The following is a 461,373-nucleotide window of genomic DNA, read 5'->3' on the forward strand; positions in this document are numbered from 1 at the left end:
TTTCGATTTGAGGAAGCGTGGCGACAATCGGTTTTTCAATCACAATCCGCGGAACCGGCGAGGCAATCGCCAGCTCAAGCACCTCAAGGTGGTGCAGCGATGCGGTGGTAATAAAAAGGGTATCCAGCGGGGTGGCTAAAAGCGCAGCAAGCGAGGCGCAGCGCGTAACGCCTTCAGGATGCTTTGCGGGGAGAACATCAAAGCCGAAACAACGAACAGCGTCATCGAACAGATTACGTAGTGCGGGCAGATACGCTGTTTCCACTACCGCACCAAGACCAACAAATCCTAACTGCATGGTTTCACCTCAGGAAGTACAGTGCCGGGGCATAACGCCTGCCCCGGCACACTGAGGTTTATGAGGCGCTAGCTGCCGGTTTAGTTTGTGCATTTTCCAGCATGCGGCGCACCGGAACAATGAGGACGATCAGCACTGCGGCACAAATCAGCAGCGCGATGGAGCAGCGCGCGAAGAGATCCGGCAGCATATCCAGCTGGTCGGCCTTCACGTGACCGCCAATCAGGCCCGCCGCCAGGTTACCCAGCGCGCTGGCGCAGAACCACAGCCCCATCATCTGGCCGCGCATTCTCTCCGGCGCCAGCAGGGTCATGGTCGCCAGACCGATCGGGCTCAGGCACAGCTCACCCAGCGTCAGCATTAAGATACTGCCCACCAGCCAGAACGGCGACACGCCCGCCCCGCCGTTGCTCAGCACGTTCTGTGCCGCCAGCATCATCAGGCCAAAGCCCGCTGCCGCACACAGAATACCGATAACAAACTTGGTGATGCTGCTCGGGCGAATGTTCATGCTCGCGAGCTTTGGCCATGCCCAGCTGAACACCGGGGCCAGCAGGATGATGAACAGGGCGTTGATCGACTGGAACCACACCGCCGGAATTTCAAAATCACCGATCATGCGGTTAGTGTAGTCGTTGGCAAACAGGTTGAACGAGGTTGGCTTCTGCTCAAACGCGGACCAGAAGAACGCAGCGGAGACCAGCAGAATAAAGCAGACCAGCAGCCTGGCGCGCTCTTTACGGTTCAGGCCCGCGAAGATGAACAGGTAAATGAAGTAGAGGGCAACGGACGCCGCAATTACGTAGACCAGCACGCTGGCTACCGCGACCGGGTTAATGACAATCACGCCCTGCGCGATCAGCGTCACGAGCGTTGCCACGCCTGCCGCCAGCGCCAGCAGCCAGACGCCCACGCCGTTGCGCTTCACCACCGGGCTGTTCCATGTCGAGTCCAGACCGACTTCGCTGTCGTAGCGCTTCATCGCCGGAACCGCAAACACGCGGAAGATAATCAGCGCCACCAGCATCCCGATGCCGCCAATACCAAAGCCCCAGTGCCAGCCGTGGGTTTTTATCAGCCAGCCGGAAATCAGCGGGGCGATGAACGAGCCCATATTAATGCCCATGTAGAACAGCGAGAAACCGCCGTCACGACGCGCATCGCCTTTTTTATACAGGGTGCCGACCATCACCGAGATACAGGTTTTGAACAGGCCAGAGCCGAGCACGATGAACATCAAGCCGATAAAGAACAGGTTGTTGCCCATGATAGCCGACAACGCAATCGACAGGTGGCCGAGCGCGATCAGAATCGAACCGTACCAGACGGCTCTCTGCTGGCCGAGCCAGTTATCCGCCAGCCAGCCGCCCGGCAGCGCGGCCAGGTACATGGTACCGGCAAAAATACCGACAATCGCCGAGGCGTTTTCACGCGCCAGGCCCATCCCGCCGTCATAGACGGTGGCGGCCATAAATAGGATCAGCAGCGGGCGAATGCCGTAGAACGAGAAACGCTCCCACATCTCGGTAAAGAACAGCGAACCGAGCGGATAAGGATGGCCGAAGAAGGTTCGGCTCTCTTTTTGATTAACAGAGGATTGCATAATTCTCCCGAAAGGTATGTGTCGTGCTTGTAAACACCAGCAGGTACGCCGGCCAGTTACGTATCTGACCGATTTTTTACATGCGGCGAAAAGTTAGTTAACCATTTGATAACCAGTCGCTAGTTTTGTCTAGTACCGGACCAGGGACTTTAAGATGAAAATTCGACGATTGTCTACTTTTCTGGATTTAAAGATGGTTGGGAGTGAATAGTGATTGACTTCACACAGAGAGAACCGACGGTATGATTGGGCCAAAAAAAAGCCCGCGATAAACGCGGGCCTTCGTGAGATCGGCAATGATTATTTGCTTTTCTTAATGTGCTTAATCAAACGCTTACGCTTACGCATCTGGTTCGGCGTCAGGGTGTTGCGCTTGTTGGCGAACGGGTTTTCCCCTTCCTTAAACTGGATACGAATAGGCGTGCCCATCACGTCCAGCGATTTACGGAAGTAGTTCATCAGGTAGCGCTTGTATGAATCCGGCAGGTCTTTCACCTGGTTGCCGTGAATCACCACGATTGGCGGGTTATAGCCACCGGCGTGGGCATATTTCAGCTTCACGCGACGACCGCGCACCAGCGGCGGTTGGTGATCTTCTGCAGCCATATTCATGATACGGGTCAGCATGGCGGTGCTCTGACGACGGGTGGAGCTGTCGTAGGCTTCACGCACGGATTCGAACAGGTTACCGACGCCGCTGCCGTGCAGCGCTGAGATAAAGTGCACGCGGGCAAAGTCGATAAAGCCCAGACGGAAGTCCAGGGTCTCTTTCACCTGCTCGCGCACTTCATTGCTCAGGCCATCCCACTTGTTGACGACGATGACCAGTGAGCGCCCACTATTGAGGATAAAGCCGAGCAGAGAGAGATCCTGATCGGAGATACCTTCGCGCGCGTCGATGACCAGCAGCACCACGTTGGCATCTTCAATCGCCTGCAGGGTTTTGATAACGGAGAATTTTTCCACCACGTCGGTGATTTTTCCGCGCTTACGTACACCGGCGGTGTCGATGAGGACATACTCACGTTCATCGCGCTGCATCGGGATGTAGATGCTGTCACGCGTAGTGCCCGGCATGTCGTAAACCACCACACGCTCTTCACCCAGAATACGGTTAGTAAGCGTAGACTTACCTACGTTTGGACGACCGACGATAGCCAGCTTGATCGGCAGATCCTGCGGGTTGAAGTCATCCTCAGGCTCTTCTTCTTCGCCCTCTTCACCGTCTTCGAACTGCGCCCAGTATGCGGCGTCTTCGTCCACCTCTTCCGGTGGGTTCACTTCGTCCACCCACGGCAGCAGAACGGTTTCCAGCAGGCTGGTCACACCGCGGCCATGCGATGCCGCAATCGGGTGGATATCCCCCATGCCCAGAGACCAGAAGTCCGCGATAGCCTGATCGGCATCGATGCCGTCAGTTTTATTCGCCACCAGGAATGTTGGCTTTTCGCGAGAACGCAGGTGCTTAGCAATTGCGGAGTCAGCCGGCATCAGGCCAGCGCGCGCATCTACCATGAACAGCACGACATCCGCTTCTTCAATCGCCAGCAAGGACTGTTCCGCCATGCGGGTTTCAACGCCGTCTTCTGTGCCATCAATACCGCCGGTATCAATACAGATGAACTCGCGTCCTTCCACCTCTGCACGACCGTACTTACGGTCACGCGTCAGCCCCGGGAAATCCGCAACCAGCGCATCACGGGTGCGTGTTAAACGGTTAAAAAGAGTGGATTTTCCAACGTTAGGGCGCCCGACAAGCGCGACCACAGGTACCATGTTTGAAGCCTCATAAAATTCAAATAAACGTCGCATTCGCGGCGTTTTTAAAAATGTCAAAACGGCTCCTGAGTGAACAGGAGCCGTTTAGTATACTACAACCGCCGGGTAATTAACGCGTGATCGCGTACAGCGTGCCGTCTTTTGCCTGAATCAGCAGTTTGCCGTCAGCCACAACCGGGTCGGTCAGGAAGCCTGAACCGTCCACTTTCTGCTGCGCCACGAAGCGGCCATTCTCTGGATCAACCCAGTGCATATAGCCTTCGCTGTCGCCAACCACCAGGCTACCGTTGTACAGCACTGGCGCGGTCAGCAGACGGTGCAGCAGATCGCTTTGCGTCCACAGCGTCACGCCGCCTTCGGTGCTCAGCGCCAGCAGGCGATCGTTCTGGTCAACCATATAGATGCGGTTACCGTCAACGATGAAATCATTCACAGAGCCCAGCTCACGTTTCCACATGATCTGGCCGCTGCGCAAGTCCAGCGCGGTCAGGTTGCCGTTATAGGCCAGGGCGTAAACCACACCGTCAACGATAACCGGGGTAGTGTCTACGTCGCTCAGGCGGTCGATTTCCGTTGAGCCAGTGGCCTGCGAGATACGCTGCTGCCAGATCATCTGGCCCTGCTGCATCAGCACGGCGCTCACGCGACCGTTGTCACCGCCCACAATGGCAGCGCCAAATGCGGTTGCAGGTGCGGATTCACCGCGCAGTGAGAGCGCAGGCATATCCAGGTTAACGGTCCATTTCACCAGACCGTCCGCTTCGTTCAGCGCCTGCAGCTGGCCGTTGCTGGTATGGATCAGCACCAGCCCGTCGCTCACGACCGGACGTGACAAGGATTCACCGGCTACGGCGGTTTGCCATGCAACAGAACCATCGCTGGCATTCAGCGCGTAAACCTGCGCTTTTTCGCTGCCCACGTAGACATGCCCACCGGAAACGGTCAGGCCGCCAGACAGCAGTGCAGGTTTACGGGAGAACCAGCCGTCTTTTTCCGCCAGGTTAACGGACCAGACCTCTTTCCCGTCATCGGCGTTCACCGCTTTCACGGTACCTTTGCGGTCAGCGGCATAGACAACGCTGTCTGCATACGCAGGATGAAGGTTGGAATAGAAATCACCAATCCCACTGCCCACGGAGACATCCCACGCGGTGGATGGGGTAAACTGGTTTTCAACCGTCGGCAGTGGGGACATTTTCACAACGTCTTCTTCGCCACTGAACAGTGAACAACCACTTAATAACGTAACAGAAAGCAGTCCTGGCAGAAGTAATTTACGCAATTGCATCGGGTCCCTCTCAGACGGACAAATTATTTATTTTCATCTGCATCATTTCGCTCAGCGCAGGTGACGCTTTGCTCTCTACGCCAGCTTGCCACGCTTTACGCGCGCCCGCTTTGTCACCTTTGCTCAGCAGTGCTTCACCGCGCAGATCGGCAACGATGGCAGCAAAACCTTCGCCTTTGATGGTATCGAGCGTTTTCAGCGCGTCGTCAGCTTTTTTCTGCTGAACCTGAATACGTGCCAGGCGCAGATTGATCACCGCTTTCAGGTTTTCATCGCTGGCAGCAGCAAGGCCCTGAGACAGCTGAGCAGCGGCTTTATCCAGTTCGTTTTTATCAACGTACTGCTGAGCCACTTCCAGCGCTGCCAGTGCACCGTAGGTGTTTTTGTTGTCAGCGGCAAATTTCTCTGCCGCAGCCAGCGTTTGCGGCTGGTCGGCACGAATCGCGCTAACGGTATTTTCATAGGACAGGGACGCGCCGCGCGCGGAATCCGCCTGATGGTTGTTCCAGTAACGCCAGCCCACCAGCGCACCCACACCTAAAATCACCCCAACAACCAGCGCTTTGCCGTTTTCAGCAAAGAAGCGTTTAATCGCGTCGACCTGATCGTGTTCGTTCTCGTACATTTCCACGCCGTCTTTCTCCTTAGCCCAATAGAGTGCGCAAGTGCGCCGCAACGCCGTCCTGCGTTACCGTTGTCTGCTCACCAGAGCGCAGGTCTTTTACTACCACTTCGCCGTTAGCCACTTCGGACTCGCCCAGCACCAGTGCAATACTTGCGCCCCACTTATCGGCACGAGCAAACTGTTTTTTGAAGTTGCCGCCGCCATGGTTGGTCATCAGCTTAACGCCCGGCAGCACATCGCGCACGCGTTCGGCAAGCTGCATCGCCGCAGACTGCGTTTCCGCGCCTGAAGCCACCAGGTATATATCGACAACGGAATCTGCTTTAAATTCCGGATTAACTGCCTGAACCAGCAAAACAAGTCGCTCAAGACCCATCGCGAAGCCAACCGCAGGCGCCGCACGACCACCCAGTTGCTCAACCAGACCGTCATAACGGCCGCCGGCACACACGGTGCCCTGAGAACCGAGGCTGGTGGTTACCCACTCAAACACGGTGCGGTTGTAGTAGTCCAGGCCGCGCACCAGACGCTGGTTCACGGTGTAGGCAATGCCCGCCGCTTCGAGCAGCTTGCACAGGCCGGTAAAGTGTTCGCGAGACTCATCGTCCAGGTAGTCACCCAGCGCAGGGGCATCGTTCAGCAGTGCCTGAACATCAGGGTTTTTGGAATCCAGCACACGCAGCGGGTTGCTGTACATGCGACGTTTGCAATCTTCGTCCAGCTTCTCTTTATGCTGCTCCAGGAAAGCCACCAGCGCATCGCGGTAGTTAGCGCGCGCTTCCAGAGAACCGATTGAGTTCAGTTCCAGCGAAACGTGCTCAGAGATACCGAGGGCGCGCCACCAGCGGGCGGTCAGCATAATCAGTTCGGCATCGATGTCCGGACCCTGCAGGCCAAAGACTTCCACACCCAGCTGGTTAAACTGGCGATAACGACCTTTCTGCGGACGTTCGTGGCGGAACATCGGGCCGATATACCAAAGGCGCTGCTCCTGATTGTACAGAAGACCATGTTCGATGCCGGCGCGTACGCAGCCCGCCGTACCTTCCGGACGCAGGGTCAGGCTGTCGCCGTTGCGGTCCTCAAAGGTGTACATCTCTTTTTCAACCACGTCGGTTACTTCACCGATCGCGCGTTTGAATAACGGGGTCTGCTCTACAATCGGCAAACGGATTTCGCTGTAACCGTAGCTGCCGAGCACCTGCTTCAGCGTGCCTTCAATGCGCTGCCAGATGGCGGTTTCGCCAGGCAGGTAATCGTTCATGCCGCGGATGGCTTGAATGTTTTTTGCCACGTTTATTCTCTTTCTATATACAAAAAAAACCCAAAGAATGGGTTCAATCATACATGGGAAGCGGCACGCTTCCCATCACGTTATTTTTCAACCTGCTGAACGCTGATACGCTGTGTCTCGTCCATCATCGCGGCTTTGGCGCGGATGCGGGCTTCAAGCTGGTCAATCATGTCGCTATTATCCAGACGATCTTTACGAACGCCATCTTCATAGAGACCACTTTTCTTGTTACCGCCGGTTACGCCCAGGGTTGAGACCAGCGCTTCACCCGGACCGTTCACGACACAGCCGATGATGGAGACGTCCATCGGGGTGATGATGTCTTCCAGACGCTGCTCCAGGGCATTCACCGTGCCGATCACGTCAAATTCCTGACGCGAACAGGTTGGGCAGGCAATGAAGTTGATCCCACGCGAGCGGATACGCAGCGATTTCAGAATATCGAAACCGACCTTGATCTCTTCTACCGGATCCGCCGCCAGCGAGACGCGCAGGGTGTCGCCGATCCCTTCGGAGAGCAGCAGGCCCAGGCCGATCGCAGACTTCACCGAACCGCTACGCAGGCCGCCCGCTTCGGTGATCCCGAGATGCAGAGGCTGATCGATCTTTTTTGCCAGCAGACGATACGATTCAACGGCCAGGAAAACGTCAGAGGCTTTTACGCTGACCTTGAACTGATCGAAGTTAAGACGATCCAGATGATCGACGTGACGCATGGCGGATTCGAGCAGAGCCTGCGGCGTTGGCTCGCCATATTTTTCCTGCAGATCTTTTTCCAGAGAGCCGGCGTTCACGCCGATACGGATTGGAATGTTTTTGTCGCGGGCGCAGTCAACCACCATGCGAATGCGTTCTTCATTGCCGATGTTGCCCGGGTTAATACGCAGGCAATCAACGCCGTATTCAGCAACTTTCAGCGCGATACGGTAGTCGAAGTGGATATCTGCAACCAGCGGCACGCTGACCTGCTGTTTGATCAGCTTGAACGCCTCAGCGGCATCCATCGTGGGCACTGAGACGCGGACAATGTCCGCACCTACACGCTCTAATGCTTTGATTTGGTTGACCGTTGCTTCCACATCCGTGGTGCGCGTATTGGTCATCGACTGGACGGCGATAGGTGCCCCATCGCCGACTGGCACATTCCCAACGTAAATCCGTTTCGATTTTCTACGTTGAATCGGAGCCTGGTTATGCATGAAAAATCTCCCGCGTTGCCCGTCTGTTACTGTGCTGCTGATTGTTCGGCATTAACGGTAAGACGTGCAACCTGGTTAGTTCTGATAAAGCGGCTCAGGTCGACAGGTTTTCCTTGATACTGGATCTGTACCGCTGCCGGAGCGCCGATTTTAAGTTTGTAAGGTGCCTGACCCGTTAGGTTTAACGTGCCATCTTTCCGCTGCAGGCCGCTGAACAGTTTTTTACCTGTCGCGTCAGTCACTTCCAGCCAACAGTCAGCCGTGAAGTTCATCACCAGCGCGTTTGGATCGGCGGCTGGCGCGGCGGTTGCCGCCGGGTCGGTCGGCAGGGACGCTGCGGCGTTGTTCGCCGGCTGAGTCGCTGCAGGGACGTTCGCCGCAGTATCGACATTTGCCTGAGAAGGGGCGACGACCGCGTTTTGATCCTGAGCCTGAGGCGCAGCGGTGTTCGCCGTTGCGGCCGGAGCCTGTGCTGCATCGGTTGCCGGAGCCGTTGTTTGCGGCTCGCTTGAGGCCGCCGCACCGTCGGTGTTCAGCGGAACGCTCTGGGCACCACCATTGCTCGCCTGATTGAGTTCAGCGGAGGATTGATCGGCCATAGTGGTGATCTCTTCCTGCTGCGCCTTGTGGTTTTGCCACCACCATGCGCCAGTCAGGCCGACAACAACAAACAGCACCAGCCAGGTAAAGCTCATCAGCCAGCCATCACGTTTTTTACGACGTTTCCCCAGGGAGAAAGTTTGCATCGGGGCAACTTTTGCTGCACGAACCGGTGCCTGCTTCTCCATCATTGGCAGTAATTCGTTTTCGGGGATGTGCACCAGTTTTGCGTAAGAGCGGATATAGCCGCGCAGAAATGTTGAAGCCAGATCGGCAGGCGCCTTATCTTCTTCAATATCGCGAACCGTGGAAACTTTCAGGCACAAGCGTTCTGCAACAGCTTGCTGGCTGAGTCCGAGTTGTTCACGGGCGTTGCGAAGACGAACGCCAGTGGAGAGTGCTTCATGTTGGTCGTGAGTGGCTTCAGTATTCATTCGCTACAACTACTGGTACGTGAAAAAAAGGGTTCAGGTGCCGGTGAGTCACAATGCCGCCCGCACCGCGAAACTTCAGGTCAGTTAACCTTGAACAGACAGTATAAGACTGTCAGCCGGTAGATGACAGTGCAGCTCTGCCCGCGTGGCTAAACTGTTGTTACGTCGTTACATACTGCCCGAAACTCATATGAAACGCACCGTAATTATTAATCAAACGTCACGAATCTGACTGATTATTCAGTCAGATTATGCATCACAGCGTAGATAATGCGCCGTGATGCATAATAATCAAACAGCTTTAACCGCAATGGTCTCGCCCTGCATGCGTTTACGCAGGGTACGTTTGGTACGGTCAATGACGTCACCGGCCAACTGTCCGCATGCAGCATCAATATCATCACCGCGGGTTTTACGCACGATGGTGGTGAAACCATACTCCATCAGCACCTTGGAGAAACGGTCGATACGGCTGTTCGAGCTACGGCCATACGGCGCGCCCGGGAACGGGTTCCATGGGATCAGGTTGATTTTGCATGGCGTATCCTTCAGCAGTTCAGCCAGCTGATGCGCGTGCTCAGTACCGTCGTTGACGTGGTCCAGCATCACGTACTCGATGGTGACGCGGCCCTGGTTTGCGTTGGATTTCTCCAGGTAGCGACGCACGGCAGCGAGGAAGGTTTCGATATTGTACTTTTTGTTAATCGGTACAATTTCGTCACGAATTTCATCGTTTGGCGCGTGCAGGGAGATAGCCAGCGCAACGTCAATCATGTCGCCGAGCTTATCCAGCGCAGGCACAACGCCTGAGGTAGACAGCGTCACGCGGCGCTTGGACAGGCCAAAACCGAAGTCATCCAGCATGATTTCCATCGCCGGCACCACGTTGGTCAGGTTCAGCAGCGGTTCGCCCATCCCCATCATTACCACGTTGGTGATTGGACGCGTGCCGGTCACTTTTGCTGCACCCACGATTTTCGCGGCGCGCCAGACCTGACCGATGATTTCAGACACGCGAAGGTTACGGTTAAAACCTTGCTGAGCCGTAGAGCAGAATTTGCACTCCAGCGCACAGCCCACCTGAGAAGAGACGCACAGCGTGGCACGATCGTCTTCCGGGATGTAGACGGTTTCAACGCGCTGATCGCCTACGGCAATCGCCCATTTGATGGTGCCGTCTGCCGAGCGCTGCTCTTCCACCACTTCCGGCGCGCGGATTTCAGCCACTTCTTTGAGCTTGTTGCGCAGCACTTTGTTGATGTCGGTCATCTCATCAAAGTTGTCGCTGCAGTAGTGGTACATCCATTTCATTACCTGATCGGCACGAAACGGCTTCTCACCCATATCTTTAAAGAACTCGCGCATCTGCTGACGGTTCAGGTCCAGCAGGTTAATTTTTCCATTTTTATTGGGAACCGCAGGAATGGCGACTTCGGAGGTATTCACTAGTTCAGACATAATTTTTTCCGGCCTCGTTGTTACACGTTGTGGCCCTTGGTGGGTTGAAAAGAAACGCCCCGGTAAGCAGTCTGCTCGTCCGGGGCGTTGCATTGTACAAAGTCTGGCGCAGGGATGCCACGTTTGCACGCGGCATTTACGAAATTATTAGCGAGTGCGCGGGCACACTTCGCCTTCAGCGAAGAAGAACGCGATTTCGCGCGCGGCAGACTCAACGGAGTCGGAACCGTGGGTGCCGTTCTCGGTGAAGCTGTCCGCGTAGTCAGCGCGCAGGGTACCTGCCAGCGCGTTGTCCGGGTTGGTTGCACCCAGCAGATCGCGGTGACGCTGTACTGCGTTTTCGCCTTCCAGCACGGAGACCACAATTGGACCGGAGGTCATGAACTCCACCAGGCCGTCAAAGAATGGACGACCTTCGTGCTCAGCGTAGAAGCCGCGAGCCTGCTCAACGGTCAGGTGCAGCATTTTGGTGCCAACGATCTTAAACCCTGCTGATTCAAAGCGAGCGAAGATGCTGCCAATAACGTTTTTTGCCACCGCGTTTGGTTTGATGATGGAAAAAGTACGTTCAATAGCCATTGATAACCTCTGTAAAATGTTCTGTTGTTTTGCATACCTGAGTATGGTGTGGCGCGGATTATAAAGAGCAATAGCGCCATTGCCTATGGTTCTGCATAACATTTTTTTAAAATGAGACGAAGATTAGCAACAGGCCGGATTTCGCATACCGTGTTGATGGCGTAAACAGAGCGGGCACTGCTTTTCATCAGGCGTAAATGACCAGAACTGGCGCTGGCACGTCAGGCAAACTGCTTTATATGCGGGAGTGGCCACGTTTTTTGCCGGTCCATCTGTTTCTGCGACGTTTATCGCCTCGTGCTGACATACAGCCTCACAGCCACCGCAGCCGGTACAGCGCCCGGTCTCCACCACCAGCGCGGCGTTCTCAAACCGAATCGCGTTTTCCGGGCAGCTTCGCCAGCACGCACCGCACAGCACGCACTTATTAATATCGAGTGCGATATCTGACTCGCTAAACGTCGAGAATGCCCTGCGCAGCTCCCGCGGCCCCGGGGAAACGCGACAGGCTTTTACATCCTCGCGGGGAACGTGCATCAGCGCACGACGAGCGATATTCACCTCGCCGATCGGTATGAGCTTAAACCCCCACTCCGCTTCACCACGGCGACGAAGCGCAAGATTAAGCCGGGCAAGCGCCAGCAGCCAGTCAGGGTATTGCTCTGCGTCGATACTGATAAAACGAACCTGGCGTTGCGCGTGCCACAGCAGCAGCTCATTCACCCCAGGTGCGCGTTCAGTAAAAGGCCCAACAAGGGTATCTCCACGCAGAAATCGCTTTCGCGGCGCGACGCCGGTAATGGCCCCGGAGGGGCAGACGAACAGGCAGTCACCGCATTCAATACAGCGATTTTCATCAACCGAGACGCCGGTTTCCGTAAAAGAAAAAGCCTGCGCTGGACAAACGTCCGCGCAGGCGCAGCAGGAAGCGTGGCGAAAACGGCGACGGACGCACGCATGCGTCACGTCCATCGCCGGGACAAACGTCAATCTGCCCATCAGCCAATACTGAAGAAAACGAAGCGCAGCATCAGCTCACCCACAATCAGCAAGGCGCTGCCCAGCAGCAGCGTGCCGCGCGCCGCTTTCAGGCCGCCCGCAGCAAAGCAGAGCATACCTGCAACGGACACGCACCAGCTCAGCAGATGTACCGCGCGCAGCTGTTCGAGCATCCGTAGCGGAGTGTGAGGGAAAGTCACCACGGTATTGTCCATGACAGTGATGTCTGCCAGCCAGACGGGCTGCATCACCAGACGCACAAGCACCACCAGCGTGATAATGACAACCGCCGCACGCAGGGTAGTCTGGGAACGCATCCCAACTGCCATGCAGGCTGAACCGATGATACCCACCGAGCCGATAAACAGTACCAGCGTGTTAATGTGCTGCCAGGTCACCACGGACGCGTGCATGTAGATTTGTGCCATGCAGAACACGTCCACCAGCCCGACAAGACCCGCCACGGCCAAAAGCAGCTTCCAGCCTGGCTTATTGGAAAACATCAGCAGCACGGCGAGGCCAAGCGCCGCCAGGTAAAGGCTGGCGAAGATAATCTCGCGGCTCAGCCAGGAGCTGGAAACGTGGCGTAGCGCGTTCAGGGCGTTGAGCGGATAGCCCATATGCAGTGCTGAGGCGAGCAGCCCCAGGCTCGCCAGCACAAACGCCCCAGCGGCAGGCAGCAGCGCGCTACGCGGTGTAGTATGCGCTCCCCCGAACGCCAGCCAGAGCGTTACGCCAACCGATCCCTGCAGGAACAGCGTAAAAATCAGCAGCGGTAACTCATGCATGACGTTTCCCCTCTTTCTCTGCGCCCTGATGCGCTTTGATAACCAGGTTCGGTTTTGTAATCGAGGAATCAGGCAAGCCCTTCACATCGCATACCGCACCATATTTCGCCCGAAGTTCATCAATAGGCCCAAATTTTATCGCCTCAAGCGGACAGGTTGCCACGCAGACGGGCTGCTCGCCCTTCGCCTGCAGATCCACGCAAAAATCGCATTTGGACATCTGCCCGGTCTGCTCGTTGAGCTGTGGCGCGCCGTAAGGGCAAGACCACGCGCAGTAGCCGCAGCCAACGCACTTGTCCGTATCAACGCGCACGATGCCGTCGCCCGGACGCTTGTGCATTGCGGTGGTCGGGCAGTTTTTGGTGCAGATCGGGTCCGCACAGTGGTTACAGGAAATAGAGAGCGTGTAGGCAAAAACGTTGTTGCTAACGCCGCCCTGCCCGGTTGGGATGAAATTCCCGCCGTTGACTTCGTATACGCGACGGAAACGACGTCCGACCTCAAGGTTGTTTTTGTCTTTGCACGCCACCTGGCATGCCTTGCAGCCCGAGCAGCGGGAAGAGTCAATATAGAAACCCAGCTGTTTATCGCTCACCGGCGCGTAGTGTTTAAACTGACTCATGCTTTAGCTACCTCCACCAGCATGGTTTGATGGGAATTCCCTTTCGCAAGCGCGGTAATACGGGCAGAGCTGAGAACGTTCGCGCAGCCGCCTTTATCGATGCCCTGTTCGTCCGGCTGCCACCAGGCGCCTGCCTGCATGGCAACAACGCCCGGAATGATGCGCGGCGTGACTTCAGCCGGAATTTCACAAATGCCGCGCGCGTTATGAATGCGCACGGTATCCCCCTGGGAAATGCCGCGCTTTTGCGCGTCCTGCGGGTTGATCCACAGCTTTTGCTGCTGCGCCTCAATCAGCCACGGGTTGGCGTACTGGGTTGAGTTAGCACGGTTTTTGCCTTTCCAGGTGATCAGCTGCAGCGGGAAGGTTTTCGCCAGTTCGTCTTCCGGCCCTTCATGGGCAGGCACGTAGTGCGACAGCGCCGGAATCTCCGGGTGCTGCATGTCGTACAGACGCTTCGAGAAGATCTCAATTTTCCCTGAGGGCGTAGGGAACGGATGATTTTGCGGATCGCGAATATTGTCTTCAAAAGCGACGAACGGCGCGCTTTTGAAAAGATGCTGGCGCGTCTTTTGTAGCGTCGCGAAGTCCGGCAGGTTTTCATCTGGCATGGAGAGCCGCGTCTGCTCCCAGATGTGCTCAATCCACGCCTTTTCGTCACGGCCCTGGCTGAATGCAGGTTCGACGCCAAGCTTAGCAGCAACTTCCCGCAGCCAGTCGTAGTCTGAACGGCGTTCGAATTCAGGTTCAATCAGCTTTTCCGACAGGATCAGATAGCTTGCCGTGCCCCAGGTTTCGCCAATATTCCAGCGTTCCATAAAGCTGGTTTCCGGCAGGAGAAGATCGGCGTATCTGGCGCTCGGCGTCATAAACAGATCGCTTGCGACGATAAACTCGATTTTCGACTCGTCTTCCAGCACGCGCGTCGCCTGATGCAGATCCGGGTTCTGGTTAGCCAGATAATTTCCCGCCAGCGAGAAGAGGATGCGGATATTGCTATCCAGCTTCTCTGCATCCTTCAGGCCGTCTTTCGCCGTTACCTTAGAAGCATCATCGGCGGCCTGCACCCAGTTCATCACCGATATTTTGGCTTTTACCGGGTTATCCGGCATCTCCGGCCCGGTAGCAAATTTACGATTAGCGCAGCCACCATAGCCTGCCGCCCAGCCGCCCTTGACCCCAACGTTACCCGTCAGCGTTGCCAGTAACGTCGAGCCGCGCGCGGTGCGCTCGCCGCAGTTATGGCGCTGCGGTCCCCAGCCCTGGATCAGCGCGGCGGGTTTGGTGGTTGCGTAGTCGCGCGCCAGCTGACGAATGGTCTGCGCAGGCACGTGGGTGATTTTCTCTGCCCACTCAGGCGTTTTCGCCACGCCATCTTTTGCGCCGCTCAGATAAGCCATCAGGGATTCATTGGCCGGAACGCCTTCCGGCATGGATGCTTCGTCAAAGCCCAGGGTATAGCGCTGAATGAAGTCGCGATCGTGCAGATTCTCCGTGACGATCGTGTACATCATGGCGTCCATCAGGGCGTTGTCTGTTGTGGGAAGCAGCGGGATCCACTGGTCAGCCAGGGAGGAAACCGTATCGGAATAGCGCGGATCGACAACGATAAAGCGTGTGCCGTTTTGCTTCATCTTCTGATAGAAGTAGTTGCTGTGACCAAAGATCGTCTCCGTCGGGTTATGCCCCCAGAGGATGACCAGTTTGGTGTCCAGCAGCGTGTCCAGAGAGCTGCCGCTGGCGGCGGTGCCGTAGGTATACGGCGTGGCTGCCGCCGTGTTGCCCATACTGACCGAGTGATAGCTTTCAAGATAGCCGCCGGTTAAGTTGAGCAGACGACGAACCATTTTATCGCCGGAAAACGTTCCGCCGGATACCGCAGTGCCCACATGCACATAGCGTGAGGCAGCGCCGTATTTTTTTGTAATCTTTTTTAATTGATTCGCAATAAGCGTGGTGGCTTCATCCCAGGTAATACGCTCGAATTTTCCTTCGCCACGTTTACCCACGCGTTTCATTGGATATTTAAGCCGATCGGGATGATAAACAAATTTCCGATAAGCGCGGCCACGAATGCAGGCGCGCATAACAGGCATTTGAGGATCCAGTTCATTATCCGGACGCGTTGAAATTCTCGTGACTACGCCCTCACTGACGTGAGCGCGAATATCACATTTACCGCCGCAGTCAAACGTGCTGCAGGTTTGCACCACTTTTTCTTCAGGCGTCGCGTGTGTTGCCGCCGCACTCTGTGCCTGTGCTTTACCTGTTGTCGCTACAAAAGGAAGGGCGGCGAGCGCCGACCCTGCCTGAATAAAATGACGCCGGGATAGCGCGGGAATAAGCCCCTCTCCCTGATTTTTATTTTTCTTCATTGCTCGTTCCTTAAAATAAAAACGCATTCTCGTTTTTTTTCAGGAACGAATATTGATAATTATCAAACTAACTCTTCGGGGGTAACACTTAACGGTCTAATTGAAAATTCACCGTCGCCGTTTGTCCTGAGTCATCCATTACAAGTAATTGATATTCGCCAGGCAAATATAATTTTAATGAATGAGTATTATTGCGGCCTTCTAACGGTTCTCCATTTAAAAACCACCAGCGCCCACCTTCTCCTCCAGTCGTAATAACAGATAGCGTCACGTTCCCTTCACCAGGGAGTCGCTTAATAACAGCCCCCTCTCTGATACCCGAAATCATAAGCGGTGCTGCATTGTTATTATCCAGCGGCGGGCAGAGCGTCGATCTCGCAGGAAGACGCGCAGCCCTTTTTTCCGCTGCGGGCAGCCACGGCTCCAGCGGCAGCGGCCAGACGTCGAGAACTTTTTCTGTGGCATCAGGGCAATCTGCCGCCACACGCTTGCCCGTTTTATCCAGCCAGACCGGGAAACGAATGCCGCGAATGCCTTCCTGTTCCGGCAGCAGCAGCGTGGGTGGTTCACTCCCTTCCAGCAGCCAGGTCGAAAGACGACGCCGACAGTTTTCACTGCCTTCCGGCAGCGACTGGCCGCCCGGCCAGCAGATCACGCCCCGCCCAACGCTATCCGGGCGCGGATCGCGCGGCAGGCGGGCCTCGTCTATTGTCGAGCGTGACTGAAGCACGTTATTCACCTGGTTTAATAGCGGAACCGCGCTGGCAAAACCAAACTGCCCCGCTACCGGCGTGCCGTCAGGTCGTCCGGTCCATATGCCGATGACGTAACGGGCATTCAGACCGATGGCCCAGGCATCGCGGTAGCCATAGCTGGTGCCCGTTTTCCACGCCAGCGGCGCAATTTGCGGCAGCGCACTGTCCGGCAGCGGCTGCGCTTCATTCGCCAGAATACGGCGAATAATCCACGCCGAACCTGGCGATAACAGCGGGCGTTCAGTTAGCGGGTCGCCCGGCTGTAAGCGCAACCGGCCCGCCTTGCCATGCCTTGCAAAGGCGCTGTACGCGGCGGCGATATCTGCCAGCCTCGCGCCTGCGCCACCCAGGATCAGCGACAGATTCGGCTGCGCTCCGGCAGGCAGGATCAGCGGCAGGCCTGCGTTACTCAGCATCCCGGCAAACCGTTTGGGACCGTAGGCTTCCAGCACCTGGACGGCTGGCAGGTTGAGCGAGCGCACCAGCGCTTCACTCATGCTGACCGGCCCGTGGAACCCGCTGTCAAAATTTCCCGGGCGATAATCACCGGTTTTTCTGGGCACGTCCTGAAGCAGCGAGGCGGGATGGATCAGGCCATCATCCAGCGCCATACCGTAGATAAACGGTTTCAATACCGAACCCGGGGATCGGATCGCGTTAACCATATCCACATGGCTGAAACGCGTGTCATCATTGATATCCACCGAGCCGACCCAGCCGCGCACCTTCATGTCGGTATGATCGACCACGATCATCGCCAGCGAACTGCGTGCCGGCAGGCGGGATTTCCAGTTCATCGCCAGCTCTTCCAGCTGCCGTTGCAGTCCGGCATCCAGCGTAGTGACAATCTTTGTGTCGCGGCTTTTGCCAAGCATCATGCGTGCAAAGAGCGGCGCCAGCTGCGGCATCTGCCGGGGAGCCAGCCATACCGGCTCTTCACGGGACTCTTTCACCTGCTTTGCTGACCAGACGCCCTGAATCATCATGCGATCGAGCACTTTGTTGCGTGCCGCTTCGGCCCGCTCGGGCCAGCGATCCGGGCGCAGACGGCTGGGTGCCTGCGGCAGTACCGCCAGCAATGCCGCGTCGGAGTAGCTCAGCTGCGACGGGGGTTTCCCAAGGTAGGTCCAGCTTGCTGCTCCCACGCCCTGCAGCGTGCCGCCAAACGGAGCACGATTGAGATAGAGCGTAAGAATGTCACGCTTAGAGAGGTGCCATTCCAGCTGCATCGCCCGCCAGAGCTGGCGAATTTTGCCGCCAAAGGTGCGCGGATGCGGATCCAGCAGGCGTGCCACCTGCATGGTAAGCGTGCTTCCTCCCGAAACCACTTTTCCGGAACTGAGATCCTGCCAGGCGGCGCGCAGGACAGAGAGCGGGTTTACGCCCGGATGCTCCCAGAACCAGCGATCTTCGTACTGGATCAGAGCCTCAAGATAACGGGGAGAAACCTCTTCAATGGTCACCGGGTAGCGCCAGATGCCTTCGCTGTCGGCAAAACGCCAGAGCGGCGCGCCCTTCTCGTCCACCACAACTCGTGCGGGGTTAACCTCTTTCAGAGGCAGCGGCCACAGGCGGTCGGCGGCGACAATCAGCCCCCCTAAAACGAGAAGCGCTCCCGCCAGCCAAAGCCAGCGGGAGCGTGTCAGACGCGCTATCAACATATCACGGAACAACAATCAGCGGGCCGCTGGCCGCACCCGTTGCCCGCCACTGCGGAAAGTACATAGACTCCACCATCGGAACCGGCACCTGGTAGGTGCCCGGCGTTACGGCACGGGCCAGATAAACCAGCGTAACCGGCTGACCTCTGTTTACCGGCACGGCGGCCACAAAACGGTCGTCGCGGAACTCCATGTGCTGAATGTCCGCCTGCTGCATCTGGCTGAGCAGGTTCTGCACTTCGCTGCCGCTGTCCTGCAGGCTTGCGCTGCTGCTCGCCAGGTTCTGGTTTTCCAGCTCCAGACCAGCAGGGAGGAGATCCACAACCAGCGCATCCGGAACGTTCTGGCTGGCTTTCACTTCAAGCCAGACCAGCACCAGTTCACCGCTCTTCAGCGAAGAGAGCGATTTGCTGCTGCCATCGGTTGCCAGGATATGACGTTCAACCTGCAGCACGTTGGAACTCGGCTGAGGCGCATATTCCGGATAGCCGGTGCTGTCCAGACGTACCCACAGCGGTGCCGTGCCGGTATTGGTTACCTGAAGCGCACCAAGCTGGTCGCCGCTTACGTTTTGTACCTGCGCCTTATCGCCGCCTGATGCGGTATCAGACAACGTGGTTTTCGCCTGCCATGCGCCTGACAGGGTTTGCAGCGAACGTCCGGCCAGGAACAGCGCATTGCTCTCCTGGGTGGATAGCCAGCGCTGGCTGAATGCCTGCTCAGAAAGAGCATTCAGCAGCGTATTTTGCGCATCCGGCAGCAATTTATACTCCTCCAGAAGGGAGAGCATCAGCGCGTTATCGCGAAGCGGGCTGCCGTAATCGGCCATCCATGTTTTTCTGTCGTTACGCGGTGTTTTGAGCGCCAGATCCAGCGCCTGCTGGCTGCGCGGCGCATCGCCCATCAGTTTGAGCGCCATGCCCAGCTGCATCAGCGGCAGGCCGGAAGCCGCCTGCCCATGGCGCTCCCAGATTTCACGCAGCGCGCCCAGCGGGGCTTTTTGCTGACGCGCCAGCACCAGCGAGGCATACGCCTGCACGGCAAATTTGCTGGCCTTGGCGTCGTCGCTGTAGCGGATAGACATCGTGCCCGGATCCTGCAGGTAGCGCAGCAGACGGTTGTTGGCGTTGTTCACCGCATCGGCAGGTACGCTATAACCCTGCTCGCCCGCGCGCACCAGGAAGTCAGTCACATAGGCGGTCAGCCAGTACTCTTCAGGGCCATTTTTATCCCACAAGGCAAAACCGCCATCATCACGCTGCATCTGCAGCAGACGGGAGATCCCAATATCAATGGCAGCACGGCGCTGGTCATCGGTATCTCCTTTTATACCAAGCGCGGTAAGCTGCGCGGCGTTGGTATAGAGTGACGGGAACAGGCCGCTGGTGGTCTGCTCCAGGCAGCCATACGGATACGCCTGCAGTTCACGAATATAGCGCGCCAGGTTGAGCGGTGGTTTGCCGCTCAGCAGCAGTTGCCCCTGCAGGGTGGCAGGAGAGAAACCGTTGCTGTGCTGCGCCGGTGCGTTCCAGGACTCGCCGGGGTTCAGCATGGCACCGGTATTGACCGTCTGCGCCGGGAATGCCGGACGTACGCCAATTTTCCAGCTCTTCTGCTGCGGGGCAAAGGTTTCGCCCGGAAGCTCCAGGCCGGTAACCTGCGCCGTCACCTCACCGTCGCCATAACCCTCCAGCGCACGCACCGGAATAAACAGGGTACTGCGCGCGCCCGGCGGCAACTGAACCGGCTGCGGCTGTGCACCTTCCAGCGACACTTTTCCTGTCGCGCTCAGAGCGACGTTCAGCGATTGCGGTTTGTCGGTCAGGTTAGTGAGATCCAACGTCAGCCGTGAGGTATCTCCACTTGCCAGGAAGCGCGGAGTATTAAGCTCGGTAATAACCGGCGCGGCCACCACAACCTTGCTTTCGCTGCTGCCGAAATCATCTTCCGTCCACGCCTGCGCCATCAGACGCAGTTCGCCGTTGAAATCACCAATCGGCAGCGTAACGGTGCCTTCTCCGTTGGCATCCAGCGTAACCGGCTGAGCCTGCTGGGCAATAATGGTGACGTGGTTCACCGGCGGTTTACCGCCGCGCTTGAGTTCATCGCCGTCACCACCGAAACGCAGCGCGGCCATGCGGCCCTGCCCTTCAATGACCTGGCCGTAGATATCATAGATATCGGCGCCGTAACGCTTCTGGCCGAAGAAGGCCTGCCATGGATCTGGCGTAACGTAATCGGTAATGTTCAGCACGCCGCTGTCCACCGCCGAGACCAGCACGTTCACTTTCTGCGGAACCGCCCCCTCTTTTACGCTGGCTTTCACTTTCACAGAGAGCGTCTGGTTTGGACGCATTTTCTGCGGGTTATCCAGCGCAATGTTCAGGCGGCGATTTTCGTCGCCCATCGGCAGATGCAGCAGACCAACCGCGCGCTTCGGCGTGGCGGATTTGGATTTATCGCCAGGACGCACCACCAGCGTACTGAGATAGAGATCGTGACGTTTCCAGGCTTTATCCACCGGAATGGAAAGATCGAGCCCGTTTGCCGGTACGTCGATCTCTTTCCACCACAGCGGCCCTTCGCTGGACTCGATCATCGCATAGCCCTTGCCTGCGGCTGGCGCTGCTATGTGCAGCTGGATGGTATCGCCTGGCTGATAGGCCGGTTTATCCAGTTTCAGGGTCACGCGGTCAGGGCGCACCGCACCCGTGCCGTCGCTGTTATCCTGCCAGCTGTAACCTGCCCAGAAGCGCACGCTGCTGACCACATCATCAGGCGCTTTCACTTCCAGACGGTATGAGCCCCACTCCACCGGGAAGGTGACTTTGCCGGTTTCATCGGCCTTAAGGCTAAGCTCCTGCTCGCCCTCAATCAGCTCTTTTTGATCAAACTGAGACTGCCAGCCTTCGCTCTCGGACCAGTTCCAGAAATAGTCACGGCGTTCACGGATCAGGCGTACCTGTAAGCCGGATACCGCTTTTTTCGCGCCGCTGGCATCGGCATAGACGATGTCAAAGCTGGCGTTGCCGTTCTCGTCGACGATCGGTTGGTTGACGGTGGTATCGGTACGGTAGTCGTAGACCGCCTTACTGGCGAACTGCGGACGGATACCCGGCAGTTGCGCCGCCGGCCAGATAGCCTGCTCCGCGCGGCGCGTCACCGGACGGCCGCCTGATTCCAGCAGGCTCGCCTGCAGGATCAGCTGCAGAGGAGAGTGTACCTCTTTCCACTGGCTTTCGATGGTGACCTGCCCGTGCCCCTGCTCATCCAGCGTAAGCTGCACTTCATCCAGACTGCGGCTCAGGTTTTCTTCCGCAATATCACCAAACTGGAAGCCGGGCAGCGCAGCAACGGCCTCACGCAGCGGACGCAGGAAAAGCTGGCCCTGAAGAGAATTGCCGTTGGCCGGAGCGCCATACAGGTAATAGCCCACGATGTTGAAGTCCACCTCATCCTGTGGGGAAACCGGTGCTTTTTGTCCCGTCAGATTGAGCGCCATACGCTCGGGCATAAAATCTTCGACGTGGAAATCCCACAGGCGCTGCTGGTTATCGCCCGTATTGGCGCGAATATGCCACATGCCGGTCTGCGCGCCGCTATCCAGCGGGTAGTTGAAGCGGTAGAGGCCGTTCTCAGGCTGAACAACGATCGTGCGTGCCACCTGGCCGTCCGGGCGCAGCACGTCAAGCTTCACGGGCTGATCGGGAAGCGGTTTTCCGTCGCTGTCGCGCAGCAGGCCGTTAAGGATCACCGTTTCACCCGGACGATAGAGATCGCGTGGGCCAAACATAAAGAATTGCTTGCTGAAGCCGGGGCTACCGGCGATGTCGAACTCTGCCAGGTCGAGCGCTGGGAGCTTGAGATCGAGCAGCGTAGTCTGGCCGTCTTTGCTGGCGAGGATCAGCGCGGCTTCTTTGTCTGTTTCAAGCTTCGCATGGCCGTCGGCGTCGCTGCTGGCTTCGGCGAGCGTCTGACCTTTGTCATTCAGCAGCGTGACGGTGACGCCGGACTGCGCCGCACCGTTTTCCAGGCTCTGGGTGAAAATGTCCAGCCGGTTATGATAGCGGTGAGCAGACAAACCGATATCGCTCAGGGTAAAGAGCGTTGCGGCATTGCTGTAGTTGTAGTGCCCTGCCTGGTTCATGACGGCGATATAAACGCCGGACTGCTGAAGCGGCTTGATATCTTTAAGCGGCAGGAGCAGTTTTTCACGCGTGTTGCGCGCCGGGTTGAGGTCAAAACGACCGGTATAGACCAGTTCCGCCATCTTCAACAGATTGTCAGATTCCCAGTTGGTCAGCGAGTTGCGGTACTCCCACTGGCTGACAAACGAGGCCAGCGATTCCGGCTTCACGCGGTAGAAATTGACGTCCACATTGTTGACGTTAAGCGCCATCACCGGCAGCCCTTCCACCACTTTGCCCGGCAGCAGCGAGCCGCGGCTGGCGAAACCGACCGACGGCTCTATATCTCGCGTGGTCAGGGCTTTTTCATAATCAATGCCAAAGGTCGCTTTGTTCAGCGCCACCAGGCCACGATCCACGGTGATGACCAGGTTTCGGTTAGGCTCCAGATGGCGCAGGCGAAGCTCTTTCAGGTTAGGCGCAAGTTCCCACGCCCCGTCAACTTTGCCGCTTTTCTTATCCACGACGTGAACCGTCTTCGCGAAATCCTGTTCCGGATCCAGCGGGACAGAGAAGGTCAGCACCAGCGTAGCGGCGCCGTCCAGTTGCACTTCAGACGCATCAAGCAGAGTCAGCGCTTTTCCCTGACTCTGGGCGGCCATTTTAGCCAGCTTTTCAGCGTCGGGCTTTTCCGCGGCTTTCGGTGTTGATGCGGTGGATGCTGCGGGAGCCGCAGCCTGAGGTTTATCGTCGCTGTTATCACAGCCGACAAGCGTAAAGGTGGTGAGCAGCGCGAGAGAGATCGCGGCTAAGCGAAACGGTTTCATCCTGTGTCCCTGGCCTGAGGGGGCCTGTTGGTCGTCGTCCGGATAAGTATTATCCGCAAGTTTCGTTAATACAAAAAGTCCAATTTAAGAATCTGGAAAGCGCCTCGCAGAATGGCATCACGCCGCTACACCGGGATGGAACCGCGATCACAACGCATAACGTCACATGTTACCTTTTACGTCATTTGTTTTTAAAACAAGAGGATAGCTGGATATGTTCGCTCAGAGCCTGCTAGTTTTATGACCATGACGCACCCCGAGTGCGCGGTTCAAAAAGAGAGAAAGCCATGAAACGAGCCGTGAACGCCCTACAAAATTTCGGAAAATCATTATACGGACCGGTACTTATCTTACCGATTGTCGGTCTGTTTATCGCCTTTGGCAATGTGCTGGGCAACGGTAACCTGGCCGAATACCTGCCGTTCCTTGGTCATCCGCTTATCCAGAGTATCGGCCAGCTGATCGCCAAATCTGCCGTGTCGGTGCTGGTCAACCTGGCGCTGGTGTTTGCCGTCGGGATCCCGATTGGTCTGGCGACGCGCGATAAAGGCTACGCGGCGCTGATTGGGCTGGTGACTTTCGTGGTGTTTATCAACGCCATGAACGTGACGCTGCAGCTGCAGGGCGAGCTTGCCCCTGCTGAGCAGATGAAAGCCGCCGGGCAAAGCATGGTGCTGGGCGTTCAGGTGCTGGAGATGGGCGTTTTCGCCGGGATCCTGACCGGGGCACTCTCCGGTTATCTGTACAACAAATACTCCGGCGTACAGTTTAACGGCGCGATGGCGATTTACTCCGGCCACTGTTTTGTCGCCATTGTCATGTTGCCCGTCTCTATGCTGCTCGGCGTGGTAATGAGCGAACTCTGGCCGTTTGCCCAGCACGGCATTAGCGCCCTGGCACTGGCAATTAAAGGCTCTGGCCCGTTCGGGGTGGCGATCTACGGTTTCCTTGAGCGCATTCTGGTGCCGACCGGCCTGCACCATCTGGTTTATACGCCGTTCCTGTATACCGAACTGGGGGGCACGCAGGAGGTGTGCGGCACGGCTTACCAGGGGGCGCGCAATATCTACTTCGCCGAGATGGCCTGCCCGGACGTGAAGCAGCTCAGCAGCACGGTAGTGTGGGACGCGCGCGGCATCAGCAAGATGTTCGGCCTGCCCGCCGCGGCGCTGGCGATGTACATGACCGCGAAGCCGGAGCGTAAGGCGATTGCGAAAGCCATTCTGATCCCGGCGGCGCTAACCTCGCTGCTGGTCGGCGTGACCGAACCGATTGAATTCTCCTTCCTGTTCGTCGCCCCGCTACTGTTCGTGGTGCATGCGGTCCTGACCGGTATTGGCATGATGCTGTTCTCGCTGCTGGGCGTTCATGCCATCGGCGCCAACGGGATTATCGATTTCATTCTCTACAACCTGCCGCTCGGAACCGAGAAATCCAACTGGCCGATGTACATCGTGGTTGGGCTGATCATGTTTGCCCTCTACTTCGTGGTGTTCCGCTTCCTTATCCTGCGTTTCAACATGAAAACGCCGGGCCGTGAGGATGAAGATCAGGAGACACGCCTCTACAGCAAGCAGGAGTACCAGGCGAAAGGCAATAACGACGGGCTGGGCGAGTCCATCGTGGTGGGCCTGGGCGGCCGGGAAAATATTGAGGTTGTGGATAACTGCTACACCCGCTTACGCGTCACGGTGAAGGATGTCGCCATCATCGACGAGCCGCGCCTGAAGGCGACCGGCGCGAAAGGGGTTATCAAACAAGGTAACAACGTTCAGGTGGTCTACGGGCTGCACGTCAAAAAAATGCGAGAAGCCGTTGAGACGTTTCTCTGAAAGGAGCTAAAGATGTTTACACCCCCATTCATTCTGTCGATTGCCGGCGGCGGCAGCACTTACACGCCGGGTATTGTGAAAAGCCTGATGGTGCGCCTGCAGGATTTTCCGCTGGCCGAAATCCGCCTCTATGACATCGACGAGGCGCGTCAGAACACCATTGCGCCGGTGGTTGAGAAAGTGATTCGCGACCACAGCCAGAGCATCAAATTTACCGTCACCAGTGACCCGGAAGTGGCCTTCAGCGGCGCGCATTTCGTTTTCGCCCAGATGCGCGTCGGCCAGTACAAAATGCGCGAGCAGGATGAGAAGATCCCGCTGCGTCACGGCGTGGTCGGCCAGGAGACCTGCGGCCCCGGCGGGCTGGCCTACGGACTGCGCACGATCCTGCCGATGGTCGAGCTTATCGATCTGGTGGATCGCTACGCGCATGAGAAAGCCTGGATCGTGAACTACTCCAACCCGGCGGCGATCGTCGCGGAGGGCGTGCGACGCCTGCGACCAAATGCTCGCGTGCTGAACATCTGCGATATGCCGGTCGCGGCGATGCGTAATATGGGGGCCATTCTGGGTGTCGATCGTCGCAAACTGGAGGTGGACTACTTTGGCCTGAACCACTTCGGCTGGTTTACCCGCGTGCTGGTGGACGGCGAGGACAAATTACCGGAGCTGCGTAAACATATCGCGAAGTTTGGCCTGCTGACGGAAGATGCGGCCAAAACCGATCCGCAGCACTCGGATCCTTCGTGGGTTAAAACCTGGCGCAACATCAAGCCGATTATGGATAACTTCCCGGAGTACCTGCCGAACCCGTACCTGCAGTACTACCTGATGCCGAACCAGATTGTGGAGCATCAGAACCCCGACTATACCCGCGCCAATGAAGTGATGAACGGGCGTGAGAAAAAACTTTTTGCTGCTGCTGAAGAGTACAAGCGCACCGGGATTTTACCGGATGCCTTCCACGTGGGCGTTCACGGCGAGTTTATCGTCGATGTCGCCTGCTCGCTGGCCTTTAACCTGCGCCAACGCCATCTGGTAATGGTGGAGAACCGTGGGGCGATTACTAATCTGCCATACGATGCAGTGGTGGAAGTACCCGCCTACATCACCTCCGAAGGGCCGGAGCCTGTGCGCGTGGGGCTGGTACCGCTGTTCCACCAGACCCTGCTGCAACAGCAACTGGCGTCTGAACAGCTGCTGGTAGAGGCGACCATCGAAGGCAGCTATGAGAAAGCGCTTCAGGCGTTCACCCTCAACCGCACCGTGCCCACCATGGAGCACGCAAAAGCGATTCTGGATGAGATGATAGAAGCCAACCGCGACTACTGGCCTGCGCTGCAAAAAGCCTGGCAGGACGGCGAAACGGTGAAAAAATAGGGGCTTGCTCGCGAGTTGAACGTGGTTTGCTTGTCGGTGTCAGAAAAAACACCGACAATCCTTTTTTACGGAAAAGAATGGAGGCAACCCATGTCCACCTCATATTTTGTCGCCGCCGACTGGCTGATTGAGCACGGCGACGATCCGGAAGTCCAGATTATTGACGCGCGTATGGCCCCGCCGGGCCAGGAACATCGTGACGTTCCCGGTGAATACCGCGCAGGGCATCTGCCTGGCGCGGTATTTTTTGATATCGAAGCCCTCTCCGATCATACCTCTCCCCTGCCGCACATGCTGCCGCGCCCGGAAGCGTTTTCCGTGGCGATGCGCGAGCTGGGCGTCAGCAAAGACAAACATCTTGTTGTTTACGATGAAGGCAATCTGTTCTCCGCGCCGCGCGCATGGTGGATGCTGAAACAGTTTGGCGTGGAAAAAGTCTCGATTCTGGCGGGCGGTCTGGCGGGCTGGAAGCGTGACGAGCTGCCGCTCCAGCAGGGCGACGTGACGCTGCCGGAAGGCGAGTTCGACGCGACGTTCGACGCTAACGTGGTGAAGCGCCTGACCGACGTACTGGTCGCGAGCCATGAAAAGACGGCGCAAATCGTCGATGCGCGCCCTGCACCACGCTTTAACGCTGAAGCGGATGAACCACGTCCAGGGCTGAGACGAGGCCATATTCCAGGTGCGCTGAACGTGCCGTGGGGCGACCTGGTGTTTGAGGGCGAGCTGAAAACTACCGACGAGCTGCGTGCCATTTTTGACCGCGCGGGCGTGGATTTACATCGCCCGATTATTGCCAGCTGCGGCTCCGGCGTGACGGCCTGCGTGGTGATCCTGGCGCTTGCCACCCTCGGCGTCAACGACGTTACGCTCTACGACGGCGCCTGGAGCGAATGGGGGTCGCGTGACGATCTGCCAGTTGAACCGGCGAAATAATGGATAACCGCCTGGCCACGCTGTTAACGCGCGGGGCGTCGCTGACCCGCGCGGAGTATCGCGTCCTCGCCCACCTGACGGAGCATCCGCTGCTGGTGGGCAACATTACGGTGCGCGAGCTGGCGCAGGCGACGTTTGTTTCTACCGCCACCATTATGCGGCTGTGTCAGAAGCTGGGGTTTAGCGGCTTTAGCGAGTTTATCTGGCACTGCAAGCAGCTGCTCTCCGACACGCCGCATATTGCCGCTCAGGCGCAATCCCTTCCTGAGCTCCCGGCGCTGTTTAATCAGTTTATCGCTAACTATCAGCACACCTTTCAGTGGGTCACGCAGGAGAAGCGCCAGCAGTTTGCCAGCCTGCTGCACCAGAAAGAGAGCTTCTTTCTCTACGGCGCCGGGTTTTCCTATCTCTTTGCCGAATACCTGACCAAGAAGCTGCAGGTGTTGGGCAAAACGGCGTTCATCTCCGGGCCGGGGGACAGCCGAAACATTTTTCTCAGCAACGCCGCGCGTTATCAGGTATTTATCGCCGTTTCGCGAAGCGGCGAAACGGAACAGGTGCTGGATAAGGCGCGAATTGCCAAAAACGTCGGCATGACGGTCGTCGCCTTTACCCGCGCCTCGGCCAATACGCTGGCGGGCATGGCGGACGTGCACTTTGCGCTGTATGACGAAGCGGTGCACTTCGCTGCCGAAGCCGCGGGCGTGACGTCGTTTGAGTCGAATCTGGTGCTGCTGATGGATTTACTGCTGCTGGAGGCAACGGGGTGACATTCACCCCGCCGTAATCAGATGATGCGGTTGGTCTTGAGATCGCGCAGGAAGCCGCCCCAGCGACGCTCGTAGAACGGCGTGATATGCTCGGTGATGAAGTGGCTGATGCCCTTCTCACCTTTCGTCACCTGACAGATATCGATCGGCTCATCGCCCGGCAGCGTGTCGGTGGCCACGCTTCCCGCCGCCTGAATGATGTCGTCGATATCGCCGTCGGCTTCAATCCCAATCAGCAGAACAGGCTTTTCGTCAGCGCTCTCTTTGATAGAGCAGAGGAACGCGCGTCTTACCGGTTTCAGAGTTTTGAACAGCGTGGTCAGCGAATCGATCATCTGCGCAGGCGGCTCGGCCACCTCAGACAGTAGCAGCGTTTCGCCCCCTTCCAGCACTTCCTGCGTGCTGAGCGGATTGCCCTCTTCACCAATCAGGTGGCTGATCTCGCGCGGGGTGAACTCTTTCCCGGTTGGCAGCTTAGCGTTAAGGAATAGCGTCTGGCCCAGCGTCATTTCGAACAGCGTGCGCACCGGCATCACCACGAACGCCTGTTCATCTTCTACCGCTTCCTGCAACGCTTCCAATGAAGTAAAGAACGGGATAACCGACGTGCCGTCATCTTTCTCCCAGTGCAGCAGATCCAGCGCGCTGTCTTCGACAACCTGCTCACCTTCCGCCGCGGTACCCGGTACCCAGACGGTGGATTCCAGCAGCGTGCGGAAAAATGCCGGACGGTGGGCGGGCTCGGTCGCCGCCTGTTCCAGCAGGATTTCTAATTCGTTTTTGGTATCTGACATAGTTTGGCTACTTCAATAAACGCCGGGTGGCGCTTTGCTTACCCGGCCTACAAAACCACAGGCCCGTGCAAGCGCAGCGCCGCCGGGCAAAAAAGATCACTCAGCCGTCAGCAGGTTCGCCACGGTACGCACGCCCAGACCGGTCGCACCCGCGGACCACTGCTCAACTGCCGCCTTACGGTAGGTTGCGGAGCAGTCGATGTGCAGCCAGCCTTCGTGATAGTTCTCAACGAAGTGCGACAGGAAGCCTGCTGCGGTACTTGCCCCCGCCGGGTACGCCGCGCTCGCGGTGTTATTCAGCTCGGCAAAGTTAGACGGCAGCTGGCTGCGGTGGAACTCGGCCAGCGGCAGACGCCAGAACGGTTCGTTTTCCGCAGCCGCGCTTGCCAGCAGGCGAGCGGCCAGCTTGTCGTCAAAGCTGAACAGCGCGTGGTAGTCGTTGCCCAGGGCGGTTTTCGCCGCGCCGGTCAGGGTCGCCATGTCGATAATCAGCTCTGGCTTCTGGGCAGAGGCGTCGATCAGGCCATCGGCCAGCACCAGACGGCCTTCGGCATCGGTGTTCATCACTTCGACATTTTTACCGTTGCGGTAGCGAATGATGTCGCCCAGCTTGAAGGCGTTGCCGCTCACCATGTTGTCCGCGCAGCATAGGTAGAGCTTCACGCGCTTGTTCAGACCGCGGGTGATGGCGAACGCCAGCGCGCCGGTGATGGTTGCCGCGCCGCCCATGTCGGACTTCATGGAATCCATGAACGCGCTCTGCTTCAGGCTGTAGCCGCCGGTGTCGAAGGTGATACCTTTACCGACCAGGCAGGCAAAGACCGGCGCTTCTTTATCGCCGGTTGGGTTGTAATCCAGCGCCAGCAGGACCGGAGGACGCTCAGAACCACGGCCCACGGTGTGGATGCCCATGTAGTTCTGCTCGCGCAGATCTTCACCTTTGGTGATGCGGTAGGACATGTTATCCCCCGCCACGCCGCACAGCAGGTCAACGGCGCGCTGCGCAAGCTGTTCAGGACCAAGCTCTTCCGCCGGGGCGTTGATGGTGTCGCGCACCCAGTCGATAATGTGCAGGCGGCTTTCCAGCTCTTTTTGACCGGCTTCGTCGAGGTTCGCCCATTCAATTTTGCGGGTGCCTTTCGGGCCTTTGTAGCCCGCCCAGAACGCCCAGCTGCGGTCAGTATCCCAACCTTCGCCTTCCAGCGAGACATGCTTAATGCCCAGGCCGTCAATTTTACGCGCGGCGCGCTGGATCAGACCTAAATCATCTTTGCCCGTCAGGTGCAGGGTGATACCGTCGTTGTTGATGCTGTAGCTGGCTTTCTCGCCCCAGCGCGCGTCGGCGGGCTGCGTAGAGAGCGTAATCTTCATCGCTTCGGTCATTTTATTTATCCTTATTAGCAAACGGGCCGCCTGAAGGCAGCCCGTTAAGTGATTTACTCTGCTTCATCTAACCAGACTAACAGAATCGCCTCCAGAATTTTTTCATTGGATGCGTTTGGATCGTCGTCGAAATCCTCTAAATCGCAGATCCACTGGTGCATGTCGGTGAATCGTACGGTTTTGGGATCGAGATCCGGGTTCGCGTCGTAGAGCGCTTCGCCGATTTCACGGCTGTCTGTCCACTTCAGTCCCATATTAATGCTCGCGTGCGTGGTTGATGGTGTAGCGTGGGAATTCCACGACCAGATCTTCATCGGTCACCGCGGCCTGGCAGCTCAGGCGGCTGTCTGGCTCCAGACCCCATGCTTTATCCAGCATGTCGTCTTCGTCTTCGGTGCTCTCGGCGAGAGAGTCAAAACCTTCACGCACGATGCAGTGGCAGGTGGTGCAGGCACAGGATTTTTCACAGGCGTGTTCCACTTCGATACCTGCACGCAGGGCAACATCGAGAATGGTTTCACCGGTCTTCGCTTCCAGAACAGCGCCATCCGGACAGAGGTCCGCATGAGGCAAAATAACAATCTTTGGCATATTAAACCTCGTCCACGGACTGGCCTTTCAGCGCGACGCGGACAGATTTGTCCATGCGGCGAGCAGCGAAGTCCTGGGTTTGTTTATCAACGTTTTTAATGGCTTCTTCTATTGCGTCAGCGTCATTGCCTTCGGCGACTGCGCGTAAGCGCGCGGCAGCCTCGTCAATCACCTGACGCTCGGCGGCGCTTAACAGCGCGGCATCGGCAGCGAGCGCCCCGTTCAGACTTTCCAGCACACGTGCGGCTTCAACTTTCTGTTCAGCCAGCATACGCGCCTTCACATCCTGCTCGGCGTAGCTCATTGAATCCTGGATCATGGAGGCGATTTCGCCATCGGTCAGGCCGTAGGACGGCTTCACCTGGATGGACGACTCCACGCCGGTCGATTTTTCCATCGCCGTGACGCTCAGCAGGCCGTCCGCATCTACCTGGAAGGTCACGCGGATATGCGCCCCGCCAGCTGGCAGCGCCGGGATGCCCCGCAGCGCAAAGCGCGCCAGAGAGCGGCAGTCCTGCACCAGTTCGCGCTCGCCCTGCATCACATGGATGGACATCGCGGTCTGGCCGTCTTTGAAGGTGGTGAACTCCTGCGCACGCGCCACCGGAATGGTGGTGTTACGCGGGATCACTTTCTCCACCAGGCCGCCCATGGTTTCTAAACCGAGAGACAGCGGGATGACATCCAGCAGCAGCATTTCGCTGTCCGGCTTGTTGCCAACCAGAATATCGGCCTGGATAGCGGCGCCGACGGCAACCACTTTGTCCGGGTCGATGGAGGTCAGCGGCGTGCGGCCAAAGAATTCGCCCACGCGCTCGCGCACCAGCGGCACGCGTGTTGAGCCGCCCACCATGACCACTTCCAGCACCTCGTCAGCCTCCACGCCCGCATCCTTCAATGCGCGACGGCAGGCCAGCAGGGTGCGTTTAACCAGAGGCGCAATCAGCTCGCTGAACTGGTCGCGGGTGATTTCACCCTGCCAGCCTGCGACATTAACGCTGACCGACTGCGCATCGCTCAGCGCAATTTTGGCGTCGATGGCGGCATCCAGCAGTTCGCGCTGAACGCGCGCATCGCTGCGATCGCTGATGCCCGCCTGATCGCGGATGTAGTCCGCCAGCAGATGGTCGAAATCATCGCCGCCGAGCGCGGAATCCCCGCCGGTCGCCAGCACTTCAAACACCCCGCGGCTCAGGCGCAGGATAGAAATATCAAAGGTGCCGCCGCCCAGATCGTAGACCGCAATTACCCCTTCCTGACCGGAGTCGAGGCCGTAGGCAATCGCCGCCGCCGTCGGTTCGTTCAGCAGGCGCAGCACGTGCAGGCCCGCCAGACGCGCGGCGTCTTTGGTGCCCTGACGCTGTGCGTCGTCAAAATAGGCCGGAACGGTGATCACTACGCCGTCCAGATCGCCGCCGAGCGTCGCCGTCGCGCGCGCCGCCAGCGCTTTGAGGATGTCAGCAGACACGCGAATTGGGTTCAGCAAACCGGCCGCCGTGGCAATCATCGGCAGACCGTTTTCACTGGCCTGCAGCTGATACGGCAGGTGCGGGTAGCGGGTCTGGATATCAGCCAGCGAGCGGCCCATCATGCGCTTTACGGAGCTGATGGTGTTGGCCGGATCGCGCGCGGCGTTGGCGCGGGCGTCATAGCCGACCGCGTGCCCCTGCTGCTGGTAGTGGACCACGGAAGGCAGCAGATGGCGGCCCTGCTCGTCGGCCAGCGTTTCCGCCTGGCCGCTGCGCACGGTCGCCACGAGGGAATTGGTGGTGCCCAGGTCAATACCGACCGCCAGACGACGCTGGTGCGGTGCGGCGCTTAAGCCAGGCTCACTAATTTGTAATAAGGCCATAATTGCTTCCGAAATTAAAAATCGAGCAGCTTTTCTTCGAGTTGTTCAGCGCTGCTTCGCAGTTTATCGAGAAAACGGAGTTTGCGCACAGTGTCTGCCGCCACGTCCCAGGTCTCGTTGTTCAGTTGCTCCACCATCTGCTGATGGCGGGTATCGAACATGCCCTTCACGCGCGTGATAAAACGTTCCAGACGCGCTTCGTCTTTGGCCTGTTCAATCTCATCCAGCTCTTCGCGCAGCTCCAGCTGTTCCATCAGAAACGCGGTGTCGCGCACGGTGTGCTGTTCGCTCGCCAGATCAAAGCCGTGGAGCGAGAGCAGATATTCTGCACGCGCCAGCGGATGGCGCAGCGTCTGCCAGGCCTGGTTGATGGTCGCGGAGTGCGATACCGCAGCCAGCTGCTCTGCCTGCGTCCCGCTGGCGAATTTATCCGGATGATACTGACGCTGCAGATCCTGAAAACGGACCGTCAGCGCCTGAAGATCGATCGGGTATTGAGCGGGTAGTCCGAAGAGAGTGAAGTAATCCATAACAATCTCAGGGGTAGCCTGTTAGAACAAACCCCACGCGCAGCAAAGCCACGGTGGGGTTTCGGATGACGCGCGGTTAAACGTGGAAGCTTTCGCCGCAACCACACTCGTCTTTGACGTTCGGGTTCGTGAATTTGAACCCTTCGTTCAGGCCTTCTTTTACGAAGTCCAGCTGAGTGCCGTTGAGAAATTGCAGGCTTTTGCCATCGACCACCACCTTCACGCCCTTGTCTTCAAACACGGTGTCATCAGACGCCGGCTCGTCAACAAACTCCAGTACGTAAGCCATACCAGAACAGCCGGAGGTACGTACGCCCAGTCGCAGGCCAAAGCCTTTACCACGGTTCGCCAGAAAAGAGCTTACTCGCGCGGCAGCGCTGTCGCTAAGGGTAATCGACATACTCAAACCTCAATTATTTTGCTTCACGTTTGCTTTTGTAATCCGCAATGGCGGCTTTGATCGCGTCTTCTGCCAGAATAGAACAGTGAATTTTCACCGGTGGCAGTTCGAGTTCTTCAGCAATATCCGTGTTCTTAATTGCCTGTGCTTCGTCCAGAGACTTGCCCTTCACCCACTCGGTGACCAGGGAGCTGGACGCAATTGCAGAACCGCAGCCGTAGGTCTTGAAGCGCGCGTCTTCAATGATACCTTCATTGTTGACTTTAATCTGCAACTTCATTACGTCGCCACACGCCGGCGCGCCAACCATGCCGCTACCGACAGATTCATCGCTGTTGTCAAAAGAGCCAACGTTGCGCGGGTTCTCGTAATGATCGATAACTTTTTCGCTGTATGCCATGATTGAATTCTCCTTATATACCGATTAGTGATGTGACCATTCAATGCTGTTCAGATCCACGCCCTGCTTGAACATTTCCCACAGTGGAGAAAGGTCGCGCAGACGGCCAATGGAGTTACGAACCAGCTTGATGGTGTAGTCAATCTCTTCTTCGGTAGTGAAACGACCTAAAGAGAAACGGATAGAGCTGTGTGCCAGCTCGTCAGTCATACCCAGCGCGCGCAGCACGTAGGATGGCTCCAGGCTTGCAGACGTACAGGCAGAACCGGAAGAAACGGCCAGGTCTTTCAGCGCCATGATCAGCGATTCGCCTTCAACATAGTTGAAGCTGACGTTGAGGATGTTCGGCGCGCCCTGCTCGAGATCGCCGTTCAGATACACTTCTTCCATATCTTTCACGCCGTCCCACAGACGGTTACGCAGCGTGCGCAGGCGTGCCATCTCGGTTTCCATCTCTTCTTTCGCAATGCGGTACGCTTCGCCCATGCCCACGATCTGGTGAACAGGCAGCGTACCGGAACGCATGCCGCGCTCGTGACCGCCGCCGTGCATCTGTGCTTCGATGCGGATACGTGGCTTACGACGAACGTACAGCGCGCCAATCCCTTTCGGGCCATAGATTTTGTGGCCGGAGAAGGACATCAGGTCCACTTTCAGCTGGCTCAGGTCGATAGGCAGTTTGCCCACGCTCTGGGTCGCATCAACGTGATAGATGATACCGCGCGCGCGGCACATTTCGCCGATGGTGGCGATGTCCTGAACGACGCCGATTTCGTTATTAACGTGCATGATGGAGACCAGGATGGTGTCGTCACGCATCGCCGCTTCGAGCTCTTTCAGGTCAATAATACCGTTGCTCTGCGGCGCCAGATAGGTCACTTCGAACCCTTCACGCTCCAGCTGGCGGCAGGTGTCCAGCACGGCTTTGTGTTCGGTTTTGCTGGTGATGATGTGCTTGCCTTTTTTCTGATAAAAGTTGGCTGCACCTTTGATCGCCAGGTTGTCGGATTCGGTCGCACCGGAGGTGAAAACAATCTCACGCGGGTCGGCACCCACCAGGTCAGCAATCTGATTACGGGCGATATCCACCGCCTCTTCAGCATGCCAGCCAAAACGGTGTGAACGGGAAGCTGGGTTACCAAAGTTTCCGTCCAGGGTCAGACACTGCATCATTTTCTCGGCAACACGCGGGTCCACCGGCGTGGTTGCGGAGTAGTCGAGATAAATCGGTAATTTCATTGCTCTATAAACTCCGTACATCGCTTCAATGCAAGGAATCAGGCAACCGGCTGGATGTACGACCGAGTACGCGGGGTGTGACCACCCCGGCCTGATTCTGAAATACTTATCGTTTTATTACGCGCGTAATTTGACGTCGATAGCGTCCTGCGCGCGGGTGCTGCGTTGTGAATCATGGCTGTGCTGACGGCCTGATACGTCCAGAACTTCCTGGTTATTGACCAGTTCACCGAGGGTGATGTTGTTCAGGAAGCCGGTCAGACGGTCGCTTAGATCGCGCCACAGCGCGTGGGTCAGGCACTTATCGCCGCCCTGGCAGCCGCCTTTACCCTGGCAACGGGTTGCGTCAACGGATTCATCCACCGCGCTAATCACTTCACCAACCGCAATACTGCCCGCGTCTTTACCCAGCAGATAACCGCCGCCCGGGCCACGAACGCTGGACACCAGTCCATTTTTACGCAGTCTGGAGAACAGCTGTTCCAGGTAAGAGAGGGAGATCCCTTGTCGTTCAGAAATATCAGCCAACGGAACCGGGCCCGCTTCGGAGTTGAGCGCAACGTCCAGCATCGCGGTCACGGCATAACGCCCTTTAGATGTCAGTCTCATGTCTTACTTAACCTCAAACTCGCCCCTGCCCGGGGTTTTTTATTGTAAAATGGGGGTATTGCATAGCAGGGCCAAGTCTGACATTCCTGACTAAAATGGTCAACTATTTACTTGACTGTTTTAGTCAGGTATTTAACCTTCTGTGCCTTCATAATATAGGTGCGGCCTGATGCCCTCACCCTAACCCTCTCCCACGGGGAGAGGGGGAAATCGGCACTACTCTTTATTCTTCTGCTCGATCGACGCCAGAATTCCGCGCAGGATGTTCAGCTCCTGGCTTTCCGGACGCGCGCGGGTAAACATGCGGCGCAGTTTGTTCATTACCTGGCCAGGGTGGCCTTCACGGATGAAGCCGGTAGCGAGCAGCGTCTGCTCCAGGTGACCGTAGAAACGCTCAAGGTCGTCCACCAGCGGGTAGGCCGTCTCTTCTTTCGGTTCTGCCTGCTTCTCCTGCGTCGCCAGCCACGCCATACGCACCTCGTAGGCGATTACCTGCACCGCCATCGCCAGATTCAGCGAGCTGTATTCCGGGTTGGCGGCAATCGCCACGTGGTAGTGGCACTTCTGCAGTTCGTCGTTGGTCAGGCCAACGCGCTCGCGGCCAAACACCAGCGCAACCGGTGCCTGCTCTGCTTCCGAGACGCTTTTCAGGCCGCATTCGCGCGGATCCAGCATCGGCCACGGCAGCGTGCGGGAGCGCGCACTGGTGCCCACCACCAGGCTGCAACCGGCCAGCGCTTCATCCAGCGTGTCCACGATCTGCGCGTTGCCGATCACGTCGCTGGCCCCGGCCGCCAGAGCGATGGCCTGGGAGTCTGGTTTCACCAGCGGATTAACCAGCCACAGGTTCGTTAAGCCCATGGTTTTCATAGCGCGGGCCACAGAGCCCATGTTGCCGGTATGCGATGTTTCGACCAGCACGATTCGAATGTTTTGCAGCATAATTTTTAGATGTCTGGGTTCAGTGTCTGAAGAATATTCGGGCATATTATCATAAACGGGAGACATAATCCGATCCCGCTGCTATACTCTGCGCCGATTTTCCTGTTCTTTAACATCCAGTGAGAGAGACCGATGCATCCGATGCTGACCATCGCCGTGCGCGCAGCGCGCAAGGCGGGTAATGTAATTGCCAAACACTACGAAACGCCAGACTCCGTAGAAACCAGCCAGAAAGGCAGCAATGATTTCGTGACTAACGTCGATAAAGCCGCAGAAGCGATTATTATCGAAACGATCCGCAAATCTTACCCGCAGCACACCATCATCACCGAAGAAAGCGGTGAACATGAAGGTACCGATCAGGATGTTCAATGGGTTATCGATCCACTGGATGGCACCACCAACTTCGTTAAACGCCTGCCACACTTCTCTGTGTCAATCGCAGTACGCATTAAAGGCCGTACTGAAGTCGCCGTTGTTTACGATCCAATGCGTAACGAACTGTTCACCGCGACCCGCGGCCAGGGCGCACAGCTGAACGGCTACCGTCTGCGCTGCAGCAACGCACGCGACCTGGACGGCACCATCCTGGCGACCGGCTTCCCGTTCAAGGCGAAGCAGCACGCAACCACCTATATGAATATCCTGGGCAAGCTGTTCACCGAATGCGCGGACTTCCGTCGCACCGGCTCTGCTGCGCTGGATCTGGCCTACGTGGCAACCGGCCGCGTTGACGGTTACTTCGAACTGTCACTGAAGCCGTGGGACTTCGCTGCGGGCGAGCTGATCGCACGTGAAGCAGGCGCGATTGTTTGCGATTTCACCGGCGGCCACAACTACATGACCACCGGCAACATCGTTGCGGGTAACCCACGCGTTGTTAAAGCCATGCTGGCCAACATGCGTGACGAGCTGAGCGATGCGCTGAAGCGTTAATCTCCTCATCTCAGCCCTCTCCCCAAAGGGGAGAGGGTGCTAAACGGCGCCGCGCTCATCCACATCGTTACCGCCGCCACCAGCAGAATCACTCCCCCCGCCAGCGCGAGCGTTGTCCATCCTACCTGTCGCCACAGTACCGGCGTTTTATTGCCACTGAGTTTTACCGCAAGCTGACGGAAGCTGTGAACCAGCAACGCCAAAGACGAAATGGTGAGAGAGGTTCCTGCCGCCATTGCCAGCGCCGAGAGCATGCCCCAGCCGAACACGCCAATCACTTTACTGAACAGCAGCACCATGATTGCCCCCGAGCACGGGCGCATCCCCATAGAGAGAACTATCATCAGCCGCGCGCGCCAGTCGTCACCGCTCTGTAATTGTTCCTGCGTCGGCAGATGCTGATGCCCGCAGCCGCAGTGCTCATCATGAACGTGGTGCGGCGTAAAGGTTTTGAATTTGGGCTTTTGCAGCAGCGCGCGCAGCTTTTTCAGCGCCCGCCAGCAGAGGATCAGCCCCAGCACGCCGACCAGCGCATAGCTGCCCTTCTCCAGCCAGAAGCTGCTCAGGTGCAGCTGGCGCGCGGGAAGCTGTAATAGCGAAAGCACAACCACCACCAGCGCAATCGCCACGCCCCCCTGAAGCAGCGAAGAGGCCAGCGTCAGGCCAATGCTTGATTTCAGCTTCGACGGATGGGTGGCAAGCCAGGTGGTGATGACGATTTTGCCGTGCCCCGGCCCCAGCGCGTGCAGCACGCCATAGATAAAGCTGAACGCCAGCAGGGAACCGCCCGCTTTGGTCGGGTTCTCCGCCACCGCTTTCAGCAGCCCGCTCATCTGCTGGTTGACCTCACGCTGCCAGATGATGCTTTTCATCATCACCTGCGGCCAGGCTTGCCACAGCCAGAGCGAACCGCAAACGGCGAGCAGTAGAAAAAGCGCCAGCGGCCAGAGGTGCAGCCAGCGGCGCGGCTTTCGTACCGGAGAGGAGATCACTGACATTGTAACGTTACCTTCTGCGCAAACTGTTTACCCAGTTCCATGTCCTCCGGTGGGGCATCCTCTTTATCAAGAGAGACAGCAAAATTCAGCGTCTCTTCGCTGGGCTTCGGGGTGTGAACCGTAATGTTGCAGGTTTTTTGCAACGACGCAGGAAGCTGCACGTCGCTGTCCTCGGCGTAGCTCATATCGACGTAGTACGTTGGGTCAAAGGTGGAAAACGTATAGGTTTGTCCTGCCAGCGGCTGCGGATGCGCCAGTGGGAGCACGAACGTCAGCACTGCCTGATGTCCGTCGCGGGACATGCCGTATTCTGTCGGGCGATTGAGGAACTTCACCTTTTGTCCGTTATGCCAAAACTCGGTGAAGTAGTGCTGCCCGAGCACGTTAGCCATCACTTCTGCCGCCAGCTTTTTCCAGATTTCGTCGCCGGGCTTCGCGTTACCCGCATCATAAAGCAGATCCGCCGAGGTGATTTCATCCATCGTCCAGCGCATTTTCAGGCCGCTCAGCTGCGTGCCGTCGGTGACCAGCTCGGTTTTCAGGCTGATAAAACTGTGAGGATGTGCGCTGGCGGTAAAGGTGATAACCGCCAAAAATAACGCCATCGCATTTTGTTTAACTGTCTGCATCAATTCCTCACGTCAAAAATTCTGTGATGTTCCCCAGCAATCCTGAGTGAAAGGCCTGCCGGCGCGCTTTTCAGCGCCCATCCTTTAGCTATTCTTATCAAACATTCACACTGGATACCCGACAGATGATGACGACGCTTGAAATTCCATCTGTGCTTTCCAGTTCGCAGCGCCGCTGCCAGGTGCTTTTGATGCTTTACCTGCCCGATGCTGCCGTCACCGCACAGAGCATAATCGCTGCCAACGGCGTGGACGAGGTCATGGCACGGCAAGATATAGCCGAGACGCGCGATGAAATCCAGCGCTATCACCGGCTGGATATCGTCACGCACCATGACGGCAGCTACCGAATTGAAGGCACTGCCCTGAATCAGCGTTTATGTCTGCTGCACTGGCTGCGCAGGGCGCTCCGCCTTTGTCCGCAGTTTGTCTCGCACCAGTTTACCCCAGCCTTAAAAACCGCGCTTAAACAGCACGGCATCGCGCGGCCGCTTTACGACGATGCTAACCTGCGGGCGCTGATCGGCTTCTGCTCACGCAAGCTGCAGCGTCAGTTTGAATGCCGGGACGTCCAGTTCTTACAGCTCTACTTGCAATACTGCCTCATCCAGCACCACTTAGGGAATACGCCGCAGTTTTCCCACGCGCAGCGCAGCTGGACCCAGTCGCGGGGAGAGTATTTTACGGCGCAGGAAATTGTTCGTCACTGGAAGCGGCGCGTGCCGCAGGGCGCGCACGTGGATGAGCAGCTGTTTCTGGCGCTGCTGTTTATGATGCTCCGCACGCCCGATCCAGTGCTCGATAAACACCAGCAGGATCAGCGCCTGCGCCGCGCCATTGTGCGCATGGTGGCCCGTTTCCGCTCGCAGACCGGGATGAACTTCAGCGATGAGCAGGGGCTGACCGATCAGCTGTATATCCATCTGGCTCAGGCGCTGGACCGCTCGCTGTTTGAGATCGGTATCGACAATAGCCTGCCCGAGGAAATTCACCGTCTCTATCCCCGGCTGTTACGCACCACGAAAGAGGCACTCTTTGAGCTGGAAGCCGAATTTGGGCTGCGGTTCTCCGATGAAGAGATGGCACTGGTAGCGGTTATTTTCGGCGCCTGGCTGATGCAGGAGACCGATCTGCATGAAAAACAGGTAGTGCTGCTGACCGGGGAGGACAAATCCTGTGAGGAGGTGATTGAACAGCAGCTGCGCGAATTAACCCTGCTGCCGCTCAACATTCGCTATCTGACGCTGCAGGCGTTCCAGAAAGAGGGGGCACCGCGCGAAGCCGCGCTGGTTATCACCCCCTATCCTACCGTGCTGCCGCTGTTCTCGCCGCCGCTGATCCACGCGGTTGAATCACTTAACACGCAGCAGCAGGAACATATTCGCGCCATGCTGGAATCGTAGCTACGCCCGTGCGGCCACTTTCGGTCGAACAAACATCGCCGGAAGCGCCACCAGCGCCATGACCCAGAACACGCCGTGTCCCAGATGCTGATACAGAAAGCCCGCAAAGACCGTCATCACCGCAATGCTGCCGCCCATCGCCACCGCAGAGTAGACCGCCTGCAGACGGATCACGTCTCCGCCCTCGCGCGCCGCGATATAGCGCATCGCCGCCAGGTGGCACACGGTGAAGGTGCCGCAGTGAAGGATCTGCGCCACAATCAGCCACGGCAGTTCGGTCGTCCAGCCCATAATCCCCCAGCGCGCCACGCCGCAGACCGCGGAAAGCAGCAGCAGATCGCGCGCGCCGAAGCGGCGGAACAGCTTTTTGCTCAGGGCGAAAATAATGACTTCTGCCACCACCCCCAGCGACCACAGGTAACCGACAGCAGAGGCCGAGTAACCCGCCCCCTGCCAGTAGATGGCGCTGAAGCCATAGTACGCCGCATGCGCCCCCTGAAGCAGACAGACGCACGCCAGAAAACGCCAGCTCTGGGCCACCAGGCTCCGCCAGGCGGGCCAGCCGGCGCTCTCCTGATGGCGACTCTCCCCTTGCGGCATCACCGACGGGCGCAGCAGCATGCCCAGCAGCATCGAGGCAATACCGATACTCAGCAGCGCCAGAATCGCGCGGTAGTCGTAAAGGCTGACCAGTTTCCCCACCAACGCCGAGCCGATCACGAAGGCAATCGATCCCCAGAGGCGCACGCGACCATAGTCCATGGTGATCTGCTTTTGCCAGGTGTTCGCCAGCGCATCCGTCAGGGGTACCAGCGGGGAGAAGAACAGATTAAAGCCAACCATCACTACCATCAGCCAGGCAAACTGGTGGCTGACCCAGAAGCAAGCCGCAAAGACCAGCGTCAGCAGGGCCAGAATGCGCACCGCTTTAATCAGTAAGGAGGGATCGCTGACGCGGGGGGCAATCAGCAGGCTTCCGAGGAAACGCGCCACCAGCCCCGCGCCCAGCAGGATGCCAATGGTTTCTGGCGTCAAACCAATTCCCTTGAGCCAGACGCTCCAGAAAGGCAGAAAAATACCGTAGCTAAAGAAGTAGGTGAAGTAGCTGAGCGCCAGCCAGCGCGTGGAATGCAAGACCATGAATCCCTCCCGAAATGGAGGCGATAGTCTGGCGTTTATCCTGCACTTTAGCAAGTCGTTAGCGCGCTATAAATTAACGATAAATTAACGTCCTGGACAGCCGGTCGGCGTATGGCGTGAGCGGCAAAATTGTATTACGTTTAAAAGACATCGCCTGAAGAGGTCGTTTGCCATGAACAGCTTACGTTATTTCGATTTCGGCTCCTCACGCTCCTTCCTGCTATTGATTGCCCGTATTGCCATCGTTGTCCTGTTTATTATTTTTGGCTATCCCAAGCTGACGGGGTTTAGCGGCACCGTTCAGTATATGACGTCGCTCGGTGCCCCCATGCCGATGCTTGCGGCCATTATCGCCGTAGTAATGGAGGTTCCCGCCGCGATCCTGATCGTGCTCGGCTTTTTCACCCGCCCCCTCGCGGTGCTCTTTGTCTTCTATACGCTGGGCACGGCGATTATCGGTCACCACTACTGGGATATGACCGGAGATGCAGTTGTGCCGAATATGATTAATTTCTACAAGAACGTCAGTATTGCTGGCGCGTTTATTTTGCTGGCGATTGTGGGACCGGGGGCCATTTCCCTGGACCGGCGTTAAGCCATAAAAAAAGGCCGCAAGCGCGGCCTTTTTTATTTCTGCAAAGCAGAGGAATTATGCGTATACCGGGAAGCGTGCGCAGATATCCAGAACTTTACCTTTGACGCGCTCGATAACCGCTTCGTCATTGATGTTGTCCAGAACGTCACACATCCAGCCAGCCAGCTCTTTCACTTCCGCTTCTTTAAAGCCACGACGCGTCACGGCCGGAGAACCGATACGGATACCGGAGGTCACGAACGGGCTCTTCGGATCGTTTGGCACGCTGTTTTTGTTCACGGTGATGTTGGCGCGGCCCAGGGCAGCGTCAGCTTCTTTACCGGTCAGGTTCTTATCAACCAGGTCCAGCAGGAACAGGTGGTTTTCAGTCCCGCCGGATACCACTTTGTAGCCACGGTTCAGGAACACTTCCACCATCGCTTTGGCGTTCTTAGCAACTTGCTGCTGATACACCTTGAACTCTGGTTCCATCGCTTCTTTCAGCGCGACCGCTTTTGCGGCGATAACGTGCATCAGCGGGCCGCCCTGCGCGCTTGGGAACACGGCAGAGTTCAGTTTTTTGTACAGCTCTTCGTCACCGCCTTTCGCCAGGATCAGGCCACCGCGTGGACCCGCCAGGGTTTTGTGAGTAGTGGTGGTCACAACGTGAGCGTGAGGAACCGGGTTCGGGTAAACGCCTGCGGCGATAAGGCCCGCAACGTGCGCCATGTCAACGAACAGGTACGCGCCGATGCTGTCTGCGATTTCACGCATTTTTGCCCAGTCAACGATACCGGAGTAAGCAGAGAAGCCACCGATGATCATCTTCGGCTTGTGCTCTTTAGCCTGCTTCGCCATGTCTTCGTAGTCAATTTTACCGGACTCATCAATACCGTAAGGAATGATGTTGTACAGTTTGCCGGAGAAGTTAACCGGGGAGCCGTGAGTCAGGTGGCCGCCTTGCGCCAGGTTCATACCCAGAACGGTATCGCCCGGCTGCAGCAGCGCGGTGTAAACAGCGAAGTTAGCCTGAGAACCGGAGTGCGGCTGAACGTTCGCGTAGTCAGCGCCGAAGAGTGCTTTCGCACGGTCGATAGCCAGCTGCTCAACGATATCAACGTACTCGCAACCGCCGTAGTAGCGCTTGCCCGGGTAACCTTCAGCGTATTTGTTGGTCAGCTGAGAGCCCTGCGCCTGCATCACGCGCGGGCTGGTGTAGTTTTCGGAGGCGATCAGTTCGATGTGCTCTTCCTGACGTACTTTTTCCTGCTCCATAGCCTGCCACAGTTCGGCATCATAATCGGCAATGTTCATTTCACGCTTTAACATCCGCATCTCCTGACTCAGCTAACAAGTAAATTTTGGCCTGAAAAGGCAGTCCTGTTGGACGACGGGCAACAGTATAACTGAATAGTTCTGTGATAACAGGTCTTGACAAACGATTTTACGCAAACGTTTTCCTTCACGCCACGCAAGGGTTTGAGGAATAAAGATCTCACTATTTCCAGCGGATTTCTTTTCAGGTTTGTGATGCGTATTTTTCATCTTGCAAAGAACCATTTACAAAGCATGGGTATTTTTTATAAGATGCATTTAAAATACATCATTAGGTAATATCAGAAGGAAGCTGCCATGCTCGACGCTCAAACCATCGCTACCGTTAAAGCCACCATTCCCCTGCTGGTGGAAACCGGCCCTAAACTTACCGCCCATTTCTACGATCGCATGTTCACGCACAATCCGGAGCTCAAAGAGATTTTCAATATGAGCAACCAGCGTAACGGCGATCAGCGTGAAGCGCTTTTCAACGCCATCGCGGCCTACGCCAGCAATATCGAAAACCTGGCGGCGTTGCTGCCTGCGGTGGAAAAAATCGCGCAGAAGCACACCAGCTTCCAGATCCAACCCGAGCAGTACAACATCGTCGGCACTCACCTGCTGGCAACGCTGGACGAAATGTTCAGCCCGGGCCAGGAGGTGCTGGACGCCTGGGGTAAAGCCTACGGCGTGCTGGCAAACGTGTTTATCAACCGTGAAGCGCAGATCTACAGCGAAAACGCCAGCAAGAACGGCGGCTGGGAAGGAACGCGCGCCTTCCGTATCGTCGAGAAAACGCCGCGCAGCGCGCTTATCACCAGTTTTGAATTTGAGCCGGTTGACGGCCAGCCGGTGGCCGATTACCAGCCGGGCCAATATCTGGGCGTATGGCTGAAGCCTGAAGGCTTCCCGCACCAGGAGATCCGCCAGTACTCTCTGACCCGCAAACCAAACGGCAAAGGCTACCGCATTGCGGTGAAGCGCGAGGACGACGGTCAGGTATCCAACTGGCTGCATAACGAAGCGAGCGTGGGCGACGTGGTCCATCTGGCCGCGCCGGCGGGCGACTTCTTTATGGCCATTGAAACCAATACCCCGGTCACGCTGATCTCCGCGGGCGTGGGCCAAACGCCAATGCTGGCAATGCTAGATACGCTGGCGAAAGCAAACCACAGCGCGCAGGTTAACTGGTTCCACGCTGCGGAGAACGGCGACGTGCACGCCTTTGCGGATGAAGTGAAAGCGCTGGGAGCGACCCTGCCGCGTTTCACCGCGCATACCTGGTATCGCCTGCCGACGGAGGCAGACCGCACTGCCGCACGCTTTGACAGCGAAGGACTGATGAATTTAAGCCAGATGGAAGGGGCGTTTAGCGCGCCGGAAATGCAGTTCTACGTCTGTGGACCCGTGGCGTTTATGCAGTATGCCGCGAAGCAGCTGGTTGAACTGGGCGTGAATAAAGACAACATTCATTACGAATGTTTCGGGCCGCATAAGGTGCTGTAACGCAAAAAGCCCCTCGTTCGAGGGGCTTTTTTTTCGCTGGGTGGCGAATGGTTAAATCGCGGCGTCGTCTTCTTCGCCGGTACGGATACGGATCACGCGCGCCACGTCAAAGACGAAGATTTTGCCGTCGCCAATTTTGCCCGTCTGCGCCGTGCGGATAATGGTATCCACGCAGGTATCGACGATATCGTCGCTGACCACGATTTCAATTTTCACTTTCGGCAGAAAGTCGACCATGTACTCTGCGCCACGATAAAGCTCGGTGTGGCCCTTCTGACGACCAAAACCTTTCACTTCCGTCACGGTCATTCCGGTGATGCCTACTTCCGCCAGCGCTTCACGTACATCATCCAGTTTGAAAGGTTTAATAATCGCATCAATCTTTTTCATGGTGGGTCCTTAAACTCTTGCCTGTAAGCTGCCTCGTAATCGATTGCTCACAGTACCATACGGTATTACTCTTTAAAATCGTTTGCTTCCAGCTCGTGGCGTGAGAGCAGCTTATAGAACTCGGTGCGGTTGCGTCCGGCCATCCGCGCCGCGTGGGTCACGTTGCCTTTGGTTATCTGCAGCAGCTTGCGCAGATAGTTCAGCTCGAACTGGTTACGCGCTTCCGCAAACGTCGGCAAGGCCGTGTTCTCCCCTTCCAGCGCCTGTTCCACCAGCGCATCGCTGATAACGGGCGAGGACGTCAGCGCCACACACTGCTCAATCACGTTCACCAGCTGGCGCACGTTACCCGGCCAGCTGGCGGCCATCAGCCGTTTCATCGCATCAGTCGAAAAGGCGCGCACGAACGGTTTATGCCGATCTGCCGCCTGGCGCAGGAGGTGATTCGCCAGCAGCGGAATATCTTCCGCACGCTCCGCCAGCGCCGGGATCTTCAGGTTCACCACGTTCAGACGGTAGTAGAGATCTTCACGGAACTCGTTGCGGGCCATCACTTTGGGCAAGTCGCGGTGGGTAGCGGAAATGATTCGCACGTTAATATCAATATCGCGGTTGCTACCCAACGGGCGCACTTTGCGCTCCTGAAGTACGCGCAACAGTTTGACCTGCAGCGGCGCAGGCATGTCGCCAATTTCGTCGAGGAACAGCGTGCCGCCTTCCGCGGCCTGGAAGAGCCCTTCCCGGCTGCTTACCGCGCCGGTAAATGCGCCGCGGGCATGGCCAAAAAGTTCAGACTCAAGAAGCTGCTCTGGGAGGGCACCGCAGTTAATGGCGATAAAAGCATTTTTACTGCGCGGGCTGGCGTTGTGGATCGCCTGCGCCAGGATCTCTTTCCCGGTTCCGCTCTGGCCGTTAATCAACACGCTGACGTCTGACTGTGCGACCATTCGCGCCTGCTCAAGCAGACGCAGCATTATCGGGCTGCGGGTGACGATAGATTCACGCCATGCGTCGTCTCCGGAGGGCGCGGCGTGCTCCAGCGCGCTGTCGATAGCTTTGTAGAGCGCGTCTTTATCTACCGGCTTGGTGAGGAAGCTGAACACGCCCTGCTGGGTTGCGGCGACGGCATCCGGGATTGACCCGTGCGCCGTCAGGATAATGACCGGCATGCCAGGCTGCTGCTTCTGGATTTCGGCGAACAGCTGCATGCCATCCATTTCGTCCATCCGCAGGTCGCTGATCACCAGGTCAATCTTTTCGCGGCTGAGGACTTTAAGCCCCTCCTGCCCGCTTTCCGCGGTCACCACGGTGTAGCCTTCACTCACCAGACGCATCCCCAGCAGCTTTAACAGGCCGGGATCGTCATCCACCAGTAAGAGATGGGCTGGTTTACGGCTCGTCATGCTTCACATCCTCTTGTTTCGGCATATCGCTGTCCGGTGTAGCAGATGAACTACCCGGCTGATATTTACGCGACGAGAGCTGTCTTTCGATATCGGTCAGGTTTTCCAGCTTTCGCGTCGTGGTATCCAGCTGAGTACGTAAATGCTGTTGCTGTTGGCGCAGCGTATCCAGCTCGCTGTCGGTTGACTGCTGTAGCTTGCTGTAGCGGGAGCGCTCTTCAGACAGCTGCAGCTGTAACGTCTGCCCATCCCGCCAGAGCTGGTATACCGGGCGCACCTGTGCGGGAAGATTGATCACAAACGTATCCAAGCGGGTCACGTTGGCCCGACGTTCAACGGGGGTAATTTTCGCATCGGCCAGTAAAATCCCACGCTTGAAAGCGTCCTGCCAGGTGTCTTCATCCAGCATCGCCGCCTTCATGCGGGCGTCTACCGGCGCAAGCCGCTGGGCGCAATCTATTCCGCGCAGCCAGAACAGCGGATTATTTTCGACATCATGCCCTGACAGATTCCAGATATCCTCACAGCGGGTAGAGAGGAAATCCGCCAGCTGGTTATCGGGCCATTTGTCTTCCTGTTTACCGCTTATCGCACTTTGCGGCGCATGGGAAACGCACCCCGCCAGAACTAAACAGGGCAGACTCAGGCGACCCGCTTTGCTGGAAAACACCGCGCGTATGGCGCGGAAAAAGACGTGTGACATACTCACCAGATATAGATTCATTTTATTAATTTTTCCGGCTCAGGGGCAGTTCAATACGGAAGCAAACATCTGAACGTTCGTCCGTGGCAATGTTTAGCTCACCCTGCATGCGTCGTATGCAGTCCCGGGCAATGCTTAATCCCAGACCGCTTCCTTTTACCGCGCCTTTCCGCTGATGACTCCCCTGGAAAAAGGGTTCGAAGATCATGGTTTTTTCGTCATCGGGGATCGGGGTGCCGGTGTTTGCGACGTCAATAAACACCCGGGAGCCCTTCGTATAACTTCGGATATAAATGTTACCGGATTCAGTACCATAGTGCACCGCATTGGAGTAAAGATTATCCAGAACGCTCATTAATAGCATGGGTTCAGCCAGGCAGGTCAGCGCATTCAGCTCCACCCCGGTATGCATCATTTTAGCTCTTGCCGGCAAGCTATGGGCGGAGATCACCATATCCACCAGTGGCTCAATCTCCACCTCTTCCAGTACCACCGTCCCGTCAGCCAGCTTGCGGTTATAATCCAGAAGCTGCTCGATCAGCTTTTGCAGGTTGCGGCTGCTGGCGTCCAGAATTTCGACAATCTCTTTCTGCTCCGGCGTAAGCGGCCCTGCCACCTCGTCCGCCAGCAGCTCCGTTCCTTCACGCATGCTGGCCAGCGGGGTTTTCAGCTCATGGGAAATATGGCGCAGGAACTGATGACGCTGGGATTCCAGCCACGCCAGGCGCTCGGATAGCCAGATAATGCGCTGACCGACGGATCGCAGCTCGCGCGGGCCTTTAAAGGCAACCGTATCCCCGAGCGATTTCCCCTCCCCCAGGCGGTTGATCATACGCTGAATACCCTTCACCGGGCCGATGATCATGCGGGTAAAGAGCAGCACCAGCCCGAGGCTCACGAGGAACAGCACCAGCGCCTGCCAGCCGAAGAACTGGCCGCGCTCGGCAATCTCCTGCTGCAGCTGCTGGCCGCGAGAGAAAATGACCGTGCGCGTTGACTGCACCATTTCGGTATTGGCGGTGGCGAATGCCTCAAGGCGTGCGGCGGCAGCCGCATCCGGGCCGCTGTTCTGGCACTGCAGCTGCGCGAGATCGTTCAGATCCTGACGTAACGCCTGATACAGCCTGTCGTCCGGCAGCACGCCCGCGTGGGCATCCAGCATTTCGCTGTAGCGCTTGCGCTGGCTCTGGTACACCTTCTCCAGCGTCCGATCGTCGAGCACGCAGTACTGACGATAGCTACGCTCCATCTCCAGCGCGGCGTTGGTCATCGCTTCACTGCGTCTGGCATCGATAAGCGTAGTGCGGTTCGTCAGCGCCGCCTGGGCACTCAGCGCGTTGAGGCTCTGCCATGCCTGCCAGGCGAGGATCAGCAGCGGCAGCAAGATCAGCAGAAAGGCCATCATCACGAGCTGTCGCAAGGAGCGGGGAAAAACGGGCCATCGTTTCAACGCATTACTCTCTTCATGGGGGTTTACGGAGAGCGTAACTGAGTCTGCCCTTCAGATACAACAAAGCCGGGTAAAAACCCGGCTTTGTTATGGAATAAGGCGGTGCCTAACTCGACGTTTCGCCCTGGCCTGATAAAGCATCGCTATGATCAGTAGTTGGACGGCAGGCACCTTTTTGTGCGTCATTCGAAGTTTATGTAGCACGTCCCGAAGGGGCTGACATAAGAAGGTGAATGAGCCACTGGTTAATATTATGCAACACCCATGCCAGAATGCAAAACAAAATATTAACACATTGAAATATCTATCTTTTATCCGTTTAATCTATTTGTTGTGCGCTGAATGATTTTCAGGCTAAGTGTCGCTATTAAGCAACACCTTAACGGGAACCTGTCCTGCCATATATAAATCAATGAGTTAAGTGTCTCCATTTGGAGACACCCCTATACCATCTTTGTCGCAATTTTGCGACACGCATAAAAAAACCCGGTGGCGCTACGCTCACCGGGTCTACAAAGTACCTGCTTTACATCTTAACCCAGCTGTTTACGCGCGTTGCGGAAGATACGCATCCACGGGCTGTCCTCGCCCCAGTTTTCCGGGTGCCAGGAGTTGCTCACGGTACGGAACACGCGTTCAGGGTGCGGCATCATGATGGTCGCGCGACCGCTTTCGCTGGTCACCGCCGTAATACCGTTGACGGAGCCGTTCGGGTTCGCCGGATAGGTTTCCGTGACCTTGCCGAAGTTATCGACAAAGCGCAGCGCCACCAGGCCTTTGCTCTCGAGCTGCGCCAGATGGGCCGCATCGCGCACTTCTACCTGACCTTCGCCGTGGGAAACGGCGATTGGCATCTGAGAGCCAACCATCCCCTGCAGCAGCAGAGACGGGCTCTGAGTCACTTCTACCAGACTGAAGCGCGCTTCGAAGCGGTCGGACTGGTTGCGCACAAAGCGTGGCCAGGCTTCGCTGCCCGGGATCAGCTCGCGCAGGTTAGACATCATCTGGCAGCCGTTGCACACGCCCAGCGCCAGGGTTTGCGGACGATGGAAGAAGGTCTCGAACTCGTCGCGCACGCGGCTGTTAAACAGAATGGACTTCGCCCAGCCTTCGCCTGCGCCCAGCACGTCGCCGTAGGAGAAACCGCCGCACGCCACCAGCGCATGGAAATCTTCCAGACCGGTACGCCCGGCCAGCAGGTCGCTCATGTGGACGTCGATAGCGTCAAAGCCCGCGCGGTGGAAGGCCGCAGCCATCTCAACGTGGGAGTTAACGCCCTGCTCGCGCAGCACGGCCACTTTCGGACGCGCGCCGGTCGCAATGTACGGCGCAGCGATATCTTCGTTGATGTCGAAGGAGAGCTTCACGTTCAGGCCGGGATCCTGGTCATTCGCTTTCGCGTTATGCTCCTGATCGGCGCATTCCGGGTTATCGCGCAGGCGCTGCATCTGCCAGGTGGTTTCTGCCCACCACATGCGCAGCGTGGTGCGGCTTTCGCTGAACACGGCGTGACCGTCGGCCTCAATGACGAAGCGGTCGCCCTGAACGGCTTTCCCCAGATAGTGGACGCAGTCTGCCAGACCGTGCTTCGCCAGAATCGCTTCCACCGCCTCGCGGTCTGCGGCGCGAACCTGAATCACCGCACCCAGCTCTTCGTTAAACAGCGCCGCCAGGCGGTCTTCGCCAAGCGTTGCAATGTTCGCTTCCACGCCGCAGTGGCCGGTGAAGGCCATCTCTGCCAGGGTCACCAGCAGACCGCCGTCGGAACGGTCGTGGTAGGCCAGCAGCTTGCGCTGTGCCACCAGCGCCTGAATTGCGTCGTAGAAGCCTTTTAGCTGCGCCACGTCGCGCACGTCGGCTGGCTTGTCGCCAAGTTGACGGTAAACCTGCGCCAGTGCGGTGGCGCCCAGCGCGTTGTGGCCCTTACCCAGGTCAATCAACAGCAGGGCGTTATCTTCGGTCGCCAGCTGCGGCGTAACGGTATGGCGTACGTCTTCTACACGGGCAAACGCGGTGATCACCAGCGACAGCGGAGACGTCATCTCGCGCTGCTCGTTACCCTCCTGCCAGCGGGTTTTCATCGACATGGAGTCTTTACCCACCGGAATGGTCAGGCCGAGGGCTGGGCACAGCTCCTCACCCACCGCTTTCACGGCTTCATACAGGCCAGCGTCTTCACCAGGGTGACCGGCTGCCGCCATCCAGTTCGCGGAAAGTTTGATACGTTTGATGCCGCCAATCTGCGTCGCCGCGATGTTGGTCAGCGCTTCACCAACCGCCAGTCGTGCAGAGGCGGCGAAGTCCAGCAGCGCCACCGGGGTGCGTTCGCCCAGCGCCATCGCTTCGCCGTAGTAGCTGTCGAGGCTCGCGGTGGTCACGGCGCAGTTCGCCACCGGGATCTGCCACGGGCCAACCATCTGATCGCGCGACACCATACCGGTCACGGTACGATCGCCGATGGTCACCAGGAAGGTTTTCTCAGCAACAGCAGGCAGGTGCAGCACGCGATTAACGGCTTCTGCCACGGTGATGCCCTGGCGATCCAGCGCTTTGCCCGCTGCTTTACGGGTTGTTACGTCGCGGGTCATCTTCGGCGTTTTACCGAGCAGCACGTCCAGCGGCAGATCGATAGGCTGGTTGTCGAAATGGGTGTCGCTCAGAGTCAGGTGCTGCTCTTCGGTCGCTTCACCGATGACGGCATACGGCGCGCGTTCGCGGCGGCACAGCTCGTCAAACAGCGGCAGCTGGTCGGCCGCAACCGCCAGCACGTAGCGCTCCTGGGATTCGTTACACCAGATTTCGAGCGGGCTCATGCCCGGCTCATCGCTCAGGATATCGCGCAGGTTGAAACGGCCACCGCGACCACCGTCGCTCACCAGCTCCGGCATGGCGTTGGACAGGCCGCCCGCGCCCACGTCGTGGATGAACAGAATCGGGTTAGCATCGCCCAGCTGCCAGCAGCGGTCGATCACTTCCTGGCAGCGACGCTCCATCTCAGGGTTGTCACGCTGCACGGACGCGAAGTCGAGATCCGCATCAGACTGGCCGGAGGCCATAGAGGAGGCCGCGCCGCCGCCCAGACCGATGTTCATCGCCGGGCCGCCCAGCACGATCAGCTTCGCGCCGACGACGATCTCGCCTTTCTGCACGTGATCGGCACGGATGTTGCCGATCCCGCCTGCCAGCATGATCGGTTTGTGGTAGCCGCGCAGCTCTTCGCCGTTGTGGCTGTCCACCTTCTCTTCGTAGGTACGGAAGTAACCGTTCAGCGCCGGACGTCCAAATTCGTTGTTAAACGCCGCGCCGCCCAGCGGACCTTCGGTCATGATATCCAGCGCGGTCACGATGCGCTCTGGCTTGCCGAAATCTTCTTCCCACGGCTGTTCAAAGCCAGGGATGCGCAGGTTGGAGACGGAGAAACCGACCAGACCCGCTTTTGGTTTCGCCCCACGACCGGTCGCCCCTTCGTCACGGATTTCGCCGCCGGAGCCGGTCGCCGCACCCGGCCACGGAGAAATGGCCGTCGGGTGGTTGTGGGTTTCCACTTTCATCAGAATATGCGCAGGCTCCTGATGGAAGTCATAGCGCCCTGCTTCGCGATCGGCGAAGAAGCGGCCCACCTCGGAACCTTCCATCACCGCGGCGTTGTCTTTATAGGCAGACAGCACGTGGTCAGGGGTTTGTTCCATGGTGTTTTTGATCATTTTGAACAGCGACTTCGGCTGCTGTTCGCCGTCGATGATCCAGTCGGCGTTGAAAATCTTATGGCGGCAGTGCTCAGAGTTGGCCTGCGCGAACATGTAGAGTTCGATGTCGTTCGGGTTGCGGTTGAGCTGAACGAACGCGTCCTGCAGGTAGTCAATTTCGTCTTCTGCCAGCGCCAGGCCGAGACGCAGGTTGGCGTCAATCAGCGCCTGGCGGCCCTGCCCCAGCAGGTCCACGCTCTGTACCGGCGCAGGCTGATGATGGGAGAAAAGCTTCTGTGCGTCATCAAGAGAGGCAAACACGCTCTCCATCATGCGGTCGTGCAATTCAGCCGCAACCGCCTGCCACTGCGCGTCGCTCAGGGTAGAGGCTTCGACGTAGTACGCTACGCCGCGCTCCAGACGGTTAATCTGGCTCAGGCCGCAGTTGTGGGCAATGTCGGTGGCTTTGGAAGACCAGGGGGAGATGGTGCCCGGACGCGGTGTCGCAAGGATCAGTTTGCCGGTTGGCGTATGGCTGCTCAGATTTGGGCCATACTTGAGCAGGCGTTCCAGCTGTACGCGCTCCTCTGCATTCAGGGGGGCATTCAGGTCAGCAAAATGGACATACTCAGCGTAAATATTGCTTACCGGAAGGTCGGCCGCCTGAAAACGTGCCAGCAGTTTGGTAATACGGAAGGCAGACAGTGCAGGCGAACCACGCAGAATTTCCATCATAAGTCTCTCGTCTTCGAAGCGCCGGGGCGCTTACAGTGTGCGCAAGGGGGGAAAACGGGCGTCATTATAGAGAATCCTGAGCGCCGACGAAACCGTTTGCGTCGAAATAAAATCGACTTCAGCGTTTAACAATAGATGTGACCTGTCTCTCTAATTGGTTGCCAAGTGGCGCAAGTTTACGCAAAATGCCGCTCATTCAATGACAAACCTTATGATTAACATGGCTACAGCAGACTGAGGCAACCGGCGTCGCAGAGAATTAACTAATTGAAAAAATTAAAGATTAATTATCTGCTCATCGGCATTGTAACGTTGCTGCTGGCAGTGGCCCTCTGGCCTTCCATCCCCTGGTTCGGCAAAGCCGAAAATCGTATCGCCGCCATTCAGGAGCGGGGGGAACTGCGCGTCAGTACCCTTAACTCTCCGCTGATTTACAGCGACATCAACGGCAAAATTATTGGTCTGGATTATGAGCTGGCGCAGCAGTTTGCCGATTATCTGGGCGTGAAGCTTAAAATTACCGTCCGCCAGAACATCAACCAGCTGTTTGACGACCTGGACAACAACAACGCCGATATCCTCGCTGCCGGGCTGGTCTATAACAGCGAGCGCAGCAAGAACTACCAGCCGGGCCCGACCTACTACTCCGTTTCCCAGCAGCTGGTTTATCGCGTCGGGAGCCTGCGCCCGCGTACGCTTGCCTCGATCAACGCGCAACAGCTGACGATTGCTCCCGGCCACGTAGTGATTGACGACCTGCGTGAGTTAAAGGAGAAAAAATACCCGGATCTGAGCTGGACGGTTGACCCTAAACTCGGCACGACGGAGCTGCTGGAGCAGGTCAAAGATCAGAAACTGCCCTACACCATCGCCGATTCGGTGGCGATCAGCCTGTTCCAGCGGGTGCATCCTGAAATCGCCGTGGCGCTGGACGTGACGGACGAACAGCCGGTGACCTGGTTTACCCATCTGGACGATGACCAGACCCTCTCGGCGGCCATGCTGGATTTTTATAACACCATCAATGAAGACGGCACGCTGGCGCGACTTGAGGAGAAGTACCTCGGCCACGGGGATGACTTTGACTACGTTGACACCCGCAGCTTCCTGCGCGCGGTTGACAGCGTCCTGCCTGACCTGCAGCCGCTTTTCGAAAAATATGCCCAGGAGATTGACTGGAAACTGCTGGCGGCTATCTCGTACCAGGAGTCCCACTGGGACACCCAGGCCACGTCGCCAACGGGCGTACGCGGACTGATGATGTTAACCAAAAATACCGCGCTGAGCCTGGGCGTTAACGACCGTACCGATGCGGAACAGAGCATCAGCGGCGGGGCGCGCTACCTGCAGGATATGATGGCTAAAGTCCCGGAAACCGTGCCGGAAGAGGAACGGATCTGGTTTGCGCTGGCGGCCTACAACATGGGCTACGCGCACATGCTTGACGCGCGGGCTCTGACGGCGAAAACGAAGGGAAACCCGGACAGCTGGTCAGACGTAAAACAGCGCCTGCCGCTGCTGAGCCAGAAGCCATGGTACAACAAGCTGACGTATGGCTACGCGCGCGGACATGAAGCCTACGCCTACGTGGAAAATATACGTAAGTATCAGATTAGCCTGGTCGGCTATCTGCTGGAGAAAGAGAAAGAGGCAACAGAGGCAAAACAGCTGGCGGAAAGTTATCCGGTTGTAGCGCCGGACGAGCTTAATCATCCGACAACTTCAATTCTGCCTTTTGTTGCTTTTTCTGCTGACGGCGCATTCGAAAGAAATCGCTTAATAGCCCCGAACACTCTGGTGCAAGTACCCCACCGATAGTCTGCACCTGATGATTCATTCCTGGATGACCCAGCACGTCCATCAGTGAACCGGCCGCACCGGTTTTTTCATCTCGCGCTCCAAACACCAGGGTACCGATTCGGCTGTGCACCATCGCCCCGGAGCACATCACGCAGGGTTCAAGGGTGACGTACAGAGTGGTATCGAGCAGACGATAGTTTTGCAGCACCAGCCCGCCCTGACGAAGCGCCATAATTTCGGCGTGCGCTGTAGGATCGTGGCGGCCAATAGGACGGTTCCACCCTTCCCCAATCACCCGGTTGTTATGAACCAGCACCGCGCCCACGGGCACTTCACCCTCGTCCCAGGCCCGTTGAGCCAGCGCCAGCGCGTGGCGCATCCAGTATTCATGATTGTGTTCTGAGGTGGACAAGGGCTGATACTCCAGTCTAAAAGCGGGCGGCATTATACACAGCCCTTATAGATAAGACTATTCGAGTTGCTGAAGTTCACCGAGGGGAGTAACGCGCCAGCGGTGCTGGCAAAAATAGAGCAGCGGGTTGTCCTGCTTGCTGTCGCTGTAGCCGCTGTAAAGGCGCAGCGGCGTGCCGATGCGTTTTTCCAGCTGGACCACTTTTTCATGCCCCAGACAGCGCATCGTCAGGACCCAGCCGCCGTAGCCGCGGGAAATTTGCGTGGCGATAAGGTTTACGCGCGGCAGCCAGGGGGTATCAAAGTAGACCTGCTCCACCAGCGTCTGCGGGGAGCCGGTAATCAGCCAGATATCGGCATCGTTGGCGTCAAGATAGCTGGTCAGACGCGCCTGCACCACGGGAAACGCGGCAACGTGGCCGCGGAACCAGAGAGCGAACTCCTTTTCGAGCTGTTTGAGCCGCGCTTCGCTGTGGCCAAACGTACATCCCCACAGCAGCAGGCTCATCGGCCAGCGCGCCGCCCGGCCTTTTACCAGCAGCGCGATGCCAATGAGGGGTAAGAGCGGTAAGACGAGCAGCGCGTTCAGAGGCTGACGCCGCAGCAGGTAGCGCATAAACGTACCAAACATATCCTGCTGATGCAGCGTTCCATCCAGATCGAAAAAGACAACGCGACGCTCGTGATTGGCCAAACCTTACTCCTCTGGGTCGTTGAATCCTAACAGCCAGGTAAACAGGAACCCGGCGATCACCGCTACTAAATAGCCTAACAGATAGAGCATGACTTTTCCGGTCACGATGGTTAATGCCAGCGGTAAACCGGAGAGACCAAAGGTGATAACGGTGGCGACTTTCCAGTAGCTGATGAGAGCCCCGCCTACCGCGCCCCCCAGACAGGCCGCAAGGAACGGTTTACCCAGCGGCAGCGTGACGCCGAATATCAGCGGCTCGCCAATGCCGAGCAGCCCGACCGGCAGCGCCCCTTTAATCACTTTTTTCAGGCGCGCGTTGCGGGTTTTCATCAGGACGGCAATCGCTGCCCCCACCTGCCCGACGCCCGCCATCGAGAGAATAGGCAGCAGCGCGTTATAACCGTGCGCCTGCACCAGCTCGACGTGGATCGGCACCAGCCCCTGATGCAGGCCGGTCAGCACCAGCGGCAGGAAGGTACCTGACAGCACCGCCCCCACCAGCAGGCCGCCGCGGTCGATAGCCAGAGACGCGCCGTGGGCGATGGCATCAGAGATCCACCCGCCTAGTGGCTGAAGAACCACAATCGCGACGCTACCGGTAATTAACGTGGTCAGCAGCGGGTTGAGGATCAGCTCAATCGAGCCAGGCAGAACCGCGCGTAGCTTTTTCTCGATCCAGCACATAAGAATAACCACCAGCAGCACGGCAATCACCCCGCCGCGACCAGGCTGGAGCGCCTCGCCAAACAGCGTGATTTGCGCCAGCTGCGGGCTGGACAAGATCCCTGCCATTACGCCGCCCATGGCCAGCGAGCCGCCAAACACCTTCGCGGTATTGACCCCGACCAGGATGTTCATAATGGCAAACACCGCGCTGCCGAAGATCCCGAGAATGCCCAGCAGGTTCGGATACTGCGTGGCAAAATCCCCGACGATATCTGGCCGCTTAAGGATGTTGATGATCCCGGTGATCAAGCCGGAAGCTATAAACGCCGGGATCAACGGGATAAAGACGTTTGCCAGCTGTCGCAGCGCATCGCTCATGGGAGCTTTGTATTTGGCCTTCGCCTGCGCTTTGGTGCGTTCAGCGTCGTCAACCGTCACGCTTGCACCGCCGACCATCAGCGCGCGCATGGCATCGACAACCTGCGCCGCCTTGCCCGGCCCGACGATCAGCTGGTGTTGCTGCCCCTGTTTCACGTAGCCACTGACGCCGGACAGCTTCTTCAGGCCCGGCACGTCAAGCTGATCGTCGTTATGCACCTCGACGCGCACGCGCGTCATGCAGTTTTCCAGACGCTGAATATTTTTCTCCCCGCCTATCCCCTGCAGGATATCGCTGGCGAGCGCTGCTGTTTTGTCCATAAACGCCTCTGCTAGTTTTCTAAAGCCGCCCGTAAGAAGCCGTTGTGCGCGTCGAGTTTGGCTCGCGCAGCCGCCGCGTCCAGCCCGCTTAAGATCATTAAAATGGCCGGTTTAACGTCGTGATCGGTCTGCCTGAGCACCGCTTCTGCCTCTTCACGGCCCGCGCCTGTCGCCTCCATCACCATGCGGCAGGCTCTGTCCACCAGCTTGACGTTGGTGGCCTGCATATCGACCATCAGGTTCTGGTAGACCTTGCCGAACTTCACCATCGCACCGGTGGAGATCATATTGAGCACCAGCTTTTGCGCGGTCCCGGATTTCAGGCGCGTGGAGCCGGTGAGCGCTTCCGGCCCAACGACCGGAGAGATGGCGATAGCGGCCACCTGCGCAATCGGCGAGCCGGGGTTGCAGGAGATGGCGACCGTCGTGCAGCCGGTCCGGTTGGCGTATTCCAGGCCGCCAATGACGTACGGCGTGCGCCCGGATGCCGCCAGGCCGACCACCAGATCGTTCGCCGTCAGGTTCAGATCCTTCAGGTCATCCTCACCCAGCTGTTTGTTGTCCTCCGCCCCTTCAACGGCCTTCAGCAGCGCGCCGGGACCACCAGCAATCAGGCCAACCACCAGGCCGTGCGGAACGCCAAAGGTGGGCGGACATTCCGAGGCATCAAGCACCCCGAGACGCCCGCTGGTACCGGCCCCCATATAGATAATGCGACCACCGGCCTTAAGAGCTTCCGCCGCCGCATCGACCGCTTTCGCCACCTCTGGCAATGTCTCTTTCACTGCCTGCGCGACCAGCGTATCCTGTTGATTAAAGCGGTTAACCAGCTCCAGGGTGGAGAGCGCATCCAGATCCATGGTTTGCGGGTTACGCGTTTCAGAAACAAGTGAGCCAAGATTCATTTTTTGTACCTCAAGAATTTTTAATTCATAATAATCACACTATAATGGAATATAAAATTCATTCAGGCGAGCAGAATTCGTTTTTGCGCAGACAATCACATTTCCGCCGGGAGTACTCATGAACTGTTTAATTCGCATTCGCCAGCGCTACGCCGGCTTTGCTCAAAGCGACAAAAAGCTGGCGGATTTTCTGCTTTCTCAGCCCGATCGCGCCCGCCACCTCAGCTCACAGCAGCTGGCAAGCGAAGCTGGAGTGAGTCAGTCAAGCGTGGTGAAATTTGCCCAGAAGATCGGGTTTAAGGGTTTTCCCGCTCTTAAGCTGGCAATCAGCGAAGCGTTGGTGAGTAACCCGAATCCGCAGTCCATGCCGGTGCATAACCAGATCCGCGGCGATGACCCGATGCGTCTGGTTGGGGAAAAGCTGATCAAGGAGAACGTGACGGCCATGCACGCCACGCTGGACGTGAATACCGAAGAGAAATTACTGGAAAGCGTGGCGATGCTGCGGGCGGCGCGGCGAATTATTTTGACCGGTATTGGCGCGTCCGGTCTGGTGGCGCGTAATTTTGGCTGGAAGCTGACTAAAATCGGTTTTAACGCCATCGTCGAGCAGGATATGCACGCCCTGCTGGCGACCGTGCAGGCGATGGATCCTGACGATCTGCTGCTGGCCATCTCCTACTCCGGCGAGCGCCGCGAGATCAACATGGCGACCGACGAAGCCCTGCGCGTCGGCGGCAAAATTCTGGCGATCACCGGCTTTACGCCAAATGCGCTGCAGCAGCGGGCAACGCGCTGTTTGTATACCATTGCCGAAGAGCAGGCCACGCGCAGCGCGGCAATTTCGTCCACCAGCGCACAAATGATGCTGACGGACCTGCTGTTTATGGCGCTGGTACAGCAGGATCTGGAGCGCGCGCCTGAGCGCATTCGTCACAGCGAAGAACTGGTAAAGAAACTGGTTTGACGCGTATAATGCCCGCCCAGTTTGTGTTGTTTCTGAGAATTTCCTGATGGCGCTGTTAATTACCAAAAAATGCATCAATTGCGATATGTGCGAACCCGAATGCCCGAATCAGGCGATTTCGATGGGCGACAGCATTTACGAGATTAACAGCGACCGCTGCACGGAATGCGTCGGCCACTATGAGACGCCGACCTGTCAGAAGGTGTGCCCGATCCCCAACACTATTCTGAAGGATCCGACACACGTCGAGAGCGAAGAGCAGCTGTGGGATAAATTTGTCCTGATGCACCACGCGGACAAAATTTAGCTTTCGATAATCACCGTCGCGCTGGCATAGTGACGTTCATCTGCGATCGTCACGTGCATATGATTCACCCCCAGCTTCTCCGCCAGCTTTTGCGCTTCACCCCACAGACGCAGGCGCGGTTTGCCCAGCTCATCATTAAAAACTTCGAACTGGTTAAATGCGAGGCCGTTACGAATGCCGGTCCCGAAGGCTTTGGCTGCCGCCTCTTTTACCGCAAAGCGCTTTGCCAGAAAACGCACCGGCTGCTGGTGCGCTTCCCAGATGGCCCATTCGTTATCGCTCAGCACGCGCCTTGCGAGGCGATCGCCGCTGCGGGCGATCACCGCTTCAATGCGGGCTATTTCGACGATATCGGTGCCTAAGCCCAGAATGGCCATTACTGACGCGCTTCCAGCATCAGGCGTTTCATCTCTGAAACCGCTTCTTTCAGGCCGCTCATCACCGCGCGGCCAATAATGGCGTGGCCGATGTTCAGCTCATGCATTTCCGGCAGAGCAGCAATGGCCTTCACGTTGTGGTAGGTCAGGCCGTGACCGGCATTAACTTTCAGTCCCAGGCTCGCGGCGTAGGTGGCCGCTTTGGCGATACGCTCCAGCTCTTTGGCCTGCTCGGCATCGTTTTTAGCATCGGCATAGCAGCCGGTGTGAATTTCGATATACGGCGCGCCCACGTCGGCTGCCGCTTTAATCTGCGCGAAATCGGCGTCGATAAACAGAGAAACCAGAATACCGGCATCCGCCAGGCGCTTGCAGGCATCGCGCATTTTGTCCTGCTGCCCCGCCACGTCCAGCCCGCCTTCGGTGGTCACTTCCTGGCGTTTTTCCGGCACCAGACAGCAGAAGTGCGGTTTGGTCTCGCAGGCAATGGTCAGCATCTCTTCGGTGACCGCCATCTCCAGATTCATACGGGTGTCCAGCGTCTGACGAAGAATGCGCACGTCGCGGTCGGTAATGTGGCGGCGGTCTTCACGCAGGTGAACGGTAATGCCGTCGGCACCAGCCTGTTCAGCGATAAACGCCGCCTGAACCGGATCGGGATACGCCGTGCCGCGCGCGTTACGCAGGGTGGCGATGTGGTCGATGTTGACGCCTAACAGTAATTCAGCCATGACAATCCTCGGTTTTCTTTCTGATGCTGTGGTCTAACGTTTGGGCATAAACTGCCTGAATAATTCGCGGCTCTTTAAGGGCTTGCCGCCAAGATACGGCTTGAGGGCAATCCGGGTAAAGCGTTTTGCTGCGCGCAGGGTATCGACGTCCGGAAACTCGCGTTCATAAAGCGCTCTGAGCTGGCGTCCGGTAAAAGTACTGTTATCAACGACGACGCTGGCAATAAAGCCTTTTTCTTCGCGGTAGCGGTAGGTCATGGTGTCTTCCACCTCATCACCGCTGCCTGCGCAGTGCAGAAAATCCACGCCGTACCCGAGGTGGCCCAGCAGCGCCAGTTCGAAACGACGCAGGGCGGGTTCGGGCGTGCCGGTCGCACCCGCCAGTGCCTGGATACAGTGCAGATAATCGAAGAAAAGTTCCGAGAAGCGAGTCTCATGTTCAAGGACGCGGGAGATGAGCTCGTTGACATACAGACCGCTGTAGAGCGTGATGCCAGAAAGGGGAAGCGCCAGAGAGACGGCTTCAGCGCTGCGCAAGGTTTTGACTTCCCCTCGCCCGCCAAAGCGAACCAGCAGCGGCGTAAAAGGCTGTAGGGCACCCTTCAGATTAGAACGTTTGGAACGTGCGCCTTTCGCAACAAGGCGCACGCGGCCCGACTCTTCCGTGAAGACGTCCAGCATCAGGCTGGTTTCGCTCCAGGGACGACTATGGAGAACGAAGGCGCGCTGCCAACCTTCCATTATACTCGTCGTCTTGAGTTACTGATCTTCGCCGTAACCGAGGCTGCGCAGAGCACGCTCATCATCGGCCCAGCCAGATTTCACCTTCACCCACAGTTCCAGATGAACCGGCGCTTCGAACATCTCCTGCATGTCTTTACGGGCTTCGATACCGATGGTTTTGATCTTGGCGCCTTTGTTGCCGATCACCATCTTCTTCTGCCCTTCACGCTCGACGAGGATCAGGCCGTTAATGTCGTAGCCACCGCGCTCGTTGCTCTGGAAACGCTCGATCTCCACCGTCACAGAGTACGGCAGCTCGGCACCCAGGAAACGCATCAGCTTTTCACGGATGATTTCAGACGCCATAAAGCGCTGAGAGCGATCGGTGATGTAATCTTCCGGGAAGTGGTGAATCGCTTCCGGCAAGTGCTTGCGTACGATGCCCGCGATGGTATCGACGTTCAGGCCGGTCTCAGCAGACAGCGGAACGATATCGAGGAAGTTCATCTGGCTGCCCAGCCACTGCAGGTGCGGCAGCAGGTCAGCTTTTTCCTGCACGTTGTCAACTTTGTTGACCGCGAGGATCACCGGCGTTTTGCCGTCACGCAGCTTGTTCAGTACCATTTCGTCGTCCGGCGTCCAGCGGGTGCCTTCCACTACGAAAATCACCAGCTCTACGTCGCCGATGGAGCTGCTCGCCGCCTTGTTCATCAGACGGTTAATGGCACGCTTCTCTTCCATGTGCAGGCCAGGGGTATCGACGTAGATCGCCTGATACGCGCCTTCAGTATGGATGCCGACGATGCGGTGACGCGTGGTCTGCGCCTTACGCGAGGTGATGGAAATCTTCTGCCCAAGCAGATTATTCAGCAGGGTGGATTTGCCAACGTTCGGACGTCCGACGATGGCAATAAATCCGCAATAGGTTTTTTCTTCGCTCATTCCAGCTCCAGCATTTTTAACGCCTGTTCGGCGGCAGCCTGTTCAGCCTTACGGCGGCTTGAACCTGTGCCCACCACCGGTTCACTCAGGCCACTGACCTGGCAATGGATGGTAAATTCCTGATCGTGCGCTTCGCCACGAACCTGCACCACCAGATAGGATGGCAGCGGCAGATGACGGCCCTGCAAATATTCCTGCAGGCGCGTTTTCGGATCTTTTTGTTTATCGCCCGGGCTAATTTCGTCCAGACGGGTCTGATACCAGTTAAGGATCAGCTTTTCTACGGTCTGGATATCGCTGTCCAGGAACACGCCACCAATTAATGCTTCGACCGTATCGGCAAGAATAGATTCACGACGGAAGCCGCCGCTTTTCAGTTCACCCGGCCCAAGACGCAGACATTCGCCCAGTTCAAATTCGCGCGCGATTTCAGCGAGGGTGTTGCCACGCACCAGCGTGGCGCGCATGCGGCTCATATCACCTTCGTCCACGCGCGGGAAACGATGATAAAGCGCATTCGCAATCACGAAACTTAAAATAGAGTCACCCAGAAACTCGAGACGCTCATTATGTTTGCTGCTGGCACTGCGATGGGTTAATGCCTGTTGCAACAACTCCTGATGATGAAAAGTGTAGCCCAGCTTCCGTTGAAGCCGATTAATTACGATGGGGTTCATGCGATACCAATAAATGAATGCGTCAAAAATGCAGCACACGAAACCGACCTGAGAAAACCAACGCGGTTTCGTGTGCCGTGGCACCCTTGCAGGGCCAACCTTAAACTTCGGGGGAATATTCTATACACAACGACAGGGGATGTCGTTAGTTCAAAGAGATTTATCGAGGAAATAATTCACGTAGCCGCGAAATAACGCGGCTACGTGTTCTTTTCCTGAGAATTAATGGATTCCGCCAATACGATTCAGGCGCACGCCGGTCGGCCACTCGCCTTCCTGCTTCTCAAAACTCATCCAGATCGCGGTTGCTTTACCCACCAGATTCGCTTCCGGCACAAAGCCCCAGTAACGGCTGTCCGCGGAGTTATCGCGGTTATCGCCCATCATGAAGTAGTGTCCCGGCGGTACGATCCAGCTGGCCAGCTGCTGACCCGGCTGTTTGTAATACATCCCCACCTGGTCCTGCGCGATTGGCACGGTCAGAATGCGGTGAGTGACATCGCCCAGCGTCTCTTTGCGCTCAACCAGACGAATGCCGTTCTCTTTGGTTTCACCTTTTGGCACTTGGAAGAACCCGCTGGTCGCTTCACCGCCGTTACGACGGGCGAAAGTCTGCACGAAATCACTTGGCTCAACGTTTGAGTAGGTGATTGGCAGCGCGTTTTCACACGCGGTACCGGAGCTGCAGCCCGGCTGAACGGTGACTTCCTTCGCAACCGGATCGTAGGTCACTTTATCACCCGGCAGACCCACCGCGCGCTTAATGTAATCCAGACGCGGATCGTCCGGATATTTAAACACCACGATGTCGCCACGTTTCGGATGCCCCGTTTCGATCAGCGTTTTCTGGTAAATCGGATCTTTAATGCCGTAGGCAAACTTCTCAACCAGAATAAAATCACCGATCAGCAGCGTTGGCATCATTGATCCCGATGGGATCTGGAACGGCTCATAAATAAACGAACGTACCACCAGCACAATCGCCAGCACCGGGAACACCGACGCGCCCGTTTCCAGCCAGCCCGGTTTCGGGCCAACTTTCTTCAGGGTTTTCGCGTCAAGCGCATCGCCAGTCGCTGCCTGCGCGGCAGCCTGACGTTCACGGCGTTTTGGGGCGAAGATAAACTTATCCAGACACCACAGCAGGCCTGTCACCAGCGTAGCGATGACCAGGATCAGGGCAAACATGTTCGCCATGCCAACTCCTTAAAGGTTATTTGCCGTCTTTACCGACATGAAGAATGGCAAGGAATGCTTCCTGCGGCAGCTCAACGTTACCGACCTGCTTCATACGCTTCTTACCTTCTTTCTGCTTCTGCAGCAGCTTTTTCTTACGGCTGACGTCACCGCCATAGCACTTCGCCAGAACGTTTTTACGCAGCTGCTTCACGGTTGAGCGGGCAATGATGTGGTTACCGATGGCCGCCTGAATCGCAATGTCAAACTGCTGACGCGGGATCAGATCTTTCATCTTCTCAACCAGCTCGCGGCCACGGTACGGCGCATTGTCGTTGTGGGTGATCAGCGCCAGCGCATCCACACGCTCGCCGTTGATCAGCACGTCCACGCGCACCATGTTGGAAGCCTGGAAACGCTTGAAGTTGTAATCCAGTGACGCATAGCCACGGGAGGTAGACTTCAGACGGTCGAAGAAGTCGAGTACCACTTCCGCCATAGGGATTTCATAGGTCAGCGCCACCTGGTTACCGTGGTAAACCATGTTGGTCTGCACGCCACGCTTCTCAATACAGAGCGTAATAACGTTCCCCAGGAACTCCTGCGGCAGCAGCATGTGACATTCTGCAATAGGCTCGCGCAGCTCGTGAATGTTGTTCAGCGGCGGCAGCTTGGACGGGCTGTCGACGTAGATCACTTCTTTCGAGGTGGTTTCCACTTCGTAGACTACCGTTGGTGCGGTGGTGATCAGATCCAGATCGTATTCACGCTCCAGACGCTCCTGAATAATCTCCATGTGCAGCAGGCCGAGGAAGCCGCAGCGGAAGCCGAAGCCCAGCGCCGTTGAACTTTCTGGCTCGTAGAACAGGGAGGCATCGTTCAGGCTCAGCTTGCCGAGCGCATCACGGAAGTTTTCGTAGTCGTCAGAGCTGACCGGGAACAGACCCGCGTAAACCTGCGGTTTCACCTTTTTGAAGCCTGGCAGCGCTTTGTCTGCCGGGTTACGCGCGCCGGTCAGGGTATCGCCCACTGGCGCGCCGAGGATGTCTTTAATCGCGCAGACCAGCCAGCCTACCTCGCCGCATTTCAGCTCGGTACGGTCAACCTGTTTTGGCGTGAAGATACCCAGACGGTCTGCGTTGTAGACCTGTCCGGTACTCATGACCTTGATTTTGTCGCCTTTACGCATGGTGCCGTTTTTGATACGCACCAGTGAGACCACGCCCAGGTAGTTATCGAACCATGAGTCGATGATCAGCGCCTGCAATGGACCATCCGGGTCGCCTTCCGGGGCCGGAATATCACGTACCAGGCGTTCCAGCACGTCGGTCACACCCACACCGGTTTTCGCGGAGCAGCGTACGGCGTCGGTCGCGTCAATGCCGACAATGTCTTCAATCTCTTCCGCCACGCGCTCAGGATCGGCGGCTGGCAGGTCGATTTTGTTCAGAACCGGCACAACCTCGAGATCCATTTCCATCGCGGTGTAGCAGTTCGCCAGGGTCTGGGCTTCAACGCCCTGCCCGGCATCGACCACCAGCAGCGCACCTTCACAGGCCGCCAGCGAGCGTGATACTTCATAGGAGAAGTCAACGTGGCCTGGGGTGTCGATAAAGTTCAGTTGATAGGTTTCGCCATCAGAAGCTTTATAGTCGAGCGTCACGCTCTGCGCTTTGATGGTGATACCGCGTTCGCGTTCCAGGTCCATGGAGTCCAGTACCTGGGCTGCCATTTCACGATCAGACAGGCCACCGCAAATCTGGATAATACGGTCAGACAGCGTCGACTTACCGTGGTCAATGTGAGCAATGATCGAAAAGTTACGTATGTTCTTCATATAGTTAAATAATTATGCCTTACGAATTCCTGGAGGCCGCTGTTCTTAGCCTGACGTTTTTCAGTGCGAAAACGCAGCATTCTACACTACATACCCGCAACCTGGAAATGCACTTAGAGCCAAGCATAGCGCGAAGAAATGGCGTTTTCTTTTTTGAGATGTAAATAATGATAAAGCCCGGTGGATCACCGGGCCTCAGAAGAGAGCGTCTCGACGCGAAGTTGGTCAGGCGCCAGCGCAACGCTCAGAATAACGGGCTGCCACTCATCGCGCGCGGCGAGCTTCGGTGAGATGCCTTTGGCAAGCCAGAATCCCCCTACGCCACCCAAAGCTGCGCCGCACATGGCGGCCACGTCGGTACCAAACAGCATCTGAAAAAGGCCGCCCATGACAAACAGCCCCACCAGCGGGGAGAGATAGACCAGCATCGCGGAACTCAGCAGACTGCCTTCCGTAATGCCCAGTTCCACCTTCTGACCCGCCACCAGCGGCTGTTCGCTCGCCACGGAGATTGTATGCGATGTCTGTGGCCCTAACTTATTCAGCACGCGACTGCCACAACCGGCTCGGGATGCGCAGCTATTGCATGAGGCTTTAACATCACAGCTGACCAGCGCAATACCATTCTGCCACGAGACGACGGTCGCCCACTCTTTAATCATTGTGCGGCCCTGAATTTAATGCTGTCTGAAATGCGCTTCGCCGTCTGCGGAGGTAATTCCCCCACAATCGTGATTTCTGCGTTATCGCGAACCGTGGTGCTGACCGTACGACGCCCGGTACGAAGCATTTGTTCAGCGCTGTTTGCCGTTGCGCGGTTGATATTCACCGAGAAGCTGAACAAGCCATCGGAATAGAGGCGTGATTCAACCGGCGTATCAATGGTGGGCAACTGACGACGGCTGCTGGACACTTCGCTAAAGCCTTGCGGTATCCAGGAAGGAACCCAGTTGAAATTAGCGGAGTCCCCTGCAGGAACAGAAAGCAGCGGCGGCAGGCTGGCCTTCGCCAGATTCTGCATGCTGTTACCAACCTGATTGTTCACGCTAAAGGAGATGACGCGGAACTGTTCAAGCGTCTCGCCGTCGCGGTCGAGCAGGTCCACGCGCATCGGCAGCTTGGTTTCCGCATCAATCCAGACGATATAGCTGTAGCGCGTACCATCGCGCGCAACCACGCGGATCACTTCACACAGCCTGTCTGCAATACGGGTACGCCCTACCGAAATAAAATCATAGTAAGGGGCAAGTCGTTTGAAGTCGGTATAGATAAGCGACGGTAGAGAATCAACGATATAGTCGCCATTCAGCGTGAAAGGCTCCAGACCGGGCTCGAAATAGCTGATTTCGTTGCCACGCTGGACAACTTCCCGACGCGGGCCATCCATCTGTAAAAGCTGGGCGAGCGGCTGGTTATCAAGACGGGCATGGCGATAGCGTAACGACTCGACGCCCTGCTTGTTAATGCTGATAAATGCCAACTCGTAATTGAGTGACTGGCTGGCCAGATTCATTTGCTGCAACAACGCCCCGGATGAAACATCAGCCGAGGCGTTAGCAGAGAAGAACAGGCTACCCGCCATCAGAGACATGGCGAACCAAAGTTGCTTCATTACTGCGATTGTGTTCCTAAAGTTTGGTTTCCTGGCACCTGCACAGCAGCTTGCTGAGTTTGGGCCTGCTCAAACTGAAGCTGTTCAGAGTGCAGACGACGCTGCAACTCATAATCCTGCAACATCGCATTAATGCGACGGCGCTGCTCCTGAACCTGCTGTTGCTGACCGCCGCTGGCGGAGGCATCAGCCGGTACGCCCAGACTTACCGGGCTTGCTTTGCCCATCATCGGCAGTGTGTTAAACACTGGCGCTTCTGGCTGCTGATTAGTTTCAGACTGAGTATTATAGTGCTGGACGCCAACGATAACTGCAAGCGATACGCATGCAGCCACCCCCATTTGGGTGAGCTGGCTGGCCCACGGACGCACTTTTTTCCAGAACGGCATTTTCTGCCACTGGTGCGGTGCGGGTTGAGCTTCAGGAATCAGCGGAGTGGTCTGATGAACAGGCTCATTCTCGATGGCCGCCATCACGCGGGCTGAGATATCGAAATGGAGAACCTCTCCGGTATCACCGCGCAGCGTGTCACGGATGAGATGGTAACTCTCCCAGGTCTCTTGCATTTCGGGAGAATGAGACAGCTCGTTGAGCAGCTCACTATCCAGCGTCTCACCATCCATTAAAGCGGAAAGTTTTTCTTTCTGCATGCCTAATACCTTTTCCAGTATCCCGCTATCGTCAACGCCTGATAAGCGGTTGAACTTTATTATCAATAGCTTCTCGCGCACGGAAAATTCGTGAACGAACCGTGCCGACCGGACAATCCATGATAGCGGCTATCTCTTCATAGCTCAGACCATCAAGCTCCCGTAACGTAATAGCCATGCGTAAATCTTCCGGGAGTGACTCGATCGTGCGAAAAACAATTTGTCTCAGTTCTTCTGACAACATTAAGTTCTCAGGGTTCGAAATTTCTTTCAGCGCACCGCCACTTTCGAAGTTTTCGGCGTCGATAGCGTCTACATCACTGGACGGCGGACGACGACCCTGAGCAACCAGGTAATTCTTTGCCGTATTGACAGCAATACGGTACAGCCAGGTATAAAAAGCACTATCTCCCCGGAAAGATTCCAGCGCGCGATAGGCCTTAATAAAAGACTCTTGCACCACATCAGGTACATCACCTGACGGTACATAGCGGGAAACCAGACTCGCCACCTTATGCTGGTAGCGTACCACCAGTAGGTTAAAGGCTTTCTGATCTCCCTTCTGGACCCGTTCAACCAGGACCTGGTCCGTTAACTGCTCGCTCATCCGAGGTAATGTCTCCCCAAACCTAAATTCCACGCGTTATCGAAACGCCACTCTATAACTACCGCACTTTGAGCAAGCACCAGCTTAGAGTGTCTGATCTTCAATAAGTTCCGTAACGCCTTTGTTTTTGTTCATCGCGCCGCAGACCGTTCATTTTCTCTCATTATAAGTCTGTTCACGATACGCACCACTTTCTGACAAGAAACATCTTTTTCCCGCCAGAAGAGTAACGCAACACAGGCTTTATTTCACCACAAAATCTGACGCTAACGATCTGCTTCGCAAAATAATTTCATTTATTTACCCTTCGTTTACCCCTGCCTGTGCGTTTAGTCATTGCAACTTCCATTAAAAAAAACGTGCGATATCTCGCATTCAGGTGCTATTCTGCCCCAACACTGTTTAGTAAATTAAACAACAATCATGAACACAACACCTGAACTTCATTGTGATGTACTGATCATCGGCAGCGGCGCTGCCGGTCTCTCTCTGGCGCTGCGTCTGGCTGAACATCAGAACGTTATCGTTCTGAGCAAAGGCCCGATAAGTGAAGGCTCCACATTTTATGCTCAGGGCGGCATTGCCGCGGTATTTGACGAGACCGACAGCATTGCTTCACATGTGGAAGATACGCTGATTGCCGGGGCCGGGATCGTGGATGCGCACGCGGCAGAGTTTGTCGCCAGCAATGCCCGCCATTGCGTTCAGTGGCTTATCGATCAGGGTGTTTTATTCGATACTCAGGTTCAGCCCAACGGTGAAGAGAGCTACCACTTAACGCGTGAAGGCGGCCATAGCCACCGCCGCATCCTGCACGCCGCGGATGCTACCGGAAAAGAAGTGGAAACCACGCTGGTCAGCAAAGCGCTGAACCATCCTAACATCCGGGTCCTTGAGCGGAGCAACGCGGTTGATCTGATCATTTCCGACAAGATAGGCCTGCCCGGTACGCGTCGCGTGGTGGGAGCGTGGGTCTGGAACCGTAATAAAGAGAAGGTGGAAACCTGTCAGGCGAAGGCTGTGGTGTTGGCTACAGGTGGCGCCTCTAAGGTGTATCAGTACACCACGAATCCGGATATCGCTTCCGGGGACGGTATCGCTATGGCCTGGCGCGCCGGCTGCCGCGTGGCGAATCTCGAATTTAATCAGTTTCACCCCACCGCCCTGTTCCACCCTCAGGCGCGAAATTTCCTGCTGACGGAAGCCCTGCGCGGCGAAGGGGCTTATCTGAAACGCCCTGACGGTACCCGCTTTATGCCGGACTTTGACGCCCGCGGTGAACTGGCGCCGCGTGATATTGTTGCCCGCGCCATCGACCACGAAATGAAGCGCCTTGGTGTGGACTGTATGTATCTCGATATCAGCCATAAGCCGGCAGAATTCATTCGCCAGCACTTCCCGATGATTTACGAAAAGCTGCTCAATCTTGGCATTGATTTAACACGCGATCCGGTGCCCATTGTGCCAGCCGCCCACTATACCTGCGGCGGCGTGATGGTTGACGATCACGGACGCACTGATGTAGACGGTCTGTATGCTATTGGTGAGGTCAGCTATACCGGGCTACACGGCGCGAACCGTATGGCGTCCAACTCGCTGCTTGAATGTCTGGTGTACGGCTGGTCAGCGGCGGAGGACATCACGAAGCGCATGCCTTACGCCCGTGAAACAGAGCGTTTACCGGCCTGGGATGAAAGCCGCGTGGAGAACCCGGACGAGCTGGTAGTGATCCAGCACAACTGGCACGAGCTACGGTTGTTTATGTGGGACTACGTTGGGATTGTGCGCACCACGAAACGTCTGGAACGCGCGTTGCGCCGCATTACGATGCTGCAGCAGGAAATTGATGAATATTATGCCCATTTCCGCGTCTCCAATAATCTGCTGGAGCTGCGCAATCTGGTGCAGGTTGCCGAGCTGATTGTTCGCTGCGCGATGATGCGTAAAGAGAGCCGCGGTTTGCACTACACACTCGACTACCCGGATCGGCTTGCTGAGTCCGGCCCGTCGATACTCGCCCCGCAGGTTTACATAAACAAATAAAACGCCTGGGTCAGAGCCGTGTAATCTTCGGAATAACGCTGGTCTGGCCCGCGGATCACCATACGGTCATTAAAACACTCACCCTCTTTTGGCGAAAGCGCCAGCAGCACGCGGTGCGGCAATCGGCCTTCCGTATCAGAGATGTCAGTTCGCAAACGTAACGTCCAGCCGATCTCCTGCGCGGTAGCGATAAACGTGTTGCCCGTACTTTCTGGCAGCACCACGCAGAAAAAGCCCTCTTCTGAGATAAGTTCAGCCGCGTTGACGAGCAGCGCTTTGTGATCGAGTGAACCGGTATAGCGCGCCTGTTCACGCTCCGGTGTACCGCACTCCACGCCGGGCTCGTAGTAAGGGGGGTTGCTGACGATCAGATCGTAACGCGCCGTCTGCTCTGGCGCCCAGGCCAGCACGTCCGCGCACTTAACGGTTATCCGGTCAGCCCAGGGTGACTCGGCCACGTTTTCCCCCGCCTGCCCTGCGGCCTGCGCATCCAGTTCAACGGCATCAATAGTGACATGCTCTTCAGTACGCTGCGCCAGCATCAAGGCCACCAGCCCGCTGCCGGTACCGATATCAAGAATACGCTTAACACCTGCGACAGGTGCCCATGCTCCCAGTAAAATGCCGTCTGTACCGACTTTCATGGCACAGCGATCGTGAGCGACAAAAAATTGTTTAAACGTAAAACCATCGCGGCGCAGCTGCGCTTTGAGTTGAGACATGTCAGGGCAACCTTCTAAGTGAAACTGGAGTAGCATAGGGGAAAGCGAAGTGGCCGCAAAGCGATATCCATACAAACAGATGAAGATTACAGCCGTAACGTCTATAATCAGCGCCCCACACAGAGGTAGAACATGACTGTAACGACTTTTTCCGAACTTGAACTCGATGAAAGCCTGCTCAATGCTCTTGAGAGCAAAGGCTTTACACGCCCGACCGCCATTCAGGCAGCGGCCATTCCGCCTGCGCTTGAGGGCCGCGATGTGCTCGGTTCTGCGCCAACCGGCACGGGGAAGACAGCAGCCTATTTGCTGCCTGTGTTGCAGCACCTGCTCGACTTTCCACGTAAAAAATCTGGCCCGCCGCGTATTTTGATCCTGACGCCTACGCGCGAGCTGGCCATGCAGGTTGCCGATCACGCGCGTGAACTCGCGGCGAATACGCATCTGGATATCGCCACCATCACCGGCGGCGTTGCGTATATGAACCACGCCGAAGTGTTCAGCGAAAACCAGGACATCGTCGTCGCGACGACGGGCCGCCTGCTGCAATATATTAAAGAAGAGAACTTCGACTGCCGCGCGGTAGAAACGCTGATCCTCGACGAAGCGGACCGCATGCTGGACATGGGCTTTGCGCAGGATATCGAGCATATTGCAGGTGAAACGCGCTGGCGTAACCAGACGATGCTGTTCTCTGCCACCCTTGAAGGGGATGCGATTAAAGACTTCGCAGAGCGTCTGCTGGAAGATCCGGTGGAAGTCTCTGCCACGCCATCCACGCGAGAGCGTAAAAAGATCCACCAGTGGTATTACCGTGCGGACAACCTTGAGCATAAGGTTGAGCTACTCAAGCACCTGCTGACGCAGGAAGACGCCACCCGCACTATCGTGTTTGTGCGTAAGCGCGAGCGCGTGCACGAGCTGGCTGAAATGCTGCGCAACGCCGGGATCAACAACTGCTATCTTGAAGGTGAGATGGCGCAGATCAAGCGTACCGAAGGCATTAAGCGCCTGACCGATGGCCGCGTTAACGTGCTGGTCGCAACAGACGTTGCCGCCCGCGGGATCGACATCCCTGACGTGAGCCACGTCATTAACTTCGATATGCCGCGCAGCGGAGATACCTACCTGCACCGCATTGGCCGTACCGGTCGCGCGGGCCGCAAAGGGATTGCAATTTCACTGGTTGAAGCGCATGACTACCTGCTGCTGCAGAAAATTGGCCGCTATGTTGACGAGCCGCTGAAAGCGCGCGTTATTGATGGCTTGCGCCCAACCACACGTGCGCCGAGTGAAAAAATGACGGGTAAACCGTCCAAGAAAGCGCTCGCGAAACGTGCTGAGAGAAAAGAGAAAGAAAAAGAGAAGCCGCGCGTGAAGCAGCGCCACCGCGATACCAAAAACATTGGTAAGCGTCGTAAGCCAAGCGCTGCCGCGCAGGAAACGAAGACTGAAGAGTAAGAAAAAGCCGGGGTAATCCCCGGCTTTTTTGTTCCCCCCCGTGGCTGAAGCCTTACAGGCTTTCAGTAAACGTACGGGCGATAACGTCGCGCTGCTGTTCTGGAGTCAGTGAGTTAAAGCGAACCGCATAACCAGACACGCGGATAGTCAGCTGTGGGTATTTTTCCGGGTGCTCAACGGCATCCATCAGCGTTTCGCGGCGCAGCACGTTAACGTTCAGGTGCTGACCCCCTTCAACGCGCACTTCCGGCTGCACTTCCATTGGGATTTCACGGTATTCGATTTCGCCCAGTTTATTCACCGGTACGATTTCATCTTCAGCAAAACCCGCTTTCGCGACCACACAGCGCGCTTCATTTTTCTCGCTGTCCAGCAGCCAGAAAGAGTTGAGCAGATCGTCATTTGCCGCTTTGGTAATCTGGATACCTGTAATCATGTGTTGCCTCCCTTAGGCTACATTAACTGATGCTGGCCTTACGCGGCCAATTGGTAAAACCATTGTTTCTTGTGTGTATATATATCATTCACACCACGGCGATTTATTGATTCAAATCAACAAAAATACCAACCACATAAAGAGTGTGGTTTGAATTTATTGCTTTAGATCAATTTCATACCCCCATCGACTCAACTTAACCTGCATCATTTCAAAATAAATTTAACGACTTAGCACGCATTTCAGCGCGTAATTTTGCTCACAAGCGTTAAACAGGTAAGCTAGTGAAAGATTGAGATTCGCAGGAGAGCGACATGACGACACCTTTAACCTGGCATGACGTGCTGGCAGAAGAAAAGCAGCAGCCTTATTTTATCAATACGCTCAGTACCGTTGCCGCTGAGCGTCAGTCCGGGCAAACGATTTATCCGCCGCAAAAAGATGTATTCAACGCGTTTCGCTATACCGAGTTGAGCGATGTGAAAGTCGTCATTCTGGGCCAGGATCCCTATCACGGCCCTGGGCAGGCGCACGGGCTGGCATTTTCCGTACGCCCAGGCGTGGCGATCCCCCCTTCTCTGCTCAACATGTATAAAGAGCTTGAGGGAACCGTGCCCGGGTTTACCCGCCCCAACCACGGTTATCTGGAAAGCTGGGCGCGCCAGGGCGTGCTGTTATTGAACACGGTGCTCACCGTACGGGCGGGCCAGGCGCACTCGCACGCCAGCCTTGGGTGGGAAACCTTTACCGATAAAGTTATCAGCCTTATCAACGAGCATCGTGAAGGGGTCGTGTTTTTACTCTGGGGTTCTCACGCGCAGAAGAAAGGGGCAATTATCGATCGTCAGCGTCATCACGTGTTGAAGGCACCGCACCCGTCACCGCTTTCTGCCCATCGCGGTTTCTTTGGCAGTAATCATTTTGTTCTGGCAAATGAATGGCTGGAAAAGCGTGGCGAAACGCCAATTGACTGGATGCCTGTGTTACCGGCAGAGAGCGAGTAGGGTTTGAATGTGCCGGGTCAGGCCCGGCACATAAGAGGCTTATGCCTTATTCTGACGCCACCACTCGGCCAGCAGCACGCCGGTCGCAACGGATACGTTCAGACTTTCCACATTGCCCGTCCCGTCGATGGAGACGCTCAGATCCGAGCTGGAGAGCGCCGCATCAGACAGACCATCGCGTTCCTGACCCAACACCAGCACCATCTTGCGCGGCAGTGTCGCTTTAAACAGCGGCGTACCGGCATGGCTGGATGTGGTCACGATGGAATAGCCCGCTTTACGGAACTGCTTGAGGGCATCCAGAACGCTGTCGCCGGTGATCGGCTGTACGTGCTCGGCTCCGCCTTCCGCAGTACGGATCGCGGCGCCGGATTCCAGCAGCGCGGCATCCTGCAGCAGCACGCCCTTCACGCCAAAATGCGCGCAGCTGCGCATCATTGCGCCCAGGTTGTGCGGGTTGCCCACGTCTTCCAGCGCCAGCACGCAGTCATCGGCATCCGCCTGGCTGACCCACTGCTGAACTGTCGTGCCGTTACGTTTTTTAATCAGGAAGCAGACGCCGCCGTGGTGCTCGGTACCGGACGCTTTTGTCAGTTCAGCATCATCAACCACGTGGTAGGCTTTGCGGTTCGCCGCCATCCAGCGCAGCGCTTCTTTAAAGCGCGGGGTCACGCTCTGGATAAACCAGGCGCGGACAATACACTCAGGACGGCTCTGGAACAGCGCCTGGCAGGCGTTCTCGCCATATACACGGGTCTCTTCCGCGCGCTGACGACGCAGCACTTCCGGGTCGATAAAGCTTTTACCGCTGATACCGCCGTGATCGGCTTTTTCCGGCGTCTCATCGCCTGGGGCGCGAGAAACGGTGCGCCACGGAGAGGCGTTATCACGTGAGAAGTCATCACGCGGACGGTCATCGCGCTTGCGATCGTCACGCTTGCGGTCATCACGTTTGCGGTCATCACCGCGGTTATTTCTGTCATCGCGGGCGGGGCGACGGCCACCGTCTGCACGAGAGGACGCTGGACGCCCGCCACCTTTTCCGGTACGCGGATTTTGGGTGCGTTTATCAGAGTCATCATCACTGCGGACATACATCACTTTGACCTTGCCGCTTTTGTTTTTCATTTCGTCGTTCATGCTTTTCTCCACCAGCGCTGCGCGAAGCGCGCAGATTACCCGATGTGCCAGCGCATAGCCATAATTTCGTACAAAAGCCTGTGACTATTGTTCCCATTGAATAAAACGCATTGTCGTTTCATACAGGCTCACTGATAATATGTAACATATCAGAAACATTATCGGCGTTCTGCCGCTGTCCCACGGCTCTATCAGAGGTTAGTTATGAATACCGTATGTGCCAACTGTCAGGCTTTAAACCGCATTCCGGACGATCGGATGGATGACGGTGCGAAATGCGGACGTTGTGGCCATGAATTGTTTGATGGCGATGTCATTAACGCGACGGGTGCTACGCTGGACAAACTCCTCAAGGACGATCTCCCGGTGGTGGTCGATTTCTGGGCGCCATGGTGCGGTCCGTGCCGCAGCTTCGCGCCAATCTTCGAAGATGTGGCCGAAGAGCGCAGCGGAAAAATGCGGTTCGTTAAGGTTAATACCGAGGCCGAACGCGAGTTAAGCGCACGTTTTCGTATTCGCAGTATCCCGACCATCATGATTTTCAAAAATGGTGAAGTGATCGATATGCTCAACGGTGCGGTTCCAAAAGCACCTTTTGATAGCTGGTTAAACGAATCGCTGTAACATTCCCGGGGCACACCTTGTGCCCCGTTCCCGCCTCTGCGAAAATAGGGTTTTTCCTCCATTTCGCCCATGACTGATAACGCTGTCCTTAAATTACGCGCCGAACGCCTTGCGCGCGCGACTCGCCCCTTTCTTGCTCGTGGCAATCGCATACGTCGCTGTCAGCGCTGCCTGCTGCCGCTGAAAGTGTGTCTGTGCGAGACGCTGGCCCCAAGTACTGCGGAGAGCCGCTTTTGTCTGGTCATGTTCGATACCGAGCCGATGAAGCCCAGTAATACGGGGCGTCTTATTGCCGATATTCTGCCGGATACCGCCGCGTTTCAGTGGTCGCGCACTGAGCCACCTCAGGCTCTGCTCGACCTGGTGGCAAGCCCGGACTACCAGCCGATGGTGGTTTTCCCGGCATCTTATGCGGGAGAACAGCGTCAGGTCCTTACCGCGCCGCCATCAGGCAAACCACCGCTGTTTATTATGCTGGACGGTACCTGGACCGAAGCGCGGAAAATGTTTCGCAAAAGCCCTTACCTCGACGCTCTGCCGGTTATTTCTGTCGATCTTTCCCGCGTCTCGGCCTACCGCCTGCGCGAAGCGCATGCTGACGGGCAATACTGCACTGCCGAAGTAGCCATTGCGCTACTGGATTTAGCAGGAGATACCGCTGCAGCTGGTGCCCTGGGCAACCATTTCTCATGCTTCCGGGAGCGCTATCTGGCGGGAAAAACCGTTCATAAGGGCAGCATCACAGCAACGGAGACAGAAAGCGTTTAAAATCATCAGGTCGCTTGCATTCACAGGAGGCCTGCATGAGCCAGAGAGGGTTAGAAGCGCTACTCCGTCCTAAATCCATTGCCGTCATCGGCGCATCAATGAAACCGGATCGTGCAGGCTATCTGATGATGCGCAACCTGCTGGCCGGAGGATTTAACGGTCCCGTTATGCCCGTCACACCGTCTTATAAGGCCGTTCAGGGCGTGCTTGCCTGGCCGGACGTGGAGAGCCTGCCTTTCGTACCGGATCTCGCCGTTCTGTGTACAAACGCCAAACGCAATCCGGAACTGCTGGAGTCACTCGGCAAGAAAGGGTGTAAAACCTGCATTATTCTCTCGTCTCCGCCTGAACAGCAGCCCGAACTGCTGGCCTGCGCCAGCCGCTATCAGATGCGTATTCTCGGGCCGAACAGCCTGGGTCTGCTCGCGCCCTGGCAGGGGCTGAACGCCAGCTTCTCCCCGGTGCCGATCCGTAAAGGCAAGCTGGCGTTTATCTCGCAGTCGGCTGCGGTCTCAAACACCATCCTTGACTGGGCGCAGCAGCGTGAAATGGGATTCTCCTACTTCATTGCTCTGGGCGACAGCCTGGATATTGACGTTGACGAACTGCTGGATTTCCTGGCGCGAGACAGCAAAACTAGCGCAATCCTCCTTTATCTTGAGCACCTGAGCGACGCCCGTCGTTTTGTTTCCGCTTCGCGTAGCGCATCGCGCAATAAACCGATCCTCGTTATCAAAAGCGGTCGTAGCCCTGCGGCGCAGCGTCTGCTGCAGTCTCATTCCGGTATGGATCCGGCCTGGGATGCTGCCATTCAGCGCGCGGGGTTGCTGCGGGTGCAGGATACACACGAGCTTTTTTCCGCCGTTGAGACGTTGAGCCACATGCGTCCGCTGCGCGGCGAGAAGTTAATGATTGTCAGCAATGGCGCGGCCCCTGCCGCGCTGGCGCTGGATGAGCTTTGGCTGCGTAACGGCAAGCTGGCCACGCTGGGTGAAGAGACGCTGCAACGCCTCAGAGAGGTGCTTCCGGCAAGCGTGACGCCCGGCAATCCGCTTGATTTGCGCGATGACGCCAGCAGCGATCGCTATATCAGAGCAATCTCCATTTTGCTGGACAGCCAGGATTTCGATGCGCTGATGATTATCCACTCCCCCAGCGCGGCCGCGCCGGGCAGTGAAAGCGCGCGGGCGCTGATTGAGGCGGTACGAAATCATCCGCGCGGCAAATATGTCACCCTGCTGACCAACTGGTGCGGTGAGTTTTCCTCTCAGGAGGCGCGACGCTTGTTCAGTGAAGCCGGACTGCCAACCTACCGCACGCCGGAAGGCACCATCACGGCATTTATGCATATGGTGGAATATCGCCGCAACCAGAAACAGCTGCGTGAGACACCGGCTTTGCCCGGAAACCTGACGGCGAACACCGTCGACGTTCATCGGCTGTTACAGCAGGCCATTGAAGAAGGCGCGACCTCGCTTGATACGCATGAAGTGCAGCCCATACTGGGCAGCTACGGGATGCAAACTCTGCCAACCTGGATCGCCAGCGACAGCGCTGAGGCCGTACATATAGCCGAACAGATTGGCTACCCGGTCGCCCTTAAGCTTCGTTCCCCCGATATCCCGCATAAGTCTGACGTTCAGGGAGTCATGTTGTACCTGCGTACGGCAACGGAGGTGCAGCAGGCAGCTGATGCCATTTTCGATCGCGTCAAAATGGCCTGGCCGCAGGCTCGGATCCACGGACTGCTGGTGCAAAGCATGGCTCATCGCGCGGGCGCCCAGGAACTGCGGGTGGTGGTTGAACACGATCCTGTCTTCGGCCCGCTCATTATGTTGGGGGAAGGCGGCGTTGAGTGGCGTCCAGAGGAACAGGCCGCGGTGGCGCTACCGCCGCTGAACATGAATCTGGCGCGCTATCTGATCATTCAGGCGATTAAAAGCAAAAAGATCCGGGGCCGCAGCGCCCTGCGTCCGCTCGATATTGCCGGGTTAAGTCAGTTCCTGGTGCAGGTGTCTAACCTGGTCGTAGATTGTGCGGAGATCCAGCGGCTGGATATCCATCCGCTGCTCGCCTCCGGCACTGAATTTACGGCGCTGGACGTAACGCTGGATATCGCGCCATTTGAAGGGGACAGAGAGAGCCGCCTGGCGATCCGTCCATATCCTCTGCAGCTGGAGGAGTGGGTCGAGATGAAGAATGGGGAACGCGCCCTGTTCCGCCCTATTCTGCCGGAAGATGAACCGCAGCTGCGTGCCTTTATTTCTCAGGTTACGAAAGAAGATCTCTATTATCGCTACTTTAGCGAAATCAACGAATTTACCCACGATGATTTAGCCAATATGACCCAGATCGACTACGATCGAGAGATGGCGTTTGTCGCCGTTCGACGTTCCGATCGGGGCGATGAGATCCTCGGCGTGACGCGCGCAATTTCCGATCCGGATAACATTGACGCGGAATTTGCTGTGCTGGTGCGCTCCGATCTTAAAGGCCTGGGTCTGGGCAGACGACTGCTGGAAAAACTCATCAGTTATACGCGAGATCACGGATTGTTACGCCTGAATGGCATTACTATGCCGAACAATCGCGGTATGGTGACCCTGGCGCGAAAACTCGGATTTGAGGTTGATATTCAGCTGGACGAAGGTATTGTCGCCTTATCCCTCGGCCTGACACCGGCAGACAAACCCGAGTAAGCTACTGGAAATGTTACCCACTTTGGACGGGACTGGTGGTATCATTGTCCGCTTATGTTGTTTGCATGGTACAGACAACCCTTCAATGAACAGAGAAGAAACGCACTGTGATGTTGTCAAAATTTAAGCGTAATAAACATCAACAACACCTTGCTCAACTACCGAAGATTTCTCAGTCAGTTGATGATGTAGAGTTCTTTTACGCTCCCGCTCATTTTCGGGAGACGCTTCTGGAAAAGATTGCCAGTGCCACGCGACGCATTTGCATTGTGGCCCTGTATCTTGAACAAGATGAAGGCGGGCGCGCGATCCTGAACGCGCTCTATGAAGCCAAACGTCAGCGTCCGGAGCTGGATGTTCGCGTGCTGGTTGACTGGCATCGCGCCCAGCGTGGCCGTATTGGCGCGGCCGCTTCAAACACCAATGCAGACTGGTATTGCCGCACGGCGCAGGAAAATCCTGGCGTCGATGTACCTGTTTATGGCGTCCCGGTGAATACCCGCGAAGCGCTCGGCGTCCTTCATTTTAAAGGATTCATCATCGATGACAGCGTGCTTTACAGCGGCGCAAGCCTCAATGATGTCTACCTTCATCAGCTCGATAAATATCGCTACGACCGCTACCATCTGATCCGTAATCCTCAGATGGCCGATATCATGTTTAACTGGGTTGATAAAAACCTGGTACATGGCCGTGGCGTTAATCGCCTTGACGATCCCGAGCGCCCTAAGAGCCCGGAAATCAAAAACGATGTTCGCGCCTTCCGCCAGGAGCTGCGCGATGCTGTTTACCATTTTCAGGGCGACGCTAACAACGAAGAGTTATCCGTTACCCCGCTGGTTGGGCTTGGCAAATCAAGCCTGCTGAATAAAACGATCTTCCATCTGATGCCGTGCGCGGAGCAAAAGCTCACCATCTGTACGCCGTACTTTAACCTTCCTGCCGTGCTGGTGCGTAATATCATTCAGCTGCTGCGCGATGGTAAAAAAGTGGAAATTATCGTCGGGGATAAAACGGCGAACGACTTCTTCATTCCTGAAGATCAGCCGTTCAAAATCATCGGTGCGCTGCCTTATCTTTATGAAATTAACCTGCGCCGCTTCCTGAGCCGTTTACAGTATTACGTAAATACTGACCAGCTGGTTGTGCGTCTGTGGAAAGATGAAGACAATAGTTACCATCTGAAAGGTATGTGGGTCGACGATGAGTGGATGCTGCTGACCGGTAACAACCTGAACCCGCGCGCGTGGAGACTGGATCTGGAAAACGCGATCCTGATCCATGACCCGCAGCATGAGTTAGCCGCGCAGCGTGAGCGTGAACTGGAGTTGATTCGCACGCACACCACGGTGGTTAATCATTACCGCGAGCTGCAGAGCATTGCCGATTATCCTGTGAAAGTTCGCAAGCTGATTCGCCGCTTGCGTCGTATCCGTATTGACCGACTTATCAGCCGAATTCTGTAATGTCCAGGCCCTGTTACCCGCAGGGCTTTTTTATGGAGCCCGTTGATGCGTATTCCTCTGTTACTGAGCGCTTTCTTTCTGACTGGCTGCAGTCATATGGCCAATGATAGCTGGTCCGGTCAGGACAAAGCACAACACTTCCTCGCTTCCGCTATGCTGTCTGCAGCCGGTAATGAGTACGCGCAGCATCAGGGATACAGCCGGGACCGTAGCGCGGCGATAGGGTTGATGTTCTCAGTGGGCCTTGGGGCATCAAAAGAACTATGGGATAGCCGCCCCGCAGGGAGCGGCTGGAGCTGGAAAGATTTCGCCTGGGACGTAGCCGGCGCAACAACCGGCTACGCCGTCTGGCAGATGGCACATTATTAAAGGCGGATACCTTTTCCTTTGCGATGCAGCATCAGCGAGACAATAAACGCCAGCGCTCCCATTACGGTGACATACCAGAAGAAGGTCGTTTCACTGCCCCACGACTTGAGCGATAGCGCGACATACTCTGCCGAACCGCCAAACAGGGCATTCGCTACCGCATAAGAGAGGCCAACACCCAGCGCCCTCACCTGTGCGGGAAACATTTCCGCTTTCAAAATGCCACTTATTGCCGTGTAAAAACTGATAATAATGAGTGCCACCATGATCAGCGCGAAAGCGGCATACGGCGACGTTGTCTGCTGTAGCGCAGTCAAAAGCGGAACGGTACCCAGGGTGAGCATGCCGCCAAAGATCAGCATGGAGGTGCGGCGACCTATTTTGTCCGACAGCGCGCCGACAATCGGCTGGATAAGCATAAAGACGAGTAACGCCACCGTCATGACGACGCTCGCAACGTTTGCATGCATGCCCGTGGTGTTAACCAGATATTTTTGCATGTAGGTGGTAAAGGTATAGAAACTTAGCGAGCCCGCGGCGGTAAAACCTAACACCATCAAAAATGCTTTGCGGTTTCGCCAGAGCCCCTTCATCGAGCCCGCCTCTTTCAGCGCCCTGACCTCCTGTTGAGAGGTTTCATCAAGCTGACGGCGTAGCCACAGGGCGACAACCGCCAGGGCAGCGCCCATAGCAAACGGGATGCGCCAGCCCCAGGCGTGCAAATCTTCATCGCTAAGGATTTGTTGCAGGATCACCACAACCAGTAACGCCAGCAGCTGTCCGCCAATGAGGGTCACATACTGGAATGATGCATAGAAGCCTTTTCGGCCTTCAACCGCCACTTCGCTCATGTATGTCGCACTGGTGCCGTATTCCCCACCGACCGACAGCCCCTGGAACAGACGTGCCAGCAGCAGCAACGCGGGTGCCCATGTTCCGATAGTGTCATATCCGGGCAGGCAGGCAATCACCAGCGAGCCGACGCACATCATGCATACGGAGATGAGCATGGAGGTCTTGCGCCCTTTTCTGTCTGCGATCCTGCCGAACAGCCATCCACCGATAGGGCGCATCAGGAACCCGGCGGCAAAAACGCCTGCGGTTTGCAGAAGCTGAGTGGTGGTATTCCCGGACGGGAAAAAGATATGCGCAAAGTAGAGTGAACAGAATGAATAGACGTAAAAGTCAAACCACTCTACGAGGTTCCCCGAGGAGGCCCCAACGATTGCCCAAACCCGACGACGGCTATCCTTACCTGCCAAATTGGTGTTATCCGTATCTGCACTGGCTACGGTTTCTGTCATTTTAAAATCCCCTGTCTCACATTGCGGGCCATTGCCCACAAACAGTAAAACCGGATTTAAAACGAATCGTTAGGTAAATAAAATGTTTCTAATATGTTTCATTACGTTTTGTGAACTCGATCAGGTCTCGAATTATTAGCGGACGTAGTAATTATCCCCACTTCTGCTGATGCGCCTTTTTTCGCTGCAAATAATCTTCATCTGCACGAATTTTATCCCACCACTTTTTGAAGACCGCGGCGGCTTCGGCTTTTACGGGATCGCAATCCAGCGGTTTTACCTGGCGCTTCTCATCGTACTTTTTACCGCCTTTATGATTGGCGTATCGCCTGGCGCGCGTATAGCCCATCTGAATGAATTTACGCGCCATATCCATACCCACAAAGTCGTTTTGCTGACGATATTCTTCAAACAGGGCGTAAATTTCTTTTGCCGATCGCGCTGCAACTTCAGCATCTTTGTATCGCCAGTGCGGAAGGATCTCGCTTTTGTAAGGTTCCACCATGAGCACACCCTGCTCTCCCCGCCCCACCTGATACAGCTCTGCATGGTCACGGAAATTAATGTTGGCAAAATCTTGTTGGTAATTAAAGGGACGTGTCAAAGCGGCACCATTGTTAAAATCGTTTTAACAATTGTAGGCACGGTCAGGCGGTGCCGCCACCCGGTATTTTCCGGCGCACAAAGCAAAAAACCCCGTACCTTACGGTACGGGGTTCTTCTTAATTGATGCCTGGCAGTTCCCTACTCTCACATGGGGAGACCCCACACTACCATCGGCGCTACGGCGTTTCACTTCTGAGTTCGGCATGGGGTCAGGTGGGACCACCGCGCTAAAGCCGCCAGGCAAATTCTGTTAATCTGTATCAGGCTGAAAATCGTCTCTCTCACCGCCAAAACAGCTTCGGCGTTGTAAGGTTAAGCCTCACGGTTCATTAGTACCGGTTAGCTCAACGCATCGCTGCGCTTACACACCCGGCCTATCAACGTCGTCGTCTTCAACGTTCCTTCAGGAGACTTAAAGTCTCAGGGAGAACTCATCTCGGGGCAAGTTTCGTGCTTAGATGCTTTCAGCACTTATCTCTTCCGCATTTAGCTACCGGGCAGTGCCATTGGCATGACAACCCGAACACCAGTGATGCGTCCACTCCGGTCCTCTCGTACTAGGAGCAGCCCCCCTCAATTCTCCAGCGCCCACGGCAGATAGGGACCGAACTGTCTCACGACGTTCTAAACCCAGCTCGCGTACCACTTTAAATGGCGAACAGCCATACCCTTGGGACCTACTTCAGCCCCAGGATGTGATGAGCCGACATCGAGGTGCCAAACACCGCCGTCGATATGAACTCTTGGGCGGTATCAGCCTGTTATCCCCGGAGTACCTTTTATCCGTTGAGCGATGGCCCTTCCATTCAGAACCACCGGATCACTATGACCTGCTTTCGCACCTGCTCGAGCCGTCACTCTCGCAGTCAAGCTAGCTTATGCCATTGCACTAACCTCCTGATGTCCGACCAGGATTAGCTAACCTTCGTGCTCCTCCGTTACTCTTTGGGAGGAGACCGCCCCAGTCAAACTACCCACCAGACACTGTCCGCAACCCGGATCACGGGTCTACGTTAGAACACCAGCCATTAAAGGGTGGTATTTCAAGGACGGCTCCACGCAGACTGGCGTCCACGCTTCAAAGCCTCCCACCTATCCTACACATCAAGGACCAGTGTTCAGTGTCAAGCTATAGTAAAGGTTCACGGGGTCTTTCCGTCTTGCCGCGGGTACACTGCATCTTCACAGCGAGTTCAATTTCACTGAGTCTCGGGTGGAGACAGCCTGGCCATCATTACGCCATTCGTGCAGGTCGGAACTTACCCGACAAGGAATTTCGCTACCTTAGGACCGTTATAGTTACGGCCGCCGTTTACCGGGGCTTCGATCAAGAGCTTCGCGTTGCCGCTAACCCCATCAATTAACCTTCCGGCACCGGGCAGGCGTCACACCGTATACGTCCACTTTCGTGTTTGCACAGTGCTGTGTTTTTAATAAACAGTTGCAGCCAGCTGGTATCTTCGACTGATTTCAGCTCCGCCCGCAGGGGCTTCACCTACATATCAGCGTGCCTTCTCCCGAAGTTACGGCACCATTTTGCCTAGTTCCTTCACCCGAGTTCTCTCAAGCGCCTTGGTATTCTCTACCTGACCACCTGTGTCGGTTTGGGGTACGATTTGATGTTACCTGATGCTTAGAGGCTTTTCCTGGAAGCAGGGCATTTATCACTTCAGCACCGTAGTGCCTCGTCATCACGCCTCAGTGTTAAAGTGAACCGGATTTGCCTGGAACACACACCTACACGCTTAAACCGGGACAACCGTCGCCCGGCTGACATAGCCTTCTCCGTCCCCCCTTCGCAGTAACACCAAGTACAGGAATATTAACCTGTTTCCCATCGACTACGCCTTTCGGCCTCGCCTTAGGGGTCGACTCACCCTGCCCCGATTAACGTTGGACAGGAACCCTTGGTCTTCCGGCGAGCGGGCTTTTCACCCGCTTTATCGTTACTTATGTCAGCATTCGCACTTCTGATACCTCCAGCATGCCTCACAGCACACCTTCGACGGCTTACAGAACGCTCCCCTACCCAACAACGCATAAGCGTCGCTGCCGCAGCTTCGGTGCATGGTTTAGCCCCGTTACATCTTCCGCGCAGGCCGACTCGACCAGTGAGCTATTACGCTTTCTTTAAATGATGGCTGCTTCTAAGCCAACATCCTGGCTGTCTGTGCCTTCCCACATCGTTTCCCACTTAACCATGACTTTGGGACCTTAGCTGGCGGTCTGGGTTGTTTCCCTCTTCACGACGGACGTTAGCACCCGCCGTGTGTCTCCCGTGATAACATTCTTCGGTATTCGTAGTTTGCATCGGGTTGGTAAGCCGGGATGGCCCCCTAGCCGAAACAGTGCTCTACCCCCGAAGATGAGTTCACGAGGCGCTACCTAAATAGCTTTCGGGGAGAACCAGCTATCTCCCGGTTTGATTGGCCTTTCACCCCCAGCCACAGGTCATCCGCTAATTTTTCAACATTAGTCGGTTCGGTCCTCCAGTTAGTGTTACCCAACCTTCAACCTGCCCATGGCTAGATCACCGGGTTTCGGGTCTATACCCTGCAACTTAACGCCCAGTTAAGACTCGGTTTCCCTGCGGCTCCCCTATACGGTTAACCTTGCTACAGAATATAAGTCGCTGACCCATTATACAAAAGGTACGCAGTCACACCCGAAGGTGCTCCCACTGCTTGTACGTACACGGTTTCAGGTTCTTTTTCACTCCCCTCGCCGGGGTTCTTTTCGCCTTTCCCTCACGGTACTGGTTCACTATCGGTCAGTCAGGAGTATTTAGCCTTGGAGGATGGTCCCCCCATATTCAGACAGGATACCACGTGTCCCGCCCTACTCTTCGAGTTCACAACCTGTGCATTTTCGTGTACGGGACTGTCACCCTGTACCGTGCGACTTTCCAGACGCTTCCACTAACACACAAGCTGATTCAGACTCCGGGCTGCTCCCCGTTCGCTCGCCGCTACTGGGGGAATCTCGGTTGATTTCTTTTCCTCGGGGTACTTAGATGTTTCAGTTCCCCCGGTTCGCCTCGTTAACCTATGTATTCAGTTAACGATAGTGTGACGGATCACACTGGGTTTCCCCATTCGGACATCGACGGGTCAAAGGTTCATATCACCTCGCCGTCGCTTTTCGCAGATTAGCACGTCCTTCATCGCCTCTGACTGCCAGGGCATCCACCGTGTACGCTTAGTCGCTTAACCTCACAACCCGAAGATGTTTCACTTCATGATTGCGAAAATTTGAGAGACTCGAACACACCATTAAAGATGTGTCGTTTCAATTTTCAGCTTGATCCAGATTTTTAAAGAGCAAATATCTCAAACGTGACTCGCAAGTCAGTTTTGAGATATGACGGCAGGTGACTTTCACTCACGAACCAGCAAGTGGCGTCCCCTAGGGGATTCGAACCCCTGTTACCGCCGTGAAAGGGCGGTGTCCTGGGCCTCTAGACGAAGGGGACACTGAAGTCTCAATCGCAAGACGCCTTGCTGTTTACTTTTCATCAGACAATCTGTGTGAGCACTACAAAGGCAGGTTCTTTAAGGTAAGGAGGTGATCCAACCGCAGGTTCCCCTACGGTTACCTTGTTACGACTTCACCCCAGTCATGAATCACAAAGTGGTAAGCGCCCTCCCGAAGGTTAAGCTACCTACTTCTTTTGCAACCCACTCCCATGGTGTGACGGGCGGTGTGTACAAGGCCCGGGAACGTATTCACCGTGGCATTCTGATCCACGATTACTAGCGATTCCGACTTCATGGAGTCGAGTTGCAGACTCCAATCCGGACTACGACGCACTTTATGAGGTCCGCTTGCTCTCGCGAGGTCGCTTCTCTTTGTATGCGCCATTGTAGCACGTGTGTAGCCCTACTCGTAAGGGCCATGATGACTTGACGTCATCCCCACCTTCCTCCAGTTTATCACTGGCAGTCTCCTTTGAGTTCCCGGCCTAACCGCTGGCAACAAAGGATAAGGGTTGCGCTCGTTGCGGGACTTAACCCAACATTTCACAACACGAGCTGACGACAGCCATGCAGCACCTGTCTCAGAGTTCCCGAAGGCACCAAAGCATCTCTGCTAAGTTCTCTGGATGTCAAGAGTAGGTAAGGTTCTTCGCGTTGCATCGAATTAAACCACATGCTCCACCGCTTGTGCGGGCCCCCGTCAATTCATTTGAGTTTTAACCTTGCGGCCGTACTCCCCAGGCGGTCGACTTAACGCGTTAGCTCCGGAAGCCACGCCTCAAGGGCACAACCTCCAAGTCGACATCGTTTACGGCGTGGACTACCAGGGTATCTAATCCTGTTTGCTCCCCACGCTTTCGCACCTGAGCGTCAGTCTTTGTCCAGGGGGCCGCCTTCGCCACCGGTATTCCTCCAGATCTCTACGCATTTCACCGCTACACCTGGAATTCTACCCCCCTCTACAAGACTCTAGCCTGCCAGTTTCGAATGCAGTTCCCAGGTTGAGCCCGGGGATTTCACATCCGACTTGACAGACCGCCTGCGTGCGCTTTACGCCCAGTAATTCCGATTAACGCTTGCACCCTCCGTATTACCGCGGCTGCTGGCACGGAGTTAGCCGGTGCTTCTTCTGCGGGTAACGTCAATCGATGAGGTTATTAACCTCACCGCCTTCCTCCCCGCTGAAAGTACTTTACAACCCGAAGGCCTTCTTCATACACGCGGCATGGCTGCATCAGGCTTGCGCCCATTGTGCAATATTCCCCACTGCTGCCTCCCGTAGGAGTCTGGACCGTGTCTCAGTTCCAGTGTGGCTGGTCATCCTCTCAGACCAGCTAGGGATCGTCGCCTAGGTGAGCCGTTACCCCACCTACTAGCTAATCCCATCTGGGCACATCTGATGGCAAGAGGCCCGAAGGTCCCCCTCTTTGGTCTTGCGACGTTATGCGGTATTAGCTACCGTTTCCAGTAGTTATCCCCCTCCATCAGGCAGTTTCCCAGACATTACTCACCCGTCCGCCACTCGTCACCCGAGAGCAAGCTCTCTGTGCTACCGTTCGACTTGCATGTGTTAGGCCTGCCGCCAGCGTTCAATCTGAGCCATGATCAAACTCTTCAATTTAAGTTTGATGCTCGTGAATTAAACTTCGTAATGAATTACGCATGTTCACTCAGAGACTTGGTATTCATTTTTCGTCTTGCGACGTTAAGAATCCATGTCACTTTGAGTGCCCACACAGATTGTCTGATAAATTGTTAAAGAGCAGTGCCGCTACGTTTTCGCTGCGGCGCGGGGTGTGCATATTACGCTTTCCCGCTTCAGAGTCAAGCGTTTATTTCGCTTTTCTCTGCTGACCCGGCGGCGTGTGTGCCGTTGTTCCGTGTCAGTGGAGGCGCATTATAGGGAGTAATTCCGAAGCTGCAAGGATAAAGTGAAAATTATTTACTGACTGCTCACTTTCCAGGCAAAACGCATCCCAGACCTCAATTTTCGCCTGGTTTTTAAACAAAAACGAGCCGCAAGCGGCTCGTTTTTGCGTTTTGTGACTTACTGCACTGCCACAATACGATCGTCGTTGGCTTCCAGACGGATAACTTTGCCCGGAATCAGTTCTCCGGAGAGGATCTGCTGCGCCAGCGGGTTTTCGATCTGCTGCTGAATAGCACGTTTCAGTGGACGCGCACCATAAACCGGATCGTAACCATTCTCGCTCAGCAGCTTCAGCGCATCGTCGGAGATGTGAATTTCATATCCACGCTCTTCCAGACGTTTGTACAGACGCTGCAGCTGGATCTGCGCAATCGACGCAATGTGTTTTTCACCCAGAGGGTGGAATACCACCACTTCGTCAATACGGTTAATGAACTCCGGACGGAAGTTATGGCTCACCACACCGAGCACCAGATCCTTCATATGGCTGTAGTCAAGTTCACCGAAACGTTCCTGAATCAAATCGGAACCCAGGTTCGAGGTCATGATGACGACCGTATTACGGAAATCGACCGTTCTCCCCTGCCCGTCCGTCAGACGACCATCATCCAGCACCTGAAGCAGGATGTTGAACACATCCGGATGCGCTTTTTCCACCTCATCCAGCAGGATGACGGAATAAGGACGCCGGCGCACCGCTTCGGTCAGGTAGCCGCCCTCTTCATAACCAACATATCCCGGAGGCGCACCGACCAGACGCGAGACGGAGTGTTTTTCCATAAACTCAGACATGTCGATACGCACCATCGCATCGTCGCTGTCGAACATAAAGTTTGCCAGCGCTTTACACAGTTCGGTTTTACCGACACCGGTCGGCCCCAGGAACAGGAACGAACCGATCGGGCGATTTGGATCGGAAAGCCCAGCACGGCTACGGCGAATAGCGTTGGAGACCGCTTCAACCGCCTCGTCCTGACCAATCACCCGCTGATGCAGATCCTGCTCCATACGCAGCAGCTTATCGCGTTCGCTTTCCATCATGCGCGCCACCGGAATACCGGTCCAGCGAGCGAGCACTTCGGCAATTTCGGCATCCGTCACTTTATTACGTAACAGACGCATGGTTTTGCCTTCAGACTGCGTGGCGATCTCAAGCTGTTTCTCCAGCTCAGGGATTTTGCCGTACTGTAGTTCAGACATACGTGCCAGGTCACCCACACGGCGAGCCTGCTCAATGGCAATTTTGGCCTGTTCGAGTTCCGCTTTAATGGTCTGCGTGCCAGAGAGGGAGGCTTTCTCGGCTTTCCACTCTTCTTCCAACTCAGAATACTGGCGCTCTTTATCGTCCAGCTCTTCATTGAGCATATCCAGGCGTTTCTTACTGGCTTCATCAGACTCTTTTTTCAGCGCCTGCTGTTCCAGCTTGAGCTGAATGATGCGGCGGTCGAGTCGGTCCAGTTCTTCCGGCTTCGAGTCAATCTGCATACGAATGCTCGACGCCGCTTCATCGATCAGGTCGATTGCTTTATCAGGCAACTGACGATCGGCGATATACCGATGCGAAAGCGTCGCCGCCGCAACGATGGCTGGGTCAGTAATCTGCACATGGTGGTGCAGTTCATAACGCTCTTTCAGACCACGCAGGATCGCGATGGTATCTTCAACGCTTGGCTCAGCAACAAACACTTTCTGGAAGCGACGTTCCAGAGCGGCATCTTTCTCAATGTACTGACGATACTCATCAAGCGTAGTGGCACCGACACAGTGAAGTTCACCACGCGCCAGCGCAGGTTTCAGCATGTTCCCGGCATCCATCGCGCCGTCGGCCTTACCAGCCCCCACCATGGTGTGCAGTTCGTCGATAAACAGAATGACGTTGCCTTCCTGTTTCGCCAGGTCGTTAAGCACGCCTTTCAAACGCTCTTCAAACTCACCGCGGTATTTCGCACCGGCCACCAGCGCGCCCATATCCAGCGCCAGTACGCGGCGGCCTTTCAACCCTTCCGGCACTTCACCGTTTACGATACGCTGCGCAAGCCCTTCAACGATGGCGGTTTTACCGACCCCCGGCTCACCAATCAGTACCGGGTTGTTTTTGGTACGACGCTGCAGTACTTGAATCGTACGGCGGATCTCTTCGTCACGGCCGATAACCGGGTCAAGTTTGCCCTGCTCGGCACGTTCGGTCAGATCGACCGTAAATTTCTTCAAAGCCTGACGTTGGTCTTCGGCTCCCTGATCGTTCACGCTTTCACCTCCGCGCATTTTCTCAATCGCCTGAGTCACATTGGCGGTGGTTGCACCGGCAGATTTCAGCAGGTCGGTCAAGGTACCGCGTGATTCAAGCGCCGCCAGAACAAAGAGCTCCGACGAAATAAAGTTGTCCCCACGTTTTTGCGCCAGCTTGTCGCAAAGGTTCAGCACGCGCACCAGATCCTGCGACGGTTGAACGTCGCCGCCGGTACCTTCTACCTGCGGTAAACGGCTCAGCGCCTGATCGATAGCGGTGCGTAACTGGCCAGCATTAATGCCAGCAGACGTTAATAAAGGACGTACCGATCCCCCTTCCTGATTCAGCAAGGCGCTCATTAAATGAAGAGGTTCGATGAATTGGTTGTCGTGCCCCAGTGCAAGGGACTGGGCATCGGCGAGAGCAAGCTGGAATTTATTAGTAAGACGATCCAGACGCATAACTCCTCCCATAACAGGTCAAATTTGCTACTGGAGATTAAATGAGGTCATCCCTCAATTATTCAAGGTTAATGACCTGAATTATGTGAAAAGAAAACGGCACGTGCCGGATCGTCTTGATTCTTTAGGTTATATCAGCCAAATGAAACTTGCCATACGACCCGTCGTCTTGTCGCGGCGATAGGAGAAAAAATCACCCTTTTCGGTGAACGTACAGCGATCGCCGCCGAAGATCTGCGATACGCCAATATTATTCAGACGCTGGCGGGCAAGCTGGTAAATATCCGCCAGATATTTTTCCCCGGCAGGCAGGAAGGCCTCAATGGCTTGCGGATCTTTTTCCATGAATGCTTCGCGAACCTCCGGCCCCACTTCAAAAGCACGAGGGCCAATCGCCGGACCTAGCCAGGCCATGATATTGGCGGGATCATCATTGAAGCAGGCGACGGTCTCTTCCAGCACGCCCTCGCATAAGCCACGCCAGCCCGCGTGCGCTGCTGCCACCTCCGTACCGGCACGGTTACAAAACAGAACCGGCAGACAATCGGCGGTCATTACGGCACAAACCGTACCCGGCGTATTACTGTAAGAAGCATCGGCGCGTTTGGAAGCGTAAGGTTCTCCCGTCAGCTTCAGTACCGCTTTGCCGTGAACCTGCTCCAGCCAAACCGGCTTCGACGGCAGATTTCCCGCAGCAAACAGACGCGTGCGGTTCTCTTCAACGTGTTCCAGGCTGTCGCCGCAGTGCGCGCCGAGGTTTAAAGACTCCCACGCGCCCTGGCTCACGCCGCCAATACGGGTCGAACTACAGGCGGCCACGCCTGCAGGCAGCGGCCACTCCGGGACAATCAGTTTGGTCATAACCAGTCCACTTGATCCTTATGTTCTTCGAAATCGGCACGCATGGCATCAATGAGTTCCACCATATCCTGCGGGATAGGCGCATGCCATTCCATCTGAATACCACTGATCGGGTGATAAAGACGCAGCATGGTCGCATGCAGCGCCTGACGATCGAATTTACGCAGTACGCTGATGAACTCATCCGACGCGCCTTTTGGCGGACGCGGACGACCGCCGTACACCTGATCCCCCACCAGCGGATGGGTAATGTGCGCCATGTGAACGCGGATCTGGTGAGTACGACCGGTTTCCAGGCGCAGGCGCAGGCGGGTATGAATACGGAAATGCTCCATAATGCGATAGTGCGTCACCGCCGGTTTACCCATCGGATGCACCGACATATGGGTACGTTTCGTCGGGTGACGGCTGATCGGCTCTTCTACCGTGCCGCCAGCGGTCATGTGTCCAATCGCCACCGCTTCATATTCGCGAGTAATCTCACGCAGCTGCAGCGACTCCACCAGACGGGTCTGAGCGGGAACGGTCTTCGCCACCACCATCAGACCGGTGGTGTCTTTATCCAGACGGTGAACGATGCCTGCACGTGGGACATCCGCAATCGGCGGATAATAATGAAGAAGTGCGTTAAGTACCGTACCGTCTGGATTCCCTGCGCCCGGATGAACAACCAGGTCGCGCGGCTTGTTGATCACCAGAATGTCATCATCTTCATAGACGATGTCCAATGGGATATCCTGCGGCTCGAAGCGGATTTCCTCTTCGATTTCAGCATTGATGGCAACAGCTTCCCCACCAAACACTTTCTCTTTTGGTTTGTCCCAGATCTTGCCGTTTACCAGCACGCGCTGGTCAAGGATCCATTCTTTTATACGTGAACGCGAATAATCAGGGAACAATTCGGCCAAAGCCTGATCTAAGCGTTGACCGAGCTGATTTTCGGAGACTGTTGCGGTGAGTTCTACTCGTTGTGCCATAAACTGCTTCTTTGTTTAACGTTGGGTTTTACGGCTTTGCCGTTTAATATAGTGTGCTATTGTAGCTGGTCTTAATCGGGAGCAGGAACAGAGTTTCTCCCGGACAAACATTTGAGGAAAGTCAAAACGTCATGACGCGCATGAAATATCTGGTGGCAGCGGCCACGTTGAGCCTGGCTTTGGTGGGCTGCTCCGGTTCGAATGAACAGGTCCCTGACAATCCGCCGAATGAAATCTATGCGACTGCACAACAAAAGTTGCAGGACGGTAACTGGAAACAGGCGATAACGCAACTGGAAGCGTTGGATAATCGCTATCCATTTGGTCCGTATTCGCAGCAGGTACAGTTAGATCTTATCTACGCCTACTACAAAAATGCCGATCTGCCGCTGGCTCAGGCAACTATCGATCGTTTCATGCGTCTGAACCCGACTCATCCTAACATCGACTACGTCATGTACATGCGCGGCCTGACCAACATGGCGCTGGACGACAGCGCCCTGCAGGGCTTCTTCGGCGTAGATCGCTCCGACCGTGACCCGCAGCATGCGCGCGACGCCTTCAATGACTTCTCCAAGCTGGTGCGCGGCTATCCAAACAGCCAGTACGTGACCGACGCGACCAAACGTCTGGTGTTCCTGAAAGATCGTCTGGCGAAATATGAGTACTCCGTTGCGGAATACTATACCCGCCGTGGCGCATGGGTTGCTGTGGTTAACCGCGTAGAAGGTATGCTGCGTGATTATCCGGATACTCAGGCTACGCGTGACGGCCTGAAGCTGATGGAAAATGCTTACCGTCAGATGCAGATGACAGCTCAGGCTGAAAAAGTGGCGAAAATCATCGCCGCGAACAGCAGCAACACGTGATATCGCTTCAATGCAAAACGGCAGCCCGAAGGCTGCCGTTTTTTTATTCAATTCAGACATCCGCTGAAGCGCTTTAGCCTCAACACATCCCGTCAACTATGACCGTAATTCGTACCTTCCACAAGGTAAATCTCATCTCTTCCTGCCCTGCCTCACAAAAAAGATTCCCTGACAAAAACCGACAAAATAACGTGATCTAAATCACACATTTTGACATTAGGTCGGGTATGCTGGAATCACCAAGACGGAAAGACAAGAGGTAAAATTTATGACAATGAACATTACCAGTAAACAAATGGAAATTACTCCGGCAATTCGCCAGCACGTCGCAGACCGTCTCGCCAAACTTGATAAATGGCAAACACATTTGATTAATCCACATATCATCCTGTCCAAGGAGCCCCAGGGTTTCATCGCTGACGCAACTATCAATACTCCAAACGGCCATCTGGTCGCCAGCGCAAAACATGAGGATATGTACACCGCTATTAACGATTTGATCAACAAGCTGGAACGGCAGCTCAATAAAGTGCAACACAAAGGTGAAGCCCGTCGCGCCGCAACGTCGGTGAAAGACGCCAGCTTCGCGGAAGAAGTTGAAGAAGAGTAATCCTTTAAATTGAGTGTACCGCCAACGCGCCTTCGGGCGCGTTTTTTATTGACAGGGTGAAAACAGTACGGGTACTTTAACGGTATCAATCACAGGATGACTTTATGAAACTTACGCCGTTCTTCTTCGCATTCTTTTTTACCTTCCCCTGAACGGGAGGCGTTTCGTCGTGTGATAAAGAATGCGAAGACGAACAACAAGGCCTCCCACACCGGGGGGCCTTTTTTATTGATAACGATAAAATGAGACAGGCAACACTATGACACCGGAAAACCCGTTACTGGATCTGCGAGTAAAAATCAGCGCGCTGGATGAAAAATTACTGGCGCTGCTGGCCGAACGTCGCGCCCTCGCCGTTGAAGTGGGCAAAGCCAAGCTGGACTCCCATCGCCCGGTGCGTGATATCGACCGCGAGCGCGATCTGCTGGAGCGTCTCATCCAGCTCGGTAAAGCGCATCACCTCGATGCCCATTACATCACCCGGCTGTTCCAGCTCATCATCGAAGATTCCGTTCTAACCCAGCAAGCGCTACTCCAGCAGCATCTCAATAAAACCAACCCACACTCGGCGCGCATCGCCTTCCTCGGGCCTAAAGGCTCCTACTCTCATCTGGCCGCACGCCAGTATGCCGCACGTCATTTTGAAGAGTTTATTGAGAGCGGCTGCGCAAAATTCGCCGATATTTTTAACCAGGTTGAGACCGGCCAGGCGGATTACGCCGTGGTGCCGATTGAAAACACCAGTTCCGGCGCCATTAACGACGTCTACGATTTACTGCAGCACACCAGCCTGTCGCTGGTCGGCGAGCTGACGATCCCTATCGATCACTGCGTGCTGGTCTCCGGTTCAACGGACCTGAACACGATCGAAACCGTGTACAGCCATCCGCAGCCTTTCCAGCAGTGTAGCCAGTTCCTGAACCGCTATCCGAACTGGAAAATTGAGTACACCGAAAGCACCTCGGCGGCAATGGAAAAAGTAGCGCAAGCTAACTCCCCAACCGTTGCTGCGCTCGGCAGCGAAGCGGGCGGCGCGCTGTATGGCTTACAGGTTCTGGAACGCAATCTTGCTAACCAGACGCAAAACATCACCCGCTTCGTGGTGCTGGCCCGCAAGGCAATCAACGTGTCAGACCAGGTGCCGGCGAAAACCACGCTGCTGATGGCGACCGGCCAGCAGGCGGGCGCGCTGGTAGAAGCCCTGCTGGTGCTGCGCAACCACAATTTGATCATGACCAGGCTGGAATCACGCCCAATCCACGGTAATCCATGGGAAGAGATGTTTTACCTCGATATCCAGGCCAACCTGGAATCTGCATCCATGCAGAAAGCCCTGCGCGAACTGGGTGAAATTACCCGTTCAATGAAAGTGCTGGGCTGCTATCCGAGCGAAAACGTCGTCCCGGTCGATCCAAGCTAGCATTCGATAAAACGGCTTTTCTTCATCCCTGCCACATTAACCGGCAGGGTGAAGACGGCTCCGGAAAGCGGATACTTCGCCACCTCCTCCGCATCCATATTTTCCCGCGTGGTGGTAATGAACAGCGTTTTCATATCATCGCCGCCAAAGCAGACCATCGTCGGGCAACGCACCGGCATGCGGTATTCTTCCAGTTGCTCCCCTTGTGGAGAAAAACGCGCGATACGCCAGCCGTCAAACTGCGCGCTCCAGTAGCAGCCTTCCACATCCATCGCCGCACCGTCCGGTATCCCCTCGCCCTCTTTAAACTGACGAAACACCTCACGCCTGCCGGGTTCACCCTGTTCATCAAGCGGGGTACGGAAGATCACACCGTTGGGCGTGTCTGAGGTAAACATCCACTGCTTATCCGGGCTAAACGCCAGGCCGTTGTGCCCGTGGATATCGCACTGGATCACCTTCGGCGTCAGGTCGTTGTCGATGCGCATCAGCAGCGCGCCGTTGTAATCTCCCGGCCCCCAGAACGTGCCCGCATAGAACCGGCCCTGATGGTCGGTGCCCCCATCATTAAAACGTGCGAGCTGCGGGTTTGAGGGGTTATCACACACCTTGCGGCGCAGCAGTCCGTGTTTATCGGTTAGCCAGATGCCCGTGCGCATCGCAACGATAAAACCACCCTGCTCGCGCAGCGCGAAACAGCCGACCTCCTCGTGGAAAGAGAGCACGGTATGTTCCGCCGTCGGCAGGTGGTAGCGGTGGATCTCCCCTTCCAGAATATCCGCCCAGTAAAGCGCATTTTCTTCTGCGCTCCACGTCGGGCATTCGGGCAGATGCCCGGTGTAGTTCAACAGCAGCTGCGGTTCAGCCATGACAGTTCCCCAAAATGAAAAAAGCCAGCATTGCTGGCTTTCAGTATATACATCATTGGATTACTGGCGACTGTCATTTGCCTGGCGCAACAGCGTGCGGCTTTCACTCTGGAAACGCGTGGCGTAATCGCCGAACCAGTGCTCCACTTTGCGGAAGCTATCGATAAACGCCTGCTTGTCTCCGTGCTCCAGCAGCGTAATGGCTTCGCCAAAGCGTTGATAGTAGCGCTTGATCAGCGCCAGGTTATTTTCAGACGACATGATGATGTCGGCGTAAAGCTGGGGATCCTGCGCAAACAGACGCCCGACCATCGCCAGCTCAAGACGATAGATCGGTGAAGAGAGCGCCAGCAACTGTTCAAGCTGCACGTTCTCTTCAGCCAGATGCAGGCCGTAGGCAAAGGTCGCAAAGTGGCGCAGCGCCTGAATGAACGCCATGTTCTGATCGTGCTCGACCGCGCTGATGCGGTGCAGCCTCGCGCCCCAGACCTGAATCTGTTCCAGGAACCATTGATAGGCTTCCGGCTGACGGCCGTCGCAGTAAACCACCACCTGCTTCGCCAGGCTGCCGCTGTCCGGGCCAAACATCGGGTGCAGCCCGAGCACCGGGCCCGTATGCGCAGCCAGCATCGCCTGCAGAGGACCGTTTTTAACGGAAGCCAGATCCACCAGAATGCAGTCTTTTGGTAAAGGAGGAAGCTTCCCGATGATCTGCTCCGTCACGTGGATCGGCACGCTGACGATAACCATTCCGGCATCTTTCATCAGTTCCGGTGCTTGTGCCCAATCCTCTTTTTCCAGAATGCGCACCTGATAGCCAGAAAGCGTCAGCATTTTCTCGAACAGACGCCCCATCTGCCCTGCTCCGCCAACAATCACCACCGGACGCAGGGACGGACAGAGGGTTTTAAAGCCCTTGTCGTTTTCGCTGGAATAGGATTCCCGCATCACGCGACGCAGAACATCTTCAATCAAATCCGGCGAAACGCCCAGCGCCTGCGCCTCTTTACGACGGGAGGCCAGCATTGAGGCTTCGCGCTCCGGGACGTAAATCGGCAGGCCGTATTTGCTTTTCACCTCACCGACTTCGGCAACAAGCGCCATACGGCGCGCCAGCAGGTCCAGCAGCGCCTTATCCACTTCATCAATTTGATCGCGCAGTGCGGTCAATTCAGCAACCATAACTACCCTCTTAAGCCAGACGCGTCGCCAGCTGGCCGCTTAAATCTTTATGGATCTCACGCAGCAGCGCATCGGTGGTTTCCCAGCTGATGCAGGCATCCGTCACGGAGACGCCGTGCTTCATCGCGCTGCGCGGCTGTTCTGATGACTGATTACCTTCATGAATGTTGCTCTCAATCATCAGGCCGATAATCGAACGGTTTCCGTCTTTGATCTGTGCGACCACGGATTCCGCAACCGCTGGCTGGCGACGGTAATCTTTATTCGAATTACCATGACTGCAATCTACCATCAGTGCCGGACGCAGTCCCGCCTGTTCCATCTCTTTTTCACACTGCGCCACGTCCGCCGGGCTGTAGTTTGGCGCTTTACCGCCGCGCAGGATCACATGACCGTCCGGGTTGCCCTGCGTTTGCAGCAGGCACACCTGGCCCGCCTGGTTGATCCCAACAAAGCGGTGCGGCATGGCGGCGGCGCGCATGGCGTTGATCGCCGTCGCCAGGCTGCCATCGGTACCATTTTTGAAGCCAACCGGCATCGACAGGCCAGACGCCATCTCACGGTGGGTTTGCGATTCAGTCGTACGCGCACCAATTGCGGACCAGCTAAACAGATCGCCCAGGTATTGCGGGCTGTTTGGATCCAGCGCTTCGGTTGCCAGCGGCAGCCCCATGCTGACCAGCTCCACCAGCAGGCGACGCGCAATCTTCAGGCCTGCTTCCACATCAAACGAGCCATCCATGTGCGGATCGTTGATCAATCCTTTCCAGCCAACCGTCGTGCGTGGCTTTTCAAAATAGACGCGCATCACCAGGTAGAGGCTATCGCTGACCTCCTCCGCTAATGCTTTAAATCGACGCGCATACTCAATGGCGGTTTCAGGATCGTGAATAGAGCAAGGACCACAAACCACCAGCAGGCGCGGATCGCGGCCAGCGATAATGTCAGAAATGGTCTGGCGAGAGTGCTCGATCTGAGCCTCCTGCGCGGCGCTCAGCGGAAACTCCGCTTTCAGTTGATCCGGGGTAATCAAAACCTGTTCGTCAGTGATATGTACGTTGTTCAGCGCGTCTTTTTGCATGATAGCGATCCTGTAAAGCTCGTTTGCGATAGTTGTTTTCCTCAGTGAGGTGAAACCACGATACCATAAAAAGTAAACATTTCAATCCAAAATACGTACACATTAGTTTACAGTCGCACAATAAAGGCAAAAATCAGCCGCTAAAATCGTAAACTTTAAATTACACTCTAAATTTCTTCCGCCAGGCTATGCTGAAGAAAAAGGAGAAGGGTTATGCGATCGATTGCTTTCGTCCTGCTGTCGCTGTTTTTATCGGGCTGTCAGATTAATCCTTACACTTTCCAGCCCAACTGGACGAGCCCGGACTGGTTCAGCGCGGGTAAAGAAGACGCCATAAATGGCCTGCCGGTTAAAGATAACCAGACCCTGGCCGATAGTTTTAACGACCCCCACGTCGATCGTAATGAATATCTTCGCGGCTATGCTGATGGTCAGAAGAAAGTGTGTGAAGAAGGCTTTATTCATGCATGGGGATTAGCGGGCAAATCTTATCCAGCCAGTTGTGATACTGTTGAAAATGCAGCGAAACTGCATGCGTCATGGCAAAAAGGAATGGATGAAAGTATGCGTTCCAGCAGGCTTAATTAAGTCTGCTTTTATTCTTTGGAAAATAAACAACTGTAGGATTTAGCTTAGGTCAGCCATGGGCTATTTCTGACATAATGACGGTTCTGATAAACAATGGTATTCTGCCCGCAACTCTTAAGGACATCTATTTCCGGAGCGGTACGGCGGATTCTGGTGAGAAATTTATACTTGAACTCTTTGTTCCGACTCACTCTGGTGCTAATGCTGTTCCTTATGGTGGGCCCGGCGATGGCAGGCGCGCTCTCGGAGACAGATAAATCGGTACGTTCTATTATCTCAGGCATAGTGAGTTATACGCGATGGCCGTCGCTTTCCGGTCAGCCTAAACTCTGCATCTATGCCACTTCTCACTATACGCACGCGCTCAGCGAAGACCAGGGGCATAACGAGTTACCTTATACCCCCGTTATTGTACGTAACGATCGGGAAGCCCTGGCCGCGACATGCGATGCTGTTTATTTCGGGACTGAACCACCTGCGAAACAACTTGAATTAATAAGTCAATATCAGGGCAGAGCATTGCTATTAATCTCAGAGCAAAATCCGGAATGTGTTATTGGCAGCGCCTTTTGCCTGATAATCGATCGTGGCCAGGTGCGATTTTCCGTCAATCTGGATGCGTTGACACGCAGTGGCGTCAGGGTTAACCCGGATGTATTGATGCTTGCACGGAATAAGCAGCATGGATAAAGATTTCATCTCGACGCAGCGTCCGACGTTTAAAAGAACGCTGAGGCGAAACAGCATGATAAGCGTCATCATCACAATGACGTTAATATGGCTGTTGCTCTGTTTTGCCTCGGTCGTAACATTAAAACAATACGCGCAAAAAAATCTCGAATTAACCGGCGCCACAATGAGCCACAGCCTTGAAGCCTCTCTGGTTTTCAACGATTCACTGGCGGCCAACGAAACGCTCGCTGCGCTGGGTAAGCAGGGGCAGTTTGCCGTAGCAGAAGTCATCAACGGGCATAAAAAGCGCTTTGCCTACTGGTCCTGGAACCCGAAGGATAATAACGACACGCTGGGGGCGCTGGTCAGCCGCTGGCTTTTCCCCGTTCCGGTTGCGCAGCCCATCCTGCACAACGGCGCGAAGATAGGTGAAATACGTCTTACCGCGCGTGACAGCCTTATCAGCCATTTCATCTGGATGTCGTTTGCCGTCCTCACCGGCTGTATTCTTTTTGCAACCGTCGTCGCGCTCACCATTACCCAGTCTCTGCACCGCGGCATGGTCACTGCGCTGCAAAATATCACCGACGTTGTGCATGACGTCCGCACCAATCGCAACTTTTCCCGTCGGGTGAAAGATGGGCGCATTGAAGAATTCCATCAGTTTGGAGAAGACTTCAACAGCCTGCTGGACGAGATGGAGGAGTGGCAGCTTAAGCTCCAGGCGAAAAACGCTCAGCTGCTTCGTACCGCCATGCACGACCCGCTCACCGGTCTTGCTAACCGCGCTGCGTTTCGTAACAGTATTGCGGCATTAATGAATGACCCCTCGGCAAAAACAAACTCGGCCCTGCTCTTTCTCGACGGTGATAATTTTAAGTTTATTAACGACACCTGGGGACACGCGGCAGGAGACTGCGTGCTGATTGAAGTCGCCAGCAGGATGATGGAATTTGGCGAGAAACGCCATCAGTCCTACCGCCTTGGCGGTGACGAATTTGCCATGGTGCTGTACGGGGTGCATTCTGAACCAGAGGTTCAACACATTTGTGCTGCGCTAGCGCAGCAGTTTATCCGTCCGTTTGATCTGCATAACGGACAAAAAGCATCGATGTCACTCAGCATTGGCTTTGCTCTGGCGTGGGAAAATGCTTCCGTGGAAGCATTACTGGAGAGGGCTGACCGCAACATGTACCAGGTTAAAAACCAGCGTACGAAAACAATAAGTTAGAAAGGATACACTATGTTAAAACGTTACTTCGCGCCGTTAATTATGGCCTCACTGGTTCTGGCAGGCTGTCAGTCGCCACCCCAGGGCAAATTTACTCCTGAGCAAATCGCGGCGATGAAGTCATACGGTTTTAACGAACTGAACGGCGACTGGTCGCTTGGTATGTCGGACACCATCCTCTTTGATAAGAATGACGCCAGACTGCGTCCGGAAAGTGAAACACAGATCCAGTCCATGGCCTCTCGTCTGGCGAAAACTGGCCTGAATCACGCGCGAATGGACGGCCATACGGATAATTACGGTGAAGCAAGCTACAACGAAGCCCTGTCGTTAAAACGCGCCAATGCCGTGGCCGACGCCTGGGCGAAAGGCGCGAATATCCCGCGCAGCAATCTCACCACCCGGGGATTAGGCCAAAAATATCCGATTGCGAGCAACAGCACTGCACAAGGGCGCGCTGAAAACCGCCGGGTGTCAGTGGTTATCAGCGCGCCATAGGATTATTTAGCGGATGATTCGGTGAGCGACACGCCTGTTGCCGCTCGCCAGCGCAGCCAGTCAATCAGAACAAACAGCGCCAGACTCACGCCCATCACAGGCAAAGCCAGCCCCAGCAGTGCGCTGATGACCACGGTAACACCTCTTCCCCACCCTGACAGCGCCAGCCAGCTCTGAGTAAGCGTCTGCACAGGATTCATTGCCGACTGTGCCGGACGACGCATCCACCACATCCGGTATCCCCAGATGATAAGCACGCACAGGGCAAGGCCGAAGGCAACGAGCAGCAGCTGATTCACCACCCCGAATAAGATCCCCATATGGAAATCCACGCCCCAGCGGGTCAGTTTTGCCATGAGCGGGAAGTCCTCGAATCGGGTTCTGTCGAGGATCTGCATCGTACCGGGATCAACCGCAACGGCGTCCACCTGAGTCGGCCAGCTGCGGTCGATTTCCGTCACTGTCCATGCGCGATCCATTGTTTTCGCCGGGCGGATCTCCAGCCTGTTGGCATCAATCCCCGCTTTACGCGCCGCGCTTAACACACCGTCAAACCGCGTCAGATCCATCGCCATTTCCGGCATCATCATTCCGCCGTGATGGCCACGGTGTTCGGCGTGCTCATCCACGCTCTCCGGCACGCCGGATAGCATCGTATTCACCTGCGGGGTTAGCCAGTTCAACTCAGCGCGCAGCTTATCAACATTCCCCCCCGCCCACTGGGACCAGGTCAGGCCGGTTGCAGAGAAGAGCAGCATGCCCCCCAGTAATATCCAGCCGAGCGTCACATGCACCCGACGGCGGTTCTGGAAGCGATTGTTAATCCGGCGTTTTGGTCGGGTATAAAACCACAGGGCAATCCCTCCCAGTGCGGCCACCCACATCCAGGAAGCGGCCAGTTCGCTATAGAGCCGCCCGATATCGCCCAGCATCAGAGAGGTATGCAGATAATCAATGGTCTGACGCAGCGGTAAAATCCCGCTGGTGCCGTACACCGTCATATCCCCCCGCACCGCCAGGCTTACCGGATCGATAAAGATCGCCCGGTTTTCCGAGGACCCCAGCGTCGGGTCAGCAAACATCACGCGGGTGGTTTCACCTTCAACCAGCCCCGGGCGAACGGCGTGCAAACGCAAATCTGAGCCAACGGCCTTTTCCGCCGTGGCGATTTGTTCCGCCAGCGGTTTCGGCTCGCCCACAGAATCCGTATGGAGCGCGTGCCGGTAGAGCGCATTCTCGAGCTGCGGGGTCGCCACGTACAGCGTACCGGTCAGCGCGGCGAAGAAGATAAACGGGCCGACAAATAGCCCGACGTAGAAATGGAGACGACGCAGCAGGTTTCCCCATGCCGCGCGCGGAGTGCAGGTAGTCATACTTTTCCTTTTTAAGGCAGTAAGTTATCGATTTATTTTTTTTAAAGGGAAAAAGCAGACTGCCGCGGCGGCGCGCGGGTATCAGGGTAAAGCCAGGGGAAAAAGTGCCAGTGGCTGACCGCCTGACGCGGCGGCTTCACGCGAAGCCTTTGCAGCACGATACTGAGCAGCACTATCAGCGCGTGCATCACGCCCGGCACGTGGGCTAACAGCACGCAGTAGCCGCACGCTTCCGCATGGTCGACCGGCATTGTGTGTGGCATATCGCCGTGATGCTCGTCCATCGACATCATGCTCATGTCATGATGCATGCCCGGCATGGCGCTCATGGGGTCTTTCTGCAACGAGACGGAGATAAGGGGTGCCACCACGATCAGCAGGATCGCAAACAGCGCGGTCAATGCCGCTGCGCGTTTCCGGTTAGGCTGATGCAGTACGTTATCCACTTCCCCTCCATGCAAGAGGCAAGCATTGTAAATGATTTATGACGAAAGGGTTAACGCGAGAGGTGCGATGGGATAAAAAAAGGGCCAGCCTTTCGGCCAGCCCTTTCTAACAGGATGTCGCTTAAGCGAATCTTAGTTCAGACGCTCTTTAATACGAGCAGACTTACCAGTACGCTCACGCAGGTAGTACAGTTTAGCTTTACGTACAGCACCACGACGTTTAACAGCAATGCTGTCAACTACCGGAGAGTGAGTCTGGAAGACACGCTCAACGCCTTCGCCGTTGGAAATTTTACGAACAGTGAATGCAGAGTGCAGACCGCGGTTACGAATAGCGATAACCACGCCCTCGAATGCCTGCAGACGTTTTTTGGAACCTTCAACAACCCATACTTTCACTTCCACGGTGTCACCTGGACGGAAGGAAGGTACGTCCTGCTTCATCTGCTCTTGTTCAAGTTGCTTAATAATGTTGCTCATAATTTAATCTCTTATCCTGGGTAAACTGATATTCGGGAGCGTATTACGCCTTCCCATCATGTTCATGCTGCTGGTGCGCGTGTTCGGTTTTGAACTCGGCCAGCAACTTTGCTTGCTCTTCAGTCAGAGCCAGGTTTTCCAGAAGTTCAGGTCTTCTAAGCCAGGTTCGGCCCAGCGACTGCTTCAAACGCCAGCGACGTATCTCGGCATGGTTTCCTGACAGTAACACTGCCGGTACTTCCATCCCTTCTAACACTTCAGGACGAGTATAGTGTGGACAGTCTAGCAACCCATCGGCAAAGGAATCTTCCGTTGCCGAAGCTTCATGGCCCAGAACCCCCGGAATAAACCGGGCGACGGAGTCAATCAGCGTCATTGCGGGTAACTCACCACCGCTGAGAACGTAATCGCCGATAGACCATTCTTCGTCAATCTCGGTTTGAATTACGCGCTCATCTATCCCTTCGTAGCGCCCACAGACCAGAATCAGCTTTTGATTCATCGCCAGTTCGCTCACGCCCGCTTGATCAAGCTTGCGTCCCTGAGGTGACAGATATATCACCTTTGCGCCTTCACCTGCCGCGGCTTTTGCTGTGTGAATGGCGTCCCGTAAGGGTTGCACCATCATTAGCATCCCCGGTCCGCCGCCGTAAGGACGATCGTCCACGGTACGGTGCCGGTCATGAGTAAAGTCACGAGGACTCCAGCTCTGGATGCTCAGCAGGCCATTCTTTACTGCCCGGCCAGTTACCCCGTAATCGGTAATCGCGCGGAACATTTCAGGAAACAGGCTAATTATGCCAATCCACATAGCGCCGTCTTTTACCGTTTATCCGGAGAATTTAAAAACCAGGATCCCAATCTACTTCAATGGTTTGAGTAGTGAGATCGACTTTCTTGATAACCTGTCCATCGAGGAACGGGACCAGCCGCTCCTTGATGCCAAATGCATCTTTCAGGTTTGCCTTAATGACGAGAACGTCATTTGACCCGGTTTCCATCATATCGATGACTTTCCCCAGGCTGTAACCTTCAGTGGTGACTACCTGGCAGCCCATAAGGTCTTTCCAGTAGTAGTCGCCCTCTTCCAGCTGTGGCAACTGCGACGAATCCACGACAATTTCACAATTAGTCAGCGCATTCGCGGCATCACGATCGTCAATGCCTTTCAGCTTGATGATGATGTCCTGATTGTGGTGACGCCAGCTTTCCAGCTCGACCTCTTCCCACTTACCGGCTTTCTGGATGAACCAGGGCTGGTAATCAAAAATGCTATCAGCGTCTTCAGTGGAGGAAAACACTCTGAGCCAACCACGGATACCGTAGCAAGAACCCATTTTTCCCAATACGATCGGTTCAACAGGTGCTTTATTGCTCATCATGACCACCGTGACAGATTAAGCTGCTTTGTTTGCTGCTTTGATCAGCGTAGCAACGCGATCGGAAACAGTAGCGCCCTGGCCAACCCAGTGAGCGATACGATCCAGATCCAGACGGGTTTCTTCTTCTGCGCCAGAGGCCAGTGGGTTGAAGAAACCAACGCGCTCGATGAAGCGACCGTTGCGTGCATTACGGCTGTCAGTCACAACAACCTGGTAGAACGGACGCTTTTTAGCGCCGTGACGTGCTAAACGAATAGTTACCATAACATCCTCTTGTGTGAATAAAACAACCGGGCCCCATCGAGGAACGGAGCCCGGGTGTCATATTAAAAGCCCGAAAATTTTACTCATTTTCGGGCAAAAAGCAATCTCAAAAGCGATTAACGCCCTGGAAAACCGGGAGGCATCATACCTTTCATGCCGCGCATCATCTTCGCCATGCCGCCTTTCTTCATTTTCTTCATCATGCGCTGCATGTCGTCGAACTGTTTCAGAAGGCGGTTAACGTCCTGCACCTGCATGCCGCAACCGGCAGCGATACGGCGCTTACGGGAACCTTTGATGATTTCTGGCTTGGCTCGTTCCTTCAGCGTCATGGAGTTAATGATCGCCTCCATACGCACCAGCACTTTGTCATCCATCTGGGATTTAACGTTGTCAGGGATCTGGCCCATGCCCGGCAGTTTGCCCATCAGGCTTGCCATGCCGCCCATGTTTTTCATCTGACGCAGTTGCTCAAGGAAGTCGGTCAGATCGAAACCGTCGCCTTTTTTCAGCTTGCTGGCGAGTTTTTCAGCCTGCGCGCGGTCAACCTTGCTCTCGATATCTTCGATCAGCGACAGCACGTCGCCCATGCCGAGGATACGGGAGGCGATACGGTCCGGGTGGAACGGCTCCAGCGCTTCGGTTTTCTCGCCCACGCCGAGGAACTTGATCGGCTTACCGGTGATATGACGAATAGAAAGCGCCGCACCGCCGCGGGCATCACCGTCGACTTTGGTCAGCACCACGCCGGTTAACGGCAGCGCTTCGTTAAACGCTTTCGCGGTATTCGCCGCATCCTGACCGGTCATGGCGTCAACAACAAACAGGGTTTCTACCGGGTTGATAGAAGCGTGCACCTGCTTGATTTCGTCCATCATCGCTTCGTCAACGTGCAGACGACCGGCGGTATCCACCAGCAGCACGTCGTAGAATTTCAGCTTCGCTTCTTTCAGCGCGGCGTTAACGATGTCGACAGGCTTCTGGGCAACGTCGGACGGGAAGAAGTCCACGCCGACCTGCTCGGCCAGCGTTTCCAGCTGCTTGATCGCCGCCGGGCGATAGACGTCCGCAGAGACCACCAGCACTTTCTTCTTGTGCTTTTCGCGCAGGAATTTACCCAGCTTACCGACGCTGGTGGTTTTACCCGCACCCTGCAGGCCCGCCATCAGCACCACGGCCGGCGGCTGAGCCGCCAGGTTAAGCACCTGGTTCTCTTCGCCCATCGCCGAAACCAGTTCGTTACGAACGATTTTGACGAACTCCTGACCCGGGGTCAGGCTCTTGTTAACTTCATGACCAACCGCCTTCTCTTTTACGCGGTTGATAAAATCACGAACAACCGGCAACGCCACGTCTGCTTCCAGCAGCGCCATGCGCACTTCGCGCAGCGTTTCCTTGATGTTCTCTTCAGTAAGGCGTCCGCGGCCGCTGATGTTGCGCAGCGTGCGCGACAAACGATCGGTTAAATTATCAAACATTGTCTCTCGCCTGAGTAGAAACGTTGGGCCGCATTGAGCGACACATACACAGAATTTTGCCGGAGTATAACATGAAGGCGCCTTTGTTGTTATGCAACGGTTGGAGCAGGCGTCACGTAACGTTATACTGCTTCTCTTTCTTATTAAGACAACTGTCGATGCCTATATGCCTGTTTTCGCACTGATCGCCCTTGTTGCCTACTCTGTCAGCCTCGCGCTGATTATTCCCGGACTGCTGCAAAAAAACAGCGGCTGGCGGCGCATGGCTATTCTTTCGGCGGTCATCGCACTGATAAGCCACGCGTTTGCGCTGGAATCACGCATTATTCCCGGCGACGGCAGCGTGCAAAACCTGAGCGTCCTCAACGTCGGCTCGCTGGTCAGCCTGATGATCTGTACGGTAATGACCATCGTCGCGTCTAAAAATCGCGGCTGGCTGCTGCTGCCGATTGTCTATACCTTCGCGCTGATCAATCTGGCTTTAGCCACCTTTATGCCTAATGAATTCATTACGCATCTGGAGGCGACACCGGGGATGCTGGTGCACATCGGCCTGTCACTGTTCGCCTATGCGACGCTGATCATCGCCGCGCTTTACGCCATGCAGCTCGCCTGGATTGATTACCAGTTGAAAAACAAAAAGCTGGCGTTCAACCATGAAATGCCGCCGCTGATGGTCATTGAGCGTAAGATGTTCCACATCACCCAGATAGGCGTGGTGCTGCTGACGCTCACGCTCTGCACCGGCCTGTTTTACATGAAGAACCTGTTCAGCGTGGAGAATATCGATAAAGCAGTGCTCTCCATCATCGCGTGGTTTGTCTATATTGTCCTGTTGTGGGGCCATTATCATGAAGGCTGGCGCGGTCGTCGCGTCGTCTGGTTCAACGTCGCGGGTGCGGGCATTCTCACCCTTGCCTATTTTGGCAGCCGCTTCATACAGCAATTTGCTGGCTAAGTTATAAAAGGAGTTCCCCCTGGAACACATCTCTACCACCACGCTGATCGTTATCCTGATCGTCATGGTGGTCATCTCCGCCTATTTCTCCGGCTCGGAAACCGGCATGATGACCTTAAACCGTTACCGGTTGCGTCATCGTGCTAAACAGGGTAACCGTGCCGCCCGCCGCGTTGAAAAACTGCTCCGCAAGCCGGATCGGCTGATAAGCCTGGTACTTATCGGCAACAACCTTGTCAATATTCTGGCCTCAGCCCTCGGCACCATCGTTGGGATGCGCCTGTACGGCAATGCCGGGGTCGCGATTGCCACCGGCGTGCTGACGTTTGTGGTGCTGGTGTTTGCCGAAGTACTGCCAAAAACCATCGCCGCGCTTTACCCGGAAAAGGTGGCCTACCCGAGCAGCTTCCTGCTGGCACCGCTGCAGATCCTGATGATGCCGCTGGTCTGGCTGCTGAACATGGTCACGCGCGTTTTAATGCGGATGGTGGGGATCAAAGCCGACGTCACTATCAGCAGCGCGCTCAGCAAAGAAGAGCTGCGCACCATCGTGAACGAATCCCGCTCGCAGATCTCCCGGCGCAATCAGGATATGCTCCTGTCGGTGCTGGATTTGGAAAAAGTGAGCGTGAACGACATCATGGTGCCGCGTAACGAAATCGTCGGTATCGACATCAACGACGACTGGAAAGCCATTGTCCGCCAGCTGACGCACTCTCCGCACGGGCGCATCGTGCTCTATCGCGACTCGCTGGATGACGCCATCAGCATGCTGCGCGTGCGCGAAGCCTACCGTCTGATGACCGAGAAAAAAGAGTTCACCAAAGAGGTGATGCTGCGCGCCGCCGACGAGATTTACTACGTGCCGGAAGGTACGCCGCTCAGCACGCAGCTGGTTAAATTCCAGCGCAACAAGAAAAAAGTCGGCCTGGTGGTCAACGAGTACGGCGATATTCAGGGCCTGGTGACGGTCGAAGATATTCTGGAAGAGATTGTCGGAGACTTTACCACATCGATGTCCCCTTCCCTCGCGGAGGAAGTGACTCCGCAGAACGACGGTTCGGTGCTGATTGACGGTAGCGCGAACATCCGTGAACTCAACAAAGCCTTTAACTGGCATTTGCCGGAAGATGAAGCTCGTACCATGAACGGGATGATTCTGGAAGCGCTTGAAGAGATCCCGGCGGCGGGCACGCGGGTGCGCATTGAGCAGTACGATATTGATATCCTGGACGTGCAGGACAATATGATTAAGCAGGTGAAGGTGCTGCCCGTTACGCCACTTAGGGAAAGTATTGCCGAGTAAAGCGTAGGCCGGGTAAGGCGAATGCCGCCACCCGGCACTACAGGTAGCAAATTACGCTTTCGCTTTCGCCACGGTCACCATCGCAGCGCGAATGGTACGGCCGTTCAGGGTGTAACCTTTCTGCATCACGCCCAGCACTTTACCGGCTTCAATCTCTTCAGATTCCACCATCGCAATGGCCTGGTGAACGTTTGGATCCAGCGGCACATCGGTATCCGCAATCACTTCCACGCCAAACTTACGCACGACGTCGAGCATGGATTTCAGCGTCAGTTCGATACCTTCGATCATCGCCGCGTTGTCCGGATTCGCTTTGTCAGCCACCTCCAGCGCGCGGTCGAGGCTATCGATCACCGGCAGCAGTTCGTTGACGAATTTCTCCAGCGCAAATTTATGCGCCTTCTCAACGTCCTGCTCGGTGCGACGACGCAGGTTTTCCATTTCCGCCTTGATGCGCAGAACGGTGTCGCGTTCGCGATTCTGTGCTTCTACCAGTTGGGCTTCCAGATTCGCAATTTTTTCATCGCGCGGGTCCACCTGCTCAGCAGATGCGTCTGGCTCTACAGCCTCAACTTCATCGTGCTGTTCCGTGATAATTTCTTCAGGGGCTTGCCCCTCAGGCGTTTTCTGTTCTTTACTACTCATGAATTTCTCCGCGTTTTTCTGCATTCATCTCGCTAACTTCGCTTATTATGGGGATCAGTTTCCTGGATTCAAGGGAACAAGAGAGATTGTCATCATTCATCAGGCACAAGGACCTCCAGAAAATGAATAATCATTTCAGGTGTATTGGGATCGTCGGGCATCCGCGTCACCCTACCGCATTGACGACACATGAAATGTTGTATCGCTGGTTGTGTAGCAAAGGCTATGAAGTGATGGTCGAGCAGCAAATTGCGCAGGAACTGCAGCTGAAGAGCGTCAAAACCGGCACGCTGGCGGAAATTGGCCAACAGGCCGATCTCGCCGTGGTGGTGGGCGGCGATGGCAACATGCTCGGCGCGGCACGCACGCTGGCGCGTTATGACATCAAGGTCATCGGTATCAACCGCGGCAATCTCGGCTTTTTAACCGACCTCGACCCGGACAACGCGCAGCAACAGCTGGCCGACGTGCTGGAAGGTCATTATATCAGCGAAAAACGCTTTTTACTGGAAGCGCAGGTGTGCCAGCAGGACTGTCAGAAGCGCATCAGCACCGCGATTAACGAGGTGGTGCTTCATCCCGGCAAAGTGGCACACATGATTGAGTTCGAAGTTTATATCGACGAAATCTTTGCCTTTTCCCAGCGTTCTGACGGGTTGATTATCTCCACCCCGACCGGCTCAACCGCCTACTCGCTTTCTGCGGGCGGCCCGATCCTGACGCCCTCTCTGGATGCTATTACGCTAGTGCCGATGTTCCCGCACACGCTCTCCGCGCGCCCGCTGGTGATTAACGGCGACAGTACGATACGTCTGCGCTTCTCGCACCGCCGTAACGACCTGGAGATCAGCTGCGACAGCCAGATCGCGCTGCCAATCCAGGAAGGTGAAGATGTTCTTATTCGCCGGTGTGATTACCACCTGAATTTGATTCACCCGAAAGATTACAGCTATTTCAACACATTAAGCTCGAAGCTTGGCTGGTCAAAAAAATTGTTCTGATTTTGCATCCAGTACTTTACTGTATAAAAAACCAGTTTATACTGTATGAAAACACAGTTATGGTTTTTCATACAGGAAAACAATTATGCTGGCACAACTGACCATCAGCAACTTTGCCATTGTTCGTGAGCTTGAGATCGATTTCCACAGCGGCATGACGGCGATCACCGGCGAAACCGGTGCGGGTAAATCCATTGCCATTGATGCCCTCGGCTTGTGCCTTGGCGGCCGTGCAGAGGGCGACATGGTGCGCATGGGCGCAAACCGTGCCGATCTTTGCGCTCGTTTCTCCCTGAAAGATACCCCTGCAGCCCTGCGCTGGCTGGAACAAAATCAGCTCGAAGATGGACGTGAGTGTTTACTTCGCCGCGTGATCAGCAGCGACGGGCGCTCCCGTGGCTTTATCAACGGCACGGCAGTCCCGCTCTCCCAGCTCCGCGAACTCGGCCAGCTCCTTATCCAGATCCACGGTCAGCACGCGCATCAGCAACTCGTCAAACCAGAACAGCAGAAAGCCCTGCTTGATGGCTATGCGGGTGAGTACGCGCTTACTCAGCTTATGGCGGAGCACTACCGCCAGTGGCATCAGAGCTGCCGCGAGCTCGCCCAGCACCAGCAGCAAAGCCAGGAGCGCGCCGCGCGTGCGGAGCTGCTGGCGTACCAGCTTAAAGAGCTGAACGAATTCAACCCGCAGGCGGGTGAGTTTGAACAAATTGACGAAGAGTACAAGCGCCTCGCCAACAGCGGCCACCTGCTCTCAACCAGCCAGAATGCCCTCAACATGCTGGCAGATGGCGAAGACGTTAACCTGCAGAGCCAGCTGTACAATGTCCGTCAACTGGTCACCGAACTGGCCGGCATGGACAGTAAGCTTTCTGGCGTACTGGATATGCTGGAAGAGGCCGCGATTCAAATCTCAGAAGCCAGTGACGAACTGCGTCATTATTGTGAACGGCTGGACCTCGACCCGAACCGCCTGTTTGAGCTGGAGCAGCGCCTTTCTCGTCAGATTTCACTGGCGCGCAAGCACCATGTCACGCCGGAAGAACTACCAGGCTATTATCAGTCTCTGCTCGAAGAACAGCAGCAGCTTGACGATCAGGCGGATTCGCAGGAAACCCTCTCTCTGGCCGTGAACCTGCATCATCAGCAGGCGCTGACCACGGCGAAAAAACTGCATGAGATCCGTCAACATTACGCTCAGGAGCTAAGCCAGCACATCACCGACAGCATGCACACGCTGGCGATGCCGCACGGTGTATTCACTATTGATGTCCGTTTTGAAGAGAACCACCTGACGGCAGAAGGGGCGGATCGCATCGAGTTCCGCGTCACCACCAACCCTGGGCAGCCGCTGCAGGCAATCTCCAAAGTGGCATCCGGCGGTGAACTGTCGCGTATTGCGCTGGCGATTCAGGTGATTACCGCGCGTAAAATGGAAACCCCGGCGCTGATTTTCGATGAAGTGGATGTCGGCATCAGCGGCCCAACGGCGGCAGTGGTGGGTAAACTGCTGCGCCAGCTAGGTGAATCAACGCAGGTGATGTGTGTCACCCACCTGCCGCAGGTCGCGGGCTGTGGTCATCATCACTTTATTGTCAGTAAAGAAACCGACGGCGAAATGACCGAAACGCACATGAAGCCGCTGGATAAACGCGCGCGTCTTCAGGAGCTGGCACGACTGCTCGGCGGCAGTGAAGTCACGCGTAATACGCTCGCGAACGCGAAAGAACTGCTGGCGGCATAAACTTTTTCGGGATCTCAGGGTCATACAGAACAACAAAAACGCCGCCAGACCGGTTTCAAAGTGGGGCAAGGTCTATTATCATCGGCATATTACATATGAGCCGCGTTCTGCTCGGGCCCGAAAAGGAATCAAATCACTATGCGTTGTAAAATGCTGACCGCTGCCGCAGCGGTTCTTCTGATGTTGACCGCAGGCTGTTCCACTCTGGAGAAAGTGGTTTACCGTCCTGACATCAACCAGGGGAACTACCTTACCCCTAACGATGTGTCCAAAATCCGCGTGGGGATGACACAACAGCAGGTCGCTTATGCACTGGGAACCCCGATGATGACCGATCCGTTCGGCACTAACACCTGGTTCTATGTATTCCGTCAGCAGCCAGGCCACGAAAGCGTGACCCAGCAGACCCTGACGCTGACCTTCAGCAGCGCCGGTGTGTTGACCAACATCGATAACAAACCTGCCCTGACAAAATAATCAGAAGCCAGAAATGCAAAAAGGTGCTCAACGAGCACCTTTTTTGTTTTTCTTTATCCCTTCCCCCCTTTGGGAAGAGGAACAGGGTGAGGGGAAGAAGCGCTACTTACCCGCCTTCTCCGCACGCTGGCGACGCAGCTCTTTCGGGTCGGCAATCAGTGGACGATAAATCTCCACCCGATCGCCCTCTTGCAACACGTCGCCCAGCTTCACCGGACGGCTGTAAATCCCGACCTTGTTCTTCGCCAGGTCGATATCTCTGCGAAGCTCAAGGATGCCGGACGCGCGGATAGCCGCCTCAACGGTGGCACCCTCTTCCAGCATTACACGCTGTAGGTACTGCTTCTCCGGCAGCGCGTAGACCACCTCTACAGCAATCTTATGCGACACTGTAAACCTCTTTGGCGCGGGTGGTAAACGCCTGAACCATATTTGACGCCAGCTCTTTAAAGATGCGGCCAAACGCCAGCTCAATTAGCTTATTGGTGAACTCAAAGTCCAGATGGAACTCAATGCGGCAGGCGTCAGCGCTCAGTGGCGTAAACTTCCAGCCACCCATCAGGGTTTTAAATGGACCATCCACCAGATGCATCAAAATACTCTGATTGTTTGTCAGCGTATTGCGGGTGGTGAACGTCTTGCTGATCCCCGCTTTGGAGACATCCACCGCCGCAGTCATCTGCGTCGGGCCAGACTCCAGAACGCGGCTCCCGGTACATCCCGGGATAAACTCTGGATAAGACTGAACATCGTTCACTAACTGATACATTTGTTCCGCGCTGTAAGGAACGAGCGCAGTACGGCTAATCTGAGGCATAGCATTTTCCATGGTCACACAACGGACAAATAATAACATTTATCACCTGTTAAAAAAACGCTAAGCCTCATCTCGTGCTAAGATAGCGCGTTAGACCTCACAGGACGCAATGAGGTGACTTTTTGAAATCAGATTACCGACGGCTTTACGACACTTATGACGAAGAAAAAAGCACATAAACCAGGCTCGGCGACCATTGCGCTCAACAAGCGTGCTCGCCACGAGTATTTCATTGAAGAAGAATTCGAAGCTGGCCTTGCGTTGCAGGGCTGGGAAGTAAAATCGCTGCGCGCCGGGAAAGCCAACATCGGCGACAGCTACGTGATCCTTAAAGATGGCGAAGCCTTCCTGTTCGGCGCGAACTTTACGCCGCTGACCGTCGCCTCGTCGCACTACGTATGTGACCCAACGCGCACCCGTAAGCTGCTGCTGAACAAGCGTGAGCTGGAATCCCTTTACGGACGCATCAACCGCGAGGGTTTCACTGTGGTCGCTCTGTCGTTGTACTGGAAAAATGCCTGGTGCAAAGTGAAAGTTGGCGTCGCGAAAGGTAAAAAACAGCACGACAAACGTACTGACCTGAAAGAACGCGAGTGGCAGTTGGATAAAGCGCGCATTATGAAAAACGCAGGACGTTGATTCTGCACACTTATTGTACTATTCAATAAGTTAGCGTTCCGGGCTGGTATCCAGGAAGTGAAATCTGGTATACTTAGTTCAACACTATTGGGGCTGATTCTGGATTCGACGGGATTTGCGAAACCCAAGGTGCATGCCGAGGGGCGGTTTGCCTCGTTAAAAGCCGCAAAAAAATAGTCGCAAACGACGAAAACTACGCTTTAGCAGCTTAATAACCTGCTCTGAGCCCTCTCTCCCTAGCTTCCGCTCTTAAGACGGGGATCAAAGAGAGGTCAAACCCAAAAGAGATCGCGTGGAAGCCCTGCCTGGGGTTGAAGCGTTAAAACTAATCAGGCTAGTTCGTTAGTGGCGTGTCTGTCCGCAGCTGGCGTGCGAATGTAAAGACAAACTAAGCATGTAGTACCGAGGATGTAGAAATTTCGGACGCGGGTTCAACTCCCGCCAGCTCCACCAAACATTCATTCATGACGCATCATGAACCTTAAAAAAGCCTGTAACTTCAAAGAGTTGCAGGCTTTTTTTTGTTGCATGTGTGGTCATGATCTCTATATGAATCTTGAGCATTATGTATCTTGTTTTGCACCGCGTTGCCAGAACGCTAAAAAAACAAGGTGCAAAAACATACCTAAGGTATTGAAATCCCTAAACAATACCGAGATCGCTGCCGCCAGGGCGCAGAAGACCGAGTATATGCTGCGCGATGGCGACGAACTGGCGTTGCTGATTAAGCCCTTCCTGCGCAGCAGCTGGAGCAGCTTCTTAAAACCGTAGCGCGGATAGCGTTCTGCCAGCGAGTGGATCACGGGTTCATCACGCCGGGTATCGGGCTGATAAAAATACACCGTCCTGCTCATCGATAACGTCCTGCAGGCCTGGCGTAAACTCATGGCAAATTGTGTCGTCAGATAGCTGACGAGTTCACGCTTTATCGCTGGTTTTAAAGCTTTTTTTGATGACGTCTTTCAGTGCCCGGCACTCAAGGCTGAGATCAGCAAACATCTGTTTAAGCCTCCGATTCTCGTCTTCCAGATCTTTGATTTTTTAATATCGGCCGCTTCCATCCCCTGTACTTTGCCTTCCAGTTGTAATAGCTGGCTTCCGAAATAGCGGCCTCACGGCACACATTCTTGACGGTACGTCCTGCTTCGACGGACTTCAATACGGTGATGATCTGGTGTTCAGTGAATCGGATCTTGCGCATAGCGATCTCCTCAGGGGACATAATCAGTATGTCGGAAGATCTCTAAAAGTGAATGGTTCGTTTTGCCGGGAGACTTACAGAAGGAAAGGCATTTTGTAATTACATTTTTAAAAAAATAAATAGCTCATGTTTTAAAATCCCGTTATCCTAAACACACTAAAGAAAAAACCACCTATGTTTTAATATGCAGCTGGCAAGTTATTCAATTGGATAAGCTTACCATCTTTTATGATAATATATCCTCCCATTTTCAGATCGGAAAGTATTTTCATAACTCGACTTCGAGAAACGCCTGTTCGCCGTACAATATAATAAGGCACATTGATTTGCTGTTTATATGCATTAGGAAAAGAATCAATTTCTTCAAGCAATTGTTTAATGCCAGTATAGGCATCACCACCAACCAGTGCACTATTTCGCATGGTTGCCACCATCAATCGATGCGCCAAAATTCGGGCAACATTATGCCATAAATCTGGTTGACTATCACATATCTCGATGAATTTTTGTATAGGAACAAAAAAAGAGACGACTTCAGTTTCAGCATAGAAAATATGGTTGCTTCGCCCAGGTACATTATAAAAAAAACTATAAGAATCAATGATACCTACTATAGATGGGGGCAAAAATGTACTCTTAACTATCTCCGAGGCCGCACTACTACCTGACAGAAAACCATCCTGTATCAGAAGTACACCCCCACCCGGGTTTATTTTCTCAAGATTTATGCTCGATCCTCTGGTAATGATTTTTTTTGAACCGAAAGGAAGGAGTGCGGTGAACATCTCCTCGATAGCTTTGATAGGCTTAGTACCTGCAATGAATTCAAAGGGATGATTGAATTCATTGTTGTCCTGTGGTGAAGTTCGCATAGCATATGCCTTGTTACAAATATTTTCTAAATGATAGAATAAACTGTGCATTAGTCAACATGAGTTGCAAGGCTGAAAGTCGTCTCAGGAAAAAGTTTGATAAACATGGCTTGCTTTTGAGCTGCCATTGTTGGGTGGTGTTGAAAATTGTCTATTTCGATCATGCTCCACCAGATATTTTTATCGTTATGGATTTTAGAATATTGACTCGCTTCTATCATAAATTGGCGTAAATAGTTTAGGTTATGCGTACTATTATAATGAACTAAAAGTGCTACCATCTCGTCAAAATGTGTTCTCTCCGGCTGCGTATAAAAATATAAGGGAGGGTCGTCAGGGAAAGAAGCGAGATGCTCTCTCTCGTATTTAGTCAAAAAATGATTAGCACAGAGCGCAACAAATCCATAGCTGAATACTATCATCCCAAAAGAAAAAATAACAATTCTTTGAGAAACATTCACCTTCTGTGAAACAATTTCTTTTTCAACAAGACCTACGCGCAATACTACAATAAATAGAAGAAGATGAACTGTTGACTGATAGAAAGGATACTCCAGATTTAAATGCACCAGCAAGGGAATAATGAGCAAAGAGTAACCAGTATTGTAGCTGCTTTCTTTGAAGTTAGCATAAATTATCTTTATCCATCCCCAAAAAAGTGTGAGCAGGCCGAAAACAGGAATTATTCCTCCCTGATACCACTGGAATAATAATTCATTATGAGGATGTGATATCTCTAATCGACTTGCAAAATTGAATGCAGGATGCGCGATGATATACCTACTGAAAGTATACTCAAATGTTCCATAACCCCATCCAAACCATGGTTTTTGCATGATCAACTGTATTGTAGCTACTAAGATCTTCCAACGTTGAGTGGTAGAAGCATCATAAGCCCGCGCAAGTAAGAAAGGCTTGCCTTCAACAATAATTGTTAGATGGTTGACAATATACATTCCATAGGAATAGGATAAACTTAGTACCACTAAAAGAACAAATATATTACTCGGCTTTTTTTTATAGATTAAAATCTGTAATACCATAATGAATACGGTACCAATCAAACCCGTACGTGACTGGTTTAATGCAAGCACAAAAACTTGAATACTTAATGCTATAAGCAACCAAATTTTATTACTTTTTTTCTCTGAATTAAAAAAAAGTAATATACCGCAACCAATTCCGGTAGCAATAAAGCTGGCCAGCAAATTTAGCTGTTGAAAAATACCGTACGGTCTACCATGGTTTTGAATCCAGTTATATTCATAAAAATGCATTGCCAATGAAGGGCAAAATGTTTGGAATAGCGCCAGCATGGCCTGAAAACAGCTCAATGAAAAAATGATGCATATAATAATTTTTTTGCAATAGTCATTTATGAAAACTTTATCAAGAAGGCACCAAATCAGGATGCATCCTAAAAATATAAAAACCCCCAGGCTGTTTTTGTGATGGAGTAACCATGGCATAGCAAGTATTATTGAACCTACAATAATCTCTTTATACCTAAATCTCATACCAAGATAACAAAGCTTGTAGGCTAAAATGATAAAAAAAATGCCTACAGCACAAATCGTCATGAGATTGTAAGGAAGTTCAACGCCGGAACCACCACTATTAGGGATGTAAAAAGCCGTAGCAATTAATAGAAAAGTCAGGGAAAATAAGCTATACATCTTTGTCATGCTAATAAAGTTCCATAACCAGAACACTGCTTCCAACATGAGCTCCAGCTTCGGTAACACCCGTTAAATAATCTTTGATTTGATGAGAGGAGTCGCCACTGGGGAGAACGATCTTAGTATTTAAATCCTGATTATCAACTGTTATTGTTGATTGGCCGTCATTAACACCATTTTCGTCAAGGTAGATGTAGTTTTCATTACTGATAAGGTTAAATTTTACATCAGTCTGCGCCACGCAGTTAACATTCATATTCGTTGTCGCGGAGTCTCCTTCAGCATTTGTAAGTGCTATTGTGCCGTGATCAAGTATGAGCTCGGGGGTTGTTATTTTACACCAGTCTTCAGCGGGAGGTACAACCAGACAACCACCAGGAACGATTACTTTCGACCAGCTCACTCCGCCCTCCTGTGGTATACTGGTCTGGTCGGGAAGATATGCGTATGCAACACACTCTGTGTTTGCATCAGGTTCATCCCCGTGGTGATACACAATGGTTTCATCCCCCTGCATAGCATAAGCGTCTTGGCCTAATTCACTAATTGTCTCAACGGGGTCACTACTTTTATGCACTGCTTGATTGCTCGTAGTGGCTACAAATGTATCACCGGGAAAATGCCTATGTCCAAGAGAGACAACTGAGCGAGAATGTACATGAGCATCAGTGCTGGGACCAACATCGAGCAAGGCCTGCGTGATATGATATTGATAATCGTCGTAGCCCATAGCCTCATTGGTAATAGACGTGATAACAGGATAATTTCCTGCCAAACAGATATTAGAGAGAAAGAGCAGTAAGAAAAAAAATTTATTACCCATGTTTATTCCACCGTTATTGATACGTCAACGTAAACGTTGTTGTTGCACTAAAATCCCCAGCTTTTAAAGAATTATTACTAACTGCAGAGGGTTCCGCCTGTACGAAAGCATTATAATTGATACTGAAGTTGCCTGCTGAAATGGGATTTATTTGACCCGACTGGTTAATATTAACTTTTGCACCACTATCATCGATAATGCCTATTGCAATGCCTGTAGCGGTACTTGAGCTATCAACCGCCAACATCCCTTCTAATTCTGCATCCTCTTGCCCATTAAAAGCCACAGAGACCGTACTCGCAACATCAATATCACAATCTTGAAGGTGGATTGTGAAAGGAGTATTTTGCGAACGACCACTGGTTGTAAGTTCTTTAAGTTGTAGATTATCAAAATTAACCTGAATATCCTGGTCCGAGTCGGGTAAAACACAAGCGTTCGAGACTAACGCTCCGGAAAGATGAACATTATCTTCTGCAGAGCAGGCAAGATGGAAAAACAAAAAAAATAACCCAAGAGCAAATTTAGTGCGCATTTTTCTCTCACATGTAGTCTGTTCGCAGTGTCATTGTAGCTTCGAATGACCCTGCAGTGAGGGTATCAGCAGGGTTTCCTACTGGTACAACCTCAACGACCGGCGGTGAAGAAGGATCATCGACCGCGATTTTTTGGCCAAACATTGCGTCAGTACCATTAACCAAAACATGAATTCCTAATTCTGATTTGGAAGTTTGGAGCGTTGAATTCATAAAAACAGCAGGATTAGAAGTATCCAAAACAATTGCCAGACTTTCCGGGAAGCCTGAATCACAGCTTATATTATAATCTATCTTTGTTTTGAAATTTACTCCATCGATCTCACTTACGCCCAGATCTTGTCCAAAATCAACTTCAATTTTATCGCCATTATTGATTTTACATGATGGAGAGATTAAAGTTCCATGAAATGACATGTTATCACTTGACAATGCAGCAAGAGGCAAGGCTGTTAATAAAACAATAAATAATCTTTTCATTGATAGCTAACCTCCATTGTGGCACCTGCAGTAAATTCCCCTGTTGATAAATCTTGAGCAGGATCTTTTACTAAAACTGCTACTAATTCTGGTTTATCCGTTGCTGTTTTAAAGTCCAGTTTGCTGTTTAAAGGGAAATCCACACCGTTAGCTATTAGCTTTATGCCCAACCCAGGCATTGAGGTTTTGAGATAAGAACTATCGAAATCTTCTCCAGTACCAGAAATCGTCATTTGTAGCGTTTTATCTGCTTCCATTCCCTGACAGTCAAGACTATAGTTCACTGGAACAGAATAAATACCCTTGGCAACATCCGTGGTATATATACTATCGCCAAAATCAACATCTATAGTCTGGCCATTATTGATTGTACAAGGCGGTATGCTTATATTTACCATAACTTTAATCGTTGCGCTTGACCCATCAGCATAAGCAAATTGACTAAAACATGTGACTAACGCTGCAAAAGTGAAAAGCCTGATAATATGCATGGGTACACCTAATTATAGCTAATACCAAAGTTGATGACTGAATGAAAATTCCCTGCCGAGAATATGCCGGAGTCTCGCACTGGTTGTATCGTGTAATTTAGTCGATTTTGGCCTGGTGCTAGTAAAACGCTATCGCTATTCCTGGAGATAGCGACTTTACGACCTAAGCTATCCTTTATCATTAAACCAATGCCGCTCGCCCCCACAACTTTAACTAAGGTGGAATTATATTCATCCGCTACAGCATCAAATGTTGCCTGATATGACGGCTGCAATGTACTTACCGTATGTGTCATAGGTGTAATATTCGTTGACCAGCTGGATATTTCCGGGCAATCCTCAAGATAAATGCTTAGTTCAGTGCCAGGACCAACGTCCCCGGCATGTTCTAAATCAGAATGAGAGATAACGCCTAATTCAACATCCTGCCAAGCGGAGTCAAGAGATAAATGGCATGTGTTCTCCACCAGAGCGCCATGAACATCCAGGACACCATTTTCGCCATTGTTGCTATCATCAGCGAGACAATAAGAGGAGAAGAATACTGCAATACATAGAAGAACTAAGCGCTTCATTTTTATCCCTTTTATTTATCCTTTAACAGTTTTGCTGAGCATTGACTGCCAGTACAGGTAAACTGAATTTCAGTACGTCCACCGTAATCATTGATATAGCTCAGTACTGGGTGACTCCCGAGTTTCTCGGCTGAGGCCTCAAGCTTCATCGTAGATTTTGGGCTAACCATTCCAGGTTTCATGGAAACTGGGGTACCTTTCGCACTGCTGTGTGCTTCGACAAGCGTGAGGAAATAGGGGGTCGGATTATCGACGGTATAAGTATCCCCCTGGCGTTTCAGGGTCACTTTTTCAACCCAGTCGCCGCGGGCAGACTGTGTCTTATCCAGAGCTATTGCTTCAGGACGATAAAAAAGCTTCACTCGCGTTTGTAGTGCAATTTGTAGTGTATTGGGTTTATTGCTACGTGGTGGAATCTCACGCAGGTTGAAATAGAAAAGGGTCTCTTTATCCTGTGGCAGGCCAGCAATCGCAGGCGTAACCTGAATTTTCACCTGGCTTTTAGCGCCCGGCTCAACGCGTTGTACCGGCGGTAAAACAGTCATTGGAGAACTAATTTTTTTACCCTTAGCATCCTCAAGCCAAGCCTGTGCTAAATAGGGAAGCTGTTTATTTTCGTTTGTAATTCTTAACGTTTCCGACTGATCACCACCATTAACTACAACACGAGTACGATCCAGCGCTACAGCAGCAGAGGCTTGGGCTGAAACACAAAGCGTTAATACTAACGATGCCAGTAAAATAGTTTTATTCTGCGTAAAAGTTTTCATATACATTCTCATATAGGTTACATCAATATTGGCAATCAGCTTTGGCATGGTAAGAATAAGCTCTCCAAGTTTTTCCCGCCTTCCAGTTTATCAGGTAGGGAAAGAGAGCATTGTTCTGAACCATTCCATTCCACTTGCATTTTTGCTCCGGGTCGAATACCGCTTAGATATATTTGACCTTCGTCGCTAACAATACCGACCTCCTGTTTATCAGCATTGTATACAGTTGCTCCGAACGGAGGATATGAGCCGTCGGATAAACGAATTACTGCCATACCCTTCAGACCTGAAACTACATTAAATTTCCTGTAGCCTATGGCTCCCTCCGTTAAAGCATCCTCTTCAACAGATGTTGATGCATCTGCATTATCCGGCATATGGTCAAGATCCAGTCGAAGAATACTTTTCGAATAATCACTTACGTCTGTTACTACTGCTTTACCAAACATATTGGTATGGACATCGCTGCCATACCCCTGGACTGGAATATCCGCAGCTTCTCCCGCATCAACCATCATACGGGTTCCCCCCATTTTTGAACTGCGATGCAGGGCAGCGCCATGTGCGGTTGCTGTCATCCCCCCCCGCAATGTCACTCCAGCAGACTGGTACTGATTACCCTGATAATCAAGGCTGGTAGATATTTCTGCCATGTCACCAGGATGATCATAATATCCATTGAAGCTGGCCCCACTCTCCGATGCCCCAGCCTGGACTCGGTAATTATCCCCATTATTAAACCTGTCGCTGTAGCCCAACAGATTACTGTTATTCTGTCCATTCACCGATGAGTCTAAACTCAGGGTCCCTGTATCACCCCAAGGTACGGAAAGTGAAATATAAAGACCGTCATCATTATCGCCATCAAATTTATTCCTGTAAGCATTTACCGATAAATTGATGTTTTTATACTTACCAACATCAAAATAGCGAGATAGCGAAATGTTATATCTATCTTCCGCAGGGTTATTCCAATACGTTTCATGCGAGTAATTTATATATGCGCTTAAACCCAAAGAATCGATATTCTGAGAAAAGGTCATGGTATACATTTCTTTGCTTTGCATAAAATCATCATCTTCAGAGATATAATCAAGAAAATCGCTATAGCTCATGAAGTCTTTATCTGAGAATCTGTAGCCTGCAAACGTAACTTCGCTTCCCGTTTCATCGAACCTTTTTGAGTAACTGAGTCGGTATGATTGTCCCTGTCGCTGTTCGTTATCAAGACTGGCATCCGAGTGCGTAATATCAAGCGCAATTGCACCCAATACCATCAAATCTCGACCAATCCCCACCGCTTCGGAACTGTAATCTTTACTCCCCAAAAGGCCGCCGTACAATGACCAGCCGTTGGTGACCCCCCAGGAAAACTCACCAGAACCAAAGTTATCGCCTTCGGAGTGGCGGTCGTAGTCCATAGGTTTGCCAGCATAAATTTTATAGCGTACTGATCCTGGACGAGCCAGATAAGGTATGCTGGCAGTATTTACCTTAAAGTTTTGTACAGAACCGTCCTGCTCCTGGACATGCACGTCTAATGTTCCTGAAACTGCTTCACTCAAATCTTGAATATCAAAAGGACCCGCAGCCACTTGAGTCTCATATATGACGCGACCCTCCTGCGAAATTGTTACCTTAGCATTCGTATGCGCAATACCAGTCACCTCAGGCGCATAGCCGCGTAAATTAGGAGGTAGCATATTGTCATCGGAAATGAGACTTGCGCCGGCAAAACGAAAACTATCAAACATATCTGAATTTAGGTAATCTTCGCCCAAAGTCAGCTTTGATTTGAGTGCTGGCAGAGGTCGATACAGGTAAAAGCGGCTCCAGGACCAAGATTTTTGAGTAGAATTATCATCATTTTGATCATCATAATTCGCCTGCCAGTCGGCACGAGCACGCCACGCACCGAGATTGCCACCGAAGGTTCCATTACCTGAAACATTGTTTGTCTCCTGCTCATCATTGTTCTTATTGGCGAGGAAGTTAAGGTTATAGTCTGCCAGAACGCCCGGAATCCCATTATCCCATAAGCTTGTCGGTACCCAGTTTTCAGTTGCATACTCCAGATAAGCCTGCGGCACACTAATCGAAATAACACCAGTTCCTAAATCAGGATGAACTTCAACACCCTCCAAAATCTGGATATCCTGGCAGTCCTGCTTATGCCAAATTGGCATTTTTTTGAGGTATTCATCCTTAAAGCCCAGCTTTGACACCAGATCAGGAGAGAAGCAGACCTTAGTATCTTTTTTTGAATCACCTACATTAAAAATAGATATTTTCTGTTCAGGTATTTGATTTTGATTAATTTTTACAGTGAACGCGTAATCACCTGGCATGATGTAATTTTTGTTTGAGAATTGACTTAAGTCAATATTACCCCTATCCTTTACATCCAGCACATCAGTATTAAACTGTATATCATCGTCAGCCCAACCGTTATTTTGCAGGGCAGTGATCATACATAAAGATAAAAGAGAAAGTCCTATTGCGTGCGGTAATTTACAACTAAAGGATTTGGTATTTTTTTCAGATTTCATAAAGAACCACACACGTGAATAACTGTTAATAATAATTAATTCTATATTTAATGATCGAGCTATACTGACCCGGGATCATAGCGTCAGCTTTTTTCTCTAATCTTAAGTTATAGTCAAGCCTTATATCACCATTATGCATAGCTACATACGGCATTGGTTTACCAGGAATTGCAACAGCGCCATCTTTACTCTCGATTCTTAACGCTATACCTTTAGCTGTACCATTAACTTTAAAATTTCCATTATCTTCAGCCCCATCAAATACGACTTCGATGAATTGCCATGGAGTTTCTGTTTTCTTCCGCATTAAATCACAGTTTATCAATTGAATAGAAAATGGTTTAGCACGCCCATAAGAATTGCGTTTAAGCAAGCGTATACTCTCATCTCCCATATCGATATCTTGATAGCGGCTATCCATAGATATATCGCACGCTGTAGATATTATCGCCCCTTCCATATTGACAATCCCATGGCCTCGAATTAAATCGTTATCTGCCTGGCAGGGTAATATACTCATAACGTTGACGATAAATAGCGCGGAACAATATTTTCTTATCATCTACACTGTTCCTTTAATTACGGTATATCCAAAAAAGGATATACCGTAAAGTAACTGATTACTGATTACTGATTACTGATTACTGATTACTGATTACTGATTACTGATAAGCGAGAGTAAAGTCAGTGATAGAGGTGAATTCACCTGGGTTTACGGTTGCAGATGCCCCATCGCCTTTCAAATAAGCGGAGAACAGCAGCGTATTGTTACCATCCTGCAGCTGCTGTGCGGAAGAAGCTTCGCCCAGCTTGATTTGCTGACCGTCACCATCGGTCAGGATGATGCTTGCACCGCTTGCGGTACCAGTGATACCCAGAGACCCGTCATTTGCACCTTCTGCACCAGTGAAAGTAGTTGCTACAGATTTCGCAGTGGACAGTGAGCAATCTTTTAGCTTGATTTCAAAGTTCTGTGGAGTTGAGGTCCCCGTGTTGCCATTAGCTTCCAGTGCAGTACTGGAAACCTGACCTAAGCTAACAGTTTGATCAACACTATCCGGATCAATGGAACATGGTGCATCAATAATAAAGCCAGTGAAAGTCACTGTACCATGGCCTTGATCAGCCGCGTGTGCAGCAGTCATACCACCAAACATCATTGCAGAAACCATCATTGCAAGAACTTGCTTTTTCATTATTGCTCCTAAAAATAAAATATTGTTATCACGGTCATACCAAACTTTAAAACAAATATTTTGTTCATTATCTGGCTGTGACAACATTCTATTTTTATGTACTCATGGGCGCCAAGCATTTTAGTGTCTCCTTCAGGACACCTATACTTGAAAATATCATTCATTGGCAGCAAACATGAGCAAAATAATACCCAACCTATACCACACCCAACTCATTGATTTAAATGAATTTGTTATTACACATGGTTGCAAATTTTATTGCTATGTTTGACTTTTCTGTAGAGATAAGATGAGTATCAAAAAAGTTAAGAATGTCATATGTTTTTCTCTAATGGCAATTGTAAACAGCCTTTGCTGTCTCTAAAAGGACATTGAGATTAGCGCTTCTATTATAGATATTCATAACAACTGCTGCTCTGTTGAAAACAGAGTACTTGTTTTACACTCATTATAATATTGGATTTATATTCTATGGTTAATTCTTGTAGAAATATTGTTTTTTCTGTTTTAGCACTTTCAATGTTGGCTATCACATCAACCGCAGAAGCCTCTTTAACATTTGGAGGAACTCGATTTGTTTATCATGCATCTGAAGACAGTACAACTGTCAATGTTTACAATAAAGACAAAGGCCCATACCTCTTACAGTCGTGGGTGTCTGATTTTTCTGTAAAAGCGGTGCTCGACAAAGATACCGCAGATAAAAAACATGATGTTCCTTTCGTGGTAACACCGCCACTTTTCAAAATGGATGCAGGTGATACAAGTAAAATAAGCATAATCGCTGAAAACACTGCTACGCTTCCTCAAGACAGGGAATCTGTTTTTTATCTCAATTTCAAAGCAATTCCTGGCAAAGCCGAAAATCAGCACAGCAGTTTGCTGATCTCAGTTAAATCCTCAATGAAGCTTTTCTGGCGTCCGCAACAAATTGATACGCCTGAAGCCGCAAATGCCTGGAAGAAAATCGAGATCACCCAGTCAGGAAACCAGGTCTCCATAACGAACCCTACCCCCTATTACATTACCTTTTACAGTCTGAATGCTGATGGAACAAAGCTTAATACACCTGAAAACTCTATGGTTGCGCCGTTCGGAAAACTGACATACGTCCATACTGGGCGTGTTCATTCATTTACGTGGACGGCTCTGGGTGACTTTGGACAAATCACGCCAGAAAACTCTATAACTTTATGATATTATGGCTATTTTATTAATCAGCAAGGGATGTTTACGTACCCTATTTGCCGGTGTCTTTTTTTTCTCATTCACTGCAGTATCGTCAGATACCATTTTTGATACATCAGCAATTGAAAATACAAGCCAGATTGATGCAAAAAAAATCGATCTGAGCCGTTTCAGAGGGGACGGACACCCCCCGGGGACATACTATGTAACTGTCAGTGTGAACTCACATTTTGTGAAAAAAGTGCAAATCGATTTTAAGAAAAACAAAAACGATAAACTTTATCCAGAATTGACTCTCTCTCAGTTGCATAGTTTGGGTGTCTATTTTCTAGACAACCATTCCAAACTAAAAGACCCCATAAATCTAGAAAAGGATCTACCCGGTGCATCAATTGACTTCAATTTTAATCAGCAGTCACTAGCTATCAATATCCCTCAGGCCTATCTGAAACCCGCCCCTGACTCTGATCTTGGTATCCCTGTATCCCAATGGGATGAAGGTATTACCGCATTGAGCCTCAATTATGATGCTAGCGGAGCCCAAAAAAAGGAGAGCGAGGGAGGATTCAGAGCGGACGATCGTTTTGTGAATCTTAATAGCGGCCTCAATTTTGGGGCCTGGAGGCTGCGGACTCTCAGCACTTTAGACATGCCGTCGACGGGCCCATCCAATTGGAATACGAATCAGGCGTGGCTACAACGCGATATCCCATTTTTACGAGGCATTTTAAAAGCGGGGGATGGCAGCAGTGACGGCAAGCTCTTCGATAGCTTCTCTTTCAAAGGCGTTTCATTACAAACTGAAAACGCAATGTATTCTGACAAAGCACAGGGCTATGCGCCTGTGGTAAGAGGAATTGCCAGGACAGCAAATGCCCGAGTAGAAATCAGCCAGGATGGGGACGTGATCTATAAACGATATGTTCCTGCAGGCCCCTTTGTCATCAGTGATTTGTATCCTCAGTCTGGTGGCGGAGAGCTTAAAGTGAGTATTGCCGAATCAGATGGAAGCGAACATCATTTTACCCAGCCCTGGGGAATGGTGCAGGCGATGCAACGTCCGGGTCATCTTCAGTACAGTTTCAATGCAGGTCGTACCGACAACAATTCTTCCTCAGGGCGGGATTTTTCTTCATTCACGCTTTTCTATGGTTTATCTCAGGATAATACAATTTTTGGCGGTACCTTAATTGGAGCGGATTATGTCGCGGCTGATCTTGGCTACGCGATTGGATTAGACGAACTTGGTTCTCTCTCTGCAGATGTAACTCAAATGAATTACACGCCAGAAAAAGAGGCGAATCAATCTGGGAAAAATTACCGTTTGCAATATGCTAAAACGTTCGTGAATTCTGGGACAGATCTTAATTTCTCATGGTCATTTTCAGGGGATGATTCCTACACCTCCTTTGCTGACGTTATTGATGATGATGTTGATAATTCAAGCTCGCTTACCGATAGACAGAAAAATAAACTGCAGCTTTCTTTGAACCAGCCCATGAATGTTGCCGGCACGCTTACGTTTTCTGCATGGAGGGCTGAGTACTGGCATAAAAGTACCGAAGAAAACCTTTCGCTTACTGATAGTTTATCGCTTGGCGATATTAGTCTTAACTTCGGATGGATGTGGAGCCAGGATGAGGATGATAATTCTGAGCAGCAATTGTCTATCAGTATGCAGATTCCATTTTCAACCTTTTCACACGATTCGTGGCTTACGTTATCAAGCAATATGCAGCGTCCAGGTTCATCTTCGCAATCAGTTGGTATCAATGGTAAAGCATTGGAAGATGATACGTTGAGCTGGTCTTTTGATGCGACGAAACAGTCTTCTGACCACAGCCATGAGGATGCTAGTCTTGAATATAAGAGCGGCAAAGGTGATTTCTCTACAAATTATAGCCACGCAACGGATCTACAAAGTATTAGCTACGAAATGAAAGGATCTCTCATCGTTTCGAAATATGGAGTGACGGCCGGACAACCGTTTGATGTCAATGATGCGATAGCGCTTGTGAAAGCTACCGGCGCAAAAGGACTGAAAGTGTTGAATAACCCAGGCGTTGTAACTGATTATCGTGGTTATGCAATTATTCCGTATATTCAGCCTTACCGGCAAGACGAGATATCCCTTGATAACTCAAGCCAAAGCAGCGATGTTGATATGAGCAACTTAACCGATTATCTGTCACCAACGAAATCTGCGATTGTCATTGCAGAATACAAACCACATATAGGTTCGAAAATTTTAGCTTCGTTAAAAATGAAAGATGGTACGCCAGTTCCATTTGGTGCCACCGCTACTGCGGATAATGCCTATGAAGGTATTGTTGATGAAACAGGGAAAGTTTTCCTCTCTGGCGTACCTCAAAGTGGCACATTGACCGCAGTGTGGGGAAGTCCTGCGCAAACTTGCCATGCTCCTTTCACTATTAACTCTCATTCTGGAAAACATTTATATGACCTTCATCTTACCTGTGAATAAATCGTTTGCTTCAATATTTACCGTTTCTGCGCTTTGTTTATTCAGTTCATCAGTTAAAGCAGGCTGTCATGTTGAACATACGCAGCGGGTTAGTATGGTATTACCCGATATTATTATTTCTCAGGATACTGACATAGGGGGCATCCTTGCTGAGAAAACAGTTAATCTCAATACTCCGATCCCAAATACCAGTTATCATGTGAAGGAGATGGAAAGCTCATGGCGATTGCAAAACTGCCGCGTAAAGGTATGAAAAGTCTATATGAAACAAATGTCCCAGGTATTTCATATCGGCTCTTACTGGATCAACACGCTTTCCCATTGATTCAACATGTTCACTGCAGCGGCCCTGAGTGCCATCGGACATTATCTGCTGGGACACGGCTCACTTTTCAACTTGTAAAAACACAGCCCCACATTGGGAATATCGCGTCGGTAAATTCTGGCATTTATGGTGTCATAAAAACAGATGATACCAAGCCAGCCGTCCTGGTCACTTTGCGTAACTCCGTACATTTACACCCTGAATCCTGCCAATTCAGTAATACGAATGTGAACTTTGGTGAAATAGATATCAGCAATAACAATGAGCGGGTGTTAGAGACAAAATCTTTTGCATTAAATTATCAATGTGCTTCATCCGGCCCCGCTCTTGCTCGCTGGGAAGGTGCTGAAACGAAAGAAGGATTTTTAACGTCAGAGCAAATTGAAAAGAAGGGGCTGGCTATAAGCATAAGTGACGCGGGAGGTAATCAATTGAAACTGAATAGAATTTTTAAAGTCAACGAAGAGTCAGGAAAGCTGTCATTTAATGCAAGACTTATCAAGACGGGTACATTGACGGAGGGTGATTTTAACGTTGTTTCAACATTGCATATGATTTATCCATAAAAAAAAGACCGCCATTGGCGGTCTTAGCATATTATATAGATTTACTGATAAATTACGTGCATGGAAGTAGAAACTGTAAAGTCACCGTCATCCACGCCATCTTTGAGTACTACCATTTGCGCGGCCAGAGGAATACTAAGCGCCCCATTTTCCAGAGAGCGAATCACAGTTGAAGTACTTGGTTTCACGATGGAGCCACCAGTTCCGAGATCAAGTAACTGCATAGCGATATGGTCGGTCATATTTCCCGTACCACTCGTAATGCTGAAATGCCCTGCTGCAGCATCCGCGGTGGAACCGTCAAAGACTAAATATGCACTGGTAACACTGCTTGGGCAATTTTTGATGTCAACGTTGAAGTTCTGCTGCGGAGTTGTTTCACCGACGGTCAGACCTGATGTATCAATGCTTCCCATATCAATGGTGCTTTGGCCATCGTTTACGGAAACAGCACATGAAGAGCTTGTCAGTGTACCGGAGAAGTTCACCTGAACACCCGCATCCGGTGTTGCTGCATAAGTGGAAAAGGCTGCTGCCATTGCTGCTGCAATAATGCTAGTTTTAATTACTGTTTTCATATGTTTTCCTTGTCAAAATATATAAATGCATTACTTAACGAATGCATGACATATATTATTATGAATAATTGAATTTAAAAATCATTATTAATGTCTACTTTTAGACATTGTAAACCTTTTTAACACAAACACTTTTTATACATTTAAACTAATCACTGACTATAGACTTTATTGTTATCATCCAGCTCTACTGGCCCTACTCTTATTTATATTAATTAGTATGAACTGAGGATTTCATTGATTATGCTCCAGCATCGAAATTCAAATTTTGCAAAAACTTTTTGTATAGTATTAGCAGAGGTATGATATGTTCTGATAATTTACTCAGCATTGAACTATCACTCTCACACTTTGTTTGTATGATTTGTAAAGCAGCCTGAACTGCAAGTAGCCTTTGGTCCTGCGGTGGTGAGGATGTTTTTTCGTTCCCAATCCATAATAGCATTCAAGCATTCCTTCCCCCTTAAACAAATGGCGTTAATATCTACTTGGCAACTTAGAAAGACTAACTAGCCTACCATGAGAGACATCTATATACCCTCCTAATTTAAGGTCTAATAGTATCTTCATAATTCTACTTCGGGAAATGCCTGTTCTTTTCATGATATAATTCGCAATATATATCTGTCTCCTGTATTGTTCAGGGTAGAAATAAATCTCCTCGAGAAGTGATTTGATCGCCATGTATGAATCGCCATCGAGAAAAGTGCTATCCCGCGATGATATAGTCATTAATCTATGTGCTAAAATCCTTGCTATTTGATGCCATAACACAGCATTACTATCGATAATGTCTACAAATCTTTTTAGAGGAATAAAAAAACCAATCACTTCTGTTTCTGCATAATAGTAATGACGCACTCTTCCTGGTATGTCATAAAAACAACTGTATGCATCGACCAAACCCGCAATCGAAGGTGATAGATAAGTTCCTTTAATAATATTAGATTCAGCGGAACAACATGAAAGCAAACCATGCTGTATTAAAAAAACACCACCGCCATATTTTGGAGATTCAAGATCCAGACATCGCCCTCTTGCGATTATATTTTCCTCACCAAAAGGAAGTAGATTTCTATATATATCCTCAATGGCTTTGATTGGTTTTGTTCCGATAAAAAAGCTAAAGGGATGTTCAAATTCATCGTTGTCCGATGCTATTGTTTTCATAATCATCCTAAACATTATTTATTTGTTTTTATGAATGCTTGCCATATAACTTCATTGAGCAATCTCTTACCATTTCGCAAATAGTACATTCTTTTATGTTATGTTAATTTACAGACAGTTTAAATGTCCTATTCAGTACAACAAATCAAGTAGGAAAAGATTTGGTGTAGTGTAATGTGCTATTATTAAAATATTTTTTATTACCGAAAATCAACGTAGACTGGAGTGCCTGAAGTAAGCAATTACCCAAAAAATTGCGTCCATTATTTTGGGGGAATGGAGAAATGCCTTTACTAATATTTACCGTTCCCTTTACCTACGAAGGCTAAGGATTTAAAATAACCGTGCCAAATAATTGATCGCGTAAAGAGAACTCAGCACTGTTTACAACATCTATTCAATCCGCCTCGCTGAATGAGAAAGCACAGCAGGAGGCCCTGCTTATCACGCCAGCATACACACACATCAACAAGTAATACGAAGCCCAGACCTCGACAATGGATTGATGTTTATCGAACGCGAAGAAGGCATTCAGCACATGTGCATCCTCTTCCGTAACGCAGGTGTTGAGTACCCGACGCAACTGGCGGTGGGGAGCAATTTACCCTTGACGGCTATCCCGTCAGCCAGTAGAAAATCAGTCGTATGTTGCAGACCGTGTACTGCCTGCTCCCCTTCATTTCTACGCACTAAACGGCCGTCCTATCCGTAAGGTTATCGATCGCTGCTGGCGCTACGCAGCGCAGCAGAACTGGATCGGGCAAAGCTGATGTGGCTCGAACACCAGCCTGAATTTTCCGACCTCTTCAGCACCGCACTCGCTGTCTTGAACGGCGAGCCGGAAGGTGTGGTAACGCAACTGGTTTTGGACTCTTGTATGCTACTGATCGACAGCGCTCCGGCTGGTTGCACCCTCGCGCCCTGCCACGCTTTTTCCTATCCGGCGGCACAGCGCTTCAGGTGCTGGCAGCCCTGAATGGTGATACCAGCACACCGTTGCCCTGTTTCGCCAGCTGCTACAGTTGCACAGGCTGCTGCAGGTATGAACGGGCCGGTCCTCAAGGGATTTGCTATTTCGACCACGACGTGCGCCGCTGTTTTTTGATCCACTTAACAAGCTGGCTCATGCCCAGAACAGCCGCTTTTTCCTTCTTGACCAACCAACCGGAGAGGGTAAATCGGCCACTCTCATCGCGAAAGTTTGAGGGTTTAAACGTGAAGGCATGATGTGGCCAGAGAGGGATATCACACAGGTGAACCTAGCCACCTTTATCCGGAAGCTTATGAAGCTCTGATTGCCATCAGCATACCGAGATCGTGGTTCAGTAACCACGGATTGGGGCGTGGGTATTGGTTTTTAAATAGTTTTTTATTTTAATGTTAATTAAACCCAAGGTACTGAAAAGGACAGTGTAATTTACCACAACCCCAAGTAAGATTACCTCTAGCAGGGTGCCATTCGCGGGCTCTTCCTGCTACATAAAAAGGTAAAGCGCAATGCCTTTTTTATATCAGAAAAAAGTACATCTTCATACGCCTTGCCCCGTAGCCCGGGGCCTTTTTCTTTTTCCTGCGAATCAACAAAGGGACATTGTTCCGGACGCGAAAAAGCTCCTGAATGAAAGATTATTTTCAATATTTTGAAAAATATTCATACTACTATTAATATGAGTCACAGTTCACTCCGATAATGATCTGTAGACCTTCCAAAAAGAGGTGCATTAAAATTCTTGAGCGAAAGGTTCACTGTAGCTAAATAATAACAGGACATGCCCCTCCTTCAGCAAAATCACCAAATAGTAATAAATATTTTCTTTATAGCAATCAAAGAACTGTGTCAGAGCGCAGCATAATGTATGCCACTCGATATGGAAAATGGCTTTCTGATAAAAAATAGCACCTTTAACAAGAGCGCAAAGAAAAGATGTAGAGGAGTGACCTAGAGAAACATCAATCTAAAACATTTAGATGATTGAAAAGAAACATATTTCCTTTGTGCAAACTCATGAGCCTGCTCTGAAAAATATCTAATGTAAATAAAACCATTGATGAAACCTGAAAATATTAAAGCGGGCTTTGGTTATGCATTAAAGTATGAATGACAATCTTGCTTAAGAAGGCATTCGGCCTTAATCCCATTTACTTATTTTTTCTTTATCGAGAAAGCTTGAGTTAAAAGAAGGTTATTTAATTATCCATATATAATTATGCCGTAAAGAATCCATGAAAAAAAATAAACCGTAGATTCATATGAAACTTAATTGGCATTCGCACAATTTATATAGCGGTAAGTTCAGCTAAGCTAAATGCACCATATTCTCTCATTAAGAAATAACGAAGATGATTAGACGAATGCGCATTCATTTTTTTAACAACAGTAGATAAAACGTTGTAGGCACCCTTATCAGATAATCCTGTTATAGCAGCAACTGCAGTAATCTTCTTGCTCATTGAGAGCAAAGCAACAGTCTTTTCCACTCGCGACAGTTTTTTAAGTGAGAGATGATGAACAATGTTAGCTATAAGTGATTTGATTGCCACACCCTTGGTTTTCCTTAATCGACAAACGAAATCACTAATAGGCAAACTAATATCCACCCAATCAAAACCAACAACAAACGATTTATAAATCCCCGGATTACCAATAAAAACCACCCTTATATCGTTACTTTGGTCAATCCCCCTTAATAGCAAGAGCAGTTCACTAAATGTCATCTTCTCATCGAAATCTACAAGGAGAATATTATCCTCACATAAGTTATCCATAAAAACATGAGAAATAGCAGCTTTTAAAAATATGTTTTCCGTAATTATCTCTATCATATTTCATTCATCCTTCCATTCATTGAGACGTGGTGCCGGGTGCCTCCCAGTGACGATAACCAGTTAACACATTATCGCCGACAAAAATACATCGGAATTACTCATTCAGAGTTTAACTGTGCCGCGTGCGCTTAGCCGCATTCACCACTAAAAAAATCTTATCTCTACAGCCATCGAGTATCCACTCCTTTGAGTGTGCAGAAGAGGACAGGATTTGTTGAAAATTAAGTTGTAGCGGTACAGTAGGCCACCTGATTAACGGAGATATCCTCTTCGCAACACAAAACCGGTGACTTAATGCACAAGAAAACCAAACTTATTTCCCCCCTGAGTTCAGGCTGGAATTTACGCAACTGATTGTTGTTAAGGACTACTCATATCGACAGGCCAGAGAGTGTGAATGTCGGTTCTACCACACTTTATAGATGGCTACCTGAAGCCCAGAAATAAAATCTGAACGTCCAGCTGCAATTATACTTAAGTGCAACGATAAACAGACCTTCGTAACTATTGCCGTCTTTTTCCAGGAAATTTCCATCAGGGATATGTTATTCCTTTGCAGAATCACTGGATGCAATCTACATCCGAGAAGCCATTCAATTATAACGGCCTATAAATGCAAAAAAACACCTTAAGGCAGGAACGTGATGATTCAAAACGACGCCCTGCCGTATAATGCTTTTAATTGTTATGAATTATGCAAACGCACCAGTATACTGTTTCTGCAAAGATAAATAATTGAGCACAGTAATACGCTAAGAAATGCAGTGCAGATGAACACACCTGCTCCGGTCATGGCCAGCATGACTCCACCGATTAACGGACCAGCAGCAACCCCGAGCGTCGTCAATGTAGAAGCGCCAAGATAGGCACCCCGGTGTTCTGCCGGTGCCAATTGATCGAGTAAAATATTAAGGTTTGGCATTAGAATCGCTTCCCCCATGCTAAAAACTACCGTGACAGTTAGCCATGCCCACATTTCCGTTGAACGTGTAGCAAAAAAACAGACTTGTGAAATAGAAAAAATTGCGCCCCCCATTAGAATACGTTTAGGCAGATCCACCTCAGCAAAAAAACCCATAATAAAACTTTGAAACAGCAGCACAGTACAAGCATTGGTAACCAATATCAAAGTAATAAGCTTAACCGCAGCATTGCCATCAAGTAACATTAAGTATTGAGGTAATACGGTTTCATAATGGATGAATACAATGCTACATAAAATGCTGCACAGTAATGCCGCAATATAAATCCTATCCCTGATTATAATCCCCACTACTTGATACAGTTTTGGTACCGAATCACTATCGCCCACTTTTTCATTAAGTAGTTTACCAGCGGGTATAAACAAACCTACATGAATGAAAAATGGTAAATAAGTCAGCCCTGTTATCAGGAATGTTCCCTTTTGAGATGTAAGACCAAAGAATATCCCTACCAATGGACCAGATACTGCCGCAACGTTAATTAAGTAGTATCGCATTTGTAGTGCCAGCGCACGACGAGGCTTGTCACCGAGCAAATCACTCATCAAAGCACGCACAGGGGGATCCACCCATGCAAAGCATACGCCGATGATCATTAGGCCAATAATAAACGTACCCATACTGCTGGCTTGCGCCAGTGTTATGTACCCCACTGCGGAGAATCCACATCCCAGAAGAAGAATGACCTTTCGTCCCAGTTTGTCTGAAATTTGCCCACCATACATCCCAAGAACCACTGATAAGAGCGCGCTAGTGGTCATTGCTACGCCAATAGCAATGGGCGACATATCGTAAGTCTGCGTCATGATCACAGCGATAAAAGGCCATGCCATAAAGTAACTAAAGCGTGTAACGAAAATAAAAAAGAGCAGAGCATGAACTGTCGCAGGAAATGTTTTTATAGTCTGAAATAGACTGGGAGACTTACATATTTCAGCAGTGGGTTTGGTGGTCATAATTTATCCCGACAATAAGAATCATTAACATATGTAATAAGTGATGACTTCAATGCTATTAAGTTAATAAAAAATTTACTGTTAGATGTGAAGTAATATTAATAGCATGCACAATACCCTAATCTTCAGAAGTTGTTTATTACTATATAAATACCATGTAGAAATTTAATTTCCCTGAAATTAATCATATAATTAAAATACATTAACAACCTTACGCATACTATGCCCCCTAAGACTTGCATGTATTATTTAATATTTTAATCCTAGCCATTCTGACATGTGATTATATTCTTCTCCAATTGTGCATTTAATTACGAGTTTCAATACATAGCCTCTCTAAGAGTGATGTTTGCTAATCCTTTCTAAAAAGGGTAAACACATAGAAACCCCGCCTCCTATAAGGACGATAGCAGATGAAATGGTTAGTGCGATTAAAAGTGACCAGTGAGAAATCATAAAACCTGTCAAAATACTTCCGACACCAATTCCTGCATTGATAAATGCGCCATAAACTGATAATGCACTTCCACGATACTTGCCTGCAATTAGGCTTACCCGTACGCCCAGGGCCGGGTAAATGAAAGACATCGCTACTCCAATAGCCATTGCGCCTGCCCACAGACCCAGATTAGTTTCGCTATGTGCCAAAAGAAGCAATCCAAGAGCTTCTATTGCAAATACGATTGTTATTCCCAAACCAGTCGACAATAAATCAGTCATGTTGCTTAAAAAAACTCGAGCAAAAACCATTGTTATGCCGAATACAAGCACTAAAGATGCGCCCGTGCCCAGGTGATGATAAGTGCCAATTTCCAGACCAAAAGAAACGATGCTGGCATATCCAATGCCTGATATTAATAAAGCAATACCAGGTACAATGCTCGCTAATAAAACAACCTCTAACGCTCTCTTAGGTGTACTGTCTGACGGGCCGTTGGTTATCGTGGCAAGTTTCGGGATAATCGCAAGCGCCAACAATGGAAATAATGATGTAATTAATAACGTATAATGCGCTCCCCACACATGGCTCAGGTACTCTCCTGCGGGGGCACTTAGAGCTAAGATAGCATAATTGATTGTACCAATTGACCCAATTGCCTGTCCTGTTTTCGAACGCATAACGGGGAGTTCAACCATCCAGGCTGTCGCGACTGCCATCATTGCTCCTGTTCCAATCCCCAGAATAGAGCGCCCGATGAGCATAATTGTTACAGATTCTGCCCAGGAACAAATAAGAGCACTAACAGAAAGTAAGAGAGCTGCGCCGAAAAGAGTAGCGCGATAACCAATTTTAAGCATCACAATCCCTGTTAAAATCCTTGCGGGAATAGCTATAAAAGCATATATACCCATGACCAGCCCTAGCAGTTTAATATCAGCATGAAAACTCTGACTAACTATGAGGGGTACAGGAATGATAGATAAACCTACTGTCAAATAACATAAAGCCACAATAACGCGTAAAAAATGATGCGAATTCTTACTTATCATTCCTTCCCTGGAGTGAAAATACGACTGAACAGGACTCATCTCAAAACTCCAATTAATAATTTTGAAGATATTTATAATGATTATGCCACATAATGATTTTTATATTTTTCCCGATCGCGCTTGTGTCAAACCTTATATTAAGATGTATCCGCAATACGAGTGCCAGACATGAAACACCCCTTTAGTATAAACGGAACAAGCAAAACATAATAATCAATTAGCTATCTAAGCATAATTATTGTTATGTTTTTTTTAGTCAATATGAAGCCTGGACTTTATGCATTAATACTCACTCATTCATGCTATGAATGTATTTAACGTATTGATTGCTTTCGAAAAAGCAATAAAACAACTCATTAACATAATTGAAACAAAACGTAACAGACCCACATAAATTAATCTGGCTGAAGTAGAAATAGACCTTACCTACGCGCCATCCATATGAAATTGATATGACGTTGTTTTTCCCTTTTTGAGCAGAAGCATTTAAGTCTTTGTATCCCTTAATTTGAATGCTCGAAAAAACTTCTGGTGTTATTTATAAAGTGGCTATTGGTCTTAACGTAAAAGTACGTCGAAGTTTTAATAACCGCTTCACGCCTAAGACGTTTGACAGGTTTTCTACGAAAGTCAGTCGTACGAATTTCGCACAACACCCACGCCAGTGCACTCAGAATTTTTGCCGCTTCGCCCGGTTACTGACGCGATACCTTTCCAGTTTCGTATTTCCTCTGCTCTGTTGAAGCATTTGCGGTTATCACACAATGCTGTAAGCGTTAGCTGGCCTATGCATGGGCCCATGCCTCGTAGTGATTTGAACAGTTCTGCATCGCGTAACGGACGCTTTCTCGATGAGTGTCTTAATGAACACTGGTTCAGCGATATTCTTCATGCTTAAAAAATGATTAATGACTGGCGGCAGGGTTATAACGAGTGCCGTCCCCATTCATCGCTGGATTACCAGACACCAGCTGAATTCGAAACAGACTGGCGAAACAGGAAATATGAAGAAAAAGCAACCGGCATTACTAACTGAAGGTTGTATCAAATCCTGTAGGGGGGTCAGATATACTCTTATTGTTAAAGGGACATCATTGGATATACCAAAGGCCATTTACCTGTATCACCTTCGGCTAGAGATGACGTTATTGTTTTTCCCGTGTATTAGATGAGCATGGTCTACAGGCGGGAAAAAACCAAGAGAGTGAATTATTCAACAGACAAGCTCACTCCTGGAAACAGGCGGCAAGTAAGTAACCTCCACCATAGTTTCAACCAACACGAAAAATCCCGCGTTACATTAATATTAAAAATCAAATAGATATAAAAAACCCATCCATATCAATACTAACACCACTCTTTTTACGCCTTCCCCTTCGAGCAAAAAATCAAAATCCCCAACAAACTCAACCACCTTCCCCACCAATGTCAGGGACGCCAGCCCACCAAAATTCTCCATCGGTGATTACCAGAGTCATCCGATGAAGTCCTAAGAGCCCGCACGGTGCAATCCCTGCGGGCTTTTTTGTGTCTGCATTTTATCCCGCGAAGTTCGTAAAATATCCGGCAATAATGGAACATTACGCCATCAAACATTGTTTCGCTCATGCTCAATGAGCCATTCTTTGCGTGAAATACCACCGCCGTAACCCGTCATCTTTCCATCTTTGCCAATTATCCTGTGACAAGGGATCACAATCGCAATCCGGTTTGCACCATTAGCTGCAGCGACGGCGCGCACAGCATTGGGCTTATTCATCCCTAGCGAAATGGCCTGATAGTGCGAGGTCTGTCCATAAGGAACTGCACGCAACTCATGCCAGACGGATTGTTGAAAATCACTGCCCGGGGCATCCACAGAGAGCTCAAACTGTCGGCGAGTTCCGGCAAAATACTCGCTGATTTCTTTTACTGTCTGCCGGGTATGGCTGTTTTCTCCGGTGACAATTCTGGCGTTAAATAAACGCTGGATATCGCGGAATTCTGTTTCTAACATCCGGCGATCGGTAAACTCCAGCAGACACACTCCCCGCTCTGTCGCGCAGACAAACATAGGCCCAAGCGTAGTGGTAAACCGATGAATGACAATCACCTCGGTTGCCTGAGTCGGCGCTGCGCCAGTAAGCCGCTTGTAGATGTAACCAAACCCGCTCAGGGATTCATAGCCATTGTCCAGCGCAACGTCAGTAGCCGCTCTTCCGCTTTTAAGCTCCTGCAGGGCAACGTTCACCCGCTGCATTCGCTGGAAAGCCTGAAAAGTGATGCCGTGATGTTGCAGGAACCAGCGTCTTACCCGCTCCGGACTGATTCCGTGCTGGCGAAGCTGTGCGTCAGCCACACGGGATTTTATATCGCGCCTGACAAGCGCAAGCGCCTGTTCAATAAATAATGGCGCGCTGTGCGCATTTTCAGCGGGTCTGCAGACCTTACAGGGACGAAAGCCGTCCGCCAGGGCAGATTTGGCATCTTTATAAAATTCAACATTTTCGCGCCTGGGCTTTCGCGCCCGGCATACCGAAATGCAGAATACGCCAGTAGTTTTGACGCCAACAAAAAATACGCCGGTATATTCTGAATCTCGTTCGAGCAATGCCTGATACCAGATATCACACAAATTCTTATCGGTTATTTTCATCGCTAAAAAGTCCTGCAAATGACTGACGAGTTCGAATCGCATGCATTACATCACTCAGCGTTGACTGCATGGCTGAATGAACAAAATTGCCCATTGAAATGCGGTTTACCCCGGCCAGCTTCAGCCTGTCGAACGACGGAAGATCGGGCATACACATGACGTTCAGAGGCAGACCCGTTGCCTCTGCAATGAGGCTGATGTCTTTCTCTGACGTAAGACAGGGAACAAAAAGGCCATCAGCACCTGCAGCTTTATAGCTCTGACCCCGTAATATCGTCTCCTGCAATGCGTCTTCATGTCCGAGCAGGTAAGTGTCAGTCCGAATGTTCAGAAACAGGCTACAGTTTTCACTTCTCAGCGCATTGCATACTGTTCTCAGATTACGGGAAAAATCAGAGATATCGTCAAGCTGACGCTTACCATTAATGACTCTGCTGTCTTCAAGGTTAACGCCTGCTACGCCAGTCTGAGCAAGGCGCCTGAGATTAGCGACTATCTCTTCGGCTGAATCACCATATCCTGCTTCCATGTCAACGCTCAATGGCAGGCTGCTGACAGCCCGGATACGGGTGACCACATAAAATAACGCATCAAACGGCATTCCCTGCCCGTCTTCATATCCCAGCATGGACGCTATTGCTGCACTGGACGTTCCCAGTGCCTGATAGCCTGCTTCTTGCGCTGCGACAGCACTGGCGGCGTCCCAAACGTTAGCGATAAGCAGGGGCTGATCCTGGTTGTGGAGTTCTGCAAAATTCATATTCATTTCCTCTCAATAGATTGAAAATGAATCTAAGCATTCAGTATGAACGTCACAACCGAAATTCAGACGACCATTTTTTAGCAAGCGTAGTCTGGATTCGCAGACCAGTCAGATCTGTTGTCAACCAGCTGCGCTAACCTGCATTTTTTCATCCGCAACGTTAGTTCGCAGATGCCGTCGGTCTGATCGTAATTTCTGTTGTATCGACACTCTCAGGCGCCTCGATGATGTGGCGCACAGCGCGGGCGATATCAGCAGGTTTGAGGGCAATAGCACGGTACGCGTCCATCGCCGCCATAGTTTCCGGGTGCGTAATGGTCGAGGCCAGTTCGCTTTCCACTACCCCAGGGTTAACGCAGGTCACGCGGATGTTCGAACTTTCCTGACGTAAACCATCCGAAATCGCCCGTACGGCGAATTTGGTGGCACAGTAGACAGCAGCCGTGGGCACCACGGACAAGGCACCAATCGAGCCGATATTAATGATTTGTCCCGAGCCCTGGGCTTCCATAATCGGCAGCACGGCGCCTATCCCCCACAGCACGCCCTTGATATTCACGTCAATGGTGCGCTCCCACTCATCCTGCTTGCCTGCCGAAAGCGGAGAAAGAGGCATGATGCCCGCGTTGTTAATCAGCACGTCAATGCGGCCCCACTTTTCACGCGCGGCCTGTACGAAGTCAGCCATCGACTGGCGGCTGGTAACGTCTAAGGCTGCGGCCTCTGCTTCCCCCCCTGCACTGCGGATTTCAGCAGCCAGGGCGTTGATGCGATCCAGCCTGCGAGCGCCCAGGAAAACGTTCGCGCCTGCCTTGCCTAACTCTCTGGCAATACCTTCTCCGATACCGCTTGATGCACCGGTAATTAAGATAACTTTGTTCATGTTTTGCTCCTTACGTTGAGTTCAACGTGATAATAGATACTCACCATTGTTTCTTGTATCCTGCATTTACTGGACTCACTGGTTAGCAATGTTAAACAATGAAAATCGATCTCAATCTGTTACCTGTTTTTCTGGCGGTCGCCGAGGAGCGCAGCTTTAGCGCTGCCGCCGCGCGGCTGGGCATAACCCGCTCCGCTGTCAGCCAGGGGATTAGGCGTCTTGAAGATGGTTTTCAAACCCTGCTGGTGATGCGCACCACGCGCTCGGTAAGCCTCACTGAAGCAGGGGAACGGCTGCGTAAATCGTTGCAGGCTCCCATCGCCAATATTGAAGCGGCATTTGAAGACGTCGCGTCGGACAGCACACCGCGCGGCCAGCTCAGAATAGCGGTCACCTCAATCGCGGAAGCGTTTCTCTCTGGCCCGCTGCTCGCTTCGTTTGCGGCTGCGCATCCTGCGGTATCGCTTGATATCTTCGTGTCGGACGAGGAGTTCGATATCGTGGCGGCGGGCTATGACGCCGGGGTAAGGCTGGGTGAAGTTATTGAAAAAGACATGATCGCCGTTCCCCTTACGGGTCAGCAGCGTGAGAGGGTGGTGGCTTCACCGTCCTATCTGGCGACTCACGGCGTACCTGAGCACCCCCGCGAGCTGGTGGCTCACCGGTGTATCGGCTGGCGTCCAGCCCCGGACGTTGCCCCCTATCGCTGGGAATTTGAGGAGGCGGGCGTTCCTTTCGATGTGGCGATTGAACCGCAGATCACCACAAACGATCTGCGCCTTATGCTCAGCCTGGCACTGGCCGGCGGCGGCATAACCTTAGCCACGGAGGATACATTCACTCCGTATATTGAAACGGGGCAGCTTGTTGCCCTGCTGGATACGTTTCTTCCGTCTTTTCCAGGCTTTTATCTCTATTTCCCCCAGCGTCACAATATGGCGCCCAAGCTAAGAGCCCTGATCGAGCACGTCCGCCAGTGGCGACAGCCAGCGGCAACGCACAGCGTTCAACGCTAACAAGGCCAGTAACTTTCATGCAGATTTTCCTTACCCTGCCGCTGCCCTTTGATAAACATCAACGACACCGCCCTCCTCCCATGGAAAAGTAAAAACGGACACAACTCACTCAGGGGATATGTCGTGCCGGGGATGGCTTAACGATGTATCCCGTACGCTGGACAAGACATCACACAAGGATGGAGCCTTAAAATGTACAGACCCATGGTCGTTATTTTCTTTATTCTGCTAACCCTTGCAGCCCTCATAGAAATAGGTTTTTTATCCTTCGGGTGATCCTCAAGCAAGGGGGCGCTTGCCTGGGTACTTTGATCTCATTACAGTTTTTTCCTAAAGCCACCCCGCTTCGTCTGTGCCATGCTGAATCACGCTCATAACCGATAACGTTAAATGAGGATATTATGAAAAAAACAATTATCGCATTATCTGCCGTTCTGCTGGCTTCCCCAGTATTTGCTGCGACCACACATGCAACTGACGATACCGTCGCTGCGGCGAACGCAAACGCCAACGAAGCGAAGCAAAAACTGCACGAAGAGCAGAACAAAGGCGAAGAGCTGAAGCTGAAACAGCAGCATGCTGCGGAAGGTAAAAGCGAAAGCTTTGGCAGCAAAGTCAGCGAAGATTCCCAGAAAGCCTGGCATAAAACCAAAGAAGGCACCGAGAAGGGGTGGGATGCCACTAAAGAAGGCGCAGAGAAAGGCTGGAACAAAACCAAAGAAGGTGCCAGCGAGCTGGAAAAGAAAGTCACTGAATAACCGACATACTCACCTCAGGGCCGCGTTAGCGGCCTTTTTTATTGCTTCGAATAAAAGCGATACGTCGTGTATATCTGCCCCTTTTTGTTCGCCGCCTTATGACGACAGATAGGATTGATGCAAATGTCCGGATGCCCATCCCTGCGGTCATTTTTTTTCGCCCTCAGTATCAGGTTAATGAATGACCGTATTGAAAATACAGCAGGTTATTATATTTCCTGCTCGCAGTAGCATAATTCCAACACCACATAAGAATATATTTTAAATCCCTATTAATATAATATATCCTACATCAAGAATGTTATCCTAACTTAAACCATGATTAAGCAGCTTTAAATAATAACATTTTTAATTGCATTCAAAAACGACACTACCAATTATTAAACTACATCTAAAACATAAATAAAAAAGCATAGTGAAATCAAAAAATATCCAACAAAAACAATCTATTAATAAAAAAAATACATAAACCTCATCAATAAATTAATGGCCTCTTTACGACCTACCTCTTTATTTACGAAAGCTTAATTTGCACATTCACCGTTTTCTGGCTATATCATTTTTATATTCTCAAAACCAAATCCTCTATTAATTACAGGGTTTTATAAGGCACAAAATACGCATAACAAACATTCTGTCTCGTAAGTAATTACATTCGCTCTGATGTTGCCACTCTGAATCCTGGCGGGCATCGTTCGCTCTAAAAAAGACGGTGAGTGCTGTTTAAAAAACAGTAACTCCGCCGGGGGCGCCCTTTACCTTCTCCAGAGATGGCTCGTCTTGCTCGTCGTTCACGATAACTCTGCTGGAGTAATACCTAAATGAGCCAAATCTCTGTTATATCAAAACTCACTGGCGTGGAAACGACTACGGAAGGCACACAGGTTACGCTGAGCCATTCCTCTATCGTTGAGCTTCATGTAGAGCGAGCCGATGTCTCCCACTTCGCGCGAAGTGGTAACGATCTGGTGGTGACACTGCACTCCGGGGAAGTGATCACCCTTAAAAATTTCTATGTCACCGACGCACAGGGCGTGAGCCAGCTGGTGCTCCAGGAGAGTGACGGTGCGTTATGGTGGATTGAAGATCCCACCGGGGCCGCCACGTACGAATCCATCGCGTCCACGGACGCCTTGCTGGCCGCATCCGGGAGTGATGCAGGTGGTGCCGCCATCTGGCCGTGGGCGCTGGGCGGCATTGTCGCAGCTGGCGCCATCGCGGCGGTGGCAAGCTCCAGCGGCGGCGGCGGCGGGGATGACGATGATGGGAATAACAACAATCCTAACCCTAACCCCAGTACGCCAGTCGATCCCACCAACCCGGATACAACACCGCCGAATGCACCCTCCAGCCTTCAGTTCTCGTCGGACGGTAAAAGCGTCACCGGTACCGCCGAGCCCGGCAGTACCATCACGCTGAAAGACGCGAACGGCAACGTCCTTGGCACCGGAAAAACCGGCAGTGACGGCAACTTTACCGTGTCTCTCGGTACTCCGCTGACCAACGGCGAACAGGTGACCGCCACCGCGACGGATGCGGCCGGGAATACCAGCCAGGGCACAACGATTACGGCGCCGGATCTCACCGCACCCGATGCCCCAACGATCGGCAGCGTGACGGACGATATTGATCCTCAAACGGGGTCGGTCACAAACGGCGGCAGCACCAACGATCCACGCCCGCAGCTCAGCGGCACCGCGGAGGCGGGCTCCACCGTAACCATCTATGACGGCGGAGTCGCCATTGGCACGGCGCTCGTCGCCAGCAACGGCACCTGGACATTTACCCCGTCAACCGATCTGACTGAAAGCACCCACCAGATTACCGTGCGGGCAACCGACGCCGCCGGCAACCTCGGACCGGCCTCACCGGTATTTACCCTCACCGTGGATCTTACCCCGCCGACCGCGCCAACCGCGATTGTGCTGACCGACGACACGGGTGCGATCAGAGGGACCATAACCGCAGGCACGCCTACCGATGCGTCAAAGCCGATCCTGGCGGGAACGGGCGAGCCCGGTGGCACAATCACTATCTACGATAACGGCGTTGCGGTTGGAACCACAACGGTGCTGCCGAACGGCACCTGGAGCGTCACGCCAGACGGCCCGCTCGCGGACGGAACGCACACGATAACCGTCGTTGAAACCGATGCAGCCGGAAACCAGAGTGCGGCCTCAGAGCCAATCATCTTCACCGTGGACACCACGCCGCCGCTGGCCCCCGGCGACCTCGTCGTATCGAATGATGGCGGCACCATCACCGGCACCGCGGAGCCTGGCAGCACGGTAACCATCCGTGAAGGCGACGCTATCCTTGGCACCCCGGTGGCCGACAGCGAGGGCAACTTTAGCCTGACGCTGACCCCGCCTAAGCTCAACGGCGAAATCCTGACCGCAGACGCCACCGACGCTGCGGGCAACACGGGGCCAGCAACCTCCGCAGCAGCGCCGGATATCAGCCCACCGCAGGCCCCGGTTATCGTGTCGGTGATTGACGACGTGCTGAACACAACCGGTCCCGTGGACCAGAATGGGCTGACCAACGACCGGGCGCCGACCCTGAACGGCACGGGCGAACCCGGTTCGACCATCACGATTTTCAACGGCAGCGATATCATCGGCACGGTGGTCGTCCCCTCATCCGGCCTGTGGAACTTTACGCCGCCCTCTCCGCTGGCCGATGGTACGTATGTGCTGACGGCAACGGCGACGGATGCCGCCGGTAACCCGAGCGGACAATCGAACGCGTGGACCATTATCGTCGACGGGACGGCGCCAGCCGCCCCGGTGATTACGCAGGTCGTTGACGATGTGCCCGGACGAACCGGCTCGCTCGACCTCAATGAGACCACCAATGATTCAACTCCGACGCTCAGCGGTACCGCCGCGGCCAACGCCACGGTCACCATCCGCGTGGATGGGGTTGATATTGGAACCACCGTCGCCGATGGCCTCGGCGCGTGGAGCTTTACTCCGGACACCCCGATCGCTGAGGGTCAACATACCCTGACCGCCGTCGCAACTGACGCGGCGGGCAACATTAGCGACGTATCCAACAGCTGGGGCATCATCATTGACAGCGTTGCCCCGGATGCGCCGGTCATTACCCAGGTGGTGGATGACGTGCCAGAGCGCCTCGGCGCGCTCAACTCTGGCGACAGCACCAATGACACCACGCCGACGCTCAACGGCACCGCGGAGCCGGGCTCAATCGTCACCATCCGCCAGGACGGCGTCGATCTCACTACAATTGTGATCGACAGCAGCGGCACGTGGACCTATACCCCAACCACACCGCTTGTTAACGGCACCTATACCTTTACCGCCGTCACCACCGATGGAGCGGGTAATACCAGCCAGCCGTCAGGCGGCTTTACCCTGACCGTCGATACCACGCCGCCAGCGGCGGCCACCATCGCCACCGTAACCGATGACGTCGGCGGCGTTAACGGGCCGCTTACCAGCGGCGACACCACCGACGACACCCAGCCGCTGCTGCAGGGCACCGCGCCGGCAGATGCGGTGATTACCGTCTATGACGGCACCACCCTGCTCGGCACCGCGACCCTCGACGGCAGCGGCGGCTGGAGCTTTACCCCCGTTATCCCGCTCACCGACGGCCCGCATACGCTGACGGTGCATGCCACGGATGCCGCGGGCAATACCACCATCTCAACGCCGTTTGAACTGACGGTAGATACCGTTCCGCCAGCCACGCCGGATATCCCGGCAATCACCGTCAATCCTGACGGCACAGAAACGCCGCTGAACCCGGGAGAAACCACCCGCGACACCACGCCGACCCTGAGCGGCACCGGCAATCCGGGCGATACCGTGACCATCTACAACGGTGGGGTCAAGCTTGATGATGTGCTCGTGGACGGCACCGGCAACTGGACCTGGACGCCAGCTACCCCGCTGCCTAACGGCACCTATGACATTACCCTGACCGTCACCAATATGGACGGCACGGGCAACGAAAGCGCCCCGTCCCAGCCGGTCACCATCACCATTGATACCGATGCGCCAACAGCACCAGCAGCACCGGTGATCACCGACAGCGTCAGCCAGATAACCGGCCCCGTTCCCGATGGCGGAACCACCAACGATCCGCGCCCGATCCTGAGCGGCACCGGTACGGCGAATGACGTTATCAACATCACTGATACCGTTAACGGCACACCGACCATCGTGGGCACCGTGACGGTAGACAGCAACGGCAACTGGAGCTGGCGTCCTGACAGTAATATTGGGGAAGGCAGCCACGTCTATACCGCCACCGCCACCGATGAGGCGGGCAACGTCTCTGACCCGTCGCCAGCGATTACGATTACCGTGGATACCGTAGCACCGGATGTCCCGGTATTTGACGCCGTCGGGGGCCAGCCGAATGGGGGCTTAATCACCGATGCGACGCCAACCGTCGGAGGTACCGGCACGACTGGCGACACGGTCATCGTTTACAACAACGGCGTTGAGGTAGGACGTGTCGATGTCGTTAACGGAGAATGGAGCTTTGTCCTGCCACCACAGCAGGACGGCCTGCTGAACATCACCGTTGCGGGAGTCGATGCCGCAGGTAACGTCAGCGCGCCGAGCCCGGTCGTTTCCGTCACGCTTGATACCCTTGCGCCGGAAATCCCCGTCATTAGCGCCGTTGCTGACAGCCAGCTCTCCAACAACCAGCTGTATACGCAGGACGGCACGCCAACCCTTACCGGGACCGGTGAGCCGGGAACTACCGTGATCGTTTCCGTAAACGGCACGCCATCTGCCGTGACGGTAACAGTGCAGCCGGATGGCACCTGGAGCTGGACTGCCGACGCGACGCTGCCGGATGCTACATATACCTTCACCGTCTCTTCCAGCGATCCGGCGGGTAACCTCTCTGGCAGTTCAGCACCGGTGAGCGTGACGGTAGATACCGTTGCCCCGGCAGATCCGGGCAACATGAGCCTGCCAGATGAAGGAACACCGCTGACCGGTACCGGTGAAGCGGGCAGCATCATTACCGTGACAAACGGTACTACGGTCATTGGTACTGGCGTTGTCGGCAGCGACGGCAGCTTCTCCATTGCGCTGAGCCCGGCGCAGCTGGATCCAACCACGCTGACCGTGACCGCCACGGACGCAGCAGGAAATGCCAGCGCTGACGTGCCTTTTATCGTTACCGACTCGCCGCTTGAGCTGCCCCAGGTACCCGTCATTACGGCCATCGTCGATGACGTGGACCCGGTCACCGGCGATGTGAAAGGCAAAACCACCAACGACACCACGCCAACGCTTACCGGTACGGCCGAAGCGGGCAGCGTGATAACTATCTATCAGGACGGTAGCACGACGCCATTAACAACGGTGACCGCCGACGGCAGCGGCAACTGGAGCTATACGCCGGCCGCGCTTGGCGAGGGGCTGCACACCTTTGAGGTGACTGCGACCCTCAACGGTGCCACCAGCGGCCGCTCTCCGGCGGCCAGCGTAACCGTCGATCTGACCGCGCCGGGCACGCCAACCATTGGCTCGGTCATTGACGACGTGGGTCCTGTCACCGGTCCGCTGACCAGCGGCCAGACCACCAACGACAGCCAGCCGACCCTCACCGGCACCGGCGCGGTGGGTGATACTATCTCCATCTACAACAACGGCGTGCTGTTGGACAGCGTGGTGGTTGGTAATACCGGTACCTGGAGCTACACCACGCCCGCCCTGCCAGAAGGCAGTAACGTTCTGACCATCCGCGAGACCGATCCGGCGGGAAATCAGAGCGGTCCTTCGGCGGACTTCACCATCGTGGTGGATTCCATTTCCACCACGCCGGTCATCACCAGCGTAACGGATAATGTGGGCAATACCGCCACCCCGGTAGCCAGCGGCAGCGAAACGAACGACGCCACGCCAACCCTTTCGGGGACAGCGGACGCAAACAGCATCGTGACCATTTTCGATGGCGCTACCCAGATTGCCGTGGTTACGGCTGATGGCACCGGCGCGTGGAGCTTTACGCCAGAGACCGCGCTTGTCGAAGGGCCACACGCGTTCACGGTTCAGGCAACCGATCCGCAGGGTAACCTGAGCCTGGTCTCAGCCCCGTGGAGCGTGGTGGTTGACCTCACGGCGCCGACGGTTCCAACGCTGGATACAGTAAGTGATAACGTCCCTGGCGGCGTCACGGGCAACCTCACCAGCGGGCAGGCGACCAACGACAACACCCCAACGATTAGCGGCACCGGACAGGCAGGCAGCACCATCTACATCATGAATAACGGTACGCAGTTGGGTACGACGACCGTCGACGGAAACGGTAACTGGTCCTTCACCCCGACCACGCCGCTGGACGACGGCAGCTACTCCCTGCGCGCGTACGCAACGGATGCCGCGGGCAACGCCTCGGCGAACTCGTCGGTCTTCGCCTTCACCGTCGATACCGCAGGCCCCGGCGTGCCGGTGGTGACCAGCGTGATTGACGATGTCGCACCGATCACGGGGACGCTCACGTCGGGTAACAGCACTAACGACGCGCGTCCGACCTTCAACGGTACGGGCGACGTGGGTTCTACGGTGCACGTGATTGTTGATGGCAACGAAATTGGCACCGCCGTGGTCAATGCCCAGGGCAGCTGGACCTTCACGCCGGGTACCGATCTGATCGACGGACCGCATGCCATTACCTTCAACGCCACCGACGCGGCGGGCAACGTGGGTACTGCAACGGCACCGTTTAACCTGACGGTGGATACGGGCGTGCCGTCTGCGCCGGTCATTTCAGCCGCGGCAGATAACGTGGGCAGTATTCAAACCCCGCTCACTTCCGGGCAAAGCACCGACGACACCACGCCAACGCTGAGCGGCACCGCAACGGCCAACGCCACGGTCACTATCTATGAAAACGGGCAGCCTGTCGGCACCGCGCTGGCAGACGGTACCGGTGCATGGAACTTTACGCCGTCCACGCCGCTGGCGGCTGGCAGCCACACCTGGACCGCCACGGTCACCGATGCCGCAGGGAACATCAGCCCCGCCTCGCCAGGCTTTACGCTGGTTGTCGATAGCACGGCACCCACCGCGCCGGTTATCAGCCAGGCGATTGACGATGTGGGGAGCATTACCGGGCCAATCACGTCCGGGCAGACGACCGACGACACCGTACCGCGGCTGGTCGGAACCAGCGAACCGTTTGCCACTGTGAATATCTATGAGGGAACCACGCTGGTCGGGACGGGCACCGCAGACGGCAGCGGCAGCTGGAGTATCTTACTCAATACCACGCTGACAGAGGGGGCGCACAGCTTCACCGCGCAGGCTACGGATGCCGCAGGCAACACCAGCGCGTCGTCCGCAAGCTTCAGTCTGACGATTGACACCGCGCCGCCAGCGCTGCCGGTGCTCACCAGCATTCTGGATGACGTCGGCAATGCGGCAACGCCAGTCGCGAACGGAGGAATAACCAACGACGCGCAGCCAACCCTCAGCGGTACGGCGGAAGCGGGTTCTACGGTGAAAATCTTCGATAACGGCGTGCAGATCGGCAGCGTGATCGCCACCGGCGGGGCGTGGAGCTATACGCCTTCTCCGGCGCTGGGCAACGGCCCGCACACGTTGACCTTTACCGCCACCGATGCGACGGGCAATGCCAGCGCGCCAACCGCCGGGTACACGATTAACGTCGATACCCTTGCTCCGGCAGCGCCGGTCATCAGCTCGGTAATTGATGATGTCGGTAGCGTCATCGGTCCGGTAACCGGCACCAACCCGACCAACGACACGCGTCCGGCCCTGAGCGGGACCGCCGAAGCGAATGCAACAGTACGGATCTACGATGGCATCACGCTGGTGGGCACCGTCACCGCCGACGGCAATGGCAACTGGACGCTGCCGGAAACCACCACGCTGACGCAGGGCACCCACAACTTCACCGCCACGGCCACCGATGCCGCAGGCAACACCAGCCCGGCATCGGCCGTGACGACGATTATCGTCGATCTGACCGCGCCAACGGCCCCAACCGGAACCTTCAACGCCGACGGTAGCGTCTTAACCGGCAATGCTGAAGCAGGCAGTACCGTCACCATCCGTCTCACGGACGGCTCGACGGTCACGACCACAGCGGGCAGCAACGGCACGTACAGCTACACCTTCGTTAACAAACAGACTGAAGGCCAGACGCTGCAAATCACCGCCACCGACGCGGCGGGCAATATCTCGCAGCCCGGCTCGGCGCTCGCGCCAGTGGTGCCGCTCTCCGCCAGCAATAATGTCGAAGAGCTGGATCTCAGCACCACGGCCACCGTCACCAACAGCCAGTACAGCGACTACGGCTTCCTGCTGGTCGGCGCCGTGGGCAACGTCCTGACGCTGCTCGGTAATGACACCGCTCAGGTCAACTTCACCGTGGGCAGCGGCGGCAGCGCGGATATCGTCGTGAACGCCAACGCCACGGGCGCGGTGCTCTCTCTGCTCAACACCCTTGAGCTGGTGGTTCAGCGCTTTGACACCGTTAACAACACCTGGACTACCGTAGTCGATACCGGACAGCCGCAGTTTGCCGACCTGCTGACCCTGGGGGCAACAGGCGTTTCGCTAAACCTGACCGGGCTGGCGGACGGCAACTACCGCGTGTTGAGCTATAACACCAACCTGCTGGCAACCGGCTCCTACACCAGCCTCGACGTGGCGGTGAAAGAGACCGGGCCGGGCACCGTTACGGGCGACACCAGCCTCGGCGGTAACGTGATCACCGACGTTGACCCAACCGCAGGCAGCGACAACGCTCCGGCAGGGGCAACGGTCACGGCCGTCACTAACGCCCAGGGTGTCACCACCAGCGTCACTGCCGACGGCACGGTGATCCAGGGTCAGTACGGTACGCTGACCATTAACCGCGACGGCAGTTACACCTACGATCTGACCAACACCAGCGCATCGGTGATTGGCCGGACGGAGAGCTTCAGCTACACCATCACGCATAACGGCGTCAGCGCGTCGGCGAATCTGGTGCTGTCGCTGGGCACCGGTACCGCCACCAGCGGTATTGTCGCGGTTGACGATACGAACTCGCTGACCTTCGATACCACCGTCAACGCGATTGATAACGGTACGTCGTCCCAGGGCGGCTTTACCCTGGTGGGAATCAATCTCGGCAACACGCTGGGGCTGAACCTGCTGGACGATATGACCAATCCCATCATCTATAACGTGGAGGAAGGCACTACCCGCACCATGACCATCCAGGCCTCCGTGGGCGGCGTGGCGCTGGCGTCGGTGTTTGATCTGTACGTCTATAAGTTCAACAACGCGACCCAGACCTTCGAGCAGATGCGCGTTGAACCAGGCTGGCTGCGCGCGCCGCTGTTGGGCGGCACCTCGCCTCAGCTGACGCTGCAGCTGCCGGCCGGTGAGTACCTGTTCCTGCTGAATACGGCTGCAGGGATCACCGCCCTGACGGCCTACACGCTGAACGTGCTGCAGGATCATGTCTACAGCGTGGCGAGCGTCAGCGCGAGCACTACCGGGGACGTTCTGTCGGATGATATTGCGCCAGTCGGCACGCTGGTGACGGAAGTTAACGGCGTAGCGGTGAACAGCAGCGGTCTGACGAACATTACCGGCGAGTACGGTACGCTGAGCATCAACGCGGCCGGGGAGTACACCTACACCCTGAATAGCGGCGTCGGCGTTGACCACATCAGCACCCCGGATACCTTCGTCTACACCATTACCGCGCCGGACGGCACGAAAGACACGGCTTCGCTCAACATCACCCCAACCGCGCAGCCGATGAATGCGGTGAATGATGTCAGCACCGCGATGGACGTGACGTCGGTACACCACACCGCCGCGTACTCGGATACAACCGTCGGGTCGGCGAGCTGGAACGCCGCGCTGCTCGCTTCAACCCAAGGCTCCGGCTCCGGCACCTTCGTGGTGGATGCCAATACCGCGCTGCACAACGTGGTGCTGTCATTTAACGTCGCCTCGTTGCTGACGCTTACAGGGTTGACGGTTGACTGGACGCTGACCAACGGCGCCACCACCGTCAGAACCGGCTCGTTCAACGGCGGGCTGCTGCTGGGCGGCACGGCAACGGTCAACCTGACGGGTCTCGACCTGGAGGCGGGGACCTACACCCTGAGCTATACCGGCAGAATGGGGCCACTGGGAGTAGGAAATATCACCATCACCCCAAGCGTCACCGGCACAAGCTACTCGCTGTCGCAGTTCGACGCCACGGGCACCCACACCGTTGACGGCAACATTTTCGACGGCACCGGTTCCGCAGGGACGATGGACCAGCTGCACTCGGTGGATACCCGCGTGAGCATTACCGGCTACGACGGCGTTACCACTACGCTGGATCCCTACACCGGCAGCACGCAGTCGAGCATCACGGGTCACTACGGCACGCTGGCGATTGCCGCAGACGGCAGTTACACCTATACGCTCAACCCGGGGATATCGCTCTCTACCATTACCACGAAGGAGGTCTTTAACTACACCCTGACCGATGCCAACGGCACCACGGACACCGCGTCGCTGACCATCAACATGGCGCCGAAATTTATCAGTTCGGAGCATAACGATGTGATTAGCGGTACGGCCTACGGCGACACGCTGATTTATCAGGTGCTGAACAGCACGGCGGGCAACGCGACGGGGGGCAACATCACCAGCGCTGGCGGCGACCACTGGACGAACTTCTCCCTGGCGCAGGGAGACAAGATCGACATTGGCGATCTGCTGGTGGGCTGGGACGGGAATACCGCCTCGCTGGGGAATTATATCAATGTCACGCAAAGCGGTAGCAACACTGTGATCTCCATCGACCGTGACGGCGCAGGGAGCACCTACACTAATACTGCACTCGTTACGCTTGATAACGTGCAGACCACGTACGACGAGCTTGTGAACCAGCAACACATCATTACCTGATAGCACCTGCAGGACATGACCCGGGCGCACAGCGCCCGGGCATAAATAATAAAGCTGTACTTATTTATTAGGGACAAGACATGGGAATAAAGATGCCTTACTGGTGGCTCTCGTGCTGCCTGATATCTGTACCCGCCATCGCGGCAAACCCGGCGGCAACCATCAATACCGGACAGCTCCGCGAAACGCAGGAACTCCCCTCACTGAATGGCCGCGTCGCTCCGGTGGCAGGCAAAGCCGCTCCCGGTTCACTACAGCTTGGCGAGGCCGTTAATCGCGCCGTCACCTGGCACCCGGCGATCGCTGAAGCCGTGGGCAAACTCTACGAACAGAACGAAGAGGTCGACGTCGCCAAATCGAAATACTATCCGCAAATCAACGCCGGCATGGACAACGGGTATTCCCACGATGGCGACCAGAACGGCTTTACGCCGTCGCTGGTGCTCTCTCTTTCACAGATGCTCTACGACTTCGGCAAAGTGGCAAGCCAGGTGCGGGCCGAAAACGCCGGGGTCGCCCAGCAGCAGGCCAACGTGCTGGTCAGTATCGACACCATCGCCCACGATACCGCTATCGCCATGGTGCAGGTGCAAACCTGGCAGCAGATGGTCGACACCGCCAAAGAGCAGCTTGACGCCCTCTCATCAATCGGCACCCTGACCCGCCAGCGTAACGACGAAGGGGCCACTTCCCTGTCTGACGTGGTGCAGACCGACGCGCGCATTGAAGGGGCGCGCGCCCAGCTGATGCAGTATCAGGCCAGCCTCGACAGCGCCCGCGCCACGCTGATGAGCTTTCTCGGCTGGAACAGCCTGAACGATATCAGCAATGACTTTCCGCAGAAGCTGGCCCGCAGTTGCGATATCGCCGAGCCGGACGATCGTCTGGTGCCTGCGGTCCTCGCCGCCTGGGCACAGGCGAACGTCGCTCAGGCTAACCTTGACTACGCCGACGCGCAGATGACGCCAACCGTCTCGCTGGAGCCGGAAGTCCGTCACTATCTGAACGATCGCTACGCGGGTAACGAAACGCGGGACCGCACCCAATATTCCGCCTGGGTGAAAGTCCAGATGCCGCTCTATCAGGGCGGCGGACTCACCGCCCGACGCAACGCCGCCGGTCACGCGGTGGAAGCGGCGCAGTCGACCATTCAGCGCACGCGCCTCGATGTCCGCCAGAAGCTGCTGGAGGCCCGCAGCCAGGTCATGAGCCTGCAAAGCACGCTGCAAATTCAGGGCCGCCAGGAGGCGCTCAGCGCCCGCACCCGCGAGCTCTACCAGCAGCAGTATCTCGATCTCGGCTCGCGCCCGCTGCTGGACGTGCTCAACGCCGAGCAGGAGGTCTATCAGGCGCGCTTTACCCAGCAGCAGACCCTCGGTCAGCTGCATCAGCTGCAGCTCAACTGCCTGTATAACACCGGGCAATTGCGTCATGCGTTCGATCTTGATAACCGCACCATCCAGACCGTGGAGATCCAGCCATGAAGCAACGCGACATCCCGCAGGGGGAAACGATGACGGATGAGGCGCTGGAGCAGTGGGCTCAGGCGTTTGGCTTTGTCGCCACGCGCTACCGCGTTGCCTGTTCGCCAGGCTCGCTCGTCGCGGGCGCGCCGTGGCTGAAAGGCAAACCGATGGTGCCCGCGCTGACTCAGCTTGCCCGTGAAGCCGGGCTGACGTTCCAGCTGCTGACGGCCGATCAGCAGTCGATCAACAGCTGGCGTCTGCCGGTGGTGGTGGCGCTGAACGACGGAAAAATCGGCGTGATCGAGAATTTCGACGGAGAAGATACGCTCGAGGTCAGCTTTTTCGACGACAAGACATACACCAACCGCCTGTCGATGAGCGCAATGCTGCCCGCCATCCGCCACGTTATCGCCCTGCGTCCGCTGGCCGCGCTGAAAGACAGCCGCGTGGACGCCTACATCTCAAAGTACCGTCCGGACTGGCTCTACCGGCTGGTGATGCGCGACCTGCGCCCCTACAGCTGGGTGATGCTGGCGGCGCTGTTTATCAACGTGCTCTCCCTCTCCGGCATTGTCTTTTCCATGCAGGTGTATGACCGGGTGATCCCCGCCCAGTCCTACCCGACGCTCTACGTGCTGACCATCGGAGTGCTGATCGCCACCCTGTTTGGCTTTGTGCTGCGCGTTGCGCGCGGGCACATTATGGATCTGCTGGGCAAACGCTCGGATCTGCGCGTCTCGGATCGCGTGTTCGGCCACGCGTTACGGCTGCGCCACAGCGCCATTCCGCGCTCCACCGGCAGCTTTATCTCCCAGCTGCGCGAGCTGGAGCAGATCCGCGAGATGGTCACCTCCTCCACCATCTCGACGATTGTCGATCTGCCCTTCTTCTTCCTGTTTGTGGTGGTGCTGGCGATCATCGCCCCGCAGCTGGCGTGGATCGCCCCGGTGGCGGCAGTGATCATGGTGCTGCCGGGCCTGCTGCTGCAAAAAAAGCTGGCGGAGCTGGCGAAGCAGTCGGCGCATGAATCCACCCTGCGCAACGCGGTGCTGGTGGAGAGCGTGCAGGGGCTGGAGGACATCAAGCTGATGCAGGCGGAGAACCGCTTTTTGCAGCAGTGGAACAGCTATATCCAGATCACCGCGGAATCCGGCCTGCGCACCCGCGAGCTGACGCAGAACCTGATCAGCTGGGGGATGACCGTCCAGAGCCTGGTTTACGCCGCCGTGATCGTGGTTGGCGCGCCGATGGTGATTGACGGCACGCTGACCACCGGCTCGGTGGTAGCCGCCTCAATGCTGGCCTCCCGGATGATCGCCCCGATGGCGACGCTGTGCGGCGTGCTCGCCCGCTGGCAGCAGGTTAAGGCCGCCAAAGAGGGGCTGGACAGCATTATGCAGCTTCCTACTGAAAATCAGCGTGAAGAGACGCCGATCCGCCAGGACGTGCTGCGCGGACACTATCTTTTCGAGCAGGCGCAGTTCCGCTATCAGCCGGAAGATCCGCGCATGGCGCTGCGCATTAACCGTCTGGAGATCAGGCCGGGCGAGAAAGTGGCGATCCTCGGGCGTAACGGCGCGGGCAAATCCACTCTCCTGCAGGCGATGGCGGGCGGCATGGATCTGGCCGCCGGCGAGTTGCGGCTCGACAACCTCAGTCTGCCGCATCTGGACGTGGCCGACGTGCGGCGAAACGTCGGCTTTATGACCCAGAACGCGCGGCTGTTTTACGGCACCCTGCGCGAGAACATCACCCTCGGCATGCCGCGCGCCACCGACGAAGAGATTTTCGAGGTGCTGGAGATGTGCGGCGCAGCCAGCTTTGTGCAGAAGCTGCCGAAGGGGCTGGACTACCCGATTATGGAGAACGGCGTGGGATTGTCCGGCGGGCAGCGGCAGTCGATTCTGCTGGCGCGGATGCTGCTGCGCGATCCGAATATCGTGCTGATGGACGAGCCGACCGCCTCCCTTGATGAACACACCGAGCGGGAATTTATCCAGCGCCTGGGGGCGTGGCTCGGCAACCGGACGCTGGTTGTCGCCACCCACCGCGTGCCGGTGCTGGAGCTGGTGGAGCGCGTGGTCGTGCTGAAAGATGGGATGCTGGTCATGGACGCGCCAAAAGCGCAGGCGCTGAACAACAGCCGCATGCAGCAACAGCAGCAGGCAGCAACCGGACGGGAGTGGAAAAATGAAAATCAGTCAGCGTGACGTAGCGGCGATGGACGATCTGGATAATGCGCTCGACTCCGAAAGCGGCTATACCGGCGCGCGGCGGATTGTGATCTTCTCGCTGCTGATGTTTGTCGCGCTGGGCGTCTGGGCGTGGTTTGGGATGCTGGATGAAGTCTCAACGGGAACCGGAAAAGTGATCCCCAGCTCGCGCGAGCAGGTGTTGCAGTCGCTGGATGGGGGGATCCTCACCGAGCTGAACGTTCACGAGGGCGATCAGGTGCAGGCCGGACAGGTGCTGGCGCGGCTGGATCCAACACGTTCCGAATCGAACGTCGGCGAAAGCGCGGCGCGCTACCGCGCGTCGCTTGCCTCCAGCGCCCGTCTGTACGCCGAGGTGAACGATCTGCCGCTGAAGTTCCCGCCTTCGCTGGAGAAATGGACCGAACTGACCGCCGCCGAAACGCGGCTCTACAATTCGCGCCGCGCGCAGCTGGAGGACACGCAGCGTGAACTGCGTTCAGCGTTAGATCTCGCAAACAAAGAGCTGGCAATCACCCAGCGGCTGGTAAAAACCGGCGCCGCCAGCCACGTGGAAGTGCTCCGCCTGCAGCGGCAGAAAAGCGACCTGGAGCTGAAGCTCACCGACGTGCGTTCCCAGTATTACGTTCAGGCGCGCGAGGCGTTATCCAAGGCCAACGCCGAGGTGGATATGGTCTCGGCGATCCTCAAAGGCCGCGAGGATTCCGTCACCCGCCTGACGGTAAAATCCCCGGTGCGCGGGATCGTAAAAAACATCAAAGTCACCACCATCGGCGGCGTGATCCCGCCCAACGGCGAGCTGATGGAGATTGTGCCGGTGGACGATCATCTGCTGATTGAAACCCGCCTCTCGCCGCGCGATATCGCCTTTATCCACCCGAACCAGGAGGCGCTGGTGAAGATCACCGCCTACGATTACGCCATCTACGGCGGGCTGCACGGGGTGGTGGAGACTATATCCCCGGACACTATCCAGGACGAGGCCAAGCCGGAGGTGTTCTACTACCGCGTGTTTATCCGCACCAGCCAGGATTACCTGGTGAATAAGGCGGGCAGGCATTTCTCGATCGTGCCGGGGATGATTGCCACAGTGGACATCAAGACCGGAGAGAAAACGGTACTGGATTATCTGATCAAGCCGTTTAACCGGGCGAAGGAGGCGCTGAGGGAGCGATAGACTTCGCCGGGCGATGTGTTGCAGTATGAATATCTTGAGCCGCTCAATCTGAAAATTAGCGATCTCGCGGAAATGCTTAACGTGCACCGTAACACCATCAGTGCTCTCGTTAATAATAATCGTAAACTGACGGCCGATATGGCAATCAGACTGGCCAAGGCATTCGATACCACCATTGAATTCTGGTTGAACCTGCAGCTAAACGTCGACGTCTGGGAAGCACAAACTAATTCCCGGACTCAGGAGGAGTTGAGCCGTATAAAAACGATTGCAGAAATCATGGCAAAAAGGAAATCAGGCCAGCCGGATGTGGCCTGAATCAAACCGGCTCTACAGCGCCACCTTTAATCCCCCACTGTCCCGGCGTTTTACCGGTCCACAATCTGAAAACTTCAATAAATGCGCTGACGCTGCTGTAGCCGCAGGACAGCGCAATCCATCCCACCGGCTTCCCCGCCGCCAGCCACTCCATTGCCTGCATGACGCGCGCCAGCTGCCGCCAGTTGACGAAATTCATTCCCGTCTGGGCGCTAAATCGACGGTTAAACGTACGCACGCTCATCCCGGCATGGCTGGCATGGCTGTTGACCGTTTGATTATCATCGACACACTGCAGCAAGTGGCTGACCACCTTCTTCAGACGCGGATCCGTCGGTACGGGCAGATAAAAGCGCACCTGAGGCGTCAGGGCAAGCTCATCCAGCAGCAGGGTGAGCTTTCGCGGATCGTACTCGTTTTCTGCAACGCTTAAGCGGGAAAACAGTGCATGAGTGAGATCGTCGGGCTCGAACAGCGCGGGGGCATCGGGAAGCATTGCACAGCACGCAGGGTCAAGATAGATAGCGCAGCCTTCTATCGCGCTTTCAGAAAAGGCGGCGTGCTGCTGGCCCGGCGGGATCCAGCCAATATGGTTTGCGGGTACAACCGAACGCCCCTGTTGGGTCTCAATCACCAGCAGCCCCGTTGCAATACGCCAGAGCTGTCCGGTGGGATGGCTGTGCCACGCGGTGCGGTAACCGCCGGGATGACGGAGCGTCTCTGTACCGATCATCTTAACCTGGCCGAAAATCGTTATTCATCGACGTATTACAGAAACTGCGCCGTCGACTGTCAAGGATAATGGTGTCTCAACTACACAAGGAGCCAACATGAGCATCATCACAACCCTGATAGCCCAGCCTGACAATACCCTACAGCGCGAAAAAATGGCGTGCCTGTTAAGCCGCTTGTTCAAAGGCGAATTAGATCCCGCAGAGGTGTTCACGCCCGATTACCAGCAGTACACGGATGGTCACGCGCTTGATTTTCGGGGTTTTGTGCAGCACCTGAACCACGTCCGCTCGCAGATCCGCGCGATCGCATTCAGGGTAGAAGAGCTGGCCTGTCACGAGAATCTTTTAGCAGACCGGCACTGGGCTACGGTGACGTATCCAGATGGTCGCCAGGCGGAATTAGAGGTGTATATGTTTGCCGCACTGCGCGAGGGGAAAATCTGTCGTATCCATGAAGTGACGCAGACGATCGGCGGCGATGCTTCAGACCGCGCGCTCGCCCACGCCACGCAATAAGCTCACCCTGCGCGCACAACGGCAACTGCCGTTATGCGCGCTCTGTTACAGGGAGATCTTCAGGCGTCGAACCGCTTCTTTAAGCTGCTCATCCGTTGGGGTGACGAATGACATGCGCAGCGTTGTCGGGTCCGGTTCGTTGCAGTAGAAGAACTCGCCCGGTACAAACACCACGCCGTTGCTTAAGGTTTTTTCCAGCCATTTCGTCGTATTCATGCCGTTGTTCATTTTTGCCCACAGGAACATCCCGCCCTTCGGCTTGTGGAACGACATCACATCGCCCAGCTCGGCTTCCAGTTCCGTTGCAAACGTCTGGTATTTCTGGCGATAGGCCTCGCGGATCATTTTAATCTGGTTCGCCAGACGCCCGGTTTTCAGGTACTCGTAGGTCATCAGCTGGGACAGCGTGCTGGTGTGCAGATCGGTGGTTTGCTTGAGGTTCACCACCGCGCGCTTCAGCCATTCCGGCACCAGCACCCAGCCCACGCGGGTGCCCGGCGCGAGGATTTTGGAGAAGGTAGAGGTGTACACCACGTTATCTTCATTGCCGATATCTTTCGCATGGGCAATAAGCGGTCGGAACACGTCATCGGTGTAGTTAATTTCGCTGTACGGATCGTCTTCGATAATCACGAAATCATGGCGCTTTGATAATTCCACCAGCTGTTTACGGCGCGCTTCGGAAAGCGTTACGCCGCCAGGGTTACCAAAGGTTGGAACGATATAAACCGCCTTGATGGTTTTCTTCGCCACCAGCGCTTCAAGTTCATCGACCTTCATGCCGTCGCCGTCGGTGCCGACGGATTCAAAATTCGCCTGTGCCAGGCCAAAGACCTGCAGCGCGGCGAGATAGGTAGGACGTTCAACGACAACCGTATCGCCCGGATTAATTAACGCACGCGCCAGCACGTCCAGAGATTGTTGAGAGCCGGAAGTAATGACCACGTCATCGGCCTTACAGGCGATGCCGCGCCCCTCGCAGATGCGTTTAATTTCTTCGCGCAGCCCCGGTACACCTTCCGTCAGGCCATACTGGAACGCCTCGCCAAAATTCTGTGACAACACGGCATCGGCGGCAATTTTAAGCCCTTCGCGATCGAACAGGTCCGGATTGGGAATACCGCCGCCCAGCGAAATCACGCCCGCCATTTTGCTATGTTTTAATAATTCACGGATGGCAGATGATTGCAGGCCCTGCGCGCTGCTGGCGAGTTTGTTTGCAGACATTCTTTGATTACCTTCTTTTTTTATATTGTGCCCAATCTTAGCAGAATATGAGCAATAAATTCCGTTAGCTTAGGGAGGGGACGCAAATCCTGACGCCACAGTAAATGCACCGGCCTCGGCGCGGGCGTGAATGGCTCCAGCACACGCACCAGCCTGCCGCTTGCCAGCTCTTCCGCCACCAGCACTTCCGGTTGCAGCAGCAGCCCTGCCCCGGCTCGCGCAGCCATGCGTAAGCCGTAGCCGTCGTTGCATCTTAAGATCGCATCCCGCTTCCAGCGCACCTCCCCTTCCGCACCCGGCAGCCGCCACTCGTTGCGCGCGGTCCACACCGTGTGCGACAGGCACAGATGATCCACCAGATCGGCGGGCGTCTGCGGCGTGCCGTGTCGCGCCAGATAATCCGGCGCGGCGCAGATCACCATGTTGTAGGGACACAGATATTTCGCCACCAGATCGTCATTGCGGATATCGCCAATGCGAATGGCCAGATCGACCCCCTCTTCCACCAGATCGACCATCCGGTTGGTGAGATCCAGTTCGATACGCACTTCCGGGTAGCGCTGCAAAAATGTAGCCGTCAGAGGGGCGATCGCGCAGCCGCCAAACGACGTGGGGGCGGTGACGCGCAGGGTGCCGGCGGGCGTCGCGCGCAGCCGTTCAACCGCGCTTTCGGCAATCGAGACCTGCTCCAGCACGCGCCTGGCCTCTTCGAAATAAACGCGTCCGGCGTCGGTCAGGCTCTGGCGACGGGTATTGCGCTCCAGCAGCCGCGTGCCGAGCTGAGATTCGAGCAGCGCAATATATTTCCCGACCATCACCGCCGACATCTCCAACCGCGCCGCCGCGCCGGTGAAGCTGCCGCTCTCTACCACCGCGATAAACGTCTCCATGCCGCGAAGCTTATCCATATTCCAAACCCCTGGTTAGCAATCATCTAACTTTAGCCCAGTTTATCTGACTTTTTATTTATTAAAGAATGAGGGCTCACAACATGAGGAGTCGGATATGAAAATCGTCATTATTGGTGCCAGCGGTACGGTCGGTCGAGCCGTAACCGAAGAGTTAAGCCGTCGTCACGAGGTCATCCGCGTGGGTCGCACGCGGGGCGACTACCAGGTGGATATCACCTCGCAGGCGAGCGTGCAGGCGCTGTTTGAGAAAATCGGCCCGGTGGATGCGATTGTCTCCGCCAGCGGTGGTCTCTACTTTGGTCCGCTCGCGACCATGAAGGACAGCGACTTCAACCAGGGCCTGCAGGACAAGCTGCTCGGGCAGGTGCGTCTGGCGCTGACCGGCCAGCATTATCTGAACGAAGGCGGCTCGATTACGCTGATAAGCGGGATTGTGGCGCACGAGCCGATTGCGCAGGGCGTAAATGCCACCACGGTCAATGCGGCGCTGGAAGGGTTTGTCCGCGCCGCAGCTTGCGAACTGCCGCGCGGGATCCGCATTAACCTGATTAGCCCAACGGTACTGACGGAATCCGCCGAAGCATATGACGGGTTCTTCCCTGGCTTTGAAAGCGTTCCCGCCGCGACCGTGGCCCAGGCCTACCGCCGCAGCGTGGAAGGGGTGCAGAGCGGGCGGGTGTATAAGGTAGGTTACTGAGCCTTACGGGCGGACATCAGCACCAGCATCGGGCGCTCCGCCTCTTCGGACAATGCAGGCCAGGCGTCAATCTGCGCCTGCGTTGGTCCCCACTCATTGACTTCACTTATCGTTAATCCCGCCTTGACCAGCGCGTTAAGCGTGGTGCCCAGCGTGCGGTGGTATTTAATCACTCCATCCGCCAGCCAGTTGCTGACGCGCTGGCTTTCGTCCTGATAATGGTTCACGCCCCAGAACCGCTCGCCACTGTCGTCGGTCAGCCAGCCCTGACGGGTGGCGCAGGTGTAAATTGGGTGCTCCATCGAGAAGACCAGGCTGCCACCCGGTTTTAGCGCGCGATGAACGTTGGCGAATAGCGTGTCCAGCTCCGGCAGGTAGTGTAGCGCCAGCGAGCTGTAGACCAGATCGAGACTGTTTTCGCGAAGCTGAAGAGATTCCAGATCGCTACGCTGATAGTGAATCTGTACGTCATCCGTCAGTTCAGCCGCGCGGGCAAGCATTTTTTCTGAGATATCGACGCCCGTAACGTCAGACGCGCCCAGCTCGCGCGCCGCGCGGCAGAACCAGCCGTAACCGCAGCCGAGATCGATAACCGCTTTGCCGGTTAAATCAGGCAGCATTGCCTTGAGCGCAGGCCACTCAGGCGCACCGTCCAGCCCGTGCACCGAACGCGGAAGCTGAGCGTAGCCTTCAAAAAACGCCGGGTTGTCGTAGATGTTTTGTGCCATGGCAGATCCCTCTTTAAGAATGTGCATAGCAGTATACTGCATTGTCGGGTGGCGGTTTCACCTTACCCGACCTACGATCCCATGTTGACCCGATAAGCGCAGCGCCACCCGGATCGCTTTTAGCCAACAACACCCCAGACGAGATTCCCCTTGTGGAACGTCGCGGTCCGCGGAGAAATGCGCGCCACCGCCTCGGCGGAACAGGAGGCGTCCACCAGCACAAAGCTGGCGTCGTCCTGCGCTTTCGGCCATACGCGTTCACCTTTATCGTTCAGCGGCAGCACGTCGCCGGTGGCGATGCCGAGCGCGCGGGAGAGCGTCTGCTCGTTCGGGCGAATATAGAGCTGGGCGTACAGATTGGCTTTCTCCAGCATGTCCCCCAGACCGTACGGCGACCAGTGGTCGATCACGCTGTCGGTGCCGGTCATAACAAACACGCCCTTCTCCCGCAGCTGCTTCAGCGGCATGTGCAGGGTGCCAATCGGCACGGTGGAGGCGATGGTCACCTGCTGCGCCGCCATGCGGGTGGCAATCTCATCCACCTGCTGCTCGTTGAGCGTCGCCAGCGCGAAGGCGTGGCTGATGGTCAGCTTCCCCTTCAGCTCCGGTGTTTTCTCCACGGTTTCCACCATGTAGTTCACCGCCGCCACGCCCGCCGGGCTGGTTTCGTGCAGGTGAATATCCACCCCTTTGTCGTAGTCCAGCGCAATCTGGAACATGGTATCGAGCGATTTCTCCATCGCGCCGTCAACGCTGGTTGGGTCCAGCCCGCCTACGTAGTGCGCCCCCGCCTGCATCGCCTCGCGCATCAGCTTTTCAGCGTTGGAGAGCAGCAGGCCGTGCTGCGGGAAGGCAACGATTTCGCAGTCAAAACCTGCGCTGCGGCGCGCCAGCACCGCCTGCAAATTTTCCAGGTTTTTCAGGCCGGAAACCGGCTCAATATTGCAGTGGCTGCGGGCGATGGTGGACCCTTTCGACTGGATCAGATCGATCAGCTTTTCGGCGCGTTCTTGCGTGTAGGGCTGTAACTCCGGCAGCAGCTTCTGCTCCAGGCGGATCATGTCCTGAATGGTGGTGCCCGCCGGACGGTTCAGGGAGCGCCACGGGCCGCCGTAGAAGGTTTTATCCAGGTGAATGTGCATGTCGCGCATCGCCGGAAGCATCAGCTTTTTACCCGCGTCGTAGTGCGGCAGGGTCGCGTCGGCGTGGCTGCCGTTATCGCGCAGGGCGACAATTTTCCCGTATTTGATCTCCAGCGTTTTCAGCTCGGTGCGGGTGCTCGTCGCCACGCTGCCCTCGAAGTTGAACCCGGCCTCCAGCAGCACGTTGTCCAGATAGTAATGTTTCGCGATGATCTTCATCGGTTTCCCCATCTCGCAGGTTGCCTTTGCAGTGTCGGCAGCATACGCCACGGAGCCGGTTGCGCCAAACAGCGCACAGGCGGTGACCATTTTGCCGCTCTGGCTGATAAACTCGCGGCGGCTTTTGTTTTCACTCATCTTATCTTCCTTCATTAACAATGTGGGTACCCGTTTCACCGCGCAGCGCCGCGGGCAGGCAGTCCGGCGAGGTGATGATCACGCGCCTGCCGCCGTGGCGTAAAAATGCCAGCGAGGCGACGATTTTGGGCAGCATGCTGCCCGCCGGAAAGTGTCCTTCATCCATGTAGCGCGTCATCTGCGCTACATTGACAGTGTCCAGCGTCTGCTGGTCTGGCTTGCCGAAGTTAACGCAGACTTTCTCCACGCCGGTGGTTATCACCAGCACGTCGGCGCAAATCTCACGGGCCAGCAGCGCGGTGGAGAGATCTTTATCGATAACCGCATCCACGCTCTGATAATCCCCCTGCTCGCTGCGCACCACGGGAATGCCTCCGCCGCCCGCGCCGATGACCACAAAACCTTTCTGCGTTAGCGCCTTAATCGCATCCGCCTCGACGATGCGCAGCGGCTGGGGCGAGGCCACCACGCGGCGATAGCCCCGGCCTGAATCCTCGACAAAATGCCAGTCCGGGTGCGCGAGCTGTAGCTCGTCGCGCTGCGCCTCGCTGAAGAACGCGCCGATCGGTTTTGTCGGGTGCGTAAAGCCGGGATCGTTTTTATCCACCTCCACCTGGGTGACGACCGTGACCGCCTTTTGCTCGCCACGCGCCGCCAGGCGGTTGTTGAGCGCCTGCTGGATCAGGTAGCCGATGCCGCCCTGGGTATCCGCCACGCAGTTTGCCAGCGGGGTCAGCGGCAGCCCTTCCCGCTCGTGGGCGATCTCGGCGCGGCGCAGATCCAGCCCCACCTGCGGGCCGTTGCCGTGGGTGAGGACGATGTCATAGTCGGAGGCCAGCATTTCAAGCACCGACTCGGCCACCGCTTTGACCGCCTGCGCCTGATGTTCAACCGACTGGCTGGCGTTGTCTTTGATAATGCTGTTGCCGCCGATGGCGACGACCATTAGCTCTTTCATACGTTTTCCTTCGCAACAGTAACTTCAGCGCTCGCAACTTCGCGGCTGTCGAGGAAATGCTTCACCACAAACATGCCGCCCATCATCAGGTAGGCCGTGACGAACATCAGGGAACTGCCCTCGGCAAAGCCCACCACTGGCGCGTGGATCACGCCAAACAGCGCCAGCAGCGCGCCTCCTGCGGCGGCGGCGGCCCCGCGCAGCGGTTTGTTAATGATGGCGAAGATAGCGATACAGCCCCAGAGCATGCTGGCGAGCGGCGCACCGTTGCCGAGGTGCATCAGCCCCTCGTAGTAGATCCCTTTGCTGTGCAGCACGTCGGTGCCAATTTTCGCCGCGCTGGTTCCCGCCGCGCTCATCACGCTGTTCATCATGGTCAGCGCCCAGTTAGCGATCCACGGGAACAGGCAGATAAAGATGACGGGCACCTCCACTTTCGGCGTTTCCCGCACCACCTGGTTGGCGGTGACGACGCCGATAAACACCAGAATCGGCACGATAGCGGTCATCGGTATGATGGCGAGCATAAAGGCCCCCAGCCCGAACAGCGGCACGATGAACATGGTCACGCCGGACGCCAGCGTGTAGCCGATGCTCGCCCCCATCGCCTTCCAGCCGGGATGGCCCACGTAGACCGTGACCGGGAACGGGTTGCCCATCAGGCAGCCGAGCATGGAAGCCAGGCCGTTCGCCAGCATCACCTTGCGGGTCGGGTACTCATCCCCCGCCGCATGGGCACTTTCGATGTTCTCCAGGTCAAAGATGTAGTTCGCCAGCCCCAGCGGTACGGCGGACGCCAGATACGGCAGCGCGTGCGGAAGGCCCTGCATAAAGCTGTCCACGTGCACCTCCGGCGGGTTAAAGCCGAAGGATGACATGGACGCCTTAATGGCATCCGGGCTTTGCAGTCCGGAAATCCACGCCAGCGCTGTTCCGGCAATCAGCAGCAGCAGGCCGGTCGGGATTTTGGCGAAAATCGGCTTTTTACCGAACCAGTTAATGAAGATCAGCAGCAGAACGATGAACGACACGGTGGGCGCTTCGAACGCCTGCAACATTGGGTTCATCGCCAGCAGCAGCAGGCCAAGACCGGACAGGCATGACAGCAGCACGGTACGCGGGATCATCTTGCGGATGGTCTCCCCCAGGAACGAGCCGCCCGCGAGGATCATTGCTTCCACAAAGCACCACACCAGGCCAATCTGAATCGCGAAATCCGCATCGCCGGTTTGCTGGTAGACGGGCATCAGGACCAGGAAGGTCACGGTAAAAATCGAGGGTGCGCTCGGGCCGGACGGCAGCGCGGTGACGTCCGTACGTCCGGTGGCGCGCGCCATTTGCAGGCCAAACCATGTGTAGCATAAGCTCGCTACCAGCACCGCCAGCCCGAAGGCCGGCGCGATGCGTCCATAAACAATCTCCTTCGGGATGCCGACGACAAAAATGAGCAGCCCCATCATGGTCAGCAAATTAGTCAGGTTGTTGGTCATCAACCCGAAATAGGCCGCCCAGTCACCTCTTTTCCACTCCAGTTTCATGTTTTTCATGGATGCATACCTTATAGAACGTAGCGATCGCGGAAGGTCAACAGCGCCTTTTCAAAACAGCTAAACGGCGGGTGAACGATGCCCGCCCCAATCATGCCGATGCCCGCGTCCTTGTGGGCTATGGCGGTGTTGATCACCGGCAGAATGCCGCTGCCCGCCACTCTGGTGATGTCGATGGCGGTTGGAATGCCCATAAACGACAGCAGCGGAATGGTGACGTTCGGGTTCTCGCCGAGGGTGATTTCGCGCATCTGGCGCGAGAAGTCGATGGCTTCCTCCACCGTGCCGCCCACCAGCGCAACGATGGCCGGTGCCGTCGCCATCGCAAAGCCGCCGATGCCGTAGGTTTCGGTGATGGCGCTGTCGCCAATGTCCAGCCCGGAGTCTTCCGGCTTGTAGCCTGCGAACATCGGGCCAATCACCTGCTGCGCCGGGCCGGTGAACCACTGTCCCGGCAGGCCGGAAACGCGCAGGCCGAACTCGTAGCCGTTGCGCGCCATGGTGGTAACCACGGTGCTATATTCAATGCCGTGAGCGGCATCCAGCGCGGCTTTACACATCGCCATCCACGTCGGGCCGGAGAAGTAGTCGCTGCTGGCGACAAACTCAAACACCTCGCGCTGCTGCTCCACCGGGTAGCCCGCCTGAATCAGCCCCGGCGTCAGCGCCTGGATCAGCAGCGTGGTGCCGGCGTTGTTGCGGTTGTGGCACTCGTCGCCCATGTGCAGCGCCTGGGCCAGCATCAGGCGCAGGTCGATTTCGCCGATGATATTCATCGCGTCGCGCAGCATCGGGCCGAGCACGTCGCGCATCCAGTTCAGGCGGTCGATCACGCTCTGGTCGTTAGCCCCCATGCGCAGGATCTTCGCCATCTGCTCGCTGAGGTTGGTGAACGCCCGGTTACCGTAGGTTTTGTTTTCAACAATGTGCATAAACATCGACGCGGAGGTGACGCCCGCCATGGAGCCCACGCAGTCGTGCTCGTGGCACGGCGAGAAGGTGATCTCGCCTGAAGCCGCCAGCCTTGCGGCATCCTCCAGATCCGTCGCCAGCCCTTCAAATACCAGCGCACCGGTAACCGCGCCCTTCATCGCCCCGCACATGTTTTCCCATGCGACGGGCGGACCGGCGTGCAGAATGGTGGTGCGGGTCATGCCCGGCACTACGTTAATTGCCTGGTCATAGCCCACCAGCACCGGGTGAGACTGGATGATGCGCTCAAGGGCGATTTTGTTCGCGGCAGCGATCTTCTCCGCCAGCGGTTTCTCTGCCAGCTGGTCGAGCGCTTCAACAACCTGCATATTGCCCTGCCCCGGCGGCGTCCAGTCGAGCTGGGTCACGGGAACGTGCTGCTTTTTGAGGTCGTCGCTGAACATCGCAATGCCGACGTTAATGACGTTAAGCGGCTGGTTGAATAAAGTGGTCATTATGCGTTCTCCCCTTTGCAAACAAATTCGCGTGCCAGTAATCCGGTGTTGGTGCTGCTGCTGGCCCAGATGACGCCTGCGTCGGTCAGCCGCTGGCACTGCTGCGCCAGCGACTGCGGATCCTGGTCGGTGCCGAGCACGTAGCCGAGGATCTCCAGCGGACGGTTATCGGCTCTCGCGATCGCCTGTGCCTCTTTGATCGCGTCGATCATCACCCCCACCGGATCCTCGTGCGCGCCGAAGCCGAGCACGAAGTCCATCACGATGACGCCCACCTGCGGATCGCGCGCCTCCTGTAGCAGGCGGCTGATGCGGTTGGTCGGGTCGATCATTGGGTGCGGTTTGCCGTTGGTGAAGTCGTCGTCACCGAAGTCAAGGAAGGTGTGGGCCTGGCTGACGCTGATGTCCTTCAGGCGCTTAGCCGGATCGGGCTGGATATTGCTCCAGACATCGTCGAACTTCTCCAGCGCGGCAAACATCGCTTCGTCGCACAGGGTGCCGCCGCAGAACAGGCCGCGAATGTACTTCTGCTGCGGGGTCAGGCGGGCGCGCACCTCTTCAATCAAAGGCCAGTTGAGCGGATGCAGATCCAGGGACTCTTTTTTAATGCCGGTAAGCAGCACCGCCTTCAGCGCCGCCTCTTTGGTGCCACGCGCAAACTGCAGGCCGTCTTCATCGGCGGGCGGTTCGCTGCGGCCGAGGAAGCAAACAACCACCGGCTTGCGGCAGGCTCTGGCGCGGGCCAGCACCTTTTCTGCCACCGCTGGCGCAGGCGGCTTGGAGATGAGCGCAATCACCTGAGTGCCCTCGTCCGCCTCAAGCATGTCGATGGCGTCGAGCATCATCAGGCCGCCGATTTTCTCGCTGAGATCGCGCCCGCCGGTGCCGATTAGCTGCGACACGCCGCCGCCGAACTCGTGAATGCGCACGCTCAGCTCCTGGCTGCCGGTGCCGGAGGCGCCAACGATCCCAATCGGCCCGCGACGTACCGCGTTGGCGAAGCACAGCCCCGCACCGTTGATGATGGCGGTCCCGCAGTCTGGCCCCATCATCAGCAGCCCTTTCTCATGCGCCAGCTGCTTCAGCGCCAGCTCGTCGTCCAGCGACACGTTATCGGAGAACAGCATCACGTTAAGATCGTTTTCCAGCGCCTGACGCGCTTCGCGGGCGGCAAAGGTGCCGTTGACAGAAATGACCGCCAGGTTGCTGTCCGGGCGATGGGTCTTGGCGCTGGCAATCGTCGCGTAGCGTGCTTCATGGCCGCCGCTGCTCGCTTTGCGTGTAAATAAGGCTTCTATTTCCGCCAGCGTTTCATCGTTCGCCGCGTCGCCTTTAATCACGATCATCAGGTCGCCATTTTTGGCTTCCGCTAATTCCGGCGTGAGCAGCCCGAGATTTTTCAGAACGCCTTTATTCATTTCCGTCGCCATTGCCACAAACGCCTGTTCGACGCCCGGCAATTTATTGGCTTTGGTGGAAACCGACATTAAGGAAACCGAATCGAAATACGTGTTCTTTTTTATAACGATTTTGGTTGGCATTGTTTTCTCCTGAATACGGATAAAAGGGGGCCGCCGTCGCGCAGAATGCACGTCGGTAAAAATACTGTTTGAATTAACGGCCAGCCGGAAGTGGCTGGCCAACTGCGCTATGCGCCTGCCGCCAGCAGCAGGTCTGCTATCGCGTTGAAGCCTTTTTCCCGCGCCAGTTCGAGCGGGGTTTTGCCGTATTTATCGGTCATGTGCGGATTCGCGCCGTGATCCAGCAGCAGCTTCACAATTTCCTGCTGCTTTGCGCCGCCGTCATTCAGCACGATGGCTTCCAGCAGCGGCGTCCAGCCGACAAAGTTAGTGTGGTTGACGTTAATATCGGTTTTTTCCAGCAGCTCGCGCACGATTTCAACGTGGCCTTTTTCACTGGCAGGGGTAATGCCCACGCCGCCGAAGCGCGTCAGACGGTCTAGATCCGGATTCGCCGGAAGAACGATGCGCAGCAGGGTTAAATCATTAGTCAGGCAGCTTATCAGGAAGGGGTTAAAACAGGTCTGGTCCTGTTTATCAATATCCGCGCCGGCGGCAATTAATAATTCCACGCAGGCATAATGCTTTTTCAGGCTGGCAATAATAATGGCGGTTCTTTTCTGGCGATTGGTGGCGTTAATATCCACGCCGTTATCCAGGCAGGCTTTTAGCGCGTCGATGTTGCCCTCTTCTGCCGCCAGCAGAAATTCCGTAACGAGTGCGTTTGCAGACATATTCAGTCTCCCAATGTTTCACTTCTGATGACCTGAGAATAGCAACAGCCTGGTCACAAAAGAATCCGCTTAAAAATGATTCATCGACACGCAATTCATTGTTGAGTTAAATTCAACAGTCAGGCTAAAACGTGCGTCTGTGCAACCTTTTTCTTATGGTTTACCGCTTTTTAGCGCCTCAGGCAGCATTATCCTTATGGTTGTAAAAGCCTTGCAGGACGCGGCTCCGCGTAAATAGTCAGAACTGTGACACACTTCAAATATGATGTAACGGCGCTGTTAAAATATGTTCAAAACTGATGGCTGAGGATGCTGTGATATGAATTCCATCTTTACCGAAGAGAACCTGCTGGCCTTCACCACCGCGGCACGCTTCGGCAGCTTCAGCAAAGCCGCCGCCGAGCTGGGTGTGACGACCTCCGCCATTAGCTACACCATTAAACGCATGGAGACCGGGCTGGACGTGGTGCTGTTTGTGCGCAACACGCGCAGCATCGAGCTGACGGAGTCCGGGTTTTATTTTTACCGTAAAGCCACCGACCTGCTGAATGACTTCCACGCCATCAAGCGCGGGATTGATACCATTTCGCAGGGCATCGAGGCGCGAGTGCGCATCTGCATTAATCAGCTCTTGTATACGCCGCGCCATACCGCGCGTTTGCTGCAGGTGCTGAAAAAGCAGTTTCCCACCTGCCAGATCACGGTGACGACCGAGGTGTATAACGGCGTCTGGGATTCGATCATCAACAATCAGGCCAACATCGCGATTGGCGCGCCGGATACGCTGCTGGACGGCGGCGGGATTGATTACACCGAAATTGGCGCCATTCGCTGGGTGTTTGCCATCGCGCCGGAACATCCCCTCGCCTTTGTTCCCGAACCGATAGCGGAGAGCCAGTTGCGCCTGTACCCCAACATCATGGTGGAAGATACCGCGCATACCATCAACAAGAAGGTCGGCTGGCTGCTGCACGGGCAGGAGGCGATTCTGGTGCCGGATTTCAACACCAAGTGCCAGTGCCAGATTCTGGGGGAAGGGATTGGCTTTTTGCCGGAATACATGGCAAGAGAAGCGATGGAAGACGGTCTGCTCATCACGCGGCGTATTAACAATCCGCGTCAGGACTCGCGCATGCTGCTCGCCACGCAGCATGCGGCGACCGGCCAGGTGACGCGCTGGATCAAACAGCAGTTTGGCCCGGAAGGCGTGTTAACCGGTATATACAGTGATTTACTGTGGCGTGCTTAGTTTTTCGTCTGCACCCAAAACGCGTGGATAAGGCCCGGGAAGTAACCCAGGATGGTCAGAAGGATGTTCAGAATAAACGCCCAGCCCAGTCCCTTGCCAAGCAGCACGCCCAGCGGCGGGAGAATAATCGTAAAAACAACGCGCCAAAAACCCATAATCACTCCGTGCAAGCTAACCAATTGAAAATTAAAAAGAGACATTTCTCTAAGCATAGCCAGTTTACGGGTTACTGCCATTCGTCTCTCGCGCTTTTACCTGCCTTTACCCTCTTTACACTGGCTTAAGCCCTTCCTTAAATGTTCTACTACTCATAAATTGACCGTAAGGAAACACCATGTCTCTTTCTCTTATTTCGCCACAGCAGGCGAACGCGCTTATTAAAGAAGGCGCAAAACTGATTGATATTCGCGATCCCGATGAGTATGCCCGCGAGCATATTCCGGCAGCACGCTCCATACCGCTGGATTCTTTACCCGGCGGGCTCAACGCTGCCCCTGGTGAAACGGTGATTTTCCACTGTCAGTCCGGGACACGGACATCAAACAATGCTGCGCGACTTGCGCAGGCAGCGTTGCCGGCTCAGGCCTTCGTGGTTGAGGGGGGCATTCAGGGCTGGAAGCAGGCCGGGCTGCTGACCGTTGAAGATAAATCCCAGCCGCTCCCGCTGATGCGGCAGGTACAAATTGCCGCCGGGCTGCTGATCCTCTGCGGCGTGGTGCTGGGTTATAGCGTCTCCAGCGGCTTTTTCCTGCTGAGCGGTTTCGTCGGTGCCGGGCTGCTGTTCGCCGGTGTGACAGGTTTTTGCGGTATGGCACGGTTGCTGAAAGTGATGCCGTGGAACCGTCATACCTCATAAGCAGTAATCAATGAATTACGCTGTACCCGACATCAGACGTCGGCTAAGGTGAAGATCGCTAAAACGATGAGGAGGTTATATGTTTTCTGTCGGTGATTATGTGCAACCGCTAAAAGGCGGCCCAAAGCTGAAAGTGCTCGAAGTGAACGGTGAAAACGTGGTGGCGGTACAGGCCAGCAATGAACAAGGCGAGAAATATACGCTGAAAGCGGCCGATTTGGCGCCGTATACCGAAGAAGGTGATTTCGGCGTCTGCTGAACAGACAACCGGGCGGCTTGTTCCGCCCGGTCCACGTATTAGATCAGAAAATCATCCAGTGATTTACCCTCTGCCAGTGCGCTGGCAATAGGCTTCGGCGTGCGGCCTTGGCCGGTCCACGTTTTTTCTTCACCGTTCTGGTCAATAAAGCGATATTTCGCTTCACGCGGTTTACGCTTTTTAGTCGGTTTACCCGCCTGCGCCAGTTCTGAACCCAGCAGGTCAGTCGGAGAAATACCATCGGCTTTCATCAGTTCCAGCAGGGTATTAATTTTTTCCTGCTGTTCAGCGCGCTGCTGCTCTAATTCCGCCAGCTCATTGCGTTTTTCTTCAGTAACGACCCTGACCTTTTCCAGCATTTCCTCAAGAACGTCCAGGGTTAATTCTCGCGCCATCGCGCGCAGGGTTCGGATATTATTAAGATTCTGTAACGTCAAAGACATATTATTGAAAACCTTTTCTTTGGGGTAAATAGATAAATCGCCCCAAGAATAATTCATTTCAGTTGAAATATCTACCCAAAGGTCCAAACGGGCATAAATGTAAATATATTTAAATATCGCCGTTAATAATAGCGCATAGCATTGGCGGGAAACACGTAGATCTAATCACCGAATCAATATAAATGGTCAACTTTAATCCAAATCACAGCATACTGCGCTATCATCAGGGGAGTGGATTTCTGCGTCAAAAGCAAAACATCTAAGACACTGATTTATATAAGTAAAACATTTGATGAGACAGATTATAACGAACCGGATAAAAAACAACCAATTTTAGAGAATATTGTGGACAAAAGGCGAGTAAATAAAAATTAATCACTAGTTGTTAGTTCAAACATAGAGATATACGCTATACACCTCAAACAAACCAACCTAAAGCACTAGCCGCTGAAGGAAAACCGATTCCACTGCGTTCTTCTCAAGGAGTTCAGACATGTTCTCGCCGCAATCTCGCCTGCGCCACGCGGTGGCGGATACTTTCGCGATGGTTGTCTACTGTTCCGTTGTGAACATGCTGATTGAAATATTCCTCTCCGGAATGACCTTCGAGCAGTCACTTTCTTCTCGTCTGGTGGCGATCCCGGTCAATATTATTATCGCATGGCCTTACGGGCTATACCGCGATGCCGTCATGCGTTTCGCGCGCCGCATCAGCCCGGCGGGCTGGATGAAAAATCTTGCCGACGTGCTGGCGTACGTCACGTTCCAGTCGCCGGTCTACGTGGCTATTCTCCTGACAGTGGGCGCGGACTGGCACCAGATCGCCGCAGCGGTCAGTTCGAATATCGTGGTATCAATGCTGATGGGTGCGGTATACGGCTATTTCCTCGACTACTGCCGCCGCCTGTTTAAGGTCAGCCAGTACGGCCAGGTAAAAGCGTAATGTGAAGCGACTGGCGAAAGCCAGTCGCAGATTTACTGTACGTCGCCAAACAGTCCCTTCAGAAACCGCTCCAGCGCCATACGCGAACTGAAACCGTGCGGAATACCATAATGCTCATGCCGTTCACCGCCTAAATAGAGCGGAAATTGCTGATAGTGGTCGCAGGTTTTAATATCCGAGGCAGGCTCAGCAAATGACAGACTTCTGTCTTTCAGCGTCGGGTGAATAATGAGAGCGGTACGTCCCATCCTGGCTTCACGATTAACATAAACATAATTCTCGCCGCGGCGATATCCATACGCTTTTGGCGTCACCTCATCCATGGTGAATCCCTCTTTTTCAAGAACGCGTGCCACCTCGTCAGGTCGTAAATACATATCTTTTCCTCGTTATCTTTTCCTGCCCGGCAACCTTACAGTAATCAGCATTAGCAGGGCTTTCAGAATAGTCCATAAACTGGCGGATAACGCGTGACGCGCTTCAGATATTAAATTTCTGAACTAAACTAAACGGGAACACAAAATTACGGAGGATCGTATGTTTAACAGACCGAACCGAAACGATATTAACGACGACGCGCAGGATATTCGTAATGATGTCAGCCAATTAGCGGACACGCTTGAGGAAGTGCTGAAATCCTGGGGATCCGATGCGAAGGATGAAGCAGATGCTGCGAAACGTAAGGCTCAGTCTCTGCTCCGTGAAACCCGCGCCCGTATGAACGGACGTTCACGCGCTACGCAGGCGGCCTGCGACATGGCAAGCTGTGCTACGACCTTCGTACGTGAAAAACCACTGTGTACGCTGGGAACCGTCGCGGCGGTCGGCATTTTTGTCGGAGCCCTGCTCAGCCTGCGTAAGTAAGCCCGCATTCTCAACCCCGGTAGCCTCAGGCGCCGGGGCTTTTTTATGCCTGTAAGCCTGAAAAACCCGTACAGCCCGCCCTGCCCCGCTGTGCTCATCATCAGGGCAACATTAATCTGAATTTCCCATATCTTGTATGGTTGAATCTTTTATCAACTACATCTAGTATTCTCTTTAGAAAGACATACACTCTATGACGCGTTAACTCGCGCCGTTTTCTCATTCTAAATGGAAATACGAATCATGAGCATTATTATTTACACTCGTAACGATTGTGTTCAGTGCCACGCCACCAAACGGGCGATGGAGAGCCGAGGCGTGGCGTTTGAGATGGTAAATATCGACCTGGTGCCCGATGCCGCGGATACCCTGCGCGAACAGGGATTTCGTCAGCTTCCGGTGGTGGTTGCCGGTGATACCAGCTGGTCTGGCTTTCGCCCGGACATGATTAACCGCCTGAGCGCTCAGGCCACGCGTGCATGAGTGGGCTGGTCTTCTTCTCCAGCAGCTCAGAAAACACGCTGCGCTTTATTGAGCGCCTCGGGCTGCCAGCGGTGCGTATTCCGCTCAACGAGCGGGAGCGCATTCAGGTAGACGAACCTTACATTCTGGTGGTGCCCAGCTATGGCGGCGGCGGTACGGCAGGAGCAGTACCTCGCCAGGTGATCCGCTTTCTGAACGATCCTCATAACCGGGTACTGATTCGGGGCGTGATCGCGGCGGGCAATCGTAATTTTGGCGATGCCTTTGGCCGCGCCGGGGATGTCATCTCTCGAAAATGCGGCGTGCCGTATCTCTATCGTTTTGAACTGATGGGGACACAGCAGGACGTAGAAAACGTGCGTAAAGGAGTGAACGAATTTTGGCAACGACAACCGCAGAACGGGTAATTCAGGCGACGCCGGACTACCACGCATTAAACGCGATGCTTAACCTCTATGACCGGGAGGGGCGCATTCAGTTTGGCAAAGATCGCGAGGCGGTAGAGGCTTTTTTCGCCGTCCACGTGCGGCCCAACAGCGTGACGTTTTCAAGCCAGAATGAACGTCTCGACTATCTGGTTAACGAGGGCTACTACGAGGAGCGCGTCCTGGCCCGCTACGATCGTCCCTTCGTGGTAAGACTGTTTGAACGTGCGCACGCCAGCGGTTTTCGCTTCCAGACGTTTCTTGGCGCATGGAAGTATTACACCAGCTACACCCTGAAAACCTTCGACGGCAAACGCTACCTGGAAAGCTTTGAAGATCGCACCGTGATGGTGGCCCTGACGCTGGCCCAGGGCGATGAAGCGCTGGCTGAACGGCTGACGGAGGAGATCCTCTCCGGCCGCTTCCAGCCCGCTACGCCCACCTTCCTCAACTGCGGCAAGGCCCAGCGCGGCGAGCTGGTCTCCTGCTTCCTGCTGCGCATCGAAGACAATATGGAGTCGATTGGCCGTGCGGTGAACTCGGCGCTGCAGCTTTCCAAACGCGGCGGCGGCGTGGCGTTTCTGCTCTCGAACCTGCGGGAAGCGGGCGCGCCGATCAAGCGCATCGAAAACCAGTCCTCGGGCGTGATCCCGGTGATGAAGATGCTGGAAGATGCCTTCTCCTACGCCAACCAGCTTGGCGCACGCCAGGGGGCGGGGGCGGTTTACCTGCACGCGCACCACCCGGACATCCTGCGTTTTCTCGATACCAAGCGCGAAAACGCCGACGAAAAAATCCGCATCAAAACCCTGTCGCTCGGCGTGACGATCCCGGATATCACGTTTAAGCTGGCCAAAGAGAATGCCGACATGGCGCTCTTCTCGCCGTATGACGTGGAGCGTATCTACGGCAAAGCGTTTGGCGACGTGGCGATAAGCGAGCTTTATGACGAGCTGGTTGCAGACGATCGCATCCGCAAGAAATACATCAACGCCCGCGATTTCTTCCAGACGCTTGCGGAAATTCAGTTTGAATCCGGCTATCCGTACATCATGTACGAGGATACGGTAAACCGCGCCAATCCGATTGCCGGGCGCATTAACATGAGCAACCTGTGCTCGGAAATTTTGCAGGTCAACAGCGCCTCCGCTTACGACGAAAACCTGGACTACGCGGAGATCGGCAAAGATATCTCCTGCAACCTCGGGTCGCTGAATATTGCCCACACCATGGATTCGCCGGATTTTGGCCGCACGGTGGAGACCGCCGTTCGCGGGCTAACGGCGGTATCGGACATGAGCCACATCCGCAGCGTGCCGTCCATCGAGGCGGGCAACGCCGCGTCGCACGCCATCGGCCTGGGGCAGATGAACCTGCACGGCTATCTGGCACGGGAAGGCATCGCCTACGGCAGCCCGGAAGGGCTGGATTTCACGAATCTCTATTTCTACACCGTCACCTGGCATGCGCTGCATACCTCAATGATGCTGGCGCGCGAGCGCAACCAGCGGTTCGCAGGCTTTGAGCAGTCGCGCTACGCCAGCGGGGCGTATTTCAGCCAGTATCTGGAAGGCGACTGGCAGCCGAAAACCGAAAAAGTGCGCGCGCTGTTTGACCGCGCCGGCATTACCCTGCCGACGCGCGAGATGTGGCAGCAGCTGCGCGACGACGTGATGCGCTACGGCATTTATAACCAGAACCTGCAGGCGGTGCCGCCAACCGGTTCGATTTCCTACATCAACCACGCCACGTCGAGCATTCACCCGATCGTGTCGAAGATTGAGATTCGTAAGGAAGGCAAAACCGGACGCGTCTACTACCCTGCCCCGTTTATGACCAATGAGAACCTGGCGCTGTACCAGGACGCGTACGAGATCGGCCCGGAGAAAATCATTGATACCTACGCCGAGGCCACGAAGCACGTTGACCAGGGGCTGTCGCTGACGCTCTTCTTCCCGGACACCGCCACCACGCGGGATATCAACAAAGCGCAGATTTACGCCTGGAAGAAAGGCATCAAAACGCTGTACTACATTCGCCTGCGCCAGCTTGCGCTGGAAGGCACCGAAATCGAAGGCTGCGTGTCCTGCGCGCTGTAAGGAGAAAGGATGAAACTGTCACGCGTGAGTGCCGTTAACTGGAACAAGATTCAGGACGATAAAGACCTGGAGGTGTGGAACCGCCTGACCAGCAACTTCTGGCTGCCGGAAAAGGTGCCGCTCTCCAATGATATTCCAGCCTGGCAGACGCTGAGCCACGCCGAACAGCAGCTGACGATCCGCGTCTTTACCGGCCTGACGCTGCTGGACACTATTCAGAATACCGTGGGTGCACCCGCTCTGATGAGCGACGCGCTGACGCCGCACGAAGAGGCGGTAATGTCGAATATCAGCTTTATGGAGGCGGTACATGCCCGCTCCTACAGTTCGATTTTCTCGACGCTGTGCCAGACCAAAGACGTGGACGCGGCCTACGCCTGGAGCGAAGAGAGCGCGTCATTACAGCGCAAGGCGGAGCTGGTGCTGGAGTATTACCGCGCCGACGAGCCGCTGAAGAAGAAGATCGCCAGCGTGTTCCTGGAATCCTTTCTCTTCTATTCCGGCTTCTGGCTGCCCATGTACTGGTCGAGCCGGGGCAAGCTCACCAACACCGCCGATTTGATTCGCCTCATTATCCGTGACGAGGCGGTGCACGGGTATTACATCGGCTATAAGTATCAGAAAGGGCTGGAGAAAGTCAGCCCGGAAAAACGCGAGGAACTCAAAGGTTTCGCCCTCGATTTGCTGATGGATCTGTATGACAACGAGTTGAGCTATACCGAAGAGCTGTACGCCGGAACGGGCTGGGAAGAGGACGTGAAGGCGTTTCTCTGCTACAACGCGAACAAAGCGCTGATGAACCTGGGCTACGACGCGCTTTTCCCGCCGGAGATGGCGGAGGTAAACCCGGCGATCCTCGCGGCGCTGTCGCCCAATGCGGACGAAAACCACGATTTCTTCTCCGGGTCCGGATCGTCGTACGTGATGGGTAAAGCGGTGGAGACAGAAGATGAGGATTGGGATTTTTAATGTATGAATTAACGTTCATTAATTAAATATAAATCTCATTATTTCCATACCACTATTTCTCCAGGCACTACACTGTAATTTCCCCGTCATATTCGCCTGAATCACACCGATTCAGGCGAATTTCCCGACGCAGCAGCAAAAAATTGAGAAAAATTCAAACCGCCCTCAGCCCTTTATTCATGGGAAATTCAGCCGTTTCGCTTGCAGCAAAATTCCGGCGTCAGGCCAACTCAGGGTTGTCTCAGATTCTCAGTATGTTAGGGTTATGCCCGTTAACAATTTACCATGGTAATCATATCGACATAAACAAATAACAGGACACTCTCTATTGCATGGCAATTAAATTAGAAGTGAAAAATCTTTATAAAATATTTGGCGAGCACCCGCAGCGCGCATTCAAATATATTGAGAAAGGCCTTTCGAAAGAGCAAATTCTGGAAAAAACCGGGCTGTCGCTTGGCGTTAAAGACGCCAGTCTGGCCATTGAAGAAGGCGAGATTTTTGTCATCATGGGGTTATCCGGTTCGGGTAAATCCACTATGGTTCGCCTTCTCAATCGCCTGATTGAACCCACCCGCGGACAGGTGCTGATTGACGGCGTGGATATCGCCAGAATCTCAGACGCAGAACTCCGCGAGGTGCGCAGAAAGAAGATCGCAATGGTGTTTCAGTCATTCGCGCTGATGCCGCATATGACGGTGCTCGATAATACCGCCTTCGGTATGGAATTAGCCGGCACGCCTGCTCAGGAACGTCAGGAAAAAGCCCTGGATGCTTTGCGTCAGGTTGGGCTGGAAAATTACGCTCATGCCTACCCGGACGAGCTTTCGGGCGGGATGCGTCAGCGCGTTGGATTAGCCCGCGCGTTAGCCATTAATCCAGACATATTATTAATGGATGAAGCCTTTTCAGCCCTCGATCCTTTAATTCGCACCGAGATGCAGGATGAGCTGGTAAAATTACAGGCCAAACACCAGCGCACCATTGTCTTTATTTCTCACGATCTCGATGAAGCCATGCGTATTGGCGACCGCATTGCCATTATGCAAAATGGCGAAGTGGTGCAGGTCGGCACGCCGGATGAAATTCTGAATAATCCGGCGAATGATTACGTGCGCACCTTCTTCCGCGGCGTGGATATTAGCCAGGTATTTAGCGCGAAAGATATTGCCCGCCGAACGCCAAACGGCATTATTCGAAAAACGCCAGGCTTCGGCCCGCGCTCCGCGCTGAAGCTGTTGCAGGATGAAGACCGTGAATACGGTTATCTGGTTGAACGCGGCAATAAATTTGTCGGCGTTGTCTCCATCGACTCTCTGAAAACCGCCCTGAGCGAAAATCAGGGAATCGATGCGGCGTTGATTGACGCTCCGCTTGCCGTGGATGCCGAAACGCCGCTTAGCGAGTTGCTCTCTCACGTGGGTCAGGCGCCTTGCGCCGTGCCGGTTGTCGGTGAAGAACAACAGTACGTTGGCATCATCTCAAAACGGATGCTGCTACAGGCTTTAGATCGCGAGGGGGCAAACAATGGCTGATCAATCAAACCCATGGGGTACCACTGAAGCTGCGGACAGCGCGGCGCAATCTGCCGATGCGTGGGGTTCCACGCCCGCACCTGCCGACGGCGGCGGCGCGGCGGACTGGCTCAACAGCGCACCCGCGCCTGCGCCAGAGCATTTCAATATTATGGATCCGTTCCACAAGACGCTGATCCCGCTGGACAGCTGGGTAACAGAGGGGATCGACTGGGTCGTTACCCATTTCCGCCCGGTGTTCCAGGGGATCCGCATCCCGGTGGATTACATCCTGAACGGCTTCCAGCAGCTGATGCTGGGCATGCCGGCGCCCGTGGCGATAATCCTGTTCTCGCTGATCGCGTGGCAGTTCGGTAGCGCGGGTATGGGCGTCGCCACGCTGATCTCCCTGATCGCCATCGGCGCGATTGGCGCGTGGTCTCAGGCGATGATTACCCTGGCGCTGGTGCTGACCGCCCTGCTCTTCTGCATTGTCATCGGCCTGCCGATGGGGATCTGGCTGGCGCGCAGCCCGCGGGCGGCGAAGATTATTCGTCCCCTGCTGGATGCGATGCAGACCACCCCGGCGTTCGTCTATCTGGTGCCTATCGTGATGCTGTTCGGCATCGGCAACGTGCCAGGCGTGGTGGTGACCATTATCTTCGCCCTGCCGCCGATTATTCGCCTGACGATCCTGGGGATTAACCAGGTGCCAGCGGATCTGATTGAGGCCTCGCGCTCGTTCGGCGCCAGCCCGCGTCAGATGCTGTTTAAGGTTCAGCTTCCGCTGGCGATGCCGACCATTATGGCGGGCGTTAACCAGACGCTGATGCTGGCGCTGTCTATGGTGGTGATCGCCTCGATGATCGCCGTTGGCGGTCTCGGCCAGATGGTGCTGCGCGGTATTGGCCGTCTCGACATGGGGCTGGCGACCGTCGGCGGCGTCGGGATTGTGATCCTCGCCATTATTCTTGACCGCCTGACCCAGGCTGTCGGTCGTGATTCACGCAGTCGCGGCAACCGTCGCTGGTACACCACCGGCCCTGTCGGGTTACTGACCCGCCCATTTACAAAATAAGGAACAACGATGCGACATAACGTACTTTTTGCCACAGCGTTTGCCACCCTTGTCTCCACCAGCGCGTTTGCCGCTGACCTGCCGGGCAAAGGCATTACCGTGCAGCCGGTGCAGAGCACCATTTCGGAAGAGAGCTTCCAGACCCTGATCGTCAGCCGCGCGCTGGAGAAGCTGGGCTATACGGTCAACACGCCGAGCGAAGTGGATTACAACGTGGGCTACACCTCGATTGCCTCCGGTGATGCCACCTTTACCGCCGTGAACTGGCAGCCGCTGCATGACGACATGTATGCCGCCGCAGGTGGCGATAAGAAATTCTATCGCGAAGGCACCTTCGTGACCGGCGCGGCGCAGGGTTATCTGATCGACAAGAAAACCGCTGATAAGTACCACATCACCAATATTGAGCAGCTGAAAGATCCGAAGATCGCCAGACTGTTCGACACCAACGGTGACGGAAAGGCCGACATGATGGGCTGCTCGCCGGGCTGGGGCTGCGAAGCGGTGATTAACCACCAGAACAAAGCGTTCGATCTGGCGAAAACCGTCGACGTGAGCCACGGCAACTACTCCGCGATGATGGCCGACACCATTGCCCGCTTTAAAGAAGGCAAGCCGGTGATCTACTACACCTGGACGCCGTACTGGGTGAGCGACGTGCTGAAGCCGGGCAAAGACGTGGTGTGGTTACAGGTGCCCTTCTCCTCCCTGCCGGGCGAGCAGAAAGATATCGACACCAAACTGCCGAACGGCATGAACTATGGCTTCCCGGTGAACACCATGCACATCGTGGCGAACAAAGCCTGGGCGGAGAAAAACCCGGCTGCGGCGAAGCTGTTCTCGGTGATGAAGCTGCCGCTGGCGGACATCAACGCCCAGAATGCGATGATGCACGCGGGCAAATCCTCTGAGGCGGATGTTAAAGGCCACGTGGATGGCTGGATCAAAGCCCACCAGCAGCAGTTTGATGGCTGGGTGAAAGAGGCGCTTGCGGCGCAGAAGTAAAAACACAACACAACCTTACCCCTCACCCCGGACCGTACACCCCTCTGGGGAGAGGGTTAGGGTGAGGGGATTAACCGCACAAACACACACATAACAATCCCCCAACATTCACAATCATTAGCTATTATGGTTTCCGGAAAAATAATCACTTAACTCACGATTCCTGAAACTAATGACAAAAACATCTCAGGGGCTTAGCCCCGCACTCATCCTTTTAATGTCCGTGGCAACGGGTCTGGCAGTCGCCAGCAACTATTACGCACAACCTCTGCTTGATACTATCGCGCGCGCCTTCGATCTTTCAGCCAGCTCCGCCGGCTTTATCGTCACCGCTGCGCAGCTCGGCTATGCGGCAGGGCTGCTGTTCCTGGTGCCATTGGGCGATATGTTTGAGCGCCGGATGCTTATCGTCTCTATGACGCTTCTGGCGGCAGGCGGCATGCTGATCACCGCCAGCAGCCAGTCGCTGACGATGATGATTGTCGGTACCGCGCTAACGGGGCTTTTCTCCGTCGTGGCGCAAATCCTGGTGCCTCTCGCCGCAACGCTCGCCTCGCCGGAAAAACGCGGCAAAGTGGTCGGCACTATTATGAGCGGCCTGCTGCTGGGCATTCTGCTGGCGCGAACCGTTGCCGGGCTGCTGGCAAGCCTCGGTGGCTGGCGCACCGTTTACTGGGTGGCGAGCGTATTGATGGTGGTGATGGCGCTGGCGCTGTGGCGCGGGCTGCCGAAGGTGAAGCAGGAGAACCACCTGAATTACCCACAGCTTCTGGCCTCCGTGTTTAGCCTGTTCACGCAGGATAAACTGCTGCGCACCCGCGCTCTGCTGGGGTGTTTAACCTTCGCCAACTTCAGCATTCTCTGGACGTCGATGGCGTTTCTGCTGGCAGCACCGCCGTTCAATTATTCCGAAGGGGTGATTGGTCTGTTCGGTCTGGCCGGTGCTGCCGGTGCATTGGGCGCTCGCCCGGCAGGCGGGCTGGCTGATAAAGGCAAATCGCACATGACCACGACAGCCGGACTGATTTTGCTCCTGCTCTCCTGGACGGCCATCTGGTATGGGCACGTCTCGGTGCTGGCGCTGATCGTCGGTATTCTGGTGCTCGATCTCACCGTACAGGGTGTTCACATCACCAACCAGACCGTGATTTACCGCGTGAAGCCCGAGGCGCGTAACCGCCTCACGGCCGGATACATGACCAGCTACTTCATTGGTGGTGCGGCGGGTTCGTTAATATCAGCGTCGGCGTGGCAGCATGCCGGCTGGTCAGGCGTGTGCGGGATAGGGGCACTCGTCGCCGCGCTTAACCTGGTTGTATGGTGGCGCGGCTATCATCGTCAGGAAGCAATTCATTAAGTTTTACATTGCTTTGGGCCTCTTAGGGTGTAAAGGGGCCCGGCAGTCTGTTAATGTAAACGTAATCATTTATCCCAGAAATTTTAATGTGGGTGACATATCTACAATTGGCATGAATAGTTCAGACCCCCGTCCCCACATCCTCTCTTCAGCGGGTTTATACCCTACGCTTTCTGTGCTCACCGGGTCACGGACTTACCCGGCGCTCTTTGATGGTGGCATTCGTTTGGCGGATATAACCGCACAAATAATTCATTTACATTATTTGTCACCATCGTTACTATATCGGCTGTAATTAATGAGGTTATGCCCAAAATGGATAGTTCGTTTACGCCCATTGAACAAATGCTTAAATTCCGCGCCAGTCGTCATGAGGACTTCCCGTATCAGGAAATCCTGCTGACCCGCCTGTGCATGCACATGCAGGGTAAGCTACTGGAAAATCGTAATAAAATGCTGAAAGCTCAAGGGATTAACGAGACGTTGTTTATGGCGTTGATTACGCTGGAGTCTCAGGAAAACCATAGCATTCAGCCTTCTGAGCTGAGCTGCGCGCTGGGATCGTCCCGTACCAATGCGACCCGTATTGCCGATGAGCTGGAAAAGCGCGGCTGGATTGAGCGCCGTGAAAGCGATAACGATCGCCGCTGCCTGCATCTGCAATTGACCGATAAAGGTCACCAGTTCCTGCGTGAGGTGCTGCCACCTCAGCACAATTGCCTGCACAAACTCTGGTCTGCCCTCAGTACTTCCGAGCGCGACCAGCTTGAGCATATCACTCGCAAGCTGCTCACCCGTCTGGACCAGATGGATGAAGAAGGCGCTGTTCTTGAGGCGCTGCGCTAACGCGACGACACGCTCAACAATCCAGATTTATATAAGAAAACCGACAGGCCAGCACGTCACACTGCTGGCCTTTCTGACAACAGGTCGGCTCAGCCGATGTGAAAATAAGAAGATCGTGGAGAACAACAATGAGCGCAAATGCGGAGAGCACTACCCCGCAGCAACCGGCCAATAAGAAAGGCAAACGTAAAAGTGCCCTTCTTCTGTTGACCTTGCTCTTTATTATTATTGCCGTGGCATATGGGATCTATTGGTTTTTAGTATTGCGTCATGCAGAAGAGACTGACGACGCATACGTGGCAGGGAACCAGGTACAGATTATGGCGCAGGTGTCGGGCAGCGTGACGAAAGTCTGGGCTGACAATACCGACTTTGTGCAAAAAGGCGATGTGTTGGTGACCCTCGATCCAACCGACGCCCAGCAGGCCTTTGAGAAAGCCCAGACCGCGCTGGCCTCCAGCGTCCGTCAGACCCGCCAGCTGATGATCAACAGTAAACAGCTGCAGGCCAACATCGACGTGCAGAAAACCGCACTCGCGCAGGCGCAGAGCGACCTGAACCGCCGTGTACCGCTCGGCACCGCTAACCTGATTGGCCGTGAAGAGCTGCAGCACGCGCGCGACGCGGTTGCCAGTGCCCAGGCACAGCTGGACGTGGCGATTCAACAGTACAACGCCAACCAGGCGATGGTGCTCGGCACCAGCCTCGAAAACCAGCCTGCCGTACAACAGGCGGCGACTGAAGTACGCAACGCATGGCTTGCCCTGCAGCGTACCAAAATCGTCAGCCCGATGACCGGCTACGTCTCCCGCCGTTCCGTCCAGCCAGGGGCGCAGATTAGCCCGACCACGCCGCTGATGGCGGTCGTGCCGGCAGACAACCTGTGGGTCGACGCCAACTTTAAAGAGACGCAGCTCGCTCATATGCGTATCGGCCAGACCGCAACCGTGGTCAGCGATATCTACGGCGATGACGTGAAGTACACCGGGAAAGTGGTGGGTCTGGATATGGGGACCGGCAGCGCCTTCTCCCTGCTGCCTGCGCAAAACGCCACCGGTAACTGGATTAAAGTGGTTCAGCGTCTGCCCGTGCGTATCGAGCTGGATGCCAAACAGCTGGCGGATCACCCGCTGCGTATCGGCCTCTCCACGCTTGTGACGGTCGATACCGCCAACCGCGACGGTCAGATCCTGGCAAGCCAGGTGCGTAGCAGCCCGGTTTATGAAAGTAACGCCCGTGAAATTAGCCTCGATCCGGTCAACAAACTGATCGATGACATCGTGAAGGCAAACGCCGGTTAAACCGAAGGTGAGCGTTATGCAACAGCAAAAGCCGCAAAAACCGCTGGAAGGCGCGCAGCTGGTCATTATGACCATTGCGCTGTCGCTGGCGACATTCATGCAGGTGCTGGACTCCACCATCGCAAACGTGGCGATCCCAACCATCGCCGGCAACCTTGGCTCGTCGCTGAGCCAGGGGACCTGGGTCATTACTTCGTTTGGGGTGGCAAACGCCATCTCCATCCCTATCACCGGCTGGCTGGCGAAGCGCGTCGGTGAGGTGAAGCTGTTCCTCTGGTCCACGGTAGCGTTTGTTCTTGCCTCCTGGGCGTGCGGCATGTCCAGCAGCCTGACGATGCTGATTTTCTTCCGCGTCATTCAGGGGATTGTCGCCGGGCCGCTGATCCCGCTGTCGCAGAGTTTGCTGCTGAGCAACTACCCCCCAGCAAAACGTTCGGTCGCGCTGGCGCTGTGGTCAATGACCGTTATCGTCGCGCCTATCTGCGGACCGATTCTGGGCGGGTACATCAGCGATAACTACCACTGGGGCTGGATCTTCTTTATCAACGTACCGATTGGCGCCGTCGTGGTATTGATGACGCTGCAGTCGCTGCGGGGACGAGAGACGCGCACCGAACAACGGCGTATCGACAGCATCGGGCTGGCGCTGCTGATCCTGGGTATCGGCAGTCTGCAGATCATGCTCGACCGCGGTAAAGAGCTCGACTGGTTCAACTCGCAGGAGATCATCATCCTGACCATTGTCGCGGTGGTGTCAATAAGCTTCCTGATTGTCTGGGAGCTGACGGACGACAACCCGATTGTCGATCTCTCGCTCTTCAAATCGCGAAACTTCACCATCGGCTGCCTGTGTATCAGCCTCGCCTATATGCTCTACTTCGGCGCGATTGTTCTGCTGCCGCAGCTGTTGCAGGAGGTGTATGGCTATACCGCGACCTGGGCGGGTCTGGCCTCAGCGCCCGTTGGGGTGATCCCGGTTCTGCTGTCGCCGATTATTGGCCGCTTCGCCCACAAGCTCGACATGCGTCGGCTGGTGACGTTCAGCTTCATTATGTACGCCGTGTGCTTCTACTGGCGCGCGTATACCTTTGAGCCGGGAATGGACTTTGGCGCCTCGGCGTGGCCGCAGTTCATTCAGGGCTTTGCGGTGGCGTGCTTCTTTATGCCGCTGACCACCATTACGCTCTCTGGCCTGCCGCCTGAGCGTCTGGCGGCGGCATCAAGCCTGTCGAACTTCACCCGTACGCTAGCGGGTTCCATCGGGACGTCGATCACCACCACCCTGTGGACCAACCGTGAATCGATGCACCACGCCCAGCTGACCGAAGCGGTGAACCCGTACAATCCGAATGCCCAGCAGATGTACAGTCAGCTTCAGGGCATGGGGATGACGGAGCAGCAGGCATCCGGCTGGATTGCCCAGCAGATCACCAACCAGGGGCTGATTATCTCGGCAAACGAGATTTTCTGGATATCGGCGGGGATCTTCATCGTCCTGCTGGGGCTGGTGTGGTTTGCCAGACCGCCGTTTGGCGCCGGTGGCGGCGGCGGAGGGGCGCACTAATTCGCGTTGTCCAGAACGCGACAGTGATTGTCAGTTTCGATAAAGCAGCGCTCCTGAAATCAATTCACGATAGTGAAAAGACAACAGGAGCGCATCATGCTGAATACACCCGCCGACAAATACCAGCCTTATCCCACCGTTTCATTGCCCGACCGCCGCTGGCCGGAGCAGACCATCACCCGCGCGCCGCGCTGGCTTTCGACAGACTTACGCGACGGCAACCAGGCGCTTGCCGAGCCGATGGACAGCGCGCGCAAGCTGCAATTCTGGGATTTGCTGCTGGGCTGCGGATTTAAAGAGATTGAGGTCGCCTTCCCGTCCGCCTCGCAGACCGACTTCAACTTTGTCCGCCAGCTTATCGAAGAGAACCGCATTCCGGATGACGTCACGATTCAGGTGTTAACACAGGCGCGGGAAGATCTCATCCATCGTACTTTTGAATCCCTGCGCGGCGCGAAGCAGGCCACCGTCCACCTGTATAACGCCACCGCCCCGCTGTTCCGCCGCCTGGTGTTCGGTATGGAGAAAGCGCAGATCGTCGAGCTGGCCACCCGCGCCACGCGGCTTATCCGCCAGCTTTGTGAAGAGAACCCTGAAACCCGCTGGCAGTACGAGTACTCCCCGGAAACCTTCTGCTTTACCGAGCCGGAGTTTGCGCTGGAGATTTGTGAAGCCGTGGCGGAGATCTGGCAGCCGTGCGATGAACGGCCAATGGTGATCAACTTACCCGCTACCGTCGAGGTCAGTACGCCGAACGTCTATGCCGACCAGATCGAGTATTTCTGCCGCCACTTCAGCCGCCGCCGCGACGTGTGCATCAGCGTGCATCCGCATAACGACCGCGGAACGGGCGTCGCCAGCGCGGAGCTGGCGGTGATGGCCGGGGCCGACCGCGTAGAGGGCTGCCTTTTTGGCAACGGCGAACGCACGGGCAACGTTTGCCTGGTAACGCTGGCGATGAACCTCTACAGCCAGGGCATTAGTCCCAATCTGGACTTTAGCGATATGAATCGGGTGGTCGAAACGGTAGAGGCCTGCAACCAGTTGCCTGTCCATCCGCGCCATCCGTGGGCAGGACGGCTGGCCTATACCGCCTTCTCCGGCTCGCACCAGGACGCCATCAAGAAAGGCTTTGATGCCCGCAGGCCTGGCGATCGCTGGGAGATGCCCTATCTGCCCGTCGATCCGCAGGACATCGGCTGCACCTACGAAGCGGTGATCCGCGTGAACAGCCAGTCAGGAAAAAGCGGCAGCGCCTGGCTTATTGAGCAAAACCACGGCCTGAAGCTGCCCCGCGCCCTGCAGCAGGATTTTAGCCAGCACGTGCAGCAGGAAACGGATCGCCACGGGAAAGAAATGACGCAGAACGCACTGTGGCAGCTTTTCCGCACCCGCTACGGGCTGGTAACGACGCCGCAGCTGGCGCTGCAATCCTACCGCAGCGACGGCCAGCAGGACGGCCAGCTGCGGCTGACGGCAAGCGTCGTCACGCAGGGGGGAACGCGCCAGCTGGAGGGTCAGGGCAACGGTCTGCTCTCCGCTGCCGCGCAGGGCCTGAGCCGCTGGGTCAACGCGCCGTTTGTGATTAAGGATTATCACGAACATACGCTGGGCGAACGCAGCGACAGCCGTTCGGTGGCCTATATCCGCTGCCTGTTCCAGGACGGCACCAGCAGTTGGGGCGTGGGCATTGACAGCGACGTGGCGCGCGCGTCGCTTCAGGCGCTGTTTAACGCGGTCAGTCGTTCTTAAAGTAATCGCTGGGAGAGATACCCATCGCCCGGCGGAACATCGCCGTAAAGGCGCTGTGGCTGCCGTATCCCAGATCCAGCGCCACGCGCAGCACCGGCTGGCCCTGAGCCAGCCGCACTAAGGCTTCCAGCAGGCGCGCCCTTCTCACCCACTCGCCGTAGCTTAACCCGGTCTGCTGCTGAAAATGGCGGTTCAGCGTACGCTCGCTCATTCCGAGCAAACTCGCGCTCTGTTGACCGCTCCAGCTTTCACCTGGTAACTGACGGATCTGCCGACACAGCTGGCGTAACGCTTCACTTTCCGGTTCCGGCAGGTGAAACGGCAGCACCGGCATGATGCGAATTTCATCCAGAATGAGCTCATACACGCGCTCGTCACGGCTTCCCGGCGAGTACGACTCCGGTAGCGTCAGGGAGGTGAGGATCAGCTCGCGCAGCAGCGGGGAGATCTGCACGATCTGACAGGTCGCCGGGAGATCGGCTCGCGCCAGCGGATCGATAAACAGCGTGCGGGCTGCAACGTTGCCGGTGATGCGAAGCGAGTGCTGTGTCCCCGCCGGTAGCCAGACGCCGCGCCCGGGCGGCACTACCCAGCAGCCGGATGCGGTATCGACCCGCACGACGCCCGTCAGGCTGTGCAGCAACTGCGCGCAGTCGTGCTCATGCCACGGCTCGCTATCGCCATGAGCATAATCATGCGAAAACGGCACAAGCGGGCGATGGGTAAAGGAGAAGGTGGTGGTTGTCGTCATGAGGATTGTAGGCCCGGCCAGCGAAGCGCCACCGGGCATCCACAGGCACAATACTAGATGTGCAGTTCCTGCAGTTTTTCTTTTGGCAGGGCCAGCTCTTCATTGCTGTTTACGCGAACGTCACGCTCGATGATGTGACGGGCAATTTCCTGGGCTTCTTCCAGAGAGTGCATCTGGTAAGTGCCGCACTGGTAAACGTTCAGCTCAGGGATCTGGTTCTGCTCTTTCACTTTCAGCACGTCTTCCATCGCCGCTTTCCACGCATCGGCGACGCGTTTCTCTTCAGGCTGACCAATCAGGCTCATGTAGAAGCCGGTACGGCAGCCCATCGGAGAGATGTCGATGATCTCAACACCGTTGCCGTTCAGGTGGTCACGCATGAAACCGGCGAACAGGTGTTCCAGGGTGTGAATGCCTTTCTCCGGCATCACTTCTTTATTCGGCACGCAGAAGCGCAGATCGAAGACGGTGATCGTGTCGCCGTGCGGGGTGTGCATGGTCTTCGCCACGCGGACTGCAGGTGCTTCCATACGGGTATGGTCGACAGTAAAGCTATCTAATAACGGCATACGTCACCTCCGATAGTGATTTTTTTTAAAATAAACTGAACTCTTCTACAGAATGCACGTCTGAGTATATGAAAGACGCGCATTTGTTATCATCATCCCTGAATTCAGAGATGTATATTTTGGCCACAGCGATGTGGCCTTTTTCTTTTCTGCTTAAGCCTGCTTCGCCAGAAACGCCTCAAACGACTCCGTATCCGCCGCTTCAACCTCTTTCTGACGCACCAGGGACGCGTCGCGCTCCGCGACAAAATCCGCTTCGCTCAGGATCTCTAACGGCTCCTGCATCAGCATCTCACGGTACTCCGCTGAGAGTGAACGCCCTGTGCCGCCAATCCCCTGCTCGATCATGGTGCGCAAAATGCGCGCAGAGAACGTCAGTTCCGGGTTATCAAAGCATTCCACCAGCTGGTCGCAAATCTGTTGATACGCGTCGCCGCCGTCGATGCTGTCCAGGGTGCGGGCAACACGCTTCAGGTCACGGAACAGATCCTTACCAACCTTAGCCAGCGGGAACTGCGCCGTTTCGCAGCCAATACCCAGCGTCAGACCCGGTTTACGGCCTTCCAGAATCACGCGGTTCCAGTTCGTGCGCGTACAAAGCAGTTCGTCTGAACTCATTTCCGGCGCATCCGCCAGCGCGCACCAGACCATAAACAGATCCAGGAAGCGAACCTGCTGCTCGTCAACGCCAATCGGTGAGAACGGGTTGATGTCCAGCGAGCGCACTTCAATGTATTCAATGCCGCCGCGCTGCAGCGCATCCGACGGCGTTTCACCGCTGCGCGTCACGCGCTTCGGACGAATTGGCGCATACAGTTCGTTTTCAATCTGCAATACGTTGCTGTTGATTTGCAGGCGCTTTCCGTCTTTTTCGAGGCCGATTTTCGCGTACTCTTCCGACGGAGTTTTAATCGCCCGCTTCAATCCTGCCACATATTCGTGCAATTCGTTAAACGTAATACCGAGATTGCTTTGCGATTTATTGGTATAGCCCAGATCGCTCATGCGCAGAGAAGTCGCGTACGGGAGATAGTACATTCCGCACTCGGTTTTTTCGAACGGCAGCGTGGTCGGTTTCCCCTGCAGGAACGATGAACAAATGGCAGGCGACGCGCCAAACAGATACGGAATCACCCAGCCAAAACGGTAATAGTTGCGGATCAGACGGAAATAACCGGCGGAGATCGCTTCTTTATCCGTATCTCCCCCCTTCGCCTGCCAGAACGCCATCGGCAAAGAGAAATTGTAGTGCACGCCAGAAATCGTCTGCATCAGCGCGCCGTAGCGATTTTTAAGACCTTCGCGATAGAGCGTTTTCAGCCGACCAATGTTTGACGTGCCGTACTGCGCCAGCTCAATCTCCTGGCCCTGCTCGATATAGCACGGCATGCTGAGCGGCCACATACGCTCATCGCCGAGATTGCGCGCGGTGTAGCGATGGATGTCGCGCAGGATCGTCAGCATATGATCAATATCGCCGTCCACCGGCGTAATGAACTCCAGCAGCGCTTCAGCGAAATCGGTTGTGATCCATTTATGTGTCAGCGCCGAGCCTAACGCCTTCGGGTGACCCGTCGTCGCTAAGCTACCGTCCGCGTTAACGCGCAGCGTTTCACGCTCAAGACCACGCTGAATACCCTTCAGAGCCTGAGGGTGGTTTTCCAGCCAGGCCAGCGCCTGAGATACGTCCGGGATCAAATTGACCTCCCGCCTGTCAAAGTAATGTTACTCAGCATAATTGTAATGGTTGACGATTGAAGGTCGCGTATTCATTCCACCAATTAGTGCCACCACGTCATACCCTGTAGTGTTGCCCACGCCACGAGAACATAGCGCAACGCCTTGCCAAGGCACAAAAAAAAGAGCACCGGTCCCCAGGAGATGCGCATCCATCCCGCCAGCAGACACAGTAAATCGCCTATTACAGGCATCCAGCTTAATAACAGCGTGGCAGCGCCATAGCGTTTTAGCCAGCCGACTGCCTTTTCCTGCCAGCGCGATTTTTCGCGCAGCGGAAAGAAACGCCCAAGAATAACGTTAGTCAGCCCTCCAAGGCTATTACCCATTGTTGCTATTAATACAAGCAGCCAGGGCTGACTCACGCCGGACAACAGCATCGCCACCAGTACCACTTCCGAATTTCCCGGTAACAGCGTGGCGCTTAGAAAACTGCTGGCGAATAATGAGGCAAGTGACAGCGCGTCACTCACAGTAAGCGCACATCCACCGCCGCCATTCCGGCATCACGCGCGGCCTGAATACCGAAGTCGGCATCTTCAAACACGACGCATTTTGCCGCCGGTACGCCCATTAATTCTGCGCAAAGCAGGAAGGTGTCCGGCGCGGGCTTGTGATTTTTAACATGATCGGCGGCCACCACGGCAGAAAAATAGTGGCGCAGGCCAAGATGGTTGAGCAACGCTTCTGCTATCGCGCTCTCGCTGCCCGTCCCGACAGACATCGGGCGACGCCCGTGCCACTCTTTTACCACATCAATCAGTGGCAGAGGGCGTACGGTATCTAAAAGCATGGCTTTTACCGCATCGGTTTTTTCACGCGCGAGAAGGTGTGGGTCGAGATCGGCCTGATTCAGTTCAATCACGGCCTGCGCAATACGCCAGGTTGGGGATCCGTTGAGGGCAATCATCGCCTGAAGGTCGAAACGCATGCCGTAGCGGCCAAGGACCTCGGTCCAGGCTTGACGATGCGTGGGTTCAGTATCCAGGAGGGTGCCATCCATGTCGAAGATCAAACCGTCATACTGTGCGTACATCGTGCTCTCGCTAAACGATTAACAAAGCATTACTTTATCGTAAAAGGGGGTTTTTGTCGCTGACAGAGAGTGTGATTGCTGACGGAACGTCGAAGGAATAGACAAAAGAAGAGAAGATGGTGCATCCGGGAGGATTCGAACCTCCGACCGCTCGGTTCGTAGCCGAGTACTCTATCCAGCTGAGCTACGGATGCATCGGGGAAATGCTTTTAGAAACAGTAAATGGTGCATCCGGGAGGATTCGAACCTCCGACCGCTCGGTTCGTAGCCGAGTACTCTATCCAGCTGAGCTACGGATGCATCAGGGAACTGCTTTCAGAAATAGTAAATGGTGCATCCGGGAGGATTCGAACCTCCGACCGCTCGGTTCGTAGCCGAGTACTCTATCCAGCTGAGCTACGGATGCATCGGGATTTACTACTGTACTGCTCGATATTCATATCACTTCGAAAGCAATATGAAGTAATAGATGGTGCATCCGGGAGGATTCGAACCTCCGACCGCTCGGTTCGTAGCCGAGTACTCTATCCAGCTGAGCTACGGATGCAAAATGGCGGTGAGGCGGGGATTCGAACCCCGGATGCAGCTTTTGACCGCATACTCCCTTAGCAGGGGAGCGCCTTCAGCCTCTCGGCCACCTCACCACACAACGCCTCTTTCGAGTGCTTCGAGTGACTCGTTAAGAGCTTCTCGTCGCTGCGTGGCGCATATATTACTTTCTGGGACTTATAAGTCAAACAATTTTCCAAAAGCTTTTATCGTTTGCACAAATCACACGCAATTCGCATGTAAAAGCCGCAAAGAGGGTGTTTTATAAGCGGATTTTGCAGGCAACGCCACAGAAAACATCTGCCGAAATGGCGGTATTGAGACGAGTTAAGGGTAACGGAGTGGTTAAAAAGAGAGCGATTGAAATTAAACGGTAACTTTGAGCAGGAAAAATAGCGGGAGGGTTGCGTCTCGCCCGACAGCGAGACGCGACAATATCAGTAACTGGACTGCTGGGATTTTTCAGCCTGGATACGCTGGTAGATCTCTTCACGGTGGACAGATACTTCTTTAGGAGCGTTAACACCAATACGTACCTGGTTACCCTTTACCCCTAAAACTGTCACGGTGACCTCATCCCCAATCATGAGGGTCTCACCAACTCGACGAGTCAGAATCAGCATTCTTTGCTCCTTGAAAGATTAAAAGAGTCGGGTCTCTTGTATCCCGGCATTATCCATCATATAACGCCAAAAAGTAAGCGATGACAAACACGTAAAGTGTAAGCAGTCACGGCATCACATTCTGTTAAACGTAAGTTTAGCCGATATACACAAACTCAACCTGACTTTATCGTTATCGATAGCACAGTGAACAAGACGCCATAACGTTGCCGCTATGGCGTCTGCTTGTGCTTTGTAGTTATTACAGTTTCGCGCTTACCCAGCTTTCAACGCTGGCTAATGCCGCAGGAAGTGCCGCCGCATCCGTACCACCGGCTTGCGCCATGTCCGGACGACCGCCACCCTTGCCGCCCACCTGCTGAGCGACCATACCAATCAGTTCCCCTGCTTTAACGCGGTCGGTCACATCCTTAGAGACGCCCGCAATCAGAGAAACCTTACCTTCTGCCACCGTCGCCAGCACGATAACGGTAGAACCAAGCTGGTTCTTGAGATCGTCGACCATAGTACGCAGCATCTTAGGCTCAACGCCCGCCAGATCGCTGACCAGCAGTTTGACGCCCTTAATGTCTACAGCCTTGCTGGAGAGGTTTGCACTCTCCTGCGCCGCAGCCTGCTCTTTCAGCTGCTGCAGCTCTTTTTCCAGCTGACGCGTGCGATCCAGCGCAACGCGCACTTTCTCGCCCAGATTCTGGCTATCGCCTTTCAGCAGCTGCGCGATGTCGTGCAGCTGATCGCTCTGCGCATGCAGGCTGGCGATTGCGCCTTCACCGGTCACCGCTTCAATACGACGCACACCTGCAGCCGTACCGGATTCGGAAACAATGCGGAACAGGCCGATGTCACCGGTGCGCGAGGCGTGAGTACCGCCGCACAGTTCGGTAGAGAAGTCGCCCATGCTCAGCACGCGAACGCGCTCGTCATATTTCTCGCCAAATAGCGCCATCGCACCTTTTTTCTTCGCGTCCTCAAGATCCATAATGTGGGTCTCAATTGGCAGGTTACGACGGATCTGCGCGTTCACCAGGTCTTCCACCGCGCGAATTTCAGACGGCTTCATCGCTTCAAAATGCGAGAAGTCGAAGCGCAGCACTTTATCGTTTACCAGAGAACCTTTCTGTGCAACGTGGGTACCCAGCACGTCGCGCAGGGCTGCGTGCATCAGGTGGGTTGCAGAGTGGTTCAGACGAATGCGCGCACGGCGTGCTTCATCAACGTTAGCCTGTACGCCCTCGCCCACTTTCAGAGAACCGGATACCAGTTTGCCCTGGTGACCGATCGCCTGACCGTATTTCTGGGTGTCGCTGACGCTGAAGCTAAAACCGTTGCCTTTCAGTTCGCCTTTATCGCCAACCTGACCACCGGATTCCGCATAGAACGGCGTTTTGTCCAGAATGACAACGGCTTCCTGACCCGCGCTGATGCTGTCTACGGCTTTACCGTCAACAAACAGGGCGGTCACTTTGCCGGTCAGTTCCAGCGCTTCATAACCTTTGAATTCAGACGCGCTATCAACGCGGATCATCGCGTTGTAGTCTGCACCGAAACCGCTGGACTCACGCGCACGACGACGCTGCTCTTCCATCGCGGCTTCAAAGCCTGCTTCATCAACTTTGATGTTGCGCTCGCGGCAAACGTCCGCCGTCAGGTCAACCGGGAAGCCGTAGGTGTCGTACAGGCGGAAAGCGGTTTCGCCATCCAGCGTGTCGCCCTTAAGCTTCACCAGTTCTTCGTCCAGCAGCGCCAGACCGCGCTCCAGCGTACGAGCGAACTGCTCTTCTTCGGTTTTCAGAACCTGCTCAACCTGCGCCTGCTGGCGTTTCAGCTCGTCGCCGGCTGACCCCATCACGCCAATCAGTGGCCCAACGAGTTTATAGAAGAAGGTGTCCTTCGCGCCCAGCATGTTGCCGTGACGGATCGCACGGCGAATGATGCGACGCAGCACGTAGCCACGGTTTTCATTCGACGGAATAACGCCGTCGGCAATCAGGAACGCACAGGAACGAATATGGTCTGCGATAACGCGCAGCGATTTGTTGTTCAGATCGGTCGCGCCGGTAACGTTCGCAACGGCTTTGATCAGAGTGCTGAACAGGTCAATCTCGTAGTTGGAGTTAACGTGCTGCAGAACCGCGGCGATACGCTCCAGGCCCATACCGGTATCAACGGATGGCTTCGGCAGCGGCTCCATAGTGCCGTCAGCCTGGCGGTTGAACTGCATGAAGACGATGTTCCAGATCTCAATATAGCGATCGCCGTCTTCTTCCGGGCTGCCTGGAGGGCCGCCCCAGATATGGTCGCCGTGATCGTAGAAGATCTCGGTGCACGGACCGCAAGGACCGGTGTCGCCCATCTGCCAGAAGTTATCAGACGCATATGGCGCGCCTTTGTTATCACCGATGCGAATAATACGCTCGCGCGGGATACCCACTTCTTTTTCCCAGATTTCGAACGCTTCGTCATCGGTTTCGTAGACGGTCACCCACAGACGCTCTTTCGGCAGGTTGAACCAGTTCTCACCGGTCAGCAGCTCCCATGCGTATTGAATGGCATCATGTTTGAAGTAGTCGCCGAAGCTGAAGTTACCCAGCATTTCGAAGAAGGTGTGATGGCGCGCGGTGTAACCGACGTTTTCCAGGTCGTTGTGTTTACCGCCCGCACGCACGCAACGCTGTGAGGTTGTGGCGCGGGAATAATTACGCTTGTCGAGACCAAGGAACACATCCTTGAACTGGTTCATCCCGGCGTTGGTAAACAGCAGAGTCGGATCGTTGTTCGGTACCAGGGAGCTGCTGGCAACAACCTGGTGTCCCTTACTATGGAAAAAATCGAGAAACGCCTGACGGATCTCAGCGGTGCTCTTGCTCATAATTATCCTGAAATCAAGCTAACGAAATGTCGTAGCCAGCCTGTATCGGTAAACCGTTGGACGGACCAGCTACTGGAAAAAGTGGGAATAAGATAAGTTTTCTTTAGTGGGAAGTAAAATCCCGCATGCGTTCAATCGGCAAAATTACGCCAGATATCCTGAATATCTTCCATCAGAAAGCCGCGGTAGAGCAAAAAGCGCTGGATTTTGACTTTTTCTGAAAATTCACGCGGCAACGGTTCGCCGTACTTACGAATCGCCTGCTCTTTTGCCAGTTCGCACCAGTCGATGTCGCTTTCGCGCATCGCTTTTTCGATGGACTCCCTGGCTACCCCTTTCTGGTTCAGCTCCTGGCGGATGCGCGCGGGCCCATACCCTTTGCGACCACGGCTGGCGAGAAAACGCGAGGCAAACCGGTCATCGTCCAGGTAATGATGCTCATAGCACCAGGCCACCACGCGGTCGTAGTCTTCCGCAGTGGCATCAATCTCCTCCGGCCCGTTTTTGCTCATGACGGGCGCTGACAGCTTCCGCCGCAGCTCCTGTTCACTGTGGTCTCGCACGGCGAGAATGCGTACCGCACGATCCAGCAAGCGCGCGTAGGCGGGTCGGCGTGATGTCGGTTCACTCATAAAAAACCTGCAGAATCAGAAATGCAAAAAGGGCCGCGTCAGCAGCCCTTCATATTTACACGAGAGACTTAAAAGTCTTCGTTGGTTTCTTCAGCATCCGCGGCATCCACCACGAAATCAGGTTTGGAGTCCTGGTTGTTCAGCAGAAGCTCACGCACCTTCTTCTCAATCTCTTTCGCCGCAGCCGGGTTCTCTTTCAGCCAGGAGATAGCATTCGCTTTACCCTGACCAATCTTGTCACCGTTGTAGCTGTACCAGGCGCCCGCTTTTTCAATCAGCTTCTCTTTCACGCCCAGGTCAACCAGCTCGCCGAGGAAGTTGATACCTTCGCCGTAGAGGATCTGGAATTCAGCCTGTTTGAACGGTGCTGCGATTTTGTTCTTCACAACCTTCACGCGGGTTTCGCTACCCACCACGTTCTCGCCCTCTTTCACCGCGCCGATACGGCGGATATCCAGACGGACAGAGGCGTAGAATTTCAGGGCGTTACCACCGGTGGTGGTTTCCGGGTTACCGAACATCACACCAATTTTCATACGGATCTGGTTGATGAAGATCAGCAGCGTATTGGACTGCTTCAGGTTACCGGCCAGCTTACGCATCGCCTGGCTCATCATACGTGCCGCGAGGCCCATGTGAGAGTCACCGATTTCACCTTCGATTTCCGCTTTTGGCGTCAGCGCCGCAACGGAGTCGACGATGATCACGTCAACCGCACCGGAGCGTGCCAGCGCGTCACAAATTTCCAGCGCCTGCTCGCCGGTGTCCGGCTGGGAACACAGCAGGTTGTCGATATCAACGCCCAGCTTACGGGCATAGACCGGGTCCAGCGCGTGCTCGGCATCGATAAACGCACAGGTTTTACCTTCGCGCTGCGCCGCTGCAACAACCTGCAGGGTCAGCGTCGTTTTACCTGAGGATTCCGGACCGTAGATTTCTACGATACGCCCCATCGGCAAACCGCCCGCGCCCAGTGCGATATCCAGAGAAAGCGAACCGGTGGAGATAGTTTCCACATCCATGGAACGGTCTTCACCCAGGCGCATGATGGAGCCTTTACCGAATTGCTTTTCGATCTGGCCCAGTGCTGCCGCCAACGCTTTCTGTTTGTTTTCGTCGATAGCCATTATTACTCCTGTCATGCCGGGAGAAGCAACTGCGCTTCACCATGGACTTCTGTTCTGTTGGTGCAATTATACTGTATAGTCATACAGTATCAAGTATTTTGTAGAAATTGTTGCCAGAGCGTTTTTAACGCATAAACGGTAGCCTGACGACGCACGCTTTCGCGATCGCCGCTAAAGCACTCCCGACGGGTGATCCCTTCCCCTTTGGACGTGGCAAACCCGAACCAGACGGTGCCGACAGGCTTCACATCGCTGCCGCCGTCCGGCCCCGCGATGCCGCTGATGGAAATGGCGTAATCTGCCCGCGCCTCTTTCAGCGCGCCAATGGCCATTTCAATGACAACCGGTTCGCTGACCGCGCCATGCTGTTCCAGCGTGGCTTCGCGCACGCCAATCATCTGCGCCTTAGCTTCGTTACTGTAGGTCACAAAGCCACGTTCAAACCAGGCGGAACTGCCGGCGATATCGGTAATCGCTTTCGCCACCCAGCCGCCGGTGCAGGATTCCGCGGTGGTAATAGTCGCGCCACGCTGCTTCAGGGCAAGGCCAACGATCTCGCTAAGCTGCATCAATTCATGGTCAGTCATTCTTGCTCCAGGCTTGAGAAAAACGTGCAGCACAAGATAGCACTTTCTCGTCAGATATGGGGATGCGCTTCAGGTTTTACGAGGGGGCTTCAGAAAAAAGCCGGTGCGGGCGCACCGGCTGTAAAAATATTATTTCATGCTGTTCGCAAGCGTATCGACATTATGGCGAAACGCCTTAACGTAGGTGTCTGCTGCCCCACCTTTTGCCGACAGGGCTTCCGGGTAAAGTTCGCCGCCCGGCTGTGCGCCCGTCGCCGACGCAATCTGCTTCACCAGACGCGGGTCGAGCTGGTTTTCCATAAACCACGTTTTCACGCCGTCGGCTTTAATCTGCTTGATAATCTCCGCCACCTGCGACGCGCTGGCCTCGCTCTCTGAAGAGAGTCCTTGAGGTGCCATGAAGGTTACGCCGTAAGCGCGGCCAAAATAACCAAACGCGTCATGGCTGGTCAGCACTTTGCGCTTTTCCTGCGGGATCTGGCTAAAGCGCGTTTTGGCCCAGCTGTCCAGTTGGGTCAGTTGCGCAATGTATGGTTTTCCTGAAGCCTCCAGCGCCGCTTTGTCTTCCGGATCGGCTTTCACCAGCCCGTTCAGAATATTTTGCGCATACAGCGCACCGTTCGCCGCGCTGTTCCAGGCGTGCGGATCGGTCACGGTCTTTCCATCTTCCTTAAGCGTGTGGGTTTTCACCCCGTTTGAGGCAACGACCAGCTGGCCTTTGAACCCGGAGGCTTTCACCAGGCGGTCGAGCCAGCCTTCCAGCCCCAAACCGTTGACCACGACCACGTCAGCCTTGCTCAGCGCCGCGCTGTCCTTAGGCGACGGTTCGAAGGTATGCGGATCGCCGTCCGGCCCCACCAACGTCGTCACGTTTACACGATCGCCCCCCACCTCCTGCGCGATATCCCCCAGTATCGAAAAGCTGGTGACTACATTCAGCGTTTTCGCCATCACGCTATGCGACATCATCCCCAGCGCTAGCGCCATGATTAATCCTGTACTTTTCATCGTTTCCCCTTGCGTTAATAAAGCGCCCGCAGGCTGCCAGCCAGCCTGCTGCGCGTGCCAAATAAAACGGAAATAAAGAACAGCGCGCTGGCGGTCAGCACAATAGATGGCCCCGCGGGTAAACTTGCCGCCCAGGAGAGGCTTAGCCCCAGCCACGCGCAGAAAATACCGCTGATACCAGCCATCAGGAGTAATCCGGGTAAGGTGCGGACCCAACAGCGCGCCGCCACCGCCGGGAGCATCATCAGCCCGACGGCCATCAGCGTGCCGAGCACCTGAAAACCGGCCACCAGGTTCAGGACCAGCAGCGCCAGAAACAGACCGTGCAATAAGCCTGGTAGCCAGCGGGCATTCACCTCCAGCCAGGCGGTGTCAAACGCCTCCGTCACCAGCCCGCGGTAAAAAAGAGCCAGCATGATAAGGGTGAAGATGCACACGCCGGTCACAAACAGCGCGGCGTCGTTGTCCACCGCGAGGATTGAGCCAAACAGCAGATGCAGCAAATCGACATTCGAGCCGCGCAGAGATACCAGCGTGACGCCCAGCGCCAGTGACCCCAGGTAAAAACCGGCAAAGCTGGCATCCTCTTTCAGCGGCGTGCGGCGGCTGACCAGCCCGGCCACCAGCGCAACGGCAATCCCGGCGATAAACCCGCCGACGGTCATAGCCAACAGCGACATCCCGCTGAGCAAATACCCCACGGCGACGCCGGGCAAAATGGCGTGAGAAAGCGCATCGCCCATCAGACTCATCCGGCGCAGCTGAAGAAACACGCCGAGCGCGGTGGTGCTGACGGAGAGCGCCAGGCAAACCACCAGCGCGCGGCGCATAAAGCCGAATTCGATAAACGGCTGGAAGAATGTGTGCCAGATCATGCCACCCTCACCCGTTCGGTTTTCCACTGGGGGGCGTCAGCATCCAGCCGCAGCGTCTGCGGGAAGTGGCGCGCTACGCGCTCGCTGTCGTGCAATACCGCGAGCAGCGTTTGCCCCTGCATATACATCTCCAGCATCAGATCCATCAGCACGTTGCAGGTCGCTTCATCAACGCCGGTGAAGGGCTCGTCGAGCATCACCAGCGGCGCCTGCTGTACTAACACGCGGGCAAAAAGCATGCGCTGAAACTGGCCGCCGGAGAGTTCATCAATGGTGGAGAGCGCCATCGACTCCAGCCCCACGCGCTCAAGTGCACCACTAATGCGCAGACGCGCTTCGCGACGAAAACCGGCGAAAAGCGAAATTCCGGGCCAGCAGCCCATGCTCACCACGTCCTGCACGGTCAGCGGAAACTGCGCTTCCAGCGCGTGACGCTGCGCCAGCCATCCGATTACTGGTCGTCTACCCTGCCAGTGAAATCTGCCGCTGACGGGCGGAATAAATCCGGCGAGGGTTTTCAGCAGCGTGGATTTGCCGCAGCCGTTGGCGCCGATAATCGCGGTCATGCTGCCGCGTTCAATCACGCCCGAAAGCGGACGCGTGACGGGCTGGCGGTCGTAGCCCGCAACCAGTGCGTTCATCACGATCATGGCAGCGCCACCGCCCAGCGCACGGCCAGCCCGAGAAACAGAATGAGCACCATCGCCAGCAGCAGCCGAACCGGGGATGAGAGAGAAAACAGGGACATGGATATTTCAACTCAAAAATAATGTTATAACATAACAATAATGAAAGGCGATGAAGATGTAAACGGCGGGAATGAAATGGGAGTGTGGCGAAATGTTTCTGCGGGAAAGAGGTGCGCGCGGGCGCCCTCTCCCACAGGGAGAGGGCGGAATAAGGCGAGTTACTGACTAAACGGCGACGCCGCCGGGACGCGAGCCTGCGATACCGCCAGCCCCAGTTGCCACACAGCCATCGCATAGTGGGTGCTATGGTTGTAGCGGGTGATGGTGTAGAAGTTCGGCATGCCGTACCAGTACTGGTAGCCGGTTCCCACGTCCAGACGCAGCAGGCTCACCTGGTCAACATTGCCCAGCGGCTGGGTTGGCGTTAAGCCTGCCGCCGTCAGCTGCGCAACGCTGTATTTGGTTTTAAAGCCGTTTTCCAGACCAAACGCTTCGCCGTTCGCCTGCACGGCAACCTGGCCGCCCGGCGTCCAGCCGTGCGCTTTAAAGTAGTTCGCCACGCTGCCGATGGCATCCACCGGATCCCACAGGTTAATGTGACCATCCCCGTTAAAGTCGACGGCATACTGTTTATAGGACGACGGCATAAACTGGCCGTAACCCATCGCGCCGGCAAATGACCCTTTCAGATCGAGCGGATCGTCCTGCTCGTTGCGCGCCATCAGCAGGAAGGTTTCCAGCTCGGAAGAGAAATACTCCGCGCGGCGCGGGTAGTTAAAGGAGAGTGTCGCCAGTGCGTCGAGGATGCGGGTTTTGCCCATCACACGCCCCCAGCGGGTCTCTACGCCGATAATCCCGACGATGATTTCCGGCGGCACGCCGTAAACCTGCCACGCGCGGTTGAGCGCATCTTCATACTGGTTCCAGAACGCCACGCCGTTTTGCACGTTGTCCGGGGTAATAAACTGTTTGCGGTATCGCAGCCATGCGCCGTTCGGCCCGCTCGGCACCTGGGCGGATGGTGCCTGCCTGTCCATCAGGCGCAGAACGTAGTCCAGACGCTTCGCCTGAGACAAAATTTCATGCAGCTGCTGGCGGTCGAAACCGTGTTTGCTCACCATTTTATCGATGAACTGCTCGGCCGCCGGGTTATTCGCGAAGTCGCCTCCCATCTGCATCATATTGTGCTGCGGCTCCAGCAGGAATCCCCCGGAAGGCGCGCCCGCCGTTTGCTGAACGGCTTCGGTCTTAGGTTTGCTGCTACAGGCAGACAGCAGGATAAGCGCAGGCAACAGCGCTGCATAACGACGCTTGAACATGAGACATCCATTTAACGGGTTCGATAAGAACCCAGTATGGTAAAGCATCCGCAACACCTCAAGGAAGCGGTACGCGCCTCCACAACGCAAATCCGCGCTTTTTTCCACCGAAAATCATTCACCCCACCAATTAACTTTCAAAATAATACATTTTTCTTTCATTGTGAGACCTAACTAACACTTTAAAACCTTTCAAAGTGATTATTATTAGCCGCAGTTATACAAAAACAAAAAAGCCCCACAGGAGAGAAGAATGATAGAGACCATCACCCACGGCGCCGAGTGGTTCATCGGGCTGTTTCAGAAAGGCGGAGAAGTGTTCACCGGCATGGTGACCGGGATCCTGCCCCTGCTGATCAGCCTGCTGGTGATCATGAACGCGCTGATCAACTTTATCGGCCAGCAGCGCATCGAACGCTTTGCCCAGCGCTGCGCCGGTAACCCGCTGTCCCGCTACCTGATATTGCCATTCATCGGCACCTTTGTTTTCTGTAACCCGATGACCTTAAGCCTTGGCCGCTTTATGCCGGAAAAGTACAAGCCGAGCTACTACGCCGCCGCCTCCTACAGCTGCCACTCGATGAACGGCCTGTTCCCGCACATCAACCCCGGTGAGCTGTTTGTCTATCTCGGGATCGCCAGCGGCCTGACCACGCTTGGCCTGCCGCTCGGCCCACTGGCGGTGAGCTACCTGCTGGTTGGCCTGGTGACCAACTTCTTCCGCGGCTGGGTGACCGACCTCACCACCGCTATTTTCGAGAAAAAAATGGGCATCCAGCTTGAACAGAAGGTCCATCTTTCAGGAGCGACAGCATGAACCGGATCCGCATTGAGAAAGGCACGGGCGGCTGGGGCGGCCCGCTGGAGTTCGACGCCACCGAAGGCAAAAAGATCGTCTACATCACCGCGGGCACGCGCCCGGCGATTGTCGACAAGCTGCGCGAGCTGACCGGCTGGGAAGCGGTTGACGGCTTTAAAGAAGGCGAGCCGCCGGAAGCGGACATAGGCGTGGCGGTGATTGACTGCGGCGGCACGCTGCGCTGCGGCATCTATCCGAAGCGCCGCATTCCGACGGTGAATATTCACTCCACTGGGAAATCCGGCCCGCTGGCGCAGTACATCCTTGAGGACATTTATGTCTCGGGCGTGAAGGAGGACAACATCACTCTGGTGAATGGCACTGCCGCGCCGCAAAAAGCAGCCCCGCGCGAGTACGACACCAGCAAGAAAATCACCGAGCAGAGCGACGGCCTGCTGGCAAAGGTCGGGATGGGGATGGGCTCCGCCGTGGCGGTGCTGTTCCAGTCCGGACGCGACACTATCGATACGGTGCTGAAAACAATTCTGCCGTTTATGGCGTTCGTCTCGGCGCTGATCGGCATCATCATGGCGTCCGGTCTGGGCGACTGGATTGCCCACGGCCTCGCCCCGCTCGCCAGCCACCCGCTCGGGCTGGTGACGCTGGCGCTGATCTGCTCCTTCCCGCTGCTGTCGCCGTTCCTCGGCCCGGGCGCGGTGATTGCCCAGGTCATCGGCGTGCTGATAGGGGTGCAGATTGGTCTGGGCAACATTCCCCCGCACCTCGCCCTGCCCGCCCTGTTTGCCATTAACGCCCAGGCGGCGTGCGACTTCATCCCCGTGGGGCTGTCGCTGGCCGAAGCGCGCCAGGACACCGTGCGCGTGGGCGTGCCGTCCGTGCTGGTGAGCCGCTTCCTGACGGGCGCGCCGACGGTGCTGATTGCCTGGTTTGTCTCCGGCTTTATCTATCAATAAGAGGTTCCTGCAATGAACGTCATTTACCAGACCACCATTACCCGCATCGGCCAGAGCGCAGCGGACGCGCTGAGCGACCAGATGCTGATCACCTTCCGCGAAGGCGCTCCGGCGGATATCGAAGAGTTTTGCTTTATCCACTGCCACGGCGAACTGAACGGCGAGCTGAAGGCCGGGAGCCAGCTGGAGCTGGGCGAGGCGCGCTATGCCGTGACCGCCGTCGGCGACGTGGCCGAGCAAAACCTGCGCGAGCTCGGCCACATCACCCTGCGCTTCGACGGCCAGCCGCAGGCGGAATACCCCGGTACGGTTCACGTGGATGGCCCGGTTCCGCAGGCTGTCACCCCAGGCTGCACGTTAAAATTTGTTGCGTAATTAAGGAGAGTCACATGAGTCAGGTTGCCGTTGTCATTGGTGGGGGACAAACCTTAGGCGAGTTCCTCTGCCGTGGGCTTGCCGCTGAGGGTTACCGCGTGGCGGTAGTGGACATTCAGAGTGAAAAAGCCGCCCGCGTGGCCGACACCATTAACACCGAGTTTGGCGAAGGGATGGCGTACGGGTTTGGTGCCGACGCCACCAGCGAGCAGAGCGTGATGGCGCTGGCCCGCGGCGTGGACGAGATTTTTGGGCGCACCGACCTGCTGGTCTACAGCGCGGGGATTGCGAAAGCGGCGTTTATCAGCGATTTCGAACTGGGGGATTTTGACCGTTCGCTGCAGGTGAATCTGGTGGGCTATTTCCTTTGCGCCCGCGAGTTTTCCCGCCTGATGATCCGCGACGGCATTCAGGGGCGCATCATTCAGATCAACTCAAAATCCGGGAAAGTGGGCAGCAAGCACAACTCCGGGTACAGCGCGGCGAAGTTTGGCGGCGTGGGGCTGACGCAGTCCCTGGCGTTGGATCTGGCCGAATACGGGATTACCGTGCACTCGCTGATGCTGGGCAACCTGCTGAAATCGCCGATGTTCCAGTCCCTGCTGCCGCAGTACGCCACCAAGCTCGGCATCAAGGCTGAGGAAGTGGAGCAGTACTACATCGATAAAGTGCCGCTGAAGCGCGGGTGTGACTATCAGGACGTGCTGAACATGCTGCTGTTTTACGCCAGTCCGAAAGCGTCGTACTGCACCGGGCAGTCGATTAACGTGACCGGTGGGCAGGTGATGTTCTGATCGAGCGGCCTGATGCCCTCACCCTAACCCTCTCCCACCGGGAGAGGGAACAAAACAAGGAGTCGATATGGTAACCGCACTCATCACCGTCGCCGCCCTCGCCTGGCTGTGCCAGATGGCGTTTGGCGGCTGGCAGATCCACCAGTTTAACCGCGCGTTTGATGCGCTGTGTCAGAAGGGCCGCGTCGGCGTCGGGCGTTCCGGCGGACGCTTTAAACCGCGCGTGGTCGTCGCCGTAGCGCTGGACGAGCACGACCGGGTGTGCGATTCCCTCCTCATGCGTGGCGTGACGGTATTTGCCCGTCCGGCCAAAATCCAGGCAATCAACGGCCTCTTGTTACAGGAATTGCAGCCTGATGTGATCTTTCCCCATGATCCACTCTGTCGGAATGCACTATCATTAGCGCTCAATCTGAAACATGGATAATTTCGTTGTGAAAGTTATAGACTTGCGAAATTATCATTTCGCAACCTAAGGAACGAAGCGCCTATGAAACCACGTCAGCGGCAGGCGGCCATTCTCGAGCATCTACAAAAGCAGGGAAAATGCTCGGTAGAGGATCTGGCCCACTACTTTGACACCACCGGCACGACAATACGCAAGGACCTGGTATTGCTCGAAAACTCTGGCGCCGTTATTCGCACCTACGGCGGCGTGGTGCTCAACAAGGACGAAGCGGACCCGCCAATCGATCACAAAACGCTGATCAATACCCACCAGAAAGCGCTGATTGCCGAAGCCGCCGTCAAATTTATCCAGGACGGCGATTCCATCATCCTCGACGCAGGCAGTACCGTCCTGCAGATGATCCCCCTGCTCAGCCGCTTTAACAACATCACGGTGATGACCAACAGCCTGCACATCGTCAACGCGCTGTCCGAGTTCGACAGCGAGCAGACCATCCTGATGCCCGGCGGCACCTTCCGCAAAAAATCGGCGTCCTTTCACGGCCAGCTGGCGGAGAACGCTTTCGACCACTTCAGCTTCGATAAACTGTTTATGGGCACCGACGGCATCGACCTGAACGCAGGCGTCACGACGTTTAACGAGGTGTTCAGCGTCAGCAAAGCCATGTGTAACGCCGCGCGGGAAGTGATTTTAATGGCCGACTCGTCGAAGTTTGGCCGCAAAAGCCCCAATATTGTCTGTAGCCTCGAAAGCGTTGATAAGCTGATTACCGACGCGGGTATCGATCCGGCGTTCAAAAAAGCGCTGGAAGAGAAAGGGATCGACGTGATCGTAACCGGAGAAAGAGATGAGTGATTTTCTGTTAGAAACGGGCCGCCAGACGCTGATGCTGGAGCTGCAGGAAGCCAGCCGCCTGCCGGAACGTCTGGGCGAGGATTTTGTCCGCGCCGCCAACACCATTATCCACTGCGAAGGCAAAGTGATTGTGGCGGGCATCGGTAAATCTGGCCATATCGGCAAGAAGATTGCCGCGACGCTCGCCAGCACCGGTACCCCGGCGTTCTTCGTGCATCCGGCAGAGGCGCTGCATGGCGATCTCGGGATGATCGAAAGCCGCGACGTGATGCTGTTTATCTCCTACTCCGGTTCGGCCAAAGAGCTGGATCTGATTATTCCGCGCCTGCAGGAAAAATCTGTCGCCCTGCTGGCGATGACCGGGAAACCCCGCTCGCCGCTGGCGCTGGCCGCCAAAGCGACGCTGGATATTTCCGTTGAGCGTGAAGCCTGCCCGATGCACCTCGCCCCGACCTCCAGCACCGTTAACACCCTGATGATGGGCGACGCACTGGCGATGGCGGTAATGCAGGCGCGCGGATTCAATGAGGAAGATTTTGCCCGTTCGCATCCGGCAGGTGCGCTCGGCGCGCGACTGCTCAACAAGGTTCACCATCTGATGCGCACCGACGATGCCATTCCTCAGGTCAAACTCGATACCAGCGTGATGGACGCGATGCTGGAGCTGAGCCGCACCGGTCTGGGGCTGGTGGCGGTATGCGATGACGGCGGAAACGTGAAGGGCGTGTTCACCGACGGCGACCTGCGCCGCTGGATGGTGGGCGGCGGCAGGCTGGAAACAAACGTGTCTGACGCCATGACCAAAGGCGGGCTGACGCTCAATGCCGACAGCCGCGCCATTGAAGCCAAAGAGGTGCTGATGAAGCGCAAAATCACCGCCGCACCGGTGGTGGACGAGCACGGCAGGCTGTGCGGCGCTATCAACCTGCAGGACTTCTACCAGGCCGGGATTATTTAACCCTTCAGCCCAAGACGCTTCGCCAGCCGGTGCAGGTTGGCGACGTCCATCTCCAGCGCCCGCGCGCACGCCGCCCAGCTGCGGTTATTCTGCTCCAGCGCGCGGGTAATCATCTGACGCTGAAACTCTTCCGTCGCTTCGCGCAGGTTTTCGATTGCGCTCTCAGGCACAGCAGGCTTCACGGTCGGGGCATTTTCCTCATGCAGCGCAAAATGGCGCGCATGAATCACCACTTCATCCCCCGAGCGCGTCGCCCTCGCCAGCACCACCGCGCGGTGAATCGCATGCTCCAGCTCGCGCACGTTGCCCGGCCAGCCGTAGCTGAGCAGATGCGCTCTCGCCCCCGGGCTAAGCACCACGCGGGACAGCCCCATTTTGAGACGGCACTGTTCGCAGAAATAACCCGCCAGCAGCACCACGTCGTCTCCGCGCTCACGCAGCGGCGGCACGGACAGCGGGAACACGCTCAGCCGATGGAACAGGTCGGCTCGGAACTGCCCGGCCAGCACCGCTTCGCGCAGATCCCGGTTGGTCGCAGCAAGGACACGCACGTCCACCCGCAGGCTGCGGTCATCCCCCACGCGCTGGATGTCGCCGTACTGCAATACGCGCAGCAGCTTGGCCTGAAGTGAAAGGGAAAGCTCGCCAATCTCATCAAGAAACAGCGTGCCGTTATCGGCCATTTCAAACTTGCCGCTGCGGTTGCTGATGGCCCCGGTAAACGCCCCTTTGACGTGACCGAACAGCTCGCTCTCCGCCACGCTTTCCGGCAGCGCGGCGCAGTTGAGGTACACCAGCGGGTTGACCGCGCGCGGCGAAGCTTCATGGATGGACTTCGCCACCAGCTCCTTACCGGTACCGGTCTCTCCGAAGATCAGCACGTTCAGATCGGACGCGGCAACAATCTCAATCTCTTTTTTGAGCTGCGCCATGCCGGGCGAAAGGCCGATCATCTCCGTATGCGCCACCGGCTCAAACGCCGCCGGGCTGCCGGGAAGAATATTCTGGCTCTCCAGCTGCTCTATCAGCAGGGCATTGTTCAGCGCCCCGGCGGCCAGCGCCGCAATCAGGCGCAGTTCTTCGTCGCTGAAGGTGTCGAACTGATCCGGCGACATGCCGTCGAGGGTTAATGCGCCAATCAGATTCTGCCCGGCGAACAGCGGCAGGCCAATACAGGCGTGCACCTTCAGGCTCTCCTGCCCCGGAATCAGGCCGTCGTACGGATCGGGCAGATCGCTGTCTGCCGGGAAACGCACCACGTCGCCCGCGCGGGCGATGGTTTCCAGACGCGGGTGGCCCTCCAGCGTAAAGCGCCGCCCGAGTACGTCCTTCGCCAGGCCGTCGATAGCCAGCGGAATAAACTGCCGCCCTTCGTAACGCAGCAGCGCCGACGCATCGCAATCCAGCACGTGGCGCAGCGTGGAGATCAGGCGCTGAAAGCGGTCCTGATGGCCGATACCGGTTTGCAGTTCTATGGCGATCTTCGCCAGCACGTCTACGGAAAAACTCATGCCTGCCTCACTGTCATTTTGACAATGCATAATGTCATATTGACTCTTTTTAGGATAGTCATAATGACTACTCATTATGGGGCATTAAATCACAACTTATTGAATATTAATAATTTAAAAAGTTGGCACGCAACTTGATATAAGCAAACCATCTTATTTAAAAACGCTGTATTAAGTTGAGGTTGCTATGTCTATTCTGGTTAAAAATAACATTCATTGGGTGGGTCAACGTGACTGGGAAGTGCGCGATTTCCACGGGACGGAATACAAAACGCTGCGCGGCAGCAGCTACAACAGCTATCTCATCCGCGAAGGTAAAAACGTCCTGATCGATACCGTCGATCACAAATTCAGCCGTGAGTTCGTGCAGAACCTGCGCGGTGAAATCGACCTGAATGACATCGACTACATCATCATCAACCATGCGGAAGAGGACCACGCCGGGGCGCTGACCGAGCTGATGTCCCACATTCCGGATACCCCAATCTACTGCACCACCAACGCCATTGATTCAATTAACGGCCACCACCACCATCCGGAGTGGAACTTCCACACCGTAAAAACCGGCGACACGCTGGATATCGGCAACGGCAAGCAGCTGATCTTCGTCGAAACCCCGATGCTGCACTGGCCGGACAGCATGATGACCTACATGACCGACGACGCGGTGCTGTTCAGCAACGACGCCTTCGGCCAGCACTACTGCGACGAACGCCTGTTCAATGACGAAGTGGATCAGACCGAGCTGTTCGAACAGTGCCAGCGCTACTACGCCAATATCCTGACCCCGTTCAGCCGTCTGGTGACCCCTAAAATTACCGAGATCCTCGGCTTCAACCTGCCGGTGGACATGATTGCGACCTCCCACGGCGTGGTGTGGCGTGAAAACCCCACCCAGATCGTCGAGCTGTACCTGAAGTGGGCCGCGGATTACCAGGAAGACCGCATCACTATCTTCTACGACACCATGTCCAACAACACCCGCATGATGGCGGACGCGATTGCCCAGGGGATCAATGAAGTTGACCCGAACGTGGCGGTGAAAATCTTCAACGTGGCGCGCAGCGATAAGAACGAGGTATTGACCAACGTCTTCCGCTCCAAAGGCGTGCTGGTGGGTACCTCCACCATGAATAACGTGATGATGCCGAAGATTGCCGGCCTGGTGGAAGAGATGACCGGCCTGCGCTTTCGTAACAAACGCGCCAGCGCCTTTGGCTCTCACGGCTGGAGCGGCGGCGCGGTAGACCGTCTTTCTACCCGTTTACAGGATGCGGGTTTTGAGATGTCCATGAGCCTGAAGGCGAAATGGCGTCCGGATATCGACGCGCTGGAAATCTGCCGCCAGCATGGCCGCGACATCGCCCGTCAGTGGGCGCTCGCCCCGCTTCCTGAAGTCACCGCAAAACCTGCGGAACAGCCACAAACCTGTTCTGCAGCAGCCAGCACCGATCTCGGTCCGCGCATGCAGTGCAGCGTCTGCCAGTGGATCTACGATCCTGAGCTGGGCGAACCGCTGCAGGATGTAGCCCCGGGCACGCCGTGGAGCGAGGTGCCGGACAACTTCCTCTGCCCGGAATGCTCCCTCGGCAAAGACGTGTTTGATGAACTGGCAACGGAGGCAAAATGAGCAACGGCATCGTTATCATCGGCTCGGGCTTTGCTGCCCGCCAACTGGTGAAAAATATCCGCAAACAGGATGCAAACGTGCCGTTGACGCTGATCGCCGCCGACAGCATGGACGAGTACAACAAGCCTGATTTAAGCCACGTCATTAGCCAGAATCAGCGCGCCGATGACCTCACCCGCCAGACGGCGGGGGAGTTCGCGGAGCAGTTCAACCTGCGTCTGTTTCCGTACACCTGGGTCACCGATATCGATGCTGACGCCCACGTGGTAAAAGCGAAAGAGAAAACCTGGCAGTACGACAGGCTGGTGCTGGCGACCGGGGCATCTGCGTTTGTGCCGCCGGTTGAAGGCCGCGAGCTGATGATTACCCTCAACAGCCAGCAGGAGTATCAGGCCAGCGAAACCCGGCTACGCGATGCCGCCAGAGTGATGATCGTCGGCGGCGGGCTGATCGGCACCGAGTTGGCGATGGACTTCTGTCGGGCGGGAAAATCCGTGACCCTGGTTGACCACGCGGCGAGCATTCTGTCGGCGCTGATGCCGGCAGAAGTAAGCAGTCGCTTACAGCATCGTCTGACTGATATGGGCGTGCATCTGCTGCTGAAATCGCAGCTACAAAGCCTGAGCAAAACCGAAGGCGGTATCCGTGCCACGCTCGACCGCAGCCGCAGCGTAGAAGTGGATGCGGTGGTTGCCGCGACGGGCCTGCGCCCGGAAACCGCGCTGGCGCATCGTGCAGGGGCTGAAATCAACCGCGGCGTGAAGGTAAATAGCTACCTGCAAACCACGCGGCCGGATATTTATGCCCTGGGCGACTGCGCGGAAATTAACGGCCAGGTGCTGCCCTTCCTGCAACCGATACAATTAAGCGCCATGTATCTGGCAAAAAACCTGCTCGGCGGCAGCGCGCCGCTGAAATTACCCGCCATGCTGGTAAAGGTCAAAACGCCGGAATTGCCGCTGCATCTTGCAGGTGAAACGCAGCGTCAGGATCTGAACTGGCAAATTACCCTCGAACCGCAGGGAATGGTGGCGCGCGGCACCGATGCAGACGGTCAGATGCGCGCCTTTGTCGTCAGCGAAGACCGGATGAAGGAGGCTTTCGCGCTGCTGAAATCGCTACCTGCTTAACCCTCGTATTGCCGGGTGGCGCTCCGCTTACCCGGCCTACATGCAGACCCGCGCAAGCGTAGCGCCGCCGGGTAAAACAGGGTGGGGAGTTCAGGAGCGCACCACCAGCGCGTCGTAGCCGCGCCAGCGATAGTTGGCCATGGAGATGAGCCAGCAGGCAACGAACAGCCCGACAACCACAAACCCGGCGTTGCCCAGGTTGTCATTTACCGCGCCGATCAGATCCCAGATGCCGCCGCTGAGGGCAAATTTATCCATCAGCAGGCCCAGCGCTTCCAGCCCGCCGATAAACAGCGCCACCACCACGGAGGTGCCGGTGATGGTCATGTTGTAGTAGAGCTTGCGCTGCGGTTTATCAAACGCCCAGCCGTAGGCACCGACCATCAGCAGGTTATCGAGCGTATCCACCAGCGCCATGCCGCTGGCGAAGAGCGCCGGGAAGATCATGATTGACCACACGGACATCCCGCTGGAGGCGCTGGCGGCGGAGATCCCCAGCACGCCAATTTCGGTGGCCGTGTCGAAGCCGAGGCCAAACAGGAAACCCACCAGATACATCTGCCAGCTTTTATTGACGAGGCGGAAGGTTTTACCGAACAGCCAGTTCATAACGCCCCCCTGGGCAGGCAGCGTGACGTCACCCTGCACCGTCTGGCCCTTTTTCAGCGCCTGGAAACTGCGCCAGACGCCGCGCAGGATCACCATATTCACCAGCGCCATCGCCAGCAGGAAGGTGGCGGATACCGCAGTGCCAATCAGGCTGCCGGTTTCGTGGAACCATTCCATGTTTTTCTGAAACGCCGTGGCGGTGGCGGCGATGGCAATGGAGGCCAGCACCACGATGGTGGAGTGCCCCAGCGAGAACCACGCCCCCACCCCGCACGGGCGTTTGCCCTGCTGCATCATCTTACGCGTCACGGTATCAATGGCCGCGATGTGGTCGGCATCCACCGCATGGCGCAGCCCGTAGCACCACGCCAGCAGGCTGGCGGCCATCAGCGCCGTGCTGCCGCTAAAAGAGTGCCATGCCCATCCCCAGGCCAGCAGGTTTGCCATTACCAGAGCCAGCAGCAGAAGCGCGGCGCGAGGTTCGTTGCGTAACAGTCGTAACATTTTAAATCCTTTTTGAACATGACCGGGCAGCGGCAACCACCGCCTGCCCGAAGGAGATCGCTCCGTCACCTGCGGGCAGGCGCGAAGGAAAAAGAAGCGTAAAGTCAGAGAGATGATGACGCAGGCGCGTGCGCAGCAGGCGGTTGTGCAACACGCCGCCGCTGAAGCAGATTGTCGAAATCGATAAGCGTCGGGCATGGCGCGCGGCGAGCTGAGCCAGCCCTTTTGCCAGCGCGTCGTGAAACGCCCACGCGCGCTCGCAGGGCTCCGCCTGCCAGTTCAGCCACTGCTGCCAGAACAGCGCAAGGTTATTCGCTTCCAGAATCACCGGATGGTCAACGCCCGCGCACTGCGATGCCAGCGCCTCCAGCCTGCACGCTGCCTCGCCTTCATAGTACTGCGCGTCGATGCCCAGCGCGCAGGCGACCGCGTCAAACAAACGACCGCAGGACGAGGCCTGTGGCGCGTTGATGCCACGCTGGAGCGCCGTTGCCAGCAGCGGCCAGCTGTGGCGCTGAACCGCTCGCGTTTCCGGGTAGCGTTGCCAGTCCGGGACAAACGCCAGGCAGTGGGCGAGCAGATTACGCCACGGCTGCTTTGCCGCCAGATCGCCGCCCGGCAGCGCCACGGCAGGCAGGCCGCCGAGCCGTTCGCAGTCGAGATAGTTCACCCGCAGGCACTCTCCGCCCCACAGCGCGCCGTTCTCGCCCATGCCGATCCCGTCCAGCGTCAGAGCGATAGCGTCTCCGCCGCCGAGCGGCCAGCCGTTCTCCGCCAGGCACGCCGCCGCGTGAGCGTGATGATGTAGCACGGTTTCGACGGGCAGCGCCTGCTCCTGCGCCCACCGGCGCGCGCGATACCCCGGATGGGCATCGCACACCAGCTTATCAGGCTGGAAAGCGTAGATGTCCTGCATCGTCGAGAGCGCGCTGCGCCACTGCGCCTCTACGCCCTCGTCGCTCAGATCGCCAAAGTGCTGGCTCAGCACCGCCTGGTTGCCGCGCACCAGGCAGAAGGTGTTTTTCATCTCTGCACCGGTACACAGCATGGCGGGGATATTCTCAAAACCCGCAGGCAACGTGACGGCATCGGGCACAAAACCCCGGGCGCGACGCAGGATAGCGCCATCCCGATCCATCACCGAATCATCCATGCGCTGCAGGATGTCGCGGTTGTGCAGCAGGAAGCCGTCCGCGATGCCGCTGAGATCCTCCAGCGCCTGCGCGTTGGTGACGGCAGGCGGCCTGCCACTGAGGTTGCCGGAGGTCATCACCAGCGGGCGCCGGCAGTCCATCAGCAAAAGATGCTGGAGCGGGTTCGCGGGCAGCATCACGCCAACGCAGTCGAGCCCAGGGGCAATTTCCTCGGGAAACGCGGGAAGCGAAGCTTTCGGCGTCAGCACGATCGGTGCCGCGGGCGAGCGTAACAGCGTCTGTATCGTCTCCGGCAGATCGTCCGCATCCGGTAGCATCACCGCCAGCGGCTTCGTCGGGCGCTGCTTGCGCATTCGCAGTTTCTGTATCGCCTGCGGATCCAGCGCGTCGCAAACGAGGTGGAAACCGCCCAGCCCTTTCACCGCGACAATGCCGCCGCCTTTCAGCATCGCCACCGCCGCGCGTAAAGCCGACTCGCGTATGGCAACAGCATCTCCGGCTCGCCATTCCAGCTGCGGCCCGCAGTCCGGGCAGGCCACCGGCTGGGCGTGGAAGCGGCGGTCGGCCGGGTTGCGGTACTCGGTTTCGCACGGCGCGCAGAGCGGGAATGCGGCCATCGACGTGGCCGGACGGTCGTACGGCATGGCGCGTATAATGGTAAACCGCGGCCCGCAGTGGGTGCAGTTGATAAACGGGTAACGATAGCGGCGCTCGCGGGGATCGCGCATTTCAGCCAGACACGCCGGGCAGGTGGCGGCATCCGGCACGATTTGCGTATCCATCGCCCCGCGATCGCTGTGGCGGATGGTAAAGTCCTCAGGCATGTCCGCCCAGGTGAACGGCTGCGTTTCAACGCGATCGATGCGCGCCAGCGGTGGGCAGTCCTGATGCAGCCTCGCGGTAAAGTCCCCCCCATTACCCGCGAGACGCACCAGGACACCCTCTCCGTCGTTGCAGACATCACCCACAAGCTTCAGCCGGTGCGCCAGCTGCCAGACGAAGGGCCGAAACCCCACGCCCTGCACTTTGCCGCGCACCCGAAGCAGTACGCCGTTAACGCTCATCGCAGCTTAAAACAGCAGCGATGACGAGGTGTCGAACGCCGCGCGACGGCGTTTTTCTGCGCTCATCTGCTCAAGCTTGTCACGATCCACGCAGACCAGCGCGTGCGTCGGGCAGGCCTCCATACAGGCCGGGCCGGCTTCGCGGTGATAGCAAAGATCGCATTTATTGGCTTCGGCTTTCTCCGCCCGCACGCTCAGCCCCATGCCGCTGTTGCGCACCACCGGGCGGACAACCACCTCCATCGCGCCATACGGACACGCCACCACGCAGGTTTTGCAGCCGATGCAGCGCTCCTGCATCACGTGCACAAAGCCCTTCTCGTGCTTAATCGCCCCGTTCGGACAGACGTTGGCACACGGCGCATCTTCACACTGGCGACAGATGGCGGCGGTGGAAATATTCACACCTTTAATGACGTGAATGCGCGGCAGGAAGGTATCGGGAGTGAGAGAGGCGCAATCCTGCTCCGCCTGGTGGGAAACCACGCACGCCACTTCACAGGTACGGCAACCAATGCACTTGCTGGCATCGGCCATTATAAAACGGTTCATCTGCTTCTCCGGCATAACTGTTATGCGCGAAGCTATTCATAAACCGTGCCAATATTTAACACACTGATTTTTAAGGATAATAAAAACGCAGCGTTTCTGTCATCGTCATTAGTGACGATGACAGATGTCGACGTCAGCGGTGCGGGCCATCGGTAACGGAGTCGCGCAGGACAAGCTCGCCAGAAAAGGTTTGCTGATATTTGAACTCTCCGCCGTCGAGCATGAAAATCAGGCGACTGACGATCTCCTGGATCATCGCCGTCACCGGAATACGGACGCTGGAGAGCGACGGCACGATGTAGGGCGCTATCGCCACGTCGTCAAAGCCGATGACGGACACCGCGTCCGGCGTGGCGACCCCGCTGTCGTGCAGCTGCTTGATGGCGCCGATCGCCATATCGTCGTTGCTCGCCACCAGCGCGGTAAACGGTTCGCCGCGGGAGAGGAGTTGAGTGACCGCCGCCGCGCCGCTGGCCGGGTTCCACTTCCCTTCGGCGATAAGCGCGTCACGCGCTGCAATACCGTGCTGCGCCAGCGCATCCCTGTAACCGGAAAGACGCTCAACCCCGGTGGGGGAATCCAGCGAACCGGTGATAAAGGCAATCTCCCGGTGCCCTTTCGCAATCAGCTGCGACACCGCGTCCTGACACGAGGCTTTATGATCGGACCAGACGCTGTGGCTGCTGTTTTTCCGCAGGCGGCGGTTAAGCACCATAATCGGCTGCTCGCATTTCTCGACGAGCTCGTCCAGCTCTTCCACGCTCAGAAAACGCGGGTAGATAATTACCGCATCGCAGCGCATATCCAGCAGATACTGGATCGCCTCGCGCTCTTCTTCGGCGCTGTGCTTGCCGTCGGCGAGGATCAGCTGCCGCCCTTTTTCTTCCGTCATCCGCGCGGCGTTAAACAGCAGCTCGCTAAAGTAGACGCCGTGATACAGGGTGTTGGTCACTACCAGCCCAAGCGTCTGGGTGCGTTTGGTCGCCAGGTTTCGCGCCAGCAAGTTCGGGCGATAGCCGCTCTCTTCAATGGCCTGAAAAACCCGGTCTTTGGTCTCCTGGCTAACGTAGCCGTTGCCCGACAACACCCGGGAGACCGTCGCTTTCGATACGCCTGCCCGCTTCGCCACTTCCAGCATCGTGGTCATATTGTTCTTCCATCCGAAACTCATGCGGGCAGTGTACTGCACCGCGAAAAAATTGTCGCAGCGACGACGTCACGCTTTCTACACCCCACTGCGATCTTCATCACGAAAAGAAAAAATGTCCAAAAAGCGGTCTTGTTTCAACAAAAGAAACTCATGATGATTATGTGGAACCGGTTTCCTACATTTCACACAACGATAACAGGAACAGATCCGATGGCCAAAAACTACGCTGCGCTGGCAAACGACGTTATCAGCGCGCTGGGCGGCAAAGAGAACATCGTCGCCGTCACCCACTGCATGACGCGCCTGCGTTTCGTTCTGAAAGACGAAAATCTTACCGACGTTGCGCGCCTGAAAAGCATCAGCGGCGTGCTTGGCGTGGTGCGTAACGACAACCAGTGCCAGGTGATTATTGGCAACACGGTTTCACAAGCGTACCGCGAAGTAGTGAGCCTGCTGCCCGTTGACCTGCAGCCCGTGGTACCGGAAGGCCCGCAGAAGCTGACGTTACGCCGCATTGGTGCCGGGATCCTCGACGCGCTGATCGGCACCATGTCGCCGCTGATCCCGGCGATCATCGGCGGTTCGATGGTCAAGCTGCTGGCGATGATCCTCGAAATGACTGGCGTGCTGGAAAAAGGCGCGCCGACGCTCACCATTTTGACCGTCATAGGCGACGGGGCGTTCTTCTTCCTGCCGCTGATGGTGGCGGCCTCGGCGGCGGTGAAGTTTAAAACCAATATGTCGCTGGCGATTGCCATCGCGGGCGTGCTGGTGCACCCGAGCTTTATCGAACTGATGGCGAAAGCCGCGCAGGGCGAGCACGTTGAGTTCGCCTTTATTCCGGTGACGGCGGTGAAATACACCTATACCGTCATCCCGGCGCTGGTCATGACCTGGTGCCTGTCGTATATCGAACGCTGGGTGGATCGCATCACCCCGGCGGTGACCAAAAACTTCCTCAAGCCGATGCTGATCGTGCTGATTGCCGCCCCGCTCGCCATCGTCCTGATTGGCCCGCTGGGGATCTGGATCGGTAGCGCCATCTCCGCGCTGGTTTACACCATTCACGGCTACCTGGGCTGGCTCTCCGTCGCCATCATGGGCGCACTGTGGCCGCTGCTGGTGATGACCGGGATGCACCGCGTGTTTACGCCGACCATCATTCAGACCATTGCCGAAACGGGCAAAGAAGGAATGGTGATGCCGTCAGAAATCGGCGCCAACCTGTCGCTCGGCGGCTCGTCGCTGGCGGTGGCATGGAAAACGAAAAACCCGGAACTGCGCCAGACGGCGCTGGCCGCGGCGGCCTCCGCCATCATGGCGGGGATCTCTGAACCGGCCCTGTACGGCGTAGCGGTACGCCTGAAGCGTCCGCTGATTGCGAGCCTGATCAGCGGCTTTATCTGCGGCGCGGTGGCGGGTATGGCAGGCCTTGCCAGCCACTCGATGGCGGCGCCGGGGCTGTTTACCAGCGTGCAGTTCTTCGACCCGGCCAACCCGATGACCATCGTCTGGGTGTTTGGCGTAATGGGGCTGGCCGTGGTGCTGTCATTTGTTCTGACCCTGCTGTTAGGGTTTGAGGATATTCCGGTCGAAGACGAGGCTGAAAAAGCGCGCGCCCTGCAGACCGCACCGGTACAGAACAACGCAGCAAAAGCATAAATTGAAAGCGAGGTAAGAATGTCTGTTTTTCCACAAGGATTTTTATGGGGCGGCGCGCTTGCCGCCAACCAGAGTGAAGGTGCTTACCGTGAAGGCGGCAAAGGACTGACGACGGTCGATATGATCCCCCACGGCGCGAACCGCCTGGCGGTGAAGCTGGGTAAGGAAAAGCGTTTTTCGCTGCGTGACGATGAGTTTTACCCGAGCCATGAAGCGATTGATTTTTACCATCGCTATAAAGAGGACATCGCCCTGATGGCGGAGATGGGCTTTACGGTGTTCCGCACCTCGATTGCCTGGAGCCGCCTCTACCCGAACGGCGACGAGCCGCTGCCGAATAAAGAGGGCATCGCCTTCTACCGGGCGGTGTTTGAAGAGTGTAAAAAGTACAACATTGAGCCGCTAGTAACGCTCTGCCACTTCGACGTGCCGATGCACCTGGTGACGGAGTACGGCTCCTGGCGCAACCGTAAGATGGTCGATTTCTTCGCCCGCTACGCCCGCACCTGCTTCGAGGAATTTAACGGGCTGGTGAAATACTGGCTGACCTTCAACGAAATCAACATCATGCTGCACAGCCCGTTTTCCGGCGCGGGGCTGGTGTTTGAGGAAGGTGAAAACGAGGATCAGGTGAAATACCAGGCCGCGCACCACGAGCTGGTGGCGAGCGCGCTGGCGACCAAAATCGCCCACGAGGTGAACCCGGAAAACCAGGTCGGCTGCATGCTGGCGGGCGGTAACTTCTACCCGTACTCCTGCAAGCCGGAAGACGTGTGGATGGCGCTGGAGAAAGACCGCGAGAACCTGTTCTTTATCGACGTGCAGGCGCGAGGCAGCTATCCGGCCTACTCTGCCCGCGTGTTCCGCGAAAAAGGCGTTGTGATTGTGAAAGATCCCGGCGACGACGAACTGCTGAAAAACACCGTCGACTTTGTCTCGTTCAGCTATTACGCCTCGCGCTGCGCGTCGGCGGACATGAACGCGGGCAACACCAGCGCGGCAAACATCGTGAAGTCCCTGCGTAACCCGCATATTCAGGTAAGCGAGTGGGGCTGGGGCATCGATCCGCTCGGCCTGCGTATCACCATGAACATGATGTACGACCGCTACCAGAAGCCGCTGTTCCTGGTGGAAAACGGCCTCGGCGCGAAGGACGTCATTGATGAAAACGGCGAGATCAACGACGACTACCGCATCAGCTACCTGCGCGAGCATATCCGCGCGATGGGCGATGCGATTGAGGACGGCGTGCCGCTGATGGGCTACACCACCTGGGGCTGCATCGACCTGGTGTCGGCCTCAACGGGCGAGATGAGCAAGCGCTACGGGTTTGTGTACGTTGACCGCGACGATGCCGGCAACGGGACGCTGGACCGCAAGCGCAAGAAATCGTTCTGGTGGTATAAGAAGGTGATTGCGAGTAACGGGGCGGATCTGGCGTAGCCTGTTGCCCGGTGGCGCTGCGCTTACCAGGCCTACGGTTTTGTAGGCCGGGTAAGGCGTAGCCGCCACCCGGCACTGCTCAGAGCGGAGAAAACCCTCCATCCCCAACCCACTCCGCCAGCCGCGAATACACCTCTTCCACCGCCGCCTTCACCGGCGGCGTCATCGGGTAATAAAACCCGACAATGTCCGGCTGGATACCCAAAAACAGCACCTCGCCCACCTCGTCTTTAATCTGATCGACCAGGTAGTTCAGCGGCATATTGTGGGTAGTCATCATAAACATCTCGGCGATGTCGTCCGGGTCAATCAGGCGGATCTCGCCCGGGTTCAGCCCCATATCGGTGGCATCGACAATCAACAGCCTTTCCGGACGCAGCTCGCGAATGGCGACCACATCGTTTTCCGGCGCGCTGCCGCCGTCAATCACCACCCAATCGCCCTGCGGGTTCGCGGCGCACATCTCCGCCAGCAGCGGGCCCGCGCCGTCGTCGCCCATCATGCTGTTGCCGACACACAATAAAACGTCAGTCACGTAATCTCCTCACCATCAGGTAGATGGCGCTCTCCTGATGAATATCGTGCAGCATGCCGAGCAGCGTTTTGCTCCACGCCTGCTGCGCCGGGGTTTGCCTGCCGAGCGCCGCGTCAAAGGCGTTAGCGAGCATCGCAATATGGTTGGCATCGATGACGATCTCGCCATACTTCGGCACGCCCTCCATCTTGCGCCGCGCGGTGCTGCCCTCCTCCAGCGTGGCGATCCACGCCAGGTATTCCGTCCACGGGCAGGTTAGCGCCGCCTCCAGACAGTCGATCACCCCGAGGTGGTGCCCAATCGCCAGGCTGTAATAGACCACCTGCTGCGCCGCATCCGGCGTGGCATCGTTCTCATCAATAAACTTACGGCTCAGCTGGCTGAACACCACCGTTTCACTCATCGGATACGCGCCTCATCCACAATGCTGTTCAGGTTTGCCACGATCTCATTGAGACGCGGATCGTTTTCTGCCTCCAGCCAGCGCGCCACCTGATGGTCGCCCTGGCTCAGCAGGCGCAGGTAATCGTCGGCAATCTGACGCCCGTAGCGATAGCCCGCCAGCCTGCGCGCCGTGCGGTCCACCTTCACGCGCAGCGGCTGCACCATGTCCGGATGCAGAATGGCTGCGGGCTGGTTGTCGATCTCGCCAGGTGCGCGGGCGTGGATCTTCTGCTCCAGCAGGCCGAGCGCCATCGCAAAGCCGTACAGCGTGGCGGCGGGCGTCGGCGGGCAGCCCGGAATATAGACATCCACCGGCACGATTTTGTCGGTGCCGCCCCAGACGCAGTAAAGATCGTGGAAGATGCCGCCGCTGTTGCCGCAGGCGCCGTAGGAGATGCAGATTTTCGGATCCGGCGCGGACTGCCAGGCGCGCAGCGCGGGCGATCGCATGGCGCGGGTCACCGCCCCGGTAAACAGCAGAATGTCCGCATGACGCGGGGACGGTACCACTTTGATGCCGAAGCGCTCGGCGTCAAATAGCGGCGACAGGGTGGCGAAGATCTCGATCTCACAGCCGTTGCAGCCGCCGCAGTCCACGCGGTAGACGTAGGCCGAGCGTTTGATTTTTTTCAGTAGCGACGCCTTCATGCTGGCGATGGACTCCTCCACCGTCAGCGGCACCGGAATGCCGTTATCGTCGCGCGGGCCGAGTAAGTTTTCCATCAGCTGGCCTCTCTCATATGGCGGGTAATATCAATGCGGTCGGACGGCAGCAGGCACTTCTGACGTTTGCACTCCGGGCAGGTTTCGAAGCTTTCGCGGTGATGCTCCGCGCGGGCGTCGCCGTTGTGCTGCAGCAGCGCGATGGCGTAGTCGATCTCTTTTTGCACGGCGAACGGACGCTTGCAGACGCGGCAATTGCACAGCGCGAAGCGCGACTGCTGGAGAAAATCCTCTTTTTTCCACACCGCCAGCTCGTACTCCTGAGAAAGTCGAATGGCGACCGTCGGGCAGACCTCCTCGCAGCGGCCGCAGAAGATGCAGCGCCCGAGGTTAAACTGCCAGGCCAGCTCGCCGGTTTTGAGGTCCGTTTCCACCGTTAAGGCGTTCGACGGGCAGGCGTTGACGCAGGCCGCGCAGCCGATGCACTGCTGCGGGTTGTGCTCCGGCTTGCCGCGAAAGTTTTTATCCACCGGGATCGGCTCCAGCGGATAGCTGCTGGTCTGCGCGCCGGTTTTGATTACTTTTTTGATAAAGGTAAACATGGCGTGTCCTTATTTCAGCGGCGAGTTCTTGCGCTCGATGCTGTAGCGCTCAAGCTCTTTGTACGGCACTACCTGGCTTTTCTTCTTGCGCACGTCCACCACCGTCATGCGGTCGGTGCAGGAGTAGCACGGATCGAGGCTGCCGATGATCAGCGGCGCGTCAGAGACCGTATTACCGCGCAGCATATAGCGCAGGGTAGGCCAGTTGGCGTAGGTCGCCGCGCGACAGCGCCAGCGGTAGAGCTTCTGATTGTCGCCGGTCATGCTCCAGTGGATATCATCCCCTCGCGGCGCTTCGGCAAAGCCGAGGGCAAAGCGGTTTGGAATGTAGGTGAAGCCCTCCACCATCAGCGGACCGCCCGGCAGGTTGTCCAGGCCGAAGTCAATCATGTTCAGGGCGGTGTAGACCTCGTTGATACGCACCTTGAGGCGAGATATAACGTCGCAGCCCTGTTCGCTGTGCACGGTCATCGGCAGCAGGCCGTAGCCGACGAACGGGTGATCGGCGCGGGTGTCGCGGGCGTGGCCGCTGGCGCGCACCATCGGGCCGACATTGCTGAAGTCGCGGGCAATTTCCGGATCGAGGCGACCAATCCCGACGGTGCGCTGCTCGATGTTTGGCGTGCTGAGCAGCATGTCCACCAGCTCCTGCACGTCCCGGCGCATCTGCTGCGCCAGCTGACGGGTCTTGATCATGTCGTCTTTCAGCAGGTCGCGGCGGATCCCGCCGATCAGGTTCAGGCCGTAGGTTTTACGCGCCCCGGTGAGAATTTCCGCCATCTTCATCGACGCTTCGCGCACGCGGAAAAACTGCATAAACCCGGAGTCAAAGCCGACGAAGTGGCAGGCAAGGCCGAGGTTCAGCAGGTGCGAGTGCAGGCGCTCCACCTCCAGCAGAATGGCGCGGATCATCTGCGCGCGCTCCGGCACCACGATCCCCATACCGTTCTCCACCGAGGTGGTGTAGGCGGTGCTGTGGGCGAAGCCGCAGATGCCGCACACGCGGTCTGAGAGGAACGTGACCTCGTTGTAGCCCATGCGGGTTTCCGCCAGCTTCTCCATGCCGCGGTGGACGTAGAACAGGCGGTAGTCGGCGTCGATGATATTTTCGCCGTCGACGAACAGGCGGAAGTGGCCCGGTTCGTCGGAGGTGACGTGCAGCGGGCCGATCGGCACCACGTTGTTCTTCTTGCTGCCCAGCTCATTGATGAACTCGTAGGTTTCGCTGTCGGTGGTCGGGGCCGGACGCTGGCGGTAATCCATGCTGTCCTTGCGCAGCGGATAGAGTTCATCCGGCCAGTCGTCCGGCAGCACCAGACGACGCTCGTCCGGCAGGCCGACCGGCACCAGGCCGTACATGTCGCGCACCTCGCGCTCACCCCAGACGGCGGCAGGAACGCGCGGCGTCACGGACGGGTATTCCGGCTTAGTCGGGTCGACTTCGACGCGCACGGTGAGCCAGCACTTTTCGCCCTGCTCCATCGACATCACGTAGTACACCGCGTAGTTACCGCACAGCTGGCGCTCGTCGTTGCCGAACAGCACCGACAGCCAGCCGCCCTGCTGGTAATAGAGAAACTCCACCACTTCCGGCAGGTAGTTCACCTTCACGGTAATGGTGATCTGATCTTTGGTTTGCCAGGACTCCTCCAGCACCACGCCGGGGAAAGCCTGATGCAACGCGGCGAGATACTGCTGACCTTTCTTTTCTTCAGACATAAACACTCTCTTTAATCACGCCACCAGCAAGGAGACGAACGCTAAAAATGCAAAACCAAAACCGGCCCAGGTGATGCGCGAGGTTGCCGCAAAACGCAGGCGTGCCATGCTGTTTTCAAACAGGGCGATGACCAGCACGCCGACCAGCAGCTTGAGGGCGGCCACCACCACGGCCAGCAGCAGGCCGCCTGCAGAGAAGTGCGTCATCTGCCCCCACGGGAAGAAAACGCCAACAAACATCTGCAACACCACCAATTGCTTAAGGCTGATGCCCCACTTCAGCACCGCGAAGCCGTAGCCGCTGTACTCGGTAAGCGGCCCTTCCTGCAGCTCCTGCTCCGCTTCCGCGAGATCGAACGGCAGCTTGCCCATCTCAATAAACGTGGCGAACGCGCAGGCGCAGAGTGCCAGCACGAGCGGGATGGAGCGGGCCACCGGCCAGTGGTAAACGGTGTCGGTGATAAAACTGATGTGGGTCGAACCTGCAACCTGCGCGGCCACCCACAGCCCCAGCAGCAGGATCGGCTCAACCAGCACGCCGAGCATCGCCTCGCGGCTGGCGCCGATGCCGGTAAACGGGCTGCCGGTATCTAGCCCGGCAATCGCAAAGAAGAAGCGCGCGATAGCGAAGAGGTAGATGAGCGTAATCAGATCGCCGAGCACCGGCAACGGCGAGCCTACCGTGACCACCGGCAGCGCGGTGGCGATGGTGAGCATCACGCCGACCATCACGAACGGCGTCAGGCGGAACACCCAGCCCGCGGCATCCGGCGCGACGCTCTGGCGAGAGAGCAGTTTGAAGAGATCGCGGTACTCCTGGAGCACGCCAGGCCCGCGACGGTTGTGCATTCGGGCGCGCGCCACGCGCGTGATGCCCGACAGCAGCGGCGCGGCGGCGAACAGCACCAGCGCCTGAAGAATTGCCAGTAACAGACTCATGTCAGGCTCCTCGTGAAATCACAATCACCACCAGCACCGCCAGCTCGATCAGCGCCAGTCGGCGGAACAGCACGGGCACGGCAGCACTCTGCCAGCCCGGCACCCAGCCCTGCGGGTTAAGCCACTGGCGCAGCTTTAGCACGACGGCGAAGTTCTCCTTCACCGGCATGGCAAAACCGTGGGCGGTAATGACCATCGACGGCTCGTGTTCGTAGCCGCAGGCCCACGCCGCGCCGCGCGAGCGGGAGGCGAGACGGTCGCGTCTGAAGAACAGCATCAGCACGAACGGCAGGAGCGGCCCGGCGATCAGCAGCAGCGCCATCATCGGCTGGGAGACAACGGTATGCGCCGTCGCCAGCGGCAGCGGAATGGCGTGGCCCAGCAGCGGCAGCAGCCACGGCGCGGCAACCCCGCCCGCAATGCAGCACAGCGCCAGCGCGACCACGCTGGTGGCCATCAATACCGGGGCGCAGCAGGCGTTCTCCGCTTCACGGGTGCGCGGCGCGCCGAGGAAGGTGACGCCGTAGACTTTCGCCATGCACATCACCGCCAGCGCCCCGGTAATCGCCAGGCCCACCGCCAGCAGCGGGCCGAGCAGCCGCGCGATAAACGCGTCGCTCTGGCCGAGCGCGAAGAAGGACTGATAGATCACCCACTCCCCGGCAAAGCCGTTCAGCGGCGGCAGCGCGGCCATCGCCATCAGCCCCACCAGCATGGCGAGTGAAATCATCGGCATCTTTTTGCCAATCCCACCGAGCTTTTCGATATCGCGATGGCCGGTGCGGAACCAGACGCTGCCCGCGCCGAGGAACAGAGTGGTTTTAAACAGGCTATGGTTGACGAGGTGATACAGACCGCCGATAAACCCGGCGGCAATCAGCGCCGGTTGGTTGAGCGCCAGCCCGGTGACGCCCGCGCCCATGCCGAGCAGGATGATGCCGATGTTTTCCAGGGTGTGATAGGCCAGCAGACGCTGGATGTTGTGCTCCATCAGGGCGTACAGGCCGCCGACAAAGGCGGTGATCATCCCCGCAATCAGCAGCGCTACCCCCCACCACAGCGGCGGCTGACCGCCCGTCAGGGTAATCGTCAGGATACCGAACAGACCGACCTTCATTACCACCGTCGAAAACAGCGCGGCGGCGGGCGCAGAGGCATTCGCGTGCGCCTGCGGGACCCAACCGTGCAGCGGGATAATCCCGGCCAGCAGGCCAAAGCCGACTGTGCCCAGCAGCCAGACGTCGTTCCCCAGCGGCTGGCCGTTAAGCGCGGCAAAGTCCAGGGTGCCGAAACGCTGCCACACCAGCCAGCAGGCCAGCGCCAGCAGCAGCGTGCCGAGGCGTCCGAGCGCAAACCATAGCTTGCTGGAGGCGCTGCAGCCGGTCAGGAACACGCCACACAGCGCCATGATCTCCGCCATCACCACCAGCGCGCCGAGGTTGCTGGCGATAACCGTGCAGACCGCGGCGGCCATCAGCAGATTGACCAGCAGGCCGTTGGCTTTGGTCTGCTGATGGCGGTGCCAGTCGATATTGAACAGGCTGATAAACAGCCCGCACAGGCCAAAGGTCACCAGCCAGATGGCGTTCAGCGGCGTAATCGCCACGGTATGGCGAATCAGCGGCATGAGTGTTTCCACTGATTGTCCGCCGAGCAGGACGACACCGCCCGCCGCCAGCGTCATCAGGCTGCCGACCGCCCCGCCGATACCGGCTATCCAGCCGCTCAGGGTTTTATGGAAAGAGAACACCAGCGCCAGCGCGGCGGCAGCGGCAAAGTACGCCACGGCGCTGTTAATCATAAATATCGCGTTCATTTCGCCCCCTCGTTAAGCGCCTGCAGAAGCGAAAGATCGCCGACGTCGGTATTAATGGTCAGCTCGCGCTTGCGCCTGCTGGTGCGGGCGATATCGCGGATGTTAACCAGGATCAGCGCTTTGGTCGGGCAGGTCCGCACGCAGGCCGGGCCCTGTTCGTCAAAGCTGCACAGGTCGCACTTCACCGCAATAGCGCGGATGCCGGGCACCCAGTCCAGCAGCGTGCTCACGCGTGCCGGAGCCGGTGGCGCAGGCGGCGCTTTCGGGGTATTGGCGTTCGCCGGGATATGCAGCGGGCGGCTGCCGGAGAATTCAATGGCACCGAACGGGCAGGCGATGCCGCACAGCTTGCAGCTCACGCACAGGCTTTCGTTCAGCTGGACCGCGCCATCGACGCGGGTGATGGCATTGACGGGACAGACGCCCGCGCACGGGGCATCTTCACAGTGGTGGCAGAGCTGCGGGGCAGACTCTTTCTCATTACGCATGACGCGCAGGCGCGGCATGGACTGCAGCCCGTGCAGGCGGTGCGTTTCCGAACACGCCGCCTCACAGGTCCGACAGCCAATACAGACCGTCGAGTCAGCAATTACAAAACGGTTCACCGGGCAATCCTCTGGTGATAGTCATTTTTGACGACGAAAAACTGTCTCATCGACACTTTTCGACATTCGGTTATCAGGCAAGATTTGCGGGGGCCTTTCCCACGACGAGCTGTTTGAGGTCTACCGGCAAGTCGTGCTCAACCGCGGCGTAGAGACCGTTGTAAACCGGCGCGATTTTCTCCAGATAGTGCTCAAGCACCTGCTGGCGATCGCGGTTGCTGACGTAGCCGTCGACCATGCCGTCGGCCATCAGCTGCGCCTGCGCAATACGTTGTTTTTCACCCTCTTTATTCTCAACGTAGTACTCGATGGTGTGGCTGTTAAAGCTGTCTGCCAAGGTCACAAAGACCGTGAAATGACCGAACAGGACAAAGCGCATATCCCCCTGCGCCGCACAGCTCATTGCATGATGCAGTCGGGCTTTTGACAGAGTGATCCCCTGCACCAGAGAGTTACAGTAGAGGTGCCACTGATCCTGAAGCTGCTGGTGGCGCTGCGCGATGTAATCCGCTTTTTCGCTAATTTCCCAAATAGTCATAGAAGGTATCCGGTTAATGGAGATAGCGGCTGTTAAGCAGATTCCGTGCCAGTTTTTAATTTGTTGATTTGAATGATTTTTATCAAAAAAGACACTGTCAATGCCGCCGTGTCGACGTGTCATTTCGACAGCGCTGACATCGTCACGCCGTAACGCAAATCAAGCTGGCACCGTTATTGCATTTACTGGCGCAAATCATTGAGGAGGCGTCATGCACGAAATCACCCTCTGCCAGCGGGCTCTGGAACTTATCGAACAGCAGGCTGTGCAGAACCACGCGAAGCGCGTCACCGGCGTCTGGCTGAAGGTCGGCGCCTTTTCCTGCGTCGAGAGCAGCGCCCTCACCTTCTGTTTTGAACTGGTGTGCCGCGGCACGCTGGCGGAAGGCTGCGCGCTGCATATTGAAGAGCAGCAGGCAGAGTGCTGGTGCGAGCAGTGTCAGCAGTACGTCACCCTGCTCTCATCAAAGGTTCAGCGCTGCCCGCAGTGTCAGAGCACGGGTCTTCGCATCGTGGCGGATGACGGTATGCAGATCCAACGCCTCGAAATCGAGAAGGAGTAATGTATGTGTAGCACCTGCGGTTGCGCCGAAGGCAACCTGTATATAGAAGGGGATGAACACCGTCCCCACTCCGCGTTTCGCTCCGCGCCCTTTTCCCCTGCCCCGCGTCCTGCGGCGGCCCTGACCGGCATCACCTTTGCGCCGCAGCGCTCCGACACGGGCGACCTACATTACGGCCACGGCGAAGCGGGCACCCACGCACCGGGCATGAGCCAGCGCCAGATGCTGGAGGTGGAGATCGACGTGCTGGACAAAAATAACCAGATCGCCGCCCGCAACCGCGCCCGCTTTGCGGCCCGTCAACAGCTGGTGCTCAACCTGGTCTCCAGCCCCGGCTCCGGTAAAACCACCCTGCTGACCGAAACCCTCAAACGGCTGAACGAACGCGTCTCCTGCGCGGTTATCGAAGGCGATCAGCAAACCGTTAACGACGCGGCGCGCATCCGCGAAACCGGGACGCCCGCCATCCAGGTTAACACCGGCAAGGGCTGCCACCTGGATGCGCAGATGATTGCCGACGCCGCCCCTCGCCTGCCGCTGGCGGATAACGGCATCCTGTTTATCGAAAACGTCGGTAACCTGGTATGCCCGGCAAGCTTCGACCTCGGCGAACGGCATAAAGTGGCGGTGCTCTCCGTGACCGAAGGGGAGGACAAGCCGCTGAAGTACCCGCACATGTTCGCCGCCGCCTCCCTCATGCTGCTGAACAAAGTTGACCTGCTGCCGTACCTGAACTTCGACGTGGATAAGTGCCTTGCCTATGCCCGCGAGGTGAACCCGGACATTCACATCCTGCTGGTTTCCGCCACGCGCGGCGACGGCATGGACGCCTGGCTGGACTGGCTGGAGAGCGAACGATGTGCATAGGCGTACCGGGACAAATCCATTCCCTCGACGGCAATCAGGCCAAAGTGGAGGTTTGCGGCATCCTGCGCGACGTCGACCTGACGCTGGTGGGCAGCACCGATGAGACGGGCGCGTCGCGCCTCGGCCAGTGGGTGCTGGTCCACGTGGGGTTTGCGATGAGTGTGATTAACGAAGCGGAAGCCCGCGACACGCTGGACGCGCTGCAAAACATGTTTGACGTGGAGCCGGACGTGGGCGCGCTCCTGTACGGCGAGGAGTGCTAGCCTATGCGTTACGTTGATGAATACCGCGCGCCAGAACAGGTGATGCAGCTTCTCGGACATCTGAAAACGCGCGCGGCGCTGGTGGACTACACGAACGAAAGGCCGCTGCGGATCATGGAGGTGTGCGGCGGGCACACGCACGCCATCTTCAAGTTTGGCCTCGACCAGCTGCTGCCGGAGAACATTGAGTTTATTCACGGCCCCGGCTGCCCGGTGTGCGTTTTGCCGATGGGGCGTATCGACAGCTGCATCGAAATTGCCGGCCAGCCCGACGTCATTTTCTGCACCTTTGGCGACGCGATGCGCGTGCCGGGGAAAAACGGCTCGCTGCTGCAGGCGAAGGCGCGCGGCGCGGACGTGCGGATCGTTTACTCACCGATGGATGCCCTGACGCTGGCAGAGGCTAACCCTGAGCGCAAGGTCGTCTTTTTCGGGCTGGGTTTTGAAACCACCATGCCCGCTACGGCCATCACGCTGCAGCAGGCGAAAGCGCGCAACGTCACTAACTTTTTCTTTTTCTGCCAGCATATTACGCTCATTCCCACGCTGCGCAGCCTGCTCGAAGAGCCAGACAACGGCATCGACGCGTTTCTGGCGCCGGGCCACGTCAGCATGGTGATTGGCACAGACGCCTACGGTTTTATCGCTGATCAGCACAATCGTCCGTTAGTGGTGGCTGGTTTCGAACCGCTTGATCTACTGCAAGGCGTAGCCATGCTGGTTGAGCAGAAAATAGCGTCCCTGAGCGCGGTCGAAAACCAGTACCGCCGCGTGGTGCCCGATGCGGGAAATGAACGGGCACAGCAGGCGATAGCCGACGTGTTTAGCGTTGAGGGCGACAGCGAGTGGCGCGGGCTGGGGCTGATTGCGGAATCCGGCGTGCGACTGACGCCTGCCTATCGCGAATTTGATGCCGAAGCGCACTTCCGCCCGCAGCCGCAGCAGGTGTGCGACGATCCCCGGTCCCGCTGCGGCGAGGTGCTTACCGGCAAATGCAAACCTCATCACTGCCCGCTATTTGGCAACACCTGTAACCCGCAAACCGCGTTTGGCGCGCTGATGGTCTCCTCTGAAGGGGCATGCGCCGCGTGGTATCAGTATCGCAACCAGGAGTGTGAAGCATGAACACGGTGGAAATGGCGCACGGAAGCGGTGGACAGGCGATGCAGCAGCTGATTAACCGGCTGTTCATGGAGGCCTTTAATAACCCCTGGCTCGCCGAGCAGGAGGATCAGGCGCGCATCGCGCTCTCAACCCTCACCGCACACGGCGACCGGCTGGCGTTCTCCACCGACAGCTACGTGATTGACCCGCTATTCTTCCCGGGCGGCGATATTGGCAAGCTCGCCGTCTGCGGTACGGCCAACGACGTGGCCGTCAGCGGCGCCATTCCGCGCTACCTCTCCTGCGGATTTATCCTCGAAGAAGGATTACCGATGGAGACGCTTGCGGCAGTGGTCAACAGCATGGCGCACACCGCCCGCGAGGCGGGGATCGCTATCGTCACCGGGGATACCAAAGTGGTCCAGCGCGGCGCGGCGGATAAGCTCTTCGTCAACACCGCCGGAATGGGGGCGATCCCCGCCGACGTTCACTGGGGCGCGCAGCAGCTTTCGGTGGGCGACGTGCTGATTGTCAGCGGAACGCTGGGCTGCCACGGGGCAACCATCCTGAACCTGCGCGAAGGCCTGGGGCTGGACGGCGAGCTTCGCAGCGACTGCGCGGTGCTCACCCCGCTTATCCAGACGCTGCGCGACATACCGGGCGTCAAAGCCCTGCGCGACGCCACCCGGGGCGGGGTGAATGCCGTTGTCCACGAGTTCGCCGCAAGCAGCGGGTGCGGGATTGAACTGAGCGAACGCGACCTGCCCGTTAAGCCTGCCGTCCGGGGGCTGTGTGAGCTTTTAGGGCTTGACCCGCTAAACTTTGCCAACGAGGGCAAGCTGACGATCGGCGTGGAACGTTCGGCCGCGGAAGCCGTACTTGAACAGCTGAGAGCGCATCCCTTAGGGAAAGACGCGGCCATCATTGGCGACGTGGTTGAGCGCAAAGGGGTGCGCCTGACCGGACTTTACGGCGTGAAGCGCACGCTGGATCTGCCGCACGCTGAGCCGTTACCCCGAATTTGCTAGAACCGCGCCATAAGCGGTCAGCAGTGAAGTCTCTTTTTTGCCAGTTTCTATTGGAAAGCAATAATGCCGTATACACCGATGAGCGATCTTGGACAGCAGGGCCTGTTTGACATCACGCGCACACTTTTACAACAGCCCGATCTCGGCGCGCTGAGCGATGCCCTGACGCGGCTGGTCAGGCAATCAGCGCTGGCGGACAGCGCGGCGATTGTGCTCTGGCATAGCGGAACGCACCGCGCGAGCTACTATTCCACGCGCGAGAATGGCAAAACGTTTGAATACGAAGACGAAACGTACCTCGCGCACGGCCCGGTGCGCCGCATTCTCTCCCGGCCTGAAGTGCTGCACTGCAATTTTGAAGAGTTTCGGATGGCATGGCCGCGGCTGGCAGAGAGCAATCTCTATCAGCCTTTCGGTCATTACGGCATGCTGCCGCTGGCGGCGGAGGGCCATATCTTTGGCGGCTGCGAGTTTATCCGCAATACCGACCAGCCCTGGAGCGAGTCGGAGTACGAGCGGTTGCATACCTTCACCCAGATTGTGGCCGTCGTCGCGGAGCAGATCCAAAGCCGCGTCACCAATAACGTGGATTACGACCTGCTGAGCCGCGAGCGCGATAACTTCCGCATTCTGGTCGCCATCACCAACGCCGTACTCTCAAGACTCGACATGGACGAGCTGGTCAGCGAAGTCGCCAAGGAGATCCACCACTATTTCAGGATCGACGCCATCAGCATCGCGCTACGCGGGAACCGCAAAGGCAAGCTAAACATCTACTCCACCCACTATCTTGATGAGGCCAACCCGGCACACGAGCAGAGCGAGGTGGACGAAGCGGGCACCCTTTCTGAGCGGGTATTTAAAAGCAAAGAGATCCTGCTGCTGAATCTTAGCGAGCAGGATCCGGTGGCGCCGTACGAGCGGATGCTGTTTAACACCTGGGGCAACAAAATTCAGACCCTGTGCCTGCTGCCGCTGATGTCCGGCAGCACCATGCTTGGGGTGCTCAAACTGGCGCAGTGCGATGAAGCCGTGTTTACCACCGCCAACCTGAAGCTGCTGCGCCAGATCGCCGAGCGTATTTCCATCGCGCTGGATAACGCCCTCGCCTATCAGGAGATCCACCGCCTGAAAGAGCGGCTGGTGGACGAAAACCTGGCGCTGACCGAACAGCTCAACAACGTGGACAGCGAGTTTGGCGAAATCATCGGGCGCAGCGATGCCATGTACAGCGTGCTTAAGCAGGTGGAGATGGTGGCCCAGAGCGACAGCACGGTGCTGATCCTCGGTGAAACCGGCACCGGTAAAGAGCTGATAGCCCGCGCCATTCATAACCTGAGCAACCGCAACAGCCGGCGGATGGTGAAGATGAACTGCGCGGCGATGCCCGCGGGTCTGCTGGAAAGTGACCTCTTCGGCCACGAGCGCGGCGCGTTTACCGGGGCCAGCAGCCAGCGGCTGGGCCGTTTCGAACTGGCGGATAAAAGCTCGCTGTTCCTCGACGAAGTGGGCGATATGCCGCTGGAGCTGCAGCCCAAGCTGCTGCGCGTTTTGCAGGAGCAGGAGTTTGAGCGCCTCGGCAGCAACAAGCTGATCCAGACCGACGTGCGGCTGATTGCCGCCACCAACCGCGACCTGAAAAAGATGGTCGCCGACCGCGAGTTTCGCAGCGATCTCTACTATCGCCTGAACGTCTTTCCGATCTGCCTGCCGCCGCTGCGCGAGCGTCCGGAAGATATCCCGCTGCTGGTTAAAGCCTTTACCGCCAAGATCGCGCGCCGGATGGGGCGAAACATCGACAGCATTCCCGCCGAGACGCTGCGCACCCTCTCGTCGATGGAGTGGCCCGGAAACGTGCGAGAGCTGGAAAACGTCATTGAACGCGCGGTGCTGCTGACGCGCGGGAACGTGCTGCAGCTATCTTTGCCTGAAGTCTCCCTTCAGGAAGCCCCCACGCTTTCGGCAGAAGTCGCGCAGGAAGGCGAAGATGAATATCAGCTGATATTGCGCGTGCTGAAAGAGACCAACGGCGTGGTAGCCGGACCGAAGGGCGCAGCTCAGCGGCTGGGGCTGAAACGCACTACCTTGCTCTCTCGCATGAAGCGTCTGGGAATCGATAAAGAGAGCCTGCTTTAACCCGTCATTCCGGCGCCGCTTATGGCGCCGCTTTTCGTCACCCTGCGCAATTATCCCTCATTGACACAATATATTTTCCTCTGTATAAAATTCCGCCTTAATAATGCGTTTCATTTGCATCAAAAATAATATTAATGAAGGGTAGCGTTTCATGAAGAAGGTCATCTGCGCGTTAGGCCTGGCGATTGCGTCGGTCAGTTCTGCTCTGGCAACCACATATCCTCTGACGATTGAAAACTGTGGCTATAAAGAGACATTCACTAAAGCGCCGGAACGCGTCGTGGCCCTCGGTCAGAACACCGTGGAAATTTTGCTCCTGCTGGGGCTGGAAGATAAGGTCAAAGCCAGCGCCTTCTGGCCGACCAAAGTGCTGCCGCAACTGGCTGAGCAGAATGCAAAAATCAAAACCCTGACCGTCGAAATTCCGACTCTTGAATCCATCCTTGCGCAAAACCCCGATTTTGTTCCTGCACAGCTGCCGCTGCTGCTTGGGCCGGAAAGTAAGGTCGCAAAACGTGAAGATCTGGCTACCGTCGGCGTGAACAGCTATTTATCTCCAGGCATGTGCGCCACCAAAAAAGCGGCAGGCGATATGTACGGCAGCCGCCAGACGCTGTGGGATATGACGTACCTTTATAAAGAGATTGAAGATTTCGCGAAGATTTTCAACGTTGAAGCGCGCGGCCAGGCCGTTATCGCTGATTTCAAAAAACGTGAGGCCGACCTGCGTCAGGAATTTGGTAAAAACAAAAAAGATCTCTCGTTTGTTTTCTGGTTCTCAAGCGCCTCGCCTTCGGCAGATGCCTATGTCGGCGGGAAAAACAGCGCCTCCGGTTTTATTGCTAACGTGCTGGGTGGCCATAACGCCATTACCGCTGAGACCGAATGGCCGACCGTCGGCTGGGAAAGTATTATTGCCGCGAACCCTGATGTGATTGTCGTCTCCAGTCTGGACCGCAACCGCTGGGCGCTGGATAACGCGGATGAGAAAATCAAATTCCTGAAAAGCGATCCTGCCGTGAGCCAGCTTGATGCCGTCAAAAAAGGCCATATCGTGGTGATGGACGGTCAGGCGATGAACCCAACGATTCGTACAATTTACGGTGCTGAACAGGTGGGTGAACAGCTCAGAAAACTGGGGCTGAACTGATGACGGTAGCCGTACTTCAGGCCCGCCAGGGCCTGATCCTGACCACTTCCGCTCTGCTTGCCGTTGTCCTGCTGTTTTTAGTGATTGCTCTTGGTGTCAGCGTTGGCGAGCTGTCGATTCCGCTGTCCAACGTCTTTTACGCTATTGGTAATAAGCTGGGGCTGACCGACGTTCCGCTCAACCGCATCTATGAGAGCGTGATCTGGGACTTTCGCCTGAGCCGCGCGCTGGTGGCGGCCTGCTGCGGGGCCGGTTTAGCCATCTGCGGTGCCGTGCTGCAAAGCCTGCTGAAGAACGCGCTGGCGGAACCTTACGTGCTCGGCGTGTCGGCGGGTGCCTCAACCGGGGCGGTGTCGGTCGTCGTCCTGGGCATCGGCACCGGCGCGGTATCGCTCTCTGCGGGCGCGTTTGCCGGGGCGTTCGCCGCCTTTGCGTTTGTCGCCTTTCTGACGAACGGCGCGCGCGGCGGCAATGAACGCACCATTCTGGCAGGCGTTGCTGCATCTCAGCTTTTCAACGCCATTACCGCCTACACCATCAGCACCTCCGCCAGCGCGCAGCAGGCGCGCGACGTGATGTTCTGGCTGCTGGGCAGCTTTAGCGGCGTGCGTTGGCCGGAATTCCAGCTGGCGCTGGTTGTCGTGCTGGCGGGCCTTGCCGTCTGCCTCTACTATTCCCGGGCGCTGGACGCCTTTACCTTTGGTGATGACGCGGCTGCCTCCTTAGGCATTGCCGTGCCCTGGGTGCGTCTTGCCCTGTTTACCACCACGGCCCTGATCACCGCAACCATCGTCAGCATGGCGGGCTCAATCGGCTTTGTAGGGCTGGTGGTGCCGCACGTCATGCGCTTCCTGTTCGGGCCGCTGCACCGCACGCTGCTGATTGCCAGCGCGCTGGCGGGGGCGATCCTGATGGTGCTGGCCGATATCGCCTCGCGCATGCTGATTGCCCCGCAAAGCCTGCCCGTCGGCGTGGTCACCGCGCTGGTGGGCGTACCTTTCTTTGCCGTGATTATCTACCGCTCAAGGAATAAGTGATGAGTATCTGCGCTGAAGATATTACCTGGAAGGTAGGCAAAAAAGTTATCGTCAATGGTGTCTCGCTGAAGGTTTCACGCGGCGAAACGGTGGGTTTGCTTGGTCCTAACGGCTGCGGCAAATCGTCCCTTTTGCGTATCCTGGCAGGCCTGCGTCGCCCGGATGCGGGCAGCGTGACCCTGGACGGGCAGGACATTTCCCGCATCGCCAAAAAGCAGCTCGCCCGCCGGGTGGCGTTCGTTGAGCAGCACGGGATGACCGACGCCAATATGCGCGTGCGCGACGTGGTCAAACTTGGACGTATTCCGCACCACTCCCCTTTTTCTAACTGGAGCGCGCAGGATGACGACACCGTCACCGCGGCTCTGCAGCGTGTCGATATGCTGGACCGCAGCGAGCAGGGTTGGCTGAGCCTGTCCGGCGGCGAGCGTCAGCGGGTGCATATTGCCCGCGCGCTGGCGCAAACGCCAACCGAAATCCTGCTGGATGAACCGACCAACCACCTGGATATCCATCATCAGATGCAGCTGATGCAGTTGATCAGCCAATTACCCGTTACCAGTATCGTCGCCATCCACGATCTCAACCACGCTTCAATGTTCTGCGACTCGCTGATTGTGATGCAGAAGGGGCAAATTGTGGCGACCGGAACGCCGCAGGACATCTTATCCGAGTCGTTGCTCTGGGATGTCTTCCGGGTCAAAACCAAAATTGAGATCTCGCCGTTTCATGGCAAAAAGCACATTCACTTTATCGTTTAGGGACGACTGATCGACAATGACCCTTCGCCCCGCCACCACGCTCTGGCCGCCCGTTTTACTGGGTAGCCAGTTTGTTTTTAACATTGGGTTTTACGCCGTCGTTCCCTTCCTGGCGATATTTCTGCGTGACGACATGCTGCTCTCCGGCGGGCTCATCGGGCTGATCCTGGGCCTGCGCACGTTCTCGCAGCAGGGGATGTTTATCGTTGGCGGTGCGCTCTCGGACCGGTTTGGCGCGAAGGTCATCATCCTCAGCGGCTGTATAGTTCGTGTTTCAGGCTATCTGCTGCTGGCCTTCGGGGGATCGCTGTGGCCGATTATTCTGGGCGCGTGTCTGACGGGCGTCGGCGGCGCGCTATTTTCTCCCTCAATTGAGGCTCTGCTGGCGAAAGCGGGTACCCACAGCGAGGCGAAAGGGAAACGAAGCCGGGCGGAGTGGTTTGCGCTCTTTGCCGTCTGCGGGGAACTCGGCGCGGTACTGGGCCCGGTTGCTGGCGCTCTGCTAACGGGGCTTGGCTTCCGCCAGGTGGCGCTGGCGGGGGCAGGCGTCTTTATCATTGCGCTAGTGGTGCTTTACTTCTGTCTGCCTGCTGCCGGGCAACGTTCACAGAAGATAAAAATAGTGCCCTGGTGGACAACGTTCCGCCAGCCGCGCTTTGTCGCCTTTATCATTGCCTACAGCTCCTGGCTGTTAAGCTATAACCAGCTCTATCTGGCGCTGCCGGTGGAGATCCAGCGCTCCGGCGGTAACGAGAAAGATCTCGGCCCGCTTTTTATGCTGGCCTCCGTTCTGATCATTACCTTACAGCTGCCGCTGGCGCGTTTCGCCCGACGCGTGGGCGCGGTGAACATTCTTCCGGTGGGCTTTTTGCTGCTTTCCGCCGCCTTTGCGAGCGTGGCAATGTTTGCGGCAACAGAACCGCCTGAGGGCTGGCTGCGGCTTCTGCCCTCGGTCTCGTTTGTCACGCTGCTGACGCTGGGGCAGATGCTGCTGGTGCCGTCGGCAAAAGATCTCATTCCGCGGTTCGCCGATGAATCCACGCTGGGCGCGCACTATGGCGCACTCTCCACCGCCGGAGGCATTGCGGTACTGGCTGGAAACTTGTTATTTGGCAGCCTGCTGGATCGCGCGCTGGTGCCTTCAACGCAGGCGATTTACCCGTGGCTGCTGCTGGCGCTCTTTCCACTCTGCAGCGCGCTGGCCCTGAACGTGATTTGCCGCCCGCTACGAAGCTGATCGGTTCACTTTTTCGGGCGATACTTCTCCGGCAGTTCCGGCACCGGACGACGGTCATCCATCAGATGGAGGACGGTCAGAATGGGGTGACGCCATAACATACGCGGGCCTGCCCAGCGCATAATCTGCTTCATCTCTTCACGTCTGGCAGGCTGGTAGCAGTGCACCGGGCATTGTTTACAGGCGGGCTTTTCTTCACCAAAAACGCACTTATCCAGGCGCTTATCAGCATACGCGTTGAGCGCCTGATAATGCCCCGCTTCCTGAGAAGCCTGTGGACACTGCTTTGCGTACAACGCGATCATTTTCGCGATGGTCTCTTTTTCACGTGATATGCGTTTACCGGTCATAGCGACTTACCAAATAATAAGATGCATCAATAATACACTTTAAAACTGTGGATTTCAGGTGTTGCATTCCGTTTTCTGAAGCCTGATTCCACTATTAACCCTGCACCCCCTGAAAATCACTGGTATTTTATACAGGCATCAGGAATGACCGTTGTCCGTATAGTCTGGAGACCCTATGAAAGAGATCGCGATCGGCAAACCCTACCGCCATTTAAAAGTGGGATATTTCAGAAAACGTCACGAGGATCGAAAAACGAAGATACCAAAGCGATACAGCGTGCATGCGGCGCTGAGCTTAAAAGGAGACTGGCTTGAAAAGGCGGGCTTTACCACCAACTCCCAGGTCAGGGTGGGCGTCGAGCATGGAAAAATCGTCATTGAGTTAATGTCTGAAGGCGCCTCGTAAAGCCGCCACATTTTTCTGCGCCGTACCTTTTTTTCATGCGACAATAGAACGAACAAACGGCCACTGAGCCGCTCAAAACGGTTTATTTTCAAAGAAATGGACATCATAACTCCATGAGCACAATCGACAATTTCGACGCACATACGCCGATGATGCAGCAGTACCTGAAGCTGAAGGCACAGCATCCGGAAATCCTGCTGTTTTACCGCATGGGCGATTTTTACGAGCTGTTTTATGACGATGCTAAACGTGCGTCGCAGTTGCTCGACATCTCGCTAACCAAACGTGGCGCATCCGCAGGCGAGCCCATCCCGATGGCCGGTATCCCGCACCACGCGGTTGAAAACTACTTGGCCAAGCTGGTGAATCAGGGTGAGTCCGTTGCCATCTGCGAACAAATCGGCGATCCGGCAACCTCGAAAGGCCCGGTTGAGCGCAAAGTCGTGCGCATCGTCACGCCAGGCACCATCAGTGATGAAGCCCTGCTTCAGGAGCGCCAGGATAACCTGCTGGCGGCGCTGTGGCAGGACGGCAAAGGGTTTGGCTACGCCACGCTGGACATCAGCTCCGGGCGTTTTCGCCTGAGTGAGCCGGCTGACCGCGAAACGATGGCTGCCGAACTGCAGCGCACCAACCCGGCAGAATTGCTCTACGCCGAAGACTTCGCCGAAATGGCGCTGATTGAAGGCCGTCGCGGATTGCGCCGTCGCCCGCTGTGGGAATTTGAAATTGATACCGCGCGCCAGCAGCTGAACCTGCAGTTCGGTACCCGCGATCTGATTGGCTTTGGCGTGGAAAATGCTCCACGCGGGCTGTGTGCCGCAGGTTGCCTGCTGCAGTACGTGAAAGACACCCAGCGCACCGCCCTGCCGCATATCCGCTCTATCACCATGGAGCGCCAGCAGGACAGCATCATCATGGATGCCGCCACGCGCCGTAACCTGGAGATCACCCAGAACCTGGCAGGTGGCGTTGAAAACACGCTCGCGTCGGTGCTCGACAGCACGGTGACGCCAATGGGCAGTCGCATGCTGAAGCGCTGGCTGCATATGCCGATTCGCGATACCGATACGCTGGTTTGCCGCCAGCAGACGATTGCTGCGTTGCAGGATCGCTATACCGAGCTGCAGCCGGTCCTGCGCCAGGTGGGCGATCTGGAGCGTATCCTGGCCCGTCTGGCATTGCGCACCGCGCGACCACGCGACCTCGCGCGGATGCGACATGCTTTCCAGCAGCTGCCGGAACTGCGTGCGCAGCTGAGTGACGTTGACAGCGCGCCGGTACAGAAACTCCGTGAAACGATGGGCGAATTCACTGAACTTCGCGAACTGCTGGAGCGCGCCATTATCGATGCGCCTCCGGTTCTGGTGCGCGACGGCGGCGTGATTGCCCCAGGCTACAACGAGGAGCTGGACGAATGGCGCGCGCTGGCTGACGGTGCGACGGACTACCTGGATAAGCTGGAAATCCGCGAGCGCGAGCGTCTTGGGCTCGATACGCTGAAAGTGGGGTATAACGCGGTACACGGTTACTACATTCAGATCAGCCGTGGGCAGAGCCATCTGGCGCCGATTCACTACGTACGTCGTCAGACCTTGAAAAACGCCGAGCGTTACATCATTCCCGAGCTGAAAGAGTACGAGGACAAAGTACTCACCTCGAAAGGTAAAGCCCTGGCGCTGGAAAAACAGCTGTATGACGAGCTATTCGACATGCTGATGCCGCACCTTGCTGACCTGCAGCTCAGCGCCAGCGCGCTGGCGGAGCTGGACGTGCTGGTGAACCTGGCAGAACGGGCTGAAACGCTGAACTATACCTGCCCGACCTTTACCGACAAGCCCGGCATTCGCATTACGGAAGGCCGTCACCCGGTCGTTGAGCAGGTGCTGAACGAACCGTTCATCGCCAACCCGCTGAGCCTCTCGCCGCAGAGAAGAATGCTGATCATTACCGGCCCGAACATGGGCGGTAAGAGTACCTACATGCGCCAGACGGCGCTGATTGCTTTGCTCGCGTATATCGGCAGCTACGTCCCGGCGCAAAAAGTGGAGATTGGCCCCATCGATCGTATCTTCACCCGCGTTGGGGCAGCGGACGATCTGGCGAGCGGTCGCTCAACCTTCATGGTCGAGATGACCGAAACGGCTAATATTCTGCATAACGCGACGGAGCACAGCCTGGTGCTGATGGATGAGGTGGGACGCGGAACCTCAACCTATGACGGCCTGTCTCTGGCCTGGGCCTGTGCTGAAAGCCTCGCGAATAAAATCAAGGCCATGACGCTGTTCGCCACCCACTACTTCGAGCTGACGCAGCTGCCGGAGAAAATGGAAGGCGTGGCTAACGTTCATCTTGATGCGCTGGAGCACGGCGACACCATCGCCTTTATGCACACGGTGCAGGATGGCGCGGCGAGCAAGAGCTATGGCCTGGCCGTTGCGGCGCTGGCAGGTGTACCAAAAGAGGTGATCAAGCGCGCTCGCCAGAAGCTGCGTGAGCTGGAAAGCCTCTCGCCGAATGCGGCGGCGACGCAGATTGATGGCACCCAGATGTCGCTGTTGGCGCCAGCTGAAGAAACGTCGCCTGCGGTGGAAGCGCTGGAGAACCTCGACCCGGATTCACTGACGCCGCGTCAGGCGCTGGAGTGGATTTACCGGTTGAAGAGTCTGGTTTAGTTTTCTGCGGTCTGTTTTGTCGGGTGGCGGCTTCGCCTTACCCGACCTACAAAACCCTTAGGCCCGGTAAGCGCAGCGCCACCGGGCCTATTTTTACAACAGCGGCGGGATCGTCGGCACCTGCGGTGCTTCATCAATATCCTTCTGCGTCATGCGGAACGCTTCCGGGTAATGCTCGCGGCTGGTACGACGCAGCGGTTCGGTATCGCGCCAGGTATAAAGACAATGCTGGCACTGGTAAACGGTCCAGACCCCTTTCATCGGTGACGTCGCCATCACTTCAATATGCTCATCGGCACAACGTGGACAAATCATCTTTTCCTCCTTATTGGCGTGCTGCCAGCATCGCGGTCAGTTTTTCAGCCCAGGCTTTAGTTTCAGGCAGATCCTGTACCGGCTGGCTGTAGTGGCCACGGGTGTCCGGTGCAACAGGCGTGGTGGCATCAATAATCAGTTTGTCGGTAATGCCCGCCGGGCTGGAGCCAGGGTCGAGTTCAAGCACTGACATGTTCGGCAGCTGCACCAGATCCCCTGCCGGATTGACCTTCGATGAGAGCGCCCACATCACCTGCGGGAGGTTGAACGGATCGACATCCTCATCCACCATAATCACCATCTTCACGTAGCCCAGACCGTGCGGCGTGGTCATGGCGCGTAAACCGACCGCGCGGGCAAAACCACCGTAGCGTTTTTTGGTGGAGATAATTGCCAGCAGACCGTGGGTGTACATCGCGTTCACCGCCTGCACTTCCGGGAATTCCGCCTTCAGCTGCTGGTAAAGCGGCACGCAGGTGGCTGGTCCCATCAGATAGTCAATCTCGGTCCACGGCATGCCGAGGTAAAGGGATTCGAAGATCGGTTTGGTGCGGTAAGAAACTCTGTCGATACGGACCACCGTCATATTACGGCCACCGGAATAGTGTCCGGTAAACTCGCCGAACGGCCCTTCGATTTCACGTTTGCGGCCTTCAATCACCCCTTCCAGGATCACTTCAGACCCCCACGGCACGTCGAAGCCGGTCAGCGGCGCGGTGGCAATCGGGTACGGGCTTTCGCGCAGCGCGCCGGCCATTTCATACTCAGACTGATCGTATTTCAGCGGCGTGGCGCCCATCAGGGTGATGATCGGGTCGTTGCCGAGAGTAATCGCGATCGGCAGATCTTGCCCGCGCTCTTCCGCTTTGTGCAGATGGAGGGCGATATCGTGCATCGGTACCGGCTGCAGACCGAGCTTGCGCTTGCCCTTGACCTCCATGCGGTAGATCCCGACGTTCTGCTTGCCGAAATGGTCCGGGTCGAGCGGATCGCGCGAGACAACGCACGCTTTATCGAGATAAAAACCGCCGTCACCGTCGTTCAGGCGAAACAGCGGCAGGATATCGAACAGGTTAATGTCTTCACCGTCGACCGTATTTTGCGCCCAGGCCGGGTTAGCGCGGCGCTCCGGCGTAACGGGGAATTTGTCCCAGCGGCGAATAAACTCGTCGATCTGTTTTTTTACCGGGGTATTCGCTGGCAACCCCATCGATATGGCGTGGTTTTGCCACGAGCCGATGGTGTTCATCACCACGCGGGCATCGGTAAAGCCACGAATATTGTCGAACCACAGCGCGGGCGCGCCGTCGCCAATACGGCCTGTGGCGTTGGCTGCCGCCGCCAGGTCCGGCTCCGCATTCACCTCTTCCTCAATTTTCAGCAGTTGCCCTTGCTCATCGAGCGCCTGCAGGAAGCTTCTCAAATCATCAAATGCCATCTTTGTTCTCCTGTGAAAAATGTTTCGCCTCCCGCAACCCGTTCCATCGGCGCGCCTTGTTGTGCTCCAGACCAAACTGGTCGAGCACACGGGTGACGATATGCTGGGTGATGTCATCGGCGGTTTGCGGGTGGTTGTAATACGCAGGCATGGGCGGCACCATCGCCACGCCCATGCGGGAAAGCGCCAGCATGTTCTCCAGATGAATGGTGCTGAGCGGCGTTTCGCGGGGAACGAGCACCAGCTTGCGGCCCTCTTTCAGCACCACATCTGCCGCACGGCCCACCAGCCCTTCGGCGTAGCCCGCGCGGATCCCCGCCAGCGTTTTCATGCTGCATGGAATGACGATCATGCCGTCGGTGCGAAACGAGCCGGAGGAGATGGTGGCGGCCTGGTCAGCCGGGCTGTGAACAACGTCAGCCAGCGCAGCAACGTCCTGCACGCTGTAAGGCGTTTCCAGCTCAATGGTTGTTTTTGCCCACTTCGACATGACCAGATGGGTCTCTACCTCCGGCATTTCCCTCAGCGCCAGCAGCAGCGCCACGCCCAGCGGAGCCCCCGTTGCTCCTGTCATTCCCACGATCAATCTCATTCATCACCTCAATCAATTTGTTCGTGTACGAACATTTAAAGATAAACTACTCCCGGATCGCTCTACTGACAAGATCGTTCGCACACGATCACATTAATTGCTAAAAAATCCCGCGTTATCATCCCGGGCTTTAGCGGCTATCATAGGGGGTGATTTTTTCTGTCGGAGTGTTCATGGAACTAAGACAAGAGGCGTTCCACCTGTTACGTCAGCTTTTTCAACAGCATACCGCTAAGTGGCAACATTCCCTGCCGGAACTGACCAAGCCGCAGTATGCGGTTATGCGCTCCATTGCCGAGCACCCGGGCATTGAGCAGGTGGCATTGACCGAAGTGGCGGTCAGCACGAAGGCGACGCTGGCGGAGATGCTCAGCCGAATGGAGGCGCGCGGGCTGGTCAAACGCGAGCACGATCCCGCAGATAAGCGCCGCCGGTTTGTCTTCCTGACACCGGAAGGCGAAGCCCTGCTTGCAGACTGCCAGCCGGTCGGCAACGAGGTGGATGAGGCGTTTTTAGGGCGTCTTAATAAGGCCGAACGGGAGCAGTTCTCTGCGCTCATCAAAAAGATGATGCACGATTAATTCACGCTGGCGCGCATAAAATCAATAAAGGTGCGCACTTTCGCAGGCACGTGCCGGGCATCCGGATAAACCGCGTGGATGCCCTGCCGCGCGAAGGTATATTCCGGTAAAACCGGGACCAGTTTTCCCGCATCAAGCGCATCGCGCACCAGCCATTCCGGCAGTAACGCCACGCCACTTCCCGCAAGCGCAAAAGCCATAAGCGCCTGCGCGCTGTCGGCAAACAGGCGCGGCGCTTTTTTTATCTCAAGCATTTCAGGCGCACCGCTGGCATCTTTTACCTGCCAGCGCAGCGGCGACGCTAAGCGCTCGTGAATAATCCAGTCGGCTTGCGCCAGCTGCGCAAGCGATTCAACCGGATGATTCATCCGCCATTCCGGCGTCGCGACGGGCAGGATGGAAAAATGTGAAATCAATGCGGCGTGGTAGCGCGAGTCGGTAAGCGTTCCCAACCGAATAGCCACGTCAAAGCGCTCTGAGATCAGGTCGGCATGGAGTGAAGACGAAACATGACGCACGCGAAGCTCCGGGTGCAGCTGGCTAAACCTTGCCAGCAACGGTACCACGACCCGCGAACCATACTCAGGCGTGGTGGTAATCCGCAATTCCCCCGTGAGTCCTGCATGATTCGCGCGAACATCATCCTGCAGCCGTTCTGCGTCCTTCAGAAGCGCCACGCTGCGCTGATGAAAAAGCGCTCCCGCCTCGGTTAACGTCAGGCGGCGGGTGGAGCGCAGCAGCAGCGTCACCCCCAGCTCGGCTTCGAGCTGGCGAATATTGAAGCTGACCACGGCTTTTGTCAGGCCCAGCGCATCGGCTGCGGCAGTGAAGCTGCCGGTATCGGCCACCGCAACAAACATCTGCGTCCGCTGTAGGTTAATCATCATTACGCCTTTTACCGTCAAAATTTTTTTGACAGTATATCGCGCTTTGTCAGGTTTATCCGTGCTTCCGGGGTCGATACGATACGCCACCTCACGGGAGGATCCACCATGACGTATCGCAGCAAAGTCGCCGCTGTCTATCTGCTGGGCTTTTTTCTTGATTTGATCAACATGTTTATTGCCAGCGTCGCTTTTCCGGCGATGGCGCAAGCTCTTAACGCCACGCCTTCAGCGCTTGCCTGGGTCAGTAACGGATACATTGCCGGCCTGACGCTGGCGATCCCGTTCAGCAGCATGCTCACGCGCCGTTTCGGACCAAAACGGGTCATCCTGATCTCGCTTTTTATGTTCAGCGCGGCTTCTGCTGCGGCAGGCTTGTCTGCAACGCTGGAAAGCCTGATCGCCTGGCGCGTGCTGCAGGGCGTGGGCGGTGGCTTACTGATCCCCGTCGGACAGGCGCTGACCTGGCAACTGTTTCAGCCTCACGAGCGAGCCAGACTCTCCTCGGCGGTCATGCTGGTCGCGCTGCTTGCTCCCGCCTGCTCCCCCGCTATCGGGGGCCTGCTGGTGCAGATGCTAAGCTGGCGGTGGATATTTTTCGCGACGCTTCCGGTGGCCATCGTGACCTTTGTGTTGGCCTGCCTGTGGCTTAAACATGAAATACCCGCGATGAAAGCGGCCAGGCTGCTCAACCTGCGGTTGCTCGCGGACCCGCTTTTGCGTTTTGCCATGCTTGTCTATGTATGCGTTCCTGGCGTATTTATCGGGGTGAACGTTACGGGCATGTTTTATCTTCAGCACGAGGCGAACATGAGTCCAGCCGCAACGGGTATGCTCATGCTGCCGTGGTCCGTGGCATCGTTTATCGCCATCACGGCGACGGGACGCTATTTTAACCGTATCGGCCCACAGCCGCTGATTGTTATCGGCTGCCTGCTGCAGGCGACGGGCATTCTGCTTTTGCTTAACGTCAGTTCGGCTACGCTGCTTCCTGTCGTTGCGTTTACCCTGATGGGCGCGGGGGGAAGCCTGTGCAGCAGTACCGCTCAGAGCAGCGCTTTTCTGACAACGCGCCGGGAAGAGATGCCGGATGCCAGCGCGCTGTGGAATCTCAATCGTCAGTTGAGCTTTTTTGCCGGTGCCCTGCTGCTGGCAGAGGTGCTGAGTCTGGCGCAGAGTTATCTGGCGCCGCTCGCCGCCTGGCACGGAATGTTTCTTTTTGCCGCAGGCATGACCCTATTGCCTGTACTGTACGTTTTCCGACTTAACAATACGCAGGTGCTCGCCCAGCTGCGACAGGAGAATTCATGACGCCTTTTGAACACGACATTATCGACCTCCACATTGCGCTTGAAAACTGGTTAGGCAAAGGCGAAGGCGACTCCGACGCCCTGCTCGCCCGTTTCCGGCCAGATTTTCTGATGATCCCACCGGGTGGCGTTCATATCGACTATCACGGCCTTGTGGACTTTCTGCACAGTCAGCGAGGAAGCCGCCCCGGACTGAAGATCGTCATTGACGAATTATCCACGATCGAGCGCTGGGATCGTGGCGCGGTACTGCACTACCGGGAGACGCAAACCCGGCCGGACCTGCCCGTCAACGTGCGCTGGTCAACCGCGGTGCTTAATCAGGAAGGTGGCGGGATTACATGGCGTCTGCTACACGAAACGGCCCAGCCGTAGCACAAAAGAAAAAGGCCCGTCTCACGACGGGCCTTTTTGACGAAAGGATGCTTATTCGCGGAACAGCGCTTCGATATTCAGACCTTGCCCCTGCAGAATTTCACGCAGGCGGCGCAGACCTTCTACCTGAATCTGACGAACACGTTCACGGGTCAGGCCAATTTCGCGGCCGACGTCTTCCAGTGTCGCAGCTTCATACCCCAGTAAACCGAAACGACGTGCCAGCACTTCACGCTGTTTGGCGTTCAGTTCGAACAGCCATTTGACGATGCTCTGCTTCATGTCATCGTCCTGCGTGGTGTCTTCCGGGCCGTTGTCTTTTTCATCGGCCAGGATATCCAGCAGCGCTTTTTCGGAGTCGCCACCCAGCGGGGTGTCAACCGAGGTAATGCGCTCGTTGAGACGCAGCATACGGCTTACGTCATCAACCGGTTTGTCGAGTTGTTCGGCAATTTCTTCTGCGCTTGGCTCGTGGTCCAGTTTATGGGACAACTCGCGCGCGGTACGCAGATAGACGTTCAACTCTTTGACGATGTGGATCGGCAGTCGGATCGTACGGGTCTGGTTCATAATAGCCCGTTCGATGGTCTGACGAATCCACCAGGTCGCGTAGGTTGAGAAACGGAACCCGCGTTCCGGGTCAAACTTCTCAACTGCGCGGATGAGACCTAAGTTGCCCTCTTCAATCAGATCCAGCAGAGCCAGACCACGATTGCCGTAACGGCGGGCAATTTTCACGACCAGTCGCAGGTTACTTTCGATCATGCGACGACGCGAGGCAACATCACCACGCAAAGCACGACGTGCGAAATAGACTTCTTCTTCGGCCGTTAGCAGTGGAGAGTAACCAATCTCCCCAAGGTAAAGCTGAGTCGCGTCCAGTACACGCTGTGTGGCGCCCTGCGATAACAGCTCTTCTTCAGCCAAATCGTTATCACTGGGTTCCTCTTCTACTAAGGCTTTTTCGTCAAAAGCCTCTGCTCCGTTCTCATCAAATTCCGCGTCTTCATTTAAATCATGAACTTTCAGCGTATTCTGACTCATAAGGTGGCTCCTACCCGTGATCCCTGAACGAGACACCCTGGCTGGCATGCCCCGTCAATTTATCGCTGCGGCAAGTACTGCAGCGGGTTTACGGATTTCCCCTTGTAACGAATTTCAAAATGCAAGCGTGTAGAACTGGTTCCGGTGCTACCCATGGTAGCGATTTTTTGCCCCGCCTTAACTTCTTGTTGTTCCCGGACCAGCATTGTGTCGTTATGGGCGTAGGCACTCAGGTAATCATCGTTATGTTTGATGATAATCAGATTACCGTAACCGCGCAGCGCATTACCGGCATACACAACGCGTCCGTCTGCGGTCGCGATGATAGCCTGTCCTTTACTGCCTGCGATATCGATCCCTTTGTTCCCACCCTCAGAGGTTGCGAAGTTCTCGATAATCTTGCCGTCGGTTGGCCAGCGCCATGCGGTGATGGACGAACTGGCATTCTGACTGCTTGCAGTCGGTTCAGTAGAGCTAACCACAGGTGCCGTGGTCGGTGCTGTGACAACAGTCGCAGTCCCTTTATTATTCGGCAACATTTTGTTAGCAGTCTGATCACCTGAATCCTCAGAATACGTAATTACAGGTTGTGAAGCAACCACCGTGGTGGATTTTTGTGCAGGCTTAACGCTGTTATTTTGAGCCGTCACATCGGCCGCTGAAACCGTATTGCCAGGCGTCAGTGGCGTACCCGTTGCGTTGCCCACCTGGAGCGTTTGGCCAACTTCCAGAGCATACGGGGCCTGGACGTTATTGCGCTGCGCGAGGTCACGGAAATCGTTCCCGGTGATCCAGGCAATGTAGAACAGCGTATCGCCGCGCTTCACGGTATAGGTGCTGCCGCCGGTATAGCTGCCTTTCGGAATGTTCCCATACTGGCGGTTATAGACTATGCGGCCATTTTGGGTCTGAACAGGCTGTTCAACTGGCTGAATCTGCGTTGGCTGTGTAACAGGATGTTGCACAGGCTGAATTTGTGGTGTTTGCTGCGGCGCAGCAGTACCCATTTTAGGCGGAGGCGTGATCAACATTCCGCTGGACGTGTTACCGGAGCCGCTGTTTCCCCCGACGGAACTGACGGGCGCAGGCGCGTTGTTGGAACTTGTACAGCCTGCCAGCCAGAGCGAAACCAGTGATAATGCCGCAACACGGCTGATGGTGAATTTAGGGCTTCCCGCGCTCATTTATCCCCCAGGAATGTGTTAACTACCAGTGACTTAAAATTTACCGTGATGACACGAATCTTTCGCGCCACACCATACGCTGAATTTGCCTTAATAACCCTGGATAAATCCGAGTCTCAGGCCAACTCCCCCTTTACCAGAGGCACAAAGCGCACGGCTTCCACGGTGTCGATAATATACTCGCCGCCGCGCCGACGAACGCGCTTCAATAGCTGCTGCTCGTCCCCGACGGGCAGAACAAGAATGCCCCCCTCATCCAGCTGCGACAAGAGCGCAGCGGGAATTTCAGGCGGAGCCGCCGTCACGATGATAGCGTCAAACGGGGCTCGAGCCTGCCAACCCTGCCATCCATCACCGTGTCGTGTCGAAACATTATGTAAATCAAGTTGTTTCAGGCGACGACGCGCCTGCCATTGCAAACCTTTGATCCGCTCTACGGAACAGACATGGTGTACCAGATGCGCCAGGATGGCGGTCTGATACCCCGACCCGGTGCCAATCTCCAGCACGCGTGAGTCGGGCGTGAGCTCCAGCAGCTCCGTCATCCGCGCCACCATATAAGGCTGCGAAATCGTCTGGCCTTGCCCGATGGGCAGCGCTACGTTTTCCCACGCTTTGTGTTCAAACGCCTCGTCTACAAATTTCTCACGCGGGACCTGAGCGAGCGCTTCAAGCACGTGCTCGTCGCGGATCCCCTGTGCGCGAAGTTGTTCCAGAAGAGTTTGTACACGTTTGCTTACCATTGCGCGTTCACTCCTGCGCGATCCAGCCAGCCCGACACCACATCATGCGCGCTATACGCGGTTAAATCTACGTGCAGCGGAGTGACCGAGACATAGCCATCATCCACGGCGGCAAAGTCGGTGTCCGGACCCGCATCGCACTTATCGCCAGGAGGCCCGATCCAGTAAAGGGTGTTGCCGCGAGGATCCTGCTGCGGGATCACCTGATCGGCCGGATGCCGGCTTCCGCAGCGCGTAACGCGAATGCCCTTAATTTCATTGAGAGGAAGATCCGGCACGTTGATGTTGAGAATGCGCCCGGTACGCAGCGGCTCGCGGCCTAGCGCCCGCAGGATCGAGCAGGTTACCGCGGCGGCGGTATTGTAGTGCGTGTGGCCGTTTAACGAGACCGCCAGCGCCGGGAACCCCAGATGGCGCCCTTCCATTGCCGCCGCTACCGTTCCGGAGTAAATCACGTCATCGCCGAGGTTCGGCCCGGCGTTAATGCCGGAGACGACGATATCCGGACGCGGGCGCATCAGCGCGTTCACGCCCAGAAACACGCAGTCCGTCGGCGTGCCCATCTGCACGGCAATATCGCCATTTTCAAAGGTAAAGGTGCGAAGCGACGACTCCAGCGTCAGTGAGTTAGACGCTCCACTGCGGTTACGATCGGGGGCCACAACCTGCACATCCGCAAATTCACGGAGGTGCTTCGCCAGGGTCTGAATGCCCGGCGCGTGGATCCCGTCATCGTTACTCAGCAATATTCGCATAATCACCCGAGGTGTTGATTAGTTCCCTGACAACACTGGTGGCAAAGCTACCTGCCGGCAGCCAGAAGCGTAACTCGACGGTCACGTCATCCCACCAGTTCCAGCTTAACTGCTGCGGATAGAGCAGCATCGCGCGGCGCGCTGCTTCGACTTTTTCCCGCACCAGCAAGGATTGTAATTCCGGCACATCCGCCACGGCGGACTGCTCAGCGCTCAACGCGTCGCCCTGGGTGCCCCAGTCGCCTGAGCCCGGCAAAGCTGCGGTAATCATCAGCGCTTTGGCATCCACGCGCGACTGCACATCGGCCATTTCTTCGGCCGTTGCCACAAACCAGCTTCCGCGTCCCGCTAATTGTAGCGCATCGCCAACAACAACTTGATTCGCGTCCGGTTTTTTCAGCCTTTCGCTCACAATCTGATTAAACAACGCGCTGCGGGCCGCCGACAACCAAAAACTGCGTTTATTCCTGTCGCGCACCGGCGCATCGCTTTGCGCCCAGCGCAGCGCGCCCTGCAGGTTGCTGCCGCCAATGCCAAAGCGCTGCGCGCCAAAGTAGTTCGGAACGCCGCGTTCATTGATGGCATTCAGGCGCTTTTCAACGTCTTCACGGTTAGTCACTTCGCGCAGCACCAGCGTAAACGCGTTGCCTTTCAACGCCCCCAGGCGCAGCTTGCGCTTGTGGCGGGCGTACTCCAGCACCTTACAGCCTTCAAGCTCAAATTTGCTTAAATCAGGCATCGCATTGCCGGGTACGCGGGCGCAGAGCCACTGCTCGGTGACGGCGTGTTTATCTTTCTGCCCGGCAAAGCTCACTTCCCGGGCGTGAATTTTGAGGAATTTTGCCAGCGCGTCGGCCACAAAGCGGGTGTTGCAGCCGTTTTTCAGAATACGCACCAGGATATGTTCGCCTTCGCCATCGGGCTCAAAGCCCAGATCCTCCACCACGAGGAAATCTTCCGGGCTGGCTTTCAGTACCCCGTTCCCCTGCGGCTTGCCGTGCAGGTATGTCAGATTATCGAAGTCCGTCATTTTGCCGCCTTCACCAGCAGCGCCACGGCTTCACAGGCAATCCCTTCGCCACGACCGGTAAAGCCCAGCTTCTCCGTGGTGGTGGCTTTGACGTTGACGTCGTCCATATGGCAGCCCAGATCTTCAGCGATAAATACGCGCATCTGCGGAATGTGCGGCAGCATTTTCGGGGCCTGGGCAATAATCGTCACGTCGACGTTGCCGAGGGTGTAACCTTTCGCCTGAATACGGCGCCACGCTTCGCGCAGCAGTTCGCGGCTGTCCGCCCCTTTAAAGGCCGGGTCGGTGTCCGGGAACAGCTTGCCGATATCACCCAGCGCGGCAGCGCCGAGCAGCGCGTCGGTCAGCGCATGCAGCGCCACGTCGCCATCAGAATGCGCCAGCAGCCCTTTTTCGTAAGGAATACGTACGCCGCCAATGATAATTGGGCCTTCTCCGCCAAAGGCGTGTACATCAAAACCGTGTCCAATTCGCATTATGCCTTCTCCTGATGGGTCGAACGGGTAAGATAAAATTCCGCGAGCTGTAAATCTTCCGGGCGCGTCACTTTTATATTATCAGCGCGCCCTTCAACAAGCGTGGGGTGAAAACCGCAATACTCCAGCGCGGAGGCTTCGTCCGTGATGGTCGCGCCTTCATTAAGGGCACGCGTTAAGCAGTCGTGGAGCAGTTCGCGGGGGAAAAATTGCGGCGTCAGCGCGTGCCATAAGTCGACGCGCTCAACGGTGTGGGCGATAGCACGCTTGCCCGGCTCGGCACGCTTCATGGTGTCGCGCACCGGCGCGGCCAGAATGCCGCCCACTTTACTGGTTTCGCTCAGCGCCAGCAGGCGTGCCAGGTCGTCCTGATGCAGGCACGGACGTGCCGCGTCATGGACCAGCACCCACTGGGCGCTTCCGGCAGCCTGAATGCCCGCCAGCACGGAATCGGCGCGCTCGGCGCCGCCATCAACTACGGTAATCTGTGGGTGTTTTGCCAGCGGCAGCTGCGCAAAGCGGGCATCGCCGGGACTGATGGCGATGACCACGTGCGTCACCCGCGGGTGCGCCAGCAGCGCCGTCACGGCGTGCTCAAGGATCGTTTTATCGCCAATTGAGAGGTACTGCTTGGGACATTCTGTCTGCATGCGCCGGCCAAAACCTGCGGCCGGCACCACGGCACATACGTCCGAAAAAGTTGCTGCCATGTCGTAATCCTGGGCCTGATTATCGATTGTTTTGTGCTGAGCCCTGATTGCGTTTAGACGCATCCGGAACCAGACGATAAAAGGTTTCGCCCGGCTTAGTCATACTGAGTTCATTGCGTGCGCGCTCCTCAATCGCCTCCTGGCCGCCATTGAGGTCATCAATTTCAGCAAAGAGTTGATCGTTACGCGCCTTAAGTTTGGCATTTGTTGCCTGCTGAGCCGCGACGTCATCGCTCACCCGGCTGTAGTCGTGCAGCCCGTTCTTACCGAACCACAACGAATATTGCAGCCAGACCAGCAAAGCCAGCAACAGCAGCGTTAGTTTACCCATCCTGCCCCCTGAAAAAACGGCATCATCATCCCATAACTTTCCGTTCGACTCTACTGCGGGGTTTTAATTATGTCGCAAGTTAGCCCATCAGCCATAAAAACAGCAGGCCAAAGATGACGACAACGGTGGCAATCGTGATAACCGTACTGTACAGGAGCTTGCCGTTGAAAAGGGAGTGCAGCGCAACCCCGACAACGACCGCAACGGGCATCAGCGCCAGGAAGAAGGGCCAGGTGTAGAGAAAGAAGAAAAGGGTGTTACCACCGTAGATCAAAAACGGGATACCCAGCGCCAGTAACCACGACGCAAAGCCGACTATCGCCCCAGGGAAGGACCAGGTCGTCTCATTGTCGGTGGTTAACGGTTCCGACCCGGTGGTGATAATGTAGTTTTCACTGTTGCGCATAGCTAATCCTGTGACCGTGACTCATCGTTCGGGAAGACAGCTCCCGAACGATACCGCCTCAGGATCTGATAATATCGTCCCGTCTGAGCAGGTCTAATAATTGGCTTACTAAATTTGTTACCAATTGTTGACCTTCCAGGTGAATCTCAGGCGATTCAGGCGCTTCGTAAACCGAGTCAATTCCGGTGAAGTTTCGAAGCTCGCCGGCACGCGCTTTTTTGTACAGCCCTTTCGGATCGCGCGCTTCGCAGATCTCCAGCGGCGTATCGACAAACACTTCGATAAAGCGATCCTGACCCACGCGCTCGCGCACCATCTGGCGCTCTGCGCGGTGTGGCGAGATAAACGCCGTCAGCACCACCAGCCCGGCGTCAGCCATCAGGCTGGCGACTTCACCTACCCGGCGAATGTTCTCTTTGCGGTCGTCGTCGCTGAACCCCAAATCGCTGCACAGGCCGTGACGCACGTTGTCGCCATCCAGCAGGTAGGTACTTACTCCCTGCTGATGCAGCGCCTCTTCCAGCGCGCCCGCCACCGTGGATTTACCGGAGCCAGACAGCCCGGTAAACCACAGCACCACCCCACGGTGGCCATGAAGCTGTTCGCGCTGGGCGACGGTGACCGGATGAGGATGCCAGACGACGTTCTCATCATGGGCGGCCATTACTTGCCTCCCAGCAGATCGCGGGCGCCCCAGTGCGGGAAGTGCTTACGCACCAGCGCGTTCAGCTCCAGCTCGAAGGCGCTGAACTCAGAGGTCACGCTCACCTGCGCGTTAGGCTCGCGCACCATGCCAGCACCGACGGTAACGTTGGTCAGGCGGTCAATAAAGATCAGCCCGCCCGTCACCGGGTTCTGCTGATACGGATCCAGCACCAGCGGCTCGTCGAAGGTCAGATCCACCAGGCCAATACCGTTCAGCGGCAGCTCGCTCACATCACGGTGGGTCAGGTTGTTGATGTCCACCTGGAACTGAATGCCGTCCACGCGGGCGCGGGTTTTCTTGCCCGCAATTTTGATGTCGTAGCTCTGGCCTGCGGTCAGCGGCTGTTCGGCCATCCACACCACGTCCACGGACGCGCCCTGCACCGCCGCCAGCGTCTCCTGCGCGTCGACCAGCAGGTCACCGCGGCTGATATCAATTTCGTCTTTCAGCACCAGCGTGACCGCTTCACCCGCTCCGGCCTCAGGCAGATCGCCGTCGAAGGTCACGATACGCGCAATTGCTGACTCCACGCCGGATGGCAGCACCTTAACGCGCTGCCCCACCTTCACGGAACCGGAAGCAATAGTGCCGGAGAAGCCGCGGAAATCGAGGTTTGGACGGTTCACGTACTGCACCGGGAAGCGCATTGGCTGAGTGTCGACCACGCGATGAATTTCAACGGTTTCGAGCACTTCCAGCAGCGTCGGGCCGCTGTACCACGGCATGTTTGCGCTCTGGGAGGCGACGTTATCCCCTTCCAGCGCCGAGAGCGGCACAAAGCGAATATCCAGGTTGCCCGGCAGCTGTTCGGCAAAGGTCAGGTAGCTCTGGCGGATCTCCTCGAATTTTTCTTCGCTGAAGTTCACCAGATCCATCTTGTTGACCGCCACCACCAGGTGCTTGATCCCCAGCAAAGTGGAGATAAAGCTGTGGCGACGGGTTTGATCCAGCACGCCTTTACGGGCGTCCATCAGCAGGATCGCCAGATCGCAGGTGGATGCGCCGGTCGCCATATTGCGGGTGTACTGCTCGTGGCCCGGGGTGTCGGCAATAATAAACTTGCGCTTCTCGGTGGAGAAATAGCGATAGGCCACGTCAATAGTGATGCCCTGCTCGCGCTCCGCCTGCAGGCCGTCCACCAGCAGCGCCAGGTCAAGTTTTTCGCCCTGGGTGCCGTGACGCTTGCTGTCGTTATGCAGGGAAGAGAGCTGATCTTCATAAATCTGGCGCGTGTCGTGCAGCAGGCGGCCAATCAGGGTACTTTTCCCGTCATCCACGCTGCCGCAGGTCAGAAAGCGCAGCAGGCTTTTATGTTGTTGGGCGTGCAGATACGCTTCCACGCCGCCTTCGTTGGCAATTTGTTGAGCAATAGTGGTGTTCATGGCGGCTCCTTAGAAATAACCCTGACGTTTCTTCAGCTCCATGGAGCCTGCCTGGTCGCGGTCAATCACGCGCCCCTGTCGCTCGCTGGTGGTGGACACCAGCATCTCTTCGATGATCTCCGGCAGCGTCTGCGCGTTCGATTCCACCGCGCCGGTCAGCGGCCAGCAGCCGAGGGTACGGAAACGGACCATCTGTTTTTTGATCACTTCACCCGGCTGCAGGTCGATACGATCGTCGTCAATCATCATCAGCATGCCGTCGCGCTCCAGCACCGGGCGCTCGGCGGCCAGGTACAGCGGAACAATCTCGATGTTTTCCAGATAGATGTACTGCCAGATATCCAGCTCGGTCCAGTTAGAGAGCGGGAAGACGCGAATGCTTTCGCCCTTGTTGATCTGGCCGTTGTAGTTGTGCCACAGCTCCGGGCGCTGGTTTTTCGGATCCCAGCGATGGAAGCGGTCGCGGAAGGAGTAGATACGCTCTTTGGCGCGGGACTTTTCTTCGTCACGCCGCGCGCCGCCGAAGGCCGCGTCAAAACCGTACTTGTTCAGCGCCTGCTTCAGCCCTTCGGTTTTCATGATGTCGGTATGCTTGGCGCTGCCGTGGACGAACGGGTTAATGCCCATCGCCACCCCTTCCGGATTTTTGTGCACCAGCAGCTCGCAGCCGTAGGCTTTGGCGGTACGGTCGCGGAATTCGTACATTTCGCGGAATTTCCAGCCGGTATCCACGTGCAGCAGCGGGAACGGCAGCGTGCCCGGATAAAACGCTTTACGCGCCAGGTGCAGCATGACGCTGGAATCTTTACCGATGGAGTACATCATCACCGGGTTAGAGAACTCGGCGGCCACTTCGCGGATAATATGGATACTTTCCGCTTCGAGCTGCCGCAGGTGAGTAAGTCGTTTTTGGTCCATAACCGTTCCTTAAGCCAAATTTACAACAGAAGAACCAAAGCCTTCTGTATCGGTTGTGTGTTGGAACCAGGCGAGGGTGCTGTGCAGCTGCACCACCTCTCCCACCACGATCAGGGCAGGCATCGGGGCGTCTTTCGCCAGGGTTGCAAGGTCTTGTAATGTGCCGATAGCGACATGCTGATCGACACGCGTACCGCGAGAAATGACGGCAACGGGCGTCGTCGCCTCACGACCGTGCTGAATAAGCTGTTCGCTGATGTCCGCCGCCTTCATCGTGCCCATGTATATCGCCAGCGTTTGTCGGCTCTGGGCGAGGTGCGACCAGTCGAACGGCGTGCTGTCGGCCTTGTAGTGCCCGGTCACAAAAGTGACGCTCTGGGCGTAATCGCGATGGGTCAGCGGAATGCCGGCGTAGGCCGTCACGGCTGACGCCGCCGTGATGCCGGGCACCACCTGGAACGGCACGCCAGCTTCGGCTGCCGCCTGCAGTTCTTCACCGCCGCGACCGAAAATGAACGGGTCGCCCCCTTTCAGGCGCACCACGGTTTTGCCCGCTTTCGCGGCGTCAATCAGCATCTGGTTGGTATCGTGCTGCGGCACGGAGTGTTCCCCCGCCCGTTTGCCGACGCAGATTTGCTCCGCATCGCGACGGATCAGCTCGCGCACACCGTCGGTGACCAGATGGTCGTAGAACACCACGTCCGCATCCTGCAGCACCTGCAGGCCGCGCAGCGTCAGCAAACCGGCATCCCCCGGCCCGGCTCCCACCAGAATAATTTCCCCGCCCGTACTGCCGGGGTTATCCAGTTCGTCTTCGAGAATTTTCTGCGCCGCCGTCTCATTGCCCGCCTGCATCAGGCTGGCAAAGCGGCCGCGAAATACGCGCTCCCAGAAGCGACGGCGTTCCGTCACGCTGGTCAGGCGGTTTTTTAAATGGTTGCGCCAGTAGCTGGCTTTCTCCGCCATGCGCCCGAGGCTGGTCGGCAGCAGCGCTTCGATCTTTTCCCGCAGCACGCGCGCCAGCACCGGCGCGGTGCCGCCGGAGGAGATCGCCACCAGCAGCGGCGAGCGGTCAACGATCGACGGGAAGATAAACGAGCATAAAGGCTGGTCGTCCACCACGTTCACCAGACGGTAACGGGCCTGAGCCGCGTCGGAGATCCGCCGGTTCAGTTCCCGATTTTCAGTCGCCGCAATCACCAGCACCACGCTGTCGATCTGTGACTCGTCGAAATCCGCCTCTTCAACAACCCGCACCTGTGCCCCTGCGCGCTGCAAAAACGCGATTTTGCGATCGGCAATTTCTCCCGTGCCGACAACCAGTACCGGTCGGTCTTTTAAGGCGGCAAAAAGGGGCAGATAGTCCACAGGCAACAACTCACTAACAACGAGGAATAGAGGGACTATAGGGGGCGGCTTAGATCGAATGAAATTACGAATTGGAATGAGTAGTTACTCAATGGAATAACGCAGTGAAAAAGCAAATACCAAAAAATGCTTAACACGCGAAATTTCGGGCATTTAAGAGCAATTCAAATTGTGTATGGACGATCACAGTTTCATACTATGCACGTTATTATTTTGCTCTGTTTTTAAGGACTCACTATGTTTTCCGCAACGCGCCACCGTATTGCTGCCCTGGCGCTCGGCGTTTGCTTTATCCTTCCGGCTCAGGCAAAAAATCAACCTTATGGTGAAATCGCCACTATGCAGGCGCGACATATTGCGACGGTTTTCCCTGGCCGCATGACCGGTTCACCCGCGGAGATGCTCTCCGCCGACTATATTCGCCAGCAGTTTGCACAGATGGGCTACCAGAGTGACATACGCTCGTTTCACAGCCGCTACATCTATACCTCACGCAATAAAACGCAAAACTGGCATAACGTGACCGGCAGCACGGTGATTGCGGCGCATGAGGGGAAAGCGGCTGAGCAGATTATTATCATGGCGCACCTGGATACCTATGCGCCAATGAGCGACGCCGATATTGATAATAACCTCGGGGGACTGACGCTGCAGGGCATGGACGATAACGCAGCGGGTCTCGGCGTGATGCTTGAACTGGCTGAACGCCTTAAAAATATTCCGACGAAATACGGTATTCGCTTTGTGGCGACCAGCGGCGAAGAAGAAGGAAAACTCGGCGCTGAGAATCTCCTTAAACGGATGAGCGCTGAGGAGAAGAAAAATACGCTGCTGGTGATTAACCTCGATAACCTGATCGTGGGCGATAAGCTCTATTTTAATAGTGGACAGAGCACGCCGAGCAGCGTGCGTAAACTCACCCGCGACCGCGCGCTGGCGCTTGCCCGTACGCATGGCGTCTATGCTGCAACAAACCCAGGCGGTAACCCGGATTACCCAAAAGGCACTGGCTGTTGTAACGACGGGGAAGTGTTTGATAAAGCAGGCATTCCGGTGCTGTACGTCGAGGCGACGAATTGGGCGCTGGGCAAAAAGGATGGCTATCAGCAGCGCGCTAAATCGAAAGCGTTCCCGGACGGGACCAGCTGGCATGACGTGCGGCTGGATAATCAGCAGCACATTGATAAAACGCTGCCGCAGCGGATTGAGCACCGCAGCCGGGACGTGGTGAAAGTGATGCTGCCGCTGGTGAAGGAGCTGGCGAAAGCGGGCAAAGCCTGAGGTTTTTAAGTATAGCGGGGCCTGATGCCCTCACCCCAACCCTCTCCCACAGGGAGAGGGAGGATAAAGGATCACCCTTCGTGCAGCCCGCACTCGCGCTTCAGCCCAAAGAATCGCGTCTCTTCTTCAGCCATTCCCGGCTCCCATTTGCGCGTGGTGTGGGTGTCGCCCACGGACAGGTAGCCCTGATCCCATAGCGGATGGTACTTGAGCCCGTGTTTTTGCAGGTACTGATACACCGTGCGGTTATCCCAGTCGATAATCGGCAGCACTTTGAACACGCCGCGCTGTACCGCCAGTACCGGTAAGGTTGCGCGGCTCCCGGACTGCTCGCGGCGCAGGCCGGCAAACCACGTCTGGGCGTTCAGCTCTTTCAGCGCCCGGTTCATCGGCTCAACTTTGTTGATCTCATTGTATTTCTCAATGCCCTCAACGCCCTGCTCCCACAGCTTGCCGTAGCGCGCCTCCTGCCAGGCCGCGCTTTCCGTTGCGCGGTAGACTTTAAGGTTCAGCCTGAGCTTATCCGTCAGTTCGTCGATAAACTGGTAGGTTTCCGGGAACAGGTAGCCGGTATCGGTGAGGATCACCGGTATGTCCGGACGGATCTGATTCACCAGATGCAAACTGACCGCCGCCTGAATACCAAAGCTTGATGAGAGCACATACTCTCCCGGCAGGTTTTCCAGCGCCCACGCTACGCGCCCTTCGGCGTCCAGCTTTTCAAGGTGAGCGTTAGTTTCTGCCAGGGCCAGAATGCGTTCGACTTTTGGCAGGTCATTAAGGGCGTTTAGATCGAGTACGGACATAATTACCTCTCGTGGTTACTCCCAGAAATCCCTGGCGGGATCGAGCACCGGGCGAATGATGCCCGCACGCACCGTAAAGTCGCCAAAGCCTTCACCCGCTTCGCGCTCTTTTGCCCAGCGCCCGACAAGCACGTCGAGGGAATCGAGAATTTCCGGCTCGGTGATGTTCTCGCGGAACATACGCGGGATACGCGTGCCGATACGGTTACCGCCCAGGTGCAGGTTATAGCGGCCCGGCGCTTTCCCCACCAGACCGAGCTCGGCCAGCATCGCGCGACCGCAGCCGTTCGGGCAGCCCGTCACGCGCATAACAATATGCTCGTCCGGAATACCGTGTTTTTCCAGAATCGCTTCCACTTTGTCCGTAAATGACGGCAGGAAACGCTCGGCTTCGGCCATCGCCAGCGGACAGGTCGGGAACGACACGCAGGCCATCGAGTTTTCACGCTGCGGTTTGACCGCATCCATCAACCCGTGATCGCGCGCCAGCTTCTCGATCTTCGCCTTCTGGCTCTCCGGCACGCCGGCAATGATGAGATTCTGGTTAGCGGTAATGCGGAACTCGCCCTTATGGATCTTCGCAATTTCCAGCAGACCGGTTTTCAACGGACGCCCCGGATAATCCAGAATACGGCCGTTTTCGATAAACAGCGTCAGGTGCCATTTATTGTCGATGCCTTTCACCCAGCCGATGCGATCGCCGCGACCGGTGAATTCGTAAGGGCGGATCGGCTCAAATTTGATCCCCGCGCGACGCTCCACTTCCGCTTTGAACGTTTCAACGCCCACGCGCTCCAGAGTGTACTTGGTTTTCGCGTTTTTACGGTCGGTACGGTTGCCCCAGTCGCGCTGGGTGGTCACTACCGCTTCCGCCACGGCCAGCGTATGCTCCAGCGGCAGGAAGCCGAACTCGCTCGCGGTGCGGGCGTAGGTTTTCTTATTACCGTGCTCAATAGACAGGCCGCCGCCCACCAGCAGGTTAAAGCCAATCAGCTTGCCGTTCTCGGCAATCGCCACGAAGTTCATGTCGTTGGCGTGCAGATCGATGTCGTTCTGCGGCGGGATCACCACCGTGGTTTTGAACTTACGCGGCAGGTAGGTCTGACCGAGGATCGGCTCTTCGTCGGTGGTCGCGACTTTTTCCTGATCGAGCCAGATCTCCGCATAGGCGCGGGTACGCGGCAGCAGGTGCTCGGAAATTTTCTTCGCCCACTCATACGCTTCGGCATGCAGCTCGGACTCATACGGGTTCGAGGTGCAGAGCACGTTACGGTTCATGTCGTTGGCGGTCGCCAGCGCGTCCAGACCCACGGAGTGGAGCATCTGGTGCACCGGCTTCACGTTCTTCTTCAGAATCCCGTGGAACTGGAAGGTCTGACGGTTGGTCAGGCGGATGCTGCCATAAATCGTGTTTTCACCCGCAAATTTGTCGATCGCCTGCCACTGTTTGGTGGTGATCACTCCACCCGGCAGGCGGCAGCGCAGCAGCATCGCGTGGCGCGGCTCCAGCTTCTGTTCTGCGCGCTCGGCGCGGATATCGCGGTCGTCCTGCTGATACATGCCGTGGAAACGGATCAGCAGGAAGTTGTCGCCTTTGAAACCGCCGGTCAGGCCGTCATTCAGATCTTCAGCAATGGTGCCGCGCAGATAGTTGCTTTCCAGCTTCATGCGCTCGGCGTCTGTCAGTTTACCTTCGACCACCAGTGGCCCTGGATGTTTTTCGCTCATTAGTAGACATCTCGCTGATAACGGCGCTCAACGCGCAGCTCACTTAAAAATTCATCCGCCGCTTCGGCATCCATACCGCCGAATTCGGCAATCACTTCCAGCAGTGCCTGCTCAACGTCTTTCGCCATGCGATTGGCGTCGCCGCAGACATAAATGTGGGCACCGTCATTGATCCAGCGCCACAGCTCTGCGCCCTGTTCGCGCAGTTTGTCTTGTACGTATACTTTTTCTTTCTGATCGCGGGACCAGGCCAGATCGATGCGGGTCAGTACGCCCTCTTTGACGTAGCGCTGCCACTCAACCTGGTAGAGGAAATCTTCGGTAAAGTGCGGGTTGCCGAAGAACAGCCAGTTTTTACCCGGCGCGTCGTCCGCGGCACGCTGCTGCATAAAGGCGCGGAACGGCGCGATGCCGGTGCCCGGGCCAATCATGATCACCGGGGTCTCCGGGTTCGCCGGCAGGCGGAAGTTGTCGTTGTGCTCGATAAAGACGCGCACCTCGCCCTCTTCTTCCACGCGGTCCGCCAGGAAGCTTGATGCCCCACCCGCGCGGGCGCGGCCTTCGATGTCGTAGCGCACCACGCCGACGGTAACGTGAACTTCGCTTTCCACTTCCGCCTGGGAAGAGGCGATAGAGTACAGGCGTGGGGTCAGCGGACGCAGCAGACCGATCAGCGCATCGGCATCCAGCTGTGCCGGCGAGAAACGCACCATATCGACAATCGGCGTCGTCGCGGCGTAATGCTGCAGCTTCGCTTTGTCGCCCACCAGCGGCAGCAGGGATTCGCTGCGCGTTAGGGTGGCATAATTCTCGACGATATTCGGAGTGTTCACCGTCAGCTCGAAATGCCACTGCAGCGCCTCTGAAAGTGGCTGGGTTTTGCCGTCAACGGTGACGGGCTCGTCACCCTTCAGCCACAGCAGTTCCACCAGCTCTTTCACCAGCGCCGGATCGTTCTGATACCAGACGCCCAGCGCATCGCCAGGCTGATAGCGCAGGCCGGAGTCGCCAAGATCGATTTCAATATGGCGCACGTCTTTTTCCGAGTCGCGGCCCGTAATTTTCTGGTTCACCGACAGGCTCGCCGTCAGCGGCGACTCTTTGGTGTACGGGCTGGTGTGGATCTCATTGACGGTGCCCGCAGCGGTCACCGCGGCCTGCGCTGGCGTCTCTTTCGGGACGCGGGCTTTCAACACCTCAACGATGCGCGCACGCCATTCAGCGGCGGCAGTCTGGTATTCCACATCCGCGTCCACGCGGTCCAGCAGGCGCTCCGCGCCCAGCTCCGCCAGCTTGCTGTCGAAGTCTTTACCGGACTGGCAGAAGAATTCATAGGAGGTATCGCCCAGGCCAAAGACGGCAAACGCCGTGCCGTTCAGCTTCGGCGCTTTTTTCGAGAACAGGAACTTATGCAGCGCCACCGCTTCTTCAGCGGGTTCACCTTCACCCTGGGTCGAGGCGACCATCACCAGCAGTTTTTCTGACGCGATTTGTTTGAATTTATAATCCCCGGCGTTGACCAGGTTCACGTTCAGTTTGGCGGCCAGCAGATCATCACGCAGCGCTTCGGCCACGCGGCGGGCGTTGCCCGTCTGCGAGGCGCTAATCAGCGTAATAACAGGAATTTCCACGGCCGTTGCCGGTGCGCCAGCCACCGCGCCAGGCTGCTGGTTGAGCATTCCCCAGAAATAACCGGAGACCCAGGCAAGCTGAGTGGGAGAAAAATCAGAGGTGGCAGCCTGAAGGCGCGCCAGTTGCTCCGGGTTAAGGGGAAGCAAATTTGAAGGTGGGGCCTGTGTTGTCATGCGTCGTTATGTTCCAGTAGCCAAGCGGACTTTAAGCGAATAAATCCAAACTGAAGATAAGGTTAACGGCGTGGATAATAACAATTAAAGAAGGGATGGAAATAATAAATAACCAAATGGACTAACCTGTTTTAGTTATCGTTCTTAGCGATAAAAACGATTGAATAACCATTTGAAATAAAAGAATAAAAACCAATAATCACCCTGAATACCGGGCGTTCACCGTTCAGAGCCGTTTTAGTTAATGCTAAAAATTGTGCTTTCCGGTACTATGCGGCGGTTTTTTCCGCATTACTGAGAGCGATCATGTCCACCACACTGTTTAAAGATTTCACCTTCGAAGCCGCCCACCACCTTCCGCACGTTCCTGCAGGACATAAATGCGGCCGCCTGCACGGGCATTCGTTTATGGTGCGTCTTGAGATCACCGGTGAAGTTGATCCGTATACCGGTTGGATCATGGACTTTGCCGAGCTGAAGGCCGCGTTTAAGCCGACCTACGATCGTCTGGATCACTACTATCTCAACGATATTCCGGGTCTGGAAAACCCGACCAGCGAAGTGCTGGCAAAATGGATCTGGGATCAGATGAAGCCGCTGGTACCGCTGCTGAGCGCGGTGATGATCAAAGAAACCTGCACGGCAGGCTGCGTGTATCGCGGAGAGTAAAAAAAGCCCGGCAAAACCGGGCTTTTTTCTAGGCAATATTCAGATACTTGTGCGTCTGCATCGACAGGCGCCAGTTGCGCGCAATGCAGGTTTCAATGCACAGGCGCGTCGCATCCTCTTTCTGGCTGATCGGCTGCAGGGCGATTACCCGCTGCTTCTCATCCGTCAGCGTCGCCAGCAGTTCATCCAGCGCTTCGATATCACGTACGCGTCCTACCGGATGCTTAATTTCATCCGCGCGCTCCAGCGCCTGAGACAGCACGTCATACCCGCCACGCATATTCACTTTTGGCGATACCGTCACCCAGGTGGTGTGCGAGCAGCGCACTTCATGGGTGCCGCTGGTCTCAATCTGGCAGCTGTAGCCGTTCTTTTCGAGCAGCTCGGTCAGCGGCGTCAGATCGTGAATGCAGGGTTCGCCGCCGGTGATGACGACGTGGCGAGCCGTCCAGCCCTGGCGACCAATTATGGCCAGCAGGTCTTCTGCACTGCCCGCGCCCCACTTATCACTCTCTTTGGTTTTCGCCAGAATGCTAAACAGCGACACTTCCCGATCTGCGAGCTTATCCCACGTATGTTTGGTATCACACCAGGCACAGCCAACCGGGCATCCCTGTAAACGAATAAAGATAGCGGGAACGCCGGTAAAGTAACCCTCGCCTTGCAGGGTCTGGAACATCTCGTTAATCGGGTACTGCATAGTCATCTCAGTAAAGGGGATAAACGATAAGTATCGCAGATCCCCGTCGGATGGTCATGCTCCATCGGTGCTTTGCGCGCTAATCGCCGCCATAAAGCGCGCGGTAATTTGCTGTGGGCGGGTGATCGCCCCGCCGACAACGACCGTATGCGCGCCCAGCGCCAGACACCGGGCAGCGCGCTCGGGCGTATCCACGTTGCCTTCGGCAACCACGGGGACCGTCACGGCCGCCAGCACCGCTTTCAGGAACGCACAGTCATTCTCCGGAAGCGTATGGCCTGCCGTTTCCGCCGTATAGCCGTACAGCGTGGTACCGACGCAGTCAAAGCCAAGCGTATGCGCCGTCACGGCTTCGTCTACGGTGGAAATATCTGCCATCAGCAGTACCGAGGGGTAACGTGAGCGGATGGCCGTGACCAGTGTTTCCAGGGATTCACCGCCAGGACGTTCCCGCGCCGTCGCATCAAGGGCAATGATTTCCGGAGAGACGGCCATGAGCTCATCCACCTCTTTCATCGTAGCGGTGATAAATACTTCGCTCCCTGGATAGTCCCGTTTGATGATGCCGATAACCGGTAAAGACACCTGCTGCTTAATGGCCTCGATATCCACCACGCTGTTGGCGCGAATGGCGAAGGCTCCACCCTGTGCCGCCGCCAGCGCCATTCGCGACATGATAAACGGGCTGTGCAGCGGTTCGTTTTCCAGCGCCTGACAGGAGACGACCAGTTTTCCCTTCAGGTTATCCAGTACATTTTTCATTACGATAAGATCTCTTCCACTTCGTTTTTGATAATCGTGACGTGCGGGCCATAAATGACCTGTACACCGTTACCGCGCACGATAACGCCGCGCGCGCCGGTGGCTTTCAGCGCCGCGTCATTCACTTTGCTGCCGTCTTTGACCGTCACGCGAAGCCGCGTGGCGCAGCAGTCCACCTCTTCCAGATTGTCTTTTCCGCCTAACCCGGCGATCACCGCCGCAGCGCGCTCGCTTTGCGGCAGGCTGACGTCATCAACCATCGCCTCCTTTTCACGGCCCGGCGTGGCGAAATCAAAGCGGTTAATCAGGTAGCGGAAGGTGAAGTAGTAGAGGAAGAACCACGGCACGCCGACCAGCGGAACGAACATCCAGTTGGTTTTGGCCTCCCCCTGCAATATGCCGAACAGCACGAAGTCAATAAAACCGCCGGAGAAGGTCTGCCCGATGGTGATGTGCAGCATGTGCGCGAGCATAAACGCCAGCCCGTCAAACAGCGCGTGAATGACGTAGAGCACCGGGGCAATGAACAGGAAGGAGAACTCGATGGGCTCGGTAATTCCCGTCAGGAATGAGGTTAACGCCGCGGAGAGCAGCAGCCCGGCAACGCGCTTTTTGTTCTCCGGTTTCGCCGTGTGATACATCGCCAGGCAGGCACCAAGCAGGCCAAACATCATCGTGATAAAGCGCCCGGACATGAAGCGTGACGTGCCTTCATAGAAATGCTGCGTGTTCGGGTCGGCGAGCTGAGCGAAGAAGATCCGCTGCGTGCCCTCAACCAGGTGGCCGTTGACGATCTCGCTGCCGCCGAGCGCGGTGGTCCAGAACGGCAGATAGAAGATGTGGTGCAGACCAAACGGGCCAAGCATGCGCAAAATAAAGCCGTACAGCAGCGTGCCAAGATAACCGGTGGCATCCACCAGCCCGCCCAGACCAAAAATAAGCTTCTGGAAATGCGGCCAGACCACGGTCATGATCGCGCCAACGAGTATTGCCGCCAGCGAGCTGATAATCGGGACAAAGCGCGAGCCACCAAAAAAGCCCAGGAACTGCGGAAGCGCTATCTTGTTAAACCGATGATGCAGCACGCAGGTCACGAGACCAATCACCACGCCGCCAAACACCCCGGTTTCCAGCGTCTGAATACCCAGCGTCATGCCCTGCCCTACAGCGCCCGGGTTCTCGTGCGCCAGTTTGCCGGTGAGGATCAGCAGCGCGTTGATGGTGGCATTCATCACCAGAAACGCGAGTAGCGCTGCCAGCCCCGCCGTGCCCTTATCGTTTTTTGCCAGCCCGACGGCCACCCCAACCGCAAACAGCACCGAGAGGTTCGCAAACACAATCGAACCCGCACTGCTCATGATGGTGAAAATGGCCTGCAGCCAGCTCACATCTAAAAACGGATAGGCCGCCAGCGTATTAGGGTTCGATAACGCCCCGCCGATACCGAGCAGCAGACCCGCCGCGGGCAATACGGCGATAGGCAACATAAAGGATTTGCCAAAGCGCTGCGCTTTTTCAAACCATCCACCCGACGAAGCGCCACTGAATATTTGCATCATTTTTTCATCCCCCCATTAAAAGATGAAAATTTTTACCACATAAATATTTTATAGTGAAAATTATCATCACAAACCAGGAGGCCGATCATACTTTTTTAAAATGACTGGCATCTTTCCCCCCCTTTCCGCCACACTAGTCGCAGTGAAACACATTAAGGACGTGGCATGTCGGACCATGAAAACCTGCTGCTGAAGCTCCGCCAGGAGGCTTCCGGGTACAGCCCAACGCAACAAAAACTCGGTGAGTTTGTCCTCAGCGACCCTGCCCGGGTGCTCTACCTGACCATCACCGAACTGGCGCGAGAGAGCCACACCAGCGAGGCCAGCGTGACGCGTCTTTGCCGGACGCTGGGGTGCAAGGGGTATAACGAATTCAAAATGGCGCTGGCGCTGGATATTCAGCAGGGTCAGCCCGCGCGTCAGGCGGGGGATGAGATTGACAGCGTGGTGGATGAATCGGTGCAGGCTCTGCAGGATACCGCGAGACTCCTCGACCGCGCGCTGCTTGAAAAAGCCGCACTGGCGCTGCATCAGGCGCAGTCCGTGCAGATTTATGGCGTCGCGGCCAGCGCAATCCTCGGGGAGTATCTGCATTACAAGTTATTAAGGCTGGGTAAATCCGCACAGCTGTTTAGCGATATGCACCGCGCAGCCATGAATGCGACCACGCTTTCGGCAGAGACGCTGGTGGTGGCGATCTCCAGTTCCGGTTCAACGCGAGATTTACTTCACGTGGTGAAACTTGCCCGCAAGCGCGGGGTGAAGGTTCTGGCGCTCAGCAACACGCCCCGCAGCCCGCTGGCGTCTCTTAGCGATATGCTGCTGGTGGCCGCCAAGCCAGAAGGCCCTCTTAGCGCGGGCGCGCTCAATGCCAAAGTTGGGGTGATGCTGCTGGTCGAATTACTTACGACATCCATGATTGCGCTGGATGGTCATTACGCTGACGTCAGCCAGCAAACGGCCAGCGCCACGCTTCCTCTTCTGCTCTGAAAACCCTTCGCAGGCTAAATAAAATAGCCTGCGTTTTATTTTGCTCAATTTTACTTAAGCAGGGCTCAATTCATTTATATGATAAATGTTTGGTGTAACAAATTATTTTGTTTATTACAGTTTGAATTATTTCCATCGCGCCACCCAAGAGACAAAAACAGATTAAAATCATTAAGTTAAAATAAAAACATGAATAAATTGAATTTTTCCGCCTTCTGCAATGTCCAATATTTTCACCTAATTTCCTTTCCTTAAAATAAGCTTAAGACGCTGTCGGTCCCGGCGTTTTATTATTTAAACGCCGTTTACTTTTGCGCGCCTACAATCCGCCTCATCAATCATAATGAGACGGTAATAATGAAGATGTTATTAATTACAGGCGTGACCGGGTTTCTGGGCGGTGCAGTACTTGAAAAAATCCTGACCAGCGATCAATCCGTAAAACTCCTTTTGCTTGCCCGTGCCGGCGATCCGCAAAGCGGGCTGGCGCGCGTGCAGGAGAACATGCGTAAGTTCAACATTTCTGAGGAGAAACTGGCCTCCCTGAGCGTGGATAATATCCTCATCGGCGACCTTAGCCAGCCGGAAGCCTTTCTGAACGATCCCCGTCTGGACCAGGTTACGCATGTCGTTAACTGCGCGGCAGTTGCGTCATTTGGCAATAACCCGCTGATCTGGAAGGTGAACGTAGAGGGTACGCTAGCGCTGGCGCGCCGCATGGAGCAGGTCGCAGGGCTGCAGCGTTTCCTGCATGTAGGCACCGCAATGTCATGCACGCCGGAGCAGGATTCGCTGGTCGCCGAAAGTGCGGAATTCAGAGAAAACGCTGAGCACCTGGTGGAATATACGTATTCGAAGTCAACCATCGAACAGCTGATGCGCCAGGAATGTCCTAACCTGCCGCTGCTCATCGCCCGTCCGTCCATCGTCGTCGGCCATACCCGCCACGGCTGCACGCCGTCGAGCAGTATCTTTTGGGTCTTCAGCATGGGCCTGATGCTGCAGAAGTTCATGTGCTCGATGGAAGACCGGATCGACGTTGTCCCGGTAGATTATTGCGCCGACGCAATGTTAATGCTGCTGAGCAGCAACGCGCGTCCGGGGGAAGTGGTACACATTTCAGCCGGGGAAGAGAACAGCGTTCGCTTTGCGGATATCGATCGGGCAATGGCGCAGGCGCTGGAGAAAGCGCCCGTTGGCGATAAGTACGCGCAGGTCAGCTACGAAACGCTGGTCAAAATGCGCCGTGAACTGAAAACCATTTTTGGTCCGTGCAACGAACGTCTGATGCTGAGAGCGATGCGCTTATACGGTGCCTTTGCCACGCTGAACGTGCGCTTCAGCAACGATAAGCTGCTAAGCATGGGGATGCCGAAGCCACCTCGTTTTACGGATTATATCGCCCGCTGCGTGCAAACCACCCGGGGACTGACCATTCCCGAGCAGATGGCGGTCGATTTTAAATAACCAAAAAAAAATGCCAGTCATTCGACTGGCATTTTCATGTTAAGGCTTAAGCAATTATGCCTGGCCTTTGATCTCTTTACGACCGTTATAAGGTGCTTTTTCACCCAGCGCTTCTTCGATACGAATCAGCTGGTTGTATTTAGCAACACGGTCAGAACGGCTCATAGAACCGGTTTTGATCTGGCCAGCAGCGGTACCAACAGCCAGGTCAGCAATGGTCGCGTCTTCAGTTTCGCCAGAACGGTGAGAGATAACAGCGGTGTAGCCAGCGTCTTTCGCCATTTTGATCGCAGCCAGCGTTTCGGTCAGAGAACCGATCTGGTTGAATTTGATCAGGATGGAGTTAACGATGCCTTTCTCGATGCCTTCTTTCAGGATCTTAGTGTTGGTTACGAACAGATCGTCACCAACCAGCTGGATTTTGTCGCCCAGTACTTTGGTCTGGTATGCGAAACCATCCCAGTCAGACTCGTCCAGACCGTCTTCGATAGAAACGATTGGGTACTGTTTGGTCAGGTCTTCCAGGAAGTGAGTGAACTCTTCGGAGGTGAACGCTTTGTTGCCTTCGCCAGCCAGAACGTATTTACCGTCTTTGTAGAATTCAGATGCTGCACAGTCCATCGCCAGGGTGATGTCTTTGCCCAGCTCGTAGCCTGCTGCTTTAACCGCTTCAGCGATAACAGCCAGTGCTTCTGCGTTAGAACCCAGGTTTGGCGCGTAGCCACCTTCGTCACCAACAGCAGTGTTCATACCTTTAGCTTTCAGAACTTTAGCCAGGTTGTGGAACACTTCAGAACCCATACGAACCGCTTCTTTCAGGGTTTTCGCGCCAACTGGCTGAATCATGAATTCCTGAATATCAACGTTGTTGTCTGCGTGCTCACCACCGTTGATGATGTTCATCATTGGTACAGGCATAGAGTATTTGCCTGGGGTGCCGTTCAGTTCAGCGATGTGCTCGAACAGTGGCATACCTTTAGCAGCGGCTGCTGCTTTGGCGTTCGCCAGGGAAACGGCCAGGATTGCGTTCGCACCGAAGTTAGATTTGTTTTCAGTACCGTCCAGATCGATCATGATCTTGTCGATGCCAGCCTGATCTTTGGCATCTTTGCCAACGATAGCCTGAGCAATAGGACCGTTAACAGCGCCAACCGCTTTCAGTACGCCTTTGCCCATGAAACGGGATTTGTCGCCATCACGCAGTTCCAGCGCTTCACGGGAACCCGTAGAAGCACCTGATGGAGCAGCTGCCATACCGACGAAACCACCTTCCAGATGAACTTCGGCTTCAACGGTCGGGTTACCACGGGAGTCGATGATTTCACGACCGATGACTTTAACGATTTTGGACATTAGATTTTCCTCAGTACAAGTTAAACTAAAACTCCAGACAAACAACGCGTACCGTTGGTACGCGTTGCCGTTCTAACTTTTTTACTTCGCCTGACGCTTCTGGTACTCGCTGGCGGCTTTCACGAAGCCTGCAAACAGCGGATGTCCATCACGCGGCGTTGAAGTAAATTCCGGGTGGAACTGGCAGGCAACAAACCACGGATGGTTTGGCACCTCGATGATCTCGACTAACTGATCGTCCCCGGAGCGACCCGCAACACGCAGGCCCGCGGCTTCAATTTGTTTCAACAACATATTGTTGACTTCATAGCGGTGACGATGGCGCTCGGTGATGACCGGCTCGCCGTACAGCTTGCGAACCACGCTATCGTCGGACAGCTGGCAGGCCTGTGCGCCAAGACGCATAGTGCCACCCAGATCGCTCTTCTCGGTACGGACTTCGACGTTACCGTCTTCGTCGCGCCATTCCGTAATCAGCGCCACGACAGGGTACTTACAGTCTGGCACAAATTCCGTAGAGTTCGCGTTTTCCATTCCCGCTACGTTGCGCGCAAATTCGATCAGCGCAACCTGCATACCCAGGCAGATGCCGAGGTATGGAATATTGTTTTCACGCGCATAGCGTGCAGTGGCGATCTTGCCTTCAACACCACGGTAGCCGAAGCCGCCAGGGATGAGGATAGCATCCAGATCTTTCAGAATTTCAACGCCACGTGTTTCAACATCCTGCGAATCAATCAGCTTGATGTTCACGGAGACGCGGTTCTTCAGACCACCGTGCTTCAGCGCTTCGATAACGGACTTATAGGCGTCCGGCAGTTCGATGTACTTGCCGACCATACCGATAGTCACTTCGCCTGCCGGGTTCGCTTCTTCATAAATAACCTGTTCCCATTCAGACAGGTTAGCTTCCGGACAGTTCAGGCTGAATCGTTTACAAATATAATCGTCCAGACCCTGTGATTTCAACAGGCCCGGGATTTTATAAATGGAATCGACATCTTTCATTGAAATAACGGCTTTTTCAGGCACGTTACAGAACAATGCAATTTTCGCACGTTCGTTCGCTGGAATGGCACGATCGGAACGGCAAACCAGGATGTCAGGCTGAATACCGATAGAGAGCAGTTCTTTAACGGAGTGCTGAGTCGGTTTGGTTTTCACTTCACCTGCCGCCGCCATGTAAGGCACCAGCGTCAGGTGCATGAACAGCGCGTGTTCACGACCAATGTCTACCGCCAGCTGACGAATCGCTTCGAGGAACGGCAGGGATTCGATATCACCCACGGTACCGCCGATTTCAACCAGCACAACGTCATGCCCTTCGCCACCGGCAAGGACACGCTCTTTGATGGCGTTAGTGATGTGTGGGATAACCTGCACGGTCGCGCCCAGGTAGTCACCGCGGCGCTCTTTACGCAGAACGTCAGAGTAGATGCGGCCAGTCGTAAAGTTGTTACGACGGGTCATTTTGGTACGAATGAAACGCTCGTAGTGGCCAAGATCCAGATCGGTTTCAGCGCCGTCTTCAGTAACGAACACTTCCCCGTGTTGGGTTGGGCTCATGGTGCCAGGATCGACGTTGATGTACGGATCCAGTTTCATCATGGTCACATTGAGGCCACGGGCTTCAAGAATGGCTGCGAGGGAGGCTGCGGCAATGCCTTTACCCAGAGAGGATACGACCCCGCCGGTCACAAAAATATAGTTCGTTGTCATGCTGAACCTGAGAAGTTAGGGTGAAACGATGGAATAACCAGGACGGGAAAGTAGTATACCCGAACACGGCGAGCGCCACAAACTTTCATTCTCCGTCTCCATTCCAGGCCATGACAAACATAAGGAGTGAGAAAATAGCCCCTTTTGGGTAAATGTTTTTGACGCAAATCAAGCGCTTGTCATTTAAAAAATCACACAAATTGCGCTTGATCGCAAAATTCCGTTAGAGATCAGATTCCTGGCGTTTTACTTCCTGCCAGACTTCTTCCATCGCGTCGAGGTCAATTCCGGTCATTTCCAGGCCGCGCGAGGCCACAATCCGCTCGACTTCACGAAAGCGTCGTTCGAATTTCAGGTTGGCTTTTTGCAGGGCGGTTTCCGCTTTTACCCCTAAATGGCGAGAAAGATTGACGGTGGCGAACAGCAGGTCGCCCATCTCTTCCTCCAGCTTTGCTTCATCGACCACCGCCTGCTGCGCTTCGTGCATCACTTCGTCGATCTCTTCATGCACTTTATCCAGCACGGGTCCCAGGGAATCCCAGTCAAATCCTACCGCCGAGCAGCGCTTTTGAATTTTGTGGGCGCGCATCAGCGCGGGCAGGCTCAGCGGGATGTCGTCCAGCGCAGAGTGTTGGGACTTTTCAGCGCGCTCGGCGCTTTTAATCTGCTCCCAGCGTGCCAGCACCTCTGCGCTGTTTCCTGCAGTGGCATCGCCAAAGATATGCGGATGGCGACGCTCCAGCTTATCGCTGATAGCGGCACAGATATCGTCAAAGTTAAAGCGCCCTTCCTCCTGTGCCATCTGGGCGTAGAACACTACCTGGAACAGCAGGTCGCCGAGTTCACCGCGCAGGTCGTCAAAATCTTCACGGGAAATGGCGTCCAGCACCTCATAGGTCTCTTCGAGGGTATAGGGTGCGATGGTCGCGAAAGTCTGCTCCTTGTCCCACGGGCAGCCGTTTTCCGGGTCGCGCAGGCGCTTCATGATGCCGAGCAGGCGGTCGATTTGAGTCATAGTTCTGTCCTGATGAAAAAATGCCGGGTGGCGGCGTTGCCTTACCCGGCCTACGGAAGAGGATGTTTAGCCGCCGTGCAGACGACGCGCGTCAATCACATCCGGCACCTGGTTCAGTTTGCCCAGCACGCGGCCGAGCACCTGCAGGTTGTAGATTTCGATGGTCATATCGATGGTGGCAAGCTGCTCGCGGGTATCGCTGCGGCTGGCAACGCCCAGCACGTTGACCTTCTCGTTGGCGAGAATGGTGGTGATGTCGCGCAGCAGCCCGCTGCGATCGTTGGCGGTGACGCGCACCACCAGCGAGTAACCGGCGGAGTAGCTCTCACCCCAGACCGCTTCCACGATACGCTCCGGCGCGTGGGACTGCAGTTCGGCAAGCTGGTCGCAGTCGGAGCGGTGGATCGAGATCCCGCGCCCCTGGGTGATAAAGCCGACGATATCGTCCCCCGGAATCGGCTGGCAGCAGCGGGCAATATGGTGCATCAGGTTGCCCACACCCTCGACCACCACGCGGCCGTTGTCTTTGCTGCGCTGCTGCGGGGCATAGGTTTTCTGCTGCAGCTGCTTCAGCGCTGCCGCGTCCTGCTCTTCCGCGCTAGGCTTGTTGAACTGCGCCTGCAGGAAGTTGACCATCTGATTCAGACGGATATCGCCGCCGCCAATCGCCGCCAGCAGCTCGTCCAGCTCGTTGAAGTTGTAGCGCGGCAGCAGGAATTTCTCTGCTTCTTTCAGGCTGATCCCGATATGCTCCAGCTCGTCGTCAAGGATCTGGCGACCGGCAAGAATGTTTTTGTCACGATCCTGCTTGCGGAACCAGGCGTGAATTTTGGAGCGCCCGCGGCTGGTGGTGACGTAACCGAGGTTCGGGTTAAGCCAGTCGCGGCTCGGGTTTGGCTGCTTCTGGGTAATGATTTCAATCTGGTCGCCCATCTGCAGCTGATAGGTAAACGGCACGATACGTCCGCCGATCTTCGCCCCGATGCAGCGGTGCCCCACGTCGCTGTGGATGTGGTAGGCAAAATCGAGCGGCGTGGAGCCAGCCGGCAGGTCGACAACGTCCCCTTTCGGGGTAAAGACGTAGACGCGGTCATCAAAGACCTGGCTGCGCACCTCGTCGAGCATTTCGCCGGAGTCGGCCATCTCCTCCTGCCACGCAATCAGCTTACGCAGCCAGGCAATGCGGTCTTCGTGGCCGGAGCGTGCCCCGCCAGAAGTGCCCTCTTTGTACTTCCAGTGCGCGGCTACGCCCAGCTCGGCGTCTTCGTGCATCTGTTTGGTGCGGATTTGAATCTCGACCGTTTTGCCGCCGGGGCCAAGCACCACGGTATGAATGGACTGGTAGCCGTTCGGTTTTGGGTTCGCGACATAGTCGTCAAATTCATCCGGCAGGTGGCGGAAGTGAGTATGTACTATCCCCAGCGCGGCGTAGCAGTCCTGCAGACGCTCCGCCACGATACGCACGGCGCGCACGTCAAACAGCTCGTCAAAGGCGAGGTGTTTCTTCTGCATTTTGCGCCAGATGCTGTAGATATGTTTTGGTCGACCGTAGACTTCGGCGCGGACGTTCTCTTCTTTCATGGCCTGACGCAGGCCGCTGACAAACTCGTCGATATAGTGCTCACGATCGATACGGCGCTCATGCAGGAGTTTAGCAATGCGCTTGTATTCTGCCGGATGCAGATAGCGGAAGCAGTAATCTTCCAGCTCCCATTTCAGCTGACCAATACCTAAGCGGTTCGCCAGCGGCGCATAGATGTTCGTACACTCTTTGGCGGCCAGCACGCGCTCGTCTTCCGGCGCATCTTTCACTTCACGCAGGTGGGCAATACGCTCGGCCAGCTTGATGACCACGCAGCGAAAATCATCCACCATGGCCAGCAGCATCCGGCGGACGTTATCAACCTGCTCAGAGGAGACGGAATCGGTATGCGCGGCTTTTAGCTGGCGAATGGCCGCCATATCGCGCACGCCGTGGATCAGCGCAACGACGGATTTGCCGACGCTGTCGCGCAGCACATCTTCGCTGACCACATCCGCATCCGCGAGGGGGAAGAGCAGCGCGGCCTGCAGCGTTTCGATGTCCATGTTCAGCATGGACAAGATTTCAACCATCTCCACGCCGCGCCATAAGAGCAGATCGGCATCCGGGTGTCCCTGCGTGGTGCGCAGACAGTAGGCCCAGGTTTCGGTTAAGCGTTCACACGACTGCTGGCTGGAAATTCCCAGACTTGCGATCCATTTTTGTGGGTCAAACTCCCCAGCTTTATTGAGATGTGCACTTCTTACCGCAACCATTGTCCTCTCCTTTAGGGACCAGGGCCTGTCGAAGTCGACAAGCCAAACAAATTAGATGTGCTCGAACAACGCCATCGATTCCAGATGTCCAGTGTGCGGGAACATGTCCAGCATTGCCAGACGCCGAATCTGGTAACCCGCGCTGATTAACGCCTCACTGTCACGGGCAAGCGTGGCCGGGTTACAGGAAACATAGACCACACGCCTGGGCGCGAGTTTAATAATATGCGCCATGACGCCTGGGGCACCTGCACGCGCCGGGTCGAGCAGGATTTTGTCGAAACCCTGCTTTGCCCACGGCTGTTGAGTGACATCTTCCTCAAGATTTTGATGAAAGAATGTCACATTTTGCAAGCCGTTCTGCTCTGCGTTTTCCTGGCCTTTGACCACCAGCGCCTCAACGCCTTCCACCCCGACCACGCTTGCCGCTCTGCGCGCCAGCGGCAGGGTAAAGTTACCCATGCCGCAGAACAGATCGAGCACACGGTCAGTGGGCTGTACGTCAAGCCATTCCAGGGCCTTCGCCACCATTTGCTGGTTTATGCCGTCGTTGACCTGGATAAAATCACGCGGACTGAACGTTAAGCGTAGCCCGTCTGACGAATACCAGGGAGCTTCGCCCGATACCTGTTCAAGTATCTCGCTTTGCGGCGCGAGGAAAAGCGCAAGCTCATGAGAATGCGAAAAGCGTTCCAGTTTTTCGCGATCTTTTTTCGACAGCGGCACGGTGTGGCGCAGCACCATCAGCGGGCCGTTGTTCGCCAGCACCAGTTCAACGTGGCCCAATGAACGCACCCCGTCGAGCGATGCAAGACAGCGGTGCACGTCCGGAAGTAACGCCTCAAGATGGGGCACCAAAATGGGGCACCGCTTCACGTCAACAATATCGCTGGAGGCCGCTTTGCGAAAACCCATCTCCAGCCGCTCCGTTTTGGGCTGATAGCTCAGGCTCAGGCGCGCGCGGCGGCGATAGCCCCAGGGCTCATCGGCGATAACCTCGTCAACTTCGTGTTTAAGGAGGCGCGCCAGCGCGCGGCTTTTACTTTTTTGCTGTAATTCTGTGCTCGCATGCTGTTGCTGGCAGCCTCCGCACACGCCAAAATGGGGACAGCGGGGCTCCACGCGCTCCGGGCTCGCGTTGAGGCGACGCTTCACCTGTCCACGCGAGTACTGACGCTTGTCTTCCGTCAGCGTAATTTCTGCTCGTTCTCCTGGCAGCAAACCTGTTATAAACAGAGTCTTACCGTTGTGACGAGCCACTCCCTGACCAAACGGATCAAGGTCCGTGGCTTCAACAGTAATGATTTGACGCGTCGTCACGCGTCGCTTTGCAGAGTAGAATTGCGCCATCGCCGAGATTTTTCTCACATAAACATAATTATCTTAATTGTCCCATAACGGAACGCCATGACCAACTACAGCCTGCGCGCGCGCATGATGATTTTGATCCTCGCCCCCACCGTTCTCATCGGTTTGCTGCTGAGTATCTTCTTTGTGGTGCACCGCTATAACGATTTGCAGCGACAGCTGGAGGACGCGGGCGCCAGCATTATCGAACCGCTTGCCGTCTCCAGCGAGTACGGCATGAACCTGCAAAACCGCGAATCCATTGGGCAATTAATCAGCGTGCTTCATCGTCGCCACTCGGATATCGTCCGTGCCATTTCCGTCTACGACGAACATAACCGCCTGTTTGTCACCTCAAACTTTCATCTCGATCCGGCGGCCCTGAAAATCCCGGACGGAACGCCCTTCCCGCGCCACCTCACAGTACTGCGGCGCGGCGATATCATGATCCTGCGCACGCCGATCGTGTCGGAAAGCTATTCACCCGATGAGTCTGCGCAATCCGATGCCAAATCCAGCAATAACATGCTGGGATATGTAGCGCTTGAGCTGGATCTCAAGTCGGTACGGCTGCAGCAGTACAAAGAAATTTTTATCTCCGGCGTGATGATGCTGTTCTGCATTGGTATCGCGCTGATCTTCGGCTGGCGTCTGATGCGCGACGTCACGGGCCCCATCCGCAACATGGTTAATACCGTTGACCGCATCCGCCGGGGACAGCTCGACAGCCGCGTGGAAGGTTTTATGCTGGGCGAGCTGGATATGCTGAAAAACGGCATTAACTCGATGGCGATGTCGCTGGCGGCCTATCACGAAGAGATGCAGCATAACGTTGACCAGGCCACCTCTGATCTGCGCGAAACGCTGGAGCAGATGGAGATCCAGAACGTTGAGCTGGATCTGGCGAAAAAGCGCGCTCAGGAAGCGGCGCGTATCAAGTCTGAGTTTCTGGCCAATATGTCGCACGAGCTGCGTACGCCGCTCAATGGCGTGATCGGCTTTACCCGCCTGACCCTGAAAAGCGAGCTCAACCCAACTCAGCGCGATCACCTGCACACCATTGAACGTTCGGCCAATAACCTGCTGGCGATCATTAACGACGTGCTGGACTTCTCCAAGCTGGAGGCCGGCAAACTGATTCTGGAGAGCATCCCGTTCCCGCTGCGCAGTACGCTCGATGAAGTGGTGACGCTGCTCGCGCACTCGTCGCACGACAAGGGCCTTGAGCTAACGCTCAATATTAAAAACGACGTGCCGGACAACGTTATTGGCGATCCGCTGCGCCTGCAGCAGGTCATTACCAATCTTGTCGGGAATGCCATTAAATTCACCGAAAGCGGCAATATCGACATCCTGGTAGAAAAACGCGCCATCAGTAATAACAAGGTGCAGATTGAGGTTCAAATCCGCGATACCGGTATCGGCATTCCGGAGCGGGATCAGTCGCGTCTGTTCCAGGCGTTCCGCCAGGCAGACGCCAGCATCTCCCGCCGCCATGGCGGTACCGGACTGGGGCTGGTGATCACGCAGAGACTGGTAAACGAGATGGGCGGCGATATCTCTTTCCACAGCCAGCCAAACCGCGGCTCAACCTTCTGGTTCCATATTAACCTCGACCTCAATCCGAACGTGCTGACCGACGGCCCGGTGACGGACTGTCTGAAAGGTAAGCGCCTGGCCTACGTCGAGCCTAACGCGGCAGCGGCGCAGTGCGCGCTGGATATCTTAAGCACCACGCCGCTGGAGGTGGTTTACAGTCCAACCTTCTCGGCCCTAGCCGTTGATCATTACGACATTTTGCTGATGGGGATCCCGGTGACCTTTACCGGCGAGCTGACCATGCAGCAGGAGCGGCTGGCGAAAGCCGCGTCGATGACCGACTATCTGCTGCTGGCGCTGCCCTGCCACGCCCAGCTTAATGCGGAAGAGTTGAAAAACGACGGTGCGGCCGCGTGCCTGCTTAAACCACTCACCGCGACCCGCCTGCTGCCCGCCCTCACGGAGTATTGCCGTCTTAGCCAGCACGCACTGCCGTTGATTAACGACGAGCAAAAACTGCCCATGAGCGTGATGGCGGTGGATGATAATCCGGCAAACCTGAAGCTAATCGGCGTATTGCTGGAAGACCAGGTTCAGCATGTTGAGCTGTGTACCAGCGGCGCCCAGGCGGTTGAACTGGCTAAACAGATGCAGTTCGATTTAATTCTGATGGATATTCAGATGCCGGGTATGGATGGCATTCGTGCCTGCGAGCTGATCCACCAGCTCCCGCATCAGCAGCAAACCCCGGTGATTGCGGTCACCGCGCATGCGATGGCCGGTCAGAAAGAGAAGCTGCTGAGCGCCGGGATGAATGATTACCTGGCGAAACCTATCGACGAAGAGAAGCTTCATAACCTGCTGTTACGCTATAAGCCGGGGCACATTGGCGGAACATATACGGTTTTCAGCGAGCCGGTTGAGGTAAGCGTTAATCAAAATGCGACCTTTGACTGGCAGCTGGCGCTGCGCCAGGCGGCAGGGAAACCCGATTTAGCGCGAGAGATGCTGCAAATGCTGGTCGCGTTTCTGCCGGAGATCCGTAATAAGGTTGAAGAACAGCTGGTGGGCGAGAACCCGGAAGAGCTGCTGGAAGCGATCCACAAGCTGCACGGCAGCTGCGGCTACAGCGGCGTACCGCGGCTGAAAAACCTCTGCCAACTGCTGGAGCAGCAGCTGCGCGCGGGTACGCCGGAATCGGAGCTTGAACCGGAGTTCCTGGAACTACTGGATGAGATGGATAACGTGACGCGGGAAGCGATGAAGGTGTTGGGGAGCTGAGGTAAAAGCCCGGTGGCGCTACGCTTACCGGGCCTACAGGTGCGCTAACGTAGGCCGGGTAAGGCGAAGCCACCACCCGGCAATCACAGTTAAAATGCCTGCCCTACTTTCAGCACCGCCGCGATATTCCTTGCGGCCATCTGTACATTCGCGCTGGCATTTTCCAGCGCGTCCTCCAGCGAGCAGATGGTGTAGATCACGCTAAACACCGCGTCTAAGCCGTGATCGTGTACCACGCCAACATCCGCCGTCAGGCTGCCTGCAATGCCTATCACGGGCTTATTAAAGCGTTTCGCCACTTTCGCCACTCCTACCGGCACTTTGCCGTGGATCGTCTGGCTGTCGATGCGGCCTTCCCCGGTGATCACCAGATCCGCATCGGCCACCTGGTCGGCCAGGTGTAGCGCATCGGTCACAATCTCAATGCCCTGGCGCAACTGCGCGCCACAAAAAGCGTACAGCGCTGCGCCCATGCCACCCGCCGCACCGCCGCCAGCAAGGTTGAGCACATCAATGTCCAGATCCCGGGCAATGACTCTTGCATAGTGCGCAAGCGCGTTGTCCAGGGTGACGATCATCTCGGGTGTGGCGCCCTTTTGCGGGCCAAATACCGCTGACGCGCCATCCTTACCGGTGAGCGGATTCGTCACATCGCAGGCGACTTCTATCCGGCACTCCGCCAGACGCTGGTCGAGGCCGCTCAGGTCGATCCGCGCAAGCTTATCCAGCTCGCCCCCACCCTGCCCCAGCGGCTGTTCATTGTCGTCCAGCAGCTTCGCCCCCAGCGCCTGCACCATCCCGGCGCCGCCGTCATTGGTGGCGCTGCCGCCGATACCGATGATGATATGCTTAACGCCCGCATCCAGCGCGTGGCGGATAAGTTCCCCCGTGCCCCAGGAGGTCGTTTTCAGAGGGTCACGCAGTGAAGGGGCTACCAGTTCCAGACCGCTTGCCGCCGCCATTTCAATAAAGGCGCTCTGCTCGTCACCGGATATCCCATAAAACCCGTCCACGCGCTCGCCCAGCGGACCGGTCACCGGAACGTGCACAATGCGTCCCCGGGTTGCCGCGATCATCGCCTCAACCGTGCCTTCACCACCATCAGCGACCGGCAGTTTGACGTACTCCGCCTCAGGGAAAATCTCGCGAAAACCGCGCTCGATCGCTGTCGCAACCTCAAGCGCACTCAAACTTTCCTTATACGAGTCCGGTGCGATAACAATTTTCATAAGCCATCCTTACGCATAGTCGTTACGTTAAGCATACACCACGTAGGAAACCGCTCATGGGAGCGGTCCCAATGCGTTTATCGTACCATGCACGGACGTTTATTGTCGAATGTCCAGTCAGGGATCAGGTACTGCATCGCCATCGCGTCGTCGCGCGCGCCCAGACCGTGTTTTTGATACAGCTCGTGTGCTTTCATTACCTGATCCATATCCAGCTCGACGCCCAACCCCGGCGTGGACGGCACCTGCACCATGCCACCTTTGATCTCAAACGGCTCTTTGGTGAGGCGCTGGTTACCCTCCTGCCAGATCCAGTGCGTATCGATAGCGGTAATGGTGCCCGGCGCGGCGGCGGCGACGTGGGTAAACATCGCCAGCGACACGTCAAAATGGTTGTTGGAGTGCGAGCCCCAGGTCAGGCCAAACTCGTGGCACATCTGCGCCACGCGAACCGAGCCCTGCATTGTCCAGAAGTGCGGGTCCGCCAGTGGGATATCCACCGATTGCAGAGAGAGCGTGTGCCCCATCTGACGCCAGTCGGTGGCGATCATATTGGTCGCGGTCGGTAGCCCCGTAGCGCGACGGAATTCCGCCATGACTTCGCGGCCCGAAAAGCCTTGCTCAGCCCCGCACGGATCTTCCGCGTACGCCAGCACGCCTTTCAGCTGCTTGCCAATATCGATCGCTTCATCAAGCGACCACGCGCCGTTCGGATCCAGCGTCACGCGCGCCTGCGGGAAACGTTTTGCCAGCGCGGTAATGGCCTCCGCCTCCTCTTCCCCCGCCAGCACGCCGCCTTTCAGTTTGAAATCATTGAAGCCATATTTTTCATAGGCGGCTTCTGCCAGCCGCACCACCGCATCCGGGGTCATCGCTTCTTCGTGACGAACGCGGTACCAGTCACATTGCTCATCCGGCTGGCTCTGATACGGCAGCGGCGTCAGCTTGCGGTCGCCGACAAAGAACAGATAGCCGAGCATCTCCACTTCACTGCGCTGCTGGCCCTCGCCCAGCAGCGACGCGACGTTAACGCCCAGGTGCTGGCCCAGCAGATCCAGCATCGCGGCTTCAATGCCGGTCACCACGTGGATAGTGGTGCGCAAATCGAAGGTTTGCAGACCGCGGCCGCCGGCATCGCGCTCGGCAAAGGTGTTGCGCACGGTGTTGAGGACATTTTTGTACTCACCCAGCGTTTTGCCCACCACCAGCGGAATGGCATCCTCCAGCGTTTTGCGGATCTTCTCCCCGCCCGGAATTTCCCCCACGCCGGTATGGCCGGCATTGTCTTTGATAATGACAATATTGCGCGTGAAGAACGGCGCATGCGCCCCGCTCAGGTTCATCAGCATGCTGTCATGACCTGCGACCGGAATGATTTGCATGGAGGTGACGACAGGGGTCGTAAAAGTACTCATCGTGTAATCCTTTTATCAGTGACGTCCAAAAACAGGGCGCTTACGGTCAAATGTCCAGCCGGGGATAAGGTACTGCATCGGGCCCGCGTCGTTACGCGCGCCGCCCGGTAGCTTTTTATACGCCTCATGGGCTTTATGAACCTGATCCCAGTCAAGCTCCACGCCCAGCCCCGGCGCATCGGGTACGGCAATTTTACCGTTTTTGATCTCCAGCGGATTTTTCGTCAGGCGAGCTTCGCCTTCCTGCCAAATCCAGTGGGTGTCGATGGCGGTCGGGTTACCCGGCGCCGCCGCGCCAACGTGGGTAAACATTGCCAGCGAGATATCGAAATGGTTGTTGGAGTGGCAGCCCCAGGTCAGGCCCCAGTCATCGCACAGCTGCGCCACGCGCACCGCGCCGGAGAGCGTCCAGAAGTGCGGGTCTGCCAGCGGAATGTCGACGGCGTTCAGCATCACCGCGTGGCCCATTTCGCGCCAGTTGGTGGCGATCATATTGGTCGCAACCGGCAGCCCGGTTGCGCGGCGGAATTCGGCCATCACCTCGCGGCCTGAGAAGCCCTGCTCCGCGCCGCACGGGTCTTCCGCGTAGGTCAGCACGTCCCCGAGACCTTTACACAGGCTAATCGCCTCATCCAGCAGCCAGGCGCCGTTCGGGTCAACGGTGATGCGCGCCTCCGGGAAGCGTTTTTTCAGCGCCCGGGCTGTTTCAATCTCCTGCTCGCCGGGCAGCACGCCGCCTTTCAGCTTGAAATCCTTAAAGCCGTAGCGATCCTGCGCAGCTTCAGCCAGGCGCACAACCGTCTCGCTGGAGAGCGCTTCCTGATGGCGCAGCTGATACCAGTCGTGGTCACCCGGTGAACGAGCCAGATAGGGGAGATCGGTTTTATTGCGATCGCCAACGTAGAACAGATAGCCCAGCACGGTGACCGCATCGCGCTGTTTGCCCGGCCCCAGCAGTTCGCAGACCGGAACGTTAAGGGCTTTACCGAGTAAATCCAGCAGCGCCGCTTCCAGGGCGGCGACCGCATTGACGCGCAGTTCAAACGTCCACGCGCCCTTGCCGAAGGTATCAAAGTCCGCCGACTGATTGCCCTTATGCACCCGCTGAACCACCTTGTTCAGACGAGCCACTTCCTGACCCACGACCTGTGGAATAGCCTCTACCAGGGTCTGGTAGATCACTTCCCCGCCGGGGGCTTCACCCACCCCGGTATTGCCTGCGCTATCGGTCAGCACCACGATATTGCGGGTAAACCATGCGTTATGCGCGCCGCCAATATTGAGCAGCATGCTGTCCTGACCGGCCACCGGGATAACTTTCATTTCCGTGACGATAGGGCTTGATTGTGTTGTCATCATCCGCGCTCCACAACAGGTTTAAGTTCGACGCGTTTAATATCGCCCACCAGCACCAGGTAACTCAGCACCGCCACCAGGGCATGCACACCAACGTAGATTAGCGCGCCGTTGAAAGACCCCGTGGTGCCGACGATGTAGCCGATAGCGATAGGCGTGACAATCCCGGAAACGTTGCCGAACATATTGAACAGACCGCCGCTCAGGCCGCTAATCTCTTTCGGTGCCGTATCCGCCATCACCGCCCAGCCCAGCGCGCCAATCCCTTTGCCGAAGAAGGCCATCGCCATAAAGCCGATAATCATCCACTCGGCACTGACGTAGTTACAGAACACCATGGTCATGGAGAGCAGCATGCCGAGCACAATCGGCGTTTTACGCGCGATGTTCAGCGAACCCGTGCGGCGCATCAGCCAGTCGGAAATGACCCCGCCAAGCACGCCGCCGATGAAGCCGCAGATTGCCGGGACCGAGGCAACAAACCCCGCTTTGAGGATCGACATGCCGCGCGCCTGCACCAGATAAACCGGGAACCAGGTGATAAAGAAGTAAGTTAAGGCGTTGATACAGTACTGACCGAGATAGATACCGATCATCATGCGCGAGCCGACGAGCTGCTTGATCTGCGCCCATTTCTGGCTGAAGGGGACTTTTGCTTTGTCAGATTTCTGATCCATATTGATCAGCGCCCCGCCCTCAGCAATGTATTCCAGCTCCTTCTTGTTCACGCCAGGGTGCTGATTCGGTTCGTGGATCACTTTCAGCCAGATAAAGCTGATGACGATCCCAAGCCCGCCCATAAAGAAGAAGACGTGCGACCAGCCCACCTCATGCGTCAGCCAGCCCATAATGGGCGCAAAGATCACCGTTGCGAAATACTGGGCGGAGTTAAAAATTGCCACCGCTGTTCCCCTCTCCTGCGCAGGAAACCAGGCCGCGACAATGCGGCTGTTGCCCGGGAAGGAAGGGGCTTCCGCCAGGCCTACCAGAAAGCGCAGCGTAAAGAGCGCCACGATAATGCCAAAGCCGCTGAAGATATCGACGAAACCCTGCAAAAGGGTAAAAGCAGACCAGATAAAGATGGACCAGAAATAGACGCGTTTAGAGCCAAAACGGTCCAGCAGCCAGCCGCCAGGAATTTGGCCGATGACGTAGGCCCACGAGAATGCAGAGAAAACGTAACCCATGCCCACCGGATCAAGGCCGATGTCTTTTGCCATTTCCGAGCCGGCAATCGACAGCGTGGCGCGGTCACCATAGTTAAAGGACGTGACGATAAACAGCATCACCACTATCCAGTAGCGGGCATTAGTGCGCTTTTCAGCGCTGCTCGCTGCGTGGCTTAATGTACTCATTGTTGCACTCCTGAAACATAGCTTTCGCCTGTTCATTCTGTACAGCACCGGTAGGGTAATCAGAATGAGATAAGTTTTGTCGTTTTAGTACGGCGTGAAGCCGTTTTATTGTGACCGGAAAAGTATATGAAGGAGTGACAGGTTCGCTCACCGTGCAGAAACACAACATTGATGAGTGTGGGGAACGTGGTTTGAGGCATAAGCCCAAAGCAGTGGAAGATACTTCACGGAATTGAGGATTTGATGCGGCTTTGTTGCCGGGTGGCGGCTACGCCTTACCCGGCCTACGAAACTATTTAAGTAGCGTTGCCCAGTGTTCAACCCACGGGTTCGACTCGCTTTCGGGTTCAGGATGCTCACCGGCATCAATCAACAGCATCTCGCCGACGCGCTGGGCGCTCTGTTCCTGAAGAAGCGCATCGAACTGCTTGCCGCCGCCGCAGAAGTTGGCGTAAGAGCTATCGCCGAGGGCAATAATGCCGTAGTGGACGTCCGGCTGGTAGCCAAGCCGATCTTTAATGCCCTGGAAAAGCGGCACGATACTGTCCGGGAGATCGCCCTGACCGGTGGTGGAGGTCACTACCAGAATGTATTTATCTTTATACTTTTCCCAGTCCGCCAGTTCCGGGTCTTCATAGACCGTGGCTTTATGGCCCTGGCTTGTCAAAATCGCCTCAGCCTCTTCCGCTACCAGCAGCGAGTTGCCATACATCGTGCCGACAAAAATGCCTACTTCAGCCATGCTTTGCTCCCGTAATTATTGCGCTTACCGTTCATCCTGAACGTTGCCTGATACAAACTCAACCCTTTCATTTTCGGGGAGTTGTCCCCGCCAGCCAAACTGTGACAACGCCTGCATCCAGACGTCGTCCAGCCCGGCACGAATAATCAGTGGTTCACCGGTAAACGGGTGAGTCAGGCTAAGCTCGCTGGCGTGAAGCATCAGTCTGTTACAGCCAAAATGCTCTGCCGCGCTGCGGTTCTGGCGCAGATCGCCGTGCTTGCTGTCGCCAATAATCGGGTGGCGCAGGTGCGCAAGATGACGGCGAAGCTGGTGCTTGCGTCCGGTTTTGGGCAAAAGCTCAACCAGGCTGTAGCGTGTGGTGGGGAATTTGCTGGTTGCTACCGGCATTTCCGTTGTCGCCATGCCGCGATAATCCGTCACCGCGGGCTGCGGGCCTTTGTCATCGCGGGCAAATTTATCGGCGATTTTGTCCAGCTCCTCCACCAGCGGATAGTCCAGCGTGGCGGATTCGGTCAGCCAGCCACGAACGATCGCGTGGTAGCGCTTCTGGATCTGGTGCTGTTCGAACTGCTGCGCCAGCAGGCGGCCCGCCTCGCTGGAAAGCCCCATCAGCAGCACGCCGGAAGTCGGTCTGTCGAGGCGGTGCGCGGTAAACACATGCTGACCAATCTGGTCGCGCACGGTTTGCATCACCACCACTTTCTCATCGCGATCCAGCCAGCTGCGGTGCACCAGCCAGCCAGACGGTTTATTCACCGCCACCAGCCACTCGTCCTGATAGAGGATTTCCAGCGTCATGCCTCTTCACCGGCAAACAGGGCGTCCAGTTTTTCCAGCTCAACCAGCATCACATCGCGCGCAGGGTGCGTCGCCTCAAGCGCCATTTCATAGTAGGGAGAAACGGCGAACGCCTGCGGCAAAGGGTGGCCGCCTTCCAGCAGCGCGTGCATGCGCGGAATTAATACCCACTGGAGCCACTCGAACGGTGCCAGCGTATCCAGGCAGAATGGCTGGGTACTGGCAAACGCTTCCGGATTCGGCGCGGTCTCCTGCCACAGCTGATGCTGGCGCAAAAGGGCTTCGATGGCGTGCAACTGAGCACGAACGCTATCGTGTTGCGTCATAGTAACCTCAACTGAAAAAGTGAACGGCGCGCAGCATAGCATTGCGGAAGACAGAAATAAAAAAGGGAGCACTGTAAAAACAGTGCTCCCGGTTCGTTTCGCAGCATTCCAGCTACAATTCGTGCTCCCTGCTCTTCCGTGACAACTTTTCCTGATGCCCGAAGGCCTGGTCATCCTTATACCTTTTGCATCCTGCACACATCTTCCTGACGTGTTTGTTTCATCCTGAAACGTCCTGGCCTTCCTGACCCACCGACCATCCTGTTCGGTTCTCGTTCTCCTTCCTGGAGGTGTCCCTTACGCGTCCTGCGTTATCCTTTTGCTTCATCCTGAAGCCTTCCTGCAGCGCCATCCTGACGTGTCCTGAGTAAGAAACGCCATCATCCTGATGTTCGTTTCTCGTGTCGGCGTCCTGTCGACGGAGATAGAATCCGCTATTCCGCTTCGTCTTACAACCCACCCTTGCAGCACTGTAAGCCGTAAGAAATCCCTAAAAAAGATGCGATGAACAACTAATTCTTTGAAAAACAGAGTGATATTAATCTGAATTAAATAAGGCAATACTGAATGATCCAGCGATCTCTCACAAACCTTGTAAGAGATCTCTCACACGCGCCGTAGCATCATGGATTACAGAAGTGGCTCAAGCCGGGTAAGGAAATCCGCAAGAGAGGGGGCGAGCGTTTCGCGATTGCGGGTACCGATGGTCTCTTTAATCACTTCCCCGGACAGGTTGCAGACGGATATCACATCCAGTTCGCTGTCCAGCGTGGCAATAAAGAGCGTCGGAGAAAGCTTAAGGCGTTTTTGCGTGACCAGATGACCAATCAGGTTTTCCTGAACACGCTGCAGATCGTCTTCGCTCCAGGTCTGCAACAGCGTCAGCGTCAAATCACCCAAGCGCGCGGGCATATCCCCTGCAAACTGCGTGGCATAAAACGCGTGAACCGCTGGTTGTACCACAAGGTCCATAGCCCGTTCAACCGCATTTACATTTTGCTCAGCGGTATTGGGCTTCGGCTGCCAGATAACATAGTCATCCTGCGAAGAGATAATGCACGGCGACGGCACGCCATATAAATCAGCGCTTTGCGGCCATGTTCCGTGCTTTTCATGCCACGCGTCGCAATAGCGGGTTGTGAAGGTAGTAAGGGCATTTGCAGATTCGATGTCCACCGATTTCTCTCTTCTTGTAAGACAGGATAAACTCTGCCCATAAGTGTACCTGTAAAGTGGCTATGAAACATGTCTTACGAAAATCATCAGGCGTTAACCGGCCTAACGCTGGGTAAATCGACCGATTACCGCGATACCTACGATGCAAGCCTGCTGCAGGGCGTGCCGCGCAGCCTGAACCGCGATCCTCTTGGACTGCATGCGGACGCATTGCCGTTTGTCGGCGGCGATATCTGGACGCTGTACGAACTCTCCTGGCTTAACGCGCGCGGTCTGCCGCAGGTGGCCGTGGGCCACGTTGAGCTGGACTATGCCAGCGTGAACCTGGTCGAGTCCAAAAGCTTTAAGCTCTATCTCAACAGCTTCAACCAGACCCGATTCAACAGCTGGGACGAGGTTCAGCAAACGCTGGAGCGGGATTTAGCCGCCTGCGCGCAGGGGAACGTGTCCGTCTCGTTATACCGCCTGCACGAGCTGGAAGGACAGCCCATTGCCCATTTCCACGGAACCTGCATCGACGAGCAGGACATCGAGGTGGAGAATTATGAATTCAGCGCCGATTACCTCGAAAACGCGGCGGGCGGAAAAGTGGTTGAAGAGACGCTGGTCAGCCATTTGCTGAAGTCCAACTGCCTGATTACCCACCAGCCGGACTGGGGTTCGGTGCAGATCCAGTACCGAGGCCCGAAAATTGACCGGGAAAAACTGCTGCGCTATCTGGTGTCGTTCCGCCATCACAACGAATTTCACGAGCAGTGCGTGGAGCGTATTTTTAACGATATTCAGCGTTTCTGCCAGCCGGAGAAACTGAGCGTTTATGCACGCTATACCCGCCGTGGTGGGCTGGACATTAACCCGTGGCGCACCAACACCGATTTTGTGCCAACAACGGGCCGGCTGGTGCGTCAATAATATAAATATTTTCACAATATGCGTGCGGTATTCCGCCGAAGTGTTGTGAAACGTCACGCGCCAGGGCTATTGTAATCAAAGGGAATGACGATAATCGTCCCATAAGGAGCTCACTTGATTACACATATTAGCCCGCTTGGCTCAATGGATATGTTGTCGCAGCTGGAAGTGGACATGCTTAAACGCACGGCCAGCAGCGATCTTTATCAACTGTTTCGTAACTGTTCACTTGCCGTACTGAACTCCGGAAGCCTGACAGATAACAGTAAAGAACTGCTGTCCCGCTTCGAAAGCTTTGATATTAACGTGCTGCGCCGCGAGCGTGGCGTGAAACTGGAAGTGATCAACCCGCCGGAAGAGGCCTTTGTCGACGGGCGTATCATTCGTTCCCTTCAGGCCAACCTGTTTGCCGTCCTGCGCGACATCCTGTTTGTTAACGGGCAGATTCACAACGCGGGCCGCTTCCAGCATCTCGACCTGGAAAGCTCCGTTCATATCACCAACCTGGTGTTCTCTATTCTGCGCAACGCCCGCGCCCTGCACGTTGGCGAGGCGCCGAACATGGTCGTCTGCTGGGGCGGCCACTCGATTAACGAAACCGAATATCTCTATGCCCGTCGGGTCGGAACGCAGCTTGGCCTGCGCGAGCTGAATATCTGTACCGGCTGTGGTCCGGGTGCAATGGAAGCACCAATGAAAGGTGCAGCCGTGGGTCATGCGCAGCAGCGTTACAAAGAGGGGCGGTTTATCGGCATGACCGAGCCGTCAATCATCGCCGCTGAGCCGCCTAACCCGCTGGTCAATGAGCTGATTATCATGCCGGATATCGAGAAGCGTCTTGAGGCGTTTGTTCGTATCGCTCACGGGATTATCATCTTCCCGGGCGGCGTGGGAACGGCGGAAGAGCTGCTCTATCTGCTGGGGATTCTGATGAACCCGGCCAACAAAGATCAGGTTCTGCCGCTGATCCTGACCGGCCCGAAAGAGAGCGCCGACTACTTCCGCGTGCTGGACGAGTTTATCGTGCATACGCTGGGAGAAGCCGCGCGTCGTCACTATCGCATCATCATTGATGACGCGGCGGAAGTGGCGCGCCAGATGAAAAAAGCGATGCCGCTGGTGAAAGAGAATCGTCGTGATACCGGTGATGCGTACAGCTTTAACTGGTCAATCCGCATTGCGCCTGACCTGCAGATCCCGTTCGAGCCGACCCATGAAAATATGGCGAACCTGAAACTCTACCCGGACCAGCCGGTGGAAGTGCTGGCCGCCGACCTGCGTCGCGCCTTCTCCGGGATTGTGGCGGGCAACGTGAAGGAGATGGGCATCCGCGCGATTGAGCAGTATGGTCCGTACAAGATCCATGGCGACCCGGAGATGATGCGCCGTATGGACGACATGCTTCAGGGCTTTGTGGCTCAACACCGCATGAAGTTGCCGGGTTCAGCCTACATTCCGTGCTACGAAATCTGCACGTAACGCTCAGTTTCTTCTCCTCAAAGCCGGGGCACCCTGTAGCGGGTCCCGGCTTTTTTATTAGCGAATCAATTCATAGGCCTCACTTATAACTTTAACAAACTTACGGCGAACGCAATCGATTACCTCCATTTAACAACCGTAATTTATCAGCCTTAAACTAAATTACCCGCAAGAAAATCCTAAAAAGCCATATCTTTACAGCGGAAGACACCTATATTGCGGGCCGCTCTTTTAGCCCACATGTCGTTGGTGGTAGCCTTCGCGCCCGTAAATTCTATTTGATGTTTTTTTAACAGATAAATGGTCTAAAGATGCCCACATCATAAGTGGATTATTGCATTTGGGATCGCGATCACTGATAGATTCATAACGAGAATGTATCTTTCCGCCCGCCAATAGTTACGGGCGAAAATTATTAAAAAACCGTCACTGAACGAATTTCATATTACCGTCAGGCACTTTTTCATCGGATTTGACTAAAAACCTGACAATTTGCTTCCTCCAGGAGATACAGATGGAAACCACTCAAACCAGCACCGTTGCTTCGATTGAATCCCGAAGTGGTTGGCGCAAAACGGATACCATGTGGATGCTGGGCCTTTACGGCACGGCAATCGGCGCTGGTGTACTGTTCCTTCCTATCAACGCAGGCGTCGGCGGTCTGATTCCGCTGATCATCATGGCCATCATCGCCTTCCCGATGACCTACTTCGCACACCGCGGTCTGACCCGCTTCGTGCTGTCCGGTAAAAACCCGGGCGAAGACATCACCGAAGTGGTTGAAGAACATTTCGGCGTTGGCGCAGGTAAACTGATTACCCTGCTCTACTTCTTCGCGATTTACCCAATCCTGCTCGTCTACAGCGTGGCGATCACCAACACCGTTGAAAGCTTCATGACGCACCAGCTGCACATGACGCCGCCACCGCGTGCCATTCTGTCTCTGATCCTGATCGTCGGCATGATGACCATCGTGCGCTTCGGCGAGCAGATGATTGTTAAGGCCATGAGCGTGCTGGTCTTCCCGTTTGTGGCTGCGCTGATGCTGCTGGCCTGCTACCTGATCCCACAGTGGAACGGTGCAGCGCTGGAAACCCTGTCCCTGAGCAGCGCGTCTGCGACCGGTAACGGCCTGCTGATGACCCTGTGGCTGGCGATCCCGGTAATGGTCTTCTCCTTCAACCACTCCCCAATCATCTCCTCTTTCGCCGTGGCGAAACGCGAAGAGTACGGTAATGGTGCAGAGAAGAAGTGCTCCAGCATCCTGGCCCGCGCTCACGTGATGATGGTGCTGACCGTGATGTTCTTCGTCTTCAGCTGCGTACTGAGCCTCTCCCCGGCGGACCTGGCGGCAGCGAAAGAACAGAACATCTCTATTCTGTCTTACCTGGCGAACCACTTTAACGCACCGCTGATTGCGTGGATGGCACCGATCATCGCGATGATCGCCATCACCAAATCCTTCCTGGGCCACTACCTGGGTGCGCGTGAAGGCTTCAACGGTATGGTGATTAAATCTCTGCGCGGTAAAGGCAAGAGCATTGAAATCAACAAGCTGAACAAAATCACTGCACTGTTCATGCTGCTCACCACCTGGGCGGTAGCGACCCTGAACCCAAGCATCCTGGGCATGATTGAAACCCTGGGTGGCCCGGTTATCGCGATGATTCTGTTCCTGATGCCGATGTACGCGATTCAGAAAGTGCCTGCCATGCGCAAGTACAGCGGCCAGGTCAGCAACGTGTTTGTGGTTATCATGGGCCTTATCGCTATCTCTGCGATCTTCTACTCCCTGTACACCATGTTCTGATGAACGCCCGCGCCGCCTTCGGGCGGCGCACTCCTCCCCCTCTGACTGAAAGCAATGGACGCATCATGATTAGCGTATTCGATATTTTCAAAATCGGTATTGGTCCTTCCAGCTCTCACACCGTCGGACCAATGAAAGCCGGTAAGCAGTTCACGGATGACTTGATTGCACGCGGCATTCTGCACGACATCACCCGCGTGGTTGTCGATGTGTACGGCTCGCTTTCCCTGACCGGGAAAGGCCACCATACCGATATCGCCATTATCATGGGCCTGGCGGGAAATCTGCCGGATACCGTTGATATTGACGCGATCCCTGGCTTCATCCAGGACGTGAACACCCACGGTCGTTTGCTGCTGGCAAACGGTGAGCATGAGGTTGAATTCCCGGTTGACCACTGCATGAATTTCCATGCGGACAACCTGTCGCTGCACGAAAACGGCATGCGCATTACCGCGCTGGCCGGCGACAAAGCGGTTTACAGCCAGACGTATTACTCCATCGGCGGCGGCTTTATCGTCGACGAAGACCACTTTGGTCAAACCACCACCTCTTCTGTTGAGGTGCCGTATCCGTACAAAACCGCGGCGGATCTCCAGCGCCACTGCCAGGAGACGGGGCTTTCCCTCTCTGGCCTGATGATGAAAAACGAGCTGGCCCTTCACAGCAAAGAGGAGCTGGAACAGCACTTCGCTAGCGTCTGGGAAGTGATGCGCGGCGGCATTGAGCGCGGGATCACCACCGAAGGCGTTCTGCCGGGCAAGCTTCGCGTACCGCGTCGTGCGGCGGCGCTACGTCGTATGCTGGTGAGCACCGACAAAACGACAACGGACCCGATGGCCGTCGTCGACTGGATCAACATGTTCGCCCTGGCGGTGAACGAAGAGAACGCCGCAGGGGGCCGCGTCGTCACGGCGCCAACCAACGGTGCCTGCGGTATCGTTCCGGCCGTGCTGGCGTACTACGACAAGTTTATCCGTGAAGTGAACGCTAACTCCCTGGCGCGCTACCTGCTGGTCGCCAGCGCGATTGGTTCTCTGTATAAAATGAACGCCTCCATTTCCGGTGCGGAAGTAGGCTGTCAGGGCGAAGTCGGCGTGGCATGCTCCATGGCGGCAGCGGGCCTGGCGGAACTGTTGGGTGCAAGCCCGGCGCAGGTCTGCATCGCTGCGGAAATCGGCATGGAACATAACCTGGGGCTAACCTGCGATCCGGTTGCCGGACAGGTACAGGTGCCGTGCATCGAGCGTAACGCCATCGCCTCCGTCAAAGCGGTGAACGCGGCGCGTATGGCGCTGCGCCGCACCAGTGAGCCGCGCGTCTGTCTCGATAAAGTTATCGAAACCATGTACGAAACCGGTAAAGATATGAACGCCAAATACCGCGAAACCTCTCGCGGCGGCCTGGCGATGAAGATCGTAACCTGCGATTAAGCCTCTCAGGAAGCCTCGTTTTGCGAGGCTTCTTCCTGTTTTCCCTCACGCTATTCGTTTCATCCTGCCTACAGTGATACCCTTTACCCATTAGATTTAAGGGAGAATATCTGTGGCTGTTCATTTGCTTATCGTCGACGCGCTCAATCTGATTCGCCGAATCCATGCGGTACAAGGCACGCCCTGCAAGGACACCTGCCTGCACGCGCTGGAGCAGCTTATTCGCCACAGCGAGCCGACGCACGTCGTGGCCGTGTTTGATGACGAAGCGCGCAACAGCGGCTGGCGACATCAGCGCCTGCCCGACTACAAGGCTGGACGCGCGCCGATGCCGGACGATCTCCATGCCGAAATGCCCGCTCTGCGTGCCGCCTTTGAGCAGCGCGGCGTCCCCTGCTGGGGTGCACAGGGCAATGAAGCCGACGATCTCGCGGCCACCCTGGCCGTAAAAGTGGCAAGTGCCGGGCATCAGGCCACTATCGTTTCAACTGACAAAGGCTACTGCCAGCTGCTCTCCCCAACTATCCGCATTCGCGACTATTTTCAAAAACGCTGGCTGGACGCGCCGTTTATTGCCAGCGAGTTCGGCGTCTTGCCTGAGCAACTGCCGGATTATTGGGGTCTGGCAGGCATCAGCAGCTCTAAGGTTCCGGGTGTCGCCGGTATTGGACCAAAGAGCGCCGCCCAGTTGCTGACCGATTTTCAGAGTCTGGAAGGGATTTACGCCCGTCTGGATGAGGTGCCAGAAAAGTGGCGCAAGAAGCTGGAGGCGCATAAAGAGATGGCGTTTATCTGCCGCGAGGTGGCGACGCTACAGACAGATTTACAGCTGGACGGGAATTTACAGCAGTTGCGGTTAGAACGTTAAAACGTCAACACCGTTTTGTAGGCCCGGTAAGCGCAGCGCCACCGGGCAAAACAAAGCACGCACTATCGCTCGTCGCGACGTCCGCCTACAGCCGCCCACCAGCGACGGATGTGTACCGTCACCTCTTCGCGGTCGTGGTACAACTGACGCGCCTGGATCTCCACGTTAATACCGTGCTCATCCAGCTGTGCCTGAATATAGGCCAGGTTCTGGGATACCTCCTCGTAGCGCTTTTTCATCGGCAGCTTGAGGTTGAAAATGGTCTCACGGCACCAGCCGTTCACCAGCCAGGAGGCCATCAGCGCGGCCACTTTCGCCGGCTTCTCCACCATGTCGCACACCATCCACGAGATGTTGTTGCGGGTTGGGCGATAGCGGAAACCGTCCTCTCGCAGCCAGGTGACCTGTCCAGTGTCCATCAGGCTTTGCGCCATTGGGCCGTTATCCACAGACGACACCCACATGTTGCGTTTCACCAGCTGATAGGTCCAGCCGCCCGGGCACGCGCCAAGGTCGACGGCATACATGCCGTTAGCCAAACGCTCGTCCCACTCATCTGCCGGGATAAAGACGTGAAACGCCTCTTCAAGCTTCAGGGTTGAACGGCTCGGCGCATCTGCAGGGAACTTCAGGCGCGGGATGCCCATAAAGAATGGCGAATTGTTATTGGTGTACGAATAGCCCGCATAGCAGCAGCCCGGTGCGATAAAGAAGATATGCACCACCGGACGCTTCGGCGTTTCGTAGTTTGTCAGTATGCCCGCGTCACGCAGCGCTGCGCGCAGCGGCACGGTGAACTTACGGCAAAACTTCATCAGCTCTTTGCTTTCGTTGGTATCGGCAACCTCAACGCGCAGGTCGCCGCCCTTCTCCACCACGCCCTGCAGCATTCCCACAATCGGCGTGATGCGATCTTCCGGCGGAAGATCTTTCAGCAACTCACCCGCGACGAACATCTGGCGGGCGAAGATCAGCGAGCTGAACGGCAGCTCGCGCGCCAGCTTGTCGGCGTCTTCAGGCTGATAACACTCGAATACCACATAGCCCGCATTTTCTTTTACGCGAGCAAAGCCGAAGACTTCGCGCTTCGCCGCTTTATCGGTAATTTCCGCGGCGCACTCTTTCTCAAACCCCGGGCGACAATATAAAACAACCTTATTCATGAACAACGCCCTTGCGTTTCAGACGGATAGCTCCGATAAACATTAATACCCAACCCGCCAGGAAGCTCACGCCGCCGACAGGTGTAACAAACGCCCACAGGCGCAAATGCGAGAGGGCCAGACAGTAAAGGCTGCCGCTAAACAGCACGGTACCCAGCGCCATAAATACGCTACTCCAGTAAAACCAGATGCTTATCCGGCGCTGCATCGCCACCGCCAGCCCAAAAATAGCCAGCGTATGAAACGCCTGGTATTCAAGGCCGGTCTGGATCCAGCCCATCTCGACGGCGCCCAAAGACTTGCTCAATACGTGCGCGCCAAAGGCGCCCAGTGCAACAAAAATAAAGCCACTCACCGCGGCAAAAATCAGCATGAATCGGCTGGTCATGTTTAAGTCCTGAATTAATGCGTGCCCGGCACACAAACGTTATTGTTCATACCTGAAGCGGAATTTTTCTTGCTCGCTTGCCGCTTTCGCCAGTATCCACTGCCGGAAGGCGGCTATTTTACCCAGTTCTGCCTGACTGTCATGACAAACCAGATAAAATGCATTCTTGCTGACCAGTACATCATTAAAAGGGCAAACCAGACGGCCTGCCTCAATTTCGGACTGCGCCATCACGTTGTTCGCCAACGCCACGCCCTGTCCGTGAATGGCAGCCTGTAGCACCATCGCACTATGGCTAAAAATGGGGCCCTGCTGCACGTTTATATGACTAAGACCTAATTGACGGGTATAAGTTTGCCAGTCGCGGCGAGAGGCATCATGTAAAAGCGTATGCTGCGCCAGGTCAGCGGGTGTTTTCAGCGCCTTGTCGCCTGTTAAAAGCAGAGGCGAACAGACCGGCAGCAGATATTCTGCGTATAATTTCTCGACACGCAAGCCCGGCCAGTTGCCGCGACCATAAAAAATGGCGACATCCACATCATCGGCCAGCTTGTCTTCCTGACGATCCACCGCCTGGATTCGAACGTCGATCCCCGGATAAGCTGAGTTAAAGCTTGAGAGTCTTGGCACCAACCACTGAATGGCAAAACTGGGCAATAAACTAACAGTCAGGGCACCTTTTGCACTGCGGGCCTGCAGCTTACGCGTGGCTTCCGTGAGCTGGGAAAAAATCTCTTTAATATCCTGAAAATAGCTCTGCCCCTCTTCGGTCAACAGCAAGGAACGATTGCGTCGGCGGAACAGCTTAAGGCCCAGGAAATCCTCCAGGGACTTGATTTGGTGACTTACTGCGGCCTGTGTCACAAAAAGCTCATCTGCCGCACGGGTGAAGCTCAGGTGACGTGCTGCTGCATCAAAAACGCGTAATGCATTAAGGGGTGGCAATCGCTTTGACATGGTTATCTGGCTTAGATGTTAACGGAATTTAACAAACAGGAAACAACGTTTAACCTATTAGTTTTTTTTATCTGAGCCATTATAATTTGTCCGTTGAGGAACTACCAGCAAATACCTATAGTGGCGGCACTTCCTGAGCCGGAACGAAGAGCTTTTTTCGGAATGCGTGTTCTGAAGGGCTTTTGGCTTACGGTTGTGATGTTGTGTTGTTGTGTTTGCAATTGGTCTGCGATTCAGACCACGGTAGCAACGCTACCAATTTTTCACTTCCTGTACATTTACCCTGTCTGTCCATAGTGATTAATGTAGCACCGCCAATTTGCGGTGCTTTTTTTTCGCCTGCGATCGATTAATGCTCGATCTCTTTCATCTCTTTCACGTCCGTGCGGTTGATCTGCTGCTTGTTCCCGTTAGCATCTTTGTACGAAATCATCCCGGTATCGTTATCGGTAGTCGGTTTCCCTTCCGAAACGATAGAACGACCATCGTTTGTGTGCATCACGTAGTTGTTACCAGAACAGGCGCTCAGGGCAAAAGTAAACGCACAGGCAGAAATGATTGCAGCTGTCTTATTCATGATTATTCTCCTTTAGCAATTAATGCTATTCAAACCTCGATTTATAACAGGCTAAAACATCCGCCTAACACTATTTAGCATAACCTGCTTTTTCGAGGTCGCCAGGATAAGCAGACAAATCTGATAGATATCAACCTCCTTGCCCTGCCGCTGAAATTGCGCGACGATCTCTCTATCGACACGAGGAATTCCATGAACGCTTTCAGTCCTGCGCAGTTTCGCGCACAGTTTCCGGCGCTGGCCGATGCCGGTATTTATCTTGATAGCGCCGCCACGGCCCTGAAGCCCAAGGCGGTGATCGAGGCCACGCAGCAGTTCTACAGCCTGAGCGCCGGCAACGTACATCGCAGCCAGTTTGCCGAAGCACAGCGCCTGACCGCGCGCTATGAAGCCGCACGCGATCAGGTTGCACGCCTGATCAATGCCGAAAGCGGGAAAAATATCGTCTGGACGCGCGGCACGACCGAAGCCATCAATATGGTGGCCCAGTGCTATGCCCGCCCGCTGCTGCAGCCAGGGGACGAGATCATTGTCAGCGAAGCAGAGCACCACGCTAACCTGGTGCCCTGGCTGATGGTGGCTGAGCAAACGGGCGCGCGCGTTATTATGCTCCCGTTGAGTGCAGACTTTCTGCCTGACGTGGCCCGTCTCCCTGAGCTGATTACCCCCCGCAGCCGCGTTCTGGCGCTGGGGCAGATGTCCAACGTCACCGGCGGCTGTCCGGACCTGGCTCGCGCCATTGAGATTGCCCATGCCAGCGGCGTGGTGGTGATGGTCGACGGTGCTCAGGGCGTGGTTCATTTCCCCGCTGATGTGCAGGCGCTGGATATCGACTTCTACGCCTTCTCCGGGCACAAACTCTACGGGCCAACCGGGATTGGCGCGCTGTACGGTAAACCGGAACTGCTGGCAAAAATGACGCCGTGGCTCGGCGGCGGCAAAATGATTACCGAAGTGACCTTCGACGGTTATAAAACGCAGGAGGTGCCTTACCGTCTGGAAGCGGGCACGCCGAACGTGGCCGGGGTCATCGGCCTCAGCGCCGCACTTGAATGGCTGGCGGAAACGGACGCGGTTCAGGCGGAAAGCTGGAGCCGAGGGCTGGCGACGCTGGCAGAGGAAGAACTGAAAAAACGCCCGGGTTTCCGCTCGTTCCGCGTTCAGGATTCCAGCCTGCTCGCCTTTGATTTTGCTGGCGTGCATCATAGCGATATGGTGACGCTGCTGGCCGGATACGGCATTGCCCTGCGCGCAGGACAGCACTGCGCCCAGCCGCTGCTGGCGGCGCTCGGCGTAAGCGGTACGCTGCGCGCCTCGTTTGCGCCGTATAATACCCAAAGCGATGTCGACGCGCTGGTTAGCGCCGTTGACCGCGCCCTTGAAATACTGGTGGATTAATGACTAGCGCTGCTTTAGCCGGACATCCGTTTGGCACGGTCATCACTGAAGAGACCTTAAAACAGACCTTCGCCCCGCTCCAGCAGTGGGAAGATAAATATCGTCAGCTGATCCTGCTGGGTAAACAGCTCCCAGCTCTTTCCGGCGATCTTAAAGCGCAGGCGAAAGAGATTGCGGGCTGTGAAAACCGCGTCTGGCTGGGCGTGAGCGTCTCCGGCGAGAAGCTGCATTTCTTCGGCGACAGCGAAGGGCGCATCGTCCGGGGCCTGCTGGCGGTCCTGTTAACCGCCATTGAGGGGAAAAGCGCGGCGGAATTGTTAACGCACTCGCCGCTGGCGCTGTTCGACGAACTGGGGCTGCGCGCGCAGCTTAGCGCCTCGCGTGGTCAGGGCCTGATCGCGCTCAGCGACGCGGTGCTGGACGCCGCACGTCAGGCTCAGGCCTGACGTTCCGCCTTCGCCATCATTTTCTTCAGGGCGTGAGAGACCGCCACAAAGCCAAAAGAGGCGGTTACCATGGTGGCCGCCCCAAAGCCTGACGCGCAGTCCATGCGTTTTGGCCCTTCCGCCGTGCTTTTCATCGCACAAACTGAACCATCCGCCTGCGGGTAGACCAGCGCTTCGGTGGAGAACACGCAGTCGACGCCCAGCTTGCCCTTGCTGTTCTTTACCACATTGAAGTCGCTCTTCAGGCGTTCACGCAGCTTGGCAGCCAGCGGATCCTGAATGGTTTTCGCCAGATCGGCAACCTGGATCTGCGTGGGATCGATTTGCCCGCCCGCGCCACCAGTCGTGACCAGCGGCACCTTGTAACGACGGCAGTATGCGATCAGCGCCGCTTTAGGCCGCACGCTGTCGATGGCGTCAATCACATAGCTGTAGCCTTTGCTCATGTACTCCGCGACGTTATCTGCCGTCACAAAGTCGTCGATCACCGTCACCCGACACTCCGGATTGATGAGGCGAATGCGCTCCGCCATCACCTCGGACTTCGCCAGACCGACGTTATCACGCAGGGCGTGGATCTGACGGTTAGTGTTGGTTACACAAACGTCATCCATATCAATCAGCGTGATTGCGCCAATCCCGGTTCTCGCCAGCGCTTCCGCCGCCCAGGAGCCGACACCGCCAATGCCCACGACGCAGACGTGCGCATCCGCAAACAGCTGCAGGGCTTTTTCACCATAGAGACGTGCCGTGCCGCCAAAACGCTGGCGCCAGGCATCGCTGATTACCACAGACATAAAACCTCAGATGTAAAAAGGGTGAGGTTTTCCTCACCCTGAACAGTAATCCGTATTGCGCTCAGAATACCACAATCAGCCGCTGAATACGTTTCCGGTGCCCGGCGCGGCCTTCAGCACCCATACGCGTCCGTAGTGGTTATACCAGCCTGCACGGTGACCGGCATCCGGGCCAATGCCCTGATAGATATCAAAGTGCTGGCCCTTAATCGCTCCGCCCACATCCAGGGCTACCATCAGACGCAGCTCATATTTGCCGTTGAACTTGCCGTTGTTGTCGAGCAGAGGGACTTCCGCCAGCAGCGTGGTACCCGCAGGAATGATAGAACGATCCGATGCCACCGACGCGCGGCCAATCAGCGGCACGGCGCTGGCCCCTTTCACCGGCGCGAAGTTTTGCGGCTTGAAGAAGACGAACGATGGGTTCTGCTCCAGCAGCTCGCGCACCTCGGCTTCACTGTGCTTTTCGCCCCACTCGCGGATCGCCTGCATCGACATATCTTCTTTTTTCACTTCGCCGCGGTCAATCAGCACCTTACCGATGCTGCGGTAGGCATGGCCGTTTTTCCCGGCATAGCTGAAGAAGTTGAGCGGTGAACCGTCGCCAAAATCAATGTAGCCGCTGCCCTGCACGTCCATGATGAAATTATCCATCAGGGAGTTGCTGTAGGCCAGGACGTAGTTTTCGCTCAGCGCACCGGCGTAGATTTCGGCGCGGGACGGCAGACGGCCGCGTTTTGGCGGCATACGGTAGATAGGGTACTGGAACTCGCCCTGGCGCGTGTGTCGCGCCTGAACCACGGGCGTGTAATAGCCGGTGAACTGGACGTTGCCGTAGTTATCCGCCCCTTCCATTTGCCAGGCATCAATACCAAACTGGCGCATGTTGCGCGTATCGCCGCCCGCCTTCAGCCAGTCCTGTACCGCGCTATAAACATTGTTCTGTGAGCTATACAGACGCGGCGACGCATTGCGGATCTGGTAGACCTGCTCGGAGAAATCACCGGCGTTGATCGGCGCGCCAACGGCGTCAGGCTGATTAACTAAAGAGAAAGGCTGGGATAACTTCCCGTCTTTATACTGCTGACCGCGATCGGTCGGTTTGGAAGAACAGGCCGCAAGAATCGCTACCATTGCGCCCGCCATCAGATACTTCGCCCAACGTCCTTTCATTATATCTCGTCTTTAAGTTGCCCATTTCCGCATGATGAAGATAACAAACCGACAAAGCGAATGAAATGCGATCGCATGCCCTTTGGCAAATTCAGAGCAAAAAATAGTCTAAATGTCGCAATGCCGTTCACTTTACATACAAAGTTAATGATTTATGTGAAAAAGGGGTTGCATCACAAACCTATCCGAGTATAGTGCGCTTCCACGGACGCGGGGTGGAGCAGCCTGGTAGCTCGTCGGGCTCATAACCCGAAGGTCGTCGGTTCAAATCCGGCCCCCGCAACCAATTAAAATTTGATGAAGTATAAGCAGTACGGTGACGCGGGGTGGAGCAGCCTTGTAGCTCGTCGGGCTCATAACCCGAAGGTCGTCGGTTCAAATCCGGCCCCCGCAACCAATCAAATTTTAGAAAAGATAAGAAGTACGGTGCCGCGGGGTGGAGCAGCCTGGTAGCTCGTCGGGCTCATAACCCGAAGGTCGTCGGTTCAAATCCGGCCCCCGCAACCAACACTTCTAAAAACAATAAACACCCTTAAGGGTGTTTTTTTGTATCTGCCGTTTGTGAATTTGCCGGGCATTTCACCCGGCTAAAAACCTACCCGCGCCGCGCCAGCGTCGCCCCGTCTGAGAAATACGCCCGTATCCCCGCCAGAATCGACTCCGCCACCTCCTGCTGGAACTTTGCCGTCTTGAGCTTACGCTCTTCTTCAACGTTACTGATAAACGCGGTTTCTACCAGAATGGACGGGATATCCGGTGCCTTCAGCACCGCAAACCCGGCCTGCTCAACGCTGTTTTTGTGCAGCTTATTGATGTTCCCCAGCTTGCCCAGCACCGCTTTACCAAACTTCAGGCTGTCGTTAATGGTCAGGGACTGCACCATGTCGAACATGGTGTGGTCGACGTAGCGGTCGCCGCTTTTGCTCACGCCACCGATCAGGTCCGAGGCGTTCTGGGTGTCCGCAAGGTATCGCGCCGCGGTACTGGTCGCGCCCTTGGTTGAGAGCGCAAACACCGACGAGCCGCTCGGCTGGCGGCTGGTAAAGGCATCCGCATGGATCGAGACGAACAGATCGGCACGCTGCTTCTGCGCTTTCGCCACCCTCACCTTCAGCGGAATAAAGACATCCTCATTGCGCGTCATGTAGGCGCGCATATTGCCCTCTTTATCAATTAACGCCTTCAGACGACGGGCAATTTGCAGCACCACGTCTTTTTCACGCGTATGGTATTTCCCCACCGCACCGGAGTCTTCGCCGCCGTGGCCGGGATCGAGCATGATCACAATCGGACGATCGCGTCCTGCTTTCCCCGGCTGCGGGCCGCTTTGCGCAGGCGGCACCTGACGCTGAAGATCGCCTTTGTTGTAATCCTCCAGCAGGGCGAGAAGCGGATCCTGAATATCCGTCGCATTCGCCGGGTAAAGATCCATCACCAGACGCTCTTTAAACGTCGCGACGGGTGCCAGGGCGAACAGCTGCGGCTTAACGTTCTGCTTAAGCTCAAACACCATGCGCACGGTTTGCGGATCAAACTGCCCGACGCGCGCCGATTTAATAAACGGATCGTCACCGCGGATCTGCGCCGCCATGCCTTTCAGCACGGAGTTGAGGTTCACCCCTTCGAGATCCACCACCACGCGTTCAGGGTTGCTAAGGGCAAATTGCTTATATTTCAGCACGCGATTGGATTCAACCGTCACGCGCGTATAGGTCGACGACGGCCAGACGCGCACCGCCACCACCTGACTCGTGGCGGCAAGACCGACCTGGCTGACGCTAAGCAACCACATTGCCCCGGCCCCTTTTAACAAACGGCGGCGGCTTATTGCTGAATTGGATCCCGACATGCTTCTCCCGAGCAAGAAAACAAACTGATATACAAAAGTGCAGATTGACCGAAAACTTTAACGAATGACGCATAAACTGTCATCTATAAAAGGGTAAACAATCATACGTTAACGCACGGATTACTTATTAATTTCTGTAGGTCGCAGAAAATTTGCACTTGCACACGCGCCCACAATCGAATAAAAATACATAAATTACGAATAAACATTCATTAAGGGTTGTGCCATGGTGAAGGAACGTAGAACCGAACTGGTCCAGGGATTCCGCCATTCTGTTCCCTATATCAACGCCCACCGGGGAAAAACGTTTGTCATCATGCTGGGCGGCGAAGCCATTGAGCATGAAAATTTTTCCAGCATCGTCAATGACATTGGCCTGCTGCACAGCCTCGGGATCCGCCTGGTGGTGGTCTATGGCGCGCGCCCGCAGATCGACGCCAACCTGGCCGCTCACCACCACGAGCCGATTTACCACAAACATACCCGCGTCACGGATGCCAAAACCCTGGAGCTGGTGAAGCAGGCGGCGGGTCTGCTGCAATTGGATATCACCGCTCGCCTGTCGATGAGCCTGAACAACACGCCGCTACAGGGCGCGCATATCAACGTCGTGAGCGGCAACTTTATCATTGCCCAGCCGCTCGGCGTGGACGATGGCGTGGATTACTGCCACAGCGGCCGCATTCGTCGTATTGATGAAGAGGCCATTCACCGTCAGCTCGACAGCGGTGCCATTGTGCTGATGGGGCCGGTGGCGGTTTCCGTAACCGGTGAAAGCTTTAACCTGACGTCCGAAGAGATTGCCACCCAGCTGGCGATCAAGCTGAAGGCGGAAAAAATGATTGGGTTTTGCTCCTCCCAGGGCGTCGTAAACGATGAAGGGGTGATTGTGCCGGAACTCTTCCCGAATGAAGCGCAGGCCCGCGTTGAAGCGCTGGAAGCCGAAGGGGATTACCACTCCGGCACCGTCCGCTTCCTGCGTGGCGCCGTGAAGGCCTGCCGCAGCGGCGTGCGCCGTAGTCACCTGATCAGCTATCAGGAAGACGGAGCTCTGCTGCAGGAGCTGTTCTCCCGCGACGGTATTGGCACCCAGATTGTGATGGAAAGTGCGGAGCAGATTCGCCGCGCGACCATCAACGATATCGGCGGCATTCTGGAGCTGATCCGTCCGCTGGAACAGCAGGGTATTCTGGTTCGTCGCTCCCGCGAGCAGCTGGAGATGGAGATCGACAAATTCACCATTATCCAGCGCGATAACCTGACCATTGCCTGCGCCGCCCTCTATCCGTTCCCGGAAGAGAAAATCGGAGAAATGGCCTGCGTGGCGGTGCACCCGGATTACCGCAGCTCTTCACGCGGCGAAATGCTGCTTGAGCGCGTGGCGGCACAGGCGCGTCAGATGGGGCTGAGCAAGCTGTTCGTCCTGACGACGCGCAGTATTCACTGGTTCCAGGAACGCGGGTTCACGCCGGTGGATATTGATTCTCTGCCGGAAACGAAGAAAGAGATGTACAACTATCAGCGCCGTTCGAAAGTGCTGATGGCCGACCTGGGGTAATCCTTTCTTTGCCGGCGTCGTTCAGAGAGAGTCAAATATCGCGCTCAGCCCGCTTCGGCGTTCCGTGCGGGTGGCAATCGCCTGTACCAGCACCCGTTCATCGGTATACAGCGACAGGCGCTGACGCGCGCGCGTAATAGCGGTATAGATCAGCTCGCGTGTAACGACAGGGGAAAGCTGTGTGGGCAGGATAAGTGCCGCATGGTTAAACTCAGAACCCTGGGATTTATGCACCGTCATCGCCCAGGCAGTTTCATGCTCGGGCAAACGGCTCGGCTGGAAGGACTTCACGCTACCGTCCGGCATCTGGAACCAGACGCGAAGCCCCTGCCCGCGATCGAGCGCAATCCCGATATCCCCGTTAAACAACCCCAGCGCGCTGTCGTTGCGGGAGATCATCACCGGCCGGCCTTCATACCAGCGCGAGTGCGGAGTACGGTTGATTTTACGCTTTTGCGCCAGCAGCTGTTCCAGCCTGTCGTTCAGGCCGCTGACGCCAAAGGGCCCTTCCCTCAACGCGCAGAGCAGCTGGTATTCGCCAAACGCGGCAATGACCTGCTCCGGCGTGTTTTTCTGCTGTACGCCCGTCAGAAAATGTTGGTACCCCAGCAGGGCGTCATCCAGCATCGCCTGATACTCTTCCCCGGTTTGCAGCGATTTTTTCTCAATATCGGTAAAGGTGCCGTCAAATACCGCACAGGTAGCGTGCCGGTCGCCCCGGTTCACCGCCGCCGCAAGCTGACCAATGCCGGAGTCGCTGCCAAAACGGTAGCTTTTTTGCAGTAAACACAGGCTGTCGCGCAGCGCCCCCGCAAGTAAATGGTTCTCAGCCGCGAGCGAACATCCGGTCAGGCGCGCCAGCTCCTCAGCGCGTTCTGCGGTATACCCCAGGCTGGCATAGGTGCAGATATCGCCCAGCACGGCCCCGGCCTCCACGGAGGCAAGCTGATCGCGGTCGCCGAGGAAAATGACGCGCGCGTGCGGCGGTAACGCATCAATCAAACGCGACATCATCGTCAGGTCAATCATCGATGCTTCATCCACCACCAGCACGTCCAGATGCAGCGGGTTACCGGCATGGTAGCGCAGACGCTGGCTACCCGGCTGCGCGCCGAGCAAGCGGTGCAGCGTGCTGGCTTCGTTAGGGAAAAGCGCAAGCCGCTCCCCGGTGAGCGGCAGTTTTTGCAGCGCGCCGCCTAACGACTCCGTCAGACGTGCAGCCGCTTTACCGGTGGGTGCCGCCAGGCGGATACGACACTTTTGCTCACCCGATAACTGAATCAGCGCGGCAAGCAGCTTAGCCACGGTGGTCGTTTTACCGGTGCCAGGCCCGCCCGAAATCACCGATATTCGCCGCGTTAACGCCACTGCTGCCGCCACTTTCTGCCAGTCTGTCTCGTCGTCAGAGGTAAACAGCGTATCCAGCGTTTGCCGGAGCAGTGCTTCATCGCACGGGAGCGGAGCATTGGTCTCGCTGAAAAAGCGCGCCACCGTCAGTTCGTTACGCCACAGCCGGTTCAGATACAAACGTTCACCCGTCAAAATCATTGGCGTACCGGTATCGGCGCTGCTGACGGCGGGCGAGCGGAGTAATATTTCTTGCCAGTCCACTGCCTCACCCAGAAGCGCGAAACACGCCTGTAAAGCCGGCGGCATTTTCTCATCCACCACCAGACGTGAAAGCGGCAGACAGACATGCCCTTCTCCCGCATCTTTACTCAGGATCGCCGCGGCAAGCATGACGGCAGGCTCTTCGCCCGCCACCATCATGGCAAATTGTACGTCCAGGTGGCGAAGTGCACGTTGTTCAATTGCGTCCAGCAATAGCGCCTGCATCGTCATGCTACTTCCTCCGTGCTTGCAGCAAACAAGTTATCCATCTTTTCAATCAACTCCACAGCCGGACGGGTGCTGAAGATACCCGAACGCGGGTCGTTAGCATCCACGCCGCGCAGGAACAGGTAAATGACGCCGCCAAAATGATCTTCATAGCGATAATCGGCCATGCGATGGCGCAGGTAACGGTGCAGCGCCAGGGTGTAAAGCTGATACTGCAGATCGTAGCGATGCATTTGCATCGCTGAGGCCATCGCCTGCTGGGTATAAGCTTCGCTGTTTGCCCCCAGCCAGTTCGATTTGTAATCCAGCAGGTAGTAGCGCCCTTCGTGGCGGAAAACCAGGTCGATAAAGCCTTTCAGCATCCCCTGCACCTGGCGAAAATTCAGCGGCGGACACCCGGCGGATAACGGATCGTACTCGCGGATCAGCGCATCAAGCGCCTCGGCCCTGAGCGGGCTGGCGATGGGAAGGTAAAACTCCATCTCCACCTGCTTATCTTTGGCGGTCAGCTGGCTCAGCGAGATCCCCTGCACCGTGAGCGGCGCGTGCAGAACAGCGCGGATCCATTCAGTGAGAACCGGCTGCCACTGTGCGTCGTAGCCGCCGCTCTGTAACATCTTCAGCACCCACTCTTCTGATACCGGCTGGGTAAAATCCAGCTCTTCAAACAGGCTGTGCAAAAACGTGCCCGGCGAGGCGCCGCGCGGAAACTGATGCGGCGTGAGCGCCGGCTCGACGGGCACGCTCCCGGCCCCAGCGGCATCCACGTCCAGTTTTGGCATCAGATCTTGCGCAATACTCTGTCCGTGCTGCTGTAAACCGGAGTAACTGGTAACGCGCCAGTCGTCAGCGATTGTGCGAGCCACCTCGCGGGCATGCAGCGCTGACTCTCCCTGCTCCGGCGTCTGCCAGCGGCTGCTATCGGGCTGGGAGGGAATATGCAGGGCAACATGCTCTGAGCAAAGTGATTCGATGCACTGGCGCAGCCCTGCGGCATCTTTAGGCTCGCCGCGCTGAATAAGCCGCCCCAGCGCGCTCAGATGAAAATCACTCTCGCCGCTCTTTTCGCCACGGCGACGGAACAGCGGCGCGACGCCCAGGGAACAGTGCCAGACCGAACGGGTCAGCGCCACGTATAGCAGGCGCAGGTCTTCCGCGAGACGCTCGGCTTCGGCCAGCTCGACGCTGGACTCCGCGTTGCTGAGGTCGAGTACCGCTTCGAACGACTCGCGATCGTGATAAAAAGCCTGGTCCTGCACGCGATAATTGGCGATAAACGGCAGCCAGACCAGCGGATACTCCAGGCCTTTCGACTTGTGAATGGTGACGATCTGCACCAGATGTTTATCGCTCTCGAGGCGCATCTGCTGGCTGGAAGAATTGCTGTTAGGGTCGGCAATCTGCTGGGCCAGCCAGCGCACCAGAGCATGCTCGCTCTCCAGCTGCGTACCCGCTTCCTGGAGCAGCTCGCTGATGTGCAAAATATCGGTCAGACGGCGTTCGCCGCCCGCTGTCGCCAGCATGTTTTCCGCAATGTGACGCTGTGCCATGAGCTCGCGCACCATCGCCATCACGCCGCGCTTCTGCCATTTTTCACGGTAGCGCACAAACTCTTCTACCACAGCATCCCACGCGGATTCGTCAGTATTAAGCGCATCAATGTCACGCGCGTTCAGCCCGAGCATCGCGCTCGCTAAGGCGCTGCGGAGCGTGCTTTCACGCTCCGGGGCCAGCACAGCCTGCAGCAGCCATAGCATCTCGAGGGCTTCCAGCGTTTCAAAAACGCTGTCGCGGTTGGAGAGGTAGACGGACGGTATATTCAATAGCGTCAGGGCGTCGCGGATAAGCGCGGCCTCCTGACGGCTGCGCACCAGCACCGTGATATCGGATGCCTTTACCGGGGCGGGTTTATCCTCCTTCCACAGCAGCGCATCGCCGCGCGCGCCTGCGCTGAGCCAGTCCCTAATTTGCGCCGCACAGTGCTGGGCCATAGCATTTTGATAGTCCGCGACGCCCCAGCCTTCCCCGTCAAGTAGCCAGAAGTTCATGGCTGGCTGAGTTTCGCCATTAACCTCGAAGCGCAACGCGGTATTTTTAGGGGCGAACTTGACCGGCTGGAAAGGGATCTCCCGGAACATAAACGCCGTATCCATGCGGCTAAAGAGCGCATTGACGCTTTCCACCATGCCGGGAGAAGAGCGCCAGTTGGTGTCGAGCGTGTAGTGCGCGTCAACCTCGCTGCGGGCTTTCATGTAGGTAAAAATATCCGCACCGCGGAAGGCGTAAATGGCCTGCTTAGGATCGCCGATTAACAACAGCGCGGTGCCGGGCTGCTGGCGCCAGATACGGCGGAAAATGCGGTACTGCTGTGGGTCGGTGTCCTGAAATTCGTCAATCATTGCCACCGGGAAGCGGGTGCGAATCGCAGCGGCAAGCGCTTCGCCATTTTCACTGCACAGCGCCGCATCAAGTCGGCTCAGCATATCGTCGAACCCCAGCTCGCCCCGGCGACGCTTTTCACGCGCGACGGCGTCGCGGATCTCCGTCATGGCGCGAGTGATCATCAGATCGTTGAGCGTCAGGGGCTCCGCCAGCAGGGTTTCAATCGCCAGAAACAGGGGATGTTCAGGCACGATGCCGTCGGCTTTGGTCCGCTCAACCAGGAAACGCCGGGAGAATTTCTCCAGCGCATCCGGGAGCTGGTAACCGCGCGTCTCTTCCTGCGCCCACGCGCTGATCTTCTCGATCCATTTGCCCTGGTTGCCGCGATTGAATTTACGTCGATCGATCCCGGAATTCTCGATGATCGCGTCAATCTCACCGACTGACTCAATCCATTTTTGTTTGATGTCGGCAATTTTAGCGATGATTTTTTCATGGCGTGAGGCCAGGGTTTCATCCGCCGGGGGCGGAGATTTGATGACCGGCGCTTCCCCCTGAAGATAACGATCGATGGCGCGCAACAGTGCTTCGGGCCCCTTCCACAACGCATGTACCGCTTCCGCAATATCCCGCTGTAACGGATAGCAGTGGCGACGCCAGAAATCCGCGCAGGCCTGATAGCGAAGCACGGATTCATCTTCAATAAGCTGTTGCTCAAACAGCATGCCGGATTCAAACGCATTCAGGCTCAGCATGCGCTGGCAAAAACCGTGAATGGTGAAGACGGACGCTTCGTCCATCTGCCTTTCTGCGAGGAGCAGCCACTGGGCTGCCTGTTGCTTATCGGCAATCTCTTTCAGAAGGCTCGCGTAAAGAGGGTTATCCGTGCTCTGGCGCAGACAGGCGATGCGCAGTTCGTGGATATTGGTCCGAATACGGCCGCGCAGCTCAGCGGTGGCGGCCTCGGTAAAGGTAACGACCAGCAGCTCTTCAACGCTCAAAGGACGAGGAAAAGCGGCGTTACCGCCAAGGCCTAACAGCAGGCGCAGATAGAGCGCGGCGATGGTGAAGGTTTTTCCCGTTCCCGCTGAGGCTTCAATCAATCGTTCACCCTGCAGAGGTAAACGTAAGGGATCAAGGGACTCAGCGGTATCGGTCATTCTTTCTTACTCCAGGGCATAGATTGCTGCAACGCGCTGACGCTCTTCCAGACTTTCCAGCCTTTCGGGTTCACGTAGTCCGTTTTCCCGTTCTGGCTACCGGAAACCTGAGACAGGATAGTGATGCCCTGCGGCTTAATCACGGCCTGATGGAAGAAATCGGCAGCCTTCTGCGGCGTCAGCTGTTTTATCTCGGCCACTACTTTATCACGCGAATCAAATTTCAGATTACCGCGATCGAAATCTTTGCTCAGCTGTGACGCCTCTTCGCCCAGCGTCTGCGGCGGCTGCATCACCTGCGCGATGACGGCCTGCTGGATCTGAGCAAACTCTTCCGGCTTCATGGCCCGCAGTTTTGCTTCCACCTGCGGGAAGAACGCCTGATAGCGGCGCCAGAGATAGGCCGGCTGTTTGTCGCTGCTTTGCAGCAGGAAGCCCAGCCCCCATTGACGCCCCACGTTCATTGAGAAAGCAAATACCGCATAGCCAAGCTGCTCTTCTGTGCGCAGCTGGTTATAGAACCACGGCTGAATAATCTGACCCAGAACGGCGCTCTGCGCAGAGCTTGCGAATTCATCATAGCCCGTTGGCACAAACACCGCGGCCAGCGCGGAATCGGTGCTGCTCCCCGCTTTTTCAAAGATCACATTCTGTTTTTTCTCAACCAGCACGTCCTGGTTACGGCACCACTCGTCCCCTTTCGAACCGAGCTGCGTGCGAACATTTTCTGCCAGCGTTTTGGCCTGATCTTCGCTCATGTTGCCGACGATAAGAAACTCCGGGCGCGTGTTGGTTTTTAGCGAGTCACGGTAAGCCAGCACCTCTTTTAATGAGATTGATGGCAGCAAGGCACGGCGTTCTTCACGCTGGAAATAAGGTATTTGCGACAGCATTTGTGCCGGCATAAGCGCCTGATCGTAAGCTTTGCCCTTTTCTGCAGAATCCATCATCTGCGCATACCAGGATTTAGCCTGCTCAAGCTGCTCTTCCGTTGGCGTGTAGCTGAAGTAACCCTCGAGCAGTGCCTTGAAAAGCTGAGGCAGACGCTGAGTATAGCCATTTGCATTAAGCATCAAACCGTTGTTGGCATTGGTGGAGAAACTGATCCCGCCCACGGCCGCCTGGTTGCTGAGCTGATCGAGCGCGATACCGGCCAGATAGTCATTGAGCGCGAACATCACCTGATTTTTGGCGCTGTTCATCGCTTTCGGGTTACGCAGGACCACGCTGACATCGGCCTTTGGCTCGCTCGCAAAATAACGGCTTGGGGTATACACCACGCGCAGCGTCGGTTCATCAATAATGAGCTCCGGGTGCGGATAATCCTTAGTCGTTTTGATCAGCGAGAAATCATCCGGGATATAGGGGTTCAGCTCCGGCAGCTTCAACGCAATCTCACCGGCCTTCTTCTGCCAGTCGGCGAAGGTCTGGTCGCTGATTTTGTCTACCTGATAAGGGGCATCAACAAAGTATGCCGTCTTGTTATGCGGTTCGTTCGGGCTGATGTACCAGATGCGGGCATTTTGCGGCGTCATCATCGCCAGGCGCGCTTTTACCGCCTCGGCATCATAACGATCGGCAATATTGACCGCGTCGAGCGTGTGCGCCACCGGCACGCGGATCATGGTATCCGCCAGCCACTCCACGTAATCCATATCGCGGGTAATGGACGGGTAACGGAAATCGAGATCCAGCACGTGCGCCAGTTCATCAAAATAGCGCTTATCGACGCCTTTCTCGCGCAGTAAAGAGAGGTAGCTAAAGATAGCCGCCACCACTTCATCACGGTTGGCCTGACCTTTGTCGGTCAGGGTGGCGGAGATCGCCAGCACGCCGCTGTTGCCGTTTACCACGGGATCGGAATCGGCGCGGATCCCTTCCACCAGCCCCTGTTTTTGCAGCCAGTCAGATAAGGTTCCCGGGCTGCGGTTACCAATCAGGTAGGTCACCAGCTCGTCGGTTTTACTGCGAAACTGGGCTGTGTTGTTATCAATGCGGAACTCAACGCGCAGCACTTTGCGGGGCATGGCAGGGACGTAGTGGATGACGATCCCTTTTTGCGCGTCCGTGACAACCGGTACGTCTATCTTCGGCAGGTCAATATTTTTATTCGGCACCCGGCCAAACGTTTGTGCCGCCAGTCCGGCAAGCTCCGGCAACGGTTTGTTGCTGTAAATAACCGCCTTCATCAGGTTGGCGGAGTAGTATTTGTCACGAAACGCATGCAGGGCGTCAATGACCGGGCTTCCAGGTTTATCGCTCAGCGTCTCCAGGTTACCGCCCGAGAAACGTGAGCCCGGATGCGCCGGGTTGATGGTCTCGGCGCTGACCTGCGCCATACGCATACCGTCCCGGGTACGGGCCATGGTCAGCTCCGCGTTGACGGCATTGCGCTCGCGGTCGGCGTATTTTTTATCCAGCAGCGGCGCGGCGATAGCATCGGCAAGACGATCAACCGCCCCTGCCAGCGCGTCATTTTCGACTTCGAGATAAAAGGCCGTGCGGTACGGTGCCGTGCTGGCGTTGTGGCTGCCGCCGTGCATTTTCAGGAATTCAGAAAGGCTATCCGGCTGCGGATATTTTTTAGAGCCCATCAGCGTCATGTGTTCGAGGTAATGCGCCAGCCCCGGATGCGCCTCAGGATCTTCCAGCGATCCAACCGGCACCACTAACGCCGAGAGGGATTTCACCGCCTGCGGATCGGAAACCAGCAGCACGGTCATACCGTTATCGAGGCGGATAGCCTGATACTGACGGGTATCTTTTTCGCTCTTACGGATAGTTTCCTGAACGGGTTGCCAACCGGAGTCTGCCTGAGTGACGGGAGCCCAAAGGGCGACAAACAAAACAAACGCTTTGAACAAGGTGCTGCCTGGCATTACGACCTCTTTATCACGGCTATCCCGTCATACTTCAAGTTGCATGTGCGTCGGCTGCATGCGTTCACCCCAGTCACTTACTCATGTAAGCTCCCGGAGATTCACGCCCTTGCCGCCTTCCTGCAACTCGAATTATTTAGGGCAAACATCATTAACAAACTGCGTGCTGGACACGCCAACATCTCTTTATTTAGGTACATCAGTCCGTGATAAGAAGTGCATCATAAATGAACACCCCATGCTGCGCAATTTTTATACAGCGCTCAGGACTGATTAAACTTAAACAACGGTAACAGGTAGCGCTGTGCCTCTTCCGTAATAGCCTCGAAGTATTCTGGTTCAAGCGTTCGCCATAGACGTTGATACCAGACATCCTCACCTTCACCGCGTACCATCATGTTTCCTTCATAGGCCTGCATAAATTTACTGCGCGCTTTCTGCAGCGAAGCCTCATCCGTTAACATCGCATCATTCTGCGCGTCATAACAGGCTTTTATCCACGCACCGCCACTTTCGGGCAGTAACAGGAGGGGTTTGTTCATTCCCTGAAGATAGCCCTCAATATACAAGGACAGATAGCGTAACGCCTGTTCTGCCTCCATGGGTGGGAAGCGCCATTCGCCCTCTTTGCGCACGAAGATCCGGCTTTCACCTTTATTCCCACCCGCACTGTAGACAAGATGTTCCAGCCAGAGTTGCAATCCTTGTGAAACGCTGAGCAGAGAAGGCCGCCAGCGCAGTAGCCCATCTGGCTGAACCTGGGTTAGCCAGCCCGTGAGCTGTATGCCCTTGCAGCTGAGATCGATTTCGATGCTTTGTCCGGGCTGGCGGTGCTCCCTGACGCGCTCCGCCAGAGCGGTCATCTCCTGGCACTGCGCCTCCCAGACGATTTCCCCAAACGCACCGTAAGGTAGTTGTCCTGCGGCACGGTAGCGGCGGTAAAGTTTGTCTGCATCTTCCTCTTCAACCAGCGCATTAAGCAGCTGGAGGTTTAGCTGATAGCGCTCCAGCCCTTCCAGAGTAAAGGGTTCTGCATCAGGAATTTCGCTCTCTTCAGAGCGGAAGTTGACCTGTAATCGCTGCTGGAAGAAGGCGCGCACCGGATGCGCCCAAAACCGCTGAAGCTGTTCGAAAGTCAAAGTATTAATGGGCAGCGGATCAAGCGGCTGAATAAAATCCGTATGGGCTCTCCCCTCTTTTTTCGCTGCTGGCAGCCATTCGCGGGCATAGCTCTGCTGTTCGCTGACAATATAGTTTACCGGGTCAAACGGCATGCGGCTGTGGATACAGGTAATGTGCGCCTTTACCCGCTGCTCGCTTTCATCGCAGTTAAGCGCCTCATCCCCAGCCAGATAGTGGCTCTGGCCGATATAGTCCACCAGTTCCTGCACCAGAACGGAGGGGAAGCGCTCGCTGTTGTCCTGAATGGAACGACCGATATAGCTCATATAGAGCTTACTTTGAGCGGAGATGAGCGCTTCAAGGAAGAGATAGCGGTCATCATCACGACGGCTACGGTCACCCCGCTTTGGATCTGCGTTCATCAAATCGAACCCCAGCGGTGCCAGGGCCCGAGGATAAATACCGTCGTTCATGCCGAGCAGGCAGACCACCTTAAAGGGAATTGAGCGCATTGGCATCAGGGTACAGATATTGATGGGGCCTGCCAGGAAACGCTGGCTGATTCGCTCCTGGTCAAGGCGCTGCGTCAACTCATCTCTCAGCAGCGACAAAGGAATCGCTTCGCGATAGTGGGAATTCACGCCCTCGTCAACGATAGCCTGCCACTGCGTTTCAATGAGCGCCATCGCCGCTTCGGTGTCGTTGTCTGGCAGGAAGAAATCATTAAGTAACGCCCTGCACACCGGGAGCCACTCTTCAAGAGGACGCGGCTGCATTAGCTCACGGCGCCAGCGGTTAAGCTGCATCAGCAGAGAAGCTAAATGCCCTACCAGGTCAGCAATCAAACCGCTGGACTCATCGTAAGGAAGCACTTCGTTCCACTCGCCCTGGCTGCTCTCCATGGCGTAGCCCAGCAGCATACGCGTCAGGCCAAACCGCCAGGTATGCTGGCCGGTTGGGGGAAGCTCGAACTCCTGAACGTTATCGTCATCGATGCCCCAGCGAACGCCTGATTCGTTTACCCACTGGCGAAGGTAGCGCAGCCCTTCTTCATTGATGTTGAAGCGGGCTGCCAGCACGGGAACATCCAGTAACGCCAGAACATCTTCGGAGATAAACCGGCTATCCGGCAGTGAAAGCAGGGTGATAAATGCCTGCAATGCCGGGTGCGACTGACGGGCACGACGGTCAGAGATGGCGTAAGGCAGATATCGCTCACCCGTCGCACTGCCGAAGACGGCCTGAATAAAGGGACTGTAGCTGTCGATGTCCGCCACCATCACCACGATATCGCGCGGCGTCAGTTCAGGGTCGTCCTGCAGCATCGCCAGCAGTCGATCGTGAAGCACTTCGACCTCACGCTGCGGGCTATGACAAACATGGATCGTGATACTGCGATCCTCAGCGTCCAGCTTCCGCTTGCTGTCGCTGCGCTCAAACTCTTTCGCCGTCACGCCCATGACGGCGCGGTTCTCCAGATCCAGAATATCTAACTGAATATTATGCAGCAGACTATCCGGGGCGATCTCGACAAAGGCGTCAACGTCACCTTCGCCTGATGACGTAATATCGGAGAGCATGTGAATGTAATCACGCCCCAGCTTCCCCCATGAGGCAAGCAGTGGATTGGGCAGGTTCTGGATGCCGTCTTCATCAAAAAGCTGCCCGGCAGTCGAGCCGTCTTTAAACAGCGGGACGGATCGTTCTTCAAAAAGGCGCTTTCGCTGGCGAGTCACCAGCCGCGCAAGCCAACGTTCGTCGAGGATATCCCCCCAATACTGTCGGCAAGGGTTGGTGAACAAAATATGAATATCGATATGTTTACCCAGCGCATTCAACGCTTTCAGATAAACAGGCGGTAATGCGGATATCCCACAGATAAAAACGCGTGACGGCAGTCGGGCTGGACGCGCCGACGCATTCTCGAGTATTGAGATAAACCGATCGTAGAGGTTGGCACGGTGCCACTTAGGCTGCCCAAGTTTCTCCGTATGCTCGACCAGCGCTTTCCAAAGCGGTGCCTGCCATATTTGCGCCTCCGGTAACCCTTCAACCAGTTCGCCCGCTTCCCAGCGAATTAACCAGTCAGAACGGTAAACAAGATATTGGTCGTAGAGATCGGCGGTGCGCGACGCCAGCTGGAACAGCTTGCGCTTATCGGTATCATCATTGAGGTAGTGGCGCAGCATGGCGAATTCATCGTGCTGGAGCATTTCCGGCAGCAGCGCCATCAGCTTCCAGCTCATGCCCTGCTTGTTGAAGGCGCTCTGCTCGGGGATGTCCGGTAACACGCGAACAAACATCTCCCAGATAAAGCTCGCGGGCAGCGGGAAATCAATATTCGCGGCAATGCCAAACTTACGGGAAAGCGACATTTGCAGCCACTGTGCCATACCGGTGCTCTGCACCAGCACCATTTCAGGCTCAAAAGGATCGTCGAGCCGCTCGCGCTCAACGATAAATTCCATCAGTGCTTCCAGCACATCCAGACGATTTGAGTGGTAGACCCTTAACATAGACGCTCCCGACTACTGGCTAACCGGGCAATGCAGACGCGTTATTTCACCGCGTCGCCCCAGAGGAGAAATAAGTGTAACCGTGATGCTGACACATCCTGCGTGCGTTGTCTGCACCCGACTGGCCTGCCAGCCTGCGGGCAGAACATTTGTTGAGAGCTGAGCCTGATTCCAGGCGTGGTGCCAGAGCTGACGATACTGGTTAAACAGCGTAAACCGCGCCGCCAGCGCCCGATGATAGCCGGCCAGTGCCGTGACGATGATGACCAGCAGCATCATCGCCAGCAGGACCTCAACCATGCTAAATCCTTTTTCTTTGCTTACGGCAGCTGGCATAGCGAACGTTCCTTTAGCGGGCAAAAATCACTCCAGCCGTGAGGCGAAAAGCGAATATTACCGTCAATAATCTCTCCTGAACGCCAGAGTAGCAGGTCGTTGACTCCGGCAATCAGTAAAACAGTGGTCTCACTCAGCCGCCGCAAACACACTTGCCAGGCGGGTGCCTTTTTGCACTGGACTTCAGGATCGGGTGACCAGCTCTGAACGCGTCCCCACTCAAGCGCTGACTGTACAGAAGCCTGCTGCTGCAGCGAACGGCTCTCTCCGCCAACGAGCGCGCTGAACGTTGTCAGCTGCTGGTTAAGGCCGGTGAGGATCAGCGTACCAAGTACCAGTAAAAGTAGAACCAGCGCCAGCGAAGACATACCGCGTTGACGGTTCACAGGTTGTACCCCGTGACCGTATACAAAGCCTGATAAGGCTCTCCTTGATCGCCGTTGCGCAGGGCGGACAGTTCGATATTCAGCTCCGGCGCAAACCCGGCGTGTGTTACTTTCCTCACCACAAAATGCGCGATGGCGAGCCTGTCCGGGTCCGTGAGCTTTTCCCATCCCTGACCTTCACACGAGGTTGCCCCACGAAGCGTTTCCAGCGCGCCCGATTCCAGACGAAAACCGGTGCTGTCGTTTTCTGATGCACTGCGATCCCAACGACCGTTACTGTTGGCATCCCACCGAACAATGACGCAGCTGCCCTGCCTTGCGATCGCCAGCCCTTGCCCCTGGCAGTTCCCAGCACAGTAACCCGCACGCTGAAGCTGTTTGCCGAGAGCAAACAGGCGCTGCCAGACCTCTTCTTCCAGCTCTCTCTGGCCGGATTGCAGTAATACCGCCTGATGCAATCCGGGTAGAAAGCGCGATGCGCCAATCAACAACAGGCTACTGATGGCCGTAGCAATCAGAACTTCTGTCAGCGAGAAACCGCGTTGTCTCATCGACATGAACCTCCTTGTGAGACCTTACACATTCTGATGCGCCCTCCGTCTGAGATCAGGATAAGCCATTCTCCGGCACGGCTTTGCACGCGTATCCGCCCTGCCCATGCCGTATCCCTTAACCCATAGAAGCCTAATGACGGTGTGACCTCGCTCACCGCGACCTCTGGCCAGAGTGGAATCAGAACAAAGGGGCTGCCCTTCTCACAGCCTTGCACGGCAGCGCTCACCAGACACTGCTGTTCCCCAACCCGCAGCTGGGTTATGTGATGATCGCGGTTGTACCTGTTGGCATCATTTCGCAGAAACACCAGATAGTCGCGCACCTGGCTGGCGGTTTGCCACAGCCGCTGCTGCCGCTGCCAGCTGTCCCAGCCGTACAGACCTGAGGCGCTGAGTATGACAACCAGCGAGACTGCCACCAGCGTTTCGATAAGCGTAAAGCCGTTCTCTTTTTTCATGCGGGAAGTGTGGCGATTCGCCGTGGGCGTGGCGAGCGGTGAATAATGGTTTTACGAGGCGTTATCCGAAGTATCAGGAGAGTTGCAGCGCGTTGCACGTTTTCTGGATAACGCCTCGGAAAACGAAATAAAGACGAAAAAAAACCGGCGCTAAACAGCACCGGTTATGTCACGCTTTACCGCATCAGATAGCGACGGGCGCTTTGATACCAGGGTACGGGTCGTACCCCTCAATCTCAAAATCATCAAAGCGGTAATCGAAGATCGATTCCGGTTTGCGTTTGATAATCAGCTTCGGCAGCGCGCGCGGTTCACGAGTGAGCTGAAGATGCGTCTGTTCCATATGATTGCTGTAAAGATGGGTGTCCCCACCTGTCCAGACGAAATCACCCACTTCCAGGTCGCACTGCTGCGCCATCATGTGGACTAACAGCGCATAGCTGGCAATGTTAAACGGCAGGCCGAGGAACACGTCACAGGAGCGCTGGTAGAGCTGGCAGGAGAGCTTGCCGTCTGCGACATAGAACTGGAAGAACGCGTGGCACGGAGCCAGCGCCATTTTATCCAGCTCGCCCACGTTCCAGGCGGAAACGATGATTCGGCGCGAGTCCGGATCGTTTTTCAGCTGGTTCATCACGGTGGTGATCTGGTCAATATGGCGGCCATCAGGCGTTGGCCATGCGCGCCACTGCTTGCCGTAAACCGGGCCCAGGTTGCCGTTTTCATCTGCCCATTCGTCCCAGATGGAGACGTTATTTTCGTGCAGATACGCAACGTTGGTGTCGCCTTGCAGGAACCAGAGCAGTTCATGAATGATCGAGCGCAGGTGGCAGCGCTTCGTCGTCACCAGAGGGAAGCCTTCTTGCAGATTGAAGCGCATCTGGTGGCCAAAAATGGAGAGCGTACCGGTACCGGTACGGTCGTTTTTCGGCGTGCCCTCATCGAGCACTTTTTTCATCAATTCAAGATACTGTTTCATGGTTCCTCAGGAAAGTTGTTGCTGTGGACGACGACGATACGCCCAAATCATCATAATGGCACCCGCGACAATCATCGGAATGGAGAGGATCTGCCCCATGCTGATGTACTGTACCCATTCGCCGGTAAACTGCGCATCCGGCTGGCGGAAGAATTCAACGATGATGCGGAACGCGCCATAGCCAATCAGGAACAGTCCGGAAACAGCTCCCATCGGGCGCGGCTTGCGAATAAACAGATTGAGGATGATAAACAGCACCACGCCTTCCAGCGCCAGCTCATACAGCTGGGACATATGACGCGGCAGCACGCCATAGGTATCGAAAATGGACTGCCACTCCGGGTGCGACGGCAGCAGCGCGATATCCTCCGCGCGGGAGCCCGGGAAGAGCATCGTGTACGGCACGCTTGGGTCAACGCGGCCCCACAGCTCACCGTTAATAAAGTTGCCCAGACGACCCGCCCCCAGACCAAACGGGATCAGCGGTGCGATAAAATCTGACACCTGGAAGAAGTTGCGTTTGGTGCGTTTGGCAAAAATCACCATCACCAGGATCACCCCAATCAGGCCGCCGTGGAAGGACATGCCGCCGTCCCAGACGCGGAACAGGTAGAGGGGATCGTTCAGGAACACCGGGAAGTTATAGAACAGTACATACCCAATACGGCCACCGAGGAACACGCCGAGGAAGCCCGCGTACAGCAGGTTTTCAACTTCGTTTTTGGTCCAGCCGCTGCCAGGACGGCTGGCGCGACGGCCCGCGAGCCACATGGCAAAAATAAAGCCCACCAGGTACATCAGACCGTACCAGTGAAGCGAAACAGGTCCTACTGAGAAAATGACCGGATCAAACTCCGGAAAATGCAGATAACCACTGTTCATCTGTCACCACAAGATGTTGTTATTCCGCTGAAAGTGGACAGCGGTAGACATGCGATTCTGCCTTAAGCAGAGGCTCCAAAGTTGCGAATCATAGCATAAGGCGGGCGCGGAGGATGCGCCAGAGATGTAAAAGATGTGTATAGGTTTTTGTGCGCGCTGGCGCCCTCTCCACAAGGAGAGGACGAAAGACGATTAGCGACCACCGCGGATCAGGCCGCCCATACCGCGCCGTTCCATAAATGCCGCCACCTGGTGACGAACCTCTGCGGCCAGCTGCGCCTCAAGGCTGCGCTCAGCCAGCTCGCGGGCATCATTGATGTCGATATGCCGCAACAAATACTTCACGCGCGCTACTGCGCGGCCGTTCATCGACAGATGGCGATACCCCAGACCAATCAGGATCGCAACGCACATCGAGTCTCCGGCCATTTCACCGCACAGGCGGAGATCAATACCGTACTGTTCAGCCTCACGGGCAATCATCGCCAGCGCGCGAATGATCGCCGGGTGCAGGCTATCGTAGATACTGGCGACGCGGGTGTTGTTCCGGTCGACGGCCAGAATATATTGCGTCAGGTCGTTGGTACCGACAGAGATAAAATCAACGCGATTTGCCAGCTGCGGCAACATAAAGACCATAGATGGCACTTCGAGCATGACGCCGATCCGTGGTTTCGGGATCGCATAGCCAATCATCTCTTCCACTTCACGACCAGCACGTTCGATCAGGCGCCGCGCTTCGTCGATTTCATCTATGCTGGTGACCATCGGCAGCAGGATACTGAGATTGCCCGTCGCGGCGTTGGCGCGCAGCATCGCGCGCACCTGGATCAGGAAGATCTCCGGCTGATCGAGCGTAATGCGGATCCCGCGCCAGCCCAGACACGGGTTCTCTTCGCTGATGGGCATATACGGCAGCTGTTTATCCGCCCCGACATCCAGGGTTCGCAGGGTGACAGGCTTGTCGTTGAACATCTGCAACATCCCCTGATACTGCGCCACCTGCTCCTCTTCGGAGGGGAAACCGCTCTGCAGCATGAAGGGGATTTCAGTGCGGTATAAACCGATCCCGTCGATTCGGCTGCCAAGCTTCTCTTCGTGCTCGGGGCTTAAGCCGGCGTTGAGCATGACTTTGATCCGCTCTCCGCTTTTCAGCTGCGCGGGCAGGTTAACGTCATCTTCCGCCAGCTTGCTTAATTCATTCTCTTCGCTGATGAGACGCTGATATTCCTGGAGCAGAACCGGCTCAGGATCGACCAGCAGTTCACCGCGGTAACCATCAACCACCAGCGTGCGGCGGTGCAGCACCGAGGGCTGAATATCCGCCCCCATAACGGTGGGGATACCGAGCGCGCGCACCATAATGGCGGCATGGGAGTTCGCTGCACCATCACGTACGACAACCCCGGCGAGTCTGTCCTGCGGCAGCTCGGCCAGCGTTGTTGCCGAAAGTTCATCGGCCACCAGCACAAACCGTTTTGGCCAGGCATTCGGCCCCTGAATGGTGTCATCGAGGTGGAACAGCAGGCGCTGTCCCAGCGCGCGGAGATCTCCCGCCCGCTCTTTCAGATAACCGTCGGTCAGTGCAGCGAACTGCTCGGCAAATTTTTCGATGACCTTTTTAACCGCCCACTCCGCGACTGCGCCTTTATCAACCTCAGCAAAAAGCTCACGGCGCAGACGCGCGTCGGAAAGCAGGTGCGAGTAGAGGTCGAAGATGGCCGCCGTCTCTTTTTGCGCACCAGCGGCAAAGCGCTTGCTGTAGCGTCGGAACTCATTGGCCGCCTCTTCCAGCGCGGCGGTAAGACGCTCGCGCTCCAGCGCTTCATCAAGCGTAGAGGCTTCGTAGACCTGCTCCATCAATGGCAGCGTGGCGTCCATCCAGCCTTCCGCAATCGCCACCCCTGGCGAGGCCGGAAGGGCGCGAATGCGCGTATGGCGGTACTGACCAAAGAGCGCAGCAAGCTGAGACTGAGAGAGGATCGCCGCCATCTGTGTCGCCAGCGTGACGAGGAAGGACTCTTCGCTTTCATCATACTGACGCAGCTCGCGCTGCTGGACGACCAGCACACCAAGTAGCTGACGACGCTGAATAATCGGCACACCCAGAAACGCGCGGAAGCGTTCTTCTTTTACGGAAGGGATGTATTTAAAGCTGGGGTGTTTTTGCGCGTCGGCAAGGTTGATAGGTTCAGCCAGCCGCCCAACCAGACCGACGATACCCTCATCAAATGCGAGCGTTACGGTGCGCCCCCGCGGCTTTTTCAAACCGCGGGTCGCCATCAGGTAATAGCAGCGCCGATCGTGGTCGGCCAGATACACCGAACAGACCTCGGTCTCCATCGCAAGACAGATGTCAGTGACCAAAATATTCAGCGCCTCGTTGAGGCGCGGAGCGCTGGCCACCTTCTCGACTATTTCTCGCAAGCGGGTGAGCATGATTTGCGTAGCTTAACCTCTTTTACGTCGCCAGGCAGGTGCGCTCTGCGGCTTAGGCGGGATCTCCTGAAGCTGCATCACCACACTTGCAAACTCTTTCATCACCCTACGGTAAACATCGCGCTTAAATGACACGACCTGACGAACAGGATACCAATAGCTCACCCAGCGCCAGCCATCGAACTCCGGCGTACTGCTGGTTTGCATATTGATGTCCGAATCGTTGCCCACCAACTGCAGAAGAAACCACTTCTGTTTCTGGCCGATACAAACCGGCTTTGTGTCCCAACGCACCAAACGTTTCGGTAACTTGTAACGCAACCAGTTGCGGGTCGAGGCAAGGATGCGAACATCTTTTCGGCTTAAACCGACCTCTTCAAAAAGCTCCCGGTACATCGCTTGTTCTGGGGACTCTCCCGGATTGATCCCGCCTTGCGGGAACTGCCAGGAGTGCTGACCATATCGACGGGCCCACATGACCTGGCCCTGACGATTACAAATTACTATTCCTACGTTCGGGCGGTAGCCATCGTCATCAATCACCGGACTACCCCAAACTAAACCTTATATATGAATGATTGTTTCACACTACAGTGAGGCGGTAAACCACTCTCTTACAGGCCTGCAACCTAATAACATTTGAATAACTCACAAATAAGCGCAGAGTTATAAACAGATGTGCGTTCTCAAGGGCAATTTTATTCACCTTTTCTGTGGATATAGTTGTGAAGAAGTGTCTGATTACCGATGAACAACCTGAAATGGCCTCTGCCCTCCCATTTCTCTCCTTCAACATAAAGTCATATTTTTCATTAGTTTATATTCATATCGACAAACAAAATGCAGAATAGCGTGACGATCGTCACAGCAGGGATCGTCGTGCTGATGAAAGATCGAACAGCGTCGGTTTTATCCACAGATTGTGCCAATAAGTTAGGCACAATTTGTCTGAAATTTGGATTTTCGTCGCACGTCAAGGCTGTAAATTGAAACAGTAGTCAGGGTTATGCCCAGTTATCCCATTTTTCTGTGGATAACATGGTGTAAGATCCTGTTTATTGTCAGTGACCAGATTTGAACAACCCGTTTTGCGTCCCTGATGAAACCGTGAAAACTTCATAAAAAAACCTATAAATCATGCACATGGAATATTGGTACAGAAAAAGTTAAACTCTATCCACAGGGGACTGTTTCTTCGTTTATTTTTTAATCAAAAGGTTATCGTCATGCATCCGCTTTCACCCTTGCTCTCACCGCCTTCGAGCGAAAGCCAGTTGCTACAGCAGGCTCAGCGCCTTGCAGGCTTCTCGCTGGGCGAACTGGCGGCGATGGCAGAGCTACAGATCCCGAAGGATCTGAAACGAGATAAGGGCTGGATCGGCATGCTTCTGGAGCTGTGGCTGGGGGCAAGCGCCGGGAGCAAGCCAGAGCAAGATTTCGCGGCCCTTGGCGTAGAGTTAAAAACTATTCCTATCGACCGCCAGGGTCGGCCCCTGGAGACTACCTTTGTCTGCGTTGCGCCCTTAACCGGCAATACCGGCGTAACGTGGGAAACCAGCCACGTGCGCCATAAGCTGAATCGCGTGCTTTGGGTTCCGGTTGAAGGCGAACGGCAGATCCCGTTAGCTGAACGCCGCGTTGGCGCGCCGCTGCTCTGGAGCCCGGATGAAGAAGAGGAGCATCAGTTGCGCCTGGACTGGGAAGAACTGATGGACATGATTGTGCTCGGTCAGGTCGAGCGAATTACCGCCCGGCACGGAGAAGTGTTACAGCTGCGCCCGAAAGCGGCAAACAGCAAAGCGCTTACCGAGGCGATCGGCGCGATGGGCGAACCCATACTGACGCTGCCGCGCGGTTTTTATCTCAAAAAAAATTTCACCGGCGCGCTGCTTGCTCGTCATTTCTTACTTAAAACATAGTTTTTTACTTATTTTGCGAGCTCACAAACATAATCGCCTGGTTTTTAAGATTTTACCGCTTCACCCTGTTGCTATAACGGGTTAATACTACACTATGATTTGATACGAGCCAGATGAGGACGATAACGATGAAAAAATGGGCGGTGTTAATTTCAGCAGTCGGGTTGGCGTTTGCCGTTTCGGGCTGCAGCAGTGATTACGTCATGGCGACGAAAGACGGCCGGATGATCCTGACTGACGGTAAACCTGAAGTCGACGATGATACTGGTCTGGTCAGCTACCACGACCAGGCAGGCAATAAAATGCAGATCAATCGCGACGAAGTCTCGCAAATTATTGAGCGATAACAGTCGGAGGTCAGTAGCCTACTGGCCTTTTTGATTTTTTTCTTCCCCTTTTGCTTTCCCTCTGCCATGTTTATATTCCTTTGTCGGGAGGTTCCTGACGCGGTCTACATGTCTATTGAAGGAAGCCGGCTATGCATTATCACCGTATCCCCCACAGCGCTCTGGAGATAAGTCAACTGGGGTTGGGCACGATGACATTTGGTGAACAAAACAGCGAAGCCGATGCCCATGCACAACTCGATTATGCCGTCAGCCAGGGGATTAACCTGATTGATGTCGCAGAGATGTACCCTGTGCCTCCACGCCCTGAAACGCAGGGACTTACCGAAACCTACGTCGGTAACTGGCTGGCAAAACGCGGTAACCGAGAAAAGCTGGTTATCGCCTCGAAAGTGAGTGGCCCCGCGCGAAACAACGATGCCGGGATCCGCCCAAACCAAATCCTCGATCGCAAAAATATCCGCGCCGCGCTGGACGCGAGCCTGAAGCGCCTGCAAACCGACTATCTCGACCTTTACCAGGTCCACTGGCCGCAGCGTCCAACCAACTGTTTTGGCAAGCTCGGGTATAGCTGGAACGAGAGCGCCCCCGCCGTTACGCTGCTGGAAACGCTGGAGGCGCTGACCGAATGCCAGCGCGCGGGAAAAATCCGCTACATTGGCGTGTCCAACGAAACGGCCTTTGGCGTAATGCGCTATCTGCACCTGGCGGATAAACACGATCTGCCGCGCATCGTCACCATCCAGAACCCGTACAGCCTGCTTAACCGCAGCTACGAGGTGGGGCTGGCCGAAGTGACGCAATATGAGGAAGTGGAACTGCTCGCCTATTCATGCCTCGGTTTCGGCACCCTGACGGGGAAATACCTGAACGGTGCGAAACCGGCCGGGGCGCGTAATACCCTCTTTAGCCGCTTTACCCGCTACAGCGGCGAGCAGACGCAGAAAGCCGTTGCAGCCTATGTGGATATCGCGAAGCGCCACGGCCTGGATCCGGCGCAGATGGCGCTGGCCTTCGTGCGCCGTCAGCCGTTTGTTGCCAGTACCCTGCTTGGCGCGACGACCATGGAACAGCTGAAAACTAACATTGAGAGTTTCCATCTGAACCTGAGTGAAGAGGTGTTAGCCGAGATTGAAGCGGTGCATCAGGTTTATACCTATCCTGCGCCGTAGCTGATGCTTTTGCCGGGTAAGGCGAAGCCGCCACCCGGCTACTTATTAACGGCGACGCTGCCAGACCCACAATCCCGCAATCGCCGCCGCGAACAGCCCACCAAATCCGACGCCAATCGCCACCACCGGGACACCCACTTTTACCGCCAGCGAGTAGAGCCCCAGCATTAACAACATGGCCAGGTTTTCACCGAGATTTTGAACCGCAATGGCATTCCCCGCCCCGACGGTCTGCTTGCCACGCTCCTGGAGTAACGCATTCAGCGGTACCACGAAGAAGCCCCCCAGAATACCAATCAGGATCAACAGAGCATAAGCGGGCAATAACGCATGTTGCAGCGAGAAAATAAGCACCACGAGGCCAATCAGGATCCCCGCTGGCATGCAGCGTGCAACCGTTTCAAGCGTCACCAGCTTCGCCGCCGCGCCCGCCCCAGCCACAATCCCGATCGCCACCATCGCATTCAGATAGGTCGGCGTCGCATTGTCCGTAATCCCCAGCGCCACGGGTACCCACAGAACCAGCAGGAAGCGCAGCGTGACGCCCGCCCCCCAGAACATACTGGTTCCCATCAGGGAGAAGCGCGTTTCCCCGTTACGCCACAGCACGCGGCACGCGTTAAAGAAACTGCCGGTCATTGGTTTAAAGCGCCAGGACTGGCCCGGGCGAGCCACCGGCAGCTTCGGAATAAACAGGTTAGCCACGACCGCCCCACCATACACCACTGCACACACGCCCAGGGCCGCCAGAACATGCCAGTCGGCCAGCACGCCACCCGCGACGGAGCCGAGGAGGATAGCGGCAATCGTTGACGACTCCATCAGGCCGTTGGCTTTCACCAGTTTATCGCCCGTGGTCAGTTCTCCGAGAATGCCATACTTCGCTGGGGAGTAGGCGGCAGCACCGATGCCCACCAGCGTATAGCCAACAAACGGATTAAAACCAAAACATATACTGGCAGCGCCCAGCAGCTTGAGACCGTTGGCAAACATCATCACCCGGCCTTTCGGGAAGCTGTCCGCCACCTGCCCCACAAACGGGGCAAAGATAATGTAAGCGCCCACAAACACCATCTGCAGGATCGGCTGACTCCAGTCAGGGTAAAACTCGGCTTTCAGCAGCGCCAGCGTGGCAAACAGCAGCGCGTTATCACCGAACGCAGAGAGAAACTGCGCGGCGATGACCGCCATCATGCCTTTTGAACGCAGCGAGGTGTTAGTGTGTACTGACTCACGCATTTTGCTGTTCCGCCTCTTCAACCATACCTTTCAGGGTCACGAAATCGGGCTTGCCGCTACCCAGCACCGGAAGCTGCTTCAGGTAGCGAATATCGCGCGGCACGGCCAGTTCAGGAATACCGTGTTCACGCGCATAGCTCAGTAACCTGTCGCGCTTAAGCTCAGCATCAGTGGTAAACAGCACCAGCGCCTCGCCTTTGCTGGCATCGCTCTTCACGACCGTGGCGTGCATCTTCTCGGCGGACACGGCCGTCGCCAGTTGTTCAACCATTTCCAGAGAGACCATCTCACCGGCGATTTTGGCGAAGCGTTTTGCGCGCCCCTGAATCTGTACAAAGCCTTGCTCATCGAAACGAACGATGTCACCGGTGTCGTACCAGCCGGTTTCAATCTCGCCGTTGACGTTTTCCGCCGTTGGCGCTTCCAGCACGCCCGGGTTTTCCACGCGCAGGTAACCGTTCATCACGTTCGGCCCTTTCAGCTGCAGGCGGCCACCGTCCTCAATGCCCGGCACCGCCAGCAAGCGCGCATCCATCCCCGGCAGAATTCGCCCCACCGTACCCGGTTTCGCCGCCATCGGCACGTTAATCGAGACCACGGGCGCACACTCGGTAACGCCATAACCTTCAAGAATGCGCAGGCCAAACTTGTCCTGCCAGATCTGACGCGTGCTCTCCTGCAGCTTTTCCGCACCGGCCACCACGTACCGAACGCGGAAGAAATCATACGGATTGGCGAAACGGGCATAGTTACCCAGGAAGGTTGAGGTCCCGAACAGGACGGTGCAGTTACGGTCATACACCAGCTCCGGCACGATGCGGTAGTGCAGCGGGCTGGGATAGAGGAACACCTCGGCACCGGTCAGCAGCGGCGTGAACAGCCCCACCGTCAGGCCAAAGGAGTGGAACAGCGGCAGCGCCGACATAAAGCGGTCATTCGCGGTAAAGTCGGCGATGCTTTTAATCTGCTCAACGTTCGCCAGAATACTCTTGTGGCTGTGGACGACGCCTTTCGGGTTACCCTCCGAACCCGACGTGAAAAGGATAATCGCGTCATCTTCCGGCTGCTGTTTGACCTGAGCCAGATGCGGCACCAGCAGATGCGCAAAAATCCACAGCTTGTCGCCGGTGGTCACGTCCGCTTTTAGATCTTCCAGGAAGACCCAGCGTACCTGGGTCAGCTGTTCCGGCAGATGCCACAGCTTGCCTTTGTCCAGAAACTGTCGGGAGGTAAAGATGGTATTGATTTGGGCGGCGGTAATGGCGCTGGTCAGCCCTTTCACGCCCGCCGTGTAGTTCATCATCGCCGGTATACGGCCACGGGAAACCGCACCAAAAATCACCGCCGCGCTGATGCCCGCGTTTGGCAGCATCAGGCCGATCTTTTCGCCCTTTTTGCTGTACTTCTCAAGAATGCGGCCCACGAACAGCGTCTTGGTCAGCAGTTTACGATAGGTATCAGGGGTAAAGTTGATGTCTTCAATGCAGTTTTTCTTCGCGCCGTAGCGGTACTGCGCCGAAAGCAGGGATTCATACAGCGTTTCGCGCGGACGAACGGCCATGCGCGCTTCCATCATAATCTGGTGCAGCATTTCCCCGGCGATTTTACGGCGATCGCGGGCACGCGGCGCTTCCGGCATCGGTAACGACGTTGGCGGCAGAATATGCAGGGTGATTTTGGGGAACAGACGCTGCTTCACCAGCCCCTTAAGGCGGCTGAAATGGGTCAACTCCGCGCCTTCAATGCGCAGCGGCACCACGGTCGCGTTTGATTTCGCCGCGACAAACCCCGCGCCGTCGTAGATTTTCATCAGCGAACCGGTCACTGAAATGCGCCCTTCCGGGAAAATGACCACCGGACGCCCCTGCTCTACCAGACGTACCAGGTGTTTAATCATCATCGGCTTTGTCGGGTCAAGCGGTACGAAATCGATCAGTGGGGTGAGCCAGCGCATATACCACTGCTGGCTGATGGAGGTATAGACCGCAAACACCGGACGCACGGGCAGAAACAGCGCAAGCAGGATGCCGTCTATAAAGGAAACATGATTGGGTGTGATAAGAACGCGCTCGCCACGAAGCGCCTGGGCATCGCCAGTGACGCGGATGCGAAAAAGAATACGGAACAGTGTACGGAAAAACCCAAATAGCATCTCAACTCCCTTTGCCAGACAGTGTGGTGGGTTGACAGTAAATGGTGGCAGATTACACGAGAAGTGATATGGGAGCGACAGCAAAAATGGAGGCGAAAAAAAACCTGCGCATCCGCGCAGGCTGGTGCAAGAGATGAGTACGAAACCGTACCAAGAATTCTCACCAATCAATACCTCTGGGATCTTGATTGTGGCTGTTGACCCTGCGCTTCGCCAGCAGGAAAACGCAAGGGAATGAGCCGAAATGCAACCAGGTGTGAATATTCTCTTTTGCTGTTACAGGTTGAACTGTCAGGCAAAAAAAACCTGCGTAAGAACGCAGGCTGGTGTAAGTCGTGTTAATCAACCGGAGTTGATTCCACCTATCAATACCTCTGGGATCTCGACTCTACCAACCTCTTTAACGTCATCGCCACCGGACAATCGCAACAGCCTGAGGCAAAGTGTAACTAAAGGTTCAGAATGACATTCTTCTGACATGACCAGGCGTGTAACGATTACACTACCAGGGTTGGTCTGCGTCACGTTTGTGGCGCGCGGAAACCGGCTTCCCTTGAATGGACGTCACTTTTCCGCAACACTATTCAGTGTGTAAACGCTTACCCCAAATAAGAAGGTTATAAATGGCGACAATAAAGGATGTGGCTCGTCTGGCAGGTGTGTCGGTAGCTACCGTCTCCCGCGTGATTAATGATTCACCCAAAGCCAGTGACGCATCACGCCAGGCGGTACAAAGCGCCATGGAAACCCTGAACTACCATCCGAATGCCAACGCCCGCGCGCTCGCCCAGCAGTCAACAGAGACTATTGGGCTGGTGGTGGGAGACGTTTCCGATCCCTTTTTCGGTGCCATGGTAAAAGCGGTTGAACAGGTCTCTTATCAGACGGGTAATTTTTTGCTGATCGGCAATGGCTATCATAATGAACAAAAAGAACGCCAGGCCATCGAGCAGCTGATCCGCCACCGCTGCGCTGCGCTGGTGGTACACGCCAAAATGATCCCGGATGCCGAGCTAATTCACCTGATGAAGCAGATGCCCGGCATGGTGATTATCAACCGTATTATCCCCGGCTTTGAAAAACGCTGTGTAGCCCTCGACGACCGCTACGGCGCCTGGCTTGCGACCCGTCATCTGATTCAACAGGGTCATACCCGGATTGGCTATCTCTGCTCCAATCACCCCATTTCTGATGCGGAAGACCGCCTGCAGGGCTACTACGACGCCCTGCGCGAAAACGGTCTGCCGTGCAATGACCGTCTGGTGGCCTACGGTGAACCGGATGAGAGCGGCGGCGAACAGGCCATGACGGAGCTGCTGGGTCGCGGACGGAATTTCACCGCGGTCGCCAGCTATAACGATTCGATGGCCGCCGGGGCAATGGGCGTCATGAATGACAACGGGATCGAGGTGCCGGCGGAAATCTCGCTAATTGGCTTCGACGATGTTTTGGTCTCCCGGTACGTGCGCCCGCGCCTGACCACCGTACGCTACCCCATCATCACGATGGCCACCCAGGCCGCAGAGCTGGCGCTGGCGCTGGCCGAACAACGCCAGCCGCCGGAGATTACCCATCTCTTCAGCCCAACGTTAGTGCGCCGTCACTCCGTTGCTGCGCCCGCTGACGCGCAGAGCGAATAGCGATACAGGTGTACCGTTTTATCCGGATACTCCAGCCCATCGCCAATATACTGCCAGCCGTAACGTTCATAGAAGTCGCGGCAGGCAGACCAGAGATGAAGTTCCTCGTACCCGGCCCGTGCGGCGAAGCGTATAACATGCTGCTGTAACTTTCCTGCCAGCCCCTTGCCGCGCGCCGCGTCGTCAACGTAGAGCGCCGCCAGCCACGGACAGAGATCCTGACGGGTAATCAAATCACAGCGCCAGAGTCCCACCGTCCCGAGAAGCCGTTCATCCTCTACGGCGATAAAGGTCAGCGGCAGGGCACCCGGCGTCTGGCTGTGCTCGATGATGCTATGGAAAAAATCCCGCGCAAGCCCCTCGCCAAAGGCCTGCCAGAGCCAGTCGGTGACCTGCTCCGCATAGCGCGGTGCCTCGTAAAGCGGGAGAATGACGGTCTTTTTCACGTTTCACCTGCGTTTTTAAGGAATATGCTGGCCTGACGCCTCCAGCCCGGTTTGGCGATTATTTTACCAGAGTCAGACTATTTAGTTTTACTTCCGGCAGGCCAGGCGAATCGTGACCAAAAAGCGTGATCGTGGCAGAAGTTTTGCGCTTCCCGCATCGCTTATACGCTGTCAGGTCTGTGTTAAACTGCAAACCATTACGTGGAAGCAGGAATGTAGAATGGCAACAATGCTGGATGTCTCACTGCGCGCGGGCGTGTCGAAGGCTACCGTCTCGCGCGTGCTGAACGGCACAGGTCAGGTTAAAGAGAGCACGCGTCAGCAGGTCTTTGCTGCGATGGAAGAGCTGGGCTACCGCCCAAACTTTCTCGCGCGTTCGCTGGCTAACCAGACCAGCAACAGCATTGGTCTGGTCGTCTCTACCTTCGACGGCTTTTACTTTGGTCGTCTTTTGCAGCAGGCGTCGCGGCAGACCGAAACCCACGGGAAACAGCTGATCGTCACCGACGGTCACGACGCGCCAGAGCAGGAAGAGCAGGCGGTGCAAATGCTGGCCGACCGCCAGTGCGATGCCATCGTGCTTTACACGCGCTATATGAGCGAAAAAGCGATCATCAAGCTGATTAATAGCGTGCAAACGCCGCTGGTGGTCATCAACCGTGAAGTCAGCCAGGCACCGGAGCGCTGCGTGTTCTTCGAACAACAGGATGCCGCGTTTAAGGCGGTGGATTACCTGATCAATCAGGGCCACCGGGAGATCGCCTGCATTACCGTTCCGATCCACACCCCCACGGGTAAAGCGCGGCTGATGGGCTACCGTAAGGCGCTGGAAAAGCACGGCATTCGTCTGGACGAGCGTCGAATAAAGTACGGTGATGCGGGAATGACGCGGGGCTATGAGCTGTGTAAGGAGCTGATTGCTGAAGGGGTATCGTTCAGCGCGCTGTTTGCCTGTAACGATGATATGGCGCTGGGCGCGTCCAAAGCGCTGCATCAGGCAGGGCTTAAGATCCCGCAGGATATCTCCCTGTTCGGCTTTGACGATGCCCCAAGCGCAAAGTGGCTGGAGCCTGCGCTGTCATCGGTTTATCTGCCGATAGATAACATGATCGTCACGGCTATCGATCAGGCGATCCGGCTGGCGAAGAACCAGCCGGTCGATGCGATCCCGCCGTTTACCGGCACGCTGGTATTACGCGATTCGGTCACAACGGGGCCGTACTTTAATCAAACGAGTTCCAGCGCCAGCAGTTCCTGAATGGTCTGGCGACGACGGATCAACCGCGCCTTGCCGTTATCAAACAGCACTTCCGGCAGCAGCGGACGGCTGTTGTAGTTCGAGGACATAGACGCTCCGTACGCCCCGGTGTCGTGCAGCACCAGGTAATCGCCCGGCTTCACCTCGGGCAGCGCACGGGTTTCAACTTTGCCACCTTCCTGCTGGGTAAACACATCACCGGATTCACACAGCGGGCCTGCGACAACCGTCTCGCGGCGCGGCGCGTGCGTTAAATCGCGGCCATCAGCAGCCAGGGCGGTAATGTGATGGTAGCTGCCGTACATGGACGGACGCATCAGGTCGTTAAAGCCTGCATCAATCAGCACGAAGTGGCGGGAGCCCATCTCTTTGACGCTGCGTACCTGCGCCACCAGCACGCCGGCTTCGGCTACCAGGAAACGACCCGGCTCAATTTCCAGCTTCACGGCATGGCCCAGATGCGCGGCAATTTGATCGCGCGCGGCGCTCCACAGGCCGTAATAGTGATCGGTGTCGATCGCCTCTTCCCCTTCACGATAAGGAATGGAAAGACCTCCACCGGCGGAGATCGCCTCCAGATCCTGACCGAAGTCGACAACCTGGCGCACCATCGCCCCGCACACCTGCTCCAGGTGCCCGTAATCGACGCCGGAGCCAATGTGCATATGAATACCGACCAGCTTCAGGCTGTAGCGCTGCAGTACCTCAAGCGCGGCAGGCATGTCGGCATACCAGATCCCGTGCTTGCTGTTTTCGCCCCCGGTGTTGGTTTTTTGGCTATGGCCATGTCCAAAGCCCGGGTTGACGCGCAGCCAGACGCGATGGCCGGGTGAAACCTGCCCAAGCTGCTCCAGCATATCCACAGAACCGGCGTTCACCGGCACCTGCAGTTCATGCACGCGCGCAAGCGTGGCGTCGTCGATCACATCCGCGGTAAAGACGATCGCGTCAGGATCGGTTTTCGGATCAAAGCCTGCCGCCAGCGCACGCTCGATTTCACCCAGCGATACGGAGTCAACCTTCACGCCCTGCTCGCGCATCAGGCGCAGAATATGAATATTGGAGCAGGCCTTCTGGGCAAAACGCACCACGTCAAACTGATGCAGGGCGGCGATCTTCTCGCGAACGATCTGCGCGTCGTAGACCCATACCGGGCAGCCAAACTCGGCGGGCAGGCGCAGCAGGTTTTCAGCGTTCAAATCGGTATCCGTCTGGTTGAGCGGGCGTGGCATGGTCTTCTCCGGTTCAATTCATTTTTTATGATTACGCCACAGCGGCAGCAGAATAAAAAATATCGTTTTATCGCGAGTCTATGCAAAAATGATATGGACAGTTCCTTGCTTTCAGGTGCCCTATGCCCGCCGTCAATTTACGCCACATCGAGATTTTTCACGCCGTGATGACCGCCGGCAATCTCACCGAAGCCGCGCAGATGCTGCATACCTCGCAGCCGACGGTCAGCCGCGAGCTGGCGCGCTTCGAGAAAGTGCTGGGGCTGAAGCTGTTCGAACGCGCCCGGGGCAGGCTTCACCCGACGGTGCAGGGGTTGCGCCTGTTTGAGGAAGTGCAGCGCTCATGGTACGGGCTGGACAGAATCGTCAGCGCGGCGGAAAGCCTGCGCGAGTTTCGTCAGGGCGAGCTGTCGATTGTCTGCCTGCCCGTCTTCTCTCAGTCCTTCTTACCGACGCTGCTCCAGCCTTTTCTGGCCCGCTATCCTGAGGTCAATCTCACCATCGTCCCGCAGGAGTCGCCTCTGCTTGAAGAGTGGCTGTCGGCACAGCGGCACGATCTCGGGTTAACCGAAACCCTCTCGACACCCGCAGGAACGGCGCGCACGGAACTGCTCGCGCTGGATGAAGTGTGCGTTCTGCCCGCCGGGCATCGGCTTGCCCACAAAGCAGTGCTGACGCCCGCAGATTTTCATGGTGAAAACTACATTAGCCTGTCGCAAACGGACAGCTACCGGCAGCTGCTGGATACGCTTTTTTCTGAGCATCAGGTGAAGCGGCGGATGGTCGTTGAAACCCACAGCGCGGCGTCAATATGCGCGATGGTGCGCGCGGGCGTTGGCGTTGCGGTCGTCAATCCGCTTACGGCGCTGGACTATGCAGGAAGCGGGATCGTCATCCGCCGTTTTAGCGTTTCCGTCCCGTTCACCGTAAGCCTTATCCGCCCGCTGCACCGTCCGGCTTCCGCGCTGGTGGACGCATTCAACGAACATTTAGTTGAGCATGCGCGTCAGGTGGCGCTTCGCTTACCTGACCTGCAAAACCCGTTATGACAGCATATATTCTACGGCATCTGCCGCGTGAATGGCCGCGGTATCAAACACCGGGATGGGGCTTCGTTCGGCCGGCACCAGCAAACCGATCTCCGTGCAGCCGAAAATCACCCCTTCAGCCCCTTGCTGCGCCAGTTTATCTATTACGCTGACGTAATATGCGCGGGAGGTTTCGCTGAAGGTTCCGAGGCAGAGCTCGTCGAAGATAATCTGATTGATGCGCGCCCGGTCCCCCTCATCCGGGATCAGGCTTTCAATCCCAAACTCGCTGTGCAAGCGCCCGCGATAGAAATCCTGCTCCATGGTGTAACGTGTGCCCAGCAAGGCCACGCGCGACATTCCCGAAGCGCGAATGGCGCGTCCGGTGGCGTCCGCGATGTGCAGGAACGGCAGCGAACAGCGCGCTTCAATGTGCGAGGCCACTTTGTGCATCGTGTTGGTACACAGCAGAATGCCCTGCGCCCCCGCACGCTCCAGCCCCAGCGCGGCATCAGCCAGGATTTCTCCGGCTTTATCCCATTCGCCGCTCGACTGGCAGGCTTCGATTTCATGAAAATCAACGCTGTGCAGCAGCAGGCTCGCGGAGTGCAGGCCGCCCAGACGCTGCTTTACGCCTTCGTTAATCAGGCGGTAATAAGGGATTGTCGATTCCCAGCTCATCCCACCTATCAGGCCAATCGTTTTCATCATCGCTCCTTATCTGTTTAAGCCAGTGAAGCAAACTTGTGATCCTGTTTCCAGTTCTTTATTACGTCGTTTTCTTTTTAAGCTGGCCAATGTAAATTAAATAAAACACTGTTTTATTATGAAGGGCTAAGCCATGTTTATGTTCCACAAAGAGACCGCGTCTGAAGATCTGGGGAACGGCGTTACGCGTCGCGTGCTGGCCCACGGCGGCAGGATGATGGCGGTTGAAGTACAGTTTGAGCAGGGCGCGATTGGCCCACTGCATAACCACCCGCACGAACAGTTAACCTATGTTCTCTCTGGTGAATTTGAGTTTACCATTGGTGAAGAGAAGCATGTCGTGACGGCGGGAGATACCCTCTACAAAAAACCACATGTGATGCACGGCTGCGTCTGCCTCAGGGCCGGCACGCTGCTGGACACCTTTACGCCTGTTCGCGAGGATTTCCTGAAATAAAAAAGGCGCTGTTGCAGCGCCTTCATGTGTGCAGAATTTATTCCGTTACCGGCTCTGGCAATGGGTTTCGGCTGAGCATGGCCTCACGGAGTAATACGCTGCCGCAGGCAAACAGAGCGCCAAGGATCGCCGCCAGAATGACAATCATGCCTGTGCCCGGGCCGTCTTTTTTCACCGGCATCGATGGCGAAAGCTGATACCTGAATGGCTCAAGCTTAACGTCTGCGAAGGAGAGTTGTTTCAGCTGCGCCAGGTAATATTCCCGGTTCTGGAAGTCCGCGTTCAGCTCCGTCACATCCTTCAGATTTTTTTCAATCCTTAGCTTTTCCGCGATACCGTCAGCCCCGAGCGCAACGGAGTAATCCGGATCGTCTTTTATCCCCTGTCCGTTGCTATAAACGGGCTTCTTAATGCCCGCCGCATTCGCCACTTCCAGCGAATAGTTCAGCCGCTGCAGGTTGGTGTTATGTACATTGGTCAGACGAACGCGGTCGAGCGTCAGCTGCTGCTCTACCTCGTTCGTTTTGAGGGCGATCTGGTTGCGGATATTCTGCACCGTTTCTTTCTCAACAATTGCCGAGATATAGTTGATATACCCCTCCAGAACGGATTGGGCATCGGCTGCGGTCGGCGCGGTGAAGCTCAATGTCCAGGAGACGAAAGGCGCTTTATCCGCATCTTTTCCCTGAACATCATTCACCGCTTTCATTTTGTCTGCAATATTGACAACCGCACGGTGCAGTTCAAGCGGGTCCACTTGCGCATTCTTGAGCTGCGCCATCACGTAAGGGGAAGAGGTCATATACTCTTCAAGCAATGACTGCGACTGGAATTTTTTAATAAACAGGTCAAAGACTTCCTGACGGGTAACCGGCACCTTCACATCAAGAACCTGCAGCGCAACCATCATCTGGCTCAGCGGGTTCCACTGTGTCTGTTCCGCCGGAGTGATCACCGCTTTACTGGTCCATTTTTGCGGCAGTAGAAGCGCAATTGCCAGACCTGCCAGCGCGAAAACAAAGATAATGGTGGCAATACGTTTTTTCGCGGTAATCAGAATATCTAACAGGCCCAGAAGATCGATCTCTTTTGAACTGACTGCTGGAGGAGCATATGAGGGAAAATCGAGGTCCGTATTTTTTTTGAAATCCATTGCTGACATAGCCGTTCTTCTGTTTCGGGTGCAGTAAATTCCTGCCGGGTGAGTTCAGTTGCCCGATAATACAAGAAACTAAGAATAATCTGAACGCGAGAATGGACTATCTGAGGAATTGCTATCAAAGTTGGTAGTTATTCAGCATCACGCTAACAAAACGCCGGGTGGCGCTGAGCTTACCCGGCATTAACCCTTACACGCCGATATTTCGCAGTTTCTCCCCGCTCATCAGCTTGCGTTCAATATGTTCCAGCGTCACGCCTTTGGTTTCTGGAATTAGCCAGAATGTCACGCCAATAAATGCAACGTTCAGCACCGTATAGAGCCAGAAGGTTCCCGCCGCGCCAATCGCATCCAGCAGCGTCAGGAAGGTCGCGCCGATGATCATGTTCGACACCCAATTGGTGGTGGTGGAACAGGTGATACCAAAATCGCGACATTTCAGCGGCTGAATTTCAGAGCACAGGATCCACACCACCGGCGCGGCGCTCATCGCGTAGCCAGCAATACACATCATGGTCATGCCCACGGAGAGCCAGGAGAGGCCGCTGGACGCCGTGCCGTTATCAAACTGCATCAGACAGTAGCCGAGGATCAGCGTACCGAGCGCCATCACGCTAAAGCCAATTTTCAGCGCCGGTTTACGTCCGGCTTTATCGACGGTGAACACCGCAATAAAGGTGGCGAACATAAAGGTCAGCCCCACCACCAGCGTGGCGATCATCTGCTGTTCGGTGGTGGTAAAACCGGCCATTTTGAAGATGCGCGGGGCGTAATACATGATGATGTTCATCCCCGTGAACTGCTGCATCGCCTGCAGCAACATGCCGAGGAACACCGCGCGGCGCACGTTGCGGTTAGCCTTAAACAGCGACCAGCCGCCCTGCTTCAGCTTCAGGCTTTCGCGGATCTCGTTCAGCTCTTCACGCGCTTTCTCAGACGTGTCGCGCAGCATGCGCAGCACCTCTTCCGCTTCCACGTGACGCCCTTTTTGTGCCAGCCAGCGCGGACTGTTGGGCAGGAAGATCACTAAAACAATCAGCACTACCGCAGGCAGCGCCAGCACGCCGAGCATCGCCCGCCAGTTACCGCTGTAGCTGAAGTACGTATCGGACAGGAACGCCAGCACGATGCCCAGCGTCACCATCAGCTGGTACATGCTAATCATCTTGCCGCGCACGTTCTCGCTCGCCATTTCGGAGAGATACAGCGGCGCGGTGTAGGAGGCAATCCCCACCGCCACGCCCAGCAGTACGCGGGAGAGCAGCAGCACTTCAACGTTAGTGGCAAACGCCGAACCAATGGACCCGGCAACAAACAGGACAGCCCCGACCATCAGGCTGTATTTACGCCCAAGGCGAAACGAAAGCCAGCCGTTAAACAGCGCACCGATGGCCGCGCCGAGCATCATGCTGCTCACCACCCACTCCTGCAGGCGGTTACTCAGCGTAAAGTGATCGGTAATAAACGGCAGCGCCCCGGCGATAACGCCGATATCCAGGCCGAACAACAAACCGGCCACGGCTGCCGCAATGGAGACAAACTGGTTCATGCGGCGGGTATCGCGCAGCGCGGCGGGCATCAGGGTAGAGTCATTTATAGATGTCATATTTTTCCTGCCTCAACAGCAAAATTCGTTAAATGAAATTACGAGATAGCGGGGAAAAGTGTCAGGCCGGAATTCGTGAAGATATGGATTATTTCGCTATGGCATAGCGATCTGTGATGGACATTACAATTTCAACTAATGCTGGATAAACACCTAATTTTACTAACGCCTTAATTTTTAAGTAATAAAAGTGTGATGGCAGTCATCTATGATTTTTAAATATGGATTTTTCGTGTTTATCAATATGGACTTTGACAAATTTTAAGCAAAAAAAACCTCCGCCGAAGAGCAGAGGTATTTGTCATAAGTTAGGTTATCGCGCCAGCCAGCCGCCATCAACCGCGACGGTATAACCATTGATATAGTCTGATGCCGGGGAAGCCAGGAACACTACCGGCCCCATCAGATCGCTCGGCAGCCCCCAGCGGCCCGCCGGAATACGCTCCAGGATCGCCGCACTGCGTTCTTCGTCCGCGCGAAGCTGCTGGGTGTTGTTGGTGGCCATGTAGCCCGGCGCAATCGCGTTGACGTTGATGTTGTGCTGCGCCCATTCGTTCGCCAGCAGGCGGGTCACGCCCATCACCGCGCTTTTCGATGCGGTGTAAGACGGCACGCGGATGCCGCCCTGGAAGGAGAGCATCGACGCGATGTTAATGATCTTGCCGCCCTTGCCCTGCGCGATGAAGTGCTTCGCCGCCGCCTGGGACATAAAGAACACGCTCTTGATGTTCAGGTTCATGACATCGTCCCAGTCGGTCTCGCTGAAGTTAATCGCGTCTTCACGGCGGATCAGCCCCGCGTTGTTGACCAGAATGTCGATATGGCCAAATTCCGCCACCGCGCGATCCAGCAGCTCCGGAATAGCGTCGATTTTACGCAGGTCGGCGGTCAGGCTGAGAAAACGGCGGCCCAGCGCGGTTACGCGTTCGATGGTTTCCGTGGGCTCAACGATGTTAATCCCGACGATATCACAGCCCGCTTCCGCCAGGCCTAACGCCATCCCCTGGCCCAGTCCGGTGTCACACCCGGAAACCACGGCCACTTTACCCTGCAGAGAAAATGCATCCAGAATCATGTTTGTTCCTTACTCTTTCAGCGCCTGTCATCAACAGGCAGATGTATGCTTAACTGCCCGCGACTAGCGCAGATCCTTAACCGCGACGTGGTCCATATCATCGAAGACCTGGTTTTCTCCAACCATCCCCCAGATGAAGGTATAGGCTTTCGTCCCCACGCCGGAGTGAATAGACCAGCTGGGTGAAATCACCGCCTGCTCGTTATGCATGACGATATGGCGAGTTTCCTGAGGCTGTCCCATCATGTGGAACACGCAGGCGTCTTCATCCATGTTGAAGTAGAAGTAGACTTCCATGCGGCGTTCGTGGGTATGGCACGGCATGGTGTTCCACAGGTTGCCTGGCGCAAGCTCGGTCAGACCCATGCTGAGCTGGCAGGTTTCCAGCACATCCGGCACGAAGTATTTATTGATGGTGCGGCGGTTGCTGGTGAGGTTGTCGCCCAGCGTCACGGGCGCAACGTCAGCGGGCGTTACTTTTTTGGTTGGATAAGTGGTGTGCGCCGGGGCGCAGTTGTAGTAAAACTTCGCGGGTTTACCGCCGTCGATGCTGGCAAAGACCACCTCTTTCGCCCCTTTGCCGACGTACAGCCCGTCGCGATGGCCAATCTCGTAGCACTGGCCGTCCACGGTAATCGTGCCCGGCCCGCCAATATTAATCACGCCCAGTTCACGACGCTCCAGGAAGTAGCTTACGCCCAGCTGCTTGCCTACTTCACCGCCCACGGAGACAGTTTTCGCCACCGGCATAATGCCGCCCACGATAATGCGGTCGATGTGGCTATAGACCATGGTGTATTTATCGGCTTCGAACACCTGCTCAACTAAAAATTCGCTGCGCAGTCCCTGAGTATCCAGCGTTTTGGCGTGCGCGCTGTGGATGCTTTGTCTGACGTCCACGGTAACCTCCAGATGTGGTCATGCCCGAAGGCAGAAATTAAACGAAACGACGTTTCGTTTTATGATGAGCACATACTAGCGGCATAAAATAGGGTTTTCAATTGCAATTAAAACAACGTTTCATTTTTTATTTTTGTTTATAACAGAAATGACGCGCGGATCACGATTACTTCCCATGAAGAGAAGAACACGATAAAAAAAACCTCCCGAAGGAGGTTTTTTAAGTGGGGAGAAATTAACGTTCGATGGCGAGCGCCACGCCCTGTCCGCCGCCTATACAGAGGGTAGCGATCCCTTTGCGCGCGTTTCGCTTTTTCATTTCGTGGACCAGCGAAACCAGGATTCGGCAGCCGGACGCGCCGATGGGATGACCCAGCGCAATTGCACCGCCGTTCACGTTGACCCGCAGCGGATCCCACTCCAGCATTTTGCCGACCGAGATCGCCTGCGCGGCAAAGGCTTCGTTCACTTCGATCAGATCGACATCCGAAAGTTGCCACCCTGCGCGCTCCAGGCAGCGACGGGTAGCGTAGACCGGCGCAATCCCCATTAACGCTGGATCCACGCCCACGCTGGCAAACGCCTTAATGCGGGCCAGCACGGGGAGATCGAGCTCAAGGGCTTTGCTTTCGCTCATCATCATCACGGCGGCGGCACCGTCGTTAATGGACGAGGCATTGCCCGCGGTGACCGAGCCCTGCGTTTCAAACGCGGGATTCAGTCTCGCCAGGCCTTCTGCGCTGGCATCCGTGCGCGGCTGTTCATCAGTATCGACGACGATCGCCTCGCCGTTCTGACGCTGCGTGCTGACCGGGACAATCTCGTCGCGAAAGCGACCGGAATCAATCGCGGCACGCGCTTTTTGCTGCGAACTGAGCGCATAGGCGTCCTGCAATTCGCGACTAATGCCGTACTCGCGCGCCAGGTTTTCTGCCGTCACGCCCATATGATAGTCGTTGAACGCATCCCACAGCCCGTCATGCACGAGGCTGTCGAGCAGCTGGCTGTTACCCAGCTGCGCGCCGGTTCGGCTATCGGTGAGAACGTGCGGCGCGCGGCTCATGTTCTCTTGTCCGCCAGCTATAACCACATCCGCTTCACCGCACTGAATGGCCTGGGTGGCGAGATGCAGCGCTTTTAACCCTGAACCACAGACGTCGTTGATGGTAATGGCGGAAACGGTGTTGGGCAGCCCGCCCTTCAGCGCCGCCTGACGCGCAGGGTTTTGCCCGGCACCGGCCGTAAGAACCTGCCCCAGGATCACCTCATCAACTTCATGGGCTGCGATCCCGCTACGTTCCACCAGCGCTTTAACGACCACGCTGCCCAGGTCAACCGCCGAGTGACGCGCAAGCGCTCCCTGAAAACAGCCGATAGCCGTACGCAACGCACCCACTATTACGACATCTTTCATCACGACCTCTGTGTTAAATGACATGACGATAGTAGAGGATTGTTACTGGCAATTATCTTAATTGTTTAAAAATAGTGAGTTTAATCACAAGGATTAGCGTGCATCCTGCAGATACTGCCGCAGCCAGCTTCCGGCCACGCCGGGAGGGGATCGTTTATTCCACAGTAGATCGATGCCGATCGCCCGTGGCCAGCCGGGAACATTGAGCTGTACCAGCGACTTCGCGGCGGCGAATTCATCCACCAGCGCGCACGGCAGCACGCACCAGCCGAACCCCTGGACGGCCATACTCAGCAGTAACAGGTAGTTCGGCGCTGACCAGACGGGCCCGCGCGCGATCTCAGCCTCGCGCTCAAGGTAGGTACTGAGCCTCAGCTCCCGCCAGCCGTGCAGCTCGTCGCTCTGCACCTCGTGTTGTCCGGCGAGCGGATGCGTGGTCGCGGCATATATCGCCATTCGGGTCTGCACCGGCAGCCGGGTAGCGCCAATATCCGTAGGATAACCGTCTCGCGCTTCCGTCAGCCCCACCTGCGCGCGCTCCTTTTGCAGCAGATCGATCACGTCCTCTTCCTCGCCAATCAGGCATTCGAATTCCGTGTGGGGAAAGCGAGCGTCAAACTGCTTCATCAGATCTTCAAGCACGTCGGGGTTGAGGGTATCGGAGAGGACAAACGTCAGACGCGCCTCCGTTTGTGCCGTTAACGACACCGCCAGCTCATCCAGCCGCGTGCTGGCGGCGAGAATGGCCTGCACATAGCCCAGCACCTGTTCTCCCTGGACCGTTAACACCGGCTGGCGCGCCGAGCGGTCAAACAGTTCGAAACCCAGATCGGCTTCAAGGTTGGCAATGGAGGTGCTGATCGTCGACTGGCTTTTACGCAGCCTGCGCGCGGCAGCAGAGAAAGAGCCTGCCGCAACGGTCTCAACAAATGCGGTAAGAGCTTCAGGTGAATAGCGCATAAACTATCTACTTTATCGATGGATACCATCTTTAATATATCAGCTTTAGCGATAAAAATAGGCTGCATCAACGCCCATACCGGTGAATTAATGAGGTCTACACTATGCAACATCAGGATGCACTCCAACGTAAGCTGCCGGAGCGGATCTTTCATGCTGTCTGTTTCGAAGGGATTGCCACGGCAATTCTCGCCCCCACGGCGGCATGGCTGATGCAGCGCTCGGTGGTGGAGATGGGTGGGTTAACCATTATCCTGGCTACCACCGCCATGCTCTGGAACATTATCTATAACTTCGGCTTCGACCGTTTCTGGCCTGTCCAGCGCGTAAAACGTACGGCAAAAGTGCGCGCGCTGCACGCCCTGGGGTTCGAATGCGGGTTTATTGTAATCGGCGTGTCGATTGTCGCCGCCGTGCTGGGCGTGACCCTGCTTGAGGCATTCACGTTAGAAATTGGTTTCTTCCTGTTCTTCCTGCCATACACCATGTTCTATAACTGGGCATACGATATCCTGCGTGAGAAATTCCTTAAGCGTCGCCAGCAACGACGCGCTCTGGCAGGCTAAACCCTCGCTGGCCGGACGCCTGTTCCGGCCAAACTCCGTCGAAGCAACTGCGCTCTTCAGGCATAACTATGGTAAATTGCACGCCATTCTGATGGTTTGTTAGTTGAAACGTTGCTCTAATGTCGAAAATTTGGTCAAAAGATGAGACTCTCTGGAGTTTCGCTCTCTATGGCACGGCCGTGGGTGCAGGAACGCTGTTCTTGCCCATTCAGCTGGGCTCCGCAGGCGCTATTGTCCTGTTTATCACCGCCCTCGTGGCCTATCCGTTAACCTACTGGCCGCACCGGGCGCTGGCGCAATTTATTCTCTCGTCAAACACAAAAGGTAATGAAGGGATCACCGGCGCCGTCTCCCACTACTATGGTAAGAAGATTGGCAATCTGATCACCACGCTCTATTTCATCGCCTTTTTTGTGGTGGTGCAGATTTATGCGGTGGCCATTACCAACTCGTTAACCGAGCAGCTGGCAAAACACCTGACGGTGGATACCGCCGTTCGCGTGCTGGTCAGCCTGGGGGTGGTGCTGGTATTGAATCTGATTTTCCTGATGGGACGGCATATCACCATAAAAGTGATGGGCTTCCTGGTGTTTCCGCTGATTGCCTATTTCCTGTTTGTCTCGATCTATCTCACCGGAAGCTGGCAGCCCTCGTTGCTCACCAGCCAGATGGCTTTCGATCGCCAAACGCTGCATCAGGTATGGATTTCAATTCCGGTTATGGTGTTTGCCTTTAGCCATACCCCGATTATCTCAACGTTTGCCGTTGACCGTCGCGAGAAGTTTGCCGACGGTGCCATGGATAAATGCAAGAAGATCATGAAGGTGGCGTACCTGATTATCTGCCTGAGCGTGCTGTTCTTTGTCTTCAGCTGCCTGCTCTCTATCCCACCGTCCTATATTATGGCCGCCAAAGAGCAGGGGGTGACGATTCTGTCAGCGCTGTCGATGATGCCGTCTTCCCCAGCCTGGCTCGGCATTTCCGGGATTATCGTGGCGATCGTAGCGATGTCGAAATCGTTCCTCGGCACCTATTTTGGGGTGATTGAAGGGGCGACGGAGATCGTGAAGTCGTCGCTTAATCAGGTGGGGATTAAAAAGAGCCGCGCCTTTAACCGCGCGATTTCCATTATGGGGGTGTCGTTAATCACCTTTGCGGTCTGCTGCATTAACCCGAACGCCATCTCGATGATTTACGCCATCAGCGGCCCGCTTATCGCCATGATCCTGTTTATCATGCCGACGCTGTCGACGTATCTGATCCCTTCCCTGAAACCGTACCGCTCAATTGGCAGCCTGCTGACGCTGGTCGTCGGCGTGCTGTGCGTGTCGGTGATGTTTGTTGGCTAGACGTACTCGTGCCCGGCGTGCTGCCGGGCGCGTTATTTACGCCCGAATATCGTCATATTCCCGCGTCTTATCAAACTCATGCTTCGCAAACGGGCACAGCGGAATAATTTTGCGGTTCTCACCGCGCATCTTCTCCACCACTTTCGCCACCAGCTGTTTACCGACGCCCTGCCCTTTCAGGCTCTCATCCACATCAGTATGCTCGATAATGCTCAGGTGCTCGCCGGTCGGCACGAAGACAATCTCCGCGACCTGGTTGCCGTTCTCATCATTCACGTAAAACTTGTTATGGCCTTCCAGAATATCCATGGTTCCTCGCTTATTTTTGGCGATACTTCAGCGCACCGCTCGGGCAGGTATCAATCACGCGTACAACCGTTTCAATGTCCACTTCATCGGGAATGATCCACGGCTTACGTTTCAGATTAAACAGCTTTGCGCTCCCACGCACGCAGTTACCTGAGTGTTTGCAGATCCCGGTATTAAAGTAAACGTCAATTTTCTCGCCGGTATAGGCCCGGTACCCCTCATCCAGTAGTTCTTTATCCATGACATTGCCTCTGTAATTATTATCTTGCTGAATGAAGCATAGCCTTACGGGATCCTGATGGCTATAACGCCGAAAACGAAAAGCCAGGTCACAACTCTTTTCTCGCCAGATTGCGTCCGCTATTGGCACATGTCAGGCTCCGAAAATCTCTCACTTTCATAGGGCTAGCACAGGTGGAATGAAACGCAGACTCTCTTTTCAGGTAAAGCTATTTTTAGCGCTGGTGTGCTTCTCCTGCCTGCTGTTAGTTCTGCTGGGAACGATCCTGTTTCATTTTATTGACCGACAGCTACACCACGATTTGGGCCAGCGCGCCCGGGTTCAGGCCAGTGAAATCGCCCTGATACCGGGTCTGGCGGAAATGGTGGCAGCCAGAGATATCCCCGGTATCGCCCGCTTAATACAGCCGCTGCGTGCCGAAAGCGATGCCAGCTATATTGTGATTGGCGATACCCGGGAACAGCACCTTTATCATTCGGAATCACCGGAGCGCATTAATTTACCGATGATCGGAGGGGATAATGCGGAGGTGTTAAAAGGCAAAACCATTATTTCCGTGCGTCAGGGCGGGATTGGGGTGTCGCTGCGCAGCAAAGCGCCAATCTTTAATGCGCAGCATCAGGTCATTGGCATCGTCTCGGTCGGCTATCTGACCTCGTATATCGCCAATATTAACGCCCGCATTCTCTGGCAGGCTGGACTGTACGGTATTGCCCTTCTGCTGTTGCTGTTTATTTTCTCCTGGCTGTTTACCCGCAATCTTAAAAAGCAGATGTTCCGCCTTGAGCCGAAAGATATCGCCCAGTTGGTTTTGCAGCAACGCGCGCTATTAGAAGCCATGTACGAGGGGGTATTTGCCATCAATGAAGAGAAGCGGCTGATTTTAATTAACCGGGCAGCCAGGGAGATGCTCGATATTCATCAAAGTGAGAAAGAACTTATCGGCAAACCGCTGGAAGACGTTCTGCAGACGTCGCCGGGCTTTTTATCCCAGCGCTACGCCTCGGTAAGCGCTGGTCGCCACGACCAAATCGCAGTGCTTAACCAGCGAGAGGTGATCGTTAACCGCGTGGCGATTGAGGTCGAACCCGGCGTTGAAAGCGGCTGGGTGTACAGCTTTCGCGACAAAAACGACATTAACACCCTCAGCAGCCAACTGAGCCAGATCAAGCGCTATGCGGACAACCTGCGCATTATGCGCCACGAGCAGCTGAACTGGACCGCCACGCTGGTGGGGCTGCTGCAGATGAAACACTATGACGAGGCGATCCGTTACATCCAGGTGCAGTCAGAAGGCGCGCAGCGCGTGCTGGATTTTGTCTCCGCCCATTTTGTCTCTCCGGCCCTGTGCGGGCTGCTGTTAGGAAAATACGTCAGCGCGCGCGAAAAAGGCGTTGAACTGCAGTTTGACCCGGCCTGCCAGCTCACCCGCATGCCCGGCACGCTCAACGAAACGGAGCTGATGTCCATTATTGGTAACCTGCTGGATAACGCGGTGGACGCGACCCTTAAGGCACCGGTCCCCGCGCCGGTGGAACTCTACATTTCTGACCGCAACCAGGAGTTGTTGATAGAGGTGGCAGACAGAGGCTGCGGTGTGGATGAGGCGGTGAAGCCACACATTTTCCGCCAGGGATTCAGCAGCAAACCGGAAAGTGAAAACGACATTGTGGGTACCGAGCACGGTATTGGTCTGTTTCTGGTGGCAGGCTATATCAGGAAAGCGGGCGGCAGCATAGAGATCGCCGACAACACGCCGCAGGGCACCATTTTTTCTGTGTTTATTCCCAATGGACAACAGCATGACCCGACCACTTGACGTTGTGATCGTTGAAGATGAACCGCACCTGGCGGAACTGCATCGCGAGTATATCGAGCAGAATTTTCACTTGCGCGTGGTGGGCATCGCCGCGTCGATTGAGCAGGCATGCAGCCTGATTCGTCAGCATCAGCCGCGGCTTATCCTGCTGGACAACTATCTCCCGGACGGTAAAGGCGTGGAGCTCATCGATAACCCGCTGCTGAAAAGCTATGAATGCTCGGTGATCTTCATCACCGCCGCCAGCGATATGCAGACCTGCAGCCATGCCATGCGCAGCGGCGCGTTTGACTACCTGATCAAGCCCGTCTTTTTCCAGCGCCTGCACGCCTCGCTGGAGCGGTTTATGCGCTTCGTCCACACCGTGCAGCAGGTGAAGGTGGTCGACCAGCACGCGCTGGATCGTCTGTTTAATCTGCCTGCCGCGGAAGCCTCCATTACGCCGTCGACGAAGGGCATTGAACCCCAAACGCTGGAAAGGATTAAACGCCTGTTCGCCGAACATCCCGACAGCGCGATGTCGGTTGAAGAGGTGGTGGAAAACGTGGGGATCAGCAAAACCACGGGGCGTCGCTACCTGGAATACTGTGTGGAGAGCGGGTTAATCATCGTCGAAATGCTGTATGGCAATATTGGTCATCCACGGCGGCTATACCGCAAAGCCGATGATAAACCGTAATCCGAAACCGTTCGCAGGCAAACGTTCGCGGATTTTATGGTGTTAATTGCTGAAACGATGGTGACAGTCACACTTCGGAATCATTGCCCGCGCCTCCCTATTGTCGGAGGCGCGCTTTACGCTATGTTGACAATTAGTTCCTCAAATGTAACTAAAAGGTTAACTATAATGTCGAACACGTTCCGAATTTCTCTGCTTACCGCTACCGTCCTGTTCTCTGCTTCTGCACTCTCTGCCCTGCCGCAGGGCTATCCTGCTGAGTATCAAAAAGTTGTCGATGCCGCCACCAAAGAGGGCAAGGTGGTGATTTACTCCACCACCGACACCAAAGCCGCCGGGCCGCTGATTGCGGGTTTCGAAAAAACCTACCCGGGCATCAAAGTTGAATACAACGACATGAACAGCACCGAGCTGTACAACCGTTTTATCAGCGAACAGGCCTCCGGTGGCGGTAGCGGCGACGTGGTCTGGAGCTCCTCAATGGACACCGGGCTGAAACTCGCCACCGACTACGCCATGGAGTACAAATCGCCGGAGCAAAGTCAGCTGCCGAAATGGGCAGTCTGGAAAGATAAAGCATACGGCACCACCTATGAGCCAGTGGTCTTTATCTACAACAAGCGCCTGATCCCGGCTGGCGACGTGCCGGATTCTCACGCCGCGCTGGCGAAGCTGATTGCCAGCCAGACGGACAAATTCAAGAGCAAAGTCACCACCTACGACATCGAAAAATCGGGTCTTGGCTTTATGCTTTCCGTGCAGGATCACAAGGCCGATCCAAACTACTTTAAAACCCTGGCCGACGTCGCCAAAGGCGGCTTAGCGGTGCAGTCATCAACGGGCACCATGATGGAGAGGGTTTCCTCCGGTGAAAACCTGATCGGCTTTAACATCCTCGGATCCTATGCTGAAGCCCGCGCGAAGAACGATCCTTCTCTCGGCATTTCGTACCCGAAAGATTACACGCTGGTGCTCTCGCGCGTGTCGTTCATCAGCCAGCAGGCGCAAAACAGCAATGCGGCAAAACTGTGGCTGGACTATGTGCTGTCTGAAAAAGGGCAAAGCATTCTGGCCAGTCAGGCGGATATTCCCTCCATCCGTAACGATATCGAAGGCAAAAATGATATTGACGGCCTGACCAAAATCCTCGGTAACGCGCTGAAGCCGATCCCGGTTGATGAAACGCTGCTGGAGTACCTGCAGCCGAAAAAACGCCTGGAGTACATCAAAGAGTGGCGTGCAGCCGCCGCCAAATAAGCGTTCGGGCGCGGCGCACGCCGTCGCGCTCCCTGTCGACTGAGTTCGTTTTATTGGGCTGCAACACCAGGGATACCCCATGAATACATTACGCAGAAAGTGGCAAAGCCTGCCGCGCGGCATCGTCGTGCTGATAACCGCTCTGGTTATCTACACGCCGCTGTCATTTATCGTGATACAGAGCTTCCTGTCCGCTCCGTTCTTTTCTCCGGCAAAAGAGTGGAGCCTTGAATCATTTGGCTTTATCTTCACCGACCCTGATTTCTATAAGGCCCTGAGAAGCGGCTTTATTCTCGCCTTCGGGCTGGTCATCATCGCCATTCCGCTGGGTGGCGTGCTGGCGTTTCTGATGGTTCGCACCGACCTGCCCGGCCGCCGCCTGATTGAACCGCTGATCCTGGTCCCCATTTTCGTATCGCCGATGGTGCTCGGCTTTGGCTATGTGGTGGCCGCCGGTCCGGTGGGCTTTCTGTCCCTGTGGGCGCAGGCGCTGATCGGCTTTGTGCCGTGGAACATCTACGATATGTCGAGCATCGTGGTCATTGCTGGCCTGACGCACGTGCCGCATGCCTATCTCTATATTTCATCCGCGCTGCGCAGCGTCGGCTCTGATGTGGAAGAAGCCGCGCGCATTGCGGGTGCCTCTCCGCTGCAGGTGATGACCTCCGTCAGCCTGCCGATGGTGCGCCCGTCGATCCTGTACGCCATCGTGCTGCTGTTCTTCCTCGGGCTGGAAGTATTTGGCCTGATGCTGGTGCTCGGCGATCCGGAAGGCAATATGGTGCTGGCAACCTACCTGTACCAGCTGACAAACAAGCTCGGCACACCGTCATATCACCTGATGGCGGCGGTTGCCGTGGTGCTGATTTGCATCACCATCCCACTGGTGATGCTCCAGCGCCGTCTGATGCGCACCGCCAACCGCTTCGTCACGATGAAAGGGAAAGCCTCACAGGCTCGCGCGTTACCGCTGGGCAAATGGCGCTGGGTTGCCGGGGCGGTGGTTGCCTTCTGGCTCACCGTCACCATCGGCGTGCCGCTGCTCGGCGTAGTGCTGCGCGCGTTTATCTCCAACTGGGGTGTGGGCGTTTCGCTGTGGGATGAGCTTTCGCTGAGCACTTTCCGCACCATCTGGGCACAGCCCAACCTGCTGCGCGCCATCGTCAACTCCATGGCAATTGGGGTGATTGGCGGCGCGCTGGCCGTGGCGTGCTACCTGTTCGTCGGGATTGCGATGCACCGCAAACCGGATAACACCACGCGCTTCCTGGACTACAGCGTGCTGGTGCCGCGCGCCGTGCCTGGCCTGCTTGCCGGTCTGGCGTTCCTGTGGGTGTTCCTGTTCCTGCCGATGTGGCTGGACAACTCGCTGAAATCCGGCTGGCTTTCCGGGTTCGCCTGGACCGACTGGATGCGCGAGAACGTCATCGTCTGGCTGCGTTCGCTGCGCAGCACCATTTTCAGCGTCTGGCTGGCCTATACCGTGGTGTGGATGGCTTACGGGCTGAGGCTTATCTCTTCCACGTTGCTGCAGGTGGGGCCAGAGCTTGAAGAAGCCGCGCGCAGCACCGGGGCGACGCGCGGGCAGATCACCCGCCATGTGACCATTCCCCTCTCCCGCTACGGTCTTATTGGTTCGTGGCTGCTGATGTTTCTGATCTTTGAGCGCGAATACTCAACGGGTGTGTATCTGCTTTCCCCCGGCACGGAGACCATCGGTTCAATGCTGGTTTCCCTCTGGGCCGCGGGTGCCATTGATATCGTGGCGGCGCTCTCTTTCATTAACATCCTGCTGGTCGTGGTAGGTCTGGGCATTGCCCTTCGTTTCGGAGTGAAAATACATGATTGAATTAGCGGTTGACGATCTGCACTTAACCTACGGCGACAATCCTGTTTTAAAAGGTGTCTCCATGAACCTGAAGCGCGGCGAAGTGGTCTCTCTGTTAGGCCCCTCCGGCAGTGGTAAAACCACCCTGCTGCGTGCCGTCGCGGGTCTGGAAAAACCGACGCAGGGGTCGATTGTCATTGGCAACAATAAAGTTTACGACGGCACGCCGCGCAGTGAGATCCCGGCAGAAGAGCGTAACCTGGGGCTGGTGTTCCAGTCCTATGCCCTATGGCCGCACAAAACCGTGTTTGAGAACGTGGCCTATCCGCTCAAGCTGCGTAAAGTTCCGGCCAAAGAGATCCAGCAGCGCGTACAGGACGTGCTGGACCAGCTGGGTCTGGGCCATCTTGGCAAACGTCACCCGCACCAGCTCTCCGGCGGGCAACAGCAGCGCGTGGCGATTGGCCGGGCGCTGGTGTACAACCCACCGGTGATTTTGCTGGACGAGCCGCTTTCCAACCTCGACGCCAAGCTGCGCGAAGAGGCCCGCGTGTTCCTGCGCGAGCTGATTATCAAACTCGGGTTATCCGCGCTGATGGTGACGCACGACCAGAACGAAGCGATGTCCATATCCGACCGCATCCTGCTGCTTAACAACGGCAAAATTGAGCAACAGGGCACGCCGCAGGAGATGTACGGCTCGCCAAAAACGCTGTTTACCGCCGAGTTTATGGGCAGCAACAACCGCCTGCACGGTAAGGTCACCGAAGTGCGCGACGGCAGAGCGCGTATCGAAGGAAAAGGCTGGGTGCTGTGGGGCCAGGCGGGCGAAGGGGTACAGAGCGGTAATGACGCTACGGCGGTGATCCGGGTCGAGCGCGTGGCGGTGGTTGAGGGGCCAGGGGAAAATCAGCTTGAACTGCCGCTGCTCACCAGCATGTATCTTGGTGACCACTGGGAGTACCTGTTCCGCACGCCGGGAGATGATTTTGTCATTCGCGCGTATGGGCATGAGGTTCGGGATCCGCAGCACTGCCATCTTTCGCTGCCGGAGAAGCATGTTTGGGTGTTCCCGAAAGGGTGAATGTGAAAAGAAAAGGCTGCGGGATGCAGCCTTTTTACATTAAAAATGTATTTAGTTTAACTTAACTCAAACTCAATAAAATATAACGAATTGAATTTGATACGCTTATTTACCACCCACTTTCCCTGTCGGAACAATTTCCTTATGAATTTGTATAACAACATGAGGAAAAGAAAAATGGCTATTCCAGCTTACCTATGGCTTAAAGATGACGGCGGCGCAGACATTAAAGGATCTGTAGACGTTCAAGACCGTGAGGGCAGCATTGAGATCACCGGATTTTCCCATAATCTCAGCATTCCAACGGACGGAATGACGGGAAAGATCACAGGAACCCGCAAGCACTCGGCTGTGCTAATTCAAAAAGAGTTTGATAGTTCATCCCCCTACCTCTATAAAGCCGTAGCCACTGGTCAGACGCTAAAATCTGCTGAGTTCAAATGGTACAAGATCAACGACGCAGGACAGGAAGCGGAATACTTCAACTTCCTGCTTGAAGGCGTAAAAGTTGTCGGCGTTTCGCCAGTGATGCACGACACCAAAGATCCGACCAAAGAGAAGCATACCCACCTTGAGTGCGTAGAACTTCGTTATGAAAAAATCACATGGAAATACTGCGATGGTAACGTGCAGTTCACCGATGCATGGAATGAGAGAGCGCAAGCGTGAGATACCCAACATTAGCGGTATCGCCTCACCCGCCGTTTGATGTGTCCTCTTTCGCCCCGCCAGGCGTGAATATCGTCAGTAATATGATGATGGCTCGCTTTCATCGTGGCCCGTCAGCCCTCACCTATGCATGGTTTTATCAGCAGGTAAGAGGGCATGGACCATGGGATTACAAACAGCGCGATAGACAGTTCGAGAGTTTTGGAAACTTCCATTACGGGGCTGTTGGTTACGCTGCGGGGATTCCCGACGAAGTATTACTTAGGGGCGCAGGATGGGCGCAAAGTCGCGCAGGAACAACTGATGCGGCTTTTGGTAATTGGTATGGCTCAACGCCATACGGCGATGATCCTAATGACCAATATTGGATAAGAGCGGGTATCGACTATGCAAAACGCACAGGTTTTTAAGAGACGGTATCTTCTTCTGATACCGTTGACTGTTATCGCCTTTGGGGTTTACAAGATGCTGCACTTCTCACCACTTGAGCAAGAGATTATCAAGAAGGTGAAAGTAAACAACCTGGCTAATCTATTCATCACGGAAGCGAGTGCAGGCGCCACCACAGGCTTTTCCTACCGTTTCTATTTGTATGATGCTAACAAAGACGATAAATCATTTATTAAGAGTCTGAAGGACGATGACGAGCCTTTCATGATCACTACGGACAAAAACGCATTGAGGAAAGTCGAAAATGATGCGATCTATCTGTCAGTGAAGGGAACCATCTACACCTTTCACAACCGGGCGGCTTATAGAGTGCGTGATTCAATCTACTCAGTACCTGTCTACCTCACCGCTTTACCTTTCTAAGAGTATAGCCAGCTTTCACGCTGGTGTGACGCAGTGGCAACACCAGGATATTTTAAGCAGGAGGATGTAAATTGGGAGAATAAAGAGACGGCCCCCCACGGGGGCGGGTTGTGAAAGTATTTCCTGTTGTCTTCGACCTTATTGCACGTAAAATGACCAGACACATTTTGGGAAGGAGTCTTTAATGGATATTGCGCTGCTCAACAGGGGCTGGAACAGAACATGGTCAGATACCATGGTGAATCTTGAAGCCCGGAAACTCGTCGAAACAGCAAATCGGCTGTCAGCATTCTATTTGCAAGATGGTCTTACACGCATCAAGTTTGTCGAAGAGATAAAACAGGTTGTAGATAAAGAATTTGAAACTGCACGACGGGCCAAAACCGATGAAGAATGCATTGCTTGCATCAAAAATCTGCGGGCCGAAACGGATAATCTACACGAACAAGAACGCCTGTTAAGAACCAGAGCCGCACAGCTTTACGCGAAGGTCGAATTTGTTAAGGAAAATAATAAAATCGTCGGTTATGTTATATCCGCTGTAAATGTGGTGCTATCAGGCGTGGTTCTCTTTGGTGGCTTTATGATGTTATCCACTATGGGGCCGATTGGTATGCTGGCTGGGGCAGTCCTGATTGCCGATGGAATGAACGGATTAACGAAAGAAGTGCTCAACTTTGCTCAGCCAGCAGGACATAAACCCTCGCAAGGTATCATTGCTGACTCCGCGATGCATACGGCCCAGTTCATGGGATTTAATCCTAACACGGGCTTGGCTCTCTATAATGGTGTTACTCTTGGTGCCAGTGTGTACAGCATTGTAGGACTCGCTCGAAAAACTGGAGCCTGGAGATTATTTCGCTGGCTTCCACATGATTACTATCGCAAAGTCAGCACAATGAGCACTCCTAAGCTAACAATGAAGATTGTCGGTTATGGTGTTAAAGCAAAAGTGATTTTCGATCTATTGACAACCGAAAATGGAACCAATTAATCCTTGATAGTTTTTCGGTAACGCCAGGATTTATAGGAAATTACCGGCGGCTGTGCGAAGGACATAATGGCAACCCCAAAGATCATCGCCAGCCCCCATGCAAATGCTCTATCAGGTGAGCTGAAGACGATAAGTAGCAGTAGGATTAAGGCACACACAGCCACCACTCCCGCCAAGGTAACAAATCGCCTGGCAAGGTCATTTATGGCCTCTCCAAGCGTTCCTCCATATTTTTCAATATTGCTTTTTATCTTCTGCAATTCGGGCTGCGTAAACCCTGAACGTAACAAAGCTTCATCAGTCACTTTCATATCGTCTCGTCCCTTATCTTCCAGAAGTGCTTTCCCAATCGCTGATTGTGCTAGCAATCATACTGATGAACTTTACAGCAATCCACATGATGTTTGTGCAATGTATCAGATTTCAGACAATAGCAGCCATAAGGCCTCACATCGGGCTTAAATGCGTGTGATCAGTCTGTTCGGGAGTTATGCCAGGTATGCGGCTTTTTGTTCGTTGTTGTACTGTCGCGGTAAGAACCAGGAACCACCGCCAGCGTGAAGATATGCTCCCTTGTACCACAGACCAATCATGCGACAGGTACGGGCGTAGAACAATGGGTAGTTTAAGTTGTACCTGCTAAAGCAGGGCTACGTAACTAACTGATAAGTTATAACTTATTGCTTTATCAGGAGATCTGGAGCGGGCGAAGGGAATCGAACCCTCGTATAGAGCTTGGGAAGCTCTCGTTCTACCATTGAACTACGCCCGCTTTGAGGTGCGTAAGGCATTATAGACCTTACGCACCTTCATACAAGCCTCTTCACAACTAACCGGCGATTAAATAATCACTTAGCACTTCGGTTTGCTGCCGGGCGCAGGAAGATAGCGTTGCGGATCGATGGCCGTCGCCTTATAGCGGATCTGGAAGTGCAGCTTCACCGAATCGGTACCGGTACTGCCCATGGTGGCAATCTTCTGCCCCGCCTTCACGTTCTGCCCGTTGTTAACCAGCATCGTGTCGTTGTGCGCGTAGGCCGTGATGTAGTCTTCGCCATGCTTAATCATGATCAGGTTACCGTAGCCGCGCAGCTGGTTACCGACGTAAACCACCTTCCCTGCCCCGGAGGCATAAACCGGCGTACCGCGCGCAGCGGCGATATCAATACCCTTGTTGCCACCCTCAGAGAGTGAGTAAGGGGCGACCACTTTACCGCTGGCAGGCCAAATCCAGCAGCGCTGTCCAACCGGCGGCCATGACGACTGCGGCACCTGATAGGACGGCGTCACTTTGGCGGTTTTGCCTTTCGATGAGGATTTTTTGCCCGAGGACGAACTGCCGTTCACCTTCAGCTTTTGCCCCACTTCGATGGTGTACGGCGGAGAGATGTTATTCAGGCGCGCCAGATCCTTCACGCTGGTCCCCGTTGCGCGCGAAATCCGGTACAGCGTATCCCCGCGCTTAACGGTATAGACCGAACCGGAATAGCTACCCATATCCGACGATTTGCTTCCTGAACAGCCAGCCAGGAATAGCGTCAGCGTCAGGCAAAAGATGGCGATGATGGGGTTTCTCGTCAGGCTTCCTGCAAACAAAACAGATCCTCGGTCAGCATGAATGGCGCACTATGATACCAGCCCGGAGAGATATGGGTCAGCCCTTTTCCGCTCCTGGAAACAAACCGTTCGTATAAGATTGCCGTATAATGCTCCCTGTTGATGGTGCAGAACCATCCGCATCGTTGGCACTGGAGCATGAATGAGTATTCAAGAACACGTTATTTTGGTTAATGACCAGGGAATGGTAATTGGCACTCAGGAAAAATACGCCGCGCATACTGCCCAAACCCCTCTGCATCTGGCGTTCTCATCCTGGCTGTTTAACGCCGAAGGCGAGTGTCTGGTAACCCGACGCGCACTAAGTAAAAAAGCCTGGCCGGGCGTCTGGACGAACTCCGTCTGCGGTCACCCTCAATCTGGTGAACGGACGGAAGAGGCAATTATCCGTCGCTGCCGCGATGAGATTGGCGCAGAAATTACCGCGATTACGCCTGTCGCCTCAGAATTCCGCTACCGCGAAACGGATCCTTCCGGGATCGTGGAAAACGAGATTTGCCCGGTCTTCGCTGCCCGCGTCACCAGCGAACTGCGAATTAACCATGATGAAGTGATGGCATTTGAATGGGTGACGCTGGAGTCGTTATTCCGCGCGCTGGACGCCGCCCCATGGAGCTTTAGCCCGTGGATGGTGCAGGAAGCAACGGTCGCGCGAGACGCGCTGAGAGCGTTCGCGGCGCAATAAAAAAGCCCCTTTCGGGGCTTTTTTAGCAACGTAACGCCTTATTTCACCGGGCGCATTGCCGGGAACAGGATCACGTCACGAATGGTGTGGCTGTTGGTGAAGAGCATCACCATACGGTCGATACCAATACCCAGACCTGCGGTTGGCGGCAGGCCGTGCTCCAGCGCGGTCACATAGTCTTCGTCGAAGAACATCGCTTCGTCATCGCCTGCTGCTTTCGCGTCAACCTGATCCTGGAAACGCTGCGCCTGGTCTTCCGCATCGTTCAGCTCGCTAAAGCCGTTGCCGATTTCACGGCCGCCGATGAAGAATTCGAAACGGTCGGTGATTTCCGGGTTCTCGTCATTACGACGCGCCAGCGGAGAGACTTCCGCCGGGTATTCGGTAATGAAGGTCGGCTGAATCAGGTGCGCTTCGGCCACTTCTTCGAAGATCTCGGTCACGATACGGCCCAGACCCCAGCTCTTCTCAACCTTGATGCCGATGCTTTCAGCGATGGCCTTCGCAGAGTCGAAGTTATCCAGATCCGCCATGTTGGTTTCCGGACGGTACTTCTTGATCGCTTCGCGCATGGTCAGTTTTTCGAACGGCTTGCCGAAGTCGAACACTTCTTCACCGTAAGGAACCTGCGTGGTGCCCAGAATGTCCTGCGCCAGGGTACGGAACAGGGATTCGGTCAGCTCGATCAGATCTTTGTAGTCCGCGTACGCCATATAGAGTTCCATCATGGTGAACTCTGGGTTATGACGAACGGAGATACCTTCGTTACGGAAGTTACGGTTGATCTCGAACACGCGATCAAAACCACCAACCACCAGACGCTTCAGGTACAGTTCCGGCGCGATACGCAGGTACATGTCCAGGTCCAGGGCGTTGTGATGGGTGATGAACGGACGCGCAGACGCGCCGCCAGGGATCACCTGCATCATCGGGGTTTCCACTTCCATAAAGTCGCGGTTGACCATGAACTGGCGAATACCGGCCATGATCTGGGAGCGAATTTTGAAGGTCTTGCGGGATTCATCGTTAGAGATGAGGTCCAGGTAGCGCTGACGATAGCGCGCTTCCTGATCCTGCAAACCGTGGAACTTGTCCGGCAGCGGGCGCAGGGCTTTGGTCAGCAGACGCAGTTCGGTGCAGTGGATAGACAGTTCACCGGTCTTGGTTTTGAACAGTTTACCTTTTGCGCCCAGGATATCGCCCAGGTCCCACTTCTTGAACTGCTCGTTGTAGATGCCTTCCGGCAGGTCGTCACGGGAGACGTACAGCTGAATGCGGCCGCCAACGTCCTGTAAGGTCACGAAGGACGCTTTACCCATGATACGACGGGTCATCATACGGCCAGCCACGGACACTTCAACGTTCAGCGCTTCCAGCTCTTCGTTCTCTTTACCGTCGAAGTCAGCGTGCAGTTGGTCTGAGGTGTGGTCACGACGAAAATCGTTCGGGAACGGCACGCCCTGCTCGCGCAGCGCTGCCAGCTTCTCGCGGCGGGTTTTCAGTTCGTTGTTAAGATCGACTACCGCGTCAGCGCCCTGTGCTTGTTGTTCAGACATGTTGGTTCCTCATAACCCTGCTTTCAAACTTGCTTCGATAAATTGGTCCAGGCTGCCGTCCAGCACCGCCTGCGTGTTGCGGGTTTCAACCCCGGTACGCAGGTCTTTGATGCGGGAGTCATCAAGGACGTAAGAACGGATCTGGCTGCCCCAACCGATGTCGGACTTGTTGTCTTCCATCGCCTGTTTCTCAGCATTTTTCTTCTGCATCTCCAGCTCATAAAGCTTCGCTTTCATCTGCTTCATGGCCTGGTCTTTGTTCTTATGCTGGGAACGGTCGTTCTGGCACTGTGTTACCAGCCCGGTTGGAATGTGGGTAATACGCACCGCAGATTCCGTACGGTTAACGTGCTGACCACCCGCGCCGGACGCGCGGTAAACGTCAATACGCAGGTCCGCCGGGTTAATTTCGATATCGATATCTTCGTCAACTTCCGGGTAAACAAACGCGGAGCTGAAGGAAGTATGACGACGGCCACCGGAGTCAAACGGGCTTTTACGCACCAGGCGGTGAACGCCGGTTTCGGTACGCAGCCAGCCGTAGGCGTAGTCGCCAATGATCTTGATAGTGACGGATTTAATACCGGCCACTTCACCTTCAGACTCTTCGATAATTTCGGTTTTGAAGCCGCGCGCTTCCGCCCAACGCAGATACATACGCGTCAGCATGCTGGCCCAGTCCTGCGCTTCGGTACCGCCAGAACCTGCCTGAATATCGAGATAGCAGTCAGCGCTGTCGTATTCGCCGGAGAACATGCGACGGAATTCCAGCTGTGCCAGCTTCTCTTCCAGCCCGTCGAGTTCTGCCACGGCTTCGTTAAAGGTTTCTTCGTCGTCGGCTTCGACGGCCAGCTCCAGCAAACCGGAAACGTCTTCCAGCCCCTGAGCCATTTGATCTAACGTATCTACGATAGCTTCGAGAGAGGAACGCTCTTTACCCAGCGCCTGTGCGCGTTCAGGTTCGTTCCAGACGTCCGGCTGTTCCAGCTCGGCGTTTACTTCTTCAAGACGCTCTTTCTTGGCATCGTAGTCAAAGATACCCCCTAAGAACGTCAGAGCGCTCCGTGAGGTCCTGAATACGGTTTTTTACCGGATTAATTTCAAACATGGTCTGTTTTCTTTTATGGACTTGTCAAAATGCGGTGATAAGAGCGGGATTGTACCGAATCCACGCCCTTTTTTATAGAGATTACTGCCGCTAAATTGGCCAGATATTGTCGATGATGATCTGAAGGGTGCGGTTACCGCGAAACTCGTTGATATCCAGTTTGTACGCCAGCTCGACCTCACGCACGCCGTTGTCCGGCCAGATGGAGGTGTCAACGTTGAAGGCGATGCCGTCCAGCAGCGGTCCGCCGCCCACGGGCTCGACCATCACTTTCAGGTGGCGTTCGCCAACGATACGCTGCTGCAGCAGACGGAATCGCCCGTCGAACAGCGGTTCCGGGAACATCTGCCCCCATGGACCGGCATCGCGCAGCATCTGCGCGACCTCCATCGTCATTTCGGAGACGGACAGCTCACCGTCAGAGACCACTTCGCCCTGCAGCAGCGCCGGGTCAATCCACTCGGTGACCAGCTCGCCAAACAGGCGCTGGAACTCGTCGAACTTTGCCTCTTCCAGCGACAAGCCTGCCGCCATCGCGTGGCCGCCGAACTTGATCATCAGACCCGGGTAAAGCGTATCCAGACGCTCCAGCGCATCGCGCATGTGCAGCCCCTGAATCGAGCGGCCAGAGCCTTTCAGCGTGCCGTCGCCCGCAGGCGCAAACGCGATCACCGGGCGGTGGAAGCGCTCTTTAATGCGCGACGCCAGAATGCCGACCACGCCCTGATGCCACTCGGGGTGGTACATTGCCAGCCCGCCCGGCAGCGTATCGCCGCTGCGCTCAAGTTTTTCGCACAGGGTCAGCGCTTCGGCCTGCATCCCCTGCTCAATCTCTTTACGGGTCTGGTTCAGGGCGTCCAGCTCGTTGGCCAGCACGCGCGCTTCACCGATGTTGTCGCACAGCAGCAGCGCCACGCCGACGGACATATCGTCCAGCCTTCCGGCAGCGTTCAGACGCGGCCCGAGGGCAAAGCCCAGGTCGCTTGCCGCCAGCTTGAGCGGATCGCGGTTGGCAATCTCCAGCAGCGCCTTAATTCCGGGACGGCACTTGCCCGCGCGAATACGGCTTAAACCCTGCCAGGTCAAAATGCGGTTATTGGCATCAAGAGGTACCACGTCCGCCACGGTGCCCAGCGCCACCAGGTCGAGGTATTCGGCCAGGTTTGGAACGGCAATGCCGCGGGATTCGAACCAGCCCTTATCGCGTAAGAGAGTACGCAACGCCAGCATCAGATAAAACGCCACGCCCACGCCGGCGAGGGATTTCGACGGGAAATCGCAGTCGCGCAGGTTGGGGTTAATAATCGCTTCTGCTGCGGGGAGCGTATCGCCGGGCAGGTGATGATCGGTGACCAGCACCGGGATCCCCAAAGCGTGAGCATGATCGACGCCCGCATGGGAGGAGATCCCGTTGTCTACGGTCATGATCATCTGCGCACCGCGGGCATGGGCCTGATCGACCACCTCCGGGCTGAGGCCATAGCCGTCTTCAAAGCGGTTTGGCACCAGATAGGTGACATTATCGCAGCCCAGCGCGCGCAGGCTGAGCACGCTCAGGGCGGTGCTGGTTGCGCCGTCGGCGTCGAAATCCCCTACCACCACAATGCGCGTTCCCTCACGCAGCGCGTTGTAGAGCATTTCGGTAGCTTTCTCGATACCGTTCAGCTGCTGCCAGGGCAGCATCCCTTTCACGCTGCGCTCAAGATCCTCTGCGCGACGCACGCCGCGGCTTGCGTAGAGGCGCTTTAGCAGCGGCGGGAGATCGTCCGGTAAATCAACGTGTTCAACCGCCTCGCGGCGGCGCAATTTGATGGGGGCTTTCACGCGAATTATTTACCACCAAACTGTTTCTGGTGCGCGTCGAGAAACTCTTTCATCTCTTTCGGTCCCTGATAGCCCGGAACAACATAGCCGTTACTCAGGACAATCGCTGGCGTACCGCTCACGCCAAACTGCACGCCCAGCGCGTAGTGGTTAGCAATGTCGATGTCGCAGGAGGCAGGCTTAACGTCTTTACCGTTCATCGCGTCATCAAACGCTTTGTTGCGGTCTTTGGCACACCAGATCGCTTTCATGTCCTGCTCTGGCTTGCTCTGTACGCCTGCGCGCGGGAAGGCCAGGTAACGCACGGTAATGCCCAGCGCGTTATAGTCTTTCATCTGTTCATGCAGCTTGTGGCAGTAGCCACAGGTGATATCGGTGAAGACGGTAATCACATGTTTTTCCTGCGCCGCTTTATAGACGATCATCTCTTTTTCGAGCGCGTTCAGGTTTTTCATCAGCAACTGGTTGGTGACGTTCACCGGCTGCGCGCCGCTCACGTCGTACAGCGGTCCCTGAATAAAGTGTTTGCCATCTTCGGTGACGTACAGCACGCCGCTGTTGGTCAGTACGGTTTTCATACCGGCAACCGGCGCAGGCTGGATGTCGCTGCTGGTGACGCCAAGCTTAGCCAGAGACTGTTTGATGGCGGCGTCATCCGCATGGGCGAAGCCGGTAAATGAGGCTGCCAGCAGGGTGAACAGCGCGAAAGACTTTTTCATAATTGATCCTGTTACAATTTGTCGGCACTCACGCACGAGGGTGGTGCTGTTGGTGTAGCTGCCGCAGGCGTTCCGTCGCGACATGGGTATAAATTTGCGTCGTTGAAAGATCGCTGTGTCCCAGCAGCATCTGCACCACGCGTAAATCTGCGCCGTGGTTTAACAGATGCGTCGCGAAGGCGTGACGCAATACGTGCGGCGAAAGCTTTTCACTGTCGATACCCGCCAGTGTGGCGTAATGCTTGATGCGATGCCAGAACGTTTGTCGCGTCATCTGCTGCGCGCGCTGGCTCGGAAACAGGACGTCGATAGACGCGCCATTGAGCAGCCAGGGGCGGCCATGCTCAAGATACGTCTCCAGCCAGTAAACCGCCTCTTCTCCCAGCGGAACCAGCCTTTCCTTGTTTCCTTTACCGATGACGCGCACCACGCCCTGACGCAGGCTGATGTCGCTCATCGTCAGGCCAACCAGTTCCGAAACGCGCAAGCCGGTAGCATACAATAGCTCAAGCATGGCTTTATCGCGTAACTCCAGCGGCAGGTCAACAGCCGGTGACTGTAATAATCTCTCAACTTGTGCTTCGCTGAGATCTTTCGGCAGCCGCTGCGGGAGTTTCGGGGACGCCAGCAGCGCGCTGGGATCGTCTTCGCGAATCTTCTCCCGATAAAGATGCTGGAAAAGCCGACGCATGGCGCTGAGCAAGCGTGCAGAGCTGGTGGCTTTGTACCCCCCTTCTACGCGTTCAGCGAGCAGCGCCTGCAGGTCGTCGCTTTGCGCGCTCGCAAGCGATAGCTCCCGACGCGCCAGCCACTCCACCAGCATGGTGAGATCGCGCCGGTAGGCACTGAGGGTATTCTCGGCCAGATTTTTCTCCAGCCACAGCGCGTCGAGAAACTGTTCAACGAGTGCGAGATCCTTTTCCACATCAGCCCCTTTGATTTTGCAGTCAGGCCATTATGCCTGATTGCGACCGGTTTCTGGTACACTACGCGCAAAGTCATAGCAAGAATTGAGATAGTTACGCGATGAATATTGGTCTGTTCTATGGTTCCAGCACCTGCTACACCGAAATGGCGGCGGAGAAAATTCGCGACATCATTGGCCCGGAACTGGTGACGTTGCATAACCTGAAAGATGACTCGGTCGCCTTGATGGAGCAGTACGATGTGCTGATTCTGGGCATCCCAACCTGGGACTTTGGTGAGATACAGGAAGACTGGGAAGCCATCTGGGATCAGCTCGATTCAGTCAATTTCGACGGTAAAATTATCGCGATGTACGGCATGGGTGACCAGTTAGGCTACGGCGAATGGTTCCTGGACGCACTCGGCATGCTGCACGATAAGCTGGCACCAAAAGGGGCGGCGTTTATCGGCTACTGGCCAACCGAAGGGTATGAATTCACCAGTAAAAAGCCGATTATTGCCGATGGCGAGCTGTTTGTCGGGCTCGCGCTGGATGAAACCAATCAGTACGATCTCAGCGACGAGCGCCTGCAGGCCTGGTGCGAGCAGATCCTCGGCGAAATGGCAGAAAAATTCAGCTAACGCGCGTTACTCCTGCGTCGGCTGTTGCAGCAACATCCGGCGCAGATCCCGCCATTCTGATGCGTCCATACTGTCCGCCGCCAGCCACAGGTGCTGGCAACGTCCGCCCCCCACTTTGCGTAACCGTAACATCATCCCGGCGTTAAGCATCCAGGGTACACCGAGAATATCCCACTCTTTTCCCTGCCAGCGCAGGCGGGAATCCATCAGCAGCTTAATCTCGCCCTGACGCGCGTTAATGCGACGCTGGCTGCGTACGCTGTCAAAAACAACAAACGAAAGTAATAGCAGCCACAGCGGCGTATAGCTGAGCGGCCACGGCATGAGTAAAACGATGGCCGCAACCAGCCCGTGGAGCAATAAAGACATCCACTGCGAGCGCCACGAGACGCGAAGATCAGATTGCCACAGGACCACGTTCCCGATTCCGTGTTTGAATTAATTGCACCATCCGTTGCAACTCGGTGTCGGCGGGTTTGCCGTGGTTCATCAGCCAGTTGAATAAATCCGGATCGTCAGACTCAAGCAGGCGAACAAACAGACGCTTATCATCATCGCTTAAGCTGTCGTACTCATATTCGAAGAAAGGCATGATGGAAATATCAAGTTCACGCATTCCGCGACGGCATGCCCAGTGAATACGGGCCTTGTTGTTAATATCCATGTTCAGTTTCCTGCATTACGTTTGGCACAGTCGGTACCCCGTTTTCTGTTCTTAATTTCTCTACGGGGACACCAGCTAGTGTAACGTGTTTTTGACCGTTTCATTACTGGAATATTGCGTTTGACGAGCTGGCTTCCAGAATAATCCCTATATAGACAGCGGATTACACTATTTTGCGTAGCGCTACGCATAACCCGTTTATGGCACAAATGGTCTGCTGAAAGCGCTTGCAATGCCTGCAGGCTCTTTTACCATTAGGCATTATCAAAGCGTTAAGCAATTCAGGATACCGTTATGGCCTTTACACCATTTTCTCCTCGCCAGCCCGCCGCCTCTGCGCGTCTGCCGCTGACGCTTATTTCTCTTGATGACTGGGCGCTGGCAACCCTCTCCGGCGCCGACGCCGAAAAATACTTGCAGGGTCAGGTGACTGCGGATGTTGCGCAGTTGACTGAACACCAGCATCTTCTGGCCGCGCACTGCGATCCTAAGGGCAAAATGTGGAGCAACCTGCGTCTCTTCCGCCGTCAGGACGGTTTTGCCTTTATTGAGCGCCGTAGCCTGCGCGATGCGCAGCTCAAAGAATTGAAAAAATACGCGGTCTTTTCCAAAGTCACCATCGCACCGGACGACGAACATGTTCTGCTGGGCGTGGCGGGCTTCCAGGCGCGTGCGGCGCTGAAAAACCTGTTTGCTGAACTGCCGGATGCAGAAAAACAGGTGGTCAGCGAGGGCGCGACTTCCATCCTTTGGTTTGAATACCCGGCAGAGCGCTTCCTGTTAGTCACGGATGCCGCAACAGCCGAACGCGTGACCGAGGCGCTGCGCGGCGAAGCGCAGCTCAACAACAGCCAGCAGTGGCTGGCGCTGAACATCGAAGCGGGTCTGCCGGTAATTGACGCAGCCAATAGCGCGCAGTTTATTCCTCAGGCAACTAACCTGCAGGCGCTGGGGGGAATCAGCTTTAAAAAAGGCTGCTACACCGGTCAGGAAATGGTCGCGCGTGCAAAATTCCGTGGGGCAAACAAACGCGCGTTGTGGACACTGGCAGGCCATGCCAGCCGCGTACCGGAAGCAGGCGAAGACTTAGAACTGAAGATGGGCGACAACTGGCGCCGCACCGGTACCGTGTTAGCCGCAGTCCAGCTGGACGATGGCCGTCTTTTGGTACAGGCTGTAATGAACAACGACATGGAAGCGGACAGCGTGTTCCGCGTGCGCGACGACGCGAATACGTTGAGTATTGAGCCGCTACCGTATTCACTGGAAGAGTGATGCTCTATCGCCCGGTGGCGCTGCGCTTACCGGGCCTACGGGTGCAAATCCAGGTCGGGTAAGGCGAAGCCGCCACCCGACAACAAACTAAACCTGCCCCACGTACAAATAAATCGCCAAAAAGTGGCACACGCTGCCGCCCAGAACAAAGCCGTGCCAGATGGCATGGTTGTATGGGATGCGCTTGCAGACGTAGAAAATAACGCCCAGCGAGTAGACCACACCGCCCACCGCCAGCAGCGTGACGCCCCCTACCGCCAGCTTAATCGCCAGCTGATACACCACAATCAGCGACAGCCAGCCCATCGTCAGATAGGTGACCAGCGACAACACTTTAAACCGGTGCGCAATGGTCAGCTTAAACAGGATCCCCAGCAGCGCCAGGCTCCAGATAACAATCATCAGGCCGCGCGACAGCGGTGAGTTTAGCCCCACCAGCAGAAAAGGCGTATAGGTACCCGCAATCAGCAGATAGATAGCGCAGTGGTCAAATTTCTTAAGCCATATTTTGGCCCGCTGATGCGGAATCGCGTGATAGAGCGTCGAGGCCAGGAACAGCAGGATCATACTTCCGCCATACAGGCTATAGCTGGTAATGGCCATCGCGCTGGCATTGGTATCCACCGCCTGTACCAGCAATAACACTAAACCGACAATCCCAAACACCAGGCCAATACCGTGGCTGATGCTGTTGGCCACTTCCTCAGCCAGCGAATATCCCTGTGCGATTAATGGTCTGCTCGCCATACTAAACTCCGGGAAAACTAAAGATGATTATTCATCGCATGACTATGCTAACTGAGAATGATTCCAGTGAACACCTGTTAGCTAAAATAATTTTAAATTAAATTTTTATAATAAAAATCAAAAACATAAACGAAAAATTCACCTGACATTTGTTCATATAAAAATTTAAGCGTTACTAATCAATGGCATAAAATTGGCTCCTGCCGTCTGGCTGCATGATATGATGGATAAATGAGGTCTGAATGAGAGTTTTGCCACTGTGAGTATGTTCACCCACTCCGCCATTGCCAGTCTCAATAACCTGGAAATGATGGTCTACAACTATGTCATCAAAAACCGGGACAAAGTGATGTACATGACCATCCGCGAGCTGGCGGATGCGGCTGGCGTCTCAACCACCACTATCCTGCGCTTTTGCCGCAAGCTCAACTGCGAAGGGTATTCTGAATTTCGCGTGCGCTTTAAGCTCTATCTTGAGCAGAACGAGCCCCAGCAGGCGAATTTCGGCGCCAGCGAAATTATCAGCTTCTTTAAAAGCGTGAATAATGAAGAGTTCGACGCGCTATTAAATGACGCGGTAAATATCATTTTGTCTTCCGAGCGAATTATATTTGTCGGGGCGGGCACGTCAGGCTCTTTGGCCAAATATGGCGCACGCTTCTTTTCAAATATTGGTAAATTCAGTAATCATATTGATGACCCTTATTTCCCGGTTACCAATGATATGGCGAAAAATGCGCTGGCGATTGTGCTCTCCGTCTCGGGCGAAACCGAGGAGATCCTGCGCTTCGCCAGCCAGTTCAGCCTGCATCACTGCAAGGTGCTCTCTATCACCAGCCACGAGCACTCTCGCCTGGCAAAACTGGCGGACTTTAATCTCTCCTGGCACGTTCCCCAGACGCGAATTGGCGGCGTCTACGATATCACCACGCAAATTCCCGTCATTTATATTCTGGAATCTCTCGGACGCAAGCTGGCGAAAAAACTGACGGAATAAAACACCCTGTTTTTTCGATGTGACAAATCACAATTTTCGCAAATTGTTATATCGTGACATTCAATTTCGCTTTGCTAGACTCAATGCCAATAAGCCATTTATTGAGAATAGCAGCGATGAAAAAAATAACCTTACCGAAAGATTTTTTATGGGGCGGCGCGGTTGCCGCTCATCAGGTTGAAGGCGGCTGGAACAAAGGCGGCAAAGGGCCAAGCATTTGCGACGTGCTGACCGGCGGCGCACACGGCGTGCCGCGCGAAATCACGCAGGAAGTGGTGCCGGGTAAATACTACCCAAACCACGAAGCCATCGACTTCCACGGCCACTATAAAGAAGACATCAAGCTATTTGCCGAGATGGGCTTCAAGTGTTTCCGTACCTCTATCGCCTGGACGCGCATCTTCCCGAAAGGTGACGAAACGCAGCCAAACGAAGAAGGGCTGAAGTTTTACGACGACATGTTCGATGAGCTGCTGAAGTACAACATCGAACCGGTGATCACCCTCTCCCACTTCGAAATGCCGCTGCACCTGGTGCAGGAGTATGGTAGCTGGACCAACCGCAAAGTGGTCGATTTCTTCGTGCGCTTCGCCGAAGTGGTGTTTGAGCGCTACAAGCACAAGGTCAAATACTGGATGACCTTCAACGAAATCAACAACCAGCGCAACTGGCGCGCCCCGCTGTTCGGCTACTGCTGCTCGGGCGTGGTCTACACCGAACATGACAACCCGGAAGAGACCATGTACCAGGTGCTGCACCACCAGTTTGTGGCCAGCGCCCTGGCGGTGAAAGCCGCGCGCCGCATCAACCCGGAGATGAAAGTCGGCTGCATGCTGGCGATGGTGGCGCTCTATCCGTTCTCCTGCAAGCCGGAAGACGTGATGTTCGCTCAGGAATCCATGCGCGAACGCTATGTCTTTACCGACGTCCAGTTGCGTGGTTACTACCCGTCCTACGTGCTGAACGAGTGGGAGCGCCGCGGCTTTTCCATCAAAATGGAGGCGGGCGACGAGCAGATCCTGCGTGAAGGTACCTGCGACTACTTAGGCTTCAGCTACTACATGACCAACGCGGTGAAGGCGGAAGGCGGCACCGGCGATGCCATTTCCGGCTTCGAAGGCAGCGTGCCGAACCCGCACGTGAAGGCGTCCGACTGGGGCTGGCAGATTGACCCGGTGGGCCTGCGCTATTCCCTGTGCGAACTGTACGAGCGTTATCAGAAGCCGCTGTTTATCGTTGAAAACGGCTTCGGTGCCTACGACAAGGTGGAAGAAGACGGCAGCATCATCGATGACTATCGCATCGACTACCTGCGTGCCCACGTGGAGGAGATGATCAAAGCCGTCACGCACGATGGCGTGGATCTGATGGGCTATACGCCGTGGGGCTGCATCGACTGCGTGTCGTTCACCACCGGTCAGTACAGCAAGCGCTACGGCTTTATCTACGTCAACAAGCACGACGACGGCACGGGCGACATGTCTCGCTCCCGTAAGAAGAGCTTCGAGTGGTATAAAGGCGTGATTGCCAGCAACGGCGAGAAACTTTAACGCCGGGCACCTAACCCTCTCTCTTTGGGGAGAGGGTTAGGGTGAGGGGTTTACTTCCCGCCAGCCAGCTCGATAAAACTGCCCGTCACGTAAGACGCCTTCTCGCTCAGCAGCCAGACAATCGCCTGCGCCACCTCTTCCGGCTGGCCGCCGCGCTGCATCGGCAGTAACGATTTCACGCGATCCACTCGCCCCGGCTCTCCGCCGGAAGCATGGATATCGGTATAAATCAGCCCAGGCCGCACGCAGTTCACGCGAATGCCCTGCGCCGCCACCTCCAGCGATAGCCCGGTTGTCAGCGAATCTACCGCGCCTTTAGAAGCAGCGTAATCGACATATTCACCCGGCGCGCCCAGACGAGACGCGGCGGAAGAGACATTCACAATCGCCCCGCCCTTGCCGCCATGCTTGATGGACATGCGTTTCACCGCTTCACGACAGCAGAGAAAGTAGCCCGTGACGTTGGTCGCCAGCACGCGGTTAATGCGCTCTGCGGACAGATTCTCGATGGTGGATTGCTCAAACAGAATGCCTGCATTATTGACCAGCGCGCGAAGCGGCTCACCTTCACGATCGATGCTGTCAAACATCGCCAGCACCTGAGCTTCATCGCTGATGTCCGCACGCACGGCAAACGCTTTACCGCCGGCCTCAACGATCTGATTGATAACGTCCGTCGCGGCTTTAATGTTGTGGTGATAGTTCACCGCCACGGTGTGGCCTTCACGTGCCAGCTGCAGCGCGGTGGCTTTCCCAATGCCCCGGCTCGCGCCGGTGACCAGTGCAATTGCCATTATCCTCTCCCAATAAAAAAGCCGGGTGGCGGCTTCGCCTTACCCGGCCTACGTTACTACATCAGCAATGTTACTTGTATTCGCTCATCGGCACGCAGGAGCAGAACAGATTACGGTCGCCGTAAACGTCATCAAGACGCTTCACGGTCGGCCAGTATTTGTTTGCCACGCCTGCCGGGAAGACGGCCAGCTCGCGGGAGTAACCGTGGTTCCACTCTGCCACCATCTCGTGCTGGGTGTGCGGGGCGTTGACCAGCGGGTTATCTTCCAGCGTCCATTCGCCGTCCTGCACGCGGTCGATCTCCATGCGGATGGCCAGCATCGCGTCGATAAAGCGGTCCAGCTCGGCTTTGCTTTCAGACTCGGTCGGCTCCACCATCAGCGTCCCCGCAACCGGGAACGACATGGTTGGCGCGTGGAAGCCGTAGTCGATCAGACGCTTGGCGATATCCAGCTCGCTGATGCCGGTCTGCTCTTTCAGCGGACGAATATCGAGAATGCACTCGTGCGCCACGCGACCGTCGCGGCCGGTATAGAGCACCGGGAAGGCGGACTTCAGGCGAGTCGCAATGTAGTTGGCGTTCAGAATAGCCACCTGGCTCGCCTGCTTCAGCCCTTCCGCGCCCATCATGCGGATGTACATCCAGCTGATTGGCAGGATTGATGCGCTGCCGAACGGTGCCGCAGAGACCGCGCCCTGACGGGTCAGCATGCCTTCAATCTGCACCACGCTGTGGCCCGGCACAAACGGCGCCAGGTGCGCTTTCACGCCGATTGGACCCATGCCCGGGCCGCCACCGCCGTGCGGAATACAGAAGGTTTTGTGCAGGTTGAGGTGCGATACGTCCGCGCCGATAAAGCCCGGCGAGGTAATGCCCACCTGCGCGTTCATGTTTGCGCCGTCGAGATATACCTGACCGCCGAACTGGTGCACCACGTCGCACACTTCACGGATGGTCTCTTCGTACACGCCGTGGGTGGATGGATAGGTCACCATGATGCAGGAAAGTCTGTCGCCTGCCTGCTCGGCTTTCGCGCGCAGGTCGGCCAAATCGATGTTGCCGTTTTTGTCGCATGCCACGACCACCACTTCCATGCCCGCCATCTGTGCTGAGGCCGGGTTGGTGCCGTGGGCGGAGCTTGGGATCAGGCAGATATCGCGGTGGCCTTCGTTACGGCTTTCGTGATAGTGACGGATCGCCAGCAGGCCCGCGTATTCACCCTGCGCGCCGGAGTTCGGCTGCATGCAGAGCGCGTCGTAACCGGTCAGCTTCACCAGCCAGTCTGAAAGCTGGTTGATCATCATGTGATAGCCTTCCGCCTGTTCTGGCGGGCAGAACGGGTGCAGTTCGGAGAATTCAGGCCAGGTAATCGGGATCATCTCTGCCGCGGCGTTCAGCTTCATGGTGCAGGAGCCCAGCGGGATCATCGCCTGGTTCAGCGCCAGATCCTTGCGCTCCAGAGAGTGCATATAGCGCATCATCTCGGTTTCGCTGTGATAGCGATTGAACACCGGGTGAGTCAGGATCGCGTCATTGCGCAGCATGCTTTCCTGAATGGAGCGGCTGTCGAGCGCGACCTCTTTGTCGAGCGTATCAACGTCCAGACCGTGTGCGTCGCCCAGCAACACGCTGAACAGGCTCAGGATATCGTCGCGAGTGGTGCTTTCATCCAGCGTAATGCCGACCGCGTTGTGGATGTCGCTGCGCAGGTTGATTTCTGCTGCATTCGCGCGCGCCAGCACGGCGGCTTTGTCTGCCACTTCCACGCACAGGGTGTCGAAGTAGTGCGCGTGGCGCAGCTTGAGGCCCTTCTGCTGCAGGCCGCAGGCCAGAATATCGGCCAGGCGGTGAATGCGGCTGGCAATGCGCTTCAGGCCAGCCGGACCGTGGAATACCGCATACAGGCTGGCGATGTTTGCCAGCAGTACCTGGGAAGTACAGATGTTGGAGTTCGCTTTCTCGCGGCGGATATGCTGCTCGCGGGTCTGCATCGCCATGCGCAACGCGGTATTACCGGCAGCATCTTTTGACACGCCAATGATACGGCCTGGCATGGAGCGTTTGAATTCATCTTTCGCGCCGAAGAACGCCGCGTGCGGGCCGCCGTAGCCCATCGGCACGCCGAAGCGCTGCGCGGAGCCGAATACAATATCCGCGCCCTGTTTGCCCGGCGCCGTCAGCAGCACCAGCGCCATAAAATCGGCGGCAACGCTGACAACCACTTTGCGGGATTTCAGCTCGGCAATCAGCGCGCCGTAGTCGTGAACTTCGCCGGTGGTACCCACCTGCTGCAGCAGCACGCCGAAGACGTCCTGGTGATCCAGCACTTTGTCGGCGTCGTCGACGATCACCTCAAAGCCGAAGGTTTCTGCACGGGTGCGCACCACGTCCAGCGTCTGGGGATGTACGTCCGCCGCCACGAAGAAGCGGTTAGCATTTTTCAGCTTGCTCACGCGTTTTGCCATCGCCATCGCTTCGGCAGCGGCGGTCGCTTCATCCAGCAGAGAGGCGGAAGCGATATCCATACCGGTCAGATCCAGCGTCACCTGCTGGAAGTTCAGCAGCGCTTCCAGACGCCCCTGAGAAACTTCTGGCTGATAAGGGGTGTAAGCGGTGTACCAGCCCGGGTTTTCCAGCATGTTACGCAGGATAACTGGCGGTAACTGCACGTTGGTGTAGCCCATGCCAATGTAAGACTTATAGCGCTTGTTGAGGCCTGCAATAGCCTTCAGCTCCGCCAGCGCGGCGAACTCCGTGGTGGCTTCCCCTACCTGAGGCGGCGTGGCAAGCTGGATGTCTTTTGGCACAATCTGGCCGATCAGTGCGTCTAATGAATCCGCGCCAACCGTCTTCAGCATCTCCTGCTGTTGCTGAGCATCCGGCCCAATGTGACGTTCAATGAAGGCGCCACGGTTTTCAAGCTGGCTTAAAGTCTGTGTCATGAGCGATGGTTCCTGATACGTGCAGTGAATCGTAGTTATCTGTAACGCTGTTGCCCGGTGGCGCTACCGCTTACCGGGCCCTGTAGGCCGGATAAGCGCAGCGCCATCCGGCACAACGTTATTCGTCTTCCAGTAGTGCTTCGTACGCGGTTGCATCCAGCAGCGCGGCAACTTGCGATTCGTCGCTGGCTTTGATCTTGAAGATCCAGCCGCCTTCATAAGGCTCGCTGTTGACCAGTTCTGGCGAATCGCTCAGCGCGTCGTTGACCGCAACAATCTCACCGCTTACCGGTGCATAGATGTCAGACGCCGCTTTTACGGACTCCGCCACGGCGCAGTCGTCGCCCGCGCTAACGGTCGTGCCCACGTCAGGCAGGTCAACAAACACCATGTCGCCCAGCAGCTCTTGCGCGTGCTCGGTGATCCCTACGGTGTAAGTGCCGTCCGCCTCTTTGCGCAGCCACTCGTGTTCTTTGCTGTATTTCAGTTCTGCTGGCACATTGCTCATTGAAGTTCTCCTGATAAAAATAGTTAGGCGACCGGCTTACCGGCGCGAACAAAAATCGGTTTGGTCACGTGGACCGGCATTTCGCGGTTGCGGATTTGCACTACCGCCGTTTCGCCAATGCCTGCCGGCACGCGAGCCAGTGCAATACTGTAGCCCAGCGTCGGGGAGAAGGTACCGCTGGTGATCACGCCTTCGCGATGATTGCCGTCAGCATCGGTAAAGCGCACCGGCAGCTCGCCGCGCAGCACGCCTTTTTCCTTCATCACCAGGCCAACCAGCTGGTCGGTACCCTTCTCGCGCTGCATCTCCAGCGCTTCACGGCCAATAAAATCACGGTCAGCCGGTTCCCACGCGATGGTCCAGCCCATGTTGGCCGCCAGCGGAGAGACGCCTTCATCCATTTCCTGACCGTAGAGATTCATCCCCGCTTCCAGACGCAGCGTATCGCGCGCGCCCAGGCCCGCAGGCTTCACGCCCGCTTCTACCAGCGCACGCCAGAAATCGGCAGCTTTCTCGTTCGGCATCGCAATTTCGTAGCCCGCTTCACCGGTATAGCCGGTGGTGGCGATAAACAGATCCCCCGCCTGCACACCGAAGAACGGCTTCATGCCTTCGGTGGCGGTGCGCTGCTCGTCGCTGAACAGAGACGCGGCTTTTGCCTGCGCGTTCGGCCCCTGCACGGCGATCAGCGACAGATCGTCACGGACGGTGATGTCGACGGCATAAGGTTCGGCGTGTTGGGTGATCCAGGAGAGGTCTTTTTCGCGGGTGGCGGAGTTTACAACGAGGCGGAAGAAATCTTCGGTGAAGTAGTAGACGATAAGGTCATCAATCACGCCGCCCGAGGCATTCAGCATGCCGGTATAGAGCGCTTTGCCCGGCGTCTTCAGTTTGGCGACGTCGTTTGCCAGCAGATAACGCAAAAACTCCCGGGTGCGGCTACCGCGCAGATCGACAATCGTCATGTGGGACACGTCGAACATACCGGCATCGGTGCGCACCGCGTGGTGCTCATCAATCTGCGAGCCGTAGTGCAGCGGCATCATCCAGCCATGGAAGTCCACCATGCGGGCGCCGCATAACACGTGCTGTTCGTACAAAGGAGTCTGTTGAGCCATCTTGTCCTCGTTGAAAAATTCACCGTGAAACCCGGTATCGGCCTCGTTCCCGAATGCCGACGCAAACGTTCTCTTTTACCTGAACTTACCACCGAAACCGGCGGTTAACCATAAGGTAAAACGGGTCATCACATTAGCTTATGACCAAAAAACGCTGAAAAGCCTACAGAGTTATTCACTGGAAAAATGCGATTAACCCCGCACAAAATTAACAATGATCTAACAGGATTTAGCACATGGTGATATTTCGTGCGGAAAAACGGGCCGAATTTCCGTCACGTAAAAATCACGACATGAGAATAACTAATGCGAAAAATGGCGTGGAATTAGAATATTTCAAACGAGGGGATTTCCCCGACGCAGAGGCCGGGAAAATAAAGTGTGACGGGGATCGAGGTTAGCGTAACCAGTCGGGAAGATCGTTAAGACCCATTGCCTGACGAAGAAGTTGAGGTTTGACGCCGGGAAGGGTGTCGGCCAGCTTGAGGCCGATATCGCGCAGCAGTTTTTTCGCCGGATTTGCCCCGGCAAACAGCTCGCGGAAGCCCTGCATTCCTGCCAGCATCATCGCCGCACTGTGCTTGCGGCTGCGCTCGTAGCGACGCAGATACAGATGCTGGCCGATATCTTTACCTTCACGGTGCAGGCGACGCAGTTCTTCCACCAGTTCCGCCGCGTCCATAAAGCCGAGGTTAACGCCCTGCCCGGCCAGCGGATGAATGGTATGGGCCGCATCCCCCACCAGCGCCAGACGGTGCGCGGCGAACTGACGCGCGTAGCGGCCGGTTAACGGGAATACCAGCCGCTCGCTTTCAAGCGTGCACAAGCCAAGGCGGTTATCAAACGCCACGCACAGCGCCTGGTTAAAGGCCTCCGGCGTCGCATCCTGCATCTGCTGCGCTTTCTCCGGCACCAGGGACCAGACAATCGAGCACAGGTGCGGATCGGCAAGCGGCAGGAACGCCAGTATGCCGTCGTTGTGGAAAATCTGCCGCGCAATGCCGCCGTGCGGCTCTTCGGTGCGGATCGTTGCTACCATCGCATGATGGCGGTAATCCCAGTACGTCAGCGGGATATCGGCCTTGTTGCGCAGCCAGGAGTTAGCGCCGTCGGCACCGACCACCAGACGCGCGGTCAGCATGTCGCCGCTTTGCAGGGTGATAAACGCCTCGTTTTCGCCCCATGCCACCTGCTGGATCTGCGCAGGCGCAATTAGCGTCACGTCGCTGCACTGCTCTGCTTTCTGCCACAGCGCGTGGTGGATCACCGCATTCTCTATGATATGCCCCAGATGGCTATAGCCCATGCTTTCATCATCAAAGGCAATATGGCCAAAGCTGTCTTTGTCCCACACTTCCATTCCGTGATAGCAGCTGGCGCGCTGGGCGACGATATCTGACCAGACGCCGAGACGCGTCAAAAGCTTTTCGCTGGCCGCGTTAATCGCCGACACGCGGAGTTCCGGCGGGGCATCTGATGCGACAGGCTGGGGCTGCTTTTGCTCCAGCACGGCCACGCGCAGGCCGCTGCCCTGTAATCCACAGGCCAGCGCCAGTCCAACCATTCCGCCGCCAACGATGGCAACATCAACATTTTGCACAGTGATAACTCCTTAACGCGCGACCCAACCCAGGGTCCGCTGCGCCAGCACGTCACGTGCCGGAATGAACAGTTCCATCGCCATCAGCCCGAGGTTGCGACCAACAACCAGCGGCGCCCAGCGATTGGCAAAGAGATGGACTAAACCATCAGTGACGCCAATTGTCGCCTCTTTATCGGCCTGACGTCGCGTCTGGTAATGGCTTAGCACCGGGTAAGCGCCACAGTCCTTTTGTTCGCTCCACGCCTGCGAAAGCGTTTCGGCCAGGCTCATCACATCCCGCAGGCCGAGGTTAAAGCCCTGCCCGGCGATGGGGTGGAGGGTTTGCGCCGCGTTGCCGACCAGCGCCACGCGGTGAGAAACAGACTGTGATGCCGTGGTTAACGACAGTGGATAGACCGCACGTTTCCCGGCATGGGTAATACGCCCCAGCCGCCAGCCAAAGGCTTTCTGCAGCTCGGTACAAAAACGTTCGTCGGACCAGGATTTAACCTCTTCGGCCTTTTCCTGCGGGTGGCACCAGACCAGCGAGCAGCGCCCGCCCGTCATCGGCAGCATCGCCAGCGGGCCGTGCTGGGTGAAGCGCTCAAACGCCCGGCCGTTGTGTTCTGCTGCGGTCGAGACGTTCGCGATGACCGCGACCTGCCCGTAAGGCTGCTGCCGCCACTCTACGCCGCACTGGGTGCCGAGCGCCGAGCGCGACCCGTCAGCCGCCACCAGAAGCTGTCCGTCAAGCACGGTGCCATTGTCCAGCGTTACGCTGACCGCGTCTTCACTGCGGGTGAAGCTGGCAACGCGTGCCGGGCAGTGCAACGTGACGCCCGGCGCGTCCTGCAACAGGCGGAACAGGCGCAGGCCAATATCGTGCAGTTCAACGACCTGACCCAGCGCGTCAATACGGTAGTCATGGGCATCCAGCGTCACAAACCCGGCATGACCGCGATCGCTCACGTGCACGGTATTAATGGCGGTAGCGCAGTCGGGGATGGCCTGCCAGATGCCAATGCGGGATAGCTGCTGGCAGGTGCCCTGCGCCAGGGCAATGGCGCGGGAATCAAACCCAGGGTGATTCTTCGCCTGCGGCGCGACGGCTTCAACCAGATGTACCGGAAGCTGCCCCTTCGTCAAATGCGAGATGGCTAACGCCAGCGTGGCGCCGGTCATGCCGCCGCCAACGATAATCACGCTCATACGCGCGTCGCTGCCATCAGCGCCTCGATATCGTCCGCTTTTTTCACCACGCTCGCGGTCAGGTTTTCGTTGCCGGTTTCGGTGATGACGATGTCGTCTTCAATACGAATGCCAATTCCGCGGTATTCCTCTGGCACGTCGGCATCCGGCGCGATATACAGGCCCGGCTCGACGGTCAGCACCATGCCCGGTTCAAGCACGCGCGAACGTTCAGGGCCGTACGCGCCCACGTCGTGCACGTCCAGCCCCAGCCAGTGGCTCAGGCCGTGCATAAAGTACGGGCGGTGAGCATTCTCGGTAATCAGGGTGTCGACATCCCCTTTGAGGATCCCAAGCTTAACCAGCCCGGTAATCATGATGCGCACCACCTCACCGGTCACTTCCTGAATGGAGGTGCCCGGGCGATACAGCGTCAGCGCCGTCTCGAGTGATTCGAGAACGATGTCATAAATCGCCCGCTGCGCTGGCGAAAACTTGCCGTTCACCGGGAAGGTACGCGTGATGTCGCCCGCGTAGCCCTGATATTCGCAACCGGCGTCAATCAGCACCAGATCGCCGTCGCGCAGCGCGCTTTCGTTTTCGGTGTAGTGCAGAATGCAGCCGTTTTCCCCGCCGCCAACGATGGTGTTGTAGGAGGGATAACGCGCGCCGTGGCGGTTAAATTCGTGGTGAATTTCGCCTTCCAGCTGGTATTCAAACATTCCGGGACGACATTTTTCCATCGCGCGGGTGTGCGCCAGGGCGCTGATTTCGCCCGCACGGCGCAGCACGTTCAGCTCTTCTTCAGATTTGAACAGACGCATCTCGTGCACCACCGGACGCCAGTCCGTGAGGGTGGCGGGCGCGGACAGGTTCTGCCGCGAGCCTTTACGCAGTTTTTCCAGCGCGTTGAAAACAATCTCATCGGCGTAGGCGTATTCGCCCTGCGCGTGGTAGAGCACGTCGAGGCCATTAAGCAGCTGATAGAGCTGCTGGTTGATTTCGCTAAACGCCAGCGCGCGGTCAACGCCCAGCTTTTCCGGGGCGGCCTCTTGCCCTAAGCGGCGGCCAAACCAGATCTCAGCGGTTAAGTCTCGTACGCGGTTGAAAATCACGCTGTGGTTGTGGGTGTCATTGCTCTTAATCAGCACCAGCACCGCTTCCGGCTCGTTGAAGCCGGTGAAGTACCAGAAATCGCTGCTCTGGCGATAGGGGTATTCGCTGTCGGCGCTGCGCGTCACTTCCGGCGCGGCAAAAATCAGCGCCGCGCTTCCCGGCTGCATGTTTGCCAGCAGCGCCTGACGACGGCGCAAATACTCTTGTTGCGAGATAACCATGACACCCTCCTGTGCGTTATTTTTCTTAATGTAAGGTTGGCTTGCGAACTTCCGGCGCGGTCGGCTGCGAGCGCGTAAAGTTGTCGTGGCACAGCAGCGCCGCCACGCGCACGTACTCGATGATCTCTTCGAGAGACATTTCCAGCTCTTCCTGATCTTCCTCTTCATCGTAGCCAAGCTGGGCGATGTTGCGCAGATCGTCAATCGCTTCACCCGCTTCGCCGGTGACTTTATCAAGCTTAGGCTGGGTGACGCCCAGGCCAAGCAGATAGTGGTTTACCCACCCCGCGAGCGCATCGGCGCGATCGAAGACGCTGACATCGTCGCCTTCAGGCAGATAAAGCTGAAAAAGGAAGCCATCGTCTTCCAGCGAATCGCTGGTTGCCGCGTGCATTTTTCGCAGCGCTTCCGCCAGTTCGTGGCCAAACGCCAGCCCTTCGTTGGTGAGGTCGTGGATCAGCGGCTGCCATGAGCTGTCGCTGTTTCCGCCGCACAGTATGCCGCTGATCAGACCGTGCATTTCGGCAGGGGTAAGACCGACTCCCTGCTGGTTCAGTAACTGGTTTAAATCCTTGTAACCAGGCATTTCGTTCTGTATAGACATACGCATTCGTCATCAAAGGGAGGATATTCATGATATGCTACCACTTTGGACCCTGGTGATACCAGAAAAGGGCTTGTATCTTCACATCAGGGTAGCTATAGTGTCGCCCCTTCGCAGCCCCCGGGGCAGTAAGCGAAGGCAGCGCAGTCAATCAGCAGGAAGGTGGCATGTCTGCACAACCCGTCGATCTCCAGATTTTTGGCCGTTCACTGCGAGTGAATTGTCCGCCTGAACAAAGGGATGCTTTGAATCAGGCTGCGGACGATTTGAATCAGCGGTTGCAAGATCTAAAAGAACGCACTAGAGTCACAAATACTGAGCAGCTGGTTTTCATCGCCGCGTTGAACATCAGCTATGAACTGACTCAGGAAAAAGCGAAGACCCGCGATTACGCGGCTAGCATGGAGCAGCGCATTAAAATGCTCCAGCAGACCATTGAACAGGCGTTGCTTGATCAAGGTCGCAATCCCGAAAGACCGGGACCAAAGTTTGAATAACACTTCACAGTTGACTATGGTAGAGTAACTGTGAAGACAAAATTTCTCTGAGATGTTTGCAAGCGGGCCAGTCCCCTGAGCCGATATTTCATACCACAAGAATGTGGCGCTCCATGGTTGGTGAGCATGCTCGGTTCGTCCGAGAAGCCTTAAAACTATGACGACACATTCACCTTGAACCAAGGGTTCAAGGGTTACAGCCTGCGGCGGCATCTCGGAGATTCCCTCTCTCTTCTTCTACCGACTACCATGACTCAATTCCCTGAAGTTTCTGCTTCGCGCCAGGACATCCGTCAGCTCATTCGCCAGCGTCGTCGCGCCCTGACGTCCGAACAACAAGCACATTTTGCGCAGCAGGCCGCTGCCCGCATGATGGCCTATCCGCCCGTGGTAATGGCAAACACCGTCGCGCTCTTTCTCTCGTTTGACGGCGAACTGGACACCCAGCCGCTTATCGACCAGCTCTGGCGCGCCGGGAAAAAAGTTTACCTGCCGGTACTGCATCCGTTCAGCCGGGGCAATCTGCTGTTTCTGCACTACCATCCGCACAGCGAGCTGGTGGTGAATCGTCTGAAAATTACCGAGCCGAAACTCGACGTGCGCGACGTATTACCGCTGTCCGAGCTGGACGTGCTGATTACGCCGCTGGTGGCGTTTGATGAACAGGGCCAGCGATTAGGAATGGGCGGGGGATTCTATGACCGAACGCTGCAAAACTGGCGGCAGTATGGGTTGCAGCCGGTGGGCTATGCGCATGATTGCCAGGCTGTAGAAGCCTTGCCGGTGGAGAAATGGGATATTCCGCTGCCTGCGGTGGTAACGCCAGGTAAAACGTGGCTTTGGTAGCATAAAGCCGGGTGGCGCTTGCGCTTACCCGGCCTACAAAAGCTCAACGTAGGTCGGGTAAGGCGTAGCCGCCACCCGACACCACAGACCGCACCATCAGTACAGCAGGCGCGCGCGAATCGTCCCCGGAATGGCCTTCATGCTCTGCAGCGCTTTCTCAGCAACATCTTCATCGGCTTCAATATCGATAACCACATAACCCATCTGCGAGTTGGTTTGCAGATACTGGGCGGCAATGTTAACGCTCTGCTCGGCAAAAATCTGGTTGATGGCGGTCAGCACGCCAGGACGGTTTTCGTGGATGTGCAGCAGACGACGACCGCCGTGCAGCGGCAGAGACACTTCCGGGAAGTTCACCGCAGAGAGCGTTGAACCGTTATCGGAATATTTGCTCAGCTTACCCGCCACTTCCAGACCGATATTCTCCTGCGCTTCCTGAGTAGAACCGCCGATGTGCGGCGTCAGGATTACGTTGTCGAATTCGCACAGCGGAGAGTTAAACGGATCGCTGTTGGTGGCCGGTTCCGTCGGGAACACGTCGATGGCCGCCCCCGCCAGATGCTTACGCTTCAGCGCATCGCACAGCGCAGGGATATCGACCACCGTACCACGCGCGGCGTTGATCAGCAGAGATCCCGGCTTCATCAGCGCCAGCTCTTCCGCGCCCATCATGTTTTTGGTGGAGGCGTTTTCCGGCACGTGCAGGCTGACCACATCGCTCATGTTCAGCAGGTCAGAAAGATGCTGTACCTGCGTCGCGTTACCCAGCGGCAGTTTGCTTTCGATATCGTAGAAATAGACGTGCATCCCCAGCGATTCCGCCAGGATCCCCAGTTGGGTACCGATGTGGCCGTAGCCGATGATACCCAGCTTTTTACCACGGGCTTCGTATGAGCCCGCGGCCAGTTTGTTCCACACGCCGCGGTGCGCTTTGGCGTTAGCTTCCGGGATACCGCGCAGCAGCAGCAGCAGCTCGCCAATCACCAGCTCCGCCACGGAACGGGTGTTAGAGAACGGGGCGTTAAAGACCGGGATACCGCGTTTTGCGGCAGCGTTCAGGTCGACCTGGTTGGTGCCGATGCAGAAACAGCCAATAGCAACCAGCTTTTCTGCCGCGGCAATCACGTCTTCAGTCAGGTGGGTACGGGATCGCAGGCCAATGAAGTGGGCATCACGGATGGCGGCTTTCAGCTCTTCCGTGTCCAGCGCGCCTTTGTGAAATTCGATGTTGGTGTAACCCGCCGCACGAAGGCTATCAAGCGCTTTCTGATGCACGCCCTCGACCAGCAGGAATTTAATCTTGTCTTTCTCCAGTGATACCTTTGCCATTTCCCCGACCCTGTTTTTATCTGAACTGATGTTGTGCTGGATTGAAATCCGCTGTAGCCAACATATCAAAAAAAACTATTGCAGCAATATGAACGTTTGCGTCGGCACTCTGAAGAAAAGTCATACAGGGCAAAATGACAGAGTAAAATGCTGAGGAAATTTACAAACGTGGCAGGATCGGCAAAAGAGGCGGAAAAGCGTGACACAAGTCACCAAATTTAGCTTTTCAAAAATTTTTTAGCGGGGGGAGCACTCCCCCCGTCAGATCATTTTACGATGGTTTTCACACCGTCAGCCGTACCGATCAGCGCCACATCCGCGCCGCGGTTGGCAAATAACCCTACGGTGACGACGCCTGGAATGCCGTTGATGGCGTTTTCCAGCGCAATCGCGTCGAGAATCTCCAGACCGTGAACATCGAGGATGACGTTACCGTTGTCGGTGACCACACCCTGACGGTATTCCGGACGGCCGCCCAGCTTAACCAGTTGACGGGCAACCGCACTGCGCGCCATCGGGATCACTTCAACCGGCAGCGGGAAATTACCCAGAATGTCGACCTGCTTGGAGGCATCCGCGATGCAGATGAACTTGTCCGCCACGGAGGCGATGATCTTTTCACGGGTCAGCGCCGCGCCGCCGCCTTTGATCATCTGCATATGGCCGTTGATTTCATCCGCGCCATCAACGTAAATGCCCAGACGATCCACTTCGTTGAGATCGAAAACGGTAATGCCGAGGCTTTTCAGCTTTTCCGTGGACGCATCGGAGCTGGAAACCGCGCCCTCGATCTGCCCCTTCATCGTGCCCAGTGCATCGATAAAGTGCGCCGCCGTTGACCCCGTACCAACACCGACAATGGTCCCTGGCTGTACGTACTGGAGAGCGGCCCATCCTACTGCTTTTTTCAGTTCATCCTGCGTCATGATCGTTTTGCCTGTGGTGTGAAAACTCAGGGCGCATTATAGAACACGTCGAATGGATTTCGTCTGCCAGGAAGGGAAAATTGTGTCATAGTGCAGATTAAGCAAAATTTAGGAGCCAGCCAGAGCAATGAAACGTCCGGACTACAGAACACTACAGGCACTTGATGCAGTTATTCGTGAACGCGGCTTTGAGCGCGCAGCGCAAAAGCTGTGCATCACCCAGTCCGCCGTATCACAACGTATCAAACAGCTTGAAAACATGTTCGGGCAGCCGCTGCTGGTGCGTACCGTACCGCCGCGCCCAACGGAGCAAGGTCAAAAGCTTCTCGCCCTGCTGCGTCAGGTTGAACTGCTGGAAGACGAGTGGCTGGGTGACGAACAAACGGGTTCCACGCCGCTGCTGCTCTCGCTGGCGGTGAACGCCGACAGTCTGGCGACCTGGCTGCTGCCGGCCCTTGCGCCAGTGCTGGCCGACTCCCCTATCCGCCTGAATCTTCAGGTCGAAGATGAAACCCGCACCCAGGAGCGCCTGCGTCGCGGCGAAGTGGTTGGTGCGGTCAGTATCCAGCCTCAGGCCCTGCCAAGCTGTCTTGTCGATCAGCTCGGCGCGCTCGACTATCTGTTTGTCGGTTCAAAAGCCTTTGCGGAGCGCTACTTCCCGAATGGCGTCACCCGCGCCGCGCTGCTGAAGGCGCCTGCCGTGGCGTTCGACCATCTGGACGATATGCACCAGGCGTTTTTGCAGCAAAACTTCGACCTGCCGCCGGGCAGCGTGCCGTGTCATATCGTTAACTCGTCCGAAGCCTTTGTGCAGCTGGCGCGTCAGGGCACCACCTGCTGCATGATCCCGCATTTACAGATTGAGAAAGAGTTGAAAAGCGGTGAGCTGATTGACCTGACGCCGGGGCTGTATCAGCGCCGGATGCTCTACTGGCACCGTTTTGCGCCAGAAAGCCGCATGATGCGCAACGTGACTGATGCGCTGCTGGCGTTTGGACATAAGGTGTTGAGACAGGATTAAAATGAAAAGCCGGGTGGAGGCTACGCCTTACCCGGCCTATTGATTATTGTGCAGGTTTCGGCTGTGCTGCAACGGGTTCCAGCTGGAACACCACATCAACCTGATCGTCGAACTGAATCGTTGGCTGCTCGTAGGTTTCCTGAGCAGAAACCGGCGCGGCGTCCGCCTTCATCATCCGAACCATCGGGCTTGGCTGGTAGTTAGAGACGTGGTAACGCACGCTGTATACCGGGCCAAGCTTGCTCTTGAAGCCAGACGCCAGCTGTTCCGCCTGATGAATGGCATCATCAATCGCCGCTTTACGCGCTTCGTCTTTGTATTTCTCCGGTTGCGCAACGCCCAGCGACACGGAACGGATTTCGTTCAGTCCGGCCTTCAACGCGCCGTCCAGCAGAGAGTTCAGCTTGTCCAGCTGACGCACGGTCACTTCCACAGTGCGCACGGCGCGATAGCCTTTCAGGATACTTTTGCCGTTCTGGTAGTCGTAATCGGGCTGGGTACGCAGGTTCGCAGAGCTGATGTCTTTTTTAGCAACACCGTTCTGTTCCAGGAAAGAGAGATATTGCGCAACACGATCGTCTGCCTGTTTTTTGGCGGAAGCGGCATCTTTTGCCGCCACGTTCACTTCAATTGCCAGGGTTGCAACATCCGGTACCGCGTCCACGCTTGCGGTGCCTGACGTGACGATGTGCGGGCCATCCGGCAGTTCACTTGCCTGCGCCGACACCGCACCGAAACTTACTAATGCCGCGAGGGCCATCACTTTAAACTTCACTGTCATTCCTCCATGTTGCGAAGAGTGCCCCATCAACAGGGCTCATGCCAGCAAGCTTAGCGGGTCTTGCTCAGTTGTCCATAAGACAAGGATTAGTTGAACAATTCCTGGACGTGGTGAATGCCCTCTTTTGCCAGTTGAAAAGCAATAAACCACATCACCAGCCCCACCAGGGTATTAATAATGCGCTGGGCTTTGGCAGTCCGCAGACGAGGCGCCAGCCATGCCGCCAGAATGGCGAGACCGAAGAACCAGAGGAAAGAGGCGCTGACCGTGCCGAGCGCAAACCAGCGTTTCGGCTCAACGTCCAGCTGTCCGCCCAGGCTGCCCAGCACTACGAAGGTGTCGAGGTAGACGTGCGGGTTAAGCCAGGTGACCGCCAGCATGGTGACGATAATCTTCCAGCGGCCCTGCTTCATCACTTCGGCACTTGCCAGCTCAATGTTGCTGCTCATCGCCGTTTTCAGGGCACCGAATCCGTACCAAAGCAGAAACGCCACGCCGCCCCAGGTCACCAGCGCCAGCAGCCAGGGGGACTGCATCAGCAGCGCGCTGCCGCCAAAAATGCCGGCGCAAATCAGCAGCAGATCGCTCACCGCGCACAGCAGGGCAATCATCAGATGATACTGGCGGCGAATGCCCTGATTCATCACGAAGGCGTTTTGCGGGCCGAGCGGAAGGATCATGGCCGCACCTAAGGCAAGCCCTTGAAAATAATAAGATAGCATGACGATTTTCTCGCAGTGTTGTTCTGGAGGCTGACTATACTGCGCGAATCACATTAGAGGAAATGGATAATATTAATTGGGTATTAGCGGAGCTTATGAAAGTAAAGCCCGGTGGCGCGAGCGCTTACCGGGCCTACGGGTGACGTTATTCTGCTTCTTTGACTTTTTTGACGTTTACGTCCATCTGCGGGTAAGGGAAGCTGATGCCGTTGGCGTCGAAATCGCGCTTGATGCGCTCCAGCACATCCCAGTAAACGTTTTGCAGATCGCTGCTTTTGCTCCAGATACGCACCACGAAGTTAATAGAGGAAGCACCCAGTTCGTTCAGGCGAACCGTCTGCTCGCGGTCCTTCAGAATGCGGTCGTCAGAGGCGATGATATTTGCGATCAGCGACTTCACCTGATCGATATCGGAATCATACGCCACGCTGATGATGAGCTCGTTACGACGCACCGGCTCGCGGGAGAAGTTAATGATATTGCCCGCAATGATTTTCCCGTTCGGTACCACCACAATACGACCATCGACGGTACGCAGGGTGGTAGAGAAAATCTGTACCTGCAACACGGTACCGGCGATGCCGCCAAGGTCAACATATTCACCGGAACGGAACGGACGGAAAGTCACCAGCAGTACGCCCGCCGCCAGGTTTGAAAGCGAGCCCTGCAGTGCCAGACCAATGGCCAGACCGGCGGCACCAAGAACGGCAATCACGGAGGCGGTTTGCACCCCAACACGGCCCAGCGCGGCAATCAGCGTGAAGGCGATAATGCCGTAGCGCACCAGTGCAGAGAGGAAGTCAGCCACCGTGGCGTCAATGTGTCGTGCGACCATCACACGGTTGACGGCGTTCGACACGATACGCGCCACGATCATCCCGACGATGATGATGGCAATCGCCGCGACAATGTTCACGGCATAGCTCAGCAGCAGGGCCTGGTTGCGCACCAGCCAGTTGCCGGCGTTATTGATGCTGTCTACAACATCGAGTTGTTCCATTTATTCTTCCTTTTGTTAAACCAAAACACAAAATCCATCCCCCATGGAGACAGGCAGGTCAGTAAAGGGTAAACAAAAAGCACCGGCTTTGCCAAACAGATCACAAAAACAGGTATTGCAGAATATTGAAAAAGCATAAAAAAAGGCCCGCATTTGCGGGCCTTCTGATGCTGTTAGCAGTTCAAATTACAGAACGTCGATTGCGTTCAGTTCTTTGAAAGCCTGCTCCAGACGGGTCACCATGGACGTCTGAGCAGCGCGCAGCCATACGCGTGGATCGTAGTATTTCTTGTTCGGCTGGTCTTCGCCTTTCGGGTTGCCCAGCTGGCCCTGCAGGTAAGCTTCGTTCGCTTTGTAGTACTGCAGGATACCGTCCCAGGTTGCCCACTGGGTGTCGGTATCGATGTTCATTTTCACTACGCCGTAGCTTACGGAGTCTTTGATTTCCTGAGCAGAAGAACCGGAACCGCCGTGGAAGACGAAGTTCAGGCTGTTGTGCGGCAGGTTGTGTTTCTTAGACACGTATTCCTGAGAATCACGCAGGATGGTCGGGGTCAGAACCACGTTACCTGGCTTATAAACGCCGTGTACGTTACCGAAGGACGCTGCAATGGTGAAGCGCGGGCTGATTTTGCTCAGCTCGGTGTAAGCGTAATCAACGTCTTCTGGCTGGGTGTACAGGGCAGAAGCGTCCATGTGGCTGTTGTCCACGCCGTCTTCTTCACCACCGGTGCAACCCAGTTCGATTTCCAGGGTCATGTCCATTTTGGCCATGCGCGCCAGGTACTTAGAGCAGATTTCGATGTTTTCGTGCAGTGACTCTTCAGACAGGTCGATCATGTGAGAAGAGAACAGTGGCTTACCGGTTGCCGCGAAGTGTTTTTCACCCGCGTCCAGCAGACCGTCGATCCACGGCAGCAGTTTCTTCGCGCAGTGGTCAGTGTGCAGGATAACTGGAACACCGTAGTGTTCAGCCATCTGGTGAACGTGGTGCGCACCAGAGATAGCACCCAGGATAGCAGCACCCTGAGGAATGTCAGTTTTCACGCCTTTACCTGCGATGAACGCAGCGCCGCCGTTAGAGAACTGAACGATAACCGGTGCTTTAACTTTTGCAGCGGTTTCCAGTACGGCGTTGATGGAGTCGGTACCTACGCAGTTAACTGCTGGCAGAGCGAAGTTGTTTTCTTTAGCTACCTGGAACACTTTCTGTACGTCATCACCAGTGATAACGCCAGGTTTTACGAAATCAAAAATTTTAGACATGTTGCTTAGTCCTGTATCTTCGGCCGTTAGAAAAGGTGCGAGCTCTTAAAAGCGCGCTGAAAATTGGGCAGGTTTCCCTGCCCTTGAATGGCTTACTTCTTAGCGCGCTCTTCGAGCATTGCTACTGCTGGCAGTACTTTGCCTTCCACGAATTCGAGGAATGCGCCGCCACCAGTGGAGATGTAGGAGATCTTGTCAGCGATACCGAACAGGTCGATTGCTGCCAGGGTGTCACCACCGCCTGCGATAGAGAACGCTTCGCTGTCTGCGATTGCGTTAGCCACGATTTCAGTCCCTTTGCGGAAGTTCGGGAATTCGAACACGCCAACAGGACCGTTCCACAGGATAGTTTTTGCGTTTTTCAGGATTTCAGCCAGTTTCTGTGCAGAAACGTCGCCCAGGTCCAGAATCTGCTCTTCGTCTTTGATGTCGTTTACAGATTTCAGGGTCGCGGTTGCGGTTTCGGAGAACTCGGTCGCCACGCGAACGTCAGTTGGAACCGGGATATCACAGGTACCCAGCAGGCGTTTGGCTTCGTCAACCAGGTCTGCTTCGTACAGGGATTTACCCACGTTGTGGCCCTGAGCGGCAACGAAGGTGTTCGCAATACCACCGCCAACGATCAGCTGGTCAGCGATTTTAGACAGGGAATCCAGAACGGTCAGTTTGGTAGACACTTTAGAACCACCAACGATAGCGACCATTGGGCGAGCAGGTTCTTTCAGTGCTTTACCCAGTGCTTCCAGTTCGTCAGCCAGCAGAGGACCCGCACACGCGACGTCTGCGAATTTACCGATACCGTGGGTAGATGCCTGCGCACGGTGCGCAGTACCGAATGCATCCATCACGAATACGTCGCACAGTGCAGCGTATTTTTTGGACAGGGTTTCGTCGTCTTTCTTTTCGCCTTTGTTGAAGCGAACGTTTTCCAGAACAACCAGCTCACCTTCGGCAACGTCTACGCCGTCCAGGTAATCTTTCACCAGGCGAACCGGGTTGGACAGTTTGTCTTTCAGGTAATTAACAACCGGCAGCAGAGAGAACTCTTCGTTGTACTCGCCTTCAGTTGGACGGCCCAGGTGGGAGGTGACCATCACTTTAGCGCCCTGCTTCAGAGCCAGTTCAATGGTTGGCAGAGATGCACGGATACGCGCGTCGCTGGTCACTTTGCCATCTTTAACCGGTACGTTCAGATCGGCACGGATGAAAACGCGTTTACCTGCCAGATCCAGATCGGTCATCTTAATTACAGACATGGTGAATCCTCTCGTTGATTCTTAAAGTTTTGCAAGCGCAAGGTGCGCTCTACCTGAAACCTTTTGCGGCCATGGCTAACGTGGTGTCGAGCATTCGGTTAGCAAAGCCCCATTCGTTATCACACCAGACCAGCGTCTTGATAAGGTGCGCACCACTGACTCGCGTCTGCGTGCCATCCACGATGGCGCTGTGCGGGTCGTGGTTAAAATCTACTGAGACCAACGGTAATTCCGTATAGTCAACTATACCATGAAATGCTCCCTGTGCCGCTTTTTGCAGCAACAGGTTGACTTCACAGGCTTTTACCGGTTTTTTCACCGTCACGCTAAGATCGATTGCGGTGACGTTTATCGTCGGAACACGCACGGCAATCGCTTCGAAACGGTCATTAAACTGCGGGAAAATTCGGGTGATCCCTGCAGCCAGTTTCGTGTCCACCGGAATGATTGACTGGCTCGCCGCGCGAGTGCGTCGTAAATCCGAGTGATAGGCGTCGATAACCTGCTGATCGTGCATGGCGGAGTGAATCGTGGTTACGGTGCCGGATTCAATGCCATACGCATCGTCTAACAGTTTGATGACCGGAATAATGCAGTTGGTGGTGCAGGAGGCGTTGGAAACAATGCGGTGCTCGGCTTGCAGCTCATGCTGGTTGACGCCAAACACGACGGTCGCGTCGAGGTCGTTACTTCCGGGATGAGAAAACAGGACTTTTTTCGCGCCTGCTGTCAGATGCGCTTCGCCGTGTTCGCGGTTGCCATACACACCGGTACAGTCAAGCACGACATCTACACCCAGTTCACGCCAGGGTAGCCCGGAAATGCTGTTCTCATGCAGCACACGAATAGCGTCATCACCCACAAAAAGCTGATCTCTTTCCTGGCGCACATCCCAGGCGAAGCGTCCGTGGCTGGTGTCATACTTCAATAAATGCGCCATGCCAGCAGCATCCGCCAGTTCATTGATTGCCACCACGGTGATTTCCGCCCGACGTCCGGATTCATACAAAGCACGAACCACATTACGCCCGATGCGACCGAAGCCATTAATCGCTACGCGTACGGTCATAGATCTCCTGCAAAGCAATCCCTGAGTTTGAGGTGGCTGAAAGAGTAATCCAGCGACGCCCGAAGGGGAATCTTTGCTATCACAAACTGCGATTGATTGGTCAATTGTCGAACATTTAATCGACTGAAACGCTTCAGCAAGAATAAGCGAATCGGGGAATAAAAGGAATGTCTGTCCAGATGAATAAGCGAGCTATATGACTTGCGTCACATTTTCGTTGGAATAATGACGCAAAAAAAGCCGGGTAAGCGCTAGCGCTTACCCGGCCTACTTTTGAGCCATTTGTAGGCCCGGTCAGCGTAAGCGCCACCGGGCAAAACGGCGATTACAGCAGCTCTTTCGCCTTAGCGACAACGTTCTCAACGGTGAAGCCGAACTCTTCGAACAGCTGTTCTGCCGGAGCAGACTCACCGAAGGTGGTCATACCGACGATAGCGCCGTTCAGACCCACGTATTTGAACCAGTAGTCAGCAATACCCGCTTCCACCGCCACGCGAGCGGAAACCGCTTTAGGCAGTACGGATTCACGGTAAGCCGCATCCTGCTTGTCGAACGCATCGGTAGACGGCATGGAGACCACGCGCGCCTTCACGCCTTCGGCAGTCAGTTTTTCCCATGCAGCTACAGCCAGTTCAACTTCAGAACCGGTCGCGATGAAGATCAGCTCAGGCTGGCCCGCGCAATCTTTCAGCACGTAGCCACCGCGGGCGATGTTTGCCAGCTGCTCAGGGGTACGCTCCTGCTGCGCCAGGTTCTGACGGGAGAGGATCAGCGCGGTCGGGCCGTCCTGACGCTCAACGCCGTATTTCCACGCCACCGCAGATTCAACCTGGTCACATGGACGCCATGTGCTCATGTTCGGGGTTACGCGCAGGGAAGCTACCTGCTCTACCGGCTGGTGAGTTGGACCATCTTCGCCCAGACCGATGGAGTCATGGGTATAGACCATCACCTGACGCTGTTTCATCAGCGCAGCCATACGCACGGCGTTACGTGCATATTCCACGAACATCAGGAAGGTAGAGGTGTACGGCAGGAAACCACCGTGCAGAGCGATACCGTTCGCGATAGCGGTCATACCGAATTCACGTACACCGTAATGGATGTAGTTACCGGCAGTGTCTTCGTTGATTGGCTTAGAACCAGACCACAGGGTCAGGTTAGAAGGCGCCAGGTCAGCGGAGCCGCCCAGGAATTCCGGAAGCAGCGGACCGAACGCTTCAATCGCATTCTGAGATGCTTTACGGCTGGCGATTTTTGACGGGTTCGCCTGCAGCTTCGCGATGAATTCGTTGGCTTTCGCGTCGAAGTCAGACGGCATACCGCCTTTCATACGACGGGTGAATTCAGCCGCTTCCTGTGGGAACGCCTTCGCATAGGCAGCGAATTTCTCGTTCCAGGCCGCTTCTTTCGCCTGGCCCACTTCTTTAGCATCCCACTGAGCATAGATCTCAGACGGGATTTCGAAGGCAGGGTGTTTCCAGCCCAGTGCTTCACGGGTCAGTGCGATTTCCGCGTCGCCCAGCGGTGCGCCGTGGGAGTCATGGGTGCCCGCTTTGTTCGGAGAACCGAAGCCGATGATGGTTTTGCACATCAGCAGGGACGGTTTATCGGTGACTGCGCGAGCTTCTTCTACTGCACGTTTAATCGAGTCAGCATCGTGGCCATCAACACCACGCACAACGTGCCAGCCGTAGGCTTCGAAACGTGCCGCGGTGTCGTCGGTGAACCAGCCTTCAACGTGACCGTCGATGGAGATACCGTTGTCGTCGTAGAACGCCACCAGTTTGCCCAGCTTCAGGGTACCAGCCAGGGAGCACACTTCGTGAGAAATGCCTTCCATCATGCAGCCGTCGCCCAGGAAAGCGTAGGTGAAGTGGTCAACGATGTCATGGCCAGGACGGTTGAACTGCGCCGCCAGGGTCTTCTCGGCAATCGCCATACCCACAGCGTTAGCAATGCCCTGACCCAGCGGGCCGGTGGTGGTTTCTACGCCAGCGGTGTAGCCCACTTCCGGGTGACCTGGAGTTTTGGAGTGCAGCTGACGGAAGTTTTTCAGCTCTTCGATTGGCAGATCGTAGCCGGTGAGGTGCAGCAGGCTGTAGATCAGCATAGAGCCGTGGCCGTTAGACAGCACGAAACGGTCGCGGTCAGCCCATGCCGGGTTCTGCGGGTTGTGGTTAAGGAAATCACGCCACAGGACTTCGGCGATATCAGCCATACCCATAGGGGCACCCGGGTGGCCGGATTTGGCTTTCTGTACTGCGTCCATGCTCAGCGCACGAATAGCATTAGCAAGCTCTTTACGTGAGGACATTTTAACTCCAGATCGGACTGTTAAAGGCCATGCCCTTGACGACAGCGCGTTTTGGGCTACGCCGGAAAAAAGTGCCAACAATGTAACCCAAGCCGCAGGGCATGTACATGGACCATTCTTTTGCAGCTTAAGAAATCTCTGGATCATGCTCGCATGTTGCGCAATCTGCTCGCCCGCGCCTGTAGATATTCCTTATACTTATCCCGCCCCGGCTTCGTTGCGGGGGCACTTTTCGGATTTTATTCAGTTTAACGAGTACGGAAGCAACCTCATGAAAATGCGTGCAATAGTGCTGGCCCTGGGTACAACGCTCGTGCTGAGCGGCTGTCAGAATATGGACTCTAACGGTCTGATGACCTCAGGTGCAGAAGCCTTTCAGGCCTACTCCCTGAGCGACGCGCAGGTTAAAGCGCTGAGCGATCAGGCCTGTAAAGATATGGACGGAAAAGCCACGCTTGCGCCGGCTGACAGTACCTACACACAGCGTCTGAATAAGATTGCTTCCGCGCTCGGCGATAACATCAACGGCCAGCCGGTGAACTACAAGGTTTACATGGCGAAAGACGTCAACGCCTTCGCGATGGCTAACGGCTGTATCCGCGTCTACAGCGGGCTGATGGATATGATGACCGACAACGAAGTGGAAGCGGTTATCGGCCATGAAATGGGTCACGTTGCGCTCGGCCACGTGAAGAAAGGGATGCAGGTTGCCTTAGGCACCAACGCCATTCGCGCGGCGGCGGCCTCTGCGGGCGGCATCGTTGGCAGCCTGTCCCAGTCGCAGCTTGGTGACGTAGGTGAAAAACTGGTTAACTCCCAGTTCTCGCAGCGTCAGGAGTCCGAAGCGGACGACTACTCCTACGATCTGTTGCGCAAACGCGGTATTAATCCATCCGGTTTAGCCACCAGCTTCGAAAAGCTGGCAAAACTGGAAGCGGGTCGCCAGAGCTCCATGTTTGACGATCACCCGGCCTCAGAAGCGCGCGCGCAGCATATTCGCGACCGAATGGCCGCTGACGGAATTAAATAATTTTGAAAGGAGGCAATTTTGCCTCCTTTTTATTTCGCATGAATTGCTAACTAAATCGCACGTATCGGTAACACCTCTGAAAGCCCCGTCAAATCTACCCTTTCCGGCTGAAACGCCTGGTCACATATTTATTGCAATCGTTAATCTTTCCGGTAATTATCAAACTCGCAGTAATTCAATTTAATATATTAAGACAGAGACGTTCCCTCCGTGAAAAAAGAATTATCGTTAATTGCTTTAAGTTTATTCGCCGCATTACCCGCCGCTGCAAGCCAGCAATCTGACAGCAAGGGTTTTATCGACGACAGCCATTTAGACCTGTTTTTACGCAATGCGTATATCAGCCGTGACTACCATCAGGGCCAGCAGGATAAAGCCGAATGGGGTCAGGGGATCATCGCCACCTTTGAATCCGGCTATACCGAAGGGCTGGTGGGCTTTGGCGTGGACGGCATCGCGCAGTACGGCGTGCGCCTGGACGGCGGTCGCGGCAAGAGCGGTGCGGGCGGTATCGACTTCTTTAAACAGGAAGACGATGGCCGGGCCAAATCCGATTTAGCGAAATTTGGCGCTACCGCCAAAATGCGGATCTCGAATACCGTGCTGAGCTACGGTAACCAGCGTCCTGAACTGCCTATCGTTAACGCCGACAGCTCCCGCCTGCTGTTTGAAAGCTACACCGGTGCCATGCTGACCTCGAAAGAGATCGACGGCCTGGAAGTGAACGTCGGTTATTTCACCGACGAGCAGCGTAAAAGCGACGACCGCCACGACAGCGGCCTGAAAAGCCTGACTTTCGGTGGCGCAAGCTACCAGTTCAACGACCAGTTCAGCGGCGCGCTATACGCCTCTCATAACGAAGAGGTGATGAACAAACAGTACCTGGGGCTGAATTTCAAACAGCCGTTCAGCACCGGGCAGCAGCTGGTGCTCGACTTTAACGGCTATAACTCGCGTCTGGATCAGGGCTACGCTGACAGCCTCAACACTGGCCGCAGCAACACCATCTGGAGCCTGGCGGCGAGCTACATCTGGGATATTCACACGTTCAAAGTGGCGTACCAGCAGAGCAGCGGCAGCACAGGCTATAACTACGGCGGATATCGCGACAAGGGCGGCGTGGGCGACGGCGGCAACACCATCTGGCTCGCGAACTCCTACTGGTCTGACTTTAACGGTGAAGACGAGCGCTCATGGCAGGCATCCTACGGTCTGGACTTCGCGGGTCTCGGCCTGCCGGGCCTGAGCTGGACCACCGCCTACGTGCGCGGCGACAACATTAAGACCTCTGAAACCAGCAACGGCAAAGAGCACGAGTGGTTTAACCAGATCCAGTACCAGGTGCAGGACGGCCCGGCGAAAGATCTGAAGCTGAAACTGCGCTACTCCGTGCTGCGCGTCTCCAGCAACGCCAGCGACTATAACGTGGGCGGGGACGAGATCCGCGCCTACGTGGAATACCCGTTTAACGTGTTCTGATAAAACAAGCCGGGTGGCGGCTTCGCCTTACCCGGACTACTGTTTTCTCCCTCTCCCCGTGGGAGAGGGAAAACCGCTAGTAAAGCGTTTTCTGCGGCGGCCCGGCAAACTTCAGCGCGCCAATCTGACCCATCCGCACTTCCACTACCGACGGTCCCGGCATCGCCAGCGCCTCCGTCATCACGGCTTCAAAATCCTCTGCCCGCTCAACGCTCCACGCCTGCAGGCCAATTGCCTGTGCCAGCAGGGTAAAGTCCGGCGTATGCAGTTCGTTATAATACTGTCGCCCGCCGAAGTACTTATCCTGAATGCCGCGCATCACGCCGTAGCCCCCGTCGTTCATGATCAGCAGCGTCACGTTAGCTTTCTCCTGCGCAAGCGTCGCCAGCTCGCCTAAATTCAGGCTCAGGCCACCGTCGCCCACCAGCCCCACCACCTTACGCTGTGGGTTGGCAATCGCGGTACCAATCGCCATTGGCAGCCCCATGCCAATCGCCCCGGCAAGAGAGTGAATGTTCATCAGCGGGCCGTTAGCCCTGAACAGACGACTGCCCCACAGGCTGCCGGAAACGGTGATATCGCGCACCAGCAGGCCGTCCTGCGGCAGGGCTTTTTCAATGGCGTCGTTGAGCTTCGCATAGGCGCCGCACTGCTCGCGCAGGCCCTGTTCAGCCTGCAATACCGCCTGCTGCACCTGCGCGTCCCACTGGGCGTTGCCCCACTCGCGGCCCTGCGCTTTATCGGCCAGGGCGCCAAGCAGCGCTGAACAATCGGCTATCAGCGTGTTATCCATCAGGTAGTTACGGCTCGCCGCCGCCGGGTCGATATCTATCTGCACCCGCGGAGACGGCAACTCCAGCGTCCATGAGCGGGTTTCGTTGCTGCGCAGGCGAGAACCGGCCACCAGCGTAAAATCACACTGCGCAATCAGCGCCTCAACCGAAGGCGAGTTGTGGAACGCCCGCAGGCTGGCACGATGGCCGTCCGGCAGCACGCCGCGCGCGTGGGTGCTGGAGATCACCGTCATGCCCGCATCCGCCAGCTTTTTCACCGCGTCAGCGCTTCCCAGCGCCCCGCCGCCCAGCCACAGCAGCGGCTGTTTAGCCTGCCTGAGCTGCGCCCACAAAGCATCCAGCATCGCGGGATCCACGGCTGCAACCGAAGCCGGTTTCACCGGTGCGGTCACCAGAGACAGCGGAATTTTAGCCCCCTGAATATCAATCGGGATCTCCACAGAGACCGGCCCGCACGGCGGCGTCTGCGCCTCCTGAATCGCTTTATGCAGAATCGCTATCGCCTGGCTGGCATTGCTGATGCGGTACGCCCGTTTTGAACTGGCCTTCAGGAAGGTCAGCTGGTCGCGGGTTTCATGGATAAACCCGGTGTCGGCGTCCAGCCAGGCCTTCTCAACCTGTCCGGTTAAATGCAGCAGCGGCGTGGAGGCGTTCATCGCCTCCACCAGCGCGCCTACCGCGTTCCCCGCCCCCGCGCCGGTGCTGGTCAGCGCCACGCCGAGACCGGAAAACCGCCCGTGGGCGTCGGCCATGGTGACGGAACCCGCCTCGCCGCGCGCGGGCACGAAGCGGATTTTGCCCCGCTGCCCTATCGCGTCCGCGATCGGCAGGTTGTGAATGGAGATGACGCCGTAGATGGCCTCAACCTGATACTGCTCCAGCGTTCTGGCGATGGCGTCGCCGACGGTTATCATTTCGCTCATTGCTCACCCTTTCTCAGTCGCACCAGTGGTTGACGCTGTTACCCGTCGCCAGATAAATGCTCTTTTGCTGCATCCAGGCTTTCAGCCCCTGAATGCCCTTTTCGCGGCCCAGACCGCTCTCTTTAAAGCCCCCGAACGGGGTCGAAATCGCAAAAACTTTGTAGGTGTTGATCCACACCGTACCGGCCTCCAGCTGCTCGCACAGGCGCAGCGCCCGCCCGGTGTCACGGGTCCAGATCCCTGCCGCCAGACCGTAAACCGAGTCGTTCGCCTCGCGGATCAACGCCGCTTCATCGCGAAACGGCATCGCCACCAGCACCGGGCCGAAGATCTCCTCCTGGCAGGCGCGGGCGCCGTTCGTCAGCCCTTCAATAATGGTCGGCTGGAAGAAGCTGCCGTTTGCGAGGTCAGGATCCGCCGGGATCTCCCCGCCGCACAGCACCCGGCCCCCCTCGCGCTTCGCCAGCTCGACGTATTCCTGCACGCTCTGGCGATGTTTCTCATTGATCAGCGGCCCAACGTGAACGCCGTCGGTGAAGGGGTGCCCTACGCGTAACCCGCGAGTTAATTCCAGCAGCCGCGCCATCAGCGGCGCGTACAAGCTTTCGTGGATAAACAGCCGGGACCCGGCGATGCACGCCTGCCCTGCTGAGCTGAAAATGCCGTAGCAGATCCCGCGCGCGGCCTGCTCAACGTCGGCATCCTCCAGCACGATGGTCGGGGATTTACCGCCCAGCTCCAGCGACGCCGGAATAAGCTTTTCCGCGGCCACGTGCGCCAGATGGCGGCCCGTGGCGGTGCCGCCGGTAAAGGAAATTTTTCGCACGCGGGGATGGCGCGCCAGCGCGTCGCCAATCACCGAGCCTTTGCCCGGCAGCACGCTCAGCAGCCCGGCGGGCAGCCCGGCCTGTTCAAAAATGCGCGCCAGCTCCAGCGCCATCAGCGGCGTGGCTTCGGCAGGCTTGAGGATCACCGCGTTCCCGGCGGCGATGGCCGGGGCGACCTTCTGCATCTCACTGGCAATGGGCGAGTTCCACGGCGTGATGGCCGCCACTACGCCGAGCGGCTCATAGCGGCTTAGCGTCAGCAGATCCGGCTGGCGCGGCGTGGGCAACTCCCCTTCCAGCAGCTCGCAGGCGGCGGCGAAGTAGCGGGCCGTTCCCGCCGCGCTCATCACCAGCCCGCGCGCCTCCGCCAGCGGCTTGCCGTTATCCCGGCTCTGCATCTGCGCCAGCTCGTCAGCGCGGGACTCAATCAGATCCGCCACCTTGTGCAGGATCTTCGCCCGCACGTGCGGCAGGCTGTTGCGCCAGACGGGATCGCGCCACGCGCGCTCGCCGGCCTCGATCGCGTCGTGCAGATCGTCAAGGTTTGCCGCGTTCAGCGTCGCATTGAGCGACCCGTCAGCCGGGAAGTGGCTCTGCATCGGGTTGCCACCGCCGCGTCGCCACTGGCCGCCGATAAAAATCTTCAGATCGTCCATCGTCACTCCTCAGCTCAGGGCCAGCTCGCGGCAGGCGCGCACCGCGCTGAGTGCCGCCAGGGTGGAGGTTTTAGGGTTAGACGCCAGCGGCAGCCCGCTCAGCTCCAGATGGAATTCGCCAAACAGCCCTTCTACGTGCAGCGTGTGGGTGTTACGTTTCGTTGCCGGGTCAACCATCAGCTGCACGCGGGTTTCATCCATCCCGACGCCGCCGAGCGCCACGGTCGCCGCCACGTTGGCGTTCGCCGGGAACAGGCGCGCCGCCTCGCGGGCGCTGCCTTCAAAAAAGACCTTCGCCTCTGAGACCGCGTTAAGATCGATAAGCTGCTCGGCATAGCTGCCGCGCCAGCTGGCCGGGCTTTTACGCGACTGATAGGTGACGCGCTCAAGCCCGCCCTCCTTCGCCGCCGCCAGCCCGTCGATGCCGGCGACCGCCCCGGAAAGCAGCGTCAGCTTTCCGCCCGCCGCGAGCAGGCGCTGCTCCAGCGCGCTGTCCGCCAGCGCGCCGGTGGAAATGACCGCCAGATGCCAGCCGCGACGCAGAATCGCTTCGCCGTACTGCGCAACCGCCTGCTGGCTGGCGCACTCCAGCACCAGATCGGGCGTTTGTGCGCACGCCATCGGCGAGGTCAGCGCCTCGACCGCATCGCCAAACTGGTCGCGAATGGCGGCATGGTGAGACGCGCGCGCCACGATCCAGCCGATAGCCACGCCGGCGGGCAGACGCTCAATCACCGCCTGCGCCATGGCGCCATAACCAATTAACATTACCTTTTTCATGATGTGTCCTTACAGATGGCGGCAAAAGCCGCCGGAAACGTCCAGCGCCGCGCCGGTAGTAAACGAGGCCAGCGGTGAGGCGAGAAACAGCAGCGCCTGCGCGGGCTCCTGCGGCTTGCCGAGACGCGCCATCGGAATGCCGCGCTTGCGCGCGATTTCCGCCGTCCACTCCGGCCAGCTCTGGCTTTTGTCCGCCCGGCTTTCGAAGCGGCGCTGCCACTGGCCGGACTCGACCATGCCAAGCAGTATGGAATTGACGCGAATCCCTTTGCCTACCAGCTCTTTCGAGAGCGTCAGCGTCATGTTCAGCAGCGCGGCGCGGGCTGCCGATGTGGCGATCATGTGCTCTTCCGGCTGAAGCGCCAGCAGGGAGTTCACGCAGGTGATGGAGGCGATATCGGACCGTTCCAGCAGCGGCTGAAACGCCTGCACCGGATTAATGACGCCAAACAGTTTAAGTTCAGCTTCGTGCAGCCAAGCCTCGCGCGGCGTGTCGCTGAAGTGTGCCACGTAGCCCTGACCGGCGTTGTTGATCAGCATATCCGCCGCGCCAAAGCGCGCCTGCACCGCATCCGCGAAGGCCTGCACCTCGTCGGCATTCAGCACGTCGCAGCGGTAAGAGAAAATCTCCCCGTCGGGATAGTCGTTTTGCAGCGTCGCATGGGCGCTGGCGAGCCGGTCCGGGTCGCGGCCACAGAAGGCGACTTTCGCCCCTTCGCCCAGCAGCAGGCGCAGCGTTTCAAAGCCAATGCCGGACGAACCGCCGGTAACGACCGCTACGCGGCCGTCAATGTGTGCATTCATCGCGCACCTCTTCGTTAATGCGTAAAAGCTGTTGATTAAAAAACGCGTCGTTATCGAGATAGCTCGCGTGTCCGGCCTGCGGAATCGCGGTAAACGGCATGCCGTAGCGCAGCGCCAGCCCCTGTACCAGCTCGGGCTGCGTGATCGCGTCCTGCTCGCCGCACCAGACTTCAAATTGACCGGCGTAACGCTTAAGCCAGCCGTGAATGTCGTCATGCGCCAGCATCCACGCGGCAGCGAGGTAGCCTTCGGGGCGCAGCCTGCGCATGCCCGCCGCGACGGTGGCGATATCGTCCGGGCGCGCGCCGGGGCGCAGCAGCTTCGCGGCGCGGGTCTGCGCGAGGATGTCGCCGCCGAGCGCCATCTGCTGCTCGCGATTACGCCAGACCTGCTCTCGCTGCGCCGGCGCGGCATTGCCGTAACCCTGCGCGGCGTCCGCCAGCACCAGATGAATAACGCGTTCAGGGAACTTCGCCGCAAACGCGCTGGCCACCAGCGCCCCCAGGGAATGGCCCACCAGTACCGCCTGCCAGACGCCTGCGCGGTCGAGCATCGCCGCCAGCGCGTCGGCGTAATCTCCGGCGTTCGCCCGCTCAACCGCCAGCATCGGGCTTTCGCCGTAACCGGGCATGTCCCACGCCAGCACGCGAAAGCCCTCCAGCGCCATCTGCTTATGCCAGGACGCAGCGCCAGAGCTGATCCCATGCAGCAGCATCAGCGGGATGCCGCTTCCCTGTTCACGAAAAGCCGTCATGTCGCCCCCTTAGTTCCGCTTCACTTTTGAGAGCGGATGATCGGAGGGATAGGTCGGGATTTCCGGCTTGTTGGTTCCCAGCATGACGCACATCAGCGCCTCTTCTTCCCCGTGGTTAAACAGGCCGCGATAGATGCCCGGCGGGACGGAGATCAGGTCTCGCTCTCGCAGCACGGTTTCGGTGTAGTTATCGCCGTCCTGGATCATCAGCGTGATCTGCCCTTTGAGCATGAAGAACACCTCCTCCACGTCGTCGTGCAGGTGCAGCGGCCCTTCGCACTTCGACGGCAGCACCATGGTGGAGAAGGTAAAATGGTCCGCCTGCACGGTATTGGTGTCGTTCGCCACGCCGGTTGCGCCGGTGCCGATGTAGCGCATCTGCGCCCGGCGGTATTTCGGGTCAAAATCGGCCTGGAACTTCAGCGCGTTCCAGTCGTATTTACGGCCTTCGAAGCGCGCGATGCGCGACTCGACCCACTCTTCCATCGTCAGGTGGTCAGGTTTGATGCCTGTTTTGTTGGTTACGGTTGAATCAGTCATGACACTCTCCTCAGTAACGTCTCAGCAGCGGCAGTAACAGGACGCAGCCCACCGCCGCCATCACCGCCAGAAAAATCAGCCCGGAATCCATGCTGTGGGTGAAGGCGATCAGCGCGCCCATCACCGCCGGCGACAGCGCGCCCGCAAAGTTTCCCAGCCCGTTGAAGATGCCGCCCGCCGTGGCGCTCACCCGGGGATGGGTGGCCTTCGCCAGCAGGGCGAAAATGTTGGGTGCGCCGGTGCCCCACATAAAGGTGCTGAAGCTCATCGCCGCGATGATGGCAAGCGGGGTGTCGAGGTGCATCACCGCCGCCAGCCCGATGGCCGCCCCCGCCATGGAGATAAAGCAGGCCGCCGCACGCTTATCGACCCGGTCAGAGAGCCACGCGCCAATCACCTCGCCCGCCAGCATGGCGATGAACGGCATCGACGACAGCCAGCCCGCGTGCTCCAGATGAATGCCTTTGCCCTTGATGAGATAGCCCGGCAGCCAGCCATTGATGCCCCACAGGTAGGTCAGAAAGGCGATGTTAAAGATGCAGATGATCCAGAAGTGCGGGCTGACAAACAGCTCGCGCCGCGCCGCGCGCCGCTCGTCCTGAGACGCCTGCGAGGTACCGGGTTTTGCTTCCAGACGGATCCCGCGCAGGCCAACGCGCACAAAGATAAGCACCGGCACGGTCAGCATTGCCATGACAAAGAAGGTGCTCTGCCAGCCGAAGGTGTTCAGCAGCCACAGGGAGAGCGGGAAGCCAATCGCCGCGCCGACCGGCGTGCCCAGCAGCCAGAGCATGGTGGCGCGTGCCTGTAAATGCTGCGGGAAGTTGTGGCGCACGATGGCAAAAGCCAGCGGGAACAGCGGCCCTTCCGCCACGCCCAGCAGGATGCGCAGAACGATCATCAGCGTGTAGTTATGGGTAAAACCCATCGCCACCATCAGCACGCACCAGATCGCCATCATCCCGGTGAGCAGGCGCAGCGGCGCGATTTTGTCGCCTAAACCGCTCAAAAATACCGACGAAAAGCCGTAGCTCAGCAGGAAGGCGCTCATCAGAATGCCGAGGCGCGTGGTGTCAAAATCGATGCCCATCGCCTGCTGGAAATGGGTGTCGGAAAAGAGCGCCGCGATGCTGATTTTGTCGAAAAAGGCCAGCAGCACGCAGGCCAGCAGCGACAGCGGGATGGCCCAGCGCACCGCTTTTTCAGGCGTGCGGGTTCCCTCACCGCTCGCCTCAACGGGCGCGGTGTTGGTCTCTAATGTGGTCATGTCTCCCCCTACGGGTGCGGGTTAGCTATCGCAATGACATCAGTGAAAAAGCCGGGTCGGCGAGCGGTACGTCCGACAGGTCCCGCCCCGCCGCCATCCAGCGCTTCGCCAGCTTGACGGTGCGCGCATCGTTGAACGCCACCAGCTGCGTTAGCCGACCGTTGTCGTCCAGCGAGAAGTACAGCGCCTCTTCACGCACTATCGTTCGGCTGCCCGGCTGCGGAATGCCGAGGATCTGGATGTTGTGCTGATATTGATCCGACCACAGCCACGGCGCGTCGTCGTAGCCTGGCGCATCGGGGTTAAGCATGGCTTTCGCCGTCGCCACCGCCTGATTCTGCGCGAAGGCCCAGGACTGGATGCACAGGCCGTAGTGATGGTGCTGCGCCACGTCGCCTGCGGCAAAGATGAACGGATCGGACGTGCGTCCCTGGGCGTCCACCACGATCCCCCGCTCGGTGCGAAGTCCCGCATCGCGCGCCAGCTCCAGATTGAGATCGACGCCGATCCCCACCACCACCGCGTCAAAGGTTTCGCGCTGGCCGTCGCAGTGGATGACCGGCAGGCCGTTATCGTCCTCCAGCTCCAGCGCGCCGCAGCCGGTACGGATATCCACCCCCTGCTCGCGATGGATAGCTTCTAAGCGCTGCGACACCTCGCCGCTCACCGAGCGCATGCACAGCGCGGGCTGCTGCTCGAACAGCGTGACCGCTACGCCGCTTTTGCGTGCGGAAGCGGCAATCTCAAGGCCGATCCAGCCGCCGCCGACAATCGCCAGTCTTTTACTTTCCGCCAGACGCGCCTTCAGGCGCTGCGCATCCTGCCAGTGGCGCAGAGTGTAGACCTGCGGATGCGCCGCCCACGCCTGCGAAGGCAGGCGCGCCCGCCCGCCGGTGGCCATTAGGAGAATGTTGTAACTAAGACGTTCGCCGTTGCTTAAACGCACGGTTTTCGCTTCACGATCGACTGATTCAGCATGCAGCGGGCGGTACCAGGTCAGGTTAAGCGCCTGCTGTGCTTCTTCGCTAAACAGCCGCGGGAGCGCCGCGTCCGGCTCCAGCAGAGACGCTTTCGACAGCGGCGGACGTTCGTAGAAATCCCACTCCTCTTCCGCCACCACGCAAATCTCACCGTCGAAGCACTCGTCGCGCAGGGTTTTCGCCGCCCAGCCACCCGCCTGACCGCCGCCGATAATGACAATGCGCGACGTCATACCGCCTCCGGCTTTTTCTGCTGGCGGCGCGTGTCGTGGTCAATCCCGCCTTCTACCGCCCATTCGGTAAAGGAGACCAGGGAGTGCTCCAGCTCGCGCGGCTGCCAGTTTTCGGTCAGATAGTCGTCGTTGGTGTAATACTCAAACGCGCCGCCGGTCGGGCTATTGACGTACCAGAAATAGGCCGACGACACCGGATGGCGGCCCGGCCCGATAAAGGTGCTCCATTCATTTTTATTCATCGCGATACCGCCGCCGATCACCTCGTGGATGTCGCGCACGGTGAAGGCCACGTGGTTGAGGCCGCGCCTGCGGTTCGGCAGTTGCAGCAGGAACAGGTTGTGATGTCCGCCGCGCACCCCGCAGCGCAGGAACACGGCGCGGTTGATGTAGCGGTCCGAAACCTGGAAGCCGAGCACCTCGCGGTAGAATTTTTCCACCGCCGCCAACTCCTCCACGAAGAACACCACGTGCCCGACGTTGATCGGCTGGGCACGCTCGTAAACCGGGCTGGGCGTGTCGATACGGCGGGCATCGCCCCACTGGTTGATCGGCTCAACGTTCAGCTCCACGTCGGTCTGCTGGCTGACCTGCACGCGCAGGGTCATGCCGTTCGGATCGAGGCATTCCAGCGCGTCGCCCACTTCGCGAAAGCCGGGCTGTCTCGCCAGCTTCGGGCGCAGCGCGTCGAGATCTGACTGTGCGGCCACCGCCCAGGTCATGCGGCGCAGGGTGTTGCCCGCTTCAAACGCCGGCGGCAGGTCGGGACTGTCGATGGGGTTCAGCTCCACGCGCGCGCCGCTCAGGGTGGTAAAACGCTGGCCGCTGGCATCGCCCGTCAGGCCAAAATCACGCATAAATTTGGCGCAGTGCGTCAGGTCTTCCACGCCAAATTCCAGCTTTTCAATTCCGGTTACACTCATCGTTCGTTGCCTCATCTGGCCCAAATTGGGCGTAAAACATGCCCGACGCAGTCAAGCGCCTGACGTTAACTCACTGATTTAGCTGGCCTGTGACAAATAGCCTAAGAAGCCAGAAATTTTATCCGCCGCGAGGCGAACCTCGTTTTGCAGCCGCTCGCGGTCGGTCTGCGGGATCTCCTCCGACGGCACCAGAATGCTGACCACCGCCGCCACGCGTCCGCTTCGGTCATACACCGGGTAGACGATGGAGGAGATGCCGTGGCGGAAGAAGGATTCGCCAATGACAAACCCGCGGGCTTTGTCCTGCTGCACCATCTGCCACAGGGCCTCGCGGTCGTGAAGCTGCCCCGGCGTGTTGCCCGGCAGGCGCTCGTGCGGGAACAACTGTTCGAAATCGGTGCGGGAAATATCGGTCAGCAACATGCGGCCCAGCGAGGTGCAGTGCACCGGCAGGCGGGTGCCAATGCTGACCTGATTGATGCGCGACCCGGCGGCGCTGACGCGGGCGATGTAGATAATGTCGCGCCCGTCGCGGATCGCCAGATGGCTGCTGCACTGGCTCACGTCACGCAGCTGCTCGATCACCGGCTGGCCGACCTGCGCCACGTCCAGCGAGGCGATGTACTCAAAGCCGAGACGCAGCACGTTCATGCCCAGCGAAAAGGTATTGGTGCGCGCGTTGCGCTCCAGAAAGCCCATGTACTCCAGCGTCTGCACCACGCGATAGGCGGTCGCCTTCGGCATATCCACCAGCCGGTGCAGCTCGGCAAAGGTCAGATCGCGATGCTGCTCGCCAAAGGCCAACAGCAGCTGTAAACCGCGCTCCAGCCCCGGCACCAGATACTTCACTTCCTGATCGTTTGCCATAATCGCCACACCTTAGTTAAAAACAAAACCGCCGTTGACCGGGATCAGCTGCCCGGTGACAAACCGCGACAGATCGCTTAACAGCCAGACCACGCTGCCGGTGACGTCTTCCGGCTGCTGCGCGCCGGTTAACGCGCGGCCATTCTCGTAAAGCTGATGGCGCTCGGCCGGAACATATTCGGTCGCCTCGACGCGGGTTAACCCCGGCGCGATGGCATTAATGCGTATACGCTTTTCGCCCAGTTCACGCGCCATTGAGCGGGTCATGGCGATCACGGCGCCCTTGCTGGCGACGTAGGCCATCAGGCGCGGCGCGCCCCACAGCGCGGTGTCGGACGCAACGTTCACGATACCCGCGCCCTCGCGCAGCAGCGGCACCGCAGCGCGCGTCACCAGCCAGGTGCCTTTGACGTTGACGCTCATCACCCGATCCCAGAGATCCGGATCGTAATCGAGCATATTTTTGCCGCCGACGCCCGTCGCCATCGCCGCGTTGTTCACCAGGCCATCGATCTGACCATGCTCGCCAATCGCGCTGAACACCTGCTCAATGGACTGTGGATCGGCCAGATCGATAACGTGCGGTTCGATCGCATAGCCCCGCTCGCTCAGGGCGTGGGCGCTTTCGGCCAGCTCGCCCCTGAGGATGTCGCACATCACCACCGCCGCGCCCTGCTCCGCGCAGGCTTTGGCAAAGTGAAAGCCCAGCCCGCGCGCGGCGCCGGTTATGACGATGCGTTTGCCGCTCAGCAGCCCGTTCATCAGGCGGCTCCCTGCTGTTCTTCGCGCATCGCCAGCTGCTCTTTGGCGGCCTTTTGCATCATGCGGCGCAGGCGCGAGAGGCCGACGTCGTGCTGATACAGATATTCATGGTCGCGGGCGTTTGGCGCCAGGCTTTCCAGCACCACGCGGTCCTGCTCCAGCACTTCCCAGTGCAGTTTTTCCAGACGGTTGCGGTACATGAAGCGCCACATGTCGCGCTGCCAGCCCTGCACCCGGCGAATGCGCCAGAAGAAGACGCGGCAGTTGTCGTTATCTTCCGGCACCACCATGCCGACGATAAAGAAGTGGCCGCCCGGCCCGAAGCGCTTCTTGTACGGAATGGAGAGGCGCATCCAGCAGGTGCCGCTGTTGCCCAGCTCCACCCAGTCAAAGTTGACGCCGCTCTGCCCTTTCTTCTCGAAGATAAAGCCGGTTTTGGTCGGCTGGAGCACCATGTCGGCCTTGCGATCCCCTTCCGCCATTGAGTGCGACGAGGAGTGCAGATAGGTGCCGTGCATCGGATCCATCACGTTTTCCAGCGCGTACTGGTAATTGCATTTCCACGCGGCGGTGCAGAGGAAATTGCTGAAGCTGTCCGTATCGGCGAGCTCGTCCGGGAAGGTCAGCTCGTCCGGCTGCTGGTCTGCGGTGACGCCAAACCACAGGAAGATTGCGCCGTGCGCCTCCTGCACGTTGTAGCTGCGCACGCACTGCTGGCCGACCAGCGGGCATTTGTCCACGGCGGGCACGTCTTTCACCTCGCCGTTGCCCGCGACCTCCACGCCGTGATACCAGCAGGCAATGCGGTCGCCAAGGTTCCAGCCCATCGACAGGCGCGCGCCGCGGTGCGGACAGCGGTCCTCCAGCGCCTGCACCTGGCCGTCTTTGTTGCGCCAGACCACAATCTGTTCGCCCAGGCGGGTAATGCCCACCGGTGCAGACTGCACCTCCCAGCTCGCCAGCACCGGATACCAGAGGCCGCGCAGACCTTTATCGAGATAGTGTTGTACGGTCGTCGTCATCGCGTTGCCCTCAGTAGCCGTTAACCTGTAAGAATGCCTGGAAGCTGGCCTCGCTCCACGGCTCGCCCTGCTGATCGTGCATGCGCACCGCGTTCAGCCCGTTCACCAGCTCCGGTAAGGTTTCAACCCCCTTCTCGAAGAGATCTTCCAGCGTGGCGATGAGGTTCACTTCCCAGCTTTCCGGCTCGCGGCTGCGGGTCTGCCAGATAAGGTTCTGGTAATCACCCGGCTTATGGATCGCACCGTTACCGCCCTCAGCCGGTGGGGCAAACTGACGGCTTTCCGGCAGCGCCGGGTTGTAGTTCAGGGTGTCGCTCATGCCACGGTCTCCTCGACGAAGGTAATCTGAATCTGGTTTTCAAAAACCCGAACCGGGTAGCGGTTGAGGTTGCGCCCGCCGGGGCCGTGCAGGCACTGGCCGGTTTTGACGTCGAAGACCGCCTCGTGCAGCGGGCATTCCACCTTGCCGTCTTCCACGAAGCCCTGGCTCAGCAGGGCATAGGCGTGGGGGCATACGTCTTCCAGCGCGTAATATTCACCGTCAATCAAATACACGCCGATCTCTTTACCGTCGACGTTGCCGCTAAAAGGGAAATCTTCCTGTACTTGTTCTGCGTCACATACGCCTATCCAGCTCATCACGATCCTCCAGGCTTTTGTTTCATATATGAAACTCTGTTTCTTATTTAATACGGTCAATATAAAAGCGATGAATGTTTCGTCAAGCCGCAATGTGACGAATTTGTTAATCAAACGGCAATTAATTAACTAAGTGTGCAAAGGATCACGAAAAAATGCAGCGATATGAAATTTTCATTATTTCGGTGTGAAAGAATACGATTTATCGATGGCCTTAAATTTTAATAAACAGTGATTGACTTCTTTTCTTTTTGTTCCTTAAAAATAAAAGAAGGGAAAATTATGGTGTTTCACCTGTGAAACTTAATTTTATTTCTTCTTTAATAAACAATGAGTTTCACAGGTGAACCATTTTACCCACGTGACAATCACGCGCATAAAAATAGAAATAAGCGAAAACATAAGGCAGGCGTTATGACGGCAAGATGGCAAGGCACAGTGGCACTGTTATTACTGATTATTATTTCCTACGTTGACCGGGTGAATATTTCTGTCATGATTTTAGACCCGGAATTTGCTCAGCATTTTCAGCTAAATGAAAACAGAATGTTACAGGGAATGCTTATGACCTGTTTTCTGCTGGGTTATGGATTTTCAGCTTTAATATTAACTCCGGTTATTGAAAGCAAACTCCATTATCGAAAGGGATTATTGAGCAGCATAGCGATGTGGGCAGCGGTATGCGCCATTTCACCGCTGCTCGGATCGCTGATGGGCATGCTCGTCGCGCGCACGATCCTGGGGATCGCTGAGGGGCCGCTCTTTTCGCTGAAAACGCGCTTCATCAGCGATCACTTTAGCGCGCAGGAGATCGGCAAACCCAACGCCGTGACCGCGCTGGGCGTCTCGCTCGGGCTGGCCGTGGGCTTTCCGCTGGTAACGTGGCTGATGGCGCATCTCGGCTGGGCCGGGTCGTTTTATGCCCTGGCGGTATTAAATCTTGTGCTGGGTGGCGGCCTTGTCTGGCGCTTCCTGCCCGCGCCGCGGGGTGCAGAGAAAATCAAAAAACCGGGCTTTACAGAGACGTTTTCGCTGGCCTGGCAAACGCCGCTGCTCGGGTGGATCCTGCTGGTGGAGATTGCCACCCTGAGCTATCTCTGGGGGAGCAGCGCCTGGCTGCCCGCGTGGCTGCGCGACGAGCATCATTTCTCGCTGCACGCCACGGGCATGCTTGCGGCCATTCCCTTCCTGCTGAGTCTGGGCTCGAAGTTCCTCGGCGGGGTGCTGCTCGACAGAATGCGCCCGGAACAGGCGCCAATGCTGTTTGTGGTGGGCGGCGCGCTGACGGCGCTGTCCGTGGTCGCGCTGATGCTCAGCCATCAGCCTGCCTGGCTGGCGCTGTTTATGCTCTCGGCGAATATCCTCTGGGGGCTTCAGGGGGCGGCTATTCCGGCGGTGATCCAGCATCACGCCGCGCGGGAAGCGGTGGGCAGCGCTTACGGCATTATCAACGGGATCGGCAATATCTGCGCGGCGTTTATTCCGCTGCTGATGGGGATGGTGATGAGGTCGGTAGGGTCGGTCAGCTCAGGCTTTTCGGTGCTGGTCGTCTCGCAGGTAATCACCCTGCTTGCCGGGGGAATGTTGCTGCTGCGCATGCGTCGCGCAGCAGCAATCAGTGCGTAAGGCTTATTCGCCTTTTTTCGCGGCCTGGATGTAGAGCATTTCCAGCGCCAGGGTCGCCGCGGCAAGCGCGGTGATTTCGGACTGGTCATAGGCTGGCGCCACTTCTACCACGTCCATCCCAACGATGTTCAGATCCTTCAGGCCACGCACCAGCTTGATGGCGCGGTCTGACGTCAGGCCGCCAATCACCGGCGTACCGGTACCCGGTGCAAACGCCGGATCCAGGCAGTCGATATCGAAGGTCAGGTATACAGGCATATCGCCGACGATCTGCTTAACCTGAGCCAGAATATCGTCCACGCCGCGATCGTTCACCTGGCCGGCGTCCAGCACGGTGAAACCGTTGTCTTTGTCGAACTCGGTACGGATGCCGATCTGCACGGAGTGGTTCGGATCGATCAGGCCTTCTTTCGGCGCGGTGTAGAACATGGTGCCGTGGTCGAACTCGCAGCCGTTCGCGTAGGTGTCGGTATGCGCATCGAAGTGCACCAGCGCCATTTTACCGAAGTGCTTCGCGTGGGCGCGCAGCAGCGGCAGAGTGACAAAGTGGTCACCGCCGAAGGAGAGCATGCGTTTGCCAGCCGCCAGCAGTTTCTCTGCGTGCGCCTGCAATTTTTCGCTCATTTCGCGCGCGTCGCCGAAGGCGTACACCAGGTCACCGCAGTCCACCACGTTCAGGCGCTCGCGCATGTCGAAGTTCCACGGGAAGCGGTTGTGCTCCCAGGCCAGGTTGGTGGAAACCTGACGGATTGCCGCCGGGCCGTGACGCCCACCCGCACGACCGGAGGTTGCCATGTCGAACGGCACGCCGGTGATCACCCAGTCCGCGTCGCTGTCGTACGGCTGGAAGTTCATTGGAAGGCGTAAAAAACCAAACGCGTTAGATACCAGAGAGTTATCGTACTGATGACCTAAAGTGCTCATGTCCTGACCTCTTTTAACGTCGATACATTAAAAACAGATGAAAAAAAATCCCCTCCGCGTCGTTAAACCCGACGAGGAAGGGATTGATTCGTAAATCGCATATTGGGGCGAATTATCGCCGTTAATTCATACGGGTTCAAGTGAGTATAGGGCATTTAGGGCATTGTGCGGTCGGTCTGATGCCCTCACCCCAACCCTCTCCCACCGGGAGAGGGAGGTTTTACTACTCGTCTTCCAGGTAGGTGTACCCGTACAGACCCGCTTCAAACTCTTCCAGGAACTGCTGCTGCAGCGCGTCGTCCAGACCGGTGTTTTTCACCTGGTCGCGGAACTGGGTGAGCAGTTTTTTCGGATCCAGCTGCACGTATTCCAGCATATCCGCCACGGTGTCCCCTTCATCGGACAGTTCAACCTCGACGCTGCCATCAGGGAAGACAAACACGTCAACCGCTTCGGTATCGCCGAACAGGTTGTGCATGTTGCCGAGGATCTCCTGATACGCCCCGACCATAAAGAAGCCCAGCATTGGCGGGTTCTCCGGGTCGTATTCCGGCATTGGCATCGTCGTTGCGATACCGTCACCGTCAACGTAGTGATCAATCGCGCCGTCAGAGTCACAGGTGATGTCCAGCAGCACCGCGCGACGTTCCGGAGCGTGGTTCAGCCCTTCCAGCGGCAGAACCGGGAACAGCTGGTCGATCCCCCAGGCATCCGGCATCGACTGGAACAGGGAGAAGTTGACGTACATTTTGTCCGCCATACGCTCCTGCAACTCGTCGATAATCGGACGATGCGCGCGGTTGCTCGGGTCGAGCTGCTTCTGCACTTCATGGCACATGTTCAGATAGAGCTGCTCCGCCCACGCGCGCTCCTGCAGGCTGAAGGTGCCCGAAGAGTAGCCGACGTGAATATCGTGCAGATCCATCTGGCTGTCGTGCAGCCATTCGCGCAGGGAACGGCGCGTGCCCGGCTCGTGCATCTCCTGCCAGGTTTCCCACATGCTTTGCAGGGAACGTGGGGCATCGTCTGCCGGAGGCGTAGCTTCGGTGATTTCGCTGCGCTCGACGCCGATGATGTTAGACACCAGCACCGTATGGTGCGCGGTAACCGCGCGGCCAGATTCGGTGATCACTGTCGGGTGCGGCAGGCCGTGCTCTTCGCAGGCATCGCCAATCGCCCAGATGATGTTGTTGGCGTATTCGTTCAGGCCGTAGTTCACCGAGCAGTCGGACTGCGAGCGGGTTCCTTCGTAGTCCACGCCCAGGCCACCGCCCACGTCGAAGCACTGAATATTCACGCCAAGCTTGTGCAGCTCAACGTAGAAACGCGCGGACTCACGCACGCCGGTGGCGATGTCGCGAATATTGGCCATCTGCGAGCCGAGGTGGAAGTGCAGCAGCTGAATGCTGTCCAGACGACCGCGCTCGCGCAGGATCTCCACCAGCTGCAGCACCTGGTTCGCCGCGAGGCCGAACTTGGATTTTTCACCGCCGGAAGACTGCCATTTACCGGAACCCTGCGACGCCAGACGCGCACGTACGCCGAGGCGTGGAATAACGTTCAGACGCTCGGCCTCTTCCAGCACGATGGCAATTTCGGTCATCTTCTCGATAACCAGATAGACCTTGTGGCCCATCTTCTCGCCAATCAGCGCCAGACGAATGTATTCGCGGTCTTTATAGCCGTTACAGACGATCACCGACCGGGTCATGCCCGCGTGCGCCAGAACCGCCATCAGCTCCGCTTTGGAGCCTGCTTCCAGTCCCAGCGGTTCGCCGGAGTGGATCAGGGATTCGATTACGCGGCGGTGCTGGTTCACCTTGATCGGGTAAACCAGGAAGTAGTCGCCGTTATAGCCGTAGGATTCACGCGCGCGCTTGAACGCGGCGTTAATGGAACGCAGGCGATGTTGCAGGATCTGCGGGAAGCAGAACAGTGCAGGCAAACGCTGGCCCTGCGCTTCACGGGCTTTCACCAGCTTAGCGAGATCCACGCGCGCTTCAGGGACGTCCGGGTCCGGGCAGACGCTGATGTGGCCCAGTTCGTTGACGTCGTAGTAGTTATTGCCCCACCAGGCAATATTGTAAGTGCGCAGCATCTTGCTGGCTTCCTGGGAGCTCATCGCAACCTCCTGCATAGAACGTAGTACACCCTGTTCGCCCGCTGACGAAGGCGAAAAAGAAGACATGTCGTCAGACATAGCGAACCTCAACTCTTTGTATTAAGTGTAAAACAGTTGACTACTATCGCAGCGTTATACGGCGATAACAACCCATAAACGGCTCCGTTTCCCAGCAGAGTATGCTGAAATCCAGACCGTGCGACCGGTTTCTTATTCATATCATTGTAAAACACGTATCCGAACTCTGTATGACAAGGTTCGGCGAAACCACGAGAAAACTCTTGTATTAACAAGAGCGCCCTTGTTCAGTTTTCACAGAGCGTAACCGGCCCTTGAATCCTGAGAAGCGCCGAGATGGGTATAACATCGGCAGGTTTGCAGACTAGAAATGCGGGTTGCGGGAATCAATGGCGCGCCAGAACGGCAGCGCTGATTTAGCGGAAAACGATGGTTCATTATCTCGTATCACCTCCACGGCCGCCTCTGATGAAACGGACCCCAAGCCAAAGCTAAAAGTTCACTGCTTAACCCGGCTGGAAGTGGCGACACGATGTATTCATCGAGCGCTGATTTTATATGAGCCGCGCGCCGCGTTTTATACCGAGAAGGGGGCTAAAAAGCAAAACAAAAATACGCGTGTTGCCAGCAGCGTCAGGAAAAATTTCCAGCAGCCATTTCAACGCAGTGAGAGATGAATCAAAAAAAACTGGAAATCGGGCGAAGAAGTGACCTAAAATAGCCATCCAGATGTTAATCCATCTATACTGATTAACACTCATACTGCCAGTGTCAAAAACCTGCAGGCCTTGGTAGAATTATCTCCTTTGGCTATTCCACACAGCAGCTTGAGCTAACCAAATTCCTCTTAGGTGAAATAAAACATGGCAAAACACCTGTTTACGTCCGAGTCCGTATCAGAAGGACATCCTGATAAAATTGCTGACCAAATCTCCGATGCGGTGCTGGATGCGATCCTGGCGCAGGATCCTAAAGCGCGCGTAGCGTGTGAAACCTATGTCAAAACCGGCATGGTTCTGGTTGGCGGTGAGATCACCACCAGCGCATGGGTTGATATCGAAGAGATCACCCGTAACACGGTGCGTGAGATCGGCTATGTGCATTCTGATATGGGCTTTGATGCCAACTCCTGCGCGGTACTGAGCGCGATTGGCAAGCAGTCTCCGGACATTAACCAGGGCGTTGACCGTGCCGATCCGCTGGAACAAGGCGCGGGCGACCAGGGCCTGATGTTCGGTTATGCAACCAACGAAACCGACGTGCTGATGCCAGCACCTGTGACCTACGCACACCGTCTGGTGCAGCGTCAGGCTGAAGTGCGTAAAAACGGCACCCTGCCGTGGCTGCGCCCGGATGCGAAAAGCCAGGTCACCTTCCAGTACGACGACGGCAAAATCGTCGGTATTGACGCGGTGGTGCTGTCTACCCAGCATGCCGAAGAGATCGATCAGAAATCCCTGCAAGAAGCAGTGATGGAAGAGATCATCAAGCCGGTACTGCCGACCGAATGGCTGAGCTCAGCAACCAAATTCTTCATCAACCCAACCGGACGCTTTGTTATCGGCGGCCCAATGGGCGACTGCGGCCTGACCGGTCGTAAAATCATCGTTGATACCTACGGCGGCATGGCGCGTCACGGTGGCGGCGCGTTCTCCGGTAAAGATCCGTCTAAAGTTGACCGTTCTGCCGCCTATGCTGCGCGCTATGTAGCGAAAAATATCGTTGCTGCCGGCCTGGCTGACCGCTGTGAAATTCAGGTTTCCTACGCAATCGGCGTGGCTGAGCCAACCTCCATCATGGTGGAAACCTTCGGTACGGAGAAAGTGCCTTCAGAACAGCTGACCCTGCTGGTGCGCGAGTTCTTCGACCTGCGTCCATACGGCCTGATTCAGATGCTGGATCTGCTGCACCCAATCTACCAGGAAACCGCTGCATACGGTCACTTTGGTCGTGAACATTTCCCATGGGAAAAAACCGACAAAGCCGCTCTGCTGCGTGAAGCTGCCGGTCTGAAGTAATCGACAGCCGAGAGTATTAAACAGGCCAGCCTTTGTGCTGGCTTTTTTTATGTCGGGGGGCGGCTAAAGCCGCACAATTGAAAGCGATTACACCGCACCGGCACCACTCCGCTTTCAGAATAATCTCTTTGCATGATCGCCTTTCTTCTGCTGTTACATTTCCTTTCAGTTAAGTCTGAAATTCAAACAAACGCGATGCGCATCACCTCGTTTACCTCTATATTTTCAAAGCTTTAATAATTTTTACGGTTGCACGTTAGTGTAACCGATTACACCATTGTGATTAATCTCACATATTTTTACGGGTCGCTCACCTACCCTTATCATCAATAAAACTGATAACCCAACTGGAGGGCATAATGCCTGACAATAAAAAACAGGGGCGTACGTCCAACAAGGCGATGACTTTCTTCGTCTGCTTCCTCGCCGCCCTGGCAGGATTACTCTTTGGCCTGGATATCGGCGTCATTGCCGGCGCTCTTCCCTTCATCGCAGACGAATTCCAGATTAACGCGCATACTCAGGAATGGGTGGTTAGCTCCATGATGTTCGGTGCGGCCGTTGGGGCCGTCGGCAGCGGCTGGCTCTCCTTCAAGCTCGGACGCAAAAAGAGCCTGATGATCGGTGCGATCCTCTTCGTCGCCGGTTCGCTCTTCTCCGCTGCCGCCCCTAACGTTGAAGTGCTTATTCTTTCCCGCGTGCTGCTGGGCCTTGCGGTGGGCGTGGCGTCTTACACCGCCCCGCTCTACCTCTCCGAAATTGCGCCGGAGAAAATCCGCGGCAGTATGATTTCCATGTACCAGCTGATGATCACCATCGGTATTCTCGGCGCTTACCTGTCCGATACCGCGTTCAGCTACAGCGGCGCATGGCGCTGGATGCTCGGCGTGATCATCATCCCGGCTATTCTGCTGCTGATTGGCGTCTTCTTCCTGCCGGACAGCCCGCGCTGGTTTGCCGCCAAACGTCGCTTCGTTGATGCCGAACGCGTGCTGCTCCGCCTGCGCGATACCAGCGCGGAAGCGAAAAACGAGCTGGAAGAGATCCGCGAAAGCCTGAAGGTAAAACAATCCGGCTGGGCGCTGTTTAAAGAGAACAGCAACTTCCGTCGGGCGGTGTTCCTCGGCGTGCTGCTGCAGGTGATGCAGCAGTTCACCGGGATGAACGTCATCATGTACTACGCGCCAAAAATCTTTGAACTGGCGGGCTACACCAACACCACCGAGCAGATGTGGGGCACAGTTATTGTGGGCCTAACCAACGTGCTGGCGACCTTTATCGCCATCGGCCTGGTGGACCGCTGGGGTCGTAAGCCAACCCTGACCCTGGGCTTCCTGGTGATGGCGACGGGTATGGGCGTTCTCGGTACGATGATGCATGTGGGCATCCACTCCCCAACCGCCCAGTACTTCGCGGTGGGTATGCTGCTGATGTTTATCGTCGGGTTTGCGATGAGCGCCGGTCCGCTGATTTGGGTACTGTGCTCTGAAATCCAGCCGCTGAAAGGGCGTGATTTTGGTATCACCTGCTCTACCGCAACCAACTGGATTGCCAACATGATCGTCGGCGCAACGTTCCTGACCATGCTCAACACCCTGGGCAATGCCAACACCTTCTGGGTCTACGCCGGTCTGAATATCTTCTTTATTGTGCTGACCGTCTGGCTGGTTCCAGAAACCAAACATGTTTCTCTGGAACATATTGAACGTAACCTGATGAAAGGTCGTCCGCTGCGCGAAATCGGCGCCCACGACTAATCCTCTTGCGGGAGGCGCCTCTTGCGCCTCCCCGCTTCCCGCTTTATGCTCTGCCCCTATGAAAGCTCCCCGTCTCCCCATCGCCATTCAGCAAGCCGTTATGCGCAGCCTGCGGGAAAAACTTGCCCAGGCGAATCTGAAACTCGGCCGCAATTACCCTGAACCGAAGCTGGTCTATCAGCAGCGCGGCACCGCAGCCGGCACCGCCTGGCTGGAATCGTACGAGATCCGCCTGAACCCGGTGCTGATGATGGAAAACCAGCAGGCGTTTATTGAAGAAGTGGTGCCGCACGAGCTGGCGCACCTGCTGGTGTGGAAACACTTCGGACGCGTCGCGCCGCACGGAAAAGAGTGGAAATGGATGATGGAGGCGGTGCTTGAGGTTCCGGCGCGCCGCACCCATCAGTTTGAGCTGGAATCGGTGCGCCGCAATACCTTCCCCTACCGCTGCCAGTGCCAGCAGCACCAGCTTACCGTCCGCCGCCATAACCGCGTGGTGCGCGGCGAGGCGACCTACCGCTGCGTCAAATGCGGCGAACCGCTGATTGCAGAGTAATCACCTGAACTTTCAGGAACTTTCCTGATCTGACTGATTGCATACAGGAACAACATTCGTTACGTTGCGGGCTCGTTTTGACACGGAGTGTAAGATGTCCCGTAATGTTTCTCTCGCGGTCGCTTTTCTGGCGACGGCGCTTTCCGGTCAGGCCCTGGCCGACGGTATCAACAGTTTTTCCCAGGCCAAGGCAGCAGGCGTGAAGGTGAACGCCGATGTGCCGGGCGATTTCTACTGCGGCTGCAAAATTAACTGGCAGGGCAAAAAAGGGGTCGTTGACCTCGAATCCTGCGGCTATAAGGTGCGTAAAAACGAAAACCGCGCCAGCCGCATCGAGTGGGAGCATGTCGTTCCGGCCTGGCAGTTTGGTCACCAGCGCCAGTGCTGGCAGGACGGCGGACGTAAAAACTGCGCCAAAGATCCGGTTTATCGCCAGATGGAAAGCGACATGCATAACCTGCAGCCTGCGGTTGGTGAAGTGAACGGCGACCGCGGCAATTTCATGTACAGCCAGTGGAACGGTGGCGAAGGCCAGTATGGCCAGTGCGGTATGAAGGTAGATTTCAAAGAGAAAGTCGCCGAGCCCCCTGCCCGCGCGCGCGGCAGCATCGCCCGCACCTACTTCTACATGCGTGACCGTTATGACCTCAACCTTTCACGCCAGCAGACGCAGCTGTTCAATGCCTGGGATAAGCAGTATCCGGTGACGGAATGGGAATGCCAGCGCGACGAACGTATCGCCAGAGTCCAGGGGAATCATAACCCTTACGTCCAGCGGGCTTGCCAGGCGCAAAAGAGCTAACCTACACTACGGCAATTCGCTTATACCGCATGACATATGGAATTTTTGACTATGCGCATTCCCCGCATTTACCACCCTGAACTGATTACCGCAGGCCGCGAAATCGCCCTGTCTGACGACGCCGCCAACCACGTCGGCCGCGTGCTGCGCATGGGGGCTGGCCAGGCAATACAGCTGTTCGACGGCTCGAATCAGGTTTTCGACGCGGAAATCACGCGGGCGGATAAAAAAAGCGTGCATGTGAATGTCTTGCGCGGCGAAGTGGACGACCGTGAATCGCCGCTGCATATCCACCTTGGGCAGGTGATGTCGCGCGGAGAAAAGATGGAGTTCACCATTCAAAAATCCATTGAGCTGGGTGTAAGCCTCATTACGCCACTTTTTTCCGAGCGCTGTGGCGTTAAACTGGATGCGGAACGTCTGAACAAAAAGATCCAGCAGTGGCAGAAAATCGCCATTGCGGCCTGCGAACAGAGCGGCCGCAACCGTATTCCGGAGATCCGCCCGGCGATGGATCTGGAGGACTGGTGTGCAGAAGAGGATAGCGGGCTGAAGCTCAATCTTCATCCGCGCGCCAGCGCCAGCATCAATACGCTGCCGCTGCCCGTTGAGCGCGTACGCCTGCTGATTGGTCCCGAAGGCGGCCTGTCGGCGGACGAAATTGCGATGACGGCGCGCTACCAGTTTACTGATATTCTGTTGGGACCTCGCGTTCTGCGCACTGAGACAACGGCACTCACGGCCATAACCGCGCTACAGGTACGGTTTGGCGATCTGGGTTGAAGTATTAACGGAGAAGAACATGATAAAGCTCGGCATCGTGATGGATCCCATCGCAAACATTAACATCAAGAAAGATTCCAGCTTCGCCATGCTGCTGGAAGCGCAGCGTCGTGGCTATGAGCTCCACTATATGGAGATGAACGATCTTTATCTGATCAACGGTGAAGCCCGTGCACGCACCCGCATCGTTAACGTCGAGCAGAACTACGACAAATGGTACGAATTCGGCACCGAGCAGGACATTGCCCTGGCCGACCTCAACGTTATCCTGATGCGTAAAGATCCGCCGTTTGACACCGAATACATCTATAGCACCTACATCCTTGAGCGTGCCGAAGAGAAAGGGACGCTGATCGTCAACAAGCCGCAGAGCCTGCGCGACTGCAACGAGAAGCTTTACACCGCCTGGTTCTCTGACCTGACGCCGGAAACGCTGGTCACCCGCAGCAAAACGCAGCTGAAAGAATTCTGGCAGAAGCACGGCGACATCATCATGAAGCCGCTAGACGGCATGGGCGGCGCGTCTATTTTCCGCGTGAAGGAAGGCGACCCGAACATTGGCGTGATTGCCGAAACGCTGACCGAGCTGGGCACGCGTTACTGCATGGCGCAAAACTATATTCCAGCGATCAAAGATGGCGATAAGCGCGTGCTGGTCGTGGACGGTGAGCCGGTGCCTTACTGCCTGGCGCGTATCCCACAGGGAGGCGAAACCCGCGGTAACCTGGCGGCAGGTGGCCGCGGCGAGCCGCGCCCGCTAACCGAAAGCGACTGGGAAATTGCCCGCCGCGTTGGCCCAACGCTGAAAGCCAAAGGCCTGATCTTTGTTGGCCTGGATATCATCGGCGATCGCCTGACTGAAGTTAACGTCACCAGCCCAACCTGCATTCGCGAAATCGAAGCGGAGTTCCCGATCTCGATCACCGGAATGCTGATGGACGCTATCGAAAAACGTTTACAGAAATAAACTGTGACAGCGCCTGGGTTTATCCCCATACTGGGCGCTGTCGCTTTTTAAACCAGGAAACAGTACCTCTGACAATGAATTTACAGCATCACTTTCTTATTGCCATGCCTGCTCTCCAGGATCCGATTTTTCGCCGCGCCGTGGTTTATATTTGTGAATACAATGAAGACGGCGCGATGGGTATTATCATCAACAAACCGCTGGAAAACCTGCAGGTTGAAGGGATTCTGGACAAGCTGAAAATCTCGGCTGAAGCGCGCCTGCCGGAAATCCGGCTTGATAAACCGGTGATGCTGGGTGGACCTCTTGCCGAAGATCGCGGCTTTATCCTGCATACCCCGCCGGTATTCTCTTCCAGCATTCGCATCTCCGATAACACCGTGATCACCACCTCGCGCGACGTGCTTGAAACGCTGGGCACCGCTGAGCAGCCTTCCGAAGTGCTGGTGGCGCTGGGCTATTCGTCGTGGGAGAAAGGCCAGCTTGAGCAAGAGATCCTCGATAACGCCTGGCTTACCGCACCTGCGGACATGAATATTCTGTTTAAAACCCCTATTGCCGATCGCTGGCGTGATGCGGCAAAGCTGATTGGCATTGATATTCTGACCATGCCTGGCGTAGCGGGGCACGCGTAATGAGCGGCACCCTTCTCGCCTTCGACTTCGGCACCAAAAGCATCGGCGTCGCCGTGGGTCAACGGATCACCGGCACCGCCCGCCCGCTCACGGCGCTGAAAGCTAACGACGGCACGCCGGACTGGAACCTTATTGAGCGCCTGCTCAAAGAGTGGCAGCCGGACGACGTGATTGTCGGCCTGCCGCTGAACATGGACGGCACCGAGCAACCGCTTACCGCCCGCGCGCGTAAATTCGCCAATAAAATCCATGGCCGCTTTGGCGTCTCCGTGAAGCTTCACGACGAGCGTCTCAGCACCGTCGAAGCGCGTGCAGGCCTGTTTGAACACGGTGGCTTCCGGGCGCTTAACAAAGGCAGCGTAGACTCCGCTTCAGCCGTTATCATCCTCGAAAGCTACTTCGAACAGGGCTTTTAACGCAGGGGCCTAAAGCCGCCCCTGTGCCCGTCTCTCCGCCAGGCTCTGGTCAAAGTTCTGCATTCCCGCCTGCTGGCCGGTTTGAATGATGCCGGGCAGCTGCCACGTCTTCCCCTCACGAATCAGATTCGCCGCCGCCGCGGTGTTTACCAGCAGCTCGTACAGCGCGACGCGCCCGCCCTGAAGATCGGGAAGCAGCTTTTGCGCCAGCACTGCCCGCAGGCTGCCAGCCAGCTGGTTACGCACCGGATCTTTCTCCTGCGCCGGGAACGTATCGACCAGCCGTTCAATCGCCTGTGCTGCCCCGCGCGTGTGCAGCGTCGCCAGCACCAGATGCCCGGTCTCCGCCGCCGTCAGCGCCAGGCGGATCGTTTCGCTGTCGCGCAGCTCCCCCAGCAAAATAACGTCCGGGTCCTCGCGTAACGCACTGCGCAGCGCCTCTGCAAATGACGGGCTGTGCTGGCCTATCTCCCGCTGCTGAATCAGGCAACGTTCACTCTGGTACATAAACTCCACCGGATCTTCAAGCGTGAGGATATGGCCGTCAGTATGGCGGTTGAGGAAGTCGATCATTGCGGCCAGCGTGGTGGATTTACCGCTGCCGGTCGCTCCCGTTACCAGAATCAACCCGTTGTCGCTGGACAACAGTTCGGGAATAGCGCGCGGCACCCCAAGCGAAGGGAGCTGCGGACAGGAACGCGGCAACAGCCGCAGGGTAACGGAGATGCCCTTCATCTGCTTAAACGCACTGCCGCGCAGACGCTGGTCTCCTGTGACCGTCACGGCAAAATCGACCTGCCCGTTTGCCCACCATGCGCCCTGCTGTTCGTCGTTGAGCCACGCCTTTAGCAACGCCCCGACATCCGGCGGCGGAAACGGGGCCGGCTCAAGGCGGCCCAATCTGCGCCAGCGCGGTGGTGAATCACTGCACAGGTGTAGATCGGAGACGTTATGCTTTACACTAAGGGCCACAATTTCTTCCACATCCATAGACTACTCCTCGGAAAATGAACGACATTGCGCATAACCTGGCACAGGTCCGGGACAAAATCTCAGCCGCTGCAACGCGTTGCGGCCGTGCTTCAGAAGAAATTACGCTACTTGCAGTCAGCAAAACCAAGCCTGCGAGCGCCATCGCAGAAGCGATTGCTGCAGGTCACCGGGCGTTTGGCGAAAACTACGTGCAGGAAGGTGTGGATAAAATTCGCTACTTCCAGGAGCAGGAGACGTCCGATCTGCAATGGCACTTTATTGGTCCCCTGCAGTCGAACAAAAGCCGTCTGGTGGCAGAGCACTTTGACTGGTGCCATACCATCGACCGTCTGCGTATTGCTTCCCGTCTGAATGACCAGCGCCCGGCGGAGATGCCTGCGCTTAACGTGCTGATTCAAATCAACATCAGTGATGAAAACAGCAAGTCCGGCATTGCGCTGAGCGAGCTGGATGCGCTGGCCGCAGAGGTGGCCGCCCTGCCGCGCTTAACCCTGCGCGGGCTGATGGCCATTCCGGCACCTGAGTCAAGTTATGAAAGGCAGTTTGCCGTGGCACAGCAAATGGCTGTAGCATTTGAGGCGCTTAAAGCGCGCTATGAAACGGTAGACACGCTTTCACTGGGCATGTCGGATGATATGGAAGCCGCCATCGCGGCAGGCAGCACTATGGTGCGCATCGGCACAGCCATTTTCGGTGCGCGCGACTACACCAAATAATAAGGAAACCTGAGGAACGCCATGAAGACGTTGACTTTCCTGCTCTCAACGGTCATTGAGCTGTACACGATGGCGCTTTTGCTGCGCGTCTGGATGCAGTGGGCCCGCTGTGACTTTTACAATCCGTTCTCCCAGTTTGTCGTGAAAATCACGCAACCTGTTGTCGGACCGCTGCGCCGTATTATCCCGGCCATGGGCCCCATCGACAGCGCTTCGCTGCTGGTGGCGTTTATTCTGAGCGTGCTCAAAGCCATCGTGCTGTTTATGGTCATCACCTTCCAGCCGATTATCTGGATTGCCGCCGTTCTGATTCTGATCAAAACCGTCGGTTTGCTGATCTTCTGGGTACTGCTGGTGATGGCGATCATGAGCTGGGTAAGCCAGGGGCGTAGCCCGGTAGAGTACGCCTTGATTCAGCTGGCCGAGCCGCTGCTGCGTCCGATCCGTAACCTGCTCCCGTCCATGGGCGGCATCGACTTCTCCCCGATGATCCTGGTGCTGCTGCTCTATGTGATCAACATGGGGATCGCCGAACTGCTCCAGTCTACGGGCGATATGCTGCTGCCGGGGCTGTGGATGGCGCTATGAGTGCAGTAAGCACCTGCACCGACGGGCTGGTTTTACGGCTGTATATTCAGCCGAAAGCCAGCCGTGACAGTATTGTTGGGCTGCATGGCGACGAGCTAAAGGTCGCCATCACCGCCCCACCGGTCGATGGCCAGGCGAACGCGCATCTGACCAAATATCTGGCAAAACAGTTTCGCGTCGCCAAAAGCCAGGTCATCATTGAAAAAGGTGAACTTGGGCGGCATAAACAGGTAAAAATCCTTAATCCGCAATCTATCCCGACGGAAGTCGCGGCTCTGACAGAACAGGACTAAACCATGCAGAAAGTTGTTCTCGCGACCGGTAACGCCGGTAAAGTGCGCGAGCTGGCCTCGCTATTAAATGATTTTGGGCTGGACGTGGTGGCTCAGACCGAGCTGGGCGTGGAGTCCGCCGAAGAGACGGGCCTGACGTTTATCGAAAACGCCATTCTGAAAGCGCGCCATGCGGCGCAGGTAACCGGCCTGCCCGCGATTGCCGACGACTCCGGTCTGGCCGTGGATTTTCTCGGCGGTGCGCCGGGGATTTACTCCGCGCGCTATTCCGGGGTGGACGCCACCGACCAGCAGAATCTGGAAAAGCTGCTCGTGGCCCTGAAGGACGTTCCCGACGAACAGCGTACCGCGCAGTTCCACTGCGTGCTGGTCTACATGCGTCATGCGGAAGACCCGACGCCGATTGTCTGTCACGGCAGCTGGCCGGGCGTGATTACCCGTGAAGCGGCGGGCAACGGCGGCTTTGGCTACGACCCGATTTTCTTTGTCCCGACCGAGGGCAAAACCGCTGCGGAACTGACCCGCGAAGAGAAAAGCGCGATTTCCCACCGTGGACGCGCGCTGAAACTGTTACTGGAAGCGTTACGTAATGGCTAATTTGCCGCCTCTGAGTCTTTATATTCATATCCCGTGGTGCGTGCAGAAATGCCCGTACTGTGATTTCAATTCGCACGCGCTGAAGGGCGAAGTGCCGCACGATGACTACGTTGCGCATCTGCTGGCCGACCTGGACGCCGATGTACCTTACGCACAGGGACGTGAAGTTAAGACCATTTTCATTGGTGGCGGTACGCCGAGCCTGCTGTCAGGCCCGGCGATGCAAACGCTGCTGGACGGCGTGCGTGCGCGCCTGAACCTGGCGGCGGATGCGGAAATTACGATGGAAGCCAACCCCGGCACCGTTGAGGCCGACCGTTTTGTCGACTATCAGCGCGCGGGCGTGAACCGTATCTCCATCGGCGTGCAGAGCTTTAGCGAGCCGAAGCTGAAGCGTCTGGGTCGCATTCACGGCCCGGAAGAGGCGAAGCGCGCGGCGAACCTGGCAACGGGGCTTGGGCTGCGCAGCTTTAACCTCGATTTGATGCATGGCCTGCCGGATCAGTCGCTGGAAGAGGCGCTGGACGATCTGCGCCAGGCAATTGAACTGAACCCGCCGCATTTGTCGTGGTATCAGCTCACCATCGAGCCAAACACGCTGTTCGGCTCCCGCCCGCCGGTGCTGCCGGATGACGACGCGCTGTGGGATATCTTCGAGCAGGGCCACACGCTTTTGACCGCTGCCGGGTATCAGCAGTATGAAACGTCCGCCTACGCGAAGCCGGGCTTCCAGTGTCAGCACAACCTGAACTACTGGCGTTTTGGTGATTATCTGGGGATTGGCTGCGGCGCCCACGGCAAGGTGACCTTCCCGGATGGTCGCATCCTTCGCACCGCCAAAACCCGCCACCCGCGCGGATTTATGGAAGGACGCTACCTGGAGCGTCAGCACGACGTTGAGGCGGCGGATAAGCCGTTTGAGTTCTTTATGAACCGTTTCCGCCTGCTGGAAGCCGCGCCGCGCGCGGAGTTTTCGCTGTACACCGGCCTGGCGGAATCGGTGATTCGTCCGCAGATTGACGAAGCGCTGGCAAAGGGGTATCTCACCGAGAGTGAGGAATGCTGGCAGATCACCGAGCACGGCAAGCTGTTCTTAAACTCCCTTCTTGAGCTGTTCCTCGCTGAAGATTCCTGAAGGCTGATTCAGGATTTCGCATCCCGTTCTGCCAGCTAAGGGAAAGGCTGGCAGAGTATGAGGATGGAAATTATTCGTTTTCTGGAACAACGAACTCTGGGATACGAAGAGGTGGTGTAAGAGAGGATCTTTGAGACGCTGCAAATGCTGCAACTCTCACTCCTGCCCTCTCCCTGAAAGGGAGAGGGCCAGGATGAGGGGAACTTACTTCAGCGTCCCCACCAGCGCCTTCCGGCTATCTTCCAGCGACACCACGCGTTTACACACGTCTTTGCCGAACTGCTGGAAATCATCTTCCTGGTTCTTCCACTCGTTCTGAATGGAAGTCTGCAAGCCGCCAAGGCTGCCCAGCACACCCTGCAGCGGGTTACCGCCGCCTTTCAGCACGGCTTTGGCGCCCATCTCGTTGATGCTGTCCTGCAGGATGCCGCCCATCGCCTGGTTCACCAGCTGCTGGCCGTCAGCGCGGACCTGATCGATCGCCTTATAGTGGAACGTCAGGCCATCAGAGCGCGTCTCGATAATGCGGTTCATCTGCTCTTTGAGCTGCTTGTCGAGCTTCGTAAGGCGGGAGCGCATATTACTGCTCTCCCCCACCTCTTTAGTGATGATTTTGTCCAGCGCGACGCGGCTCTTTTCGACGCGCGTCAGGGCGCCTTCATTAATCCATGGCAGCGCGGTACGCAAATCGGCCTGATAATCTTTCGCCTGCTCACGCTGTGCGGCAGTCAGGTTGTACTGTTTGCCGTTAAAGGTGACGTTCCCTTCCGGCGTAATCACCAGATTGCCGTTCTCGCCTTTGACCTGCACGGTTTGCGGGCTTAACACCACGTCATCACGCGGGGTGACGCTACATTGATAATCCGCATGGGCGGTGAATCCGGTTGCCATCAAAGCAACAGCCAGCAACGTTTTGCGCATCTTAAACACTCCCTCAGACAAAATGGGCCAGCTAATGCTGGCCCGCTTACTGCTTTATTAGTCCCACCAAACGTCGAAAAGTTCGCTCACGCGGACATCTTCCAGCTTGTGCTCTTCAAGCCATTTGCGAACCAGGGCCTGATGTTCTTCGGTGCATTTGCCCACTTCCTGGGTGCAGATCAGACCTTCCCATGCCAGGTAGCCGCTACCGTCGAAGGCCAGCTTGTTAGGCTCGATCACCTCGTTGATGAACGCATCAACGTCCTGGTCGATCTGCTCAACGCTGGTGCCTTCCGGGAAACGCCAGGCAACGGAGAAGCCCACTTCCTGGAATTCTTCGATGTGCATCTTTTTACGCAGACGACGGCTACGATTCTTTGCCATTATTTCACCCTCTCGAACATTAAGTCCCATACGCCGTGACCAAGACGATGGCCACGCTGTTCAAATTTTGTCACCGGACGCGATTCCGGACGCGGTACGTAGTCGTTGCTCTCGGACTGATTTTTGTACCCGTCCAGCGACGACATCACTTCCAGCATGTGTTCCGCATACGGTTCCCAGTCGGTCGCCATGTGGAAAACGCCGCCCAGCTTGAGCTTGCTTTTCACCAGCTCGGCAAACGGTGCCTGAACGATACGGCGTTTATTATGACGCGCTTTGTGCCATGGGTCAGGGAAAAAGAGCTGAACCATGTTCAAAGAATTGTCAGGAATCATTTTGTGCAGCACTTCCACCGCGTCGTGACACATCACGCGCAGGTTCTCAACGCCCTCTTCGTGGGCCGTTGCCAGGCACGCGCCGACGCCCGGCGAGTGTACTTCAATGCCGAGGAAGTTCTGCTCCGGGCGCGCTTTCGCCATGGTGACCAGCGAGGTGCCCATACCAAACCCGATCTCCAGCGTGACGGGCGCGTCGCGGCCAAACAGTTCGGTAAAGTCGAGCGGCTGCTCGCTGAACTCAACGCCCATCACCGGCCAGTAGTTGTCCAGCGCGTGTTGCTGCCCTTTGGTCAGGCGGCCCTGACGGCGGACAAAGCTGCGAATACGGCGCAGCGGGCGACCGTTTTCATCAAATTCCGGTGAAATGACGTCGTTTTTCATAAAAGAGTTGTCTGCTTGTGAGAATGTTCGGGAAACGGGCATTATCCAAAGTTAAGGCTTCTATGCAAGCATGGGAAAGATCCGGTTTACAGCAGATTGACGCTGTGCTGCAATCTGCGTCCCTGATTATGCGAATCGATGACCATGCAAGCCTCTCAATTTTCAGCCCAGGTGCTGGACTGGTACGACAAATACGGGCGTAAAACCCTGCCCTGGCAAATTGAAAAAACGCCCTACAAAGTATGGCTCTCCGAGGTGATGTTGCAACAAACGCAGGTCGCCACCGTGATCCCTTACTTCGAGCGTTTTATGGCACGCTTCCCGACGGTCACCGACCTGGCAAACGCGCCGTTGGACGAAGTGCTGCACCTGTGGACCGGGCTGGGCTATTACGCCCGCGCGCGCAACCTGCACAAGGCCGCGCAGCAGGTCGCCACCCGCCACAACGGTAAATTCCCGGAAACCTTCGACGAGGTGGCCGATTTACCCGGTGTCGGACGTTCAACCGCAGGCGCGATCCTCTCCCTTTCATTAGGCAAGCATTTCCCGATCCTCGACGGCAACGTGAAGCGCGTGCTCGCACGCTGCTACGCCGTTGACGGCTGGCCGGGTAAGAAAGACGTTGAAAAACGCCTGTGGGAGATCGCTGAAGCGGTCACCCCGGCGAAGGGCGTAGAGCGTTTTAACCAGGCGATGATGGATCTTGGCGCGATGGTCTGCACGCGCTCAAAACCAAAATGCGAGCTCTGCCCGGTGAACAACCTCTGCGTGGCGTATGCCAACCAGTCATGGGCGCAGTATCCGGGTAAGAAACCTAAACAGACGCTGCCGGAGCGCACCGGCTATATGCTGCTGATGCAGCACGGTGACGAGGTCTTCCTCGCCCAGCGTCCGCCGAGCGGTCTGTGGGGTGGTCTATACTGCTTCCCACAGTTTGAAGATGAAGACTTGCTGCGTGAATGGCTTAAACAGCGCGGCATTGCGGCAGATACCCTGACGCAGCTGACCGCGTTTCGCCACACCTTCAGCCATTTCCATCTGGATATAGTACCGATGTGGCTTCCCGTGTCCTCATTCACCTCCTGCATGGATGAAGGCACCGCTCTCTGGTATAACTTAGCGCAACCGCCATCAGTCGGGCTGGCGGCTCCCGTGGAGCGCCTGTTACAGCAATTACGTGCCGGTGCAATGGTTTAGCATCGGCAACACAAAGAGGAATACGTATGGCCAGAACCATTTTTTGTACTTTCCTGCAGCGCGACGCTGAAGGCCAGGATTTCCAGCTCTACCCGGGCGACCTGGGCAAGCGCATCTATAACGAGATCTCCAAAGAAGCCTGGGGACAGTGGCAGAAAAAACAGACCATGCTGATCAACGAGAAAAAGCTCAGCATGATGAACCCGGAGCACCGCAAGCTGCTGGAGCAGGAGATGGTGAGCTTCCTGTTCGAGGGCAAAGACGTCCACATCGAAGGCTATACGCCGCCGGAAAAATAACAGCGTGCGGGTGAAACCCCGCCGTTAAAGCAAACACAACACGCACTCCCGGAATGATGAAAAAACTTTTAGCGCTAGCCCTTGTTGCGCCGTTGCTGGTCTCGTGCTCGTCCAAAAAAGGCGATGATTACAATGAAGCCTGGGTCAAGGACACCAACGGTTTTGACATTTTGATGGGGCAGTTTGCCCATAACATCGAGAACATATGGGGATTTAACGAAGTTCTTATTGCCGGACCGAAGGACTACGTTAAGTACACCGACGCCTATCTGACCCGTAGCCACATCAACTTTGATGAGGGTACGATCACCATTGAGACCATCGCAGGCACCGACCCTGCGGCACGGCTGCGTCAGGCGATCGTCAAAACCCTGCTGATGGGTGACGATCCGGGATCTATCGATCTCTACTCCGATGCGGACGACATCACCATTTCGAAAGAGCCGTTCCTGTACGGTCAGGTTGTCGACCAGACCGGACAGCCGATCCGCTGGGAAGGTCGCGCCACGAAATTTGCCGACTACCTGCTGCAGACGCGCCTGAAGAGCCGCTCTAACGGCCTGAAGATTATCTACAGCGTTACCATTAACCTTGTCCCGAACCACCTCGACAAGCGTGCGCATAAGTATCTGGGTATGGTGCGTCAGGCGTCGCGTAAGTATGGCGTGGACGAGTCGCTGATCCTGGCGATTATGCAGACCGAATCCTCGTTCAACCCGTACGCGGTGAGCCGTTCCGACGCGCTGGGGCTGATGCAGGTTGTCCAGCACAGCGCCGGTAAAGACGTCTTCCGCTCGCAGGGGAAATCCGGCACGCCGAGCCGCAGCTATCTGTTCGATCCGCAAAGCAACATTGATACCGGCACGGCCTATCTGGCGATGCTGAACAATGTCTATCTCGGCGGAATTGATAACCCGACGTCGCGTCGCTACGCGGTGATCACCGCCTATAACGGCGGCGCGGGCAGCGTGCTGCGCGTCTTCTCGAATGACAAAGTGCAGGCTGCGAACATCATCAACAGCATGGCGCCGGGGGATGTTTACTCCACCCTCACCACCCGCCACCCGTCTGCGGAATCCCGCCGGTACCTGTATAAGGTGAATACGGCGCAGAAAAATTATCGTCGTCGATAATCAACACACCTTCTCCAGCAAGGAGAGGGTGTTCTGCTTACCCTCACCCTGTGGGAGAGGGTCAGGGTGAGGGCATCCGGCCGCACCTATCCTCCACCCATACGAAAATGTTATTTGCATCACAATCCAAACTGCAAATTAATGTGGATTGCATTTTTTTGCGGGAGGTAACAAAACATATCGTTGCCAACTGATAGAATTGCATCAAATAACAACCCTGAATGTTCCTATAACAACATATCTCCCGCTCACTTGTGAGGAAAGTAACATGAACCTTAAGCTGCAGCTTAAAATCTTGTCGTTTCTGCAGTTCTGCCTGTGGGGTAGCTGGCTGACTACACTCGGCTCCTATATGTTTGTGACGCTCAAGTTTGATGGTGCGTCAATCGGTGCCGTCTACAGCTCGCTGGGTATTGCGGCTGTTTTCATGCCAACGCTGCTCGGTATCGTGGCGGATAAATGGTTAAGTGCGAAATGGCTGTATATGCTTTGCCATCTGGTGGGTGCGGGGACGCTGTTTATGGCGGCCGAAGTGACCACGCCGGGGGCGATGTTTATGGTGATCCTGCTTAACTCGCTGGCGTATATGCCAACGCTTGGGCTGATCAACTCCATCTCCTACTACCGCCTGAAATCTGCCGGCCTGGATATCGTCACCGACTTCCCGCCAATCCGTATCTGGGGCACCATCGGCTTTATCATGGCGATGTGGGGCGTGAGCTTCGCGGGCTTCGAGCTGAGCCACATGCAGCTGTATATTGGTGCTGCGCTCTCCGTACTGCTGGCGCTGTTCACCCTGACGCTGCCAACCATTCCGGTGTCTAACCAGCAGAAAAACCAGAGCTGGAGCACCATGCTTGGCCTGGATGCCTTCGCGCTGTTCAAAAACAAGCGCATGGCGATCTTCTTTATCTTCTCTATGCTGCTGGGCGCGGAGCTGCAAATCACCAACATGTTCGGCAACACCTTCCTGCACAGCTTCGATAACGATCCGCTGTTTGCCGGGAGCTTTATCGTTGAGCACGCGTCGGTGATGATGTCCATCTCGCAGATCTCCGAGACGCTGTTCATCCTGACCATCCCGTTCTTCCTGAGCCGCTACGGCATCAAAAACGTCATGCTGATCAGTATCGCCGCGTGGATGCTGCGCTTCGGCCTGTTCGCCTACGGCGACCCGAGCGCGTTCGGCACCGTGCTGCTGGTGCTGTCGATGATTGTTTACGGCTGCGCCTTCGACTTCTTCAACATTTCCGGTTCGGTGTTTGTGGAAAAAGAGGTGAAGCCTGAAATCCGCGCCAGCGCGCAGGGCATGTTCCTGATGATGACTAACGGCTTCGGCTGTATTCTGGGCGGCGTGGTGAGCGGTAAAGTGGTTGAGATGTACACCACCAACGGTATCACCGACTGGCAGCCCGTGTGGCTGATCTTCGCGGCGTATTCGCTGGTGCTGTTCTTCGCGTTCCTCGCGCTGTTCAAGTACAAGCACGTTCGCACAGCGCACGGTACACAGCCGATTGCGCATTAATCCTTGATGGCTTTTGCCCGGTGGCGCTTCGCTTACCGGGCCTACAAAACCAGACCGTAGGCCGGGTAAGGCGTAGCCGCCACCCGGCTATTTTATTGCAGAGAGCATCCACCCCACCGACAGCAAATCCGCGCTGCCGCCCGGACTCAGGTTTCGTTCAATCAGTGCCTTATCCATCTTAAGCAACGCGTCGCGATCCCAGCCGTTAGCCAGCAGTTTCCGCGCATAGCCCTGAACATAGCGCAGCCCCTGAATGCCGCCGCGTGACACGAGATTACTGTCCTGATTGACCGCCATCAGGCGCAACAGCAGGCCGTGAAGCGACTGTCCGTTCCATTGCCCCAGCGCCTTACGCACCGTCGCAAAGCCGCTCTCCGCCTCGCCTCGCGCCCCGGTTAAGCCGTACTGCTGAAACTGCCGCTCGCCCGCCGTCGCCTGCCCGCTGCGCGCTGCCAGTTCCCGCGACACCAGCCCGCAGCAGATGTTACTCACCTCACAACAGAGGCTGTCCGCAGAGATATTTTTCACACGCCCGGCAGCGAAGCACAGCAGGCCGAGAGCAAAAATCCCGCCCTTATGCGTGTTCACGCCGTTCGTCGCGGCATACATCGCCTGCTCGCAGGCCATCCCCATCGGGCGAATAATCCGCAGCTGTGCGTCAGCGGGTTTATCCGCATGCACGTTACCGAGTTCAGCAAAGCGCGAAAACCACGGCGTAATTGCCGCGATGCTGCGGACAAACAGCGCGTGGTCCATATCGCGATGGGAACCGTTGTTGAGCTTGTCCACAAGCCCAGGCTTGGGCGTCAGCTCCAGCTCCTGCCACAGCGCCGCTTCGGCAAGCGCGGGCACATCAACCGGGCGCGGTTTAGTCGCGAGCAAACCAGTCATCGATCGTCTTCTCCACGCGGGAAACTACCTGCTCAACGGGATGGCGCCGCGAACGGGAGCAGGCATGCGCGGGCTCGTCGCAGATCAGACAGCGCCGGAGATTCTCTCCCAGCGACTGACGCCCGACGTGGCCGTGCTGAGGGCAGATCACGTCCAGATCCCACAGCCTGCCGAGCGGGTGCGTCTGCTCCAGTTCCGCGCAGTGCGCTTTGATTTCCGCCGCCGCATGGGCGACGCACCACAAGGCTTCCGGTCCGGTGGGCAGCCACAGCACCTGCCGGTCCAGCACCTGCCAGCGGTTCTCCCACAGCAGCTGGTCGCACATCTGGAGCGCCACGCCCATGGTGTTGCGATAGCGCAGGCTGTCCTTAATTTCCCCTGGCGTAACCAGCGTGAGGGAGATCACCGGCTGTTTATAGTGCTCAAGCATGTCAGCCTGACGGGCTGCGCGACGCTCTTTCGCCGCCAGCAGTTCCTCCAGGCTGACACCCGCCCGCACGGGTGTCGCTAAAATCATACTGACTCCTTCACCTGTCGTACGGTGTCGATCACGCTGCCGTCGCGGTAACGGATGACGCCGACGATTTTGTCGGTAAATTCAATCGGTTTCGGTACGCCGGTCAGGGAAATCGCCCGCTCATAGAGCGCGCTGATGTCCACTACCTTCAGCCCGGCCTCCAGCAGCCGCTTGCGGATCTCCGGGCGCGCCGGGTTGACTGCGATGCCGTGATCGGTAACCAGCACGTCGATGCTCTCCCCCGGCGTGAGGCGCGTGGTGACGCGCTTCACGACCGTCGGAATGCGGCTGCGCAGCAGCGGCGCGACCACGATGGTCAGGTTGGCTGCCGCCGCCACGTCGCAGTGCCCGCCGGATGCGCCACGCATCACGCCGTCGGAGCCGGTGATGACGTTGACGTTGAAATCAACGTCAATTTCCAGGGCGCTGAGGATCACCACGTCGAGCTGGTCGCAGCTTGCCGCCTTGCTGCCGGGGTTGGCGTAGACGTTGGTGGAGATCTCTACGTGGTTCGGGTTGCGCGCCAGCGAAGCCGCCGCCTGGCCGTCAAAGCACTGGGTGTCGAGCAGCTTTTCGATGAGCCCCTTCTCGTGCAGATCCACCAGGCTGCCGGTGATGCCGCCGAGCGCAAAGCGCGCCTTTACGCCGCTGCGCTCCATCTTCTCTTCCATAAAGCGGGTGCAGGCGGTGGCCGCCGCGCCGGAGCCGGTCTGCATCGAGAAGCCAGGCTTGAAGTAGCCGGAATGCTCGATCACGTCCGCCGCATAGCGGGCGATCATCAGCTCGCGCGGGTTGCTGGTGACGCGCGCCGCGCCGACGCTGATTTTCGCCGGGTCGCCCACGCTCTCCACCTGCACGATGTAGTCCACCTGGTCCTGCACCAGGCTGGCGGGCATATTCGGGAACGGCACCAGTTCTTCGGTCAGCAGCACCACCTTGCGGGCAAAGTGCGCGTCCACCATCGCGTAGCCGAGCGAGCCGCAGCACGATTTACCGTGCGTGCCGTTAGCGTTGCCAAACGCATCGCTGCACGGCACGCCGAGAAACGCCACGTCGATATTCAGCTCGCCGTCCTGGAGCAGCTTCACGCGCCCACCGTGGGAGTGAATCTGTACCGGCTCGTCCATCAGCCCGTGGGAGATGGCGTCCGCCAGCCTGCCGCGCATGCCCGAGGTGTAAATCCGGGTGATGACGCCGCTTTCAATATGCTCGATCAGCGCGTCGTTGCAGGTCATCAGCGAACTGGAGGCCAGGGTCAAATTTTTAAATCCCATCCGCGCCAGCAGCGCCACAACGGTGTTGATCACCCGGTCGCCTTCGCGAAAGGCATGGTGGAAGGAGATGGTCATCCCGTCCTGCAGGCCGCTGCGCGCTACGGCTTCTTCAAGGGAGGCACAGAGCTTGCGGTTGTGCTTCGCGTCACTGTCCGCCAGCCAGGGCGTCGCGCTGTGGGCGGTATCAAAGGGTTTCAGGTCCCGCAGATGCGGGAAGTTTACGTGGAGAAGTTCTGTTTGATTCATTTTGTCATCCTTACCGACGCACGCCGGAAGCCGCCGCGCGCTCCAGCACCACCTGCGCGTGGTTAATAATTGGTGCATCCACCATTTTGCCGTTGAGCGACACCACGCCCAGGCCGTTACGCTCGCCCTCTTCTGCCGCTTCAATCACCCTTTTGGCATGATCCACCTCTTCCTGCGTCGGTGCATAAGCGTTATGCAGCAGGTCAATCTGGCGCGGGTTAATCAGCGATTTGCCGTTAAAGCCCATCTTGCGGATCAGATCGACCTCGCGAAGGAACCCGGCCTCGTCGTTAACGTCTGACCACACCACATCGAAGGCGTCGATGCCCGCGGCGCGAGCGGCGTGCAGCACGGCGCAGCGGGCATAGAACAGCTCGGTGCCGTCGCCGCGCTCGGTCTGCATGTCCATCACGTAGTCAAAGGCGGCCAGCGCGATGCCGATGAGGCGCGGGGAGCTGCGGGCAATCGCCACGGCATTGATGACGCCAATGGCCGACTCAATCGCCGCCATCACGCGGGTGGAGCCGACCTCGCGGCCGCACTCGCGTTCAATGCGCTCAAGATGGCCCTCCAGCTCGTAGATATCATCCGGAGTGTCGGTTTTTGGCAGGCGGATCACGTCCACACCCGCGCGCACGGCGGCTTCCAGATCCAGCAGGCCAAACGGCGTGCTGAGCGGGTTAATGCGCACCACGGTTTCGATATCCCGATACATCGGGTGCTGTAGCGCGTGGAATACCAGCAGGCGCGCGGTGTCCTTCTCACGCAGGGCGACGGCGTCCTCAAGGTCAAACATGATGGAGTCGGGGCGGTAGATAAACGCGGTGGAAAGCATGGCGGCGTTGGCGCCCGGCAGGAACAGCATACTGCGGCGGAGTTTGCTCATTTCAGCGCCTCCCAGTTGATGGCCCGTTCATCGGCGGCACGCATCAGCGCGCTTTGCAGGCGGGCGCGAATAACACAGTCCAGCGCCCCTTTGTCTTCAATAATGATTAATCCCTGGCGCACGTTCATGGCGCGCAGCGTGTCGTTGACCACCTGGCGAATTTGCTCGCCAAACTGCTTAATCACTTCACTGTGGATGACAATCTCCAGCTCGCCGTGAGCGGGGGCGATTTTCACCATCAGGTCGCTGGACTCCTGCGTTCCGGCCAGCGCCTCCCTTACAATATTCATGATAAATTCCTGATAGTTATGCGACTTCCGCACTCGCACGATAGTGTGTTTCGAGATGCGCGAAGGTGGAGTCCGGGACGATCTCCCGGATCCGGGAAAACTGCTGTGTCTTGAGTAAACGGCGCACTTCGGACGCCGAAATGGCGTTGCCGGTGGCCTTGATGCGCGGCATCTCCACCACCTCGATATGCGAAGCCAGCAGATCGTGCAGCGTCTGGTTGTACTGGCGGGTGATGTCGCAAAACGGCTCCGAGCCGATGAAGCGGTGCGTGATGCCGAGCGCCGGGGCGATGAAGTCCCGGAAGATCAGCACGTCGATCTCGCTCCACGCCTGCTGCACTTTGCCGGTCTCCTTCAGGAAGTAGGCCGGGAAGGTGGCGCGGGAGATGATGTACTGCGAGCCTTCATGCACCACCACGTTCGGCAGATGGGCTACGCCCGCGCGCACCATCTCGAGACGCGCGCTGAACGGGAAGAACGAGGCGTCTTCACGCACCACGAACAGATGGAGGGCGTCACACTGCCCTGCCGCCTGCTCCACCAGATGGCGGTGGCCGAGGGTGAACGGATTGGCGTTCATCACTATCGCGCCAGTTTTCTCCCCGCCCTTTCGCATCCGGCTTAAGGTACGGCAGTAGCGCGCGATCCCCTGCGGGGTGTTCTCCATCAGCACCGCGTTGTTCCCGCTCTGGGCAATTGGCCAGAAGCCGCTGCGGGCAAAGCGCTCCCGGTTGCACGGACGGGTGCAGAGGAAGAGGTGAAAATGGCCGCGCTCCAGCGCCGCATTTTCCACCTCTGCCAGCAGCCGCGCGCTGAGGTTTTCCCCACGAAGCTGCTCGTTGACCGCCACGCATTTGATGACGTTGCCGGCAAGTCCTGCGCAACCCACCAGCTGCGCGCCGGACCAGGCTTCGACAAACAGCGTGATGTCGTTGTCCAGGCCAAGGCCGCTGTCTGCCAGCAGGTAGCGGATCTGGCTTAAGCGTTCCGGGTGTTTCGCCACCAGCGTCTGGCGAAAATCGATGGGTTGACTGTTCATGCCGCCTTTCTCAGTGTGCCGCCGCAAGCCCGACGGCTGGCGCTTCAACAATCACGTTGCTCAGATGACCGATATGCTCGATCTCCACTTCAATGCGATCCCCCTCTTTCATAAACAGCGGCGGGTTACGCTTTTTACCCACGCCGCCCGGAGAGCCGGTGATGATCACGTCGCCCGGGCTTAAGCGGGTAAAGGTGCTGATGTACTCGATGAGCTCCGCGACCTTGTGGATCATGCTGCTGGTGTTGTCCTCCTGCACCATGCGGCCGTTAAGCCAGGTGCGGATCGCCAGGCTGTGCGGGTCCGGGATCTCATCCGCCGTCGCCATCCAGGGGCCAAACGCCCCGGTCTGACGCCAGTTTTTACCGGCGGTGAACCAGGTGTGCTGCCAGTCGCGGGCGGAGCCGTCCATGTAGCAGCTGTAGCCCGCCACGTGGCGCAGGGCGTCATCGCGGCTGATGTTCTCCCCACCCTTACCGATGATCACCGCCAGCTCGCCTTCGTAGTCGAATTCGCTGGAGTGGCGCGGCTTCAGTACCGGCTCGTTGTGGCCGGTCTGTGAGTCCGGGAAGCGGACAAACAGCGTCGGGGCCGGGTTGTGCTGGTCAAACTCCTTGCGCTTGTCGGCGTAGTTCATGCCCACGCAGAGGATTTTTTCCGGCTGCACGATCACCGGTAAGAAGGTGATGGCGCTCAGCGGTACATCCACCGCGTCGTTCAGGTAACGGGTGGCCAACGCCAGCCCGTTGCCCTGCAGCAGCGCTTTAAGGTCGCCGTAGCGGTCGCCGAGACGGCGGCCTAAATCAATCACGCCCTCGGCCTGAACGATGCCGTAGCTGCGTTTTCCCTGGTATAAAAAGCTTGCGAGTTTCATTGTTTTTTCCTGAATACTTAGACGAGGAAGTTGCCCAGAATCAGCAGTGAGACAGAGACGTTAATCGCCCCGCCGATACGGGTAGCAATCTGGGCGAACGGCATCAGGCTCATGCGGTTGCCTGCGGTCAGTATCGCCACGTCGCCGGTACCGCCCTGTCCGCTCTGACAGCAGGAGACGATGGCGACATCAATCGGGTGCATACCGATCTTTTTGCCGACGAAGAACCCGGTCGCCACCAGCGCGGAGACGGTGCTGATAATCACCAGCAGGTTGGTCAGCGTGAAGGCGGCCACCAGTTCATGCCACGGGGTAATGGCCACGCCAACGGCGAAGAGGATCGGGTAGGTCACGGAGGTCTGGAAGAATTTGTACACCACCTGCGAGCCCTCCAGCAGGCGCGGAGAAGCGCCGTTGCAGAGCTTCACCAGCACCGCCATAAACAGCATGCCGACCGGCGCAGGCAGGCCAATCAGCTTGTGGCCGAGCATGCCGAGCATATAGAGCAGCACCGCCAGCAGCGCGCCGGAGGCGATAGTCGTCACGTCCGCCTTGCCGGAGAACGCAGGCTGAGAGACGGTGGCATCGGCATTGGCGCGGTTAGGCATCAGCTGGCCTTCACCGGTCAGGTGCGGGTAGCGTTTACCGAGCTGGTTCAGGCAGCCGGAGATGATGATTGCCGTCAGGCCGCCGAGCATGACCATCGGCAGCACGCGGCCGAGCGCTACGCCCTGGTCCATATGCAGCAGGGTGGCATAGCCGATGGAAAGCGGAATCGCCCCTTCCCCGACGCCGCCTGCCATGATCGGCAGAATGATAAAGAAGAAGATCTGGAACGGCTCCAGGCCCAGCGCCAGCCCCACGCCCATGCCAACAATCATGCCGACGATTTCACCGCACAGCATCGGGAAGAAGATGCGCAGGAAACCCTGAATCAGCACCGTGCGGTTCATGCTCATGATGCTGCCGACGATAATGCAGCAGATATAGAGGTAGAGAATGTTGGTGGATTTGTAGAATTTGGTCGTGGATTCCACCACCACGTCCGGCAGCAAACCGTAGTAGACCAGCGCGGAAGGGATAAAGGTGGCGCAAATCGCCGCCGCGCCAAGCTTGCCGACAATCGGCAGGCGTTTGCCGAACTCACCGCAGGCAAAGCCGAAGAAGGCCAGCGTGGCCACCATGACCACGATATCGCTCGGCAGCTTTCCGCCCAGGCAATCAATCGCGATCAGCGCGCCCGCCAGAACGAACAGCGGCAGAGGAATAATCCCGATTTTCCAGGTATCCATAATATGCCACCACCGCTCCTTGAGGGATGGCCGCTGAATTTCAATCGGGTCGTGGGTAACAGAGAAAGAATCGTCAGTTGTGCTCATAATAAGCCCCTTAGTTATTTTGTGCGTTCAGCTTAGAGTCACAAAGGCCTACTTTATGTGAGGAATGGCATATTAAAAGCGAAGTTTTAATGGCAGCTATGGTTTTTATGGTTTCTTTTATTTAATGTGATTTATGCCTTATTTATTATCGTGGTTTTTATGGTTTCTTTTCTGAATTGAACGACCAAATAACATTTAACGTAGCAGCATGAAGTTCATAAGCCTTCTGGATAAATCATTTACAGCCCTTGCTGTGCAAGGGATCACAAGTTTCCCGCAAAGCGGACATCCGCATGAAAAAAGATGATATATTGACGATCTTTGCCGCTACTTTGCGTGATAGTTATGAAAGTCTCTTTCCAGATTAAGCTGTTTATTTCGCTCGTTGCCTTTTTCTCAGTGCTTTTTGTGCTGCTGGGCGGATATTATTATGCCGATGTCGGAAAACAGCTTTATCAGGAAATGAGTGCGCGCGCTAAAATACAGGCGGAAGAGATTGCGCTTATTCCGTCATTGCGTACTGAAGTTGAACAAAAAGATATCAACGCCATTCATGATTTCATGCAGAAAATGGCCGCGCACAGCGACGCCAGCTTTATTGTCATTGGCGATAATACGGGACGGCATCTTTTTCACTCCGTCTTTGCCGACAGGGTGGGCACGACGCTGGTCGGCGGCGACAATGAAGCCGTATTGCAGGGGAAAAGCACGACAACCATACGTAAAGGCGGGTTGGGCATTTCACTGCGCAGTAAAGCGCCCATTTTCAACGACGCCGGGCAGGTGGTCGGCATTGTTTCAGTTGGCTATCTCACCAGCTACCTGGACACCATTACCGTCAGTAAAGTGGTCAATATCCTGATTGCCGCCGTGCTGCTGCTGATCGCCCTCTTTGTCTTCTCCTGGTTCTTTACCCGTAGTATTAAGAAGCAGATCTTCTCCCTGGAGCCACGAGAGATCGGCCTGCTGGTGCGCCAGCAAAAGGCGATGATGGAGTCCATCTACGAAGGCGTGATCGCCATTGATAACGAACGGCGCATAGAGGTGATCAACCAGGCGGCGCGCAAGCTGCTGGGCCTGAGCCAGCCGGCCCGGGAACTGCGCGGGCAGCTGATAAGCCAGGTGATCGATCCGGTCCCGTTCTTCGACACGCAGACGATGCTGGCGAAAGATACCCATGACGAGATTTGCCGCTTTAACGATCTCACGGTGATTGCCAGCCGGGTACACATCATGCTTGAGGGGTCGCTGCAGGGCTGGGTGATCACCTTCCGCGATCGCAACGAGATCGACTCTCTCAGCAGCCAGCTCAGCCAGGTAAAACGCTACGTCGATAACCTGCGCATTATGCGTCATGAGCAGCTGAACCGGATGACCACCCTCTCCGGACTGCTGCATATGGGCCGCTATGAAGAGGCCATTCGCTACATTCAGGCGCAGTCGGAGCATGCTCAGGAGCTGCTGGACTTTATCTCCTCCCGCTTTAGTTCCCCGACACTTTGCGGGCTGCTGCTGGGAAAAGCCGCCCGCGCGCGTGAGAAAGGTGTGGAGCTGAGTTTCGACCCGGCCTGTCGGCTGGACAAACCGTTCCTGCCGCTGGGAGAGCAAGAGCTGATTTCGATTATTGGCAACCTGCTGGATAACGCCATCGAAGCGACGCAGCGATCGCCGCTCCCGCATGCGCCGGTGGAAGTGCTGATAAAACTCAGCGAGCAGGAGCTGATTATTGAAGTGGCCGACCAGGGCGTTGGCATTACCCCGGCGATCCGTGACCGGATATTTGAACGCGGCATCACCACCAAAACGCGGGGCGATCACGGGATTGGCCTGTATCTGATTGAAAGCTACGTCACGCAGGCTGGCGGCACAATAGAAGTTGCCGATAACATGCCGCACGGGACCATTTTCTCACTGTTTATCCCGGCCTCGGGAACCGTCCGGCAACTGGAAGATACCGACTATGCAACATGAACTTATCGACGTACTGATTGTTGAAGACGAGAACGAACTGGCACAGCTGCACGCGGAGCTTATCGGTAAACATCCGCGCCTGAGGCTGGTGGGGATAGCCGCGTCGTTGGCCGACGCGCAGCGACAGCTGGAGAGCAAACAGCCGAAGCTGATGCTGCTGGATAACTACCTGCCGGACGGCAAAGGCATCACCCTTATCAGCAACCCGATGTTGGCCCGCGCCAACTGCTCGGTGATTTTCATCACCGCCGCCAGCGATATGGACACCTGTAGCCAGGCCATTCGAAACGGCGCGTTTGACTATATCCTTAAGCCAGTCTCCTGGAAGCGGCTCAGCCAGTCGCTGGAGCGTTTTGTGCAGTTTGCCGAACAGCAGCGGGTCTGGAAGATTGTCGACCAGCAGAACGTGGATTCACTCTATCAGTTACAGGCGAAAAACTATCGTCTGGACAACGGCAGTAAGGGAATAGAGGAGAACACGCTGGCGCGGGTGCAAACGCTGTTTAACAGCAAGGCGGCGCACTGCTTTACGGTGGATGAGGTGGTGAGCGAGACGGGACTGAGTAAAACCACCACCCGACGCTATCTGGAACACTGCGTGGAGGTGGGTTTTCTGACGGTGGAGATGCTGTACGGGAAGATTGGGCATCCGAGAAGGATGTACCGCCGCGCAGAAGCCTGACGAAGTATTCCAGGCCCGGTAAGCTTGCGCCACCGGGCCTACGTTCAGACATTCAATACGTACCCATACAGCCGCTTAATCCCGTCCGCATCCTTCTCGCTGTAAACGCCCTGCAACTCCGGCGAGAAGCCCGGCAGCATATTAATGCCCTCTTCCAGCGCCAGGAAATAACGCTGTACCGCCCCGCCCCAGACTTCTCCCGGCACCACGCACAGCACGCCTGGCGGGTACGGCAGCGCACCTTCGGCGGCAATGCGCCCTTCAGCGTCACGAATACGCACCAGCTCCACGTTCCCGCGAATGTACTCCTGGTTGGCATCCTGCGGGTTCATCACTACGGCGGGCAGGCTCTCCCGGCGGAACATCGCCTTCTGTAGATCCTTCACGTTAAAGCTGACGTAGAGATCGTGCATCTCCTGGCACAGTTGACGGATCGTGTAGTCGCGGTAACGCACCGGGTATTTTTGGTAGATGGTCGGCAGCACGTCGGCGAGCGGCGTGTCGTCTTCAATATGCTGCTCAAACTGCCCCAGCATCGCCACCAGCTGCGCCAGCTTCTCGCTGCTTTCGGCAGGCGTCAGCAGGAACAGGATCGAGTTGAGGTCGCACTTCTCCGGCACGATGCCGTTTTCGCGCAGGTAGTGGGCGAGAATGGTCGCCGGAATGCCGAAATCGGTATAGTGACCTGTTTCTGCATCAATGCCCGGCGTGGTCAGCAGCAGCTTGCACGGGTCGACGAAATACTGCTCGCTCGCATAACCCTCAAACCCGTGCCATTTGGCCCCCGGCTCGAAGCTGAAGAAGCGACGCTCGCTCGCAATGACATGAGTGGGGTGATCCTGCCATGGCCGCCCCGCCACCACCGGCGGGATAAACGGTTTAATCATATGGCAGTTGGCGATGATGGCCTTGCGCGCCTCAATGCCCAGCTCAACGCACTCCGCCCACAGCCTGCGCCCGCTCTCGCCCTCGTGAATTTTGGCGTTCACGTCCAGCGCCGCAAACAGCGGATAAAACGGGCTGGTGGAGGCGTGCAGCATAAACGCGTTGTTCAGCCGCTTGTGCGGACAGAAGCGCGCCTGACCGCGGATGTGGTTATCCTTTTTATGGATCTGCGACGTTTGCGAGAACCCGGCCTGCTGCTTGTGCACCGACTGGGTCACGAAAATGCCCGGATCGTTCTCGTTAAGCTCCAGCAAGAGCGGGGACGTTTCCGCCATCATCGGAATAAACTGCTCGTAGCCCACCCACGCGGAGTCAAAAAGGATGTAGTCACACAGATGGCCGATCTTGTCGATCACCTGGCGGGCGTTGTAGATCGTCCCGTCGTAGGTGCCAAGCTGAATGATCGCCAGGCGGAACGGGCGGGCCTCGTCGGCCTTTTCCGGCGCCGCCTCGCGGATCAGATCCCGCAGATACGCGTCATCAAAGCAGTGCTCGTCGATCCCGCCGATAAAGCCAAACGGATTGCGCGCCGCCTCAAGATACACCGGCGTGGCGCCCGCCTGGATCAGTGCGCCGTGGTGATTAGATTTATGGTTGTTGCGGTCGAACAGCACCAGGTCGCCGCGGGTCAGCAGCGCGTTGGTCACCACCTTGTTGGCCGCCGACGTGCCGTTCAGCACAAAGTAGGTTTTGTCCGCGTTGAATACTTTCGCCGCGAACTTTTGCGCGTGCTTGGCGGAGCCTTCATGGATCAGCAGATCGCCCAGCTTAACGTCGGCGTTGCACATGTCGGCGCGAAACACGTTCTCACCGAAGAAATCATAGAACTGTCGCCCTGCCGGGTGTTTTTTGAAAAAAGCCCCGTGCTGGTGGCCCGGACAGGCGAAGGTACTGTTGCCCATCTCTACATACTGGCTCAGGGTATCGAAAAAAGGCGGCAGCAATTCCTCTTCGTAACGGCAGGCGGCGCTCTCCAGTTCCAGAAACTCCTGAGCTTTACCCGAGATAATCGCCGTGACGCCATCAGGCACCTCTCCAGGCTCTTGCGAGAACATAAACACCGGTAGCTGAAAGCCCGTACGCTTCAGCAACGCGAGAATGCCGCTGTAGCTTTCAACAACGCTAATGACGACTGCCGCCACATCGGTGAAATCGGTGTTATCCAGCGTCACCTTTTCACGGTGCGTAGAAACTTTGGATACCAGCTCATGGCTGACGGCAATTTTCATGGTTTTCATAAGCGCAAATACCCTCACCGAGCGGTGAGACAGGGAGGAGAAAATTCGCGCAATCATGTCACTTTTTATTTTCACGCGCAAGAAGGAATCAGTATGCACGAAACCACCCAAAGCTAAGGCTCGCGCAGCCCTGACGTGCCATAATAATGCAATATCAATGAGTAAATAACAGGAGTTAACCGTGGTTATCGGGCCATTTATTAACGCCGGAGCCGTATTGCTGGGCGGCGTACTGGGCGCAGTGTTGAGTCAGCGGCTGCCGGAGCGTATCCGTTCATCCATGCCCTCTATATTCGGCCTGGCATCCTTAGGCATCGGCATCCTTTTAGTGATCAAATGCGCCAACCTGCCCGTCATGGTGCTGGCTACACTGCTCGGCGCACTGATTGGCGAGTTTTGCTATCTGGAAAAAGGCATCAATAGCGCGGTGGGCAAAGCCAAAAACCTGATTGCCCGACCGGGCAAGGCGAAACACGGCACGCACGAGTCGTTTATTCAGAACTACGTCGCCATCATTATTCTGTTTTGCGCAAGCGGCACCGGGATTTTCGGCTCGATGCAGGAAGGGATGACGGGCGACCCAAGCATATTGATTGCAAAAGCATTTCTCGATTTCTTCACCGCCACCATTTTCGCCACCACGCTCGGCATTGCCGTTGCGGCGATTTGCGTGCCGATGCTGCTGATTCAACTCGCGCTTGCCACTGCGCCACTTTGATTCTCCCGCTGACCACGCTAGCGATGATGGCGGACTTCACCGCCGTCGGCGGCCTGCTGCTGCTGGCGACGGGCCTACGTATTTGCGGGATCAAAATGTTTGCCGTGGTGAATATGCTGCCCGCATTACTGCTCGCCATGCCGCTCTCTGCACTCTGGACGCACTTTTTCGCTTAAGATTGCGGCGAAATGGCGAGAGATTGCGCAGTCTGTAACGAAAACAACATTTTTCGTTGACGGCAACGGGCAGATCGGGTTTAATGCGCCCCGTTGCCCGGATAGCTCAGTCGGTAGAGCAGGGGATTGAAAATCCCCGTGTCCTTGGTTCGATTCCGAGTCCGGGCACCACTAATTTATAACCCTCGCTTCGGCGGGGGTTTTTGCTTTCTGAGTCAGCAACTCGTTGTTTGAACAGTAGTTACCCCCCTTATCTTTCCTCCGGCCCCGCTTCCCGGTGGTACAACTGGCGTGTTTACCGCCTTTACCGCCACACAGAAGCAGAAAAACCTGACCTTCACCGATCTATTTGAGCATTACAAATGCACATATCAATTGGACAGAACCCGACAGAGCGGCATCACGTATCCGTGATTACACCCCATCGGCTAACTGTTTTATTAGATTCATCGGTGGTAAATCCATCCGGGACATCCTGAAAAGTGACCTGTCCGCGTTCCGTACACTGCTGGAACAGGCCCTGGCTAACCGCAGTAAAGTAGGCCGAGGAACGAAGCTGTAAAAAGCGGCTTCTACTTCAGACACCGTAACCACATTGCTACTATATTGTGTGTGCGTTGGCACGCATGGCTGTCAGGGGGGCGTTTATCAGTCTAAGCAGAGGCCGGTAAAGCAATTGAGAGGAACTACAATGGATGCAGCATTACTTAACATGATGCGCTCAGGTGGAAGAAATAAAGCCTGGGCGGAAACGATGGTGAATATGGAAGCCAGGAAATTGGTAAATACAGCCAACACTCTGTCGGCTTTTCATCTCAGCGATAGTTTGACTCGAATGAAGTTTGTTCAGGAAATTCGGGACCTCATAGAACATCAGTTTACGTTAGCTCGTCGGGCTAAATCAGATGAAGAATGCATGGAATGCGTTAAAATTCTCAGAGAAGAAAACAGTAACCTGCTGGAACAAGCGCGTTTATTAAGAACGAAGGCAGCGAAGCTTTACGCTAAAGTCGAGTTTATCCGAGAGAATAACAAAATTGTTGGGTATGTGATCTCGGCTGTTAGTGTTGTCCTGGCCGGTGCTGAAATAGCCGCAGGATTTACCCTCATAGGCACTATGACCCCTCTCGGGGTTCTTGCTGGTGCGATTCTGGTTACTGACGGGGCAAACAGCATCAGTAAAGAAGTGGCTCGCTACGCAACTAACAACACTACCAGTGAAGGGCTGGTAGCGAATGCCGCGATGTCTACAGCTGAGTTTATGGGCTTTAGTCGTGAGAATGGGTTAGGTGTCTACAAATCAATTTCACTGGCCGCTAATGCGTACACCATTTTTGGCTTGTTACGGCGACCTGGTACCTGGCGACTGTTTCGTTATCTCCCTGCTGACTATTACCGCAAGGTGAGCACACTGAGCCGCCCGCAGCTTACAATGAAAATAGCGGGTTATGGCGTGAAAGCTAAGATTATTTTTGATCTGTTGTCCGTCAGCGACCCGTCCCAGAATTAGTCAGCATTTTACGATAACGCCAGGATTTGTAGCCAAGTTTTGCTGGCGTTATATACCAGATGAAAGGTAGTACAATCAATAACGTGAGTGCAAGTGTCAGGCTTGTATCCTTGGATGCAAGTAAAAGAGTTAAAGCCAGTATGATGAAGGCAATAATAGTTATCCACTTCATAGCCTTAAAACGATTGGCCAGATCATGAGTTACGCTATCAAACGAACCACCGTAATTTTCAATATTGTTTTTTAGCTTTTGAATATCTCGTTTGCTAAAACCTGATTTTAAAAGTGCCTCTTCGCTGGTCATTCTGTTATCCGTCCCATAACTCACTGAAACCTGTGACGAAGTTTAACTTAATTTGGCGGATAAATCGCTACCTGACGATATTCATCAAATTAATATATATCAACGGGTTGAAGATATCTTAGAGTATACGCTCGAAAACTGACATTATTGCCCACTGCGGAACTTCGCTGGTAGCAACTCTAATGACTCCTTCGGGGCCGTTTCCAACATCTCCCGCCCTGCCCGGTAGAAGCAACATGCAGATCACTACAGGAGGCTGAATCATGCACGATGAAATCATTAATTAGGCCCTACAGTGAAGCGCAATGCTGCTATTATCTATTCCCCTATCCACGACATCCTGACCACTGCGTCAGCAGCGCATGCAGTTTAGCCGGCTCCAGAGGTTTGCGCAGCACCAGATACCCTTCCTGCTCCGCCTCCAGCAGAACCGGCGAATTAAATTCGCCGCTGACCATCGCGCCGCTCATGTCCGGCAGACGTTCAAAAAGCGCTTTCAGGATGTCGAAGCCGCTTTCGCCGGATCGCAGGCGCTGGTCGCACAGCACGGCGAACGGGGTGAAGCCGTCGTCGATGATGGCGAACGCTTCTTCAGCGGAGGCCGCGCAGCGCACCTTGATTCCCCAAACGCTCATAAGGCTCTCCCAGGCTGACGTCACCAGCGGGTCGTCATCGACAACCAGGCAAGAACCGCGAAGCGGCGCATAGCGTACCGGCGCAGAGGCGTTGTTATCGGCGGGCGGGATGTCCGTCGCGTTCTCTTCGCCAGCATATTGAGTGAAGCGCATCCAGAAGCGTGAGCCTTTACCTTCTATGGATTGCATCCCGTACTTCACCTTCATCAGCCTGGCACAGCGGGCAACCACGGCGAGGCCCAGCCCGTGTCCGGCGCTGTCGATCTTCCAGGCCAGTTCGGGGCGGTAGTAAGGGGAGAAGATTTTACCTTTCTCGTCATCAGCGATACCGACACCCGTGTCCCACACCTCCACCAGGCACTCGTCACCGCGCGGTCGGATGGCAACCAGCACGCCGCCCTGCTGCGTGTAGCGAAGGGCGTTTTGAATCAGGTTAATCAGCGATTGTCGCACCAGCAGCGGGTCGCCCATCACGTGGATGCGGCGTTTGGGTCGACGGGTGGACAGCCTAAGTGCACGGCTGTTGGCCTCTTCGCGAAACAGCGTGATCACCGAGTCGAGCAGAGCGCCGATGTCCACTTTGGTAGGGGCAGTGAGCACTTTTCCGGATTCAATCTTGCTGAGGTCGAGCAGAGAATTGAACATCAAATGCACCGAGCGAACGCTCTGCTGCAGGTCAAGCAGCTGGGGCGTCAGGCTGTCGTCCCGGTTTCGGTGGATAATCGCTTCGATCAGAAAGCCCATGGCGTGTACCGGCTGACGCAGGTCGTGGCTGGCTGTCGTCAGGAACTGATTTTTATCCAGCAGCGCCTGCTCCGCTTCCTCTTTGGCCTGGCGAAACTGTTCTGCCAGGCGTGAGCTTTTTTCCTCAAGCAGCGCTTGCTGAATAAAGTACGCGTGCGACGTTAACGCATGGCGGTAAATGGCGAAGCCGTACAGCAGGTTCAGCATCAGCACAATGAATATCAGCTCGTCCAGCCGCCAGATGATGCCGATATTCAATACTCCCCAGGAGGCGAAGAAAAAACACGTAAAGGTGCTGATGACTGGCGTCAGATGCGTCGCATTGGCGGCGACGATGGCGGCAATACTGATATTAAGGAGCAGGAAAAAGTCAAAGTTCTGCGTCTGCGGAGTAATTAAATAGAGAGATGAAATCCCCAGCCCGTGAATAAAAGCGATCTTATTTATGCGCGGAAGCCAGCGGCGCAGGACGTCCTCTTCATCATGCTCTTTCACTTCGCGCTGGTAGCGTCGGTGCAATATGCGGATTGCCACGGCACATAGCAGGTAAATAATTATCCAGATAATGGTTGGGCCAAGTTCATCGCCCAGCAAATAGATCCAGATGGCAAAAGGGATACCGACAAATGGCACCGCGCTAAAGCTGAACACCAGCCGCAAAAAAGTGTTGTTTAGCAAACGGATCTGCGCGGGAGATGAGATACCATCTTTCTGTAAGCTCTGGAAAAATCTCATTCTGATGATTCCCGCTTGCCATGCAGAAGCGTGATAGCTTCGACCCGGCTGTTAACGCCTATCTTTTTCAATATATTGCTGATGTGTTCTTTGACCGTGGGCTCAGAAATTGAAAGCTGCGCGGCGATTCGTTTATTTGGCAGGCCGCGCATAATCATATTTAAAACGTCTATTTGTCGCGGCGTTAAGTTAAATTTACTTAACTTCTCATTATTCGATTCAACGGGAAAATCGTTTCTCTCAGGAAACCAGGTCAGATTATCAAGGAGTGCACAAACGGCCCGTGAGAACATTTCAGGCGGTTCGCTTTTCAATACAAATCCGTGTCCCCCGGCGGCGTGAACTTTCTGCCAGATGTCATTATTGTCGTCCCCGCTGACCACCAGGAACCGTACCTGTGGGTAATGTTGTTTTACTTCTTTGAGTAATTTCAGTGCCGTTCCGGACGAAAGCCAAAAATCGATTACCAGCAAACGCGGCGGGCCATTATCCCTAATTTGACGGTAGCAATCTTCCTCATTCGTCACCACGCTCGCCTGCTTAAACTGGCAATGTGAAATCAGAAAATTAGCGATGCCGCTTGCTACCAATGGATGGTCATCAACGACCAACGCATAATTCTGCCCCAAAGGATCCTCCTTTTACCTTCGCATATCTGAGTGTACAGATGAATTATTATCTACCCACCCTACTTTAGGAGGGTTTTTTCGATTAGGAAAGGGAAATATATTATTCGCTGATTTGGGTAAATGAAAACATAAATACAATCAGTGAAATTAACTGATTGGATATCAAGGATAATTTATGAAAAAACCACTCATCTTTTTAAGCGTTACGTTGATGCTCGCCGGTTGTTCCACGCTAAAAACCGATCAGGCTATTCCACTCCTGCAGGCGGAGACCGCTAAAATGCTGGGGTTGGGCTCATCGGATGAAATAACCGTGACCAATGTTAATGGCGCCCAGCCGGACGCACTGGGAGGGCAAAAACTGTCTTATCGCGCTACGACGGAAAAAGGGCGTATTTTCGATTGCTCATCAATGATGATGCCGGGGATTTTAGGATCCGCCCCGACGCTCAGCGCACCAACCTGTACCCCTGTTGTCACGCATAAATAATTAACGGCAAATGAAAAGGCGTACATAAATAACGCCTTTTATATTTTCTGACGTATCTGAGTTTTCATAAAAACGATTTTCCAGACATCACGCTAATGAGTACGGAGATAGCCCGTGAATAACTCTACATCGCATGCTTTAGCGGTTAAGACGCCGCTTTCCAGACTTTACCTCGCTCTATTTTCCGCGCCGCTGTTACTGCTTTCACCTGCCGATTTCGCGCGCGCAGCCGATGCCATTTTTGATGGCGAGGCGCGTATAACCGAAACGCTGGGTTACACCGGAGATGTTTACGTTGGACGTAATCAACCCGGAAACCTGCTGATCGATAATGGCAAAATCACCGCCTATAACATCAACATCGGTCGGCTGTTCGACGGCCAAATTTATGAAAGCGTGGTCACGGTCCGTGGGCCAAACGCTGAGCTTAACGCAGTGAACGATCAGTACGTCCTGCGCGGCGACCTCAATCTTGGCCTCGGCACCCTGCGAGTCGAAGAAGGCGCGCTGGCCAGCGCAAAAGAAATCGTTGTCGGCACCACCCGCGGCTACGACAGCCACCTTATCGCCACTGGCGCCGGCTCTCGCGTGACCAGTAATTTTCTCAGCGTAGGTACCGATCTGGGGGCACGCTCCACGCTGGCGATTGAAGACGGCGCGGCGCTCAGCACCGCCTACGATGCGCGCATCGGCAACGGTACCGGGCCGGGTGAAACCGACACGCTAAGCCCGAAAGCCACCGTCACGGGGAGCGGCTCACAGTGGAACGTTGGCCGTACGTTGACGCTTTATGGCGACCTGGACGTGCTGAACGGCGGTGCGGTTAACGTTGGCGGCGTGCAGGTGGCGGGCGTCTCCGGGGCAGGTAAAACCGCCGAGCTGGTTATTGCGGGCAAAGACTCGCGCTTTACCAGCGGCAGCAGCGTGAGCGTGGGCGATTATGGCAATGGCGTGCTGTCGGTGATTGACGGCGGTTCATTTTCCGCTGGCAGCAATACGCTGATCGTGGGGACCTCGGGTTCCGGCTCGAACCGGGGTGCGCTCATTGTCGGCAGCCGCGGCAATATGGACACCGGAACGGGTTTAACTGAGCCAACGCTTGGCACAGCGGGCGGCGCGGGTACTCTCGATGCGAATACGGCAATCAGCCTGCGCGGCGGGCTGTTCGGCAGCTATGTCTACTTCAACCATACCGACGAAAATTACGTCTTCAGCAACAAGATGAGCGGCGAAGGTGAGGTGATCAATACTTCCGGGCAGACAACGCTGAATGGCGATCTTTCAGCCCTTCAGGCGAACGTGACCGCGCGCGGTGGCAAAGTCATTATCGCCAGCAACATCAACACCCAGCCAGAAGACGATATTTTTGATATTCAGACCCTTAGCGCCGAGAACGGCGGGACGCTGATCCTCAACGCGACGGCGGGATCCGACGTTAGCGACGGGCTGGGCTACAGCAGCGCCGCCTCAATCAAGGCCGGCGGAACGCTGGGAGGGAACGGCACGCTGGGTCAGACCGAGATCCTTTCCGGCGGGCATATCTCGCCAGGGGATGGTGATATCGGCACGCTGACGCTGAAACGTTATCTGAATTTTGTGGGTGACTCTTTCTATGATGTCGATATCGCCGGTGATGGCCGCAGCGACCAGCTGCTGGTCGCAGGCAAAACGACCATCAGCGATCGGGCTCAGGTACAGGTCACCGCGCTGGATCCGCAAACCAGCTACAAAACGGGCCAAAGCTACCGCATTTTAACCTCCGACGGGGGAATTGACGGTCAGTTCGCGGGGGCGGTGTCTAAATCCGCCTTCCTGGACGTGGCGCTCAACCAGAGCACCAACGCCGTCGATCTGACCATCGCGCAGAAAGAGACCGGCGGCGAGAATCCGGGAGGCGAAAACCCGGGAGGTGAAAATCCAGGAGGAGGAAACCCAGGAGGAGGAAACCCAGGCGGTGAGAACCCGGGCGGAGAAAACCCTGGCAGTGAGAATCCGGGCAGCGGCAAGCCGGGGATTTTCCAGACCGTCGCCAAAAGCAGCAACCAGTGGAATACCGCCGGCGCGCTCTCCACCCTGACGCAAAGCGGCCCGTCGCTGGCGCTGTATAACTCGCTGCTGGTACTCAGCGCGCCGGAAGCGCGCGAGGCGTTCAACCAGCTGTCCGGTGAAGTTTATCCGTCAATGCAGTCCAACCTGATCGCCGGCAGCACGCAGGTGTTTAACGTCTTAAACCAGCGTATGCAGCGCGCGTTTGATAACGACAGCCTGCCGATACCACCGTTAGCGATGTCGCTGGTGCAGCAGCCGGAGCCACAAAACAATGGCGTCTGGGGCCAGACCTTCAGTTCCTGGAGCCGAAACGACGGCGACGGTAACGTGGGCAAGCTGGACGGCAACACCACCGGCTTCCTGCTGGGGGCAGATCGCAAGCTGGCGGATCATAACGTGCGTGTCGGTGGCTACTTCGGCTACAGCCGCGGTGATTACGACGTCGACAGCCGTCGTTCCTCAACGGATACCGATAACTACCACCTTGGCCTGTATGCGGCGGGTCAACAGGATGCGTTCTCCCTTCGCGGCGCGCTGGGTTACACCTGGCACAAGATCGAAGGCGAGCGCAGCGTTGATTTCAGCGGCTTCTCAGATCGGCTGAAGTCGGATTACGACGCCAACTCGCTGCTTGCATTCACCGAAGCGGGCTACTGCTTCGGCCAGCCTGATATGAATATCGAGCCGTTCGTCAATTTATCGTACATTCGACTGCATACCGACAGCTTCAGGGAAGACGGCGGTGCCGCCGCGCTGAGCGTAAGTAACGAAACGATGAACACCTTCTACTCCACCCTCGGGGTGCGCGGTGTGACCGAGCTGCCGAAGAACGTGAACCTCTACGGTTCGTTGGGCTGGCAGCACGCCTATGGCGATAAGAATACCTCTTCGCGCATGGCGTTTGCGGGCAGCGACGCGTTCATTACTCAGGGGCAGGCCGTGGATGAGGACGTGATGGTGGGTGATATCGGCGTGAGCGTACAGCTGTCGCGTGCTGCGACGCTGGATGTGGGTTATCAGGGGCAATATGGTGCGGATACCCGCGTCAACTCGGTTAACGCTAATCTGCGCTGGTCGTTCTGAATTATTTCCAGTAAAAGAACCCGCCCTTGTGGCGGGTTTTTGCTTTTAGGCTCTCAGGAATTCAGGGATCGTTCCCAAACGCATCCAGCAGTTTGTTTTTAAAGATAAACAAACACGCCTCGTTGAAGTTCTCCGCCCCCAGGCGTTCCGACAGCGCTGTCCGTTTGCGATAGAGGCTCTTCACCGACGTGTTCAGCTCATCGGCAATCGCTTCCATCGACATCCCTGCCCTCAACAACCGCAGCATGATCGCTTCGTGCGTGCCAAGCCGTAAGTTAAGCAGCCACTTGGTCGTCAGACGCCTGCCCTTCATATTGAGCACCAGGTTAAATAACGATGCCATATCCGGCGCCGTAAGCGACGTGTTCATAAACAACTTCATACTGAGTAGATTCTCCTCGCGATGTCGCATATCCAGCATAACGCAGCAGATCGTTTTTTTTGTTCTGGCCGGATGGCGTATCAGGTAATCATATAAACGGAGCGGAGAACGGCTATCAATCAACACAGAATATTCATCTGCACCGTTATCAAATATGTTTCTGTCAATCGAGTCGAGCAGGATAATATCCGGGAAAAATAGCCTCATCCCCCTGACAAGATAGCGATCCTGGGTCACTAACACTATTGAAGTTGCCACTAACCATCCCTTTTAGATTAAAGCAAGAACGCACCTTCAGAAAGAAGGCCGCTTTCGTTTTATAGCGCTGTAATATTAACGACAATATGTATTCTGGCGTTGAACATCCCTCAATACAGACATTGATGAGTAAGACTTCCTGTAGACTTTCATTCAATGGCTGGCGTTAATTATAAATAAAAAACAATCGCAGAAAAGTCACTTCGCTGAACATTAAGACTTTTTGTCATGAAACTTCCCAAACATGCACCAGAAAGTACTTTAATTGCTACAATAAAACCTCGCCGGGAATATAAACAAACTCAAAAAGACATAAATAAAATACATCAATATCAAATAGTTACAAATACAGATTCAATACAAAATAATCACAAAAGACATCTCATTCCAGAATTATCCCAAAACTACCCCTCTGCTTTTCACCATATTTATCCGGCAACATATCAGGTGTACATTACCTTCCACCCAGTTCCCAAAGAGGAGGTTCCATAATTACCTTAAAGTAAGTACCCCATAACGTTACTGCATTCAGATTTAATGTTCTCATTTATGGCCTTTAACGCAGAGTTAAAAGGCGGCCGTGTTATGCAATGGATTCATGATAAACAAATGGCAAATAGATATGGAAAGATCGCTTCGCTTCAATACGTTATTCTTTTATCGCGCCCCAGGATTATTGTTTCTGCTATTTCTGTTTCCTGTTCTCGTTCAGGCAACGGAATCCGTTTATGAGCAACAGATTCAACAGGCACGTAACGGTAATTACACGCCGTTTCTCAATTATCTTCAGCGGTATCAGCAACAGCATGCTCTGACGCCCGAGCAAGTGGCGGACTGGTTACAGGTGGCTGCGTGGGCAGGTCGTAATGACGAGGTGATTCAGCTCTGGCAGCGCTATGGCATTTATATGCCGCTGCCCGCTCGCGGCGTTGCGGCTGTCGCGCAGGCCAGAAGAGATCAAAAAGCGTGGCAGCCTGCCTTATCACTGTGGAATGAGGCGCGTAGCCTTGCGCCACATAATGACGATTATCGTATCGGTTATATCAAAACCCTGGCCGATGCCCGCATGGATACGCTCGCTCTGCAGGAAGCCCGCCAGCTGGTGACGGAGGATCCCTCTCCGGCGCATCTTCAGACGCTTTCGTACGTCTGGTTACGCCAGGGAAAAAGCTGGGATCGGCTTTTAGCGGACACGCGCGCGCTGACCCTCGCGCCGGAGAATAACGCGCTCCTTAGCGAGCTGACTGACGCGCTAACGGATAACCGGGTGAGTACTCCCGCGCTGATGCTGTCACAAAGGGTAACGCTGCCCCCCGCGCAGCGCCGCCGTCTGGAGCTTAATGCCGCCGCAGAATGGGTTCGCCTTGCCGACGTGCCTGGCAGAACGGAAAAGGAGCGCCTGCAGCTGGCGCAAACGGCACTGAATCGTTACGACGCCCTGCTCTCACGCTGGCAACACGAACCGCAGGCAGCGGAAGACATCATCCTCGCCCGTATCGACAGGCTGGGTGCGCTGTACGCGCATGGCGATTACCCGCAGGTCATCCGTGAATATCAGGCGCTGACGGAGGCGCAGCATCCGGTGCCGGGCTGGGCGATCGGCTGGGCGATCTCCGCGTATCTACAAGAGAAAAACGCCACTGCCGCCTTCTCGCTGCTGCAACGCTATCCGCAATACGCCGCCGATCCGCAGGACGAGGAGCATGCGCTTTTCTACGCCTGGCTGGACACGGGGCAGTATCAGGCCGCTCGCCAGTACGTTGAGCGCCAGACCCGCAGCGTTCCGTGGACCCGCTACGATTTCGGCTCGCCCACTCCGCAGCCCAACGATCGGTGGCTTACCGGGCAGTCGCTCAAATTTAACTATTTGCTCTCAACTAACGCCCTGCCGGATGCGGAGAAGCTGGCGCACCGTCTGGCCACAACGGCGCCGGGCAATCAGGGGCTGCAGATTGACTATGCCACCCTGCTTCAGGCGCGGGGCCAGCCGCGCGCGGCCGAGCAAACGTTAAAAAGGGCGGAGGCGCTGGAGCCATCTAATCTGGAGCTGGAACAGCAGCAGGCTTACGTCGCCATGGATCTGCAGGAGTGGCGCCAGATGGATTTACTGGCCGACGACGTGCTTGCCCGCGCGCCCGTTGCTCGCAGCGCCAGGCGTCTGGACAGGCTCAGAACGGTGCATCACATGTCCGAGCTGCGCCTTAACGCGAGCAAGGGCTTGCACTCCGATAACCCCATCAGCGGGACGCACGACCTGAACGGGGATGCCACGCTCTATGGTCCACCGGT

At 56.1% G+C, this 461,373-nt stretch carries 418 protein-coding genes, 11 tRNA genes, 3 rRNA genes, 2 other RNA genes, 7 pseudogenes and 1 other annotated feature (2 of these 442 cut by a window edge); of the genes and pseudogenes, 164 read left to right on the forward strand and 277 right to left on the reverse strand.

From position 1 onward, the window contains the following. The 16 genes from DG357_RS16865 to DG357_RS16940 all read right to left on the reverse strand — a co-directional run. Positions 1–298, reverse strand: partial view of a Gfo/Idh/MocA family oxidoreductase gene (locus tag DG357_RS16865; RefSeq protein ID WP_088204552.1) — the 5' end (the start) only. Its footprint begins 737 nt before the window's first position; only the first 298 of its 1,035 coding nucleotides appear in the window; the start codon lies at positions 296–298; its stop codon lies beyond the left edge, outside the window. Positions 299–356: 58 nt separating this feature from the next. Next, a complete protein-coding gene (locus DG357_RS16870) occupies positions 357–1,901 on the reverse strand; it encodes a peptide MFS transporter (protein ID WP_041908728.1) in 1,545 nt (514 codons plus the stop codon). Between the two features lie 300 nt (positions 1,902–2,201). Next, entirely contained in the window at positions 2,202–3,677 is a 1,476-nt protein-coding gene (der, locus tag DG357_RS16875) for a ribosome biogenesis GTPase Der (protein WP_028014057.1), read from the reverse strand. A 112-nt stretch (positions 3,678–3,789) separates the two neighbouring features. Beyond that, complete coding sequence (gene bamB / locus DG357_RS16880; protein WP_028014058.1) at positions 3,790–4,968, reverse strand: outer membrane protein assembly factor BamB; 1,179 nt, start codon at positions 4,966–4,968, stop codon at positions 3,790–3,792. A 10-nt stretch (positions 4,969–4,978) separates the two neighbouring features. Continuing rightward, positions 4,979–5,599 carry a YfgM family protein gene (locus DG357_RS16885; RefSeq protein ID WP_028014059.1) on the reverse strand — a complete coding sequence of 207 codons (621 nt, stop codon included), beginning with the start codon at positions 5,597–5,599 and terminating at the stop codon, positions 4,979–4,981. A 13-nt stretch (positions 5,600–5,612) separates the two neighbouring features. Next, positions 5,613–6,887: a histidine--tRNA ligase gene (hisS, locus tag DG357_RS16890; protein ID WP_088204551.1), complete on the reverse strand. Its 1,275-nt coding sequence runs from the start codon at positions 6,885–6,887 to the stop codon at positions 5,613–5,615. A gap of 80 nt (positions 6,888–6,967) precedes the next feature. Next, the gene (ispG, locus tag DG357_RS16895) at positions 6,968–8,086 is read right to left on the reverse strand and encodes a flavodoxin-dependent (E)-4-hydroxy-3-methylbut-2-enyl-diphosphate synthase (protein ID WP_088204550.1); all 1,119 of its coding nucleotides are present in this window, start codon (positions 8,084–8,086) and stop codon (positions 6,968–6,970) included. 26 nt (positions 8,087–8,112) lie between these two features. Then, entirely contained in the window at positions 8,113–9,120 is a 1,008-nt protein-coding gene (gene rodZ / locus DG357_RS16900) for a cytoskeleton protein RodZ (RefSeq protein WP_047368095.1), read from the reverse strand. Positions 9,121–9,411: 291 nt separating this feature from the next. Next, entirely contained in the window at positions 9,412–10,578 is a 1,167-nt protein-coding gene (locus tag DG357_RS16905; RefSeq protein WP_028014062.1) for a bifunctional tRNA (adenosine(37)-C2)-methyltransferase TrmG/ribosomal RNA large subunit methyltransferase RlmN, read from the reverse strand. Positions 10,579–10,725: 147 nt separating this feature from the next. Then, on the reverse strand, positions 10,726–11,157 hold the full coding sequence (ndk, locus tag DG357_RS16910; protein ID WP_003860625.1) for a nucleoside-diphosphate kinase: 432 nt from the start codon (positions 11,155–11,157) through the stop codon (positions 10,726–10,728). Between the two features lie 123 nt (positions 11,158–11,280). After that, positions 11,281–12,156: a 4Fe-4S binding protein gene (locus DG357_RS16915; protein WP_088204549.1), complete on the reverse strand. Its 876-nt coding sequence runs from the start codon at positions 12,154–12,156 to the stop codon at positions 11,281–11,283. Then, positions 12,156–12,944, reverse strand: coding sequence for a dimethyl sulfoxide reductase anchor subunit family protein (locus DG357_RS16920; RefSeq protein WP_088204548.1), 789 nt, complete (start codon positions 12,942–12,944; stop codon positions 12,156–12,158). Before DG357_RS16920 ends, DG357_RS16915 begins: the two co-directional genes overlap by 1 nt. Continuing rightward, complete coding sequence (locus tag DG357_RS16925) at positions 12,937–13,566, reverse strand: DMSO/selenate family reductase complex B subunit (RefSeq protein WP_003860631.1); 630 nt, start codon at positions 13,564–13,566, stop codon at positions 12,937–12,939. The genes DG357_RS16920 and DG357_RS16925 overlap by 8 nt, the downstream gene beginning before the upstream one ends. Next, positions 13,563–15,941: a DMSO/selenate family reductase complex A subunit gene (locus tag DG357_RS16930; RefSeq protein ID WP_331849144.1), complete on the reverse strand. Its 2,379-nt coding sequence runs from the start codon at positions 15,939–15,941 to the stop codon at positions 13,563–13,565. The genes DG357_RS16925 and DG357_RS16930 overlap by 4 nt, the downstream gene beginning before the upstream one ends. Before the next feature lie 88 nt (positions 15,942–16,029). Beyond that, positions 16,030–18,357, reverse strand: a complete 2,328-nt coding sequence (gene pbpC / locus DG357_RS16935) for a peptidoglycan glycosyltransferase PbpC (protein WP_088204546.1) — start codon at positions 18,355–18,357, stop codon at positions 16,030–16,032. Between the two features lies 1 nt (position 18,358). Further along, positions 18,359–23,311 (reverse strand): alpha-2-macroglobulin family protein, encoded by a 4,953-nt coding sequence (locus DG357_RS16940; protein ID WP_088204545.1) that lies wholly within the window; start codon positions 23,309–23,311, stop codon positions 18,359–18,361. A gap of 287 nt (positions 23,312–23,598) precedes the next feature. On the opposite strand from DG357_RS16940, the gene DG357_RS16945 reads away from it, so the two are divergent. The 4 genes from DG357_RS16945 to DG357_RS16960 all read left to right on the forward strand — a co-directional run bounded on the left by DG357_RS16945 (position 23,599) and on the right by DG357_RS16960 (position 28,229). Beyond that, positions 23,599–25,143: a PTS transporter subunit EIIC gene (locus DG357_RS16945; protein ID WP_069733426.1), complete on the forward strand. Its 1,545-nt coding sequence runs from the start codon at positions 23,599–23,601 to the stop codon at positions 25,141–25,143. A gap of 12 nt (positions 25,144–25,155) precedes the next feature. Next, positions 25,156–26,523 (forward strand): 6-phospho-alpha-glucosidase, encoded by a 1,368-nt coding sequence (locus DG357_RS16950; protein ID WP_041908712.1) that lies wholly within the window; start codon positions 25,156–25,158, stop codon positions 26,521–26,523. Between the two features lie 90 nt (positions 26,524–26,613). Continuing rightward, positions 26,614–27,459 (forward strand): 3-mercaptopyruvate sulfurtransferase, encoded by an 846-nt coding sequence (gene sseA / locus DG357_RS16955; protein WP_088204544.1) that lies wholly within the window; start codon positions 26,614–26,616, stop codon positions 27,457–27,459. Then, on the forward strand, positions 27,459–28,229 hold the full coding sequence (locus DG357_RS16960) for a MurR/RpiR family transcriptional regulator (protein WP_088204543.1): 771 nt from the start codon (positions 27,459–27,461) through the stop codon (positions 28,227–28,229). Before sseA ends, DG357_RS16960 begins: the two co-directional genes overlap by 1 nt. A gap of 17 nt (positions 28,230–28,246) precedes the next feature. On the opposite strand, the gene sseB is transcribed toward DG357_RS16960, so the two are convergent. The 11 genes from sseB to trmJ form a co-directional block, all read right to left on the reverse strand. Continuing rightward, the gene (gene sseB / locus DG357_RS16965; RefSeq protein WP_088204542.1) at positions 28,247–29,023 is read right to left on the reverse strand and encodes an enhanced serine sensitivity protein SseB; all 777 of its coding nucleotides are present in this window, start codon (positions 29,021–29,023) and stop codon (positions 28,247–28,249) included. Between the two features lie 96 nt (positions 29,024–29,119). After that, complete coding sequence (gene pepB, locus DG357_RS16970; protein ID WP_088204541.1) at positions 29,120–30,406, reverse strand: aminopeptidase PepB; 1,287 nt, start codon at positions 30,404–30,406, stop codon at positions 29,120–29,122. 53 nt (positions 30,407–30,459) lie between these two features. Beyond that, positions 30,460–30,660, reverse strand: coding sequence for a Fe-S cluster assembly protein IscX (gene iscX, locus DG357_RS16975; protein ID WP_003860650.1), 201 nt, complete (start codon positions 30,658–30,660; stop codon positions 30,460–30,462). Position 30,661: 1 nt separating this feature from the next. Further along, positions 30,662–30,997, reverse strand: a complete 336-nt coding sequence (fdx, locus tag DG357_RS16980) for an ISC system 2Fe-2S type ferredoxin (RefSeq protein WP_003860652.1) — start codon at positions 30,995–30,997, stop codon at positions 30,662–30,664. Between the two features lies 1 nt (position 30,998). After that, positions 30,999–32,849, reverse strand: coding sequence for a Fe-S protein assembly chaperone HscA (hscA, locus tag DG357_RS16985; RefSeq protein WP_045260179.1), 1,851 nt, complete (start codon positions 32,847–32,849; stop codon positions 30,999–31,001). Between the two features lie 14 nt (positions 32,850–32,863). Further along, on the reverse strand, positions 32,864–33,379 hold the full coding sequence (gene hscB / locus DG357_RS16990) for a co-chaperone HscB (protein WP_045260178.1): 516 nt from the start codon (positions 33,377–33,379) through the stop codon (positions 32,864–32,866). A gap of 76 nt (positions 33,380–33,455) precedes the next feature. Next, positions 33,456–33,779: an iron-sulfur cluster assembly protein IscA gene (iscA, locus tag DG357_RS16995; RefSeq protein ID WP_003860659.1), complete on the reverse strand. Its 324-nt coding sequence runs from the start codon at positions 33,777–33,779 to the stop codon at positions 33,456–33,458. A 13-nt stretch (positions 33,780–33,792) separates the two neighbouring features. Next, positions 33,793–34,179 carry a Fe-S cluster assembly scaffold IscU gene (gene iscU / locus DG357_RS17000; RefSeq protein ID WP_003860661.1) on the reverse strand — a complete coding sequence of 129 codons (387 nt, stop codon included), beginning with the start codon at positions 34,177–34,179 and terminating at the stop codon, positions 33,793–33,795. A 24-nt stretch (positions 34,180–34,203) separates the two neighbouring features. Then, complete coding sequence (iscS, locus tag DG357_RS17005) at positions 34,204–35,418, reverse strand: cysteine desulfurase (RefSeq protein ID WP_003860663.1); 1,215 nt, start codon at positions 35,416–35,418, stop codon at positions 34,204–34,206. 117 nt (positions 35,419–35,535) lie between these two features. Next, positions 35,536–36,027 (reverse strand): Fe-S cluster assembly transcriptional regulator IscR, encoded by a 492-nt coding sequence (iscR, locus tag DG357_RS17010; protein WP_008502158.1) that lies wholly within the window; start codon positions 36,025–36,027, stop codon positions 35,536–35,538. Between the two features lie 216 nt (positions 36,028–36,243). Then, positions 36,244–36,969 (reverse strand): tRNA (cytosine(32)/uridine(32)-2'-O)-methyltransferase TrmJ, encoded by a 726-nt coding sequence (trmJ, locus tag DG357_RS17015; RefSeq protein WP_028014076.1) that lies wholly within the window; start codon positions 36,967–36,969, stop codon positions 36,244–36,246. A 132-nt stretch (positions 36,970–37,101) separates the two neighbouring features. On the opposite strand from trmJ, the gene suhB reads away from it, so the two are divergent. Next, on the forward strand, positions 37,102–37,905 hold the full coding sequence (gene suhB, locus DG357_RS17020) for an inositol-1-monophosphatase (protein WP_028014077.1): 804 nt from the start codon (positions 37,102–37,104) through the stop codon (positions 37,903–37,905). A 5-nt stretch (positions 37,906–37,910) separates the two neighbouring features. On the opposite strand, the gene DG357_RS17025 is transcribed toward suhB, so the two are convergent. Continuing rightward, on the reverse strand, positions 37,911–38,903 hold the full coding sequence (locus tag DG357_RS17025) for a nickel/cobalt transporter (protein WP_028014078.1): 993 nt from the start codon (positions 38,901–38,903) through the stop codon (positions 37,911–37,913). After that, entirely contained in the window at positions 38,894–39,532 is a 639-nt protein-coding gene (locus DG357_RS17030; protein WP_028014079.1) for a DUF1007 family protein, read from the reverse strand. Before DG357_RS17030 ends, DG357_RS17025 begins: the two co-directional genes overlap by 10 nt. A 125-nt stretch (positions 39,533–39,657) precedes the next feature. Here DG357_RS17030 and csiE point away from each other — a divergent pair, with 125 nt between their 5' ends. After that, complete coding sequence (gene csiE / locus DG357_RS17035; protein WP_045260175.1) at positions 39,658–40,935, forward strand: stationary phase inducible protein CsiE; 1,278 nt, start codon at positions 39,658–39,660, stop codon at positions 40,933–40,935. Here the strand turns inward: csiE and DG357_RS17040 are convergent, their stop codons facing one another. Next, a complete protein-coding gene (locus tag DG357_RS17040) occupies positions 40,936–42,075 on the reverse strand; it encodes a 3-phenylpropionate MFS transporter (protein ID WP_048960048.1) in 1,140 nt (379 codons plus the stop codon). It abuts the gene before it with no gap. 172 nt (positions 42,076–42,247) lie between these two features. Between DG357_RS17040 and DG357_RS17045 the strand changes: the two genes are divergently transcribed. Further along, positions 42,248–42,670, forward strand: coding sequence for a DoxX family protein (locus tag DG357_RS17045; RefSeq protein ID WP_028014082.1), 423 nt, complete (start codon positions 42,248–42,250; stop codon positions 42,668–42,670). A 54-nt stretch (positions 42,671–42,724) separates the two neighbouring features. Here DG357_RS17045 and glyA read toward each other — a convergent pair whose 3' ends face one another. Next, on the reverse strand, positions 42,725–43,978 hold the full coding sequence (glyA, locus tag DG357_RS17050) for a serine hydroxymethyltransferase (RefSeq protein WP_025757663.1): 1,254 nt from the start codon (positions 43,976–43,978) through the stop codon (positions 42,725–42,727). Positions 43,979–44,281: 303 nt separating this feature from the next. Here glyA and hmpA point away from each other — a divergent pair, with 303 nt between their 5' ends. Then, a complete protein-coding gene (gene hmpA / locus DG357_RS17060; protein ID WP_088204540.1) occupies positions 44,282–45,472 on the forward strand; it encodes an NO-inducible flavohemoprotein in 1,191 nt (396 codons plus the stop codon). 51 nt (positions 45,473–45,523) lie between these two features. On the opposite strand, the gene glnB is transcribed toward hmpA, so the two are convergent. From glnB to purL, 5 genes are all read right to left on the reverse strand, one after another. Beyond that, a complete protein-coding gene (gene glnB / locus DG357_RS17065) occupies positions 45,524–45,862 on the reverse strand; it encodes a nitrogen regulatory protein P-II (RefSeq protein WP_003860685.1) in 339 nt (112 codons plus the stop codon). Positions 45,863–45,927: 65 nt separating this feature from the next. Then, complete coding sequence (gene glrR, locus DG357_RS17070; protein ID WP_028014084.1) at positions 45,928–47,265, reverse strand: two-component system response regulator GlrR; 1,338 nt, start codon at positions 47,263–47,265, stop codon at positions 45,928–45,930. After that, positions 47,252–47,989 carry a two-component system QseEF-associated lipoprotein QseG gene (gene qseG / locus DG357_RS17075; RefSeq protein WP_048957757.1) on the reverse strand — a complete coding sequence of 246 codons (738 nt, stop codon included), beginning with the start codon at positions 47,987–47,989 and terminating at the stop codon, positions 47,252–47,254. Before qseG ends, glrR begins: the two co-directional genes overlap by 14 nt. Positions 47,990–47,993: 4 nt before the next feature. Continuing rightward, positions 47,994–49,418 carry a two component system sensor histidine kinase QseE/GlrK gene (gene qseE, locus DG357_RS17080; protein ID WP_108780343.1) on the reverse strand — a complete coding sequence of 475 codons (1,425 nt, stop codon included), beginning with the start codon at positions 49,416–49,418 and terminating at the stop codon, positions 47,994–47,996. Between the two features lie 533 nt (positions 49,419–49,951). After that, the gene (gene purL, locus DG357_RS17085; protein ID WP_088204538.1) at positions 49,952–53,839 is read right to left on the reverse strand and encodes a phosphoribosylformylglycinamidine synthase; all 3,888 of its coding nucleotides are present in this window, start codon (positions 53,837–53,839) and stop codon (positions 49,952–49,954) included. Positions 53,840–54,106: 267 nt separating this feature from the next. Between purL and mltF the strand changes: the two genes are divergently transcribed. Then, the gene (gene mltF, locus DG357_RS17090) at positions 54,107–55,657 is read left to right on the forward strand and encodes a membrane-bound lytic murein transglycosylase MltF (protein WP_028014088.1); all 1,551 of its coding nucleotides are present in this window, start codon (positions 54,107–54,109) and stop codon (positions 55,655–55,657) included. Here the strand turns inward: mltF and tadA are convergent. Genes tadA through murQ form a run of 4 tightly spaced genes read right to left on the reverse strand, consistent with a single transcriptional unit; the run spans position 55,545 to position 59,014 of the window. Next, entirely contained in the window at positions 55,545–56,084 is a 540-nt protein-coding gene (tadA, locus tag DG357_RS17095; RefSeq protein ID WP_048338854.1) for a tRNA adenosine(34) deaminase TadA, read from the reverse strand. The two genes, mltF and tadA, sit on opposite strands and share 113 nt — an antisense overlap. Positions 56,085–56,108: 24 nt before the next feature. Then, positions 56,109–56,744, reverse strand: coding sequence for a phosphatidylglycerophosphatase C (gene yfhb, locus DG357_RS17100; protein WP_028014089.1), 636 nt, complete (start codon positions 56,742–56,744; stop codon positions 56,109–56,111). A 3-nt stretch (positions 56,745–56,747) separates the two neighbouring features. Further along, on the reverse strand, positions 56,748–58,109 hold the full coding sequence (locus DG357_RS17105) for a PTS transporter subunit EIIC (RefSeq protein ID WP_041908677.1): 1,362 nt from the start codon (positions 58,107–58,109) through the stop codon (positions 56,748–56,750). An 11-nt stretch (positions 58,110–58,120) separates the two neighbouring features. Further along, positions 58,121–59,014: an N-acetylmuramic acid 6-phosphate etherase gene (gene murQ / locus DG357_RS17110; RefSeq protein WP_047364180.1), complete on the reverse strand. Its 894-nt coding sequence runs from the start codon at positions 59,012–59,014 to the stop codon at positions 58,121–58,123. A 118-nt stretch (positions 59,015–59,132) separates the two neighbouring features. Here murQ and DG357_RS17115 point away from each other — a divergent pair, with 118 nt between their 5' ends. Next, positions 59,133–59,981, forward strand: a complete 849-nt coding sequence (locus tag DG357_RS17115) for a MurR/RpiR family transcriptional regulator (protein ID WP_088204537.1) — start codon at positions 59,133–59,135, stop codon at positions 59,979–59,981. A 46-nt stretch (positions 59,982–60,027) separates the two neighbouring features. Next, entirely contained in the window at positions 60,028–60,288 is a 261-nt protein-coding gene (locus DG357_RS17120) for a YfhL family 4Fe-4S dicluster ferredoxin (protein ID WP_028014093.1), read from the forward strand. On the opposite strand, the gene acpS is transcribed toward DG357_RS17120, so the two are convergent. The 12 genes from acpS to rseD all read right to left on the reverse strand — a co-directional run bounded on the left by acpS (position 60,285) and on the right by rseD (position 69,700). Beyond that, positions 60,285–60,665, reverse strand: coding sequence for a holo-ACP synthase (gene acpS / locus DG357_RS17125; RefSeq protein ID WP_028014094.1), 381 nt, complete (start codon positions 60,663–60,665; stop codon positions 60,285–60,287). The two genes, DG357_RS17120 and acpS, sit on opposite strands and share 4 nt — an antisense overlap. Next, positions 60,665–61,396, reverse strand: a complete 732-nt coding sequence (pdxJ, locus tag DG357_RS17130) for a pyridoxine 5'-phosphate synthase (RefSeq protein ID WP_041908673.1) — start codon at positions 61,394–61,396, stop codon at positions 60,665–60,667. The genes acpS and pdxJ overlap by 1 nt, the downstream gene beginning before the upstream one ends. Before the next feature lie 33 nt (positions 61,397–61,429). After that, positions 61,430–62,137 carry a DNA repair protein RecO gene (recO, locus tag DG357_RS17135; protein WP_088204536.1) on the reverse strand — a complete coding sequence of 236 codons (708 nt, stop codon included), beginning with the start codon at positions 62,135–62,137 and terminating at the stop codon, positions 61,430–61,432. Between the two features lie 18 nt (positions 62,138–62,155). Continuing rightward, a complete protein-coding gene (gene era / locus DG357_RS17140; RefSeq protein ID WP_028014097.1) occupies positions 62,156–63,061 on the reverse strand; it encodes a GTPase Era in 906 nt (301 codons plus the stop codon). Then, complete coding sequence (gene rnc / locus DG357_RS17145; protein ID WP_003860711.1) at positions 63,058–63,738, reverse strand: ribonuclease III; 681 nt, start codon at positions 63,736–63,738, stop codon at positions 63,058–63,060. The genes era and rnc overlap by 4 nt, the downstream gene beginning before the upstream one ends. Before the next feature lie 222 nt (positions 63,739–63,960). Further along, entirely contained in the window at positions 63,961–64,935 is a 975-nt protein-coding gene (gene lepB, locus DG357_RS17155) for a signal peptidase I (protein ID WP_047364182.1), read from the reverse strand. Between the two features lie 16 nt (positions 64,936–64,951). Then, entirely contained in the window at positions 64,952–66,751 is a 1,800-nt protein-coding gene (lepA, locus tag DG357_RS17160; RefSeq protein WP_028014099.1) for a translation elongation factor 4, read from the reverse strand. 185 nt (positions 66,752–66,936) lie between these two features. Then, positions 66,937–67,413, reverse strand: coding sequence for a SoxR-reducing system protein RseC (gene rseC / locus DG357_RS17165; RefSeq protein ID WP_088204535.1), 477 nt, complete (start codon positions 67,411–67,413; stop codon positions 66,937–66,939). Further along, positions 67,410–68,363 carry a sigma-E factor regulatory protein RseB gene (gene rseB, locus DG357_RS17170; RefSeq protein ID WP_041908666.1) on the reverse strand — a complete coding sequence of 318 codons (954 nt, stop codon included), beginning with the start codon at positions 68,361–68,363 and terminating at the stop codon, positions 67,410–67,412. Before rseB ends, rseC begins: the two co-directional genes overlap by 4 nt. After that, positions 68,363–69,013 carry an anti-sigma-E factor RseA gene (rseA, locus tag DG357_RS17175; protein ID WP_048960043.1) on the reverse strand — a complete coding sequence of 217 codons (651 nt, stop codon included), beginning with the start codon at positions 69,011–69,013 and terminating at the stop codon, positions 68,363–68,365. Before rseA ends, rseB begins: the two co-directional genes overlap by 1 nt. A gap of 31 nt (positions 69,014–69,044) precedes the next feature. Next, positions 69,045–69,620, reverse strand: coding sequence for an RNA polymerase sigma factor RpoE (gene rpoE / locus DG357_RS17180; RefSeq protein ID WP_028014102.1), 576 nt, complete (start codon positions 69,618–69,620; stop codon positions 69,045–69,047). After that, positions 69,617–69,700 carry a rpoE leader peptide RseD gene (rseD, locus tag DG357_RS23355; RefSeq protein ID WP_231940818.1) on the reverse strand — a complete coding sequence of 28 codons (84 nt, stop codon included), beginning with the start codon at positions 69,698–69,700 and terminating at the stop codon, positions 69,617–69,619. Before rseD ends, rpoE begins: the two co-directional genes overlap by 4 nt. A gap of 343 nt (positions 69,701–70,043) precedes the next feature. Between rseD and nadB the strand changes: the two genes are divergently transcribed. Further along, positions 70,044–71,663, forward strand: a complete 1,620-nt coding sequence (nadB, locus tag DG357_RS17190; protein ID WP_045630975.1) for an L-aspartate oxidase — start codon at positions 70,044–70,046, stop codon at positions 71,661–71,663. Here the strand turns inward: nadB and trmN are convergent. After that, positions 71,648–72,385, reverse strand: a complete 738-nt coding sequence (gene trmN, locus DG357_RS17195; RefSeq protein WP_049136676.1) for a tRNA(1)(Val) (adenine(37)-N(6))-methyltransferase TrmN — start codon at positions 72,383–72,385, stop codon at positions 71,648–71,650. The two genes, nadB and trmN, sit on opposite strands and share 16 nt — an antisense overlap. A 132-nt stretch (positions 72,386–72,517) precedes the next feature. Between trmN and srmB the strand changes: the two genes are divergently transcribed. Continuing rightward, positions 72,518–73,846 carry an ATP-dependent RNA helicase SrmB gene (gene srmB, locus DG357_RS17200; protein WP_047368112.1) on the forward strand — a complete coding sequence of 443 codons (1,329 nt, stop codon included), beginning with the start codon at positions 72,518–72,520 and terminating at the stop codon, positions 73,844–73,846. 52 nt (positions 73,847–73,898) lie between these two features. On the opposite strand, the gene grcA is transcribed toward srmB, so the two are convergent. Further along, positions 73,899–74,282 (reverse strand): autonomous glycyl radical cofactor GrcA, encoded by a 384-nt coding sequence (gene grcA, locus DG357_RS17205; protein WP_006176733.1) that lies wholly within the window; start codon positions 74,280–74,282, stop codon positions 73,899–73,901. Positions 74,283–74,596: 314 nt separating this feature from the next. Here grcA and ung point away from each other — a divergent pair, with 314 nt between their 5' ends. Next, positions 74,597–75,286, forward strand: coding sequence for a uracil-DNA glycosylase (gene ung / locus DG357_RS17210; RefSeq protein WP_023333064.1), 690 nt, complete (start codon positions 74,597–74,599; stop codon positions 75,284–75,286). A gap of 39 nt (positions 75,287–75,325) precedes the next feature. Here ung and DG357_RS17215 read toward each other — a convergent pair whose 3' ends face one another. Further along, positions 75,326–76,426 (reverse strand): tRNA/rRNA methyltransferase, encoded by a 1,101-nt coding sequence (locus DG357_RS17215; RefSeq protein WP_088204534.1) that lies wholly within the window; start codon positions 76,424–76,426, stop codon positions 75,326–75,328. A 204-nt stretch (positions 76,427–76,630) separates the two neighbouring features. Between DG357_RS17215 and trxC the strand changes: the two genes are divergently transcribed. The 5 genes from trxC to DG357_RS17245 all read left to right on the forward strand — a co-directional run bounded on the left by trxC (position 76,631) and on the right by DG357_RS17245 (position 82,352). Then, a complete protein-coding gene (gene trxC, locus DG357_RS17225; RefSeq protein ID WP_028014108.1) occupies positions 76,631–77,050 on the forward strand; it encodes a thioredoxin TrxC in 420 nt (139 codons plus the stop codon). Positions 77,051–77,119: 69 nt separating this feature from the next. Continuing rightward, positions 77,120–77,818 carry a tRNA-uridine aminocarboxypropyltransferase gene (tapT, locus tag DG357_RS17230; RefSeq protein ID WP_045260163.1) on the forward strand — a complete coding sequence of 233 codons (699 nt, stop codon included), beginning with the start codon at positions 77,120–77,122 and terminating at the stop codon, positions 77,816–77,818. A gap of 35 nt (positions 77,819–77,853) precedes the next feature. Then, positions 77,854–80,517 carry a bifunctional acetate--CoA ligase family protein/GNAT family N-acetyltransferase gene (locus DG357_RS17235; RefSeq protein WP_088204533.1) on the forward strand — a complete coding sequence of 888 codons (2,664 nt, stop codon included), beginning with the start codon at positions 77,854–77,856 and terminating at the stop codon, positions 80,515–80,517. Between the two features lie 110 nt (positions 80,518–80,627). Then, complete coding sequence (gene pssA, locus DG357_RS17240; protein ID WP_023331103.1) at positions 80,628–81,983, forward strand: CDP-diacylglycerol--serine O-phosphatidyltransferase; 1,356 nt, start codon at positions 80,628–80,630, stop codon at positions 81,981–81,983. A gap of 45 nt (positions 81,984–82,028) precedes the next feature. After that, positions 82,029–82,352, forward strand: a complete 324-nt coding sequence (locus tag DG357_RS17245; RefSeq protein WP_045260160.1) for a YfiM family lipoprotein — start codon at positions 82,029–82,031, stop codon at positions 82,350–82,352. Here DG357_RS17245 and DG357_RS17250 read toward each other — a convergent pair. From DG357_RS17250 to rluD, 9 genes are all read right to left on the reverse strand, one after another. Continuing rightward, positions 82,349–83,656: an MFS transporter gene (locus DG357_RS17250; protein ID WP_060572553.1), complete on the reverse strand. Its 1,308-nt coding sequence runs from the start codon at positions 83,654–83,656 to the stop codon at positions 82,349–82,351. The two genes, DG357_RS17245 and DG357_RS17250, sit on opposite strands and share 4 nt — an antisense overlap. 151 nt (positions 83,657–83,807) lie before the next feature. Further along, complete coding sequence (locus DG357_RS17255) at positions 83,808–84,260, reverse strand: DUF4385 domain-containing protein (protein WP_045260159.1); 453 nt, start codon at positions 84,258–84,260, stop codon at positions 83,808–83,810. Between the two features lie 127 nt (positions 84,261–84,387). Beyond that, positions 84,388–84,503 (reverse strand): 5S ribosomal RNA (gene rrf, locus DG357_RS17260). 67 nt (positions 84,504–84,570) lie between these two features. Continuing rightward, positions 84,571–87,474 (reverse strand): 23S ribosomal RNA (locus DG357_RS17265). Between the two features lie 184 nt (positions 87,475–87,658). Next, a tRNA-Glu gene (locus DG357_RS17270) sits at positions 87,659–87,734 on the reverse strand. Between the two features lie 85 nt (positions 87,735–87,819). Further along, positions 87,820–89,359 (reverse strand): 16S ribosomal RNA (locus DG357_RS17275). Together the 16S, 23S and 5S rRNA genes with 1 tRNA gene alongside form the textbook arrangement of a ribosomal RNA operon. Positions 89,360–89,785: 426 nt before the next feature. Next, positions 89,786–92,359, reverse strand: a complete 2,574-nt coding sequence (gene clpB / locus DG357_RS17280; protein WP_041908644.1) for an ATP-dependent chaperone ClpB — start codon at positions 92,357–92,359, stop codon at positions 89,786–89,788. Between the two features lie 129 nt (positions 92,360–92,488). Beyond that, positions 92,489–93,220, reverse strand: coding sequence for a purine nucleoside phosphorylase YfiH (gene yfiH / locus DG357_RS17285; RefSeq protein ID WP_088204852.1), 732 nt, complete (start codon positions 93,218–93,220; stop codon positions 92,489–92,491). Next, positions 93,217–94,197, reverse strand: a complete 981-nt coding sequence (gene rluD / locus DG357_RS17290) for a 23S rRNA pseudouridine(1911/1915/1917) synthase RluD (RefSeq protein WP_028014116.1) — start codon at positions 94,195–94,197, stop codon at positions 93,217–93,219. Before rluD ends, yfiH begins: the two co-directional genes overlap by 4 nt. 131 nt (positions 94,198–94,328) lie before the next feature. On the opposite strand from rluD, the gene bamD reads away from it, so the two are divergent. The 4 genes from bamD (at position 94,329) to pheA (ending at position 97,096) form a co-directional block, all read left to right on the forward strand. Beyond that, on the forward strand, positions 94,329–95,066 hold the full coding sequence (bamD, locus tag DG357_RS17295; protein WP_023308867.1) for an outer membrane protein assembly factor BamD: 738 nt from the start codon (positions 94,329–94,331) through the stop codon (positions 95,064–95,066). Positions 95,067–95,334: 268 nt separating this feature from the next. Beyond that, the gene (gene raiA, locus DG357_RS17300) at positions 95,335–95,676 is read left to right on the forward strand and encodes a ribosome-associated translation inhibitor RaiA (protein ID WP_003863162.1); all 342 of its coding nucleotides are present in this window, start codon (positions 95,335–95,337) and stop codon (positions 95,674–95,676) included. A 103-nt stretch (positions 95,677–95,779) separates the two neighbouring features. Further along, positions 95,780–95,905, forward strand: a sequence feature (Phe leader region). Beyond that, on the forward strand, positions 95,781–95,828 hold the full coding sequence (gene pheL / locus DG357_RS17305; RefSeq protein WP_100249759.1) for a pheA operon leader peptide PheL: 48 nt from the start codon (positions 95,781–95,783) through the stop codon (positions 95,826–95,828). Its footprint overlaps the feature before it by 48 nt. 30 nt (positions 95,906–95,935) lie before the next feature. Next, positions 95,936–97,096: a bifunctional chorismate mutase/prephenate dehydratase gene (pheA, locus tag DG357_RS17310; RefSeq protein WP_028014117.1), complete on the forward strand. Its 1,161-nt coding sequence runs from the start codon at positions 95,936–95,938 to the stop codon at positions 97,094–97,096. Here the strand turns inward: pheA and DG357_RS17315 are convergent. From DG357_RS17315 to aroF, 3 genes are read right to left on the reverse strand one after another with little or no spacing between them, the layout of a single operon-like run. Continuing rightward, a complete protein-coding gene (locus tag DG357_RS17315; protein WP_047366678.1) occupies positions 97,093–97,965 on the reverse strand; it encodes an SMP-30/gluconolactonase/LRE family protein in 873 nt (290 codons plus the stop codon). The genes pheA and DG357_RS17315 overlap by 4 nt on opposite strands. 60 nt (positions 97,966–98,025) lie before the next feature. Beyond that, positions 98,026–99,147: a bifunctional chorismate mutase/prephenate dehydrogenase gene (tyrA, locus tag DG357_RS17320; RefSeq protein ID WP_028014119.1), complete on the reverse strand. Its 1,122-nt coding sequence runs from the start codon at positions 99,145–99,147 to the stop codon at positions 98,026–98,028. A 10-nt stretch (positions 99,148–99,157) separates the two neighbouring features. After that, positions 99,158–100,228 (reverse strand): 3-deoxy-7-phosphoheptulonate synthase AroF, encoded by a 1,071-nt coding sequence (gene aroF / locus DG357_RS17325; RefSeq protein ID WP_041908638.1) that lies wholly within the window; start codon positions 100,226–100,228, stop codon positions 99,158–99,160. 213 nt (positions 100,229–100,441) lie between these two features. On the opposite strand from aroF, the gene DG357_RS17330 reads away from it, so the two are divergent. From DG357_RS17330 to DG357_RS17345, 4 genes are all read left to right on the forward strand, one after another. Next, entirely contained in the window at positions 100,442–100,816 is a 375-nt protein-coding gene (locus DG357_RS17330; protein ID WP_041908636.1) for a DUF2799 domain-containing protein, read from the forward strand. Positions 100,817–101,044: 228 nt separating this feature from the next. After that, a complete protein-coding gene (locus DG357_RS17335) occupies positions 101,045–101,506 on the forward strand; it encodes a YfiR family protein (RefSeq protein WP_408608535.1) in 462 nt (153 codons plus the stop codon). Further along, on the forward strand, positions 101,499–102,719 hold the full coding sequence (gene dgcN, locus DG357_RS17340) for a diguanylate cyclase DgcN (RefSeq protein ID WP_088204854.1): 1,221 nt from the start codon (positions 101,499–101,501) through the stop codon (positions 102,717–102,719). The genes DG357_RS17335 and dgcN overlap by 8 nt, the downstream gene beginning before the upstream one ends. 12 nt (positions 102,720–102,731) lie before the next feature. Continuing rightward, positions 102,732–103,217 (forward strand): OmpA family protein, encoded by a 486-nt coding sequence (locus DG357_RS17345; protein ID WP_088204855.1) that lies wholly within the window; start codon positions 102,732–102,734, stop codon positions 103,215–103,217. Positions 103,218–103,219: 2 nt separating this feature from the next. Here the strand turns inward: DG357_RS17345 and DG357_RS17350 are convergent, their stop codons facing one another. The 7 genes from DG357_RS17350 to ffh form a co-directional block, all read right to left on the reverse strand. Next, the gene (locus DG357_RS17350) at positions 103,220–104,590 is read right to left on the reverse strand and encodes a PepSY-associated TM helix domain-containing protein (protein WP_088204856.1); all 1,371 of its coding nucleotides are present in this window, start codon (positions 104,588–104,590) and stop codon (positions 103,220–103,222) included. 41 nt (positions 104,591–104,631) lie between these two features. After that, positions 104,632–105,036, reverse strand: coding sequence for a DUF2946 domain-containing protein (locus tag DG357_RS17355; RefSeq protein WP_088204857.1), 405 nt, complete (start codon positions 105,034–105,036; stop codon positions 104,632–104,634). A 132-nt stretch (positions 105,037–105,168) separates the two neighbouring features. Further along, positions 105,169–105,516, reverse strand: a complete 348-nt coding sequence (gene rplS / locus DG357_RS17360) for a 50S ribosomal protein L19 (protein WP_002914145.1) — start codon at positions 105,514–105,516, stop codon at positions 105,169–105,171. Between the two features lie 43 nt (positions 105,517–105,559). Continuing rightward, positions 105,560–106,327: a tRNA (guanosine(37)-N1)-methyltransferase TrmD gene (trmD, locus tag DG357_RS17365; protein WP_088204858.1), complete on the reverse strand. Its 768-nt coding sequence runs from the start codon at positions 106,325–106,327 to the stop codon at positions 105,560–105,562. Positions 106,328–106,358: 31 nt separating this feature from the next. Beyond that, positions 106,359–106,898: a ribosome maturation factor RimM gene (rimM, locus tag DG357_RS17370; protein WP_003863136.1), complete on the reverse strand. Its 540-nt coding sequence runs from the start codon at positions 106,896–106,898 to the stop codon at positions 106,359–106,361. Between the two features lie 15 nt (positions 106,899–106,913). Then, positions 106,914–107,162, reverse strand: a complete 249-nt coding sequence (gene rpsP / locus DG357_RS17375; protein WP_022649067.1) for a 30S ribosomal protein S16 — start codon at positions 107,160–107,162, stop codon at positions 106,914–106,916. Positions 107,163–107,278: 116 nt separating this feature from the next. Further along, positions 107,279–108,640 (reverse strand): signal recognition particle protein, encoded by a 1,362-nt coding sequence (ffh, locus tag DG357_RS17380; RefSeq protein WP_003863132.1) that lies wholly within the window; start codon positions 108,638–108,640, stop codon positions 107,279–107,281. 166 nt (positions 108,641–108,806) lie between these two features. Between ffh and DG357_RS17385 the strand changes: the two genes are divergently transcribed. Continuing rightward, the gene (locus DG357_RS17385) at positions 108,807–109,598 is read left to right on the forward strand and encodes a cytochrome C assembly family protein (RefSeq protein WP_032645009.1); all 792 of its coding nucleotides are present in this window, start codon (positions 108,807–108,809) and stop codon (positions 109,596–109,598) included. A gap of 19 nt (positions 109,599–109,617) precedes the next feature. Then, complete coding sequence (locus tag DG357_RS17390) at positions 109,618–110,904, forward strand: HlyC/CorC family transporter (protein WP_032644905.1); 1,287 nt, start codon at positions 109,618–109,620, stop codon at positions 110,902–110,904. A gap of 51 nt (positions 110,905–110,955) precedes the next feature. Here the strand turns inward: DG357_RS17390 and grpE are convergent, their stop codons facing one another. After that, entirely contained in the window at positions 110,956–111,549 is a 594-nt protein-coding gene (grpE, locus tag DG357_RS17395) for a nucleotide exchange factor GrpE (RefSeq protein ID WP_032644906.1), read from the reverse strand. A 122-nt stretch (positions 111,550–111,671) separates the two neighbouring features. Between grpE and nadK the strand changes: the two genes are divergently transcribed. The 3 genes from nadK (at position 111,672) to bamE (ending at position 114,774) form a co-directional block, all read left to right on the forward strand. After that, positions 111,672–112,550, forward strand: coding sequence for an NAD(+) kinase (gene nadK, locus DG357_RS17400; RefSeq protein WP_008502500.1), 879 nt, complete (start codon positions 111,672–111,674; stop codon positions 112,548–112,550). A gap of 85 nt (positions 112,551–112,635) precedes the next feature. After that, the gene (recN, locus tag DG357_RS17405; RefSeq protein WP_048957964.1) at positions 112,636–114,297 is read left to right on the forward strand and encodes a DNA repair protein RecN; all 1,662 of its coding nucleotides are present in this window, start codon (positions 112,636–112,638) and stop codon (positions 114,295–114,297) included. Between the two features lie 138 nt (positions 114,298–114,435). Further along, positions 114,436–114,774, forward strand: coding sequence for an outer membrane protein assembly factor BamE (gene bamE / locus DG357_RS17415; protein WP_028014132.1), 339 nt, complete (start codon positions 114,436–114,438; stop codon positions 114,772–114,774). A gap of 102 nt (positions 114,775–114,876) precedes the next feature. Here the strand turns inward: bamE and DG357_RS17420 are convergent, their stop codons facing one another. Both DG357_RS17420 and DG357_RS17425 read right to left on the reverse strand, forming a co-directional pair. Next, positions 114,877–115,164, reverse strand: coding sequence for an RnfH family protein (locus DG357_RS17420; RefSeq protein WP_088204859.1), 288 nt, complete (start codon positions 115,162–115,164; stop codon positions 114,877–114,879). Beyond that, a complete protein-coding gene (locus DG357_RS17425) occupies positions 115,154–115,591 on the reverse strand; it encodes a type II toxin-antitoxin system RatA family toxin (protein ID WP_008502504.1) in 438 nt (145 codons plus the stop codon). The genes DG357_RS17420 and DG357_RS17425 overlap by 11 nt, the downstream gene beginning before the upstream one ends. Before the next feature lie 156 nt (positions 115,592–115,747). Between DG357_RS17425 and smpB the strand changes: the two genes are divergently transcribed. Both smpB and ssrA read left to right on the forward strand, forming a co-directional pair. Next, the gene (gene smpB, locus DG357_RS17430) at positions 115,748–116,230 is read left to right on the forward strand and encodes an SsrA-binding protein SmpB (protein ID WP_008502505.1); all 483 of its coding nucleotides are present in this window, start codon (positions 115,748–115,750) and stop codon (positions 116,228–116,230) included. Between the two features lie 89 nt (positions 116,231–116,319). Beyond that, positions 116,320–116,683: a transfer-messenger RNA gene (gene ssrA / locus DG357_RS17435) on the forward strand. A 215-nt stretch (positions 116,684–116,898) separates the two neighbouring features. Here ssrA and DG357_RS17445 read toward each other — a convergent pair. The 12 genes and pseudogenes from DG357_RS17445 to DG357_RS17500 form a co-directional block, all read right to left on the reverse strand. Next, positions 116,899–117,431 (reverse strand): annotated as a pseudogene (locus tag DG357_RS17445) (transposase); the annotation flags it as partial. A gap of 179 nt (positions 117,432–117,610) precedes the next feature. Beyond that, positions 117,611–118,303 (reverse strand): helix-turn-helix domain-containing protein, encoded by a 693-nt coding sequence (locus DG357_RS17450; protein ID WP_159087786.1) that lies wholly within the window; start codon positions 118,301–118,303, stop codon positions 117,611–117,613. A 50-nt stretch (positions 118,304–118,353) separates the two neighbouring features. Further along, positions 118,354–119,988, reverse strand: a complete 1,635-nt coding sequence (locus DG357_RS17455) for a PglL family O-oligosaccharyltransferase (RefSeq protein ID WP_159087787.1) — start codon at positions 119,986–119,988, stop codon at positions 118,354–118,356. Position 119,989: 1 nt separating this feature from the next. Beyond that, positions 119,990–120,805, reverse strand: a complete 816-nt coding sequence (locus DG357_RS17460) for a PapG chaperone-binding domain-containing protein (RefSeq protein ID WP_088204862.1) — start codon at positions 120,803–120,805, stop codon at positions 119,990–119,992. 13 nt (positions 120,806–120,818) lie between these two features. Beyond that, positions 120,819–121,340 (reverse strand): fimbrial protein, encoded by a 522-nt coding sequence (locus DG357_RS17465; RefSeq protein WP_088204863.1) that lies wholly within the window; start codon positions 121,338–121,340, stop codon positions 120,819–120,821. Between the two features lie 7 nt (positions 121,341–121,347). Beyond that, positions 121,348–121,821: a fimbrial protein gene (locus tag DG357_RS17470; protein WP_088204864.1), complete on the reverse strand. Its 474-nt coding sequence runs from the start codon at positions 121,819–121,821 to the stop codon at positions 121,348–121,350. Beyond that, positions 121,818–122,312, reverse strand: a complete 495-nt coding sequence (locus DG357_RS17475) for a fimbrial protein (protein WP_088204865.1) — start codon at positions 122,310–122,312, stop codon at positions 121,818–121,820. The genes DG357_RS17470 and DG357_RS17475 overlap by 4 nt, the downstream gene beginning before the upstream one ends. A gap of 8 nt (positions 122,313–122,320) precedes the next feature. Beyond that, complete coding sequence (locus DG357_RS17480; protein WP_088204866.1) at positions 122,321–122,887, reverse strand: fimbrial protein; 567 nt, start codon at positions 122,885–122,887, stop codon at positions 122,321–122,323. An 11-nt stretch (positions 122,888–122,898) separates the two neighbouring features. After that, entirely contained in the window at positions 122,899–123,705 is an 807-nt protein-coding gene (locus DG357_RS17485; RefSeq protein WP_408608536.1) for a fimbria/pilus periplasmic chaperone, read from the reverse strand. Continuing rightward, complete coding sequence (locus DG357_RS17490) at positions 123,693–126,206, reverse strand: outer membrane usher protein (protein ID WP_159087788.1); 2,514 nt, start codon at positions 126,204–126,206, stop codon at positions 123,693–123,695. Before DG357_RS17490 ends, DG357_RS17485 begins: the two co-directional genes overlap by 13 nt. A 25-nt stretch (positions 126,207–126,231) precedes the next feature. After that, the gene (locus tag DG357_RS17495; RefSeq protein WP_224222660.1) at positions 126,232–126,768 is read right to left on the reverse strand and encodes a fimbrial protein; all 537 of its coding nucleotides are present in this window, start codon (positions 126,766–126,768) and stop codon (positions 126,232–126,234) included. Positions 126,769–126,868: 100 nt separating this feature from the next. Beyond that, positions 126,869–127,402, reverse strand: a complete 534-nt coding sequence (locus DG357_RS17500) for a fimbrial protein (RefSeq protein WP_088204868.1) — start codon at positions 127,400–127,402, stop codon at positions 126,869–126,871. A gap of 471 nt (positions 127,403–127,873) precedes the next feature. On the opposite strand from DG357_RS17500, the gene DG357_RS17505 reads away from it, so the two are divergent. The 3 genes from DG357_RS17505 to DG357_RS17515 all read left to right on the forward strand — a co-directional run bounded on the left by DG357_RS17505 (position 127,874) and on the right by DG357_RS17515 (position 131,966). Then, positions 127,874–128,599, forward strand: coding sequence for a fimbrial biogenesis chaperone (locus DG357_RS17505; protein ID WP_088204869.1), 726 nt, complete (start codon positions 127,874–127,876; stop codon positions 128,597–128,599). 4 nt (positions 128,600–128,603) lie between these two features. After that, a complete protein-coding gene (locus tag DG357_RS17510) occupies positions 128,604–131,075 on the forward strand; it encodes a fimbria/pilus outer membrane usher protein (protein WP_088204870.1) in 2,472 nt (823 codons plus the stop codon). Positions 131,076–131,294: 219 nt separating this feature from the next. Continuing rightward, positions 131,295–131,966: a fimbrial protein gene (locus DG357_RS17515; protein WP_088204871.1), complete on the forward strand. Its 672-nt coding sequence runs from the start codon at positions 131,295–131,297 to the stop codon at positions 131,964–131,966. A 41-nt stretch (positions 131,967–132,007) separates the two neighbouring features. On the opposite strand, the gene DG357_RS17520 is transcribed toward DG357_RS17515, so the two are convergent. From DG357_RS17520 to DG357_RS17540, 3 genes are all read right to left on the reverse strand, one after another. Beyond that, positions 132,008–132,544 (reverse strand): fimbrial protein, encoded by a 537-nt coding sequence (locus DG357_RS17520; protein WP_088204872.1) that lies wholly within the window; start codon positions 132,542–132,544, stop codon positions 132,008–132,010. Positions 132,545–133,021: 477 nt separating this feature from the next. After that, the gene (locus tag DG357_RS17530) at positions 133,022–133,714 is read right to left on the reverse strand and encodes a helix-turn-helix domain-containing protein (protein WP_159087789.1); all 693 of its coding nucleotides are present in this window, start codon (positions 133,712–133,714) and stop codon (positions 133,022–133,024) included. Positions 133,715–135,991: 2,277 nt separating this feature from the next. Next, complete coding sequence (locus tag DG357_RS17540; RefSeq protein ID WP_088204875.1) at positions 135,992–136,537, reverse strand: hypothetical protein; 546 nt, start codon at positions 136,535–136,537, stop codon at positions 135,992–135,994. A 297-nt stretch (positions 136,538–136,834) separates the two neighbouring features. On the opposite strand from DG357_RS17540, the pseudogene DG357_RS23220 reads away from it, so the two are divergent. Then, positions 136,835–136,984: pseudogene (locus DG357_RS23220) on the forward strand (IS3 family transposase); the annotation flags it as partial. A 241-nt stretch (positions 136,985–137,225) separates the two neighbouring features. Here DG357_RS23220 and DG357_RS17545 read toward each other — a convergent pair. The 3 genes and pseudogenes from DG357_RS17545 to DG357_RS23225 form a co-directional block, all read right to left on the reverse strand. Continuing rightward, positions 137,226–138,479 carry an MFS transporter gene (locus tag DG357_RS17545; protein ID WP_088204876.1) on the reverse strand — a complete coding sequence of 418 codons (1,254 nt, stop codon included), beginning with the start codon at positions 138,477–138,479 and terminating at the stop codon, positions 137,226–137,228. Between the two features lie 336 nt (positions 138,480–138,815). Further along, entirely contained in the window at positions 138,816–139,970 is a 1,155-nt protein-coding gene (locus DG357_RS17550) for an MFS transporter (RefSeq protein ID WP_159087790.1), read from the reverse strand. A gap of 619 nt (positions 139,971–140,589) precedes the next feature. Continuing rightward, positions 140,590–140,807: pseudogene (locus tag DG357_RS23225) on the reverse strand (transposase); the annotation flags it as partial. Here DG357_RS23225 and DG357_RS17555 point away from each other — a divergent pair. After that, positions 140,800–141,006, forward strand: a pseudogene (locus DG357_RS17555) (integrase core domain-containing protein); the annotation flags it as partial. The pseudogenes DG357_RS23225 and DG357_RS17555 sit on opposite strands and share 8 nt — an antisense overlap. Positions 141,007–141,276: 270 nt before the next feature. On the opposite strand, the gene DG357_RS22990 reads toward DG357_RS17555, so the two are convergent. The 4 genes from DG357_RS22990 to DG357_RS17570 all read right to left on the reverse strand — a co-directional run bounded on the left by DG357_RS22990 (position 141,277) and on the right by DG357_RS17570 (position 144,251). Next, positions 141,277–141,429: a hypothetical protein gene (locus DG357_RS22990; protein ID WP_159087791.1), complete on the reverse strand. Its 153-nt coding sequence runs from the start codon at positions 141,427–141,429 to the stop codon at positions 141,277–141,279. Positions 141,430–141,558: 129 nt separating this feature from the next. Next, positions 141,559–142,605, reverse strand: a complete 1,047-nt coding sequence (locus DG357_RS17560; RefSeq protein ID WP_088204878.1) for a bifunctional transcriptional activator/DNA repair enzyme AdaA — start codon at positions 142,603–142,605, stop codon at positions 141,559–141,561. After that, positions 142,589–143,365, reverse strand: coding sequence for an isocitrate lyase/PEP mutase family protein (locus DG357_RS17565; protein ID WP_088204879.1), 777 nt, complete (start codon positions 143,363–143,365; stop codon positions 142,589–142,591). The genes DG357_RS17560 and DG357_RS17565 overlap by 17 nt, the downstream gene beginning before the upstream one ends. 163 nt (positions 143,366–143,528) lie before the next feature. Continuing rightward, positions 143,529–144,251 (reverse strand): SDR family oxidoreductase, encoded by a 723-nt coding sequence (locus tag DG357_RS17570; protein ID WP_088204880.1) that lies wholly within the window; start codon positions 144,249–144,251, stop codon positions 143,529–143,531. 98 nt (positions 144,252–144,349) lie between these two features. Here DG357_RS17570 and DG357_RS17575 point away from each other — a divergent pair, with 98 nt between their 5' ends. The 7 genes and pseudogenes from DG357_RS17575 to DG357_RS17605 form a co-directional block, all read left to right on the forward strand. Next, complete coding sequence (locus DG357_RS17575; RefSeq protein ID WP_049136901.1) at positions 144,350–145,267, forward strand: LysR family transcriptional regulator; 918 nt, start codon at positions 144,350–144,352, stop codon at positions 145,265–145,267. A gap of 401 nt (positions 145,268–145,668) precedes the next feature. After that, positions 145,669–146,025: a hypothetical protein gene (locus DG357_RS17580; RefSeq protein WP_028014145.1), complete on the forward strand. Its 357-nt coding sequence runs from the start codon at positions 145,669–145,671 to the stop codon at positions 146,023–146,025. Between the two features lie 821 nt (positions 146,026–146,846). Then, complete coding sequence (locus tag DG357_RS17585; protein ID WP_108780344.1) at positions 146,847–156,953, forward strand: BapA/Bap/LapF family large adhesin; 10,107 nt, start codon at positions 146,847–146,849, stop codon at positions 156,951–156,953. Between the two features lie 80 nt (positions 156,954–157,033). Further along, a complete protein-coding gene (locus DG357_RS17590) occupies positions 157,034–158,437 on the forward strand; it encodes a TolC family outer membrane protein (RefSeq protein ID WP_041908566.1) in 1,404 nt (467 codons plus the stop codon). Then, positions 158,434–160,629 (forward strand): type I secretion system permease/ATPase, encoded by a 2,196-nt coding sequence (locus tag DG357_RS17595; protein WP_028014148.1) that lies wholly within the window; start codon positions 158,434–158,436, stop codon positions 160,627–160,629. The genes DG357_RS17590 and DG357_RS17595 overlap by 4 nt, the downstream gene beginning before the upstream one ends. Positions 160,630–160,639: 10 nt before the next feature. Next, positions 160,640–161,809 carry an HlyD family efflux transporter periplasmic adaptor subunit gene (locus tag DG357_RS17600; protein ID WP_088204896.1) on the forward strand — a complete coding sequence of 390 codons (1,170 nt, stop codon included), beginning with the start codon at positions 160,640–160,642 and terminating at the stop codon, positions 161,807–161,809. After that, positions 161,810–162,127: pseudogene (locus tag DG357_RS17605) on the forward strand (HigA family addiction module antitoxin); the annotation flags it as partial. A gap of 1 nt (position 162,128) precedes the next feature. Here the strand turns inward: DG357_RS17605 and DG357_RS17610 are convergent. Beyond that, positions 162,129–162,860 (reverse strand): AraC family transcriptional regulator, encoded by a 732-nt coding sequence (locus DG357_RS17610; RefSeq protein WP_088204883.1) that lies wholly within the window; start codon positions 162,858–162,860, stop codon positions 162,129–162,131. A gap of 97 nt (positions 162,861–162,957) precedes the next feature. On the opposite strand from DG357_RS17610, the gene DG357_RS17615 reads away from it, so the two are divergent. Then, positions 162,958–163,377: a nuclear transport factor 2 family protein gene (locus DG357_RS17615; RefSeq protein WP_049136897.1), complete on the forward strand. Its 420-nt coding sequence runs from the start codon at positions 162,958–162,960 to the stop codon at positions 163,375–163,377. A 45-nt stretch (positions 163,378–163,422) separates the two neighbouring features. Here the strand turns inward: DG357_RS17615 and DG357_RS17620 are convergent, their stop codons facing one another. After that, positions 163,423–164,604, reverse strand: a complete 1,182-nt coding sequence (locus tag DG357_RS17620; RefSeq protein ID WP_088204884.1) for an aminotransferase-like domain-containing protein — start codon at positions 164,602–164,604, stop codon at positions 163,423–163,425. 20 nt (positions 164,605–164,624) lie between these two features. Then, positions 164,625–165,512, reverse strand: a complete 888-nt coding sequence (locus tag DG357_RS17625; protein ID WP_063437854.1) for a LysR family transcriptional regulator — start codon at positions 165,510–165,512, stop codon at positions 164,625–164,627. A gap of 97 nt (positions 165,513–165,609) precedes the next feature. Between DG357_RS17625 and DG357_RS17630 the strand changes: the two genes are divergently transcribed. Beyond that, entirely contained in the window at positions 165,610–166,212 is a 603-nt protein-coding gene (locus tag DG357_RS17630; protein ID WP_028014155.1) for a short chain dehydrogenase, read from the forward strand. Here DG357_RS17630 and DG357_RS17635 read toward each other — a convergent pair. From DG357_RS17635 to DG357_RS17665, 7 genes are all read right to left on the reverse strand, one after another. Beyond that, positions 166,206–166,940, reverse strand: a complete 735-nt coding sequence (locus tag DG357_RS17635) for a class I SAM-dependent methyltransferase (RefSeq protein WP_088204885.1) — start codon at positions 166,938–166,940, stop codon at positions 166,206–166,208. The genes DG357_RS17630 and DG357_RS17635 overlap by 7 nt on opposite strands. Positions 166,941–167,059: 119 nt before the next feature. Then, a complete protein-coding gene (locus DG357_RS17640; RefSeq protein ID WP_088204886.1) occupies positions 167,060–168,439 on the reverse strand; it encodes an amidohydrolase family protein in 1,380 nt (459 codons plus the stop codon). A gap of 1 nt (position 168,440) precedes the next feature. After that, positions 168,441–169,397, reverse strand: a complete 957-nt coding sequence (locus DG357_RS17645; RefSeq protein WP_088204887.1) for a carbamate kinase family protein — start codon at positions 169,395–169,397, stop codon at positions 168,441–168,443. After that, positions 169,394–170,944: a xanthine permease gene (locus tag DG357_RS17650; protein WP_088204888.1), complete on the reverse strand. Its 1,551-nt coding sequence runs from the start codon at positions 170,942–170,944 to the stop codon at positions 169,394–169,396. Before DG357_RS17650 ends, DG357_RS17645 begins: the two co-directional genes overlap by 4 nt. An 11-nt stretch (positions 170,945–170,955) precedes the next feature. After that, positions 170,956–172,371, reverse strand: a complete 1,416-nt coding sequence (locus DG357_RS17655; protein WP_048959576.1) for a YlbE family protein — start codon at positions 172,369–172,371, stop codon at positions 170,956–170,958. Beyond that, complete coding sequence (gene fdrA / locus DG357_RS17660) at positions 172,371–173,912, reverse strand: acyl-CoA synthetase FdrA (protein ID WP_088204889.1); 1,542 nt, start codon at positions 173,910–173,912, stop codon at positions 172,371–172,373. The genes DG357_RS17655 and fdrA overlap by 1 nt, the downstream gene beginning before the upstream one ends. 107 nt (positions 173,913–174,019) lie before the next feature. Further along, positions 174,020–174,625, reverse strand: coding sequence for an ankyrin repeat domain-containing protein (locus DG357_RS17665; protein WP_088204890.1), 606 nt, complete (start codon positions 174,623–174,625; stop codon positions 174,020–174,022). 319 nt (positions 174,626–174,944) lie between these two features. Here DG357_RS17665 and DG357_RS17670 point away from each other — a divergent pair, with 319 nt between their 5' ends. Next, positions 174,945–175,874: a LysR substrate-binding domain-containing protein gene (locus DG357_RS17670; RefSeq protein WP_028014168.1), complete on the forward strand. Its 930-nt coding sequence runs from the start codon at positions 174,945–174,947 to the stop codon at positions 175,872–175,874. On the opposite strand, the gene DG357_RS17675 is transcribed toward DG357_RS17670, so the two are convergent. Then, entirely contained in the window at positions 175,871–176,029 is a 159-nt protein-coding gene (locus tag DG357_RS17675) for a YqaE/Pmp3 family membrane protein (RefSeq protein WP_032644909.1), read from the reverse strand. The two genes, DG357_RS17670 and DG357_RS17675, sit on opposite strands and share 4 nt — an antisense overlap. A 179-nt stretch (positions 176,030–176,208) precedes the next feature. Here DG357_RS17675 and DG357_RS17680 point away from each other — a divergent pair, with 179 nt between their 5' ends. Both DG357_RS17680 and DG357_RS17685 read left to right on the forward strand, forming a co-directional pair. After that, a complete protein-coding gene (locus tag DG357_RS17680; protein WP_028014169.1) occupies positions 176,209–176,730 on the forward strand; it encodes a rhodanese family protein in 522 nt (173 codons plus the stop codon). Positions 176,731–176,809: 79 nt separating this feature from the next. Beyond that, complete coding sequence (locus DG357_RS17685) at positions 176,810–176,989, forward strand: hypothetical protein (protein ID WP_028014170.1); 180 nt, start codon at positions 176,810–176,812, stop codon at positions 176,987–176,989. A 38-nt stretch (positions 176,990–177,027) separates the two neighbouring features. Here the strand turns inward: DG357_RS17685 and stpA are convergent, their stop codons facing one another. Next, positions 177,028–177,432, reverse strand: coding sequence for a DNA-binding protein StpA (gene stpA, locus DG357_RS17690; RefSeq protein ID WP_041908535.1), 405 nt, complete (start codon positions 177,430–177,432; stop codon positions 177,028–177,030). Positions 177,433–177,925: 493 nt separating this feature from the next. Here stpA and alaE point away from each other — a divergent pair, with 493 nt between their 5' ends. Continuing rightward, positions 177,926–178,375 (forward strand): L-alanine exporter AlaE, encoded by a 450-nt coding sequence (gene alaE / locus DG357_RS17695; protein ID WP_028014172.1) that lies wholly within the window; start codon positions 177,926–177,928, stop codon positions 178,373–178,375. A 32-nt stretch (positions 178,376–178,407) separates the two neighbouring features. Here alaE and DG357_RS17700 read toward each other — a convergent pair whose 3' ends face one another. Next, positions 178,408–178,752, reverse strand: a complete 345-nt coding sequence (locus DG357_RS17700; RefSeq protein WP_023308923.1) for a DUF2002 family protein — start codon at positions 178,750–178,752, stop codon at positions 178,408–178,410. A 160-nt stretch (positions 178,753–178,912) separates the two neighbouring features. Between DG357_RS17700 and DG357_RS17705 the strand changes: the two genes are divergently transcribed. The 13 genes from DG357_RS17705 to leuA all read left to right on the forward strand — a co-directional run bounded on the left by DG357_RS17705 (position 178,913) and on the right by leuA (position 193,632). Continuing rightward, positions 178,913–179,239 carry a DUF883 domain-containing protein gene (locus tag DG357_RS17705; protein WP_023308924.1) on the forward strand — a complete coding sequence of 109 codons (327 nt, stop codon included), beginning with the start codon at positions 178,913–178,915 and terminating at the stop codon, positions 179,237–179,239. A gap of 243 nt (positions 179,240–179,482) precedes the next feature. Continuing rightward, positions 179,483–179,722: a glutaredoxin-like protein NrdH gene (nrdH, locus tag DG357_RS17710; protein WP_041908533.1), complete on the forward strand. Its 240-nt coding sequence runs from the start codon at positions 179,483–179,485 to the stop codon at positions 179,720–179,722. Continuing rightward, a complete protein-coding gene (nrdI, locus tag DG357_RS17715) occupies positions 179,719–180,129 on the forward strand; it encodes a class Ib ribonucleoside-diphosphate reductase assembly flavoprotein NrdI (RefSeq protein WP_045260890.1) in 411 nt (136 codons plus the stop codon). The genes nrdH and nrdI overlap by 4 nt, the downstream gene beginning before the upstream one ends. After that, positions 180,102–182,246: a class 1b ribonucleoside-diphosphate reductase subunit alpha gene (gene nrdE / locus DG357_RS17720; RefSeq protein WP_088204891.1), complete on the forward strand. Its 2,145-nt coding sequence runs from the start codon at positions 180,102–180,104 to the stop codon at positions 182,244–182,246. The genes nrdI and nrdE overlap by 28 nt, the downstream gene beginning before the upstream one ends. A 9-nt stretch (positions 182,247–182,255) precedes the next feature. Beyond that, a complete protein-coding gene (gene nrdF / locus DG357_RS17725) occupies positions 182,256–183,215 on the forward strand; it encodes a class 1b ribonucleoside-diphosphate reductase subunit beta (protein ID WP_045260892.1) in 960 nt (319 codons plus the stop codon). A gap of 332 nt (positions 183,216–183,547) precedes the next feature. Then, on the forward strand, positions 183,548–184,750 hold the full coding sequence (gene proV / locus DG357_RS17730; RefSeq protein ID WP_045260893.1) for a glycine betaine/L-proline ABC transporter ATP-binding protein ProV: 1,203 nt from the start codon (positions 183,548–183,550) through the stop codon (positions 184,748–184,750). Beyond that, positions 184,743–185,807, forward strand: coding sequence for a glycine betaine/L-proline ABC transporter permease ProW (gene proW, locus DG357_RS17735; protein ID WP_028014178.1), 1,065 nt, complete (start codon positions 184,743–184,745; stop codon positions 185,805–185,807). The genes proV and proW overlap by 8 nt, the downstream gene beginning before the upstream one ends. Before the next feature lie 9 nt (positions 185,808–185,816). Continuing rightward, complete coding sequence (gene proX, locus DG357_RS17740; protein WP_045260894.1) at positions 185,817–186,812, forward strand: glycine betaine/L-proline ABC transporter substrate-binding protein ProX; 996 nt, start codon at positions 185,817–185,819, stop codon at positions 186,810–186,812. Positions 186,813–186,984: 172 nt separating this feature from the next. Then, complete coding sequence (locus DG357_RS17745; protein ID WP_088204892.1) at positions 186,985–188,169, forward strand: MFS transporter; 1,185 nt, start codon at positions 186,985–186,987, stop codon at positions 188,167–188,169. A 315-nt stretch (positions 188,170–188,484) separates the two neighbouring features. Next, positions 188,485–189,015, forward strand: a complete 531-nt coding sequence (mprA, locus tag DG357_RS17750; RefSeq protein WP_041911975.1) for a transcriptional repressor MprA — start codon at positions 188,485–188,487, stop codon at positions 189,013–189,015. Positions 189,016–189,143: 128 nt separating this feature from the next. Then, a complete protein-coding gene (gene emrA, locus DG357_RS17755) occupies positions 189,144–190,316 on the forward strand; it encodes a multidrug efflux MFS transporter periplasmic adaptor subunit EmrA (RefSeq protein ID WP_021241959.1) in 1,173 nt (390 codons plus the stop codon). Between the two features lie 16 nt (positions 190,317–190,332). Then, complete coding sequence (emrB, locus tag DG357_RS17760) at positions 190,333–191,880, forward strand: multidrug efflux MFS transporter permease subunit EmrB (RefSeq protein WP_028014182.1); 1,548 nt, start codon at positions 190,333–190,335, stop codon at positions 191,878–191,880. Between the two features lie 96 nt (positions 191,881–191,976). Then, positions 191,977–193,632 carry a 2-isopropylmalate synthase gene (leuA, locus tag DG357_RS17765; protein ID WP_088204893.1) on the forward strand — a complete coding sequence of 552 codons (1,656 nt, stop codon included), beginning with the start codon at positions 191,977–191,979 and terminating at the stop codon, positions 193,630–193,632. On the opposite strand, the gene DG357_RS17770 is transcribed toward leuA, so the two are convergent. From DG357_RS17770 to mltB, 19 genes are all read right to left on the reverse strand, one after another. Further along, positions 193,619–194,383 (reverse strand): AraC family transcriptional regulator, encoded by a 765-nt coding sequence (locus DG357_RS17770; RefSeq protein ID WP_060572370.1) that lies wholly within the window; start codon positions 194,381–194,383, stop codon positions 193,619–193,621. The two genes, leuA and DG357_RS17770, sit on opposite strands and share 14 nt — an antisense overlap. A gap of 53 nt (positions 194,384–194,436) precedes the next feature. Beyond that, positions 194,437–194,952, reverse strand: coding sequence for an S-ribosylhomocysteine lyase (luxS, locus tag DG357_RS17775; RefSeq protein ID WP_008499539.1), 516 nt, complete (start codon positions 194,950–194,952; stop codon positions 194,437–194,439). 153 nt (positions 194,953–195,105) lie between these two features. Continuing rightward, on the reverse strand, positions 195,106–196,650 hold the full coding sequence (gshA, locus tag DG357_RS17780) for a glutamate--cysteine ligase (RefSeq protein WP_045260896.1): 1,545 nt from the start codon (positions 196,648–196,650) through the stop codon (positions 195,106–195,108). An 83-nt stretch (positions 196,651–196,733) separates the two neighbouring features. Further along, on the reverse strand, positions 196,734–197,162 hold the full coding sequence (locus DG357_RS17785) for a YqaA family protein (RefSeq protein ID WP_008499541.1): 429 nt from the start codon (positions 197,160–197,162) through the stop codon (positions 196,734–196,736). Further along, complete coding sequence (gene yqaB, locus DG357_RS17790) at positions 197,159–197,725, reverse strand: fructose-1-phosphate/6-phosphogluconate phosphatase (RefSeq protein ID WP_045260897.1); 567 nt, start codon at positions 197,723–197,725, stop codon at positions 197,159–197,161. Before yqaB ends, DG357_RS17785 begins: the two co-directional genes overlap by 4 nt. Positions 197,726–197,842: 117 nt before the next feature. Next, positions 197,843–197,919, reverse strand: a tRNA-Arg gene (locus tag DG357_RS17795). A 29-nt stretch (positions 197,920–197,948) separates the two neighbouring features. Next, positions 197,949–198,025, reverse strand: a tRNA-Arg gene (locus tag DG357_RS17800). 29 nt (positions 198,026–198,054) lie between these two features. Next, positions 198,055–198,131, reverse strand: a tRNA-Arg gene (locus DG357_RS17805). A 64-nt stretch (positions 198,132–198,195) separates the two neighbouring features. Continuing rightward, positions 198,196–198,272, reverse strand: a tRNA-Arg gene (locus tag DG357_RS17810). Positions 198,273–198,276: 4 nt separating this feature from the next. Next, positions 198,277–198,369: transfer RNA gene (locus DG357_RS17815), tRNA-Ser, on the reverse strand. A 342-nt stretch (positions 198,370–198,711) separates the two neighbouring features. Beyond that, entirely contained in the window at positions 198,712–198,897 is a 186-nt protein-coding gene (gene csrA, locus DG357_RS17820) for a carbon storage regulator CsrA (RefSeq protein WP_000906486.1), read from the reverse strand. A gap of 241 nt (positions 198,898–199,138) precedes the next feature. After that, positions 199,139–201,766, reverse strand: a complete 2,628-nt coding sequence (gene alaS, locus DG357_RS17825) for an alanine--tRNA ligase (RefSeq protein ID WP_063943892.1) — start codon at positions 201,764–201,766, stop codon at positions 199,139–199,141. A 131-nt stretch (positions 201,767–201,897) separates the two neighbouring features. Next, on the reverse strand, positions 201,898–202,398 hold the full coding sequence (recX, locus tag DG357_RS17830) for a recombination regulator RecX (protein ID WP_061097291.1): 501 nt from the start codon (positions 202,396–202,398) through the stop codon (positions 201,898–201,900). 68 nt (positions 202,399–202,466) lie between these two features. Continuing rightward, a complete protein-coding gene (recA, locus tag DG357_RS17835; RefSeq protein WP_028014189.1) occupies positions 202,467–203,525 on the reverse strand; it encodes a recombinase RecA in 1,059 nt (352 codons plus the stop codon). 89 nt (positions 203,526–203,614) lie between these two features. Continuing rightward, positions 203,615–204,112, reverse strand: coding sequence for a nicotinamide-nucleotide amidase (gene pncC / locus DG357_RS17840; protein WP_028014190.1), 498 nt, complete (start codon positions 204,110–204,112; stop codon positions 203,615–203,617). Positions 204,113–204,241: 129 nt separating this feature from the next. Then, positions 204,242–205,120, reverse strand: coding sequence for a metal ABC transporter substrate-binding protein (locus DG357_RS17845; protein WP_069732785.1), 879 nt, complete (start codon positions 205,118–205,120; stop codon positions 204,242–204,244). A 14-nt stretch (positions 205,121–205,134) separates the two neighbouring features. Then, entirely contained in the window at positions 205,135–205,995 is an 861-nt protein-coding gene (locus tag DG357_RS17850) for a metal ABC transporter permease (protein WP_108780345.1), read from the reverse strand. After that, entirely contained in the window at positions 205,992–206,645 is a 654-nt protein-coding gene (locus DG357_RS17855) for a metal ABC transporter ATP-binding protein (protein WP_028014193.1), read from the reverse strand. The genes DG357_RS17850 and DG357_RS17855 overlap by 4 nt, the downstream gene beginning before the upstream one ends. 257 nt (positions 206,646–206,902) lie before the next feature. Next, positions 206,903–208,003, reverse strand: a complete 1,101-nt coding sequence (gene mltB, locus DG357_RS17860; RefSeq protein ID WP_168733281.1) for a lytic murein transglycosylase B — start codon at positions 208,001–208,003, stop codon at positions 206,903–206,905. 253 nt (positions 208,004–208,256) lie between these two features. Here mltB and srlA point away from each other — a divergent pair, with 253 nt between their 5' ends. The 7 genes from srlA to gutQ all read left to right on the forward strand — a co-directional run bounded on the left by srlA (position 208,257) and on the right by gutQ (position 213,167). Beyond that, complete coding sequence (gene srlA / locus DG357_RS17865) at positions 208,257–208,820, forward strand: PTS glucitol/sorbitol transporter subunit IIC (protein WP_003862164.1); 564 nt, start codon at positions 208,257–208,259, stop codon at positions 208,818–208,820. Beyond that, positions 208,817–209,776: a PTS glucitol/sorbitol transporter subunit IIB gene (gene srlE, locus DG357_RS17870; protein ID WP_045261264.1), complete on the forward strand. Its 960-nt coding sequence runs from the start codon at positions 208,817–208,819 to the stop codon at positions 209,774–209,776. Before srlA ends, srlE begins: the two co-directional genes overlap by 4 nt. Positions 209,777–209,788: 12 nt before the next feature. After that, entirely contained in the window at positions 209,789–210,151 is a 363-nt protein-coding gene (gene srlB / locus DG357_RS17875; RefSeq protein ID WP_045261263.1) for a PTS glucitol/sorbitol transporter subunit IIA, read from the forward strand. A gap of 14 nt (positions 210,152–210,165) precedes the next feature. Next, positions 210,166–210,945 (forward strand): sorbitol-6-phosphate dehydrogenase, encoded by a 780-nt coding sequence (srlD, locus tag DG357_RS17880; RefSeq protein ID WP_023294411.1) that lies wholly within the window; start codon positions 210,166–210,168, stop codon positions 210,943–210,945. A 67-nt stretch (positions 210,946–211,012) separates the two neighbouring features. Further along, positions 211,013–211,372 (forward strand): transcriptional regulator GutM, encoded by a 360-nt coding sequence (gene gutM, locus DG357_RS17885; protein ID WP_063437567.1) that lies wholly within the window; start codon positions 211,013–211,015, stop codon positions 211,370–211,372. A 63-nt stretch (positions 211,373–211,435) separates the two neighbouring features. Further along, positions 211,436–212,209 (forward strand): glucitol operon DNA-binding transcriptional repressor SrlR, encoded by a 774-nt coding sequence (srlR, locus tag DG357_RS17890; RefSeq protein WP_010434430.1) that lies wholly within the window; start codon positions 211,436–211,438, stop codon positions 212,207–212,209. Continuing rightward, positions 212,202–213,167 (forward strand): arabinose-5-phosphate isomerase GutQ, encoded by a 966-nt coding sequence (gutQ, locus tag DG357_RS17895; protein WP_088204187.1) that lies wholly within the window; start codon positions 212,202–212,204, stop codon positions 213,165–213,167. Before srlR ends, gutQ begins: the two co-directional genes overlap by 8 nt. On the opposite strand, the gene norR is transcribed toward gutQ, so the two are convergent. After that, positions 213,164–214,678, reverse strand: a complete 1,515-nt coding sequence (norR, locus tag DG357_RS17900; RefSeq protein ID WP_088204188.1) for a nitric oxide reductase transcriptional regulator NorR — start codon at positions 214,676–214,678, stop codon at positions 213,164–213,166. The two genes, gutQ and norR, sit on opposite strands and share 4 nt — an antisense overlap. A gap of 187 nt (positions 214,679–214,865) precedes the next feature. Between norR and norV the strand changes: the two genes are divergently transcribed. Both norV and norW read left to right on the forward strand, forming a co-directional pair. Beyond that, positions 214,866–216,308: an anaerobic nitric oxide reductase flavorubredoxin gene (gene norV, locus DG357_RS17905; protein WP_088204189.1), complete on the forward strand. Its 1,443-nt coding sequence runs from the start codon at positions 214,866–214,868 to the stop codon at positions 216,306–216,308. Then, entirely contained in the window at positions 216,305–217,438 is a 1,134-nt protein-coding gene (norW, locus tag DG357_RS17910; protein ID WP_049002020.1) for an NADH:flavorubredoxin reductase NorW, read from the forward strand. The genes norV and norW overlap by 4 nt, the downstream gene beginning before the upstream one ends. Before the next feature lie 90 nt (positions 217,439–217,528). Here norW and DG357_RS17915 read toward each other — a convergent pair whose 3' ends face one another. The 4 genes from DG357_RS17915 to DG357_RS17930 all read right to left on the reverse strand — a co-directional run bounded on the left by DG357_RS17915 (position 217,529) and on the right by DG357_RS17930 (position 222,468). After that, positions 217,529–218,551, reverse strand: a complete 1,023-nt coding sequence (locus tag DG357_RS17915; protein WP_045261259.1) for a HoxN/HupN/NixA family nickel/cobalt transporter — start codon at positions 218,549–218,551, stop codon at positions 217,529–217,531. A 1-nt stretch (position 218,552) separates the two neighbouring features. Then, on the reverse strand, positions 218,553–220,769 hold the full coding sequence (gene hypF / locus DG357_RS17920) for a carbamoyltransferase HypF (protein ID WP_088204190.1): 2,217 nt from the start codon (positions 220,767–220,769) through the stop codon (positions 218,553–218,555). A gap of 6 nt (positions 220,770–220,775) precedes the next feature. Beyond that, positions 220,776–221,321, reverse strand: a complete 546-nt coding sequence (gene hydN / locus DG357_RS17925) for an electron transport protein HydN (RefSeq protein ID WP_088204191.1) — start codon at positions 221,319–221,321, stop codon at positions 220,776–220,778. A gap of 133 nt (positions 221,322–221,454) precedes the next feature. Beyond that, positions 221,455–222,468, reverse strand: coding sequence for a LacI family DNA-binding transcriptional regulator (locus DG357_RS17930; RefSeq protein WP_032644912.1), 1,014 nt, complete (start codon positions 222,466–222,468; stop codon positions 221,455–221,457). Positions 222,469–222,681: 213 nt separating this feature from the next. On the opposite strand from DG357_RS17930, the gene ascF reads away from it, so the two are divergent. Both ascF and DG357_RS17940 read left to right on the forward strand, forming a co-directional pair. After that, positions 222,682–224,133 (forward strand): PTS cellobiose/arbutin/salicin transporter subunit IIBC, encoded by a 1,452-nt coding sequence (gene ascF / locus DG357_RS17935; RefSeq protein ID WP_045261256.1) that lies wholly within the window; start codon positions 222,682–222,684, stop codon positions 224,131–224,133. An 18-nt stretch (positions 224,134–224,151) separates the two neighbouring features. Continuing rightward, positions 224,152–225,576, forward strand: coding sequence for a 6-phospho-beta-glucosidase (locus tag DG357_RS17940; RefSeq protein WP_045261255.1), 1,425 nt, complete (start codon positions 224,152–224,154; stop codon positions 225,574–225,576). Between the two features lie 79 nt (positions 225,577–225,655). Here the strand turns inward: DG357_RS17940 and hycI are convergent, their stop codons facing one another. The 9 genes from hycI to hycA all read right to left on the reverse strand — a co-directional run bounded on the left by hycI (position 225,656) and on the right by hycA (position 233,437). Then, positions 225,656–226,111 carry a hydrogenase maturation peptidase HycI gene (gene hycI, locus DG357_RS17945; protein ID WP_069732778.1) on the reverse strand — a complete coding sequence of 152 codons (456 nt, stop codon included), beginning with the start codon at positions 226,109–226,111 and terminating at the stop codon, positions 225,656–225,658. Next, entirely contained in the window at positions 226,104–226,514 is a 411-nt protein-coding gene (locus tag DG357_RS17950) for a formate hydrogenlyase maturation HycH family protein (RefSeq protein ID WP_088204192.1), read from the reverse strand. Before DG357_RS17950 ends, hycI begins: the two co-directional genes overlap by 8 nt. After that, positions 226,511–227,278, reverse strand: a complete 768-nt coding sequence (locus DG357_RS17955) for an NADH-quinone oxidoreductase subunit B family protein (RefSeq protein ID WP_028014210.1) — start codon at positions 227,276–227,278, stop codon at positions 226,511–226,513. Before DG357_RS17955 ends, DG357_RS17950 begins: the two co-directional genes overlap by 4 nt. Next, positions 227,278–227,820, reverse strand: coding sequence for a formate hydrogenlyase complex iron-sulfur subunit (locus tag DG357_RS17960; protein ID WP_041908477.1), 543 nt, complete (start codon positions 227,818–227,820; stop codon positions 227,278–227,280). Before DG357_RS17960 ends, DG357_RS17955 begins: the two co-directional genes overlap by 1 nt. Positions 227,821–227,829: 9 nt before the next feature. Then, entirely contained in the window at positions 227,830–229,539 is a 1,710-nt protein-coding gene (gene hycE / locus DG357_RS17965; RefSeq protein ID WP_088204193.1) for a formate hydrogenlyase subunit HycE, read from the reverse strand. A 15-nt stretch (positions 229,540–229,554) separates the two neighbouring features. Next, a complete protein-coding gene (locus tag DG357_RS17970; RefSeq protein WP_041908474.1) occupies positions 229,555–230,478 on the reverse strand; it encodes a respiratory chain complex I subunit 1 family protein in 924 nt (307 codons plus the stop codon). A 1-nt stretch (position 230,479) separates the two neighbouring features. Next, complete coding sequence (gene hycC / locus DG357_RS17975; protein ID WP_088204194.1) at positions 230,480–232,294, reverse strand: formate hydrogenlyase subunit 3; 1,815 nt, start codon at positions 232,292–232,294, stop codon at positions 230,480–230,482. Next, positions 232,291–232,899: a 4Fe-4S dicluster domain-containing protein gene (locus tag DG357_RS17980; RefSeq protein WP_028014215.1), complete on the reverse strand. Its 609-nt coding sequence runs from the start codon at positions 232,897–232,899 to the stop codon at positions 232,291–232,293. The genes hycC and DG357_RS17980 overlap by 4 nt, the downstream gene beginning before the upstream one ends. Positions 232,900–232,972: 73 nt before the next feature. Beyond that, positions 232,973–233,437: a formate hydrogenlyase regulator HycA gene (gene hycA, locus DG357_RS17990; RefSeq protein ID WP_041908468.1), complete on the reverse strand. Its 465-nt coding sequence runs from the start codon at positions 233,435–233,437 to the stop codon at positions 232,973–232,975. Between the two features lie 211 nt (positions 233,438–233,648). On the opposite strand from hycA, the gene hypA reads away from it, so the two are divergent. From hypA to DG357_RS18040, 10 genes are all read left to right on the forward strand, one after another. Further along, the gene (gene hypA, locus DG357_RS17995) at positions 233,649–233,999 is read left to right on the forward strand and encodes a hydrogenase maturation nickel metallochaperone HypA (protein ID WP_088204195.1); all 351 of its coding nucleotides are present in this window, start codon (positions 233,649–233,651) and stop codon (positions 233,997–233,999) included. A 3-nt stretch (positions 234,000–234,002) separates the two neighbouring features. Continuing rightward, on the forward strand, positions 234,003–234,866 hold the full coding sequence (gene hypB / locus DG357_RS18000) for a hydrogenase nickel incorporation protein HypB (protein WP_088204196.1): 864 nt from the start codon (positions 234,003–234,005) through the stop codon (positions 234,864–234,866). Continuing rightward, positions 234,857–235,129, forward strand: coding sequence for a HypC/HybG/HupF family hydrogenase formation chaperone (locus tag DG357_RS18005; protein WP_047364419.1), 273 nt, complete (start codon positions 234,857–234,859; stop codon positions 235,127–235,129). The genes hypB and DG357_RS18005 overlap by 10 nt, the downstream gene beginning before the upstream one ends. A gap of 3 nt (positions 235,130–235,132) precedes the next feature. Further along, positions 235,133–236,254 (forward strand): hydrogenase formation protein HypD, encoded by a 1,122-nt coding sequence (gene hypD / locus DG357_RS18010; protein WP_088204197.1) that lies wholly within the window; start codon positions 235,133–235,135, stop codon positions 236,252–236,254. After that, on the forward strand, positions 236,251–237,261 hold the full coding sequence (gene hypE, locus DG357_RS18015) for a hydrogenase expression/formation protein HypE (RefSeq protein WP_088204198.1): 1,011 nt from the start codon (positions 236,251–236,253) through the stop codon (positions 237,259–237,261). Before hypD ends, hypE begins: the two co-directional genes overlap by 4 nt. A 63-nt stretch (positions 237,262–237,324) precedes the next feature. After that, positions 237,325–239,397, forward strand: coding sequence for a formate hydrogenlyase transcriptional activator FlhA (flhA, locus tag DG357_RS18020; protein WP_088204199.1), 2,073 nt, complete (start codon positions 237,325–237,327; stop codon positions 239,395–239,397). A gap of 151 nt (positions 239,398–239,548) precedes the next feature. After that, positions 239,549–240,547, forward strand: coding sequence for a siderophore ABC transporter substrate-binding protein EitA (gene eitA / locus DG357_RS18025; RefSeq protein ID WP_028014223.1), 999 nt, complete (start codon positions 239,549–239,551; stop codon positions 240,545–240,547). Then, positions 240,547–241,584 (forward strand): FecCD family ABC transporter permease, encoded by a 1,038-nt coding sequence (locus DG357_RS18030; RefSeq protein ID WP_061097255.1) that lies wholly within the window; start codon positions 240,547–240,549, stop codon positions 241,582–241,584. Before eitA ends, DG357_RS18030 begins: the two co-directional genes overlap by 1 nt. Continuing rightward, a complete protein-coding gene (gene eitC / locus DG357_RS18035; protein ID WP_063437554.1) occupies positions 241,584–242,345 on the forward strand; it encodes a siderophore ABC transporter ATP-binding protein EitC in 762 nt (253 codons plus the stop codon). The genes DG357_RS18030 and eitC overlap by 1 nt, the downstream gene beginning before the upstream one ends. 16 nt (positions 242,346–242,361) lie before the next feature. After that, positions 242,362–243,582 carry an MDR family MFS transporter gene (locus DG357_RS18040; protein WP_088204200.1) on the forward strand — a complete coding sequence of 407 codons (1,221 nt, stop codon included), beginning with the start codon at positions 242,362–242,364 and terminating at the stop codon, positions 243,580–243,582. A gap of 5 nt (positions 243,583–243,587) precedes the next feature. Here the strand turns inward: DG357_RS18040 and DG357_RS18045 are convergent, their stop codons facing one another. Further along, a complete protein-coding gene (locus DG357_RS18045; RefSeq protein ID WP_028014227.1) occupies positions 243,588–243,932 on the reverse strand; it encodes a nitrous oxide-stimulated promoter family protein in 345 nt (114 codons plus the stop codon). Between the two features lie 175 nt (positions 243,933–244,107). Here DG357_RS18045 and DG357_RS18050 point away from each other — a divergent pair, with 175 nt between their 5' ends. Both DG357_RS18050 and mutS read left to right on the forward strand, forming a co-directional pair. After that, a complete protein-coding gene (locus tag DG357_RS18050; RefSeq protein ID WP_041908449.1) occupies positions 244,108–244,338 on the forward strand; it encodes a SymE family type I addiction module toxin in 231 nt (76 codons plus the stop codon). Between the two features lie 113 nt (positions 244,339–244,451). Next, positions 244,452–247,013: a DNA mismatch repair protein MutS gene (mutS, locus tag DG357_RS18055; RefSeq protein ID WP_045261242.1), complete on the forward strand. Its 2,562-nt coding sequence runs from the start codon at positions 244,452–244,454 to the stop codon at positions 247,011–247,013. 93 nt (positions 247,014–247,106) lie between these two features. On the opposite strand, the gene DG357_RS18060 is transcribed toward mutS, so the two are convergent. The 3 genes from DG357_RS18060 to DG357_RS18070 are packed head-to-tail and all read right to left on the reverse strand — an operon-like array spanning position 247,107 to position 249,358. Next, a complete protein-coding gene (locus DG357_RS18060) occupies positions 247,107–247,328 on the reverse strand; it encodes a non-oxidative hydroxyarylic acid decarboxylases subunit D (protein ID WP_063158007.1) in 222 nt (73 codons plus the stop codon). A gap of 10 nt (positions 247,329–247,338) precedes the next feature. After that, positions 247,339–248,766 carry a non-oxidative hydroxyarylic acid decarboxylases subunit C gene (locus DG357_RS18065; protein WP_088204201.1) on the reverse strand — a complete coding sequence of 476 codons (1,428 nt, stop codon included), beginning with the start codon at positions 248,764–248,766 and terminating at the stop codon, positions 247,339–247,341. Continuing rightward, the gene (locus DG357_RS18070; protein WP_088204202.1) at positions 248,756–249,358 is read right to left on the reverse strand and encodes a non-oxidative hydroxyarylic acid decarboxylases subunit B; all 603 of its coding nucleotides are present in this window, start codon (positions 249,356–249,358) and stop codon (positions 248,756–248,758) included. Before DG357_RS18070 ends, DG357_RS18065 begins: the two co-directional genes overlap by 11 nt. A 173-nt stretch (positions 249,359–249,531) precedes the next feature. Between DG357_RS18070 and DG357_RS18075 the strand changes: the two genes are divergently transcribed. Continuing rightward, complete coding sequence (locus DG357_RS18075; protein ID WP_028014232.1) at positions 249,532–249,939, forward strand: MarR family winged helix-turn-helix transcriptional regulator; 408 nt, start codon at positions 249,532–249,534, stop codon at positions 249,937–249,939. On the opposite strand, the gene DG357_RS18080 is transcribed toward DG357_RS18075, so the two are convergent. Then, positions 249,936–250,823 carry a LysR family transcriptional regulator gene (locus tag DG357_RS18080; RefSeq protein ID WP_041908443.1) on the reverse strand — a complete coding sequence of 296 codons (888 nt, stop codon included), beginning with the start codon at positions 250,821–250,823 and terminating at the stop codon, positions 249,936–249,938. The genes DG357_RS18075 and DG357_RS18080 overlap by 4 nt on opposite strands. A gap of 108 nt (positions 250,824–250,931) precedes the next feature. Here DG357_RS18080 and DG357_RS18085 point away from each other — a divergent pair, with 108 nt between their 5' ends. Together DG357_RS18085 and DG357_RS18090 are read left to right on the forward strand one after the other, a co-directional pair. Further along, complete coding sequence (locus DG357_RS18085; protein WP_047367488.1) at positions 250,932–252,134, forward strand: MFS transporter; 1,203 nt, start codon at positions 250,932–250,934, stop codon at positions 252,132–252,134. Continuing rightward, a complete protein-coding gene (locus tag DG357_RS18090) occupies positions 252,131–252,508 on the forward strand; it encodes a DUF4440 domain-containing protein (RefSeq protein WP_048956592.1) in 378 nt (125 codons plus the stop codon). Before DG357_RS18085 ends, DG357_RS18090 begins: the two co-directional genes overlap by 4 nt. Positions 252,509–252,559: 51 nt before the next feature. On the opposite strand, the gene rpoS is transcribed toward DG357_RS18090, so the two are convergent. The 13 genes from rpoS to cysG form a co-directional block, all read right to left on the reverse strand. Beyond that, the gene (rpoS, locus tag DG357_RS18095; RefSeq protein ID WP_013098493.1) at positions 252,560–253,552 is read right to left on the reverse strand and encodes an RNA polymerase sigma factor RpoS; all 993 of its coding nucleotides are present in this window, start codon (positions 253,550–253,552) and stop codon (positions 252,560–252,562) included. Positions 253,553–253,611: 59 nt separating this feature from the next. Beyond that, positions 253,612–254,736 (reverse strand): murein hydrolase activator NlpD, encoded by a 1,125-nt coding sequence (nlpD, locus tag DG357_RS18100; protein WP_041908436.1) that lies wholly within the window; start codon positions 254,734–254,736, stop codon positions 253,612–253,614. A gap of 116 nt (positions 254,737–254,852) precedes the next feature. Further along, a complete protein-coding gene (locus DG357_RS18105) occupies positions 254,853–255,479 on the reverse strand; it encodes a protein-L-isoaspartate(D-aspartate) O-methyltransferase (protein WP_028014237.1) in 627 nt (208 codons plus the stop codon). Beyond that, positions 255,473–256,234 carry a 5'/3'-nucleotidase SurE gene (gene surE / locus DG357_RS18110; protein ID WP_088204203.1) on the reverse strand — a complete coding sequence of 254 codons (762 nt, stop codon included), beginning with the start codon at positions 256,232–256,234 and terminating at the stop codon, positions 255,473–255,475. The genes DG357_RS18105 and surE overlap by 7 nt, the downstream gene beginning before the upstream one ends. Continuing rightward, the gene (gene truD / locus DG357_RS18115; RefSeq protein WP_088204204.1) at positions 256,215–257,264 is read right to left on the reverse strand and encodes a tRNA pseudouridine(13) synthase TruD; all 1,050 of its coding nucleotides are present in this window, start codon (positions 257,262–257,264) and stop codon (positions 256,215–256,217) included. The genes surE and truD overlap by 20 nt, the downstream gene beginning before the upstream one ends. Then, positions 257,261–257,740 (reverse strand): 2-C-methyl-D-erythritol 2,4-cyclodiphosphate synthase, encoded by a 480-nt coding sequence (gene ispF / locus DG357_RS18120; protein ID WP_006811766.1) that lies wholly within the window; start codon positions 257,738–257,740, stop codon positions 257,261–257,263. Before ispF ends, truD begins: the two co-directional genes overlap by 4 nt. Beyond that, positions 257,740–258,450: a 2-C-methyl-D-erythritol 4-phosphate cytidylyltransferase gene (gene ispD, locus DG357_RS18125; protein WP_088204205.1), complete on the reverse strand. Its 711-nt coding sequence runs from the start codon at positions 258,448–258,450 to the stop codon at positions 257,740–257,742. The genes ispF and ispD overlap by 1 nt, the downstream gene beginning before the upstream one ends. Before the next feature lie 19 nt (positions 258,451–258,469). Further along, positions 258,470–258,781, reverse strand: coding sequence for a cell division protein FtsB (gene ftsB / locus DG357_RS18130; protein ID WP_003862095.1), 312 nt, complete (start codon positions 258,779–258,781; stop codon positions 258,470–258,472). 79 nt (positions 258,782–258,860) lie between these two features. Next, a complete protein-coding gene (locus DG357_RS18135; RefSeq protein ID WP_028014241.1) occupies positions 258,861–259,187 on the reverse strand; it encodes a DUF3561 family protein in 327 nt (108 codons plus the stop codon). Between the two features lie 58 nt (positions 259,188–259,245). Next, positions 259,246–259,851 (reverse strand): adenylyl-sulfate kinase, encoded by a 606-nt coding sequence (gene cysC, locus DG357_RS18140; protein WP_028014242.1) that lies wholly within the window; start codon positions 259,849–259,851, stop codon positions 259,246–259,248. After that, positions 259,851–261,275, reverse strand: a complete 1,425-nt coding sequence (gene cysN / locus DG357_RS18145) for a sulfate adenylyltransferase subunit CysN (protein WP_088204206.1) — start codon at positions 261,273–261,275, stop codon at positions 259,851–259,853. The genes cysC and cysN overlap by 1 nt, the downstream gene beginning before the upstream one ends. A gap of 9 nt (positions 261,276–261,284) precedes the next feature. Continuing rightward, positions 261,285–262,193 carry a sulfate adenylyltransferase subunit CysD gene (cysD, locus tag DG357_RS18150; RefSeq protein ID WP_008499613.1) on the reverse strand — a complete coding sequence of 303 codons (909 nt, stop codon included), beginning with the start codon at positions 262,191–262,193 and terminating at the stop codon, positions 261,285–261,287. 9 nt (positions 262,194–262,202) lie between these two features. Continuing rightward, positions 262,203–263,552: a siroheme synthase CysG gene (gene cysG, locus DG357_RS18155; protein WP_162497086.1), complete on the reverse strand. Its 1,350-nt coding sequence runs from the start codon at positions 263,550–263,552 to the stop codon at positions 262,203–262,205. Positions 263,553–263,798: 246 nt separating this feature from the next. Between cysG and DG357_RS18160 the strand changes: the two genes are divergently transcribed. Then, positions 263,799–264,842: an aminopeptidase gene (locus DG357_RS18160; RefSeq protein WP_028014245.1), complete on the forward strand. Its 1,044-nt coding sequence runs from the start codon at positions 263,799–263,801 to the stop codon at positions 264,840–264,842. 71 nt (positions 264,843–264,913) lie between these two features. On the opposite strand, the gene cysH is transcribed toward DG357_RS18160, so the two are convergent. The 3 genes from cysH to cysJ are packed head-to-tail and all read right to left on the reverse strand — an operon-like array spanning position 264,914 to position 269,181. After that, on the reverse strand, positions 264,914–265,648 hold the full coding sequence (gene cysH / locus DG357_RS18165) for a phosphoadenosine phosphosulfate reductase (RefSeq protein WP_008499616.1): 735 nt from the start codon (positions 265,646–265,648) through the stop codon (positions 264,914–264,916). A gap of 15 nt (positions 265,649–265,663) precedes the next feature. Further along, a complete protein-coding gene (cysI, locus tag DG357_RS18170) occupies positions 265,664–267,376 on the reverse strand; it encodes an assimilatory sulfite reductase (NADPH) hemoprotein subunit (RefSeq protein ID WP_088204207.1) in 1,713 nt (570 codons plus the stop codon). Further along, positions 267,376–269,181 carry an NADPH-dependent assimilatory sulfite reductase flavoprotein subunit gene (cysJ, locus tag DG357_RS18175; protein WP_088204208.1) on the reverse strand — a complete coding sequence of 602 codons (1,806 nt, stop codon included), beginning with the start codon at positions 269,179–269,181 and terminating at the stop codon, positions 267,376–267,378. The genes cysI and cysJ overlap by 1 nt, the downstream gene beginning before the upstream one ends. A 306-nt stretch (positions 269,182–269,487) precedes the next feature. On the opposite strand from cysJ, the gene queD reads away from it, so the two are divergent. After that, on the forward strand, positions 269,488–269,850 hold the full coding sequence (gene queD, locus DG357_RS18180) for a 6-carboxytetrahydropterin synthase QueD (protein WP_088204209.1): 363 nt from the start codon (positions 269,488–269,490) through the stop codon (positions 269,848–269,850). Between the two features lie 28 nt (positions 269,851–269,878). On the opposite strand, the gene queE is transcribed toward queD, so the two are convergent. The 3 genes from queE to DG357_RS18195 are packed head-to-tail and all read right to left on the reverse strand — an operon-like array spanning position 269,879 to position 272,871. Continuing rightward, on the reverse strand, positions 269,879–270,550 hold the full coding sequence (queE, locus tag DG357_RS18185) for a 7-carboxy-7-deazaguanine synthase QueE (protein WP_028014249.1): 672 nt from the start codon (positions 270,548–270,550) through the stop codon (positions 269,879–269,881). Between the two features lie 54 nt (positions 270,551–270,604). Then, a complete protein-coding gene (locus DG357_RS18190) occupies positions 270,605–271,312 on the reverse strand; it encodes an N-acetylmannosamine-6-phosphate 2-epimerase (RefSeq protein ID WP_088204210.1) in 708 nt (235 codons plus the stop codon). Further along, on the reverse strand, positions 271,312–272,871 hold the full coding sequence (locus tag DG357_RS18195; RefSeq protein WP_088204211.1) for a PTS transporter subunit EIIC: 1,560 nt from the start codon (positions 272,869–272,871) through the stop codon (positions 271,312–271,314). Before DG357_RS18195 ends, DG357_RS18190 begins: the two co-directional genes overlap by 1 nt. A 165-nt stretch (positions 272,872–273,036) precedes the next feature. On the opposite strand from DG357_RS18195, the gene DG357_RS18200 reads away from it, so the two are divergent. Then, the gene (locus DG357_RS18200; protein WP_028014252.1) at positions 273,037–273,861 is read left to right on the forward strand and encodes a MurR/RpiR family transcriptional regulator; all 825 of its coding nucleotides are present in this window, start codon (positions 273,037–273,039) and stop codon (positions 273,859–273,861) included. A 357-nt stretch (positions 273,862–274,218) separates the two neighbouring features. Further along, positions 274,219–275,328, forward strand: coding sequence for an SDR family oxidoreductase (locus DG357_RS18205; RefSeq protein ID WP_041908416.1), 1,110 nt, complete (start codon positions 274,219–274,221; stop codon positions 275,326–275,328). Between the two features lie 54 nt (positions 275,329–275,382). Here DG357_RS18205 and eno read toward each other — a convergent pair whose 3' ends face one another. The 5 genes from eno to rlmD form a co-directional block, all read right to left on the reverse strand. Further along, positions 275,383–276,681 carry a phosphopyruvate hydratase gene (eno, locus tag DG357_RS18210; protein WP_006811784.1) on the reverse strand — a complete coding sequence of 433 codons (1,299 nt, stop codon included), beginning with the start codon at positions 276,679–276,681 and terminating at the stop codon, positions 275,383–275,385. Between the two features lie 81 nt (positions 276,682–276,762). Then, a complete protein-coding gene (gene pyrG, locus DG357_RS18215; protein WP_028014254.1) occupies positions 276,763–278,400 on the reverse strand; it encodes a glutamine hydrolyzing CTP synthase in 1,638 nt (545 codons plus the stop codon). A 223-nt stretch (positions 278,401–278,623) separates the two neighbouring features. Beyond that, positions 278,624–279,415, reverse strand: a complete 792-nt coding sequence (gene mazG / locus DG357_RS18220; protein ID WP_045261274.1) for a nucleoside triphosphate pyrophosphohydrolase — start codon at positions 279,413–279,415, stop codon at positions 278,624–278,626. 66 nt (positions 279,416–279,481) lie between these two features. Beyond that, complete coding sequence (gene relA / locus DG357_RS18225) at positions 279,482–281,713, reverse strand: GTP diphosphokinase (RefSeq protein WP_028014256.1); 2,232 nt, start codon at positions 281,711–281,713, stop codon at positions 279,482–279,484. Between the two features lie 51 nt (positions 281,714–281,764). Next, a complete protein-coding gene (gene rlmD / locus DG357_RS18230; protein WP_088204212.1) occupies positions 281,765–283,063 on the reverse strand; it encodes a 23S rRNA (uracil(1939)-C(5))-methyltransferase RlmD in 1,299 nt (432 codons plus the stop codon). A 57-nt stretch (positions 283,064–283,120) separates the two neighbouring features. Between rlmD and barA the strand changes: the two genes are divergently transcribed. Further along, positions 283,121–285,880, forward strand: a complete 2,760-nt coding sequence (gene barA / locus DG357_RS18235; RefSeq protein ID WP_048998526.1) for a two-component sensor histidine kinase BarA — start codon at positions 283,121–283,123, stop codon at positions 285,878–285,880. Positions 285,881–285,969: 89 nt separating this feature from the next. On the opposite strand, the gene DG357_RS18240 is transcribed toward barA, so the two are convergent. The 8 genes from DG357_RS18240 to syd all read right to left on the reverse strand — a co-directional run bounded on the left by DG357_RS18240 (position 285,970) and on the right by syd (position 294,280). Continuing rightward, positions 285,970–287,109: a glycerate kinase gene (locus DG357_RS18240; protein WP_028014259.1), complete on the reverse strand. Its 1,140-nt coding sequence runs from the start codon at positions 287,107–287,109 to the stop codon at positions 285,970–285,972. Between the two features lie 77 nt (positions 287,110–287,186). After that, positions 287,187–288,524: a glucarate dehydratase gene (gudD, locus tag DG357_RS18245; protein ID WP_088204213.1), complete on the reverse strand. Its 1,338-nt coding sequence runs from the start codon at positions 288,522–288,524 to the stop codon at positions 287,187–287,189. Between the two features lie 15 nt (positions 288,525–288,539). Beyond that, on the reverse strand, positions 288,540–289,880 hold the full coding sequence (locus tag DG357_RS18250; protein ID WP_088204303.1) for an enolase C-terminal domain-like protein: 1,341 nt from the start codon (positions 289,878–289,880) through the stop codon (positions 288,540–288,542). Next, a complete protein-coding gene (gene gudP / locus DG357_RS18255) occupies positions 289,880–291,235 on the reverse strand; it encodes a galactarate/glucarate/glycerate transporter GudP (RefSeq protein WP_041908405.1) in 1,356 nt (451 codons plus the stop codon). The genes DG357_RS18250 and gudP overlap by 1 nt, the downstream gene beginning before the upstream one ends. A 292-nt stretch (positions 291,236–291,527) precedes the next feature. Next, positions 291,528–291,977, reverse strand: a complete 450-nt coding sequence (locus DG357_RS18265; protein WP_028014263.1) for a flavodoxin — start codon at positions 291,975–291,977, stop codon at positions 291,528–291,530. Positions 291,978–292,001: 24 nt separating this feature from the next. Beyond that, positions 292,002–292,778 carry a tRNA pseudouridine(65) synthase TruC gene (truC, locus tag DG357_RS18270; RefSeq protein WP_028014264.1) on the reverse strand — a complete coding sequence of 259 codons (777 nt, stop codon included), beginning with the start codon at positions 292,776–292,778 and terminating at the stop codon, positions 292,002–292,004. Beyond that, positions 292,775–293,104 carry a YqcC family protein gene (locus DG357_RS18275; RefSeq protein ID WP_028014265.1) on the reverse strand — a complete coding sequence of 110 codons (330 nt, stop codon included), beginning with the start codon at positions 293,102–293,104 and terminating at the stop codon, positions 292,775–292,777. Before DG357_RS18275 ends, truC begins: the two co-directional genes overlap by 4 nt. Positions 293,105–293,734: 630 nt before the next feature. Beyond that, positions 293,735–294,280 carry a SecY-interacting protein gene (gene syd, locus DG357_RS18280; protein WP_088204214.1) on the reverse strand — a complete coding sequence of 182 codons (546 nt, stop codon included), beginning with the start codon at positions 294,278–294,280 and terminating at the stop codon, positions 293,735–293,737. A 69-nt stretch (positions 294,281–294,349) separates the two neighbouring features. Here syd and queF point away from each other — a divergent pair, with 69 nt between their 5' ends. From queF to xni, 5 genes are all read left to right on the forward strand, one after another. Beyond that, positions 294,350–295,192, forward strand: coding sequence for an NADPH-dependent 7-cyano-7-deazaguanine reductase QueF (queF, locus tag DG357_RS18285; protein WP_088204215.1), 843 nt, complete (start codon positions 294,350–294,352; stop codon positions 295,190–295,192). A gap of 114 nt (positions 295,193–295,306) precedes the next feature. After that, a complete protein-coding gene (gene ppnN, locus DG357_RS18290; RefSeq protein WP_023309027.1) occupies positions 295,307–296,671 on the forward strand; it encodes a nucleotide 5'-monophosphate nucleosidase PpnN in 1,365 nt (454 codons plus the stop codon). 514 nt (positions 296,672–297,185) lie between these two features. Then, positions 297,186–298,481, forward strand: coding sequence for an HAAAP family serine/threonine permease (locus DG357_RS18295; protein WP_028014268.1), 1,296 nt, complete (start codon positions 297,186–297,188; stop codon positions 298,479–298,481). Between the two features lie 65 nt (positions 298,482–298,546). Continuing rightward, a complete protein-coding gene (gene sdaB, locus DG357_RS18300) occupies positions 298,547–299,914 on the forward strand; it encodes an L-serine ammonia-lyase II (RefSeq protein WP_028014269.1) in 1,368 nt (455 codons plus the stop codon). Positions 299,915–300,026: 112 nt separating this feature from the next. Further along, positions 300,027–300,782, forward strand: a complete 756-nt coding sequence (gene xni / locus DG357_RS18305; protein WP_028014270.1) for a flap endonuclease Xni — start codon at positions 300,027–300,029, stop codon at positions 300,780–300,782. Between the two features lie 62 nt (positions 300,783–300,844). Here xni and rlmM read toward each other — a convergent pair whose 3' ends face one another. The 4 genes from rlmM to DG357_RS18325 all read right to left on the reverse strand — a co-directional run bounded on the left by rlmM (position 300,845) and on the right by DG357_RS18325 (position 303,867). Next, a complete protein-coding gene (gene rlmM / locus DG357_RS18310; protein ID WP_028014271.1) occupies positions 300,845–301,945 on the reverse strand; it encodes a 23S rRNA (cytidine(2498)-2'-O)-methyltransferase RlmM in 1,101 nt (366 codons plus the stop codon). Then, positions 301,938–302,333: a DUF423 domain-containing protein gene (locus DG357_RS18315; protein WP_028014272.1), complete on the reverse strand. Its 396-nt coding sequence runs from the start codon at positions 302,331–302,333 to the stop codon at positions 301,938–301,940. Before DG357_RS18315 ends, rlmM begins: the two co-directional genes overlap by 8 nt. Before the next feature lie 39 nt (positions 302,334–302,372). Beyond that, a complete protein-coding gene (gene gcvA / locus DG357_RS18320) occupies positions 302,373–303,290 on the reverse strand; it encodes a glycine cleavage system transcriptional regulator GcvA (protein ID WP_014885066.1) in 918 nt (305 codons plus the stop codon). Between the two features lie 349 nt (positions 303,291–303,639). After that, on the reverse strand, positions 303,640–303,867 hold the full coding sequence (locus DG357_RS18325; RefSeq protein ID WP_008499648.1) for a YgdI/YgdR family lipoprotein: 228 nt from the start codon (positions 303,865–303,867) through the stop codon (positions 303,640–303,642). Between the two features lie 192 nt (positions 303,868–304,059). On the opposite strand from DG357_RS18325, the gene csdA reads away from it, so the two are divergent. Together csdA and csdE are read left to right on the forward strand one after the other, a co-directional pair. Then, positions 304,060–305,265: a cysteine desulfurase CsdA gene (csdA, locus tag DG357_RS18330; RefSeq protein ID WP_088204216.1), complete on the forward strand. Its 1,206-nt coding sequence runs from the start codon at positions 304,060–304,062 to the stop codon at positions 305,263–305,265. After that, the gene (gene csdE, locus DG357_RS18335; RefSeq protein ID WP_088204217.1) at positions 305,265–305,711 is read left to right on the forward strand and encodes a cysteine desulfurase sulfur acceptor subunit CsdE; all 447 of its coding nucleotides are present in this window, start codon (positions 305,265–305,267) and stop codon (positions 305,709–305,711) included. Before csdA ends, csdE begins: the two co-directional genes overlap by 1 nt. On the opposite strand, the gene tcdA is transcribed toward csdE, so the two are convergent. Beyond that, complete coding sequence (gene tcdA / locus DG357_RS18340) at positions 305,702–306,508, reverse strand: tRNA cyclic N6-threonylcarbamoyladenosine(37) synthase TcdA (protein ID WP_006811804.1); 807 nt, start codon at positions 306,506–306,508, stop codon at positions 305,702–305,704. The two genes, csdE and tcdA, sit on opposite strands and share 10 nt — an antisense overlap. Positions 306,509–306,583: 75 nt before the next feature. Then, the gene (gene mltA / locus DG357_RS18345; RefSeq protein WP_028014275.1) at positions 306,584–307,681 is read right to left on the reverse strand and encodes a murein transglycosylase A; all 1,098 of its coding nucleotides are present in this window, start codon (positions 307,679–307,681) and stop codon (positions 306,584–306,586) included. A 209-nt stretch (positions 307,682–307,890) separates the two neighbouring features. On the opposite strand from mltA, the gene DG357_RS18350 reads away from it, so the two are divergent. The 3 genes from DG357_RS18350 (at position 307,891) to DG357_RS18360 (ending at position 308,188) form a co-directional block, all read left to right on the forward strand. Next, positions 307,891–307,967: transfer RNA gene (locus DG357_RS18350), tRNA-Met, on the forward strand. 34 nt (positions 307,968–308,001) lie between these two features. Then, a tRNA-Met gene (locus DG357_RS18355) sits at positions 308,002–308,078 on the forward strand. A 33-nt stretch (positions 308,079–308,111) separates the two neighbouring features. Further along, a tRNA-Met gene (locus tag DG357_RS18360) sits at positions 308,112–308,188 on the forward strand. Positions 308,189–308,276: 88 nt separating this feature from the next. Here the strand turns inward: DG357_RS18360 and amiC are convergent. Then, entirely contained in the window at positions 308,277–309,530 is a 1,254-nt protein-coding gene (gene amiC / locus DG357_RS18365; RefSeq protein ID WP_014885071.1) for an N-acetylmuramoyl-L-alanine amidase AmiC, read from the reverse strand. Positions 309,531–309,756: 226 nt separating this feature from the next. Here amiC and argA point away from each other — a divergent pair, with 226 nt between their 5' ends. Beyond that, the gene (argA, locus tag DG357_RS18370; protein WP_014885072.1) at positions 309,757–311,088 is read left to right on the forward strand and encodes an amino-acid N-acetyltransferase; all 1,332 of its coding nucleotides are present in this window, start codon (positions 309,757–309,759) and stop codon (positions 311,086–311,088) included. 21 nt (positions 311,089–311,109) lie between these two features. On the opposite strand, the gene recD is transcribed toward argA, so the two are convergent. From recD to rppH, 12 genes are all read right to left on the reverse strand, one after another. After that, on the reverse strand, positions 311,110–312,930 hold the full coding sequence (gene recD / locus DG357_RS18375; RefSeq protein WP_088204218.1) for an exodeoxyribonuclease V subunit alpha: 1,821 nt from the start codon (positions 312,928–312,930) through the stop codon (positions 311,110–311,112). Beyond that, a complete protein-coding gene (gene recB, locus DG357_RS18380) occupies positions 312,927–316,469 on the reverse strand; it encodes an exodeoxyribonuclease V subunit beta (RefSeq protein WP_088204219.1) in 3,543 nt (1,180 codons plus the stop codon). Before recB ends, recD begins: the two co-directional genes overlap by 4 nt. Further along, positions 316,466–319,348: a pitrilysin gene (gene ptrA / locus DG357_RS18385; RefSeq protein ID WP_063155105.1), complete on the reverse strand. Its 2,883-nt coding sequence runs from the start codon at positions 319,346–319,348 to the stop codon at positions 316,466–316,468. Before ptrA ends, recB begins: the two co-directional genes overlap by 4 nt. A gap of 263 nt (positions 319,349–319,611) precedes the next feature. Then, the gene (gene recC / locus DG357_RS18395) at positions 319,612–322,986 is read right to left on the reverse strand and encodes an exodeoxyribonuclease V subunit gamma (protein ID WP_088204221.1); all 3,375 of its coding nucleotides are present in this window, start codon (positions 322,984–322,986) and stop codon (positions 319,612–319,614) included. Between the two features lie 12 nt (positions 322,987–322,998). Next, on the reverse strand, positions 322,999–323,322 hold the full coding sequence (locus DG357_RS18400) for a prepilin-type N-terminal cleavage/methylation domain-containing protein (RefSeq protein ID WP_048960720.1): 324 nt from the start codon (positions 323,320–323,322) through the stop codon (positions 322,999–323,001). Continuing rightward, entirely contained in the window at positions 323,307–323,708 is a 402-nt protein-coding gene (locus DG357_RS18405; protein WP_047367465.1) for a DUF2509 family protein, read from the reverse strand. Before DG357_RS18405 ends, DG357_RS18400 begins: the two co-directional genes overlap by 16 nt. Then, positions 323,705–324,265 carry a prepilin peptidase-dependent protein gene (locus DG357_RS18410; RefSeq protein WP_088204222.1) on the reverse strand — a complete coding sequence of 187 codons (561 nt, stop codon included), beginning with the start codon at positions 324,263–324,265 and terminating at the stop codon, positions 323,705–323,707. The genes DG357_RS18405 and DG357_RS18410 overlap by 4 nt, the downstream gene beginning before the upstream one ends. Next, complete coding sequence (locus DG357_RS18415; RefSeq protein ID WP_041908382.1) at positions 324,256–324,720, reverse strand: prepilin peptidase-dependent protein; 465 nt, start codon at positions 324,718–324,720, stop codon at positions 324,256–324,258. Before DG357_RS18415 ends, DG357_RS18410 begins: the two co-directional genes overlap by 10 nt. Positions 324,721–324,904: 184 nt before the next feature. Next, complete coding sequence (gene thyA / locus DG357_RS18420; RefSeq protein WP_047367463.1) at positions 324,905–325,699, reverse strand: thymidylate synthase; 795 nt, start codon at positions 325,697–325,699, stop codon at positions 324,905–324,907. 6 nt (positions 325,700–325,705) lie between these two features. Next, positions 325,706–326,581 carry a prolipoprotein diacylglyceryl transferase gene (lgt, locus tag DG357_RS18425; protein ID WP_028014284.1) on the reverse strand — a complete coding sequence of 292 codons (876 nt, stop codon included), beginning with the start codon at positions 326,579–326,581 and terminating at the stop codon, positions 325,706–325,708. 192 nt (positions 326,582–326,773) lie between these two features. After that, positions 326,774–329,020 (reverse strand): phosphoenolpyruvate--protein phosphotransferase, encoded by a 2,247-nt coding sequence (ptsP, locus tag DG357_RS18430; RefSeq protein WP_028014285.1) that lies wholly within the window; start codon positions 329,018–329,020, stop codon positions 326,774–326,776. A 12-nt stretch (positions 329,021–329,032) separates the two neighbouring features. Next, a complete protein-coding gene (rppH, locus tag DG357_RS18435; RefSeq protein ID WP_013098553.1) occupies positions 329,033–329,563 on the reverse strand; it encodes an RNA pyrophosphohydrolase in 531 nt (176 codons plus the stop codon). A gap of 683 nt (positions 329,564–330,246) precedes the next feature. Between rppH and mutH the strand changes: the two genes are divergently transcribed. The 3 genes from mutH (at position 330,247) to DG357_RS18455 (ending at position 332,458) form a co-directional block, all read left to right on the forward strand. Further along, complete coding sequence (gene mutH / locus DG357_RS18445; protein ID WP_088204224.1) at positions 330,247–330,939, forward strand: DNA mismatch repair endonuclease MutH; 693 nt, start codon at positions 330,247–330,249, stop codon at positions 330,937–330,939. Between the two features lie 128 nt (positions 330,940–331,067). Next, a complete protein-coding gene (locus tag DG357_RS18450; protein ID WP_014885085.1) occupies positions 331,068–331,286 on the forward strand; it encodes a YgdI/YgdR family lipoprotein in 219 nt (72 codons plus the stop codon). 131 nt (positions 331,287–331,417) lie between these two features. Next, positions 331,418–332,458 carry an NADP(H)-dependent aldo-keto reductase gene (locus tag DG357_RS18455; protein ID WP_028014287.1) on the forward strand — a complete coding sequence of 347 codons (1,041 nt, stop codon included), beginning with the start codon at positions 331,418–331,420 and terminating at the stop codon, positions 332,456–332,458. A gap of 45 nt (positions 332,459–332,503) precedes the next feature. Here DG357_RS18455 and lplT read toward each other — a convergent pair whose 3' ends face one another. Next, a complete protein-coding gene (lplT, locus tag DG357_RS18460) occupies positions 332,504–333,697 on the reverse strand; it encodes a lysophospholipid transporter LplT (protein WP_059358098.1) in 1,194 nt (397 codons plus the stop codon). Next, on the reverse strand, positions 333,690–335,849 hold the full coding sequence (gene aas, locus DG357_RS18465; RefSeq protein WP_088204225.1) for a bifunctional acyl-ACP--phospholipid O-acyltransferase/long-chain-fatty-acid--ACP ligase: 2,160 nt from the start codon (positions 335,847–335,849) through the stop codon (positions 333,690–333,692). Before aas ends, lplT begins: the two co-directional genes overlap by 8 nt. Before the next feature lie 623 nt (positions 335,850–336,472). Here aas and galR point away from each other — a divergent pair. Further along, positions 336,473–337,489, forward strand: a complete 1,017-nt coding sequence (gene galR, locus DG357_RS18480) for an HTH-type transcriptional regulator GalR (protein ID WP_028014290.1) — start codon at positions 336,473–336,475, stop codon at positions 337,487–337,489. Here the strand turns inward: galR and DG357_RS18485 are convergent. Beyond that, positions 337,450–337,935 (reverse strand): GNAT family N-acetyltransferase, encoded by a 486-nt coding sequence (locus DG357_RS18485; RefSeq protein ID WP_088204226.1) that lies wholly within the window; start codon positions 337,933–337,935, stop codon positions 337,450–337,452. The two genes, galR and DG357_RS18485, sit on opposite strands and share 40 nt — an antisense overlap. A 220-nt stretch (positions 337,936–338,155) precedes the next feature. Here DG357_RS18485 and DG357_RS18490 point away from each other — a divergent pair, with 220 nt between their 5' ends. Then, positions 338,156–339,193, forward strand: coding sequence for a LacI family DNA-binding transcriptional regulator (locus tag DG357_RS18490; RefSeq protein WP_048960728.1), 1,038 nt, complete (start codon positions 338,156–338,158; stop codon positions 339,191–339,193). Here DG357_RS18490 and lysA read toward each other — a convergent pair. Continuing rightward, positions 339,163–340,425, reverse strand: a complete 1,263-nt coding sequence (gene lysA, locus DG357_RS18495) for a diaminopimelate decarboxylase (protein WP_045629967.1) — start codon at positions 340,423–340,425, stop codon at positions 339,163–339,165. The genes DG357_RS18490 and lysA overlap by 31 nt on opposite strands. A gap of 122 nt (positions 340,426–340,547) precedes the next feature. Here lysA and DG357_RS18500 point away from each other — a divergent pair, with 122 nt between their 5' ends. Continuing rightward, the gene (locus DG357_RS18500) at positions 340,548–341,474 is read left to right on the forward strand and encodes a LysR family transcriptional regulator (RefSeq protein ID WP_088204227.1); all 927 of its coding nucleotides are present in this window, start codon (positions 340,548–340,550) and stop codon (positions 341,472–341,474) included. Here DG357_RS18500 and DG357_RS18505 read toward each other — a convergent pair. After that, positions 341,469–342,161, reverse strand: a complete 693-nt coding sequence (locus DG357_RS18505; protein ID WP_088204228.1) for an aspartate/glutamate racemase — start codon at positions 342,159–342,161, stop codon at positions 341,469–341,471. The two genes, DG357_RS18500 and DG357_RS18505, sit on opposite strands and share 6 nt — an antisense overlap. Before the next feature lie 133 nt (positions 342,162–342,294). Between DG357_RS18505 and DG357_RS18510 the strand changes: the two genes are divergently transcribed. Further along, complete coding sequence (locus DG357_RS18510) at positions 342,295–342,618, forward strand: cupin domain-containing protein (protein ID WP_045260914.1); 324 nt, start codon at positions 342,295–342,297, stop codon at positions 342,616–342,618. A 37-nt stretch (positions 342,619–342,655) separates the two neighbouring features. On the opposite strand, the gene wzz(fepE) is transcribed toward DG357_RS18510, so the two are convergent. The 6 genes from wzz(fepE) to DG357_RS18540 all read right to left on the reverse strand — a co-directional run bounded on the left by wzz(fepE) (position 342,656) and on the right by DG357_RS18540 (position 349,732). Continuing rightward, the gene (gene wzz(fepE), locus DG357_RS18515) at positions 342,656–343,780 is read right to left on the reverse strand and encodes an LPS O-antigen length regulator Wzz(fepE) (protein WP_063437491.1); all 1,125 of its coding nucleotides are present in this window, start codon (positions 343,778–343,780) and stop codon (positions 342,656–342,658) included. A 187-nt stretch (positions 343,781–343,967) separates the two neighbouring features. Further along, entirely contained in the window at positions 343,968–345,383 is a 1,416-nt protein-coding gene (araE, locus tag DG357_RS18520) for an arabinose-proton symporter AraE (RefSeq protein WP_028014298.1), read from the reverse strand. Positions 345,384–345,696: 313 nt separating this feature from the next. Continuing rightward, complete coding sequence (gene kduD, locus DG357_RS18525) at positions 345,697–346,458, reverse strand: 2-dehydro-3-deoxy-D-gluconate 5-dehydrogenase KduD (protein ID WP_003862835.1); 762 nt, start codon at positions 346,456–346,458, stop codon at positions 345,697–345,699. A 63-nt stretch (positions 346,459–346,521) separates the two neighbouring features. Then, positions 346,522–347,358 (reverse strand): 5-dehydro-4-deoxy-D-glucuronate isomerase, encoded by an 837-nt coding sequence (kduI, locus tag DG357_RS18530; RefSeq protein WP_088204229.1) that lies wholly within the window; start codon positions 347,356–347,358, stop codon positions 346,522–346,524. A 235-nt stretch (positions 347,359–347,593) separates the two neighbouring features. Beyond that, on the reverse strand, positions 347,594–348,772 hold the full coding sequence (locus tag DG357_RS18535; protein ID WP_028014300.1) for an acetyl-CoA C-acetyltransferase: 1,179 nt from the start codon (positions 348,770–348,772) through the stop codon (positions 347,594–347,596). A gap of 93 nt (positions 348,773–348,865) precedes the next feature. Beyond that, on the reverse strand, positions 348,866–349,732 hold the full coding sequence (locus DG357_RS18540) for a LysR family transcriptional regulator (protein ID WP_045629969.1): 867 nt from the start codon (positions 349,730–349,732) through the stop codon (positions 348,866–348,868). A gap of 104 nt (positions 349,733–349,836) precedes the next feature. Here DG357_RS18540 and DG357_RS18545 point away from each other — a divergent pair, with 104 nt between their 5' ends. Together DG357_RS18545 and DG357_RS18550 are read left to right on the forward strand one after the other, a co-directional pair. Continuing rightward, positions 349,837–350,298, forward strand: coding sequence for a multidrug/biocide efflux PACE transporter (locus DG357_RS18545; protein ID WP_088204230.1), 462 nt, complete (start codon positions 349,837–349,839; stop codon positions 350,296–350,298). A 119-nt stretch (positions 350,299–350,417) separates the two neighbouring features. Further along, complete coding sequence (locus DG357_RS18550) at positions 350,418–351,647, forward strand: amino acid permease (protein ID WP_049136424.1); 1,230 nt, start codon at positions 350,418–350,420, stop codon at positions 351,645–351,647. Between the two features lie 36 nt (positions 351,648–351,683). Here the strand turns inward: DG357_RS18550 and DG357_RS18555 are convergent, their stop codons facing one another. Both DG357_RS18555 and yjdI read right to left on the reverse strand, forming a co-directional pair. Then, positions 351,684–351,956 carry a GNAT family N-acetyltransferase gene (locus DG357_RS18555; RefSeq protein WP_028014304.1) on the reverse strand — a complete coding sequence of 91 codons (273 nt, stop codon included), beginning with the start codon at positions 351,954–351,956 and terminating at the stop codon, positions 351,684–351,686. 10 nt (positions 351,957–351,966) lie between these two features. Continuing rightward, positions 351,967–352,197 carry a 4Fe-4S mono-cluster protein YjdI gene (yjdI, locus tag DG357_RS18560; RefSeq protein WP_088204231.1) on the reverse strand — a complete coding sequence of 77 codons (231 nt, stop codon included), beginning with the start codon at positions 352,195–352,197 and terminating at the stop codon, positions 351,967–351,969. 178 nt (positions 352,198–352,375) lie between these two features. On the opposite strand from yjdI, the gene DG357_RS18565 reads away from it, so the two are divergent. The 9 genes from DG357_RS18565 (at position 352,376) to DG357_RS18605 (ending at position 361,340) form a co-directional block, all read left to right on the forward strand. Next, a complete protein-coding gene (locus tag DG357_RS18565) occupies positions 352,376–354,016 on the forward strand; it encodes an ATP-binding protein (protein WP_088204232.1) in 1,641 nt (546 codons plus the stop codon). After that, complete coding sequence (locus tag DG357_RS18570; protein ID WP_088204233.1) at positions 354,000–354,695, forward strand: response regulator; 696 nt, start codon at positions 354,000–354,002, stop codon at positions 354,693–354,695. Before DG357_RS18565 ends, DG357_RS18570 begins: the two co-directional genes overlap by 17 nt. A 168-nt stretch (positions 354,696–354,863) precedes the next feature. Then, complete coding sequence (locus tag DG357_RS18575) at positions 354,864–355,952, forward strand: ABC transporter substrate-binding protein (protein ID WP_028014307.1); 1,089 nt, start codon at positions 354,864–354,866, stop codon at positions 355,950–355,952. Positions 355,953–356,031: 79 nt separating this feature from the next. Continuing rightward, positions 356,032–357,801, forward strand: coding sequence for an ABC transporter permease (locus tag DG357_RS18580; protein ID WP_045260923.1), 1,770 nt, complete (start codon positions 356,032–356,034; stop codon positions 357,799–357,801). Next, positions 357,794–358,864: an ABC transporter ATP-binding protein gene (locus tag DG357_RS18585; RefSeq protein WP_088204234.1), complete on the forward strand. Its 1,071-nt coding sequence runs from the start codon at positions 357,794–357,796 to the stop codon at positions 358,862–358,864. Before DG357_RS18580 ends, DG357_RS18585 begins: the two co-directional genes overlap by 8 nt. Before the next feature lie 177 nt (positions 358,865–359,041). Then, entirely contained in the window at positions 359,042–359,533 is a 492-nt protein-coding gene (locus tag DG357_RS18590; RefSeq protein ID WP_088204235.1) for an Hcp family type VI secretion system effector, read from the forward strand. Then, complete coding sequence (locus DG357_RS18595) at positions 359,530–359,943, forward strand: polymorphic toxin type 44 domain-containing protein (RefSeq protein WP_224222661.1); 414 nt, start codon at positions 359,530–359,532, stop codon at positions 359,941–359,943. Before DG357_RS18590 ends, DG357_RS18595 begins: the two co-directional genes overlap by 4 nt. Beyond that, positions 359,921–360,346 (forward strand): hypothetical protein, encoded by a 426-nt coding sequence (locus DG357_RS18600; RefSeq protein ID WP_088204237.1) that lies wholly within the window; start codon positions 359,921–359,923, stop codon positions 360,344–360,346. The genes DG357_RS18595 and DG357_RS18600 overlap by 23 nt, the downstream gene beginning before the upstream one ends. Positions 360,347–360,530: 184 nt before the next feature. After that, positions 360,531–361,340, forward strand: a complete 810-nt coding sequence (locus DG357_RS18605) for a DUF4225 domain-containing protein (protein ID WP_047364495.1) — start codon at positions 360,531–360,533, stop codon at positions 361,338–361,340. On the opposite strand, the gene DG357_RS18610 is transcribed toward DG357_RS18605, so the two are convergent. The 3 genes from DG357_RS18610 to actS form a co-directional block, all read right to left on the reverse strand. Then, complete coding sequence (locus tag DG357_RS18610; protein ID WP_020882780.1) at positions 361,337–361,651, reverse strand: hypothetical protein; 315 nt, start codon at positions 361,649–361,651, stop codon at positions 361,337–361,339. The genes DG357_RS18605 and DG357_RS18610 overlap by 4 nt on opposite strands. 387 nt (positions 361,652–362,038) lie before the next feature. Beyond that, positions 362,039–362,112, reverse strand: a tRNA-Gly gene (locus DG357_RS18615). An 80-nt stretch (positions 362,113–362,192) separates the two neighbouring features. Beyond that, a complete protein-coding gene (gene actS, locus DG357_RS18620) occupies positions 362,193–362,936 on the reverse strand; it encodes an amidase activator ActS (RefSeq protein WP_041908359.1) in 744 nt (247 codons plus the stop codon). 163 nt (positions 362,937–363,099) lie between these two features. Here actS and idi point away from each other — a divergent pair, with 163 nt between their 5' ends. Continuing rightward, positions 363,100–363,642 carry an isopentenyl-diphosphate Delta-isomerase gene (gene idi, locus DG357_RS18625; RefSeq protein ID WP_041908358.1) on the forward strand — a complete coding sequence of 181 codons (543 nt, stop codon included), beginning with the start codon at positions 363,100–363,102 and terminating at the stop codon, positions 363,640–363,642. A gap of 38 nt (positions 363,643–363,680) precedes the next feature. Here idi and lysS read toward each other — a convergent pair whose 3' ends face one another. From lysS to xerD, 5 genes are all read right to left on the reverse strand, one after another. Further along, positions 363,681–365,198: a lysine--tRNA ligase gene (gene lysS, locus DG357_RS18630; protein WP_047364497.1), complete on the reverse strand. Its 1,518-nt coding sequence runs from the start codon at positions 365,196–365,198 to the stop codon at positions 363,681–363,683. A 9-nt stretch (positions 365,199–365,207) separates the two neighbouring features. Further along, positions 365,208–366,306 (reverse strand): peptide chain release factor 2 gene (gene prfB / locus DG357_RS18635; RefSeq protein ID WP_100170824.1). Its coding sequence is split into 2 segments (ribosomal slippage): positions 365,208–366,230 and positions 366,232–366,306, totalling 1,098 coding nucleotides; the frame shifts between segments, so codons are not numbered across the junction. Positions 366,307–366,396: 90 nt separating this feature from the next. Then, on the reverse strand, positions 366,397–368,130 hold the full coding sequence (recJ, locus tag DG357_RS18640) for a single-stranded-DNA-specific exonuclease RecJ (RefSeq protein ID WP_041908356.1): 1,734 nt from the start codon (positions 368,128–368,130) through the stop codon (positions 366,397–366,399). A gap of 5 nt (positions 368,131–368,135) precedes the next feature. Beyond that, positions 368,136–368,849 (reverse strand): bifunctional protein-disulfide isomerase/oxidoreductase DsbC, encoded by a 714-nt coding sequence (dsbC, locus tag DG357_RS18645; protein WP_049136419.1) that lies wholly within the window; start codon positions 368,847–368,849, stop codon positions 368,136–368,138. A 28-nt stretch (positions 368,850–368,877) separates the two neighbouring features. Beyond that, a complete protein-coding gene (gene xerD / locus DG357_RS18650) occupies positions 368,878–369,774 on the reverse strand; it encodes a site-specific tyrosine recombinase XerD (protein ID WP_028014320.1) in 897 nt (298 codons plus the stop codon). A gap of 101 nt (positions 369,775–369,875) precedes the next feature. On the opposite strand from xerD, the gene fldB reads away from it, so the two are divergent. Then, positions 369,876–370,397 (forward strand): flavodoxin FldB, encoded by a 522-nt coding sequence (fldB, locus tag DG357_RS18655; RefSeq protein WP_041908355.1) that lies wholly within the window; start codon positions 369,876–369,878, stop codon positions 370,395–370,397. 6 nt (positions 370,398–370,403) lie between these two features. On the opposite strand, the gene DG357_RS18660 is transcribed toward fldB, so the two are convergent. Both DG357_RS18660 and sdhE read right to left on the reverse strand, forming a co-directional pair. Beyond that, on the reverse strand, positions 370,404–370,814 hold the full coding sequence (locus tag DG357_RS18660; RefSeq protein WP_028014322.1) for a protein YgfX: 411 nt from the start codon (positions 370,812–370,814) through the stop codon (positions 370,404–370,406). Beyond that, positions 370,795–371,061, reverse strand: a complete 267-nt coding sequence (gene sdhE, locus DG357_RS18665; protein ID WP_010435322.1) for an FAD assembly factor SdhE — start codon at positions 371,059–371,061, stop codon at positions 370,795–370,797. The genes DG357_RS18660 and sdhE overlap by 20 nt, the downstream gene beginning before the upstream one ends. Before the next feature lie 294 nt (positions 371,062–371,355). On the opposite strand from sdhE, the gene ygfZ reads away from it, so the two are divergent. Continuing rightward, positions 371,356–372,336, forward strand: a complete 981-nt coding sequence (gene ygfZ / locus DG357_RS18670; protein WP_048960833.1) for a tRNA-modifying protein YgfZ — start codon at positions 371,356–371,358, stop codon at positions 372,334–372,336. An 87-nt stretch (positions 372,337–372,423) separates the two neighbouring features. Here the strand turns inward: ygfZ and trhA are convergent, their stop codons facing one another. Continuing rightward, positions 372,424–373,083, reverse strand: coding sequence for a PAQR family membrane homeostasis protein TrhA (gene trhA / locus DG357_RS18675; RefSeq protein ID WP_023331242.1), 660 nt, complete (start codon positions 373,081–373,083; stop codon positions 372,424–372,426). 265 nt (positions 373,084–373,348) lie between these two features. On the opposite strand from trhA, the gene DG357_RS18680 reads away from it, so the two are divergent. Continuing rightward, the gene (locus DG357_RS18680; protein ID WP_028014325.1) at positions 373,349–374,080 is read left to right on the forward strand and encodes a MurR/RpiR family transcriptional regulator; all 732 of its coding nucleotides are present in this window, start codon (positions 373,349–373,351) and stop codon (positions 374,078–374,080) included. Positions 374,081–374,196: 116 nt separating this feature from the next. Further along, positions 374,197–375,630: a 6-phospho-beta-glucosidase BglA gene (gene bglA / locus DG357_RS18685; protein WP_059358111.1), complete on the forward strand. Its 1,434-nt coding sequence runs from the start codon at positions 374,197–374,199 to the stop codon at positions 375,628–375,630. Between the two features lie 50 nt (positions 375,631–375,680). Here bglA and DG357_RS18690 read toward each other — a convergent pair whose 3' ends face one another. The 8 genes from DG357_RS18690 to DG357_RS18725 form a co-directional block, all read right to left on the reverse strand. Further along, positions 375,681–376,424 carry an SDR family oxidoreductase gene (locus DG357_RS18690; RefSeq protein WP_045260933.1) on the reverse strand — a complete coding sequence of 248 codons (744 nt, stop codon included), beginning with the start codon at positions 376,422–376,424 and terminating at the stop codon, positions 375,681–375,683. A gap of 70 nt (positions 376,425–376,494) precedes the next feature. Beyond that, the gene (gene gcvP, locus DG357_RS18695) at positions 376,495–379,368 is read right to left on the reverse strand and encodes an aminomethyl-transferring glycine dehydrogenase (protein ID WP_088204239.1); all 2,874 of its coding nucleotides are present in this window, start codon (positions 379,366–379,368) and stop codon (positions 376,495–376,497) included. A 118-nt stretch (positions 379,369–379,486) separates the two neighbouring features. Further along, positions 379,487–379,876: a glycine cleavage system protein GcvH gene (gcvH, locus tag DG357_RS18700; protein ID WP_008499718.1), complete on the reverse strand. Its 390-nt coding sequence runs from the start codon at positions 379,874–379,876 to the stop codon at positions 379,487–379,489. A 23-nt stretch (positions 379,877–379,899) separates the two neighbouring features. Next, positions 379,900–380,994, reverse strand: a complete 1,095-nt coding sequence (gene gcvT / locus DG357_RS18705) for a glycine cleavage system aminomethyltransferase GcvT (RefSeq protein ID WP_088204240.1) — start codon at positions 380,992–380,994, stop codon at positions 379,900–379,902. A 397-nt stretch (positions 380,995–381,391) separates the two neighbouring features. Continuing rightward, positions 381,392–382,594 carry an FAD-dependent 2-octaprenylphenol hydroxylase gene (gene ubiI / locus DG357_RS18710; protein ID WP_047367438.1) on the reverse strand — a complete coding sequence of 401 codons (1,203 nt, stop codon included), beginning with the start codon at positions 382,592–382,594 and terminating at the stop codon, positions 381,392–381,394. A gap of 12 nt (positions 382,595–382,606) precedes the next feature. Further along, positions 382,607–383,785: a 2-octaprenyl-6-methoxyphenyl hydroxylase gene (gene ubiH, locus DG357_RS18715; RefSeq protein WP_088204241.1), complete on the reverse strand. Its 1,179-nt coding sequence runs from the start codon at positions 383,783–383,785 to the stop codon at positions 382,607–382,609. Continuing rightward, a complete protein-coding gene (pepP, locus tag DG357_RS18720) occupies positions 383,782–385,095 on the reverse strand; it encodes a Xaa-Pro aminopeptidase (RefSeq protein ID WP_088204304.1) in 1,314 nt (437 codons plus the stop codon). Before pepP ends, ubiH begins: the two co-directional genes overlap by 4 nt. 31 nt (positions 385,096–385,126) lie before the next feature. Next, a complete protein-coding gene (locus DG357_RS18725; RefSeq protein WP_028014333.1) occupies positions 385,127–385,705 on the reverse strand; it encodes a YecA/YgfB family protein in 579 nt (192 codons plus the stop codon). 167 nt (positions 385,706–385,872) lie between these two features. Between DG357_RS18725 and zapA the strand changes: the two genes are divergently transcribed. From zapA to DG357_RS18745, 3 genes are all read left to right on the forward strand, one after another. Next, entirely contained in the window at positions 385,873–386,202 is a 330-nt protein-coding gene (gene zapA / locus DG357_RS18735) for a cell division protein ZapA (RefSeq protein ID WP_006811891.1), read from the forward strand. A 41-nt stretch (positions 386,203–386,243) separates the two neighbouring features. Beyond that, a non-coding RNA gene (gene ssrS / locus DG357_RS18740) (6S RNA) lies at positions 386,244–386,427 on the forward strand. 24 nt (positions 386,428–386,451) lie between these two features. Next, the gene (locus tag DG357_RS18745) at positions 386,452–387,048 is read left to right on the forward strand and encodes a 5-formyltetrahydrofolate cyclo-ligase (RefSeq protein ID WP_045629984.1); all 597 of its coding nucleotides are present in this window, start codon (positions 386,452–386,454) and stop codon (positions 387,046–387,048) included. Positions 387,049–387,144: 96 nt separating this feature from the next. Here the strand turns inward: DG357_RS18745 and serA are convergent, their stop codons facing one another. Both serA and rpiA read right to left on the reverse strand, forming a co-directional pair. Further along, on the reverse strand, positions 387,145–388,377 hold the full coding sequence (gene serA / locus DG357_RS18750; RefSeq protein WP_041908347.1) for a phosphoglycerate dehydrogenase: 1,233 nt from the start codon (positions 388,375–388,377) through the stop codon (positions 387,145–387,147). A 266-nt stretch (positions 388,378–388,643) separates the two neighbouring features. Continuing rightward, positions 388,644–389,303, reverse strand: coding sequence for a ribose-5-phosphate isomerase RpiA (gene rpiA / locus DG357_RS18755; protein WP_003860091.1), 660 nt, complete (start codon positions 389,301–389,303; stop codon positions 388,644–388,646). A gap of 127 nt (positions 389,304–389,430) precedes the next feature. Between rpiA and argP the strand changes: the two genes are divergently transcribed. After that, on the forward strand, positions 389,431–390,324 hold the full coding sequence (gene argP, locus DG357_RS18760; RefSeq protein WP_003860089.1) for a DNA-binding transcriptional regulator ArgP: 894 nt from the start codon (positions 389,431–389,433) through the stop codon (positions 390,322–390,324). Positions 390,325–390,367: 43 nt separating this feature from the next. Here the strand turns inward: argP and DG357_RS18765 are convergent, their stop codons facing one another. The 7 genes from DG357_RS18765 to tkt form a co-directional block, all read right to left on the reverse strand. Next, positions 390,368–391,099, reverse strand: coding sequence for an oxidative stress defense protein (locus DG357_RS18765; protein ID WP_028014336.1), 732 nt, complete (start codon positions 391,097–391,099; stop codon positions 390,368–390,370). A gap of 92 nt (positions 391,100–391,191) precedes the next feature. Continuing rightward, complete coding sequence (gene argO / locus DG357_RS18770) at positions 391,192–391,827, reverse strand: arginine exporter ArgO (RefSeq protein ID WP_047367435.1); 636 nt, start codon at positions 391,825–391,827, stop codon at positions 391,192–391,194. Positions 391,828–391,972: 145 nt separating this feature from the next. Further along, the gene (gene mscS / locus DG357_RS18775; protein ID WP_003860082.1) at positions 391,973–392,827 is read right to left on the reverse strand and encodes a small-conductance mechanosensitive channel MscS; all 855 of its coding nucleotides are present in this window, start codon (positions 392,825–392,827) and stop codon (positions 391,973–391,975) included. A 186-nt stretch (positions 392,828–393,013) separates the two neighbouring features. Further along, positions 393,014–394,093, reverse strand: coding sequence for a class II fructose-bisphosphate aldolase (fbaA, locus tag DG357_RS18780; RefSeq protein WP_008499731.1), 1,080 nt, complete (start codon positions 394,091–394,093; stop codon positions 393,014–393,016). A 92-nt stretch (positions 394,094–394,185) separates the two neighbouring features. Further along, on the reverse strand, positions 394,186–395,349 hold the full coding sequence (gene pgk, locus DG357_RS18785; protein ID WP_028014337.1) for a phosphoglycerate kinase: 1,164 nt from the start codon (positions 395,347–395,349) through the stop codon (positions 394,186–394,188). 49 nt (positions 395,350–395,398) lie between these two features. Further along, the gene (gene epd, locus DG357_RS18790) at positions 395,399–396,418 is read right to left on the reverse strand and encodes an erythrose-4-phosphate dehydrogenase (protein WP_088204242.1); all 1,020 of its coding nucleotides are present in this window, start codon (positions 396,416–396,418) and stop codon (positions 395,399–395,401) included. Between the two features lie 325 nt (positions 396,419–396,743). Continuing rightward, the gene (gene tkt / locus DG357_RS18795) at positions 396,744–398,735 is read right to left on the reverse strand and encodes a transketolase (protein ID WP_088204243.1); all 1,992 of its coding nucleotides are present in this window, start codon (positions 398,733–398,735) and stop codon (positions 396,744–396,746) included. 271 nt (positions 398,736–399,006) lie between these two features. Between tkt and loiP the strand changes: the two genes are divergently transcribed. Together loiP and DG357_RS18805 are read left to right on the forward strand one after the other, a co-directional pair. Beyond that, positions 399,007–399,765: a metalloprotease LoiP gene (loiP, locus tag DG357_RS18800; RefSeq protein ID WP_028014340.1), complete on the forward strand. Its 759-nt coding sequence runs from the start codon at positions 399,007–399,009 to the stop codon at positions 399,763–399,765. A gap of 210 nt (positions 399,766–399,975) precedes the next feature. Next, positions 399,976–401,244 (forward strand): OprD family outer membrane porin, encoded by a 1,269-nt coding sequence (locus tag DG357_RS18805; protein ID WP_088204244.1) that lies wholly within the window; start codon positions 399,976–399,978, stop codon positions 401,242–401,244. A gap of 76 nt (positions 401,245–401,320) precedes the next feature. Here the strand turns inward: DG357_RS18805 and DG357_RS18810 are convergent, their stop codons facing one another. The 14 genes from DG357_RS18810 to DG357_RS18875 all read right to left on the reverse strand — a co-directional run bounded on the left by DG357_RS18810 (position 401,321) and on the right by DG357_RS18875 (position 414,015). Then, positions 401,321–402,961 (reverse strand): thiamine pyrophosphate-binding protein, encoded by a 1,641-nt coding sequence (locus DG357_RS18810; protein ID WP_047367431.1) that lies wholly within the window; start codon positions 402,959–402,961, stop codon positions 401,321–401,323. 13 nt (positions 402,962–402,974) lie between these two features. Then, the gene (locus DG357_RS18815) at positions 402,975–404,444 is read right to left on the reverse strand and encodes an aldehyde dehydrogenase (RefSeq protein ID WP_088204245.1); all 1,470 of its coding nucleotides are present in this window, start codon (positions 404,442–404,444) and stop codon (positions 402,975–402,977) included. A gap of 9 nt (positions 404,445–404,453) precedes the next feature. Beyond that, complete coding sequence (locus tag DG357_RS18820; RefSeq protein WP_041908340.1) at positions 404,454–405,224, reverse strand: aspartate dehydrogenase; 771 nt, start codon at positions 405,222–405,224, stop codon at positions 404,454–404,456. 9 nt (positions 405,225–405,233) lie between these two features. After that, complete coding sequence (locus DG357_RS18825; protein WP_028014345.1) at positions 405,234–406,028, reverse strand: SDR family oxidoreductase; 795 nt, start codon at positions 406,026–406,028, stop codon at positions 405,234–405,236. After that, a complete protein-coding gene (locus DG357_RS18830) occupies positions 406,012–406,782 on the reverse strand; it encodes an alpha/beta fold hydrolase (protein ID WP_069732728.1) in 771 nt (256 codons plus the stop codon). Before DG357_RS18830 ends, DG357_RS18825 begins: the two co-directional genes overlap by 17 nt. Before the next feature lie 9 nt (positions 406,783–406,791). Then, complete coding sequence (locus tag DG357_RS18835) at positions 406,792–407,322, reverse strand: cupin domain-containing protein (RefSeq protein WP_017382915.1); 531 nt, start codon at positions 407,320–407,322, stop codon at positions 406,792–406,794. A 10-nt stretch (positions 407,323–407,332) separates the two neighbouring features. Further along, positions 407,333–408,589 carry an MFS transporter gene (locus tag DG357_RS18840; protein WP_108780346.1) on the reverse strand — a complete coding sequence of 419 codons (1,257 nt, stop codon included), beginning with the start codon at positions 408,587–408,589 and terminating at the stop codon, positions 407,333–407,335. A gap of 25 nt (positions 408,590–408,614) precedes the next feature. Continuing rightward, the gene (locus DG357_RS18845) at positions 408,615–409,802 is read right to left on the reverse strand and encodes an NAD(P)/FAD-dependent oxidoreductase (protein WP_088204247.1); all 1,188 of its coding nucleotides are present in this window, start codon (positions 409,800–409,802) and stop codon (positions 408,615–408,617) included. Then, entirely contained in the window at positions 409,799–410,725 is a 927-nt protein-coding gene (locus DG357_RS18850) for a VOC family protein (RefSeq protein ID WP_088204248.1), read from the reverse strand. The genes DG357_RS18845 and DG357_RS18850 overlap by 4 nt, the downstream gene beginning before the upstream one ends. Positions 410,726–410,803: 78 nt before the next feature. After that, a complete protein-coding gene (locus DG357_RS18855) occupies positions 410,804–411,592 on the reverse strand; it encodes an IclR family transcriptional regulator (RefSeq protein ID WP_088204249.1) in 789 nt (262 codons plus the stop codon). 12 nt (positions 411,593–411,604) lie between these two features. Beyond that, positions 411,605–412,354: an SDR family oxidoreductase gene (locus DG357_RS18860; protein ID WP_088204250.1), complete on the reverse strand. Its 750-nt coding sequence runs from the start codon at positions 412,352–412,354 to the stop codon at positions 411,605–411,607. Next, the gene (locus tag DG357_RS18865; protein WP_028014352.1) at positions 412,354–413,376 is read right to left on the reverse strand and encodes an aromatic ring-hydroxylating oxygenase subunit alpha; all 1,023 of its coding nucleotides are present in this window, start codon (positions 413,374–413,376) and stop codon (positions 412,354–412,356) included. The genes DG357_RS18860 and DG357_RS18865 overlap by 1 nt, the downstream gene beginning before the upstream one ends. A gap of 10 nt (positions 413,377–413,386) precedes the next feature. Next, positions 413,387–413,695, reverse strand: coding sequence for a recombinase-like helix-turn-helix domain-containing protein (locus DG357_RS18870; RefSeq protein WP_088204251.1), 309 nt, complete (start codon positions 413,693–413,695; stop codon positions 413,387–413,389). Further along, on the reverse strand, positions 413,692–414,015 hold the full coding sequence (locus tag DG357_RS18875; protein WP_003860044.1) for a Rieske (2Fe-2S) protein: 324 nt from the start codon (positions 414,013–414,015) through the stop codon (positions 413,692–413,694). The genes DG357_RS18870 and DG357_RS18875 overlap by 4 nt, the downstream gene beginning before the upstream one ends. Positions 414,016–414,429: 414 nt before the next feature. Between DG357_RS18875 and DG357_RS18880 the strand changes: the two genes are divergently transcribed. Then, a complete protein-coding gene (locus DG357_RS18880; RefSeq protein ID WP_088204252.1) occupies positions 414,430–415,641 on the forward strand; it encodes an MFS transporter in 1,212 nt (403 codons plus the stop codon). Positions 415,642–415,644: 3 nt separating this feature from the next. On the opposite strand, the gene speB is transcribed toward DG357_RS18880, so the two are convergent. The 4 genes from speB to DG357_RS23385 all read right to left on the reverse strand — a co-directional run bounded on the left by speB (position 415,645) and on the right by DG357_RS23385 (position 419,143). After that, complete coding sequence (gene speB / locus DG357_RS18885; RefSeq protein ID WP_017382921.1) at positions 415,645–416,565, reverse strand: agmatinase; 921 nt, start codon at positions 416,563–416,565, stop codon at positions 415,645–415,647. Positions 416,566–416,788: 223 nt separating this feature from the next. After that, positions 416,789–418,765 carry a biosynthetic arginine decarboxylase gene (gene speA, locus DG357_RS18890; protein ID WP_045629995.1) on the reverse strand — a complete coding sequence of 659 codons (1,977 nt, stop codon included), beginning with the start codon at positions 418,763–418,765 and terminating at the stop codon, positions 416,789–416,791. 8 nt (positions 418,766–418,773) lie between these two features. Beyond that, positions 418,774–418,905 carry an acid stress response protein YqgB gene (gene yqgB, locus DG357_RS18895; RefSeq protein WP_127312443.1) on the reverse strand — a complete coding sequence of 44 codons (132 nt, stop codon included), beginning with the start codon at positions 418,903–418,905 and terminating at the stop codon, positions 418,774–418,776. Between the two features lie 94 nt (positions 418,906–418,999). Further along, positions 419,000–419,143, reverse strand: a complete 144-nt coding sequence (locus tag DG357_RS23385) for a hypothetical protein (protein WP_420909423.1) — start codon at positions 419,141–419,143, stop codon at positions 419,000–419,002. Between DG357_RS23385 and DG357_RS23230 the strand changes: the two genes are divergently transcribed. The 9 genes from DG357_RS23230 (at position 419,095) to ruvX (ending at position 426,639) form a co-directional block, all read left to right on the forward strand. After that, the gene (locus tag DG357_RS23230; protein WP_231940811.1) at positions 419,095–419,382 is read left to right on the forward strand and encodes a hypothetical protein; all 288 of its coding nucleotides are present in this window, start codon (positions 419,095–419,097) and stop codon (positions 419,380–419,382) included. The genes DG357_RS23385 and DG357_RS23230 overlap by 49 nt on opposite strands. A 186-nt stretch (positions 419,383–419,568) precedes the next feature. Continuing rightward, positions 419,569–420,723, forward strand: coding sequence for a methionine adenosyltransferase (gene metK, locus DG357_RS18905; protein WP_041908329.1), 1,155 nt, complete (start codon positions 419,569–419,571; stop codon positions 420,721–420,723). 359 nt (positions 420,724–421,082) lie between these two features. After that, entirely contained in the window at positions 421,083–422,480 is a 1,398-nt protein-coding gene (gene galP, locus DG357_RS18910) for a galactose/proton symporter (RefSeq protein ID WP_041908328.1), read from the forward strand. Positions 422,481–422,538: 58 nt separating this feature from the next. After that, positions 422,539–423,036: a SprT family zinc-dependent metalloprotease gene (locus DG357_RS18915; protein WP_088204254.1), complete on the forward strand. Its 498-nt coding sequence runs from the start codon at positions 422,539–422,541 to the stop codon at positions 423,034–423,036. Between the two features lie 94 nt (positions 423,037–423,130). Then, positions 423,131–423,838: a deoxyribonuclease I gene (gene endA / locus DG357_RS18920; RefSeq protein ID WP_028014365.1), complete on the forward strand. Its 708-nt coding sequence runs from the start codon at positions 423,131–423,133 to the stop codon at positions 423,836–423,838. Positions 423,839–423,889: 51 nt separating this feature from the next. After that, a complete protein-coding gene (rsmE, locus tag DG357_RS18925; RefSeq protein ID WP_041908327.1) occupies positions 423,890–424,621 on the forward strand; it encodes a 16S rRNA (uracil(1498)-N(3))-methyltransferase in 732 nt (243 codons plus the stop codon). A gap of 19 nt (positions 424,622–424,640) precedes the next feature. After that, complete coding sequence (gene gshB, locus DG357_RS18930; RefSeq protein WP_041908326.1) at positions 424,641–425,588, forward strand: glutathione synthase; 948 nt, start codon at positions 424,641–424,643, stop codon at positions 425,586–425,588. Between the two features lie 74 nt (positions 425,589–425,662). After that, a complete protein-coding gene (locus tag DG357_RS18935) occupies positions 425,663–426,223 on the forward strand; it encodes a YqgE/AlgH family protein (protein WP_028014368.1) in 561 nt (186 codons plus the stop codon). Next, positions 426,223–426,639, forward strand: coding sequence for a Holliday junction resolvase RuvX (ruvX, locus tag DG357_RS18940; RefSeq protein ID WP_021242076.1), 417 nt, complete (start codon positions 426,223–426,225; stop codon positions 426,637–426,639). Before DG357_RS18935 ends, ruvX begins: the two co-directional genes overlap by 1 nt. A gap of 9 nt (positions 426,640–426,648) precedes the next feature. Here ruvX and DG357_RS18945 read toward each other — a convergent pair whose 3' ends face one another. After that, entirely contained in the window at positions 426,649–427,629 is a 981-nt protein-coding gene (locus DG357_RS18945) for a type IV pilus twitching motility protein PilT (protein WP_088204256.1), read from the reverse strand. A gap of 17 nt (positions 427,630–427,646) precedes the next feature. On the opposite strand from DG357_RS18945, the gene DG357_RS18950 reads away from it, so the two are divergent. The 5 genes from DG357_RS18950 to hemW are packed head-to-tail and all read left to right on the forward strand — an operon-like array spanning position 427,647 to position 430,961. Then, positions 427,647–428,348, forward strand: a complete 702-nt coding sequence (locus DG357_RS18950; protein WP_047367421.1) for a YggS family pyridoxal phosphate-dependent enzyme — start codon at positions 427,647–427,649, stop codon at positions 428,346–428,348. A 21-nt stretch (positions 428,349–428,369) separates the two neighbouring features. Continuing rightward, positions 428,370–428,936 (forward strand): YggT family protein, encoded by a 567-nt coding sequence (locus DG357_RS18955; RefSeq protein WP_045260768.1) that lies wholly within the window; start codon positions 428,370–428,372, stop codon positions 428,934–428,936. Then, positions 428,933–429,229 (forward strand): DUF167 family protein YggU, encoded by a 297-nt coding sequence (yggU, locus tag DG357_RS18960; RefSeq protein WP_047364545.1) that lies wholly within the window; start codon positions 428,933–428,935, stop codon positions 429,227–429,229. Before DG357_RS18955 ends, yggU begins: the two co-directional genes overlap by 4 nt. Positions 429,230–429,232: 3 nt before the next feature. Next, positions 429,233–429,826: an XTP/dITP diphosphatase gene (locus DG357_RS18965; RefSeq protein ID WP_010435473.1), complete on the forward strand. Its 594-nt coding sequence runs from the start codon at positions 429,233–429,235 to the stop codon at positions 429,824–429,826. Then, complete coding sequence (gene hemW, locus DG357_RS18970) at positions 429,819–430,961, forward strand: radical SAM family heme chaperone HemW (RefSeq protein ID WP_088204257.1); 1,143 nt, start codon at positions 429,819–429,821, stop codon at positions 430,959–430,961. Before DG357_RS18965 ends, hemW begins: the two co-directional genes overlap by 8 nt. A 204-nt stretch (positions 430,962–431,165) precedes the next feature. Here the strand turns inward: hemW and DG357_RS18975 are convergent, their stop codons facing one another. From DG357_RS18975 to trmB, 3 genes are read right to left on the reverse strand one after another with little or no spacing between them, the layout of a single operon-like run. Next, complete coding sequence (locus DG357_RS18975) at positions 431,166–431,882, reverse strand: YggN family protein (RefSeq protein WP_041908321.1); 717 nt, start codon at positions 431,880–431,882, stop codon at positions 431,166–431,168. Positions 431,883–431,939: 57 nt separating this feature from the next. Further along, positions 431,940–432,266 (reverse strand): YggL family protein, encoded by a 327-nt coding sequence (locus tag DG357_RS18980; protein WP_028014375.1) that lies wholly within the window; start codon positions 432,264–432,266, stop codon positions 431,940–431,942. Continuing rightward, positions 432,266–432,985 carry a tRNA (guanosine(46)-N7)-methyltransferase TrmB gene (gene trmB, locus DG357_RS18985; protein ID WP_028014376.1) on the reverse strand — a complete coding sequence of 240 codons (720 nt, stop codon included), beginning with the start codon at positions 432,983–432,985 and terminating at the stop codon, positions 432,266–432,268. Before trmB ends, DG357_RS18980 begins: the two co-directional genes overlap by 1 nt. A gap of 144 nt (positions 432,986–433,129) precedes the next feature. Between trmB and mutY the strand changes: the two genes are divergently transcribed. The 4 genes from mutY (at position 433,130) to DG357_RS19005 (ending at position 437,139) form a co-directional block, all read left to right on the forward strand. Further along, the gene (gene mutY / locus DG357_RS18990) at positions 433,130–434,182 is read left to right on the forward strand and encodes an A/G-specific adenine glycosylase (RefSeq protein ID WP_169804859.1); all 1,053 of its coding nucleotides are present in this window, start codon (positions 433,130–433,132) and stop codon (positions 434,180–434,182) included. A 26-nt stretch (positions 434,183–434,208) separates the two neighbouring features. Beyond that, a complete protein-coding gene (locus DG357_RS18995) occupies positions 434,209–434,481 on the forward strand; it encodes an oxidative damage protection protein (protein ID WP_023309138.1) in 273 nt (90 codons plus the stop codon). A gap of 56 nt (positions 434,482–434,537) precedes the next feature. After that, positions 434,538–435,614 carry a membrane-bound lytic murein transglycosylase MltC gene (mltC, locus tag DG357_RS19000; RefSeq protein ID WP_045260773.1) on the forward strand — a complete coding sequence of 359 codons (1,077 nt, stop codon included), beginning with the start codon at positions 434,538–434,540 and terminating at the stop codon, positions 435,612–435,614. Positions 435,615–435,882: 268 nt separating this feature from the next. Beyond that, positions 435,883–437,139: a nucleoside permease gene (locus DG357_RS19005; RefSeq protein WP_041908317.1), complete on the forward strand. Its 1,257-nt coding sequence runs from the start codon at positions 435,883–435,885 to the stop codon at positions 437,137–437,139. Between the two features lie 87 nt (positions 437,140–437,226). Here the strand turns inward: DG357_RS19005 and citG are convergent, their stop codons facing one another. From citG to DG357_RS19045, 8 genes are read right to left on the reverse strand one after another with little or no spacing between them, the layout of a single operon-like run. Then, positions 437,227–438,030, reverse strand: coding sequence for a triphosphoribosyl-dephospho-CoA synthase CitG (gene citG / locus DG357_RS19010; protein WP_088204258.1), 804 nt, complete (start codon positions 438,028–438,030; stop codon positions 437,227–437,229). Next, positions 438,008–438,547 (reverse strand): citrate lyase holo-[acyl-carrier protein] synthase, encoded by a 540-nt coding sequence (citX, locus tag DG357_RS19015; RefSeq protein ID WP_088204259.1) that lies wholly within the window; start codon positions 438,545–438,547, stop codon positions 438,008–438,010. The genes citG and citX overlap by 23 nt, the downstream gene beginning before the upstream one ends. After that, the gene (gene citF, locus DG357_RS19020; RefSeq protein WP_088204260.1) at positions 438,544–440,067 is read right to left on the reverse strand and encodes a citrate lyase subunit alpha; all 1,524 of its coding nucleotides are present in this window, start codon (positions 440,065–440,067) and stop codon (positions 438,544–438,546) included. The genes citX and citF overlap by 4 nt, the downstream gene beginning before the upstream one ends. A 10-nt stretch (positions 440,068–440,077) precedes the next feature. Continuing rightward, positions 440,078–440,953: a citrate (pro-3S)-lyase subunit beta gene (citE, locus tag DG357_RS19025; protein ID WP_048957281.1), complete on the reverse strand. Its 876-nt coding sequence runs from the start codon at positions 440,951–440,953 to the stop codon at positions 440,078–440,080. Further along, positions 440,950–441,243 carry a citrate lyase acyl carrier protein gene (citD, locus tag DG357_RS19030; protein WP_063155149.1) on the reverse strand — a complete coding sequence of 98 codons (294 nt, stop codon included), beginning with the start codon at positions 441,241–441,243 and terminating at the stop codon, positions 440,950–440,952. The genes citE and citD overlap by 4 nt, the downstream gene beginning before the upstream one ends. Positions 441,244–441,259: 16 nt before the next feature. Next, complete coding sequence (gene citC, locus DG357_RS19035) at positions 441,260–442,282, reverse strand: [citrate (pro-3S)-lyase] ligase (RefSeq protein ID WP_088204261.1); 1,023 nt, start codon at positions 442,280–442,282, stop codon at positions 441,260–441,262. Positions 442,283–442,292: 10 nt separating this feature from the next. Then, positions 442,293–443,156, reverse strand: a complete 864-nt coding sequence (locus DG357_RS19040) for a fumarylacetoacetate hydrolase family protein (RefSeq protein WP_045630636.1) — start codon at positions 443,154–443,156, stop codon at positions 442,293–442,295. A 17-nt stretch (positions 443,157–443,173) separates the two neighbouring features. Beyond that, on the reverse strand, positions 443,174–444,535 hold the full coding sequence (locus DG357_RS19045) for a 2-hydroxycarboxylate transporter family protein (RefSeq protein WP_045630637.1): 1,362 nt from the start codon (positions 444,533–444,535) through the stop codon (positions 443,174–443,176). Positions 444,536–444,880: 345 nt separating this feature from the next. Between DG357_RS19045 and DG357_RS19050 the strand changes: the two genes are divergently transcribed. After that, complete coding sequence (locus DG357_RS19050; RefSeq protein ID WP_041908310.1) at positions 444,881–446,506, forward strand: ATP-binding protein; 1,626 nt, start codon at positions 444,881–444,883, stop codon at positions 446,504–446,506. Further along, a complete protein-coding gene (locus tag DG357_RS19055; protein ID WP_047367414.1) occupies positions 446,496–447,188 on the forward strand; it encodes a response regulator in 693 nt (230 codons plus the stop codon). Before DG357_RS19050 ends, DG357_RS19055 begins: the two co-directional genes overlap by 11 nt. A 44-nt stretch (positions 447,189–447,232) precedes the next feature. Here the strand turns inward: DG357_RS19055 and DG357_RS19060 are convergent, their stop codons facing one another. Continuing rightward, positions 447,233–449,371: an ornithine decarboxylase gene (locus tag DG357_RS19060; protein WP_063155171.1), complete on the reverse strand. Its 2,139-nt coding sequence runs from the start codon at positions 449,369–449,371 to the stop codon at positions 447,233–447,235. 181 nt (positions 449,372–449,552) lie between these two features. Between DG357_RS19060 and DG357_RS19065 the strand changes: the two are divergent. From DG357_RS19065 to DG357_RS19075, 3 genes and pseudogenes are all read left to right on the forward strand, one after another. Next, positions 449,553–450,265: pseudogene (locus DG357_RS19065) on the forward strand (DUF554 domain-containing protein). A 95-nt stretch (positions 450,266–450,360) separates the two neighbouring features. Next, positions 450,361–450,436, forward strand: a tRNA-Phe gene (locus DG357_RS19070). Between the two features lie 520 nt (positions 450,437–450,956). Next, positions 450,957–451,775 (forward strand): DUF4225 domain-containing protein, encoded by an 819-nt coding sequence (locus DG357_RS19075; RefSeq protein WP_047364562.1) that lies wholly within the window; start codon positions 450,957–450,959, stop codon positions 451,773–451,775. Here the strand turns inward: DG357_RS19075 and DG357_RS19080 are convergent. The 3 genes from DG357_RS19080 to DG357_RS19090 form a co-directional block, all read right to left on the reverse strand. Next, positions 451,753–452,079 carry a hypothetical protein gene (locus DG357_RS19080; RefSeq protein WP_045630641.1) on the reverse strand — a complete coding sequence of 109 codons (327 nt, stop codon included), beginning with the start codon at positions 452,077–452,079 and terminating at the stop codon, positions 451,753–451,755. The two genes, DG357_RS19075 and DG357_RS19080, sit on opposite strands and share 23 nt — an antisense overlap. Positions 452,080–452,405: 326 nt before the next feature. After that, positions 452,406–454,193 carry a hybrid sensor histidine kinase/response regulator gene (locus DG357_RS19085; protein ID WP_048959539.1) on the reverse strand — a complete coding sequence of 596 codons (1,788 nt, stop codon included), beginning with the start codon at positions 454,191–454,193 and terminating at the stop codon, positions 452,406–452,408. Beyond that, complete coding sequence (locus DG357_RS19090) at positions 454,190–454,822, reverse strand: response regulator transcription factor (RefSeq protein WP_028014393.1); 633 nt, start codon at positions 454,820–454,822, stop codon at positions 454,190–454,192. Before DG357_RS19090 ends, DG357_RS19085 begins: the two co-directional genes overlap by 4 nt. Before the next feature lie 175 nt (positions 454,823–454,997). Here DG357_RS19090 and DG357_RS19095 point away from each other — a divergent pair, with 175 nt between their 5' ends. Together DG357_RS19095 and DG357_RS19100 are read left to right on the forward strand one after the other, a co-directional pair. After that, positions 454,998–455,312 (forward strand): lipoprotein, encoded by a 315-nt coding sequence (locus tag DG357_RS19095; RefSeq protein WP_028014394.1) that lies wholly within the window; start codon positions 454,998–455,000, stop codon positions 455,310–455,312. Between the two features lie 114 nt (positions 455,313–455,426). After that, entirely contained in the window at positions 455,427–458,444 is a 3,018-nt protein-coding gene (locus tag DG357_RS19100; protein WP_088204262.1) for an autotransporter outer membrane beta-barrel domain-containing protein, read from the forward strand. Positions 458,445–458,505: 61 nt separating this feature from the next. Here DG357_RS19100 and DG357_RS19105 read toward each other — a convergent pair whose 3' ends face one another. Next, positions 458,506–459,033, reverse strand: coding sequence for a helix-turn-helix domain-containing protein (locus DG357_RS19105; RefSeq protein WP_088204263.1), 528 nt, complete (start codon positions 459,031–459,033; stop codon positions 458,506–458,508). Positions 459,034–459,312: 279 nt separating this feature from the next. Between DG357_RS19105 and DG357_RS23005 the strand changes: the two genes are divergently transcribed. Further along, complete coding sequence (locus DG357_RS23005; RefSeq protein ID WP_131701651.1) at positions 459,313–459,576, forward strand: hypothetical protein; 264 nt, start codon at positions 459,313–459,315, stop codon at positions 459,574–459,576. A gap of 130 nt (positions 459,577–459,706) precedes the next feature. Continuing rightward, positions 459,707–461,373: pseudogene (gene pgaA, locus DG357_RS19110) on the forward strand (poly-beta-1,6 N-acetyl-D-glucosamine export porin PgaA); it runs 770 nt beyond the window's last position.

Source organism: Enterobacter bugandensis, assembly GCF_900324475.1.
GTDB classification, from domain to species: domain Bacteria; phylum Pseudomonadota; class Gammaproteobacteria; order Enterobacterales; family Enterobacteriaceae; genus Enterobacter; species Enterobacter bugandensis.

Coding starts and splice junctions, on each gene's coding strand:
- tyrA (WP_028014119.1), bottom strand. CDS start 99,147: ATGGTTGCTGAATTGACCGCACTGCGCGATCAAATTGATGAAGTGGAT.
- bamB (WP_028014058.1), bottom strand. CDS start 4,968: ATGCAATTGCGTAAATTACTTCTGCCAGGACTGCTTTCTGTTACGTTA.
- DG357_RS17645 (WP_088204887.1), bottom strand. CDS start 169,397: ATGAAAGAGCTAATGGTCGTCGCCATCGGCGGCAACAGCATTATCAAA.
- DG357_RS18265 (WP_028014263.1), bottom strand. CDS start 291,977: ATGGCTGAAGTAGGCATTTTTGTCGGCACGATGTATGGCAACTCGCTG.
- DG357_RS18965 (WP_010435473.1), top strand. CDS start 429,233: ATGCAGAAAGTTGTTCTCGCGACCGGTAACGCCGGTAAAGTGCGCGAG.
- DG357_RS18825 (WP_028014345.1), bottom strand. CDS start 406,028: ATGAATGCACACATTGACGGCCGCGTAGCGGTCGTTACCGGCGGTTCG.
- mutH (WP_088204224.1), top strand. CDS start 330,247: ATGCATCCGCTTTCACCCTTGCTCTCACCGCCTTCGAGCGAAAGCCAG.
- tcdA (WP_006811804.1), bottom strand. CDS start 306,508: ATGTCTGTGGTAATCAGCGATGCCTGGCGCCAGCGTTTTGGCGGCACG.
- tkt (WP_088204243.1), bottom strand. CDS start 398,735: ATGTCCTCACGTAAAGAGCTTGCTAATGCTATTCGTGCGCTGAGCATG.
- DG357_RS17315 (WP_047366678.1), bottom strand. CDS start 97,965: ATGGCTGAACCGCAGCTGCTGTTGAACTACACCGGGCATCTGCCCGAA.
- citE (WP_048957281.1), bottom strand. CDS start 440,953: ATGAGCAAACTCCGCCGCAGTATGCTGTTCCTGCCGGGCGCCAACGCC.
- ygfZ (WP_048960833.1), top strand. CDS start 371,356: ATGGCCTTTACACCATTTTCTCCTCGCCAGCCCGCCGCCTCTGCGCGT.
- DG357_RS17515 (WP_088204871.1), top strand. CDS start 131,295: ATGGCGATTGCAAAACTGCCGCGTAAAGGTATGAAAAGTCTATATGAA.
- gcvT (WP_088204240.1), bottom strand. CDS start 380,994: ATGGCTCAACAGACTCCTTTGTACGAACAGCACGTGTTATGCGGCGCC.
- hemW (WP_088204257.1), top strand. CDS start 429,819: ATGGCTAATTTGCCGCCTCTGAGTCTTTATATTCATATCCCGTGGTGC.
- queE (WP_028014249.1), bottom strand. CDS start 270,550: ATGCAGTACCCGATTAACGAGATGTTCCAGACCCTGCAAGGCGAGGGT.
- DG357_RS19105 (WP_088204263.1), bottom strand. CDS start 459,033: ATGAGGCTATTTTTCCCGGATATTATCCTGCTCGACTCGATTGACAGA.
- fbaA (WP_008499731.1), bottom strand. CDS start 394,093: ATGTCTAAAATTTTTGATTTCGTAAAACCTGGCGTTATCACTGGTGAT.
- speA (WP_045629995.1), bottom strand. CDS start 418,765: ATGTCTGACGACATGTCTTCTTTTTCGCCTTCGTCAGCGGGCGAACAG.
- truC (WP_028014264.1), bottom strand. CDS start 292,778: ATGACGCTGGAAATCCTCTATCAGGACGAGTGGCTGGTGGCGGTGAAT.
- mutS (WP_045261242.1), top strand. CDS start 244,452: ATGAGCACAATCGACAATTTCGACGCACATACGCCGATGATGCAGCAG.
- DG357_RS19080 (WP_045630641.1), bottom strand. CDS start 452,079: ATGACCAGCGAAGAGGCACTTTTAAAATCAGGTTTTAGCAAACGAGAT.
- DG357_RS17480 (WP_088204866.1), bottom strand. CDS start 122,887: ATGAAGCGCTTAGTTCTTCTATGTATTGCAGTATTCTTCTCCTCTTAT.
- DG357_RS16945 (WP_069733426.1), top strand. CDS start 23,599: ATGAAACGAGCCGTGAACGCCCTACAAAATTTCGGAAAATCATTATAC.
- lysS (WP_047364497.1), bottom strand. CDS start 365,198: ATGTCTGAACAACAAGCACAGGGCGCTGACGCGGTAGTCGATCTTAAC.
- DG357_RS17685 (WP_028014170.1), top strand. CDS start 176,810: ATGTTTTCTGTCGGTGATTATGTGCAACCGCTAAAAGGCGGCCCAAAG.
- srmB (WP_047368112.1), top strand. CDS start 72,518: ATGACTGTAACGACTTTTTCCGAACTTGAACTCGATGAAAGCCTGCTC.
- DG357_RS18070 (WP_088204202.1), bottom strand. CDS start 249,358: ATGAGATTGATCGTGGGAATGACAGGAGCAACGGGGGCTCCGCTGGGC.
- argO (WP_047367435.1), bottom strand. CDS start 391,827: ATGCTATCTTATTATTTTCAAGGGCTTGCCTTAGGTGCGGCCATGATC.
- sdhE (WP_010435322.1), bottom strand. CDS start 371,061: ATGGATATTAACAACAAGGCCCGTATTCACTGGGCATGCCGTCGCGGA.
- DG357_RS17675 (WP_032644909.1), bottom strand. CDS start 176,029: ATGGGTTTTTGGCGCGTTGTTTTTACGATTATTCTCCCGCCGCTGGGC.
- DG357_RS17850 (WP_108780345.1), bottom strand. CDS start 205,995: ATGATCTGGCACACATTCTTCCAGCCGTTTATCGAATTCGGCTTTATG.
- dgcN (WP_088204854.1), top strand. CDS start 101,499: ATGGATAAAGATTTCATCTCGACGCAGCGTCCGACGTTTAAAAGAACG.
- rpoS (WP_013098493.1), bottom strand. CDS start 253,552: ATGAGTCAGAATACGCTGAAAGTTCATGATTTAAATGAAGACGCGGAA.
- DG357_RS18875 (WP_003860044.1), bottom strand. CDS start 414,015: ATGAGCTGGATAGGCGTATGTGACGCAGAACAAGTACAGGAAGATTTC.
- DG357_RS18555 (WP_028014304.1), bottom strand. CDS start 351,956: ATGGATATTCTGGAAGGCCATAACAAGTTTTACGTGAATGATGAGAAC.
- DG357_RS19005 (WP_041908317.1), top strand. CDS start 435,883: ATGAACCTTAAGCTGCAGCTTAAAATCTTGTCGTTTCTGCAGTTCTGC.
- DG357_RS18455 (WP_028014287.1), top strand. CDS start 331,418: ATGCATTATCACCGTATCCCCCACAGCGCTCTGGAGATAAGTCAACTG.
- DG357_RS18855 (WP_088204249.1), bottom strand. CDS start 411,592: ATGGCAAACGATCAGGAAGTGAAGTATCTGGTGCCGGGGCTGGAGCGC.
- trmJ (WP_028014076.1), bottom strand. CDS start 36,969: ATGCTGCAAAACATTCGAATCGTGCTGGTCGAAACATCGCATACCGGC.
- bamE (WP_028014132.1), top strand. CDS start 114,436: ATGCGTTGTAAAATGCTGACCGCTGCCGCAGCGGTTCTTCTGATGTTG.
- lgt (WP_028014284.1), bottom strand. CDS start 326,581: ATGAACAGTGGTTATCTGCATTTTCCGGAGTTTGATCCGGTCATTTTC.
- DG357_RS18500 (WP_088204227.1), top strand. CDS start 340,548: ATGCCCGCCGTCAATTTACGCCACATCGAGATTTTTCACGCCGTGATG.
- bglA (WP_059358111.1), top strand. CDS start 374,197: ATGAAAAAAATAACCTTACCGAAAGATTTTTTATGGGGCGGCGCGGTT.
- grpE (WP_032644906.1), bottom strand. CDS start 111,549: ATGAGTAGTAAAGAACAGAAAACGCCTGAGGGGCAAGCCCCTGAAGAA.
- amiC (WP_014885071.1), bottom strand. CDS start 309,530: ATGTCGGGATCCAATTCAGCAATAAGCCGCCGCCGTTTGTTAAAAGGG.
- DG357_RS16940 (WP_088204545.1), bottom strand. CDS start 23,311: ATGAAACCGTTTCGCTTAGCCGCGATCTCTCTCGCGCTGCTCACCACC.
- yfiH (WP_088204852.1), bottom strand. CDS start 93,220: ATGACCAAACTGATTGTCCCGGAGTGGCCGCTGCCTGCAGGCGTGGCC.
- recD (WP_088204218.1), bottom strand. CDS start 312,930: ATGACGATGCAGGCGCTATTGCTGGACGCAATTGAACAACGTGCACTT.
- DG357_RS17455 (WP_159087787.1), bottom strand. CDS start 119,988: ATGACAAAGATGTATAGCTTATTTTCCCTGACTTTTCTATTAATTGCT.
- DG357_RS17585 (WP_108780344.1), top strand. CDS start 146,847: ATGAGCCAAATCTCTGTTATATCAAAACTCACTGGCGTGGAAACGACT.
- srlE (WP_045261264.1), top strand. CDS start 208,817: ATGAACCGGATCCGCATTGAGAAAGGCACGGGCGGCTGGGGCGGCCCG.
- nlpD (WP_041908436.1), bottom strand. CDS start 254,736: ATGAGCGCGGGAAGCCCTAAATTCACCATCAGCCGTGTTGCGGCATTA.
- ruvX (WP_021242076.1), top strand. CDS start 426,223: ATGAGCGGCACCCTTCTCGCCTTCGACTTCGGCACCAAAAGCATCGGC.
- DG357_RS18085 (WP_047367488.1), top strand. CDS start 250,932: ATGACGTATCGCAGCAAAGTCGCCGCTGTCTATCTGCTGGGCTTTTTT.
- lplT (WP_059358098.1), bottom strand. CDS start 333,697: ATGCGTGAGTCAGTACACACTAACACCTCGCTGCGTTCAAAAGGCATG.
- ung (WP_023333064.1), top strand. CDS start 74,597: ATGACGACACCTTTAACCTGGCATGACGTGCTGGCAGAAGAAAAGCAG.
- citC (WP_088204261.1), bottom strand. CDS start 442,282: ATGAACAGTCAACCCATCGATTTTCGCCAGACGCTGGTGGCGAAACAC.
- DG357_RS18540 (WP_045629969.1), bottom strand. CDS start 349,732: ATGCGCTATTCACCTGAAGCTCTTACCGCATTTGTTGAGACCGTTGCG.
- DG357_RS18840 (WP_108780346.1), bottom strand. CDS start 408,589: ATGACCACATTAGAGACCAACACCGCGCCCGTTGAGGCGAGCGGTGAG.
- DG357_RS17245 (WP_045260160.1), top strand. CDS start 82,029: ATGCGTATTCCTCTGTTACTGAGCGCTTTCTTTCTGACTGGCTGCAGT.
- murQ (WP_047364180.1), bottom strand. CDS start 59,014: ATGAATCTTGGCTCACTTGTTTCTGAAACGCGTAACCCGCAAACCATG.
- glyA (WP_025757663.1), bottom strand. CDS start 43,978: ATGTTAAAGCGTGAAATGAACATTGCCGATTATGATGCCGAACTGTGG.
- DG357_RS17510 (WP_088204870.1), top strand. CDS start 128,604: ATGGCTATTTTATTAATCAGCAAGGGATGTTTACGTACCCTATTTGCC.
- lepB (WP_047364182.1), bottom strand. CDS start 64,935: ATGGCGAACATGTTTGCCCTGATCCTGGTCATCGCTACGCTGGTGACA.
- barA (WP_048998526.1), top strand. CDS start 283,121: ATGACCAACTACAGCCTGCGCGCGCGCATGATGATTTTGATCCTCGCC.
- DG357_RS17545 (WP_088204876.1), bottom strand. CDS start 138,479: ATGACCACCAAACCCACTGCTGAAATATGTAAGTCTCCCAGTCTATTT.
- DG357_RS18200 (WP_028014252.1), top strand. CDS start 273,037: ATGTCGGACCATGAAAACCTGCTGCTGAAGCTCCGCCAGGAGGCTTCC.
- pyrG (WP_028014254.1), bottom strand. CDS start 278,400: ATGACAACGAACTATATTTTTGTGACCGGCGGGGTCGTATCCTCTCTG.
- DG357_RS17335 (WP_408608535.1), top strand. CDS start 101,045: ATGGCAGGCGCGCTCTCGGAGACAGATAAATCGGTACGTTCTATTATC.
- citD (WP_063155149.1), bottom strand. CDS start 441,243: ATGAATATTGTAAGGGAGGCGCTGGCCGGAACGCAGGAGTCCAGCGAC.
- proW (WP_028014178.1), top strand. CDS start 184,743: ATGGCTGATCAATCAAACCCATGGGGTACCACTGAAGCTGCGGACAGC.
- glnB (WP_003860685.1), bottom strand. CDS start 45,862: ATGAAAAAGATTGATGCGATTATTAAACCTTTCAAACTGGATGATGTA.
- sseB (WP_088204542.1), bottom strand. CDS start 29,023: ATGTCAGATACCAAAAACGAATTAGAAATCCTGCTGGAACAGGCGGCG.
- DG357_RS23005 (WP_131701651.1), top strand. CDS start 459,313: ATGAAACTTCCCAAACATGCACCAGAAAGTACTTTAATTGCTACAATA.
- DG357_RS18610 (WP_020882780.1), bottom strand. CDS start 361,651: ATGAAAGTGACTGATGAAGCTTTGTTACGTTCAGGGTTTACGCAGCCC.
- DG357_RS18565 (WP_088204232.1), top strand. CDS start 352,376: ATGAAACGCAGACTCTCTTTTCAGGTAAAGCTATTTTTAGCGCTGGTG.
- DG357_RS18545 (WP_088204230.1), top strand. CDS start 349,837: ATGCAACATCAGGATGCACTCCAACGTAAGCTGCCGGAGCGGATCTTT.
- clpB (WP_041908644.1), bottom strand. CDS start 92,359: ATGCGTCTGGATCGTCTTACTAATAAATTCCAGCTTGCTCTCGCCGAT.
- DG357_RS17045 (WP_028014082.1), top strand. CDS start 42,248: ATGAACAGCTTACGTTATTTCGATTTCGGCTCCTCACGCTCCTTCCTG.
- DG357_RS18135 (WP_028014241.1), bottom strand. CDS start 259,187: ATGCGCAACAGTGAAAACTACATTATCACCACCGGGTCGGAACCGTTA.
- cysD (WP_008499613.1), bottom strand. CDS start 262,193: ATGGACCAAAAACGACTTACTCACCTGCGGCAGCTCGAAGCGGAAAGT.
- DG357_RS17770 (WP_060572370.1), bottom strand. CDS start 194,383: ATGACGACAACCACCACCTTCTCCTTTACCCATCGCCCGCTTGTGCCG.
- DG357_RS18880 (WP_088204252.1), top strand. CDS start 414,430: ATGACGGCAAGATGGCAAGGCACAGTGGCACTGTTATTACTGATTATT.
- ascF (WP_045261256.1), top strand. CDS start 222,682: ATGGCCAAAAACTACGCTGCGCTGGCAAACGACGTTATCAGCGCGCTG.
- DG357_RS16960 (WP_088204543.1), top strand. CDS start 27,459: ATGGATAACCGCCTGGCCACGCTGTTAACGCGCGGGGCGTCGCTGACC.
- gutM (WP_063437567.1), top strand. CDS start 211,013: ATGGTAACCGCACTCATCACCGTCGCCGCCCTCGCCTGGCTGTGCCAG.
- DG357_RS18410 (WP_088204222.1), bottom strand. CDS start 324,265: ATGTCGATGAGACAACGCGGTTTCTCGCTGACAGAAGTTCTGATTGCT.
- citG (WP_088204258.1), bottom strand. CDS start 438,030: ATGACTGGTTTGCTCGCGACTAAACCGCGCCCGGTTGATGTGCCCGCG.
- DG357_RS17500 (WP_088204868.1), bottom strand. CDS start 127,402: ATGAAAAAGCAAGTTCTTGCAATGATGGTTTCTGCAATGATGTTTGGT.
- DG357_RS17930 (WP_032644912.1), bottom strand. CDS start 222,468: ATGACCACGATGCTGGAAGTGGCGAAGCGGGCAGGCGTATCGAAAGCG.
- purL (WP_088204538.1), bottom strand. CDS start 53,839: ATGATGGAAATTCTGCGTGGTTCGCCTGCACTGTCTGCCTTCCGTATT.
- hypA (WP_088204195.1), top strand. CDS start 233,649: ATGCACGAAATCACCCTCTGCCAGCGGGCTCTGGAACTTATCGAACAG.
- galP (WP_041908328.1), top strand. CDS start 421,083: ATGCCTGACAATAAAAAACAGGGGCGTACGTCCAACAAGGCGATGACT.
- DG357_RS19050 (WP_041908310.1), top strand. CDS start 444,881: ATGAAAGTCTCTTTCCAGATTAAGCTGTTTATTTCGCTCGTTGCCTTT.
- DG357_RS19045 (WP_045630637.1), bottom strand. CDS start 444,535: ATGAGCACAACTGACGATTCTTTCTCTGTTACCCACGACCCGATTGAA.
- DG357_RS19040 (WP_045630636.1), bottom strand. CDS start 443,156: ATGAAACTCGCAAGCTTTTTATACCAGGGAAAACGCAGCTACGGCATC.
- DG357_RS18955 (WP_045260768.1), top strand. CDS start 428,370: ATGAAGACGTTGACTTTCCTGCTCTCAACGGTCATTGAGCTGTACACG.
- der (WP_028014057.1), bottom strand. CDS start 3,677: ATGGTACCTGTGGTCGCGCTTGTCGGGCGCCCTAACGTTGGAAAATCC.
- bamD (WP_023308867.1), top strand. CDS start 94,329: ATGACGCGCATGAAATATCTGGTGGCAGCGGCCACGTTGAGCCTGGCT.
- DG357_RS17470 (WP_088204864.1), bottom strand. CDS start 121,821: ATGAAAAGATTATTTATTGTTTTATTAACAGCCTTGCCTCTTGCTGCA.
- DG357_RS16930 (WP_331849144.1), bottom strand. CDS start 15,941: ATGAAGAAAAATAAAAATCAGGGAGAGGGGCTTATTCCCGCGCTATCC.
- DG357_RS17385 (WP_032645009.1), top strand. CDS start 108,807: ATGCCTGTTTTCGCACTGATCGCCCTTGTTGCCTACTCTGTCAGCCTC.
- DG357_RS17575 (WP_049136901.1), top strand. CDS start 144,350: ATGAAAATCGATCTCAATCTGTTACCTGTTTTTCTGGCGGTCGCCGAG.
- cysI (WP_088204207.1), bottom strand. CDS start 267,376: ATGAGCGAAAAACATCCAGGGCCACTGGTGGTCGAAGGTAAACTGACA.
- hypD (WP_088204197.1), top strand. CDS start 235,133: ATGCGTTACGTTGATGAATACCGCGCGCCAGAACAGGTGATGCAGCTT.
- mltB (WP_168733281.1), bottom strand. CDS start 208,003: ATGTTCAAGCGTCGTTATGCAGCGCTGTTGCCTGCGCTTATCCTGCTG.
- qseG (WP_048957757.1), bottom strand. CDS start 47,989: ATGAATCTATATCTGGTGAGTATGTCACACGTCTTTTTCCGCGCCATA.
- aroF (WP_041908638.1), bottom strand. CDS start 100,228: ATGCAAAAAGACGCGCTGAACAACGTACATATCACTGACGAACAGGTT.
- DG357_RS17560 (WP_088204878.1), bottom strand. CDS start 142,605: ATGAAAATAACCGATAAGAATTTGTGTGATATCTGGTATCAGGCATTG.
- rlmD (WP_088204212.1), bottom strand. CDS start 283,063: ATGGCGCAATTCTACTCTGCAAAGCGACGCGTGACGACGCGTCAAATC.
- grcA (WP_006176733.1), bottom strand. CDS start 74,282: ATGATTACAGGTATCCAGATTACCAAAGCGGCAAATGACGATCTGCTC.
- DG357_RS18575 (WP_028014307.1), top strand. CDS start 354,864: ATGTCGAACACGTTCCGAATTTCTCTGCTTACCGCTACCGTCCTGTTC.
- DG357_RS17330 (WP_041908636.1), top strand. CDS start 100,442: ATGCGATCGATTGCTTTCGTCCTGCTGTCGCTGTTTTTATCGGGCTGT.
- fdrA (WP_088204889.1), bottom strand. CDS start 173,912: ATGCCAACCAAAATCGTTATAAAAAAGAACACGTATTTCGATTCGGTT.
- rluD (WP_028014116.1), bottom strand. CDS start 94,197: ATGGCACAACGAGTAGAACTCACCGCAACAGTCTCCGAAAATCAGCTC.
- DG357_RS17570 (WP_088204880.1), bottom strand. CDS start 144,251: ATGAACAAAGTTATCTTAATTACCGGTGCATCAAGCGGTATCGGAGAA.
- DG357_RS17030 (WP_028014079.1), bottom strand. CDS start 39,532: ATGCAGACAGTTAAACAAAATGCGATGGCGTTATTTTTGGCGGTTATC.
- citF (WP_088204260.1), bottom strand. CDS start 440,067: ATGAATCAAACAGAACTTCTCCACGTAAACTTCCCGCATCTGCGGGAC.
- DG357_RS18835 (WP_017382915.1), bottom strand. CDS start 407,322: ATGACTGATTCAACCGTAACCAACAAAACAGGCATCAAACCTGACCAC.
- hycC (WP_088204194.1), bottom strand. CDS start 232,294: ATGAACGCGATATTTATGATTAACAGCGCCGTGGCGTACTTTGCCGCT.
- galR (WP_028014290.1), top strand. CDS start 336,473: ATGGCGACAATAAAGGATGTGGCTCGTCTGGCAGGTGTGTCGGTAGCT.
- DG357_RS17235 (WP_088204533.1), top strand. CDS start 77,854: ATGAGCCAGAGAGGGTTAGAAGCGCTACTCCGTCCTAAATCCATTGCC.
- DG357_RS18820 (WP_041908340.1), bottom strand. CDS start 405,224: ATGAAAAAGGTAATGTTAATTGGTTATGGCGCCATGGCGCAGGCGGTG.
- DG357_RS17600 (WP_088204896.1), top strand. CDS start 160,640: ATGGACGATCTGGATAATGCGCTCGACTCCGAAAGCGGCTATACCGGC.
- ispG (WP_088204550.1), bottom strand. CDS start 8,086: ATGCATAACCAGGCTCCGATTCAACGTAGAAAATCGAAACGGATTTAC.
- nadK (WP_008502500.1), top strand. CDS start 111,672: ATGAATAATCATTTCAGGTGTATTGGGATCGTCGGGCATCCGCGTCAC.
- csrA (WP_000906486.1), bottom strand. CDS start 198,897: ATGCTGATTCTGACTCGTCGAGTTGGTGAGACCCTCATGATTGGGGAT.
- gudD (WP_088204213.1), bottom strand. CDS start 288,524: ATGAGTACTTTTACGACCCCTGTCGTCACCTCCATGCAAATCATTCCG.
- relA (WP_028014256.1), bottom strand. CDS start 281,713: ATGGTTGCGGTAAGAAGTGCACATCTCAATAAAGCTGGGGAGTTTGAC.
- hscB (WP_045260178.1), bottom strand. CDS start 33,379: ATGGATTACTTCACTCTCTTCGGACTACCCGCTCAATACCCGATCGAT.
- mltA (WP_028014275.1), bottom strand. CDS start 307,681: ATGAAAGGACGTTGGGCGAAGTATCTGATGGCGGGCGCAATGGTAGCG.
- DG357_RS17680 (WP_028014169.1), top strand. CDS start 176,209: ATGTCTCTTTCTCTTATTTCGCCACAGCAGGCGAACGCGCTTATTAAA.
- iscA (WP_003860659.1), bottom strand. CDS start 33,779: ATGTCGATTACCCTTAGCGACAGCGCTGCCGCGCGAGTAAGCTCTTTT.
- DG357_RS18865 (WP_028014352.1), bottom strand. CDS start 413,376: ATGACGACGACCGTACAACACTATCTCGATAAAGGTCTGCGCGGCCTC.
- DG357_RS17540 (WP_088204875.1), bottom strand. CDS start 136,537: ATGATAGAGATAATTACGGAAAACATATTTTTAAAAGCTGCTATTTCT.
- DG357_RS18950 (WP_047367421.1), top strand. CDS start 427,647: ATGAACGACATTGCGCATAACCTGGCACAGGTCCGGGACAAAATCTCA.
- DG357_RS17495 (WP_224222660.1), bottom strand. CDS start 126,768: ATGATAAGAAAATATTGTTCCGCGCTATTTATCGTCAACGTTATGAGT.
- nrdI (WP_045260890.1), top strand. CDS start 179,719: ATGAGTGGGCTGGTCTTCTTCTCCAGCAGCTCAGAAAACACGCTGCGC.
- DG357_RS18815 (WP_088204245.1), bottom strand. CDS start 404,444: ATGGACGATCTGAAGATTTTTATCGGCGGCCAGTGGCGACGCGGCGGT.
- trhA (WP_023331242.1), bottom strand. CDS start 373,083: ATGGCGAGCAGACCATTAATCGCACAGGGATATTCGCTGGCTGAGGAA.
- DG357_RS19085 (WP_048959539.1), bottom strand. CDS start 454,193: ATGAGATTTTTCCAGAGCTTACAGAAAGATGGTATCTCATCTCCCGCG.
- DG357_RS17460 (WP_088204862.1), bottom strand. CDS start 120,805: ATGGGTAATAAATTTTTTTTCTTACTGCTCTTTCTCTCTAATATCTGT.
- DG357_RS22990 (WP_159087791.1), bottom strand. CDS start 141,429: ATGGAGAATTTTGGTGGGCTGGCGTCCCTGACATTGGTGGGGAAGGTG.
- DG357_RS18190 (WP_088204210.1), bottom strand. CDS start 271,312: ATGAAAAATGTACTGGATAACCTGAAGGGAAAACTGGTCGTCTCCTGT.
- DG357_RS17105 (WP_041908677.1), bottom strand. CDS start 58,109: ATGGACAAAACAGCAGCGCTCGCCAGCGATATCCTGCAGGGGATAGGC.
- trmD (WP_088204858.1), bottom strand. CDS start 106,327: ATGTGGATTGGCATAATTAGCCTGTTTCCTGAAATGTTCCGCGCGATT.
- yjdI (WP_088204231.1), bottom strand. CDS start 352,197: ATGGATAAAGAACTACTGGATGAGGGGTACCGGGCCTATACCGGCGAG.
- DG357_RS17705 (WP_023308924.1), top strand. CDS start 178,913: ATGTTTAACAGACCGAACCGAAACGATATTAACGACGACGCGCAGGAT.
- pncC (WP_028014190.1), bottom strand. CDS start 204,112: ATGACTGACCATGAATTGATGCAGCTTAGCGAGATCGTTGGCCTTGCC.
- csiE (WP_045260175.1), top strand. CDS start 39,658: ATGATGACGACGCTTGAAATTCCATCTGTGCTTTCCAGTTCGCAGCGC.
- recX (WP_061097291.1), bottom strand. CDS start 202,398: ATGAGTGAACCGACATCACGCCGACCCGCCTACGCGCGCTTGCTGGAT.
- DG357_RS18935 (WP_028014368.1), top strand. CDS start 425,663: ATGAATTTACAGCATCACTTTCTTATTGCCATGCCTGCTCTCCAGGAT.
- DG357_RS18860 (WP_088204250.1), bottom strand. CDS start 412,354: ATGAACGGGCTGCTGAGCGGCAAACGCATCGTCATAACCGGCGCCGCG.
- recB (WP_088204219.1), bottom strand. CDS start 316,469: ATGACCGATACCGCTGAGTCCCTTGATCCCTTACGTTTACCTCTGCAG.
- DG357_RS17940 (WP_045261255.1), top strand. CDS start 224,152: ATGTCTGTTTTTCCACAAGGATTTTTATGGGGCGGCGCGCTTGCCGCC.
- yqgB (WP_127312443.1), bottom strand. CDS start 418,905: ATGAATAAGAAACCGGTCGCACGGTCTGGATTTCAGCATACTCTGCTG.
- hycE (WP_088204193.1), bottom strand. CDS start 229,539: ATGTCTGAAGAAAAGAAAGGTCAGCAGTATCTCGCCGCGTTGCATCAG.
- DG357_RS17650 (WP_088204888.1), bottom strand. CDS start 170,944: ATGAAAAACATGAAACTGGAGTGGAAAAGAGGTGACTGGGCGGCCTAT.
- DG357_RS16870 (WP_041908728.1), bottom strand. CDS start 1,901: ATGCAATCCTCTGTTAATCAAAAAGAGAGCCGAACCTTCTTCGGCCAT.
- tadA (WP_048338854.1), bottom strand. CDS start 56,084: ATGCCGCCCGCTTTTAGACTGGAGTATCAGCCCTTGTCCACCTCAGAA.
- alaE (WP_028014172.1), top strand. CDS start 177,926: ATGTTCTCGCCGCAATCTCGCCTGCGCCACGCGGTGGCGGATACTTTC.
- DG357_RS17595 (WP_028014148.1), top strand. CDS start 158,434: ATGAAGCAACGCGACATCCCGCAGGGGGAAACGATGACGGATGAGGCG.
- DG357_RS18105 (WP_028014237.1), bottom strand. CDS start 255,479: ATGGTAAGCAAACGTGTACAAACTCTTCTGGAACAACTTCGCGCACAG.
- eitA (WP_028014223.1), top strand. CDS start 239,549: ATGAAGAAGGTCATCTGCGCGTTAGGCCTGGCGATTGCGTCGGTCAGT.
- sdaB (WP_028014269.1), top strand. CDS start 298,547: ATGATTAGCGTATTCGATATTTTCAAAATCGGTATTGGTCCTTCCAGC.
- DG357_RS18205 (WP_041908416.1), top strand. CDS start 274,219: ATGAAGATGTTATTAATTACAGGCGTGACCGGGTTTCTGGGCGGTGCA.
- DG357_RS18830 (WP_069732728.1), bottom strand. CDS start 406,782: ATGACGGCTTTTCGTGAACAGGGAAGCGGCATCCCGCTGATGCTGCTG.
- DG357_RS18995 (WP_023309138.1), top strand. CDS start 434,209: ATGGCCAGAACCATTTTTTGTACTTTCCTGCAGCGCGACGCTGAAGGC.
- DG357_RS18975 (WP_041908321.1), bottom strand. CDS start 431,882: ATGCGCAAAACGTTGCTGGCTGTTGCTTTGATGGCAACCGGATTCACC.
- rnc (WP_003860711.1), bottom strand. CDS start 63,738: ATGAACCCCATCGTAATTAATCGGCTTCAACGGAAGCTGGGCTACACT.
- raiA (WP_003863162.1), top strand. CDS start 95,335: ATGACAATGAACATTACCAGTAAACAAATGGAAATTACTCCGGCAATT.
- yggU (WP_047364545.1), top strand. CDS start 428,933: ATGAGTGCAGTAAGCACCTGCACCGACGGGCTGGTTTTACGGCTGTAT.
- idi (WP_041908358.1), top strand. CDS start 363,100: ATGAGTATTCAAGAACACGTTATTTTGGTTAATGACCAGGGAATGGTA.
- DG357_RS17665 (WP_088204890.1), bottom strand. CDS start 174,625: ATGTCTGCAAACGCACTCGTTACGGAATTTCTGCTGGCGGCAGAAGAG.
- DG357_RS17670 (WP_028014168.1), top strand. CDS start 174,945: ATGAATTCCATCTTTACCGAAGAGAACCTGCTGGCCTTCACCACCGCG.
- ffh (WP_003863132.1), bottom strand. CDS start 108,640: ATGTTTGATAATTTAACCGATCGTTTGTCGCGCACGCTGCGCAACATC.
- gudP (WP_041908405.1), bottom strand. CDS start 291,235: ATGAGTACATTAAGCCACGCAGCGAGCAGCGCTGAAAAGCGCACTAAT.
- mutY (WP_169804859.1), top strand. CDS start 433,130: ATGCAAGCCTCTCAATTTTCAGCCCAGGTGCTGGACTGGTACGACAAA.
- DG357_RS17745 (WP_088204892.1), top strand. CDS start 186,985: ATGACAAAAACATCTCAGGGGCTTAGCCCCGCACTCATCCTTTTAATG.
- norV (WP_088204189.1), top strand. CDS start 214,866: ATGTCTATTCTGGTTAAAAATAACATTCATTGGGTGGGTCAACGTGAC.
- cysC (WP_028014242.1), bottom strand. CDS start 259,851: ATGGCCGCCCATGATGAGAACGTCGTCTGGCATCCTCATCCGGTCACC.
- pssA (WP_023331103.1), top strand. CDS start 80,628: ATGTTGTCAAAATTTAAGCGTAATAAACATCAACAACACCTTGCTCAA.
- rseB (WP_041908666.1), bottom strand. CDS start 68,363: ATGAAGCAACTTTGGTTCGCCATGTCTCTGATGGCGGGTAGCCTGTTC.
- DG357_RS18550 (WP_049136424.1), top strand. CDS start 350,418: ATGTCGAAAATTTGGTCAAAAGATGAGACTCTCTGGAGTTTCGCTCTC.
- gcvA (WP_014885066.1), bottom strand. CDS start 303,290: ATGTCAAAGCGATTGCCACCCCTTAATGCATTACGCGTTTTTGATGCA.
- mltC (WP_045260773.1), top strand. CDS start 434,538: ATGAAAAAACTTTTAGCGCTAGCCCTTGTTGCGCCGTTGCTGGTCTCG.
- DG357_RS17565 (WP_088204879.1), bottom strand. CDS start 143,365: ATGAATTTTGCAGAACTCCACAACCAGGATCAGCCCCTGCTTATCGCT.
- DG357_RS18075 (WP_028014232.1), top strand. CDS start 249,532: ATGGAACTAAGACAAGAGGCGTTCCACCTGTTACGTCAGCTTTTTCAA.
- mscS (WP_003860082.1), bottom strand. CDS start 392,827: ATGGAACAACTCGATGTTGTAGACAGCATCAATAACGCCGGCAACTGG.
- hmpA (WP_088204540.1), top strand. CDS start 44,282: ATGCTCGACGCTCAAACCATCGCTACCGTTAAAGCCACCATTCCCCTG.
- gutQ (WP_088204187.1), top strand. CDS start 212,202: ATGAGTGATTTTCTGTTAGAAACGGGCCGCCAGACGCTGATGCTGGAG.
- DG357_RS17550 (WP_159087790.1), bottom strand. CDS start 139,970: ATGATAAGTAAGAATTCGCATCATTTTTTACGCGTTATTGTGGCTTTA.
- DG357_RS18250 (WP_088204303.1), bottom strand. CDS start 289,880: ATGACAACACAATCAAGCCCTATCGTCACGGAAATGAAAGTTATCCCG.
- DG357_RS18605 (WP_047364495.1), top strand. CDS start 360,531: ATGGATATTGCGCTGCTCAACAGGGGCTGGAACAGAACATGGTCAGAT.
- DG357_RS17465 (WP_088204863.1), bottom strand. CDS start 121,340: ATGCGCACTAAATTTGCTCTTGGGTTATTTTTTTTGTTTTTCCATCTT.
- suhB (WP_028014077.1), top strand. CDS start 37,102: ATGCATCCGATGCTGACCATCGCCGTGCGCGCAGCGCGCAAGGCGGGT.
- yqaB (WP_045260897.1), bottom strand. CDS start 197,725: ATGTACGCACAGTATGACGGTTTGATCTTCGACATGGATGGCACCCTC.
- DG357_RS18060 (WP_063158007.1), bottom strand. CDS start 247,328: ATGATTTGTCCACGTTGTGCCGATGAGCATATTGAAGTGATGGCGACG.
- proX (WP_045260894.1), top strand. CDS start 185,817: ATGCGACATAACGTACTTTTTGCCACAGCGTTTGCCACCCTTGTCTCC.
- DG357_RS16950 (WP_041908712.1), top strand. CDS start 25,156: ATGTTTACACCCCCATTCATTCTGTCGATTGCCGGCGGCGGCAGCACT.
- DG357_RS18325 (WP_008499648.1), bottom strand. CDS start 303,867: ATGAATAAGACAGCTGCAATCATTTCTGCCTGTGCGTTTACTTTTGCC.
- smpB (WP_008502505.1), top strand. CDS start 115,748: ATGACGAAGAAAAAAGCACATAAACCAGGCTCGGCGACCATTGCGCTC.
- DG357_RS19060 (WP_063155171.1), bottom strand. CDS start 449,371: ATGAAAACCATGAAAATTGCCGTCAGCCATGAGCTGGTATCCAAAGTT.
- stpA (WP_041908535.1), bottom strand. CDS start 177,432: ATGTCTTTGACGTTACAGAATCTTAATAATATCCGAACCCTGCGCGCG.
- csdE (WP_088204217.1), top strand. CDS start 305,265: ATGACTAGCGCTGCTTTAGCCGGACATCCGTTTGGCACGGTCATCACT.
- DG357_RS17350 (WP_088204856.1), bottom strand. CDS start 104,590: ATGACTACCTGCACTCCGCGCGCGGCATGGGGAAACCTGCTGCGTCGT.
- trxC (WP_028014108.1), top strand. CDS start 76,631: ATGAATACCGTATGTGCCAACTGTCAGGCTTTAAACCGCATTCCGGAC.
- DG357_RS18045 (WP_028014227.1), bottom strand. CDS start 243,932: ATGACCGGTAAACGCATATCACGTGAAAAAGAGACCATCGCGAAAATG.
- citX (WP_088204259.1), bottom strand. CDS start 438,547: ATGATTTTAGCGACACCCGTGCGGGCGGGTGTCAGCCTGGAGGAACTG.
- gcvH (WP_008499718.1), bottom strand. CDS start 379,876: ATGAGCAATGTGCCAGCAGAACTGAAATACAGCAAAGAACACGAGTGG.
- DG357_RS17950 (WP_088204192.1), bottom strand. CDS start 226,514: ATGAGTGAAACGGTGGTGTTCAGCCAGCTGAGCCGTAAGTTTATTGAT.
- DG357_RS18725 (WP_028014333.1), bottom strand. CDS start 385,705: ATGTCTATACAGAACGAAATGCCTGGTTACAAGGATTTAAACCAGTTA.
- acpS (WP_028014094.1), bottom strand. CDS start 60,665: ATGGCCATTCTGGGCTTAGGCACCGATATCGTCGAAATAGCCCGCATT.
- zapA (WP_006811891.1), top strand. CDS start 385,873: ATGTCTGCACAACCCGTCGATCTCCAGATTTTTGGCCGTTCACTGCGA.
- pbpC (WP_088204546.1), bottom strand. CDS start 18,357: ATGTTGATAGCGCGTCTGACACGCTCCCGCTGGCTTTGGCTGGCGGGA.
- DG357_RS23385 (WP_420909423.1), bottom strand. CDS start 419,143: ATGAACCATCGTTTTCCGCTAAATCAGCGCTGCCGTTCTGGCGCGCCA.
- DG357_RS18945 (WP_088204256.1), bottom strand. CDS start 427,629: ATGGATGTGGAAGAAATTGTGGCCCTTAGTGTAAAGCATAACGTCTCC.
- DG357_RS18600 (WP_088204237.1), top strand. CDS start 359,921: ATGCAAAACGCACAGGTTTTTAAGAGACGGTATCTTCTTCTGATACCG.
- recN (WP_048957964.1), top strand. CDS start 112,636: ATGCTGGCACAACTGACCATCAGCAACTTTGCCATTGTTCGTGAGCTT.
- luxS (WP_008499539.1), bottom strand. CDS start 194,952: ATGCCGTTATTAGATAGCTTTACTGTCGACCATACCCGTATGGAAGCA.
- DG357_RS18845 (WP_088204247.1), bottom strand. CDS start 409,802: ATGACGTCGCGCATTGTCATTATCGGCGGCGGTCAGGCGGGTGGCTGG.
- DG357_RS17425 (WP_008502504.1), bottom strand. CDS start 115,591: ATGCCTCAGATTAGCCGTACTGCGCTCGTTCCTTACAGCGCGGAACAA.
- DG357_RS17580 (WP_028014145.1), top strand. CDS start 145,669: ATGAAAAAAACAATTATCGCATTATCTGCCGTTCTGCTGGCTTCCCCA.
- DG357_RS17655 (WP_048959576.1), bottom strand. CDS start 172,371: ATGACCACTTTATTCAACCAGCCGCTTAACGTCATTAACGTCGGCATT.
- DG357_RS16905 (WP_028014062.1), bottom strand. CDS start 10,578: ATGTCTGAACTAGTGAATACCTCCGAAGTCGCCATTCCTGCGGTTCCC.
- rpiA (WP_003860091.1), bottom strand. CDS start 389,303: ATGACGCAGGATGAACTGAAAAAAGCAGTAGGATGGGCCGCTCTCCAG.
- srlR (WP_010434430.1), top strand. CDS start 211,436: ATGAAACCACGTCAGCGGCAGGCGGCCATTCTCGAGCATCTACAAAAG.
- ptsP (WP_028014285.1), bottom strand. CDS start 329,020: ATGCTCACCCGCTTGCGAGAAATAGTCGAGAAGGTGGCCAGCGCTCCG.
- DG357_RS18400 (WP_048960720.1), bottom strand. CDS start 323,322: ATGCCAGCTGCCGTAAGCAAAGAAAAAGGATTTAGCATGGTTGAGGTC.
- pgk (WP_028014337.1), bottom strand. CDS start 395,349: ATGTCTGTAATTAAGATGACCGATCTGGATCTGGCAGGTAAACGCGTT.
- gcvP (WP_088204239.1), bottom strand. CDS start 379,368: ATGACACAGACTTTAAGCCAGCTTGAAAACCGTGGCGCCTTCATTGAA.
- ptrA (WP_063155105.1), bottom strand. CDS start 319,348: ATGCCAGGCAGCACCTTGTTCAAAGCGTTTGTTTTGTTTGTCGCCCTT.
- araE (WP_028014298.1), bottom strand. CDS start 345,383: ATGACATCTATAAATGACTCTACCCTGATGCCCGCCGCGCTGCGCGAT.
- iscS (WP_003860663.1), bottom strand. CDS start 35,418: ATGAAATTACCGATTTATCTCGACTACTCCGCAACCACGCCGGTGGAC.
- DG357_RS17625 (WP_063437854.1), bottom strand. CDS start 165,512: ATGGATAAGCTTCGCGGCATGGAGACGTTTATCGCGGTGGTAGAGAGC.
- metK (WP_041908329.1), top strand. CDS start 419,569: ATGGCAAAACACCTGTTTACGTCCGAGTCCGTATCAGAAGGACATCCT.
- epd (WP_088204242.1), bottom strand. CDS start 396,418: ATGACCGTACGCGTAGCGATTAATGGCTTCGGTCGCATCGGGCGTAAT.
- DG357_RS18680 (WP_028014325.1), top strand. CDS start 373,349: ATGTTCACCCACTCCGCCATTGCCAGTCTCAATAACCTGGAAATGATG.
- eno (WP_006811784.1), bottom strand. CDS start 276,681: ATGTCCAAAATCGTTAAAGTCATCGGTCGTGAAATCATCGACTCCCGT.
- DG357_RS17450 (WP_159087786.1), bottom strand. CDS start 118,303: ATGCGAACTTCACCACAGGACAACAATGAATTCAATCATCCCTTTGAA.
- DG357_RS17700 (WP_023308923.1), bottom strand. CDS start 178,752: ATGTATTTACGACCTGACGAGGTGGCACGCGTTCTTGAAAAAGAGGGA.
- DG357_RS17215 (WP_088204534.1), bottom strand. CDS start 76,426: ATGAACGACGAAATGAAAAACAAAAGCGGCAAGGTCAAAGTGATGTAT.
- queF (WP_088204215.1), top strand. CDS start 294,350: ATGTCTTACGAAAATCATCAGGCGTTAACCGGCCTAACGCTGGGTAAA.
- emrB (WP_028014182.1), top strand. CDS start 190,333: ATGCAACAGCAAAAGCCGCAAAAACCGCTGGAAGGCGCGCAGCTGGTC.
- endA (WP_028014365.1), top strand. CDS start 423,131: ATGTCCCGTAATGTTTCTCTCGCGGTCGCTTTTCTGGCGACGGCGCTT.
- srlB (WP_045261263.1), top strand. CDS start 209,789: ATGAACGTCATTTACCAGACCACCATTACCCGCATCGGCCAGAGCGCA.
- DG357_RS16915 (WP_088204549.1), bottom strand. CDS start 12,156: ATGGGCAGATTGACGTTTGTCCCGGCGATGGACGTGACGCATGCGTGC.
- DG357_RS17960 (WP_041908477.1), bottom strand. CDS start 227,820: ATGTTTACCTTTATCAAAAAAGTAATCAAAACCGGCGCGCAGACCAGC.
- DG357_RS18850 (WP_088204248.1), bottom strand. CDS start 410,725: ATGAGTGTAACCGGAATTGAAAAGCTGGAATTTGGCGTGGAAGACCTG.
- hycA (WP_041908468.1), bottom strand. CDS start 233,437: ATGACTATTTGGGAAATTAGCGAAAAAGCGGATTACATCGCGCAGCGC.
- rseA (WP_048960043.1), bottom strand. CDS start 69,013: ATGCAGAAAGAAAAACTTTCCGCTTTAATGGATGGTGAGACGCTGGAT.
- DG357_RS17115 (WP_088204537.1), top strand. CDS start 59,133: ATGAACTGTTTAATTCGCATTCGCCAGCGCTACGCCGGCTTTGCTCAA.
- DG357_RS17845 (WP_069732785.1), bottom strand. CDS start 205,120: ATGAAAAGTACAGGATTAATCATGGCGCTAGCGCTGGGGATGATGTCG.
- DG357_RS16925 (WP_003860631.1), bottom strand. CDS start 13,566: ATGAGTCAGTTTAAACACTACGCGCCGGTGAGCGATAAACAGCTGGGT.
- DG357_RS18450 (WP_014885085.1), top strand. CDS start 331,068: ATGAAAAAATGGGCGGTGTTAATTTCAGCAGTCGGGTTGGCGTTTGCC.
- cysJ (WP_088204208.1), bottom strand. CDS start 269,181: ATGACAACACAGGCCCCACCTTCAAATTTGCTTCCCCTTAACCCGGAG.
- rplS (WP_002914145.1), bottom strand. CDS start 105,516: ATGAGCAACATTATTAAGCAACTTGAACAAGAGCAGATGAAGCAGGAC.
- leuA (WP_088204893.1), top strand. CDS start 191,977: ATGCTGAATACACCCGCCGACAAATACCAGCCTTATCCCACCGTTTCA.
- DG357_RS17955 (WP_028014210.1), bottom strand. CDS start 227,278: ATGGAAAACTTACTCGGCCCGCGCGACGATAACGGCATTCCGGTGCCG.
- DG357_RS17630 (WP_028014155.1), top strand. CDS start 165,610: ATGAAAATCGTCATTATTGGTGCCAGCGGTACGGTCGGTCGAGCCGTA.
- ubiH (WP_088204241.1), bottom strand. CDS start 383,785: ATGAGCGTGATTATCGTTGGCGGCGGCATGACCGGCGCCACGCTGGCG.
- DG357_RS18580 (WP_045260923.1), top strand. CDS start 356,032: ATGAATACATTACGCAGAAAGTGGCAAAGCCTGCCGCGCGGCATCGTC.
- trmN (WP_049136676.1), bottom strand. CDS start 72,385: ATGTCTCAACTCAAAGCGCAGCTGCGCCGCGATGGTTTTACGTTTAAA.
- DG357_RS18535 (WP_028014300.1), bottom strand. CDS start 348,772: ATGAAAGATGTCGTAATAGTGGGTGCGTTGCGTACGGCTATCGGCTGT.
- pheA (WP_028014117.1), top strand. CDS start 95,936: ATGACACCGGAAAACCCGTTACTGGATCTGCGAGTAAAAATCAGCGCG.
- DG357_RS17855 (WP_028014193.1), bottom strand. CDS start 206,645: ATGATCGTGATGAACGCACTGGTTGCGGGCTACGACCGCCAGCCCGTC.
- DG357_RS18240 (WP_028014259.1), bottom strand. CDS start 287,109: ATGAAAATTGTTATCGCACCGGACTCGTATAAGGAAAGTTTGAGTGCG.
- DG357_RS16920 (WP_088204548.1), bottom strand. CDS start 12,944: ATGCATGAGTTACCGCTGCTGATTTTTACGCTGTTCCTGCAGGGATCG.
- DG357_RS17915 (WP_045261259.1), bottom strand. CDS start 218,551: ATGTTACGACTGTTACGCAACGAACCTCGCGCCGCGCTTCTGCTGCTG.
- DG357_RS17615 (WP_049136897.1), top strand. CDS start 162,958: ATGAGCATCATCACAACCCTGATAGCCCAGCCTGACAATACCCTACAG.
- iscU (WP_003860661.1), bottom strand. CDS start 34,179: ATGGCATACAGCGAAAAAGTTATCGATCATTACGAGAACCCGCGCAAC.
- argP (WP_003860089.1), top strand. CDS start 389,431: ATGAAACGTCCGGACTACAGAACACTACAGGCACTTGATGCAGTTATT.
- fdx (WP_003860652.1), bottom strand. CDS start 30,997: ATGCCAAAGATTGTTATTTTGCCTCATGCGGACCTCTGTCCGGATGGC.
- hypB (WP_088204196.1), top strand. CDS start 234,003: ATGTGTAGCACCTGCGGTTGCGCCGAAGGCAACCTGTATATAGAAGGG.
- DG357_RS18090 (WP_048956592.1), top strand. CDS start 252,131: ATGACGCCTTTTGAACACGACATTATCGACCTCCACATTGCGCTTGAA.
- DG357_RS17970 (WP_041908474.1), bottom strand. CDS start 230,478: ATGAGTCTGTTACTGGCAATTCTTCAGGCGCTGGTGCTGTTCGCCGCC.
- trmB (WP_028014376.1), bottom strand. CDS start 432,985: ATGAAAAACGACGTCATTTCACCGGAATTTGATGAAAACGGTCGCCCG.
- DG357_RS18040 (WP_088204200.1), top strand. CDS start 242,362: ATGACCCTTCGCCCCGCCACCACGCTCTGGCCGCCCGTTTTACTGGGT.
- queD (WP_088204209.1), top strand. CDS start 269,488: ATGTCCACCACACTGTTTAAAGATTTCACCTTCGAAGCCGCCCACCAC.
- DG357_RS19055 (WP_047367414.1), top strand. CDS start 446,496: ATGCAACATGAACTTATCGACGTACTGATTGTTGAAGACGAGAACGAA.
- proV (WP_045260893.1), top strand. CDS start 183,548: ATGGCAATTAAATTAGAAGTGAAAAATCTTTATAAAATATTTGGCGAG.
- DG357_RS19075 (WP_047364562.1), top strand. CDS start 450,957: ATGGATGCAGCATTACTTAACATGATGCGCTCAGGTGGAAGAAATAAA.
- DG357_RS18505 (WP_088204228.1), bottom strand. CDS start 342,161: ATGAAAACGATTGGCCTGATAGGTGGGATGAGCTGGGAATCGACAATC.
- rsmE (WP_041908327.1), top strand. CDS start 423,890: ATGCGCATTCCCCGCATTTACCACCCTGAACTGATTACCGCAGGCCGC.
- cysN (WP_088204206.1), bottom strand. CDS start 261,275: ATGAACACCACTATTGCTCAACAAATTGCCAACGAAGGCGGCGTGGAA.
- kduD (WP_003862835.1), bottom strand. CDS start 346,458: ATGATTCTGGATGCATTTTCTCTGCAGGGTAAAGTGGCCGTGGTTTCC.
- DG357_RS18915 (WP_088204254.1), top strand. CDS start 422,539: ATGAAAGCTCCCCGTCTCCCCATCGCCATTCAGCAAGCCGTTATGCGC.
- DG357_RS17610 (WP_088204883.1), bottom strand. CDS start 162,860: ATGATCGGTACAGAGACGCTCCGTCATCCCGGCGGTTACCGCACCGCG.
- DG357_RS17250 (WP_060572553.1), bottom strand. CDS start 83,656: ATGACAGAAACCGTAGCCAGTGCAGATACGGATAACACCAATTTGGCA.
- srlD (WP_023294411.1), top strand. CDS start 210,166: ATGAGTCAGGTTGCCGTTGTCATTGGTGGGGGACAAACCTTAGGCGAG.
- hscA (WP_045260179.1), bottom strand. CDS start 32,849: ATGGCCTTATTACAAATTAGTGAGCCTGGCTTAAGCGCCGCACCGCAC.
- argA (WP_014885072.1), top strand. CDS start 309,757: ATGGTGAAGGAACGTAGAACCGAACTGGTCCAGGGATTCCGCCATTCT.
- rpsP (WP_022649067.1), bottom strand. CDS start 107,162: ATGGTAACTATTCGTTTAGCACGTCACGGCGCTAAAAAGCGTCCGTTC.
- DG357_RS18160 (WP_028014245.1), top strand. CDS start 263,799: ATGTTTTCCGCAACGCGCCACCGTATTGCTGCCCTGGCGCTCGGCGTT.
- norR (WP_088204188.1), bottom strand. CDS start 214,678: ATGAGTTTTTCCGTAGACGTGCTGGCGAAGATCGCCATAGAACTGCAA.
- DG357_RS18810 (WP_047367431.1), bottom strand. CDS start 402,961: ATGAGCGAAATGATAACCGTCGGCGACGCCATCGCCAGAACGCTGGAG.
- alaS (WP_063943892.1), bottom strand. CDS start 201,766: ATGAGCAAGAGCACCGCTGAGATCCGTCAGGCGTTTCTCGATTTTTTC.
- DG357_RS17505 (WP_088204869.1), top strand. CDS start 127,874: ATGGTTAATTCTTGTAGAAATATTGTTTTTTCTGTTTTAGCACTTTCA.
- DG357_RS19095 (WP_028014394.1), top strand. CDS start 454,998: ATGAAAAAACCACTCATCTTTTTAAGCGTTACGTTGATGCTCGCCGGT.
- flhA (WP_088204199.1), top strand. CDS start 237,325: ATGCCGTATACACCGATGAGCGATCTTGGACAGCAGGGCCTGTTTGAC.
- DG357_RS18065 (WP_088204201.1), bottom strand. CDS start 248,766: ATGGCATTTGATGATTTGAGAAGCTTCCTGCAGGCGCTCGATGAGCAA.
- DG357_RS17345 (WP_088204855.1), top strand. CDS start 102,732: ATGTTAAAACGTTACTTCGCGCCGTTAATTATGGCCTCACTGGTTCTG.
- DG357_RS17635 (WP_088204885.1), bottom strand. CDS start 166,940: ATGGCACAAAACATCTACGACAACCCGGCGTTTTTTGAAGGCTACGCT.
- recA (WP_028014189.1), bottom strand. CDS start 203,525: ATGGCTATCGACGAAAACAAACAGAAAGCGTTGGCGGCAGCACTGGGC.
- dsbC (WP_049136419.1), bottom strand. CDS start 368,849: ATGAAAAAGTCTTTCGCGCTGTTCACCCTGCTGGCAGCCTCATTTACC.
- DG357_RS18005 (WP_047364419.1), top strand. CDS start 234,857: ATGTGCATAGGCGTACCGGGACAAATCCATTCCCTCGACGGCAATCAG.
- mazG (WP_045261274.1), bottom strand. CDS start 279,415: ATGACTCAAATCGACCGCCTGCTCGGCATCATGAAGCGCCTGCGCGAC.
- DG357_RS17530 (WP_159087789.1), bottom strand. CDS start 133,714: ATGAAAACAATAGCATCGGACAACGATGAATTTGAACATCCCTTTAGC.
- DG357_RS18195 (WP_088204211.1), bottom strand. CDS start 272,871: ATGATGCAAATATTCAGTGGCGCTTCGTCGGGTGGATGGTTTGAAAAA.
- ftsB (WP_003862095.1), bottom strand. CDS start 258,781: ATGGGTAAACTAACGCTGCTGTTGCTGGCTTTGCTGGTCTGGCTGCAA.
- era (WP_028014097.1), bottom strand. CDS start 63,061: ATGAGCGAAGAAAAAACCTATTGCGGATTTATTGCCATCGTCGGACGT.
- surE (WP_088204203.1), bottom strand. CDS start 256,234: ATGCGAATATTGCTGAGTAACGATGACGGGATCCACGCGCCGGGCATT.
- DG357_RS18570 (WP_088204233.1), top strand. CDS start 354,000: ATGACCCGACCACTTGACGTTGTGATCGTTGAAGATGAACCGCACCTG.
- pdxJ (WP_041908673.1), bottom strand. CDS start 61,396: ATGGCTGAATTACTGTTAGGCGTCAACATCGACCACATCGCCACCCTG.
- DG357_RS18080 (WP_041908443.1), bottom strand. CDS start 250,823: ATGATTAACCTACAGCGGACGCAGATGTTTGTTGCGGTGGCCGATACC.
- DG357_RS17485 (WP_408608536.1), bottom strand. CDS start 123,705: ATGCCAAAGCTGATTGCCAATATTGATGTAACCTATATGAGAATGTAT.
- cysH (WP_008499616.1), bottom strand. CDS start 265,648: ATGTCCGTACTCGATCTAAACGCCCTTAATGACCTGCCAAAAGTCGAA.
- mprA (WP_041911975.1), top strand. CDS start 188,485: ATGGATAGTTCGTTTACGCCCATTGAACAAATGCTTAAATTCCGCGCC.
- speB (WP_017382921.1), bottom strand. CDS start 416,565: ATGAGCACTTTAGGTCATCAGTACGATAACTCTCTGGTATCTAACGCG.
- rodZ (WP_047368095.1), bottom strand. CDS start 9,120: ATGAATACTGAAGCCACTCACGACCAACATGAAGCACTCTCCACTGGC.
- iscX (WP_003860650.1), bottom strand. CDS start 30,660: ATGGGACTGAAGTGGACAGACAGCCGTGAAATCGGCGAAGCGCTCTAC.
- ispF (WP_006811766.1), bottom strand. CDS start 257,740: ATGCGAATTGGACACGGTTTTGATGTACACGCCTTTGGCGGAGAAGGC.
- nrdH (WP_041908533.1), top strand. CDS start 179,483: ATGAGCATTATTATTTACACTCGTAACGATTGTGTTCAGTGCCACGCC.
- DG357_RS18295 (WP_028014268.1), top strand. CDS start 297,186: ATGGAAACCACTCAAACCAGCACCGTTGCTTCGATTGAATCCCGAAGT.
- DG357_RS17490 (WP_159087788.1), bottom strand. CDS start 126,206: ATGAAATCTGAAAAAAATACCAAATCCTTTAGTTGTAAATTACCGCAC.
- norW (WP_049002020.1), top strand. CDS start 216,305: ATGAGCAACGGCATCGTTATCATCGGCTCGGGCTTTGCTGCCCGCCAA.
- serA (WP_041908347.1), bottom strand. CDS start 388,377: ATGGCAAAGGTATCACTGGAGAAAGACAAGATTAAATTCCTGCTGGTC.
- csdA (WP_088204216.1), top strand. CDS start 304,060: ATGAACGCTTTCAGTCCTGCGCAGTTTCGCGCACAGTTTCCGGCGCTG.
- tapT (WP_045260163.1), top strand. CDS start 77,120: ATGACTGATAACGCTGTCCTTAAATTACGCGCCGAACGCCTTGCGCGC.
- DG357_RS17620 (WP_088204884.1), bottom strand. CDS start 164,604: ATGTCTGCAAACAAACTCGCCAGCAGCGCGCAGGGCCTGCAATCATCT.
- truD (WP_088204204.1), bottom strand. CDS start 257,264: ATGACGGACTTCGATAATCTGACATACCTGCACGGCAAGCCGCAGGGG.
- DG357_RS18870 (WP_088204251.1), bottom strand. CDS start 413,695: ATGAGCGACACCCTGAACTACAACCCGGCGCTGCCGGAAAGCCGTCAG.
- DG357_RS23230 (WP_231940811.1), top strand. CDS start 419,095: ATGGCGCGCCAGAACGGCAGCGCTGATTTAGCGGAAAACGATGGTTCA.
- DG357_RS18510 (WP_045260914.1), top strand. CDS start 342,295: ATGTTTATGTTCCACAAAGAGACCGCGTCTGAAGATCTGGGGAACGGC.
- emrA (WP_021241959.1), top strand. CDS start 189,144: ATGAGCGCAAATGCGGAGAGCACTACCCCGCAGCAACCGGCCAATAAG.
- DG357_RS18590 (WP_088204235.1), top strand. CDS start 359,042: ATGGCTATTCCAGCTTACCTATGGCTTAAAGATGACGGCGGCGCAGAC.
- DG357_RS17475 (WP_088204865.1), bottom strand. CDS start 122,312: ATGCATATTATCAGGCTTTTCACTTTTGCAGCGTTAGTCACATGTTTT.
- lysA (WP_045629967.1), bottom strand. CDS start 340,425: ATGCCACGCCCGCTCAACCAGACGGATACCGATTTGAACGCTGAAAAC.
- DG357_RS18490 (WP_048960728.1), top strand. CDS start 338,156: ATGGCAACAATGCTGGATGTCTCACTGCGCGCGGGCGTGTCGAAGGCT.
- hydN (WP_088204191.1), bottom strand. CDS start 221,321: ATGAACCGTTTTATAATGGCCGATGCCAGCAAGTGCATTGGTTGCCGT.
- rlmM (WP_028014271.1), bottom strand. CDS start 301,945: ATGAATAAGGTTGTTTTATATTGTCGCCCGGGGTTTGAGAAAGAGTGC.
- recC (WP_088204221.1), bottom strand. CDS start 322,986: ATGTTAAGGGTCTACCACTCAAATCGTCTGGATGTGCTGGAAGCACTG.
- lepA (WP_028014099.1), bottom strand. CDS start 66,751: ATGAAGAACATACGTAACTTTTCGATCATTGCTCACATTGACCACGGT.
- gshB (WP_041908326.1), top strand. CDS start 424,641: ATGATAAAGCTCGGCATCGTGATGGATCCCATCGCAAACATTAACATC.
- DG357_RS18315 (WP_028014272.1), bottom strand. CDS start 302,333: ATGACCAGCCGATTCATGCTGATTTTTGCCGCGGTGAGTGGCTTTATT.
- hypF (WP_088204190.1), bottom strand. CDS start 220,769: ATGAGCGTTAACGGCGTACTGCTTCGGGTGCGCGGCAAAGTGCAGGGC.
- DG357_RS17590 (WP_041908566.1), top strand. CDS start 157,034: ATGGGAATAAAGATGCCTTACTGGTGGCTCTCGTGCTGCCTGATATCT.
- DG357_RS18585 (WP_088204234.1), top strand. CDS start 357,794: ATGATTGAATTAGCGGTTGACGATCTGCACTTAACCTACGGCGACAAT.
- DG357_RS18745 (WP_045629984.1), top strand. CDS start 386,452: ATGACTCAATTCCCTGAAGTTTCTGCTTCGCGCCAGGACATCCGTCAG.
- DG357_RS18275 (WP_028014265.1), bottom strand. CDS start 293,104: ATGACGCAACACGATAGCGTTCGTGCTCAGTTGCACGCCATCGAAGCC.
- nrdF (WP_045260892.1), top strand. CDS start 182,256: ATGAAACTGTCACGCGTGAGTGCCGTTAACTGGAACAAGATTCAGGAC.
- DG357_RS18980 (WP_028014375.1), bottom strand. CDS start 432,266: ATGGCAAAGAATCGTAGCCGTCGTCTGCGTAAAAAGATGCACATCGAA.
- recO (WP_088204536.1), bottom strand. CDS start 62,137: ATGGAAGGTTGGCAGCGCGCCTTCGTTCTCCATAGTCGTCCCTGGAGC.
- ndk (WP_003860625.1), bottom strand. CDS start 11,157: ATGGCTATTGAACGTACTTTTTCCATCATCAAACCAAACGCGGTGGCA.
- nadB (WP_045630975.1), top strand. CDS start 70,044: ATGAACACAACACCTGAACTTCATTGTGATGTACTGATCATCGGCAGC.
- DG357_RS17120 (WP_028014093.1), top strand. CDS start 60,028: ATGGCGCTGTTAATTACCAAAAAATGCATCAATTGCGATATGTGCGAA.
- DG357_RS17040 (WP_048960048.1), bottom strand. CDS start 42,075: ATGGTCTTGCATTCCACGCGCTGGCTGGCGCTCAGCTACTTCACCTAC.
- fldB (WP_041908355.1), top strand. CDS start 369,876: ATGAATATTGGTCTGTTCTATGGTTCCAGCACCTGCTACACCGAAATG.
- pepB (WP_088204541.1), bottom strand. CDS start 30,406: ATGACCGAAGCGATGAAGATTACGCTCTCTACGCAGCCCGCCGACGCG.
- ispD (WP_088204205.1), bottom strand. CDS start 258,450: ATGGCAGCAACTTTTTCGGACGTATGTGCCGTGGTGCCGGCCGCAGGT.
- DG357_RS17025 (WP_028014078.1), bottom strand. CDS start 38,903: ATGTCAGTGATCTCCTCTCCGGTACGAAAGCCGCGCCGCTGGCTGCAC.
- rpoE (WP_028014102.1), bottom strand. CDS start 69,620: ATGAGCGAGCAGTTAACGGACCAGGTCCTGGTTGAACGGGTCCAGAAG.
- iscR (WP_008502158.1), bottom strand. CDS start 36,027: ATGAGACTGACATCTAAAGGGCGTTATGCCGTGACCGCGATGCTGGAC.
- hypE (WP_088204198.1), top strand. CDS start 236,251: ATGAACACGGTGGAAATGGCGCACGGAAGCGGTGGACAGGCGATGCAG.
- thyA (WP_047367463.1), bottom strand. CDS start 325,699: ATGAAACAGTATCTTGAATTGATGAAAAAAGTGCTCGATGAGGGCACG.
- DG357_RS17520 (WP_088204872.1), bottom strand. CDS start 132,544: ATGAAAACAGTAATTAAAACTAGCATTATTGCAGCAGCAATGGCAGCA.
- glrR (WP_028014084.1), bottom strand. CDS start 47,265: ATGACGAGCCGTAAACCAGCCCATCTCTTACTGGTGGATGACGATCCC.
- srlA (WP_003862164.1), top strand. CDS start 208,257: ATGATAGAGACCATCACCCACGGCGCCGAGTGGTTCATCGGGCTGTTT.
- loiP (WP_028014340.1), top strand. CDS start 399,007: ATGAAAATGCGTGCAATAGTGCTGGCCCTGGGTACAACGCTCGTGCTG.
- DG357_RS18415 (WP_041908382.1), bottom strand. CDS start 324,720: ATGAAAAAAGAGAACGGCTTTACGCTTATCGAAACGCTGGTGGCAGTC.
- DG357_RS18050 (WP_041908449.1), top strand. CDS start 244,108: ATGAAAGAGATCGCGATCGGCAAACCCTACCGCCATTTAAAAGTGGGA.
- DG357_RS18690 (WP_045260933.1), bottom strand. CDS start 376,424: ATGGCAATTGCACTGGTCACCGGCGCGAGCCGGGGCATTGGGAAAGCC.
- DG357_RS18030 (WP_061097255.1), top strand. CDS start 240,547: ATGACGGTAGCCGTACTTCAGGCCCGCCAGGGCCTGATCCTGACCACT.
- aas (WP_088204225.1), bottom strand. CDS start 335,849: ATGCTATTTGGGTTTTTCCGTACACTGTTCCGTATTCTTTTTCGCATC.
- DG357_RS17640 (WP_088204886.1), bottom strand. CDS start 168,439: ATGAGTGAAAACAAAAGCCGCCGCGAGTTTATCAGCCAGAGCGGCAAA.
- eitC (WP_063437554.1), top strand. CDS start 241,584: ATGAGTATCTGCGCTGAAGATATTACCTGGAAGGTAGGCAAAAAAGTT.
- rseC (WP_088204535.1), bottom strand. CDS start 67,413: ATGATTAAAGAGTGGGCGACCGTCGTCTCGTGGCAGAATGGTATTGCG.
- rimM (WP_003863136.1), bottom strand. CDS start 106,898: ATGATGAGCAATAAAGCACCTGTTGAACCGATCGTATTGGGAAAAATG.
- sseA (WP_088204544.1), top strand. CDS start 26,614: ATGTCCACCTCATATTTTGTCGCCGCCGACTGGCTGATTGAGCACGGC.